Source organism: Roseimaritima multifibrata (assembly GCF_007741495.1).
Taxonomy (GTDB): Bacteria; Planctomycetota; Planctomycetia; order Pirellulales; family Pirellulaceae; genus Roseimaritima; species Roseimaritima multifibrata.
In genome coordinates, this window is record NZ_CP036262.1 from 5,594,128 (window position 1) to 6,055,500 (window position 461,373).

Consider the following 461,373-nt stretch of genomic DNA (forward strand, 5'->3'; position numbering starts at 1 on the left):
GAATCGCCTCGTCGATAATCTGGTATTCAACCCCCAAGTATCGACTACCAAATTTACGGACGCGGTACTTCAGGCCCGAATTCGTTTTCGGAGAGATCTTCCAGTCCCAGGCGAGTTCAAAATTTTGGGGCAGGGGAGGGCTGAGAATATTTCCATCGCCAGTACGAGGTTTCACCAAGCGAACCTCTCCATCGGTGAACTCCCAAGCCTCTCCAACCGGTTTCCCTTTGCCAGTCCGCCAAAACGAGGGCTTAGTCCAATCGTCCTGCGGCGACACAACCGAAATTTCCTTTGACTCCGGATCGCCTGACTTACTTGGATCGTCCGCAAAACAGGAATTCGCGGAAACTCCTCCACAGGCAACCAACAACAGCCACAAACAGTTGACCAAGCCAATCAATCGCATCGAAGAAGACCCACCAAAAGGAACAAACGAAGAAAGCTGGGCCCATGATACTCGAATCCACCCCCTTTCGTGGCGAAACAGGGCGATCTGCCCGCCCATCGGCATCTCCACCCGACGGCCCCCCTTCTTAGCGGAACGGCGCAAGCCGTCCGGCCACCAGCATTCGCAACCGACGGACAACCTTCTTAGCGGAACGGCGCGAGCCGACCGGCCACCAGCATTCGCAACCGACGGACAACACTTCCTAGCGGAACGGCGCGAGCCGTCCGGCCACCAGCATTCGCAACCGACAGACAACACTTCCTAGCCGATCGGCGCGAGTCGACCGGCCACCAGCATTCGCGGAGCGACGGCTGCCAGCGGCGCATAAAAAAACGCAGTCGAGACGATTGCCTTGACTGCGTTTTCGTTGTGCTATTTCGCTTTTGCTGGCGATTACCAAGCAAAGTGCGAGAAGGCTTTATTAGCGTCCGCCATACGATGGGTGTTTTCTCGCTTGGTGTAAGCGACACCTTCTTTTTTGTAGGCAGCCAAAAGTTCGTCAGCCAATTTCAGGTGCGTTGGACGACCTTTCTTGTCGCGAATTGCACCCAGAATCCAGCGAATCGCTAGGCTCTGTTGACGATTGCGATTGACTTGCATTGGAACCTGGTAGCTCGCACCACCGACTCGCTTGCTGCGAACTTCGACGTACGGTTTAACGTTTTCGATCGCTTCATCAAAAACCGCGATCGCTTCGTTTTCAGGCAACCGACGACCGATTTCCTCAATAGCGTTATAAAAAACGCCTTGGGCAACCGTCTTCTTGCCGTCCTGCATCAAACAGTTAATGAACTTGCTGGCCAATGGTGAATTGAACCGCGGGTCTGGTTTGAAGTGCGAGCGGCTGGCAGTGATACGTCCCATTCGTGGTCTCTAACGCTATGCGATGTGTGCGAGGTTTAAAAAATTTGGTTCAGCTGGTTAGCTCTTTTTGGCACCGTAGCGGCTACGTGCCTGCTTACGGTTATCGACACCCAGTGTATCGCGAGAACCGCGAACGACTTGGTAACGAACACCTGGCAAGTCACGGACGCGACCACCACGAACCAAGACGATCGAGTGTTCCTGCAGGTTGTGACCTTCACCAGGAATGTAGACCGTTACTTCTTTGCCATTGCTCAAACGAACACGGGTAATCTTCCGCAAAGCCGAGTTCGGCTTTTTAGGAGTCATCGTGCGGACCTGCAAGCAGACCCCTTGCTTCTGCGGGCACTTTTCAAGTACCGGCGATTTACTCATTTTCCGCTGGCGTTTACGCGGTTTGCGAACCAATTGGTTGGTAGTGGGCATCGGCTAATGTTTCATTCAGTTTGCGAAAAGTCGCGTGTAGTTCATACGTTAAGTCGCATGCTTACGACAGATACAGGCGGGCAAGTATCGCCGCCGCGGTTCGGCTGTCAAGGCCGGGCCGGGTATTCTTGCCGATCCGTCGCCCAGCGCCCAGCCCGAAAGCGGCATCCAGACGCAAAAAATCATGACAGTGCGACCAGACAACCGTTCTGACCGTCCGTTTTTGACAACAAAAGAAATCTTAATCTTTCCGGGAAATTGCCACCAGTCGGCTGACACCATGACGTTTCGAGGGGCAAGTGCGTCGATTCCGCTGACCACGGTATGAATACGGTAAATCCACCCGCCCTCGCTCATCGGTTTGCTGCGTTTATTGGAAGCGGAGAAAGATTGCTGCGTTTTGCTCGAGACGTGAGAATCGATAAGTGACGTTTTCCGAGCGGGACTGCAGGTTAGCGACGCGGTTCGTGCCGCGGGGACAATAGTGCGGCAGGAACCACCGCCTGGCGACGGCAGGCGACGGCGGGCACGTAACTACGCCGGTCAACGCAAATTCACTGACTTGCGGCGCTGCGTTCAGCGCACCGGACGTGGGACGTCGCTCGATTCGAAAAATTTCGCTCTTGTTTCGAATCGCGGACTTGAGTACCAATGCGCGTCCGTCTCCCGAAACCATCGACGGACTGCTACTGATTCCATGGCCAAGGAGGGCTCCGGTGAACTTATTGACGCTCGAATACCTGGCGAAAATCGTCGACGGGCACGTGATTGGGGATTGCAGCATCCACTGCGCCGACGCGCGCCCCTTACAGGAAGCCTCGACGGGCCAGATTACTTTGCTCGATGACCCGAAACGAATTTCGGACGTCGAAGCTGCTGGAGTTGCTGCGGTGGTGGTTGCCGCTGCCATCCCCAACTGCACCATTCCACAACTTGTTTCCAAACTGCCCCACGCGGCGTTTGCAAAAATCGTGGAACAATTCCGCCCCTGTGTTGTGCGAGATTTCTCGGGCATCAGTCCGGCGGCACAAATCAACGAAACAGCTCAAATCGGCGCCGGATGTGCCATCCATCCTGGCGTCCACATCGGCAAAGGGGCCGTCATCGGCGACGGCACGACCCTGATGCCCGGTGTGATCGTGATGCCAAACTGCAAGGTCGGCGCGAACTGCTTGCTCTTTCCTGGCGTGGTCCTTTACGAATACACGGTCCTGGAATCCGACGTGACGATCCATGCCGGATCGATCCTGGGTGCCTATGGATTCGGATACCGACAACAGGATGGCCAACACGTCCGAACGGCTCAGCTTGGTTACGTCCACGTGGAAGCCAATGTAGAGATCGGAGCTGGCGCAACGATCGACCGCGGGACCTATGGGACAACTCGAATTGGTACCGGGACAAAAGTCGATAATCAGGTGATGATCGCCCACAACTGCCAAATCGGAAAACACAACCTGATCTGCTCGCAGGTCGGCATCGCCGGCAGTTGCCGGACCGGAGATTACGTGGTGCTGGCTGGCCAGGTTGGCCTGAAGGACCATGTCGTCCTTGGCGATGCCGCAATCGTGGGCGCGCAAGCCGGAGTCATGGAAAATCTGGATGGAAACAAAGTCTATCTAGGCAGCCCTGCCACTTCGCAACGTGAACAGATGCGAATCATGGCGGTCGAACGCAAGCTGCCAGATATGCGTCGAGCCCTGCAGAGGCTGACCAAAGAGGTCGCTGCACTGACGTCTCAAATCGAAGCGAACGGCGCCCCCGTCGCCGCTGGGCAAACATCCGATGCAGCTGAGAATAAAGCGGCCTAACTGCCATGACTGACACCGCCAACACAGCCCTTCGATCGGGCGCCCGGCTAACCCCTAACCGGGCGAACGCGGACAAACCAACCATCGGAATCATTGCCGGCTGGGGACGATTTCCGGTACTGGTTGCCGAAGCGGCTAAACGAGAAGGATATGGAGTCGCATGCGTCGGGATCAAAGACCATGCGGATGCCGAACTGGCACGAATTTGCGATCATTTCCAGTGGATGGGGGTCGCCAAATTTGGATCCCACATGCGATTCTTCCGGCGACATGGTGCAGATCAGATCGCGATGGCCGGGAAACTATTTAAGTCTCAGATCCTTTTTTCGGGTTCCTTAATCTGGCGTCACTTACCCGATTACACCTGCCTTCGCTCGCTGGCTCCGCTGCTCCTTTCACGGCGCCGCGATGCACGCGATGACAGCTTGCTATCCCGTATCACTCAAACCTATCTTGACCGTGGCATCGACGTCCGCCCGGCCACCGACTTTGCTCCGGAGTTACTCGTGAAAGAAGGCTTCCTCACCCGCAGACGAGTGTCCGCGGCACAACAACAAGACATCGAATTCGGCTGGCAAATCGCGAAACAAATGGGCGGCCTAGACATCGGCCAAAGCATTACCGTCAAGGATGGAACCGTCCTGGCTGTCGAGGCGGTCGAGGGAACCGATGCTTGCATCGAGCGAACCGGAGACCTATGCAAGCAGAAAGGCTGGACGCTCGTTAAAGTCGCTAAACCAAACCAAGACATGCGATTTGATGTTCCGACGATCGGCCCCCAAACGATCGATCGAGTCCAAAGGGCAGGGGGGACCGCCATCGCAATCGAAGCCAACCAAACGATCGTGGTTGACGAAGCGGAATTGATCCAAGCCGCCGAAGCTGCAGGGATCGCAATCGTCGCTCGGCGAAGCCAAGCCGCTGCCGCCGCTGCGTAGCGATGCTGCAAATCCTCGAATTTTTTGCGGGAATCGGCGGGGTTGCCGAAGCGATCCGCCAACAACCTCAGCTTGGCAGAATCAGCCAAGCTGTCGACATCGACGGGCAAGCCGGAGCGGTCTACGCCCATAACTTCGGACAGACGCCGCGAGTTGCCGCCATTGAATCCGCGAAGAGCTGGGAATCAAAAATTGCCTGGCGAGAGGCAGACACATGGTGGCTATCCCCCCCATGCCAGCCCTACTGCCGGCGCGGAAACCAATCCGAAAACGACCCTCGCCGTGCCGCGTTCCAACAGGTTATGCTGTCTTTAAAACAGGCCGCAGACGGACGCCCCAGACAGATTGCGATGGAAAACGTTCCGGAATTTCGTGGCACACCGGACCACCAAGCATGGCTAGAACTCCTGCGTGAACTTCATTACGAGGTCTGCGAATCGGTCCTCTGCCCAACGGCTTGGGGATTTCCCAACCGCCGCCAACGGTACTACCTAACGGCCATTCATTCCCCGGCAAATAGCCTCGCCCGCCCCCCCGCTGCGATCCCTCCACCGATCCCTATCACACTGCCGCCGGCGAAGCATCGACCACTGGATGGATTCCTTGAAAAAGACCCACCACTGGAGTGCTGGGTGGACGAAGGGGAACTGGATGCAAAGCGTCCGGGACTAAACATCGTCGACGGGGAAAATCGTGATACCGCATGCACCGCCTGTTTTACGAGCGGGTATGGAAAATCGATCCTGCAGGCGGGTTCCTACCTTCAAGTCGATTCAAGGCTGCGGCGATTCAGCCCTCTCGAAATCGCTCGACTGCTAGGGTTTTCCGACGAATTCAATTGGCCGGAAATGCCCGAACCGATTCGAATGCGGCGGAAGTGGAAACTGTTGGGCAACAGCCTATCGATCCCGGTCGTTCGAGCGGTCCTGAGCTCGCTGGTTCGCGATTGAAAACCCTAGCGGAAAGCCGCGAGCCCTCCGGCACCGCAACAAACACTCGCGACGGGCCGGACGGCTTGCGCCGTGCCGCTAAGAAATTGGAATCCCTAGCGGAAAGCCGCGAGCCCTCCGGTACCGCAACAAACACTCGCGAAGGGCCGGACGGCTTGCGCCGTGCCGCTAAGAAATCGGGATCCCTAGCGGAAAGCCGCGAGCCCTCCGGCACCACAACAAACACTCGCGAAGGGCCGGACGGCTTGCGCCGTGCCGCTAAGAAATTGGAATCCCTAGCGGAAAGCCGCGAGCCCTCCGGCACCGCAACAAACACTCGCGAAGGGCCGGACCGCTTGCGCCGTGCCGCTAAGAAATCGGGACGGCGCGAACCGGTTCTGCTTTGTTAACCGCGACGAATTGGCGACCCTTTAAAATTCACCTGAAAGCGGAAGACCGTCTTTTCGTGCCGGTGAATTTCGCCGGTCTGCAAATCGACTCGATCCGGAATTTCTTGGATATGCTTGTCGACCACGGCGTGGTAGCCGCGTTCAGAAAAGATATCGATCAACATGGACAGCGCGAGCGGGTCATGGAAAAGCTGATCTTCCGAATTCACTTGAGCTCGGCCGGAAAGGGCATGACGCTGGATGATCGGCATGAATTTTTCGTCGATCACCTGAACCGTACGGACGAACTTTTCAGTGTGCTCCAGTTCATAAGTATCCAGCCGCTTCACCAACAACTGGCGAGCGTGAACGACGATTTCTTCCGCTAGAGGAAGCGGCCGCAAGCGATCGTACGTCCGAGGATCCAGCTCTAACGAACTTTGATACTGCAATTCCGCAAGGATGTTCTCTTCAACCTCTTCGATCGGCCCTTCCGCATTGATGAAGTGGTAATGGTAGATTTCCTTCAAAGACTTCAAAGCGTCCCAGGTCTGCTCCTTAAAAACCCGGTATCGGCGACGAGCGGTCGCTTCACTGAGGTCCGTACTCCGCAGCGCCCACTTCTTGCCAACGCCCGTTTCTTCGACCTCCTTGTTGTGAGCGGCCACCTTTTCACCACGTTCGATTTGCCGGGCGATACTTGTTTTTTCGCTGACAAACAAAACCATGGCGTGGATCGTTGGGCGACGAAAATTAATCGCCAACGGGGTATCCGCAAATTCGGTGTACAGCTGATTCAAGCGATCGACCAACAACTTCAGGCATTCCACCTGAACGCGGGTCCGCGGAAACCCGTCCAGCACGGCACCATCGCGGAATTCCTCATCCAACAGGCGGCGCAGCAAGATCGCTACGACTTCCTTATCGCCGACCATCCCACCTGAATCTTTAATCGCCATAGCTTCACGGGTAACCAGCAGATCACTGATCACGATTGGCGGACAGGTCAGCCCGCGCGCTTGCATGACAAACCGGGTATGCGTGCCTTTACCAGCACCGGGTGCCCCCCCCAGCAGAATCAATTCTTTCGGAAACCTTAAGAATTCGTGACCGATTTCTTCTTCCAGCTGCTCCCAAACCGTTTTAAAAATCAGTTGGGCGTCTTTGATTTCCAGGTCAGCAACTTCGGCGGGGGGAACAGGATTGGGAGACATGAACAGTAACAGACCTTTGAGTAGCGGAAATCGACGCCGTTGCATCTCGATTCCGGGATTAATTCATTTCCTATAGCGTATCCGCCAACGGCACCTCTCATCCAGGGCCAAAGGGAGCCCGGGGGACCACAAATTGCAGATGTTTTTTTCTTAAATGTCCTTCCCGCGGCGAACGGTTGATTTATGTTGACGCAGAAACGCTTCAATCCTCATCAAATGGGCAGCAGACCATGCCAACTCCTCCGGTCCCTCCCAAGGTCAATTCGACTCTGTGGTGCGGCCACATTGTGATGGGATTTGCCATTATTTGCATGGGCCTGGACCTCCATCGCCTGAATTCATTCGGGGTCATCTTGCTGGGAATCGTACTGACATCGGCCAGCTTGATCCTATCTCGGCGTGCGATTCAGGCGAATCTTCAGCCGCTGGTCGATGTAGCTCAGAAACTGATTCGCGAAAATGACCGGTGGCAAGAAGGAAAACCGACAACGGAGACCCGCACGACGCTCGATTCCCCTTTGTCGCGTCTGGTCGATTCCCAAAATGAGCTGCATCGCGTGGCGGCCAGAGCTCAAAAAAACCTACAAAACGAATTCGAACAATTACTGACCATCCTAAACAGCATGGATGAAGGGGTGATCGCCATCGACAGCGATGAAACCATCTTGCTGGCCAACACCGCCAGCAAAAAGTTGATTCGTTTTGTCACCGACGACGCCCGCGGACGTCCGTTCATCGAGGCCTCTCGCAACTGGGCACTCTGCAATGCGTTACGAAAATGCCTTTCGACCGGGCGAGTCCAAGAGAGCGAAATCCAAACCGTCTCGGGGCCGCTTCGCACCTACGCCCTTCGCGTCTCCTGTTTGCCGGGCAATCCACCGCCGGGAGCCGTCGCGGTTCTTCACGACGTGACCGAACTGAGGCGTCTAGAGAATCTGCGTCATGAGTTTGTGACCAACGTGTCGCACGAACTGAAAACACCGTTGGCATCCATTTTGGCGTACGCGGAAACCCTCCGCTGCGGAGCCATCCACGATCAAGAAAACAACATTGGATTTGTCCAACGAATTGAAGAACAAGCCGAACGCCTGCACCAATTGATCCAGGACATGCTGCAAATTGCTCGAGTCGAAACAGGGCAGGAAACGATGCAGATCGTGGAACTGTCCCTCGCCAGTGCGGCCAGAGGGACCGTCGCCCAGCATGCCGACGTGGCTTCGCGGAAGGAAATCAATGTCCACGTCGAATGCAGCGAGGATGCCACGATCCAAGCCGACGAAGACGGGCTGAACACCGTCCTTGATAACTTGGTAAGCAACGCGATTAAGTACACTCCCGTCGGAGGAAAAATCGTTGTCGCGGTCAGGAAAACCGACGACGAAGCAATCCTCGAAGTCAGCGACAACGGAATTGGAATCGCCCCCGAGAACCAACCACGCGTCTTCGAACGGTTCTTTCGCGCCGACAAGGCTCGCTCGCGAGCGGTAATCAGCACCGGACTGGGACTTTCGATCGTAAAACACCTCACGCAGGCATTTGGCGGATCAGTCGCCGTATCAAGCGAACTAGGAAACGGAAGCACGTTCACCCTCCGCTTTCCGCTTTCCGCTGCCGGAGACTTCCCCCCTGCAGTCAACGCGGGGCCTCCTTCACCATAACTTCACATTACAAACCACTAAACGCATTAACTTAAACACCCCCAAGCAAACGACTTACAACTAAACAAACACTTCAAACCTTCGGCCAAACAAGGGTAGATAGAAAAACCTTCTCTAACGAAAATGCCCCTCGTAACCGAAAGCGTCATTTCGAGTGGTTCCCCAACTTTCTCAACTTATCACCTGACCGAGGAAAATCATGACTTTGGTTTCCAAGCTTTTCTGCAATGGCATGACCCTGGCATGTATCACGCTGATGCTTACCGGATGCGAATCGAAACAGAGCGATTCAACCGACCCAGTGGCCCCTGTGTCGTCTCTCACTGGCGATGTCAAGATCGACGGCAGCAGCACCGTCTTACCGATCAGCAACGCCATCAAGGAAAAATTTTCCGAAGCCTATCCGGAAGTCAATGTTTCGGTCGCGGGGTCGGGGACCGGCAACGGATTCAACCGATTTTCGGGAAAAGAAACCGACATTTCAGGCGCTTCACGCCCGATCAAGCCGGGCGAACTAGAGGCATGCAAAGAAGCGGGAATCGAATTCATCGAATTACCGGTTGCCTACGACGGTTTGACGTTGGTTATCCATCCCGAAAATGACTGGGTGAAGCAACTAAGCATCGAACAGCTAAAGAAAATTTTCGTCGGCAGCGATGCGGTAAAGAAATGGAGCGACATCGACCCGACATGGCCTGAGGAAGATCTCAAGATTTTTGCTCCAGGCGTGGGCTCTGGAACCTACGACTATTTCCACGAGGTCATGGCGAAAAAAGACAAAGCCGAACTTCGCAAAGACATGACGCTGAACGAGGACGACAACGTCCTGGTCCAAGGGGTTGCGGGCAACAAGTACTCGATCGGTTTCTTTGGAGTCGCCTACTTCGAAGAGAACAAAGACAAACTCCAAGCGGTTCCGATCATTAACCCAAGCGATGACACCGCCTACCTGCCGACACAAGAGAATATTGCTTCTGGCAAGTATGCCCCCTTCAGTCGTCCGCTGTTGATCTATGTCAATGCGGCATCGCTAAACAATGCACAGGTTCAGACCCTTGCGGAGTATTACCTGCAAAATGCTTCGGAAACGAGCGAACAGGTTGGCTATGTTCGATTGCCCGAGGAAGTGATTCAAAGGGGGATCGCTAACCTAGACGCGCAAAAAACGGGCAGCCATTACGTCGATGCTGAAGGGCAAAGCCGCAGTGGTTCGGTTGCGGACATTTTTGTCGAGGCAAACCGAGTTGAATAGGCAACGATTCCGCAGGAACGGCGCGTTCCTGCAGTAAAATCGCACCTAACTTACTTCACAAACGCTGCGGCACGGAACTGTCATGTCTCAACCGGCTGCCCTCAGAAACCGACGCTTTCGATCGACCTCAACAGCCGTTTATTCAGAACGGTTTGTGGTGATGATGTTGGCGTCCTGTGCCACGATTACGGTTCTTATCACCGCCGGCATTATCTACATGCTGATCACCGAGAGCTGGCATTTTTTCACCAGCGACTACGTGAACTTTAAGCAGTTTCTCACGGGTTCGGAATGGTCGGCGCTTCAGGCCAAAGATATCAAGGACGCCGAATTCGGAATCTGGCCGTTGCTCTCAGGCACCCTGCGAGTGACGATGATTGCGATGCTGATTTCACTGCCGCTGGGCTTGATCACGGCGATCTATTTAAGTGAATTTGCATCACGGCGAATCCGTGGAATTCTGAAGCCGACGCTTGAAGTGATCGCGGGAATTCCAACGGTGGTTCTGGGATACTTTGCCGTCTTGGTAATCAGCCCAAGTTTGCAGTGGGTCAGCAGCGGCGGGTTCGACACTTTCAACGCGACCAGTGCAGGGATCGCGGTCGGGATCCTGTGTCTGCCGATGGTTTGCAGTCTTTCCGAGGACGCCTTACATGCGGTTCCCAATGCCCTTCGCGAAGGAGCCTACGGACTGGGCTGCACCCCTTTTGAAACCTCGATCAAAGTCGTTGTTCCGGCAGCCCTGTCGGGAATCATTTCAGCTTTTCTACTCGCTTTCAGCCGAGCGATCGGAGAGACGATGGTGGTTGCGTTGGCGGCCGGCACCCGCGCCACGGCGACCCTTGACCCGCGTGAACAATCCCAGACGATGACCGGGTTCATCGTCGAAATGATCAAAAGCGAAAACGAGTTTGGCACGGTCCAGTACTACAGTCTGTACGGTGTGGCGATCACACTGTTTGTGATCACCTTTGGGATGACCCTGCTGGGTCAATTAATCCGTCGCCGTTATCGGGAATCCTACGAATGAGCTCGATCCCTCTTCCTGCCGCCCTGCAACGTGATGACCACGTCGCGATGGAACAGAAGGCGAACCGTCGCAAGCGGATGAGCCGTTGGTTTTCGATCCTATGTGTCATCATCGCGTTCCTCAGCGTTGTTGTGCTGGTTGTGCTGCTGGTATCGATTTCGATCCAGGGAAGCTCACGCTTAAGCACCGACCTTCTAAGCAACGCTCACAGCGAACTCCACCCCGAACAGGCGGGGATGTGGCCAGCGATTGTCGGGACCTTATTTGTTTGCGGTGTGTGCGCCCTAGGATCCCTCCCGCTGGGAATTGGAACCGCTGTTTTCCTTGAAGAGTTCCGTCCGCGAAAATTAGAACTTCGCTGGCTTCGACATCGCTTTCCCGATCAATCGAAGACCTGGGACAAACTTGCCAGCGGACTTTACAAATCGATTCGCGGCTTCCATAGCTTCATTCAATTAAACATTTCCAACCTCGCGGGTGTCCCCTCGATCGTCTACGGACTTTTAGGGCTATCGCTATTCGTTTACATGTTCAATGTCTTTGGGCAAATCAAAGTCAATGAAGCGAGTGGCTGGGAAATCGCGGGTGCCCAACATTACTACCAGGTGCTTTCGCTTGAATCAGGCCAAGTGGTTCTGATCCCGCAAACCGACCGCACGCAATCGACTCTGACGGTTGAAAGCCCAACGACGGGCGTGACCCCCGACGGAAAAACCTACGAGGTCGGAGTCTGGGAGCCAGGTTCTCCAAAACCGACCGACCCTTCCGTACGGCGCCGAACCGTTCGCAAAGGGGCGAAAGGAGGCGTCTTCACCGACCGCGCTTGGTACTACTTCCGGCTTCCCTTCGACCGCAGCTTCCTAGCCGCGGGGCTGACCTTGGCGTTGGTCATCTTACCTGTCGTGATCATTGCTTCCCAAGAAGCCCTCCGCGCGGTCCCGCCATCAATGCGAGAGGCTTCCCTGGGGCTGGGTGCCACCACCTGGCAGACCACCCGCGACGTCTGCTTGCCAGCGGCGATCCCCGGAATCATGACCGGCGCGATTCTATCGATGGGGCGTGCGATCGGTGAAGCGGCTCCACTGCTCGTAATCATGGGAGCCGCGATCGCCAAAAGTACAGGCCCCCAACATTTAATGGACGATGCCGTAACCATGCCCGTTCTGATCTACAATTGGGCTGGGCGTCAACAAGCGGTTTACCAAGAACTTGCGGCGGCAGCGATTATCGTGCTCCTCATCGTATTGCTTCTGATGAACTCCGTTGCAATCTATTTACGGGAGCGGTTAAGCCATGTCTAAGTTACCCAGCAACCCCGAGGCCCAGTACTATGGATACGACATCGGAACGACGCGACACGCGACTTGGCCTTTTGCCGGAGAATCCATTGGAAACTGAACCGACCCCAAGCCGCATCACCTTGTCATCGGTGCGTGATACGGAACACGAAGGCCCGGCGGTCCCCTGTGTCGAAATCGCCAACTTCAACGCTTGGTATGGCGATTTCCAAGCGATCCATGATCTCAGTTTGATCATTCCCCACAACCGCGTGACCGCGTTTATCGGCCCCAGTGGCTGCGGCAAAAGCACGCTGCTGAAATGGATCAACCGGATGAACGATGTGGTCCCCAGCGCCCGCGCTGAGGGAAAACTGATCCTCAAAGCCATCCCCGCCGAAGAGCAGGGGGAGGAATCCGCAAGCAACCACCGAGACCAATCGGTCGACACCGATGTCTTGGCACACAGCACCGACGTCGTGGCGATGCGTCGCCGTGTCGGGATCGTGTTTCAGAAACCGAATCCATTCCCGAAATCGATCTACCAGAATGTCGCTTTTGGACCTCGCCTGCACCTGAATACCTCGCGGCAGGATCTGGACGAACTGGTCGAATGGTCGCTGCGAAAAGCGGCTCTGTGGGATGAGGTCAAAGATCGCCTGCATCAATCGGCGCTGGGATTAAGCGGCGGGCAACAACAACGCCTATGTATCGCTAGAGCGATCGCGGTCGGGCCAGAAGTCCTACTGATGGACGAACCCTGCTCGGCATTAGACCCAGCAAGCACCGACCGTATTGAAAACTTGATCTACGAACTACGGGAACAGTACACGATCGTCATCGTGACCCATAGCATGCAGCAAGCCTCGCGAGTGAGCGATCAAACGGCCTTCTTTTTTCAAGGAAAATTGATCGAGAGCGGCACAACCGAACAAATTTTCACCACCCCTAAAAACTCACAGACCGAAGACTACGTCACCGGGAAATTTGGATAATCCGCATGAGCAGGCATCTAGAACGCGATATGGATCGGTTGCAAAGTTCCATCCTGTCGCTCTCCTCCCAGGTCGAAGCAATGATCGACAAGGCGATGCTGGTCCTGTGTGACCGCCGCTTCAGCTTGGCTTCCGAAGTCGAAGCGGACGATGACGCGATCGACCAAGAAGAAACGCGGATTGAAGAAGAGTGTCTGAAAATGCTCGCCTTGCACCAGCCGGTCGCGATCGATCTGCGGCGCATCGCAACGGTCCTGAAAATCAACAATGACCTTGAACGGGTTGCCGACCTGGCGGTCAACATCGCCGAAAGGGCCCAGGGATTCGGACAGTTTCCAGAATTTGAAATCCCGCCAATGCTGCGCGACATGAGCATCGCAGCGGTCAACATGCTCCGCCGCTCGCTGGACTCGTTTGTCCACTTGGATGCTCAAATGGCTCGCCAAGTCCGCATGATGGACAATGAAGTCGATGATTTCAACATCGCGATCATCGATCAACTGCAGACCACCATGCAACAACACTCCGCATTGGTGGCTCCCGCACTGCATTGTTTCTCGGCCGCAAGGCACCTCGAACGCATCGGCGATCTGGCAACCAACATTGCCGAAGATGTCATCTATTTAGTCGAAGGCGAAATCATTCGCCACAAACATGACCCCGGACCAACGGTCATGACAAACAAACACTCTTAGTCACCTTTCCATTGCATGCTTCACCGAAAAGCTAAGTGACGATGTCTAAAACTTCCGTATTGATTATCGAAGATGACAGCTCCATCGCGGACGTCATCTCTTACAATCTTCGCCAGCAGGACTACGAAGTCTTTACCTGCGACGATGGCGTCGAAGGGCTTGCTCAGGCCAGACGCCAGCCTGTCGATGTGATCATCCTGGACCTGATGCTGCCAGGAATGGACGGGCTGGAGATTTGCCGGAAACTAAAAGCGGATAAAGAGACGCGTAAAATGCGTGTTTTAATGCTGACCGCAAAAGCCGAAGAATCGGACCAATTGGTCGGGTTCACGTTAGGAGCCGACGACTACGTTACCAAGCCATTCAGTGTCAAAATCCTTTTGGAACGAGTCAAATCGCTCTGCCGACGCGACACAACCGATGACTATGACAGCGTCATCTCCGCGGCAGGCATCACCATCGATCCGGTTAAATTCACCGTCCATGTGGATGGGACATCGCTGCAACTAACACGAAGTGAATTTGTCCTTCTGGAAACGCTGGCACGAAACCGCGGACGTGTTTTTTCCCGAGGCGAATTACTTGATGCCATTCTTGGCGACGGGACAATCGTCATGGAGCGAACCGTCGACGTCCATATTCGGGCCGTTCGCCGCAAACTAGGCGAGCGAGCCGATGTGGTCGAAACCGTTCGCGGAGTCGGTTATCGGTTTTGCAGCGAGTAGGCCGTTCGTGCTTCCGCCGAAACCATGTCGCCTTAGGCCGGTGCGACTTGCACTTGAGCCATCACCGATTCGGGCTGAGTGACGGTTGCGACAGACGTCGCTCGCAGCACCAGCAAAGCCAACTCTGGCGGGCACATGATCCGCAGCAGATGGACTCCGCTTAGTCCCCGAGAGACATGCAGCGTCGTTGGCGGCAGATAGAATTCACCCGAGGCGAACCGACTTCCATACCAACTGGGCGATAACACCGGGCCGATCAGTGGCAGCCGACCTTGCCCACCATGCGTATGCCCTGCAAGCATCAGCGTGACGTGATGCTCGCGAGCCCACTCAATGCGATCGGGCGAATGACACAAAGCAAGCCTGAACGGATTCTTCCGGGGGCGTTCTTTTGAATTTGACGATACGGACGGAGACTGCCGAGGGTCTAACACGGGTGCCGGAAACCATGGGGCTTCGTTTCCGATCAATTGAATTCGGCGGCTACCAAACGACTGCTCGACCTCTCTTCCTCCCAGGTCTTGCCAGCCAATTTGCTCCATCGCCTGGCGGATCTGTACCGGATCGCTAACCCGTGTGTCATGATTTCCCAAGACGAAGAACTTGCCGTACTTCGCCGTCGCCGATTGCAAGCTTGGCTGGATCATCCCTAAACATTTGTCGTAATCAACGATGTCTCCCGTCAATGCAACGATGTCCGGATTCCATGCGTTCGCTTGCTCCACCGCATAGCGAAAAAACTCGGTAGCCACATGCCCCGTAAGATGGATGTCCGAAAGATGGGCGATCTTAAAACCGTCCCATTCCGGCGGCAGTCCAGGGACCTGCAGTTCCTTCTCTTCGACAGCCAGTTCAAAAATCTGATTGCCCGGCCAACGAGACTCAAAGCGGCATTTAGGGGTCAACGCCAAAGGGGTCGGAACCATTCGATTGACGGAGATTCGTCGCACGTGCCGACGAACAACGGATCGTTGAACCCCCAAGATTGGTCGACTCCAAAACCAGCCCAATCCCGGATAGATCCAAGTCGTTAGACAAACGAATGCGTAGATCGCCAACCCCTTGGGCATCTCTGCCAGCAGCGGTTGCCCGAACAAGATGTCGACGAAAAAATCTTCGTAACACCAAACGAGGAACAAGGGTGTCAGCAGGCACAGCGACAGTAGCAACCAAACGAATCGTTTGATCGTTTTACGCGGCAGCCCACAAGCATTTAGGCGATTGTACAGTGCAACGTATAAACCGCCGTGTCCGATGATGGCAGCACAAAGCCCCACCCACCAAAGCACCGTTTGCCACTGAATCGCCTCCATTGCAATCACCAAACGCTAAAGTCCTTTCGGTCGCTGGATGACTAAACACTCACAATCGACCGAGGCGTTTAGTTCCGACCAACGTTCAATTTGACAATCAAAAACCGCCACAGCGGCCGTCGGAAACGCCAACATGGTCCCGGAGAATCGTTCGACCAACATCTCCAGTCCTGGATTGTGAGCCAACACCATAACGCTATCAACGTCCAACGCGTCGCTACGTACCGTCCTCAACATGTCCTCGGGTGAAGCCAAATAGAGATCCCGCGTCGGATAGACTGCGACTTCGCTCTTCCAGCAGGGGAGCATCCTTTCGATCGTCTGCTGAGTCCGCACCGCGGTCGAGCAGAGAACCAGTTCGGGGACGTATCCATGGCCCTGCATCCATTCAGCCATCTTAGGGGCTGAAGCTTCACCACGCGCGTTCAGAGGCCGATCGTGATCCCCCAATTCTGGGGACCCCCAATCGCTCTTCGCATGCCGCATTAAGATTAATCGCTTCGTCATAAGCGGATAATGTCTCTGAAATGAATCGGATATACTAGGGCTTCGAAAAGGATTCCCCCCAGGAGTATCGCCTCACCGCCTAAGACTTACCGGCCTCCTCCTTTCCTGGCGGTTCCCACCAGCCCTCCGAACATTCGACCTTGTAAGCTTAATTACCAGAAGCGTTGACCGCCCAAGCGGACAGTTCTTGTTCACCTACCATTTTAAACACGGCCGATCCGTCATGCTCACCTTGCTCTCAAGAAAATTCCCCGCTCTCGTTGAATCGCTGAAGTTTCTTCCGCTGTTCTTAACGTCCAGCCTTCTTGGGATTTCATCAAGCCCTGCTGCCGACTGGCCCAACTGGCTAGGCCCCGACCACAACGGCGTTTACTCAGAAGAAGGGATTGTTGAATCGATTCCAGAGACAGGACTTCCTGTCTTGTGGCGTACCCCCGTCGGTGGCGGTTACTCGGGGCCCGCTGTGGTTGGCGACCAAGTGTTTGTCATGGATTATCAGAAACAAGGTGGTGAAGCCTTCAACGATCCCGGCCGTCGAGCTCAACTGACGGGAAAAGAGCGAGTCCTTTGTTTGGACCGCAACACCGGCAAAGTGATCTGGGAACACGCCTACGAGCGCCCCTACAGTATCTCCTACCCGTCGGGACCGCGGTGCACCCCCACCGTCGATGAGGATTTGGTTTTCACGCTGGGTAGCGAGGGAGACCTCCACTGCTTGAACAAATCCGACGGCGAGCTGATCTGGAGCCATAACTTCCCCAACGATTTCTCTGCCGAAGTCCCGATCTGGGGATTCGCCAGCCATCCTTTGGTCGACGGAGACCTGCTGATCTGCTTGGTTGGCGGGGAAGGGCAGACCGTCGTCGCTTTCGATAAACGGACCGGCGAGGTTGTCTGGAAAGCGCTTAGTGCCTCGGCGATCGGGTACTGCCCCGCTTCGATCATCGAAGCGGGTGGAAAACGCCAACTGTTAATCTGGCATGCCGATGGCTTATACAGCCTCGATCCAGCCAACGGCGAAACCTACTGGAACGTAGAAATCAAACCAAGCTACGAAATGGCGGTCACCCAGCCTCAGAAAGACGGCAACCACCTGTACGTCAGCGGAATCCACAGCGAATCGGTGATGCTGGAATTGGGGGAAGACGCACCAACGGTGAAGGAACTATGGCGAGGCAAACGGAACCAGGCGGTCTACTGCTGTAACAGCACTCCGATCTTTCACCATGGCACCATTTTCGGCGCCGACTGCAACGTCGGGGCGCTGATCGCAGTGAACGGAAAGACGGGCGACCGATACTGGCAAACCTTCGCCGCAACCAAGCCGGACGAAAAACGTTTCGTCAAGCATGGAACCGCGTTCATCACCCGCCTAGCCGGCACCGACTCCTATCTACTGCTAAGCGAAGTAGGAGATCTCATTCTGGCCGATCTATCCGCAGAAGAGTACAAAGAACGAGGGCGATTTCACGTCCTGGAACCAACCTCCGAAGCCTTTGGACGACGCGTCTTGTGGAGCCACCCCGCGTACGCAGGTCAAACGGCCTTCGTCCGCAACGACAAAGAAATCGTCGCCGTCGACATCAGCAAAAAATAATCCGCCGCGTCGGCCAAGAGACAGCGATGCCGCCAAACTGACGTCACTCTCCTTTAGGGAGAGTGCGATAAATAAGTTGACGGATATTGGTCACGCCTTGAGCGTCTCACTCACGCCCAATCTTTTGGTTGGGGGACGTGAGTGAGAATAAGTGAAGAAAGCCTGGCTCCCCTCGCCCTCAAAACAAGCTCGCTTAAAACAGGGTTGATGCTCGATCAACGGTTCGCCAGCTAATTCAATTAAGGTCGATTCAAAGGCTTGTTTTGGGGGAGAGGGGCTGGGGGAGAGGGGCCGACAGCGTTGGGCAAAGCGTGGCATAATCCCTTAAAATCCTAGGCGTTCACCGCGTCTTCGCTGCAAAATCGCCGCCTGGAAATCTCCCCCTCTCCCCCAGCCCCTCTCCCCCAAGCGAGCTCCATTAAATCAAACAAAGAGGCAGAGATCACGCAATGAGCTAGCAGAGATTTCTTCCGCAACAAAGAGCTCGCTTAGGGGCGAGGGGAGCCAGACTTTCTTTACTTATTCTTTTCACGCCCGCCGTGAAAGAACGCCCGCAAACACACTTTCGCAGAGCGAAACGCGACAATCGCTTAAATCCACAGGCCGTCCAAGCCCGGAAACGGAACTCTTCTATGGCGGCCTAATTGCACAAAAAAACCACGCCCCGAGGGACGTGGTTTTGGTTTCTGTTAAGAGCGATTCCGATTAGCTTTCGCTGGAATCCCCTTCTTCTTTACTGCTGCTGGCAGCGACAGGCTCTTCCGGGGCGGCGATTCCACGAACTTCAGCTTCGAAGTTCAAGCGGGTCACTTTGCCTTCGTCATCCTTATGGACGTCGACGATAAGCGTGTCCTTACCTTCGAACGTGCCTCGCAGCAGCTCTTCTGCCAACGGGTCTTCGATCCGTTGCTCGATGGCTCGACGCAGCGGACGAGCTCCGTAGTCCAGATCGCTTCCCTTCTTAATCAAGAACTCTTTGGCTGCGTCGGTTAATTCAAGTGCAAACCCACGTTCGCCCAAGCGTTCCCGGACTTTGATCAATTCGAAATCGATCACACCCTTCAAGTTTTCGACAGTCAGGTGACGGAAGATGATCGTGTCATCCAATCGATTCAAGAATTCAGGACGGAAGACCTTTTGGATACTATCCATCACTCGTGACTTCATCGATTCATAACTGGAATCGTCTTCAGGACGCTGGAAACCGAACGCCGATTCGTTCTTGATCGCTTCCGCACCCGCATTGGTGGTCATGATCAAGATCGTGTTACGGAAATCGATGTTCCGACCAAACGAGTCGGTCAGACGTCCTTCTTCCATCACTTGCAAAAGTGTGTTGAAGACATCCGGATGTGCTTTTTCGATTTCGTCAAACAGCACAACCGCATACGGACGGCGACGAATCTTTTCGGTCAATTGACCGCCTTCTTCGTAACCGACAAATCCTGGAGGGGCACCGATCAGACGACTGACGTTGTGCTTCTCCATGTATTCGCTCATGTCGATATGCACAAGCGCGTCGGCGTCGCCAAACATGTATTCGGCAAGCGCTTTGGCAAGCAACGTTTTCCCGACGCCCGTTGGTCCGGCGAAGATGAACGATCCGGTTGGACGCTTAGGATCTTTCAACCCACTGCGACTGCGGCGAACGGCTTTGGAGATCGCGGTCACGGCGGCGTCTTGGCTGACGACGCGTTTGTGCAATTCCTCTTCCATCTGCATCAAACGAAGCGAATCTTCGGTGGACAGCCGAGTCAAAGGAATGCCGGTCATTTTACTGACCACTTCGGCAATAACCTCTTCGTCAACGACTCCGTCGGTTTGCTGACTCTTTTCACGCCACTCGCGAGTGATCTGTTCTTTCTTGCGGCGTAGTTTTTCGGCTTGATCACGCAGTTTGGCTGCCTTCTCAAAGTCCTGGTTCGCAACCGCGTCCTCTTTGTCCTTATTCAAGGTTTCGACTTCGACGTCGATTTCCTTCAAATCTGGTGGACGGGTCATGGTACGCAGACGAATCCGAGCCCCCGCCTCATCGATCACGTCGATCGCCTTATCGGGCAAGCAACGAGCCGAAATGTAGCGTTCACTCATTTCAACGGCTGCGACAACCGCATCGTCGGTGATCTGGACGCGGTGATGTTCTTCGTACCGCTGACGCAACCCCTTCAGGATCGCGATCGTTTCGACCGTGCCGGTCGGCTCGACGATGATCTCTTGAAAACGTCTGGCCAGCGCGTTGTCTTTTTCGATGTACTTGCGGTACTCATCAAGGGTGGTTGCCCCAATGCACTGAATTTCGCCGCGAGCTAACGCAGGTTTCAGAACGTTGGCAGCATCGATTGCTCCCTCCGCTCCACCGGCACCGACCAATGTATGCAGTTCGTCGATGAAGAGGATCGTGTTTTTGGCACGTCGCACTTCGGTCATGACCGCCTTGATCCGTTCTTCAAACTGACCACGGTACTTGGTACCTGCGACCATCATCGCCAGGTCCAGCACGACAATCCGCTTATCGGCCAGGATGTCAGGAACTTCCCCTTCGATCACTCGCTGTGCAAAGCCTTCGACGATCGCCGTTTTGCCGACGCCCGCTTCGCCTAAGAGGACCGGGTTGTTCTTCGTACGACGGCAGAGGATCTGAATCGCACGTTCGATTTCGCGTTCTCGTCCGATAACCGGATCCAGTTCGCCTTTTTTGGCCAGCTCCGTCAGATCGCGACCGAACGAATCGAGAGCAGGTGTTTTGCTCTTTCCGCTTTTCGTCGATCCGCTGCTGCTTTCGCCTTCGCCGGTTCGACCGCCTCGTTCGCCGACTTCGGATCCCTCTAGGCCGTGGCCAAGAAGATTCAGAACTTCTTCACGAACGTCTTCTAGTTTCAGTCCCAGGTTCATCAAAACCTGAGCGGCAACGCCTTCCTGCTCTCGCAGCAAACCAAGCAGAATATGCTCGGTACCGACGTAGGTGTGGTTCAGGTTCCGAGCTTCCTCCATGGAGTACTCGATAACCTTTTTGGCACGTGGCGTTTGCGGCAATTTGCCGACGGTGACCATTTCCGGGCCACTCTGCACCAATTTTTCGACTTCAAGTCGAATTTTCCGAAGATCCACTTCCAGATTCTTCAGCACGTTGGCTGCGACACCACTTCCCTCTTTCACCAAACCTAACAGGATGTGTTCGGTTCCGATGTATTCGTGGTTGAACCGCTGGGCTTCTTGGTTCGCAAGTTGCATGACCTTTCGGGCGCGGTCAGTAAAACGTTCGTACATGGCTTCGAACCTTTCAGTGCGAGTTCGCTTGGATTCGTATTCAGTTACTCCCTTTTGGTTACCCAAAAGGAAGAAAGTCGATTAAGGCGACAAAAAATAAAAAAGGAAGCAAAGCCTCACCTGCCAAGCTGGCGTGAGGCCTTTGACACTCTTTCCATTGCAAACTGTACGCCGTACGAAAGCCTTCATCGGAATCCAAGGCCCTCAACGTGTACCCGTTCACCATCAATGGATGTTTTGAAGCGACTATTTTGATTCTATCGCTTTTAATAAAAACGGGGGATAGGAGGTAACGCGTGATTGGCGTTGTTTCGCTGATTCCTTGAAGACTTTTTTTCAGGAATTCCTCGCGATTACGCAGATCGAGCCTGTGGAGGATCCTGAACCCCTGCCATTTCGGCAGCAATGGCTTCATCGGTCGCATCCGCTAGCAAAGAATCCTCATCCGAAGACTCCCTTTCAGGCGGAGATTCCGCCTCAACCGATAGTTTCGAATCGGGGTTTATTTCAGATTCAGGACTCGTGTCCGACTCGGATTCCGATTCGGAAAAATTCTCCGGATCGTCGGTCGGTTCGCTCGATGCCTCTTCCTCACCCTCTTCAGGATCATTGCTAGCATTCTTAGCGTCAAAAAATCGCTGCCAGCGTCGCCTTTCGTCTCTTAGCTCCATCCACCAACGATCGCCATTTTCCATTCGCTCTAATTGATCAAGCAAATTCTTCGCCGCATCAAGCCTGTCGGTATGCCGATAAACCCCTGCTAGCATAAGAACCGCAGGAGGATCCCGTTCTTCGATTTTCAAACAATCGACCAGCAGCGCCTCGGCCTCGCTCCAGTGGCCCCGCAGGTATTCGATATGAGCGTCGCAGAATTGGTCCGGCCGGTCGCTCACTTCACGGGGGCTGACGACTTGAGGCAAACGACGAATCGCTTTCAGCACCGAATAGACCCAACTGCCCATCGCCAACCAACAGGCGATCTTCACCAACAGCGGAGTCAACCATTCCGGATAGATGAACCGGGCGACGAGCAAAAAATTAACGGCAAAAGCGAACGCAAGCGCAGCAGGCAATGCGGACAGTTGGCCGCGATACCACAATTCGGGCAACCCTGGCCACAGGCAAGTCAGATAGCTTTTACCGGCAGAGGACATGCGTAGCGATCAGACCCAAAGGCATAAGCGTGGAAGAAATAAAAGGAATCGATCATCAATCGGCATGAAACGGGAGGCATCCATTCGACACCCGGTCCCGTTTTCAATAGCAGCCTACAAGCAAGCGGTTCAAAGAGACAAGAGAAACCCGCCAAACATTTGGCGATCCAAGATCATTATCCCACACAAATCCGCTCCGAGTGAACGGCGAACCGCTAACGGCAGTGCCAAACACCTTTGCATTTTGCAGATGGTTACTCCACGAACGAATCGTCCGGACGGGTTATGAACGGATGCGATACCGCATCCGCGTCGGTCATCCGTTCCAAATCTGCCGCGTCCTGCCTCCGTTTTGCTCGGCGCACCCACGGTTCGATCCAGATCCAGGTAACCGAAGCTCCAACGCCCGCCGGAACACAGGCAAACAGGGCCCCCGTGATTTGCAATTCGGTCAACGCCAATAGTGCCAAGCTAGCAAAGCCAGCGGCTCCTCCCATCACAATCGCCGCCCACCGGAGGAAAACGGGAGACCAAATCCGGGGGACTTTTAGAACGAAGATACAAAATAGAGTCCCAACCAAAACGACGGGGACCCCAAACAGCCCCGCCCAACAGGCTCCAAACAGCATCCCCATGGGGATCAACATTGCAGCTCCATCAAACGTTTCACTGGAGGCCAGCGCGAAGATCGCCATTCCGATTCCAAAGACCGCTCCAGAAATAACGATCCCCGTCAGAATGGTGAAGGCTGAAGCGATCGCCCCCATCCCGGCACTTGGCAATTCGGGAAGCGCTACCATTCCCACTTCGTTTACGGGCAAATAAGGATTGACCTCGTTTTCAACCACTTCGCTTTCGACCGATTGACCGGGATCAGAATTCATAAAATGCCACAACGAAGTGAATGACAAGGACGTACAAAGTCGCCCACAAGACCGTTGAAGTGATCGAGTGGCTGACATCGGTAGCCGACTGTTTCGGACGTGCACCTCGATAATAACTGATTGCGGCCACCCCTACGCCCGAGGCAACCGTTTTCAATAACAACCAATAGGCTCCTTCGGGAAACCAGCCATCGCTGACCAGTTCGGATTCAAAGTGCAAGGCCCAAAAATGCGGGCCAACGTTCGGATTGCTGGCAGTGAAGCTGATCAAACTGACCGTTCGCGCCGCTTGATACGCCATCCATTCAAGTATCGGCGTTCCGATGACAAATGCCAACAGAATCGGGGTCAACAGATAGGCTCGTGAGCGAACGCCCAAAGTGCTTAACGCTTCGATCTGCGATCCATACCTTTTCACCCCAACGTCCGCGGCAACCGCCGCCCCGCAGCGAGCCGCGATCAATGTTGTCGCCATGATCGGGACCAAAACGCGATAGAGTGCAAACCCGATCGCGGTCAACAAATCTTCTAACAGCAACGGTTTCGTATACAGCGAATACGGCAGGAATTTAAAAGTGAAGTGGCTGGTTGTAAAACCAACGATCATCCCCGTCACGATCAAATAGACCCAAGCCGACGGCCCACAGATCAGTCGCAGGTAATGCAGAAAAAACCGAAATCCCCAACGCAGTCTTGGCCAAGCGGGAATCAAATCGAATGGCAAACGAAGCGAGGAAGAAACAGCGTCTCCTGTCCCGCTAAAAAAGCCAATGATCCCATTCACGATTCGCGCAAGAGCGGTCGGACGCGAACGAGAAGAGGGAAGGGCAGGGGCCCCATCGCTTCCATTCGATTCATCGGTTTGCCGCTGAACCGGTTTCATCAAATCCGGAATCCTTGCCCATTCCGATTCAGGAACCTTTACCAATTGCTTGCGATCACTATCAAGCAGAAAGACACAGTCGGCAATTGGCAGCAGCGTTTCGTAATCGTGCGTCACGACCACACTCGTACGGCGATGCGTCGTCTGCGTCCGGCGAATCAATTGAGCGACCTGCCGCCCGCTGGCAGAATCCAGCCCCGACGTCGGTTCGTCATACAGCACCAATTCAGGATCGGCCGCCAATGTCCGAGCGATCGCTAACCGCTGCTTTTGGCCGCCGCTAAGCGCAGCCACTGGAACGTCGGTGGGGACGCGTAGTTCTTCCAGCCAAGCCGAGGCACTTTGCACCGGTGGTTGCCGGCGGTCGCGGCGGTGATCGATCGCAAATTGCACATTCCCAATCGGCGACAATTCATCAAACAAGGCGAACTGTTGGAATACGATCCCGACGCGTCCCAGTGGAGCGTCATTATCATGACCGACGTGACCATTCCAGGTAATCACACTTCCTGCCTGTGGGATCAAACCGGACAGGATCCGCAACAGAACCGACTTGCCCGCACCACTACCGCCAACAATAACCGTAATCTTCCCGGCAGGCATTTCAGCGGACGTCTGCGTCAACAACGCTCGCCCATCCGCAGCAACATTCAGGTTTTCCAACACCAGCGGGCGCACCAGAGCGAGCGATTCCTCGACGCGTCTAAGCTCCGCAACGTTTTCAGATTGATTCATTAAGCTTACGTCCGTGCTGCTGCGAAATAGATGATGTCGCCCTTCCAGGCCTGCAGGCTGCCGAAATTTCAACCCGCGGTGTCACGGGCTGTCGTTTTAATCGGAAGCCGAAAAAGATTGTAGCCTTTCGCTCGGCGAAAGTAGCTTTAGGGGAGCGTTCTTTCGCCGAGCGAAAGGCGACAATCAGCCAATGGCGCAGCGGCTGCGGATCCTGCAAAAGCTTGCCCTGTCTCCTGGGGGTCGCCCTCACAAATCGTTTGCTTCATTCGGAGCCGTTGGATTTGCGTTAAGACCTTCCTGTGCGGCCATAATCACCAACGGAAAGGGAACTCTGCCTGTGCCATGCTGAATGGTTCTTGTTCCTGACGGCCCCATGGTCGGTGCGGACACGGTCGTTGCGTTTTGCGAAAGGGGAACGGCGACGATCCAGCGTTTGTCTTTGCCTAAAATTTGATTACGTAGGACTCGGGCAAAGTCCGGGTCGATCCCTCCTTCTCTCGTCCCAAACAGATCATCACCGATCTCGCGAACGACTGGTTCAAAACGTTCGCCGGCCAAACGGATAGCGGCTTTGGCTTGGTCGCTTTTGAAATTGCGTGCCCAGATCTGATGCAGTTCTTTGTTATCGATGACCGCTTCGCGAACAACGGTCTTCATTAAGTCTTGAAACGGTTTGTCAGCGGCCATCTCTTTAAAAACCGCTTCCACTTCGTCGCGTAGTGTTTCGTTTTCCGAGATATCGACAAAGATTTGTTTTTGCGCATTCACGATATCGTCCATGTGACTTTCAAAAACCGGAATCGCTTCGTTATCGACAAAACGCTCCCACTCCGCCTTCAACAGATCCTTTTCGGGAAGGGGCGTCCTGTCATACAAAGCCCGCCAGCCAAATCGCCAGATGGAAGCGCGGTCCCATAGCTCTCGTCCGATCTGTTTGGCGACCGGTTCCCCATGCTCGCGTACTGTCGGGAGGATTTCTTCCCGGAACAACGGAATCATTCGGTCTTTAAGAATCTCCTGTTCCCAGCGGCTTCCCAGTTCCTTGAATTCGGCTTCGTGGCGTTCGACCGAAGCCTTCAAAGCATCCTCCAGCACGGGGGCCGATTCTTTTAGGCTGTTTTCGACGACGGGGCGAAATGCCGCGGTAATTTCCTCGCCATGTTCACTTAACGTGTCGGTGATCCGCTGCTGAATCCGATCCCGCTTCTCCGGCGGCAACAAGGTTTCCAAGACATCGTTGAAACGGCCTCGATTCCGATAGGCGACCAACTGATAGTCGCTTGATGCCACCTCGGTTTGATACCAGAGGACGTCTCCTCGAGCTCCTTCTGGATCGATCCGATCGACATAGCCGACTTGCTCCCAGCCCGCAGAGGCTGGCAATTGCCGGAAGATCGGGTCGCCTCGACGCATCGAGTGACCTTTTAAATCGACTTCGAATTTCTCGGGCCTGGTCGCGGCATAGTCGACCAACTGATCAAACGCCGGCGTTTGACCAGTCGAATCCGCTGCAGCGTTCTGGGAAGTCGAAGTGCGGACAGCGGCAACCGCTAACCAGACGATCCCTGCCCAAAAAACCATTCCGATGACCGCCGCGTGCTTTGGCGAAAGACGCATTGCATACTCCGTTACAGAACCAAAACCTGAAGTGCTCTTTTTAGCTCACGCAATCTCTTTTCGATACGTCGGTCGAATTCTTGGCATGCCGCCTTTTATTCCGGCAATGCTTGGCCCTTGGTTTCTGGCCCGAAGAGCACGATCACGGCCCCCACGAGGAATAGCAAACTAAAGCAAGACGTGACCACATAGAACTGTCCAGGGTCCCCATTTCGAATCAGGGTACCACTTAGGATCAACGCAGGAGCGGCGGTGATGCGGGCACAATTGAAACAGATTCCGGAAGCCGCCCCACGAATCCTTGAGGGAAACAATTCCGGAAAATAGACCGCGTAGCCGGCATGCATCCCCAGCGTAAAGAAACCGAACACCGGCAGCCAAATCCCAATAGGCCAGGGGGTCGCATTCTTTAAAAAGGTAAACAAGATGACCGAAACGACCGTGGCGGCAACGTGAAAACCGATGAATGCTTTGCGGCGTCCGACCCATTCGCAAATCGGCCCAAAACTAAACAGCCCCAGTCCACCGCCGACGGTCACCAACCACATCCCCAACATTTCCTGTCGCTTCAGCGTCTGTTTTCCATCTTCGGAATCGACGGCAACCCATTCCGGATGAGCCGCCTCGACCGATTTCAAGTAGGCTTGCCGGCCGTAGACATGCACTCCCCAAAACGTCGACAAACCGACGGTTGCCAAGAGGATTCCCAGGAGAAGATTTTTCAGCACCCCGGGCTCGCGCCAAGCCGATTTGGTATGGGTAGCACTCGCCGCCTGATGGGAATCCTCCGCTTCTTTTCGCTCGGGGGAATCGTGCAGACGAACCCGGATCAGAACAACCAACAACGCAGGCAGGGCTCCGATCAGGAAGGCCGGCCGCCAGCCAAGATCTGGATTGGCGACCACAAAGGCTCCAATCGCTGCGGCGATCATCGTCCCAAACGTACTGGATCCATGGAAAATCGAAGCGGCTCGAGCTCGCGCTCGCGGCGGAAACGTTTCGGCGACCATCGCACTTGCAACCGCCCACTCGCCTCCCGTCCCCAGAGCCGCCAAAAAACGGAGGACCAACATCTGAGGCAGGTCGGTCACGAAATAGGTCAAACCGGTAAACAGCGAATAGGTCAGGATCGTCAACATCAAGGTCAGCGATCGCCCCATCCGGTCGCTGATCCAGCCAAACCCAAAACCGCCGACGGCCCCGCCAACCAAAAAGGCCGCGAAGCCCAGATTCTCATAAAAGTGACTGACGCTACTGATTTCATCACGAAGGACTTGAGCGTTCTGAGGATCGGTCGCCTCCTGCAATTGAGCCGACAACGCCGCCAACTGCGGAGTCAGCTCGACAAGCGACTCCCGCATGCAGGCAACAAACAGTTGCCCTTCAAAGGCATCAAACACCCAGCCTAAAGAGGCGACCGCCAGAACCATCCATTGATATCGCGAGATCCCGTGGTACCACGCCCGCGATGATTCTTCCATTTTGGGCGTTGTATTCGACATTCGATTTAATCCAATCAAAGACTACGGGGGAACAGGCACTTCGGACGGACCGATCGGTCTATTTCGCAGGCGACGAAACCTGCCAAGGTCAATCGTTCGGTTGATTTCCATTGTCAATCACCACGGGAAGTCCGCTCTGCACGGACTCCGCTGCGGCCAAACACATGGCAACCGACCAGCGTCCGTCAACGCCCGTTGTGGTGAGTGGTTTTCCATCGCGAACCGCCGCGGCGAGCATTGCAATCTGGTCTTCTAATTCAAAGACCTCTCCTGTCATCTTCTCAATCGGAATCTCTTTTACCGATTGCCCATCGGAGGCTTTTAGGAAGAAATGAGGATGTCGGGTTCGGTCCATCGCACCACTCCAACCGGCCCACAACGATCCCTTGGTCCCCGCGACCTTGACGGTTTGATGATGTTCGAACATCGATAGCGTCTGAGTAACCACCGCCTGAGCCCCACCGTCAAATTTTACGATCGCACTGAAGTTGTCTTGCAATTCGGGGTGATTGGGTTGGCGAGAATTTGCCGAAGCGAACACCGTCTGCGGGTCGCCAACCGACTGCAGGTACCAACGAGCAAAATCGAAGAAGTGAATCGGTTCTTCCAATATCCAATTGCCGACACGATCGATGTCGTATCGCCATCCATCCGAGCCTTGCCGATAAGGATTCCGCGATAGTTCCACCAACACATACTGCGGCGTTCCAATAAATCCTTCGTCGATCAATTGCTTCACACGGCTCCATAGTGACGACAGCCTCAGTTCATGCCCGACCGCCAACAGCCGTTTGTGTTTCGCAGCAAGTTGCAATAGATCGTCACACTCGGCCAAATTCAGGCACATCGGTTTTTCTAGCAACAGATGTTTGCCCGCATTTAAAACATCCGCAGCGACGCGATGATGCAGATGGCTTGGCAAAACAACATCCACAACATCGATATCGTCACGTTTAAGAAGTTCGCGATAATCGGCGACGACGCTGGCTTCCGGAAAAGCATCGCGAGCGGCTTGGCAACTCGCTTCAGAATTTGCCGCGATTGCGACAAGATCGACGTCGGCGGTATTACGAATCGCTTCCGCATGACACTTACCCCATGCGCCGAATCCGATCAGTCCAAATTTTGTCACTGCCATCTGTTGTTAGGTTCCCTGTTTTTAGAATGCTATTTTGGATCGTTATTCAGCCGGTTTGCCGCGAACCAGCAGCCGAGGTGCTACCGAAGTCGCGATCAGGGGCGGTTATGCTTGTTTTTGTGGAGTCGCAAGCGATGCGAGAACCCGCCGTTTTCCGGTGAATGAGCGGCGTCCATGCATCACAATTCGGTTATCGACGAAAGCCAAATCTCCCGCCTGCCAAGGAACGTCAAAGGTTAAAGCTTCCGCCATTTGAGCCACTTCGATGACCGTGTCACGCGGAAGCGGAGTTCCATCTCCAAAGGTGATCGCTTTGGAGGGGTCGTTCCGATCGTCTTTCCAGCCCTGGAAGGCAGCGATCAATTGATTGAAAAACGATTTCCTTCCCGGTTCGATTTCATAGACGGCCGGCAAGGTTCGGCTGGTTGCACGCAAGCAGCCGTCGGCTTGCCAAACCCATGTGTATCCCAGCTCTCGCATCCGCTGCTCGGCTTCGTCACGATCGTTGGCGCGGAACGTACTTTGCCAATTGCGGCCCATCCCTGATGTCGGATCGGATTCGGAAGGCATCACCGTGCTGTACTGCAATCCTTTCGCTTCACAGTCCGCCGCGAACGTTGGAAAGCGTTCCGCGATTTGCTCAAACAACACATCCGATCGGCAGAGCGGCGTCGCACCTCCGGCTTCGGCAGGCTGTTGGCAGAAGAAGAACAACTGTGCGGGGAAGACCGGAGTCTGTGCCATTTCGTGGTGCAGGAAAATGGTCACATCCGAGGGCGCCTCGTTGGCAGAGAATATCCGTGGCGTGTAATTAATCCGGACGGCATTGGAGAGCGATTGCTCGTAGGGAAAATTCTCCAGATCAAATGCCGCGACGAACGCATCCACATCTTCAGGGACCGATAGTGGAAAGCCGCGAAACAGAATGGCTCCGTGTCGCTGCAGCTGCTGCATCAAATCCGCACGCTGCGATTTCGCCCACTCGATCGCGCCCGGAAGATCCGGTTTCGGACCATCGCATCCCAGCACCAACGGGAAGTCAGCGTCACCATATTTCTGCTGCCCGGCAACAAGCATGGGAGCGACAGACAAAGATTCGGAAGTCATTACGTCCAACGAAAATTTAAGGAAGCCAACGAAGAGAGTCCACTCGACAGAGCTAAGGTAACAAATTCCAAGTGGCCAATTGGCGGCTCCCTTTATTTTCGAATGGAGTCCTCCCTTAGAGCCTGCCAAACGGAGCACTTCCGGCCGACAGCGTGTGGTGTTAGCACGATCCGCACCTAGGGGAAGATCGCGCGACGCCGGCCCGGTAACTCACTCTGCAAAAGGGCCGGACGGCTTGCGCCGTGCCGCTAAGAACTAAAATCCTTAGCGGAAGGGCGCGAGCTCTCCGGCCCCGCAATCCACTCCGCAAAAGGGCCGGACGGCTTGCGCCGTGCCGCTAAGAACTAAAATTCTTAGCGGAAGGGCGCGAGCCCTCCGGCCCCGCAATCCACTCCGCAAAAAGGCCGGACGGCTTGCGCCGTGCCGCTAAGAACTAAAATTCTTAGCGGAAGGACGCGAGCTCTCCGGCCCCGTAATCCACTCCGCAAAAGGGCCGGACGGCTTGCGCCGTGCCGCTAAGAAGGGGCTTCCGGCAACGAAAAAAGGCGATCTCGACATGTGAAATCCATCATGCGAAATCGCCTTTAGCGCCCCCTAGTGGAGTTGAACCACTGTTTCCGGATTGAGGACCCGGCGTCCTGGGCCACTAGACGAAGGGGGCAAACGCTATTTTAGGTCCCCCAACGAATTTCTACCATCCGTGGAATGAGCCTGAACCGACGCCGAGGCAAATTCGATTCGACAATCTCGATGCGGATCGAAATCCAGGCCCCCCCCACAGTTGCTATCCCCCCTCTTTACCAGCTCCCGTGGCGTCTGGTTTTCTGATTGGACTTGCCATGCCCAAGTGGGATTCGGTAGTTTCCCAAACGTTCCACCTACGTCCTTCCTGAATGTTTCATTCCGCGGGAGGTTGGACGCCCCACCTTCACCGGAGCATTTTTTTCGTATGAGACCCTGTTTTACCAATCTGCTAAGAGGCCGTCTGGTGTTGCAGGTCGGTGCATGCGCACTGGGCGTCATGCTGCTGAGCGGATGCGGAATTACGAAAATGCAGGATGCGACCGACCAACTTGTCCTTAGCGACGCAGTCGATCACAGCATCGCAGCCATCGATTTCCGGCCGCTGACCGGCCACAAAGTCTATCTGGACACCACCTACATTAAAGCGGTTAAAAGTGTCGGATTTGTCAATTCCGATTACATCATCAGCTCGCTTCGGCAACAGGTCGTCGCCGCCGGATGCCATCTGCAAGACAGCCTGACCGACGCCGACCTGGTGATCGAAGTTCGCTGTGGGACGCTTGGTGCCGACGGACATAGCACGACTTACGGGATCCCCGCCAACAACGCCGTTTCCGCAGCCGCACAGGCACTGCCTCAAGCCCCTTCGGTTCCCACCCTGCCTGAAATCTCGTTTGCTCGCCGCGAGAGCAACGAAGGGGCCGCCAAGATTGCGGCCTTTGCCTATGACCGCGAAACCAGAGCTCCGGTATGGCAATCGGGAACATCCCAAGCGATGACGTCTGCCAAAGACACCTGGGTGCTTGGCATCGGGCCCTTCCAAGGCGGCACCGTTCGCGATTCAACTCGCCTGGCCGGCGCCGACATCGGATTTGGCGACGAAGAGACTCAAACTTCGCCCGTGCTGCCGCTTGATCGGCCTCCGGTCGATTTCACCGCCCAAGTCTACTTCGACGAAGGCTGGCCCTTAATGCGAAAGAACCGAACCTCTCAAATGCTGGTCGGGCCGGTCGAAAAATCGGACATCAGCGAGAAACCGGAAGAGGGGGAAGTCGCCCAGGCTGGATTCGAAGAGGACAAGAAAGCCCCCCCCAAAGAGAAAAAGAAGGGTCCCTAGTGAGCCGCAAGCGATCCGCTTGCGGGCTCTTGAATAACCACATCTTCTCAAACTTGATCGAAACCGCAGGCTTTAGGATTCAAGCGTGACCAGCAGGTCACCCGCTTCGACTTGGCTGCCTCGGTCCATGTTGATCGTGGCCACTTTGCCGTCGCAGGGAGCATTGATGGTGGTTTCCATTTTCATCGCTTCCAAAACCATTAGCTTCTGGCCTGCTTTGACTCGATCGCCGACATCGACGGCGACGTTGATTACCATTCCCGGCATCGAAGCACCGACCTGACCATCGACATTCGGATCGGCTTTGACCGCCGCCTTTTTCTCTGGTTCCAGGGCTCGGTCTTCAATCGTGACTTCGCGTGGCTGTCCATTCAATTCGAAGAAGACGGTCCGTGTCCCATCGGGATGCGGTTGCCCGGTGGCGAGGTACCTGACAATCAACGTCTTGCCACGTTCGATCTCGACAGCGATCTCTTCCCCCGGTTCTTGTCCATAAAAGAAGTTGGGCGTTGGCAGGACATCCACATCGCCGTACGTCTGCATATGCTGGGCATAATCTGCAAAGACTTTTTCGTACAACAACGACGACGCGGCGTCGCGGCGAGTCGCCGTTCCGCCCAGCTGTTCGCCAGCCTTTTGGAGAGCTGCATCGACGTCTGCGGGAGGCATCAGCGCCCCTGGACGTTCGGTCAAAGCCGGTTCGCCTTGTAGAATCGCTTCCATGATGGCGGGTGGGAATCCGCCAACGGGTTGTCCCATTCGCCCGGCGACCAAATCGATCACCGACGCGGGGAAGGCAATCGGTTTCTTTTGCTGCAAGACGTCTTCGGCGGTCAGTTCATTCTGAACCATAAAGAGTGCCATATCGCCAACGGCCTTACTGGTAGGCGTCACTTTGACAATATCGCCTAACATCGCATTGACCGTCGCGTAGGTTTTACAAACCTCCGCCCAACGATCCGAAAGCCCTAAGGCTCGGGCCTGCTGGAAGAGATTGGTATACTGCCCACCCGGCATTTCGTGTTCGTACAAATCGCCGGTCGCCGGCAGCACTTGGCTTTCGAACGGGAGGTAGAATTCGCGAGCGGCTTGCCAGTAAGTCGCCAAGTTCGTCAAGACTTCCGTCTGCAGGGCACTTTCGTGCGAGGAATTCCGCAGTGCTTCGACCAGGGTATTCAGATTGACCTGAGACGTACCACCGGAAAGTGGCGCAAGTGCCGCATCCGCAATCTGCAGCCCCTCATCCGCAGCCGCCAAAATCGAGGCCGCTTGCGTGCCCCCCGTATCATGAGTGTGGAAGTGGATCGGGATCCCAACTTCCTCTCGCAAGGCTTTCACCAGCATGCGAGCGGCCGCAGGCTTGCACAATCCAGCCATGTCCTTGATGGCCAGCAGATGCGCTCCCATGCTCTCCAGTTCCTTCGCCAAACCGACGTAATACTTCAGGTCGTATTTCGTTCGCTTCGGATTCTGCAGGTCTCCTGAGTAACAGATCGACGCTTCGCAGATCTTGCCTGAATTCAAGACCGCGTCCATCGCGACCTTCATGTTGGGAACCCAGTTCAAAGCATCAAAGACGCGGAACACGTCCATTCCCGCGTCGGCTGCTTCTTCGACGAACAACTGAACCACGTTGTCGGGGTAGTTGGTGTACCCGACCGCGTTACTTGCTCGCAGCAACATTTGAAACAGGATGTTGGGGACCTCTTCGCGGAGGTCGGCCAAACGCTGCCAAGGACTTTCTTTCAGGAACCGCATGCTGGTATCAAACGTGGCCCCTCCCCACATTTCCAGCGAGAACAACTGAGGCGCCAAGCGGGCGTATGCCGGCGCGATCTGCAGCATGTCGTAGGTTCGCACGCGCGTTGCCAACAAAGACTGATGGGCATCCCGCATCGTCGTGTCGGTGAACAACAACCCTGACTGCTGATCGATCCATTTCCGCAGCCCAGGGATCCCCTCTTTCAGGAACGCGGTTCGGCTGCCATCGGGGATCGCTCCTTTGGCTTCTGGAACCGGAGCTGGTTGTCGGCGAGTCGCCACGGGACGTCCGACGACAAGCGGATTGCCATTAACAATCTGCTCGGCCAGAAACGTCAGCAGCTTCGTCGCACGATCGCGGCGTTTGGGCAGTTGCACCAATTCCGGAGTCTGGTCGATCAACCGCGTGGTCGCTTCACCAGCCAGGAAGATTTCATTGTTCACCAACCGCATCAAAAACGGAATGTTCGTTTTGACTCCGCGAATCCGAAACTCTTGAAGGACGCGGTCCATTCGCCGCGAGGCTTCTTTCAACGTCCGTCCACGAGCGGTCACTTTGACCAGCATCGAATCGTAAAACGGATTGACGACGGCTCCGGAGAAGGCACTTCCGGCATCCAAACGAATCCCTAAGCCAGCGGCTGAACGGTAGTGACTGATCCGTCCGTAATCGGGCCGAAATTCATTTTCGGGATCTTCGGTGGTGACCCGGCACTGCATCGCAAAGCCATTGGTGCGAAGTTCGGACTGGGGCGGCAACCCCAATTCTTCATCGTCCAGCTTATACCCCTGAGCGACCAAGATCTGCGACCGCACCAAGTCGATCCCGGTCACTTCTTCGGTGACGGTGTGTTCGACCTGGATCCGTGGATTGACTTCGATGAAGTAGAATTGTTGTTGGTCGACGTCGTACAGGAATTCAACTGTACCAGCGTTTTCATAGCCGACTTGGCGGCCAATTTTCAGGGCGGCTTCACACAGTTCTTCACGAATGCTGGGGGCTAGGTTCGGAGCCGGCGCCAGTTCCACAACTTTTTGGTGACGACGCTGAACGCTGCAATCACGTTCGTACAGATGGAGCAAGTTATTGTGACGATCGCCCAGCAGCTGGACCTCCAAGTGACGAGCTCGCTGAACAAAACGTTCGACAAAAACCTCGTCGCTACCAAACGCGGTCTTCGCTTCGCGTTGGGCTTGCTCAAATTGGCTGGCGACCTCGTCCGCTTTGTGTACGACTCGCATCCCACGACCGCCCCCCCCTTTGGCGGCTTTCAGAATAACAGGGAATCCCATTTCCTCGGCGATCGACACCGCTTCTTCAGCTGATTTAAGAGCAACGTTCGTCCCCCCCAGGACGGCTACTCCCGCTTCGGTTGCGACCTGCCGGGCCGACATTTTGTCCCCCAGAACCCGCAGCGATCGCACGCTTGGTCCGACAAACAGGATTCCAGCTTCTTCCAAGGCCTCGGCAAATTCCGGATTTTCCGACAAAAATCCGTAACCGGGATGAACGGCGTCGATTTCGTGCTCCAGGCACAGCCGCACGATTTCGGGAATATTCAGATAGGATCGAATGGGTTCCCCAGCGACACCGATCTGATACGCCTGGTCGGCCTTGAAGCGGTGCAGGGCGTAACGATCTTCATGGGAATAGATCGCAACGGTGCGAATACCGAGTTCGGTGGCACTGCGAAAGACGCGAGTCGCAATTTCACTGCGGTTTGCGACTAAAAGACGCTTGATCGGGCGAACGCTCATGGAAGTGTCGAAGGGGGTAGGTGGCAAGTTAGTCAATCGAGGAAGGAGGAATTTAACCTACTAACTACCTACAATGCCAGAAGGCCGCCCCTAAGTTATGAGCGAAAGCGACCCCGGCGCTACCCCAAACCGCAAAACTGCCACGGTCGACGCGGGTGGTGGTCCGTAGGAGAGGGAATCAGAACCCAAATTCCTAGCGGAACGGGGAGAGCCCTTCGGCCCAAAAACCACTCCGCAAAACGGCCGGACGGCTTGCGCCGTACCGCTAAGAAAGGATCGCGAACCACAAATTCTTAGCGGAAGGGCGCGAGCCCTCCGGCCCCGCAACCACTCAGCAAGAAAGGCCGGACGGCTTGCGCCGTACCGCTAAGAAAGGATCCCGAATCACAAATTCTTAGCGGAAGGGCGCGAGCCCTCCGGCCCGAAAACCACTCCGCAAGAAAGGCCGGACGGCTTGCGCCGTGCCGCTATGAAAGGATCGCGAATCGCTTTAGCTTGCTTCGTCCAACAACCCTCCACCGGTCACCTGACCGGCCGGCTGACGATTGTAGGTTTGCGGGCGAGCGGTACTCGGTAGCAGCAACCTTAGAAAGTGGCTGGTGGTATCGGCCAAATGATACTGGCAGACAAACAGCGACAAAGCCTCCTCTCGCACCAAATCAATCTCACTCGAAAGTTTTTGACAGCGATCCAGCAATTCACTGGCGAGCGTCAATTCATCTGCATCGGCGGGTGCCTGCCGCAATGCATCGCGAAGCGAATAGACTGGCCGGTCGCTGGCGACCCGACTGAGCAGTGCGCTGCGATGTTCCAGCAGTTTTTCCAACTGGTCCAACCCCAACCGCAAACCGACCGTCGCTTCGGGCAACGACGCGAATGCACCGTCTTTCGTCAATCCTCGAGTCGTTTGGACTGCGGCATTCAGCTCTCCGACAGCCGTTTCCATCTGATCTAAATATTCGGTTAGATCTTCATACCAATTTGCATCGACCATTTGATTACCCTCGACGAAGCGTGAATAAATCGTACATCGGGTCGGCGATTTGATCGGCCGATGCCTCGGTCATCTCTTCCACCAAAACCTGATCCAATTGTTTCTGAAAAATCTCTTCGGTTTGCCCACCATGAAAATAGGCTGGCTTGGTAACCGTTTCTCGCATGGAGGCCAACATCTGCCCGAACATCGTTTCTCCGACGAACTGCCGGAACGCATCCTTCATTTCACTTGTCTCTTCGCCATCGACCGACAGCCCACTACCGGAGGGCGCGTTATCGGCAGCCAGTCCGCCCACTCCCGGCGCACCTAAACTCTCCTGCTTGGCCAACAAATTGCTAGCCGAGTTAGTCTGGGACATCGCCGTAGCGGAATAGCGTTGGCCCACCAACGGATTTGATGAAAGGTCCATATCGTTTTGCCTACTGGAAGATGACCTCGCCATACAAATCGCCTTTTAACTTCAGCGTTTTGATAATGGCGATCAGGTCTTCGGTGGGAACATCCAACGCATTGAGAGCGTCTGCAAGATTCTTAAGTTTGGCGTTCTGCTGTGGAGGTGCTTGAGGATCCAGCGGCATGGTGGTATCCAGTGGAACAAATGTCTTCATCGGAACCGCTTCGATCCGTAGACCTCGATGCGAAATCAACACGGGCGCGATTTCAACATCTTCGCCAATCACCACAACTCCGTCTCTCTCATTGATCACGACGCGTGATGAGTTTTTGGGTAATTGAATCGGGATATTCAGAATCAGCGAAATGAAACTGACGGGGTTTTCCCGATAAACCGGCGGGATAGGAACTTCCACATAAGATTGACCGATCGCACGCGCCTTCAAGGCACGATCCGAAGCGTTCGCGTTCGCTCCCGCGATTCCAATCGTGATCTCGCCCAAGTTGTTGATCTCTTCTTCGATCCGAAACGCTGTGTCAAAGGTCGCGAAATCTCGATTGATAATCAGAGTGATTTTTCCGCCGGCAGAAAACGAGGTGTTAACCGTCGCTTCCATCTTTGCGCCTCCTTGGATGGTTGCCGTGGTCCGAGCCTCATCCGGTGATAACTGCAGCGGCCCTTCCGCCAATGCGAAGACTTTCTGATTATCCGAGCGAGGTCCCAACAGCGGCGTCAGCATTAAGTAACCACCTTCCAGGCTTTTAGCGCTGATCGCGTTCACTCGCAGATTGATGGTGTCTCCCTGCTGTGCACCGGTGGGCGGGATCTGTGCCGAGACAAAAACGAGGGCAACATTTTTGGCCGTTTCAACATCGCTTAAATCCAGCTGGCCCGCCATGTCGCGATCGACTTGACCTCCCATCAATTGCATCATCCGTGCCAGGGCTCGAGCCGTCGGGCGAGCGTTCGGGTCTCCGGTTCCCTGCAGGCCCACGACCAACCCCAGACCTTGCAGCGTATTTCCCTCCTGACCTTTCAGGCGGCAGATATCCCCTAACATCAGTCCACCAGCAACCCCAGGCGAAGCGGGCACCAACAGCGACGCCCCTCCAACCATCAGCGCGAGCAGGAGGGCCGAGATGAACCGAGGAAACATAATAAATTCGCCGTGGAAGAACGTGAGCGGATAAAAAGTGAGTGACCGGAAGGACTCAGAATGGTTGGAAACGATCAAGCAAGCGTGTGAACCAACCACGTTCATAACCTTCGCGAATCCGGCCTCGTTCGTCTTTGCGGATTTCGGCATCCAGAAGATCACGGCTAAGCAGCACGTTGTCAGGCCCGATATCTCTGGCTCGACAAACGCCGATCAACGAGGTTTCAAAGACACTATCGTTCACCCAAATTGATTTATTTGCTTCTAAAACCAAATTCCCGTTTGGCAAAATGTCGACGATCTCTGCAGCAATATTGAAAGACAACGATTCTTGGGATTGGATCGATGAATCCGCACGGTACTGCGACTGCATCGTCCCACCGATCTCGGGATCCCCCGACGGCTGAGGTGCCGGCGAAAGCTGTCCACCGGTCAACCGCACCCACTCTTCCAGAACGATGTCGTAGATCCCATTCTTTCGCGAGGAGGCTTTACCTTGAGCCCGCATCTGAGCGATTTCGTCGACCCGGATGGTGACCACGTCGTGCTTTGCATACTGCTGAAGTGGCGGTGGTGGTACATACGTCCAACTGGCTTGGCTGAGATTCGCTTGAGGCCCATAGTTACTCGGACCGGGCATCGGATATTGCCCCTGGCCCGCAGGCTGGCCGGCCATCCCCGGAGGGTAGTTTGCACCCGGATTTGCCATCGGAGGCGGCTGATGAAAAAGGCTACTCTCTTGAGCTGCCAACGGTCCACTGACGGCAGCCCCAAGGAGGGCTCCAACCAGAAGTAAAATCCGTTTGCCGGTTCTGCGTACGTGAGTCAAAGGAATGTTGTTCATGGCGAGAACCTCGCTGGGGTCTGCGGGGGTCGCGTCAAGATTTCAACTTTGCCCGGTGCGACGACTCGAGCCAACAATCGACGTCTCGGTTCCGATGTTTCAACTTGAATAAGCCTCCCATGGCTCCCTTCCTCCATCGCTTTGCCTCCGGTCCGGACGACGATCCCGCCTCCAACAACACAAATTTCCAATAGGTCTCCGCGTTGAATCAAAATCGGCGCCCCAACGTTAAGCTTTTCCAGGGGACGGCCCTGATAAACATTGTCCTGTAACTGCTGTCCGACCACGGAAGCGATGTCCAGGACCATTCCCTCCGTCGAATCCCCTTTTTCCAGAGGAGCGAGGACGAGGTCGGCAGGTGAGAGGATCTGGCCGCGTCGCAACATCCTTGTCGCCGTCGCAACGAGGGGCAGGGGAGGTTCTTCCGCCGTCGGTGGCGGAACCACCACGGACGCCGTAATTGCCGAGGAGAGGGGCAGGGAAGTCGTCTGTTGAAAACCGGTCCGCTGAATGGGCACTTTGGCTGCGGAACGCGGGTTCGCAACAAGGGTCGACGGCACGTCCGGTTTCGCTACTGTCGTTGTTCCAGCAGAGACCGACGACTGCGGTGTGACCGGAGCGGAATTTTGTTGGCGAGCCAAATCGGTTGATGCGACAGACGCCTCCACCGCAATCGACATGGGCCCCGACCAACGAATCGCGGTAGTCGGTCCAACGCGACGCGATAGCGCATCGGCGATCCGTTGCCGTTCCAGCGTCAGACTGCGGCCATCTGGAGGCAACAAACCAACCACCAGGGCTCCGAGCGACTCCCATTCGGCAGGAACAGTACCGATCGGTTTGGCGACATCTCGCAACCGAATCAAGGATGACTCGGTTGAAACCTGCCCCAAGGACTGCAGCGCCCAGATTTGCGGAGCGGCATGTGGCGAGACCTGGGCGTGCGCAATCGCACACCACCCGATCCACACCAACAATACTCCCATCCGGTTACCGATCAAAATAAGACACTCACATGTAGAAAAGGAGACGAAAACCAACAACACCCACTCAGAACTTTGATCCTTAACATCGTTACTAGAATCGTCGCAAGTTCGAAATCGTTTGCATCATCTGGTCGCCGGCCTGGACCGCTTGACTGTTCAGTTCAAAGGCTCGCTGGGTGGTGATCAAATCGATCAACTCCTGCACCGGTTCGACGTTGCTGGCTTCTAAATATCCCTGGTTTAGGACTCCCAACCCATCGTCGCCGGGGTTTGCGTCCAACGCTTGCCCGGAAGCGTCGGTCTGCTGGTACATGTTCTCCCCAACTTTCAACAGACCATCCGGATTAACGAACTGCGAAAGCTGCACCTGGCCCAGTTCCGCAAGTTCAACCTGCCCAGGCAGGCGAGCCATGACCACACCGTTGGTATTGATCACAACGTTCGTGGCGTCTTGAGGTATATCAATGGGCGGATCAAGCAGACGTCCAGTCTGAGCCGACCCGATCACCAGTTGACCATTGGCGTTGATGTCAAGGTTACCGGCTCGGGTATACATCGGCGTTTGGGTACTGGGGTCGGTGACCTTCAAATACCCTTGCCCCTGGATCGCGACATCCAGATCACGGCCGGTAGGCTGGAGCGTTCCTTGACGTTGATCGGTTTGGGTACTGGTCACCCGGACTCCCAGCCCGACCTGGGTTCCTACCGGCGTAGGATTCTGCTGTGCGTCCATCGCCCCCGGATAGACCTCGTGCCGGTAGAGCAGGTCCTCAAAATTCGCACGGTCTTTCTTGAAGCCCGTCGTATTGATATTGGCCAAATTATTAGCGATCACATCCAACTTGGTTTGCATCGCATCCATACCGGTGGCGGCGGTATACAGCGTTTGAACGCTCATCGTCAGGTTCCTCGAACAACGGGGTGTTTTACTATTTAGTTTTCAATGACTTACAAAACGCGCGAGACCAACTGACCGGTCACTTGATCCTGGTTTTGAATCATTCGGACATTGGCCTCGTAGACCCGCGAGGTCTCAATCAGTTCCATCATCGCCGACGTCGGATTGACCCCCGACTGCTCTAACGCCCCGGTGACTACCGGACGTTCCGTCGCATCGGCAAGGTCAAATTCGGCAAGCGGTTTGAATTCATTTCCCCCCAGGTGAGCCAAATCGCCAAGCGATTTTGGGCGGGCGATCATCAATTCTTGTTGAATGCCCAGCTGGTCAATTCGGCCTCCGTCCAAGGTCTGATAGGGCAAGCGAGGATCGATTTGAATCGGTTTCCCATCTTTGCCCATCACCTGCTGTCCGGACTGAGTGATCATTTTTCCTGATGCATCAAAGAGGAAATTGCCCGCTCGGGTGAGACGTTGCTCGTCCCCCTCTTCGACGACAAAGAAGGACCCTTCCTCGTTGATGGCAAAATCGGTCTTATTTCCTGTTTGCCGGATCGGACCGACCGCAAACTGCGTCTGAACTTCCTGAGCGGTCACCCCACCACCCACGTCATCGGCACCTCCCAGTCCTGGCGAAATATTCCCCTCTTCAATCATTTCGGAGAAACGAGCCTGCAGGATCGCGTTTTGAGGGCGGTAGCCTGGAGTTTCCACATTTGCCAAATTGTTACTCAATACCTGCAGTCGGTGATTCTGAACATTCGCACCGGCCGCCGACATATAGACGCCATAGGACATATTTATTTTTCGTCGGAAAGCGGAATCCCCCCCGATTTCGACAACTTCCATTTGTCCATATCAATTAAACGAGCGACGGAGCAAGAGCGGATGCAGCGGGTCATAATGAAATCTCCAGCCAAACTGAATCTTTTTCTGGAATTACATCGTCGTCGCGAGGATGGGTTCCATGAACTGGAAACGGTGATGGTTGCTATCGATCGCTGCGACCAGTTGTCGATCACTCGGCGAGACGATTCGGAATTGAATGTCACCGCCCAGTGGTCTCCCTCGCAAGCCGCCTGGGAACAACAGCTACCGGGCATGCCCGCCGGATCGCTTGATCTTCCGCAGGGGGAGGGCAACCTGGTCTATCAAGCCGTCCAGCGGTTCCGACAACGGTGCCAGATCAAACACGGGTTCGATATCCACATCGAAAAAACCATTCCAGCCGGAGCGGGGATGGGAGGCGCCAGCAGCAACGCCGCCTGCAGCTTGCGAGGGGTCGCCAAACTGAGCCAAATCCCCCTCTCCGATGCAAGGATACGGCAAACCGCAGCGGAAATAGGAAGTGACGTTCCGTTCTTCTTAGGGCCAACCACCGATCAAGACGCAAAGCCGGAAGGAAGCGACGCTAGCAATCCTCTAACCAAAGGCTCGGCCGCTTTGGCAACCGGTCGGGGCGAACAATTGGCCGAAGTGGCGTTGGCGGCTCCCATTTCCTTTGTGGTCTGCTTTCCTCCCCACCCCTTATCAACCGCCGCAGTCTACTCAATCTGCCAAGTGCCAGTGAATCCATGTTCAGCGGAGGAACTTTTGTCGACTATGGCGAAAGGGCCTCTGGAGAAGCTTTCCTCCCTTTTATTTAACCGTTTAGGGAAACCAGCATCGACTATCTGTCCACCGATGGCCGACTTATTAGAAAGCATGCGCAGCATTGGCTTGAACGGATGTCAACTGACGGGAAGTGGGTCGGCCTGTTTCGGAATTGCAGAATCCCTTGCGGACGCAAACCGAATCGCCACAGAATTATCGAAGGCGGGTTATCCGGTTTCCTTCGCGGCGTCCCCACTTCCGTTGCCAACTCCGCTACAGTAGTGATTGCTGATCACAGAAACGCAACCGGTTAGGGAGGGTCGGACGATGGAAATTACTGAAGTGCGGATCAAATTGATGGACGATTCAGAAGATCGCCTGAGAGCATTCTGTTCGATCACCATTGATCATTGCTTTGTAGTCCGAGATCTGAAAATTATCGAAGGGTCCAACGGACCATTTGTGGCGATGCCAAGCCGCAAACTAACAAGCCATTGCAACCGTTGTGGCTACAAGAATCATTTGCGCGCAGGTTTCTGCAATCAATGCGGTTCAAAATTCAGACGCGAGCAGTCGAACGATTATGACTCGCCACAAAAACTGTACGCCGATGTCGCGCACCCGATTAACAGTGAATGCCGCGAACTAATCCAAACAGCGGTTGTCCGGGAACTGGACGCGGAACTGAGTCGAGCCGGTCAGCCGGGCTATCGGTCTCGGTACGATGACGAGTTTGATATCGAAGACGTATTGACCGAAGGCATCGAACCGCCGCCGGCCGCTGCGACTCAAGATTCAGCGTCATCGCAGCCCGCCAAAGGATCGCCGCCGAAGCCACACTTCCAGCGCAGACGCGAAGATCAGAATCGGCCGGCACCTCAAGAGCGAGAGAGAGCAGAATCTCCACGCAAATCAGATGACGACCAACAAGATGGTTTTGGCGCAGGGATTTTGTAGCTGCCCCCGTTTCAAGCTAACGCCTCCACCAAGGTACCGCAGAGCTTGCGATAGCTCTTTGAGGCGACAATCACTGAACCGCTAGCCCGGTAAAGGGAAAGATACCCGAAGCGGTTTCAGCGACAGGAATGAATTCCCTGCGGTGCGGCAACGCTTATCCCAACCGTCTTGTGTACAGCACCCATTCGGCTGTTAGAAAACCGATGGCTGCCAACAGCAACCAACGCCACAATTCGCTTCTTGCGCTGACTTCAACCGTTCCCTCATCCGCTCGCAAGATCGCGTTCTCTCGCGCCTCATCGATGATTCGAATTTGATCTCCCTCTTGAACATTCTGGTCGGTCGCTGCCGGACCGTCGTTGACACGGACCAGTCCCTGTTGCAACCAACTGAGGATTTGAGTTTCCGTGCCTGCTTCCATCGCTAACATCACATCCTTGACCGGGTTTCCATCCTGAAGGGCGGGAACGGTGTACTCGTTATCAAACTGCGCGACCGGACCGATCTGGCGAACCGCAGGCCGCTGCAGTTGGCTTTCCGTTTTATCAAACAGATTGATCGTAAAACCGCCTAGTGACAGGCCATCCGATTCCAGCGTGTACAACCCTGGCTGCTCGGTGTTTGCCATCGACACGGTTCCTCCTGGTGAAACCGCGATCGATTCCGTCTTTCCATCTGGCCCAGTCAGCTGCACGTCGGTCAAGCGATTGTCGACGCGCATCGATACCGTTTCGCCTGGGCGATAGGAGGGGGACGAACTGCTATCGACGGCTCCTCCCAGATGACGCAGCAAATTCAAAACGAACACCGGCCAGCTCCGCTGCACGGGCCAATCGGTATTGAAGGCGGCCCCGCCATCGACGGTTGACAAAATTTCGAATCCGACGACAAGGTCTTGGTAACCCGAACGCGGAGCCAGAACCATCATGGGACCACTATCGGCGGTCAACAAATCGACCGCTCCGGCGGGCGGGACCAAGGGACGCCCTTCAACGATCTGCAGTGAATACAGTTCAAGAAAACGCATCAAGGGATGCGTCCGATCGATGTCGATCAGCAAGACCGGCGACGAAACGTCCAGTTGTTCCCAGCCCTGCGGTGGGATGGATCCGATAAAAATCGTATTCGTTCGCGGCATCGTCTCCGGTGCGGTTCGATCGTAGATGATCAAATCGTCCAGCCCAGCGTTGGCACGTTCTAAATATTTCGGCGATTTGAGATACGACGGGGGAACGACCTCCAACAGGCAAACCTTAGTGGTTTCCTCGGTCTGCAGCGCTAACTCCAAAGGCCGATTCCCAGTCGTGACCAACAGAACCGACACGGTTCGCATCGGAGCGATCGCAGCATAGGCAACATTATCGATTTTCAACGCATCGGGAACGATCGGGTTCCCTTTGGCATCATAGACCTCCAATTCCAATTTCAACTCCGCCGATTCACTATTGGAAAGCTGAAAAGGGGCTCCCGCTTCTTCACCGGCAGGAATACTGACCTCGATCGCGTCGACAAATTCGCCATCCATGCTAAGCGTGGCATTAAACGTCTGCTCACGATTACTGGTATTTGCGATTCGAGCAAACGCTTCGACCGTTTCAGGCGATTCAGGATTTCGTTGGGCGCTAAACGCGACGATCCCGACATTGGAAGCTTCTTCACTTCCGACCGGCACATAAACAGCATGCAAGTTTTCCAAATCGAAATCGGTCACATTGGGAAACCCGCCGTCGGAGTAGATCAACAAATCGGCTGGCAACGCATCGGCCACTTGGTAGTCTTGGGTGTTTCCCGCTTCACTGGTCCGGTTGGGGTTCGCTAATCCGGCTGCCGCCTTCAGGGCTTCGCGAATATCGGTTGGACGATCGGTTTGAACCGCCCGCTGCAGCGCTTCACGCAATCGATTTCGGTCCGCCGTAAAGGACTGCAACACCTCGGCTCGATCATTAAACGCAATCAGCATGGCGACATCGCTATCGTCCATCCGGTCAATCCGATCACGCACCAGTTTCTTGGCCGCATCAAACCGCGTGACTCCGGCTTCTAAATCGGTCGCCCGCATGCTCGCCGACGTATCAAGCAATAAAATGAGACGTTCATTTTGAGAATCGGTCCCTTCCCAGCCTGGACGCAGCAAGGCAAGCGCCGCCATCGCCACCACCAACAACTGCAACAGCAGCAACAAACTTCGCCGCAACTTTTGCAGCAAACTATTAACGTGCAGGTCCTCGATCGTGCGTGACCAAAGGAACGTACTGGGAACGACCATCGGCTGACGCCGAAGTTTCAAAAAGTAAAGCAGGATGATTCCCAGCGGAACCATCCCCAGCAAAACCCATTGCCAAGGGAGCAGGGCAGGCAGAATATTCACCGCACGACTCCTCGTTCACGCAAGTAACGTGTCACCATTTCATCCACCGGCATATCCGTTCGAGCCAACATGTATGTAATCGAACGGCGACTGCAAAATCCTCTCGCGGTATCGACAAATGCTTCGACCGTTTCTCGGTATCGATCCAACAAGTGACGATTAATCGTCACTTCCGCAAGATCTCCGTCTTCACTATCCACCAGCTTTAAATCCCCTTGCAGCGGCGGCTCCAATTCCTCGGGCGCCAGCAAGTGGATCACGTAGACATCCATCCTACGTCCCAACAGCATCCGCAACGCTTGCTCGTAGCCTTGCTTGTCCAACAAATCGGTGATCAATACGGCGATCCCACTTCCCGAATTCCGCAGGGCGAAATCTTTCACGCCTTCATACAAGGAAACGTTTTCTCCCGGTTGAACACTTTGCAGGTACTGCAACATCCGCCAGAGATTTGACTTGCCTCGCATCACAGGCGCCTGCGTCCCACGCTTCCCCAAGGCCGTCACTTTGACGCGATCCGCCCGGCACAACCCGATATACCCCAAACATGCGGCCAATTGCTTGGCAACATGCAACTTGGTCGGATCGCCGAAGTTCATCGATTCACTCGCATCGATCAACGCATAAAAATGGAGATCCTCCTCCTCAAGGAACATTTTCAGAAACAACTGATCCAGACGTGCGTAAAGATTCCAGTCGATCTGCCGCAAATCGTCTCCGGCGACGTAATTTCGGAAATCGGCGAATTCAACGCTCTGTCCCTTCCGACGACTGCGACGCTCGCCCTTCATTCGGCCGCGAAAGACCTTTCGAGAAACCAACTCCAATCGCTCCAGTCGAGCCACCAGATCGGCGGGGAGCAATTCCGTGGCAACTGTGGACATACCGAACTCAAGCTCAAAGACAAGGATGTGCGGAGGCAGCGGCGAAATCCCAGAAAACGCGGCTGAAATGCAAGGCCATCTTAGCACCGGGCGAAGCGCGCAGCGACTGACCTCTGTGCAGATCGCCATTTCCAACCACCCTCGCACCGATCGGTAGAGACCATTGGCTTCACAGGCTGTCGATCAAGCGTTTGTCCCCTTTTGCTCGGGACGTGCAATCAATTGGTGAAGAAAGTCTGGCTCCCCTCTCCCCTAAGCGAGCTCTTTGGTGCGGAAGAAATCTCTGCTAGCTCATTGCGTGATCTCTGCCTCTTTGTTTGATCTAGTGGAGCTTGCTTGAGGGCGAGGGGAGCCAGACTTTCTTCACTTATTCTTTTCACGTCCCGCTGGTCTAAAAGCAGCACTCAGACTCGGATGGGCAGGGTTGAAATCGCAACCGATCAATCGCACGTCCTCCGCGAAAGAACGCCTCCTTAAAGCTACTTTCGCAGAGCGAAAGGCTTGACAACCCCATACCCGACACCTAACATCCCTAGTGAGATTAAGTCTCATTATCAACCTATGTCAGCCAGCCATTATTTAGCCAGCCAGTCACGTGGGACCCTGCCGTCGCCTCTCCCTGAGGCGTCCTTCGTTTTCCTCTGACACCCCCTGATTGGCTATGTCTCGATTTAGCTCCCCCACGTCTCCATCTTCTCAAGCCCGTGGCTTTACACTCGTCGAATTATTGGTGGTGATCGCCATCATCGGTGTTTTGGTCGGGTTGTTGCTTCCCGCCGTGCAGGCTGCCCGCGAAGCAGCACGCCGCATGCAGTGCAAAAACAACGTGAAACAAATCGCGTTGGGAATGACGATGCACGAGCATACGTTTGGGCACTACCCTTATTCTCGAACAGGTTCGCTGTGGCGTATTCTCGACTTCGTCGAGCAATCGACTTTGGCAGACACCTTCAACGAAGCCAAGCATCCCAATTACGCGATTCCGACCTCCAGTGAATACCGCTGGGGTTACAACGCCAGCATTGGAACGGACTGGAGCAACAAAGCGGACCTGGTCGTGGCAGCGGGAACCTCTTTGAGCGTTTTCCAGTGCCCCAGTGCGACCGGCACGCGGACGGTGGAAGACAGTGGCGTGGCGCTTGGCGTCGCGGACTACACAACCCCTCGCGTCCCTGCGCTGCGTCCAGTCGGGCACCCCCTGTATTACCAGAGTGGTGAGCCTCAAATGCAATTCAGCACTGCGATGACCCCCGCCTCGGGATCACGAAATCGCAATCCGCTGAATAAAGGTGGTAAGGCTAGAGACATCACCGATGGGTTAAGCAACACGATGATGTACTACGAATGTGTCGGTTCGCCCGAACTCTTTGTCCGAGGAAAAGTCGCGGCCTTGACCGGGGGTGCGAGCCTTGCATGGGCAGGTCGCGGGGACGGCGTCAAAATGCGTGCTTACGCTTCTGACAACCTAACAGCCGATACGTCGGGATCGAATCGGGGCCTGTCGTCGTCGGGCGACCCGACGATGCCGGACACGCCGACGGACTGTTCGGCATCCAGTGCCTGGGAAGCGACGATCGACACCTGTGGGAACTACAGCGTGATGAACCACACCAACAAAAGCCAACCCTACAGTTTCCACTCAGGAACCGTGAATGTCGGCATGTGTGATGGTTCTTCGCGGTCGCTCAGCGAGACCGTTGACATCGGCGTTTTCCTAAACTTAATGCTCCGCAACGACGGCCAGGTTCTGGGCGAATACTAACGGACCTCCTTTCATTCGGTCGGAGGGTTTTTGCGAATTCCTCCGACCAGCAGCCTCCCAGAGCTTCGACATCCCTACTGACATGAATCCGCCTGGACAAATTCGGCGCAGCTTTTGGCTGCGTACCATGATTCATTGGCACTGGATCAGCTCTGCGATCTGCCTGGTTGCAATGATCGGTTTTTCGGCCACCGGGATCACGCTAAACCATGCATCGCAGATCAGCGTAGAACCTTCGATCGACAATCGAAACCGAAGCATCCCCGAAGCCTTTCGATACGATTCATTTCCCGACACCCCACCGGAAAACGCTCCGTTACCAGCCGAACTTGCCGCGTGGTTGAGCAGCGAACTAGCCGTTTCCATCGGTTCCCAGCCTGCCGAGTGGAGCGAAGACGAAATCTATTTATCGCTGCCTCGACCTGGTGGAGACGCATGGCTGAGCATCGACCGAGTCAGCGGCGACCTGGAATTCGAACGAACCGATCGCGGCTGGATTTCCTACTTCAACGACCTTCATAAAGGGCGGAACACGGGCCCCGCCTGGAGCTGGTTCCTAGACGTTTTTGCAATTGCCACGTTGGTCTTCTGTTTCACCGGGCTGGGATTGTTATTCCTTCACGCCCGTCAACGGAAATGGACATGGCCTTTGATTGGCCTGGGACTGGTCATTCCATTGCTATTGGCCTTTTTGTTTATCCACTAACCAACCCTTTCTTCAACCGATTTAACAGCCATGAAACGCTTTGCCTATATCGCTGCGATCCTGTTCCTTTGCAGTGGTTCGACAGCAACGATTTCCAACGCCGAAGAGATGGAACTGAGCGTTGAAATTCCCCAGCTGAATGTCTCGGAATACCATCGCCCTTACGTCGGGATTTGGATCGAAGATTCCAAGAACCAACACGTTCGCAATCTGGCGGTCTGGTATCAGATGCGAGAGGGCAAAGAAGGACATGGCACCAAGTGGTTGCCAGACCTTCGGCAGTGGTGGCGAAAATCGGGCCGCACCTTGGACGTTCCCGTGGACGGCGTCACCAGTGCAACGCGTCCGGTCGGCAAACAGACTCTAACTTTCACCGACTCCGATCCACATTTAAAGGGACTGGCTGCCGGCAATTACACGCTGGTTGTCGAAGCAGTGCGTGAAGTTGGCGGACGCGAGATGATCAAAATCCCGTTCACCTGGCCCGCTTCCGCCTCTCAACAGGCCTCTAAAAAAGGTAGCCGCGAACTGGGGATGGTGGAACTTTCCATCAAGCCTTAATCCCACCAACCGCTCCGCACTCTTCAAGAAAGTGCAAGCCATCCAGGCGACCGCCTGATTCACTTCCTCGATTCCAATTCCTTACAGGATTTAAAGACAATGAAACGTGCATCGATCTTAGCAGTGTTGTTTGTGGTTGCCTTGCCGCTAATCGCCTCGGCCCACAAGGTCTGGATTCGCCCCTCCCAAACGGTTCTCTCGGGCAATGATCCATGGGTTACCTTTGATGCCGCGGTATCGAACGACCTATTCTTTTTCAACCACTTCCCGCTACGCCTGGACAACTTGGTCATTACCGCCCCCGATGGCAGCCAAGTCGAAGCCGAAAACCAAGCGACCGGAAAGTACCGCAGCGTTTTTGACCTACAGCTAGCCCAACAAGGCACCTACCGCGTCTCCGTCATCAACGACGGACTCTTCGCAAGCTGGGAAGCCGACGGAGAACGCAAACGTTGGCGTGGATCCGTCGACGCGTTTGCCAGCGAAGTTCCAGCCAATGCAACCAACCTGAAAGTGACTCAAAACTTTAGCCGCGTCGAAACCTATGTCACCAACGGGCAACCAAACGACGCCGCCCTGAAACCATCGGGCAAAGGGATTGAATTGATTTCGCTGTCTCATCCCAATGACCAGTACGCCGGCGAAGAAGCACGCTTCCGGGTCCTGGTGGAAGGCAAACCAGCGGAAGGCCTGGAATTCGAAATCATTCGAGGCGGAATTCGCTATCGCAACGCTCAAGAAGAAACCCTGGTAACCACCGACGCCAATGGCGAATTCGCCGTGACCTGGAAAGAACCAGGCATGTACTGGTTGGAAACATCCAGCTCCGACGAAAAAACGACGGTTGCGGAAGCCAGTTCACGCCGCTTGAGTTACGTAGGAACGCTAGAAGTCCTGCCTCAGTAGCGTTAGTCACTGGATCAAGCCGATGACGGACAAGCCCCCGCTGAAGATCTCACCAGCCACCATCGGCAACGCTACGGCGTTGCTGTTGTTGGCCGGGGTCATGCTGCTATTCCTTCCCCTCACCAAGGGAAATTGGTGGATTGCATCCCCGCCTCAGGAACGCTGGTGGATCGCATGCGGGGTATTGATCCTTTATATCGGCCTCTGCCGTTGGTCTTTTCGCAAACGCCCCAATCGACGCACTAGCGAATCCTTATCAGGCCGCGACCGCGAAGCCGTGCTGGTCGCCTACGCCAGCCAGTCGGGATTCGCCTATGAACTAGCCGAACAGACCGCGAACTCATTGCGATCGGGCGGCATCGCGACGCACCTTGTCGCACTGGAGCAAATCAACCGGCAACAACTGGAAGAGGGAGGCAGGTTACTGCTATTAGCCAGCACCACCGGTGAAGGAGATCCCCCAGACCACACCCATTCGTTTGTCCGCGATGTTCTGGGCGATTCGGTAGACCTTGCCTCTTTAGAATTCGGTTTACTGGCGATCGGCGACCGTGCCTACGAACAATTCTGTGCATTCGGGCATCGCTTAAATCAATGGCTGTGCGACCAAAACGCTCAACCGTTATTCGATTTGATCGAAGTCGACAATGCCGATCCGGTGGCCCTTCAACAGTGGCAAACCCAGGTATCCAAAACCTTTCAAACCACCAAGCAGGCAACCTGGCATCCCGCCCACTGCGAACCTTGGGAATTAGCAAACCGAACGCACCTCAATCCGGGCAGTCCCGGCGGGCGTGTCTACCACATCGTCTTGCAACGCCGCGGCAACGAACCTCAAACCTGGCAACCCGGTGATATCGCCGAAGTCACGCCAGTGCACGCTCCCCAGCGAATCGAAGGGCTTCTGCAGCAATTAGGTGAAGACGGGCAGGCTACCGTTGTCCACAACGGTCAAGAGTGCAGCTTGCGAACACGGCTGGCCGAATCCGAACTTCCAGACGTTACCGAGTGCCGAGGCCTGAAAGCACAGGGAATCGCCGATCGTCTTCAACTTCAACCGTTAAAAAACCGGGACTACTCGATCGCTTCCATTCCCGCCGACGGACGACTGGAATTGGTCGTCCGAAAATTTGTCCGCAGCGACGGAAGCACGGGCGTATGCAGTGACTGGTTGTGCGAACAAGCGAACTTGCAGCAAACCATCCAAGTACGCATTCGTAGCAACCCCAGCTTTCATCCTCCCGAATTAAGCGTCCCTTTGATCCTGATCGGAAACGGCACCGGCATCGCGGGACTGCGAGGGCACATTAAGCACCGCTCAGCTTCCCAGCAGAGCGGCCGATCGACGGGGGACCTATGGCTGCTGTTCGGCGAACGATCTGCAGCGCATGATTTTCACTTCAAATCGGAAATCGAAAAGTGGCAAAACCAAGGCGTTTTGGATCGTGTTGACATCGCTTTTTCTCGCGATCAAGAAGAACGCATTTACGTTCAGCACAAACTGTCACGTTTCGCGAACGAACTAAAATCCTGGGTGGCGAGTGGGGCAGCGATCTACGTCTGCGGCAGCCAGCAGGGGATGGCTCCGGAAGTCGACCAAGTGCTCCGCGAGACATTAGGGGATGGCGAAGTCGATCGGATGTTAGCTTCGGGACGGTATCGCCGCGACGTTTACTGAGGGACGCCCACGTCAAACACGTAGCGAACGCTCGCCAGAGCGTGGGCAGGCAGCCAATTCGTCGACAATCACTAAGTGACCGTTTCCCAGCGGGAGTGCCAAATCAGCGACGCGACGAGTACCGTCCGTGGCGATAACGGCAGCAGGAACCACTGCCTGGCGAAGGTAGCGACGGCGATCACGAATCGATTTCGCGTCCCCCCAGTTCGAACGCGCGGCTTCCCCAATTCTGGCGGAACCGGCCAGCGACATGACTCCCTGTCCCCAAAGTTGGCTTGGAGCGGTAGATTAGTAGGTATCCGCAGCCATGCTGGAATGGCTGCAGAACCGACGGTCCAATGGAACAGAGCGAATTACAAGTCATGACGGATTTCCGTACCGAACACGATTCAATGGGGGACGTTCAGGTCCCAGCCGATGCCTATTATGGGGCTCAAACCCAACGCGCTGTTGAGAATTTCCCGATCAGCGGCTGGCGTCTGCCCGCCGCGATGATCTCAGCAATGGGCTTGGTAAAACTCGCCTGTGCGACCGCCAACCGAGACCTCGGCAAACTGACCGGATCAGGGAAAAACCCACTAGACGATCAAGCTGTCGAGTGCCTTCTACAGGCGACCCGCGAAATCACCGAAGGAAAACTGGGCGATCAATTTCCGATCGATGTTTTCCAGACTGGTAGCGGTACCAGCAGCAACATGAACCTAAACGAAGTGATCAGTAATCGGGCCATTGAAATCGCCGGTGGCGACCGCTTGGCAGTCGAAAAACCGATTCATCCCAATGACCACGTGAATATGGGACAAAGTACCAACGATACTTTCCCCACCGCAATCCACGTGGCGGTAGGTCGCCAAATCCATTCCGATCTGATTCCTGCGTTGCAGAAATTGCACACAGCGCTGAGCGCCAAAGCGGCGGCTTGGGACAAAGTCATCAAGATCGGCCGCACCCACTTAATGGATGCGACTCCGCTCCGACTTGGCCAAGAATTTGGTGGGTTTGCCCGCCAGATTGAACTATCGATCGAACGTGCCCAGCGTGCCGCCGACGCGGTCATGGAACTGCCCGTAGGAGGAACCGCCGTAGGAAGCGGAATCAATACCCACCCTGAATTCGGCAAACGGGTTGCCGCCGTACTTGCCGCGGAAACGGGTCTTCCGTTTGTGGAAGCGGTCAATCATTTCGAAGCGAACGCGCAGCGGGACGCGATCGTTGATTCCCACGGTAGTTTGAAGACAATCGCCCAGACGCTGTTCAACGTGGCCAACAATATTCGCTGGCTGGGAAGTGGGCCTCGTTGCGGTTTCTATGAAGTCCAGATCCCGACCCGCCAGCCCGGCAGTTCGATCATGCCTGGCAAAGTCAATCCAGTGATGTGCGAATCATTGATGCAGTTATCCGCTCGTGTCGTCGGCAATGATGGCTGCATCACGATGTCAGGAGCCGCCGGCGGTAATTTCCAATTGAACATCATGATGCCAGTAATGGCTCATACGATCCTGGAATCGATCCAATTGCTGGCAGCAGGTTCCGACGCGTTTGTTGAATTCTGCATTGAGGGAATGGAAGCCAACGTCGAATCATGCGAGGCGTCTGTCGAGCAAAGCCTGTCGATGGTCACCAGCCTTAACCCTTTGATCGGCTATGAAACCGCGGCCAAATTGGCCAAAGAGGCCTTCGCATCGGGTGAAACCATTCGCGACCTTTGCCGCAGCAAAGGGATTTTGGATGAACAGGTCCTAAAGGACGCTTTGGATCCTTGGTCGATGACCGAACCGCAAGCCTAACCCCCACTGCCTCAAGCGTTATTTCCGTCTATTTCCCCAGGAATGATTTGATGACTAAACGCCCTCCCTGCTCACGGGCCGTTCGCATTCGCAAGTGCTTTCAAACCTCGCTTGCGTTGACATTCGTTTTATCTTCTGTTGTTTCTGCTGCACCGCCCAAAGAAGAAAACCCCGTGCCTGAATCGATCCCCATGCTGCAAGAATGGACCGGCCCCTACGGAGGCGTCCCCCCTTGGAACGAAGTCCGCCCAAGCGACTACAACGCGGCCTTTGATGCTGCAATCGCTAAAGCGAGCTCCGACATCGACGCGATCGCAAACCAAAGCGAACCGGCGACGTTCGACAACACCATTCTTCGGCTGGAAGAAGCCGGCCAATCGCTGAACCGTCTGCAGTCACTGTTTGGGGTTTCGTCTTCGAATCTGAACCTGGGCCCCATCCCGGACATCGAACGTTCCGTCGTCCCTAAACTGTCAGAATACGAGGATAGCGTTACCCAAAACCAAGCCTTGTTCCAGCGAATCGCCACGGTTTTCGACAATCCAGATCCAAACTGGAGCACCGCCCAGAAACGATTGGTCGATGACTATTACAAACAGTTCGTTCGTCAGGGTGCCAAACTAGACCGCGCCGACAAAGCCAAACTGTCGCAGATCAACAAACGTTTGGCCCGGCTATTTACAGATTTCAGCCAAAACATCCTGGCTGATGAAGCCGGTTTCGTCACTTGGATCGAAGACGAAGATCGGCTTAAGGGGTTGCCGGAAAGTCTTGTTTCCGCGATGGCAGCGGCCGCCAAACAAAAGGGGAAAGAGGGCCAATGGGCGATCACCAACACCCGTTCCTCGATGGATCCCTTTTTGACCTATTCGGCCGATCGTGAACTGCGGGAAATCGTCTGGCGCAACTATTACAGCCGAGGCGACAACGGTGACGAACATGACAACAACGAAATCATCGCCGAAATCCTAAAGCTGCGAGCTCAGCGAGCAAAACTACTCGGCTACAAATCGCACGCGCACTGGCGTCTTGAACCACAGATGGCGAAGACTCCCGAAAATGCGATGGAGCTAATGCTAAAGGTATGGCCCAAAGCGGTTGCTCGTGTTGCCGAGGAAGTCGCCGACATGCAAGCGATCGCCGACGAGGAACTGGGTGCCGGAGCGATCGAGATCGAACCTTGGGACTATCGCTATTACGCCGAAAAAGTACGCAAAGCCAAATACGACTTGGACTTCAACGAAGTCAAACCATATTTGCAACTGGATAAGCTGCGTGACGGCATGATGTGGGCTGCCGGTGAACTATACGGAATGCAGTTCAAACAAGTCCACGGACTGCCCGTTTTCCATCCCGATGTGACCGTTTGGGAAGTGACCGATCCAGACGGAAAACTGATCGGATTGTGGTACCTCGATCCATACGCCCGAGAAGGAAAACGGAGCGGAGCCTGGATGACGGCCTACCGAATCCAGAAGAACATCGACAAACCGATCACCCCGATCGTTTCGAACAACTCCAATTTTGTCAAAGGTGCCGACGGCGAAACCGTGCTGATCTCCTGGGATGATGCCGTCACCCTGTTCCATGAATTTGGGCATGCCCTGCACGGGCTTTGCTCCGACGTTCAGTACCCGTCTCAAGCGGGAACTTCGGTCGCCCGCGACTATGTCGAATTCCCGTCACAGATCAACGAGCACTGGCTTTCGACCCCCGAAGTCCTTAATAAATTTGCAGTGCATTACGAAACGGGTGAACCGATGCCGCAAGCTTTGCTGGACAAGATCGAGAAGGCGTCAACCTTTAACCAAGGGTTTGCAACCGTCGAATACCTGGCAAGTGCATTGGTCGACATGAAATTGCATCTTGTCCCAGACGGTGACATCGATCCAGACGCCTTTGAAAAAGAGACGCTTGAGGAACTGGGGATGCCATCATCGATCGTGATGCGTCACCGCACGCCGCAGTTCTCCCACATCTTCTCGGGCGACAGTTATTCCGCCGGTTACTACAGTTACCTGTGGGCCGATGCGTTAACCGCGGACGCTGCTGAAGCGTTTGAAGAAGCGGGTAGTTACTACGACAAACCGACCGTCAAACGTCTTTATGAAAACGTCATGTCGGTCGGCGACACCATCGATCCGGCGGCTGGATTCCAAGCTTTCCGAGGCCGAGATGTCGACACCGCAGCCCTCCTACGCAAACGCGGTTTTCCCGTCGAGTAGGAAGGGCAAAATCGCAGTTCAGGCGTCGAAGTCGATGTGCTGTCCGGTGAAATCATCGTTCACACTTCGATGGGCATGGTCCGGTTCAGAGTCCTCTGAATCTTCGGCGCCGTCGTGATCTGCCTGATACAACTGCCGCCCATCGGCATCCCCGTCACTGGCGGGTGCATCTTTTTCGATTTCCGAAATATCCTGAGCAACCCCGCCGGGATTCTCCGCCTTTTGCTGAGCCGCAGCCGCGGCACTAGCCGTCGCATCGTTCTGGCCCGATTTTGCAGCCGCGCGTTGGGTCCCTGCAACCGCAGACACGGAGACAGGTGGAATCGGTTGAATATTCATACTTTATCGCAACCTTGGGAAAGGAAGGCGTGCTGAATCATCCCCCTCATCACGTCCCATGACGGGGAACAAACGTTCAAGCGTCTCGCTGACCCCGTCTAATGCTCTTCGTTCGATAGAAGGCGAATCGATAGGACCTTTGACATAAATCGTCCACAACGTGTAACGCTGGTTCCCTAGCGGCCGAACCAGTCGGCCCCAACCCGTTTGGGGACTGACACGGGTATTGAACGTCAAATCTAAGTCCTTCAGCCGACTGACCGTTCCAGTTCCATGCAAGGCAACCAAGTCCCCCCACAAGCGTAGCTGACTAAATGCCAATTGGTCGCCAGAAATCGAAAATTGGGCCGTCCCATTGGTGAACGCAACATCCTCATCAGGCGTGACCCTTAACTGAGTCAACAACTGGACGATCTGTGGAATTTGATACAGATTGGCTCCCTCAAGTCTAGCTTCTCCGTTGCCTTTCAGCAGGTGCATTGCCCCCAAGGCGCCTTCGACACGGACTTCACCACTCAATTTGCCGGTCATGTCCGTCGGGGCTTCTTGGAAATCAGACAACATTCCCGGGACGTCCGCATCGGCGACCGAGACAAACAGATCGTATTGGCTGGTCGCCAACCCCATCCGTCCAGCCAACGTGAATTGGCCTCCAAATATCTTTCCCGCGACCGGCTGAAAATCGCTTTCAGGCTCCAAAGCGGCGTTCCTTGCTCCCAGATAAAGCTGGTCCCCACGAATCGAAATCGGCCCATGGATCCCGGTCAACTGTATTTCCTGGAAGTGCAGGGAATCGATCTGCAAAACGCCGTCGGCCCGAACACCGCTCTCGTTCTGCAATCCAGCCAAAGTCATTTCGCCGCGAATGTCTCGAACCGGCCCCACGTCGCCGATGTGGTTTCCTTCTAACTGAAGGCTTAGATCAAATTCAGATTCGGGCGTCAGATGGGTTTCGTCAGGCAACAATAATTTGGTGCTGCCACTGATTCCGACAGGCCCCCTCAGTTGCAACTTCTGAAACGCCCCTTGCACCTCCGTAGGAAGGGACGAAATCAATTCGGGATCGACCGTCAAGCGACTGCCACTTAACACATTAAGCGCCAACTGCCAGCGTCCATCGGTTGTTTCAATGCACGTCCCATTGGCGGTCAACCGCGAACCATCGTGCCGCCCATCCAATTGTTCGATCCGGACTTTGTGGTCTTCATAGGTCACTTCGCCCCCGACAATATCCAGTCGGTAGGGAAGCGAAACGGGACGCAAACTAACCGTGTTATGGGAAACCCCCGCTTGGGAATCAAGCGAAGCCCACACCCTTAACGCAGGCTCGGTCATCGCCGGATGATTGATCACTGAAACATTTAATTGTTCGACAACACCGGTGGGTGCAAGCGCATCCCATGTGTGTCGCATTTCCGGCGACAAGGCAGTCCGGAGCGTCCGGTCCAGCGGAACTTCTTCACCCACAAAATCAAGCTGCAGATCGCCCCCTTCATCCGATTTACTGTACCGCCCATTGCATCGAATCGCCGCGGCATCCCCATTCTTAGCGACAAAATTCACCAATCGAGTATCGCCATCTTTGACCAGGATCTGCCCATCGACCCCGTACAGCGGATATGGAAAACCTGCATACCTCAGCTGAGCATCGTCCACCCGCAGATCAAACGCCTGGGTTTTATTCCCTGCAGCATCGATCGCTATTTCCGCTCGAGCAACCTGGATTCCACCGACCGGCGAAAGGGAGCGGATAAACGTTTCTAGATCCGAGCGGAGTTGATTCCTAGGCGTCAACGCGTTTAGCAGCGATTCATCAATCGCAATCGTCCCGTCCACTTTTGCTCGAAACCACTGCGGATGCCCACTCCCCGGCGGAGCCAAACGCAATTCGCAACGCATCGGTTGACCGTCAACGGTTCCAAATAATTCTCGAGACGCAAGCAGGCCGTTATCGAACTGAACCGTCCCGTTCAGATCGTGAACAGGGTAGGGGAATCGATCAAAGCGGACCGAGACCCCTTTGCTATTAAGACTTCCCTTGTTCGACCAGATGCCTTCATGACACGTCAACTGGGCGGTCATATCGATTCGCCCGCTTGGCTGCAGACGTTCCCATCGTTGCCGCATTTCCGCAGGCAACACATTGGCCAGTCGCTGATCCAGCATCAGATCGTTGGCGGTCAGGTCGAAGTGAAGGTCACACGGCCAACCGATACGATCGACAGTCCCTTCCAGCCGGCAAAGTGCACCATTGAAACGGCCTTGCAGCTGTTCGATGACCGCTCCGGAATCCTTAACAACCAGTTTTCCTTGCAGTTCCCGAACGCTCAGGGGAAGTGTCGGATGTTCGAAACGCCCTTGCTTGACTTCGGCTTGCACGCCCCAGGTGAGTGCTTGCCCGCTGCCGCCGTTTGCTCGAAAGGCAAGATCGCCGGTGCAATCAATCCCATTCACTGGAGTCGTCAATTTGGCAAACCGTGCTGGCAACCGCTGCAACTGGCGATGATCCAGCCTAAAATTGCTAGCCGTCCCGCTTATCGTCCAGCCCGTTGCATCACCATCGAGGGCGATTGTCATCCCATCGCATACACTGCTTGTCGCACTCGCTCGAATCTGAAATCGTTCGTTCCCGGATTCGGCAGCAACAGCCTTGGTAATACGGGCATCGATATTTTGCCATTCCAGCCCACTATTCAGCTGCTGCAAATCTTTCACTAACCGCACGCGTCCATCACGGACCAACACCAACGGGCAACCGGGGCCGAATTGTGGGAATGGAAAGAGGCGTTCTACGGAGACTCGTTTGCCACCCTCCGCCCAAAGATTTAGTTCGACTCCGCTAACAAGCATTCTTTGGGGAGCGACCGGAAGCTCTCCAGCACGAATCTTATCCCATGCGATATCGGCTTCCGCGACGATCCGCGCGACTTTCAGCAGCGGGACCAATTGCCCATCGACCTGTGGCACCGAAATGACCAGATCTTCGAAGACCACACCCTCCGATGGCACAAATCGGCCACTCCCGATTCGAACGTCAAGTCCTTGATAATGTTCTGCCAGCTTTGCTTCCAGCGAGCGTCTGGATTGCTCGCCTAGCGTTTCCGGCAACATCACCCAAACAATCAGAAGCAGCAAAGCCACCACGCCAACGAACCAACGGCCTCCTCTCCGCTTGCGCAGCGGCGAACGTTCAGCACGTTTCTCCTGATTGGTCGTGGGCTCGGCTTCCATGCCGCGTCACAATCTCGTGTTTAGAAGCGTTCTTCGCGAACCAGTCGGTTCATCAATCGCACGTCTCCATTGCCCATGCGACTGAAAGCGGAATTCATCCTGCAGAACTCCGGTTGGAGAGTACTAGAATGCCTAAGAACCGATCCAGCCCAGATAGTCCCAAAAACGGTACAGCCAGGGATGTTGCCAAGGATTTTCCAGGACCGACACCGCCGAAAAACAGCTCAGCCCTAACAAAATCCCGGCCAAGCTCCGTTTCCAATGACTCTTTGCTAGCGAATCCGCCATCGGAATCATCAACCAGATCCACAGCGGAGCGAACCACATCATCCAGCGAAGCGAGGCACTGACACCACCATAATTGCGGTCGATCAGCGGGCGCATCGTATAAAACGCCACACAGACCAATGACGCCACGGCGATCGCGACGGCACATAATTTGGCAAAACGCATCTCGGTGTCCGTCATCCCTCGCGAGGCGCCTGCGGTCTTATCTTCCTCCAGGCGGCCCAACGAATTTGGCCGCATCCAGAGGAACAATCCTCCGATCGACAGCAACCAGATGGGGGTCAACGAGAACAGCCCATGGTGGCCAAAGGTCATATTGAACAGGTAGGTGCCCCGCGAGGCCTCTCCTTTGTCGATCCCCGAGCGTCGATCTCCGGTCCAGTAACTGCGTTCGTATTCGTACCAATCATCCCACTGGCGAATCTGCCACTGATCGCCCACCGTCAGCACGGCATAACGTTGGTTTCCCGATTCGGTAACCGCCATCCAACGGTCTTCATCTTCGGAATTGAGGATTCCCATCCGTTCCACAATCGTTTCGTCAGCGGCGACCAAAGCGTCGCGAATCCGAATCGCATCAGGAAAATCACGATCCTCTTCCTGCTTGAGAATCTCTGCGATCAAAGGCCCATTGCCACGGTGCGCGTAGGCGGGTCGTAAACTACGGTGTGCCAGCCAATTGGTTCCGAAAAAGGCGACCGCGACCAAGACGATCCCGGGGACAAATCCCAAACAGGCACGACTTGGCGAGCGAATCAGTGCCAATAATCCAAACAACGCCAGCATCGATGCGGCGGGCAATTCATTGGCGGCCATAAACGCGGCGGCCATTCCGGCGAGGAACATCCAACCGAAGCGAGAACTACGTTGCGGGTCGGCCAGAACCCAAAGCGCAAAGGCGGCCCCCGCCGCTGCAGGCAAGTGATTGTTCAGGGAAACGCTAAAAGGCAATAGCATGGTTCCAAAGCAAGCCCCCGCAGCGGTGAAAACACGTCCCCACACCGTTCGCCCATGCACCCGAATCAACGACAGAACCGGGAGCAAAAAGAGAGCGAGCAGGCTGAGGTTGGTCCCCGCCAGAACCAATCGGCCGACATAAAAAGGATGCTCCGTCAAAGCCATTCCGGTGGCGAAGTAAATGACACCGTACAACCCTGCGATCATCGTTGGAAACAGAGGCGGCTTGCTACTGTAGTCATGGTATAGCCCATCGGTTCCCTGATGCCGAACGCGATCGATCGTCTGCCAAGTCCGCACATCGCGTTTAATTTTCGGATCGGTGGCAGTGATTTGAATCTGGCGATCGATCCGGTAGGTCCCATCCTCGACCAAGGCAGCAACCGTGCACCAGCGGCTACGATCGTTTGCACTAAGAAATGGGACGAGGCCATCTTTGCTAGAAACAACAGCGATCCGTCCCGCAACCATTGCCAATGTGACGATAAACAGCAGCCAGAGCACACGTCGTACAATCTTTTCGTTCGATTGCACATCAGAAAGTTCATTCACGATGACTTGGACTCCGCGTCGCCCGTGATCCGAGCGATGGAATAAGGAGGAATGTTCGGACGCATCATAGCGGTCATTAACTCCGCCAATAAACCAGCCACCAGCAGCTGAGCCCCCAGCAGAATAGCCAAAATGCAATAATAGAAAATCGCCCTTTCATGCAAATTGATATCATCGATTGCCGAGGACAAGCGGGAAACGCACCACATCACCGTCAAAATGGTCAATCCGATCCCCCCGAACGAAAAGCAAAGCAAACCGGCCGATCCAATCAGATGCAGCGGTCGCTGAGCGAACCGAGTGAGGAAATAGATTGTCAGTAAATCGAGAAATCCTTTGACAATCCGGCCGACGCCATATTTTGATTTTCCATGTTCACGCGGGTGGTGCAGGACTTCGATTTCCGTCACCTTCCAGCCACGTGCATCGGCGAGGACAGGAACGAACCGGTGCATTTCTCCGTACAGTTTGACCTGATCGAAGATCTGCCTTCGATAAGCCTTGAAACCGCAGTTGTGGTCATGAATACGGACGCCCGTCAGGCGTCCGACCAGCCAATTGAAGACCCGCGAGGGGCCGACTTTGTGCCAGGGATCGTGACGGACCTTTTTCCAGCCACTGACGACATCGAATCCGGCATCGATCGCCTCAAGGAAACGCGGAATTTCTTTCGGATCATCCTGCAAGTCGGCGTCCATCGTCACCACCACGTCCCCGCGGGCGGCTTCAAAACCGGCCGCCAACGCGGCCGCTTTGCCAAAATTCCGCCGAAACCGAATCCCCCGCACCTCCGAAAACTCACCTGCTAATTCCTCGATGATCGGCCACGACCGATCCTGAGAACCATCGTCGATCAGCAAGACGTCTCCACGACGTCCGATCTGGTGCAGCACATCCAGCACCTGCGTCACTAAAGTTCGAATCGTTTCCTGTTCATCCATTAGTGGAATGACCACGGAAACCAACGGATCCGATGGACCGGGATCTGAATCACTAAGGCGGGAAATTGGGTGAGCGTCGATAAGAACCATCCAGTCAGGTGTGGGAGTCAGAGGGGATTGGAGGGAGAGAACCGTATCTGGGTGTGGTGTTAGTTTACGGACGTTGTAGGATAAGTAGTGTACTGAAAGCGACAATCACTCGCCAACTTGCACCCCAACGTCAACAACCCAACCATGGCCTCTCTATCCAGCCAAGATTCCGACCCGCCCCCCGTCTATACCGCGACGGATTTAGTAGCAACGAGCATTCTGGTCGTGGATGACGCATTTATCCTGCGTGACCGCTTGGCCATGGCATTTCAACAGCGCGGCTTTCGAGTCGAAACGGCTGAGGGTTACGATCAAGCGATCGCGGTTTTTTCAGCTCGCCCAACCGATCTTGCGGTATTAGACCTTCGGATGCCGGGGCGAAGCGGGTTGGATTTGCTGCAGAAACTGAAACAGCTTCGCCCGGAAATCCGCGTCTTAATCCTTTCCGGATTCGGCAGCATCGCAACGGGAATCGATGCCGTCCGATTAGGAGCGACCAATTTCATCAGCAAACCGGCGGATGCCGATGACATTTTGGCGAAATTTCTACAGGGGGACCAACCGGGGCCACTCCCTCGCCCCGACGCCGAATTCCCAGCTCCCTCACTGGCAAGAAGTGAGTGGGAACACATCCATCGCGTCCTAGCGGACTGCGGCAACAATATCTCCGAAGCGGCCCGCCGTCTGGGCATCCATCGCCGCTCGCTGCAACGCAAACTGCGAAAACGAGCTCCAGAAGATCCCGGCCAACCCACCTAGCCGGAATAGAAAATCAAGAAGTCACGATGGCGACGCTCGCCAGAGCCTGGACCGACCAGCAATTTTTCAAATGGGCGAGTGGAAAAGAAACATTCCGGCACAGCGAGCCGGGAGTGTCGCAGAGCGCGGACAAGCCCCCATCTTCCTAGCGGAACGGCGCAAGCCGTCCGGCCCGTCGCCTGGGCATCCAACCTAAACAGCGCCAACCGTCCCGCATTTTTTTTCGCGGGCGAGTAGAAAACTTTCCGGCATCCGGGGGGCCAGGAGTGTCGCACGGGCCGGACGGCTCGCGCCGTTCCGCTAAGAATGGTTGGCGTCCCGCATTTTTTTCGCGGGCGAGCAGAAAACTTTCCGGCATCCGGGGCCAAGAGAGTCGCACGGGCCGGACGGCTCGCGCCGTTCCGCTAAGAATGGTTGGCGTCCCGCATTTTTTTTCGCGGGCGAGCAGAAAACTTTCCGGCATCCGGGGCCAAGAGTATCGCACGGGCCGGACGGCTCGCGCCGTTCCGCTAAGAATGGTTGGCGTCCCGCATTTTTTTTTCGCGGGCGAGTAGAAAACTTTCCGGCATCCGGGGCAAGAGTGTCGCACGGGCCGGACGGCTCGCGCCGTTCCGCTAAGAATGGTTGGCGTCCCGCATTTTTTTTCGCGGGCGAGCAGAAAACTTTCCGGCATCCGGGGCCAAGAGAGTCGCACGGGCCGGACGGCTCGCGCCGTTCCGCTAAGAATGGTTGGCGTCCCGCATTTTTTTTCGCGGGCGAGTGGAAAACTTTCCGGCATCCGGGGCAGGAGTGTCGCACGGGCCGGACGGCTCGCGCCGTTCCGCTAAGAGTGGATGACCAGCCCCCCATTTCCCTAGCAGAGCGGCGCAAATCGTTCCGCCTAAATTCCGTGCTTCACCAACAGAGTGGGTATAGCGCAGGACGTCCCGCAACGAACGAGAGAGATTCACTCCTCGCGTTTCCGGTAACTACTTCGCTTTTAGTTCGGCCGCTTCGGCTTGCAATTTTGCGATTTCGTCTTCTAGTTCTTTGATTTCGTCCAAATCATCTGCCTGCTCTTTCGCTCCAGCAAGTCGCGGCCGCAGAGCTTGCAATTTTTTATTGATAACATCAAACCTTTTTTTTGCTTTTTTATCCATTTCGCATCAAATCTTTGTTGGAAGCAGAGGGGGGTAACCAAGGTGAATTTCGGCACCTTCTGGAAGTTCTCATAGCGTACGACAATCCCCTTAAGCTGTCGCCTTCGCTATCGGTCATTCAATCGTTTTATCCGTTACATCCCTACTGGCTGGTCACTACCCTCCCAAAAGAGAGGTGAAATAATTGGCCAAACCCCTATAGTTGGAATCAGTCTAGCCTAGCAGCGAAGGATCGTTGAATTACGATATTTAATATATCCATCGATTGGCTCCTGTGTCCTACGGCCCCAGTGATTGCCAACAAAACCGTCCCCAATCTTTGCCGGAGCCTTGCGTGACCACACCCGCAGACAAATGGGCCGACCTAACGCCTGCAGATTTGGTACGCACCGTCCGAAGCCGCCTGCCATCGGTTTTGCTGACCGCTTTTGTCGTGACCTGCTTGGTCGCGCTCGCTTTGTTGGCAATGCCCAACCGGTATAGCAGCGAGGGAATGCTGTTTGTGCGATTGGGTCGTGGTTCGGTATCCCTGGACCCCACGTCGACCACAACCGCGACCGTATCCCTTCAAGAAAGCCGACGTGCTGAAGTGGCAAGCGTCCGCGAGATGCTGGACAGTCGAATCATCGCCGAACGTGTTGTCGACGCGATTGGCCCCGACGAATTCTTGAAACCGCGAACACGCATCTCAAAGTCGATCAAAAACCTGCTGACGTTTCTTCCCTCGCGCGAACTTTCAAGCTATGGCGAAATGAGTGGCGAAGCATACGAAAAGGCGATTGAGCGGGAAGAAGCGATTGCAAAACTTCAAAGCCAAACGTCGGTTTCGATCCCTGACAATTCATATAACGTTGTCATCCGAGTGGAATTGGACGATCCGTTTTTGGCCCGTGACGCCGTCGAACATGCTTTGGACATCTATCACCAAGATCACATCCAAGCTCACAGCGTCAGCGGCTCCCTCGATTTTTTTGAACAACAGTGCGCCGAATCGTTGCAGGCTTCCCTCGCCGCCCAGCGAAACTTGCGCGATGCGAAGAACCGTATGCAAATCCTCTCCTCGGACTCGCAGGAACGAACGCTGCAGGAACGGATTGCAAAACTAGAACTTGCCTACGATGAAACGACTGCCGAACTGAGTCGCGTCACGGCTGAAAAAAATGGCTTGATTGCCCAACGCGATCTATTGGAAGAGTGGATTCCGACAGAAAAAACCAGTGGTGTCGCAAACCAAGCAGGCGACGGTATGCGTGAAGCTTTATACGACCTTGAAATCCAAGAACGAGAAGCCCTATCGCGTCTGAACCCTAGCCATCCCAAATACAAAGCAATGCAGAAACAGGTTGTGAAATCAGCCGAAATTGTCCAAGGCCAAAAAGAAGACCGCCCCTTAACGGTCGAATCCTTGAATCCAATTCGTCTGACACTCGCCTCCAGCGTGATGTCCAATGAAGGGGTCATCGCCGGCCTAAAAGCAAAATTGGTATCGATCGAAAACAATTTAGAAACATCACAGGAAGCGCTTGCGAAACTAAACAACGACGCGGTCGAACTAAGCGAATTGACTTGGATCGCTAACATTGCCGAAGCCAATCACCTGAAACATTCGACCAGCCTAGAAGAGGCCCGCATGTTGGCGGCTTTGGATCAAAACGGAATGAGCGACCTATCGGTTGTTCAACCCGCTTCCTTGATGCTGAAAAAGACCGGCCCACAACGCTCCATGTTACTGCTGATCGGCGGTGTATTGGGGCTGTGCCTGGGAACCTTGCAAGCGTTGATCCGCACGCCGCCAGCGCCTCCGGCCCCTTCGCTGGGAAACCCCAAACAAGACAATCAACATCATGATCCTTCCCCTCCTGAAACCACGGTCTCCGCAGAGACACCACTGGACGGCGAAGAAAACGCAACAACGCCAGATGAATTAGCAGCCAGTCCGCTACCGCGTTAGTCACGAAAAACGTAAGCAACAATCACCATTGATAATGCACCATTGATAGAAAACGACATCGGTTATGAGTCTCTTACTGGATCAAATTAGCAGTCGCTGGCGGGGAGCTTCCTCCTGCCATCGGTCGCTGCTAACTCGCCGGCAACTAGAAAGAGAACTCACGCGTGAACGGATGCGAACCGCACGTCACCAATCCCCTTTCTGCTTGTTGACAATCGAACTCCTGAAACCGACCTGCTCGAAGAAAAATCTACGATCAGCCGCAAAACTATTGTTTCGCTCGGTTCGCAAAACCGACCTCAAAGGTGAACTGGCTCCACGTACGCTGGGCGTGCTGTTAGTCGACACCTCCGAAATGGGCGGGCGCATCGCGATCGACCGCCTGCGGACGCTGTTCTTAAATGCAGGACTAAATATCAAAGTGGGTCTGCAAGTCTTTGACCCTTCCGGTTTCCAGCGCTACGACCAACCATCCACTCCCCAAAAACCTCCTGCAAACCATCTACCGGGCTCTTCGGATTCCTTGAACGACAAGGATAAAAACGGAGACAACCACGATCACCAGCCACCTGAACCGGTCACCGCCTTCACAACCTCCACCAACCGCGCGACGAAGAGAGCCTTCGACATTGCCGGAGCAAGCTGTGGGTTGCTGCTTGCCGCGCCTCTGATTGCGGGGATGGCCCTTTCGATACGATTAACCAGCAAGGGTCCAGCCTTCTTTCGACAATTACGAGAAGGACAAAACGGCAAACCGTTCACGATCTATAAAATGCGTACGATGGTCGTTAACGCGGAATCCCAACAGCCTTTTTTAGAATCTCAAAACGACCGTAACGGCCCGGCCTTCAAGATGGCCAATGACCCGCGGGTCACACCGCTGGGCGACATCCTGCGCCGCTTGTGCTTGGATGAACTTCCTCAATTGTGGAATGTTCTCCGCGGCGACATGTCGCTGGTGGGGCCGCGGCCACTACCATTATCCGAAAGCCGTGCATGCACTCCCTGGCAGCGGCGACGACTTGATATTCGCCCGGGGCTGACCGGTGTCTGGCAGGTTAATAAACGTCAGGCCAAGAACTTTGATGAATGGATGCGTTTGGATTTAGGCTACGTCGACAATCGCTCCATGATCAAGGATGTAACCTTGTTGGCCAAAACGGTAACCGTACCGTTATCCGGCCGAGGCAGCGAATAGTTTGTCCGGTACGTCGGACCTGTCTTCAACCTCTTCGGTTGCCCCGATCCGGTGGCAACAGCGGGTTGCCGGTTGGGCATCGGTAGGCGGAACCTTTTCAGCAACGTTTGCTACCTTTGGCTGTTTTGCAGTGCAAGGAATTGTCCTTGCCAGAATGTTGGGGCCGGAAGGTCGCGGGGCATTCGCCGCCACCATCGCCTATCCACAGATGCTTCTGTACCTAGGGTTACTGGGCGCAGCCGATCTGTACGCTCGTGAAGCGGCTCGCCAACCGGACGAGGATGCAGCGCTGCGAAGGTCCGCCCTTCTGTTTGGTTCACTAACGGGAATCGGCACGATGGCTGTCTGCATCGTTTTGACGGTATGCAGCATGCCGACCGAAAAACGGGATCTGATTCCGTTGGCGATCCTGCTTGCCATGACGCTGCCGCTGCAACACATTCGTCTTGCAGTGCAAGCCATCGATCACGGGGCAGGGCGGTTCAACCGCTACAACGTCTCTCGAATCATCGGCGCAGCAACTCCACCACTGGCACTGGGAATCGCTTGGCTACTAGGAGCTCATTCGGTGACCACCGCCGTTCTTGTCTACGCGTTGGCGATGCTGCTTACCGCTGGCTTGGTTCAGTGGGGGATGACCCAGCCTTGGCGAGGGCCTGTCACCCCCAGCCCACGCAAAGCGGCACGGCTGGGCAAAGGGTACGCAGCCTCACAAGTCGCCACCGAAGTCCTTGACCGAGCCGACCTAGGGCTGGTGCTTTGGCTGGGAACGCTGGTCGAACAAGGCTTTTACGCATCGGCCGTCCCGATCGCAGGAACGTTAGCCATTTTCCCCATGGTCGTGGCAACCTACGTTTTCCAGCGTGGTGCAGCGGGCACCAAAATCCTCAGTCGGGGAAAAATTGCCGCGACCCTTGGCGGGCTGACGGCTGTCCAAATCTGCAGCGGTTTGATTTTGGCGGGCCTATTGCCATTCCTAGTGCCACTACTGCTTGGGGAAAGATTTACTGCAGCGATCCCTTTCGCATTATGGCTGATTCCAGCAGCGGCGATTCGCGGAATCGCGATTGCTGGCGACGGGTATCTCCGCGGACGCAGCATCGCGCGTCCTGGGATTTTCGCTCGCATCATTGCACTATTGCTACTGATCGTGGTGACCGCATCCCTTTATTCAAGCCAAGGTATTTTTGCGATCCCGATCGGTTTGGCCGTCGCTCAAGTCGCCGCTGCAGGGATTATTTTTGGGGCGATGATTCAAAACTCGGCGACCGAGCCAGCCACTGCCTGGGGGGCGTCCGATGCCTAGTTCCCCCGATTCCGCGACGGCACCTTTCGCACAACCGCTTCCCCTGCGAGTCGTCCTGCTGACCCATTACATCCCGCTTTATCAAGTGCGAGTCTTCCAAGAGATCGCTCGTCAAGTCCGTGATTTCCAGATCCTGCTTTCCACCCCATTGGAACCGAACCGCGACTTCGAACCGGACTGGGGAGGACTGGACGTCCAGGTGCAAAAGAACCTGACGTTCCGACGTCGCTGGAAAGACCGCAACCGTGGTTTCCAAGATCAGCTGTACGTTCATTTCCCCTACGACACGCTCGGCCAACTGAAACGACTGCAGCCGGACGTCATCCTGTCGCTAGAGCTGGGCGCGCGTTCGATTGCGGCGGCAACCTATCGAAGCCTTCACAAAAATTCGCGGCTTGTGCTGTGCACCTATATGAGCGAGCACACCGAACAACATCGCGGATCGATGCGACGTGCGATCCGCCGTCCCCTGCTTAAGCGGGCCGATGCGGTGACCTACAACGGTCCCAGCTGCCATGACTACCTGACCGACCAAGGGGTGCCCGAATCCAAGCTTCACCCGCTCCCTTACGCCGCGGATGATCGCACGGTTTACACAGGCCCGGTCGAACGAGACGAAAATCAGGTAAGGTCTGAATTCATATCCGTCGGACAGTTAAGCGAACGCAAAGGGGTCCTACCTCTGGTGCAGCAACTGGTTCGATACGCCGCCGCCCATCCTCAGCGTCCCCTCACATTGAATCTTGCCGGGGAAGGGCCACTGAGAGAAACACTCGCAGCGGTTTCCAGACCAGCCAATTTCCAACTGAATCTATTAGGCAATCTCGCCCCCAAAAAACTGGGGAAACTGTTTGCAACCCAAGGTGCCGCAATCCTTCCGACGCTTGCCGATGAGTGGTTGCTAGTCGTCAATGAAGCGTTGCAAGCGGGTTTACCGCTGATTGCTAGTCGATACGCCCAAGCAACGACCAGTCTTGTGCGGCAGGACGTGAACGGCTGGCAATACGATCCACTGCAACAGGACAGTCTATTTACCGCACTAGACACCTACTTTGAAACCCCGGCAGCCAAGATGGCTTCGATGCGAATCGAAGCTCGTCAAAGCGTTGCCGAACGGACTCCGGCCTGGGCAGCCCAAGGCGCCGTCGCAGCCATCGCAGCGGTGTCCGCGTCCCTCCCATCGCAGAACATCTTGAAGGCAACTGAATGAGTCGTTTAATCGCCAGTTTATCTCTCGACCTGGACAACCAGTGGGCCTACCTGCGGGCCGCTGGCAGGGACCACTGGGAGACATCCGACAGTTACTTCCCTCAAGTGATTCCGCGGATCGTGCAGACGTTGCAAGAATTAAATTTGCCCTTAACCACCTTTCTGGTAGGGCGTGACTTGGTTCACCCCGATCGTTGCGAATCGATTTCCCAGCTAACCGAACTGTCGGAGTGGGAATTTGCCAATCACTCATTCAATCATGAACCGTGGCTGCACACGTTGGCGGAATCCGAAATCGCCGCCGAAATCGACGAGACAAGTGAAGCGATCAAGCAGAACTGGGGAACGGCTCCGGTTGGTTTTCGCGGCCCTGGATTCAGCTGCCCGCCGGCAGTACTGGGGATCTTAGCCGAGCGCGGATTCCGCTACGACGCATCGGTTTTCCCAACATCGATGGCTCCGGTTGCTCGAGCCTATTACATGATGAAAACGGGGCTTCGCGGAGCCGACCGCGACCGTGCGTCACAGCTGTACGGCGGCTGGAAAGCGATGCGGCAACCGAACCGGCCCTTCCAACGAACCATCAACGCGACAAATTTGTGGGAGATCCCGGTGACCGTCATGCCGGGATCCCGAACTCCGATTCATTTCAGTTACCTAACCTACCTAGCCAGTTTTTCAAAGCTTGCTGCGAAACAGTACTTTCGGACGACCTTGCGTTTATGCCAAATGAGTGGCACCTCTCCATCGCTTCTACTCCATCCACCCGATTTCATGGGCGCTGAAGATGCGGGTGAGATGTCCTTCTTTCCCGCGATGAAAATGCGCCGCGAATCAAAGCTGGGAATCTTGCGATGGGCGTTAGGGAAACTGGCTAATCAATTTGATGTCCGCACCCTTCGGTCTCAAGTCGATTCACTGGACGGGGGCCACAAAGAATGATTGATTTAGGAAAACAGAACATCCTTGGGATTGGCGTTAACGGCATCGACTACGAAGGGGCGGTGACTCGCATCCTTTCCGCCGCCAAACAGAAACAGCCACTTTCGGTAACCGCGCTCGCCGTTCACGGAGTGATGACAGGCGTCCTGGACGCGGAGCATCACTACCGGTTGAATCAATTCGATATTGTTTGCCCTGACGGGCAACCGGTTCGCTGGGCCCTAAACCGACTGGCTGGCTGTCAACTTCCCGACCGCGTCTACGGCCCTGAACTGACACTGCGGATATGCCAGGCCGCTGCCGACCAAGGGGTTTCCATCTTTCTGTTCGGGACCACCGACGCAATGTTGGCAACCTTGCAAAGCAAACTGAAAGAGCAGTTCCCAAACCTGAAAATTGCGGGTGCAAAGGCTTCAGCCTTCCGGCAACTACAGCCCGCCGAACGCGATGCGTTAGTGGAACAGATCCGATCAAGCGGCGCTGAAATCTGCTTTGTGGGACTCGGCTGCCCACGGCAAGAAGTCTTCGCGTACGAGATGCGAGACCGCCTGGGGATGCCACTGATCGCTGTTGGAGCGGCATTCGCTTTCCACGCTGGCGACCTAGAACAAGCCCCCCCCTGGATGCAACGCCATGGGCTTGAATGGTTTTACCGCCTAACGCGTGAACCGAAACGACTTTGGCGGCGGTACCTGTATCTGAATCCGTTATATTTAACCTTGTTCGGATTACAAAAAACAGGACTGTATCGAAGACAAATAGAGCAGGGCAGACTCCCTGCGAACGAACAGTTATTCGGTTAGCACGGATTTTTTACAATGACTGCCACAGGACGGCCACACCTGGCCCACGCAAAAGCCTCCGCCACGATCGTTCGCTCACTTGCGACCGCACTGATCGCCCTTCTTTTCGTTCAGGGCCTTCCCGTCTCCAATGCGGTTGCCGCTGTCCAAGTCGTTCGAGACCTAACCTTTTCCAAGGCGGACACGACCGACCTGAAATGCGATCTCTACCTGCCCGACAGCACAGGCACAGCGGAGGAACCAGCGCCTACACCGGTGGTCGTTGTGATTCATGGTGGTGCATGGCGATCGGGAAGCAAATGGTTGATCGGCAGCTACGGACGAACGCTGGCGAACAACGGAATCGCCGCGGTCGTGATCAATTACCGGCTTGCTCCTCAGTACCCGTTTCCAGCTCAGGTCGACGATTCTCGCGACGCCTTGGTTTGGATTGCGAAGCACGCCAAGGAGTATCACTTTGACACCAAACGGATCGGAGTCATGGGATATTCTGCGGGCGGCCACTTAGCATGCATGTTAGGAACGCTGGCAAATGAAGACCAGAAAACACGCTTAGCGACTTCGAATTGGGATGCTAAAGATCCACGCTGGCAGGAATTGCCGAGCATTGCGGCGGTTGTCGCAGGTGGAGCCCCTTGCGATTTTCGAAACCTACCCGAGGACAACACCCTGCTGGCCTACTTCCTTGGCGGTTCGCGTCGCGAATTCCCTGCCGCCTATGAAGCCGCCTCGCCGGCGGTCCATGCTTCTAAGGGAGATCCCCCCACGCTTTTTATCCACGGCAGCACCGACTTGATTGTGCCGATTGCCTCCGCACAAAGCTTACATCAAGCCTTCCAAAAAGTTGGCGTCCCCAGCGAATTCCTAACGATTGAGGGGAGCGGGCATATCCAAACGTTTATGGATGCACAGACATCTAAAGCGGCGACCGATTTCTTCAAGAAACATCTGCTGTAGCGGCTGGCAATGCGTTTTCCCATGCCACCAAGCCTTCGATTATCCGTCGCAGGAAATCTCTGCGTCTAGCGGGAAACCTCGTTTCGCTCGCCAACCGCCCCCTTTCTGACAAAGCAAGGCACGCAGTCGCTGATTTTCGTCGATCGCTGCGATTTCTTCATCCGCTTCGGAAAAGAGTGGCGACGGATCCAAAGAAAGGATCTGACCTTGTTCAATCCGAAGCAATTCATCATCCCGCAAACAAACGTGAGGCATCGTCGGCAAACCAAGCAGTGGAGACTGCAACATCCCCTCCACGTCGCCTTCACGAATTTCATCCAACGTGTGAGCTTGCTCGACACGGAAATCTCCGATCGCAGTCCGCCGCAGCGAAGTCATGACGGCGACCGTTCCGCATGCGGCAGCCAAATCGACGCCCAGACTGCGGATATACGTTCCGGATCCACAAACGATTCGAAGGTGCAAATCCGGATATTCATAGCGAAGAATTTCGATCGTATCGATCCGCACTTTGCGCGGCTTCATTTTGACATCCTGGCCCTGGCGAGCCAAGCGATAAGCCCTCTGCCCATCGATTTTGATCGCCGAATGGGCCGGCGGAACCTGTTCGATATCGCCGAGAAATTGGTCCCTCGCCACTTCGACCTGTTCAAGCGTGGGGATCGGCGCATTTTCCATCGGCTCAGGCGTCAATTCTAAATCGCCCGATGCGGTCTGAACGCCAAACCGAAAGACTCCGCAGTATTCCTTGGGCAGTTCTTGCAGGTAAGACGTCAACCGAACCGCTTGGCCGACGGGGACCAACAGCACACCGGTCGCCAGAGGATCTAACGTCCCCGCATGCCCAGCCTTGCAGGGCCGCACCTGACGGTGGACCGCATTGACCACCGAACGTGATGTAATGCCTAACGGTTTATCACAATTCAAAATACCAAACATCGACGGCTTCAAAATACGAGTAACGCACCGCTACTTGCCTTCGAGGGCAATATCCGGTGCAGGGTTCCCTATCGACGGAACACGTGTTCCCCAGCGAACCATGAAAAATCCAGCAACAACACACCCGAAAGCTACCAACAACAGGGTGGCTGGCAAGTGCTGTTCTGCCTGAACGTGAAAACCGATGCTTTGAAACCAAGATTCATAGCGAACCAGCAGCATCAAAAACGCATTGTGAGTGATATGCATCAACATCCCGGGCAACACCGAACCGGTTCTCAAAGCGATCCACCCCAGCACAATGCCGGTCATCGTGGAAGGGACAAACCTTTCCAACTGCAACACGCTACCTGTCAGGACGTGAAACAATCCAAACAAGGCGGCTGTGACCAAAACCGTCTTCATCCCGGCCAATTGTTTCCGGAATGCTGAAAACAAATAACCGCGGAAGCAGAGTTCTTCGACCACTCCTGGAGTCACCGCCAACGCCAGCAAAATCACCCAAGGAGAGACCGCTTGCATTTGAGCGGCCGCTTCACGAGCACTCGCAACCTGACTTAGATCCAAGGACCGGATTCCTAATTTTTCCATGATCAAGAACGCTTCCGCTGCAAAAGCCCAGAACCCTAACCCGATCACAAACGCGCCGAACGTAGCAAGGGGAGAGGGTGCCTTCAGGCGAAAAGTCGTCCGCAATCGATCTTTGCTGACCAGTGCGACGAACCATGGAATTCCACCAATCAGGACCCACAATGCGGCCGCATTGATAATCAACATCGATCCCATGCTGAGGGTGGGCCCCGAATCAGGATTTCCGGCAAGGCCCCCCAGAAGGTTGGAAGCGACAAAGTATATGGGGAAAAGGATTGCCAACATCATCGCCGCGGCACTGACGGTGGGAACGTCTCGTGGTTTTTCGGGACGTGCAAAAATCGACCCGATCGACAATTCACTTCCACGTAAAACCGCATCGGAACCAAACAGGCGTGCCGCCACACCCAGGGCCGCAGCGGCATAGGCACAGGTGGAAAGAATCGCCGCGACCGCTGGAACAGCCGCGACCCCGCCGGAGAGCAACTCCCTTGTCAATAAAACGATGTTGACCAAGGGAACCACGGCCAAAATGCCATTCAATTCGATGCCCGGCAGAAGCGATAAAACGCCCGGCGCCAACGACAGCAACATCAGCGGAATCAAATAGGCCTGAGCTTCCTTAAAACTCCGGGCAAAGCTGGTCAGCGCCAGCAGGACCGCGGCAAAGAACCCGCTGAACAATACCAACAACGCCAAAACCTGCAGAATGGCCACCCACGGAAAAGGAGCATCTTTTCCCAACAGGTGCTCAAGCAATCCACCTGCCCACAGCGTAATAAACATCGAGAACAGATTGACCAAGGCCGTCAGCAGGGCCACCGTAACGACCGCAACATACTTGGCGAACAAAATGCTGCTACGCGAAATCGGCGAAGCGATCACCATTTCGATCGTTCCGCGTTCTCGCTCGCCAGCGGTCAGATCGATCGCGGGATAAACCGCGCCCGTGATCGTCATCAACACCAACATCAATGGGACAACGGTCGCCAAGAGCGGCATCTGCTTCGAACTGCTGATGTCGCTGGTTTCCAATCGCAGGGCCGGTTCCACAGGAAGTCCGGTAACCGCCTCCAAGCGTTCTTTATTGACCGCTGCGCTATACCACTTGGTACGCTCGATCAGGATCCGACGGGCTTGTTGACTTGCTTCCTTTCCCGCCAATGCGACAACACGAATCCAATCATTTTGGCCATCGATATTCTCGACAACCAAATCGACGTCTCCACTGCGGAGATTATCCTCCGGCAGGCCTGTATCGCTTTGGTAAAATTCGAACTTCGCCGGTGGCAAACCTCCCGCGGCGGCGAGAATTTCCGGCGGTGGCTGGCTGCGTGGATCCTTCAACAGCGCATCAAGATACTCTGCCGCCTCTGGGGAATTTAATTGGACTCGAAACACCGTCCCTTGATCGGCTTCGCCCGACAGCACGCTCCCCCCACGAGCCAGCAAAAATCGATTCATCGTCATGCTTAGCAACGGATAAATCAACAATGGCATCAGCACCAAAGTAACGATCGTCCGGCGATCACGAAGCGTTTCCCGCAACTCTTTACGACATAGGCGTAACAAACGGCCAGCGGAAGCAGGCATAGTCGACGGGCTCGCGAAAGAAGAGAAGGAATCAAATAAGAACCGAGCGACGATCTACGAAGCGGCAGAAATTTCAGACGGCTTCAAAAGGTCGACAAACATCTCCACCAGGGTTTGCCGCTTTGTCTGAACCTGAAGCTCTTGCAGACTCCCCTCAAACCGCAAACGACCTTCATGGAGAAGCCCAAAAGAATCGCACAACCGTTCCGCTTCGTCCAGCCGATGCGTGCAAACAACAACCGCTTTGCCGACCGACCGCAGATGCGAGATGTATTCAAAAATGGTTTGGCTGCCGACCACATCCAAACCGCGCGTCGGTTCATCCAACAGCATCACGGGCGGGTCATGGATCAAACCGCGAACCAAAGTCACCCGCTGTCGCTGCCCGGTGCTTAAGCCGCCAGCACGACGATCGAGGAAACGCGTGATTTCCATCAAATCGGCTAGCTCTTTAAGCCGTTCGGCTGCCTCGGGAGGGTCGACTCCATAAAGATCCGCGAAATAAAGCAGCATTTCCCGAACGGTTAACCAGGGATAGACACCATCGCCCGCGGAAACAAATCCCAGCCGAGACTTAATCTCGGTGGTCTGTTCTCCGCCGCGAAACCCATCCACCTCAATCTCGCCGCTGTCGGGTTCTAGCAGCCCCAGAATCATCCGCAGGGTGGTGGTCTTTCCAGCGCCGTTGGGCCCCATCAAACCATAGACCTGGCCTGGTGAAACCGAAAAAGAGAGATTGTCGACCGCTTTCACAACGCCATGTTCAAGCGGAAACGTTTTTTCTAAAGCATGAACTTGCAGCATCGGGGCCAACAATCAAGAAAAGGCTAAGGAGGAACCGAACGAATCCTCTGCATCATAGCCGATTGGCAACATCGAGTGCTGTAGTCGCGCAGCCCTATTGCGAAGGGCGAGCGGGAGGAGCGATGCGCCGTGGCACAGACGCTCCCTCGTCGCTTAGGCTCACCCTCCCTGGGGGAGAGCTAAGCCTACGAAGTCCTTGCGAAGCAATCTCGCAGCCGTTCTAGCGAACGGGATTTTCACTTGGGACGGCTGCTTGTTCGGCTGCGGGGGCGTCCTGAGTCAGTCCCAACATCGAAGCCGCTTGATCGCCATCTTCAAAATCGATGACCACGGGATCGGTTCCTGGTTCAAGTTCCATGACCAATCCTGAAATTCGCCAACCTTCGGCTTCGTTCTGCATCGCCCAGACGACTTGGTACGTCGCATCTTCACCCTCTGGATTTTTTTCGATCCACAGCGAATGGACCAATGCGGAACCTTCGGCTTCAGGAACCGCTTCAGCGCGGGTTACTTCAAAGCGAGCCGCAGGCGATCCCATTGATCCCATTTTCAGACCGGTTCGCTGGCATTCAGCCTGTGCGCGCGTGGTCAACAGCCGAGCCGCTTCCACCTGGGCAGCACCGCCGCGGCGAACACGATCCAAGAATTCGCTTACCACGGCAACGGGAGAATTCGCATCCGGAGCGGCGTTCGCTTGCGCGGTCGCCGCTGCAGGACTTGTCGCCGTCGATTCCGCTGTCGGTTTTTCAGAACCACAACCGCAAATCACTAAGCCCATCAGGGCTACCAATCCATACTTCAACATATCAGCCCAATTCCAACGTAAAGGTTTTAATGGTTTCCTGTCGGTTTTCACTTATCAAGTGATAATTACAAGAATCAGACCAGGGGGTCAACGTCGATCGAAGCAGCACATTTCTTCGGCACCGACCAAAATCCGCGGCTCGCCCCGAACAGACCGCATGGACGTCCAACGCGACTTACCAACCGATGGAATCGAGGGCCCAGCGTCCCCCAACCCTCGGCCTAAAAGCCAATCCAATCCGCGACCATTTATGCCGTGATGTGGCAAATGAATGCTCGCGACTGGAGCAATCGACGCCCGCTTAAAACGGCCAAAAAAACGCACGCGTAGCGAGGTCGAGAGCGCCGCAAAGAAAGGCTAAGATGCACTTCTTTGCCACCTTCCTTTTCATCTTTCAGCAAATCCATTCATGACCGCTCAAGACCGCTCACTGCAACAGTACCATCAACTGATTCAGTTAAACGCTGCCAGCCATCTGCTGCGAATTGCAAGGCGGATCGGCTTATTTGATTTACTGCTAAAAGGGCAACATACCGCCCCGCAGATCATCGAAGCACTAAAACTGGAACCAGAACTGGCGATTTCGCTGCTGGATGCATTGAGGGCAACCGGAGCGATCGAACAGTACGGTGAAGATTTCGCATTAGCTCAGGTCACACGGCTGCTCAGCCAGTTCGATGCCGACCTTGGCGACGCAATGTGGGAAAAACTAGAGGCGGCACTCAAGGAAAATCTGTCCCCCGAAAGTGAACCCTATCACGCGGGGATCGCTGCAACCCAGTGGACGCATACGCGAACGGCTATGGAAGCGGCCGAAATGCTAAACATCGGCGAAGATCGCAAAGACCTTAAGATCGTTGATATCGCGTGCGGTTCCGCCGTTTGGAGCTGTGCGGTCGCCTATCAAGATCCCGGCAGCCAGGTGACCGCGATCGATTTTGCAGGAGCCCTGAAAGCGGCTGCCGCGACCGCGGAATCGATTGAGCTGGGTGATCGCTTCTCGGGACTCGCCGGCGATCCCCTGCAAGTAGAACTTCCTGCAAAGACCTACGACATGGCGATTCTCGCTCAGCGATTGCACAGTGAACCGACGGAAAAGGGAACCGAATGGCTAAAACGGATTCGTGCCAGCTTGGTCGACGGAGGTGAATTGATCGTCATCGACCTGTTCCAGACCACCGCGTCCCCCAAACTTGGCGAAGCGATTGAATCGCTAAAGATGAAACTGCATACCGACCAAGGGGGCGTCCGCTCGCCACAGGAAACCGAGCAGCAATTAAAGGATGCGGGCTTCGGATCTGCACAATTCAGCTACCTTCCTTCCAGCCACGTCAACATGGGCCTGATCATCGCCAAGGCCTAGATCGAACATGGGGAAAGGTGCCTCTGTGGCAAAACAATCCTGGGCCGGTCGATTTCGCTGAACAGAAATCGATCGGCCCTTATCTTGGATTATTTGGTGACGGGGTTTCGTTTTAAGCAGTCGCCAATTTGTCGCACGGCTTGCTGCAAACGTTCTTCACTCTCGACAAGGGCCAACCGCAGATAACCTTCGCCTGCTGGTCCAAATCCGCTGCCGGGGCTGACAACAACATTCCCATCTTCCAGCAACATCATGGCGAAATCGATCGTACTCATCGCCGATCGCCACGGTTCAGGGACCTGAGCCCACGCAAACATTCCGGCTTTGGGCGTCGGCACCTCCCAGCCCAACTGTCGCAAGCCTGCGACCAGCACATCACGGCGGCCTTGATAGATCGCCGACTGGGCCTCGACCGCCGCCTCGGTTTCTTTCAAAGCGACGATGGCGGCTAGCTGAACTGCTTGGAACATGCCGTAGTCATAGTATCCCTTGATCGTTGCGAGGGCTCGAATCATGTCGGGATTCCCTGCACAAAAACCGACTCGCCAGCCGGCCATGTTGTAGCCCTTGCTCATCGTCGTGAATTCGACGCCAACTTTACTTGCCCCCGGAGCCGCTAGGAAGCTTGGCGGCTGGTACCCGTCAAAAGCGACATCGGCGTAAGCAAAATCATGGATCACCATTAGGTCGTACTTCCGCGCCAGGCGGACGACTTCGATGAAAAAGGAAGGATCGATCGTCGCTGAAGAAGGATTGTGCGGGTAGTTGATGATCAATGCCTTGGGCCGAGGCGACAGATTTTCGCACGTATAAGCAACGTTTGAGAGAAATTTGTCCGGGTCCGCAACATCCAACGAAACAACATTTCCCGAGGCCAAAATGACCCCATACATGTGAATCGGAAAATAAGGTGCAGGAATGATCGCCGTATCGCCGGGCCCCAGCAGGGCAAGGCACATATGGGAAAAACCTTCTTTGCTGCCGATACAGGAAAGGATTTCGGATTCAGGATCCAGGGTCACGCCGTACTTGCGTTTGTATTTATTGGCGACTTCGCGACGCAGGCTGGCGATCCCATTCGCCTGGCTGTATCCATGATTTGCTTTATCCGAAGCCGCTTCGGCCAATTTGGCAATCACTTCAGGCTGCGGAGGATCGGAGGGATTTCCCATCCCCATATCGACCATATCGATCCCTTCGCTTCGCTTCTGGTACAGAATGGCGTTGATGCGTCCAAACATGTATGGCGGCAAACGCTCCAAGCGATCCGCGACACGAATCGCCATGGCCGGCTGATCGGCCATCGAACCACTGTTTTCCGAATTCACTGCGGAGCTATCAAGTTTGCTTGCGTCACTGGTCATGTTACTGCGCCACCGAGGGCGATCTTTGAAACGAAAGGGGTGCCAATAGTGCTACCTTTAACGGTAGCTTTATTGTCGGCATAAGTGCATGCGGGGGCAACGGTGCCCAAAAAAAACCGACCCCAGGCAATGCCCATGGTCGGTTTAAGTTCTTTAATCCGGCCGATTAGATCAGCGGAAAATCAAATTAGCGAGAAATAGGTGCGGTCGCCGAAGTTTGGCGAATCTTTCCCATCTGAGCCTGAACTTCCAGGAAGTTGTCGACCTGAGCCGCTTCCTTCAGTTCATCCATTTTGTTTGCCATCGCCAAACGCTGTTTCTTTTCATACAGGTCGCGAGTCAATTCTTCGCGAACCGCCTCGAAATCGGTCACAACAGGCTCGGTGAAACCAACACAACGAAGGATCACCCAGCGGTCAGCTCCGGTCGAAATGATTCCACTCATCGCTTCCACACCGCCTGGTTTCAGCTTAAAAGCTTCTCGCTCCAAGGTCTCTTGACCATTGTGGCGAGCCAGTGGGGGGACGCGGCCGTTGTTGCTTTGGCTCATCGGTTCAATCGAATACTGACTGGCCAATTCACCGAAGAACGAATCGGTTGGGTTGGCACGAGCCATATCCCAAACCTTTTGAGCGGTCCGTTGGTCGCCAAGGACGACGGCAAGAACTTCACAGCGGACGCCGTAATTCGCCTCGAAACCTTTTCGCAGGTCTTCTTGCGTGACGCTAAATTGACCGTCAACCAGTTTCTTCAAGGCGACCGATGGCCAAACGGCATCGCGAATATACAGTTCCTGTGCGCTTTGGTCCGCATCGGCCAACATCGCTTGCATCCAGCTATCGACGTCCGCTTTGCCGTCGGCATCGACATAGCCAAAGGAGACGGCGGCTCGTTCGACTTCGGCTTTCAGATCAGCCGATTCGACCTTGATGTTCGATTTGCCCAATGCTTGGGTCAATAGTTTTCGGTTTACCTCACCATCCAAAACGGCCGTCCCGTGGCGTTCGATACATTCCGCAGCCACTTGAGCCACGGTCATCTTCTGTCCATTGACGATCGCTGCGACGCCGGGATATTCCTTGGTTTTGGCCTCGTCGCCAAGGACTTTGACAACGTTTGCATCGGCCTGCAATTTTGCGAACAGTTTCGAAGCCGAAACGCGAACTTTCTCGTCCACGATCCGGTCGCTGATCTGTTGCATGATCATTGGGCGGGCATGCGGGGCAGGGGGGGTTTCGGGCAAGTGACGGACGCACTGCAAAACAACCCATTGATCTCCCAGGGGATAGACCTTGGAGATTTCATTTTCTTTTAGGTTAAACGCGATCGCTTCAAAATCGGCGTCGCCGGTGTACTGGCGAATCGGTGGGATCAACCCATGCACGCTGGCACTGGTTTCGTCTTCGCTGTGCCGCATTGCCAGCTCGCCAAACTGCTCCGGTGCCTTCTCAGCCATCGATCGCAGTTGTTCCGCTTTGACACGGTCGGCAACCATGATCATCCGGCACTTCACCGAAGGTCCGAACTGACTAAGGAATGCTTTATCACGTTCCTCTTGAGTCACCTTCACTTCGTCGGCAACCAGAGCTCGCAGAGAAAGCATCGGCCAGACCACGTCCTTGCTGTACTGCTGCGGCGAGAAATCTCGCTCTTCCTGCAACAGTTGCAAATAGGATTCGGTTGTCAGGCCAAATTTCTTCGCAATCCGAATCACTTCGTCTTGGACATCTTGCCCGGTGATCTGAATTCCTTTGGCTTTACACGCCTGTACGATCAGGTAACGGTTTACCATTTCGTCTAAGACTTCTTCGCCGTGGCGAAGAACAACTTCTTTCGCCAATTGATCACGAGTAATCGGATCAGCATTGACCACCGCAACCACATTATTTGTGGGAGCTTGAGCCAGGGCGTAAGAATTGGGCTGAACGTTCCATCCAGCAATCCCCGTAGTCAGGGTCAACAATAGCGTTGCACGCAGAGTCCACACGTTCATGTCGGTTCCTCCTTGAACCAGTCTCTGTTCAGTGGACGCCCGCCGAAAAAGGACTGGCGAGCGATCGATACTCGGGAACTTTAGGAAAATTCCAATTTGGGCTCAAGTCCAATTAATCCGAGCGTTTTCAAGCTCCGCAAAGACTCGCTCGGCATTTGGGACATGTAAAGAATAAGCAAAGAAAGCCTGGCTCCCCTCGCCCTCAAAACAAGCTCGCTTAAAAACAGGTTGGATATTGAATCAACGGTTCGCCAGCTAGTTCAGTTGAATGCGATTCAAAGGCTTGTTTTGGGGGAGAGGGGGCCGACAGAGGTAGGCAAGGGATGGCATAACCGCTTGAAATACGGTGCGTTATCTGGGGCTGCACTGCAGAATCGCCTCACAGAAATCCCCCCCTCTCCCCCAGCCCTCTCCCCCAAGCAAGCTTCGCCAAATCAAACGAAAAGGCAGGGACTACGGAATGAGCTAGCTAAGATTTCTTCCGCAACAAAGAGCTTGCTTAGGGGCGAGGGGAGCCAGACTTTCGTCAGCTATAAATTTCACGTCCCTAGTGCCTGCCGCGGCGGGAACGGACATCGCGGATAACAAGCGTTAATCTATTTGTGACAGTTCCTGCTGTGCGGCAGAAAATCCCGAGGCCCGGAGCGTCGGGCTCATTCAATGCCGGGCAGAAACAATGCGCACGGCTTCGAAAACCGTTAATAAGTCACCAATAGGTTTCACGTCCAACGAGGGCAACAAAGCCCCGTCCCCCCCCGATATGCGTTTCCCTCGAACGGAAACGCCCAACATTGCGAACGTGTTGTCGCCTTTTCTTTTTGCCCTAGACATTGGCGGCGGTGGTTTCGTATTTGTCGCTTGAAGGTGGTCGCTGACAAAGCTGCCGCTTTTCCCAAGCTTGAAAATCTGAATCCAGTACCAATTTGCCAGTGAGGCATTGAGCACGATGAACGTAAATGTAAACTTTTTCTCTTGGATACGAGACGGCGTCCGACAGTCGGTTTTGCTTGGCGTAAGCGACGCCATTGAAACCTTGGGGACCCCTGCTGAAGAAGCCGAACTCCATCCAGGCGTTGCCGCTTTCCTGCAGAACGATAAGGAAGAATCCAAAACATCCACGCGACGAGTCACCAATTCGACTCGCAACCGCAAGCGTTTGGGTAAATCCTTAAAAGAACTGGATACGGCTGACAAATAAACCTCCGTCTGCCAGAAATGATTTCCTAGATGCCTGCTTCAAACGACGCGCGACCCGCTGTAATTTTGCTCTCCGGCGGCTTGGACAGTGCCACTTGCTTGGCAATCGCTCAAGCCGACGGATTTGCACCCCATGCGATTAGCTTTCGTTATGGTCAGCGTCATTTGCACGAACTGGAATGTGCGCGGCGTCTTGGGGAGCGGATGAAGGTTGTCTCGCACCGAATTATCGATATCAATTTGGCGCAGTTCGGTGGGTCGGCGTTAACCGATGCGGGGATCGCCGTTCCCAAGCATGACACAACGGCCCAGATGGAAGCAGGAATCCCCGTTACCTACGTCCCGGCAAGGAACACGGTTTTCCTCTCGCTGGCGCTTGCGATGGCAGAAACGCTGGGCAGTCGCGATATTTTCATCGGAGTCAATGCACTCGACTACAGCGGCTATCCAGATTGCCGGCCTGAATTTATCGAATCCTTTGAGAAAACGGCGAACTTGGCGACCAAAATTGGCGTCGAGCAACCGGGTGCGATTCGCATCCACGCTCCCCTGTTGAAGTGGACCAAAGCCGAAATCATCGCCAAAGGGATCTCGCTAGGCGTCGATTACTCGGCGACGAATTCATGCTATGACCCCGAATCAGATGGCTCCGCCTGCATGCGGTGTGACGCCTGTCTCCTGCGTCTGAAGGGTTTTGCAGAGAACGGTTTAACCGATCCAGCGATCGCAAAAAACTGATTCACGCCATCGCTAAGCGAACCATTGCAGATCGCCTTGTGCCTCGAAAGCATTTTCGTAGTGCTGCAGTTTGAGCGGTTCGGGTTCACCGGTCGGCCACCAAACCGCGATCACATCAAAACGTGCAGGGTGCTCAAGCAACTGGTGCCGCTTCAGGAACCGCAAGGCGGCTCTTGTCAGTCGAGCTTGCTTCGTCTGATCGACGCGGTCTGCAGGGTGCCCTGGGCGCGTACTGGCCAACGTTTTGACCTCGACGAATACAATCTGTCGATGTTGCAGGGCAATCAAATCGATCTCGCCAGCTCGATCGCGTTCACTTTCGGCGATCACGGTGTACTTTTTGCGGCGCAGGTAGCGGGCGGCGACCTGTTCACCACGTCGCCCCAGCGGGGCTTCGGGATCGACACGTCCGTACCGCCAATCGAGATAGCGTCCCTGCGATTCGCGCAGCCAATCTCCCCAGCCCTTCGTTCGGATTTTCACGGCGTCTGCCCCCGTTAGGTTCCAATCCAGCGCGACTAAACGTTGCCAAGGAAAAGTCGGTCGACAAAAAAACACGCTTCGGAGCGATGGGCTCCCAAGCGTGTTTTATCGATTTCAGCTGACAAATCAATCAAAAAGCGGATTGATTTAGCTTCGGCGACGCTCTTTCAGACGAACGGCTTTACCGACGCGGTCACGCAAGAAGTACAGTTTGGCGCGACGTACGACGCTGCTGCGAGTCACTTCCACTTTGGAAATACGTGGGCTGTGGATGGGGAACTTTCGTTCCACACCTTCGCCAGCGACGATGCGGCGAACCATGAACATTTCACGAGCGCCTGCACCACTTCGGGCGATGACAACTCCGGAGAAAACCTGGATACGCTCTTTGCTGCCTTCCAAAATCTTGGTGTGGACATCAACGGTATCGCCGATTTCGAACTGCGGGACATCTTCTTTCAGACTTGATTTTTCGACCAAGTCAATAATTTGTTGAGACATTATCTAATTCCGAATGCTTAAGGATTTGTTCGTTTTGTATGCGTTGGGAGAATCCTAGTTTTCACTAAGAATCCGTTTTGGGATCGGTTTGTGAGTGCTCACTGAGTAAATCTTGTCGTCGTTCCGCCGTCCGCGTCAGGCTGGCTTCCGCCCGCCAAGCCGCAATTCGCTGGTGGTCTCCCTCCAGCAAAACGTCGGGAACTCGATGTCCACGATACTCACGAGGCCGCGTGTATTGTGGGAATTCCAGCAACCGATTTCCGCGGCTGAAAGAATCATCAAAATTACTTAGTTCGTCACCGAGGACGCCGGGAATTAACCGGACGACCGCATCAATCACAATCATCGCAGCGACTTCGCCTCCATTGAGTACAAAATCGCCGACACTCACTTCTTCAGGTTCCAAAATATCCATAACCCGTTGATCAAATCCTTCGTAGCGACCGCACATCAGCAGCACTCGAGGACTCGTTGCAAGATCTTCGGCCAGACGCTGGTCCAGTTTCTTTCCTTGCGGAGTCAGCACAATTCGGCGGGCAGGCAATTCGCATTCCCGATCGATTTGTTCGACACATTCAACGGTTGGCGGCGCTTGGATCAACATCCCTGGGCCTCCGCCAAACGGGCGATCATCGATTTTGTTGTGTTTCGGATCGTGTGACCACTCTCGCAGATCATGTCGATGGATTTGCACCAGTTCGCGTTCAATTGCCTTATTCAGAAGGCTTTGCGTCAGGTAACCATCAAAGATTGCTGGAAACAGCGTCACGATGTCAAACCGCATCGATGATTCCGTTGGTTATTCGGTCGCTTCAGGAGCAGCAGCTTCATCGGAAGCCTCTGCAGCAGGTTCTTCCACAGCCGCTTCTTCTTTCTTGGCAGGCTTTGGTGGAGCCGCTGGAGCGGGAGCCCACTCGTAGTGCTTCCGTTTGCCTAGGCGATCGAGGGCTTCTTGCTGTTTTTCGAGGTGAGTGCCACCGATACCGTATTTTTTGATCAGGACGCCAGCTTTATCGCTAGGCTGAGCCCCAACGCTGATCCAATAGTTGATCCGCTCACCATTGAGGATTGCCCGAGCATCGGTTTCGGGAATCATGGGATCATAATGTCCCAGTTCTTCAATGACGCGACCATCACGCGGGGAGCGTTGATCAACCGCACAGAGGCGGAAGAATGGACGATGGGTTCGGCCCATTTTTTTCAATCGAATTCGTACTGCCACAGTTCTCTGACTCCTGGAATCTAATTCCGTCGTACTAAGTTAAAAAATCACTTTCGTTTCGTCGTCCGATAGCTCTCGCTACCAAGGCCCTCGAACCGTTCGAGGCACCAGTCTGAAAATGAGTGGTTACTTCCCGCGACGTTTCTGCCGCAGCTCTTTATCGCGTTGCTTACGCAACTTTGCTTTTTCACGAGGACTTAAGCGCTTGCCCGTCCCCTTCTTGACTTTGATCCCACCCGCACCCGGGTCGGACATCATCCCGCTACTCTGAATTTGTCGCATCATTTGCATGCGATCGCCAGCATTCCCGCCAGCCATCATCTGCATGACCGGTTTCATCTGTTCAAACTGTTTCACCAGCTGGTTGACCGCGGGTGCCTGAACCCCAGCTCCGGCGGCGATTCGCGCCCTCCGCGGAGCATCGATCAATTTCGGATTCCGGCGTTCCGATTTGGTCATACTGTTGATCAAACCGATGGTTTGCTTGACGCCACCGGTGACGTCTTCATTCTGCATCAGATCCTTCATCTGCCCCATTCCGGGCATCAAAGACATCATCTTGCCCATCAATCCAGGCTTGGCAACTTTTTCCATCAAGCCCTTGAAATCGTCCAGCGTCATTTCGCCGGAGGCCATCTTCTCTTCTAGCTCTTCTCGTTCGCTTTCGTCGACGATCCGGTGGGCTTCGCGAGCGGCGGCCACCATATCGCCCATCTGCAGAATCCTGCTAGCCATTCCTTCAGGGCGGAATGGTTCAAGCGATTCCAGATGTTCACCGGTCCCGATGAATTTGATCGGGACGCCGGTAACCTGCTTCACCGACAGCAACGCTCCACCACGAGCGTCCCCATCCAGCTTGGTCATCACAACGCCGTCCAGTTCCAGTTCCTTATTAAAGGCTCCGGCACTGTTGACGGCATCTTGACCGGTCATCCCGTCGACGACGAGGTAAACTTGATCGGGCTTTACTCGCTTATCGATCCGAGCAAGCTCGGCCATTAATTCCTTGTCGATTGCCAGTCGACCCGCTGTATCCAGGATAACCACGCGGGATCCGTCGGCTTCGGCCTGCTTGACCCCGGCCTGGCAGACCTTGACCGGGTCTTTTTCTCCGGCGTCGCTATAAACCGGGACCCCTAATTGCCGCCCAATAACATGCAATTGTTCGATGGCAGCAGGGCGTTGCAAGTCGGCAGCGACCAAGGTCGGCGTGATCTTTTCTTCCAGCAACAACTGAGCCAGTTTGCCACAGGTCGTCGTTTTCCCGGCCCCCTGCAAACCGCAAAGCATCAGAATCGTGCAGCCTGACTTCTTCAGATGAAGCGAGGTATCGACGGGCCCCAGAATCGACACCAATTCGTCATAAACGATTCGGATCAATTCTTCATGCGGCCGCAGACTAAGCAGAACCCGCTGACCGAGAGCTCGCTCGGTCACATGCTCCATAAAATCTTTTACGACCGAGTAGTTAACATCGGCCTCTAGCATCGCTTGCTCGACGGTCTGAAGACCCTCGCGCATATTGCCCTCGGTTAGCTTGCCCTTACCACGAAGGCTTTTAAAGGCAGATTGCAGTCCATCTGAGAGCGAATCAAACATAATACAGGCGGCTATCTGAACACAGAGCACCCAGCATCAACGAATTGCGGGGTGGAAAGCCCCGAATTGTAGTCGAAAGGTGCCAAACCTGTAAATGGACCGCTATTGAACTACCGCTTCCAGGCGGCTTGGGGCCGGAGCCTCGGCCTCCACAGGGATTCTCAGGCTGAACGTCGCACCACGCCCCACACCCTCACTATGCGCCTCCAACGCCCCCCCCATCTCTTGGCACGCCAAGGCGCTGCTGTGCAATCCAAAACCGTGCCCCTCTTTGCGAGTCGTGAAGCCGTGAGAGAAGATCTTGGTCAGATGTTCGACGGGGATTCCTACCCCACGATCACTCACCATCACTCGAACTTCTTTCTCATCTCCGGTGATGGCCACGGTGACGACGCGGTTCTCTTCCGGCACTTTTTCCATCGCATGCCTTGCATTGCTGACCAAATTGACCAACACCTGCACAACCTTGTGCCGATCAGCGCAGACATACGGAACCAAATCGAATTGACGCTCCACCCGCATTCGGTGCCGTTCCATCGCGACCGAATCAATTTTCAGCGCGTCTTCCACAACGGCAGTGAGATCCAGCCTTTCAAGATTCCCTCCGGTACAGGCCAACGACTGCTGCATGCTAACGATTTCTTTAATGTGTTCGACGTTCCCCATCAGCGAACGCAGCTCTCCCTGGCACAGCGTGCGATCCTTCTGCAACGACGCGGCCAACTCTTTCAAGAATGCGGGGATCGCCTGCCCGCGCGGGTCCTCTCCAAAGAACCGCGCAAGATCTCCTTCATGATCCAGGATCAGGTCGGCCGCTTTCCTAAACGTGAGGGCTCGACTTCGCTGCAGCGTATCGAGCAATAGGTTTGCCGAGACATTCACGCTATTCAGAACGTTCCCAACATTATGCAAAACGCCTGTGGCAACCTCGGCCATACCGGCCTGACGAGAGACCTTCAGCAACTTACTGGAAAGAATCGACTTTTCGACCTCCGCCTGTTTCCGTTCAGTGATATCGCTTTCGATTGCAATGAAGCGAACCAACGTGCCGTACTCGTCATAGATAGGGCGAAGTTCCACCGCCAACCAGAATGGCTGCCCTGACTTGGAGTAATAGATCAGTTCTTCATCGACGCCTGTCTGCGTTCGAATCGCGTCATCAATTTTCTCGATGGACGCCAAATCGGTTTCCGCACCATACAAGAACTGCATCGGCTGCTTACCGATCACTTCGTCCAGGGTGTAACCGGTGATCCGCGTGAACCCGGCGTTCACCCATTCGATCCGTCCTACAGGGTCCCGAATCATGACGCCGTTATCGGTGTACTGAGCGACCAGTGCCAATTTCTCCGCTTCGCAGATCGCCTTAGCCAATTCTTGATTCATGCGAACCAACTGCCGCGTCCGTTCAAGGATCTTTGCTTCCAAGTCCTCGTTTGCTTGTCGATCTTTGCGCGCATGTCGAACGAGGCAAACAAACTGGTAGGCACAGTAGCCAATCAACATCAAAACCAATACCGACAGGGCTCCGCGATAAGCATTGGTGACGGCCAACTGCTGCTGATTTCGATGATTTTCCAAACGCATCAGATCGGCTGCAAACGCGCTAAGAGGAACTCGCACCAGCGCCTGAATCGTCGCATCCAGTTCAGTCCGCAGTTCAAGCAATTTCTGCGAGTGCCGGATGGTCAATTCCCATGCTTCGGATTTCTCTGCCAGAGGATCGGGCTGAATTGCCCTCAGCGATTGCAGTGCGTCTTGAAACTCGATGCGATCCGCCTCCAACCCCGCCACGCAGAACCGAGCCCCCGCCACTTCGATTCGTGCAAGTGCCGCATGGGCTTCATACGTCGGAGTCTGCTCCATCGCCTCTCTTACGTTGTGCATGAACCCTGCTAATGAATTATTCACGATCGCATGGTTCGCTTTGAAATCGCCGGACAGCTGTACCTTCTGGTTGGCCAAACGGCCCAGTTCAGCCAGATCGATCGGCCCCCCCCAATCCGCCCCCACGATTTGCAACTCTTCGGTTCCGCGGACGCTCTCTTGCAACGCGTGCTCCAGCGCCGAAAGCTCGTCATAGTCCGAGACCAAGCCCAGACGCACGGAAAGGACCGCCGAATCTAAATCGATATTGCGTTGATTAAGGGTCCGCACCGTCTCGGCAACGATGCCGAATCGACCGCTACTGGTATCGGTGGAACGTGGCAACAACCAGCCGCTAACAATGACCAACAGTGCGAGGAAAAGTGCGTTTAGCGCATTCCGTTTCATTTCAGTTCCTCTGGCAGCCTGCCGGATAGGGATTGCAGAAAGATCTCGATCTTCTGCACTTCGCTTTGGCTTAACGTGGCCCCCAATTGATGAATCGCCATTACCTTGATCGCGTCCTCTAAAGTCTCACTTCGTCCATCGTGAAAGTAGGGAGCGGTTTGTGCAATGTTTCTTAGCGTTGGAACTTTGAACCGGCACATATCATCGGGGCGGTTCGTCACATTGAAGCGGCCTCGATCCTCGATTGTTTGCTGGCGATCCGCGGTATCGCCCTCACCGATCACTCCAAATTTCTGAAACAGATTTCCCCCCACCGTTCGCCCTTGATGACAGGCAATGCAGCCAATCCGCTTGAACAGCAAATAGCCTTCCTTTGCCGATTCACTGATCGCATGCTCCTCACCAAGCAGGTAAAGATCGAAAGGTGCATCCATGGTTACCAACGCTCTCTCATACGTTGCGATGGCATTGCAGAGTGCATGCTCATTGACGCCCTGGGGGTAAACTTCTTCGAATCGTGTTCGGAAATCACGATCGCGACTCAAACGTTCAACGATCATGTCCCAGTTGGCGTCCATTTCGAAAGGATTGTGAATCGGTTCCTGCATCTGTTCTTCAAGCGTCGCAACCCTCCCATCCCAAAACTGTGCGACGGAAAGGCTGCAGTTCAATACCGTGGGGCTATTTAGATTTCCGATGGCCTGCTCGATTCCGATCGCAACAGGCAATCCATCATCGCCACCACTGGCGACCTGATGACACGTCGAACAAGCGATCTTTTCGTTTCGCGAAAGACGCGGATCATTGAATAGCGCACGCCCAAGTTGAACCTTGGCAGGGTCCAGGCCGACAGGCCGAACCAACGGCCGGATCGGCTCACTCCAATCATCCTTCGCCAAAACCGCAACGATTCCCTCCGATTTTTCGCCGACGCTGGAAGATGGATCCAGCGTTGAATCCAGACGAGGAAACACCCCGCTTGCCAACCACGCAAACAGCGGCAAGGAAATCCCGATCAGATCCCATCGAATTTTTCGCAAACGGCTCATCCAATCCCCCACTTGAAAGCTGTTCCTCGCCACAAGAAGAATTTCTTATTGTTTCCGGTGAACCCTAGAACGGTCCTGATCGGACTAAGCCGTCTTCCAACGGCTTTGCGGAGACCCGTAGAAGCAAACGTGGCCCGCGAGCATGAGGGGCAGGGCAAGAGATCGCCAGAGCGGAAAACACTTCTTGAATCGATAGTGTTTTAGGGGAACTACCGATTAATCAGGCAAAGGCCGACTGGCGACCGGCAGGGCCTCGCTCCGATTCGGTCGCGATTAAAGGTCACGCCTCCCCTAACGAAAACAGCATTGAGGGGGGGTGGAGCGTTCTTTCACGCGGGACGTGAAATGGATCGGTGACGGATTGCCGGTCTGCCCACGCTCTGGCGAGCGTAGCGACGTCACGGCGGCCTCATTCAACACGCGCCAAATAACGGACGCGCCGGCTAAGATTTCCAGAATTTCCGGCCCATGGCTGAGTTGTAATTGGTCCAGTTGGAATCGCCTGAAACATCCGCTTCGATCACGGAAGTCACAGCCGTTAGCTTGGCGTCCATATTATCCAGATGGTGCAGGGCGATCGCTTCAAGGCTCATCGGCACCTTGGGACTGCCGTAATCCAATTTTCCATGGTGGCTAAGAATGAGATGTTCCAATTGCCATCGAAGATTATCGGGAACCGGTTCGCCCACCGACACTTCCAGCACCTGCAATTTCTCCGCCAGCATTTGGACTCCGATCACAATGTGTCCAATCAACTGGCCGCGATCGGTGTACGTCGATTCCCCGGCAGACGAAAGTTCTTCGATCTTTCCTAGGTCGTGCAGGAAAGCCCCCATGACCACCAGTTCAAAATCGACTTGGGGATACTTTGGCGAGATGGCTTGGGCCATTTCCATTAAATCGACGGTATGTTGAAGCAGACCGCCTGGATAAGCATGGTGATTGGACACCGCTGCGGGAGCGATTTTCAGGCGAGCAAGAAAATCATCATCTGCCAAGAACGTTTCCCCCAAACGTCGCAGATGCACGTTGGTTAGGCCCGCCAGGATTGAACGCAGTTTGACCTCCAATGCATCGGCTGCCGAAGCATCGAAGCGATCAAAATCAGCGATGTCGACTTGGGAAACATCGACCTTGGCAATATCGGTCAGGATCGCTTGCAGGTTCCCGTTGTACAACTGAATCCGCCCCTGGCAGCGAACGAAATCCCCACGTTCGAACGAATCGAAGATCCGTTCATCAACATTCCAGTACATCCCCGTCAACGTCCCTGTCCGGTCAGCCAACTTCATCAAGATGTACTTGCCACCCTGGCGATTGGCTCGCAATTGTTTGTCAGCGGCACGAAACACTTCGTCCAGAGTTTCCTGCTCCGACAGTTCATTGACAAATCGACGTGCCATGGGGCGACTTCAGGCTAGAGAGATAGAAATGGAAATCAACTTCCATTGCAACCGAATCACAGCAAAACCTCAACCCTTCTAGAAGCGGGCGAGATATTTTTTCGGTGACTCGCAGACCTAAGATTCGTTTGCAGCCTGCAATAAATCTAGACAGGTTTGCATATCGTCATGCAATGGAGCCTCAAAAGTCATCGGCTTGTTGGACTGCGGATGCTGGATCGTCAAACGATAAGCATGCAATGCCTGCCGTTCCAGAACGACCGTCTCATCGGTCTCGCGCCGCAATTTCAGCAACTGATTTCGAGTCAACGTGGCATGCCCACCGTACAATTTATCGCACAGGACCGGTGTACCGATGTGGTCTAAATGAACACGAATCTGGTGGGTCCGGCCTGTCTTTGGACGGCAGCGCACATAAGTCCCCGTCGCAAACCGATCAATGACTTCGTAAAAGGTCGACGCCGGCTTACTGGTGACATGATTCTCTCGAATCGCCATTTTGTCACGCTGGAAAGGATGCCGACCGATGGCGGCTTCGATCCGATCGCGATCTCTGTCGATCCTGCCCGCCGTCAATGCCAAGTACTCTTTCTCGACCGTGCGAGCGGCAAACTGTTCAGCCAAATGGATGTGCACGGCGTTCGTTTTTGCCACCAAGATGACCCCAGTGGTATCTCGATCCAAACGATGCACAATCCCTGGTCGCGCTGGCCCGCCGATGTCTGACAGCGACTGAAAGTGATAGGCGAGGGCACTGGTCAGCGTCCCCGACCAATTTCCTCGAGCTGGATGCACAACCATTCCAGCTGGCTTATCGACGACCACCATCCCATCATCCTCATACAGGATATTGATGGGAATGTTTTCAGGAATCGAACCATCTGGCGCCGGTGGCGGCACCACAAATTCGACTCGTTGCCCCGCACGGACCTTAAAACTCGGCCGGACGACGCGTCCATCCACCTGAGCCGCTCCACCATGCACAGCCTTCCGCAACTGCTCACGGCTGTAACCATCGATGGCAGCGGTCAAAAAGATATCGATTCGAGTCCCATGCACCGATTCCGGCACAATAAACTCGCGAGGCCCAGCCCCGGATCCGTCGGCACTACTCACCTGTTGCGGGAGCCAATTCCGTTTCGCCAGTCCCCTCCGGTGCGTCTTCTGCCGGCTTTGCATCGGCCGCTTTCTTCTCAGCGGCGGCCTTCTCAGCTGCCGCTTTTTCTTCGGCAGCCTTCTTTTCGGCAGCGGCCTTGTCAGCAGCCGCTTTTTCCTCAGCAGCCTTCATCTCAGCTGCTTTCTTTTCTTCAGCAGCTTTCTCAGCAGCCGCTTTTTCCTCGGCAGCCTTCATCTCAGCCGCTTTCTTTTCTTCAGCAGCTTTCTCAGCAGCCGCTTTTTCCTCGGCAGCCTTCATCTCAGCCGCTTTCTTTTCTTCAGCAGCTTTCTCAGCAGCCGCTTTTTCCTCGGCAGCCTTCATCTCAGCCGCTTTCTTTTCTTCAGCAGCTTTCTCAGCAGCCGCTTTTTCCTCGGCAGCCTTCATCTCAGCCGCTTTCTTTTCTTCGGCAGCCTTGTCAGCAGCCGCTTTTTCTTCGACGGCCTTCATCTCAGCCGCTTTCTTTTCTTCGGCAGCCTTCATCTCAGCTGCTTTCTTTTCTTCAGCAGCTTTCTCAGCAGCCGCTTTTTCTTCGGCAGCCTTCATATCAGCCGCTTCTTTTTCCTGAGCAGCCTTTTCAGCAGCTGCCGCTTCTTCTTTGTTCATCTCTTCAACGGCGGGCTTTTCATTTGCTGGCGGTTCAACGGCAAAGTTTTCCGGAATCTCCATGTCAGGAGCATCTGGAAGCGTTGCGGAATCGGGCATCCCGGGCGTTTCTGCAGGAGCCGTGGTTTCGGGATCTTGCTCTCCGAACCAGGTCAGAAATTCAACCGTCTCTGGTCGATTCAAACTGGCGATTCGCTGCTCAGCGGCCTTCACCATCGCAGCCGACTCATCCGCAGCAACCACTTGCTCGTAGGCAGCAAGGGCTCCCTCAACATCGCCCAGTGCTTCCAAACTTCTCGCCAATCCCAAGGATGCACGCGAACGGAGCAGGGTATCTTCAACCTGACCGAGCACCTGTCGGTAATCTTCGACGGCCTGCTCAAGCTGGGCAACGGACTGTTTACGCACGGTAAACATTCCTTCAGAGCCTTCGGCCAGTTCAATGTCCGCTTTTGCCAGAAGTGCCAGCGAAGCCGCCTGCGTTCCGGGATAGTTCAAGGCGACATTGGCAAGCGATTCGGTATTCGCTTGTCCGGAATGAATCAGGTAGGTCAGCGTCGCGTCGCTGCGTTGATTAGCCGAACGACTTTGCAGGTAACCGATCGTCAAAGCGGCAACCACCACAGCGATCACGCCTGTCAGGATAGCCGGAGCATAAGGTTCGACCTTTTTCCAGTACCCTCCTAGGGCATCGGCGAGTTCGTTCTTTTGCAGTTCATGCCGACGTTCGCTATTCATAATTACTGGTCCATCAGCGGTAAGCGCAGTGAGCCGGCGCAAACCGTTCAACGCTCGAGGAATTAGGGGATCGGTCGCTCACGCCCCAAAAAAAGACGTGGATCGACCTCCGGGAAGCTGGTCAGTATAGAAATCGGCCTGTTTTAGCGTCAATAGTGCCTTGTAAAGAGAGTTTTTTCGTTGGGCGATCGCGATCAAGGGCCTCCCTTTCCGTTACAAGGTTTGCGTTTTCAACCTCTCGGCAGCCCCTCCCCCCTCCCGTTGGCGGCTCCAAAAACTGCACAGACGGACAACATTCGAGCGATGCGAGACTTGTGTTGTAGGGGGGGGCGACTATGCTCAATCCAACCATCCGACTAGGTAAGATAGCCCCCCTGGACACTAAAAAGACTGCCTGATGACCCCAGACTACCTATTCCTAACAGGTGCGACAGGCCATATCGGAAATTACCTCCTCAAAGACCTGCTTCTTCGCCAACAGCCCGTGGCTGTCTTGGTCCGAGACAAACGGGGACGAGCGGGCGCCGAGCGTGTGGCAAAACTGATCGACGACTGGAATCTGAGACTCGGCTTGGATTTGCCAGCACCGGTTTGCTTGACGGGTGACACATCCCAAGAAGACTTCGGACTCTCACAAACCGACCGGCAGTGGGTAAAGGATCACTGCCGGACGCTAGTCCACAACGCCGCCAGCGTCGCTTTCAAAAGTCGTAATGAAGGCGAAATCATGAGCAACAATCTGACCAGTGCCAAACGGGCGTTGGAGGTATGCAGAGACACAAACCTAGAGCACCTGGTGTTTGTCTCGACCGCCTACGTCAGTGGCGACCGCGACCAGACCATTTACGAAGACGAACTCATTTGCGGCCAGTCCTTCCGAAACGAATACGAACATTCCAAGTACGAAGCCGAACGGACCATCCGAGAATCATCGATTCCTGACCAAACCACGGTGATTCGCCCCGGGATCGTGGTTGGCCACTCCGCGTCTGGACACACAAACGTCTATCATACGTTCTACCGATTTGCTCAGTTCACATGGGCGCTTGCCCGAACTGCCAAAAAAGACAACGACGGACGATGGCAATTGAATGTTCGCCTAGCGATGAGCGGAAACGAACGGAGGCACGTGATTCCCGTGGACTGGGTTACCCAAGCCATGGTCGCGATCCTGGAAAACCAAGAGTGCTGGGGCAAAACATTCCATCTGACCCCGTCCAATCCAACGACTTCGCGAAACATTCAGTTGGCACTGCAGCAGTACTTCGCATTTGACGGAGTCCAATTCTCCGGGCAAGACCTGCTTGATTCAAACAATTTGGTTGGGGAAGAAATCCTTTTCTATGAATTCCTAAAAGACTACCGCGAGTACTTTTCCGAAGAACCGGTCTACGATCGCGCCAACACCGACGCGGTTGGTTTTTCATTCGATGAACCCGAGGTCGATCAAGACTGCATGGTCCGCCTGATCGACTACGCCGTTCGCTCTCAATTTGGACGACGCCGACGCGGGACCGTCGGAGCCGGAAGCAATGGCGGCTAAGTCGTCTCATCTGCAGTCGCTGGTATCAAAGATTGGAATCACAATCCTTGCAGCTCTCCTCCCGCTATTTGTAATAGCACTCGGGCGAATCGAGAGCAGTACGGCATCGATTGAAAACTGGTTACCATCCGGCGGCGAGGAACAAGTACGGTACGCCAAATTCCTAAAACAATTCCACACGGATGTTTTCGTCGCGGTCTCCTGGGAAGATTGCCGACTGAATGACGGACGGCTAACAGACTTCGCAGACCAACTGCAGGCCAAGGTCGATTCGGATCCCCAACTGGCAATCCGTCGAATCATCACGTCGGCGGAAGTGGTCACGCAGATGACCGAGGGCCCCGCCAAGCTCTCGCGGCGGTCGACGCTGCTCCGCTTGCGAGGAGTGTTTGTCGGCCCCGATGAACAAGCCCTTGCGATCATCTATCTAAAAGACTGCACAACCGACGAACAACAGCACGTTGTCCAGACGGTCATCGATACCGCGATGCAAGCCACTGGACTCGAACGTGATGAACTGCGGATCGGGGGAAATGCCTACGAAGCCGTTTATATCGACGAAACAAGTGCCAGGTCGATCAAGTACTTTGTGATCCCGTCATCGCTTGCCGCCATCCTGGTCGCTTACCTATGCATCCGGAACCTGCAACTGACGCTGATCGTGCTGGCGATCGCAAGCTACTGCCAAGTCAGTGGCGTTGCGTTTATCTATTTCTGCGGCGGGCAGTTAAATGCGATCCTGTCCGTGCTGCCGACCATGCTGTTCATGTTGACCGTTTCTGCTGCGATCCATCTGATCAACTACTACCAGAAAGCGGGCGGCGCCCAAAACCCGAGGGCAAGTATCGAAGCGATCAAAGTCGCCTGGGTACCCTGTATTCTGGCTTCAACCACAACGGCCATCGGTTTCTTTTCGTTGATGATCAGCGACCTAAAACCCGTTAGCGACTTTGGTTTTTTCGCATCACTTGGGCTGCTGTGGTCCACCGCCGTCCTGTTCATTTCCTTCCCTGCCTTGGTTTCGCTGCTGGACAAATCCCCTGCGATAGCTGACACCGATTCGAATCCCCAGCCCACCGCGGCCAATACGACCGGCGAGCGTTTCACTCAATTTGGACGTTTTCTTTCCGAGCAGATCATTCGCCACGCGAAACCGATCTGCTGGGCGGGTGCCCTTGTTTTCATCGTCTCACTTCTGGGAATGTCGCATCTCCGATCCTCGGTCAAACTGGAAAGCATGTTTGAAGAGAAAAGTGAGATCATTCAGAACTATGAGTGGATCGAAAAGCACATCGGCCCGCTGATTTCGGTGGAGGTTCTTCTTCATTTCCCTGACGACGATGACACCGATCCAATCCAACGCGCCGAACGTGTCTGGAAAATCCATCAAGCGATTTTAAGTGTCGAAGAAGTGGGCGGCGTCTACTCCGCACTCTCCTTTCTTCCCTCCATTCCCCCCGCAGGTGGACTGAGGAACACGATGCGACGGACCGCGATGCGAGAAACGCTTGAATCAACGATACCAGTCCTTGTTCAAGAAGGAGTGATCGCCCGAGACGCAAGTGGCGAGCACTGGCGAGTGACCGCCAAGGTCCCCGCCGTCCATGCACTCGATTACGGCGACCTAACCGACAAGGTTTCCGAAGTCGTTTTTGCGATGGCCGAACGAACCTTTCCAAAGGAGAAAAAGCAGATCACGATCACCGGGCTGTCACCGGTTCTGCATGAAGCTCAGAAGTTATTGCTAAGCGACCTTACCAAAAGTTTTCTGTTAGCGCTTACCATCATCACTCCGATCATGATTTTTGCGTTGGGTAATATCCGCGAAGGATTGATATCGATGGTCCCCAACGTCGCCCCCGCGGTTATCGTCTTTGGAGCACTGGGATGGCTGGGGATCGATCTGGACATTGCCTGCGTGCTAACCGCTAGTGTGGCAATGGGGATCGCCGTCGACGACACGCTCCACTTCATCACCTGGTTTGCGCGCGGCCAGCAGCGTGGGCTGAACCTAACGGAAGCGATTGAATTCACGTTTGCGCGATGCACCAAGGCGATGCTACAAACAACATTGATCTGCGCATCGGCGATGCTTGTATTTGCTCCCGTCGAATTCATTCCGACTCGCAAATTTGCGTTACTGATGGTCGCCATGCTGGTCGCGGCGATTGTCGGCGACCTGCTCCTCCTGCCTGCCTTGCTTGTGAGCGGAACCAAACGTTGGCGAAAGCTGCCTCCCACGGAGGGCAATTCCTAATGAGCCCCCAACGCCGACTGCGAATCGCCGCATGGGAGCGTTACATGGCCGTTGACCATGGCTCGCTCCACAGCATGACCTGCTTTTCGCGTTTTTGGTTTTCCGGATCGTTTGACCAAGATCGATTTAGCCAAGCGGTTTTGGCGGTTGCCACCCGCCAACCACTCCTCGCTACGAAACTAACCGGCTCCCACTGGACTCCCATCCCGTTTGATCCCACACAACAAATCGACTGGCATGATTCGACGGTGCCGATCGCCTTCGATCATTTGGCTTCCGATGATTTTCGCGTCCGGATTTCGGTTCGCGAGGGACCGCTGCAAGAATTAGGATTCCCCTCCCAGTCCCCCAATCAGGCAACGGGCGTCTTGGTCGTCATCACCTTCCATCATGCCCTCAGCGACGGGATCGGTGCGGTCAGGCTGATGGCACAAATATCGGCCGCCTATGAAGCGCGAACCGCGTCAGAAACGGACCGAGAGGATTTCGATTACCGACTTCACCTGGGGTTAACCACGTCGCAGCGTCTGGGCAGACTGCCCTCGGACAGCAAACGGATCGCTGCCTATTTGCATCGCTGGCCCCGCCAAGCCAAGGGAACCGCTGGCGAACGCGACGAACGCGAAATCCACAGTCGATCGTTGATCCTATCGGCGGAATCGGTACACGACATTCGCTTGCGATGTCGCCAGAAAGGAATTCAGGTCAACGACGTCTTGATTTCAGCGCTGCTCCGATCGATTGCCAATCGACTACAACGCGGCACCATTCGGCTTGCCGTTCCCGTTTCTTTCCGACCAAAATCCCACCTCGGATTCTGCAACTTGGTCAGTATGGTTTTCCTTGACCGCTCGGTATCACAAACGAAAAAACCAAATCTGCTTTCCAGCGTTGCACGCGAGATGCACGAAATCAAATCGAAGCAGATGGCACACTCGATGAGCCTGTTCTTAAAACTCGCATGCCTTGGACGCGGCAAATTCCTCAGCCTGTTTCTCCGCTCTCCCAAAACGGAAACGACCGCCGTCCTAACCAACCTCGGGCATAGTGCGTCGGACCATGACGGAGTGTCGTTTGATTCCGCGAAACTTCAGGGTCACGATGTCCTCGTTCCCCTTCGGCCCAAGACCAACCTGGCGATGTCGGCAAGCGAAACAAATGGACAGATCCTGTTAACGCTACGCTTTAATGGGAAACTCTTTTCGGACAACGATATCGAAGCATTGTTCGCCGAATTCCCCAATCAAATCGCAGACGTCCTAGTGAGCGACCGCTAAAATCCAGCTGCAACCAAGCAGGGCAGGAGGGGGGAAAGATCCCGAAGCCTCCGAAACTAGCACTTAGCAGATGCATTCTTTTGCGGATTGCGGCGAACCGATCGGCAAATGTACGAGGCTTCGGAGTTACTGCCGGACGGCAGGTGCCGCACTGCGAAGCGGTCACTCGAACAGGATCTTTGCAAGCCTATGCTGCTGCGTGATCTTCGTCGGCTGGCATGCAGGTGTACAGAAACGTATTGCCCGTTTTACCGACTTCCTTAATCGCAGCGGTTTCACGCAGTACATAGGCGATCCGCTGAGCGATCCAGCGTTTCACATCGAGGGCCTTGGCAAGATCCTCGGTGTTGAACGGGTCGGGCACCTGTTGAAAATCGATTCCCAGCAGGTCAAGCAACTGAAAACTATCGACGATCTGATGAGTGGATTCGATGCCCGTCAGCACGACATCCTTGACTCGGAATGTTGCCTTGCGTCGTCGACGGCGGTTTGCTTTTGGTGGCAATCGCCATTCTTCGACTTCGACCAGCGGGACTTCCAAAATCAACTGCGGGTGCGGGAATACCTTTGTGAAATAGATCAGTTCATCAAAGATTTCCAAAACCGTTCCGCGCGACGGACTAAACCGCCGACTAAGAACCTTTCCGTCAGCGGTTTTTTGTTTGACGATTCGCTTGCGATAAATGATCGGTTTAACCACTCGCACCGAGTGAGTCTGCAGCAACTGGCCGATCTTGTCTCGAATCGAAACAAGCGAACCATGCTGAATTTCGATCAGCTCGCCATCACGGATCGCATCGATACGATAGGGGCCCAACGTGACTTCCACATCGGCAGCGTGCAGCGCATAAGACTGTTTCAGCTGACGATGAAGAGACGTTTCCATGAGGGGACTTATTCCGGTTCGATACCAAAATCACGAACCGTAAAGAGCGTTTGCAGTTCGAGGCCTCGCGCGGCAAAAGCTTCTGCACCGCCTGCTAGACGATCGATAATTGCGATCACGCCAACAACTTCCAGGCCGAATTCACGAGCGGCATCAACAGCCTTTAACGCACTGCCGCCGCTGGTGATTACGTCTTCGACAATCACAACTTTCTGCCCCGGTTGCACGGGCCCTTCCACCTGCCGGCCGGTGCCATGTCCCTTGGCCTCTTTACGGACCATGAAACCACGCAGTGGGAGGTCACGTTGCCCCGCCAAGGTGATAATGGACGCGGTGATAGGGTCGGCACCAATGGCCATCCCACCAACAGCCTGAGGGAGTGGCCCGTTCGCCTCCATTTGAGCCAGCATCCCGGCGGCGACCAAATTGGCCCCTTTCGGGTGCAGCGTCAAATTACGGCAATCGAGATAATAAGAAGCGGTTTTTCCACTGGCGAGCGTGAACTCACCGAATTTCAAAGCCTCACTGGCAAGCAAATCTTTCAGTGCGGCGGCGTCGTAGGCGCTCATGAGGTCCGGTCAAAACGAAGGAGGGGACGGACGATCAACGACGAATGCTGATCGTGGAACCTTGCGAAAGGATACCATAGACATCTTCTGCGTCAGCCGCCCGCAATGCGATACAACCATTCTTTGCCGCTTCGCCAGTCGCTGGGGATCCATGGATCACCATTTGACGTCCCAGATCTAACCAGACGTCGCCGAACGGGTTACGAGGGTCGCCAGCTGGGACAGCGGCCCCGGTTGGGTCGATATAAGCCTTTGAAGTTTGCTTGTCCTGAATCGTGTACGTTCCCGGCTGGGGGGCAGGGGACTGTCCGGCGGCAATCGGGAACCGCCCCGCGTACAGGTCTCCGAGCATCAAAGTCATTTCCGATTGAGCCAGATTGACTTCGGCTCGGAAAGGGCCACGGACCACTTTCAGTTCGGTCCCAGGCAAGACCACCACTGGATCTTCGATGTTGTTGATATTGGCGAGCAATTGCCACGGCACACGGAATTCCGCTGCGATTTCCATCAAAGTCTCGTTCTGCCCCACCCGGTAAGGCTGCTCCAGCAGATGCAAACGAGAATAAATCACTTCGCCTGCCAGGGGATCAAGCCGGCTGAGCAACTGCTTGCGTTCACTCTCGGTAAGATCTGGAGCCGCATAGAAAACACTAAGCGTCGCGAGTGCATCTTTCATGCGGTCGGCCGCGACCTGTTGATCCGCGGCTAGGATCGCGTTGATCAAGCCAATGTTTCCAATCCCAGACGCAGCCCCCGCAGGGGGAGCCGAATCCGCAACGGATCCAGCATCCGGCATTGCGAATCCGTCCGGAGAAGAATTCGCAGCATCTTTGCTGGCCGAGGCGGAAGTATCGCTAGGCGGCAAATTGGGCTCTTCGGTAAATTGGTTCGTCAGCGACTGAGGATCAGGAAGCTGATAGGGCTCCTCACCCGTCGAATCGTAGTTTGCATCGATCGCGATTTTGGGAGGCGTTGAGCTGGCGGGAGGTTTCGGCAAACGAGTCGCGGAAGGGCCGTTACTGCTCTCCGCACTGGCACCACCGTAGTTTTCATTCGGTGCCGACGGGATTGCTGCAAAGGACGGTCCAGCCTGTGCGTCTTCGGGCGACGCAGAGGAACTAGGGGCCGGAGCCCCAGGATTCATACTAAGAGCGCCCATCATGTCCGATGGTGCCCCTTCGCTAATTCCCAGTGACGCCAGAGCGTCTGCTCCATCGGCGGAGAATTCCGGATCGGTCTCCATGATTCGGACGATTTCCTCAGGCACTTGAGCCGGAGGCGTCGTTAATGAGACGTAAGCCCCATAAACCACCGTAAGCATTAGGACAACAATCACTGCCGTCTTGAAAGTTTGCACCGCGATCCTCCTTGACCCGTAGCGACCGATTCAACGGTAACTATTCCACGTGCGATTCCTCGGTCATCGAGAAACCCAACTAAAAACATGTACTTCCATGCCGCGCGAGGAAAGTACCGAAAACTCCACTCCCATGACTATAGCAATTCAAAAGGAAACGATCCCCCCCACGATGACGAGGCTTCGCCGTGAGAAAAAAGAGAGCTACTCGGTCCGGAAAGTCGGCTCGGGACGCCCGGGGCGAAAACTCTCGATCGAATCGATGGTCACGGTCGCCTGAAGCCCTACCGCTAGGCTTTTTAGGGTTTCTTCGACCGCTGCTTGCAACGCGTCAGGTGCCAAACGGACTCGAGCATTCACGATCAGCGACAACTCCTTCCCCCCCGTTTCCGATGAAACCGAAAGGGACGTCGGGGTATCGCTACTGACCAGGTTGGCGACGCTGACGCCACTTTGCGAAGTGCAGAGGATTTTCAGATGAGCGGGTTCCGCATCCAATTCCAGCAATCGGTCTCGCAGGCTATCGACCACATGAACCGCGACCTGATCACATTTCTTTTCAACCGCCGCGACCAAAGTCGCCGTGGCGTTCAGCCACCCCAGTTCAGCTTCGCCGTCGGCATAGACATCGTAGTCGACTTCCATCCTGGAGGCTCGCGGGCTGGCCGTACCGGCCAAAGCGGCCTGCAGTTGATCCAGGTTTTCGCCAGTTTTTGCCGATAGACAGATCACCGGTCGATCCGGGTATTGCTCGGCCAATTTCGCCTGCAGCAATTCAACCTTCTCCCGAGGCAGTTCATCGATGCGATTGATCAGAATCAGCTCGGCTTCTTCCAGCTGTTTCCGAAAAATGTATTCAGCTTTCTCTGAAAACCCACCTTTGCGATCCCCGGTCAGGATCTTCAACCCATGACTTGGCTTCAAAACAACCGCGAAGGGGCTATGCACAAACTTCTCCCCCAGTCGCTCCATCATCGGCAACGCGATGGTTGCGATCAGGTCGGTGCAACTGCCAACCGGTTCCGCCAAAATGACATCGGGGCGTTGCTGCTTATCAAAAGCCTCAATCGCGTCGGTCAAACCATGGAAGTTGCAACAAAAGCAGGAGCCCGCCACTTCATTGACTTCTAAGCCCTGGCTCCGCAGCAATTCGGTATCGACCAAGCCGGCTGCCTGGTCGTTGGTGACCACACAAACGTGTTTGCCTTCGGCCAGAAACCGCTTGGCCAACTGACTGATCAGCGTCGTTTTCCCAGCTCCCAAAAAACCACCGACCATGATAAAGCGGATTGGAGAAGCCATCGTCAGTGCGCCTTGTGAAAAACAGTATTCGAGAAACCTAGCAAGCTCACTAGTATATCAAACATTCTCAAGAACGTCAGATCGTTCGTCAAGTCACGAACTATCCAACCGGCTCACTTTCGCCGACATCCAACTGGCAGCAGCCAAAATCAAGAAGTCCCCGTTTCCCACGACGTTTACTCGGGCGAATCTCTTCATTCAGCGAGTAGTAGATAAACTTTCCTTCCCGCCGAGTCTGCACAACATCGGCATGATAAAGGACTCGCAAGTGGTGCGAGACAACGCCGATTTCTTGTTCCAGCAGCAAAGTCAGATCGGAGACACTAAGAGGCCCATACTGCAGAGCTCGCACAATTCGCATCCGCAGTGGATCGGCAACCGCCTTCAACGAAGCGGCACATTTTTCTTCGTTTTCCATATCGAATGAAATCACAACGAACAAGGTTTGACAGAGAAGCAGAAGACCTAAGTATGCAGCGATCCCCCAAGAACTTCAACTTGTCTGCCACCAAACAAGCAAGAAGCAAGCCAGAAGAAAGATTTGCCCGCGAATCACGCCAATAACGCGAATAAAAAATCTCTTCGTGAGCAGCATTCGCGCTATTAGCGTGATTAGCGGGCAATAAAACAAGCATCGGAGACGCAGCAAATGACCGAACTTGTCGACGAAGTCCGACACATTGAAAACACCGGAGCATGCCTGGAGCCAGAAGAAAGATTTGCCCGCGAATCACGCCAATAACGCGAATATAAAAATCTCTTCGTGAGCAGCATTCGCGCTATTCGCGTGATTAGCGGGCAACAAAACGAGACCTGAAATTGGCAGAACTGGTTTACTCGGATCTTCGCTTCGAGGTGCTCAAAACTCTCTGGACGGAGGAGGACAGGGCTGGAGTTTGGGGGTGTTCCGTTTCGTGTTGAGCCCTGGGGTTTTTCTTAGGCGTCCCTTCGGCGTGGCTGCTTGCTTTTGTTTTTGCTCTTGATACCGATGTTGGAAACACCTGGTTGCTTTGCTTGGTTCGCTGGCTGCGGTTGCGATGACTGGCTAACCAGATCGGCGATTGTGGTTTGGGTGGCCAGCGGGAGTCGCGTCTTCGCTAGTTTGTCCATGAAATCCCATATCGCCCCTTCCTTGTGCCCGTGTCGTGAATAGGGATTCAGCTGCAGCACATCGGCGACGGTTATTTTGTCTAGCGGCATCGCTGGCAGTAAGCCTCCGCCTGACTTGATGTCACTTTGACGCAGCAGCCCTCCTTCGATCATGACCTCGGACAAATCACGAATAGAGCGTCCGGGGATCCCTAGTAACTGCACCAGCTGCTCGCGATTCAACTCGCCGCCTACCTGGAAGGCTCTGCCGATTTCGACCATGATCGGCAGCATCCATTCGGGGTCTCCCGAGATCACGTTGACCGCTTCGTCTTCGGCTTTGGTTGGCACCCGTCCGTGCAACGTTTGCAGGGCATAGGTCCAGACCAGACCAAACAGGACAATCCACCAAGTGACGTAAACCCAAAACAGAAACAACGGGATCAAGCCAAGCGAACCGTAAAGGGCAGAGTAGGGGAGGGCGGTACGAACGTAGACCTGGAACCCGTACTTCGCCGTTTCCCACATCAAGGCGGCTACCAAGGCGCCGACAATCGCGGCCCGCCATGAAACCTTTGCGTTGGGCATCAGATAGTAAAACAGAAACAGCATCCCCCAACTGGCCAGGACGGCTGCCAGATGGCTTAGCGAAGCGGTCCAGCCAGCTCCTACCGACGTCCCCGCGACATAGTCGACCACTTCGTTGCTGAGATACAAACTGATCGATAAGAGGCTGGTGCCGAGAGTGATCAATGACCAATGGATCGCTAGCCGCAGATGCCAAGGCCGCCAATCCTGCGCTTCGAAGATAGAATTAAAGATCCCCTCCACGGCATTGGTTAAACCAAGCGCCGCATAAATAAACAGCACCAGACCAACCAACCCGATACTGGCAAAATCAAGGCTTGCCACCTTATCGATCGTATTGCTAAGCGCCAGACGAATGCTGTCGGCCGCTTGTCGTTCGGTCGCTTCGTCCAAAGGGTTCTCGGCCGTCCGGTAAGAGACATCCGGAACCCCGAAAAAACCGTACAGTTGCTCTTCAACTCGATCCCGGATCTCATCCATCCCCCCGACGATGTTGAACATCACCAACCCGAGAACGGTCAGCGGGATCAGGGCAAAGATCGTCCGATAAGTCAATTCCGCGGCCATCCCTTCGGCGCGGTGACGCCGAAGGACTCGCCAGCAGTGGACCGCAAGGTCCGACAGATAACGCAATTGCCGTTGCCGCCGCGTCAGTTCATCACGTGGCTGACGAACGACATCGGAGAAATAGCGAGAGGCGCGTTGAATCATCGTCTCGACCTCTCACTTCCGTGACAACTAAACAGTACCGGTGCTGAAGGCTCAAGCCTCGGTTTCTGGAGTCGCTTTGATCGAGCACATTGGATCGGCACCGATGGTTCCGATCAATTCCTCTACAAACGCGGGTTCCTCAACACGTTTCAACTGCTGCTGAGCGTACTGCAATCGTTCGGCTATTTTCAATTCCAATATCGAATCGGCCCGATTCACGTTCTCGCTATAGGACTGCAGACTTGCAACGCTCCGCCGCCAGCGGGCCACATCGCGTGCTTGTTTGGTTTTCAGTCGTTCGCGATACCAATCGCTTTTCAGTAGATACTCCTTGGTAAACATCCGGCGGACGACATCACTGCGGATGTCGTGTCCATGCCAGTCACCATTTGCCATGATATGCAGAATGGCCTGCAAAGGGGGGCAAGCCGAATCGACGCTTCCGTCGGCCAAGTAGCGTTCAGCGACTTGTTCCTGTGCTTCGGCGATATGCAAGATCCCATCGGCATACGAGTCAGGGTCTTGAAGCTCGGGCCGCAAGATCTTATTGGCAAAGACCTTTCCAGGGTTGTCAAAAATACGGGCACCGTACTGACGTACAAAGCGTTCCGTGATCCGGTAACCCAAGCGGCTGGCAGGAATCAATTTCCCTTGATACTCGAAATCGCGAATCGGTTCTAACATCCCGCTTTGGATCATGACCTGCGGATCGCGTTCCTCCGGTCCCATCCGGCACCAAAGTTCAGGGATCAGCAGACTGATATCGTGCCCGACTTCGAAATCGGGACCAACGTGCCCCGCGGCGGTACTGAATCCGCCCAGCTCGGTCAGGATCATTCCCACCAAAGCAGCATTTAAATCAGCTGTCGGAACCAGCGCGTTGAAAGGACCTTTCGTGAGGGCTCCTTCGCTACCGGCACCCGTTGTACTGGGGCTTTTCCCGGTCAGCGAGCAAACCCAGTCCATGCACAATTCAGGGAGTTCCTGATAATGCAGCGGATTGTAAACCGCCAGCGAGCGAAAACCTTGTTCCAGATCAGGCGGATTGTTCCGCCGCCCAGCAAGTACCGCTCCGACAGGCCGCCGCACCGCTTGATCGGCTGGCGTTTTACGGAACAGCCGCATGCCTCGTTCGGCGATGTAGGTATCACGGGCCTGGACAAGATCCGGACGATCCTGCAAATAACGTTGGTTCTTAGAAACCCGTCCATCCGGCATGATCCGGGGATGAGCACTACTGACAACGTAACCTTCTCCTGCATCTGCGACCGATTGCAGCAGTTCCTGCATCGGAAGCGTGTATTCATCAAATTCGATCACATCTTCGACCAATTCGGCAACTTCCTTCGCGGATAGCGGTTCGAAGTTGCTGATAAAATTCCCCTGCTGGGAAAGATCCAATTCGGTCTGCTTATCCAGTCCGCGATGGATCGCATCATCGGGTCGCTGGAACAATCGAAATTCACAGTTCTCGATAAACTTGTAACTACCAGCTGCGGCGACGCCTTGCCCCACATCCCCAATGCGGGCCGCGGGAACAATGGTACTGGCGCTGATGTCATCTTCGCACTGAACTTTGGCAGCTGCGATGAAATCCTGACGCAGTTTAAACGTTCGCCAACTTCCATTATGCAGCCCGACTCGAAGGTAGGTTCCGACCAACGCTCGGCGTCCCATCTTCAGTTGATGGCCCAACGTTCCATTGACGATATCGACGCCAAAATGCTCCCGCCAATTCCCTTCCATCCCCGGCTTGGTAAATCGTTTGATGATCAGCACCAAACCATAAATGTGTTCGGGAATCGATTCCAACCAAGCGTTGTATTCGTCACTGAATTCGGGGGTCGGCGTCAGCAACTGAATCACACTACCGACACTTCGCCGAGGGTCCAACAGCGAGCGGCTTTTACGTTCGGTGTAGGTCGGTTTGTTCGCGTAATCGCTTCGCCAACGATCCTGATAGTCTTTCTGGAACAGTTCATCCAGTTGGGCAAAATCCTTAACCTGATCGGTAACAAAGATCGGCCCATATAGCATGTAGTCGCGAAGAGACTTACTGATTTCACTTTTGCCACCTCCGCTGACCGTGCATGGTTTGTGGCACAGAATGCCCTCACCAACCGTTCCGACCAATCGCCAAGAGGGAGCGTTGGGATGTTTTTCAAGACGGATCTGGTAACCGCTTGGAGCCATATAAACGTTATCAGGCGAAAGCTTGATCCGCTGCTCTTTCCCACCCACAACCCACTTCACACAACGTTCCGCCTGCGAAACGATGGCATCTTCGGGGATATAAATCAACGTCGGAAAATGACGATCGATCCCGTAACCTTCAGGGCGGACGTCGATGAAGTCCGCATACTCTTTGGCGACCGAAGCGAATGTCCCGTCGTTATAGCGTCGGCTATTAACGCGGAATTCATCCCCCAGCGAATAGGACGCGAACGCCAAGGCACCTCCGGCGTGTTCTTCTTCCACGCCGCCCATCAAGTTGGCCGCGTAGCTGATCTGGGTTTTGACTTCCTTCTTGCAGTAGCCGTAATAGTTGTCGGCGATCAAGGTGACCATCACGCCCGCTTCATCTCGGCAGGTCAACTTAAAAGCACTGCCGTCGTTGTAACATTCATCGGCCGATTCCCAGCACATTCGGTCGCGACGCTGCCGTTCGGTCGCCTTGCTGATGTGCGGCAGGCCCAGATCTTTCTTCCGCAAACTTGTCAAATGCGTTGCCAAGATGACGCATCCGGTATGGCCACTCCAGTGCATGGCATCCAAAGCCGCATCATGCTCAGGAACAAGTGGATCCCCAGCGTTGCCGAAAATCGATTCAACAAAATCAAGATTGCTGACCAAGCCACCGGGTGCAAAGAACCGGGTTTCGAGAGTTTTCTTACGGCAAAAGCCAGGAACTTCCGGACAGACCAACGGACGCAGCAACAACGAAACCCAGGTATAAGCAGGCTTCGCAGACTGCGACGTGTAAGGCAACCGCAGCAGTTCCTTCGGCGGATTCATTGCCGCCTGGAACAGCGCCACAAAGGTCTCTTTCGGAACGGCCCGCTTGTCACCAGGAATGGGCAAGCCACCTTCGACCACATGGAAAGTTCCGGCACTGGTCCGGCGGTCATGGACAGGATTATTGACGATCCCGTTCGCAATCCGAGTCGACTGGACCAAGTCGCTTTCAAAACGTTCCGCCTGAGAAGGAAGGCTCATTTCCCTTGCCATCCCATGGCGGTCCAAGGCGAGCGTCCGCGAGGGGAGGGTGAACGGTTGGTCAGCGACAAAACCTTCGAAATAAGTATTCAAAAAGGTTTCAATACGCTGGTCCACCGGAGCCCGATGGCCCGCTAGAAGGCGATTCTTTTCTCGCAGGTTTTCTAACATTCCGCGAGAGAACGAAGCGAGTGCTCCTCCCGATTCGCCTATATCATCGGGCAGCAAACCGGCCGAAGCCAGTTGCAAAGCGATGTAACTGAGTAAATTCTCGCGTTCCTTTGGGACGGTCCAGGCAGTTCGGTTCCAACCCAAAGTACGCTGCAGTTCCTCTTGGTCATACTCAGAAAGCATCGCTGCTGATCTCCTAATAAGATGATTCATCGAGCGCGAAAAGTAATCTCTTTTGACAAGCGAAATCAGGGGCTCCCAGGCTCCTCCCGCTCGTCTAAACCGAGCCTAGAGTAGCACATTTCCCCCCATCCACCTTCCCCTGCCATACCAACAAACCCTTGATCCTGCCTCGCCTCAAGGCCTCTTCCTCCCAAGGCGACGCTCACTAACACTAACGGACCTGAACGGACACCAATTCCCCGTTGCCAGGTTCCAAACTAAATGGCGGATCCGATTTCAAAGTCAAATCCTGCTCCGTCGCCGGGGACCGGAACGTCAATTGCCAGGCATGCAGGGCCATCGGCGGCTGAGTGAGCGACAGCGTTTGCGACTTACCTAGCTGCTGGTCCGGCAAATAAACAGGGTCCCCGACCACCGGCATATTCAAATGCCAAAGGTGAATACGAATCTGATTGGTTCTTCCGGTCACCGGCCGTGCCTGCAACAGGGCGGTCCCATCGTCATCACGCCGAATAACCTCGAAGAGAGTCTTTGCTGGCAATCCCTCGGGATCGACTTCACGTCCCCCCGCAGCACTCGCTCGCCGCCCAATCGACGCGTTTACTTCGAACCGGTCTTCCGGCGGATGTCCCTGGCAACGGACCAGGTAAACCTTATCGACCGTCCCTTCTTGAAACTGAGCATGCAACAGGGAGGCAAATTTCCTGGAGCGAGCCAGGACGACGATGCCAGTCGTATTGGCATCCAAACGGTGCACCGGACGAAGCACCTGCGGAGCGTAGATTTGATTCAATATCGATCCCAGAGTATTGCGATTGAATCGCCCACAGGGATGCATCGGCAGTGGGGCAGGTTTATGGACCGCCACCAAAGCTTCGTCTTCGTACAAAAACCGAATGTCAACGCTGACGTCGGGCTCAACCGTATCTGGGAACAATCGCCAATAGGATTCCCCACCGTAAACGATTCGAGTCGGCTCGACCGGTTGGTCCCCTAACCGAATGTGTCCGGCTGCGAAAACAGGTTCCCACTCGGCATGCGAAACATGTGGATGGTTTTCGACAAGGCAATCGATCAAGCTGGATCCGCTACACCGTTCGGGGACATTGATCGGGCGTCGATTATCGTAGGGGGTGCTACCGGGCAACGGATTCGTGACTTCCAACAAACGAGCTTGCCGGATTGCCAACTGAGCCTGCATTTTCTGTTCAGGCGTTTGGTAACAAAACGGGCATGATTCGTTAGCAACGTAACGAGGATCCTGCTGCTCCTGCTCGGTCAAAACCGACTGGCATGCGAAACACTGGACCGCTTTTGTCGGCTGCAACTGTGGATCCAGCGCGACACGTCCATCAAACACAAAGCAGTCACCGTCGTAGTGCGATTCTCCGCAGGTTTCAAAATATTTCAGGATCCCGCCATCCAGTTGATAGACCTGTTCAAACCCTTTTCCCTGCATCAACGGGCCCGCTTTTTCACAGCGAATGCCGCCGGTGCAAAACATCACCAGCGGTTTCTCCTTCATTTCCTCTGGCAACGCATCGACGGCTTCCGGAAAATGGCGAAAGTGATCGACTCCGATCGGCAGGGCATCTGCAAAAGTTCCCAGTTTGATCTCGTAGTCGTTCCGCACATCCAGCAGAGTGACTTCACGCCCCTCGTCCAGCCACTGCTTCAATTCTTCAGCAGTCAGTTTTGGAGAAGTCCGCTGTCGCGGATCGATACCATCCACCCCGAAGGCGATGATTTCCTTCTTCAATTTAACCAACATCCGATTGAACGGCTGTGTTTCGCTAAGGCTTTCCTTCACCTCGATATCAGCAAATTCTTCAAATTCGCTGATCCACTGCAACCACTGTCGAATCGCTGGTTCCGGCCCAGCGAGAAAACAATTGATTCCCTCGGGGCTAAGCATCACGGTCCCCCGAAGCTCCAGCTCGGCACATTTTTGCCGCATCTGCTCACGTCGCTCGGGCAGTCGGTCGAGAGTCACAAATTGATAGGCCGCAATATTTAAAATCATCACACTCTTTTCAACGACTCGAAGATCCAACGCCTTAAAGGGAATCAATTTACGATTTTGCACCGCAAATGACTAGGGATGAGAGCGATATCGCACAGTCTGGCAGGCGGTCGGCCAATGCCGTCTACTTTCTTAGCGGAACGGGGCGAGCCGTTCGGCAATCGCATCGAAAACAGAAGGAATTTGCCGGCCAGCTTGCGCCGCCCCGCTAGGAACTCCGCCCGCAGATGCCAAAGTCGATGGCATTGAGCGGTCGGCTTCGATGCAAACAGCGGCTTCGATGCAAACAGGCTGACACTTCCTTTTTCCCTCTCACAGACCTAGCAGCCTGTGTTACGTTTGAACAACGGGCTGGCAGCCTGCCTTACTCTAGCGGCTGGAGAACCGGTGCTGGCAGATCGATTCGCTCGACCGATTCGATCATTCCGGATTCAAGCTCCAGTTCTTCATCGAAATTGATCGGATCGGCATCGATGATCATTCCTTCATCCTCGATGTAATACTGACCTCCCACCGTATTCCGATTCATGACGCCCGGATCGATCCACAATCCTTCTCCGGTCAGTTCCATCGTCCCCAGATCCAAATCCAGGCTTCGCCGAACGACCTCGTAATTGACCCACACGTTCAGCAGCGAGTTCTGAGCGTTCAGCAAATCGTTCAGAGCCGAGATCGTATCACGAGCGGCCGTCGGGCCACTGGCAAGTCCCCGAGCCTCGCGGAGCTGACGAATGTCTTCGTTCAATCCGATCTGGTCCGCAGCGATCCGAACCGCTTGGCGCGACAATTCGAAATTGTACTGATTGGACTGCAACTGCCTCAGCTGGCCTCGGAGCAACTGCCAGATTCCATCTTCGTACTGGTAGTAAGAGCGGCGAGCCTGATTGAATTCAATCAACGACTGACGATAAGTATTCCGTTCTTGCAACCGAGTCAGCGGAGCGTCCCACTGCAACCCGACTCGCAAGCGTCCGGTGCTGGACTGCAAATCCAGTGGGTTATCGCTTGCATTCAGCACATCGCCACTGAAGGTGATGTCCAAGTTACTTTCCAAATCGTCGGCGTTGAATTCGATCAACCGCCACGAATCGACCAAGCTGGCTCGAGCATTTGCCCAGTCGCGTCGATTGCGTCGAGCGATTTCCAAAGCCTCACGCGGCGTCAGATCGACCTCAGGCAGCTGTACACTTTCGGTCCGAGCACGAGCCTGGATCAGTTGCAGAGACAACACGTCATCGGACAGCTCTGACAGCAAGTCCTGCGAAGCGAGAACCACGTCGTCTCGCATCACCCGTGCGAACTCGTTTTCGCCTTCTAAACCTTGACCTTCGGGTGGTTTTTCCGCCAGTTCTCCCAGCCTAGCTTCCAGCTGATTGATCCGAGCGTCATATTTTTCCAGGCGTCCCGAAAGAATCGAGTATTGCTCTCGCAGCTCACCACTGAGTGCGGCAATTCGATCGAAATCGAACAGGCTCGCATCCAGATTCGGCAACCCCAACAACGCACAGATAACCTCCCGTTGCTGTTCGAACTGCTTTTCCAATCGTTCAACATGCTCACGCCGTGCAGGCAAGGCTTCTTCCAATTGGTCGATATCCTTGGCGATCCGCGGCAAGTCTTGCTGCACCAATTCGTCGAGGAATCGGTTTAGCGGGCCCAATTTGCCACGCAACTGAAGCAGCTCTTCGGCCAATTCCGGCGACCAACGAACCGATCGAATCGGAGTCCCCGTCGCGGGATCAATTACCTGATCGGCAAATTCGAGAAGTGCAATATTGGTCTGGCCAGCGGTGCTACGCAGTTCCGTCAGTTCTTCGCGACGCATCCGCACCTCGCGATCGATCAATTCAAACTGTTTCAGTGAAGGGTCTTCGATTCGAGTGCAGATATAAGGTGGCAACCCCAAATCGCCTAGGAACGAATCGATCGATGACTGATAGGCAGCCCGACGCGTCAACAACTGCGTCTGAGCACTGATCAACGCTTGCTGAGCCTGTGCGACCTGCAATCGCTGCCGCGGAATCGCTTCCGCATCCGCGGGAATGGTTGTCAACAATTCGACCAACGTGTCCTGCAACAAGACCAGGTTTTCGCTCAGCCGAGCAACATTCTCTTCCTGGTTCTCGATCTGCAACTGATCCTGAAGCAGCCCCATGAAGCCTCCCGCCTGAGCGACTCCACCGCCGGTGGAAAATCCGGCCGTCCCGCCGCCACTCAGACCGGCGAACCCGCCCCCCAGCCCACTGAATCCGCCCAGGCCGACCCCGAATACACCACCACTTCGCTGCACAGTCGATTCGGTGCTTCGCCCCGTCGTGATCGACAGGTAGAAACTTCGTCGATAGCGTTCGATCGCCCGGACGTTCGCCAATAAACGCCGTTCGGAAAGCGTCAGACGCTCCATCACTCGGTCGCGACCGGCTCCCCTTAGCAGCGGTTGGACAAGTGCGAAATCAAGCACTGTATTGGCGCTTTGTGTACTGGGACCACTCATCTCCCAAACGATCGAATTTGCCAGCCCGACCACTAAATCGGCTCCGGTTGCAAACGATCGCTGCATCGCAAGGGGCCGCTGCCCGGTGCTGTAAGGGCCAACCAGCAATGCCGAACTGCTATCTCCATTCAAACCATTACGATCGGGACCGTCCGCGGTGTAGAACGTCTGTGCCCCACCGAAGAACTGCGTATCAAATCGGAAACGTTCGCTGCTGACGTCCAAGGCGGACAGGTAAAGCTGTTCCAATTGGCGTTGATAGTCGGGTGAATGCAGCAATGCCAAACGGACGGCCGTATCGCTATCCAGCACCAACACGCCATTCTCGTCCAGCGGAAGGTATTGCCACCAATCGGGCGACTCCGCAGCATTCGTCTTTCCGTTGGCGTCCCACAGCGGGTAGCCCCTGCGGCCATCGACCGAATCCATATATTGATGGGACACCGGATCATCGATCGGCATCGGCTGGCGGTCAGGGTCAAACGGATCGAACATACGGCTTTCTCGAGCCGGTTCGATATTTAGATTCCCAACGTTTTCCTGACGGCTATGCCAGACCTTTTCGTCGATCAACGCATAGGCTTCCGCATCGGCCTGTTCACGGTAATAGGCACGGTGACAGCCTGTGGCTCCCACGCTGACAACGGCCACTACCAATAACGGCCACTGAACCAGCGACCGCCGAAGCTTGCGACAGCGACTCTGTTTTCGGTTCAAGCCTGATAGACTCATGCGACTAACCTTCCACCCCAAAGAAGGGGCACCAGTACGTAAAACGAAACCGAATCGGTCCCTGCAATCCCGCGGACTTCTGCGATGGCCGACTTTCGGCCTACATTCGGTTTCGGTCTTACCCATCGAATGGCTTGACCGGATCGCGCTAGTCGGACCGCTAGTAACGGAGATGCCGGTCATGACGTAGCGGTCGGGTCGGCTTTAACGATTGGGCCCGTTCAACAGGGGAAGCGGACAACGGGATCCCGAAATAAGATTGCTTTGGAAGGAAAAACTTGACGTTGGAGATAGCCCAACTTACGGTAGGTTAGATCGTACCGGTCTTTTCTTCGGCGCATCTATACCCGGCAGCGTCACTTCGGAGTTGGCACAACGCGACCATGAACATTGTCCTGATCGTCCTGCTAGCGTTGTATGTCATCGCTTTCCTAGTCTTTCTATGGAAAAGTGCTGACATCTGGCGTTGGTACCATATCGTCCTAGCCGTCACATTGATGATCCTTTCGATCGTCTTTCTCGCTCCCCTTGCAGGAGTACTGAAGACTCGAGTCGCTTGGAACCAGATGTTCCAGCAGGTCGAAAAGCAATTGATTGACCTAAAAGCCAAAAATGTTCAGTTAAACCAGGAGGAAGGAGGGGTTCGCCACCTCCAACTGGAACTGCAAAAACTGAGCTCTGAATCGGGCCGGGTCTGGCGTCATCTGGCCATGCAAAATGTGACCCCTGAGGGAATCACACTGGTCAAAATGCCCGATCCGAACGCTCCTGTTGATCCAGCCGCACCAGCTGCGGCCGCCGACGCGGTCCCCATGGTCCCCGAAAGCATCGTCCTCTACGGCTTCGCCGAACAGGAAATGACATTTAACGAAACGGTTTCGCTGGTTCCAACAGTCTATCTGGGCGAATTCAACGTTATCAGCAGCACCCCGAACCAAGTGGTGGTGGCTGCCGCTGGAACCCCTAGCCCCCGGCAACGACAAGCGATCGAGAGCGGAGCGGCCAAAAGCTGGTCCCTTTACGAATTGCTCCCGCTGGACGGTCACGGCCCATTCTTGGCCCCCGGCAGCCAGCCGAGCGACGCCAATATGTTTGGCCGCGTCGATGCGGAATTGGTGGAAAGCCTGTTCGGCAATCGAGTTCCCGCAGAAATCCTGCAAGCCTATCTTCAGGATGGGCAACGCGTTGGTGAAGGCGGAGCCATTATCGAGAGCGTCGAAGAGACCGATGGTGAGGCCCCGGCCGTCTCGGCAGCTCGCAACGAATATTTGGTCCGCTGGTCGAAAATCAAATTCATCAAAGATTACAGCGAAGACGTCGATAGTGCCGAGGACCGCGGAGCCGAAGAGGGTGGGTTCTTTGAACAGGGCCTTGCTGTCGATAGCCGCCTCAAGCGAGATGGCGACGAAACGACCGTCAGCTTTGAAAGCGGCGACGAAGTCTATGTTCCCTACGACACTGCGATCGACCTACGTGACCAAGGGATTGCGGAAATCCTGGTCAACCACAGCGTCCGCCGATTGAACGATTACCGGTTTATCCTGCGACGAACCGAACTTCGCCTGGACGAAGTCCGCGATCAAATCGCTCAACAGACCAAGCAGAAGAAGATTCTTGAAGAGACGATGGCTCAGACCGATGCGATGAACCAACAGTTCCAGGTAACCAAGAACCACCTGGAATCGGATAACGGACAACTGATCCGAGAACGGACCGCCGTTGATCAATTCTCCAAGAAACTGGAGCAAGAACTTGATTCCAGCCGCAAAACCTTGGCAGAACTGTATCGACTGAATCAGCAGCTTTCTCAAGAACTGACTTCGATCCATACCGAACTGGCCGAACTGATCGAAGAACGCGTCGAAGCGGTCGCCGCAGAATAGCCTGGCCAGCCCAGACGATTCATGCTGGCTTCCGCGACAGCATTCAAAAAGGTTTGCCAAATCGTAAGGGTTTGCCAAACCTTCACGCTCCGTCATGGCGCGGATTTTAGGACGCCAATTTTAGGACGAACACACCGTTAAAACGGAAAAGGTGCGACCAGCCCGCCGTCTGTCGCATCTCCCCCAAGGAGTGCGGACCTGAAGGGAAGAGAGAAAAGGCTGCAGACCGCTGCGACAAATCATTCGGGTTAGACGGGTCTTTCGCCGCTGACAACAACGGCACTGATGTAAAGCCCCGCCCCCGCTTTGACTCCGTCTTTTCCTCGCAGGTGATGCTGGACCACTTTCATCACGTCGCGACGACTGATCTGACCGCTCAATCGGCCGGCGAAATCCAGTACGGGCAGACGCCGGCAAGCGGCATCGAGGAACTTCTGAGCGATCGAAAGCAAATCGGTCTCTTCATCAACCGCTGGCGGGTTGGTGTCAACAAATGCCATCAGGTTGTTTGAAGGAAGCTGGTCGTAGAGCGCTCCGACGGCAAACTGCATACACGATTTTTCCGAAAAGATCCCTAAAAACCTTCCCTCGCTATCGACGACGGGGGCCCCGGAAATGTGGCGTTTCAGAAGAACATCAATCGCGTCCAAAACGTCCATCTCCGGCGAAAGAGTCACCAAATTTGAAACCATCATGTCGCGTGCTGTGACTGTCTGTTTCATCGTGCTGCTCCAGAAAAGATAAGAAGCCCTTGTCGATCGGGCGTGGAACCACCGAATACGATCGTGACACTCTCAGCAGCTCAGGTCAACAAAATAATATTCTGCGCCAAAATCCAATTCGGCTGGTAGACTTTATAAAAGCCCCTTGTCTGAAAATTAAGCGGAAATCCGACCCTTGGAAATCCTGAGCATTGAATGCACCACCTGCGGAAGCCGGCTAAAGGTCCGCGACCCTAGCCTGATCGGACAGATCATCTCGTGCCCAAAGTGCGGCGGAATGGTCGAAGTTGCCGCACCACCCACCGGAGACCTGCATCCTGGACCTCCGGAACCTGGGCCTCCAGAACCTGGGCCATCGGAAACTGACGAAACGTCGTCCGATTCCAACCAGAGAATCTCGGTGGGCCCCGATGGAACCGTCGACAGCCAAGCACTCACCCAAGAATCGCTGACCGCAGGAAGCTTCACCGACGGGGCAGAGCAGGGGAGTGACGCGGAATCGCCCAGCGGTCGCTTGCCGGGGCCTGACGAATTCGCCGCGGGTCCCGTCTTCGACGACGAAGGACTTCCCCCCCAAACGCAGGCGGACGAAAATCCGGCAGAACCAAGCCGACTGGATGCGGCCGCCTTTGCCCAAAGTGCCGCCAGCCGCAAAACTCGCCAAGTCGCGATGATCAGCGCTTTATCGTTTGTCGGTTTGGTCGTTTCGGTCATCGCATTCACAATGTTCGTTCATTGGTGGCAAGCGGAAGAAAACGGTCCGGCGGTCGCAGGGAATTCTCCCGCCACCGATCCTTCCGCCCCGGACGCCAGCGATGCCCCCACACCCTCGTTAGCCCCCGACGCCGCGGCAGCAAACGCCCCTGAACCAGACGGCTCCGCACCCGACGCGGGGGATCCTCGCAACCAAGATCCAACCGCACCGGCGGCTCCCGACTTAAGCCCGCTCCCCCCCGAAACAATGCCTGCCGAGGAGCCCGATCCGATCACCCCACCGGCGGCGTCTCCCGCGGCAACCGCGCCTGTCGAACCAATTCCTGGAGAAATGCCAGCGACAGATACTCCCGCAGGGGACCAAGCGTTACTCGATTCGATGATTGGGAATCCGGTTTTAGGGGCGAACGACGCCCCCGCGGCGACTGCGAACAACGGGGAAGAACTCCCCGAGGAACTGAAACGCTGGACGAATATCTTCAGCGTCGATCAAGACCGTGCAGCGAACCAAACCAACCTTCCCGCACCTCCGACTTTGGAGCAGGTGGAACTGGACATGCCCGCGATCGCCGCCGCCAGCAACCTGGAAGCGGTCGAGCAAATCGAAGTCGAATCGTGGTTGGAACGCCGCCTAGCTGCCGACCCTCAACCAGCACCGCTGGTCCGCTGGGTCCAGCTCCTGTCACAGCTTTCCAGCGTCCCAATCGGGATCGACATGGTTTCCCTGGATGCCGCCGGGATCGATCCGCTTCAGCCGGTAACCCCGCCTAGCGGCTGGACAACCGCCAGTGCGATCCTGGACAACTTAACCGCCCAACTGGGCTGTGAAGCGGAGCGAAAAGAGCACGTCGTCGTGATCCGTGCTCCCGACGCGGCGATCCAAGCGGCACTTGCCCCTGCGTTGCTGGTCGACGATCTGATCGATCCGCCCAACGACGCCGCCTCGGCGAACAACGCATTCCTGGAATCGGCGGTCCGCCGCCTCGCCGACGCCCCGACCGCTCGTTTGGTGCTGGACGAAAAGCCAAGAATCGAAATCGAAGGGGCCTCTTCCCCTCAATTGTGGATGGCGACACTGACCCTGGAATCGGTTCGCTTGGCCAGAAAACTCCCGCCACGGCTTCCTCCGGCTCGTTCAACCCGATGGCTGGTATCCCCGGCCGCCCCTGAATGGCCTCCGATTGAAGGGCAAAAATCGATTGCACCGCTGGACCAACCGCGTTCGGCGATCGATTTACTAGTGGAAATCAGCCAAGCAAACGGGGCACTTCCCCTGATCAATTGGTCCGATGCCCTTCCACGAGGCCTAGCCCCCAGCAGCGGAGCGATGCCGTGGTTAGCCGAAACGGACGGTAAACAGGCCGTCCACAATCTCCTGGATCCCTACCAACTGAAGGCCTGGAATGTCGGCAACGGACTGTGGTGGATCGGTTCAGAAACGACCTACGACGTCTCCGAGGTATTCGCTTACGCACCGCTGGATCCCAGCAAATCACGGGCAATTCTAGAGCGAATGGCGGCGTCGCTGGACGTCCCGTCGGCCGACGCGCTGCACGTCGCCGTCGACCCCACAAGCAAGCATCTAATCAGCCGAACCCCCCGTTTCATCGCCCGCCAAATCCCGAAACTGATCACTCCTTAAAAAAGGGGCCAAGGGGCACATTGACAGATCGATGGGTTGGATTCTACTATACCGGGCCTGACCGTCCCTTCGGGCCCCTGGTCCGTTGAGGATGTGTCGCCTCACCAATCCATTTTTACTGGCACGTTGAAAGAGCTTCGATGGCTGTCCCAAAACGTAAACACTCGAACAGTCGTACTAACAAACGCCGCAGTCACGATCGTTTGACCCCTCGTCAACTGACCTACTGCCCTCAGTGCAGCACGGCCGTTCCTACCCATGTTGTGTGCCCAAAATGTGGCCTTTATCAAGGCCGCACCATGGTCGAATCTGAGCAGCAGTAATTCGAACCCCCTCGGCTGACTCAGACACACTTCTGACGGACTGGCGATGACTCTGGATGTACAAAAAGTCGGCCTGCTGTTCCCTGGACAGGGAGCACAGAATGCTGGCATGGGGAAATGGCTTTACGATACGTTTCCAGCGGCTCGTGAACTATTTCTGAACGCGGCAGATATCCTCGGATACGACCTGGCAGCGATCTGCTTCGAAGGCCCGACGGAAAAACTGAACGCGACCCAATTTTCACAGCCCGCTCTGTTCGTCACCGGCATGGCGGCCGTCGAAGGGCTCCGTGAACGCCACCCTGAACTGCTCGAAAAGGTTACCTGTACCGCAGGTCTAAGCCTGGGTGAGTACACGGCGGTATGTTTTGCTGGCGGCCTAAGCTTTGAATCCGCACTGCGACTGGTTCAGCGACGCGGCGAAGCGATGCAGGCCGCCGCGGACGAAGTCGAAAGCGGAATGGCAAGCGTCCTGGGCCTGGACCTGGAAACACTGACCGCCGTCTGCGAAGCGACTCGCCACGAAGACGAAATCCTGCAGCCCGCAAACCTGCTCTGCCCAGGCAACATCGCGGTTTCCGGACACCTGTCCGCACTAAGCCGCCTGGAAGAAACCGCCAAAGAAGCAGGTGCGTCGCGAGTAATCCCGCTGGCGGTTGCCGGGGCTTTTCATACCCCGCTGATGCACCCAGCCGTCAACGGACTCCGCGAAGCCCTCTCGGCAACCCCGCCGATGGACACGCCGCTGCCGGTTTACTCCAACGTCGATGCCCACCCGCATCAAGACGGCTCGGAAATGCACCAACTGCTCGCGGAACAGGTCACCGAACCGGTCCTCTGGGAAGCGTCGATCCGCCGGATGATCGAAGATGGCGTGGAAGGCTTTCTGGAACTGGGAACGGGACGCGTCCTTCAAGGGACCATCAAACGAATTGAACGCCGTTTCCCCATGGACGGATTTGGTGACAACCCTGGAAACTAGAGGGCATGTCATCCAAGAACCATCTTTTTCTGCCCCCAAGAGACACTGAAATATGCAATTGTCCCTCTCCGTCGACCTGAAAGACCAGACCGCGATCGTCACGGGTGCTTCCCAAGGCCTTGGCAAATCGGTTGCCCTTGCCCTAGCCGCCAATGGCGCCCACGTCGCCTGCCTCGCTCGTAACGCAGAAAAACTTGCTGCGACGGTCGAAGAGATCACTCAAGCGGGCGGATCGGCCGAGGCAATCGCCTGCGACGTCACCGACCGCGAAGCGACCGCTGCGGCGATCGCCGGAGTCCACAAGAGAACCGGACGCTTGGACATCTTGGTCAACAACGCTGGCATGACTCGCGATAAACTGCTCCGAGGCATGTCGGACGAGGAATGGGACGACGTGATCGCCGCTAACCTGACCAGCTGCTTCGTTGCCTGCCGAGCCGCAGCGACAATCATGCGTCGAGCCAAATACGGGCGGATCGTCAACATGGCCAGCATTTCCGGAGTCATCGGGAACGCGGGACAAACCAACTACTCGGCCAGCAAAGCGGGCATGATCGGGCTCTCTCGATCCCTCTCGCGTGAACTGGCCAACCGCGGAATCACCGTAAACTGCGTTGCCCCTGGTTTCATTGCCAGTGACATGACCGCTAAATTGGGCGACGTGGTGATGGGTGAAGTCCGCAAACAGATCCCAGCGAACCGCGTCGGTGAGCCAGAAGATGTCGCTGCGGCGGTCCTTTTTCTTGCCAGCCCAGCGGCCGGATACATCACTGGACAGACCCTTATTGTCGATGGTGGGATGTGCGGCTAAGGCTTTCCTTGGTATGAAAGCCCCACACAAAAGCCTTCAGAGAGCCCTTGCAAATGAAAAACGGGGATTTTTCACGGTTATTCATGCCGCAGCAGGCTCTCAGTGTATTGACGCCTTTTACACGCATCCCCTATCTTTTCGAGCTACTTGGTTTGCAGTGCCGGTCGCATTTCGCTTCTGACACCCACGGCCATTAGAGAACACTTACCGCTTAAACGAAATCGTTTTCAGGAGAATGGGCCCATGGCTTCGGTTGAAGAACGGGTTGTCGACATTGTTGCCGAGCAACTTGGTGTTGAAAAAGACAAAATCACGCGAGAAACCTCGTTTGTCAATGATCTGGGTGCCGACTCGCTCGACACCGTTGAATTGGTAATGGAACTGGAAGAAGAATTCGATATCAGCATCCCTGATGATGCTGCCGAAAAAATCCAGAAGGTCGGTCAAGCGATCGAATTCATTGAAAAAGAAAAAGGGGACGACGCGTAACGCGTCTCCCATATCTTTCTATGTACTTGTCACCGCCCCTGCCCTCCGACAGTTGTGCTCAGCTCTTCTTGAGCGACAGCAATCTGGATGGGTCTCGGGCGGTTTGTTTTTCCCAACCTTAGATTGCTGTTGAGGGTTCGTGATGAAGCGGCGTGTGGTCATCACCGGTACCGGTCTTGTCACCCCCTTGGGCGACGACGTAGGACAATTCTGGTCCGATCTGGTTGCTGGAAAAAGCGGCATTCATAATCTAACAATGCTGGACACCTCTGGTTTCAAAATCAAAATCGGTGGAGACATCCCTGAATTTGATCCCAGTGTCGTTGCTGACAGCAAAGAAGCCAAACGCCTCGACCGCTTCTCGCAGTTCGCGATGTTCGCGGGCACGCGAGCCGTCGAACAAACGGGCCTCCAATTCGAATCCGAAAATCGCGAACGATGCGGAGTCATTCTCGGCTCCGGTATCGGCGGCCTTTGGGAAATTGAAGCCCAAATGGAACGGATGCTGTTCAAAGGGACCGACCGTGTCAGCCCCTTCACCATCCCAAAAATGATGCTCAATGCAGCCGGTGGGAACATCGGTATCCAGCACGGCCTGCGAGGCCCCAACTACAGCGTCGCCACCGCCTGTGCCAGTGCAACCAACGCGATGGGGGATGCCCTCCGCAGCATCCAGTACGACGACACCGATATTGTGATCACCGGTGGTAGCGAAGCGGCCATCACCCGCATGGGCTTGGCCGGCTTCCAAAACATGAAAGCCCTCTCGTCCCGCAATGACGACCCGCAACGGGCCAGCCGACCCTTCGATTCCCAACGCGACGGCTTTGTCCTTAGCGAAGGAGCCGGCCTGTCGGTTTTCGAAGAACTGGAACATGCACAAAATCGTGGTGCCGACATCATCGCTGAAGTGATCGGATTCGGTTGCAGCTGCGACGCGGGCCATATCACCCAGCCCGACCCTCGAGGCGCCGGTGCAGCCCAGGCAATGCGAATGGCCATCCAAAACGCCGGGATCGACCCAGTGGATGTCGATTACGTCAACGCCCATGGCACCAGCACCCCGTTGGGCGACAAAGCCGAAACCGCTGCGATCCACGCAGTCTTTGGGGACCACGCAAAACAGCTTTCCATCAGCAGCACCAAAGCGGCCATCGGGCACTCCCTGGGAGCCAGCGGTGGAATCGAAGCGATCGTCACCGCACTGACCCTGAAGCATGGCGTCGTCCACCCAACGATCAACCTGACCGACCCCGACCCAGCCTGCGACCTCGACTACACCCCGAACGAAGCCCGCGAACGTTCGGTCAAAATCGGGATGAGCAACAGCTTCGGCTTCGGCGGCCACAACGCCTGCATCGTGCTAAAACGATACGACGGCTAAAGCCCGATCGGACTGCCACCCAAAAACAGTCCGCCCGCATCTAGTCTCGACAAGCTGTCAGCACAATCGACAGCCTGCGAGACCGGAGTCCAACGATGTCGACCAAAGGGGCAGGGCAGTAATCAACAGCGCGGCATTCGCGTCATAATCCAAGCACAACAGGCATTTTCCTGCCCCCATCTTCTTGCCAACTTCGACCGAGAACATGGCCCAAAAATGAGGGCAGGAAGACTAGAAGAAAAGGATGCCGAGACCAATCCTACGGGCGTCGACAAACTACGCCTGCAACGGATTGCTATGCCTTCTTCGAGCCCAAGCCTGGCTTTTCTTCGCGGACAAGCATGTCCATGAATTTTGCAAATCGCCTCTGTCTGGTTTCGGGTTTCTTCGCACTCGTCAATCCATGCGCGATGACATAGCGACTCGATTTATTAAGCGTTTCAAAAAACTGCTTTGCCTCCGGCTTCCCCTCCAGAGCTGCCAGAAAATCCGCCGGCACTTCCATTTCACTTGCCACATAGGCTTTCTCCCACCGGCCGTCCGCTTTGGCGGCACGAACATGCGTCAGCCCTGCCTCCATCATCCGGCCTTCGCGCATCAATCGCTCCACATGCTCTCGGTTCCTTTTTGACCAGCTGCTTCGCGTCTTCCTTGGAGTGACCCGCTGCAGATAGGCTTGCTCATCGATGGACTTTCTGACGCCATCGATCCAGCCCCAGCACAGCATCTCAATCACCACATCGTCCCAAGTCACGCTCGGAATCCCAGTCCTCTTCTTAAATATCTTCACCCACAGTTCACTTTCGGAGGCATGATTCACCTCAAGCCAGCGACTGAGATCTTTCGGCGATGCGAAGGAAATGATTCTCGCAGGATCCGGTTCAGGCATGGAGCTAGACACACTCGGGAAGAAAGTTGGTCGTCACACGACGGCGAACCACGACGTAACGTTTACGGAAAAACGTCACCGACTCTCAAGTGCATCACAAAGTTCCCACAGAGGGGCTTATTGCACAACAAATGATCCGCCAGTCGCATCGGCATTACATGCCCTAAACATAGGCGACGAATTGGGACCGAGCAACGACACCAAGTCATAGAGCAGCGACAACACGCATCAATGGCGACCGCGCATCACCAGTCGTATCATTCGCGCAGATTAGCGTTATTCGCGGGCAAAAAAATGCGCGCAAAACTGCCCGCTAAGATCGCTAATCTGCGCGAATGGATGCGCCAACGCGACTAAACCCAAAACAATCGAATCCAGCAAGAACGTTGGCGACAGTTGATCATCCACTTCAAAACGACCGAATGCGCCCGCCTGGTTGCATCAGATGGCCATTCCCGACCTCACCAAATCGGGTCAATCTTTGAATTTTGAAAATGATCGCAAAGGACTCGAAATCCTTAGACCACAAAATTGCTTGAAGCAACACTAGGTCCTATTGCGTCTGCGTTCCTGTCCGATTTTTGCAGCAGCATACAGCCAAAATGGAGCTATCACGATACAGCCAAACGCCGCAATCCCGCCCCCAACCATGCCTGCACGCTCAGCCTTGTTGCGATTCGATCCACTGGAATTATAGATCAGAGCAATTGATCCGATGCCAAACACGACCGTAACCACCAAGACAATTGCTGTTGCGATCAGCGGAGCTTTAAGACGTTTCATTGTATCGTAGAACCGTTTGGGAGATGAGGGCAACCGTCCGCATCAGGTTTCAACAATCGAGCACCACACCCATGGCAACAAACATCCGAGCGTAGCACTGCACCACAGTTCCCGCACGTCGGAACGGTGTCGTCGTACGAGCCAGAGATTCGGCCAGCGTAATCCAGCCCGACGATTCGTTTTTGCAGGCGGATCAGTTCAGCGAGTGAACGAAGCAGTAACCAATTCAGAAACGAACCAATTGCGACGGAGAAAAAAAGCAAGAATCCAGCAACATCGGCGAACAAAATGATTCCAAGCGATGCCAGCCCGCCAAGCACCAATGTAAGCAAGGCCGTAAAGTCAAGGATCGTTTCAAGTCCAGTGCCGTTAAGCCGTCGGCGTTTCGGAATCGGCGTGGCGGTAAGTTCCATAAAGAATCAGATTGAACGAGTGGCTAAAGGGGAAAGGTGCAGCAACAGGACAGTGTTCCAGTCGAATCCGACAACGATTGCCGATGCGCCCAAATGAATCGAGACGATCAACAAAGCCCTGGATGATTGCGAGGACATCTGATTATAGATGCCTGATAGCACACTCCGCTAATTGGCGTCGCCACCTGCCGGGCAGTCATCTGAGGCGACGTCCCCAGATCAAATCAACGATTTGTGGATACGAGCTAAGCATAATGGTTCTTGCGGTATGCCAGTGTTGCGAACGAATCACCAAGCCGGCTGACCGAAGAGGAACCGACCACCAATCGACCATGACTGGAATTTTCTTGCCCCCATCTTCCTGCCAAACCCTACCGAGCAAATGGCAAGAAAATGGGGGCAAGAAGATGCACGCAAAATTGCCCGCTAACATCGCCAATCGACGCGAATGGATGGGCTAGGTTTCCCGAGCCAGAAACGAACGATGACAACCTTAAAAGCTGCAGGGGACACTGAACCAAAAGAACCGATCGACGACGGAGAGTTTTGAAGGACAGCATGGACGGTGCATCAACCGGCAAGAACGTTTCGGTTCACGCTGCCGGGAGAGGGCATTGCCGAGAGAAGCGAGTCAGACGGGTCTATTCCGGCTCGCGTTCACCTGTTGGTTAGCTCTCGCGACATCTCGAAAATGGCACGAAGCACAACGGCACCCGACGGCGAGAACAACCAGCCGAGGGCACTGCAATTGAGCACGATCGTAAACCAAAACACGACTTGAAAAGACTGCTTTCTGGATTTGTGACGAAGCAGCGACTGTGCGACTGCAGCACCTGGCCAACCACCTACCAGCCCAAAAAGATGCAAAGTGCTTTCTTGTGTTCGCCAACGGCCCTGCTTTGCAGCGGACTTGTCGAGCGAGTAGGCAACAAATGCGACAGCGCTAGCGACGAAATAGAGCCAGAGAATTAGAGACGGCAGCTTCCCAAAAACAACCGCCCCCGCCAGAACCACCAAGAAGATACCGGCAAACGTGAGCGCAACGTATCCAAGTTGAAAGGAGGCATTCCACGGCAGACGCTCGCCAGCGAATACGACGCGTTCAGCCCGCACTCGTCCATTGGCATCCGTCCCGATTTCGTAGGCCACCATGTCATTTTCAATTGGCCTGCGATGTCGACCTGAAATGGAATTGATGTGAACGAAGACTCGTCTTCCGTCGCCGATCGGAGTGATGAACCCAAAGCCACGTTCATCATTCCAGCTCGCTATTCTGCCTTGATACCGCAAATTGAGTTTTCCGAGAGCTAACGGTGTTGGTCACACGGCGGCGATCCGCGATGCTGCTTGCACGCCCTTAACATACTGGCCGAAATGGAGCCGAGCAACAAGAATCGATACCAAGTCATGGAGCAGCGGCAACACGCATCAAGGTCGACTGCGCATCACACGTCCTATCATTCGCGTAGATTAGCGTTATTAGCGGGCAAAAACATGCGCGCAACATTGCCCGCGAATAACGCTAATCTACGCGAATGGATGCGCCAGGTTGCCCTAGTCCGAAACGATCAATGACTGCCCTACAGCCCTAGGCTATCACGAAAACTGCAAGAGAACGCTGGACCACAAGAACGATTGCCGTAACCTGGGCCGGACGATTAATTTTCCAACACTAAAACCTTGCAAGCCGCCATCAGGTGCATTACATGGTTCCGGACCTCTCGCGTGCTCGTGCTCAGCATCGCGGTGCTCGTGCTCGTAATCGATCGGCACGGCATAGTCTACCGAAGGTTCTTTGACGTCGTCAAATTTCATGGCCATCCGAGTCAACATTGCCACGATTCGCTTGAGCTTGAACTTTAAATCGCGACTCGTTGAGTCGTTCACCCTACCAGTCGCGACCAAGACATCTTGAATCGCCGTGCACTCAAACGACGAACCGCGAGCTATATCGAAAAATCGAGCACGACCCTTCAAGCTTCGTCTGCCGTTGCCCTCGGCGATGTTCAACGTCAGGCAGGAGAGTCTTCACCGTCATTGATTGTGATCTTGCAGCCAATGCGGTTCGCATCCTTATTGTAAAGTCCAATCGTGATGCGTCCGGTTTCACGCAAGTGCATCAGGTAGTCGGCACTATGCTCAGCCGTCATGCCAGCGACCTCCGGGTACTCCGCTGCGACGATGCGGTGGCAGCGGACCAAGTAGCTACGCAGCACATCGCTAGCAACTTGTTCAAGCGTCTTTCCGTCTTTCCACATGGTGAGTTGCTGTGCTGAAGGGTTAGGATTCAATAAACTCGAGTCGGCAAAAGTAAGTGATCAGCGGGGACGGGCGAACTATGGCATAGTGTACACGATGGACTCGAAACGGCAAAAAGCTGTCCGTTTGGACGCACGTTGGAATTCACGGTGGTGGCGAGAATTGATCATTCACTTCGCATCGCACGGCCACCGCCACTCCTGTGCAATTCTCTCGTGCGCCGCCTTGCAGCGGGTGTACACAACCTAAAGCCAACGGCGTTGAATAGAGCATATCAATCGCGTCTACCGCGAGCAAATCAAATTGCAATCGAACATGCGTGCCGACACGTTAAAGGGAATCAGCTTACGACATGCAATTTGATTTCGTCGGGCTCAAGTTGCCGAAAGATAGTGCCAACCGGAGCGTTTGAAGATGAGAGCAAATTCAGTACGTATGGCATGACACGACCAACATCCGAAGTCTCGAACACAACATGGCAACCCTCGATCACCCCAGACGTGGCGTAGGTTCCCCCGCCAACGACATCACCATCGTCCAATTCGTCGAAAATATCGCAGAGAGGAAGGTCGTACAGTTCGCCGCGATTTATCGGGCTCATTGATGCGGGAATGAAAATCTCAAGCACGAACGGCACGTCAATAGCATCCAGTGTAGTTAGTGATGGCCCCAGGAATTGATGTCAAATCATTCCGTCGGCGAACGCCAGGATTCACGGGGTCGGGCAAGGGGGAAGTTTGATCTGTCAAAACGCGCGACGCTCGTGCAATCCATTTGTGATCTGGCTCATCAGGCATGTTGAGTCGTTGATTCGCCGAAGAATGTATTGGTCGTTGGACGTTCCTTCCGGTGAGAAGGATTTTGGCGGATGCTGGGAAGGGCGGCCAACACCGCCACTCGTGCCACCGAGCGGATCGGTCACATTTTCCCCACCGCCGTCCGGATCGGATTTGTAATTACCAACCGCCCCAGACGTCGAGCCAAATCCGGTCGCGTCCACTGGGGTGGTCGTGTACATCAGATGGTCATCATATAGCTTCACGATGGCGTGACCAACAGCATGCGGAGCTTTGCCCTTACGGCGAACGAACGATACGGGGCTAGTCTGCTTGTTGTAATCAACGTTTTCGACAGTGCCCTGAATCAGCCTTCCACCCTTGAACAGCGCCCACGTATTGTCCAAGATTACGAGCTGTATTGCTGATGACTCATCGTATGTGATGATACGATCCGCCTCGATTGCCGCCACATATTCCCATGTGCCGTTGAGTTGAGTAGCCGGATCACCAGCGCAACTCGGCGTACCAGCAAGGGCAACCAATGAGAGGCAGACGCTTCGAATCATCTTTCGCATTTCAATCCTCCGTGCCAGACAACGGTTGCGACAACCGGGTCGCCGCAGTTGATCTTCCATTTGCAAACGCGCTGTCGGCCATTCCGCGTTCATCGCGTGGTTACGCCGTGCGCGCGTCTGGATTCTCCGGCGTGTGCACGAAAGCGGTCCAAGTATGAACCACGTCCAACTCTGCGAACCATTTCTTGAGCTTTCGTTCTATCGTTGCTCCATTCCACACACGAAGCAGAAATGCTCCGTCATTGTCAGGGCACGTGTAATTGTCCCAGCACCATTTGTCCCAATCAAGACATTGCATTTGTTCGGCGGCGTTTCTGTAATCGTCGTTAGTTGGAACGGCAAATGGTGAAGATGATCGTACGTCATCGGGCGTCCACCATGCATGCGTGAAGCTCCAGCCAAGCGATGGATTCTCGATGATTAGCGTACCACCATCTGACGCGATGCGTTCGCGTGCTATGGACAAAGAAAGATATCGGCCGCTACGGCGCATCCGCCTGCGAATACGTCGTTCAAACATGTAGTTTGCGGTGACTGCGTATACACCCATGAGCGCCAAGATGGCGAAAACGAGGGGAATTGCCGGCATCACAAACGGCAACAAAAGGAACAGGGCTACCTTGCGGTACCACGGTTGCGAGCCGAACGTCCAGACGCTGCTATCAGTCATTGGTGCAAGTTGAATTGGCGTAACGGCACGCGTCACCCGGCACGCGCGAAAGATTCTCAATTTCAAAACCGGCCAACTCGCGTGCCCGGGTGCACGCGATGGTTACTCGCCTTCAGTCGTCTCCCGTCGCTCTCGACAAGTCGATCGCAGCGTCAATCCTATGCACAACAGCTTCTATGTTCTCGCCATATGTCACGTTTCCAAGCGTGTATAGTTCCATAGTTTGCGATTCCATAGCTCGGTGGACGTCCAGCCGATCCTTGAAAATCTTGATGCGGTCAGCAGCGGAATCTGCAAGCGCCAGTTCGGCATCCAACAGCTTCAGCTTTGCGTCGAGCACATCTAGCGACTGGAGTTCGCCCATCCCGAATTGCGATTCGACGTAGGTGAGATGGCGTTCAAGTACGTCGCGTTTTTCGATCAATAAATCTCGAATTCGAGAGTCAGACTCTTCTGTAGAAGTCTGTGCCGAAATGGTCGTTGAAACAAGAAACGCAGCAAGGCCTAAAATGGTGAGTACTAGGTATGATTTGGAGGAGAACATGGTAGTGGGCTTTCATAGTCGAGTAACGTCACGCGTCACCCGACACGCGTGAAAGATTTCCAATTTCAAACCGCCCGACTCGCGTCCCCGGGTGCACGCGATGGTTCCCCGCCGTCTTGTGGTTTCGTCCCCAGCGTGCCAGACGCCGCAGCTAACAATTGTGATTGATGATGCAAGAGTCGAAAAAGATGATAGTAGCCCAATCGCATGAATCCCATCATGACACTTGCGAACGCGAAAGCTAGCAGCCCCAAGTGCGATGAAGGTCTGGATGCAATGAATGCGAATCCACCGACCGCAAACACACCAGCGATCCAGAACATCAAATATGACATTCTCCGCTGTGGCTCCAGATCCGAAACAGCGAGAATGCGTTCGAGTCGAGCGAGTTCGCGGTCGGAAAGTGTTACGTGTGCCATTTGGTTCGAGAAGCGTTGGACGAAGTGCGGATTGTATCTGTCGCTAGTGTTTCAGTCGGGGAACGGTGGTGGTCACACGGCGGCGATCCGCGATGTTGCTTGTACGAATCGACGTTGCCCCCGCTTGCATGCACCACGTGGTTCTTGTAATGGGCGTCAAGCACATCGAACGATTCGGCAATCGCATCGATATTGCATGCCCTCAACATACTGGCCGAAATGGAGCCGAGCAATAAGAATCGATACCGAGTCGTGGAGCAGCGGCAACACGCATCAAGGTCGACTGAGCATCACCAGCCCTATCATTCGCGTAGATTAGCGTTATTCGCGGGCAAAAACACGCGCGCAACATTGCCCGCTAATAACGCTAATTTCGCGAATGGATGTGCTAGGTTGCTCTAGTCAGATGCGAACAATGACTGCCCGACAGACTTAGGCTACCACGAAAGCGGCAAGGGACGCTGGGCCGAAAGAACCGATCGATCACCGAGAGTATTGATTGCCAGCATGGAAGGCGCGCCAGCCGGCAAGATCTCTGGAGGTAACCGAGCCGCCGCCGAAAAACTATGACCTTCGCAAACCGCGTCATCGGCGAATCCGGTTCACCGCATGGTTCGGCAAGCCTTTCCATTAACGCTTGTCGATCAAATCAATATCATACGTCGCCTCAATCTCAGGCAAATCGAATCGCTCGTCGATGCTTGAATTGACGGTCCTCCACTCAAACTGCATCATCCGAATCCGCTCGGGTTCCTCAACTATCGCTGATGCGGGGAGCCAGATACCGTCCCTTAAGCTAGACAACTGATCGACACGGAAAACGCCCCCATGACCTGTATAGTCACGCAATCGAATAGGCGAGTAGCCGCGTTTGGCATCTAGAAACAGCAAATACGACGTCTCGCCATCGTCCTCACCGTACTGGATGATTCCGTCGGCAAGGAGCTGCGATTCTAACGATGGCCAATCCATGTAGTTTCTTACGACACCGGCCAATGATGTACCGCGACTCATATCCCCGATTGCGGCGATACCGAGTGCAAGCGGGTCAAAATACCCATCGATACGGTGATTCCCTGGAGGCATGATCGATCCTCGGGAGTCTCGCTCCGAAATGCTGTACTTCGGTGTGCGGACATCCAATCGCTTTAGCACCTTTTTGCCGTCATTAATTTGATGCTCCGCGACGAGCAATCTATCAGACTTTAGATCAGCGGCGATCTCAAGCGTCACCACCGGTTCGCTGACCGCAGGGTAAAGGACCCCATCGGTAGCTCGCTGTGGACGCCCCCGTTCGTTGATTGTTAGCAATAGTTCGTAAGTCGCAATAGCCTTTCTCGCATCTGCAAACTTGCGAACGGCGTCCTTGAACGGAGGTGCGTCTTGAGCCAAAGCCTGCACGTGTGCAAGCATCAACAATGCCGCGACGATCAACGATAGACGTAAGTGACTCATATTATCTCCTGCGGAACGTTGGCCGTCAGCGGGCCCGGCCAGTGTAGTTTCCATTTCTATTCGCGCCATGCCGGACTACGGGCGAGTAGACCGGGGTCTCTTTGGTTTAGGTTAGTGCTTGAGTTCACCGTTTACCACCGATTTCTCGATCGTCGTGTTCCAAAACTCCAACTTCGCCGCATTGACCTCCGGCCCCTCTCAGATCCGGACATGCCACTTTCTAGCATCCGGCTCCCAGACTTCACTTGGTATCGTTCTCGAAGACAGGCAGGTCACATTCGATTGCCTCGAAGCCACGCGGAGGTGTACGCATGGACGAAACAACGTCGTGTGCTACTGAACTCCCATCCCAAAAGCGAAACTGCGATACCACTGGGGTATCACCGAGAGTCCGTCACTGAGTACGGTCGGTGCCCAAACGGCATCGCGTGAAATCCTGACCGCCTTCCCTTCACCAGCATTACCCGGCTTCATTCCACTTGATTGGTTTTCAAGCTTCTGCGGTACTATTCGGTCATCCGACTCCCTGAATGTCATTTGTCTTCGTCGCTTATTCCACTCCTAAGACATACTCGGTCGCTTCCGACTGGCGGTCGCCGAGCGAGCAAGAACATCAGGGTATCACTGGTTGCCTGCTTGACTTAATGTGTAGTGCGAATGGGCCGCCGACGCCGGGGCTTCCTTTGCAGCTTGCCAATAATGCTGCAGAAGATGTTGCCTTCAGGCATGAACAAACCTTGGGCAGAATCCCACAGTTACCAAATTTCGGGGCGAATCCAAAATCCATTCAACGTCGCAGGGTCACCGACGATCGCTTCATCCTCACTACCTTTTGGTGTACGCGGAAGCGGCGACTTCGACCAAAGGTCTTATACAGCCGCTGCAACACTCGATACTGGGCACGTGGCTAGGGTTTACCCAGGCGGGATTCACACCCGCTAGTCAAGCAGACCTTGCCAGTCCGCACTTGCAACCGATGGTTACGTGTCTTCAATTACGCTTAGTAAGGCGTGGCAAATTGACGTTTAAAGTTAGTCCACGACCGCCCAATAGACGCCGCGTTGTCTCGCCACATAATAACGATAAGCAAAAAACGGGCGAAGTTGAGACTGTGACGCCCATGAACTGTGCGCAGGCAAAAAGGATCAGCGCAAGAAATGGAGCGATGCAGCAAAAGGACATGACCCAAAGTGGGATCGTGGGAAGTTCTGGAGAATCCATGTTGGTGCTCCTAAACTTGCGTTTTCTTGATGAACTCTCTGACCTGATCGACGGCAGACTCGAATAGCCCAGGCACGTGCTCCAGCATTTTCAGACGCTGTTCAGCACTCCATTCGTCATAGAGCTTGACGGAGCAAGAAGTGCCCCATTCGCCATACGGATCACGTTCCCAGCGATAGGAAGCGAGGCAAATAGCCTTTTCACCCCGCCATTTCCGCCACTCGAGGCGATCGTAATCTTCAGGGTCATTAGGATTCTCGCCATACTTAAAGCCAATCGTGCATGGAATTGGCAATTTCTTTAGTTGCTCCGCAACCTCTTCCCATCTAGCGTCCAGACGTTTGTACGCCTCTGTTACGTCGCCGCGAAGCGCTTCAACTGGCGCGGAGAGCGCGCTCAGATCTAGGTCAACCATCTCGGTTCCTTTTTCCCCGATAGAGGAAGTATTTGTTTAAGTGCCTTCCGCCAGGAAGGAGTAAAGTGCTTTCGCACAGTGAAACTATAGCGATTCAGCGAGAGGTGTCAAATGAATCACGTAACGTCAGCCGTAACCGGGCGGCGACGATTGATTTTCCATGTGAATCCGCCCGACTTCGCCGCTCCGGGCGAGTAGACCGGGGTCTCTTTGGTTTAGGTTAGTGCTCTAGCTCACCGATTACCACCGATTTCTCGATCGTCGTGTTCCAAAACTCCAACTCCGCCGCATTGACCTCCGGCCCCTCTCAGATCCGGACGTGCCACTTTCTAGCATCCGGCTCCCAACCAACACCTCTCACACGGCACTTCACTGTGTACCCGTCATCGCGATCAGGTCAGTCAAGCGGCGAGGGTTCGCTAAGGGATGACGGTCGCTCAGACGATCGAGATGCGTCCAGTTCACGTAGCTGCTCTGACTCCGGCGGCTCAAGTGACGTTTGACCATCACGCGGGCTCGGTTGCGGTACGCCATCAGCATTGGCCAATTGTCATTGACTCCATAATACTGATAGTGACCACGAAGCTTCGCGTTCAACGTCTGCCACATCTCACCAATCGGTGTGTCTAGCTGACTTCGGAACCATTTACGCAGTTCAACCAATTTCTGACGATACTTCTTCCCAGAGGTCTTCCGTTTCAGCTTGAATTTCCCGGCGCGACTGCGCCCACAGTAGTGAGTGAATCCGAGGAAGTCGAAAATGCCGGGGGACCCTTCGCCATGCCGGGTGGAATCCCGGCGGGCGAAACGACCAAAACGAAGCAGCTTTGTCTTATCCTCAGCGACCGACAACGAAAATCGAGCAAGACGTTTCGGCAACACCGCTTGGTATCTCCGCGCATCCGATTCCAGTTCAAAGCAGCAGATGAAGTCATCTGCATACCTGATCAGGGACGCATAGCCACGCATACGCGGTTTCACATCACGCTCGAACCACTCGTCCAGAACGTAATGCAAGTAGACGTTTGCAAGTAGCGGAGAGAGGCTAGCCCCTTGCGGGACTCCCTCCTCGGTTGCTTCCTGTTTGCCATCGATCAGAACTCCTGCCTTCAGAAAGCGGCGAACCAGTTCGAGCAGCTTGGGATCGCTGATGCGAATCTGCACCAGCTCAAGCAGCCGGTCGTGCGACACGTTATCGAAGAAACCTTCGATATCGGCGTCACTTACCCAGTTCACTTTCTTTGTGGCGATCGTTCGACCGAGTACCGCAAGCGCTTGGTGGCATGATCGCTTGGGACGGAAGCCATACGAAGTGTCGTAAAAGTCGACCTCGTAAATCCGTTCCAGAACCATCACGACCGCTCGCTGAACGAGCTTGTCTTCCACACAGGCGATCCCCAGTGGGCGACTCTTCCCATTCCCTTTCGGAATGTTCACTCGCAGACTGGGATTGGGTCGATAGCTTCCATCATGAAGGCGCTCCAGAAGGTTCAGCAGATTACTCTTTAGATCCTCCTCGTAGTCCTCCACGGTGCGGCCATCCACCCCCGGCACTTTTCCTCGTTTCAGTCGGCGAAACGCATACCACAGCAGCTCGTAATTGAGCAGCGAGAAGAGGTTATTGAAAACCTCGTTGGGATGCGCTGTCGCTCTTTCGGTGATGCGTCCAAGACGATCCAGAACCGAACTCCCACCACTGAGTGTGGGCGACTCGGAATCTTGTACGCATGTTGGCCTGACCGCCTTCCCTTCACCAGCATTACCCAGCTTCATTCCACTTGATTGGTTTTCAAGCTTCTGCGGTACTATTCGGTCATCCGACTCCCTGAATGTCATTTGCCTTCGTCGCTTATTCCACTCCTAAGACATACTCGCTCGCTTGCGACTGGAGGTCGCCGAGCGAGCAAGAACATCAGGGTCTCACTGGTTGCCTGCTTGACTTGATGTGTAGTGCGAATGGGCCGCCGACCCCGGGTCTTCCTTTGCAGCTTGCCAATAATGCTGCAAACGATATTGCCTTCAGGCGTGAACAAACCTTGGGCAGGATCCAACAGGTACAAAATTTCGGGGCTAATTCCATTCAACGTCGCAGGGCCACCTACGATCGCTTCATCCTCACTACCTTTCTGTGTACGCTTCAACGACTGACTTCGACCAAAGGTCTTATGCAGCCGCTGCAACACTCGATACTGGGCACGTGGCTAGCGTTTACCCAGGCGGGATTCACACCCGCTAGTCAAGCAGACCTTGCCAGTCCGCACGTTCACGGCATTGTTAGGCCCAGTTGGTTGTCTCAATGCATCATCGAGACTTGTGCTTCAGGGCTAATCAAAGCAAGCACGACGCCGTTCACGGGATTCATCGTGTGGCCAACATTCTACATGACTCATACTCAATCCGGTGCGACCTTCTTGCGTAACGGCGATCGCAATGCCGCAGGTATATTTTTCTGCGCCATGCGGATACCGGCCATCCTCAAAAAAGGAGAGACGTCCTTCGATCGTGTCCAAGTCGAATTTCACAAGTTTGTCTGTCACGACGTTCGAGTTCGTGATCTCGCAGCTATAGATTCGTAGCAATTCGCCGGGATAGATTTTGAAGCTGAATTTCGGTTTCCGTTCTCGCTTGGCAAAAGCACAGAGCACGCCGATACCCCAGTAGCCATTGATGTCGTTGTTTCGCGAGCATAGGAAAGCACACAAAGAATGTGCCAATGCGTTCATCTCGCGACGCTTCATTTTCGAGGGCCTAACGGTGGCGTTGACCGGGTGCGAACAGACGATTTAACCCTCAGTCAAAGGTCCGATGAGCACTCCGGCCCAACGGTTGGTTCGTCGGCGCGTTCATGACAGCAGCAGCGAACAGAATGCCATGCCGCAGAATAAATGGGTGAAGGCGTAGTTTAGAGCCAGACCCTACGGTTCATGCTGGGACCGGGAAAATCTCTCTTTCGTATATGCCTAAAAGAAGCGAGCGTCTAGACTAAGGTTCTGCACCATGCCGGAACAAATGGCGTTTGAAGTGCCTGGTTTGAGCACGTGATACATTTGACAGGCACCAAGGGTGAGGAGCATTAAAACGGATGTACTTCCCAGTAGAGATCTTTGTCTTTCCGATCGCGGCCGTGGTGTCGGTATGGGTGGTGGGATTGCCGCTCGGAAGAATTCTTGCAGGAAGGGCCCTAAACCGTCGGGGGAAGAAATTAAATCTCTCTACCGTCGCCACGGTTATGATTGGCTTGTTTGCAATGGCAGCTTGCCTCGGTGCTTCCGTTGGCACTTATGTTGTACTCTATGAGTACGCGCTCCCACCAAGGGGCTTTGACGCTGTGACAAATGAACTCGCTCAATTGGTTGTCATCCTACTTTGTGTCATGGCCCAGATTTGCGTTGCCCTTGCCACTTGGTATTTGGCTTACCACTACACTGCTTTACCAGCACACACCGTGCAGCAGCAACGCCTTTCCAAGTGAAGAATGGACACGGTTTCATTCGAGTCGCCCCAAACGAAAAATAGACGCGCTGGAGAACCTAGGGCTAAGCGGTGAATCCACTTTGACGCCGGCCGAACGTCGCCGATCACGGGGCGGCGACGAGGAATGTTCAATTGTCACAAAACGCGACTTCGCCGCTCCCGTGCATCGGAATGGTTCGCCGCATTACCAGTATCGGGCGCTGATATACGTGTCACCACTGGATGGTACATGCCAGAGGGTGTAGCCGCCACCTCGGTCAGAACGCCTGACGTACAATTCCAGCATTGATGGGTCGTAGGTCCAGCCGGTATCTGGAAAACGGTCGCTGAAAACTTGCTGGCTCAATTCGATCATGTGCTGCTGCCACAGAGGACCGCCTAATTTTGGCAGCCATTCATCATCGTCATGGTGTTGATTCAAGTCTGGACGCAATGAACGACGCTCGTCGACCCAAGATCGTAACGACGGAGTGTCGATGGTGAACTTCGACCAGTGACCCGCGCCATTTCGATAAAGAGTAATGTCCGTAGCATCTGTTGGAATCTCAATGTCCCCATCCCTGGGAACCTGAGACGCGTTTGCGTAATCGAATCGACCGTAACGTTGCAAGTCGACAACTGCCATCACTCCGACGCAGGATGGGATGAAGAGGAGCATACCGGCAAGAGTCAGCCAAGCAATTCGCTTTGGGGACCGAAGTGACATCGCACCCAAGCACCAAAGAATCGCGAAGGTAGCTACGGTAATTTGGAAGGGCAGGACGAGCGGTGCAAACATTCAATCAGTCGGGGAACGTCGGCAATCACCTGGCGGCGATGAGTGATTCTCAACTTCTAAACGCCAGATCCGCCGCTCTGGTGAATTGCATGGTTACCGCAAAACCGATTGCTGACCTGCCGAAGAGCAAACCACCTCAATCGATTCTGCAAGAACGAGTATAGGCGACCGGGCATCCACAGAACAATCGAAACGCCCGACTTCTGTTTTATGAGAGCAAATGCACTGCCACAGGACATTAAGCAACCGAAGGAAGATGGCATTGGCCACGCTACCGTCTGATTTGGCGATTATCGGAGCACCGCATTCTTGGTCGATCAAACAGTGCCGTGCGATCCGATTGACGTAGCGAAACTGACGGCGGACGCTGTAAATCTGGCCTTCGGGCCCGCCGGTGGCACGGGCCATCAGTTCGTCAAACGCAATCTAATCATCCGAAAACGCCATTCAACATTCACGGCCAATAACGAAGCGCAGAGACCGCGCAAAACCGACTGATCAAACACAAAACCAAACGTGCCGGTGCTGCGTGCGGTAACGTCGAGCATCAGGCGGTTGCGACGATTGATGCTCAATGTAAAAACGCGCCGATCGCAACTCGGCTGCATGCTGTTGTTATCCGCCGGGTTCACATTCTATGAGATCAATGTCCAGTGGGTCATGCTGACCGTTTTCGATCTCCGTGCGCATTCTTGATACATCTAAATCTTCCGAATCGACGCATTTGTCGAGTTCCACATACGCGGATGTTCTGTCGCCCAGTTGAGCAAGCACGGACGCGAGTGGAACCCGAGCAATTTCATCTGAGCCGCTCGCGATCGCCAGCAAGAAATGGTTTTTCGCGTCGGGCAGATTCCCCATCGTATCATGCCAATACCCAAGGGACAGATGGGCTGCAGAATACGACGGGTCGGCGGCAACAGCTTGAGTGTAGCATCGGAATGCGAAATCGTCGGGCAAGGACGGATGTTTGACCACACGAGAGAGGTCGCCAAGCACGTCAAGTAAGTACGGATCATCTGGGTGAGACTTCGAGAGATCAATCAGTTGATCTATGTCGGACGCATCCCATTCGCCTGCGCGATGTCGAATCGCCCATATGGTATCGTCGGGTTCCATGATTCATTGCCGACTGAGGCGGATAACGTCGAAATTCACGGTGGTGGCGGGATTTGATCAACCACTTCGAAACGCACGGCCACCGCCACTCCCGTGCAATTTTCTGGTTATCGCCAGTTTCGGCAAGCACACCGAATGAGTGCCCAGTTCGATACCGGTGAAGTGTCAGTCTAGCGTCCCGTAAGCCCTCGGAGCAACAACCAAGCCGGTATCGTCATGACAGTTAATCATCGAAGTACCCCCATGATGCACCGAGTGCCTCGAAATGGGCGCGAACATCACGTGACAACGAGTCGTCACCGCGGTTGACGTAAACGATCAAGGTGCGTGATTTGTCTTTCGGGTCAAGGCCGACAGCAAGCACGGTTCGTCGCCCCATACATTCGCAGATCACGTCGCGAAGGTGCGGTTGTTTCGAGCCGAGCCACGAATCGGATTGGTGCGTAAGAGTTAGGCCAATCGCCTTTAGTTCGGCGTTGACATCGGCGACGACGGCGTTAGGGATTCGCAGTTGATGAAACGGTTCCATTCGCGTGCAGCGTCAAAGTTCAGATGCGATAACGTTACGCGTAACCGGGAACGCGCGGAAAAGTCTCTAACGGCCAGATCGCTCAGTTCGCGTTCTCCGGTTCACGCGATGGTTCAAGTAAGCCGCTTCGCGGCGGGTGGTGGTTTGGTTCTGTAGTTTAGCGGAATTTTAGCGCGGAGGCATATTCCTTGTGATGTTTCTTTACTTCTACAAGGATTTTGTCGAATGGTTGACTACAACAAACTGCCTGCGGCTTCGAAGTTTTTCTGCGGTGATCTTTACCGTACCATGAACGAAGACCTCCAGTTGGCTGGCATGAGCAAACGGACGGTCCATGGTTACCTGCGTGCCGTCCGCCAACTTGCTGACTGGGCTAAGAAGACTCCGGACCGCGTCACCGAGCCGCAACTACGCAGGTACTTTCTGTATCTCAAGAACGAAAAAGAATTCGCTTACGGTTCTATCCGCGTTGCCTTCAGTGGCATCAAGTTCTTTTATACTCGAACCTGCAAACGTGACTTTGAAACGCTTGCTACCATGAAACTCCAACGATCCAAGACTCTTCCAGAGGTCATCACGATCGCTCAGGTTCACGCGATCATTGACGCCTGCAAGGTCGAGCGGATCGCTCTCTTCTACTGGACGGCTTATTCGATGGGCCTGCGACTGGAGGAAGCCCGCAACCTGCAGGTCGGCGACATCGACTCGAAGCGGATGATGGTTCACATCCATCGTGGCAAAGGAGCGAAAGACCGTTACGTCCCCCTTCCAACGACAACGCTCCTCTGGCTGCGAAAACACTGGGTCACTCACCAGCACGAGCGATTCCTCTTCCCAGCCGATGGACGCGACCACCAACAGTCGGCTATGTCAGAAACTCCGATCGCCACCTCAACCGTTCAAAAAGCGATCGGTAGCATCGCCAGGAAATTGAAATTCCGCAAAAAGGTTTCGACGCATACGCTGCGTCATTCCTACGCCACGTATCTACTGGAGGCCGGGGTATCACTCAAAGCCATTCAGCAGTTCCTCGGACACAGCAGTCTACAGACGACGATGATTTATCTGCACCTGACCGACAGTGCAGAAGCCAATGCTCGGGCGACGATCGAAAGGCTGTTTCGCCGCAAGTAATTCGTGGCAACGCTCGCCGAAGCCCTTCGCGTGCATGGGCCGACCGTTGCTAGATCGTTGTCTCGTACTCAGCAGAAAGTCTTCTCGCTAATCACACGCTGCCGCACCGGTGCCCTGGGCGGAGTGCAGTATCAGTGTACCGGTTGTGGCCGGGAACACTGGGTGGGACGAAGCTGCGGAAATCGTCACTGCACCTCCTGCGGTCACGAAAAGACGCAAGCCTGGGTCGAGAAACAGCGAGCCAAAACGATGCCGGTTCATCACTTCCTGGTCACGTTCACGGTCCCCCGTGAGCTAGGGTCGATGCTGCGCACTGTTAGCGAACAGGAGCAACGTGAAGGTTACCGGTGCCTGTTCGATGCCAGCAGCCAAAGCATTCGAGACGTCGGAGCCGCCACGAAGTCACTGCGTGGATGCAAGCTCGGCTACTTCGGAGTCCTCCATACCTGGGGGCGAGACCTGCAAACGTTTCATCCACACATTCACTATGTCGTTCCAGGCGGCGGCGTGAAAGTTGATGACAACGGCAATGCCATTGAATGGCGGAGTGCACCCAAAAACTTCCTGTTTCATCATGGAACGCTGATCCGAGTCTACAAGGCCAAACTGGCCGAAGAGTTTCGCAAGGCAGGACTGTATGACTTGGTCGATCCACGTGAATGGAAGAAAGACTTCGTGGTCGACATCCAACCCGTCGGTCATGCGGAGCCGACATTAAAATACCTCGCCCCGTATGTCCATCGTGTCGCAATCAGCGATAAACGAATCGTCTCGGTGGATGAGTCGATCGTGAAGTACACGGTCCGTCCGTCCAAGTCGAAGGGGACCGTGATCCGAACCGTTGATGGCGACACGTTCGTCCGCAGCTTCGCACAGCACATCCTGCCCAGCGGGTTCATGAAGATCCGCCATTACGGCTGGATGAGTGCCAACAGCAAAGTCCGGATCGAGGAAGTGAAGTGGCTGGTGTGGCTTTCACTCGGCTGGACGTTTTGGCTGGCCAGTGGATACGCCCCTCAGGAAAAGCCACTTACCGCATCGCTTCGATGTGCGGCATGCGGTGATGAGATGAAAGTCGTGGCAGTGACTTACGACGCGATCGTCATCGATCAAACGGATCAAGCACTCGCGTACTTCGACAGTGGATAAATGACCGCTACGCACCCACTAACCGTCAACACAAAAACGTCCTCCGGAAGGCGACCGCTACCGTTCTGCGCTCAAAACGGAAAACAGCAGAAAATCAACGTCATGTCCAACGGGAAACGCTTACAAAAGACGCTGCCCGCCACAAGCAACGGGCCATTCGACATCAAACGCCGCCCAAAAAACACGTCTACCGCGTCTCGCACCCGAAGCAAAAACCACAGGGCGTTTTAAGGCAATTCAGCGGCCTCTTGAACAAAGCCCTTGAGCTTCGGCTCGTACCTCGCGAAGTCAAAGGCTTACTGGTTATCCGACGATTTGTGACAATCATTTTCCGTCGAGCATTCGATTGATTCGTTTTACAACCAGTTGACGCGCCGATTTCTGAAGTAGTTCGTTCGGGAGATGAAGTAGCGACAATTTGAATCCGGGAAAAGCCGACACGTCACGAGAATTAGATTCAACGAAGTCGCGAATCGCAATTGCGTGATCGCGAGTCCATGCCCAAAGATTTGTTTCGTCAACATCAACGCAGAAGTAGGCATCGTCCGGCCACATCAGTTGATGTGATTTGGCGTATCCACAAGAAGGGCAAGTGCATCTGCCGGTTTCATCACGAAGACGGTTTCCCTTCTCATCTTCGCGAATTGTAACCGTGAACCGAGCCTCAGACGCACATTGCGGACATTTGATTGCCAGGCAGTCCGGGCCACGCAATCCCCAATCGTAAACGTGTGTCATGGCAGTATTGCTGAATGCTTAGTCGGATAACGTTGGCGATCAGCCGGCGGCGACAGTTGATCTTCCACTTCCAAAACGCCCGACTTCGCCGCTCGGTTGCATCGGATGGTTCCCCGAACTGGTGTCAGAAGTTTGTGCTTGCATCCTCGAGCGTGACTTCAAGCCCACGGCCAAACGCCGCATACTCACGAGCGGTTTCGAGAAAACGCACCAATTCAACGTGGCCAGGCCAAACGTGCGACACAGCAATAGTTTGCGATCCGGGATCATGTCGTAGTTCAGCATAACCGCCAGCGACGTCCCAATTGACTGTGTCAACCGATTTGCGGATCGTGCTGATAATTAGTTCCGTTTCTTCATCTGATTTCGCGAGATCTGAAATGTCATAATCGCGTGAGTATATGTGGTTGACAGAAACGTTCGTTGGGACGATTGGTCCAAGCGAACGTCCGTGTTTTAAACCGAGTCTGTACGTTGCGAATATCACTGAAGTACATGCGACTGCAATCAATGCCGATTGGATGCTGAAGCGGCGCCAGGAGACGCGTTTACGATGTGAGGGCAAGCCTGTGCTCCTTGTCTTAGTCGGGGAACGGTAGCGATATGCGGGCGGCGGCGAACGACTCAGCCACTGCGAAAACGGCGACCACCGCCGCTCCGTATCATCGCATGGTTATCGCACTCTTGGCCGAACCAGAATTAAAGTCAGTCGATGAGAACGACATGATACCCGACGGTAACAAGTGAGACCACAAATGAAGTGATCGCAAACACACGGTGCGTGGTGGTGCGAGTGACGATCGCGCAGATCACTCCGAGAACTCCGGACAGAGTGCCAGCGAGACAGATGTAGTCAACGAATGTGGTCATGACTGCGTTGTGGTTCCACGGTCCGCCGGCGGAGGGCGTTGCGTCCGAAGATGGAACTTGACCTGTAGACCAAGCGTAGCACCATGTGTATCCAACGAGAGTAAGGAGCCCGACAAGCGAACCGAGCGCAAGCACGAATGGCAGGCGCGGCGTTTTGTGGCCACGCGATTCGGAGTTTGCGTTGGTATGGATTTGAGCGTTCGTAGGAAGCCTGCGTTTAGTTGCGATAACGGTAGAAATCACGGGGAACGGGCTAACGACTTGCAAGCTGACGAGAAAACGGACCACCCGTTCTCCCGTGCATTTCATGGTTCTGCCTGCGATTCGGGTCCTAGTGGATTGGAGTCAGTCGGGACGTCATCCGCCCACCTCGGGTCACCGCGTTCATGAAGTATAGGCTCATCCGACACGGCGTTTACATACGTCGCGACGAGTTTGTCATAGTCCGCACGAGTCTCGTATGTTGGATGAAATTTGGAACGCAACGCACGCAACTCGGTCAGCACACGGTCGTCGTTGCCATTTTCCAATTCCACGATTGTGTTTTGAATCAAATCCTTCGTGGCGGCTCCGTACCAGATGTTCGAGTTGAGCCTGTCAAGCGAGCCGACGATCCACGCAACGCCGAATGCCATCGCAATGGCTGCGAGGCCAAGAGCGATGCGTATCTCCTTTCGGGATTGGAATTCGGATGCAAGCCAAGCGAGAGGCAGCACAACCACGAGAGTGAGGATCAGTCCGAGCATGGGAGCGAATTCGCTGCTTGGCGGTTGAGGAACAGCTTCAGTGGCAGAACGGCGACAATCACCCGGCGGCGACGAGAGATTTTCAACTTCGAAACACCAGACTTCGCCGCTCTGGTGAATTGTATGGTTACCGCTAAACCGATTGCTGAACTGCCGAAAGGCGAACCACCTCAATCGATTCTGCAAGAATGAGTATAGGCGACCGGGCATCCACAGAACAACCGAAACGCCCGACTTCTATTTTATGAGAGCAAATGCACTGCCTCAGAACATGAAGCAACCGAAGGAAGACGGCATTGGCCACGCTACCGTTTGAGTTGGCGATCGAAGCACCACATTCCTAGACGACCGAACAGTGCCGTGCGATGCGATTGCCGTAGCGAAACCGAAGGCGAACGCTGCGAACCTGGCCTTCGGGCCCGCCGGTGGCACGGGCCATCAGTTCGTTAAACGCAATCTAATCATCCGAAAACGCCATTCAACATTCACGGCCAATGACGAAGCGCAGAGACCGCGCAAAACCAATTGATTAAACACAAAACCAAACGTGCCGGTGCTGCGTGCGGTAACGGTGCGCATCAGCGGGCCGGGAAAGCTGATGCTCCAATTGTTAAAACTCGCAAGCCCGGCTCCGTTGCATGCGATTGTTACCCCTCGTCTGGAGGTGTGCCGAGAAAAACGGTTTGCGGATCATGCCAATTGCGATTTTGCGGTATGACACGGCATTCCGGAAATCGAGTCTCAAATTGAAGTATAGCATCATCACTGATTCTGTCGCAGTCGATAGCGATGTACTCCAAGCCGCTGATCTTTGCGGCGTCTTGCAGGCAAGTATCAGTCAGAATGTCATTGTCCAGATAGAGATGGGTAAGTTGATCGAGACCGTCAAGTCGCAGGATTGTAGTGAGATCGCTGTTTGCGACCCCATCCCCGATCGAAAGTTGATGCACGTGCGGGAACGGGAATGCGTTTCTGCGAACAGTAACGTTGCCGTAGGCGTTCAGATGCGACAGGAGTGTCTGGTGGCGAAGTTCTGCGCGATAGACCAACGCGAGATAGACGCAAAGCATGGTTGTGGCGGTAGCGATGAGAGCTATGCCGCCGGAACGATTGAATCGCAAAACCCTGTGAAAGACGTAACCGAAGCCAACAAGAACAGCAACAAGTGCGATGGGCAATGCGACCGAACGCAAGGGTGTAAACGCAACAAGCAACAGAACAACAATCGCGCCGTTGCGTAACGCCTTGCCACCGCTGTTCTCAGAAACCGGTTTGGGTGAATGTTCGGTCATCGTTACGAGGTAGCGTTCAAAACAGTGGGGTAACGTTACCGATCAGCCGGCGGCGACGGTTGATCATCCACTTCTAAACGCCCGATTTCGCCGCTCGGTTGCATCGGATGGTTCGCCGCGATTTGGGTTTCGAGCATTGGGGTAATCGCCCGGTCTGCCCCGCGCAAAATCAAAAAGGAAACCGCAGCGTAGATTGCGGAAGTCAGGAGTGCAAGAACAGCCATTTCTCGCATGTCGCCGAAGGCCCAAGAAAATGGTTCAAACATGCGACCGTGAGTGGGCGTGGATGCTTGCCGTGCGTTCAGCGTGAGGCAGTATCCGTAGCCATACAGAAAAGCCCAAACAACACAGACGGTGTAATGCGTGAGCGTAGCCTGCAGTGTTTTGAGGCGAAATCGCAGTTGAATCCATACCGCGGTGAGTGTGGGAACGAGCGGAATGAGGAGGGTCAGAGGAGAATTCGCGTGGTCAACGGCAAGAGGAAGGTGCGCAAGATGAACGCCAACAATGAGAGTGAAGAGCAGCAAGTCAAGGATGGCCAACGGTCGTCGCACCGATCCAATCTCCGATCGAAAAATTCTTAGTCGGCAACGTTTAAGTTCACCTGCTTCGGCGGATGGACATTGGCTTACAAAAACGCCTGACGCCGAAGTCTGGTGCAACGTCTTGGTTGCTCTGGCCGGGCCATTGCTATGGACGATGGCTTGCCACTGCAGATCGTAAGCTTAGGATTTTACCAGGCCGCTTCAGCGATGTACAGTGAATTCGGGGAGCGTGACACTTGCCTCCGACAGCCTTCCGGTGAGGCGATCCCGCACCTTCGGTGACGTCGGTGACATACGCTATCCGTTGCTCGCTCATGCAATCATGCCTCCTGCAACATTGCCTTGCTTGACGCTCTGGCGATACGGCAAAGCTCCCACCGGCGGTCCGCGACCCGACGCGAATTCGTGATGACTGACCAACCGCTTATTGCACTTCGGACAACGACACACATCGCTCATCCCTGCCGCTTCGCACCAATCCTGCCAATCGCGAATCTCCTCAACCGACAAATCGTCTCCGGCGTTAACGTCAACACGAACACCCAGCGTTTCGGCGGCACACTCCCAACGCGAGTGCTGATTTCCGCAGTACAGCCCATAGCCACGCACCGTCTGAAAACGCCTCGGCGGCACATGCTGCAGCCAGCGACCGATAAACGTATCGACCGGAAGGTCCATCTTGGCCTGCCTCTTCCCATCCCCTCCGCGACGATGCGGCAAGCGATACCGGAACACAACACGTCCGTTCTTCAGCGAGAGTAAGCGTGAATTCCCGATCGGGCCCCCTTTGATGTAGCGAGCCAGATACGTCGCCACACTGACACCGTTGCGATAGGCGTCGAAGACCTTAACGTTCCAGGGAACCGCAGTCAGTTCCCTCAGTAAACGTTCGAAAGCATCGCCAGTCATGCCAGGCGGCAGCTTCATCCGTCCCTGCCGAAGCTTCTCGCGGAGCATCGCCTTGAACTTGCCCCGAAACTTGATCATCAACACCTTCCGCGGCAACAAGCACTTTTTCACGGGCTTCCGCCATTGTCCGTCGCCATCGAGACCACCGGCCGTCACGATCGTGTGCAAGTGGACGTGCGATTTCAGCTCCTGGTTCCACGTGTGCAGGGCCGCCAGAATGCCAACACGGCCGCCCAGGAACTTAACGTCACCGAGCAGTTCGCTCAGCGTCTGCGAGGCAGCGGCAAACAACGTGTCGGCGAAGGCAGCCTTGTTAAATCGCCAGAGATCGTTCAGCGAATGGGGGACGGTGAAGATGATGTGATGATGGGGACAGGGAAGCAACCGCGTCCGCCAACCGGCGAGCCATTGCTCTTTGGGCAGCCAACCGCACTGCGGACAACTGCGGTGCCGGCACGAGTTGTACGCGATCTGGTGGAAGTGACCGTCAGGGCAGCTGTTGACGTGGCCACCGAGCTCACGGGTCCGGCAGTGGCGTACCGCCCAAGCCGCACGAAACATGTCGCGTGAGAGACGATGCCTCTCAGCAAAAGCGTCGAAGTGCCGCTGGAATATCGATTGAAGTGTGACTGCCATCACGAATCCGTCAATCAAATAAACGCCCGAAGAAAAACCCCGTTAGGCCAGTGCAACGATCCATTATTCCCGGACGGTCCAGGTTGGAAAATGATTATGCCTTGGAGCATCCAGGGCATAATCCCTTTTATAGCATGGTTGATCCCTTTTATAGCATGGTTGATCCCTGGATAATCGGCTCCCCCCGAGAGAACTAGCATTTTTTTTATTTGGACGATTTGATTGCTTACTAAAGACTCTTCCGTGGTGTGGGCCGCCCGCTTGGATGGCTCTGCGGCATGTCCCTTTATCTTGGCGGGGCGATGTAGCGGTATTGGCCTCCGTTTTTTTCGGCGATCCGACGCATTCGGATTTCCCCTTCGCGACTGTGGTAGCCGATCGTATGCACGATACTGATCGGCCCCATGTCCCCGAAGAGATTGATGTTCCGGTTCCGCGTGGAAAGCAAGGTTTCAATCCGCTCGGGGAACTCGCCGTCGGATAACAGAAAAATCACATCCGGACGCAACGTCAACGCAAACTCAAGCGCGTCATCCGGTGGAGCCCCTCGCTCCAGCTTGACTCGCATCGCCCACCGCTGCAGCGCTTGCTTGTTCTCCGGCGTTGCACAGACCGAATATTGCTCTGCAGCATTCGGCTCCGCCAGACACATCCGCTCCATCTGACTGTCGTAGAAAATCACATAAAATCGTTGCTCGCTCTGCAAAGATTCAATCGCCTGAAACAGCTCTCTGCGAGCCGATTCGAACCGCCCGCCTTGCATGCTTTGCGAACTATCGACGATATAAACAAAATGGTTCCCGCCGCCATCGACTCCGCAAAACTGACTGGTCGCCTCGCTTGTTGACTGCAACTTAGAAACCAAATCGGCCGTATCAGCTGACGGAATTGCCGTAGCCGCCGCGGCATCGGCAGCATCCAATAACGGAGAATCCAAACTTGCCGCTGGCGGCCCCAATAACGCGTCGACCTCCGTCGGCTGGTCTAGAACCGTTTCCGTTTGCGACTCCGACAGAGTTGGCTCTGACAGCTCCACCTGCTGCAAATTGTTTGCTTCGGTCGCCTGGACCGCACTCGCTTGCATTGCAATCTGATCTTTGGGGACTTGAATGGATAACGTCAAACCAGCTAGCAAAACCAAGACGGCTGCATGGGCTATCGCACTGAAAAACCAAGGAGCTGGCCGCTTCCGCCGATTCGTCTTTTGGTCGCAACGCGACACCTTTACCAACTCAGGTGCAGGCCTCGTTGCCGACCGCGTTGCAGATCGCTTTGCAGGACGATTTGAAGGGAGGGGCAGGGGAGAGCAGGGCAGAGAAGCATCGGCTAGCAAAGGGGCCGCTGATGGGGAACGCTCTTTTTCGGACGCAATGGATAGGTCATCCGACGGATCCGGCGTTGCAGTCCTCTTTCTTGGGTGTGATTTGGGTGGAACGGAAGCGACCTTTTTCGCGGTGTCCACTTTATCCTCCGGTGCCACCTTATCCTCCGGTGCCACCTTCGGCAGACCGGTCGCGGCAGTATCGCCGCTGTCAAAGCGATAGCGATCCTTGGGACGGCTTTCCCCACGGTCATTCATGCGGCGACGCATGCCCGCTTCTAGATCCGCCCAACTTTGGATTCGCGGCAAGCCGTTAGCGGCAGACGCCCCCTCCAAGATGGCCGGCGAATCGGCATGGCTCTGAATCGGGCCAGCGAAAGGAGTCTCGGGTCGTGAAACCGATTCAGCGGCCGGGGCATCCGGCAGGTCCAATGCTGAAGACGACGACAATTCCTCGGCGGTGGAGGTCTGATAAAGCATCCACTCCAACTGGGCGGCTCTGGCTTCCAAGCGAGCGGCGGCCGCCTGACATCGCACCCTCCGCAATTCCAGTTCAATCCGTCGTGTGCGATCGGGATCACCATGCCCCCTCGCATCCCGGCCATTGATGGACTCGGCGACCGGTCTTGCGTCCCTCTCGGCAGGACGCTCCCTCCCCGTCGCGGTTTGCGGCTCCGGCATCTTCCTTTTGCCCCCAAGCTTTGCAGTGCAATGGAATTAAGACCTGCCCGTCTTGCTGCAGAGCCCACCCCTTCGCGGGCTGTCAGTTAAGTGATTGTCGCCTTTCGCTCCGCGAAAGAACGCTCCGCTTAAAGCCACTTTCGCAGAGCGGAAGGCGACACACTAAAACGACAGCCCCTTCACCGAAGGAACCAAGCCCCCCGTCTCTTATAGCGATATTTCAGGAGAAAAGAAAGTAAAAAGTTAAAGATCGCTGCTGATCGGTCTTGGAACCTGTCATGAATTCCTCCTATAGTCGCGCTCCCAGCCACACTCGGCTGGTACTCATCTCAGTCTTTCGGCCAAAGCTAAGGAAAGAATCGATGCGACTGCGTTCAAATTGGTACCTCTCGGTCCGCTCGCTTACCTTCTTGGTTGCCTGCCTGGGTCTCTCCGTGGCCGTCGATGGCCAGGGGATCGGCATGCCTCCCGCCGACCAGGCTGCGGCTCAACCGTCCACCGCGGGGCAAGGTGGTGAAACGCCGCCCAGCCTGCGAGCGGTTCCAACGACCGGTGCGCCTGCGGCTCCCCCTCGCAACAACGCCGCAACCGCCGCGTCTGGTGCGCCCGGTGCGTCTGGTGCGTCTGGTGCCGCGCCCGGTGCCGGAGGAAAACTGCCGCAAGAATCGGGACAAGAGTTCCGGCAGTACGACCTGCGCCCCTACACAGGCTACCTGACAAAACACGACCGCCCCGAACAGGCGATCATCGACTGGGTCGTCCGAGAAACCGGGACGGATGTCTGGTTTGGCGAACCCTTCGGATTCATGAATGCGAATCGCGACCGGATGTCGGTCTACCACACGCCCGAAATGCACGGAGTCGTCTCGGGAGTCGTGGATCGCTTCATCGCCGGATCGACCGACCCTCAGGTAATGAGCCTCCGCGTGATGACGGTTGGCAACCCAAACTGGCGGTCACGCATGCATCCAATGATGCAGCACGTCACGGTTCAAACTCCGGGCGTTCAAGCCTGGTTGCTGACTAAAGAAAATGCCGCGATGGTTATTTCAATGCTGCGGCAAAGAACGGACACGCGTGAAGTCCAGTCGGTGGACATCGTCACCTACAACGGTCAGACCGAGAAACTTGCCAGTACTCGCGGTCGCAACTTTGTCCGCAACATTCGCCCCGCCGGAAACCCACAAGCTTGGCCGCCGTATGAACCGGAAATGGGCGAAGTCCAAGAAGGCTATCGCCTGGAACTAAGCCCTCTGCTTAGCAAAGACGGACTGGCCCTCGACTGCGTTATCCAAGCCGATATCGACCAAGTCGACAAACTGATTCCCGTACAAATGGACTTGCCACTGCCCAGCGGGCAAACCCACCGCGCCCAGATCGAAGTTCCTCAAGTCGTCAGCTGGCGTCTGCACGAACGCTTCCGCTGGCCGACGGACATGGTTCTGCTGCTATCCTGCGGCGTTGTCGCCAGCCCCGACCGCGGGCAGTCTTCGATCCCGCTGCTAAACCTAGAAATGCTGACAGGAGAAACCGCCGGCCGGGCCGACGCTTTACTGTTTGTCCACTATCGCGGCAACGTTTCCAACAACATGGTGCGGACGCCACAGGTAGCTGAACTGCCACGTTCAAACACCGGCAACATGCGGCGTTACTAGCCCAACGATCCCGTCCGACATCGGAGCTTCCCCTTTCGCTCCGAGGATCTAACACGAACCGGCGGTGAGTCTGATTTGCGAATAGCAAGAGACTTGCCGCCGGTTTTTTGTTCCCCAATCACCACGTCGCAAGGCTGGCGGCTATCGCTATGCCGTGCCTTGGCATCGTGTCACATCGTACAAGAAAGTGACGTTTCTTGCGTTACTTCCTTCGTCCCGGTAGTGACAAATCATCGCCCCCGACGGCATTCTCTAGGATTTCATCGGTGCTTTCGGCGTCGACGGCCCGGCAGGTTTCGGTCAGTTGATCGGCGAGGGCATCCAATGGATCTTCCCATTCTTCCGGCGTCGTCTCATTGGGCGGGATGTTTGCCATTTCATCCAACAGCAAAATCATCCGCAGCAGATGTCGAAAGAGGATCCCTTCTTCTTTCTGCAGTTTATGGCTGGTGATGTATTTATTGAAATCACCGCCGAACTCTAACAATTCGCCGACGATCCATACGGGGCGGATCCGAAAATCGTTAACGCTCGGGTATTCGTTACGGAACAATCGCTGGATTTTCTCCCCCAACGTCAACGGCCAAACTCGCTCTTCAAACATCACCCGTCCAAAGCCGCGGTTCTCGACTTCTTCCTCTTCATCCGATTTGGCCCCCAGTTCTTCTGCCGTCGCCAGCCCCATCTGCAACAGCAATGGATCCAAACGGGTTGTCGCCAAGGGGCCTGCGGGCAATCGATCGTAACTGGGGACACGCACTAACCGGGCAACCGTACCGGGCACGTCCAGCACGCTCTCCAGTGCCATAATCCGTTCGTTCTGATCAGCGATTGCCAGCTGGTCTGCCAGATAGACGCCATACAGTGGATGAATACTGCGGAGCTGAACCAGAAGTGGCAAGCGTGACGTTGGCTTCGCGAATTCGGGGCGATAATCGTCCAGTTCGTAACCGCGGTTGGCAAGGGCTTCCGCTTCCTCTGCAGGCGTCAGCGGTTCGGGTTCTTTTTCCGGAGTATCCGGTTTTTTGTCTGCCAACAAATGACCAAACAGCCCCGCAGGCTGCTCGGCCTGAAAAAGTTCGATTCCTTTTTCGGCGTTGGTTTTGGCCTTGGGTTTCGGCGGCGGCCCCGAGGCGATCCGCGGTTTGGTATCCAACTGGACATACCCCGCCTTCCACATCGTGATCAACATCCGGTTCAGCTCACGCTGCGATTCTTCCATCTGCTTCGGCTGCAGCAATCGTCGTCCGACCAAATCTCGCAGCAATTGAACGTCTGGAGATTTCTCCAGCATGTAGGCCAACAATCGCCATGGCAGTCGACCGCGACTGGCCAGCTTGGCCGAGGGGGCTTCGCGCAGTTGTTCGAATTGCTGTTCCGTCCAGTAGGCTTCACCGCTTCGCCGCTTGGGCATTTTTTTCTTTAGCTGCTTTTTCATCTTCAGCAGCCCAGGATCCTTGGTGTCCTCTGGGATCTGTTCGAATTGGACACGCCACTTATTAATTTTGACATCATCTTCATGCGCCAACACATAGACGAATCCCTGTTTGTCGAACTGCGGGCGTCCTGCGCGTCCGAAGATCTGATGAGCGGTGGCCGCTTCAACAACCTTCTTTTTGTCTCGAGGGCCTTTCAGCAAACTGGGCAGAATCACGCTTCTTGCTGGCAGGTTGATTCCTGCCGCAAGGGTTTCGGTGCAGGTGCACAGACTGATCAATTTCCGCTGAAACAGTGATTCCACCAGGCGTCGATAGCGGGGAAGAATTCCGGCGTGGTGAACGCCCACGCCGCGCATCAAGATCGCCTTCAGTTTGGGGCCAGCTCCCTCGGACATATCCTCCGCGTTAAGCACATCGGCCAGTTCGGCTTGGCGAGCCTTATCGATCAGCTTTTTCCCTTTCAACATCTCTGCAACCGTCCAGCACTGGGCTCGATTGAAACAGAAGACCAGCCCTGGCGTCCGCCGCTCCTCGTCGCTGCCTGCAGCAATTTTCTCGGAGAAATCAGCCAAGATTTGGTCGTCGACCCACTCGAACTGCAGCGGGACCTTTCGCTCGGTTCCTTCGACCAACTGAATCCGTCGCTGGTGGGCGCGGGACAGCCACTGGGTAAATTCAAACGAGTTTCCGACCGTTGCACTTAGCAGCAGCAGCCGCACATGTTTTGGGAGGAGTGCCAGGGAAAGTTCCCAGACGACGCCGCGCTCGTTATCGTTAAACGAGTGAAATTCATCCATCACCACCGCAGAGACTTGATCGAAATCGAAACTCTCGTGATTCAACAAGCGGTTCAACAGGATTTCCGCGACAACAACCAAGACAGGCGCGTCGGGATTCACTTGCCGGTTCCCGGTCACCAACCCAACATCGTCCGCCGAAAACCCCCAGCGGACGGCCGATTCACGCAGTTCGTCTAACTTCTGGTCGGTCAACGCAATCAGCGGCGTTGTGTAGTACATTCGTGTGCCGCTACGCAGTGCCTCGTAAACGGCCGCCTCCGCGATCAGCGTCTTGCCCGTTCCTGTGGGCGCACACACCAGGACGCCCTCTGGATTGGTAAAATAGGCCAACAAGGCCTCCTCCTGGACAGGGTAGGGCTCGAACGCCAAGGTCTGAAAGTAATCGGCGGCGATTTCGTCGCGACTAGGTCCAGAAGACTTTTCGGATTCAGAACCCGAAACTTTAGACGATGAATTTTTAGGGGCGTCAGACACGAGGCTCTATCCTGCTGAAATAGTACAATTGCTTCGATCGTTTTCTTATCGTCCCCGAGTATAGAACGCAAACCTTTTAGGCGAGACAACCCATGGTGATCCAACAGGTCAAGTTATTCAAAACCATCGAAAGCGAACTGCCCGAGATGGAGAAAACGATCAATCGCTGGATCCACAAAAACAAGGTCAAGGTTCTCTCGATCACCGGCAATATCGCCTCGGCGGCCGGGGCAGGAGCGGGGCCGATGAGCTCCTTTTCGTCAGCCGATATCCTGATCATTGTGATGTACGAACGAGAAACCGAATAAAACGGGCGAACCTCGGATCGCAAAAAATGTCTAGAAATAAGCCAGCAAACACTTGCCGCCGAGGTGGTCAGTGCAAATGCTAGTAAGTATCGGGTCGCGATGACGCGTTGCGACAAACATTTCAGAACGAGACTTTTGGTTGTTCTGGTTGGCACCTGACCAACGGTTCTCGTCGTCATGCTTTGAAAGGAGGTGTTCAAGTGGAATATTGCTGTACTTGCCAACGGGGTGGTGAAAACCCGTAGTAAACAGTCGGCGGGCTGCACCCTGCGGCAGCCACCCCCACTCTCGCGAACATCTCCGATCGTTCCGCGAGTAAAACAGCCCATCGGCCGGGACCACCTTGTTCCCGGTCGGTGGGTTTTTCTTTGCCATAAAGGCTTTCTGGCAATCGCTGAGGGGGGAACGAAAAGCGACCGCTCATTCACTCTCCCCCAAATTGGCCTTTTCCGCATTCTCGCATTTCTGGTAGTAGGCAAGTCTACGAATACATTTGTCCCTCGGATCCTGAGACGAATGTGAAAAATCGCCCCTCCTTTCGTGACGAGAGAGATGAAACTTCCCAAATTTTTACACTTTGGCCTGGTTGCCTGGATGAGCATCAGCCTGACAACTCCTGTCGGTTTGGCCCAAGACGCAGTGACCAGCCCGACCACAACGGCCGGTAATTCCATCCCCATCGAACGAACGGTTCAAGACGTTCAACTGAAAGAGGAAGCCCTGCGTGGTGCGTTGGTCGACAAAGCGGGTAACGGCGTTGAAGACGCTCCGGTTGTGATCGGCCAGAAAGGCAAACTGATCAAAGAACTGCGCACCGACAGCGAAGGACGCTGGCAACTGGCCAACGTCGAACCAGGTGTCTACCAAGTCATTTCACACGGCAGTGCCGCGGTCTACCGAGTCTGGAGTGCAGAAAACGCTCCGAAGAATGCCAAGGCTGGGATCATTCACCAGGTCGACCCCGAAGTTGCTCGCGGTGGCGGCCCCAACCCACTGCTGAACGCGTTGACCAATCCGATCCTAATCGCCCTGCTAATCGCCGCCGCGATTGCGATTCCATTGGCGTTGGATGACGACGACGACGACGCCAGCTGAATCGATCCCCAAGCGATCGACGATATCTCTATCAATAAAAAAGGATGGACCGGAAGGTCCATCCTTTCTTTTTTGCTTCGCATACGAAAACGCACGCGGCTTTATTTCTTCACAGCGTTATTTCTTCGCGGCAGCCGCTGCTTCTTTAGCTTGCTTCATCACGGTAGCGATCGCGACCGGTTTGCCTCCTTGACGCTTGCTCTCTTCAGCAGCCTTCATGAACGCATACAGTTCAATCGTCTCGGCTTCTGGCACGGGCGATTCCCCGGTGCGGAAGAACTTAGCGATTTCGACAAGCAATGGGCGATAGCCTTGGTAAGAACCGATCGGAACGATTTTTTCCGAAGTGAACGCGGTTCCACCGTAACCATTTTTGCCAGCTCGAAGCCCGCGGAACGTACCGATGCGGCCTTCGTCCCATTTGCCAACCACCATATCGAAGTCATCGGTCGAGGTCCGAGTGACGGTCTCGCAGCCGGTTCCCATGCAGGTGTACAACGCTTCGACCCCATGGATCCCGTACCAATACAAATCCGAGTGACTTGGCTCGGTCTTGCAGGGGCTGTAGGTGTCACAGGAGAGAACTTTTCCGGCATCGCCATTTCGAACGGCCTGAGCCCCGTCGATGTAACGTAGCGAAGAGCTTGAGAACATTGGAACGTCATGCTCTTTGGCCAACGCAAAAATCGTCAACACATCGGGCAGGTCCGCAGCGACAGGTTTGTCGATAAACAAAGGCTTACCCGCTTTGATCACTTGCTCGGCTTGCTCCAGATGAACTTGTCCATCGTTGGTTTCCAGCAAGACACAGTCGACCTTCGAAATCAAATCGGCGACCGAATCGACGATCTCGATCCCCATCTCTTCAAACTGCTTGGTATAGCCAGGAATCCGTGATGAACTGGATTCGATCGTCTTGCTACCGTAGGGATAAGCAGCCACCACTCGGCAGTTCTGCATTTCCGGGTCTGCGGGTACTGCGTTGAAACCCTTTGCAAACGCTGGCGAATGCGAAGTGTCCAAACCAATAATTCCAATTTTAAGCATTGGTGCTTCCTCGGCGGAAACCTGAGCAACCGCTACGGTAACCAGCAGGCAAACGACCGAAAACGATCGCAAAAAGGTGCGCATATACATTTGAAAAACCATGGAGCCAAATCAAGAGAGTCAATAAAAACCAAAAACGAAGAAGCCTAGACCTTAGGTTCCCAGCCCGATTCGTATTCCCGAGTCCACATTGCTGCGGCGGCAGGGTTGTCTTGAATGTGGCCGTTGCTTGGATCGATCGCCAACACACTGTTGGTGCGGTAGGCGATGTTTCCTAAATGGCACAACAAAGTACTGCGATGGGCTTCCACAATGTTGGCATTGGAAGGCCGGTTATTTCGGATGGAATCAAGGAAATCTTCGACGTGGGTCGTATCTCCCCCAGGTCCGTTTCCTTCACCGATCTTTTTGCTCATCATGTCATAGCGAGTGTAGCCACCATCCCGGATGACAATCGATCCTTCCGTTCCGTGGAAACTGAGTCCGAAACGCGAATCGTGCGGTCCCAGCGGAGACCAGCTCAATCCTTCCCAGGTCAACGTCTTACCTTCGGGGAAGTCATAGGTGACCATCATCGTGTCGGGAGTCTCTTGATCGTCATCGTGACGGTATTTACCACCACCGGCGGTCACACGATTCGGGAATTCAACCTCAGCACCCCAGCGGGCAACATCCAAAGCGTGGATACCGTTGTTGCCTAGTTCGCCGTTACCCCAGTGCCAGTGCCAATGCCAGTTGTAATGGACAAGGTTGTCGCTGAAGTCACGTCGCGGAGCGGGTCCTTGCCAGCGATCCCAATTCAACCAGGAGGGAACGTCCGTGTTTTTTCCATAGCCAATCGATGCGCGGCGATTGTTGTACCAGTTGCGGACATAGTGAACTTTTCCAATCTCGCCGTCATGGATCAACTGGATCGCTTCCTGGATCCCAGGCCAGCTACGCCGTTGGCTGCCCATCTGCACGATCCGCTTATTCTTTTCAGCGGCCTCGACAGCCCATTCACCTTCCTGAGGCGTGTAGCTGCACGGTTTTTCAACATATACGTGTTTGCCAGCGGAGCATCCCAAAATGGTGGCAGGGGCATGCCAGTGATTGGGGGTTGCGACGACAAGTGCGTCGATGGAGGGGTCATCTAGAATGCGGCGAACATCGTCCGTCTGCTCGGGAGCCGGGTGGCCCGCGTCCACCAACATCTTGGAACACTTCTCCAGGGCCCGGGTATCGACATCGCAAATCATTGCGACTTCAGCCCCTTTATTGGCCGAAAAACCTTTGGCCAGTGCACGGCCACGGCCGTTGACTCCCATGATCCCGACACGAATTACATTATTGGGCGAAGCTTTCGCGGGTTCCGCTGCAGCTAGGGACCGACTTGCCATCGCGGCTCCCCCCGCCGAAACCAGGCCAGCCTGAAGAAAAAGTCGCCGGTCGTGCGCCCGGTTTTGCTGAAGCAATTCGTGGTTCGGTTCCATTTAAAAATTCCCTAAAAAGGTAGGATAGGTGAGGAGCCGTATTATAGCCTTGCTCCGCAGGCAATTCAGCGCTTCACAGGAAAGAAATCGGTCGAAACCCGCAAAGAAATTGTCGTCCAAATTCGGGTCTTTCCCCTCTGGCAGGAAACCATTAGCCTGTAGGAGGTTGTCCTTTGTCCCGTTATCCAGGGACGTATCGCGTCCCTCCTTCCGTTTAACGAAATATGTTCCACGTTCTGATCGTTTTGGCCGTTGTTTCTCGCCTTTTACCGCACCCCCCGAACTTTGCTTGTATCGGGGCTTTGGGGCTGTTTGCGGGGTGTTATCTGCGTGGTCGTTACGCCCCCATCTTCCCTTTGATGGCCTTGCTGATCAGCGATATCATCGGCCATGTGTTCAAAATCGACGGCATGGGATTCTACTCACCCGTCGCAATGGTCGGCGTGTATGCAGGCTTTGCCGTCGCAGCGATGCTGGGACGATTGCTCCGCGACCGCCAAACCCCGCTTCGAATTGGGATGGCGGCACTGGCCAGTTCGGTCGTCTTCTTCCTCTGCAGCAATCTGGGTGTCTGGGCTAGTGGGATGTATCCTCCCAGCTGGGAGGGATTGGTTGCCTGTTACACCGCCGCGGTCCCTTTCTTCCGCTATACCGTCATGGGAGACCTGATCTATTCAGGCGCTCTGTTCGGAGCCTTCGCGCTAGTCCGTATGAAGATGCCTCAGCGCTACTGGGGCATGCGTTCGCTGGCCAGCTAAACGACCGTTACAACGGTCACGACGCTGCCACCCTCTACAGTGCGGGGTAGTGCAACAGTCATAACCGTCAAAGTCGTGTGGACTTTGACGGTTAGGTTCTCTTTCAGCCCTTTTCCTTCGAAACAGTTCCTGACGCTGGGTCTAGTTTCGCGTCCTCTAACGCCGATATCGCTTGTACGGCTTCTGCTATTTCGCGGTTGCCCAACTTCGATTCTCCTGCGTAAGAGTTTGTCCTGTGAGGAAGCTACGTTCGGCACGGTGGTGCACCTTCGTCATGCTGGCAACAACAGTTGTCCATAGCGGTTGTGGAATCGCACAAAAGATTCCGCCGGGGCCTCATGATACGACGGCGTCCTACCATGATTCCGTGGGATTATCGATCGAATACCCTCAGGTATCGGCGTGCACCAATGATCCTCCACCCCAGGCGCTTGGCACATCGCAACCGCTGGCATTCGAAGATCCATCGAAATTGCCCACCCGCAATCTGACACTTGAAGAAGCGATCCGGATGGCGGTTGGTACTGACACGACCATTCGCAATCTTGGCGGAGCGATCGTCACGGCCCCGGCTTCGCAGACGACCGTCTACGACCCAGGCTTGGCTCACGCCAATCCACTTGGCGGCGTTGAAGCCGCACTTTCGGAATTTGACGCGCAGTACAACGGGCAACTGTACTGGGAAAAAATCGACCAACCATCCAACGTCGAGCAAGGGGGCCTAGGGGCTGCGTTCAACCCGACGGCCGTCCAAGCGACAGGCGCGACGTTCAATAATGAACTCGTCAAACAGACCGCCCAAGGCAGTCAGTTTGCGATGCGACATGTCGTTAACTACAACCGTACGAACCGGCCTTTCCGTGAATACCCCAGTGACTTCGTCGGCTTCCTAGAAGCCGAATGGCGTCAACCGATGATGCAGGGGGCAGGAACCCAGTTCAATCAAATCGCCGGCCCTAATTCGCAGATTGGCCAGTACAACGGCGTCTTGATCGCACGGATCAACGAAGACGTATCGTTGGCGGATTTCGAAGCGGCCATCATTACGCTGGTCTCCGATGTGGAAACCAGCTACTGGAACCTGCAACAGTCCTACCGCTTTCTGGAAGCAAACCTGCGAGGTCGTGAATCGGCGTTGCAGAACTTCCAATATGAAGAAGCGAACCTAAAAGCTGGCAACAATACGCTCGACCAAGTGGCTCAAGCCGAATCACAATTCTTCCAGTTCCAAGCTCAGGTGCAAAACGCGTTGGCAGGAGAACTGGGCGTCTACGCCACCGAGCAACGACTCCGTTACCTACTGGGGATGCCAGCGTCCGATGGTTTGCTGCTGAAACCAACGACCGAACCGATCAACACGAAGATCGTCTTCGACTGGAACAGTGCACTCGACCAAGCATTGACTCGGCGCGTCGAAATTCGTCGCCAGAAGTGGAACGTAAAACGTCGCGAACTTGAACTGATTGCTTCCCGTCTAAACCGTCGGCCTCGCCTAGACTTCCTCGGACAGTATCGCTGGCGTGGACTTGGCGACCATCTGATCGGGGATGCGGATGTCGATCCACTAGACAACCTATACGGATCGATCACTGGCGGCGACTACCAAGAATGGCAAGCTGGACTGGAACTTAGTTTCCCAGTTGGCCTGCGTGCCGCAAGCACGGCCGTCGCACACGCTCGCCTGAACGTTGCTCGGGAACGGAGCTTGCTGCAAGAAGCCGAACTTCGCATCAGTCACGACCTTTCCAATGCCACCAGAGAACTGGAACGAGCTCACACTTTGTTGGACACAAACTACCAACGATGGCAAGCCGATTTACGTCAGGTTGAAACCCTGCGTGCTCGGAAAGAGGGTGGTAAAGACGAGATCTTTATCTACCTGCAGGCCCAACGTCAGGTGGTCGCCAGCGAAGTTGAATTCTATCGATCGCTGACCGACTACAACTTGGCAATCCGTGATATCCATCTCCAGAAGGGAACCTTGCTTGCCTACAACCAGGTCATGCTAAACGAAGGCCCTTGGGCTGCGGGTGCCATGAATGATGCGTACGAAGGTGGGCGGTTCTTTACCCCTCGCAAAAACCCAGGTGCCGTCCGCACGACTCCGCTAGTCAGTGCTGGGCCGTTTGACCCAACGGCTCCCGGCGTGACCTCTCCAGTGGTCGGCAGTTCGCTGCCGTTCCAGGATTCGCAGCTAATCGATGAGGACCCCCAGAATCCACTGGATAACCCAGTCCGAATCGCTCCGGCTTCCGACGTCCCTGCGACCACCGGACCCGCCGGAAACCAAGGTGGGAGCATCGAATTCACTTCGCCGATCGCTCCTCAACCTTAACGGCAACGCAGCAAGTACAATGAGCTGTATATTCCACTGGGTCATCCGCTAGGAGGATGGCCCAGCTTTGTTAATACTCCAGCTCTTGTTCGCCCCATGCTACCTGCTAACCGACGACAATTTCTCGCCATCGCGGCGGCCTCGACCGTCCTTGCTCAACAATCCGTACAGGGTCAAGAAACGGCGAGCCAGGCGAATGCCAAACCCGCGTATGCTTCACGATACCTGGCCCGCCCAGCGATCGCAGCCTACTCACTGAGGCAACATTTCAGCTGGTCACGAGGCAAAAAGCAAAAGCCAAAATCGCCCGCCATCGACATGTTCGGGTTTATTGATTTCTGTGCGGAACAGGATGCAGCTGCCGAATTGACATCCTACTTCTTCGCTCCCGACGTGAGCGATTCAGAACTGCTGGATCTGAAACGCCATGCCTTTCGTAGTGGAGTCGCGATCTGCGGCACGTCGATCGGAAATCGGTTTGACGAACGGACGGGCGCCGAACTGGAAAAAGACATCGTCGATGCCGAGCGTTGGATCGACCGCGCGGCCCTTCTAGGCGCCTCTCACATCCGCTTCTTTGCCGGCAAAGCGGCCACCCTTGCGGACCCTGTACGGTTCCAGCGAAGCGTCGATTCCGTCCGCCGCTGTGCCAAACTTGCCGCGGACCGGGGTGTGATGATCGGAATCGAAAACCACGGTGGCATCACCGCGGAAACGTTGCTCCGCTTCCTCGACGAAGTCGACAGCGATTGGGTCGGTATCAACTTGGATACAGGGAACTTTCCAACCAATCCATACAAACAACTGGCCGCCTGCGTAGAGCGAGCCGTCCACGTGCAGTGGAAAGTAGCGATCCGTAACGAAGCAGGCAAAAAGGAACCAGCCGATTTCGCTCGGTTTGCCCAAATCCTTCGAGACGGAAAATACTCCGGTTACGTTGCTTTGGAGTACGAAGAAAATGGGGACGCATTTGAGGAAACGGAAGCCGCCTACAAGCAGATGAAATTGGCCTTGCAAACTCCCGCTTAAGATCCCGCAGGGAGTACAATTTGTCGGTTCACCCAAGCGAACCACCCCACTTGAATCGTTACTCTTAGAAGCCCCACCATGGTCGCCAAACGACGTCAATTCATTACCGATTCTATTCTCTTGGCATCCTCCGCAGTCGCGTTCCCACACGTTGCCGGAGCCGCTCAGTCCAAACGAATCAAAATCGGGCAAATCGGCACCGCCCACGCCCATGCCTCTGGAAAAATGTCTGCGATCCGCAGCCTACCGGAGATTTTTGAAGTCGTTGGGATTGTCGAACCGGATAAGGAACGTCGTAAAAAAGCTGAAAGTGCCGCCGCATACCAAGGACTGACTTTCCTAGAACAGGATCAACTCCTTAATACTCCAGGGCTAGCGGCAGTTGCGGTTGAAACCGAGATCGAGCAACTGACACCAACGGCCATTCAGTGCCTGAAAGCGGGCATGCACGTTCATGTCGACAAACCTGCCGGCACAACGATGACCGAATGCCATGCACTGCACGACGAAGCAACCCGTCAGGGCAAGACCGTGCAAATGGGGTACATGCTGCGGTACAACCCTGCATTTGAATTGCTTTTCCAAGTCATTCGTGATGGCTGGCTTGGCAACCTGACCGAACTGTCTGGGACGATGGGAAAATACGCGAACGATGCGACGCGCAAACAACTTGCCGCCTTTCCTGGAGGGGGCATGTTTGAATTGGCATGCCACCTGATCGACGCAATGGTCACCGTGCTAGGCAAACCGGACCAAGTCACGCCGTATGCGTTCCGCAGCCATCCAGAAAAAGACACGTTTGCCGACAATCAATTGGCAACGTTTCATTACCCCAACCTTGTTGCCACCATTCGCTGTAACCACATCGATCCTTTCGGTGGGCCAAGGCGAGCCTTTGAAGTGGCTGGCGAAGCAGGGCTCTTTCAGATCCAGCCCCTTGAACCGGGCAAGGTCCGCTTAGGCCTGACGCAGCCGCATGGTCCGTTCAAAAAGGGATTCCAAAACGTTCCCGTGCGAAAAACGACCGGACGATACGACGACGAATTTCGTGACTTGGCGAAAATCGCCCGTGGCGAAAAGGAACTCGCATGGGATTCAAAACACGACCTGGCCGTCCACGAAGCAGTGCTTCTCGCCAGCGGAATGCCCATTAACTGATCCCACCGAACGGCAAGCCAGCCCCTGGGTTTGGCAGCCTGCCCGCTGGAAAGACACCGCTACTCAAACCGCCTCTGAACCGACCCCATGCAAATCCAATCCTTACGCGGACTCCTGCTCGTGGCCCTGTTGGTCGCCAGCCCTCAAGTACTGACCGCACAGCAAGACTCCCTCACGATTGGCCTGATCGGAGATTCAACGGTTGCCGACACCTATGGCTGGGGCCCCGCCTTCGCCAAACGATTTAACAACAACACCCAAGTCCTAAACTACGCCAGAAATGGTGCAACGCTGAACTCTCTGTCGCGCCGGTTTGATGAACTCCTGAAACAAAAACCCGATGTTGTGCTGATTCAATTTGGGCACAATGACCAGAAAAGATATGGAACCGATGTCTATCAGAACCACCTGAATTCGTACGTTCAAAGAGCTCGCGAAGCAGGCAGCAAGGTGATCATCCTTAGTTCGGTAACGCGCCGCAACTTTGACAAAGAAGGCAAAATACAGCTGCGAGAAGAGAACCTGAAGGGGAACCTTGCGACTTTCGCCAAAGCGGCCGCAAAGGTTGCCAAAGAGCAACAGCTTACCTTCATCGACCTGCATTCGATCAGCATCGAACATCACAACAAGTTAGGTCCTGAAGCGACCGCCGCGTATAACTTCAGCGAGAGCGACACGACGCACTTCAGCGAAGCCGGAGCCAACGCGACAGCGGACCTGATCATTACCGAACTTCGATCCGCTGCCCCTGAATTGGCTCCCTACCTTTTGGCAAAGTAAAGTCACTTCGTTGCGTCCTACCGATGCTCCGAATCGGAAGGTTTTCCCTTCCCTTCGGCTTCGGTCAGCGACCCCAGATAGGCAACCAAATCGCGGAGTTCGCGAGGCGACAGATAATTCAGCAAATCAGCCGGCATCGCTGATTTCCCTTTTTCCCTGGCGACAATTTCTTCTTTGAACAGCGTCACGCGGGTTCCGTCGGCTTTGATCAATTCGACCTGTTCGTCGTCCTCTTTGGTGACGATCCCGATATGGGTTACACCGATGTCATCGGCAATCACGGCTGTTTCAAATCCTTCGGCGATCGCGGCATCCGGAAGGGCAATCGAAGCAAGCAGATAGGGTAGATCACGGGTTTTACCAATCACGCTCAGGTCCGGTCCGACGTCGCCACCAGTACCGTTCACTTTGTGGCAACGAACGCAGGAGAGTTCGGTTTTGCCGACGAACAGCTTCCGACCAGCCTCGACGTCGCCTCCTTTAAGGCTGAACATCCACTTTCCGATCGGTGAAGTTTCCTCCTGCTCCTTTTCAAAAGCTGTCAGTCGGCCCGCCATCGCTTCACTAAGCTGCCCCTTCGCGGCTTCGACCAAATTCAGCTGGGTATCGGCAGGCACCGAACCATCCAAAAGGTCCTCGACTCCGGCGTTCAAGATACCGGCGGTCGCTTCGGTTTTAATCTGTCCCAGCAGATCCCAAGCAAGTTGACGTTCCAACAGGACATCGCTTTTTGTTGCCTTTTCCAGCACCACAATATTTGCCGCTGGCTGCGTTCGCGACAGTACCCGTAAGGCTGCCAAGCGGAGCGGAACATGAGCACTTGCCAGCGAACTTTTTGCGGCCGCGGTAGCCTTCGCCGGATCTAATTTGGCCAACGACTGCAAGGCCGAAGCCCGAGACGCTGGAGGGATGTCCTTGCTCTCGACACGTTTGAGCAGAACCGGAACCACGTCATCCAATCCCAAACTTGCGGCCAGAGCAACCGCTTGGGTCTTGATGGCATCGGAAGCCGACAGCAACTGCGGCATCTCCGTTTTCAAAGCGACCTGGACTTCGACCACCGGACGTTTTGTCAAAGGCCGGTAAGCGTTCAACACACGGTCCCGCGGATCGGGTTCGCCCCACGCATCCAACATCGCCAGGGCTTCCAGTCGCATCGCTTCGTCGGCTCCGGCCCGGGCTGCAAAATGGACCAAACGTTCAGCCGCCTGAGCGGTCCCAAGTCGATAATTCGCATTCAAGACACGACGTTGAGTTTCTTGATCAGCAATCGGCTGCTCCAACCGCGAAGCCAACACTTCCAGGGCAACACCAATCGGTTCATCGTGGATCGCCCGAGCGGCCTCCGCGACAACCAGCGGGGAAGGGTCCTGCAGGAATTCGCCCACCGAAGCACTCCCCATTCGTCGCAGTGCTACGACCAGAGCCCTCCGCACCGACTCGTTGGGATGATTGCGAAAACCAGTCAATTGCTCGGGCGTGGCCGAACCAACCAAAGCCATCACCCCGGCATGCCGCAGCGCCGGGTCCCGATTGTCGTTCGCTTCCAAGAACCGAATGACATCATGAATCGCATCCGCCGCTTTGATTTCCCCCAAAGCCATCGCCGCGAAATACTGGACTCGCGCAGAGGGGCTTGCAAGCTGCTCTCTCAAACCATCCACCAACTTCGATTTCTGCGTTTCCGAGGGCAGGTTTTCACCACAGAATTTTGCGGCAGCAGCCGCGACGTAATCATCTTTGTCTTTTAGTAACGCCAGCACCGCAGCAAAGGCATCCACGTCGGGCGTCTCCTGCCGACGAACGATTTGGTCGACTCCCCAAATCGCATGCAGCCGAGCGGTACGCGTTGCCTGGGCATCGGTGGCCACTGCCAGCAAACTGGCACTCGCATTTCGCTCGGCCAATTGCAACTGAGATTCCAGTCGGACGCGACGGTCGGGATGCGCCAACCAGGCGACAAGTTTTGCTTCGTCATAATCAGCCCAATTGCCTTGCAAAATCTGCTGGACTTCCTTGACCAGTTTTTCGTCCTTTGCATTCGGATCGGTCACTCGATAAATCCGGCCTTTACCTTCTCCGTTCCATCCGTTCACCCAATCGGAAATCCAGATCGCTCCATCCGGACCAAACATGACATCGGTCGCCAAGACACTCCAGATCAACTGGTCATCGGCCGCCAATTGATAAAAGGCACCATCCGGTTCCAAACGAAACGAGCGAACACCACTGTTGCCAGGCGTCCCGCGGAAATCGGCCAGCAAGAAGGTATCTTTCAACCGATCGCCGAATCCGGTCCCTGGGTAATAGGCCAACCCCGAGGGTCCGTCGGCAAAGTTGATGATCGGAGGCACCAAGTAGGCGGGCTGTTCTGGATGAAAGGGCTCCCAGATTTTTTCGCGATTGAACGGCCCTCGATCGGGCAGGTACTGGTAATACATCCGCCAACCGCTATCGCCCCCCTGCAGGATGTGAATCAACCGAGCTCGGTCACCACTATCACTGTTGTTGTCGCCGCTAAACAAATCCCCGACGTCGTTGAAAGCAAGCTCCTGCGGGTTACGCATTCCTCTAGCGAAAACCTCCAGCCCACTCCCATCCAATTCGCAGCGAAAAACGGCTCCTGAGGCAGGATCGACCAACCGCTTGTTCTCGGCGGTTGTGACGTTGTAACCGCGGTCCCCGATACTGAAATACAAACGTCCATCGGGGCCGATGATCAGGCCATGCATGTCATGACCGCGAAAAGCAACGCGTACTCCATAGCCGTCGGACATGACGATCGATTCGTCGACTTTACCGTCATCGTCCTTGTCGACCAACTTCCACAATTTGGGGATACAAGTCAGATACAGATGGTCGCCACGGGCCAAAACGCCGGCAGCCGTCCCTTCTTCGATCCGGTTGAATCCTTCGATAAACGTGGTTGCTTCGTCCGCCACGCCATCGCCATCGGTATCAACCAAGCGGCGAATGCGATCAATTTCGGTCGTGTAGCCCTTGCCCTGATCGGGGAGCAATCGCTTGTGGTAGTCGATACGATCCTGAACGGTTTTGGACGCCAGGTCGGCAAGCAACCACGTTTCGTCGTGGTTCCGGTTGTCGGTAACGCCCATGCTCTGACGATACGATTCCGCTACGAACACGCGGCCGCGATAATCGATATCAAAGGCGACGATATTGGCCGTCATCGGCTCGGCGGCAAACAACCGAACCTGCCAGTCCTCGGGCAACCGCATCGCCTGCATCGCCGCTTTGGGCTCATCCGACGCTTCGGCTATCTTCGGCTGGTTCTGGGCAGACACGCCACAGCAGGCCCCAAAAGCAACGAACCAAGAAAAAACAACGATCCGTAACCGAGTCATAAACAGTGACTTTCTGAGGGATAGGACAGGCGAGCAGCAACAATGGATCCATTGTAAAGTCAACGACCAAAACTGTCACTTGTCCGCCACTCGCAGAAGTCACAAAGACCAACTACCCCACAAATTCTTAGCGAATGAGGAGCAGTACCTGGCTTTGGATATCGGGTCCCAAAGGAGCCGACCCGACGGCTTTCCAGGAATCTCGCTGCAAAGGCTGAAGACGGGATGGCCCGTCGGGAAATTCAAAGTTCTCCGCTCCGGCACCTTGGCGAGTCAACTGCCAAGCCGTCGATGCGCCACCTTCGTGCTGAACCTTGGCAGGATCGATTTTTTCCAGTTCCTTCACCGCAGCAACCACGGGTGGATCAAAAGCCAGACTCCACCGAAGTCCCGCGATATTGTCACTGTCGGCAAACATGGAAACCATAAACCGATCCAGCGACTTGCCAGAAGCTTCGACATACAGGATCGACCCATTCGCTCCCGCCTCGGCTTCGGCAGCAACCAAATTGGCTTCCTGCAAATAACTGACAACCTCATCCGCAACCGGCTGACGTGCTTTCAGATCAATTCCCGCTTCTTTCAAAGCGGCCACAACCGCACCGTTCGCTTTCCCAAGTTCGGTCTGCGATACCTCGTAGACCATGACCATCTTCAAATCGTCTGCGGGAACCTGAAGCGAGGGAGAAAATTCTGCAGCAGATCGATCCGCTGCGACCATTTCTGGCGTGGGGACATCGCCCATGGCAGCCGGTGGCGGAACCAGATCCGTAGCGGGTACTTCTTGCGCGGATTCGGAAGCTGCGACGGCCATCGAAGGATTCGCCTGCGGCAATTCAACCGCTGGCGCGTTCGCCAAATCACCGCTGGGGACGGCAGGAACGACGCGATTCGATCCGGCCACTTCAGGCCCATCGACACCTGAATCGCCGCCTGGCATCAACCCTAAGTAAGCCAACATCAGACAGGCAGCCAAAGCGGCAACCGCGATCACAACCGGTTTCCAGTTTTTCTTATTGTCGGCAGGTTTTAGCGGAACCGTCGGTGCAACACCCTCGGCTTGATCCACGGCCGCGAGGACGCGATCGGCAAAGCCGGCATCCAAACGAACGTTTTCAAACCGCGAATCTCCAAGCATCGCCTGCAGACGCAGGGCTCGTTCGGCCAGCAAATCATCCAAACGTTCCGCCAAAGCAGAATCGTTCGCCAAGGCGTCTTCAACCGCCTGACGTTCGTCGCCGCGAAGAGCATCATCCAGATACTCCTCTAGCAACTGTTCGATATTTTCGGGGGGGAGTGCCATGCCTCGTCCGCCTTCATCCATAGCTGATTCATAAAACCCCTGGCGATGAATCCATTCATTTTCCAGGGGACGAAGACGGCGTTAACATAGCCGTCAAGCAAATTCATAACGTTCCGATGCCCTTGCCGCCACACAAGTTCCCCCGCAGCCCGCTTCCGCACCGTATTTTTCCCGGAAAAATCTCCTTTTCTTGGGTATGCCAACGACCAAGAGCAAAAAACGCAGCAAAACCGGTGAAATGGCCACCCCTGTCGCCGGCATTCGCGGATTTAGAAGAAACCGCTGAGGGCGAACAGAAAATCATTCGCTAAGTCATTCGTTGCGGCGGGGGACCAGAACGCCGATGCCTAAGAGGATTGCCAATGGTCGCTCGCTTTCGACTTCTAAAGATCCTTGTCCGAATCCTGTTTATGTGAGCCGCTTCGCTCAGGATCCTGGGCTCTTACGAAGAAAAACCAGGCGGAACCACCTCCTGCCAAAACGATCCCCAAAACAAGAACCGCTAACCCAACGGCAACCTTCATCGCATTTTTCCTTGCAATATCGAAATTTCCAAAGATTCCTACCAGGACAATCACCCTAGCAGTTTCACCTCTAAATCGGGTAGCTGCTGCGGCAATGTTTCCGCGCTATCCTTTCGCGCCTTTTCAAGCCGTTCTATACTCTCGGAATTGGAAGTCAGCACGACCACGACCAGAAAAGATCTTTCGATGAAAATCCACGAATATCAAGCAAAGCAGCTGTTTCGCAAAGCAGGCGTCCCGGTACTGGAAGGGATTGTCGCCCGCACGCCTGACGAAGCCAAAGCCGCATTTGAAAAACTAGGCGGATCTTTGGCGGTGGTAAAAGCCCAGATCCACGCCGGTGGTCGCGGTAAAGGGAACATCATTGACAATCCCGAGCAAAAAGGGGTTGTCCTCGTCCGCAGTGCGGCTGAAGCCGAAGCGGCCGCCAACGGACTGCTGGGCAAAACCCTGGTCACGATCCAAACCGGCCCTGAAGGCCAAAAAGTCAACCAAATTTTCGTCGAGCAGGGCTGCGACATCGCTCGTGAATTGTACATGGGCATCGTCCTTGACCGCTCCACTGCGACGCCGGTCCTGATGGTCAGCAGTGAAGGGGGCGTCGAAATTGAAAAGGTCGCCGAAGAAACCCCTGAACTAATCCTTAAAGAACATTTTGATCCCGCCGTTGGCATCGAAGCTTTTCAGGTCCGCAAGATCTGCAAAAAGCTAGGAATTTCGGGGACAGCCGCAAAAAGTGCGGGCAAATTCATTGCCGCCCTTTGCAAATTCTATGTCGCTACCGATTGCGAGATGGCCGAAATCAATCCGTTGGTGATCGACGCCGAAGGGGGCATGGTTGCTCTGGATGCCAAGATCACGTTTGACGACAACGCCATGTTCCGCCATCCCGACCTAAAAGAACTGCGGGACCTGGACGAAGAGGATCCCGCCGAGGTTCGAGCCGCCAATTCCGGGCTCAGCTACGTCACTCTGGACGGGAACATTGGCTGCCTGGTCAATGGTGCCGGTCTGGCGATGAGCACGATGGACATCATCAAATACCACGGCGGAGAGCCTTCGAACTTCTTGGACGTTGGTGGTGGTGCCAATACCGAGCAGGTCACCGAAGCCTTCCGCATCCTGCTGGCGGACCCGAACTGCAAAGCGGTTCTGGTTAACATTTTTGGCGGGATCGCTCGTTGCACCACGATTGCGACCGCAATCATCGAAGCCAGCAAACAGGTTGGGTTTAACGTTCCTTTGGTCGTCCGTCTGGAAGGGACCGAAGTCGAAGAGGGACGCAAGATGCTGGCCGACAGCGATGTCGACATCATTTCCGCCGTCGACCTAACCGATGCGGCGGCCAAAGTCGTCGCAGCGAGCAAGTAAAGCGATTCGTCGCTTGCTCTGGCTCAACTACCTTTCGAATTCTCCCCCAACGTCATTCCCTGACACCGTCACCCCAATCCTGAAACTTAACTCATGAGCATTCTGGTTGACAGTCAAACACGCGTCATCTGCCAAGGTATTACCGGTAGCGCAGGTACTTTCCACACGCGTGGCTGCAAAGAATATGGCACCCAAATGGTCGGCGGTGTCACCCCGGGCAAAGGCGGCCAGTCGGTAGAAGGACTGCCTGTCTTTGATACCGTCGAAGAAGCCGTCCAAGAAACCGGTGCCGATGCGACGATGATCTTCGTCCCACCTCCGTTTGCTGCCGACGCCATCCTCGAAGCCCTCGACGCGGGGATCAAAGTGATCGCCGCGATCACCGAAGGAGTCCCGGTCCTCGATATGGTCCGTGTCTACCAACGTGTGCGAGCCAGCGATGCGGTTCTAATCGGTCCTAACTGCCCCGGTCTGATCACTCCCGGCGAATGCAAAATCGGCATCATGCCCGGTTACATTCATCAGCCCGGAAAAGTCGGCGTCATGAGCCGCAGTGGTACCTTGACCTACGAAGCGGTCTGGCAGACCAGCGGACTAGGACTGGGACAAAGCACCTGCGTCGGACTGGGTGGAGACCCCATCGTCGGCACAAGCTACATCGACCTGTTCAAGCTGTACGAAAACGATCCCCAGACCGAAGCGATTTTGATGATCGGTGAAATCGGGGGAAGTGCCGAAGAAGAAGCAGCTGCCTACGTTAAACAACATGTGACCAAACCGGTTGCTGCGTTCATCGCAGGACGCACCGCACCTCCCGGAAAACGGATGGGGCATGCCGGTGCGATCATCAGTGGTGGTAAAGGAACGGCTGCCGAAAAGGTCTCGGCACTCGAAGACGCCGGAATTGTCGTCGCTCCAACCCCCGCCGACATGGGAACCGCTGTGAAAGAAGCCATCGATCGCAGCGAATACAATTAATCCGCTGATCACGATATTGCTCCTTAACGGCAATGCAAAATTCAAAACCTCCTGCGACTTCGCAGGAGGTTTTCTATTGCGCAGCCCTCAACCCTCACTCCGCAAGCCAATCGAAAGAGGCGAACGTCATGAGGGTGAGGCGCGAGGATCGATACGGTGCGAAACGAATTTACCTAAGTGCTGGAACCTGTTTTCGCGTCGCCGCTTAGAGGAGACCCCGAGGTGGCTGGTTTGAAAACGAAGATCGGCTTCAACAACTCTCTTCTCACAATGTGCTGCAAGCGTTCGATGTAGGATTGGCTCAGCCGCGTCCCCTTTGACATCAGACGAGACCCATCGGCCTGGGATTCCACATGCTCGGCAAGCACCATCCCTTCACGCAGTTGCCGTGCCGTGACTTCGATCACAATCCTTGTCGCTCCTCCGGCATCCCGACTCCCGCACGCAGTCGGGAACGCATCGACGACCAAGCTGGGAATTTCGGGCATTCGCGCGGTGACCGCTTGAGCGATCGCTGCGGAGGGAAGGCCACTCCGCTCAAACGCTTCGGCTTCCATCGCCGCCCGCACCAACGTTGCTCCCGATTCGATTCGCTCCTGAGTGCTAGAAGGTTTCAGCGTGAATTTACCGATTGCCGTCGGATGGTTCCCGACCATCTCCGCGACCGCTTCCAATCGTGGAATGTTGCGAATCAGGCGTTTACCCGCCTGAGCTTGCTGGACGCCGATGGTCGCCGACCCGATCCCGTCAGCCGCAGCCGACTCATCCGACAAGGAAACAACACACCCAACGTTTGCCAACTGAGCCGCCAACCTATATTCCCAGCACTCCTCGATCCCTAAATGTTTCATGATTTGTGCCAGGACCGCACTGACCGCATGAGATCGCCGAAACAGTTTTGGATGGGCTAGTTCAAGGACCTCGGTTAACACGACAACCGATCCGCAGAAAGTATTCTGCAGCAAGTCCTGCTCAACTTGCAACAAACTGTACTGCTGGATCCCCGCTTCAATCGCTTCCCCCAACAATCGACTTGGGCAAGGCTTCGTCAAGAACCGAAAGACCTGACCACGATTGACCGCCTCGGAGGCCGTCGTTAAATCCTGATTGCCGGTCAGCATCATGTAGACCGTATGTTTCGTCGACTGCCTTGCTCTTTCGATGAATTCCAGACCATCCATGACTGGCATTCGCATATCACTAACCACCACCGCGAACGGTGACTTGCGATCAAATAGTGTCAAAGCATGTTTCGCCGAATCGGCCACTTGCAAATCAAATCGATCGCCAAAACGACGCTCAATTCCCTGTAACAATTTCTGATCGTCATCCACGAAAAGGACTTTTCGATTGACTAAACTCATCCGATCAAATCCTCTGTATCGCCCCATTGGCAGGCCTCAGCAAACGCTGGCTCTACCTCCTCGAAAGGCTGGCTTGTCGATTCTTGAAAAAATTCTATCTCGGGTTCTTCAACGGGTTGCTTGGGAAGCAGCACCGTAAAGACGGTTCCTTGCCCGGGCTCACTTTCCACACTCAGTTCGCCGTGATGCACATTGACAACCACGTCATAACAAATTGTCAAACCTTGCCCGGTCCCTTTACCAACATCTTTGGTGGTAAAAAACGGATCAAAGACACGTCCTAACCAGGTTGCAGGAATCCCAGCCCCCGAATCCGCGATCTGAATTTCGACAACATCTGCATGGTCGATGGTGCGGATTTGCAATGTCCCTTTGTGCTCTGGATTGTCGCCATACTTTTCGGCGATCGCATCACTTGCATTCACAATCAGATTTAGAAGCACCTGATTAACCCCTGCGATATTGCAGGTCAGGTGCAATGGACGGTCCCCTAAATCCAACGTCAAATCGGCGACATACTTCCAACGATTGCGAGTGATCGTCGCGGCGCTGCGCACCAATTCATTGATGTCCGTCGATTCTTTCTGGTTTTTACCGGGATGCGAGAACTGTTTCATCGCCTGGGTAATTCCAGTGACACGCTGATAGCCGTCTTTGCAATCTTCCAAAGAAGCTCGGATCTTTTCCTGTAGCGATTCAACTCGCGATGGTTCCGTGTCGCCGCTTCGAATCTGAAAATAGCTTTCCGCCCATTCCTGCAAACATTCGATATTGTCTCCGATGTACTGCATCGGAGAATTGATTTCGTGTGCAATTCCCGCCGCGATCTGTCCGATCGATTCTAGTTTCTGAGCCTGCGCGAGCTGAGCCTGAAGCTGTTTGTATTCCGTGACGTTATCATGCGAGACGACAATTCGCGTTTCGTCGGCGTCATGAAAGCGAGCGGCGCGGACGGTGTACCAATGGCTTCCCGATGGCTTGGTTACATCCTTATATTCACGAAACAATGAATCTTTCTGATTCGCAATGATTGCCTCCAAATGTTGGACCAAAGGGGCAACCTGCTGACGAAACGGTTCGGGAACGGACTTGCAAATTGTTAAATAATTTGCCCCGACCACACACTCTCCGGACGCCAAAGGCGATCCCCCCGGAGCCGTCGATTCCCAGGCAGCGTTTAACGCCAGGATGATTCCGCGGCTGTCGATAATTGCGACCTGCGTCGTCAGTGCATCCAATGTCGACTGCAAAAATTCTTTGGACTGTGACAACAGGCCAGCAGTCTTGGTAAGCGAAACAGACTGTTCCTCAACGCGATCTTCCAAACGTTTTCGATAGGCTTTGTTCTCGGCTTCCAACATGGTTCGTTTGGTTAATGTCGCGGCCAGCTGGGCGACTTCGCAGTTGTCAAACGGCTTTTTCAAGATCAACATTCGATCGCTGATCCCTAGCTGATCGATAATTTCGGGCCACGTGTAATCGGTAAAAGCCGTACAGATGACAACATTCAAGGAGGGAGCGACACTCCAGATCTTTTGAATGGTCTGTATTCCATCCCACCCCGGAGGCATTCGCATATCCACAAACGCCAATCCATAGGGTCTGCCGCTTTCGATGGCGGACAAGACTTTTCTAAGTCCTTCTTCCCCCTGGTAGGCCGAATCGACCTCATAGACGTTTTTTTCCAACGAGCTGACCGATTCACCAAAAATCGCGGCCTCCGCCGCTTCAAGCGCGAATTCATCCCGCCCTCCTTGCAGGATCTTCCGAAAATCGTCGTGGATCGCTGGATTATCATCGATCACCAAGATTCGGTTTAGATTGGTTGAATCAGCTTGAGCCATTTTTCTCTCGTTTTAGCGTCACGCAGAATCAAAACACATCCATCAAACGCTCGATGGTTGGCTGTTGATCCGCCCAAACGTAGAACAACGGAAACTCTCCCCGCCGAGGAAAACTTTATATTGCGGGTTTCCCTACCCGTGATTTTCTCGGCAGACGGCAAAACACCACTCACCCTCGACAACGACTCGTTTTCTGTAGAATCTCAAGAAGTATCGATTTGTGACCGTTTTGTAACCATTCATGCAAATAGACGCAGGGCTGGCCACAATGGAATCCGCCCGCCCACGGCCTACGTTGTCCATTCCCTAGAGGTTAAGAATTGACCTACCAACTGTTACTTGTCGAAGACGACCACGAACTTGCGTCAATGGTTACCGATTTTCTTCGTGGGGAAGGGTACGCGGTCACGTCCGAATCGAATGGCAAAGTAGCGGCTCAACGGATTCAGAACGAATCCTATGATGCCGTTATTCTGGATATCGGACTGCCAGGAATGGATGGCATCACGATCTGCAAAACCGTGCGTCCTCATTTCGAAGGACCGATCCTCGTCCTGACCGCTCGAGGCGACGAGATCGATGAAGTCGTCGCACTAGAAGTCGGCGCGGACGATTATATGGCGAAACCGGTCCGCCCACGTGCGCTTCTGGCCCGCCTGAAGGTCCACCTGCGAAGAAACACAACCGGCTTGCAACCACCTGCAAACAGCAGGATATGCGTCAACGATCTAACGATTGACGCGGCAAGCCGGACGGTCGAAGTCGGCTCGAAACCGGTCAGCCTAACCACTGCTGAGTTTGATTTACTGTGGTACCTTGCCGAACGAGCCGGGACGGTCGTGCAAAGAAGTGATATCTACGAAGCCCTTCAAGGTTTGCCATACGACGGCCTCGATCGTTCGATCGATTTGCGGGTTTCTAGGCTGCGAAAAAAGATTGAACTCGATTCGAATACACCTTTGCGCGTCAAGTCGATTCGCGGCATCGGCTACCTACTGGCAACTTAATATGACGCGACTGTTCCTACGGTTCTACTTAGGCGTCATCGTGATCCTGCTGATCTCGTGGCTGATCCTAGGATATATCTATCGCCTGCGGGCGGAGGCCGAAAACCGTAAGGTTATCGAACAGGCTTTGTCGGGGGGGGTCCGGTTGGCGGAACAACAATGGATCGCGGCTCTCGCCAAAGGGGAGGACGTCCGTGCGGAGGAATTCGAAGCGATTCAAAAAGCGTTTGAATACCCGGTCTACACCGACTCCTTTGCAACGCTTTCGGTCAATGACACCCGACGACAGCGATTGCTGGCTGGCGAAGTCGTCTTCGGCGGCGACCGCATGCTCACCTTGTTGCCGGATAAAGAAACCATTTTGGGGTTTGGCCCCCTGCCACGATTCGTCGGCCCTTCACAACTGGAAGCCTTTGCCGGCCTGGGATCGATTTTTGCATTCTCTGCCGTCGCGATCGCCCTCCTTCTGCGCCCCGTCGCTGTCCAGCTCCGAGCCGTTGAAAGGACGGCGACCGCCATCGCCGAAGGAGACCTGACAGCTCGTATCGACCAACCGACTGCCCATCGCAGGCTCCCTCTAGCCAAGGCGTTCAATTCGATGGCGGATCGGATCGAAACGTTACTCCGTAACCAACGCGAACTTCTACAAGCCGTTTCCCATGAACTTCGCACCCCACTGGCCCGAATTCGCTTTGCCGCAGAATTGATTTCCTCTTCCAAGACCGACGAGGACCGCAGCAAACGCCTGACATCAGTCGACCAAGCGACCCAGGAACTGGATGACCTTGTCGGCGAACTGCTGACGTACGTTCGCATGGAATCGGCTGCAACCAATTCGCATGACGAAGCATTTGACATCGTCGAAAACCTTTGCGACCTGCGCGATTCCCTTGCGCCGCTCTACCCAGAAGTCCAGTTCTTCGTCGCGGACGAATCCGAAACAGTCTTTGTTGCCGGAAACGCAAACAGCCTCACTCGCGTCCTCCGCAATTTGCTTTGCAACGCCGGCAGATACGCCGAAAGCAAGGTCGAAGCCAAGGTTCACAAAACGTCCAGCAAGATTGTTATCACCGTCGAAGACGACGGCCTAGGAATCCCTGCAGCCGATCGAGAAAAAGTATTCGATCCCTTCGTCCGACTAGACCATTCAAAAGGGAATGGGTCGGGACTGGGGTTAGCTCTTGTCCAGCGGATTGTCCTCAGCCATGGCGGAACGGTTACCGCCCTCTGCAGTGACCTTGGCGGAGCTAAAATTGCAATTGAATTACCTCAAATGCCCCCGGCTGATGAAGTTTAATTCGGTCATGAAGATTTAATGAATCGGTTTTCAATTGCTCTGCCAATCGATTAGGATGCAGTGCCCCCTCCATCCCCCCGCGATCGCAACCCCAGAGAAAATTGCATGAGCACCTCACCGTATGGCACCACAAACGGACGTCGAGCCTTTGTCAAAGATGGAGTTCTGCTTCTCACCGCAATGAGTTTGGGAAACCAAGCTTTATCAGCCCCACTTGCGAAACGAGAGTCTGTGAAGATCGGTCTGATTACCGACCTTCACTATGCTGACAAACCGCCTGGCGGCTCACGCCACTACCGCGATACCCCAGCCAAACTAGCGCAAGCCGGAATTGAATTTCAAAAAGAAAAACCGAACTTCGTTGTTGAATTAGGGGACCTGATCGACGCGGCCAGTTCGGTCAAAACCGAGCAAACCTACTTGCGTAAAATCAATGCCGAATTTTCACAAGTCTGCCCAGAACGGTATTACGTGTTAGGAAATCACTGCGTCGATACCCTCCACAAAGAGGAGTTCCTCTCCGAAGTCGAACAGCCCAAATCGTTCTATTCGTTTGACCGTGGTGGGTACCATTTCGTGGTCTTAGACTCGTGCTTCCGGTCAGACGGCCAGCCCTACGGACGCAAGAATTTTACCTGGACCGACGCAAACATTCCGGCGGAGGAATTGGAGTGGCTGACGGCGGACCTAGAAGCGAATTCAAAACCGACAATCGTGTTCGCCCATCAGCGTCTGGACGTCAGCAACAATCATGGCGTAAAGAACTGCCCTGAAGTACGAAAAGTGCTCGAAAAAAGCGGTCTGGTCGAAGCGGTCTTTCAAGGACATAGCCATCAGAATGACCTAAACGAAATCAATGGCATCCATTACTGCACAATGGTGGCAATGGTGGAGGGAGCCGGGATCGACAACAACGGATTCTCCCTGCTTAACCTGAACGCCGATGGAACCATTCACCTAAAGGGCTTCCACAAACAACAAGCCTACGACTGGAAGTGAAGTAAAGAAGACGGTTGCCCAAACGGCTAACGACTGCGGTGGGAACTCCCAGTCGCAGTCGTATAGGTTTCAGCCCATGTGCCTGAGAATGCTGCGTATCGATTCGGGAACAAAAAAAGCCCAGCCGCCACGTTTCCGTAGCGACCAGGCATCTATATCGACGGCTCTTCGGTCGTTGATCGAACTATTCACCGTCAACGTCGACATCCACCCTACCGTTTCCGACGTCGACATTCACACGTCCGTCACGCAGACGGTCCCGGAGCGGACGGCGGTTAACTTTGTAACGCTGATCCAGTTCCTTCACAAAGTTGCGATCTGCAAAGTTGGGCCAGTGATCCTGGTCGAAACCTTTGGCACCGTCCAACTGTTCTTCGGTAACATCAAGGACCAGCACAAAATCGTCTCGGTCCTCCGCTGCCCGCTTGTACTGAAAAGCTTCGAAGGGGACGGCAAACAGGTCATCGCCAAGGCCTAAGAAACCGCCGTAAGTCACTGCGACATAACGGATTTTTCCGCTTTTCTCGTCCAAGACGATGTCGTTGATTTCACCGACCGATTCCCCTTGGTTGTTCTGGATGTTCATCCCGATCAACTGACTAACACGAACGGTTGCGCCGCGAGTCTTAGCATCCATCCGCCCCGACGGGTCCGCCTGAGCGTTGACTTCTACGGATTGGCGTTTGAGTCGTTCTTTCTGCGCGCCGTCCTGTGCTTGCAGGGAAGCAACCCCGAGAAGAGCGACCGCAAGTGCAGCGACGGAATACTGAAGTGATTTGTACATGATTATTCTCTTTGTATGGTTCAATGCAAACTTGATTAACAGCGTTGAAGACTTTGCCGTTGCAGGCAGTTAACAGTTACAGGAGCCTTCGAATTCTTTCACCTGTTTCTCGGCTTCGTCCTTAGCGATGCCGTATCGCTCTTGGATTTGCCCAACAAGCTGATCCCGTTTCCCGGCAACTTTGTCCAGATCGTCGCTGGTAAGATCGCCCCATTTTTCTTTGGCTTGACCACGTACTTGTTTCCACTTTCCTTCGATTTGATCCCAATTCATCGTATTTCTCCTAAGCACTTTAGACATCGAATTAACAGACTTCCGCAAACCAACTTCGAAACATTCCAAATCGGTTAGCGGTTGCGAACTGAAAGTGAAAGATCGCAAACGTTATGCCAATCAAATGCCCGCATGCACGGCGCTGCCCACAACTCCCAGCATTCATTGACTTTCACGCAGAACGACGCAATCACGGACGGGCACCGCTGCGCAGCGGTACTCGTAAAAGAGTCAGGTTGGTCGAAAATCGACAACCAGTCGGGCAATCGTCTATTGGTCACGCCTTGAGCGTCTCACTCACGCCCAACCTTTCGGGCGGGCATGAAAAGAATAAGTGAAGAAAGTCTGGCTCCCCTCGCCCTCAAAACAAGCTCACTTAAAACAGGGTTGATACTGGATCAACGGTTCGCCAGCTAATTCAATGAAGGTCAATTAAAAGGCTTGTTTTTGGGGAGAGGGGCTGGGGGGGGGGGGCCGACAGCGTTGGGCAAGGCGTGGCATAATCGGCTGAAATCCGAGGCTTTCACTGCGTCTTCGCTGCAAAATCGCCGGCTGGAAATCTCCCCCTCTCCCCCAGCCCCTCTCCCCCAAGCAAACTCCCCTAAATCAAACAAAGAGGCAGAGATCACGCAATGAGCTAGCAGAGATTTCTTCCGCAACAAAGAGCTCGCTTAGGGGCGAGGGGAGCCAGACTTTCTTCATTTATAAATCGCACGTCCCTCGGGCCTTTCGCTGACGATGGTTCCTATTCCCGGGAGCTTGGCAGCCCCGGTGGATGCGCAAGCATAAAAGAAAGGGCCGACACAAAAACGCAATGTCGATGCCTACAGGGTATACCTGCAACGTTCGCTACCGAGGGATTACGAACATATCGAACGGCTGAATTGCAAAGAGCGCAACTCCGAAATGCATAAGCGAGGGACCAGAAACAGGGTCCCTCGCTTACGCAGCGGGTTAGGATTTTCTAAGGCACTAGCATACGGACACACAAAATGGCTCAGGTTTGGTTCCGCCAACAAATGCTTGCAACGAAGCCTTTATTGCAAATCGGTAACGCGTGAGGAAACCTGCTGCTCCAGAAAAGCATGCAGTTCTTGTGGGCGGTCGGTCCCAACAATGAAAACACCTCGGTCTAACTGCAGCAAGACGCAGTCTCTTCCCCAAAGGTTCCAGATCCAGCCACCCTTTGAACTCCAGTGGATCCCCCAACCGTCCATGAGCGACGACCGAACGACTTCCACCGACTGAATGTCGCGATAGGGTACGGTTCTTCGAAAGAGAGGCAACGGTCCGAACCGAACGGACAAGGCTTCTCCCTCGTCTTCAACTTTTAGATAGTGAAACGAGGCGGCCAACAGAAGGACGATCCCTCCGATCATCGGTAGAAACCATTGCCCCAGCCATTGATTCTGCAGCGACAAACTGATCACAAAGAGGAGCAGGGCATTGGCATAAAGCAACAGGCACAATGGAGCCCGCTGCGTGTGGCTGTAGTTCGTATCCATTCTTGGATTCCAATGCGGCTAGGTCTGCAACCGAAGGTCCCCAAGTCTACCACGCCCCATCGACTTCACCGTCATCAAAGACCGTCACAAGTTCGGGGAATCGTAAAGCGGCTAGACGGCCTTTGAAGGTACCGTTGAATTTCGGTTTCCTCCGTTCCTCCCAGCGTTTGGCGACCCCGTAATCGATACAGCGCGCATTCCGTCCCGATTTGGCCTTGGGATCCAACGAAGAGTAATGCCCATAGATACACAGTTCCTCTTCCTCGTATGAATTCCACCAAGCCACACGGTCGGTCTTCCGGCTATTGGTTTTCAATGCGAGCGGATCTTGAAGTTTGAATTCGAACCCCGAGGTGATGACCTTTACGGGATTTTGATTTTGATGAATCAGCTGCCGCGTCACATCACACTCATCGCCGCTGATTCGCTCCGCTTCGATCCGTTCATAACTGGATTGATACAGTTCCAGAACGTCGGTTGCCGCCTGGGCTTCTGCGACCATCGCTGGATGCCAGCACGCATGAAGAATACGCACTCCCTCGCCGCTTAGGACTAGGGGAAGTTCCTGAAAGAGCTCTAACGTATCCCTGCGGACTTCTTCGTCGGCAAGCACGGCAGGAGTTGGCTCTCCGCTCATATCCAAGGAGGCTGACTCGCCGTAGAACCACAAATTATCGGGCTTACGTCTTCCCAACATCAGGTTCAGATCATGATTCCCAAGAACCGATTGGGCTCTTTCTGCAGCCACCAGATCCGCGACAAAGTTTACCACGCCGGGGCTGTTGGGGCCTCGATCGACCAGGTCGCCAACAAAAACCAGTCGGCGGCCACCTGGATGGCGGCCCTGATCGTCGTATCCCAGATAATAAAGCAGGGCTTGCAGAGCATCCAACTCCCCATGCACGTCTCCCACCACATCGATTGCCCCTTTGAACAAGGGACGAACCAGAGCCAATGTCATCGTTTAATTTTACCTTTAAAACCTTCTACTAGAATCTCTTTCGCAGGCCTTGAGAGCGCCTTGATTTGCAACTCTCTTTTCAGTGCGGAACCATGATCCGCCTGGGATTCTTCGAAAGCAACGACGACGGGAGTCCGGCCGCGAGTGTACCTAGCTCCTTTGCCGCCGTTGTGTTGCTGAACTCGCCGAGCGATGTCTTTGGTGATGCCCGTATAGAGCGACCCATCGGCACATCGCAAAATGTAGACCCACCAAGCATCTACGATCGCTTTCTCCATTTCCTCGACTCCATCCGAACAAGAACCGTCCATTTCTTTTCCTTGCAGCCTGCCTACTTCGCTGGCAAGGTTTCGACAAACTCGGCCGCCCGTTGAATCCAGCGATCAAGACCTTCAGCGGTTTCAATCCCATCCGGTTCGATCAAAGCCCAACCTTTCATCACTTTGCCTGTGATATCCATCGGCTTGGCATGCGGGTCTGATTGAGTCTGTTCATGCTGATCTTTGGGCAACCGGACCATCAGATGATCCTTCCAGGGGGCAACGCACATGTTACCGTTCAACATAAAACAGACACCGCCGAACATTTTCCGCTCGGAATAGCCGTCATGATGTTGAAAGAGCCCACGAATCCTCGCCGCCAACCGTTCGCTATCTTTTCGCATGCGACCTTTCCCAGCCTTTATGGTTTGGCGATCCAGTTCAACTGAGGTGCTGCATCCGCGAAATTCCACACTCGAACTTCGCCATCAAATCCGCCGGTAAGCATCTTTTGACCGGCTCCTTCCGCGTTCGCTTGCAACGCCAAAGAGAGCACCCAATCAGCATGCCCCACAAATTCAAGATCGACTTTATTGCTGGTCAAATCGATTCGCAACATTTTGTGACTGGCACAGGGCACAAAGACCTTATCGCCAATCCGGATTAGTTTAAAGGCATCTCCCCCCAACCCGACCAGCGCCGTCCGTTTGCCATCACTGGCATTCCAACGATGCAGTTTTGCATCGGCGCCGCTGGTTAGAACCTGAGTCCCATCAGCGGTAAACGCGACCCCACGTACCGCCGCACCATGTCCGAGGTAGGTGGTCACAAGCGATCCGGTCTCGGCGTCATACACTTTGGCCGATTTATCGCGGCTTGCCGAGGCCATCTGCTTTCCATCTTCACTCCAGCAAACGGCGGTCACCCAATCCGCATGACTGGCGATGGTCCTGGTTTCTTGCTGGGTTTGCACGTCAAAGATTCGGATCGAACTATCGGACGTAGCGATTGCCAATTCGTTGCTATTGGGGCGAAAAGCAAGATCAAACAAAACGTCATCGGATCGTGCGATCACCCCTTTGATTTCGCCAGTTGAAAAATCGACCAACCGTACCTCTCCACTTTTTCCCGGCTCGCCACACGCCACGGCCAACATCGCACCATCGGATGAAAAGGCGAGGTCATAGACGCGTTGGCCAATGTTCTTGATCCTCCGGACCAAACTAGAATCGGCCGCATTCCAGACCAGCACTTCGTGAAGCCCCCCGGTAACGACCTGTGTTCCATCGGGAGAAAACTGAACGGCGACGACAGGAACCGCACGCGAATAATTTTCGGGGGGATCGGCATAGGTTGGCGGCGGAATCACGCGCATCAACTGCTCGCTACCATCCGATCCGTCAAAGACGCCTCCGGCTTCAATCCATGTTTTCACCAACGCAATTTGCTCGGATGTTAGCGGCTCGCTTTCAGCCGGCATGCGTTCGGATTCATCACAGGTCAATCGCCGCAGCAATTCACTAACCGCTCCTTTCTCTTTCGCCACCGGGACTTCTTCGGAATCCCCCGGTTTCAGCAATTCATCGTAGGTATCGACCCGGTAACCACCTTCCGCCTTTTTGGCACCATGGCACGCCAAACAATGTTCAAGCAGTAGCGGAGCAATATCTTTTCGGAAGCTGACCTCCGGTTCCGCTGCACGCGTCAGGGGCGAGCAGACGTGAAGCGTCAGTAAAACCAGTAGCAGCGATGTCAAATTTCTCATGATGTTCCTTTGCAGTCTTTTAAATCGAGGTGAAGCTTTCCGGAATCAATGCTGAAACAGGAATTCGTCGGTGTTAAACAACGCCCAGCAAACATCCTCAACTCCACTTGCTGGGTCCTCGACTTTGGCACAGTGTGCCAGCGCGGCCTTCAGTTCGACCTCTTCGGGCGGTCGACAGACAGCAGCAACATAAAGCTCGGTAATCGTTTCTTCCAACGATTTCCCAGCCGCCAACGCTACACGAAACCGATTCTTAGGATCGCGTAATTTTTTGTGCATCATCGGCCCATTAAATAACTCAATCGCCATCCCCAGGTTCGAATCTTCCGCCCGTTCACAAGCACAAACCGTGCTCCGTTCGGGCTGACCAAAGGTTTTGAGGAAATCGACTTTGACAACATCCGGAGCAGGCAACTGGGTCGCCAGCGTACCGGCGGGCAGGGTGCCATAGGTTTGCGATAAACCAAGTGTTTGGTTGATCGCGTCCAACAACTGTTCAGCTCCCAGCAGTCTTGGCTGTTGATGAGAAAAATACTTTTCATCTGGACCGTTAAATTCATTCGTTCGGTAACTTGCCTGGTAGGTTCGGCTGCGTGCGATCGCCCGCAACAGATGCTTTCGATCGTAGCCACTTTCGACAAAGTCTTTTTCCAACGCGTCCAGCAACAAAGAGTTCGCCGGCGGATTCGAATCACGAAAATCGTCAATCGGATCGACGATCCCACGGGCAAACAATTGGCTCCAAATTCGGTTTGCTTCGATCCTCGCAAAATAGGGATTGTTCGGTTCGACCAGCCATTCGGCAAACGCATCACGTCGATCCTGATCGCCTTCCGCTTCCAAACTACCGCGTTGTGGCAACCAAGGTTTCATCACCTCTCCGGTCCGCGGCTGAGTCACCTCGCCGTCGGAGCGGGCATAAACAAACATCTCGCCAGGACGCTCGGTCTTCCTTCTTTGTACACGGGTGAAGAACGCACCTAAACCGTAATAATTATCCTGCGTCCAACGTTCGAACGGGTGGTTGTGGCATTTGGCACACTGCAAACGGGCTCCCAAAAACACCTGGGAGATCGTTTCCACACACTCATTCATGTCGGTCGCCGTGCGGTAGAAATTGGCAGGCGGATTTGCCAGCGTACTCCCACTACCGGTCAAAAGCTGCTTCGCGAATTCATCGTAAGGCATGTTCTCCTGCAATGATTCTTCCACCCAGCGATGGTATTTGTGAACGCCTTCTTCTCCGACCAGTTTGCTAGTCATTCGAAGCAGGTCTCCCCACTTCAATGCCCAGAACTTGGCGTACTCTTCTCGTTCTAATAACTCATCCACCAACTTTTCGCGTTTGTCTGGCGAAGTATCCGCAAGGAACGCCTTCGTGCGCTCAACCGTCGGCAAACTTCCGATCAGGTCTAAACTCACTCTCCGCAGGTACTCTGCATCACTGCAGGTTTCCGACGGCTGATATTGCAATTGCATCAATTTCGCATTCACCAATTCATCGATGTAATTATTTGGTGTGGGGGCCGCCCAAGCGAAACTATCATTTTGTTCGACAAACATCAGAGGCAGCGATTCAATGTGTTCTAAGAACCGAACCAGGATCGCGATTTCGCCTCTCTGCTGTGGCGTGACGAAGCCATTCACATCGACCGTGGCGACGCTGGTGTCCGAGGTTTCGTACGAAGCCAATTCGGTCACATCACGAGTGGTTCCATCGGCAAAGTGGGCCGTCACCGCCAATTGCTGGCCGCCGTCGGCAACCGCCAAGACCTGCTTCTCGTTGGGATAGATTTCCAATCGTTCAACACGTGGCGTATTGGGCGGATCGACTTGGGCTCCTCCAGCAATCCAGTCATGTAGCACTTGGTAGGCTGCATCCGTTTTACGCAGTTGCTTGCCGCCGCCATGAGCAACGCTCATCATCGGTTTTAACAGCAGCAAACTTTCTGCGGGATCCAATGTATGAACCCGCCGTCCGAAGTCTTCACGGATCAACGTCAGTTCATCAAGTTTGATGTCAAAGGCACGGAGCGAAAGACGAAAGCCACCTTTCCCGCTGGGGGATCCATGACAGGCTCCCGAATTGCAGCCTTGTTTTGACAAAGCGACCAGCGCTTCCGATTCGAATGCGACCGGTCGGTCTACAGACGCCTGAACAACGGTCACGGGAACAACCTGCTTGGTGCCCCCCACTTCCACGATCACCTCGGTTTGACCATCCGATTTTGGATACAGGACGCCCCCTTCAAGAAAGGCGATTTCCGGATTGGCGACCGTCATTCGTGCTAACCGAGTCCAATCGCGTGGGGTTTGATTTGATTTCATTCCACTGACCACCAAACGCTGGTGACTGCGACGGTCCTTCAATTCAACCTTCCCTGGAAAGACCGCAATCTGTGTGGGGGCATCGATTGCCGGAATCGCAATCGGTTGGCTATCGATGGCAAAATCCTGTCCCGCATATTTACTGGCAGCATGCAATTTCACGGTCAACGCGGCCCCCGCGTCTGCAGCGATCGCCAATTCTAGTTCTGCTTGGGTTTGGTCGGCGGCAATCACAATCGATGCCGGACCTTGAATTCCTGGCGAAGGTTCCAGCAATGTAATGGTAACTGGCTGAGGATCGCTCCCCTCCCGTTTGACCTGCACACGCGCTTTTGCTTTGCCGCCCCGAATCACCGGCTCCAAAAACTCCAGCGACGCCGACAGCGGATCGATCCAAGTGATCGGTAAGTTTGCAGAAACGATTTGCCCATGCCCTCCCGATTCACCGAAAACCAGCAGCGGCAACGCGGCGACATCGGCCGCATCGGGGCTCGCGTCGGTCAGTGTCACGGTATAGGTATCTTTGTCGGCTGCCGCCGCAAGGTTCCAACCTGACGGCAGGCTGGTCCCCAGAATGGTAACACCTTCTTTAAAACCTTCTTGCAATCGCTTCAGCGTAAAAACAGCGGAATGGGACTTTAAAGGACGAGCAAACAGTGCAGGGCTGGCCGGTTCCAGTGCAAAAGGAGCGTCGGTTTTTGCCGTTCCCGTAAGAAACACTCGCCCATTTCGCCAACTTGGTGGCGAGAGGATTGCTGGGCTTTTCACCCGTTGCAATGATCGGCTTTCAACCAATCGCTGCTGAGTCGGCGTCTGCACATTGGTCGCAAGCAAATTCAAATTGACGATTTGATCCGCCGTCCAGTTCGGCTCGGCGACCACATAGACGCGGTATTCAGCCGCTTTGGCAGGGATCCTAGGATTAAGCACTCGCAGCCCCTCAACCGGCGTGGCAAGCGACAGATCGATCTCTCCATCGTAGCCGAATCGATCGATCGTCAAATCGATCGCACAGGCACCATGTTCCGTTTGGATAGCAAACGAATCCCGCGTCTTTGCATCGGGTTTTAAGGTGATCGAAAACGTCCCGGCCGGAATGATTTCAAACCAATAACCAAATTCCGCACCACCCCGCTTTAGCAAATCATTGACGACCAACTTGTAGTCGCCGTCTTCCGCGAACGTGTAGTCAAAACTCCACTCGTCAGCTTCGGTTACCTTGGTTTCTGCAACCTTCGCGCCGGCCGCATTTTGCAATTGCATCACCAATCGGGTCGGCAATCCCAGGCTCCGTGTGCGTGAGCGAATCCGGATCGCCTGTCCCTTTTTCCCGGTTACCATATATTCGTCGACCTCACCCTCTGCGGCCAGATGACCATTCAGACCGACGGGAAAGGAAAGTGGTTCGGCGACTGCAGCTTCAATCTTTTGAGGATGTTCACTAACCGCAACCGATCCCCATGCTGCCGACTTGCCATCTTTTAAACGGAGCGAAACGTTAAGAGGCTGCATGGTATCCGGGGGAACCGACAACGGATGCATTTCCATCACCTCGGGTGCCTGACCAAGCAGACCAATCGAAGCTTCCTGGCCTGCCTGAACAACCATCGGGAACGGCGCGGTCAAAACAGGAAAGTCTCCAACCCGCAGATAGTAGGCGGCACCGGCAGCCTTGTGCCGGCTATCGCTGATTTCAATCCGATAGTCGCCCGCTGTCGCAAACGTGTATTCGAAACGGCAGTCAGGACCACTTCCACCATCGTCGGCCAAATGAAGGGTTTTGCCGGCAGCGTCTAGCAACCGGACCACGGGGTCCATCGTCGACAACAATGGTTGAGTGTGAACTTCAAACGCCAGCCGCTGATTTTCCGCAACCGTCAATTGATAAAAATCACTCCGTGCTGGCTCACAGACTCCCTGAACCGCCGCCAGGACCGGAATCGCTTGAGCGGTTTCCGGCGTATGATTTTTGCCGGTATCGATCGTTAGCGGTAATCCATCGATCAACAACGTTTGTTCTTTCAATAGCCCATTGGCCGCCGTCACCCAGATTCCGGTAGGCCCTTGTTGAATATCGGCGGGCACTTTGAACTGAACGATCCCTTTGGTCGCTTCGACACTTTCATTCGTGATTTCACTCCCCGGAATGCTACTCAGCAGTCGCAGGGAATCATTCAAAGCGGCACCATGGACCGTCAATTTTGACGTCTCGCCGGGGCGAAGACCGATTGGCGCAACGGAGGTTACTGACTGGGCATTCGCAAGCGGAGCCCCGCCAATCCCCAGCGACGCGGCAAGCGTCGAAAAAATCAATAACCCCTGTACTCGTTGCAACCACATAGTCGATTCTGTATTTATTGCTAATGAACGGATAAAAGACATTTTGGTTCCCCTCTAACTCAATCCGGCGATCGGTTCGCCGTTGTAGATGTGGTGCGGACGATCCTGAGCATCCCGCCATGCGGCGGTTGCCGGAATCCCCAGCGCGTCATAGATCGTCGCCGCGAAGTTTTCGGGTTTGACAGGACGCTCCGACGGGTACGCACCATGGGCATCGGTTTTCCCAATCACGTTCCCTCCCTGAATCCCTCCACCGGCAAACAACACCGACTGTGCCGCCCCCCAATGGTCGCGTCCCGCTTGCTTGTAATGTTTTTCTAGCAGGGTGATCTGTGGCGTTCGTCCAAATTCGCCCGCCATGACGATCAATGTTTCATCCAGTTCGCCGGTCGACTTCAGGTCATCCAACAACGCCGACACAGCACGATCGGTTGGCGGAAATAGATTGTTCTTTAAATGCGGAAACGCATTGCCATGCGTATCCCATGTTTCATCATTCCCCAAATTGACCTGCACTAAATTGACGCCCGCGGCGACCAAACGACGAGCCATCAAAAGGGACCAGCCAAAGGAATTGCGTCCATATCGATCGAGCGACTTTTCATCCGCTTTGGTGACGTTCAACGCCTCATGCACCGACGACTTGGTCATCAAAGAAACGGCGCCTTGCCGCATCCGATCGAAATTCGCAACCGCTTGAAAATCCGTTAAATGGCGACGTTGGTGCTTTAGCGTTTCCAACAACTGCAAACGCCCTTGGACCGTCTTCATCCCCAGCCCATCGGGGAGCGTCAGCTGCGGGGCTTGGAACAGTCGATCGTCTGGTTTTCCGCGATCTTGATGATCGAAATGATATTCAGGAAACGCCCCATAGGATGTATTGTGAAACGGCGAAGCTTCGATCATCCACGGATCGTGCTGGGTTCCCATGTTGCCCGCGTGTTGGCCCGGAATGATTCGCCCCGATGAATGGACCAGGCGCTCAGGAAGCACGACCGCAGGAGGCAAATTGTTTCGAGGCGTGGTCGCGTACCCGGCAAGGGCTGCGATCGACGCACGATCTTCACGGCTTGGCTTATTCGGACTAAAACCGGTGGGCAAGTCAGAATGCCCGGTCAACATCACGTGGTGGGCCGCAGAATGTTCATTAATGGGATGAGTCAACGAGCGGCAGAGCGCCCACATGCGACTTCGCTCGGCCAGCATCGGTAGATGCTCACAGATCTGCAGACCGGGCGTCTGAGTCGAAATCGGTCGGAACTCGCCGCGAATGTTTTCCGGAGCATCCGGCTTCATGTCGAAGCTCTCGTGTTGTGCCAAGCCACCGGAGAGAAAGATAAAGATGCAGGACTTCGCTTTACCAGACGGCGCAACGCCATCGGCCGCGGTCGCTTCGCGTAATCCAGCCAGGTGATTCGTCCCCAACCCCAGTAGACCGACGGCCCCGATCTGCATCGCCTGGCGACGCGAAGCGGAACGGTGACTCCAAAGTTTCGAACCTGTCTTGTGTGAAGAATGCGTCATGCTTTCTGCCCCGTATATAACGAAGTAATCGGAATGCCGTTAAGAAGATCGTGAGGACGATTCAGGCGGTCATTGATCCGCACATCGTGATCGATACCAAGCGCGTTGAAGATGGTTGAACAGACATCCGCTGGCGACCAAGATTGCGTCACCGGATAGGCGGCTTGGGCGTCGGTTGTCCCCAGCACCTGACCACCCCGGACGCCGGCACCTGCAAACAAACCCGAATACGCGTGTGCCCAGTGATCCCGACCGGGGAGCGTCTGTCCCGGCAACGTCGATACCCGAGGCGTACGTCCAAATTCGCCCATCACAATCACCATCGTCTGGTCCATCAATCCTGATTCGGTCAGGTCATCGGTCAAGGCAGCAAGTCCCTGATCCAATTGTGGCAACAAGCGGTCTTTTAACTTGCCCCAGTTATCCGTATGCGTGTCCCAGGTTTGCACAATCCCCATCGTCGCCTGGACGATCGGCACGCCCGCTTCGACCATCCGTCGAGAAAGCAAAAGGGATTGGCCAAATTGATTCCTCCCGTATCGATCTCGGGTCGCATCGGATTCCTGGCTGATTTCAAAAGCTTCCGTCATTTTGCCAGAAGTCAACAGATTAAACGCAATGTTTTGCTGATCGCGAAACGAATCGGAATCCGTTCCAGTAAGCGTCCGTCGCCCTTGGTTTAATGCTTCCAGCAATTCTCTTCGTGACTCCAGTCGCACCGGTGTGATTCCCTCACGCATCGCCAAAGCTTGCATGCGAAAATCAGCCGCGTTTGGATTGCCCTGAATCTGCCAGGGGTCGTGCTTCGCGCCTAAAAAACCAGCATGCTGCCCCGGCCATGTCAGCGGCCCTTCAATCAGATAGTTCGGCAAAGAAACTCCGGTAGGAACCCCATCGTTACGAGGGCGAACATAATCCAGTGCCGCGGCGAAATTGGGAAAATCGTTGCGTGTTTCCACGCGGTCCAAGTCGGAACCGCCTCTGGGAACCGGAGTTGGCCGGCCGGTCAATGCGACATGGGTCGCCAACAAATGATTGTGCTCGCGATGGGCAAGCGTTCGCACGATCGACCAGCGATCGGTCTGCTTGGCAAAAAGAGGCAGGTGTTCACAAACCCGAACACCGGGAATCGTCGTCCCAATGGTAGAAAAATCGCCTCGTACCTCGGCCGGTGCATCCGGTTTGGGATCAAGCATGTCCAATTGACTGGGACCGCCACTCAACATCACGATCAAGACCGACTTCGCTTTGCCAAACCCCTCAGGTGATTTTGGCGATGCCTGTGCAAAGGATCGCGGAACCGCCGTACCGATCACTCCCATCGTTCCCATTCGCAAGAATCCACGGCGATCCAAATGGTAACGCGGAGCACCACTTTTAGGGAAAGGAAGCATTTGCAACTCCAGCTTTCATGCAGTGCCACGTGCAAGTAGTGGCATGCCATTTATCTAGCCCACACCCGTGATTTCAATCACATCAGTGACAAACGGAGTGCAAAGCAGAAGAGGGAAGGGGGGAACGGAGGGGAAAGGGCCTGCTAAGCCCCTGAAACAATCAAGGAGGGAATTCATTGGAGCCGGCCTATTGTCCAGCATCCGTAGGTCGAATGCAACAAAAAAGGAAAAACCCGCAAGGATTCACAAAAGCGAGCCGAATCGCCGCGTTTTCGGGAATCCGATTTAGAGCTTATAGTGAATATCTATTAGAATTGCAGTTGAAGAAGCGGGTGACGGGTCCCCTTGCCGCTAACATGCCATGACGGTCGATCGTCGCTGGCGGTGTTCACGGCCCACCAACGACGCTTGATCCGCAACGTTCTTTTCTTTTTGACCATCACCGTATGCCTCTACCCAATCAACGCTCCCTTAGTCTCCTCTCATCACCACCCCGATTTTTTGCCGGGATAGGTGCGGTCATCCTGTGGACAGCACTGGCTTTCTGTGCACCACTCTCAGCAGACCAAGCAAGCAACGAACCGATCTACCAAGAACAGTTGCTTCCGTTGCTCCGCACCTACTGCCTGGATTGCCACGCGGTCGATGGCGATTCCGAAGTTCAATTGGACAAAGACCAATCGGCCCTGCAAGTCCAACAGAATCGCGCATTCTGGAACCACGTGGTGACTCAGGTTCGGTCGGGGTCGATGCCTCCTGCCGATGGTGAAGTGATGGATGCTGCCAATCGCGAAAAGATGCTTGAAACCATCGAAAAACTGGTCAACTCCGTCGATTGCGTACAGCAAGCCAATCCGGGAAAAGTCGCACTCCGGCGCCTGAACCGAATCGAATACCGCAATACCATTCACGATCTAACGGGGATCGATTATCAACCATCGGAAGGATTTCCCGGTGACGATGTGGGTTACGGTTTTGACAACATCGGCGACGTTCTTTCCTTGCCTCCGCTGCTGATGGAAAAGTACTTGGATGCAGCCGAGACGATTACAGGTCAAGCAATCATCACTCCGCTGGCTCCGCGGTTGTGGGAAATCAATATCAATCCTGCGACGATTGATAATGCCAAGAAGTATGTAAGACAAAATGGTTTGACGCTTGCCTCTCGCGGAACCGTCACTCTGAACACAGAAATCCCATTTACTGGGGACTACGTCCTCACCATGTCAGCGTCCGGGGATCAAGGCGGCGACGATCCCGTCCGCGTCGAAATCAAAGCGGGCAAGTTTCAAACCATCGTCGATGTCCCCAGCGAAGCCCCCGAGAACTATCCGGTTTCACTATCGCTTAAAAAAGGCAAGGCATCGATCGATCTGACCTTTACAAATGATTTCTACGTCGAGGGCAAAGTGGATCGCAACTTCCACCTTCACCACCTGCACCTGGAAGGAACGGAACGACAACCCGCGAAGATGCCTCCACTAAAACTGACCGACAATCATCGTAAAATCATCTTCGCCGTCCCCAGCGAAAAACTTTCGGCCGAAGACGCAACCACCCAAGTCTTAAGCCGTTTTGGAAGTCGCTCTTTCAGACGCCCCATAACGAAGGGTGAACTCGACCGACTATCCAAACTTGCTGCTCAAGTTCGCAGCGAAGGTGGCAGCTACGAAGAATCAATCCAAGTTGCAATCCAAGCGATCCTGGTTTCACCACACTTTTTGTATCGCGTCGAACAACCTGGAAAAGGAGATCCAGAGGCCCCGATGCCCTTGGTGTCACAATTTGAACTCGCCTCACGGCTCTCCTACTTCCTTTGGAGCAGCATGCCCGACGACGAATTGCTGCGGCTAGCCTATCGCGGAGAATTGCGAGACCCTGAAAAGCTGAGGGACAAGATTCGTCGCATGATTGCAGACCCTCGCGCCGCCCACTTCATCGAGAATTTTGCCGGTCAATGGCTACAGCTGCGAAACCTGGATCGCGTCCAACCCGACACCGAACAGTTTCCTGAATTTAGTGACGCCACTCGCGAGCAAATGAAACGCGAGACCTTACTTCTATTTGCTGAAGTACTGCGTAAAAACCTGCCGGTCACCACGCTATTGGATGCGGACTATACATTTCTAAACCACGATTTAGCCAAGTTCTATGGCATCCAGGGAATTAGCGGAGACGAATTTCGCAAGGTCGCCCTGGCGGACACACCACGTCGTGGGCTGCTGACCCACGCCAGCGTGCTGACGATCACCAGCAACGCCGGTCGCACCAGCCCGGTGAAACGTGGCAAATGGATCATGGAAAATCTATTAAACACGCCGCCACCACCAGCACCTCCCAACGTTCCAGAACTGGACAAGAGCGAGCTTTCGGGCACGCTTCGCGAACGAATGGAACAGCATCGCGCGAATCCTGCATGTGCTGCCTGCCATAACGTGATGGATCAGTTGGGTTTCGCCCTCGAGAACTTTGGCCCCGTCGGACATTGGCGAACACACGATGGAAAAGAGAAAATCGATAGCAGTGGAAAACTGCCGGACGGCACCGAATTCAACGGAGCCGCCGACCTAACCAATTTGCTTACCCATGCCCGACGCGAACAATTTGTACGCTGCTTAGCCGAAAAAACGTTGATCTACGCCGTTGGGCGTGGAACCGATTACTACGACCGATGCGCAATCGATGAAATCCTGGCTAAAATAGAAGACAATGACAGCCGATATGGCGACATGGTCTTTGCCATTATCGCCAGCGATCCATTCCAACGAGTGGGCTCGAGAAGCAACGATTAATCGATAGCCAGTCCCTAACCCTCTGTGATCAAGGAAGCCACTCGATGTCAAAAAGTCTATCGCGACGCACCGTCCTGCGAGGAATGGGCACGGCTCTGGCTTTACCTTGGCTGGATGTCATGTCCCCGACCCGCTTACTGGCAGCGAAGTCAACGCTCGCGGCGCCACCACTGCGGATGGGATTTTTCTACGTCCCCAATGGCATTCACATGCAGGACTGGACGCCAGACGCCGAAGGTTCGTCCTATGGCCTGACGCGAACGCTGGAACGCCTGAAAGAACACAAATCCGATTTCAATGTTCTGTCAGGTTTGACGCTTGATGGAGCGCGCGCCCACGGCGACGGGGGAGGGGATCACGCCCGCAGCGTGGCGGCTTTTCTAACGGGTGCCCACCCAAGGAAAACAAATGGTGCGGATATCAACAATCAAATATCCGTCGATCAAGCAACCGCGGCAAAGGTCGGCGATGCCACGCGGTTTGGATCATTGGAATTAGGTTTGGAAGCTAGCGCTCAAGCAGGGAACTGTGACAGCGGCTACAGCTGTGCGTATGCGTCCAACATGTCTTGGCGAGGCCCCACTCAACCGGTCGCAAAAGAAGTCGATCCAGGAGCGGTCTTCGATCGCTTGTTCGCTGCACAGTCTTCGAACGAAACTCGGCGGATGAAAAGCGTCCGCGAGAAGTACCGCAAAAGCATTATCGACTTCGCACTGGAAGATGCGAAAAGCCTGCACAAACAATTGCCTGCGATCGACCGCCGAAAACTGGATGAGTACCTCTACAGTATCCGCGATGTCGAAAAACGTGTTGCCGGTGCCGACAGGCTATCGGTCAATGAAGAAGGGGTCCCCGATTACCCGCGGCCCCGAGGTGTTCCAAAGGCGCTTAGCGAGCACTCGGAACTGATGATGGACATGATCACGTTGGCCTATCAGACCGACAGCACCCGGATCCTTTCGTTCATGTTCACCAATGCAGGTAGCAATCGCAGCTACCCGGAAATCGATATCAAAGAGGGGCATCACGAACTCTCTCATCACGGAAAAAGTGAATCCAAACAGAAGTCGATCGCCACCATCAACCGGTTTCATCTAGACCGCTTCGGCGAACTACTAAAACGACTAAAAGGAATTTCCGAAGGGGAGGGCACCTTGCTGGATAACTGCATGATCGTCTACGGCAGCGGAATCAGCGATGGCGACCGCCATAACCACGATGACCTACCAATCCTGCTGGCGGGTAAAGCAGGCGGCAGGATCGAATCGGGGCGTCACATAAAATACGAAAACGGAACCCCTCTTTGCAATCTGTACACATGGATGATGCAGCAGATGGGCGTGCAAACCGATTCGTTTGGCGACAGCAACGGAGTCATCAAGCTATAAAGCCCAAAGCGACGGGCCCAAAGCGACGGGCCCAAAGCGAACGTTCAAAAGCGAATGGAACCACCCCCACTCGCTTCCGAAAGCATCAGCATCCGATCACGCATCGATGCCATCACGAACCGACGATAGCCAGGAAGGCGGCAGATCCTGCAACTCGCTTTCCGACATGTCGGTGATTTTGCACCAGTTCTTTCAGCGTCCCTTCCCAGGCTATCATTCGCAGCGACTGCTTCCGCAGTGCTGCTAGTGGCACGCAACGAAGGAGATGCCGGGTTGAATTTGTCTGTGTAACTTCGTAAGCATTGGAAGTTATGAATGGGTTCGCCGTGGCGAAATTTCACGGTGGATGGCAAATCCATCGACGGCGCCGTCTATCGGGAAGATCGCCGAGAACGCATGAAAGCGTTAACCCGACGCATCTCAGGCGGGTGCATGAATAGATTTTGAGTTGAATTCCTGGTCCCGTTTGGAGAGCGATGGTGCTGAAGTTTTTGAGAACGATCTTGACAGACTTCAGCAATGATCGCTGTATGACACTGGCGGCTTCACTGGCGTATTACACGCTGTTCGCCTTGCCCCCGCTGCTGTATCTGTTGTTAATGTTGATGACGATCGCGTTATCGACCGCTTTCGGGCAGGTCGCAGCCGAGCAGCGCGCTAGCGATGTACTGCAGGAACAAGCGGCGGAACTGTTTGGCGATACGGCGGCGGTAAAGCAAGTCGCCGAAATACTGCAAAGCAGTCGAGACATGGGTGGGCAATGGTGGAAGACACTGCTTAGTTTTGTCGGCATCGCGGTCGGGGCCACGGGCGTGGTAGCTTCACTACAAGATGCAATGAATCGAGTTTGGCGAGTCAAGCCTGACCCGGCTCGCTCGACGATCCTCACCTGGTTGTCCAAACGCCTGCTTTCAATGTTGATGATCCTGGGCTTGGGATTCTTGCTACTGGCATCGATCGTGGTTTCAGCTGCATTGACTCATTTCGGTACGAAGCTGGCCGATTTTGTGAACCTTGGTGATACCTACGCGGTGGTCGTCAACTACGCCATGCAGTCGCTAGTTCCGCTGACTGTGTTTGCGGCAATCTTCAAATTCATGCCCGGCGCCATCGTTCGTTGGCGGGATGTACTTTTCGGTTCGATCGTCACGACCATTCTATTTTGGTTCGGCCGCTACGGTCTGCAGTGGTACATCACCAACCACAACCCGGCGGCGCATCTCGGTTCGGCGGCAGCATCGATGGTCGTGTTTCTCGTTTGGATTTACTACACCAGCATGATTTTCCTACTGGGTGCCGAAACGACGAAAAACATTTCGATTCGTTTCGGAGCAGGAGTCATACCGGATCGGCATTCGGTTGCGTTTCGAGAGGTGATTGTTGGCAACGAGCACAATCAGCGGCGAACCTAGCCAGACTTCTGCATCCCCTTGGCAAGCTCCCCCCAAATGTCGAATCCGGTTGCCGGAAAGGACTTGAGGGAAAACCCAAGCTAGACGACCGGAACATCAGGGAGATTGTTCAGTACCTGATCCCATGATTCGAAATCGTTCAAGCATTTAACAACGTTTGGCAAAGGATTCACGTAGATTTCTGGAAGGTCGAATTCACCCAAGTGCTGCGAGGCGAAAGCAAGCTGTTCCCGTGGCGGACAGAATTCCGCAAGAACATCCTCACGGTTACCACGCGCGTCCACACGGTGCCATCCAATATCTGGCAAGAAAATCGCGTTCAACCCGTGCAAGCAGTGCGGTGGAGCATCGCCGTCAACCGTTAGGCGTTGGTAGCACATTCCGGCAGGAATCCCGTTAGCACGCAACAGCGCGCAAAGCAGATGGCTCTTTGCGTAGCAGTAGCCGGTTCGGTGCAACAAAACATCCGAAGCAACACAGGTGACCGGATTCAACTTGTGGTCAGAACTATGGCGAATTTCGTCGCGAACAAATTCGAAGCATCGTCGAGCGGTTGCAAGCACGTCAGCGCCAGCAAGGTCCGCCGAAAGCCGCAGCACAGCGGGATCGCGAAAATTAACGATGTCACATGCTTCAAGGTAATCGTCGGGATCAGCCGTCATCGAGGTCGCCTAATGGAATGTCTTTTTTGTCACCGCCCTGACCGAAGCAGATGATCGGGAATTGCCAGACAGCCTACCAACAAAAGCCAAAGATGCGAAATGCGATCGCGAAACGACAGACTGTGCACCCACTGCAGTTTACTTCTAAGCTGACTGTCATCTCATTTTTTAATCTTAATCCTAATCTTAATCGTAATCCTAATCCCTCGCCCCTCACAACGATCACTCCCCCAAGTCCTGCCGGCGAACACCAAGATTCGAAATCACGTCAAGAGAGACGACTTGCGATTGGCTTGTGTCGGCCTGAGACGAAGTGGGATTAGGATTAAGATTAGGATTAAGATTAAGACTTGGATGGGAATTCGGGTGGGGTATTAGCTAGTGTTTTCTTCGGTATTCGCCTGGGGGGACTGCCATTGCTTTCTTGAAGGTTACGCTCATGTACTCCTCGTGCTGGAAACCGGTTCGCTGAGCGATTTGACTCAATGGCAAATCGGTTTCGACCAACAACTGCCGGATCCGCTCGACTCGACGATTGGTAATTTCTTGATGCGGCGTATGCCCCACCAGCTCTTGAAACCGTTTTTCAAAAACACTTCGTGACAGCGGAACCTGCTTCAGAATGCTCGCTACGTTGATCCCTTCACAGGCGTTGTCTCGGATGAACCGCATGGCCATTGCGATTTCGGCGTCGTCGATTGCCAGCACATCGGTCGACTGACGTGTGGCGATGCCAATCGGTTCGATCCGATGCGCCAAAGGTTCAATGGCTTCTCCATTCATCATCCGGTCCAATAGCTCCGCCGCCTCCCTCCCGGTCCGATGCGCTGCGGGGATCACACTGGAGAGCGGAGGCGTACAGAGGTCACACAACAATTCATCATTGTCGACTCCCAAGATTGCGATCTGCTGGGGAACATCGATCTCATGCTCACGACAGATATCCAATATCTGCTGAGCCTTAATGTCGTAGCAGGCGAAGATCGCGATCGGGTGAGGCAGACTAAGCACCCATTTCGTCAACCGCTGCCGCTCTCGACTGTAGGAATAGCCCGCGGATTCACGGTGCTTTGCATGGAACAGATGACACGTCTGCTGCTGCTGGTGAACCATCTGCACGAAGGCGTCCTCACGCCAATTCGACCAATTGAAACCAGGCTCCCCACAAAACGCGAAATGCGCGAAACCGCGTTCGCGAAAATGTTGATACGCCAATTTCGCAATCGCAGCATCGTCGGTTTCGACCCACGGGATGTTCGGAACTTCCCTCGCCGCACTGACATCAACCACCGGAATCTTCAGCTTCTGCAATGCCTGTGCAATCGCTTTGGTTTCGATCCGGACAATCAAACCATCTCCCTTCCAGCCCGCGATCCACGAAGGAGGCGTCGCGCCTCGCTGCTGCTCGGGAAGATAGACCGACCATGAATCGGTGGTCCGGATGTACGAAACGATCCCACTTAACAGATTCCTCGCGTAGGCGTTCGAAGTTTCAATTAACAGGGCGACCGACTTTTGTTTTTTCATTGGTTACTCAACATAAACGCCCCGAACCCCTTCCGCGAAATATCACATTAAGTCTACGCAATTTCACATACCATACCAAATCGCTCCCTTTATACTTGGCTGTATGCAAAATCGAGGTCCCTTGAGGCTCCGGACCTGGAAATCACCACAGCAAGGAAAGAGATCGATGAGCGAAACGAAAACAGTAAAAATGGCAATGGTTGGACTCGGTTTTGGATCCGAGTTCATCGCCATCTACCAGGCGCATCCTGGAGCCGAAGTTGTGGCGATCTGTCGCCGCAATGAAACCGAACTAAACCGAACGGGTGTCCAGTTCGGAATCGACAAACGCTATTCGGATTACGAACAGGTTCTTGCGGATCCAGACATCGACTGCGTTCACATCAACAGCCCGATTGCTGATCATGCGTGGATGTCGTTAAAAGCATTGGACGCCGGGAAGCACGTGATCTGCACCGTTCCGATGGCAACGACCATTGAGGAATGCCAACAGATCGTCGCCAAGGTTAAAGAGACCGGGCTGAAATACATGATGGCAGAAACCGTCGTCTACAGCCGCGAGTTTCTGTTCATCAAAGAGATGTACGAGAAAGGGGAACTGGGAAAAATCCAGCACCTTGCCGCGTCGCATCCACAGGACATGGATGGCTGGCCCAGTTACTGGAAATCGATGATCCCGATGCACTACGCGACCCACGTCGTCAGTCCCTGCCTGGGGCTGACAGACGCTTTGGCGGAATCGGTTAGTTGCTTTGGATCGGGAACCGTCCGCGAAGAGATCGCCCAGAAGTCAGGAAGCAAGTTCGCTGTTGAAAGCTGTCATATCAAATTGAAAGATAGCGACATCACCGCCCATATCTGGCGTTTCCTATACGACGTGGCTCGACAGTATCGCGAAAGTTTCGATGTCTACGGAACCAAGAAGAGCTTCGAATGGACGCTGATCGAAAACGAACCTCACGTTCTTCACACGGCCAAAAAAGCTGAACACGAAATCCCTGAAAAGATCGAAATCCCTGACTTTGCCCACTTGCTTCCCGAGCCGATTCAGCGATTTACGATGCCAGCGGAGATCCATGATTCGGAACACCTCTCCTTCGTCCAAGGCGGAGGACACGGCGGATCGCATCCCCACATGGTCCACGAATTCGTCTCGGCGATTCAGGAGGACCGAGATCCATGGCCGAATGCGAAAACGGCGGCGAACTGGACCTGCACTGGCTTGTGTGCTCACGAATCGGCGATGAAAGGTGGCGAAATCGTTCGCCTTCCCGATTTCTCGTAGAGGGCATTTCCGGGCGTCCGATTCCTCATCCAGGTCGCCCTCCTGCTTTTTTAAGTCATCTTTTCTTTAGCAAGCATCGTTATGTTTCGCAAATTGATTCTGTCAATCATTGCCATCGCTGTCCCCAACCTTCTGACAGCGGCGGAACCGCCGCTGCGGTTGCTCTTCCTGGGCGATCAAAACCATCACCAACCGGCGATGCGTTTTAAGGACCTGCAGCCCCCGATGGCGAAACGTAACATTGCCTTGACCTATACAGAGGACGTCGACAGCCTGAACCTTGCGACCCTCAATCAGTACGATGGCCTAATCCTCTACGCCAACATCGACACGATCGAACCGGCACAAGAACAGGCACTCCTGCAGTACGTCGCGTCGGGCAAAGGCTTTATTCCGCTGCACTGTGCGACCTACTGTTTTCGAAATTCGCCTGAAATCGTTGCCCTGATGGGGGCTCAGTTTCAGCGGCACGGGACGGGTGAAATGACCACTCAGTCGGCCAAGATCAAGCATCCCGTAATGGATGGTTACCAAACCTTTACCAGCTGGGACGAAACCTACGTCCACCATAAACACAATGACCACAATCGCGTGGTTCTTGAATACCGAGCTGGCGATGTCCAAGCAAACGGGAACATCCGCGAACCATGGACCTGGATCCGGACGCACGGGGAAGGGCGAATCTTCTACACCGCTTGGGGCCACGACCATCGCACCTGGAATCAGCCCGAATTCTTAGACCTAATCGAACGAGGGATTCGCTGGGCTTGCGGCGAAGGAGCAACCGGAATTGTCGGCGGTCCCGTCGCGGCCGTGTTGCCGCCACAAAAAGCACCTGCCAAAGACCTGAAACTTTTTGACTACATCGATGTCGGCCCCGAGATCCCGAACTATGCAGAGGGACGAGGCAAAACGTTAAACCGGATGCAACAACCGTCGCCCGCCGAAGAATCGATGAAACATATCGTAACCCCCGAAGGGTTTCATGTTGAACGATTCGCCGATGAATCGATGCTGGACGAAAAAATGTTCGCCGGCAAACCGATCGCGATGACGTGGGATCCCCAAGGTCGACTTTGGGTTTGTGAAACGGTCGATTATCCAAACGAACTGAAGGATGGCGGTAAGGGTCGCGACCGCATCCGTGTGCTGGAAGATACCAATGACGACGGCCAAGCGGACACGTCCACTATTTTTGCCCAGAACCTCAGCATCCCCACGGCGATCGCGTTTCATCGTGGCGGATTGGTTGTCCAAAATGGAACGGAGACCCTTTACCTAAAAGATACCGACAACGACGGAAAAGCGGATCTCCGCAAGGTTCTTATCTCCAACTGGACGCTGACCGACACGCATGGCGGCGTCAGTAATTTTCGCAATGGATTGGACAATTGGATCTGGGGAATGCAGGGCTATAACAACTCCGCTCCAATCATCAACGGCGAAAAGCACGCCTCCTTCCGAATGGGTTTCTTTCGTTTCAAACTTTCACAAAACGACGATCCCAGCGTCGAAAAACTGGAATTCGTTCGCTCGACGACCAACAACACCTGGGGCCTGGGAATTTCGGAAGAAGGACTGATTTTCGGATCGACAGCGAACCGCGCTCCCAGCTTCTTCATGCCGATCGCCAACCGTTATTACGAACGAGTACAAGGCTGGGCACCGGAGGGTCTTCAGATGATCAGTCCCGATCACTTGTTCCATCCGATCACCGACAAAATTCGCCAAGTCGACCACCACGGCGGTTACACAGCGGCCGCGGGACACGCGTTGTATACCGCTCGCAATTATCCGGAAGCTTGGTGGAACAGGACCGCTTTTGTGTGTGGTCCCACGGGGAAACTCGTTGGCACATTTGTGATTCAGCCCGATGGCGCGGGTATGAAATCGTCCAGCCCCATTAACCTATTCGCCAGCGATGACGAATGGACCGCTCCGATCATGGCGGAGGTTGGTCCCGACGGAAACGTGTGGGTTTTGGATTGGTACAACTACATCGTGCAACACAACCCAACGCCGCAAGGCTTTAAAACGGGTAAAGGGCACGCATACGAAACCAAGCTACGGGATAAAAAGTATGGACGCATCTACCGCGTTGTTCCCGATTCCCCCAACGCGTCGGCTCCGGTTTCGCTAAGTCCCCGCTCAAGCGCCGAAGAACTGTTAGCGGCACTGGCGAACCCAACCATGGAAGTCCGACTGTCGGCTCAGCGGTTACTGGTCGAACGACAAGATCATTCTCCCACAATCGTTGCTTCGCTTTTAGCACTAGTGGAAGACCAAAGCGTGGACTCGATCGGTCTGAATGTTGGAGCCATCCATGCTCTGCAGACGCTGCACGGGTTGGGGCTTTTGGAATCCGCCAAAGGGCAAATTTTTCAGCAGGTCACACTCGCACTAAACCACCCTTCGCCAGGCGTGCGTCTGAACGCCGTCCGCGTCTTACCCAACGCCCCTGAAACGGTAGCGGCACTCGAACGGGCTGAATTGATTCAAGACCCCAACGCCCAAGTCGTGCTGGCAACGCTGTTGAAAGTTTCCGATGCGCCCAGTGCTAACGCCAGTCCCATCCTCCGCCAAGCCATCGCGTCTGATCGAATCATTTCGGATCGCTGGCTGATCGACGCGGCAACCAGCGCGTGTGCCATGAATGCGTTTCATTTCTTAAATACAACCTTTACGGAATCGCAATCGTTACCACCTGCAGCCCTTCCAATCCTAACGCGAACCGCAGAGCATTTTGCTCGCAGCCATCCCTCGGCCGATGCGATGTCGGAGCTCCTACAATCACTAGCAGACGGTGACACGAAACAAGATTCCGGCAGCGACCGGAACTTGGACGCCGTCGTCAATGGATTAACCGCGGGCTGGAGCAACGATCACGTGATCGTTTTGGGCGATTCGGTGAACGATTCTCTGCGGCGGATTTTCAATCGCGCATCGGGAACCGGAAAAGCCTCTCTGGCTCGCCTGGCCGCCAAATGGTCAAACCGCTCTCTAGAATCAGAGATCCAAACGATCCTAGGCGATTTCTTGCAACTGGTTGAGCAAGAAGATCTACCGGTCAAAGAGCGGCTAGAAGCGGCAAGTCAACTGATTCAATTAGCTCCTGCCCGCACCGAGTCGATCGAAGATTTGGTCAGCCTGATCGGCCCCCATTCACCGAAAGACCTTTCCATCGGCCTGATCGAACAGGTCAGCCAGTCCAAGGTCACGGATGTTGGCGATCCCCTGCTGGAGATCATCGAAACGGGCACTCCCGATATCCGGGATGCAGTGATCCGTGTGATGCTGTCTCGTCCCCAGCTAACGACGGCTGTCTTAAGGGGCATGGAAAAAGGAGAGATCCAGATCAGTGACCTATCGATCGAGCAACGCGGCAGCTTGGCTTCGCATCCGTCCCCCGAGATCCGGACGACTATTGCCGACCTGATGAAACAGGGTGGGGTAGTGGTCAACAACGATCGCGCCAAATTGGTCAACGCAAAATTGTCACTCGCCGAAGCCGTCGGCGATCCCGAACGAGGGAAAGCGATCTTTATCAAGAACTGTGCGACGTGCCATGTCTTTAAGGGAAACGGAACAACTGTCGGCCCCAACCTAAACGGCATGTCGGTCCATCCCAAAACCGAATTGCTGACGCACATCCTCGATCCCAATCGGAGTGTCGAAGCCAACTACCGTCTATACACCGCATTGACGGTCGATGGCGAGGTGATCAGTGGGCTGCTAAGCGCCGAATCCTTAACCTCGATCGAGATGGTCGATGTGCAAGGTAAAAAGCACACCATTTTGCGAGAGGACATTGAACAACTGCAAGCTTCGACGAAATCAGCGATGCCCGAAGGCTTTGAACAATCCATTGACGATGCCAGTTTTATCGACTTACTGGAATACCTTACGCAGCGTGAAAAATTCGTCCCGCTAGGTCTGGAACGAGTTGCAAACATTATCACGACCGAAGGATTGTTTACCAATCGCGGAAACCGATCCGAACGTCTAGTGATGCCGCAGTGGGGCATACAGATGGTCGACGACGTCCCCTTTTCGCTGATCGATCCTGCCGGGACCACGGTCAAAAATGGTGTCATGCTAAACGGCCCCAACGGATCGTTTGCGCCTCAGATGCCGAACAGCGTCAGTGTCCGCTGCCGGACTCCTGCCAGCAAGATCCATCTGCTGGGTGGCGTCGCGGGTTGGGCTTCAAAAAGACCGCAAAACGGGGGCGTCAGCATGATCGTGCGATTACAATACTCCGATGGTCAGACGGAAGACCATCCTTTAATCGATGGTCAACATATCGCTGACTATATCGGTATATTTAATGTTCCTAAATCAAAACTCGCTTTCAAAATGCGTGATGGTGGTCAACTGCGTTACCTAGCAATCACCCCCAAACGCGATGCGATGATTGAGACCATTCAGCTGGTCAAGCCGAAACATCATTCCGCTCCAATCATTATGGCGATCACCGTCGAACTTCCTGCGAAGCATTAGTTTGACGGGCGTCTTAACCCCACCAACCGAGCCCCATCATGCGCACTGCAACGCTTTCCGTATTCATCGCACTCCAGTTAACGCTAGGCTTGGCCATGGCGCAACCGGCGGACTATCCGACAACCATCGATCTAAATGATCAAACGGATCGCCAAGTGATCGTCGATCGTGAACCGGGACAGTATCTGGGGCATCCGACCACCTGCCTACTGGAAGACGGAAAAACCATTTTGTGTGTTTACCCCAAAGGACATGGTCGCGGGGGCATCGTTTACAAGCGTAGCCTTGATGGCGGGAAAACGTGGAGCGATCGTCTGCCGACGCCGAAAAACTGGGAAACTTCTCAAGAGGTACCGACGCTTCACCGTGTGATCGGACCTGATGGCACCAAACGAATCATCATGTGGTCTGGACTGAATCCAGCCCGACTAGCCGTCACCGAAGACGATGGAAAAGAGTGGAGCGAATTAAAACCGGTGGGCGACTGGGGTGGGATTGTCGTCATGGGATTTGTGGAACCGCTTCAGACCGGGGCAGGGCACTACATGGCAATGTTCCACGATGACGGACGGTACTTTGAAAAAGGTGGCAAGAGGGAAGCAACGTTTAAACTGTTTAAAACGTTCTCCAAAGATGGTGGCCTAACGTGGTCCGCCCCCGAGGTCGTATTTCAGTCAGCCGAAGTCAATTTGTGCGAACCCGGCTGCATCCGATCGCCGGACGGCAAACGTCTAGCGGTTCTGCTTCGAGAGAACACTCGAACTCAAAATTCGCACATCATCTTCTCCGATGATGAAGGGCAAACCTGGACGGAACCGCGTCCCGTTCCTCTCGCCCTTACCGGCGATCGCCACACAGGGAAGTATGGCCCCGACGGCCGACTGTTCATTAGTTTCCGCTGCATTTCCCCAGGATCGGCCAAAGAGAGCCGCCCCTTTGAAGGAGACTGGGTCGGCTGGGTCGGAACCTGGGACGATCTAGAAAAGGGCGGAGATGGCCAATATGTCGTCCGTTTAAAAGACAACACCAAGGGTTACGATACCGCCTATCCAGGAGTTGAAGTTCTTCCCGATGGCACTTTTGTGACCACCACTTACGGGCACTGGCAGATAGGCGAGCAACCCTACATCCTTAGCGTACGGTTTCAATTAGACGAACTGGACCAGCTTGCGAAGAAAGTGGAAAACTGAGCAAGGGGTCGCATGGGAAGCGTTAAGGCCGGTGCTGACAAGGACCGGCCTTTTCTGAGCCGGTTGCGGCTGTGCGGCAATGCAACAGAAAATCCCACCCGCTGCGTTAGTTTTGATGCTGCGTTTTTTAGGGTTGACTACTTTGCTTCCGCCGCGTTTGTCCCGGTCCGGGGCAACAAATGGCAGCTACCCCATGCCTCTTTGCGATTCATCCTTCTCCGCCAGCCTTTTGATCGCCCAATTAGGTAGCTGCCAGTTGCGAGTCCTCCGGGGCAAGCCCGGAAACGGAACTCTCGATACTTGGAGCTAAAAAGGTGTTGGAATAGCCGAATGATTTCCGGCATCCGCAAGAGTACGGAAATCAGGACGATTGACCACAGCCATCACCTCAAAGACGCAACTTCAAAATGCGTAGGCAAGGGAAGGCGGAGAGTGATTGTCGCCTTTCGCTCCGCGATAGTGGCTTTAAGCGAGCGTTCTGCCGCGGAGCGAAAGGCGACAATCAACTCAGTGCCGGGCAGAAGCGATTCGATCCGACCCGAAAACCTTCCAGACATCGTTGCAAATTGAACGGTCGAATCGAAGACCAGTCACCCACAAGGGTTCTGCGGATACGGACGTTGGGCGTGAAACATTCGTTAACTGATCGTCGTATCACATGGGTTCGCGTCCGAAAAGCTATTGCAGTTCCGAGGATGATTGAACCGGCAGACGACGACTGAAATATTGTCCTTGCCACCCGCGTCGTTAGCTTCTTGTACCAATGTTTCAACGGTGCTTCGACTGCAGGTTTGCTCCAACACGACTCGACGAATGGTTTCGTCGGATAACATGCCTGTCAGCCCATCGCTACATAGAAGCAGCGTGTCGTCTTCCTTCAGGTCACAGCGAATCACTTCGGGTTGCACAACGTCCTCACCACCGCCAACACAGTTCCAGAGAACGTGCCCCCAGTTACCCTTCGCTGCCTCTTCCTCGGTCAGCGTCCCCGTCGACACCAATTGCTGAGCGATGGTGTGATCGGTCGTTAGCTGCTGAAAATTTTGACGACGCATCATGTAGCATCGACTGTCACCGGCATGAACGATGTAAAGCTTTGGCCAGAGGACATAAGCCATCGTGACCGTTGTTCCCATACGGCGTTGCCCCGCAGGGCTTTCGGACCAGATTTGTTCTTGAATGGAGCGCAGGCAATTCGCCAATTCGTCCACAAAATCGTCCTCATCGCGAGGGGTCAATTTCAGGAACCAATGCATCATATCGAGGACGTATTTAGCCGACGCCTGCACCGCCTTCCGACTGGCGACTTCCCCCGAATCGTGGCCGCCCATGCCATCTGCAACCACAAGCAGATGACCTTCTTGACAGCCAAAGATCTCACCTTGGTCATCTTCGGCAATGTCGCTCTGACGAACGACTAATTGCCGGCGAAGATCCGCGATCAGAAAATGGTCCTGATTTTCTGATCGCTTTTTCCCAATGTCGGATGCTCCAGCGATATCAAACTCGTCGACTCTCATCAAAACACCTAAGCAATTGGGCTGCGGCGTCCGAAGATCAGGCTGAGCACAAACAGCACCAGGAAGACAACGAACAGAACCTGAGCAATCCAGGCGGCACTGCCAGCGATCCCTGCAAACCCGAACAATCCGGCAATTAAAGCGATAACAAAAAAGACTGCGGCCCAGTAAAGCATGACATTCTCCAGTAAGCAAGTGATAACGATCGGCCGACGTGGCCCGCCGAAGAGCAGGGCAGTTGATAGATATCACTGACCGGCCAGCCGACGTTGTTTCTGGAAGACTTGATTACGCAAGTATCATGCCAAAGATCTGTTCTTTATTTCGCCTTCCCACGCCAGGCCGAGGAAAGCGTCTCCCGAACGAACGATGGGGGCCCCAACATTAATCGTTTCTCCCGCCCATCGATGGATTCCAAGCATTGCACCGGTTCGCACGGATTTACCCCACGCCCCGCCAGTTTTCCTAGAACGGCGGGCCTACCAGTTCGGCCCACTTTTTACGTTGATCGGGTGTCAATATTTCCAGAATGTGACGGACTGTATTTTGGATTCCTTGGGACCTCCAAAAATCAGGAGGTTGTCGATCTCGAAAATCGTTTGGCGGCCGGCCACCTGGATCATTCGGTCCATCTTCTAACCGCTCGCGTCCGCCGCCGGGAGGCCCTCCAAACGGCCCGCCTCGACCAGGACCTCCTCTTCCGCCCGGCGGACCATCACCAGGGCCTCCGCCTGGACCACCCATCGGCATCGGGTCTCCGATGCGTGGGCCGCCCCCCGGACGCGTTTCTTCGATGATCCGATTGATATCATCCGACTGTTCACGTGTCAGTCCCAGCAGCGTTTTGATTTCCGAAGTTTTAAACGTGAACGGCAACCGCATTTGTCTGGAAATCTGCAACAGCCTAGTTCGCTGCCCGCTGGTCAACCGCTGCCGCAAGTTCTCTTCAAATTCCTGCAACACTCGGTTATTGGCTTCGCGGTCGGTCGTCAACCCAACCGCAAGATCACTGGCGGCCGCTTCCCGCTCTTCCTGAAAGGCTTCGACAGCCAGCTCAATTTCGCTCGCTTCGCCGGGGCTCAAATTCAGATCCTTTTGAACCCGTGGATCGGCCAATCGAAAATACGGAGCGATATTATCAAGGACCTGTAATTCATCCACCAAACTTTGCACGCGACTGGAAGTCTCCTCCAGTTCGCTTTTTAAAGCCGGATCATCGGCTCGATCTTCTAGAAAGTCTTGATAAAACGAGAGTGACGTTTCGAGGAAACTTCGCCGCAAGTCATTTAACTGGGGCCGGTAGGCCAGTTCACTTTCACTCAAGCTGCTAAACGTATCGACAGCCGACCGAGCCTGATCAAAACTACGCTGTGCCAGTAGCCGCTGTTCCGTTGCCCGGACCAACGCATCGGCGGTGGCTCGTTGTTCACGCCAGATCATCAGGGTGGTCGCCAGCAATCCCAACGTTGCCAACAGCAAGAACCCACTCGCGACGGTTACCAAACCGCTATTTCTTCTTCGCCACTTACTGAATCGCTCGATCACCGTGGGCGGTTTTGCAGCGATCGGTTTATCATCCAGCCACGCTTGCAGATCGTCAGCAAACTCGCCCGCACTGGCATACCTTTCGGCAGGGATTTTTGCGATTGCCTTGCGAAGAATGGTATCCAGTTCCAGCGGCAAGGAAGGGTCGACCGTCTTTGGAGAAGGAGGTTCATGCAACGCCACATTGTTCAGCATCTCACGATAGCCCGCCCCTGAAATCGCTGGCTGCAAAGTCAACATTTCGTACAGCGTGACGCCCAAGGAGTAGATATCGGTTCGATGATCCAGCTCGTCGCGACGGCCTGCCGCCTGCTCGGGACTCATGTACCGCAGCGTCCCCATCGGGTCGCCGGTCCGCGTCAAATGCGATTGATCCGTCTGAACCTGGGCCAAGCCAAAATCAGCGACCCAGATTTTGTCGGTTGAATCGAGCAATAAGTTAGCCGGCTTAATGTCGCGATGAATGACGCCATACTGGTGAGCATGCTGGAGGGCGGTCGCCGCCTGGTGGGCCATGTGCACCACTTTCCGGTAGTACCGTTTCCGCTCGGACTGGCTGCTACTCAAAACCGTCGAATGACGTACAAAGGTCTCCTGCCCACGAGGCTTGGACTCCATCCCGGAACGCGTTTGGTCGCTGCGATCGGGCGTCAATCGATTTGCCGCCCGCATGTGCTCGATCAATTCAGCCAGCGTGCTCCCATCGATCAACTGCATCGCGTAGTAGTGGACTCCGCGATCACTTCCAACGGCGTAGACCGGGACGATATTGGTGTGGTGCAATGCAGCCGCCGCATGCGCTTCGTTGCGAAAACGCTGCAACCGGACTTCGTCCAATCCACTAGCAAATGGCAACACCTTCAAAGCGACGTGCCGTCCCAACGACAGCTGCACCGCTTCGTAAACAACCCCCATTCCTCCGCGGCCCAATTCGCCGACGATCTGAAAATCACCGATTGGTTTTGCGGTGAATTCCGCGTCAGGGGCCGTGATCGAACTAGAGGCTCCAGGCGGATCGGGTTTAGGGTCGGCGGCCTTATGAACAAAAGCCAGTCCCTCCAGCGCCGGACGCAGCTCTTCTGCAATCGCGGCATGCTGCAACAGAAAATCCTCCAGCGGCGGCGCCTTCCCGCCATCCAACATCACCATGTAATTTTTGACTGCGGCCACAACCCCAGCATCATCCGTTTCGTCGCTAGTGCTCATCCTTCCCCCATGATTGCTTTGAGTTTCGTGAGCCCACGTACCCATAGTTTTTCGACACTGTCGACACTCCGCTGCATTTCGGTCGCGACTTCGGCGAACGGCAGCCCTTCAACATGCCGCAGGACGATCACTTGGCGATAGTCAGCAGGCAACGATTCCAGCGCCTCGGCCAACTGCAGAAAGGCTTCGTTGCGAGCGAAATGCTGACTAGGAGAAGTTCGGTCGCCCGCCAACTGCGACTGAAGAAACCCGGTGGCACTTGCCATGCTTTGCTGCAGACGCTGCTCCAGCCTTGGATCCCGCTTCTGAGTCCCCAAGTATTTACGAGCGTGCATCGCCAGAGTGTTCGAAAGAATGCCCCTTAGCCACCCAGCAAATTCTTCGGCGGTGGTTCCTTGAAAGTCTGCAATATTGCCATGAGCGGCCAAACAGACTTCCTGCGCGACGTCCGACGGATCGGCTTTGGCTTGCAGATGGTTATGGATTCCGGTTCTCGCCAGAAAGACCAAGTACCTTCGGTAATTCGCCAGCAAATCTCCAAGAGCCGCATTGTCGCCCTTCCGAGCTGCAGCGATCAGTTGTTCCGTAGGACTGATCGATTCCTTTGCGACGGGAACTTTCCCGGCAGCAGCAGGATCACCGGCAGAGCGATTGGGTTCTTCCAAGACGCAGACCTTCGATTGAATGGGAACGGTTTCTCTAGATATTCTAACAAACCAATTCAGATCGCATTAGGCAAGCAAATCCAAGGGAGGGGGAAAGGGGACGGAACAAGCGACGGTCGATGGAGCACCCGAATCGCTGACCAGACATTGCCAGCCAACCCGGCGTAGCACGTAGGCGAGTCTCTCCGAGACTCGTGCTTGCCAAGTTCTCCGCCTCGGGGGTTGTGCGATAAATAAGTAGTGAGTGTGGCAGGGAGAAAAGGCCCCATGCCAGCTTGCCTGGCATGAAGCCAAGATTTGAAATTAGTTCGCATGGCTCTAGGAAAACGCATCCCGTTCGGATTGCCGCTGAAAGCGGCAATCCGAACGGGATGCGAAAACCGTGGGGGCAACCACCTCTAATTTCAAATCTTGCGTTCCTGTCGGGTAAACCGACGAGGGGACGTGGCGCTTGGATGTCTGGGCAGGTGCCAGCTGCTGTCAAACCGTCAACTTATATATCGCACGTCCCGAGAGGCGGAGCTACGAATAGGCGAATATTCTGTCAACGCTAAGACGCGTCCCTTGCGTTGCTCCGTCGAAAAACGCTCCGTGAGTTGGTTGGATACTGGCGGACAACCGTCAACGCTGCTTGACGCACCATATACAACTGCGAAGCAACGGTCACAGGGCCTGTTTTATGGCAGAATTCGACTGGATACGGCGGTTGCGTTTGCGTACAAAGTGCCCTCATAATGAACGGTCATGCAGTAACCACCTCGCCCCCAGCGATCCATTGGATAATAGCATCGAATCTGAAACTTCGCCCGAGCCGAGAAACACTTTCCCTGGTTCCGCAATCCCTCTACCGATGCAACCTGTTGATCGGATCCTGCGGCCGCTAGCCCGCTTCCTTCACATTGAAGCCAGCAGTGGGCTATTCCTAGTCGCCTGCACTGCGATCGCGTTATACGCCGCGAATTCGAATTATGCAGCAGGGTACCTTGCGTTTTGGAACACCGATGTCACGTTGGGATTTGGCAAGTATGTCTTTCATCACTCGCTTCGGCACGTGATCAATGACGGAATGATGGCGATCTTCTTTTTCGTGATCGGGCTGGAAGTCAAACGTGAACTTGCCCATGGCTCATTATCGTCATGGAAGCAAGCCACACTACCGATCGCGGCGGCATGCGGAGGAATGCTGATCCCAGCGGGGCTTTACCTCTCCATGCAGTATGGGCAACCGGGCATGCGTGGTTGGGGAATCCCGATGGCAACCGATATCGCATTTGTGATCGGATGCTTGGCGTTGCTTGGTTCACGTGTCCCTCTTAGTTTGCGGATCCTACTGCTGTCATTGGCGATCGTCGATGATATTGGAGCCATTCTGGTTATCGCGGTCGGCTATACCGAATCGCTCGACTACCGCTATCTCGGTCTGGCGGCAATCTGTATCGCGATGGTTCAAGGACTCTCTCGCATCGGGGTACGCAATTTCCCTCCCTATATCGTCATCGGGGCCATCGCCTGGCTGATGCTCCATGAATCAGGAGTCCATGCAACGCTGATTGGCGTGATCCTTGGACTGCAGACACCAGCCCGCGCGGTCCTGGTACCGGAGCGGTTCCGTGACTACTTAAACAACAAGAAAGAGGAATTTGGAAACGGGCGTTGGGCGAAGCGACGGCACCGAGCTGAAGCGGTTCATGAGGTTCAGCGTTTAACGCGAGAACTGGTGTCACCGCTGGAGTATCTGGAAATGACCCTTCATCCCTGGACCGCCTACATCATCATGCCGCTATTTGCGTTGGCAAACGCCGGGGTCACGATCGAACTGGGGAACCTAAATGATTCGGTTGCGATCGCCGTGGTCCTCGGTTTGGTTGTAGGCAAACCCCTGGGGATCCTGTTATTCAGCTGGGTCGTGGTCAAGCTTGGCTGGGCAAAACTTCCAGCGGGGATTGGTTGGCCGGTACTCTTCAGCGGAAGCTGTTTAGCGGGGATCGGTTTTACCATGGCATTGTTTATCGACGGCCTTGCATTTGGGGATGCCGGACCGGATACCGCGAAGACCGGCGTGCTGGTTGGATCCGCGATCAGTGCCGTGTTGGGAATGCTGCTTCTGTGGTGGACTCTCCCGGTTATCCCGAAACAGGCAAGTCCAACAGAAGATTCTGTTTCGAACGAAAATACGTGATTCCGCAAACGGTTTTGACGCTTGGGGCCGCAAAAAAAATCACTCGGAAGCGTGATTAATCAAAAATAACGCGGGTTGGCTGCGGCAAAAGCAATTATAATGGCAGGGTTCTGGTGTTCGATTTCATCCCCCTAACAACAGGAGTTCTTTACGCTCGGTAACGCAAACGCAGTGAAGTGATTGTCGTTTCGAAAGTCTTTGTTGACTTTAGGTTTCGACGGAACTCACGAACAGTTTCATCGAGGCCATTTTTTTCCGTGTTGCTACTCATGGAGAGTTTTCAATGAGAGTTTTGGTTTCCTCATCGATCGATCGATTCAGTGCTTCCACTCGGGAGTCCGTCCAAGATCTACTGACAGGCACGTTAGCGCGATTTACGCCGCGGATAGCCGAAGTTTCAGTTCTTGTCAGCGATGAAAATGGCCCACGCGGAGGTGTTGATAAGCTTTGTCGCGTCAACGTCCAGATCCCCGGCCTTGGAATGGTAACCACGACGGGACGGCACGAAAAAATGATGGCCGCCGTTCACGAAGCGGTCCGCCGAGCCAAGAAAGTGGTCGTGTCAAAACTGAAACGAGCACAGTCCTTGCGTGAACGGCAACGCTCCAAGCATGAGTGGTTGGACACCAGCGGAATGGACCCCGAGCCACTAACCTCGTAGGTTCATTCAGCGGCGGAAAATAACCAATCCCCGCAAACCTATCTTTCGCCCGACGACTCCGTTCGTCGGGCATCTTTTAGTCTCCGACATCGAAGGAGACTGGCTGCCCTGAAGACTAATTGTCACGTAGACTAATTGTCACGTAGACGAATTGTCCCGTAGATTGGCTGCCCCGTTCAGATCCTCACGCATCGCTACCGTTGAAACGCATCTTTCAAATCTATCGCTGGATCGTTGCGCACGAACGAATCACCCTTTTCTTGTTGCTTGTGATCGCACTCGGAGCCGCCGGTTTCGCTTCCCTCGCAGACGAAGTCCTTGAAGGGGATAGCCACGACTGGGATCAGCGGATCCTGCTAGGAATGCGTTCCCCGGGGAATCCCTCCGACCCTCTTGGCCCCAGCTGGTTCGAGGAATCGGCGCGTGACATCACGGCACTTGGCAGCGTTGCGGTTCTAACCATTTTTACCGCAACCATGGCTGCGTACCTGTACGTCAAGAAGCAACCCTGGATCGCATTGTTTGTGGTCGCCGCCATCCTGAGCGGGACGGCCGTAAGCGGTGCGATGAAATCCGGTTTCAACCGTCCTCGCCCCGAACTGGTCCCTCATCAGACTCGGATTTACACCAAAAGTTTCCCCAGCGGCCACTCGGCCCTTTCGTCCCTTGTCTACTTAACGCTGGGGGCGGTCTTGGCACGCTCCGAACGTGATCGCAAGACCAGGTTCATTCTGATCGGTGTCCCCGTTCTCCTTAGTTTGCTGATTGGGGTTAGCCGCGTTTACCTGGGCGTCCACTGGCCCACCGATGTGCTCGCTGGCTGGCTTTTTGGCGTCACATGGGCTGCCGGAGCTTGGCTGATTTTCAGACTGATCCAGCGACGTTATCGACTGCCTGTCGAACAGCCTCCCCAACCGTGATCGTCGCCTCCACAGCAGTAATGTCGACGACCGTTTCTTTCCAGTAGCGGTCTCACCTAGACAAGAGCGGACGCTGGTCGTGACTTCATTTACAAGGGCTTTCGAATCCCTCGTTGCTGCCCACCGGGATCAAAGTGGTTAGAATGTGATTCATGCAGAATCATTTCACTTAACGTTTTCTACAATAAGAATGGACCATGAAGAATCTAGTTCTCTTGACGTTTGTTGCCGCCCTTACGCTTTCGGCTCCATACGCTTCTTCACAGGAAACGACGGCCACCGTCGATTTGGTAGAACCAACCTTACCCGAAGGCATCAACGACGGGTTCAAGGACCCGGAGCTGAAAGTTGACGAATGGCTCCAGCGGTTCGAAGTCGAAAGCCGCGAAGTCTACGGTGCACGCGAGGCGGTACTGAAAGCATGTCAAATCACTCCTGGCGAGCGGATTGCGGACATCGGTGCAGGAACAGGGTTTTATAGTCGCCTTTTCACAAAAAGGACCGGGCTGGATGGCTGGGTGTTTAGCGTCGACATTTCGACTCAATTCCTTCAGCACATCGCAGCGCGAGCGAGTGCGGATAACATTCCGAACCTGACCCCGGTTCTTGGCACCGACACTTCGATTCGTCTTCCAACCGATTCGGTCGATCTGGTTTTCATCTGCGATACCTATCATCACTTTGAACAACCGCTCCACACACTTGCTTCGATCTATCGAGCCCTAAAACCGGGTGGGCGTTTAGTTCTAATCGATTTCGCGAGGATCCCTGGCAAGTCACGTGAATGGACGATGGGTCATGTGCGAGCCGGCCAAGAGGTTTTTCAAGCGGAAGTCGAACAGGCAGGTTTTGTCTTTGACGATGAAGTCGACATCGATGGCTTTGACGAAAACTATCTGCTTCGTTTTCATAAACCGAAAAACGAATCGAACAAGTAATGAGCTAGACGGAACGTATCGGAAACCGTCACGCACTGAATTCACGGCGCTACATGTGCTGTGAAAACAACGCGAGTCATTTACGAAATCTTCATACCGAATCATGCCTCCGACCGCCGGCAAACCAGACATTTCATTGCCGGCGGCAGTCCTGAGGAAACGTTGCTTGTCGATTTCGACTTCCCTACAATTTTGGGCAGATCGAAAACAAAACTTCGCAGACAACGTACAAACCGTCTTTCGCTGCTGCAACAGAATTGAAGCAGACCTTCACGACGTACATCTCTTTAGGATTGGTTGCATGATGACTTGGACTCACCGGACCTTCGCCGTTCTGATCGCTGCTTGGTTCTGCAGCAGCCCGGTTACCCGAGCAGACGAAGCGGACACTCAGCGTCACGTGGTCATCGTCTCTTTGGATGGGTTGGCGGCCTACTTGGTGGACGATCCCAAAGTGCCGCTGCCAACCATCCGGCGATTGGCTCGTGAAGGGTGTATCGTCGACGGAGGCATGACGGTTTCCAATCCTTCGGTAACCTGGCCCAATCACACGACGCTGTTGACCGGAGTCCGCCCAGAGAAACATGGGGTGCTTGCCAATGGGGTCCTTGTGCGTGGTCCGATCGGAATGCCAACGGTCATCGATTCAAAGCGAGACCAAGCAGACCTGGTTCGCCTGCCCACGATCGTCGACGTTGCACATCAAGCGGGGATGAGAACGGGTGAAATCAATTGGCCATGCACACGAGGTTCGGAATCGTTTGATGATCAGTTTCCGGACGTCCCTGATGCTCTTGAGCACTCGACGCCGCGACTGCTGAAGGAACTGGTCGAACTGGAACTGCTGGACGAAGACATTGCCGGTTCGTTTAAGCAACTAAGTACGGTGGGACGAGACCACCTTTGGACGCAAGCGGCTTGCCATTTAATCCGCAGCCGCAAACCCAATTTGATGCTTGTCCATTTATTGAATGTCGACAGTGTTCATCACACGCTTGGCCCGCAGACGGCCGCCGGTTACACAGCCAATGCGTATGCCGACATGTGTTTGGCTCAAATCGTCGACGCGATCGACGATGCGGGGATTCGCGAACAGACAACATTGATTGTTGTTTCCGACCACGGCTTTGCGGCCACCCCCAAAGCCATTCGCCCGAATGTGGTCCTACGCGAAGCTGGCATGTTGGCGGTGGATGCAGGCAAACTTAGCACTGCTCGTGTACACGTCGTTCCGGAAGGTGGGATTGGTCTGGTCTACTGCACCAATCCGAGCGAGAGCAAACAAACCATCGAAGCATTCAAAAAGCTATTCCTCGGCAAAGAAGGGGTTGCAGACGTCATCTCACCAGACCGTTACCGCGAAGTCGGCTTCCAACATCCTCGCGAATACAGTCAATCGCCCGATGCAATCCTGGTGGCAGCGGACGGTCATTCCGTTTCCGGATCGGTTACGGGCGACACATTGGTTGCTTCGAACACCGAAGCAAGGACCGCGATCGGCTCTCATGGCTTCTTGTCCACCATGCCCAAGATGAAAGCGATGTGCATTCTTTCTGGTGCTGGAATTCCACCGGGAACCCACCTGTCGACCATCGAGAATATCGACATCGCGCCAACGGTCGCTCAGATTCTTGGATTGGATTACCCATCCGCCGACGGAAAAGCGTTGACGGTTCTCCAGAAACCATAACAGCCACCTACGGGAATTTAAATTTGCCAAACGCAGAAAAAGTCGCTAGGGTGAACCGTGGACGAAGTTACTTTTCAAGTTACTGAGGCTAACACGGGGTACCCGCGATGCGTTTGGCATTCTCTTCTCTTGCCACAATCTTGCTATTTCTAGCCAGTGGCCCATTTCAAAATCCGGCCTTGGGCGCCGAGCCCTCAAGGAGCCTTGCCGAAGATATATTGGCAGCAGAGGCGGACGGCGATTTAGAAAGTCGCTCGAAACTGCTGCAGCAATTGGACGCGGAGGCGTCTGAGGAACCGCTAGCTCAATCTTTACAAGGCAAAGTCCTCGGCGAGGACAATCTATGGCGGTCGGTGGAGGAATCGATTTCAGCGAATCGAAAGTCCTCGCTGCTAGCATCCTACAAAACATACCGACAGACGCTTCCCGACACAGAAGCTGGGAATTTACAAATCGCGAATTGGTGCCAAAAGGCACGGCTCCCCGAACAGGAAGCCGCCCACCTAGAACGAACGCTCCTTATCAATCCGAACAACTCGATCGCCCGCCTACGACTAGGCCATCGCTACCAGAGCGGAACCTGGGTCAGCCCCAAAGAAGCCGCACGGGTGCAAGCTGAAGCAGACATTTTGCAAAAGTCGCTGAAGAAATATGGTGCCGACATTCAGAAGATCCGTCGCAACCTAGAGAGCGGAAATTCACGTCAGGTCTGGGAGGCGATGAAACAGCTGGATGCAATCAAAGATCCGATGGCCATCCCAGCAGTCGCAAAAGTTTTCCAGACCGCAAAGTCGCCTGCCAGTGATGAAGCGATACTGTGGCTGTCCAATCAAGAGGAACCAGTCGTTTCGCGAATCTTAGCTCAATGGGCCGTGGAAAGCCGCGATCCCGCTACGCGAAACTTTGCTGGTGAACGATTGGCCGCACGACCAATGCACGAATTTGTCCCGCAGCTTCTGAATCAGCTGGAATCTCAGATCGTCAGTCGTGTCATTCCATCCTTCCGAGCCGACGGATCGCTGGCAGGGGTTCGGCATGCCTTTGCGAAAGAAAACGCCGACGATATCGATGTGACCGTGGTCGATTTCGTCAATGCTCGAAACATTCAAGATACGATAATACGCCCTGATCGGTCAGAAAATGCTACAAGCGCCTGGCGGGGAAGGGCATTTGAACGAGAAATTGCAGAACAGGAGATCCGTCTGCAAAACATCGAAACAGAAAGGAAAATTCGAACCCAGCAGGCCAAAGAAATCGCCCAGCGCGAACAGCGAATGGCGCAATCCAACGTCGCTATCCAAAATGTCAATGAACGCATCGGTTACGCGATGTCTCAAGCGACCGGCACCCATCCAGGATACTCGGAGAAACAACTCTGGGATTGGTGGTCCGATTACACGATGCGCGAACCGCCGCCTCGAAAATATGTTTCGATGCACTACTCGAATAAATACTCAACAACGAATTTCTACAGCCCACCTCAGTTTGCATGTGAGTGCTTTGTAGCGGGCACGCTGGTCACCACCTCGGAAGGGGCTAAGCCAATCGAACAGATTCGCGTTGGGGACCAGGTCCTATCAAAGTCGATCGAGGATGGCACCCTTAGCTGGGATACGGTTTGTGCGACGACGGAGCAGCCCGCCAAGCCGTTGGTAAGGCTACAGTTGGAGGACGAACAACTCGACTGCACGCAGGGGCACTTGTTCTGGGTTTCGGGAGCCGGCTGGACGCAGGCCAGAAACCTGCAAAACGGGGACGTTCTTCATGCGATCGCCGATCCGATCCGGATCCAAGACGTCAGCTCCGCAGAAGCTGCCCCAACTTACAACCTGATCACAAACGAAAACCACACCTACTTTGTTGGTGAAACTCAGGTCTTGTCTCACGACTTCAACGAGCAAGCCCCCACGGCTTACATCGTCCCCGGGCTGCACTACGCCAAGAACTAATATCCGATGAGAAGGTAGAGCCGGTTTCCACGGGTGATAGCAAACCACACCGTCCAGACGATGACTATTTTTTTGGTTTTGCTGGACTGGAGGCTGCATGGTGCCGAATGAGAGTATTGGGGGCGGGGACGATATGCGCATGGAACCGATTTCGGTGACTCATGACAGAACGACCCGCATTGATGCTAGCTTTCTGCAAAATGAATTTCCTTCTAGGGATTTCGTTGCTTTGGTTTTGCGCTGGCTGTAGTGCGATTCCCGATGTTCGCCATGCAACCCAGATCCACAATCCGTTTCCACAACTGAAACGGGTCGCGATCCTTCCTTTTAATAACCAAAGTAATGAGCCGACCGTTGATCAAACGGCGGTCACAGAGGCTTATTATGCGGCGGTGCAGGGGACTCCTGGATTTGAAGTCCTGCCTGTGGGCGTCGTCCGGAATCAACTGGAAGCTTTTGCTTCCGTCTATGGTCCTCCAAGTTCGGGCAAGGACTTCCAGATCTTCGCACAGATGATGGGTGTGGATGCGGTGGTTCAGGGCTCGGTTACCGATTTCAGCCCCTATTACCCGCCGCGTTTAGGCCTTGCAGTTCATTGGTACGCGGCCAACCCTGGCTTCCACCCCATTCCTCCAGGCTATGGGCTTCCCTGGGGAACCAAAGCAGAACAGGACATTCCATCGCGAGTCGTCTTGGATACCGAATTTGAGCTAGCACGCCAGCAAATGGCGACGCAAACTCCTCTGATTCCAGACTTTTCGGGGGCGGGATCGACGGGTCAAACGGTTCCAAAGCGAAGGCCATCCGCACAAGCCGTTCCCCCAGCTTCGCCGTCACCCTTCCCAAGCAACGCTCCTCCAGCGAACCATCCAGCAGGGGCAGAGGAGGGCATCCAAAATCGCGCGGAGCCACCTCACGAGAATGATTTCACTACGGTCGTCGAAGTTTCGGACGTCGATCCTGTCAGCTATTTTGAGGATGTCGATAGCAACGCTGCCGGTGATGGAAAGCGTGGGACGCCGCAAGAGTGGCAGCCAAAGGGTCGCTCGAAAGCAATCGTTTCCAGCGATCAACAATCGATTCCTTCGCCGATCCTAGATTCGACATCTTCACAGGATTCCGAGCAAGCCGTTCCATACGTTTACGAATCAAATGAAATCGATCCTTATGGAATGGGTTCCCCCGTCGAGGAATCGTTTAATCCTGCAGCGGCACAGCAGATGGCCAATGAAATGGCTGCGGCGATGCTGCCTCCTGAGTGGCCCGATCCTACCGGGTTGATTCCCGATCCGCCGCTGCCGGTACGACCCGTCAGTGAACCGCAGCATGAACCGGTACTAAGCCACACTCGTTTGTACGATGGTGCGGACAGTGAATTCACCGAAAGGCTAGCAAATCACGTCTCTGTGTCGGATGAAAAACGTTCGACCGGTTGGCAGGCGTACCTGAGAAGAAGTGACGATTTCATCCGATTTTGCTGCCGCTTGCATCTGACAGAAATGCTTGAAGCACGTGGTGGGGCCGAACAGAGCGATCTGATTTTGCGTTGGCCGATTAGCCGATATGAATCTCAGTGACGAAACCCAAGGGGTGGTTTCGCACGAGTGCCAATAGCATATAGGCTTACCAAGGATGGACAGCGAAATCAACGTACTCGCCTTGGTCAAAGGTGAAGAGCGTTTCATGTTTATGTTCGACGATCATAATCGCGACGAAACGCTGCGAACATTGGCCCGCTTTGCAGCCGACCCGGACCTGGATTTTTCCTGGTACGACGCTGCGATGCTTAGCCGCAAGATCCGCGACGCCGTTCCCGCTCCACAGCCGGTAGCACACACGACGCGCATCGACGCAAGCCTCCGAGGCCGAGACTAATATGCGGCGAGCGGTGGGACAATTCCTGCGTTACCTAGCGACCGAACGCAACGCTTCAGAATTGACGACCAAAGCTTATCGTGAAGATTTGCTGGGGTTGGTTGATTGGCTGGAGAACACTCATGGAGCTCCGCCAAAGGTCGACCAGCTTACCCCGCAAGACCTTCGTGGTTTCCAGGCAGCTCTGCAACAAGCCGATTACGCCCGTAGTACGATCTCGCGTAAATTGGCTTCAATGCGGAGTTTCTACAAGTTTGCCCAGCGGCAAGGTTTAGCGACATCCAACCCAGCCAAACCGCTGCGCAATCCCCGACGCCAACGCAAACTTCCGCTGGTCCTTTCCAATTCGGAAATGGGAAAACTGCTGCAAACTCCGCCGGGCGGAAACGTCGCAGGACTGCGGGACCGAGCCATCCTGGAAACGATGTACAGCGCAGGGCTGCGTGTCAGTGAACTGGTCGGGCTATGCGACGGGGACTTAGACACCGCCGAACAAATCATCATGGTTCGGGGAAAGGGCCGCAAAGAACGTATTGCTCCGCTGGGCTCCTTCGCGATTCGCGCCATTGATCGCTACCGAAGCCTCCGTGTCCATGATCCCAGCGAGGCGGCCAATGGAGTCGCAGCAGCGGTCTTTCTAAATCGCTTCGGCCGACGTTTAACGACGCGAAGTGTCGGGCGGATGTTAGAAAAACATATCGCAGCGGCCGGGCTGGATTCACGGACCAGCCCGCACACGCTGCGGCATAGTTTTGCCACGCACCTACTGGATCGCGGCGCGGACATTCGCAGCGTGCAAGAATTGCTGGGACACAAGAGCCTCGCAACGACTCAGATCTACACGCACGTCAGCACTGCCAACCTGCGAGCGATCTACGAAACAGCACACCCGAGAGCGAAGTAGTCATCACCAGCGGCGACGCTTTAAACCGTCAACTCTCTTATCAGTTCGTCGATGACGGTGTCGGGGCGAACCGATTCGGCTTGCCCTTCAAAATTCATCAAAATTCGATGACGGAGGGCGGCGTGTGCCACCGCAGCAATATCTTCTCGAGCGACATGGAAACGACCGTCTAGGATCGCTTGAATCTTGGCCGCCAACAAGACCGCCTGCGCCCCGCGAGGGCTGCTGCCATACCGCACGAACCGCTTCACCAGCGGAGTCGCCAGTTCGTGTTCCGGGTGACTGCCCATCACAATTTCAATCGCGTAACGGCGAATCGAATCGGCGATGGGAACCTGACGCGCCAGTCGATTCATATCCAGAATCCGCTGCTGCGAAAGAAGCTTTTCCGCCTTCTGGGACTCGGTTCGCGTCGTTCGATCCATGATCAATTCCATTTCCGCGGTCGTTGGAAACGGGACCATTAACTTGAAAAGAAATCGATCCAACTGAGCTTCCGGCAGCGGATAGGTCCCTTCCATCTCAAGCGGGTTCTGCGTGGCCAGCACAAAGAACAATCCGTCCAGCATGTGCGAAATCCCGCTGACCGTCACACTATGCTCCTGCATCGCTTCCAGCAATGCTGACTGCGTTTTAGGAGTGGCCCGGTTGATTTCATCCGCCAAGACGACATTGGCAAACACGGGGCCTTTTTCGAATTGGAACTTCTTCGAACCGTCGGCCGCTTCGACAAGCACATTGGTTCCCAAGAGATCCGCAGGCATCAAATCAGGCGTGAACTGAATCCGCGAAAACTGAGAATCCAACACATCCGCCAGCGTCCGAACCAGCAGCGTTTTCCCTAGCCCTGGGACTCCCTCAAGCAAAACATGTCCCCCGGCGATCAAACCGACCAATACACTTTCAACGGTCTCTTGCTGGCCAACAATCACTTTGCCAACTTCGTCACGAAGACGGCTAAAATCTTGGCGAAAGTCTTGAAACGCGCCGCGTAAAGATTCCGAGACGTCCGCGTCATTCATCGATGTGGCTCTTCGTAAGAATTAATAGCAGGTAAGCATTGCCCCGTTGGACCACCTATCCTAACCAAAAATGGAACTCTTCGAAGGAGCACTACCAAAGAGGCGTCTTACAGGAAGGATCGCCTCTTAAAAGTAGCGTTTTCTCAGAATCGCAAGGCTATTACCTTCACGGAACAGGGGCCTGAGAATCCCGCCTGGCGTCCCTAATTCAACGACGTGCTTGGAGTCAGCCCATTCAGATCTTGGTGGGCGATGATCTCGGTGAAATCCTCAGGCGGACAGGAGATCCGCATTCGATAGGCCTCCAGCCATAGCCGCAACACGTCGGCTTCGATCCCGCCAGTCGCGACCAGGGATTCTTCCAGGTCTGGAACTTCGGCATTCTGCTGAAGCATCATCAGCCCGAGGTCTTCCCGATTGAGAAACCCCAATTCGATCGCAAGTTTTCCAAAAGGGCGTCCGGTTTCATGCTGAAGAGCCAACACTTCGTAAACATCACGCAGGGTCATGTACCCAGCATCGATCGCCAACTGGCCGATCGGTCGACGAAATCGCATCTGCCGGCGCATCGCCTTGCAAAGCGCATCGGGTGAGATCAATCCCTCGTCCACCAAATCAAATCCGAACCACATTTCAACAGCCCCATTAATTAAAAAAGTCAACAATCCGCAAAGAAGCCCCTGACTTGAGCGTCAGCAGATTCCCTAAAGGGACTGTAGGTCACGGTTCGGAAAGGTCCAAATAAAAGAAGAACGACCTTGCTCATTTTCCCACCATGGGTACTGACGGTATGACGCGCTCCCAACAAATACGTTACTCCGGGGGGGCTGAATCCATGATTGCGGGTTCCCGACTGCAAGTAAGAAAACAGCATAAATCGGCAACCAATCCAATCACTTATGCCAGACGATCTCCCCTTACGCCCAATTAACACCAATTTCTTAGCGGCACGCCGCGAGCCCTCCGGCCCGAAAACTATTCCAAAACCGCAAAAGGGCCGGACGGCTTGCGCCGTTCCGCTAAGAAAAAAGCGAGCCCTCAAATACCAGCGGCCAGCCACTGCGGATTAGGAAAGCTTCACGATTTTATCCGCGCAAGCGAATATTCGACTTTTGCGGTTATTTCGGTTAGTGCTTCGGGACACGAAAACATGAATTCCCCGGAAGATTTTCACGAAGCCTAAAGATGTGGTCAGCCCCCTCTGGAGAACAGATTCCGCACAGAGCATGTCCACGCCTCACGAGTCTACATGTTCCTTACGTGACAGAAAAAAGGGAATTTTAATGTCAGTACAAATCAATCGGACTTCAATTTCACGAGCCATGGCTTCGTTAACTGGAGTATTGTTGACGGCACTGGTGATGTCCAACTGCGGTTATGCAGATCAGCCATTCGCCTTCACAAAATCAAATTGTGATTCGGCTTGCGACTCGCTAGGGGGACATGAATGTGTGTACGACTGGTCAGGTCCTTATGTGGGCTTACACAGCGCCTGGTCGTTCCTTGATCCTCAATCCGAAGCACTGAACCACGTCCAAAATAGCTCGAACGGCTTTGCGGGTGGAATACACGGTGGGATAAACCGTCAAAAAGGACATGCCGTTTTTGGGGTCGAGATGGACTATACCTTGACGGACCTTGATAACGTCTCCCCTTGCTTCAACCCCGCATATAACTGCGCGGCCTCTTCCAACTGGAATGCTTCGGTACGTGGCCGCTTGGGCTTTGCCTACGACCGATTCCTATTCTTTGGCACTGCGGGATATGCGTTTGCTGACTACCACGGTTACACACAACTTGTTGCGACTGCCACCAAATTTGCCGACGACGCGACGCTTACTGGCGGGACCTATGGTGGCGGTATTGAGTACGCAGTCTCCAGAAATTTGCGACTGCGAAGCGAATATCGGTTCAGCAATTTCTCAGAAGAAACGTTGAACTATGACCGCGGGTACACCGTCAGCCCGAACATCCAGTCTGTGAATTTCGGAGCCACCGTCGCTTTCTAAGCGGCGAATGGACTTGCGTTCCAGCAACCAATCAAAGCAGATTTTTTAAATCTGCTCGGGCGGCCTAACGGCGGCGGATAAACGCAGTGTCTCTTCCAACAGCTGATCCAAACGGACCAGTGTATTCTCGTCGCTGATCTGCTGACCTTCGTATGCGTCGCCGACGGTGTAGACAAAACGGGGAACGATCACACAGCGAAAGTCCAGCATCAAACTGTTGGCCAATCCCATCGCCGACATGTAGCTCCCTTGCCCACCTGCGGCCAGCATGATTCCGACCACTTTCCCCGTCCACGCTCGCCCGGTGATCTCCACCAAGTTTTTTGCGGCCGCGTTGACGTCGAAATTGTAAACCGGTGCAGCCAACAGGATCGCCGACGCATTGGTCACCAATTCGGTGGCTCGGATTGAAGTCGGGTGCGCGTAGGCGGAGGCTCCATCACAAAACGGCAGGGGATCTTTTTCCAAATCCAGCAATTCGTAGGGGCGGTCGCTTTTTTCCAGTCGCTCACAAGCGGCTTGAGCCAATAAGCGGCTGCGACTATTCGGATTCAAACTGGCACTAACAACTAAGATCATGAGGATGTCTCCCGGGGGATATCGAGAAAGCGGAGCAGGGCAGGGTGCCGAAACGGTTTACTTAAGACCGTATCCACCCCGCCTAACTTGGCCGCCTGCATTTGTTCCCAGCGAGGATAATTGACAATCCAGGCATGGCGAACCCCAGCCGTTGTCGATACCCCCGCCAAGCGATCGCGCCATCGCTGCGGATCGCCAGCTGGCGCCGCAGAATCATCCCAGATCACATGGCTCGCCCCACGTACGGTTCCCATCGTTTCCGGCGACGCCCAGACGGCTGCCCGGTTCTGCACGGTCAACAATTCAAGAAACGGCACAGCGGTCAAATAGTTGGCCGAAACCACCAAAGTCATGCCTGTCGCCGATCCCGCAGCGACCGCGGAATCGGGTGGTCCAAACCAACCAGGAACCACCTGCTGCCAAGCGTGCCAAGGCAAACGCTGCCAACCGGGAAACGGGACCCCCGTCCGGCCTTCGCCTTCGCACCCACTACCGACCAACAAGGTCTTGGGGACCAGCGGATAGATCTGTTCAAGCTTACTCAGAAATTCCGATGCAACCAACTGTCTCACATGCCGTGCCGCCAGAATATTGGTCACTCCATCGGCGGGTCGTGCGATCGCGTCCGCAAAATCAGCACGCCAAGCGAGCTGAGTCGCAAACCGTTGACAGTACTCAAATGCCTCGACGAATTCACGTTGGTTTGAATTCCCGATCCACAACAAAGTTCCAGACGACACTGTCATTCGGATTCCTCGATCAACTCTTCCGCCGCTAACAAAGCATCCCGAATTTCTGCCGGCGACTGAGCCTCACGGATTCGTGGCAAGCATTCGCCATCGGAGATCAAACGGCTAAGGCGAGCCAAGATTTTAAGATGGGAACGGTCATCGTAGCTGCAGACCAAAAAGAAGACGTCCGTTAAATGGCCTTGGTCGGAGAATGGTAACGGCGCAGAACAAACACCAATCGCCAACAACGACTGCGCCAAGATGGAAGTCTGCGGACGCCGCGGATGCAATAAAGCGACTCCGCAATCGAGTGCCGTTGGATGAAGGTCCTCTCGCTGCCGAACGGCTTCGGCCATCGCCGGTGCATCCCACAACAATCCCGTCGCGCCCGCCAAATCGGCCATCGCCCGAATCACCGACCCCTTGGTCCTGGCGTTCAATGGAACTGCAATCCCTTCTTCGGGACATAGATCAACAATCCGTCCGATCGGCTCGTCGGCCGTTTTCGTACGGTGAAGCAAATTCTCGACGACCCCCAGCTCCGCCTCATCACTGTCGCCGATGCGATCCTCCATGTAGTGATGAATCTCCGCTTCCGCAAATCGCCACTCTCCTTGAACCCTGCGCCCCGGCAACTTCCCACGTTCGGCCAACTTAATGACCTGGTCAGGAGTCAAGTGCAGAAACGCAGCCAAATGTCCGACGTCAAAATCTTCCACAGGAAAAACTCGCTATTTTTTTATTGCTAGCATTGAGCCACAAAAAGGCTAAACCGTTGCATTTCCTTGCATCGTGGCAGGCAAGGCGGTCTCTGTCCAGAGAGTTTGATCAATGCAAGCATTGTAAAAGGTTAAAGGACCGAGAGGAATTCGACTTGACCAAACGAAGCGAAGGCCGACAATCGTGAGCACGCTGATCGAAGCGAGTCGGTTTAGGAAAAACCGGCGACGATGAAAACTGAAATTGGAATCACTGCGGCAAGGAGGCCGAACATGGTTGGAACCGAATCGCGCACGCTGCGTCCAGCAAGTCTTCGCACATTGCTCCCTCAATCACGGATGGTGGGTGGCGGAGACATTCAGGTAACTCGCCTAGCCCCTTCGCCGCGTGGCTGCTTGCCCGGCGACCTGGTTGTTATCGACTGTTCGGTCGATGACCCACACCTGGCCCTCGCCGAAGCATTGGCTCGAGGCGCATCCGGCATTTTATGCGAACAGCTTCAACCTTGTCCGCTTCCCCAGTGCATCGTTCCCGATGCCCTTGCAGCGACAGCCATGGTGGCCGACGCATTGGCGGGGCAACCGACGAACGACATTTTCACCGTAGGCGTCATCGGCGAAGCCGGCAAAACGACCACAGCATTGTTGGTCGCCGCGACCCTCCGTGCTGCCGGAATTCGCACCGCATACAACACGGACCTGGGCAGCTGTGATGGGATTGTTCAAATCACGCCACGCCAAACCGCCGACACGCCTTTGCTTCACTCGGAATGGCTGAGTGATTCACGCGATGCGGGAAGTGCCACAGCCGTGATGGAACTGTCCGACGCGATGCTGTCCAATCACTGCCTTGAACCCCTTCATTTGGACCTGTTGATCGTTACAGGGAATCCAGGTCGTCACGCCGACTTTGGACCGCACCGCCTACAGCAAGCTCTCGATCACCTCAACCCAAGCGGTGTTGTGATTGTTTCCAGCGACGCACCTCAAGCCGTCCGAATGGTCGACGAAGCGGGCGCCCAAAAAGTGACCTACGGGCTGCGAAATGATTCCGATGTCACCGGAAAAATTTTCGAACAGGTTCCTGGCGAAACGACTCTATTGGTTACTGCAGGAGACTGCACCGCGGTTTTAGAAACCGGCCTTACCGGCCCCGCAATGGCAAGCAACCAACTGGCGGCAATCGCCGTTGGGCTATTGTCCGAACTGGACCTCCCTTCCGCCTTAGAAGCACTGCGAGCGGTCAAACCGATCCCGGGACGCATGGAACGTGTCACCGGGTACGACACCGCCTCGGTAGTCCTCGATTCGGCAAACAATTCAGCTCGCCTAGCCGCGACCATGCGTGGCCTACGCCGCGAACGCCAAGGCGGACGTCTCTGGTGCATCACGACACCATCGGCTCACCTGTCAGAAGACCAACTGGCACTGCTGGGACGAACCGCAGAACGATTCGCGGACCATGTCATCTACACTTCAGGAGCCGCCGGGAAAGAAACATTCCTCCAAGCGACTCACGCGATGTTGGATGGAGTCCACAACATTGCTGCTCCGCGTTTAATTGCAGATCGTAAACGAGCCATTGAGTGGGCGGTCACGCATGCGGAACCTGGCGATACCATTTTGATCGCCGGTGGCTACCAGCAGAACAATCCTCACGAACAACGATCGACGATCGACGCCGATCGGACCTGCATCGAACAAGCTCGTGAGCTTGACGCAACCAGCCGGGAAACACGTCCGATGACGATCCCTTTCCCAAGTGTTGCTCTGAACTAAGCCTCTCTAAACATCTAAATGCCGCAGCGGTTCTCCAGCACCAGGCTTATCGGCCGGTGCTAGCCGGTGCCTTCCGTCGCTTCGAAATTTCAAGGGATCCCAAACGGCAGGGTGGGATTCCTGCTTGGTTCGATTACCGAGCCACTGGCCTTCTTATCGCGAACAAGACCAAGCCCCCGAGAACGGCGGTGAGGGTTAACGTTGACGCGGCCAGAGGCACATATTCTAAGACCAACAGTGGCAGCGCGATGGTCAGCATCCCGCCGCCGATAAACGGCGCCGAAAAAGGGGCCGCCAATGCGTAGTCTTCGCTCGCCCCACTTTTCAGATTGGGATCGATGACGCGAAGCAGCACAAAACCGGTCGCGGTCGTACCGGTCGACATGCCATAGTTAAGCAGCCCCAAGGGGAACCAATAGTGCTTTGGCAGGATTCGGGGGGACAACACAAACAGGCAGAAGGTCGTCCAGATTGCCCCGCCAGCAAACAGATACAGAAACGGCAGCCAAAGCGTTTGAACGGTTTCCAGATTCAACGTTGCAACAGCCGCGATGACTAGAACATCCATCGCAGAAGCTACCAGCCGCGAGATGGTTGTCGGATCAATCAGGTTCCCCTGACCGACACTGCGGAGGAAGCGACGCAAAAGGGCTCCGCCAAACAACGTGTAGATAAACAACGGAAACGTTCCCAGCACACCAGCGAACGTCAACTTCTGCTGCAGCGTCGATTCACCGCTACCCGCTTCTTCCGCCAACTGGACCGCACCTCGCCAAGTGTCCAGCTGCCCACCGCCCAATGAAACTAATTGTTGCAGGGCCAACCCAATCCCCAACGCAAGCAGAAGCCACAATGCCTGCAAGAGGAGCGGATCGACAACGTTCCCTTCGACTCGGGCCTTTCCTAGCGATTCACCACCTTCGGATCGTTCTGCCGTTTCTAGCGTGCCGGATTCCAAACTCTTGGCCGGTTGATACCAGCCTCGCCAGATCGCCAGATTGATCCAAAGCATTCCCGACACCAACCCCCACGCCAATCCTGCAGTCGCCATCAACAGCCCTAGATCAAGGCCGGCCGGAAAACCGATACTTGGATGTGCAAAAACGGTTCCCATTGCCGCTGCCGTACCGTGCCCTCCGGCGAACCCTGTTTCGATCAGCATCCCCATCGAATTTGGCAGCGATGTCCCACCGGGATCGATATTCGTTGGCTGAATAAGAAGCCATGTGATCCACAACCCAACGGTCGATTGCCCAATCACGATGATCCAAACCATCAACGCTTCGCGTCCTACTCGACGAAACCTTTCCGTTGCACCGGTGCCTCCCTCCATCCCTGAAGCGGCCAACGCTTGCCCTCGATCGGATTTGGTAAGCAGCAGTCCAGCAAAGACAAACGCGATCAGAACGCCGGGCCAGGAACGCATCGTTTGCGTCCAGTCCGCGGCAGATTCCGACAACCAATCAGACAGCGCATAACCTTGTCCGTCGGCGATTGGCGATTCAGTGACTCCCCAGTCAAGGATTTGAAAGTACGCCAATCCGATCACTCCAGCCAACAGAGAAGCGGGAATACGGGCAACCGCAAACAGCCCGATCCAGCGCCGCAAAGCGAGGGCAAACAGCAAACAAACAGCGACAAAAAGCAACGCAGAGAGCATTTCGATCCGAAGATTTGAAAGGGAAGGGAAGTGGGCAATTGAAACGCCCAATGAAAAAATGCTCTTGTGAGCGTTGGCGGGAACCGATATTTAAAAATTGGAAAATGTCGGGCTCCGCCCCTACTACCGGGCCAGCCCGGCCGTCCACTATTTTTTGCGTCCCGTCGCACCTCGGTGCGGCTTCCCCCAACATGGGAGGGAGTGCAATGATAAGGCGACCGCGGCTGAGCGTCTTGCTTGGCATCGCTATTGTTGCAGTTTTTTTCAGTCAACCGATAACCGCTCATGCCGATGAGCCCAACCAAAGCGGAGGCCTAGGACCTCCAATCGACCTACCAAACGGATCGAGCGGCCTGATCCAACAAACGGGGATCGTCCACTTTCAGATGATTTTAGGGAGGCTGGAACTGGATCCCCCCAGGCACCGCAAAGGGACCAAATCACTTCGACAGACCGAACCATTTGAACTGCAAGAACGGATTACCGTCAGCAGTGAACGGGGAATTCCCTCTCTCCACTACAGCTGGGAAACCAACCACCACCGTGTGATTGTCAACGTCTCTGACGCCCTTAACCTTCATCTTCATTCCCAGCGTCCTGACCTCCGCACTCAAATCGCATTGGTGCAACCCGCCAGCGGCCCGATCGACGTCAAACTTCAGTTGGACACGGGCGAGCTTCTAGAATCGATCGAGGTTCCCAGCCTGTACCACTTACAGGCCTCCCATCCTGAAATTTTCTCTCAGCACATAGAGAGACTTCTGCCCTACTTGCTTCCGGGCCCCTCGATCCGTCAGCTTCGCTTCGAGGCCGAGAGACAGTTACTGACCGTAACCCCAAACCGGCCGATCCCAACCTACGGCAGCGTACAAGCCTGCGTCGAACGACTAAGCGATTCCCGACGTGCTGTTCGAGCGGCTGCCGAAGCGGAATTATGTGCCTTTGGGCTGCCGGTCCTTCGGCACATAGACCGATTTCCTGCGGAGCTACTGGAAACCGAACAACGGGCTAGGTTGCAGCGAGTCCGCCAACACTTGCAACCCAGAAGCTCCGACACACCAGCGCGACTGGCAAGCTGGTTATCCAGTGATCATCGATATTGGAATCTTGCCACGGCCAATTTCAGTCACGAAGAGTGGCTGATTGCCGATCGATTTGTCCACAAAACCTGCGGCAAACACCTCGATTCCGTTCAACCTTCACCCTCAGGATTACGAATTGCCGACGCAATCGCCCCCCATATGCGGAGCGAAAGTTATCTCGGTTCCCCGTAGAATCGCCTATCCCCTGAACTGGCTCACTCGCCTATAATACGGCAGATTCGTCCGCGAAGGAAAATCGATTCCCTGATCACCCGGAGTTACTGAATGGAAGGGTACGGCGCCTACAGCGATGATTTCTATCTAAACATGACCTTGGGCACCGAAATGGATTTGCCCGAAAATCGTGAAACGGTGCTACATCATTTCGAGCAATTCAAACGTCGGTTTCCGACGCTGCAAAATTTTTATTCACGGGAATCGAACGAATACGTCCTGGAAGAAGAAAAGGAACATGGGACCTATCGGTGGACGTCGATCGAATCCCGCCGAGTGAATAGCGGCGCGGTCAACCCGCCATCCTTTGAGGCGGCCACCGAACTGCATCGGACCCTGCTGGAGATGGTTCCGTACACACTTTCGGTCAGCCCTCTCGATTGTGAATCTCTCAGTGTGACGATGGGATTTGACTTTACGTTCCGAGGTGACCAAAACGAGGTCATGCACGAAGCACTCGGCATCCTTCCCGGATTTGACAAGCTGCTTGAGATGCCGAACAGTCGGCTACTCTGTCACGAACCGACAATCCAGTTAGCACTCGACGATGATTGCCGAACGCAGTGCCGCGTCAGTTTTGAAACCCGGACAACCGCCTACCATGTACGGACGCGTGATTTCCCCGAAGACCAACTGAGTGCCTACCTAACCGTTCGCCGCTACGACAGTCTTTCCAGCGACGAAGATTACGTGACCGAATTTGACCGCCTAGCCACCCTCTGCCGCGAGCTTGTCGACGGATACATGGTCGCCAATGTCCTCCGCCCACTGCAGCAGGCGATTGCACTGAAGTAAAAGCTTTCTCGCAATTTAGCGGACAGAGTTTTCAAACGGTTGATCACTCGTTCGCCTGGGACGGGCAATCGGTTGGTGACGCATTGCCGGGCAGGTTGCTCCTGTTTGTTTCCGCCGGGCTTGTCCCGGTCGGTACAGCAACTGGCAGTTATCTCAATGCCTCCGCCACTCTCTCCTCCTCCGCCAGCCGGGGCAAGCCCGAAAACGGAACGCTTTCGGAAGCCTGCGGGCTAGAAGCGCCGGCGCAACCAATCCCAACACGCTGCGTAAGCGAGGGACCGGGAACACGGTCTTTAACCCCTCGCCTACGCAGCGGGTTGGAATCTCGGCTACCTGCAACTCCTACCGGCGGCTTGCGGGTTCAAGCCGGTCGTGATTGCGGCTGAATCGCTGTTGGTACGCAGATTGCTACTAATCCAGTCCAAGGGCTTGCTCTGGTTTACTAAGCCGTCCCAAAATCACCTCCTTAGTCAGAGGGCGGGATTCACCCGGATTCCCTCTACGTTTGCTGGACCGCCATGGATTTTCTAAAACAAACCTTTTCGGAGTTTTCTAAGAATCGCTGCAGCACTCTTGCCGCAGCCTTAGCTTATTACACTGCGTTTGCGCTTCCACCATTGATGTACCTGTTACTGACGATCCTGACGTTCGGGCTTTCCGTCGCGTACGAGGGTGAGCAGGCAGAAGAGAATGCACAAGCGATCCTGCAAAGCCAAACCGCTCAAATGATCGGCAATCCCGCAGCAAGTGATCAGATTGCTGCCATCTTGGAAAACAACCGACAAGCGGAAGGCAAATGGTGGAAAACGCTTTTAAGTTTTGCCGGTATCGTAGTGGGGGCGACAGGGGTCGTTGCGGCACTTCAGGGAGCCCTGAATCAGGTCTGGGAAGTTAAACCCGACCCCGAAAGAACGGGTTTCTTAGACATGATCGGGAAACGTGTCCTGTCATTCGGAATGATCCTTGGACTTGGATTCTTGCTATTGGTTTCGCTGGTGGTATCGTCCGTTCTATCCGGCGTCGGCGATAAGATTGGCGGGCTGATTGGGATGTCCGAAGCGGGCGCGAACGGCGTCAATTTTGTGATCCAAGCGGTTGTTGTGTTTGTCATCTTTGCTGCAATTTTCAAGTTCATGCCCGATGCTCAGGTCCGCTGGAAAGATGTCGGCGTCGGGGCGGTGCTGACAACCGCCCTGTTTCTTGTCGGCCGACTTGCGATGCAGATCTACTTCTCGTTCAGTGAACCTGGCGCCCAACTGGGCGCCGCTGCGGCTTCACTTGCCGTATTGCTTGTGTGGGTCTACTACACAGCAATGATCGTTTTGCTGGGCGCCGAAGCGACACAGGTCTACGCCGTTCGATACGGCGATGGCATTACCCCCGAAGACAAAGCGGTACGAACGGTTGAGACGATTCGACGAACAGGTGACGCGAACGACTTATAAAGTCTACCTGACTTCGAATCGACCAACTTTCCACTTCGTAGGATTTACTGCATAAGCGTCAACATCATTCACCTTTCACCCCAATGAGCATCAGCTCCATGGAATCCATCACAAAAGAAACGCTAGCCGGCTGGATGAAATCGGCATTGGCGATCGCCGTCGAAGGGATTGCGAAAGGAGAATCTCCATTTGGAGCCTGTATCTACGGTCCGGATGGTGTCCCGCTATCAAGAGAACACAATCAGGTCGCATCAACGAATCGCCCGACCGCACACGCCGAGATATTAGCCATTGAATCCGCGTGCGTTAAAAAGGGCGAAAGCCGCTTGCCGGACCATTGGTTGGTCGCAACTGGAGAGCCCTGTCCGATGTGCTTTTCCGCCGCTGCACTGGCTGGAATTCGGCACATCGTCTACGGCGGTCCCACCGAAGTGATTAAGCAGTCCGGATACGAGACCCTTGATATCTCCGTCCGCTCGCTGAGCCGAATCGTCGAAGATACGTTCGATATCCACGGACCAATCCTCCAATTCGATTGCTCGGCGCTGTTACTCAATCATCCCAGGGAGTCTCAAACCGATGGTTCAGTTAACCAATAACCGGTCGCTACAAAGTCTCCACTCCATAAAAGGCCTTGAAAGAGGCTTGATAGTGGACGATGTCCCATCCATTCGGATTCATATCAACAAGACAATGCGCGGTATGGGAATAGAAACATGGCATGCGGGCAACGGCGATCAAGCTTATCGATTACTTCATCGACACCCCTTCGACATCGTCGTGACCGATATCGAAATGCCAGAAACCTCTGGACTCGAACTCCTCTCTTCAATGCGACAGTCGACCAACCAACGAATTAGCAAAACGCCTGTGATTGTCACTAGCAGCGTTCGAGATCAGCGAATCGAACAGCAAGTGCGATTCGTCAAGTTTGCATACTTCCTTCCGAAACCAATCCGTACAACGGAGCTGAAAGTGCTTCTTCAAATGATCGCGACCAGTCGCACGTTGAGGGCCGAAAGAATGTCACCGAAGCGTTGATGACGTGTCCGAAATCACTTCACTGTGGCACGGCAAATGCTACTTGGGTTCCTTCGCCAGCAACGACTGGTTGTCCGAACGATCGGCATGCTTCGATCGTTCGTTTCCTCAAAACCCAAGATTAGGACCAAGAACATGTCGACTAAAAAAACAGAACGAGAAGAGACCCGTGAAGAACTGCGTAACGAAGACGCAATCACCGGCGAACCGGGCTCGCACCCCGTTGGGACCGGAGTTGGCACAGCACTCGGCGGGGTTGCCGCCGGCGCAGCGGCAGGCGCTGTCGGCGGCCCGATCGGAACCGTCGCTGGGGCGGTCATTGGTGGCGTTGCTGGCGGGCTTGCCGGGAAAGCGGTCGCGGAAAACATCGACCCCACCGTCGAAGCCGCGTACTGGGAAGAGCAGCATCAAAGCCGCCCCTACTATGACGATGCGTATGAATACAATCACTACCACCCCGCCTACCAAGCGGGCTGGGAAGCGTACGACGCCGATGCAAATGAAGACTGGGCAGCCCGCGAGGCCCTCGCCAGACAACGCTGGGAAAACGAAGGGGGGGCGGAACACATGACATGGGCAGAAGCACGCCCCGCTGCGATGGACGCGTTCACACGAGTGCATACGCGGACCAACAAACCTCGTTGATGCAGTGGGTCCTCAACCCCGAGGCCAAAACGCAGAACACAAATCTACTCGGGAACCAGCATCTACAAATTTCACGCCCTCCAAGGAGGGTTAAGGCTAAGTAAGGAGAGGCCCCATCGTCGGCTACGACTTGCTATTTATAAGTCGGCGGATTGCAGTGGCATATCCCGTGACTGGTGCGGTCGCCCGCTTCTCGCTGGATATTGACTTGTCCCGACAATAGAGGGGCCGCCGACTCCTCGTCAGAGAGACGCCGGTTCGCCTCCCAGAACGGACATTTCCCTACATATCGCAGCGAAACGAATGGAAATTCGAGACAAACTAGCCGTGTTAGCCGATGCGGCAAAATATGACGCTTCCTGCGCAAGTAGCGGGTCAAAAACAACGCGTGCAGGAAGCGAGATCGGCAGCACCGAGGGAATGGGCATCTGCCACAGCTACACACCCGATGGTCGCTGCGTTTCTCTTTTAAAAATTTTGTTAACCAATTACTGCATCTACGACTGCCAGTACTGCGTCAATCGTATTTCCAGCGATACGCCCAGGGCCCGCTTCACCGTCAATGAAGTCGTCTCGTTGACGATGGAATTTTATAAACGCAACTACGTCGAAGGGTTGTTCCTCAGTTCCGGGATCATCCAAACCTCCGACTACACGATGGAGCAACTGACATCGGTTGCCAAAAAACTACGGACCGAACAGCACTACGGAGGGTACATCCATCTGAAAACGATTCCAAACGCCTCCCAAGCGTTGATCGAAGAAGCCGGGTTGTGGGCGGATCGTTTAAGCGTGAACATCGAACTACCGACGGAAAAAGATCTTTACACGTTGGCCCCAGAGAAAAAGAAGCCTCAGATCGTCGAAGCGATGCAAGGGATTCACGATAAAATCGACGAAACAAAACAGGAGCAAAAAGCGGGCTTCAAACCGCCTCGCTTCACCCCTGCCGGCCAAAGCACCCAGATGATCGTTGGTGCGACCGACACACCAGACGTGGAGGTGCTGAAGACGGCTTCCCAACTGTATACCGGGCAAAAACTGCGACGCGTTTACTATTCCGCTTACAGCCCGATACCACATGCAGATGCCCGACTTCCCGGTCAATCCCCGCCGCTTATCCGTGAACACCGCTTGTACCAAGCGGATTGGTTGATTCGGTTTTACGGGTTTGACGTCAGTGAAATTGTTGCCGAATCGGACCAGAACCTTTCTCTGGATATCGACCCTAAACTTGCCTGGGCGCTCGCGAACCGACACTTCTTTCCTGTCGATGTCAACGCTGCCAGCCGCGAAGAGTTAATGCGAATCCCTGGCATCGGCACTCGAAACGTGAAGCGGATTTTGCACATTCGCCGCTACCAATCGCTCCGAATTGAGAACCTCAAAAAGCTGCGAGTCGCTTGGAATCGAGCTAAATACTTTGTCCTAACGGCGGACCATAATCCGGAACTCCTAAACCTGGACCGATTGGACTTACGAAAGAAGGCGAAGCCCGCGACGGAGCAGTTGATGTTATTTGACGCTGCCGGTTCGGCGTTATCTGGAGAGGTCTAGTGGTTGCCACTTTCAATCATCCAGAAAAACTTTGGTCGCCAATTAAACAAGATGCCCCCGGCCTTTTCGAAGAGGAGGACCGTGGATGCATTTCGTAAACGTGGAAACTTTTGAAGATTGGCGCGAGGCGTCGCGTCACTTAATCGCATCGAAAACAAAACCTAGCGACATCCGCTGGACGACGGGCGATGATCAGCCATCCTTATTCGAATCCGATCAACCGAATCCAACCGGTTCCGCCTCAGCCACCTTTTCCGTCCCCAAAGAGTTTTTGCAGCTTGCACGGAATGTGGCTTGCCATCGCGATGATCAGCGATGGGCATTGCTGTACCGGACTTTGTGGCGAATCGTATTCGACGAACGCCACCTACTGGAAATCACAACGGACCAGGATGTTTATAAGTTAACGCAGATGCAAAAAGGGGTGACCCGCGACGTTCACAAAATGAAGGCGTTCGTCCGCTTCCGAAAAATCACATCCGACATCTCCAACACGACGTCGGATGTGACGGAACGGTTTATCGCTTGGCATCGACCTGATCACCGGATCCTGCGACTGGCAGCTCCCTTCTTTGCTCGCCGGTTTAAAGGCATGCATTGGTCGATATTGACGCCCGATGAATCGGTTACCTGGGATCAAAAGATGTTGAATTACGGTCCCGGAGTCCCCGTATCGGAAACGCCCGACCAAGACGCACTGGAAGAGCTTTGGAAAACATACTATGCATCCATTTTTAATCCGGCACGCGTCAAGGTCGCGATGATGAAACGGGAGATGCCGGTACGCCACTGGCCGACACTACCAGAAGCTTCTCTAATTGACGACCTGTTACAGAAGGCTCCAGGGCGAGTCACCGAAATGATCGCTGACACCGAAGGATTTGCAGAAACAGCGACAAACTTTATGCCGGAGCATAAAGACTTGGTATCGCTTCGCCGCGCCGCGGAGTCCTGTCGGGCATGCTCGCTTCATCAGTCGGCAACTCAAACCGTCTTTGGCGAAGGGCCTCGGGATGCGCGGATTGTTCTTGTTGGAGAGCAACCGGGGGACCGGGAAGATTTGCAGGGACATCCTTTTGTCGGCCCCGCAGGCGAATTGCTCGATGAAGCATTTCAGCTTGTCGGGATTCAGCGCAGCGAAGTCTATATCACCAACGTCGTGAAACATTTCAAATTCACCGAAACAACAACGTCACGGGGAAAACGGCGATTGCATCAAAAACCGGACTCTCGGGAGATCTTTGCTTGCCGGCCCTGGCTAGAAGCCGAACTATCCGCGATCCGGCCGAACGTTGTTGTCTGCTTAGGGGCGACCGCTGCCCAGGCGTTGTGTGGACGGGATTTTCGCATCACCAAAGATCGAGGCAAGATCCTACCGACCGAGTGGTGCACCCAAACGATTGCCTCTTGGCATCCCGCTGCGATCCTCCGCATGCCCGATCGCCTACGTCGAAAACAGATGCATGAGCAATGGCTTTCGGACTTAACCCTGGCAATGGACACTGCCGGCTAGATGGCTGGCGAAATCTTCAGACGGATCCAATTTGCAAAATCAACAGGTTTCGTGACCAAGCTTCTCGGCTGGTTTCACGGTTGAAATGGCACCGCGACACGTTGCTGGCTATTTGGCATGCGATTCGCATCCCACTGGAAAACAGATCACAACCGGATCCGCAGCCAGCAAGCGAAGGGATCGTATTGAAACAGACATCGTAAAAATTCTTCCGCAGAAGGGCAGGGCAACACGGAGCGTACGACTCCACGAGCCCCCGATGGCGGAAAGAAGTGCTGTCTGTTACCCGCTGAAAAACCAAAAAACTAAGGACCGACGACCATGTTCATTCTCGAATCGATCTTGACGGACGGGATCGCTCAGCTCTCCTATCTTGTCGGCGATACCGATTCTGGAAACGCCGCGGTGATCGATCCAAGAACGGATGTGGAAGTTTATGAATCGTTGGCTCGGAAGCACGGGGTTGCGATCACCCATGTTTTCGAAACGCATATCCATGCTGACTTCGTCTCTGGTAGCCGCTCGCTGGCTGAACGCGTGGGGACGGCGAAGATTTACTTGAGCGACGTGCAAAGCAACTATCAATTTGAAGCCGAACCGGTTAGCGACAACCAGGTGTTCGATTTTGGAGCATTCCGTCTGATCGCACGCCATACGCCGGGGCACACTCCTGAACATCTCTCCTTCGAATTGTGCGAATCCGATAACGCTAACACGCCATGGGCAGTCTTCACGGGTGATTCGCTGTTCGTAGGATCTGCCGGGCGTCCCGATTTGTTAGGGGCAGAGGAAACAGAAGGTCTTGCCAAACAGTTGTACGAAACGCTGTACGAATACTTTTTAAAGCTGGAAGATTTCGTAACGATCTATCCGGGACACGGAGCAGGATCGGCGTGTGGAGCCAACATTGGTGACCGTCTTATCAGCACCATCGGATACGAGCGGCGTCACAATACCTTTCTGAAATTTCCGAACTTCGATGCATTTCGAACCTTCGTTGTCGACGACGCCCCTCCGGCCCCTTGGCACTATCCAAGGTTGAAAAAATTGAATGCGGCCGGACCGGAGGTGATGGACCGTCTGCCAACGATTCCTGCACTACCACCATATGCGTTCCGACGATCGGCTAGAGAGCCTGGTGTCACGGTAATCGATACGCGATCAATGCTCGCTTTTGGAGGCGGACATATTCCGGGCGCGATCAATATTGGGAACCGGCCCGAGATGTCTGCATGGGTGGGACAGATGCTTGACCTGGATGAACGGATGCTGTTGATCGTTGACCAGGCTTCCGACATTGAATCGATCGAGCGGCTGATTGTGAGAACCGGGCACAGCAACTTTGCCGGATATTTATGCGGTGGCATGAAAGCCTGGGAAATGGCAGGGCTGCCGCTTGAAACACTGCCCCAAATATCGGTGGAAGAAATGCAAGTGAGGCGACTTGCCGATCCTACATTAAACATCCTCGACGTTCGTTCTCCCGACGAATGGAATGGTGGCCATATACCTGGAGCCGAGCATTATTTCATCGCCGAGATGCGAGATCGCATCACCGGACTAGATAAAGACGCGCGTTACGCAGCGTACTGTGCAAGTGGCTATCGAGCCAGCATCGCTTCCAGTTTGATGCGTTCACGTGGATTTAAGAATGTTGCCAACGTTCCAGGCAGCTGGAGTGCTTGGATGGCCCAAGATTGTGAAGTTGAAAAACCAGAGGAGTTAGACGCATGAGTCCCATACCTTCAACGGCGATCTTATTCGCCGAAGTCAATCCACTGCAGTACGACGGGGCAGCTTGGTCACCGTATCTTGTCGGTGCACTGATCGGGGTGCTCTCGATGCTGACGTTTTACTTTTCAAACAAACCTCTTGGGGCTTCGACTGCGTACGCACGGATCGCCGGATTGGTCGGCAAACAGGCTGCCCCCACCCATACGGCAAAATTGAAATATTTCCAGGACAACCCGCCAAAGGTTGGATGGGAGTTAATGTTGGTCGCCGGCGTGGTGATCGGGGCGTTCCTTGCCGCTTGGACCGGGGGAGAGTGGACGGGACAATTCCTCCCTGAAATGTGGCAAGCCCGATTCGGTCAGGACAGCTACGCCCTGCGACTAGGGGTCACCTTCCTCGGTGGAATAGCCATGGCATTCGGCGCGCGGATGGCAGGGGGCTGCACTAGCGGCCATGGGATCAGCGGGACGCTGCAGCTAGCCGTTGGGTCGTGGCTTTCGGCAATCTGTTTCTTTATCGGTGGTATCGTCGCCGCCTGGCTCATGTTTGGGATTTAAGGAAATGTCAACGACAATCGAAGAACCGATTCAGAAGAACGAAAAATCGACCACATCCGAATCAGACGCACCGACCGCCCCTGTAAAGCAGTTGATTCTTGGACTGCTCTTTGGCGTCCTCTTCGGATTCTTGCTGCAGAAAGGTGGGGTCGCGAAATTTCATGTTCTGATCGGCCAGCTATTACTGGAGGACTTTACCGTCGTCAAAGTCATGCTCTCGGCTGTGATTGTTGGCATGTTAGGAATTCAAGTATTGCATCGGATGGGGCTGGTGGAACTGCACATTAAACCAACACGATTTGCATCCAACATTCTTGGGGGGCTCCTTTTTGGAGTCGGTTTTGCCCTGTCAGCGTATTGTCCTGGCACGGGCGCCGCTGCATTAGGGCAGGGCAACTATGACGCCTTGGCAATGATCGCGGGCATGATAGTGGGGTCGTATCTTTTTGCGGAAGCATCCAATTGGATCGCCACGCATATCGACCCGATAGGTGATCGCGGGAAACTGACGGTAGATCAATTTCTACCTGCGAGCCGCACTGTGATCGTGGTGGTTGCCTCGATCCTTCTCGTCCTGATTCTATTAGCGATTGAGCAAATGGATAAAACCTAATGACTTGCGGGACATGCCATCGCAAAGAGCAGCAACCACCTTCTGGCGACAGCAGCTACGACAACGACGTAGCTACGCCTCTCGGGATGTGCGATATATAAGTTGACGGTTTGACAGCAGCTGGCACCTGCCCAGACATCCAAGCGCCACGTCCCCTCGTCGGTTTACCCGACAGGAACGCAAGATTTGAAATTAGAGGTGGTTGTCCCCACGGTTTTCGCTTCCCGTTCGGATTGCCGCTGAAAGCGGCAATCCGAACGGGAAGCGTTTTTCTAGAGCCATGCGAACTAATTTCAAATCTTGGCTTCATGCCAGGCAAGCTGGCATGGGGCCTTTTCTCCCTGCCACACTCACTACTTATTTATCGCACAACCCCCGAGGCGTGCGATAAATAAGTTGACGATTTCCGCTCGCGCTGCTCTTGTTTGTTTCCGCCGGGCTCGTCCCGGTCGGTACAACAACTGGCAGCTACCTGAATGCCTGCCCCCACTCGATCCTTCTCCGCCAGCCCCGAATCGCCTAGGCGATTCGGGGCTGGCGGAGAACCGCATTTTGATCGTTCAAGAGAGTAGCTGCCAGTTGTGAGCCCGCCGGGGCAAGCCCGGAAACGGAACTCTATCAACCAGAATTCCAAATTTTGGCTTCCTGCCAGGCAAGCTGGCATGGGGCCTTTTCTCCCCGCCACACTCGCAACTTATTTATCGCACGCCTATCCGAGGCGGCGAACTATGTGCACGAGTCTCGGAGAGACTCGACTGCGTGCGACGACTGCCACCATCCGCTATGACACAGGTCCTGTCAGTTCGGCGACCTTTGCTAACAGCTTGGCTTTATCGATTGGCTTGCTTAGATAATCATTGCAGCCCGCTTCCAGGCAACGGTTCATGTCGCCTTGCATGGCGTCGGCCGTGAGGGCGACGATCGGACCTGTGTAACCGAGCGAGCGGAGCCTTTGGGCGGTCGAAAAACCATCCAGTATTGGCATCTGAATATCTAACAGAATCAAATCGGGACAATTCCCATTTTCAAAACAGGCGGCAATATGTTCGACGGCAAGCAATCCATCTTCGCATTCCACCGCGGTCGCTCCGGCGTCGGTCAAAATCCGCTTGCTTAGGAAGCGGATATCCCGTCGATCGTCCACGATCAGCACATGACAGGAAAGCTGGACGAGGGATTCGCCATGGGGAGAATTAAGTGATTCCGACTTTGCTCCCGGGACGGCGTATTCGATCAAATTCGCATCCATCGATTCACCGATCGCGATATGGACGGTGAAGGTGCTACCGACACCGGCAGTGCTACTAGCGGTGATGCTTCCGCCCAGCGTTTCGGCCAGTCTTTGGCTGATCGCAAGTCCCAGTCCGGTCCCTCCAAAGTTCCGCGTGACACTTGCATCCCCCTGTGAAAAGGGTTTGAACAGACGAGCCATCTGTTCATCGGAAATACCGATGCCCGTATCGATCACGTCAAACTGCAATTGTTGATCGGTGCCATCAAATCGAACGCGAATCTTAACTCGACCTTTCCTCGTAAATTTGATCGCATTACCAATAAGGTTGATCAGAATTTGCTTAAGCCGCTTTGGATCCGACCGAATCACTTTGGGTAGCTTGCCCGCATATTCGACCGCCAACGTCAACCCATCTTCCTTCGCGCGGACCTCCATAATGCTGCGTACGTCTTCGACCAGACGATGCGGTTCGAAACGTTCACAATCGACCTCAAGCTTGCCAGCTTCAATTTTGGAGAGGTCTAAAATATCGTTAATGATTTCAAGCAAATAGTCGCCGTTCCTGCGAATCGTTTTCAGATGTTGCTTGCCTTCATCATGTTCCACCAATTCCCTCAACAATTCGGCGTAGCCCAAGATGGCCGTCATCGGAGTCCGAATTTCGTGAGACATATTCGCTAAGAACGCACTCTTCGACTCATTAGCGGCATCGGCGAACGCGCGTGCTTCTTTCAGTTCGGCTTCCGATTCATGACGGTCATGAGCATCGATCACGGACCCGACGTAACCGAGGAACTTTCCAGACGCATCCATCCGAGGTCGGCCAGCATCGATAACCCATCGATAGTTGCCGTCGACGGTCTGCATTCGGAAATCGATTTCGAAGGTCTCTCTCGCTTCGGCCGCCTTCAGAAACAGCTTTCGGGCTTCCTCGCGGTCTTCGGGATGAATAACATCGGTCCATCCAAAACCAAGCCCTTCTTCTTCCACCTGGCCCGTAAAGTCATACCATCGCTGGGAAAGGAAATTGCACCGATGGTTCTCATCCGTAACCCAGATCATCGCCGGAGCGGTGTTGGCCATGCTGCGAAAACGCTCTTCACTTTGAGCTAGCGCGAACTGCATTTCTCGCGTTTTCGTGATGTCCATGATAATTCCCGAGCACGTCTTCGTCCCGTCATTGAGGACCACAACGGATCCTCGGCCCTGAAAGTACCGTGTCGAACCGTCGGGCAATTCGACCATATAGTCTTCGTTAAACGCTTCTCCCTCTTCCAACAATTTCGTGACCGAATTTTCGACCCGATCTCGATCTTCGTCAGCGATGCGGGACATAAAATCGTCATACGTGCTGGGCTGCGCCCCGCTCAAGCCAAACATCTGCGCGAGGCTCTCATCGGCGGAAAACATCCCCGATTCCAAATCAAAACTCCAAGACCCAACGCGGCTGACCGTCATGCTTAATTCAAGCAATCGTTTCGCCTGAGCCAGTTCGGCTGCGGCCGCGTAGCGTTCGGTAATATCGACACCTGACGGAATCAGATACTCCACTTTGCCTTCGTGATCAAAAACCGGTGCGATCATGAAATCAATCATCACGCCTTCGCTGCCATGCGAGAACAATGAGACATCGAAACGGACCACCTCGCCGGCCATCACAGTCTGCATCGAATCTCGAATTTTCGCCGCAACCGCCGAATCGTAACTCCACCACGGTGCTTCAGCGAAGTGTTTTCCAATAACCTCCTCACGCCGTGTATGTGCAATCTTCAATGACCGGTCGTCAACTTCCAACAGAATCCCATCACGGTCGATGACGCCGACCAGGCCCAATTGGTTGTTGATCACACGGCGCAGATGCGCTTCGCGATTCGCCAGTTCTTCCTCAGACCTTGCACGTTCAATCCGGATACCAACCCGGTCGGCAACTTCCTGCAGCAACCTCCGTTCTTCGCTTTCCCATACGTGCGGTTGAGAATACAACGCGGAAACGACAAATTTGGTACCGCGGTCGGTGACGTAAGCGGAATTACAAAATGCGCCGATATTGAACTTGCGAAAATTCTCCGCCAGGCGGACATCACCTTCTCTACCTTGCGTGTCTCGCAAGCAGACCTGCTGTCCATTGACCAATGATGCCCGTTCCGATTCCACATGGAAATCATGCACCGAGTGTTTGCCCACCATACTTGGGCGATCGTCCATGTGGTAGTCGCACATAATATCTGCGGATTCGCCATGCTCATCAAATTCGACCAACAAACAGCTTGCCAATCCTAAGTAGTTTGCTGTCAAACGTGTGGAGACTTCCATCAACGCGTCGACCGATGTGAGCGGCACCAATTGGGTCTGCAAATCGGAAAGAAACGCCAGGTTCAGTTCTTCCCTTTTTCGCTCGGAGATATCCTGCACCAGCCCGGTCACCTGTAGCGGATTACCACCTGCATCCCGGTGGATGACTCCACGCTCCTCCACCCAGATCGTACGCCCATCACTGGGTCGGATAAGCCGGAATTCAACAAAATGTTCATCGACACCCCCGCCCAATCCTTCTTCAATCTGCGTCCAAACGTACTCACGATCTTCCGGATGAACCAATTCCCGAAAACTAGAAACGGTGCCATCGAATTGATCTTGGCGACATCCGAACATGGAATAGACCATCTCGGACCAGTCGGCACGTCCTGTCTTGACATCCCATTTGAACGTTCCCATTTTGCCGGCGTCTAACGCCAACATGAGGAACTGCTCCCGTTCGATCACCGCCGCTTCTGCCGCTTTGCGTTCACTGATATCGACAGCCGAGGGAATCAAATGGGTGATCTTCCCATCGCTATTACGAACAGGATTGAGCATAAAATCAATCATGACCCGAGAGTCACCGGCCATGCGTGCAAGCACGTCGTAGCGAACCGATTCTCCACTCGCCGCACGCCGCACAAACTCTTTCAGACCGGAGATCGATTCTTCGTCAAAATTCCACCAATGACAGTCCCAGAATTTTTTGCCGATGACTTCGTCTCGCTCGATGGCTGCCCCTTTGATCGCCGCTGCGTTGGCTTCCAGCAGCGTTCCGTCGACGTCCAGGACCCCGATCATAAAGAGGGTATTGTCGATCACACTGCGCAAGTGGGATTCTCTGCCGGAAAGTTCCTGCTCCCACTGCATCCGTTCGGTGATATCGCTTGCGACGGCCGTGATACTGACCGGTTGATTGGATTCATCGCGGTGGATGACCCCACGTCCCGAAGTCCACACCGTACGGTGATCGTCGCCTCGAATGATTCTAAAAACCATTTCATACGACAGACAGTTCCCACTGAAGACGGACTCTAGTAGGTCGACGACGTATTGACGATCGTCGGGATGGATCACCGCCAAAAACCCAGCTTTCGTATTGTGAAACTGATTCTTCTCGTACCCAAAGATCTCGTACAACTGATCGGACCAAGTGACGTGGTCCGCACTGACATCCCAGTGCCACGTTCCCAGGTGCCCAGCATCCAGAGCCAGATTCAATCGCTGCTCACGATCGACCAATCGTTGCTCGGATTCTTTCCGGGCAATGCACTGGGCGATCGCGTCGGCCATCGGCATCAGTTGTTCGAACACGACGGGGGCAAGCCGGTTTCGAGCGAACAGGGCAACCACCCCAACGATGCGATGCTCGACCACCAGAGGGTAACCGGCGAACGCCACCAGCCCTTCATTTTCGATCCACAGCACATCCCCGAAACTCGGATCATTTGACACATCGTTGGATAGGAACGGTTGCCGCGTCAAAGCAATTTGTCCGATCTTCAATTTCCCCAGAGGAACTTGTCGCAGGGAACCATCCAGATGCGAATCGATTCCCCCGCCAGCTTCCAAATACAGCATCTCCTCCGTTTCGTTCAGCAACCAAACGCGAGCAAACGCGGCGTTCAATCCATCAACAATGCGTTGGCAGCAGGTTTGAAGTATTTCGTTTAGCGGCGCCTCGCCCGCCAGCGATACCGCCAACGAAGCGTGCAACGCTGCCAACTCGGCGCGTTGCAACAACGTCGCTTCCGCTTGCTTTCGCTCGGTGATATCGCGGATATAGCCCGTAAAGAAGGGCGTATCGTCCCGACCGCGTGAGACGCTAATCGCTAACTCGGCGGAAAACTGACTCCCGTCGGCGCGTTGAGCGGTCAATTCGGTCCGCTGGCCGATCATTTCAGATTCGCCGGTTCTGAGAAATCGCGTCAATCCCTTTCGATGGAGATCGCGATATTCTTTCGGGATGATCGTATCGGCGAGCAATTTACCGACGACGTCGGTAGCGGAAAAACCGAACGTCCGCTCGGCGGACGGGTTAAAATCAACAATTCGGCCTGCCTGATCCATCGTCACAATACAGTCGATTGCGGATTCCAGGATCGCGCTTTTGCGAGCTTCCTCATCGCGAAATCTTGCGTCCAAGCGACGTTGGCGAATGAACTGGCCGATCTCATTGCCGACCGATCCCAGCAATTGAATCAACTCAGGCTCGTGCGTAAGACGTCGCGAGGTGAAAATTTCAATCACCCCTTTAAACTTGTTACCGACGACGATCGGCGTCCCCACACCGCTGCATAAATCGCTTTCCGCAGCCGATTCTGCGCGAAGGAATACACCATTGTCTTGGACATCCCCAAACCAGACAGGTTCGCGGTTTTTCCAGACGCGGCCAGGTAGTCCTTCCCCCATTGCCAGTCGTATTTCGCGACTTTGATCGATAAAGGGCTGCCGCAAACTATCAATAGCATCCGCTTCGACACAGTTCAGGAACTGTGCATCATCGTCGGCCCGCCACAGCACGCAGACTTCCGCCGACAGCGATACGCGTAGAGCTTGCAGCACAAGCGGGATCACGGTTTCAAAGGAATCAGCATCCGCCAGCAAGCGTGTTACAGCGTGCGCAGTCGCCAATCGCATCCGCAAATTTTTCTGTTCAGTCACTTCGTAAAATGTGACCACTAAACCATCGTCAAGTTTCTTGTCATTTAGGTAGGGGCGAATACGCCGCATGTACCAACGACCGTCTTGGGTTTCGACTTCATCCTCGACCACAGCAACAGCGTCTCCGAGGAGCGACGATACGTCCGGAAACGGCGGCATCTCCACTGCGGTGTGCGTAATATGATGCAGGGGGCGGCTGATGTCGGTCGGGATCAAATTGTAGATCGCGGTGACCCCCGAAGTAAAACTTCGGATGTTCATTTCATTGTCAAGAAACAACGTAGCGATCTTTGTGCTGTCCAGCAGGTTCTTTTGGTCGGATTCGGATTGAGCGATTCGCCCCAGCACAACTTGGATCTCTTCCTTCGAAGTTTCTAATTCTTCGTTAGCCGATTGAAGTTCTTCATTCATCGACAACAGTTCTTCGTTGGACGACTTCAATTCTTCGTTGGCGGCCTCCATGTCTTGCAGCGTTCGCTCCAGATCGCTGCGAGTCGTTTCAAGTTCACGTTCCATATGAGAGATGATCGAATCCGCATCCTGATTGCCTGTGATACTGGATTCAGGAATCCCATCGTCATCGCGGCGTACCGGTTCGCCTGAATCGTGAAAAACGACCATCAACAATTCGTCGTGCTCGCCCAATTGCGGCATCGGCTGAACCGTTAACATCACCCGTTGAACCAAATCACCATCACGGATCGAGAGATTATCGTGTGTGACTTTTTCACGTTTTTTGACCGCTTCGTTGATCGCCGCTCGCAACCCAATCCGCAGACCGGATAGTGCCATTTTGACGATATTGTTTTGGAAATCACCTCCCGAGATCGAAAGGTATTTCTCCACACCTTCCGAAGCGTTCAAGATCTGACCAGCCTGATCGATGATCACCGCTTTCGGGGCGAATTCGTCCAAGAGAATGCGTTGCCGGATGCCATTCAGATCGGTTGTCGTGTCGGGCTGGGTACCGCCTCCTTGAATGACTTTGACCGCCCCTTGTCGCATCGCCAAAAGACTGGTCGAACTGACCGCGGTCTCCTTTCGCTGAGAGAGGCGAAACTTAGCATCAAGGGGCCGGAAAAGTTCACCATGCGACGAAATCGTTTCACTCGGTCCCAAGAACAGGAAACCAGAAGGGCGTAGGGCGTAATGAAACAGCGGGATCAGTTTTTCCTGTAGATGATTCCCCAAATAGATCAACAGGTTGCGACACGAAATCAGATCCTGCCGCGAGAAGGGAGGGTCACTGATCAGATTATGCTTTGAAAACAACACGGCATCCCGAATCGACTTCGCAACCTGGTATCGCTTGCCTCGTTTGACAAAGAACTTTTTCAGGCGTTCGGGACTAACGTGATCCTCAATGCCCGTCGGATAAAAACCCGATCGTGCAATCTGCAAAGCACGCTCATCGATATCGGTGGCAAAGATCTGTATTTCGGGAACCTCGCTTAGACTTTCGGCGTATTCGTGGCAGAGCATCGCCAGCGAGTACGCTTCTTCACCCGTACTACATCCAGCCACCCAGATCCGCACCATTTCGCCTGGCGATTTCCCTTCAAAGATCTTCGGCAATACAGATACCGCAAGCGCATGGAACGCCTCTGGATCCCGAAAGAATGCGGTGACGCCGATCAGTAGTTCCCGGAACAGAGCGTTGGCTTCTTCTTTGTTGCCTTGCAGTCGAGTCAAATACTCCGCAGCGGTTGCGATGCGAGAAATCTGCATTCGCCGCTGGATGCGCCGCGAGAGGGTCGTGATCTTATAGTGCTGGAAATTGTGGCCGGTAACCGAAAGCAAATGCTCGGCAATGCGCGGGATCGCTTCACCGATTTGTTTTTGCACACGCTGGACGTCGGATTCGTCGCCATGTTCATCGACGTGGGAGGCATAGCGAAGCAGTTCCAGGGCGATATCGCGCGGTCGGCAGACATGATCGGCAACTCCGGTCGTCGCCGCGCTGCGTGGCATGCTATCGAACTTCGCCGAATCAGCATCCTGCGCGAACGTCAAACCACCCGCGTCACTGATCGCCTTCAACCCGACCGCACCATCACTGCCCGATCCCGACAGGACAATTCCGACGGAACGCTCCCCTTGATCTTCGGCAAGGGACAGCAGGAGGTGATCGACCGCGGTCAATGGAGATTCATCGACATCCGGGACCACCGGGCGAGCGGCTCGGTTTTTGAATTCCAAGAACTGTCTAGCCGGTGCAACGTAGACATACCCCGGCTTCAGTTTTTCCCGTCCTGTGATTTCGACAACGGTCATCTCGGTCGCTTCAGCCAACCGTTCCATCAGCGATGCCTGAACAGCAGGATCTAGATGCTGCACGAAAACGATGGCCAAATTGTCTGGTTTGCCAAGCTGAGCAAGCAATTCCGTAAAGGCTTCAAATCCACCAGCCGAAGCGCCCACACCAACAGTGATAAGCCTTCCCGCAGTTTGAGAAGACAAGTTCGTTTGGCCCTGCGTCATGGGTCGCCCAAAAAAGATGTTTCAACAACAATAAAAAGAGATTGCAGCACTTGATCGATGTCGCCCGCGTTCCCGAGGACAGGAAAGGTCCGTCCTGAGCAAAGGGAGTTCCATTATGCGAGAATTTCTGACAACGCCTACGACGCATGAGCAAGAATCCGGGCGAAGACCGCTATGATTCGCGGATCAAACAGGTCCTCGCCCTTGGGAGTCCTCTTTGACCCCCGTCATTCTAGCGAGTGATCCGAGGTGCGAATATGCGATTTCCCAGATTCCCAGGTTGTTTGCTCCCTTAGGAAAAACCGTTTGGTACAGTGTTTGCTTGGTGTTTATTTCGGGAGCGTTTGCTTGATGTTAAGTGAGAGTACATCCGCATGGCCGTCCTGGACAGTAACCTTAATCCCTCTGCGATCCACTGAATGGTCAAACCCAAATCCGATCTTGCAACCATCGCTGCGGTTGCTCAATTGCTTGCGGTTGTCCTGACCGTCGCGGCCCTGTTCTTTGCACGTGACGTTTTTATTCCACTTGCACTCGGATTGTTGCTTTCGTTTCTGCTCAGCCCGGTCGTCAATCGCTTGCAAAGAATGGGAATTCCCAATGTTGCCGCGGTTGTTTCGACCGCCTTAGTAGCCTTTCTTCTACTAGCTGCCGGATTCACGCTGCTTGGTCGTGAATTGACCACTTTGGTCGGCGACCTTCCGCAGCACAAAGACGAATTAGTCGCCAAGGCAAGGAGTGTCGCTGGATTGACCAGCGGCGTCGGTGGATCCCTGGACAAACTTGCCGACGAGGTAAGCGAGGCAATGGAGAAGGGTGCCGAAACCGAAAGGAAAGTAAAACCTTCGGAGAACGATTCGATCTTCCAGGAGTGGACCAAAAAGCTTCTCCCGGTGGACGGAAGCGAAGATGCGGAAATTGCCAACGATGGCACTTCGGCGAAGACGCCCCTGTTCATCAAAGAGGTTCAAAGCGATTTACCACTGGCATCCTGGGCGACGACCGCGGGTACCGTACTGGGCCCGCTGGCAACGGCTGGCTTGGTCAGTGTCTTTGCGTTGTTTATGTTGATTCACCGTGAAGATTTACGCGACCGCATTATCGCGGTCGTCAGCCACGGCAATTACGTAACGACGACCGAAGCAATTGACGAAGCCGCTGCCCGGATCAGCCGCTACTTAATCGCGCAAACGATCGTCAATACTTCCTACGGTTTTGTCCTATCGATCGGCTTGGCTGTCATCGGGGTGACGATGACCGAGGAGGGATTTTTTCCTAATGCGATCCTTTGGGGTGCCCTGGCAACCTGCTTACGCTTTGTTCCCTACCTTGGACCAACCGCCGCAGCGATCTTTCCGCTCGCAATCGCACTTTCGGTCTTCCCAGGCTATGGCGTTTTTGCCGCAGTGCTGGCTCTGATCGTGGTAATGGAATTGCTAAGCAACAATATCCTGGAACCGTGGCTATATGGAGCCAGCACAGGGATCTCCGCAGTAGCCGTCATCATCGCAGCCGTATTCTGGGGCTGGCTTTGGGGCCCTGTGGGGCTCCTGTTGTCGACTCCACTGACCGTTTGCTTAGTGGTGCTTGGGCGTTATGTCCCACGTTTCAAAATCCTCTCGACACTGTTTGGAGAAGAAGTCGAAATTAAAGCGTCGATGCGGTTCTACCAGCGAATGCTTGCCGGGGATGAACACCGAGCGGCCGAATTACTGCAGCATCAGGTCAACCATTCGGACTTCAATTCAGCCTGTGATGACGTAATCGTTCCGACGCTAAAACGTATTCGCATGGACCATGACTCGGAACACTTGAGTGGTACCGATGCAAGTCGCTTATTCGCGATGGCAGGAGGCCTAATTGCCCGGCTGGACAAACCAACCGACGCACCAGCGACCGATCCTGACGTGCCCGATGCAAACATTACCGATGCAAACGTTCCTGCTACAGACGTTGCCGCGGAACTGCCGGTGGTCATCGGATGCACGTCCCATCACTTCAGTGAATCGCTGATCCTAAATCTGCTTCGTATTAGCGGGGCAGGGGAGCATGCACTGATCAGCATCGACGACGAAACCCTCCCTCAAGAAGTCGTCCGGCGAATCGTAGATAGCGAGCCAGCCGTTGTTGTTATCGTCGTTTTGCCACAGGGTGGGTTTGCTCAGGCCCGCTACCTTTGCAAATCGATTCGCAGCGGGAAATATAACGGACCGATTGTGATTTCATGCCTGGGGAAATTCAAGAACTTCGACAGGCTATTTGTCCGGTTTCGCAAGGCGGGCGCGACCAGTATGACGACCTCCTATTCACAGACGCACGCCAAAGTTCAATCCATTGTAAAGCGAAGGCGTGTCCCACCGAACACAGAGATTCCGACCGATCCCGAAGCATCGCTTGAAGTAACTTCCTGAATCAAACAAACAATCAAACAATCAAACTCCATCCAACGGTGCGACGATGACCACAATACTTCTTGTCGACGATCACGACGACATCCGCGAAATGATGACGATTAAATTACAACGGCAGGGGTACACGGTTGTCACTGCAAAAAACGGGCTGGAAGCCGTTTTGGCGACCGCTCAAGCGGCTCCCTCGTTGATTCTGATGGACATCAACATGCCCGAACTGGATGGTCTGGAAGCGACCATGCAAATCCGCGCGGCAGACGCCGAAAACAGAATCCCCGTCATTGCTCTAACCGCGTACGCGCTGCCGGACGACGAAGCACGAGCGATCGCAGCGGGCTGCGACGGTTTCCAAGCGAAACCCGTCCAGTTTGATGAATTGTTCGACCAAATCAGCCGACTGTTGGGCGAAGGCATCCCCCAATCCGATGCAGTGGAACCCTGAGCAACATCCTTAGGAATAAGAAGAGTTCTTATTTCCTTAAGCGATTCGCCCAAGATTCCAAACGCCCATAAACCAATTTCCTTTTTACTTCTTACTGCCCTGTTGGAATGACTTCATCGTTCAGACAGCAGCCCCAACCGAGAAGGTAGCTCCGATGAGTACGGACGTCAGATTAGGACAAACGCATACCGCTGAATCGAACTTACATATTGAGGGCATGGGAGCGATCATCCTTGAGGAGGGAGTCGCCTTTCGAGTCTGGGCTCCCAATGCTTCCAGCGTCTGCGTCATCGGTGATTTTAATGAGTGGGCTTCTGACGCGAATCCGATGGATCGCGAAGAAAGCGGGTGCTGGCTGGCGGTTGTTGGAAATGCCAAGCCGGGTGACGAATACAAATACGAAATCACCAATGGTGACAAAACGTTTCAACGGATCGATCCACGAGTCCGTGAAGTGACCAACTCCGTCGGCAATGGTATCGTCCACGACCCGCAATTCGCGTGGCAAGGCGACGATTTCACGATGCCAGCTTGGAACGAATTGGTTATCTATGAAACACATATCGGGACGTTTTTTCGCGATGGCGACAACGAGGTCGGAACGTTTGCCGAATTCGCCAAGAAGTTTAACCACTTGAAAGCCCTTGGCGTCAATGCCCTGCAAATCATGCCGATCGCTGAATTTGCAGGAGACCTTTCATGGGGCTACAACCCCGCACATCCCTACGCGATCGAATCCGCTTACGGCGGGCCCCGTGGATTTAAAACCTTCGTCCGCGAAGCCCACAAAGCTGGATTTGCGATCATCTTGGACGTCGTCTACAACCACTTCGGCCCCAGCGATCTAGACCTCTGGCAATTCGATGGCTGGAGCGAAAACGGCAAAGGCGGAATCTATTTTTACAATGATCACCGCAGCAAAACCCCGTGGGGCGACACCCGTCCCGATTACGGCCGAGGTGAGGTGCGATCCTACATCCGTGACAATGCATTGATGTGGTTGAAGGACTATCACGTCGACGGCCTACGTTACGACATGACGCTGTACATTCGCAGCATTGATGCCAGCGGTCAGCATGAGATCCCCGAAGGCTGGGGACTAACGCAGTGGATCAACCGAGAAATCCATGCTTTCAAACCGTCGGCCATCACGATCGCCGAAGATCTTCAAGACAATGAATACCTAACAAAGTCCGACATCGAAGGGGGAGCCGGTTTCGCTACGCAGTGGGACGCTGGGTTTGTTCACCCGATTCGCGAAGCGATTACCCAGCCCGACGACGCCAGTCGTGACATGAACAAAGTCCGAGACGCATTAAATAACTATTACAATTGTGATGCTTTTCAACGCGTCGTTTACACCGAATCCCACGACGAAGTCGCCAACGGAAAATCACGTGTTCCCAGCGAAGTGGATGAGGCCGATCCGGACAACTGGTACGCGAGAAAACGTGCCACGCTGGGGATCGCTTTAACGTTGACGTCCCCCGGCATTCCGATGCTGTTTCAGGGTCAAGAGTTTCTCGAAGATGGCTGGTTTCAGGACGCAGACGAACTGGACTGGGACAAGGCAAGCGAAGAAGGCGGCACAATCAAACTGACTCGTGATCTGATCCGCTTGCGATTAAACGAAAAGGGGAACACGAGAGGTTTGACAGGTCAGCACATCGACGTCTTTCATTTCAACAACCATGACAAGGTGATTGGTTATCGCCGCAGTTACGGCGGCGGTGCTGGTGACGACACCATCGTGATCGTGAACTTCGCCAATCAGCATTTCAGCGATTACGAATTCGGGTTACCCGCTGACGGAACATGGAAACGTCGCTTCAGCAGCGACCGCGCCGCCTACAGCGAAGACTTCGGCGGCAACGCCACCGGTGACCTGCAGGCGATCTCCGCCCCCTACGACGGACAGGCCTTCCGAGCCCGCATCGACCTGCCGCCGTACACGGCCCTGATCTACTCGCAGGACCCAACCTAAAGGGCAAACGTCACACCGACCGTAGTAGGCGACTGGGACAAAGTATGGAAGGACAAACCATGCTCTCGGTTTCCAACGGTCGCCCCAAGGTTATCCGCCCCGACCAGTTCAACCGGTCGGGTAATGGCGCTGTTCGATAACTTCCGGGCAACAGTGGAACCGGACGTTAAGGCTGACAGCGTTTCGCGAGCAAACACCTTACCGCCGAGCAAAAGTTCTGACCGGGAGGTTCACTTGATTAGTTTTTGCACAAGTCGCTGCGACAAACGTTTCGCGAGCTCGTTCGCAATGCGAAGGTTTCCGATGAAAAAGGATCGCCTGCGTTTGCGTTCTGGACTGCAAACCACGACAAGAGATTGAAGGCTGGCGTCAGTAAGTCGACCGTTGCTCGGCCATGCAGACCGCGAAATGGTGCGACACGACAACCACCGCAACGACGAAGAGTCACGTCGCAAGATGGATCAGCTGCGACTGAACGGCGGCGACAACACCCCATCGAACACCGACAAGGATCACGATAAAGGTGACAACCTTGCAGCACAGCAGTGTGCCAATAAAAAAACACCGCCTAAAACTTGATGTTTCAGGCGGTGTTTTGAAGCAAGCGGAGGACACGGGACTCGAACCCGCAACCCCTTGCGGGGCAACTGATTTCGAATCAGCCTCCTCACCAATTCGGATATCCTCCGGAGCTATTTCCCATGTTCCCTAGGAGGGACGTTGCCGTCAAGAGTGCTTGGCGGGGGGGAATTTGAAGGACTCCCCGCGATGCCTCCTCTGGAACCTGAGCCAAGATTCTGGTCAGTTCCGGATCCTGATTCAAGGCCTCCGGCAAATTTTCTAGGGATTCCGTCTCATTTACCTCGGGCGAGGTACTCTGAACGCTTGTAATTTGCCCTTCGGAGAAGCTTAGCTGCAGCCCCGAATTCATCGAAATCCCACGTTCTGACAGCCATTCCTGGACTCGAGAAATTGCCTGATCGAGTATTTTTTTTTCGGAATCGGCCGCCGATATGGCTTCCGTACCCTCGGTCGATTGACCAATCCCCGCTAGCTGCTGGGCAAACCCCTCGACGCCCTCGCTGGCCATTTGCATCGCAGCTCGCCCCGAGCGGAGGGCTGTCGATAAAACCAATGAGCTAGCAATGTCCATTTAAGGCCAATCGTCGAAGTCGGGAAGATCTCCGGCCCCATTTCGCCAATTTTTCGATGGAACCAAGGCACGCAAGTAAGGTATCGGTCACGGGGAGTCTAACGATTAGTCAAACTAGCCCCCGTTTCAAATCGTCGCGATTTATAGCCGCAGGGCAAGCATTCCTTGCGGCAGGGGGCGAGCCCAATGCGATCTACTTTCGTAGCGGAACGACGCGATCCGTCCGGCAGCGGCGCCCAGGATTGGCCGGAGGGCTCGCGTCTGACACCATCTACCTTCTTAGCGGAACGGCGCGAGCCGTCCGGCAGCGGCGCCCAGGATTGGCCGGAGGGCTTGCGTCTGACACCATCTACCTTCTTAGCGGAACGGCGCGAGCCGTCCGGCAGCGGCGCCCAAGATTGGCCGGAGGGCTCGCGTCTGACACCATCTACCTTCTTAGCGGAACGGCGCGAGCCGTCCGGCAGCGGCGCCCAGGATTGGCCAGAGGGCTCGCGCCCTGCCGCTAATAAAGGATGGCTGAGTCCGGTGGCCGGTCGGCTTGCTCGCTGCCGCTATGCGATTGAAACTTGCTTGTTCGTCTACTCGGCCTTTTCTGGAACCTTTTCTAGGATCTCCAGCAACACTTGGTCGGCGTCGATCCCTTCTGCCTGCGCTTCGAAGTTCAATAAGACTCGGTGCCTCATCGCCGGCAGGAAGACTCGGCGGACATCTTCGAAACTGACGTTGTAACGACCTTCCAACAGCGCCCGCACCTTGGACGCGAGGGCCATCGTCTGAGCACCGCGGGGACTGCTACCCCAGCGAACGTACTGATTGGTTGCCGGGGCGGCATAAGGGCCGTCCGGATGAGTCGCCAACGTCAGCCGCACCAAATAATCCTGAACGTGAGGCGCTAAGATCACCTCGCGAACCAGTTTCTGCCAATTCAAGATTTCCGAACCGTCCATCACCTTTTCCAGTTCGATCTTCTCGCCACGTGTGGTCCGGTCGACAATGACGGCCAAATCTTCGCGGCTGCTATAACCGACCACTAGCTTAAAGAGAAAGCGATCCAACTGAGCTTCAGGCAGAGGATACGTCCCCTCTTGTTCGATCGGATTTTGTGTCGCGAGAACGAAAAACGGTTGGTCCAAAACATATCGTTTACCGGCAGCGGTCACCGTCCCCTCCTGCATCGTTTCCAACATTGCCGATTGAGTTTTCGGCGTTGCTCGGTTGATTTCGTCCGCCAGTAGAATCTGAGTGAAGACAGGGCCCCGCTGGAATTCAAAGCGACGCCGACCATTGTCATCTTCGACGATCATGTTGGTGCCCAGGATATCCGCGGGCATCAAGTCTGGAGTGAACTGCACGCGACTGAACTGCAGATCAAGCACCTCCGACAATGTTCGCACCAGCATCGTCTTGCCAAGACCAGGAACCCCTTCCAACAAACAGTGTCCGCCGCACAGCATCGCGGTCAGGACTCCATGCACAATATCATCATGCCCCACAATCACTTTGCCGATCGCCTCGCGAACGGCAGCGTAACGATTTCGGAATTCCTCAGCACGTTCCTGCATGGATTCAGCGACGTTCGACATGGGCATAGATCAGAGCGAGTAGAAGATGAAGGGTAGGGCAGAGGAGTTTAACACGTTGGACACGTTGCGGCGACGCGAAGAGATCTTCGCTGACCTACAATCGGTGCAGGTTCATTCTGTCAGACACTGGGACATTGTAAGGTTCGATTGTAACGGAGCCGATAAAACCGATCGGTCCCTCCGCACCGGAGTGCCCACGCTGCATTTCCGAGGGCAATGGGAACTCCAAACACGGTTTGGAAAGACAAAGCCGTCGCTGGAATCGCGTTTCGCTTGATTCGACATGCTATTCCTCTTTGTCTTTGCGGGCTCTTCGCTTGGCTTCGAGCAAACGTTCGGTATAGGTTTTGGCATCTGGCTGGGGCGTCAACGAAGCGGGCGCATCGGAGGGTCGAGTTTTGGGAAGATCGCTGCGATCCTTCCGGTCTTTGGCTGCCGACGCTTTCCCTTGGATCGAGCTGGCATCCGCTTCGGGTTCCGGTTCAAATCGAACGGCGGCACGACGACGATCAATCGATTCGCCTAACGCCTGCTTCCGTTCCTGCAGGGCCTTCAACCGCGAGGGGGCCTCTTGCGATTCGTTCCCTGGCGTGGCAAACAAGCGGCCGACCCAATCGAATGAAATGGCGACGCGGCGAACCATCACATCGCCCAAAAACAAACAGCATGCGACAAACACAAACCATGGCCAAGCATCCCGCATGCTCCGTGCGAGAGCCAACCCGGTGCGAAACGCATCGTGACCGACGACGTCATCCATCGATTCCGCTGCCAACGGCTCGGTAACTTGGCCTTCCGATCCGCCACTTGGCTTCGATTTGGCAAGGGCGTCCAACAGAGCCTGATTGGTGTCACGTACGCGAAATTCTTCCGAATAGGGGACGGTCACTCCCGTGGTCAGCGGAGCCGAACCGGCCTGCGGAGAAATATTGACGAAATAGCTTCCCGCTTGATCGGCGGGAAATGAACCAACGTAACGTCCCGGAGCGGTCTGCTGCATTTGCAGAGGGATGTCTTGCATTTCGGGGCCGACCGCAGACGCGTTCATATCAAGAAAATTGAGGAACGCATCCTCTTTATCAAGTGCAGAGACCACAACCTGCACTTGGCCATCACGAACCTGGGTCGCCAAATCGAACTTGCCCGTGTCACCTGTCGGACGCATTAACCAGCGAACCGTTTGACTGAAGAATTTATCGTAGTCCCCCCAATCATTCCAAGATTGAGCCCAGCGTCCGCCACTATCGGTGGTAAGGACAGCGGTTCGCCCCAATCCATAATTCCAAACCGCAAGGATCGTCGAATTTTCTTCTTCAACGGGCAGCGGCGAGCGAATCAGAACCTGTGCCAGAGGACTATTTTTGGTTTGAGTCAGAACAAACCCGGTGATCGGCGGCAGCAGCGTATCGATCCCCTCCAAGGCTGGATGCGGATAAACGATTTCAGGAGCCACCCCACTGGCATTTTCGTAGACCAACGGTCGTGCGACGCGGCGGGCTTCGCGTTGGAAGATCCTTGGCAGCGCCTTAGCATTCCGCACTTCGTAATACTTCCCACCGGTCTGCGTTGCGATATCCCGCAGGCGATTACTTCCGGTTGTCCCATGACCGGCGACGGCGACCGTCGAAATCGTAATTTTGTTATCGCGAAAAGCTGCGATCGTGCTACCGGTGGGCGGCGAAGGATCCCCGTCACTGATGATGATGCAATGTTTCATGGAGGCATTCGAACGCTTTAGGCTGGCCGCTGCCATCCGCATGGAATTATCAAACGCAGGCATATCACCGGGGGTCATCCGCCGGACCGCCGCCAGCATCGCAGGTTTGTTGGGACCGACGGGCAACAACCCATTACTGCCTCCCCAAAGCCAACTATCACCCGCCATATTCCAGTGCAGGACTCCCGCTTCATCGACCGGACCTAATTGTTCCAAAGCCGAATTGGCAATCACCTTTTGCCAATAGTTACCTTGTGCCATTTCGCAGGCGTGCATGATCATCGCCAAGGCCCCAACCGCTTCGACCTTCTTGTTCTTTACCTGAAAGTCGACCGGCATCGCTTCTTCCAGTTTGGTCCCGGTCCATCCACCGGCTCCGAAAGCTTCAGGGCCTCCAATCATCAGCAGCCCCGCCCCCAGTCGCTGTGTATTGCGAACCAGCATGTCGACTTTATCATCATCAAAGGTGACGATCGTATCGCCGGCGTCTCCGCTTACGCGAGGAACGCCGGCAAGGATCACCGCATCGTAGGCTTGCAATTCGGCCAGCGATCCAAACAGTTGATCGCTGGGGCGGATCACGACTTCAATATTGGCCGTTCGCAACCGCTGGGCCATCAAATCGTATTGACCTCGATTGCTAAAGTCCTCAATCAACAGCACCCGACCTTGTCCACGGATATAGGTATAGGCGGAGGCTTCGTTGTTCTCTTTGATTCCATCATCGAAACTTTCGTCCGGTACAAATCGAGCCTTGTAGGTGTAGGGAGCAGGTTGGTCGATTTGATCCTGAAGGGAAAAAACGTTTTTCCCTGACTTAAGCGTCGTGGGCTGGTCCAACAGCAGTTCTTCACGTCCGCTTGATTCACTTGCTTCGCTGTTAAGCCGCGTGACCTGCAAACGTCCCTGCACCGGAGGCGCGTCTTCCCCATCGGTATAGGCATTCACGACCACGCGAGCTTCAAAGGGCTGTCCTTTGCGAATGTCGCTTGGCAGATCGACTTTTTCGACCAGGACTTCCGCCTTGGATTCCAGCACAATCGGGACGACATCGATCCCAATTCCGGATTCGGCTAAACGAGCCGCAAGCTTTTGGCCATCACCAAGATTCTCATTCCCGTCGGTGACGATCACCAACCGGCGTGAGGTATCGGCGGGCATCGCCGCCTGAGCCAGGACCAAAGCCGATTCCAAACTGGTGGCGTCTCGGCGGCCGATATAACTTTCCAGCCGCCGGATCTTGGGAATATTGTCGTCAAACGGCGGAATTTCAATCGTCGCTTCGCGGCCGAAAACAATGATCCCGGCTCGATCCTCTCGAGCCACATCGCGGTGACGGCTGACATTGCGGATCACATAGTCAAGCATCAACTGGCGTTTCGCTTCGGGGATGCTCTCACTTTGATCAAGCAGGTACATCACCGTCACTCGATCACTGGTCCAAACCAACTGCACGCCCGCCAAAGCGAGAACCAATCCCGTTAAGACCAACGTCCGAAAGAAAAGGGCAAGCCAGCGGCGAAAGAAACCGAGTGGCGCTAACGCACGAAAGCTGCCCCACCACAGAAAGGGAATTCCAATCAGCAACCAGAGGTAACCGGGAAATTCGAAAGCGAGCCGAAAACCAAACATGGGGTTCCTGGAAACAGGATTGCGACGTGTGCCAGAGCGACGCCATTGTACCGTCCAGACGGGGGTGATGGCGAGCGGAATTAGCGGAGTTCAACAGGCGGGCAGACGATTCATCAAAAAGCCTCTAAGATGTCGCTTCCTCACTTCCTACCTTGCCGCTTTAGTATCAGATTCGGAATGCCCAGCGATTTCTCGTCAATCGATATTTCCTTTGCTATTCCGCAAGTCCATCGATTTCGGATGACGGACGACGTATTTGGTAGCGATGCAAAGGTTTTGCTTGATTTATTGCAACCTTCGGGGACCGAACCGGCCAAAGTTCAGGTTTGGATCGACAGCCACCTAGTCCAAGCGGCTACAGGACTTTGCGAACGAATCGATGAAGTCCTCAACAGCCGGCCAGACAGCATTCAGCTAACCAGCCCGATCGAAACCATCGTGGGGGGTGAGAGCTGTAAAAATGATCCGAAATTGATCGACCATCTGCTCAGCCGCTTCAATGAAGACGATCTTGACCGCCGCAGCTACGTGATCGTGATCGGCGGCGGAGCGGTCCTGGATGCCGTCGGATTCGCCGCTTCGATTGCACACCGTGGGATTCGCTTGGTTCGCCTTCCCACCACCACGCTTGCCCAAGCCGATTCAGGAGTGGGCGTAAAAACAGCCGTCAACTGGTTCCATAAAAAGAACTGGAAGGGAACGTTCGCGGTCCCTTGGGGAGTCATCAATGACCGCCAACTGCTGAATCATCTGCCCGACGCTGCCTTCCGCTGCGGTTTTAGTGAAGCGGTCAAAGTGGCCCTGCTAAAAAGCCCTACCGGATTTCAGAACCTATGCAATAACGCTTCTAAAATTGCCGCGAGGGAACCGCAGGCGGTGACATCGGCAATCGCCGCTTCGGTGCAAATGCATCTGGAGCATATCACCCGCGGTGGAGATCCTTTCGAAATGCTGGAGGCACGCCCTCTCGATTTTGGACATTGGTCGGCTCATCGTATGGAACCGCTGTCGGATTACGACATTGCCCACGGGGATGCGGTCGCCATTGGCGTCGCAATCGATACCGTCTACAGCTCGTTGGTCCACGGCTTTCCCGAGGCCGCGGCCAAACAGGTTCTCGATTGCCTGCTAAACCTAAAACTACCGATTACCGATCCGATTTTGGCTGACCCTGAAAACCTCCGTATCGGACTGGAAGAATTCCGCCAGCACCTGGGTGGTCGTCTGACGGTCACCATGCTGGAAGGGATCGGGCAACCAATCGATGTGCATGACATCCTATGGCCTGAAATGCTGAAGGCGATCGAAACGGTTCGCGATTACCAGTAGGTTCGCTATCTGCAATGAATAGGTTTTGCCAATCTATTTAAGAAGCTGCGATGCGGTATCTTTGCGAAACTTAAGCGGCACGCGAGAATTCTTTACCGGCCTGAGCTGTTTGCCTTTCAAACGCTCGGTTTTTTTTGCGATTCGAAACCACTCGGCGGCCATTTCCTCAACGCGTTGAGGATGCTGGTCAGCCAAATCATTGGTTTCCGTCCGATCGTCTTGCAAGTTGTACAGCTCCCACTTTCCAAGTTTGGCAGAAACCAATTTCCAGTCCCCCTGGCGGAGTGCTCGATCGGTGCCGAAATGAAAGTACAACGATTCGTGAGGCTGGCGGTTCTGTCCTGCGAAAATGGGGAGCAGTGTCTTACCTTGAAGCGGATCGATCTTCCGCTCAGCGATTTTCTGCGGATACGACGCGTCGGCTAGATCAAGACAGGTCGCCATAAAATCAACCAGGTGGGCCGGTTGCCGAGTGAGTGTCCCTGGAGCGGTTTTCAGCCCCGCTGGCCAATGGACGATCAGCGGACTGGAAATACCTCCCTCGTGCTGATTCTGCTTGTACAACCGAAACGGCGTGTTCCCCAAGTGGGCCCACGCGGCGTCATAGGTCCAGTATGAATCGGGATCCCAAGGCCGTAGATCCCGCCGTTTGGTTCGCTCGAACGGGCAAGCTCCATTATCGCTGCAAAACAGGACGATCGTGTTATCTAACGCATTCTGCTGACGCAGACGATCCACAATCCGGCCGACGTTCTGGTCAAGCAGGTCGACCATCGCTGCGTAGACTTCCATTCGTTCCGCTTCCCAGGCCTGTTCCTTTTTCGACAAACGGTCCCAAGCAGGGATGTGATCGGGACGCGGGCTGAGCGACCACTTTTCGGGCAGCAAACCCGAATCCAGCTGCCGACGGTGGCGGCGTTCGCGAAGCACATCCCAGCCGGCATCAAAACGTCCTTTGTATTTACGCACCGCCTCTTCGGGAGCCTGCAACGGATAGTGCGGCGCATTAAACGCGCAATAGAGAAAGAAGGGGCTTTCCTCCTGCACCATGGCGTCGATCGACTCGATTGCAAAGTCGGCGACCGCATGGGTCGTATAGAACGGACGCCCATTCAGTTCGGCGGGCACCTGCCATGGTTCTCCGTTCTTGCGAAACGTTTGATCGCCGGTGAAGTAGTTGGTCGCTCCTGACAGATGGCCCCAGTAAGTCTGAAACCCAAAATCGGTCGGCTGCTTGGAGAGATGCCATTTACCAACCATCGCCGTCTGATAGCCGGCGGGCTGAAGCGTTTCGGCAATCGTCGCACCTCTGTTCAGGCTTTCACTTCCCGCTTGATCGCAGTACAGCCCGGTCAGCAGAGAGACGCGTGAAGAATGGCATTTTGCAGTGTTATAAAACTGCGTAAAGCGAAGCCCCGCCGATGCCAAAGCATCCAAGTTAGGTGTTTCAATCTCTCCGCCATAACAGCCCAGATCCGAAAAACCAAGATCATCAGCCATGATCAAAACGATATTGGGGCGAGCCCCCGATTCGGCTTTGCTCGATCCGACATCGACGAACAGAGCCAAAAGAATCACCGCCGTCACCCCAACCAGAGGTCGATTCACTCGCATCGCTAAAGCTTTCAAGGGAAACATCATCAGTGCCGTGGAGAGGAGGCTGGTTCGTGGTGGTTTTGTTTAAAAGTTATTTTACACGGTTGAGGAGGCGGAGTTGGGAGCGGGGAGGTGGGAGTGAGGAGCGGGGAGGTGGGAGTGGGGAGTGAGGAGCGGGGAGGTATCTGACGCAAAGGCTTCTTCTGATCGCGTTGTGTGGTACGAGATGCTACGAACCGCGTGCGAGATTGCAAATTACAAAATGAGAATTGGAAAATTCTCCATTCTCCATTCTCCATTCTCCATTCTCCATTCTCCATTTTCCATTTTCCATTTTCCATTTTCCATTTTCCATTTTCCATTTTCCATTTTCCATTTTCCAGCTTCCATTTTCCATTTTCCATTTTCCATTTTCCATTTTCCAGCTTCCAGCTTCCAACTCCCAACTCCCAACTCCCAACTCCCAACTCCCAACTCCCAACTCCCAACTCCCAACTCCCAACTTCCAACTCCCAACTCCCACCGGGTGTTTTCTTTGCTAGCGTTTTGGATGAGGTTTGGGCGGGTTTGCTAAAAAGCGGCAAAATTCCTATTTCGTCTAAAGTCGATTCTCCGTACTCTTGGACACGTGATCATTGGCACCAAGGAGGGTCCTGTGGCCGTGCGGCAAATCCAACAAATATCGATTTCTCTAATGACGAAGCTAGCGATTGCGCTAGTGATTGTTTGCGGAGGGATGCCTTCGGTCGCTGGGCAAGAGACGCTGCTTCCTGAACAGGCCGTTGAAATGTCGGAACCGACGTTGCTAACGGCTGAAGACATGGGGCGCCCGGTCCTGGATTCGCCTCTTGATTTCGTTGCGGGAGGCCCTGAGCGATGGACCAGTCCGGAAGGATTAAGCAGCAGTCTGCAGATCATGCTGCTGCTAACCGTTGTCAGTCTGGCTCCGGCCCTATTGTTGATGACAACCTGCTATGTGCGGATCATCGTCGTCCTGGGCCTGCTTCGACAGGCAATTGGTTTGCAATCCCTGCCTCCCAGCCAAGTGATGACCAGCATCGCGCTGTTCATGACGCTGTTTGTGATGACACCGGTCTGGAAACAGGTCTACAACGATGCCATCGTTCCCTATACCGACCCCGAAATTTCGATGGATTCCACGGAAGCTTGGGAAAAGGGAGTGCAGCCGATCCGTGACTTCATGGCTAGGCAAATCGATGTGGCCGAGAATCATGACGACGTGTTGTTGTTTTACCGGTACGTCGACCCGAATGGTGCCGAGCCCGAGAACTGGGAAATGATCCCGCTTCAAGCTTTACTTCCTGCCTACATGCTCAGTGAACTCAAGACGTCGTTCTTGATGGGGTTCCAGATTTACCTCCCCTTCCTGATCGTCGATTTGGTTGTCGCCAGCGTCACGATTTCGATGGGGATGCTGATGCTTCCGCCCGCCGTGATTTCGCTTCCGTTCAAACTGCTGCTGTTCGTCTTGGTCGATGGATGGCACCTGGTCGTCAAGATGTTGATGGACAGTTTCGGAACCTTTGAAATCGTCGAAACCGTAACCGCGATTGCCACCTGACGGACAAGGACAACCTGAATTATGAATAGTGACCACGCCGTCGATCTTTGCCGCGAAGCCTTGATCTCCGCGATCCTGGTGGGATCACCGATCTTGGTGGTCGGAATGATTGTCGGACTGCTGATCGGATTGCTGCAAGCGTTGACCCAGGTGCAAGATCAAACGGTTTCATTTGTACCGAAGATCTTCGCGATGGGGGTTGTCATGATTGCCTGCCTTCCATGGGTGGTTCAACGCATGGTCGATTTGACGCGTGTTGCATTTGAAAATGCTGGGATGCCGTGATTGCCGAAGCGACCGATTTGCTTTTGTCGCACTTGGTATTGTTTGTCCTTGTGCTGACTCGATTAAGCACGTTGTTGATGGCGATGCCTGCGATTGGGGTTGGCGTTCCCAAACGAGTCCGCGCGTTACTGGCCATCAGTTTGACCTTTTTGGTTCTCCCCACACTTGCATCGGTCATCCCCGCAAGCGATCTGCCCCAAATCCAAAACATGATCGAACTGGGGGTCGCGATCGCGCGCGAGGCCTTGGTAGGCATGCTGATCGGGACGGTGGTTCAATTGTTAGTGACCGGAATTCAATTGGCAGGAGAATTGGTCAGCAGCACAGGGGGCATGCAACTGGGTGACGCCGTCGATCCCACCACCCGCTCCAGCATGCCAACGTTGGCACGGCTAATCGGTTTATTGGTGACTACGATCTTCATTTTGGTCGGCGGGCACCGCTACATGCTGGAAGCCTTGATGGACAGTTTTCGAGGTATGGCTCCAGGGCAAGTCGTTCTTCACGAAGGGATGTTGGAACTGGTCGTACTAGAATTATCACTCGGCATGAATGCTGGAATTCGACTGGGAGCTCCGGTCGTCACGGCTCTTTTAATGGCCAATCTGGTCACCGGATTTATCAGCCGAACCCTCCCCGGTTTGAATGTCCTGGCGATTGGACTGAATATCAATGCGATCGCACTGCTGGCGGTGATGGCAATGTCGATCGGAAGTGCAGGCTGGATATTTTCCGCAGAACTGAATTCGGCACTCGAACGAATCGTGGAGATTTGGTAATCGATCATGGCTGATTCCAGTGGAGAAAAAAAGCATTCAGCGAGCGAACGCCGCCGTCAAAAAGCGCGCGAGGAAGGTCAGGTCGTCAAAAGCCAAGACCTAACATCCGCTGCAATGTTGATGGCAGCGGTCGTAACGCTCTATTGGTTCGGACGCCAAACCGTCGACCGCCTGGCGGCACTCTTCGCGCAAACATTCAGCCAAGAAATCACCGGCAAGGTCAGTACCGATCTAGCGATCGCCAACACGTCGGCTATGGCGATTCGCTTGGGCTGGATCATCCTGCCTCTCATGTTGGCGATGTTTGCAGCAGGAATCCTGATCAATGTCTCGCAGGCAGGGCTGTTGTTCACGCCCAACAAAATGATGCCTGAATGGAAGCATATCAATCCAGTCAGCGGCATCAAACGCATCCTCTCGCTGCAAGGAGTGATGCGACTGGCCTTCGGCATTTTCAAGATCATCATCATCGCCGTGATCGCTTACCTCGCGATCCGTCAGCAGCAGGACGCCATCCTAGGAGTCGCCGGGATGGGGATCCCACTGCTTGCCAAAACGATTTTTGATTGTCTGTTTCAAACCTGCCTATGGGTCGCTGCCGCCCTCCTATTACTGGCGATGCTGGAATATGCCTACCAATGGTGGAAACATGAAGAAGACCTCAAAATGACCGACCAAGAGGTTCGTGACGAAATGAAAGAATCCGACGGAGACCCACAAATGAAGGCGCGTCGTCGCCAAATCCAACGTCAGATGGTCATGCAACGAATCTCCTCGGAAGTCCCCACCGCGGACGTCATCGTTACCAACCCAACCGAATTAGCGATCGCGATCAAATACAATCCCAATCAGATGGTTGCCCCGATCGTGGTCGCCAAAGGAGCGGGCATGGTAGCCCAGAGGATTCGGCGACTGGGCCTGGAACACGGCGTCCCAATCGTCGAACGCAAACCTCTCGCTCAGGTCCTTTATAAAACCGTCGAAATCGGAGAAGCGATCCCGCTAGAACAGTACCAGGCCGTCGCAGAAGTGCTCCGCTACGTCTATCAACTACAAGGTAAGAAGGTCCCCGAGATCAGCATGTAGAGCGTCGTCCTGCATGAATCCCGCTGCCGTCGCCAGACGAACAACCACGTCCCAGCGAACGCAGCGCCGGATCGCAGGCAAGAGTGCTTAGGAAAGAGAACTCACGATCTCTAGCGAGATGGAACCGGTCAGGCAGGGAAGAGCAGGGGAGGGAAGCCGCAACTGCAAATCAAGCTGGTTATGCGGTTGCAGCTGCTCCGTAATCGGAACACGAACGCCTCTTGCATCGCCGGCCTGAGCATCTGCGGGAACCTGCCATACGATCGCATCGTTCAGCCGAATCGCGACCAGGTGATCGATCGCCTGCACGACCAAATCCACTCTGTCGGAACCCTGCAAACCGGTCGGACAATTAAACGAACGTCGGTAGCAGTGATCCCATCCATCTGCCGCACCGGAGCCCGAAGATAGATCCTGCGACGTCACCGCCGCGTCGTCTGATTGCGATGGCAGGCATTGTTGGGGCAGCTGAACTCGCTGCGATGATTCCGAACAGAAACGAGCCCCAGCAGATCTCTGCCAGGGGCCACGTAACCGAATCGAATGCGTTTGGCTAGGACGTTCCATCATCCCCGTCCTTAGGACTAAAAGTCTTCGTTGGTGAGGATGCTGTCAATCGCATCACGATAGTGAGCGAATTCATCCTCGATTACGTCTTCGATGCTTTCCTGGAAATTGAAATCTCCGTAATCGCCAAAGAACCTCACAACGGTCCGTTCATTTGCGTCGGGAATCGCTAAGAACTGCGACGTCGAAAGCTGTGCTGTCAGGACTTGGCCGGCTTGATTCAGCACGGTTAGCAGGGCTGCGTCGTGATCTTCATTCAAGACCAATTCGGCATGCCGAACCCCTTCAAAACCATCCAAGATCCGCATGAAGTCAAACGATCCGTCCTGATTCAGAGACGCATAACCTCCCTCAGCTCCGTTGGAAGATGCTTCCGAAGCGGATGCATTTCTCTGCAGATAGCTGTTGATGAACATATCAGACGTGCCACCGGCGGCTCCAGTCAATCCCACCAAGGAGAATCCGTAGGAGTTCGCATCGATGCCACCGGGCTGAACGATTTCGATCGTGAACTGATTTTCAACAGTATCCAGATCGCCTTGCGTCCCTGCGGTGTCGATACCGTCAATCGCTTCGGCGGGGATGTCAGCGCGGACAACGTATCGCCCAGGAGCCAGATTCGAGAAATTGAATGCTCCCGTTAGATCGGTTCGCAAACTGAGCGCGACCGCTTCGCCAGAGGCATTGTCCGCAGCCGCACTTGTTAAGTGAACGCGAACTCCGGCCAGTCCGTCTTCGCCTTCGACTTGAATCCCATCGCGGACAGGATTGTCCAAGCTGTAGATGTTGTCGATGAAGACCGAACCGGAAATCGAGCTTGGCTGGAATTCTTGAACTTCAACATTGACCGTACCGGTCGTCGATTCGATTCCGTCACTGATGGTGTATTGGAAACTGGTGCTTCCAATGAAATCAGGAGTCGGAACAAAGCGAACCGTTCCGTCCTGCTGCAAGGTCACGGTACCTTCGGTGCCTGCAGTTGAAGCGACCGAGACGATACTTAGCGACTGTTCTGCTTCGCCGGCACTGTCGTTGGCCAACAGGCGTTCGGCGGTGTAAGTCGCAGGAATGTTAACGAAGGCGACAACGTTATCCGTGGCAGCCGTTGGGTCGATGTTATTGACCTGAATGGTCAACGTCGCGACCGTGCTTTCCTCGGGGTCACCATTGTCGGTCACCGTGTAGCTGATCGTGTCGGTGCCCTCAAAATTTGCGGGAGGGTTGTAGACGATCGTGGTTCCGTCCAGCGTAGCGGTCCCGCCACTGCTGGTGGCTCCTTGAACGGCTGTCACGCGAATGTCTTGTTCAGGTGACTCGTTAGGACCTGGCGAATCGTTTGCCAATAGGGGAGCAATATCGATCGTCAATGGAACGTTGCTGGTCGTGGTCTGAGCCGGATCGGCTCCGATGATCGGCGGATCGTTCACAGGTCCAACCGTTACCGTTACCGTCCCAGTTGCGGCGGCCTGATCGGTCACAGCCCCACTGGAATCGCTGATTTGGTAGGTGAAGACAACGTCGCCGTTGTATCCTGAACTTGGACTCAGGCGGACCTCTCCGTTGACAATTTCAATCGATGCGTTGCCGGCTCCGGTCGTGACCGCACCCAGGCTTTCCAGGGTCAACGTCTCTCCGCTGTTCGCTCGGTCGTTCCCCAGCACGTCGAGGAGACTGATCGTATCTTCTTCGATATTAAACGAATCGTCGACCGCCTTCGGACGCACCCCTTCGACGACCGTCATCGTCACGGTCGCCGTGCTGGTCAGGTTGCCCGAATCGGTGATCGTGTAGGTGAACGTGGTCTGCCCGGGGAATGCCATTCCAGGGTTGTAGACGATCGACTGCTCATCGGCGGAAATCGAAACCGCTCCGGTGGTCCCCGTGGTATCGATCGCAGTGATGCGAATCCCATCGCTACCTTCCCGACCGCCACCATTGTCGTTGCCAAGAACGGCAAGGGTTGCGTTACCGGTTAATTCCGTAACGTCGAAGGCATCGTCATCAGCTTCTGGAGCGTCATTCACAGCGGCCAGGCTGATCGTGGCGGTCGCCGTATCGTCGCCAAGCGAGTTGGTCGCCGTATATTCAAACGTGGCGACGTTGCCAAAGACATCGTTGTCGACTGGAGTGTAGGTGTAAGTTCCGTTGCCGTTATCCATCAAAGTCCCAGCAGCAGCCCCACCAACCAGACTCGTTAGCGCTCCGACACTGTCGATCGTAATTGGCGACGTCCCGACGACGTTGGCCAACAATTGGGCGTCCGTAATCGTCAGCGACTGACCTTCGGTGCCAGACAAAGTGAAGTTGCTTGCAGTCGGTGCGGTTGGCAGTTCACTGATCGTCACCGTGACGGTTGCGGTCGCCGATGCTCCGGAAGAATCTTGAACGGTGTAGGTAAAGGTGTCGGTCGGCGAGGTGCCTGCAGGAGGCGTGTAGCTGACCGTGCCATCTCCGTTCAAGACAGCGTTTGTTCCGCTGACGGCGGTAATCGTCAGGGTTTGGTCTTCATTCGAAGGACCGGCATTATCGTTTCCGGTAAAGACGGATGCTGCAAACAGTTCCGGGTTTCCGCGGTTGGCACTGATCGCATCGGCGACGGCCGTTGGAGCGTCATTAACCGACGCGATGACAACGTTTACCGTTCCGGTTGCGGTGTCCGTTCCGTTGGAAGCGATGTAGGTGAAACTATCGGATCCAAAGTAATCCGCGGCAGGCGTATAAGTCGCGACGCCACCGGACAGCTGGACGGTGCCGTTACTGCCATTTACAACCGACGTAATCGTGATCGTCGCATTGGGATCGATAATGTCCTGAACCAACGGGATCAAGTTGATCGAATTGTTTGACACGGGAGTCAAATCTTCCTGGATCGACAGACTGCCAGCTCCAGCGACCAAACCACCTTCGACCACATTGAAGATGACCTGTCCGTACAATTGATCATCGTCGTCGACGTAGACGTCTTCGATACCAAGAACCAATTCGTCCGTTTCATCATCGACGCTGCCTGGAAGCAGCAGAATCTCATTCGCATTCGATTCGCGTGGATCTTCTAAAGGTTGGTCGACCTGAACGACCAACTGACTGATGGCTTGCGTGAATCGAACAGGAATGCTGTAAGCGTCAAACGAAGTTTGATCGTCGTCATCATCGAAAGCGGTGCTACCGAAGTTCTGATTGCCTGCCCCGACGTTGTCAAAACCACTGGAATTGAAATCGCCTTCGGGGAACGAATCAAAATACATCCCGCCGCCAGGAAGCGAACGGCTCTGCAGATCCAGATTGTATTTAATCGCTTCCGGATTCACTGCACCGCCAGCCAAAACGGCAGGTATTTCAGTGACTTGCCCGGTGACAATAGCGCCAGAAACACCGTCGGTGTTGATCACCAAATTAGGAGTTGGAACATTGACAAACTGCTCACCCACAAAGCGAATTTCAAATTCGAATCCGCCGCCCAAATCTTCGATCGTGTATTCAGAGGAATCGAAGCCAAGCGATTCCATCACATTTTCCATCTCCCCCAAGCCATCGTCGTACAGATCGATGGGCGTCACGGAGACGCTGCCGGATCCGCCTTCAAGCGAAAAGACGATCGAACCAGTAATTCCGTCGTCTCCGATGTTGCTGGAGAACAACACATTTTGAGTTTCGGTGACGGCAGGCTCGAGGTAATCCCCTAGAGAAATCCCTGAATTAGGACTGAAGATGTCCGTATAGATCGCGAACGCTCCGGTGTCCTGATTACGCGTCCGGTAATCGATCCAGGAAACTTCAAGATCGACGATTTGACCAACCTGGACGTTCACCGTCCGGCTGCCCTCCGTCATCAGGTTCGCATCGGTGACCGCGTCGCGTGCCCCCAAACGAAGTTCGACGATTTCATCGACTCGTTCTCCTTGGGAGAGAGCATTGATCACCTGCAAGGCGTCCAGCGGCGTCAGCTGGTTGTCTCCATTGACATCGACAAACGCGTCTACCTGCTTAGCCGATTCGCCTTGAGCTCCGCCATTCTGGTTCATCAAGGTATCGAGGTCTCCTGAACCGTAGCGATTCAGGTAATTGATGATGACCAAAGCATCCATCGGCTCAAGCCGATAGTCCTGATTCACGTCGGCAGGAGCGAAATCGTTGTGATAGGCAAGAATATCCCCCGCCAACAGCTCGCGACGCTCTAGAGCTTCACTCCGAAGCTGACGCTTGCCCCCTAGCCGACGCTGCTTTTTTGCAGCACGTCGAGTTTCAGGCGGCTGCGGTTTGCTGGAGCGACTAAATAGACGGCCAAAAGATTTCATCGCCAAATCCAATTTCGTTTTCGACAGCTAAGGAATGTTTAAGTGAGCGAGTTCGTATTCAACGAACACCTGCGAGGATCAGTCGCTCACGTTTTTGACAAGACTCCGGAGGTGCAAAGCGAATTTGTTCACACCAATTAGCCTCTTACACCGATACAATTGCCCCATATTAACTGACTTGCCTGCGTTATCAAGCTTATCATCCATCAGGAATTCTTATTCGGAGGGTGGACTGACTGTTAGAATCCTTCGGACCGGAAAGGTTCCGAAAAAAACGGATTCGCGGCATCTTTCGATTTCGCCACGTCGGCCGCCTCACTACCCTGATAATCGTTAATCTTTAACAAATTCGTTGCTTTTGCCCCTCGCTGCGGTTCTGCTTCAGACCACTGCCCTAAATTTGCCAAGATCCGGTCGGTCGCCAAAATTCTCGATTCCGATTCATCCTGGCGTTCCTTCTTCTCCTCCTCCTCCGACAGGCTCTCTCCAGCAGCCGTTCCCTCTACGGGCAAGGCTGGCGCCCCAGGAATCGCGACTTCCTTCGCACTTCCCGACGTGGAGCGTTGCATCTGATTCAAAACATTAATGACGGTCAACGCATCGATCGGAGCGATCAGACCATCGTTATTGGTATCGATTGCATTTTCCAGCGAGACACCGACGGTCAGCGGCCCACTTTGATTCTTATTCAGATAATTGATCACACGGAGCGCATCGACAGGTTCGACCCTTCCATTTCCATCAACATCCGCAGGTAAATCGACGTTATATCCGGGACTATCGACGCGCCGCACAGCGACAGCGAATGTTGGATCCGCCGCCTCGGTCAACGATAGGTCACGGATGGCTGCGGGGGAGACTTCATAAATGACCGAATTGGTTTGCCACTGCAGCTGATAATCTTCCACCGGCAGGGCTTGCAGCGCGACCAGTCCCAATGCGTCGGTTGCCCCTTGAAGCGTTGGGCCGACCGAAAGCTTAGAGACTTGAATCGTGGTATCCGAATGCCCGAACACGCGGACTTCGCGAATCGATTGCTCAGCGGATTCAACCCGCAGTGTGACCGATTCCCCCTTGGCTAGCGATTCTGAAGTGGCACGTGCGACCAACAGCCCACTTTCGTCATAGGCTTCAACCCTGCCGATCGCGCCAGCCGCATACCCTTGCAAATCGACTTCGACAAAGGTCGTCGGCAAATCCAAATCGACCTTCATTTGATCGTCTTCGGTCCACTCGCTTGACCAGCGATCAGCCGTAAACCGAAACCAGGTAAAGAGCGGCGTTCCTTCATCGTCTAACTGAACCGAAACGTCTCCGTTGCCATGAATTGCGGTCGTCGTAAACTGAGCATTTGCCCGGTTTTCCAAACTAACGCCAACGGCCATCTGGGCAGCATCCAGCACTTCCGTGACAGGAAAAGAGGATGAATCGACAGGGTTCGCGACGACTTGAAGTCCTGAAAAAGGGTTCTCATTTTCGCTGGGAATCCCATCGCCATCGGTATCCAGAAAGGCATAAGCCTGAAAGGACTGTGATCCTCTTCCAGGAACGCTTTTCGTGGCGGAAAGGATCGGACTGGTGACACCGACGACGGGATCGATTGCTCGGATTTCGATTTTGTCGATTCCCGGCCCCACAGGCACGGCAAACTGCACATCCGTCTGCTGCAAATCCGGTTGTAGTGCGGTCAGCCAGGAACCTCCATCCAGTCGATATTCCACACGACCGATTCGGTTCAGAGTGATATCGTTCTGCAGGCCCTCGGAATTTTTATTGGGCAAGGGGACCGCTTCGGCAAACCCTGTAAACAGAAACTGCGAAAGGTCGCCGTCATAGGTAACCGTCCCTTCAAGATGGAGCGGCACATCCGCTAAATCAAAAATCCCGTCTTGATCGCTATCCTGCCAGCCGACAGACGCGAGCGTGGAGGCTGGACTGACGAAACTGTCAAACGCCGCACTCCGCGACGCCTCCCCAGCCATGATGCTGACTTCTTGCACAAAACCGGGGGCGGGATTGTCTTCCGCATTTAAATTTTGAGTGTCGTAGTAGCCGCGATGCTGCTGATAGCTACCACCGCCGGAATACTCATCATTGGCCCAGAACAAATGCCCTAGTTCATGAGTAAAGACGGCGGTCGGCCGGGTCGAGGGAACGACCATGTACATTCCCCCCGGATAGGCAAACGCGGTTCGAAATCCCCCGGGGGCGAACCTTCCGTCCAGGTCATCCGACGCATCGACGACCACAATCGTGACCCCCCAATCGGCATCTAGATCACGACGCTGCTGATCATTGAACAACCGAATCGCTTCGTCATGGCTATTGCTATCGCCCCAGCCCTGGTCGATTAAGAAATCATTGATGTAATCACGACTGGTATTGGACGAATTCGCGATCGGTTCGAACGCGGTCTCCACCGGATTGATCGCGTACTGCGTGTCGTAGACGAATTCCAAAGAATGAACGGTATTCAGTCCGTCCAGTGCGGTGGACCACCAATCCATGGCGGTTTCGATCTTGTTCAGAACTTCGGTGATTTCTTCAGAAGTCCAATCCTGCTCGCTATTAACGCCGGTGCTTTCAAAGAAAACAGGGGTTACCGCGACCCGTCCCAGCAGGAATTCAGCCGTATCGGTAGCTTCGGCCCCTAGCGGAACGCCGGTCAACAACCGACGGGTCTCAAGCGACTCTAGTCGCAGGCGTCGAACATGTCGATTTCGCGATTTTGGAAGCATGAACGCCTGTTGGAATAGAGGTTACGAGTGAGCGGCTTCCTTATAGACGCAAAATCGTCGAACTAATTCCCGCAAAGCCACTAAAAAGCGAGCCGTCGGCGACCTTTACCTAATCGGCAAAGGTCGCCGCGACGGTTTTGGCTTAGCTGCCTAGCTGAGAGAAGAAGTCATCATGGCTTGCAGCTTCCGAATCGGACACAGCACGATCACTAGCAATCGAATCAAGAATATCTTCGACTTCGATCTCCGCTGCGGCGTCAAACACAGACGAATCCCGTCCGGTCACTTTCTCGGTCGTGGCAAAAGTTTCCACTGAATCCGAGACAGGATCGGCAACCGATTCGCCTTGTGGCTGTGCATAGGCGGTCGAAACCGAAGCGAGGACTCCATCGGAGGATGGAACGTAGGCCGAGGAAACCTCTTCCCCAGATGCACCACGAGCCCCTGCCATACGGTTCAGCGTATTGATCACCTCCAACGCATCGATCGGCGTCACAAACCCGTCCCCGTTCACATCGGGGTATGGGGGAAGTGCAAGTCCAACCGGAGGCGGTTGCAGCGAGACACTGCCTCCACCCTGATTCAGAACATTGATGATCTGCAGGGCATCCAGCGGACTTACAAACCCACTATCGTTCACATCCGCGACGAGCGATTCTCCCGTGGAGGTGACGTTTGGATTCTGGTAAGGATTCCCGCCAATGGTCACTTGCAGGTCTTCGATTTCGCCCACTTCACCATTCTGATCACTCAGAATGACTCGAGCGTAGGTGTTCCCTTGCACGACTCCGCTATTGGGGACCGTAACCACCAGGGAGCGAGCTCCGGAAGTGCTTCCAGCCAACCCGGTGACAACCCGTTCGTCATCATCGTCGAAGTCGCCATCCGAGTTCCAGTCAACCATCACGTCCAACGTGTAGGCTCGGCCGTCCGTATTGACAAGAACTTCCAGCGTGCTGGTAAATCCAACCTGCAGCGTGCCACTCAGGGAAACGCCATCGTCATCATCCGCATCCGGCAATTTAGCATCCGAATCGGCCGTGACGATATCTCCTAGGCGTAGGCCTTCGTCAACCTTTCGGCGAGGGCCCCCTTCATCGAAGGTCGATCCGTATCCCGGTGCATCCCCGTAATCGAATCCGGTCCCGACAAAGATTGTCAGTTCGGTGTTGCCATTGGCCTGATTGCTTTGCAACAGGTTGCCAACTTCGTCCTGAATCGTCACCAGGTCCAAGACTCCGGTGCCAGTCACGTCCGTGCTGCCGTCCACAAAGACTCGTGGACCAACTTGCGAAGCGGTCACTCCGACGGCAGCGGAACCGTTGATCGCATTCACGATCGCAGTCGCGGCTTCCACATCGGTCGCGGCTGGTGAGATCACCACTGGAATGCTCGCGGTTTGGCCCGGAGTTCCCAGCTGTTGCAGCACCGTGTCGGACATGTCCAGGCTGTAATTCACGTCACCGCCAAGGGCAACGCGGCCCCCACCGGCATTCACAGGGTTTAGTCCCAATCCCGATCCAGAAATCGCCCGCACCAAAGCGTCGGCGACATCGTTTACCGTTGCGTTTGCAGCAACCGTAACCGCGATGGCTCCAGGATTGGTGACCTGCGTAGTGGTCGTGATTTCGAACTGAACCTGTTGAACTGAACCACGGTTGATCATAAAGGTCTGGCCCGCTTCCAAGCCATCGGCGATCGCCACGTTAGCAGGGACCGAAATCCCAAAGCCAACTTCCGTTCCGACATTGCCAGCCACTGCCATTCCACTGGTCAGCGGATCAAACTCGGTCAACGAGTTGCTTCCAACAATTCCTAGTTTGCCTTCGCCAACATCGACGGCTGTCACGTTTAATGCCGTGCCGTTGATGGCATTCACCATCGCGGTTGCGATGTCTTCAATCGAAGCATTGAAGCCAAGCTGAACCGGAATCGATCCCGCGGTGGTCTGACCGTCATCATCAAGTTCGAAAGTGAACAAGAACTGACCATCGGTAACCGTGAAGGATGCTCCATCGGCCCCGACAACTTCAGGCAGAGTCTGAGGAATGGTGACCGTGATTCCCGTTTCGTATTCAAACGAGAGTCGTTGTCCGGTTCGATCGACGACGGTATAGATGCCGCCATCGGTCAGTCGACTGCCTTCCAGAGCAAGGATCACCGAATCGGTTGAATCAAGCATCCGTACGACGTAGACCGAATCGGTCTTGAACACGCCGGCCAGCGGAGTCAAACGAATCGTGTTAGTGCTTGGGTTGTAGCCAAAGGTGTAATCAACGCCTTCGACCAACGGCTGACCGTTTTCCAGCAACAGCAATGAATTTCCAGTTACCGAGCGGTCATCCACACCAACCCCGGGGGTGGGGTCGGTTGGAGCAATACCGTCGACCAACTGAATTTCAAAGAATGCAGGGGCACTGCCGGTGATTTCACCGACGCCGGCTGACAAGCCCAATTCATCGGCACGTGGCGAGATCAAAATGGCTCGTGGTCCGGTCTGGTCACCGCGATCTTCAGCACCACGATCCTTAAAGACCAGCTCACCCGATCCAAACGGCGATTCGACGGTTGGATCATCAACACGAAGTTGACCATTAACGTCTAGCCGCGGCGCCAAGATTGGCGACGGTGGCAATCCAAGTGGATTGCGAACAGTGACCAGCGACGCTCGGTCTTGAAGCGAGTCGATCGAACTATCGATCAGCGACGATCCACTCGAAGGAGTGAAAATCAATTCACCTGGGCTGACAAACAACTCTTCCGAATCGCTGACAATCTGAGAATAGGTTCCCAATGAGGTCGTGCCGCTGACGTTGGTCGTGTTGCGATAGAGCGTCAAGGCTCCCATCACCGAACCGGCACTGGAAGCGTCAATATCGACTCCCAATTCCGAATTCGACACGACGTTATTTAGCAATGTCGGCGATGCGTTCTGGCGGACGGTAATGCCCGTTCCGCCGGAGACAAACAAGTCGACCGAAGTGCTAAAGAGTGCTCCGACAGCGTCGATGTCCGCACCGATATTCAAAGCCGTTGGATCGCCTTGGCGAAGGTCGGTCAAGCGAACGAATGCCAATCGATCTTGCAGGCCGAATCCGGCTGCATCGATATCGATTTCCATCGAAAGTCCATCGACGACTCCAACTTCGAAGAAGGTGACACCATCGCGGCTGACTTCGACCAAAACGGATTCGACAGCTCCCGTTTCAAAGACCACCAAATCAGGCCGTGAATCGCCGCTACCGGTCAACCGGTTATCGACAAATTCGACCGTCATCGTTCCACCGTTACCAAGGGAAACCGTGGCGTCGCCATTGGCCGGTTCGGGGCCTCGACCATTGCAGTCGGGAATCCCCAGTGCGGTGTCAGTATCCTGGAATTCAATATCGGGTGCCGGTCCACCATTTGCGATTGGGTTGTAATCAACGACCCGGTCAGCAAAGGACAACGCCCCCTGGCTGAAGGTGAATCCGTGATACGTTTCTGCCGCGGCCGTGACCCCGGCGGAAACCGTTCCACCGATAATGGTGTTATTCACAATGCGGTCAAACGGAACCGGATCGAGGTCAGTCCCCGAGGTACTCAGCCCCGACACACGAATGCCGCCGACGCTGTTAAAGGCCATAACGTTGCTTTGGACAACGACGCCGGGAACCAACGCTTCCGAGTTCAATTCAACAAGGTTTCGTGGGTAACGCACCAGGCTATCGGTTGTGACTTCAGCGACTTCGGCCGTGACGTCGTGTACCAGATCGATGCCGTACAGCGAATTGAACAAGAAGCGACTATTTTCAACAAGAATCACTCCCTGAGCTTCACGGTCGCGATTCTCGTCGCCGCGGGCTCCAAGGCGAACCACTTCGGCCAAAGCTCCGTCTGAATTGTCTACCAGAGATGTCCCCAGCAGGTTGATCCGAACGTCGGCCAAGGTATCGACACCACTGGCAGGCTGAGCGGAAACATCCAGCACCGACTGCACAGCCGCGCTGTTGATCGCTTCTAAAATCGCAGCAGCGACTTCACTAGCGGTCTGCGGCCGGACGACGCCGGTTCCTGGAATCGGCAATCCACTGAAGGGATCGATCGACTCGGAGCCTGGTTCAATGACTTCGAAGGAGTAGGGGATCGCGACATTGCCAGGTTGAACCCGGGTCGCCGAATCCACAAAATCGAATTCGAAGGTGACCGTCGACGTTCCATCTCCGATGGTGAACGTGCTTCCATCCACCAGTTCCGTTGCCGGACGTGCGGTGATTGTCTGCGAATTCGCCAACCGAGTGTTGGTATCAAAGGCACGGAAGGTTGACCCCGCAGCGGAGGCTCCGGTCGATGAAGCAACGTACTCGCTCGCATCCCGGATTTCCAACTGGTAGGAACCGGTGACCAGGTTGCTGGTCGGTTGAGCAGGCAAAGTCAGGTTCGGCGAAGGATCGACAATGAAGTCGGTCGCGGAACCCAAATCCTGCAACGTGGAGGCTCCCGTCGCCAATTCACCACGCTCTGCGAAGCCGATGATGATATCGTCGATGTAGACGCCTTCATGATCGTTGTCGGCGGCACGAGCTGCCCCTTCGTCGCCGAAGAGGTCGCCGTAACGCGTTCCCGATTGCCCGAATGGCCCAGCATCCTGAACGGTTAGGTTCACCAAGTTGACCAGCGAACCGTTGCTACCATACCCGGTTAGTTGTCCGTTCGAGAACTGACTGGCCAAGCTGTTTCGGACCGCAACGGCGATCTCAGCAGCCGTCATCCCGCTGTCAACCTGAACCGGAATCCCGGTGCTATTCAGCGACTGATCGATCGCCAACGGGCTTCCGTTTGGCAAACTAACGGTGTAGCCGCCAGTGATTTCAATTCGGTTATCGTCCTGCAACACGCGGAAATCGCGAGTGATCGAAATCGACGTGGTGTAGGTCCCGATGTCGCCATCGCTACCCGATCCAGCCACGTTTGGATTGTAAGCCGTATTCAAACTGCTGCTGACGCCCAGGTAATAGGTCGTTTCACCAACAGCGGTAACCTGCAAGCCAAGCGATCCGGCCCGAGCCACTTCGTTGCCCTCCGCATCGAACAACCGAGCAAGCGGAGTCACGGTGGAACCAAGAGTCGGACTGGTGGAAGCATCCAAAGTTGCTCCCGCAGGGAGGTCGATCCGAATCAGATCGACATCGCGAACATCATCGATCTGTCCGATTCCGGAAATCGAGATATCCCCTTGAGGAACCGTCAGCTGGGATGCTGTCGCAAGTTCGTTGTTTGGTTCGTCGGTGAAATCATAAGCGTTATCAACAACCGCAGTCGGTTGATTCGCTGCGATCGCATCGGCCAAAGCAACACTGATCTGAGACGCCGTCAATTGAGACAGCGGAGTCGCTCCGGGGATACTGGAATCGACCAACAGGACGTCGACTTCGCCGCTTAAAGGATCCACATTTCGCAGACCATCATTTAAGACAAAGGTGATTCCACCAACCGAAACCGTCACACGGGTATCGGGTGCTGACCCTGCGACGCCCGCATCGGCTGCGGTATAGAAGGCAGCCAGCTCGCTACCGGGAACCGTAACAATCGTCGGACCGAAGTCCAAGGAGAATTCTTGGTTGCCGATGACAAACGACTGTCCGTCTCGCAGTTCGGATCCAGGCAACGTTCGAATCGAAGCGTCTCCTCCACCGACCTGTCCGGAAGTACTGAATTCGACTCGCAGACGCAGGTTATCCAGTCCGGCGAATTCACCGAGGGAAACCCTGGCCTGACGCCAAGAATCCGAATTGTCGTGCAACTCCTGAACATCGATATCGATGTCATCAAACGGATTGGAATCGTCGTACTCGTCATCCAAGCTGCCAGGTTCACGAATCGAAGCGTTGGTCGCAACCAATTCTTCCGAACCATCGTCGGTGATCACATAGACCCGGAAGGCATCCTGTGCGTCATCACTTTCGAGGAAGTAATTGAAGTACAGGAAGGGCTGATCTTCGGAGGAGTAACCGACCAAACTGAATGGGTTACTTTCCAGAGCTCCTTGAGCACCACCAGGGAAGTTGTAGGTATTGGTCAGCGACTGACCATCCAGTCGAGGCAACGACGGGGTTCCACCGCCAGCGGTCGCTCCGTCCTCGTAACCGAAGTACAAGCTATTGCCGCCGATGGAAGCGTCACGAGTCCCACTGAAGTTTTCATTGATCCCGTGACCGGCATCTTCATCGCGGTTTTCAGTGACGTGCCAGAGGTTCTGATCAAGGGTACTAAACGCGAGGCCGCGGGCTGCGATCCCTTGTCCAATCGCCGTACTCGTCTGCCCACCAGCAAACACAGGCTGCAATACACCAGCGGTGTTGAACGCATACAGGCGTCCGTTAGCAGTCGTTCCGAACAGGAGGTCCGCATATTGGCCTCCGTCCACATTCTGTGGCCCGGTAGTCAAACCGGTGAACTGCAACCCGACCAGGTCGGTTGCCGTACCAACATAGGTACCGATATTTCCTTGAACCGCCGACGTCGGACTATCGACCAGATACAGACCACCCGCATTCGAAACGGCGTACAGGTCCGAACCGATTGCTGACAAGCCCGTGATCAAGCCACCCGGGGTAACGTTGGTTACTTCAAACGCAGGTCCCACCGAATTCCGGGTCACTGCCGCATCAACAAGAGAAACCGTACGCCCGTTTGCGGAAGCCGTGATGGTTCCCAATCCGGCGTCATTGATCGCCTGAACGATTCGCACTGCGATATCTTCATCGCGATCCGATACCGAGAACGGAACGCTGATGTTGCCAATCCCTTCAACGCCGCTTTGTCCCGTCTGATTGACGATCACGCCGCGAATCTGAAGCGATGTGACATCCACCGAGGTCGCTCCGCGGAAATTCAAACGGTTGCCAGCCGAACTGACGACCACTCCGTCTCCGATCGCGTTGGTCAAGGCCCGAGCAAACTGCGTCGCAGTCGCGGACTCTTCAACGACAATCTGGTTGTTTTCTAATCCTGGAGTGACTGCGTAATCCCCTTCAACGCCCAATCCCGTTCCATTGACAACCGGCAGGACGGTCAAGGAATCGTTGCTCAGGCTGATGCGTCCGTTGGCAAACGTGGCATTGGCGATCACCGAGAAATCAGCACGCGTAATCGTGTCGCTTAGACTGACCAGCAGTTCATCGGCAGTCAGCAAGTTTCCGTTGACGTCTCGCATTGGAACCGCGATCGAACCGCTGGTGACACCACCAACACGGTTGAATTCGAAGGTTCGTACTAGCCCCGCGTTGTCGGTCAACTGAATCGAATCCCCGTCGACAATCAAAGTGGGATCGACAGTTAAGACAGGCCCGGTGTTGACTTCATAAACCTGCGGTCCGGAAACCGACGTGACCGTAATCTGATCTCCATCGCGGACGCTAACATTTAATTCATCGTCGTACTGGAACTGGAAAGTTGGCCCCGAATCGAATTCGAAGGTGTACTGACTTAGATCCGTTGCGGTGATCGTGAAGGTCGTAGGTCCTCCCGCGGCCAATCCATCACGGATCAGCGCGGTCGTCTGACCGCTGGCATCCACTTGGGTCGCACCGGTTACGACAAACTGAGTTCGAACCGCTGTCCCTGGATCTTGGATATTGCCAAACGTATCGACCAAGTTGGTTTCAATGTAACCGCGTTCGCGGACTTGAGTCCCCGCACCATTGGCTCGAGGATCGATCGTGACCTGCCCGACCGTGATCGGCACGCGGTCTCCAGCAGCTCCGCTAAGAGCTTCCCCGGTATCTGGATCAAACATGTAAAGGATGTTTGACAAGTAATCGGGGCGGCCAGCAACTTGAGGAGTAGCGGTTACGCGATTCCCCACAAAGAAACCTAGCTCTTCCTGGTTCGTTCCCGCCACTCCTGGCATGAACGTAATCGCTTCGGGATGGATTCCGGTGTCCGAAGGAACGACCGTGACAACTCCGTCGGCATCGATCGCCGCTTGGAAAGTTTCAATGTTGCTGACATTGACTGCGGTGATCGCACCATTGCTGGAATTGATCCGGTAATAACTAATTCCATCATCGGTTGGCGAACCGTAATCACGATTGAACCCGAACAGTTCACCGTTCGCTCGGTATTCGAAATCGACGATGTCGGCGTTCATCCGGCCGAGGCCCGACGTTCCGAAATCTCCTTCGTACGATTCTCCGGTAAAGGGATTGGTCATATTAACCGTTCGTCCCAGCCCATCGTTGCCGATCGTATAAAGAACGACATCGTTCAAGGTGTAGTCGATCGGCGAGGTCACCGGATCAAACAGGACAGGAACCACCGGATCGGCAGCCGTCCCGCCACCGGAACTACCAATTCGATCTTCCGCGATGCGGACGATGGAATCAATCGGTTCCAGACGAAGCAGCGGATTGGATGCACCCGCTGCATAGAACTGATTCAATTGCTCAGGAATTCGCGACTGGTTGGCAACAGCAACATAGTACCGGCCTTCCGACAATTCGGTGGTTCCCAAATAAGGATCCAAAGTCCCGGCAGATCCGCGACTTAAATCGGTGCTATCGGCGCCCTGATCGGCCCGAGGCTGATCGTCAGCGATATTGCTATCGCCAGCGGTCATGATCAGTTGCCCAGCTTCATTGAAGACATAGAACGCCATGTCCGCACGAGCGTATTTATCGGCATAATCGAGGTCGAAGATTGTCGCCAGATATAGGTCGGCCGAATCGCGAGTCAAACGCTCGTAATTGATATTGAACTGATACCAATCGATGTCATCTTCGGAATCCAGAACCCCGGCAATCGTCTTGGCCAAGACGTCGCTGCTTAAAGGACCCGTGTCCTCCGTCAGGTTGGCATCGGTTCCAACGCCGTACGGCCCCAATGGCTGTGCCTGTGAAAACGCGTCATTAACGGCCGACTGTTCGTACTCTTCACCAATCAATGGCGAATGGAACGGTTGACCAATGATCTGCAAACCGGTTGTCGCATACCGAATATCGGTAAACTGAACCTGCGTACCAGGGGATTCATCGGTTTCTTGTAACCGGACCTGCAGTTGGTAATTGCCGCTGGTCAGACCATTGCGTGTCGCACCTTCTTCAAGGATCAACGAATCCGGTTTACGCAGCGTCACGTCAGGATGGGCACTGCGAACACGAATGTGATACAGATTCAGTGCGCCCGATTCGCCTGGCAGGACGACTCGCATCCCTGGGTCACGACGGTTGGTCGAGTACAGGTCTTGCAAGGCGTCATCATCGATGACTTCCACCATCGATCCGGTGACGACAGCACCACCCGTGATGACCAGGCTGCTGGTATCTGGAATCAGATTGGGAACATCGCTTCCCAAATACAGGTCATTATTGAAGCGAACTTCAAGGACATAATCGCCCCCTTCTTGCAACACAATGCTTGGATCGACAGGGTCAAGCTGACGTGCTTCACGGCGTGCCAACGTCACATCAACAGCACCTAACTGGCCAGACATCACCGCGTTGATCGCGGCCTGAACGGATCCTGCTGGATTGACCAAGAAATCTTCGACCGCGACAACCGCTTCGGTCGCAACTCCGGTCAAACCAATAATCAAAAAGCCATCCGCGTCGGCGATATTGCCGCTGATCGTCAGGACTTGGGTCTCGGTACGTTCACTGACTTCGGACATCGGACGAACCGCGTCGCTATCCAGGCCATTGCCTGTGTACAGCAAACTTGGATCACGCTCTTCTGCCAAGGAATCATTAGACAACGCCAAAATATTGCCGTTGGCATCGATCAATTCCAATACGGCGTCAAGCGAATTGGCCGTGCGGTCAATGTCGAACCAGACTTCGGTTCCCGCTTCGGCAACAAACGAATAGACGTCCACGTCATCCCGTTGGGCGATAACGCCGTCGATGACGTATCCAATCCGTCGATTCTCATCACCGGCCGAGACACTCGGAGCAAGTTCTCCCAGATACTGAGCCTGCCCAGCGATACTGTTTGTGCCTGGCGAAATTGCTTGAACCGATTCATTCTCAGAAACCCCAGCCACGTTGCGGTCGCTGGCAGCTTCGCGAACGGTGATACCATTCCACAGTCCCGGAGTGACCTGCGAAAGGATGCTTCCTGTCGTTGGGTCCTGCGGGATCAGTTCTAGGAAAGAAGTAATACGACTGCTGGCCGAGACAGGGTCTGTCGACCATGCAAAAGCGGTCGTCACGTCGGCAGGACCATAGATGGCCCCTAATCCGGCGTCGATACCCGCAGGTAGATCGGTCAGGTCGATGTTACCAGCGACGGTGTAGGTTTGCGTTCCCGCTTGAATGGCAAGCTGAAGTTCGTTGTAGATATCCGCGGCCCAACCATCGTAGGTCGCCGACGTCTGGTTGACTCCATCCTCGGTGTAGAAACCACCGTGAGCAAACCCAATTCGCCTAGCACCATCGATCGTGTAAGCGCGGAAATCAGCCTGCCCAGGCGTTCCCGAAGTATACATAATGTCGTCGCTAGGCAAGTCGACATCTTCATCCAAATAACTGACGATTTGGATGTCCCCCAAAGATCCGCTGGCGGCTTCAAGGTCCAACGAACTATACATCGTTGGAATTCCATCCAAGAAGTACGTCGTCGCCGTCCAATTAACCAGACCATTAGGGCCTGCGAAAGTACCGCGACTTTCCACCCGGTCATCGGAAACCAAGGTCGGCTGTTGCGTGATCGTCGACTGACTTAATTCCGTCGCCGTAGTCCCGACAATCACATAAGTGCTGTATTCGAAAATGTAGTTTTGATCGATCAACAATTGTTGATTGGTATCCAGAACCGTCACTCCGGAACCGGTATTCAGGAACGAAATCGAATTACCTGCACCCGGCGTTCCCGAGAAGAAACCAGGCGTCGCTTGATTAACGTCATTGTCAATCAGCAGGCCATTGTTCACTTCAGGTCCGGTCGGCAATCGGGAGGCTTCCCCTTCGCCCGTCAGGTCACCACCCAACAATCCATCGTTATTGGTGTCCAGCTGTGGTGCACCGCTTGGCGTGAAACCAGCCCCCGAGAAATCGTCCGCCAAAGTGGTCAAGACAACGGGGAAATCGGGATGCCCAATCAACTGCAACGAACCACCGATACGATCGGCAATCCCACGCAACTGCTCCTCTGCGGTCAGCAGAGTCCCGCCGACAACAATCCCAGCAGGTTCGCTGTCATTTTCGAATTTCGTAACCAAGCTACCGCGAGCATCGCTGCGAATCTGAAGGCCACCGTAAACGAACTGATTGGGGATTTCGATCGTGTCACGAACCACGTGCACGATATCGTAATCGTCCCACACGCCCTGGGTCGCTAGTTCGCCGCCGCGAACCTGCATCCCATTGATGTCGTTGTTATCCAGGCGGTTTTCACGAACCAATGGGCCCGCGTTGCCGACCGAATCAAATCGGTCAAGACTTCCAGTCATCCGGCCAGGGTCTGCCACGGCTTGGAATGACAAGGAGTTTAAATCAACAGAGATCGCTGCCCCCGCTCCGTCGGTGAATTGGTTCCCCACGATGATCGGAGCCGCAGCCCTTACGAAGACCGTGCCCGCTGCATTGCTGCCACGGCCAACTCGGTCAGAATCGTCGTCGGACTGGCCATCCGCGTTGAATTCAAAGCGACTGTTTGCCAATCGCAGTTCAGCCTGATGGACTTCGATAGGATTGAAAGCTGCAAAGCCCCCTTCAATCCGAGTCACACCACCGGCTCCGGCAACGACGACATGGTCCAAGCTCGCCATCGATCCTTGACCGAAGTAGAGCCCACCCCAATCGCCGGGAGTGACTTCAAAATCATCACCGCGACTGTTGGTATCGAAGGTTCCGCCACCACCATAGCGTTGGTCTTCCAACGAGGTGAAGACAATCGGCAACCCTTCTTCGCCTTCGGCAAACAGGTCGGCACCAAAACGGGCTTCGATCCGAGCGCTGTCGATCTTAATGACGATGCCGGGATCGATATCCAAACGGGCATCCAAACGAGCCCCGAAGGCCTCGGTTCGCTCAACCAGTTCGACACCAGGATTGGCATTGGTATCCAGGAACGCAGTGCTGCTTCCATTCAACTGAGCAACCAGTTCAAACGGTCCAGTCACCTCTTCACCGGTAACCGCATCGATCGTGACAACGGCTCGATAAAGCCGACGCGACTGAAAATCGCTGTCACTGGGAACCGCTGGCAGTCGTGTTAGTTGAACGGCACCGGTCGACAACAACTCAACCGAACCGGTTCTCGCACTCGGAGCACTCTCTTGGCCATTGCTGTCAACATTCGTCAAGCGATAGGCATACGTTCCCGCGGGCACTGTCGTTCCAACAGCGGGAGCAACACTTACCAGCAACGCCGATGGTGAAGTGGAATCGACAAAGGCTCCGCCAGGAGTCCCATCGATTACCAAGTTTTCCGTCAAGATGTGCGGGATATCGGTATCGTCAAAGCGTGCAAAGACGGTCAACGGTTCCAACGTCGAACCGGCACGCGTTACGACTCGCAAGAACAAACCATTGATCGAATTGTCAACGACCGTGTTGCCGTAGATATCCGGACCAACGCGAGAATAATCAGGTACAAAGGCACCAGCTTCCTGGTAGCGTTCCTCATCAAAACGAGTTTCTTCAAACGTGTTCGGAGTTGCGGCGATCGCTGCATCCGCACTGTTTGAAATCATGGAATTGGCGATCGTCGGACGAGTGATCGCCATATCGATTGGCGAAACAACCACGCTTCGGCCGTCGACGGTCACCTGCCCACCACCGTATCGCAGATCCGCAAATTGAATCTGATTCAGGAACAAGCCTGCATCTTCAGGGCTGTAACGTGTTTCGTTTGCAGCATCGATATCTCCGCGGAAATCGATCCCACCCCAGTCACCCGCCTGAGCGGTTGGCGTGAAGGTTGGCGTATTTCCCGAACCGACAGTATCGTCGTTGTAACTTGTAAAGATCACACTTCCGGAAATCAGATTCCCGTCTGCATCTTTCACGGGACGGCCCGCTGAATCGAGCAGTGTGGGGGTCCCCAACAACTGCAAAGTCGCTCCGCTGTAGTCGATAGTTGCCGAGGTACTTCCGACTCCAACACGCGACCGTTGCATCTTAAAGATGACGCCCGCATCGAGGACCAGATTGACCCCTTGCGGGACATTCAGATCGCGTCCGTCATCCAGGGCACCGCCGAAGGAATTCAGTCCGATCTGGTAGGAAAGGTTATCTTCCTGGGTGTATACCAATCCGTCCGCACCACCATTGGCGACGACCCGAACCGTATCACCAGGTCCTGCGACCCTCAGTGCATCATCAAGGTCTTGGAACGGCGATCCAACACTTCCGCTGCCAGAATTGCTGGCCATTTTGTCGACATACAAAGTCGTCGTCGGGTCCGCAGGGACGAACCAGAAGTTATGAACCCCTCCTGGTCGGCCGTCGCTGTCACCATCGAGGGCGACGCCGGTCGAATCACGCAGAACTCCAGTATCGTTCGCTTCGAACTGGATTCGCAAATCGTAGCCGCCTTCGGTAAGGCCACCAAAACCAGACTCGGTGATGTGAGGATCGTAGGTATCGTTCCCGCTAGAGGAAACACCCAGCATGTACTCGCCGGGGGACAATTCCAATTCGATCAACGAATCATTGCTGAAGTAATCGTCGTTGGCGGCGACTTCTTCATAACGGTCGGTATCACCAACTCGCTTATAAAGCCGCAGCGTCGAATCAAGCAGGCTTGAATCCGGAAGCCGTTCTGCAATCGTCTGAATCGAAATGTTTCCAGATCGACTTAGCGTGAACTTGTAAATGTCGATATCGGTGCTGTCTGGACGATACAAGTATTGCCCATTAACGATATCGGCCACGCTCGGATACGAAGATTCGTTATCCGTGCTGGGGTTGAAGATCGAATTGGTGCTTTGCGTTACCGGTTGAGGCAGATCGTCGGCATAGCCGTACCCCAACATTTGGCCCACGGCCAACATTGCACCACGGAAGAATTCTCCGCCGTACTGGTCGTCCGTCGATTCGTCAAAGTCCTGGAAATCGAGGACCGCCAAATCATCGACACCGTCGCCATTGCGGTCACTGGTAACCACGGCCAAACCACCGTCGCCACTATTTGCCGCAGGGTCGCCCCCGTACAAGTCGCCGACAGCGATCGTAAAGAACGCATCGCCCGCAGGTTCACCATTGGTTTCAACAAACTGAATGCCCAGGTATTCACTGAACATCGACAGTGCTTCCCGGACCCGTTCTTTCTGTTGGGCGGAAATATTGTTCTGGTAGGTGATCGGGTTGTAGCCCGCGCGACTTGGATCATCCCCAATAAAGGAGGAAGCGAAGTCATAGTAGACCGTGCTGATCCCATCGAATCGGTCGCCACCATTGCGCAAGTATCCCAGCGGGACCACTCGGTCCAGACGATTGGGATCGTCGGGACGCAGGTTACTGACCCCTGGCGTACCCTCGCCACCTGGAAGATCCAAGCCGTACGGGGTCGTGTTGAAAATCTCGCCGGAGAGAATCGCCGATTGAGGACCGTTACCGTTGATATCGAATTGGCTGTCTAGATCGAACGCATCTCCAAAGCTGTCTCCAGCTTCTACGGGGTTGATCGCAACTTCGACAGGGACCAACTGATTGGCGACGTTCGGGCCGACTTCCGACTGACCGATACGGAGCCGTGCACCCGAGGTCAAGAAGGAACCAGGATTGTCTGGATCAGGCAACCGAGCCAGCGCCTGAGCAAACTGCAAAGTCGCAATGTCGGTCGTGGCGTCGTAGCTTACCGAAGTCGGCTTCACCAAGACGTCATCATTACCGCTGGCGGTGCCACGCGAATAATAAAGCTGATAGAAATCGGGATTCTCAGCAAGGGCGATATTCAAATCGTCATCGCTGAAGTGAACTTCGATCACTCCAACTTCAGGACTGAGGCTACCATTGGCCAAGCGGCGAACCGGTTCTGGAACAACGGCTAGAACCGTGGGGCCCAAATTCAAACTGAACTGCAGGCCACTGTTTTGGCCGTCGTTGTAGGCTTCGCCATCCACATTCAACAATGCGGTCGGACCTTCGCCAAACACGCTGATTTGATACTCGTCGTCCGGCAATGGCTCGGCAAAGCGGAACACGACCTCACGCGCCGAATCGCCTAATCCGACATAACCAGGCGTGACAGTGATGTCACTGGCACCCAGCAAAGTCAGCGGCGAATAGCTAGGGCTGATCCCGCCGATTTTCGTCGTCCCCGATCCAGCCTGAAGCTCTAGCGTCAGCAACTGCGACGCCTGAGGATTCGAATTGATCGCATTGACCAGCTGCTCAACGGTCGTTTCATTTCCGAACGCGGAATTGACCTGAACCGTCACGTCGTTGCCACTTACCAAAACGGCGGGCAGGGCAGGGCCCAAGAAATTTCGCTGCTCGACGATCAACTGCTGACCGCGCCCCTCGGGCCCGGCAAGTGCAGACAAGACGCGAACACGGACCGCATTACCGGTCCCCAAATCAGTCACTGCCGACGCCGAATTGGCGCCGCCCAACGTAACCTGCAGCCCACTAGGCGTTGTTTGCCCAATCCGAGCCGAAGTCGCTCCGGAGACGCGGATCGCCGTGACCAACGCGCTCGCTGCCGCATTGTTCTGCAAACCGGTAATCAAACCGGCAACGGTGGTCGCCCGACCTGGGTTGCTGTTCAGTTCGACCGAAATCGTATCGCCACTGACGGAAATAACCGGCAGGGAGGTATCGACTCGGTTTGCTGTGGTGAAATTGACCTGAATGCCATTCCCGCCAGCTCCGGCCTGAACGGCCCGAAAATCGACAAGAACCGCTCCGTTGGTGCCGAAATCGGTGGTCGCCTCAGCCGATTCGAACTGACCATCACCGCCAGCCCTAGTGATCTGAATACCACTCAGCGTCGTCGGATCGATCTCGGTCGCATCATCGAACTGAAAGACCAACTCGCGGGGCTGAGTCGTTAAGAGACCCCCGTCAAAGAGCAAGGATCCTTCGTTCGGCTGAATCGCGATCAAGTCCGGACCAGCCAGCAATTGACGCTGTTCAAGCGTCTCCAGCAAGCCTTTACGGTCCTGTCGTCGGCGACGAGCGCGCATCCGATCGGTAGCCGAGAATAGTTTTGTACGTCGTGAGCCTGATTTACGGGTGGTCATTAACCATCCTCTTTCGAAGCCAAGGTGGCAAACGGTTATAACTGTTGAAAAGTATCTAGTGTCCCAAACCCTGCCACCTGTCAAAACAGGAAGGCGTGGCAAGGTAGGCAATTTCGTTAGATAGCCTGATGAATTCTAATTCACACTTAGTGATTCGCAACGAAAATCCTGTCCTAGCCAGCGTTTACAGCAGGGTCGTCCGGTCGTGCGGGTTTTTCCGACGGTGTTCGAACGCGACTTTTGGACTCGGTCCACCAACAAAAAGTTCCCTAGCCCCAATTTCCGGTTCAGATCTCTCTTGCTCTGACCGTTTCCGGCTTGATATCGTCCGCCTCTCGCAGCGTGCGACCTCGCACCCTTACGAACTGATTTTCTGGCCGCTGACGCGAAAGCCTGTACGGATGAACCCACAAACCAACTCCGCCAGCCACCGAGCACAGGTGGTCACCAGCACCTTGCTGCTGATTTCCATGGCAGCCCTAACAGGGGGGTGCAAATGGGCATCAAACGGCCAGAATGCCCAAGGGCGTCAGATGTACGAACAAGGCCAATACACGGCCGCGATGCACCAATTCCAGGAAGCCATCAGCACCGACCCGACCGATCCTGACGGTTATTACAATCTTGCGGCCACCGCCCATCGGGTGGGAACTCAGCGTCAAGACGCAGCTTTGCTCGAACAGGCCGAAGCCCTCTACAACCAGTGCCTCGATCACGACGAGCACCATGTGGAGTGCCACCGAGGCCTCGCCGTCCTGTTGGTCGATACCGGACGCCCCGACAAAGCCTTTGACCTGATGAAAAACTGGGCATCCCAAAACCCGTCGCTTCCGGACGCTCGCATCGAACTCGCACGTCTTTATGAAGAATATGGGGATACCGAGACCGCAAAACGCTACCTCGAAGACGCGGTTCAACAGGACCCCAACAGCGCCCGTGCCTGGTTGGCACTCGGAAAATTACGTGAATCCTCGGGCGAATTAACTCAGGCCCTAGCCAATTACCAACGCAGCTACAGCCTAAACAACATGCAGCCAATGGTTGTCGAACGAATGGCCGCCCTCAATCGCCAACTTTCCGACAGCTACGATCGCTCCCTGGCAACGGGAGACACCCGGCTCGCTCAGCCGCCACCGACCACCAGCGTCGGCCAGCAACGCTACTAGCGCAAAGGCTAACGGGCCAGCATCGACAAACCGTAACTCTTTTCTATTAAGCAAGTTACGAAAGGCACGGCCCTGCGAGACCACCTGGCGAAAAGTGCCGCAAGCGGACCAGCGTTACTCGAAACGAGCTGGAAACAGCCTGCTCCTCTTACGATTTCGGGGAACCACAGAGAAGCGACGAAACAGATCGCAAAGCAGATCGCAAAGCAGATCGCACACGCTTCCGAACGCCTGCATGGCCGACCAACCATCCAGACGAACCGTCCAAACGGAGGTGAATCTCCGCGTCATTCTGCCCTAAATGGGGTCAATCCGCCTTAATGTGCGGCGTAAAAAAGGATTGACCGCTAGGCAGAAGCAAGAATCTGATCGGATCCCGCCTCCCAGTCATCCCGATGGCGCCATAGAATCCCATCTGGTTCGGTTGCGTTGGGCACCGGACATATCGCAATCCGATGGGAAAGGAACTCAGAGCCGATGGCCACTCTCGCTACGGACCAACGTGTCTACAATTTCTCCGCTGGTCCCGCTGTCCTTCCGGTTTCCGTGCTTGAACAGGTCCGAGATGAAATGCTGTGCCTTCCCGGTGCAGGTTGCTCTTTGCTTGAAATGTCCCACCGGGACAAACGGTTTCTCGAAATCCTCGCAGATGCACAAGCAGGAATTCGTGAGCTTTTAGGGGTTAGCGATGACTACGAAGTCCTTTTCCTTCAGGGAGGCGCCCGTCTGCAGTTTTCGATGATCGCCGCCAACCTTCTGCGTGGCCAAGACAAGGCTGCCGAGTACATGCTGACAGGATCTTGGAGCAAGAAGGCGATTGAAGAAGCCCGCAAAGAAGGAAACGTGAACGTCACGTGGGACGGCAAAGCGAACCAATACAGCCAATTGCCAACGGCCGCCGACTACCAAATTCCTGCGGACGCCCCTTACCTTTACTACTGCAGCAACGAAACGATCCAAGGGGTTCAGTTCCAAAGCGAACCGACTTGCCCCGGCAGCGTCCCCCTGATCTGCGACTCCTCAAGCGATTTCCTCAGCCGCCCACTGGACATTGCCAAGTACGGCATGTTGTACGCGTGTGCTCAAAAGAATGCGGGACCTGCTGGAGTCACCGTGGTGATCATGCGGAAAGACCTGCTGGCCAAGGGAAGCGATGACCTGCCGGGTTACCTGCTTTACCGCAATCACGCCGAAAACGATTCCGAGTGGAACACCCCACCGACCTTTGCGATCTATGTCTTGGGACTGGTCACTCAGTGGCTGAAAAAGCAAGGCGGACTGCAAGCGATCGAAAAGCAAAACCACGAAAAATCGCAATTGCTTTACGACGTGATCGACGCTTTCCCTGATTTTTATCAAGGGCATGCCAAGGTGGATTGCCGTTCGAAGATGAACGTCACCTTCAAACTTCCCAGCGATGAATTGCAAGCGGCATTCCTTGCAGAAGCGGCTTCACAGCAACTGCAGAGCCTAAAAGGGCACCGCAGTGTTGGCGGAATCCGAGCCAGCCTTTACAACGCGATGCCAGTCGCCGGGGCAGCGAAGCTTGCTGACCTCATGCGTGCCTTTGCCGAAAAGAATGCCTAGGATCGTCTTGAAATCGACGACGACGGCCCCCTAAGAAATCTCCCTTATTCTGCTTGAGAATAGATCCATGTACCGCATCATTGTCCTTGACGACATTGCCCAAGAAGGCCTTGACCTGCTCGACGCTGCCGACGGAATTGAATACGAAATCCGCAAGGGTTTACCAGTCGATGAACTCCGCTCCGCGTTGACCGAATTTGACGGGGCAATCCTCCGCAGTGGCGCCAAATTGACAGCGGAAGTCCTCGAAGGCAATCGACGCCTGAAAGCGATCGTTCGCGCCGGTGTTGGGACCGACAACATCGACAAGGTCGCAGCGACCCGGCAAGGGATCGTTGTCATGAACACGCCGACCGGGAACACGGTCAGCACCGCAGAGCATGCATTTGCTTTGATGCTGGCACTCAGCCGCAACGTCGCCGCCGCCAACCAAAGCTTGGTCGAAGGACGCTGGGACCGCAAGAAATACATGGGCACTCAGCTTGCCGGCAAAACGCTGGGCATCGTTGGGATGGGACGCATCGGCCGCGAAGTCGCTTCACGGGCGATGGCTTTTGACATGCAGGTCGCCGCCTACGATCCGTTTCTTTCGGATGAACAAGCTCAGAAACTGGGCGTCCAACGTTGCGAAACAATCGACGACCTGCTGGGCTTGGTCGACTACCTGACCGTCCACACTCCGCTGACGGACGAAACTCGGGGCCTGATCGGCAAATCCCGCCTGGATAAACTGAAACCGGGGATGCGTGTCATCAACGCCGCTCGCGGTGGCATCTACGACACCGACACTCTTGTCGAAGGCCTGAAAAATGGCCAAATCGCAGGCGTCGCCCTCGACGTTTACGAATCCGAACCATGCACCGACAGCCCTTTGTTTGGGATGCCCGGCGTTGTTTGCACCCCGCACTTGGGCGCCAGCACCGAAGAAGCTCAGACTCAGGTTGCCGTTGAAGGCGTTCACCTGTTGATCGATTTCCTCACCACGGGCGAAATCAAACACGCCGTGAACGTCGCCGCGCTCGACCCCAAAACATTGGCGGAAATGCGAGGCTTTATGGATGTTGCTTACCGCCTGGGAATCATGCTTTCCCAGTGGCACGGTGGTGGTATCGATACGGTCAAACTGACCTTCCGCGGGGAAGTCGCCGGCAAAAACACCAAGCTGCTTACCAATGCATTCTGCGTCGGCTTGCTGGAACGAGCCCTTGATGGGGACATCAACATCGTCAACGCCGAAGTCCTACTGCGGGAACGCGGCATTGAACTGACGGAAGAATCCCATCGCGAAATGAGTGCGTTCGCTTCGTCCATTACCGCGGAAGTCGAAGGCGGAGACCGCAAGGTTACCGCAGGCGGGACGATGCTTGGACACAACATGCCTCGCTTGGTCGTGCTGGACGGGCAGCGTCTGGAAGCCTTCCTCGATGGCGGAATGCTGCTGTTCAGCCATCAGGACGTCCCCGGAATCATTGGCAAAGTTGGCAACGTCTTTGGCCAACACAACATCAACATTGCCCAGATGGCTGTCGGCCGAAGTGGTGAGCAAGCGGGCGGCAACGCGATCGGCGTGCTGAACCTGGATACCGTTCCCACACCGGAATCGATCGACGCCGTACAGGCTGTCGAAGGTATCAGCCAAGCCCGATTTGTACAGCTTCCCAGCGCTGGCAGCCTACCGACCTGGCTACAATAACGCGGCTCTCCTACGGACGCTGCACTGCAAATCTGTGATCCCCTGTCCGAGCTACTGAAATGCCTGCTTCGAACGCGATTCCTGACTCTCCAGATCCTGCGGAAGCTCTTCCACCGCTTCCCGACGATCGTTTCTTTAATCGCGAGCTTAGCTGGCTTGAATTCAATCAGCGTGTGCTTGACCACGCTGCGGATTCGCAGCAGCCACTACTGGAACGGGGCAAGTTCCTGGCGATCACCAGTTCCAACCTGGACGAATTTTTCATGGTCCGGGTCGGCGGGCTGAAACTTCAGTCGATCCAGAATTCTGGGATCCGTGACCCTTCGGGGCTGTCGGTCAACGAACAACTGGCAGCGATTTCCGATCGCTGCCACGGGATGCAACGCGAGCAGTACCGGATCCTCTCCGAAGACCTCTTTCCTGCCTGGGAAGAACACGGGATTCATCGCGTCGATTTGTCGGCGGCTCGACCCAGACATCAGGAATCCGCGAATTCCGTCTTCCAGGATCTGAGCGCAACGCTCTCTCCACACGCCCTCGATCCCAGCCGTCCATTACCTTTGCTGCAAGGATTGCAGCTGCACCTATGTGTACGCTTGGCGGCCTTAGATGGGGACGACAGTCCGTGGCAATACGCCTTTATTCCGCTCGGGCGGACGATGCCGCGAATCATTTCGCTCCCTTCGGATCGCGGCTACCACTTCACAATGCTGGAGGACCTGATCAGCCATTACGTGGAGGATCTATTTCCCGGCCGAGAAGTACTGGAAACGGTTGCGTTTCGAATCACTCGAAATGCCGACATTCGCTTGCGCGAGGAAGATTCCCCGGACCTAATGGTTGGGATGGAAGAAGTCCTAGAAAGCCGCAAAGAGTCCGCCGCGGTCCGTCTGGAATTAGCCGCACATGCCAGCGAACACGTTAAAGCCTTTTTGACGGAAACCTTCGAAATTCGTTCGGAAGACCTGTTCATTACCAACGGTCCGGTCGACCTGACCTGCCTGTTTCAATTGATCGGCATCGAGGGATTTGACGATCTAAAAGACGAACCATGGCGAGGGCAAAGAAGCCCCAACATCGATCCGGCGGAGCCGATGTTCGATACGATTGCCAAAGGGGACATCCTGCTGGTCCACCCCTACGAACGCTTCGATCCTGTCGTTCGGTTGGTGGAAGAGGCCGCAGTCGACCCCGATGTTTTGGCGATTAAACAAGTCCTCTATCGGACCAGTCGCGACAGCCCCATCGTCGCCGCCCTCATGCGTGCCGCCGAGCGGGGCAAATATGTGACTGCGATCGTCGAACTAAAAGCCCGTTTCGACGAAGCCCGAAATATGGAATGGGCACGGGAAATGGAACACGCCGGCGTCCAGGTCATCTACGGGATCAAAGGCCTGAAAACCCATGCAAAAATCTGCATCATCGTCCGCAGTGAACCCCATGGAATCGTTCGCTACGTCCACTTCGGGACAGGAAACTACAACGAAGTCACCATGCGGCTGTACAGTGATGTATCGCTGCTGACCTGCAATGAAGAACTTGGATCCGATGCGACCACGTTTTTCAATGCGGTCACGGGGGCCAGTTACCCGCTGAAATACCACAAGATCGCGGCGGCACCGACCTCTCTCCGGTCCCGCATCCGTGAATTGATCACCTCCGAGATCGATCGCAAGAAAGAGGGTCAAAAGGCGGCGATTACCGTAAAAGTCAACTCCTTGGTCGATCCCGCAATCATCGACGCCCTCTACCGAGCCAGCCAAGCGGGCGTCAAAATCCGCCTGAATGTCCGGGGCATCTGCTGCCTGCGGCCCGGAGTGAAAGGGTTAAGCGACAATATCACCGTCATTTCTATCCTGGATCGCTATCTCGAGCACGCTCGAATCATGCACTTTGAGCATGGGGGCGACGACCAAGTCCTGATCAGCAGTGCCGACTGGATGCCGCGAAACCTTGACCGCCGGATCGAATTACTTGTCCCCGTTGAATCGCCTCCACTGCGAAAGCGGTTGATCCGAGTCCTACAAACCTATTTCAAAGACAATACCAACTCCTGGAAATTAACCGCCAAAGGGGAATGGAAACGATCTCGCAGTAAATCGGGCTCGCAAGTACAAGCTCAACGCGTCCTGTACGAACGAGCTGTACACGCCGTCTCCGAGGCGGATCGAAACCGCCGCACCGCCTTCGAAACCCACGCCCCCCCCGAATAAGCGAGCAATTCGCTGTTGAGCACCCTTCGTGGGGTGCGTTAAAGTGCAAGGAACCTCCTTAAAGCTCGTGAATGCCGTTTCGGTCAACTTTTACATTCGATATCATGAGCTCGCTAAAGAACCCACCAAAGCGACCCTCCGAGTGCATCGCCATCGGAGAAATGCTCAACATCCAGGAGTCAGCCTCAGTGTTGTCCTATTTGCTCCGCGCCGTTTTACTCTCCGCCGTCACATTGGTAGGGAGCATTGCATCTGCCCAACCGGTGAATCCAGCTGATGGAGCTCCCTTTCCATCGGCGGTCCAATGGCTTCCCGAAACCACGGGAGGCTACCTGCGGGCAATCAACATGCCGGCACTCCGCGTCGCCTGGGATAAAACCACCATCTCCCACCTGCGGACCGACCCCGCCATGAAACCTTTCTGGGACGCTCAGCAAAAGCGAGCGGAACAGGACCTGATGGCAGCGGGAATGAAAGTCGGCCTGAACATGAACGACCTGTTCGACATTAGTTCGGGGGAAGTTGTCTTTGCATGGATGACCTATCCCGACCCGAAACGTCCTTACACCGTTGGCCTTGTGAGTGATATCCGAGGACGCATCCCCCAAACCGATGCGGCTTTGGCGACGCTCGACCAAAACATGCAACATCGCAATGCGACTCGCAAAGACATCTCTCATCGCGGTCAAACCATCCGCCTCTACACGCTTCCCAAAGCGCCCGGTCAACTGAAAATTGACCACATCGCGGTGACCTACAACAGCGATCGCCTGATCGCTGCGGATCGCGAAGCAACCGTAAAGCAACTTCTGGATGCCGCTGCCGGAGCTCCCATTGGCCCAGAACTCGTCGCAGCAGCGGACCATCAGGAAATCTGGGATCAAGTTGGCGACAGCGATCCAGCCGAAGTTCGTTGGTTTGCACGCCCATTGCCATTTGCCCGGATCCTCCGCGAACTTGCCGAAACCGACCGGGGACAGCAAGTCGACATTGTGAACCTTCTTGAACGTCAGGGTTTCGCAGCAGTCCTTTCCGCCGGTGGACGCGTCCAAGTGGCGACGGGAGAGTACGACCTACTTCATCAAGGGTACATCCACGCTCCCAAACCAGAAAACAGCAAAGACCGGTTTGAACTGGCCGCCCGCATGCTGGATTTTCCCAATCAGCCTCCGGCACCACTGCCGAACTGGATTGATTCCGAAGCTTCGACCAGTGTCCGCCTGAACTGGAAAATGGAAGACGCTTTCTGGGCAGCGGAATCCTTGGTCGACGACGCTTTCGGTAGCGAGATCTTCCGTCCGACCCTGAAGGGAATTCTGGAAGACCCCGAAGGCCCTCAGATCGACATCCCCAACAACATCATCGCCAACTTCAACAACCACCTTTACCACGTCACCGATCACGTTCATACCGAAAGCGATCGGACCCTGGTAGCGATCGAGCTGAAGAATGCCGACGTGGTCGCAGCCGCTGTCAACAAGGCAATGGAAAGCGAACCAGACGCCAGCCGTCTGCCCGAACCAGCAGCACACCCGATCTGGAAAGTGGTTCCCCAAGCGGCTCCCGATTTCGGAGAAGGCGAATTCGGGGACTTCGGTTTCGAATCGGACTTCGGACCTGTTGAAGAAGAAGAGCGTGCACCGCCTCTCCTAGAACAATGGGCGATCACGGTCATCAAAGACCCGTCGTTGGAAAATCCAAACGGTGGCTACCTGTTCTTCTCCAGCCATGCTTCGCAGTTGGTCGATACCGTTCAGCGAATCCTTGATGGAACTTCTGGTGAATTTGAAAACCAGGCCGATGTAAAACGAATCAATCAACACCTGATTAGCCTGGGTGGCGAAGAACGTTCGCTCAGCCGTATCAACCGGACCCGCAAAGCGTGGCGAGTTAAATACGAATTACTGCGAACCGGAAAACTGCGTGACAGCGATTCGATTCTTGGCAATCTGATTCGGCGTTCAGAAAAACAACGTCAAGGGAAAACCAAGCACGAACCACTCGATACCAGCAGCCTGCCACCGTTTGAGCAGATTGAGCAGTTCCTACAACCTGCTGGTTCGTTGATGCAAACCGAATCGGGTGGTTGGCGTCTACGTGGCTTCTTGCTGAAGTAACCTCGCATCGAAAGCCCCCCCGCAATTCATTTGCTGGACCAGCGTCAGTCGCCTGGTCCGGCAAATTCGCGGAACAGAACGAGCCGCAGGGCCCCCACGTAAAAAGGGGAGCCTGCTTCCGCTACAATCGTCCTCGATGAACGATTTGTGGATGGCTCCTTCAACGAAAACAAGCATGCTCACCTGCCTACAAGGTCCCGCGAAAAGACTGAATGCGCGCTGTTCGGTTTTCCTAACGCTTCTTTTCTCCTTGCTCGCGATCGCGGCTGACGGACAAGCTCCCAGCCCTCCGAATCCGCAACGGCTGGACTGGCAAGAACTACCCGACCTCCCTGCAGAGCTGGGAGTTGCCGGCCCGTTTGCTGGAATCCATAACGATGCACTGATCGTTGCTGGCGGTGCCAATTTCCCTCGCCCCGTCTGGGAAAACGACGTTAAATACTGGCGAGACCAAATCTTCGTACTGACGAAGTCCGAAGAAGGCTACCGATGGATCGACGCCGGTCGCCTGCCCAAACCACTTGCCTATGGCGCCGCGGTTTCAACGCCGCATGGTGTTCTATGCATGGGCGGCAATGACGCGGAACAGACTTACAGCGATGTCTTTCTTCTTAAGTGGAATGCCAACGAGCAGAAAGTAACCTACCACCCGCTCCCCTCGCTTCCTTTGCCGTCGGCCTATGGCGCGGCCGCCATGATCGGAAACACCGTCTACCTTGCTGGCGGGCAAACGGGCTCTGACCTTGCATCGGCGACCAACAGTCTTTGGTCGCTGGACTTAGACAACATCGAGGACCTCCCAAATCTTTACTGGCAGGTTCTTCCAGTCTTGCCGGGCCCCACCCGCGCCTTCAACCTGACCGTCGCACAGCACAACGGCTACGACGACTGCCTGTACGTCATCAGCGGACGACGCCAAGGCGAACAGGAAATCGAATTCCTTAGCGACACCTGGGAATACAACCCGCAGCGAAAAACCTGGCGACAACGTTCCGATGCACCAAGATGTGTGATGGCAGGGACCGGAATGGGAATGAACCAAAGCCACATCTTTGTACTCGGCGGGGCCGACGGGAAACGATTCCACCTGGGGAACGAACTAAAAGACGACCATCCTGGCTTCCCCAAAGAAGCACTCGTGTACCACACGATTACCGATACCTGGACAAGTGCTGGCCCCATTCCGGAAAACCATGTCACGACGATTGCGGTGAAATGGGACGATTCGATCATTATCCCCAGCGGAGAAATACGACCTCGCGTTCGGTCCGCCAAAGTCTTTCGCGTGACGCCGGTTCGCTCGACACGCGAATTCGGTCGCCTGAACTACGTCGTGTTAATTGGATACCTAACCGCCATGTTGTGCGTGGGCGTCTATTTCACTCGCAAGAATAAAACGACCGACGACTTCTTTCGCGGCGGCAAAAAGATCCCCTGGTGGGCAGCTGGCTGCAGCATTTTTGCCACGATGCTCAGCTCCCTTACCTTTACCGGGCTCCCTTCAAAATCGTTCGCACAGGACTGGGTCTACGCGATCGGCAATTTCATGATTCCAGTGGTCGCCGTGCTGGCGGTCTTTGTCGCGTTGCCATTTTATCGCCGGATCGATGCGACCAGCGCTTACGAATATCTGGAGAAACGTTTTGATTACTCCGTACGCTTTGTCGGCAGCCTCAGCTTCACGCTTTTCCATCTGTTTCGCATGGGCGTGGTGATGTCGTTGACCGGACTTGCGCTGGCGGTCGCGACCCCTTTAACCCCGACTCAATCGGTACTGCTGATGGGAATCCTCAGCATCGCCTACTGCACGCTTGGCGGGATTGAAGCGGTGATATGGACCGACACGATCCAGACCGTCGTGCTGATGGGAGGCGCAATCCTGGCACTGATCCTTTTAATCACCGGCGTCGATGGAGGCGTCGACGGTTTCCTTTCCGTCGCATCGGAGCACAACAAGTTCTCCATCGCCAATTTGCACTGGGATGCGACCAGTCCACAGCTTGCAATCTGGGTCATAATCGCGGGTTCGATCGGTCAGAATATCTCGTCCTACACAGCCGACCAATCGGTCGTCCAGCGTTACATGACCACGGCGACTTCGCAGCTGGCAGCCCGCTCGATCTGGACCAGCGCCCTGTTAACGATCCCATCAACCTTGCTCTTCTTTGGAATTGGAACCGCCCTGTTTGCGTTCTATCATTCGCACCCGGAAAAACTGGATCCAACGTTCACCACCGACCAGGTCTTCCCGCTGTTCATCGCTAGGGAAATGCCTGCAGGGCTGGCGGGATTAATTGTCGCGGGTGTTTTTGCGGCGGCTCAGTCAACCGTCTCCACCAGCATGAATTCAACAGCGACCTCAATCGTCACCGACTTCATGCGTCCGTCTCATATTTGCAAATCGGAAAACCATTACCTGTGGGCCGCACGAGCCTGGACGTTTATCTTGGGCGTACTGGGGACGCTGATCGGATTGCTGTTCATCGACCCTGACATCAAGTCGCTCTTCGACACCTTTATCAAAGTCATCGGCTTGTTCATGGGCGTGCTAGGAGGCCTGTTTGTCCTTGGTGCCTTCAGCCGACGGGCAAATGCCCCAGGCGCTTTGAGCGGTGCGATCGTCGGAGCGTTCGCCATGTTTTGGATGTGGAAATTCACTCCAATCAATGGCTATTTATACACATCCTGCGGGATCATCATCTGTGCTTGTACAGGGTTTCTTGCCAGTTTCGCCTTCGGTAAACCGCCGCAAGATCTGAGAGGACTGACGATTTACACGCTTCATTCGCCTCTGGCGGAGTAGCGGGGTGGGAGTTGGGAGGTGGGAGTTGGGAGACACGGAGACACGGAGACACGGAGAGTTGGGATGGTTTTGTTGTTTTGTGATTTGGGCTGAAAATTGAAATGGGTTTGATCTTGTTGGCCGCCTGGGACCGCTTAAGAGAGAGCGCGTTTCGTTCTTTGTTATCTGGCAGTGGGGAAGTGGTCTGTTGAAAATCATCCCACGGTGGACGGCTGGGCAGGTTGCGACGAGGTTGCCCGCCTCGAAGCTGGCTCGCGGGTGAGCGGAATTGCAAAAGTTAAAACGTGAAATAAAAATGCAAAATGGCTGTCACTGCTGGGCATTTCTCATTTCTCATTTGAATCGTGGAGTTTCGTGCTACGAAACGCGAACAGGAAAAGTCTTTATTGGGGGGGTACCCTCTATAATGGAGCTGGGGCTCCCCAAGTGATCTCTTTTCGGTGGAACGTTTCCCGAAAAGGTGTAAGATAAGGGTCCTGAGAGCTTCGCCCGCCTTTCCTCCCGACCTCTCCCCAAGAACGCACTCCATGAAACGACGTACCTTCCTGCAGTCTTTGGCAACTTCCGCCGCAGCTACTCCCCTCATTGCCAACGCCAACGAAGCCGTCTTGGTTCCGAAGGGCAAAGCCGAGCACTGTGTCATGTTGTGGCTAGGTGGCGGAATGGCTCAAATCGATACATTTGATCCCAAAGCGATGGGGGATGCGAAAGCCAAGAAAGCCGGATCCTATTACCGTGCGATCGACACAGCCGTTCCAGGAGTTCAGGTCTGCGAACATCTCCATCGCACCGCCAAGTGGATGGAAAACATAACCGCGATGCGGACGATCCATCACGACGTGATCGATGAACACGCGGCCGCAACGAACCGTATGCACACTGGCCGCGTTCCTAGCGGAACCGTCCAGTACCCGTCGCTCGGTTCCATCATCGCCCATGGGCGTGGAGCCGCTGCGGAGAAAGTTCCTGCATACATGCTGATCGGCTACCCCAACATTACGCGAGGCCCTGGGTTCCTCGGCCAAAAAGCGGGATTCGTATACTTAACCGACCTTAAAAGTGGCCCCGCCGGTCTTTCACAGGCCCCCGGAATTGATACCCAACGCCAAAATCGTCGTCGCGAACTGCTGGACGTGGTACGGCAGAGCGGGGCAGGGCGGTTTGCCGGCGACCATAGCTTCGAAGAATACAACACAGCGATGGGAGAGAGCCTGCGATTGTCAGGCCCTGATTTCATGCGAGTCTTCGACCTGACCGAAGAACCGGCCGAACTGCGTAACCGATACGGAAGTGAACTGGGGCAGCGTTGCCTGTTGACTCGGCGACTATTCCAATCGGGTGTCCGGTTCGTCGAAGTATCCCACAACATGAATTTCCGCAACGGCACCGGCTGGGACACCCACAACGATGGCCAGCTGAATCAACATCTTTTGATCGATGAATTAGATCAAGCGTTATCGACGTTGATGGCAGACCTTCAAGATCACAAGATGCTCGATAAGACTCTCATTGTGATCAACAGCGAATTCGGCAGACCTGCCCAGTTCGATTCCGGTGGCGGACGTGGCCACTACTCAAAGTGCTTTACTTCGGTGCTAGCCGGAGGCGGACTGAATCACTGCGGCGGATACGGGGTCAGCGACGACCTTGCAATGAACGCCGTGGAAAACCCGGTCTCGGTTCCCGACTTCTTTGCCACAATCCTAGCGGCCATGCAAATCGATCCGACGGCGTATCTGTATGACGGAGACCGCCCCGTGCCAACAACCGACGGTGGACTCCCCGTCGGAAAACTATTTGCATAGCGATTAGAAGCGCCGTGCCGCAAAGTCAAAATCAAAATCTTAGCGGCAGGGCGCGAGACCTCCGGCCCGTTCACACTCCCAGCGCGAAGGCCGGACGGCTCGCGCCGTTCCGCTAAGAAAGACCCAACCTCTTAGCGGCAGGGCGCGAGCCCTCCGGCCCGTTCATACTCCCAGCGCGAAGGCCGGACGGCTCGCGCCGTTCCGCTAAGAATGTGGATGGCGTTGCGTGCAAGCTCTCCGGCCCGCTGCCAATCCCGCGCGAGGGCCGGACGGCTCGCGCCGTTCCGCTAAGAAAGTGGATGGCATTGCGTGCATGCTCTCCGGCCCGCTGCCACCCGCGGGGATGTTTGTCACTGCGATCAAGAGTTTGAATTAGCCGGAACATTGCCGGAAGGAAGCGCAAGCGGAGGAACCGTGGCGGCAGCCTGAAGCGATTCCGATGCCGCGATGTTCGCCGGGCCGACAGCGGCCCATTCCAATCGATCCAAATCGGTAGGCTCACTCCAGCACACTCGATCGCGTCCTTCTTCCTTAGCCCGCAAGGTTTGCTGGCTAACACGTTCGATCACATCTTGCGGGCAACTATCTGCTGGAACGCATTCCACCACCCCAACGCTAATCGTTAAACGGAGGGGATCTCCGGCTGTCGAATCAAAGACGGTTCCGGCCGTGGCCGCCCGCAAACGTTTGCAAACAACCAATGCATCCTCCAGGCTTGTTCCTGGCAAAACGACGCAAAACTCTTCGCCACCGTAGCGTCCCACCCAATCGCTCTCGGCACGGATATTCGCCAAGATCACATCCCGAAGCGTGGTCAATGCACGGTCGCCCGTTGGCCAACCATACTTTTTATTGAACAGCCCAAAATGGTCCAAATCGAGCAGGGCGATCGAAAGGGGCTGCCCACTTTCTTGGTGGTGTCTGAACTGTAATTCCAGCCGGCGATCGAGATAGCGACGGTTATAAAATTCGGTTAACCCATCGGATTCCGCTTCAGCGCGAAGTGCCTGCAGAATCTGGCGACTTCGCTGAGCCACGAAACTGGTGACACGTTCGCCCAGAACACGCGACTTATTTTCCAAACTGACCAGATTGGGATCTTCGCCGCTAAGCAAGGACTCCGCGGTGATTTGGCTGTATCCCCGCACACGATCACGTCCCTCGGCTTTGGCTGCGAAAAGAGCCTCATCGGCGATTTCGTGCAACTGATCCAGCCGCTTCACATCCTTCCGTGATGCGACGCCGATACTGACGGTCGTTTTTCCATCGCGACGAACTTCCAGATTCCGGGCCGCCTCACATATCTGTTCAGCAATGTCCATGGCAAGCGGTTCTTCAACATTCAGAAGAAGCCCAAACTCCTGCCCACCTAATCTTGCAATGAGAGGACTTTGAGAACCCAACTGCCGGACTGCCTGAGCAAATCTCTGCAGCGTTTCATCGCCGGCGGCCTGCCCGAAACGATCATTGAAACCCTTGAAATGATCCAGATCGATCAATAGCAACGACAACGGATCTTCCTCCGTAGCCGTCATGCTCCAACGCTGCACAAAGTTAAAGAAGGCCTCTCGCCGCTGGACTCCGGTTAACGGATCGACCATCACACGCTGCGCTTGCTGTATTTTTGCCAGCCGTGCAGCCACCAAATTCAATGGCGAACCGGCAAGACAAACATCGTTCTTCGCGAGCAACCCATTAACGATCCCATCCAAATCCTCCGGTTGGGCAACGAACAGAACAGGGCAAGCAAATTGATTGCAGTACGCTTCGCACTGACGCGTTTTCTCGAAACTGGCCGTCTCGACGACCACCATATCGACGTCCAATGCCGGCTCCTCAATATCGAGAGCCTGCAGATTCCAGTCACCAATTTCAGCAGGCAAGCGATCGGGAATTCCCGCACCAAGCCAACCTACAGTGGTGTTTAAAAATAAGTGATTCAACGAAGCCCCTCCGATGTTTTTGCGTCTTGCAGACAATGTGGCTACAGGAAAGCTAGGTCACAAAAACCCGGCAGGCAAACGGGACTTTATCAGAAATTTGACAAAGTCAGTGCAGGTACTACGATCATGCTCAAAAGCACAAACGGGGGGGGCACAGACAGCCGATGAACGGTCGCGAACCGCGATTTGACGCACCATCGATATGCAGCCAAACTGACACGCCTCCTTTCTCTCTCTTCACGCACGAGAAATCTTATGTTGCCATGCTCTCCTAGCAATTTCTTAAGTCGAATCCTTCTGGCAACCTTATGGGGATACTGCACCTGCCAAGGCATCTACGCTGCGGAACCCGAATCGCCAAACATTCTATTTATCTTTGCGGACGACCAGTCTTTTGAAACGATGGCGGCGTACGGGAACGATGAAATCGAAACACCGAACCTGGACCGTCTTGCAGCGAGGGGCACCCGTTTTTCGCATTGTTACAACATGGGATCCTGGAGCGGTGCGGTTTGTGTTGCCAGTCGAACGATGTTGAACAGCGGCCGGTTCCTTTGGCAGGCGAACGCCATTTACAACGAATCCGAAGCCGAACGCGAAGCGGGCCGCTGGTGGCCAAGCCATCTTCGCCAAGCCGGTTACCGAACCTACATGACGGGAAAATGGCACTGCAAAGCGAATGCAACAAAATCGTTTGATGTTGTCGCGGATGTTCGCGGCGGAATGCCCCAACAGACCCCCGCGGGATACAACCGCCCGCTGGCCGACCAGCCCGATCCGTGGTCACCCTCCGACCCCTCATTTGGTGGATTCTGGAAAGGGGGGACCCACTGGAGTGAAGTGGTCGGCAACCACGCGACGGAATTCCTGGCCACGGCAAGCAAACGTTCCGAGCCGTTTTTCATGTATGTCGCCTTCAACGCGCCCCATGATCCACGCCAGTCGCCGCAAGAGTATGTCGACAAATACCCAGCAGCCGAAATCGCCATCCCTAAGAACTTCCTGCCGATCTACCCTTACTGCGAAGAAATGGGGGCCGGTCGCTCGCTTCGCGACGAAAAACTGGCACCGTTCCCACGCACTACGCATGCGGTACAAGTCCAGCGGCAAGAATACTACGCGATCATCACGCACATGGATGTCCAAATCGGACGGATCCTGGATGCCCTTAAAGCGTCAGGGAAAGAAGACAACACGTGGATTATCTTTACAGCCGACCACGGCTTGGCAGTCGGCCAACACGGTTTAATGGGCAAACAAAATCTTTATGACCACAGCACCCGTGTCCCCTTCATCGTGATCGGCCCCGACGTCCCTGCAAACGAAACGATCGATACTCCGATCTATTTACAAGACGTTATGCCCACGACGCTTGAGCTGGCAGGAACACCGCGACCTGCTCACGTTCAATTCAACAGTCTGCTGCCGATCCTACGTGGGGAAGGGGAGGGGGCTTATCCGGCGATCTATGGCGCCTACCTAAACCGCCAACGCAGTATCCGAACCGAATCGGCCAAACTGATCCTCTACCCGCAGGCGGGGGTTGCGCGCCTGTACGATATGAAGGCCGACCCGCTGGAACAAAACGACCTCGCCGGCAACCCCGATTCGCTTCCTTTGATGCGAACATTATTCGCACAGTTGCAAGACCTACAAGCCGATTATCAGGATCCGCTGAAACTGGAAGAGACGTTTCCACGCTTGGCTCCTTAAGAACGGTCCCCCCCTGCTATAAACTGCCGGAATTTCATAAGATTAGCGATTCGAATGCTTGGCGAGACGTCCCGTCCTGGGTCGAATCCCCCCTGCATTTTCTTTCCCCTTGCTTGCTTACTGGAAAACCTACCGTCATGGCATCGATGGAAAAAATTGTCTCGCTGTGTAAACGCCGCGGATTCATGTTTCAATCGAGTGAGATCTACGGCGGATTCGGCGGATTTTGGGACTACGGCCCATTGGGCGTGGAACTGAAACGCAACGTGAAAGAAGCGTGGTGGCAGGACATGATATCCAGCCACAACGAACTGCTGCTTCCCGAAGGCGCGCCGGCAACCTACGAAATGGTTGGGCTGGACAGCACAATCATCATGCATCCACAGGTCTGGAAGTGCAGCGGTCACTACGACCTTTTCCATGACTACATGGTCGATTGCCGCCAAAGCAAAAAACGTTACCGCTTCGACCAGGTTCGCGGTCGCTGGGTAGAGTGCAAAGACCAAAAGATCTTCGTCACCACTCTGGCAGACATTGAAGAAGAGGACGCCGAAGTTCAACGGCGCGCCCTAAAGTTCTTCAAGTTGCGTGGAAAAGACGCAGATCGCCTGAGCTACGACGGCGATTTCATGACGCTGGATGCTCTGGACAATATGGATCAAGTCCTCGGCCCCGACGCAAACGAATTGGGAACGCTGACGGAACCTCGCGAATTCAACCTAATGTTCAAGACGACCGTCGGTGCCCTCAGCAGCGAAGAGGATGGCGCCGCCTACCTGCGACCAGAGACGGCCCAAGGAATTTTTGTAAACTTCAAAAACGTTCTGGATAGCACTCGGGTTCGCTTGCCATTTGGAATTGCACAGGTTGGCAAGAGCTTCCGTAACGAAATCACTCCGCGAAACTTCACGTTCCGATCGCGTGAGTTCGAGCAGATGGAAATCGAATTTTTCTGCCCTCCCGATCAATCACAACAGTGGTACCGCTACTGGCGAGACCGACGAGTCGCTTGGTACAAGGAACTGGGACTGTCGGGAGATTCGATCCGCATGCGTGAACACCACGCGGAAGAACTTGCCCACTACAGCACCGGCACCGCGGACATCGAATACGCATTCCCGTTCCTTGCCGAAGGCGAATTCGGAGAACTGGAAGGGGTTTCCCATCGAGGCGATTTTGACCTTCGCAGCCACATGGAAGGCAAACTGGATCCCAACACCAATCCCCTCACCGTTGAACTGAACGAGGACGGGAAACCCCGCCACCGTGGCAGTGGACGCGACCTGAGCTACCGCGACGAAGCGACCAACGAAAAGTACATCCCCCACGTGGTCGAACCGTCCGCTGGTGCTGACCGGGCGACATTGGCATTCCTTTGCGAGGCCTATCGTGAAGACGAAGCTCCGGACGAAAAAGGGAAAATGCAGACCCGCACCCTGCTGAAGTTCCACCCCCGCTTGGCACCGCTTAAAGCAGCCGTCTTCCCACTGGTTAAGAAAGACGGAATGCCCGAAGTGGCCAAAGAAATTTACGGGGAACTGAAAGAGAACCTTGCCGTCTTCTATGACGAAAAAGGGGCCGTGGGACGACGTTACCGACGTCAGGACGAAGTCGGCACCCCCTACTGTATCACCGTGGACGGACAAACCATGCAGGATAAAACCGTAACGATCCGTGATCGCGACTCCCTGGAACAATGGCGAGTCCCGATGAAAGAAGTATCGACGGAGATTCAGCAGCGAATTCGCGAGGGCTCTGGTTTCACCCCCGACGATCAACGATAATTAGGGTCCCTTCCTTTTTTCCACGCGGACGCGTTCCTCCCGGAACAGCCTTCTCGCCCTACCTCACGCAATTGGACCAACCGAATGCGACGCATCCTGCAATTTGCCGCCACCCTGATGTTCTTCTTGGTTGCCTGCTCAGGTGAAATCGCATTTGCGGATGGCCCTTTGGATGAAGACGGCAACCTCGTCCTCTTTTCTCGTGACATCGCTCCGATCTTTCGCGGCCACTGCCTTGAGTGCCACGGCCCCGAAGATGCGAAAGCAGACTTTCGCATTGATGATCGCGAACTAACCCTGGAATACATCGAACCGGAAGACCACGCCGCAAGCCCTTTGTACGCGGACTACATCGCTTCTCAATACGAAGACACCCTGATGCCTCCAACGGCTCACGGGAACCCGCTCCTTCCTGCTGAAATCGCCCTGATTCGCACCTGGATCTCAGAAGGTGCCAATTGGCCTGAGGGGGAAAGTATCGAAGCGATTGGAGTGACCCCAGAAGAAGTGATCGAAACGCTTGCCGAACCGAAAAGTTTGCCTCTCCGGTTGTGGGTGTTCCAAGGATTCTTCCATCCAGCAACCGTTCACTTTCCGATCGCCTTATTTTTGGTCGGGGGACTGTTTGTTGTCCTTGGCCTGAAATGGCCAAGTGTTGGTACACAGGTCCCGCTTGTTTGCCTACTAATCGGCACCCCAACGGCGATCGCATCCAGCACGATGGGCTGGGCCTTTGCCAAGCAACTCGGATACGGTTCCCTGTTTGACGCCAGCAAAGAAATCTTCTGGCATCGCTGGTCGGGAATCATTGTGGCGGTCCTTTCCGTCGTGTTAACCATTATTGCGATTCGTGCAATCCGATGCGGAAGTGCCGGACTGAACAAAACGTGGAAGATCGGACTGGTCATCCTGGCCGGAATGGTGGGACTGGTTGGCCACCAAGGGGGCGAACTGCACTACGGTGAAGACTTCTACCCAAAAGCGTTCGAACAACTTTTGGGATCCCCAGATCAAGCCCCAATAGACGAACCCGTGGTCGATGAACATAGCGTCGATTCGGTTGACACCAGCGAGTAGATCCAAGCGACGGTATCCAAACCGTGTCGCATGCCGGCCGGTTTCTTGAACGCCCCCTCTCTCTCTTAGTCTCTTTGACACAACAAAAGACAGAGAACGATCGAGTTAGACTTTCTCTCGCTTCGGGGGGGAATATCGGGGCGAACCGAGCCGAATCATCGAACCGGTACGAACGGCCGTTGGCAATCGTTACAACCAGCACGTCGTGCTGGTTCTCTTCGAAACAGGCGAAAAACGCCCTCCGGCAAGAGCCCTTCCTATACCGCCGATCAACGAAATGGAACGTTTCGCGTTTCTTCTGATCATGTGGTTTGCCGCAACGGACTTGATCTTCAACTCCAGACGGTCGTTCCAACCTAGTCTTGCGTATCGGGCAACCCATCACGTGCACACACCGTGCAGGATGTCAGCCCAGATTTCCAGCAAGCGGGGCTGAATTGGTGAGCGATAAAGACGCGATTAACATTCTTCTGATCGATGACGACATCGATGATGTCCGAGTCTTGCAGCGATTGCTTTTGAGAATGCCTCAGCAGTACAACGTCGATCATGGATCAACGCTTGGCGAAGGCTTGCAGCTTACAAGCACCTCTCAATACCAAGTCATTTTCACCGACTTAGGTCTTCCCGACGCAACCGGTTTAGAGGCGATCACAGCCTTGAATCAGGCTTGCCCTGATGCTGCGGTCATCGCGCACACGGGACTGAATGAAGAACCGCTCCGGATTGAAGCGCTATCTCAGGGGGCAGTCGACTTCCTCTCCAAACAAGACCTTTCGGCGATCTCTCTGAAACGCTGCATTAGCGAAAACCTGCACCGCAGCCAGCTTCAAGAAAACATTCGCTGCCTGTATCGCGCGATGCGCGAGAAAAAAGAGATGGTGGAAGCCCAAGCGGCCAAACTAACGGAACAAGCAAGAGAGCTAGAGGAAAAGAATCAGAATCTTAAAAAGCTATGTGACTCGGCTCAAAAGTTCATCAATAACGTTTCCCACGAATTTCGCACGCCACTTTGCGTGGTCAAACAATATTCCAGCTTGATCGCCGATGCTGTCGTCGGTCCGGTTAACGATGAACAGACCCGAATGCTGCGAGTCATCGAAGATCGCGTCGACGACCTGAACAATATGGTCGACGACATGCTGGACATCAATCGACATGAAGCCGGCCTGTTGGCAGCCGCCAGAAAACAGTGCCACGCAACCGAGATTATCGAAAGAGTCCTACCGGTCCTGCAACAGCGAGCCTCCCTCCGCGACATCCGATTGGATACCGAATTTGATCCCTCTTTGCCGGCAATCTTCTGCGACCCTGAAAAGGTGACACGAACGCTGATCAATCTTGCGGTGAATGCGATCAAATTCTCGCCACCAAACAGCACCGTTCGGATTCAGGTCACCAGTGAACCAACGAAAAACCAAATCCGAATCAGTATCCAGGATCAAGGTGAAGGGATACCTGCCGATCAGCAAAAGCAAATATTCAAACGCTTCCGGCGACTGAACGAGCCTCGGGAATCATCCACGATTGGCTTTGGCCTGGGACTGAATATCGCGGAAGAATTAGTGGAATTGAATCTGGGGTCGATGGCGCTTCAGAGCACCGTTGGTGAAGGGAGCACATTCTCCTTTACCGTTCCTTTTCAAGACGCTGCCGAAATCCTCAAACGTCATATCCAACATTCCACCGCGGCATCGGGCCCGACCTACTTCCCGATTTCCGTGGTACGCATTAGCAACCCCAACGCAACATTCGACGGAGAGCAACACGAATCGGAAGAGATTCAAGCATTTCTCAATAACTTGCTCTTTTCGCGGGACCTCTTACTTCCTTTTCCACCAAACGAATGGCTGGTCTTTCTGGCGACCAATAGCCAAGGGGTTGAGGGATTCGCAAAACGCCTGAACAAGCAAACCGAAACGGCCAATCGCAATCGACCGATTGGAAAACTACCCGCTCTGCAGTTGGAGCCAATTGGAACCTTTGATGCCGTCAGCCAAGCCAAACGGCTTTATGACCTAATTCCCGTCGAGGCCCATGTGCAATGAATGACATCCATAGACCTGCAATTACTGCTCTCCATAAAAAAGAGGAGGACGTTTGCATTGCAGCAAAACCGACGCTGCCCAGCAAATCGACGGCTCGCCCTGTTGGCGAAACGAGCATTTTGATTGTGGAGGATGATGAAGCGATACGTATCGGAACTCAAATGCGAATCGCGCAAAAAGGATACCAAACGATCACAGCAATCGATGGCTGGGAGGGGTGGGAAATGGCAACCGAACGATTGCCCGACCTGATTTTGATGGACATTCGAATGCCACGAATGGACGGCCTAACCGCACTGGCCAAACTGAAACAAAACCAACGGACGATGGCGATACCTGTCGTCATTGTTTCGGCCAGTCCAGGTGACCAAAACAATGCACTGGAATCAGGTGCAGAGTACTTCCTGCGAAAACCTTACGCGCATGAACATTTGTTTGAAATCCTCTCAACGGCTCTAACACAACAGGAAAACTAAAGCATGAAACCTCTACAAATCCTTGCGATCGACGACGACATACATTTCGCCGAAATCCTGCGTATTCGACTGGAATCATGGGGCCATGACGTTGTGATCAAACATAACTGGCTAGCCGTCATGATCGCGTTAAATCAGCCCAACTTCGATCTCATCATCGCGGACGTGGAAACCCCCACGGGCAATGGACTAACAGCGATCGAGCAATTGTCGCAAGACCCTGAAATCGCTTCGATTCCTAAGTGCTTCGTTACCGGCCTGAGTGATTCGCAAACCATCCAGCGATGCTGCAATTCGCGAGCAACGTACCTGCACAAGTCACCAATCCTTTTTGATGAACTGCAACGTTTAACAAAAAAACTTGCTGCCTCCGCTCCCGTCTGCAGCTACTAACTGATCACCTGAACCCTGACTCGTTTCATCGGAAAATCCTATGACACAATGCACCGTCCCAGCTCCATTATCGAAACTATTTTCATCTTTTAAGTGGGCCTCTTCGGCGGACGTAAAGGTTGCGGAAATCCCCGAACAATCCGCGAATATAGATCCGTGGATTTTGTCGATCGATGACGACCACGACTACACCCTTGGCCTGAAACTGCGATTACAAGAACGCGGATATAAAGTCGTCCGCGCTTTCGATGGCAATGCAGGGTTTCGCTACGCATTTGAATTCGAACCGGTCGCGATCCTCCTTGATTTGTATCTGCCCAACACGACAGGCGAAGAAGTCCTTGCTCAGCTTCGCGCAAACGCACAAACCGCTCACATCCCGATCGCGGTCGTTACCGGCCTGCAAGAACGCGGACTCGACTATCGACTTCTTTCCAACGGAGCCAATGATGTCTTCCACAAACCGGTTCCGCATTCCCTGCTAGCCGATACCGTCGATCGCTATGCCGCCGAAGTAAAACGCAAGAAATAAGCAGCGTTTACTTGGCAGCCAGCAATACAAAGAAAGATTTCTTCGCGGGCAAACAGACCGATTTCTCAGGACTCTTACCGAACGGCCTGCGCCCAATACCATCGACTCTGGCATCTGCAGACGGTTTTCTAGCGGATCGGCAAGTTCATTGTGTTTTCTATACGATGGCCGTACGGATCGCGCCGTTCCGCTCACAAAGTAGAGGGCGTTTGCGGCGTGTCACGTCGGCGGACGATCACGCAGAGCCTTAAGGCTTCAAAGCCAATTTCAAAGTGAAAACCTTTCAGCTCTGCGTTTACGACTGACAGGCAACACTAGAGGAAGATATATCCTTCTTCTCCGTGCTCCGAAATATCCAGTCCCTGCCGTTCGGATAGAACGGGAACGCGTAGACCGATGGTCGCGTCAAGCACCTTCAGTAACACAAAACTGACGATCGCCGCGTACGCAATCGTTATCCCGGTTGCGACGATCTGACCAACGATCGTGTTGTAGTTTCCTTCGATCATGCCGACCGGTTGTCCGCTGGCAATATCCCAAACGGCTCGAGTTGCAAAAACTCCGGTCAAGATAGCACCAAGGGCTCCCCCCATTCCGTGAATCCCGAATGCATCCAGGGAATCGTCGTAGCGAAATTTCGACTTGAGGGCCGAACAAGACAGGTAACAGACCAGGCCAGCCAGAGCTCCCATCACCAAAGAAGACATCGGGCCGACGTGTCCCGCAGCAGGTGTAATGCAGACCAACCCGGCAACGGCTCCGGAACTTGCGCCCAGCAATGTCGGCTTTCCGCTGCGAACCCATTCGATCATCGCCCATGTAAACGCTCCGGCGGCGGCGGAGAAATGGGTAACGGCAAATGCACTGGCGGCGATACCATCGATCCGCAGGGCACTTCCAGCATTGAAACCGAACCACCCCACCCACAACATTGATGCTCCCAAGGCGGTGTAGGTCAGGTTGTGTGGCGGCATCGGTTCCCGCTCATGTCCGATTCGTGGGCCGATCACGATCGCGGCAACCAGGGCGGTGACCCCGGAACTGATATGCACGACCGTGCCACCGGCAAAATCAAGGGCACCGCCAGCGATCGAAGCCTCTTCTCCAAACGCAAGAATCCCTCCACCCCATACCCAGTGTGCCAGCGGACAATAGACAACGGTCCCCCACACGAGCGAAAACAAAGCCATCGCTCCAAATTTCATTCGTTCTGCGAAAGCACCGCAGATCAAAGCTGGGGTGATGATGAAGAACATTCCTTGGAACATCATATGAGTTAAACGCGGCAACGCTTCGTCATACATCGGCGTCACCGGTTGCTGAAGTTCCGTGCTCCACTCACGTGCGACTCCCTGCATCAATGTGAAATCCAAATTACCGATGTAAGGACCACCGCCGCCAAATGCCAGCGAATATCCATAAAGGGCCCACACAATACTCATCATTCCCATCAAGAAGATGCACTGCATGAGCACGCTGAGAACGTTTTTCTTACGAACCAAGCCACCGTAGAACATTGCCAGCCCTGGTGCCGTCATAAACAGAACCAACGCACAGCAAACCAACATCCACCCATTGTGCGGGGCCGACAGAGGACCGCTTAAGTAGCTGTCGGATTCGCCGCTTACGTCCTCCGGCGCGACCTCCGCCTTGACGTTTGCAGACGGCATTCCTGCTTCGCCTCCCTCAACCACCAGGGTGTCAACTTCTACAACCTGCACACTGACCGGCGCAGCTTCGCCCGCCGGTTCCTGCCCCACCACGACAAGGGGAATTAGACAAATCAGAAGGGTCATGACCGCTGCACAGGCGGCCTGTCGGTCTATTTTGAATGGATACACGTTGAAGAGACTCCCAGCCTAAATGGAGTGAATGGAAAAAGGTAACCGTCTGCCGCTTGAGCACTTCGGGCTCAGATAAAGGTAGACAGCAGGTTCCAACGCAAACTCTTGCAGTCGCCAGCGGTAAAGGATGAGAAACGAAGAAGAGAAGGGAGGTCAAATTGCCTTGTCGACCGCATCGGGAAACCGCTAAGAATTTAGCGGAAAAATCTATCGCCCCCCAGCCCGCGGTGGTCTATTAGCACGCTGGAGGCTTTTCATTTCCAGAAATTTCCCCGCGAAGGACCCTAAAAGAACTTTTCGGAAACGAAAAAGACTCGTCGATTCTGCCTCCGATTCCGCCTATTCCTGGAATGAAAACGCAAAACGCGTACGCCATTCGGCAGAGATTGCCCAAAAGAGCAGGGCAGGGGAGTCCAGCGGGAAACCGCGAAAGGATCCGCCCAACGCAGGCGAGCCGCTCAAGACGGGAAATCTATTTGTGACGTGACTGACGTAGATACCGTCGCCAGACGTTGGTCCTTGCAGTCTGCCCACGCTCTGGCGAGCGTAGCTACATGACTGCCCCGGAAACCATCATTGATTGCTTTTACGTCCCCCGCGAAAGTAGCTTTACAGGGCGTTCTTTGGCCGAGCGAAAGGCGACAATAGGGCTTAACGTGTGAACTTCAGCAACAACCAATCCCCTGCGGCGGGCCACAGGTGGCCGATCGCTACCAACGGACGCAGATGCCAGGGCATAATGATGTCCGGTTTCCGTTTGCGAATAATCTTCAAAACGGCTTTTGCGACTTTCTCGGGCGGCACGCCTTTGACGCTGGTGCCTCCGCCGGGGCGAGAGGCCTTGGCGGGCAGGCCGGTTTGATCGCCTACCTGTTTTTCATAACGTGCCCCCGCGTCACTGCGTCGGATTGGCCCCGGGTTTAGCAACCCCACGTGAACTCCACGCACCTTCCATTCCAGCCGCATCTGTTGCGTTAATCCTGCCAGGGCGTGTTTCGCAGCAGGATAGCCTCCCAGATAGCGGGCTCCTACCTTGGCCGCCAATGAGCCGATATTCACGATCACGCCGCCCGATTCCTCCAGCCACGGCAAACAAGCCTGCGAGCAGAGCAGGGAAGCATTCACATTCGTTGCGAATAACTGCTCAAGCTTTTCAATTCTTAAATCGGCGACCAAGCCACGATCACTCTGGCCGACCACATTGACCAAAACATCGATTCGCCCCGTTGCTTGAATCAGGCTGGCTACCATTGAATGCACCTGGCCGCCAACGGTCACATCACAGGCGATGGGCAAACAGGAACCACTTGGCTGCTCAAGCACAAACGCGTCTAGTTTTTCTCGATCCCGTCCGATAACTGCAACATAATATCCTTCTCGGATCAGCTGGACCGCGATCACTCGCCCCAATCCTTCGGACGCCCCTGTGACGATCGCGACCCGACGATCTTGGATTCCAGCAATGGTGTCGGCAGGTGCCCCCCGATTCGATTCAAGAGCAGCCATCGGATCCTAACGCATCAGAAAAGGAATACGAACAACAGCCAATACGGCAGACACAACGCCACAAAAAGGCACCAACGCCCAGAAACACGCCCTCGCTACCAGCGGGCTCCCAGAAAGGATGCAATCCTTTACATTCTCATTAGTAAACGGCAATCCTGCCACACCCCTTAGCTTATATCCATGGTGTTATATGGCTCGTCCAACCCTGCAAGAAGCTTGCACCAAGATTGTCGCGACTGTCGGCCCAGCGTGCGATTCGGTTCCTCAGCTGGAAGCATTGATTGCGGCGGGAGTGGATGTTTTCCGAATCAATACGGCCCACGGCAGTCGCGAAGCGCATGCCGCCACGCTCCGAAACATCCGCGAAGCAAGCGATAACACAGGATTTCTCGTTGGTGTCCTTCTCGATTTATCAGGTCCCAAAATTCGATTGGGGAAACTGCTTCAAGATCCGCTGCAGTGCGATCCTGATATGGAAGTCACCTTCATTGCAGGGGATGTTCCAGAAAATGAAACCGAATTAACCAGCTCTTACAAACGCCTGCTGCAAGAATTGACGGCGGGGGATACGGTAATGCTGGCCGATGGAATCGTCTCGCTGGAAGTGATTAGCAACGATGGCAAACGTGCGGTTTGCAAAGTCACCGCACCGGGGGAACTGCGAAGCCGCCAAGGGATCAATCTCCCGGGCGTGAAATTGAGCGTCTCGGCCATGCGACCAGAAGATGTCGACAACGCGATCTGGGGAGCCCAGTCGGGCATCGATTTCATCAGCCTTAGCTTTGTCCGCTCCGCCTCGGACGTTCGATCCCTGAAGGATCTTCTGACCAGCTATGAATCGCAAGCATTGGTGATCGCCAAAATCGAGAAACGCGAAGCCTTGGATGATCTTGAAGCGATTGTGGATGCTGCCGACGGAGTGATGGTTGCCCGGGGAGACCTAGGAGTCGAAATTGACGTGGCCGAAACCCCCGTCGCACAAAAACGTATTATCGCGATGTGCACCGAAAAACTGAAACCAGTGATTGTGGCAACCCAAATGCTGGAATCGATGCACCATTCGCCGAGGCCCACCCGCGCCGAAGCCAGTGATGTCGCCAACGCGATCCTTGATGGTGCCGATTGTTGCATGCTGAGCGGCGAAACCGCGATCGGGGACTACCCCGAAATCACGGTAAAAACGATGCGCCGAATCATGTCCCATACCGAACAGAGCATGCCCTACGCGATTCAACGCGCCCAGTTCATACTCAATCGAGTCCATCCAATCACCTCGGCGGTGACCCAAAGTGCCACAATGCTTGCCGAAACGATCGAAGCGAAAGTGATTGTCATCGCGACACGGAGCGGTGGCACCGCATGGGTGAAAAGCAAACAGCGAAGCTTGGTCCCGACGCTTGGGGTGAGCGATAACGTTGAAGCGTTGCGGCGAATGAACCTGTTCTGGGGCGTCAAACCACTCCGAGTCAAGCAACTGGACGACGCCAACGAATTGTTTAACGAAATCACCGCGTGGGGCTGCCGGTCGGGGATGCTGCAAGGAGGCGATCTGGTTGTTTTGGTGACGGGGAACCGAGTCATGGAGCACGCCCATAACTTAATTGCGGTCCATACCGTCGATCCGGACAAATGCAACATTCGATCGACGACCAAGCCTTGCTAGCATCATACAGCGACGGAACCGAGGGGGCTTTGCTAGCGTTTGGCTCACCTCGTAACTATCTCGCTTTAGCGTTCGCCCCAAATGGCTCGCTTCCTGTGAATCGCGGGAAATCGACGCGAATTCCATGACGTGGCCTCCGAATCCCGATCTCTTCGTCAGCCGCTCTAGACCTACAACGGCCGCTTTCGCTACTCTCTCACTCCACGATGGATGTGGGCCGACAGGATGTTGGAAAAGAGATCAATGGAAATCCTTAAACGCTATCGAGACTTAGTCCTTCCGGTCGGCATTATATGCTGTCTGTTGGTTATTCTCGTACCGTTACCTCCCTTTTTGATGGACGTCCTGTTAGCGGCCAACATTACGGTGGGTCTGATCGTCTTACTGACGACGGTCTACGTCATTACACCGCTAGAATTCAGCATTTTCCCTTCGCTGCTGCTTGCGACGACACTGGCTCGCTTGGTCTTAAACGTGGCAACCACACGTTTGATTTTGACCCGAGCCGACACCGAACAGATGGATGCGGCCGGTGGAGTAATCCAAGGATTTGGCGAATTTGTCGCCGGAGACCGAATTGAAGTTGGTTTGATTATCTTTGGGATCATCATGCTGATTCAGTTCATTGTGATCACCAAAGGGGCGACGCGAATCAGTGAAGTCGCAGCCCGTTTCGCCTTGGACGGAATGCCAGGCCGCCAAATGGCCATCGATGCCGACATGAATGCTGGCCTGATCGACGAAAAGGAAGCCCAACGCCGTCGCGAAGAGGTAGGCGCCCAAGCCGACTTCTACGGAGCGATGGATGGTGCAAGTAAATTTGTCCGCGGAGATGCGATCGCCGGCTTGGTGATCATGATCATCAATGTGGCGGGGGGGCTGTACATCGGCGTGTTCCAAGCGGGCATGACGTTCACCGAAGCGGGCGCTTTATATACAAAACTGACGATCGGTGACGGCTTGGTCAGCCAGGTTCCTGCACTCTTGATTTCGTTGGCCGCTGGTTTGTTGGTGACGCGAAGTGCCCAGAAAACCAACCTGCCTCATCAATTCCTTAGCCAGCTCTTTGGCAACCCTCGAGCGTTGATGGTGGCCGGAGCCTTTTTGGGGCTGATGATCCTGACCCGTCTACCTCGGATCCCGATGGCATCCCTTGCGATTGGCTGCATCGGATTGGCCATCGTGATGAACCGTCAAACCGCCAGCGACGAAGAAGAAACCCGTCGTCGCGAAGACGAAGAATCGGCGGCCGCCGCTGCCCCACCTGAGAAAAAAGTCGAGGACTACCTCGCCGTCGACCCAATGGAAATGTCGATCGGGATCGGTTTATTGGGACTGGCGGATCCAGCCCGTGGAGGCGATTTGATGGAGCGGATCAAAGGGGTCCGCAACGCAATCGCCGAAGACATCGGGATCCTGCTGCCCAAAGTACGTGTCCGCGACGGGATGCATTTAGGCGACTTGGAATACGAAATCCGCATCGCAGGGAATACAGTGGCTCGCGCGGCAGTCTACCCCGATCGCTTCTTGGCGATCGATTCCGGGGGCACCACCGGGGTTATTGATGGCGAACCGACACGGGACCCAACGTTCGGCGAACCGGCCGTCTGGATTGATCCCGCTCGTCGTGAACAGGCAGCGATCTTCGGCTACACCACCGTCCAGCCCGCAGCCGTGCTGGCAACCCACTTACAAGAGATCTCTCGCCGCCATGCGGACGAACTACTCTCTCGCGATGCCACCAAATACTTATTCGATCAACTAAAAGAAGTGGCGCCCGCGGTCGTTGAAGAACTGATCCCCACCCAAATGAAGCTAGCCGAAGTGCAGCAAGTTCTGCACATGCTGCTCCGTGAGGACGTGCCGATCCGGCAACTGGGGATCATTTTGGAAACACTGGGAGATTATGCTTCGCGGACGAAAGATCCAGTCCTGCTGACCGAATATGTTCGCAACCGATTGGCTCGTACCATCTGTTCTCGATACCGAGATTCGCAACAACGTTTACACGTCGTCGCCCTGGATCCAGCCGTGGAAGATCGGATCGCAGCGGGAATCGACCATACCGACCGAGGGCTATTTGTTCGCATGAGCCCTGCGGCGATCGAATCGACCTGTGCTCGAATCGACCAGGCGGTAAAAAAACTGACCGCTACAGGGCATCCTCCAATTGTGCTGGTCAGCCCACGCGTACGCCCTGGTTTACGGCAGATCACCGCATCTGCATTGCCACGCCTTCGAGTTCTTTCGTACAACGAAGTCACACAAGACACAACAATCGAGTCGGTTGGGATTGTCACCGACGTCTAAGATTGATTAGACCTCCCACTTCCCCAGACGCACACTTCCTCGCTTAATCAAATTCATGTACATCCGCACCTTCCAAGCCGCGAACCTCCAAGCCGCCCTGGCTGAGATTCGTGAACAAATGGGGACCGACGCAACGGTACTCCATACGCGGCAGGTCAAGGACGGCTGGATGGGATGGCTAGGGCGAACTCAAGTCGAAGTGACCGCGGGACTAAGAACCGAAAACAATCAACCTTCTCTGGCAGGGCAGGCTCCTTCGGAATCACTGCCACGCCCCGAAGCCGAACAACTTCGCGAACTATTGATTCGTGAAGGGGTTTCCGACGCGGTTGCAGAACGCTGGACACGGCGTTCCATCGAAACCCTTCGCGTCGAGCATGGCGGACAGGCAATGGCCTTTTCCTCCATGGCACTTCAGAACGCTTTACAACGAGTGGTCGCGGCGGACATCGAATGCGGTGCTCCGATCCGAGCCCTCCCCAACGAACGACGGGTGATTGCACTGGTGGGACCAACGGGTGTTGGAAAAACCACCACGGTCGCAAAACTAGCGGCTGGATTCCGAATCCAGCAAAAACGTCGAGTCGGTTTACTAACGATCGACACCTATCGAATTGCTGCAGTGCATCAACTGCAAGCCTATGCCGACATCATGGACCTTCCGATGCAAGTCGTCGAACGTCCCGATCAGATGCAGGCCGGATTGAAGGCACTGGGCGATGTCGACTTGGTCTTGATAGACACCGCCGGCCGCAACCCACACTTTACGGCTCGGATCGAACAACTTCGCGCCCTCCTAGCCGCCGCTGCACCGGATGAAACGCATCTGGTACTCAGCGCGACGTCCAGTGCGTCGACGACGGCGGGTGTATTAAAGGGATTCGCCAGCGTGAAACCAACAGCTGCGATCCTGACAAAGATGGATGAATCCGAACAAACCGCTGGCGTCCTGTCAGCCTTTTACGAACAAAATGCTCCGCCCCTAAGTTATCTGACCACAGGGCAACAAGTTCCCGACGACATCGAAGTCGGGAACCGTGATCGCATCGTCAAAGCCCTCCTGGGCCGCCCGCAAGCTCCCGCGATCGCTGCATAAATCAAAACAGATGGGTCTGTCCAAACGCACGGATGCACCTAACAAGAAGAATTCGAGAAAACCTCCTAAACCGACCAAAAGGATTAATACCCAACAACCTCAAGTGCCGATAACGAATAAGCAGTCGAACGGTTATCATCTTCCGATGATTACTTCGATTCAGAAGTGGATTTGATTATGCAAAGTCGATTTGCCGTTGTGCTTGGTGCAGTTGCCCTAGCACTGGTCGCCCTCCGGGGCGGACTACGCAATGAAGTCCCTTCGGATGTTTTGTTTGAAGGCCTACTTGCGATGTTGATATTTTTCGTAATAGGCGCGGTAGCAGGAAAAATAGCGGACTACTTAGTCCGACAAAGCGTAGAGACACAGTTCCGCCAACGTGTCGCAGTTTTTGAAGAAGAACTGCAGCAGACACAGCAGCGGGACTCAAAATCTGATGATTCTTGACGGCACGGATGTCGGGATAGATCGTCAGTTATCTGGAACCTTACCGAGTCGACATGGATGTCCTTTCGGCAGGGTTCCGCTTATACAAGATGCCAACTAGGTCACGGAGGATTGGATGGCGACCACCACGGCTGATGAAGAGATCAAGCAGGTTTGGACCGACTTCAAAGCAACCGAGAAACACGGTCTGGGCTATGAGGATCTTCGCAACCGTTTGGTAGAACGTTACATGCCACTTGTTCGCTATAACGGTGAACGAATCTGGCAACGTTTACCCGACGGTGTCGAACTGGACGACTTGATCAGCGCTGGAATTTTCGGACTGATGGATGCCATCGACGCATTTGACCTCGAGCGTGGTGTCAAGTTCGAAACCTACTGTGTGCCCCGAATTCGTGGAGCGATGCTCGATGAACTTCGGACCATGGACTGGGTACCGCGTTTGGTTCGCAGCAAAGCGAGCAAACTGAATGAAGCACGCAAAAGGCTGGAGACCAAACATGGTCGTCCACCAACGATCCACGAGCTTGCCGCTCAGATGGAAATTACCGTCGCCGAATGCGAAAAGATGCAATCGGACGCCAACGCCGTCGGTTTGGTATCACTGAATAAAAAGTGGTACGAAACGGATAGCTATAAAGACGTTCGTGAAATCGATATTCTCGAAGACCAAAAGGGTGAAGACCCGACCATCCGCGTTCAGAAGAACGACCTTATGCGGTTGGTTACCAAAGGTCTGAATCGGAACGAACGACTGATTATCATTCTGTACTACTACGAAGAACTGACGATGAAAGAGATCGGGGCAACGCTCGATCTGTCGGAATCGCGTGTCAGTCAGATGCACAGTTCGATCGTCAATCGATTGCAGATCCAGCTCGGCCAACGCCGCGTTGAATTCGGAGCCTAAGGCACGAGGGACGACACAAGCATGCGGTTATCGATTTGGAACCGCGTGCTTCCGGGATGTCGCCGATCTTAACAGCACGGCGCAAGCCGTCCGGTTCGGTGATTGTCGCCTTTCGCTCCGCGACGTGAAATTTACAAGTGGGCGATTTGTCAACGACAATAGGCCCCATGCCAGCTTGCCTGGCATGAAGCCGAGATTTGAAATTAGTCTGCTAGCCCCCCAAAAACGCATCCGGTTCGGATTGTCGCTGAGAGCGGCAATCCGAACCGGATGCGTTTTTTTTGAGTGGCCCATCTCTAATTTCAAATCTTGCGGTCCTGTCGGGCCAGCCAACGAGGGGACGTGCTGATCGACTTCCTGCTTGCCCGCTTGGCTAGCTGGCACCGGGCCGATTCTTCTGCAAGCCGATCCGATGACCGGGCGGTACACTCCGCGCTGCGACAACTACAACCCCTGCGGCTATCGGCACGTCGTCGGTTACAATAACCGGCATGTTATTGCTCATCGACGGCTACAACCTACTCCATCAATCCGACTTGCTTGGGCGGGGCAGGGGAGAGGACTGGCTGCGCCGGGCTCGCAACCGCTTGCTACGCCAGTTGGCCAAACACCTAGATGACTCGCTGCGTCCCCAGACCTGCATCGTCTTCGATGCAGAAGATCCACCGCCGGGCCGCCCAAGCCAAATCTTCTATCACGAAATAGATGTTCGGTTTGCCGTCAACCATCCCGAAGCAGACGACCTGCTAGAAGAGATCATTGCACACCATCCAGCCCCCAATCGGCTGACGGTGGTTTCCTCTGATCACCGCGTCCAGCGTGCAGCCCAGCGACGCCGCGGGCATTTCTTCGATTCCGATTCCTGGTACGTCGCCTTAATCGATGCGGAACACGTCCTCGGCATCCGCAACCCAAAACAGGCGAACTCGAAATCGACTGCGAAATCAAAAGAATCGCTGATCGCCGACCTAGCCGCCCAATCGACAGAGGAGTGGCTAAGAGAATTTGGGTTAGACGTCCCGTCAGCGCCCACTCCCTCCCCGGCATCACCGCCGAAAGAAACTCCGGCACAAAAGAGCCCTCCCAGTCCAGACGCCTTAGATTCTAAACCCAAGGTCGTAGACGATCCTCCCAGCTCAAACATCTTGGGCGACAGTCCCGGTGCGAATATCCTTGGCGTTAGTCCTAGGCCGGCGAAAAAACTTAAAAAACCTAGCAGACCACCAAAAGCCAAGCGTGCGTCGACGACCAAACCGAGTGCAAAACCTGCGGGCAAACGTCCCTCGAAAAAACAACTTCCGCTGCCCAAAACCAACAAACTGCCTAAACCCGAATCAAAACAATCGGATGAAACAGAGCGAGAGCGGGCCCGAAGACAACTGAAAGGGGACGCCGATCAAATCTTTCCTGAAGGCTATGGGGAAGACCTTCTGTAAAGACCTACCAGCGAAGACAGAGGTGGCACCCCACATGAATGGCACCATCCCCATTCACATCCTGCTAGATTTTTTCGCCGAGGGCTTTTGCCAATGCTTCTCGCACGTAAGGCAAAACTTTTCCTTGCACGTCGTGCAACGTTCCTTCTTGGAACGCTCCCGCAGCGGCTTTGTGCCCGCCGCCGTTGAAGTGCTTGGCGATCTCATTGCAGTCCAGTGCACAGCGACTGCGGAAGCTCAACTTAAAGCCTCCCTTTAATTGCTCAACCATGATCACCGCCGCTTCGGTTCCACCGATTGCCAAAGTCAGATTGATTGCGTCTTCGGTATCGCTAGGCAGGGCCCCGGTCGCAGCAAAATCTTCCTTGGTCACATAGGTATAGACCAGTTTTCCATCAAGTTCCGCCGTGGTCCGTGAAAGCACCAACCCGCGAAGCTTCAGTCTTCCCAAAGTATCCCGCTCATACAGATCGCCATAGATCTCGGCAGGAACCACACCAACGTCAATCAGACGAGCAATGACTCGGTAGGTTTCGCTTGTCACACTTCCAAACCGGAACCATCCTGTATCGGTCGCGATCGCTGCAAACGCGGGGAACGCCATCGCTCGTGTTAGCGGGACCTTGCATGCGTCCGCGGCCTGAACGACAAGGTGACCGGTCGCTTCCGCAAGATAATCCTTGTACATCGTGGCCCCCAAATCGTCTTCGCCGACATGGTGATCCAAAACCATTCTGTCCGCTCGCAAGCCCCGAATCACATCCGCCATATCTCCTAATTGTTGCCAGGCGCTGGTATCCAGAACCATGATGCAGTCGGCCTTCACATCTTCGGGCTCAATCGAATCTCCCAGCACATCGATCCGTCCCGCGGGATCCAAGAACTGCAGGGCAGGGGGAGTTCGATGTGCATTGACGATTCGGACTTCTTTACCGATCGCACGCAACACCTCAGCCATCGCCAGTTCACTTCCCAAGGCATCGCAGTCGGGGCGAATGTGACTGGTCAAAACAAACGATTCGTAGTGACGGATTTGGTCGACGAACGCTTTCCAATTAACACTCATATTATTTTCCAATATGGATCAGCGACCGAACTTTCTGAACGTCACGCTGCAACTGTTGCCTGAGAATATCTACAGATTCGAATGAAGCAATGTCACGCACATGCTCAATAAAGTCAACACTTAGGTCTCTTCCATAGAGGTCACCGGACCAATCCAAAAGGTGAACTTCGATCTTCTCTACCGATTCACCAAACGTTGGATTTGGACCGATATGAGTCGCCGCTCGATAGACCTGACCATCCAACTGAACCGACGTTGCGTAGACTCCATGGACAGGAACAAGGCTGGTTGGTTCCACTAGATTGGCCGTCGGAAAACCAATCAATCGGCCTCGCTGTTCCCCGGTCCCAACCTTGCCGGTCAGTTGGTAAGGAGCCGTCAGCATGGAATTTGCCGCAGCGATATCCCCAGCCAACAAACTCTGCCGCACCCGTGAGCTACTAATCATTTGCTCACCAAATGCGGTAGCGGGCACAATGGTCAATCCAATTCCGGCATCACGGCAAAGCGTTTCTAACCGTTTGGTGTCCCCTTCGCGATTACGTCCGAAGAAGAAATTCGGCCCCTCTACAATGGCCGCCGCCTGCAGCGATTCCAGAACCGTCGACTGAAAGAACGCCTCGGCAGAGCGATTCAAAAAGTCGCGATCCACACGACAGACCACGACAAAATCAACGCCCTGTTGCTGCAGTAGTTCCGCACGACGCTCCAGACTAGTCAGCCGAGCCGGTACCGCTTGGGGACGAAGCACGGCGGCGGGATGCGGGTCAAAGGTCACCACCACCGCAGGCCCATTCACCTGCTTGGCCGCCAGCTTCAGGTTCTTTAACAGACAGGCATGGCCGTGATGAACGCCATCGAAATTACCGATACTGACCGCACCGCCAAGCATTTCTTTGGTCAGTTGATCAAAATAGCAATAAGAAGCGGCGGGCACGGGAAAAGATCTTTTTCAATCGGAACAGAAGGGTGTCAGGGCAACAGTATGACTGACAGATTGAACCTGAACAGCCACCGGAGCAACGGTGCTCTACCGCAGCGGGCATTCAAAAAGAGCAGGGATGCTAATAGGTGTCGGCTGACTGACTTCCTGCCCAGTGATTCGCCGCAATCAATCCCGCGACATAGCCTCCTTTAAAACCGGCATCGATATTGACCACGGTAACATTGGATGCACAACTGTTTAGCATCCCCAGCAAAGCCGCCCAGCCACCGAGGGATGCGCCATAGCCCACGCTTGTGGGGACTGCCACAATGGGGACCGCAAGATGCCCCCCCACCACGCTCGGTAAAGCGCCTTCCAGGCCCGCGACAACCACCACTGCCTGGGCGGTCTTCAAATAAGGAACCGCTGCCTGCAAACGCTGGGGTCCCGCGACTCCAATATCATCGTACCGCTGGACTTCAACCCCCATCCATGCGAGCGTTTCGGCCGCTTCACGCGCCACGGGCAAATCGGTGCTCCCCGCACATAAAACGGCAACCGATCCCTTCGTTGGCTGCCCTGTAATGCCCGATTGGCAATATTCCGCAGTCGGCAGATCGCGTCTCAGCCGAAGCGTTCGTGCGACCGATTGATAGAAACAGCCGACAAAATGAGGGCGAAGTTCGCTGGCGACCGCGGGATCACAGCGCGTCACCAAAACTTCCTCCTGTTGCTCCAGCAGCTTCGCGGCAATCGCTCCGATCATCTTGGCCGGTTTTCCCTCACCGTAGATCACCTCCCCGAAACCGCATCTCGCTTTTCGCCCCAAATCGACGGTCGCCCCGTCAATTTCAGCGAATTGGTCTCCATCGGATCCCCCCGCAGGAGCCGGTTGCGATCGCTCAGCAGCCTGCTGGACCGTCAATTCTCCACGTGCAACCGACTGGAAAAGGGCAATCAAATGGGGGTCAGGCAATGTCATATAGCAGTGGAGTAGGGTAGGGGAGCAGCATCTCGGAACTGGGCGGCTTGCCAGAACCGGTACGATGCAATCACAATAATCGTTAGAGCTTTCGGAAGCCACGGCTTCCGGACAACCCGTTGTTACAAAAACCACCAGATCCACAAGCCGCCCGCGGCTGGGAGAACAGAATTCGATGACCAAAAGCTGCGTATTAGCCTACTCGGGCGGCCTAGATACTTCCGTTATTTTGGGTTGGCTGCAGGACGAAGGGTATGAAGTTCACACCGTTTACGTCGATCTTGGACAACCGGGCGAAGACAAAGAAGCAACGCTCCAGAAAGCTCGCGATTGCGGAGCCGTCTCGGCTCGGATCGTTGACGTCCGCGAGGAACTCTGCCGCGACTTCGCGTTCCCTGTCCTCGCTTGGCAAGCCAAATATGAATCGATCTATTTGCTGGGAACCTCGATCGCACGGCCTCTGATCAGCAAAGTTTGCTTGGAAGTCGCCCGCGAAGTCGGAGCAACCGCCTACGCTCACGGTGCCACCGGGAAAGGAAATGACCAATGTCGTTTCCAACTGGCTGCCGAAGCATTGAACCCGCATATCGAAATGATCGCTCCCTGGCGAATCAAACGCTTCCGCGAAGCGTTCCCAGGACGAACCGAACTGATCGACTACTGTGCCAAGAAAAACATCCCGGTCAAAGCCTCCACAGCCAAACCGTACAGCAGCGACGAAAACGTTCTTCACATCAGCTACGAAGCTGGTCAGCTGGAAGAACTGGATGTGAACGGTGTCGAAATCGTTGACTTCGAAATGGGCGTCAGCCCCCAAGAGGCTCCGGACAAAGTCGAAGAAGTGACCATCGGTTTCGAATCGGCGGTTCCCGTTACCTTGAACGGCAACAAACTGACCGCCCTGCAAATGGTCGAACAACTAAACGACATCGCAGGACGCAACGGAGTAGGGCGGATCGACATGATCGAAAACCGTTTCGTCGGTATGAAGAGCCGCGGAGTTTACGAGTCCCCAGGAATGACCGTACTGTACGACGCCCTGATGGTGATCGAACAACTGACGCTCGACCGCGACCTGCTTCACCTCCGTGACCGGTTGGCTCCCGAAGTCGCCGAGATGGTGTACTACGGATTCTGGTACACGCCGAAACTGGACGCGTTGATGGCCTTCATTCGCGAAGCCCAAAAACCTGTCACCGGGGAAGTCACGCTTCAACTGTACAAAGGAAACATCATGGTTTCCAAACGAAGCAGCCCCAATAGCTTGTACGACGCTGAAATCGCAACCATGGAAGGAGGCGGATCTTATAACCAAGATGACGCCGAAGGATTCTTGCGAATCCAAGGCCTTCCAAGCCGCGTCCAAGGTAGCGTCAGCCCTCGCGCCTACTAGGTCGCAGCGGTTATCAAGAAAACGGCAGGCATCGCCTGCCGTTCAAGCAGAACGGAGCGTCCCCAACCGACCGTTCACTAGGGACGTGAAAAGATTTAATGACGGTTGCTGTCGTGCGGCAGCAAGCCAACTTGAAAACCGTCACCTATAAATTTCACGTCCCATGTGAGCGGCAAGACGCAAGCCCAATCCCATCTACCAGGGCATCCGTCAGATAGCTTTCATAGCGGATGGGTGCGAGCTAACCAGCAGCACACGATGCTTCCAAGGCGTCAGCAGTCCCAAGTCGCGGCCAGCCGCTACGAAAGCCGCTGGCACGCGGCGCGGCCTTGCCGATCGTTTCCAGAACAGCCGATTAGTCCAGAATATCATCCGACAACGGTTCGGAACCGGCTGGACTAAACAGGCCTCGGATCTCCGCGGACGAGAGAGTGTCGCGGAGGAAATGCGTTCGCTCGTCAACGGTTGCGACCATCGCACCACCGGCATGCCGTCCGCCGATTTCGATCCCGTCCGAAGCGCCCACTGCAAACTGCATGGAACGGATATCCAAGTCACTCGGCTCCATCCAGTGCATCAAACTGCCTGCGGGAGCTCTTGCTTCAACCAACAAGATCGTCTTGGACGGCTCGTCTACCAAATCTTTAGGTCCCAACGATGCGGTGGCGGTGGGAAACAACGTCCCTGGACCGACGACAAGATAGTAGTTTGCCTCCGCCCCAAACGGACTTTGCTTGTCGGACTGAAAGACCTGAGGTGTCTCATAGATTTGCTCCATATTGATATCCCAAGGCTGACTTTGATCATACTGCATATAAAGATCATTCCGGTTCAGATAAGGAAGAATCAGCACTCGCCAGCTATGCATTTTTTGCCCACTAGCGTCCAGCGTCACCGAGGGCGGATAGGTTCCATAATCATTGGCATATGCATTTAATGCGGCGGCCAATTGTTGTAGGTTTGTAGCATCGTTCATCCGCATCCGAGAAGCCTGCATCTGCTGCATCGCCTGGCCACCATAATTGCTGACGACAAATAGCAGACAGACCGTTGCTGCCAACGCCATGACTCCCGCGATCGCCATGCGAATCTTGTGACTGCCAATCCACCCCCCACGTGCCGTTTCGGTCACCGGCCCTAAACCCGCGAAATCAGGCAACTCCACTTGCTGATGACACTCCGCGCAATCACCTGCCAAGCCACTATACTCATCGCCCACCAATGTCTGAGAATGGCAATGTGGACAGGTAAACAGATAGGTCATTGGAAGCCCAAAGCCTCAATCGAGTACGAGGAAAACGCGCGTCTGATTTCATTGTAGCGTCCTGTTTCTCGCCCATTCGAATCTCGCTTAACTTCCACCACACACAAACTGAAAAGGCTTCCATATGCGATGCGTCCTGCAACGAGTCCTCGAAGCTCGAGTCGATATCGACGGCGAAACCGTCGGTGCCATCGAGCAGGGATTGATGATTTTAGTTGGGGTAGGGGAGGGCGATACGGAATCGGACGCCCGGTACCTTGCCGATAAAACCGCGGTGCTTCGGATCTTCTCCGACGACGCTGACAAAATGAATCTTTCCATCTTGGATGTTCAGGGATCCGCCCTGGTCGTCAGCCAATTCACCCTGCTGGCCGACTGCCGCAAAGGACGGAGGCCCGCTTTCACCGGAGCCGCTGAACCTCAGATTGCAAACAGGCTGTACCAATCCTACTGCCAGCGATTGGTAGAGCAGGGGATTGAAGTCCAAACCGGACGCTTCGCTGCCGACATGCAAGTTCACCTGATCAACGATGGCCCCGTAACGATCCTGCTGGAATCGCCGCCCAAAGCGAAAGAAGATTCAAACAGCGGTTAGAAATCCGATGTGCAGACATGGCTTCAAAAACGATAACCAATCCCAAACGATCTGCGGCTAGCGTTTTTTGAATGGATGACGCATCGTTTGCAACCAGCTCTCCGCAGGCTCCGATAGCTCGGGAATCGCCATCTGGTTTTCATGCAATTGATGCCGATGCAAAAAACCATGATCACACCAAGCCAGATAGGCTAGCAAGAAAAACTTTGCATAGGTCGACACATTCGCCCACGTGCTGTTGCCTGCAAATTTCATCGCCGTCCCAAACGACTTCTTCAACCGAGTTCGACCGCCTCCCATACTGACCGACCAAATCTCATCCATCGTCAGGTGCGTCCCGAAACCAAGAGTCACTGCGGCGGCTTTGTAGACACGAATCGCTTCACTGGGACTTGGGACAAGCAAATAGGTCAGCAACCCCGCGGAAAACATCGCCGGTATGCTGTGCCACATCCCTCGGTGAACCGTGTATCGCTTAAAAAATTTGACCAGCACGAATCGCATGAACAGATAAATCAACATCGCCGAGAACGCCATTTCCTCCGGCGTCATGTCGAGAGCTCGGAATCGATCGATCATCAACATCGGCACCACGGCCGAACCAAAATTAGTCGTCTCGCGAAGTGGTACACCGGTGTCACTGTCCAGGTCGGGCAACATCCCGCTGACCGCGCACAACCCAGCCGCCAGGACGCCGCTTTCAATCGACATCCCTTGAAAGAAAACTCCCCAGTAGCCGTAGGCAACTCCGACCATCGTGCTACCGGTGATATGGGCTTTAAATCCAGCCACCCAATCCACTTCAGTTTTGCTAGCATTCAGGCTTCGCAAACGATCGCGAAACACGCCCCTCTCTCATACTCCGATTCGCCCCGGTTTGCCAAGATTGATCTTCGTCCAACGAACTGGGTTTGGTATGAATACTAGGCTTCACCAAGACCTTCGGAGTAACGGTTGGAAACGTACGACATCCTGATGCTGATTGTGCTAGCTGGCACAGCACTCTACGGAGCGATGAAGGGATTTGCCTGGCAAGTCGCCTCGATCGCGTCGATCGTGCTGAGCTATTTGGTGGCGGTTTGGTACCGCGAGCCATTTAGCCAATCGATCAGTGCGGAACCGCCATGGAACCGACTACTGGCGATGCTGATTCTGTACGTGGGAACTTCGCTGGTGATCTGGGTCGCTTTCCGGATGGTCAGTCGATCGATCGATCGCATGAAACTGCGGGAATTCGACCGCCACATCGGGGCGTTATTTGGGCTCGCCAAAGGCGTGCTGTATTGCTCGGTGATCACGCTGTTTGCCGTCACAACCCTGGGAGCGTCCAACCGCCAAAAAATCGCTCAATCGCGAAGCGGCTACTACATCTCCAAAGTGCTCGCACACAGCAACGGCATCTTGCCGACCGAAGTCCAACAGGTGCTCAGTCCGTACATCGAGCAATTTGACGAACAGATCGAATCGGGCGGTACCGCGCCAGTCGACCGTCCCGAGATGCCTTGGAAGACGCCAAGCGATGTCGATTCACTGTGGCCTGGCGAAGGCGGCGAAGCCCCAGCGATCGATCCCAGCAAGTGGCTACCGGCCGATCTCTTGCAACAAGCCCAGCGCGAACGAGCCATGCGAAGATAGCGATCGCCGCGTGACAGCGCAGCGCAATCCAAGCGGCACGACGCCTCAAAAGATCCGGCACTCAAACAGCCCGCAGGGGACGCCCATCACAACCGACGAAGCATGGGCCTAAGCAAAGCGGCCACAGAACGCCTGAAAACATCAAACAAGAAGCTGCAAATCAAAGAAAAGCCTGTTTCCCTAGGAAAATCAAGGTCTGAATACAACATAAGAGGCATTATCGGACGTTGCTAATAGGGCGATTTCCCAATAGATTCCCCGCATTGTCGCCTTTCACTCCGCGTAAGAACGCCCTGGTAATGCAACTTTCGCGGACCGAAGGTTGCGACAATCTTTCTCCGCTCACCCATGACTTGGCACCGATGACTCGGCTTCACTGGAACCGCCTGCTATCCGATTTCCGCTGCCCTCGCCCTGGCCAGGTGCCGCGACGTTCACGCGACGAACCATTCCGCACGCCGTTCGAAGCGGACTACGACCGGATCGTTTACTCGCCCGCCTTCCGGCGGCTCGCCCGCAAGATGCAGGTCTACCCGCACTCGCCGCACGATCATGTCCACAACCGCCTAACCCACTCCATCGAAGTCGCCAGCGTCGGTCGCTCCTTTGCGAAACGGATCGCGGCCCTGCTGATCGACAAACAGGAGATGCCCGCCAACCGAAAAACGGAAGATGTGTGCCAGATCCTTCAAGCCGCATGTTTGGCACATGACATCGGAAACCCTCCGTTCGGACATGGAGGCGAATACGCGATTCGCCAATGGGTCCAAGACCATCCCACCGACGTCTTTGGCGACGACCTTTCTCAGACCGACGAAGGACTCCGCCACGATTGGCTGATCTTTGAAGGCAACGCCCAAGGCTTCCGCCTAGCCAGCCGCGCGGACAACCCACAGGCCGGCTACATGCGACTGACGTACGCGACCCTTGGAGCGATGGTTAAGTACCCGTGGCACTCCTGCGATCAGCGTGCGATCACCCATCAAAAATTCAACATCTTTTCCAGCGAGCGTGAACTGTTCGAACAGGTTTGGAACGAGATGGACCTGGGCACACAGGACGCTGCCAAACGCCATCCGTTATCCTTCTTGTCCGAGGCGGCCGACGACATTTGCTACCGGATTCTTGACCTGGAAGACGCGGTCGAAATGAACATCCTGAACGACAGCCATGTCCGTCCGGTGCTGCTACAGATCATGAACGAAGATCATTCGCAACTTCCCTTATCGGTTCTGCGAGGCAAAGCGATTCACACCCTGGTGAACGCTACCTGGCAGGTCTTTGAACAAGACTACGAAGCGATCATGCATGGCGACCGAATCGCCGATTTGAAAACGAACTTAGATTCGTCTCTACTAAATGCACTCGAGCAGGTCACCGAGCACTACACGACGATCTTTGCGCATCGCGCCAAGGTAACGGCAGAACTTGGCGCGTACCAAGCGCTGGGAAGGATTGTCGGCGCACTAAGCCAAGCGACGCGCAGACTAAGCCAACAACAGATGTTTCAGAAAACCGATTTCCTCACCAAGCGAACTCTAATGCTCGCCTGGGGAGAGAATTATGTTTCTGAAAACCAACAGCGTCCGTATGCATGGTGGCTGCATCAAGTCATGGATTACTTTGCCAGCCTGACGGACACCAACGCAACGACGTTGTCGCAGCAGATCACGGGCAACACAGCAGGGTAGTTTTTTAAAAAAACCGCCCTGCCCCTCGCCCCCGACACCTTCTCTCCCTTTCCCTCTTGCTAAGAAGGAACGATCCCACGGGAGACCGAAAGGCTGCACAAGTTTGGCGAAAACAGCCGGAGCATCTGTACGGACGCCCCGTCGCTCACGCTCTCAACAAAACTTGTTAAACGATCGACTGTCCATCTGCTTTAGAAAGGGACATCATCTTCGTCGAAGGCAGCTTCCGAAAGACTGTCGTTGGCTTCAGCGCCACCGGCACCGTTGGGTGCATCCATTTTCGTGAAGGAGATACCTTCCACGTTAACGAAGAATTTGACTTCGGAGTTCGCATCGCGTTGCCATTTGCGACCGCTCAATCGATAGGTCACTTCGATCGAATCCCCGACCTGGACTCCGTCAACCGAATCACATGCATCACGAATAAATTCAACCGGAACATAGTTGGTAAAACTGCCCAACTCTTGCTCCAGGACCACTAGTCGTTTGCGAAATCCTTTCTGTCCGTAAGTTTTTGTTTCTTCAACCAAGTGGACGATCCCAGTTACTTTCGCATCAGCACTCATCTTTAATACTCACTTTCAGCCACCACTAGCGGCAAGGAACAACAATTAGGTTTAGGCTTCGACGGCGCCATCCAGATAGACGCCCATCTTACGGAACTTTTTGTAGCGGCTTTCGATCAATTCATCCATGGGGATGGCCTCCAACTCTGCCAAGGTTCGTGACAGATAGGTTTTCAAACGGCTAGCCATTTGATGATGATCGCGGTGAGCCCCTCCCAGAGGTTCGTCAATCACATCATCGACAACCCCCAACTTCTTCAAGTCGCCCGAGGTAAAGCGGAGCGAATCGGCGGCGTTCGGTGCGTACTGGTGACTTTTCCACAAAATCCCCGCACAACCTTCAGGACTAATCACCGAATAATAGGCATTCTTCAAAACGGCAACGCGGTCCCCTACCCCGATCCCCAAAGCGCCTCCGGACCCTCCTTCTCCGATCACAACACAGATCACCGGAGTCCGCAAGCGACTCATCTTGAACATACTTTCGGCGATCACCTGAGCCTGCCCGCGTTCTTCGGCACCGATCCCCGGGTACGCACCTGGCGTATCGATAAAGCAGATCAGCGGCAACTTGTATTTCTCTGCCATCGCCATCTTACGCATCGCTTTGCGATAGCCTTCAGGATGTGCACACCCGAAATGGCATGCCGCCCGTTCCTTGTATGTACGCCCTTTTTGGTGACCGATCATCATCACCTTAAAGCGATCAAGTTTCGCAAAACCTGTCAGCATTGCACGGTCGTCGCCAAAATGTTTATCCCCATGCAGTTCTACAAAGTCATCAAAGACCAACTGCAAATAGTCCCTCGTGTAGGGACGATTTTGATGACGAGAAACCTGCACAGTTTGCCAAGGAGTCAGATGCGAATAGACTTCGCGAAGCTGCTCATTCACCGTCTGCCGCAACTCTCGAAGATCTGCTTCTTGGGCTGCCGAGCGATCTGCAACTCGCTCCAGTTCACCGACTTGGTTTTCAAGTTTGACAATTTCGCGTTCAAACTCCAGGCCCGGTCCAGCATCCATATTCATCTCACTCAATACGTTTTCGAAAATTCCAGTGACGCGATACGCGTCCGGCCCTAATTATTGCGAAACAAGTCATCAGGATTTTTAAAGTTAGGCAGGTCATCAAAGACACTAACCTCAGGAGGCTTAGGGACTCGCTTAAACAACTTCATTGCCCGCACCTCCTTCAAGAACTCCCACATCGATTGCGGGCGATTCTCTGGCGACTTTGCCATCATGCTGCGAATCAATGCCGCGAATTCGGAGCTTACGTTGTCGTTGTAGACCAAGGGGGTGGGAATGTTCGCTTTCAAGTGCTTGGTCAAAAGCTCGTTCGGCGTTGAACCGGTGAACGGGGCTTTTGCGGTAACCATTTCGAACAGCACACAGCCAAAACTGTAAATATCGGCTCGCTCATCACATGCCTTGCCACGAATCTGCTCGGGCGACATGTAGCTCTTGGTCCCCTGGATTTTGGACTTGGAAAACAGCTTTGCCAGCCCCGATTTCTTTTTCTCAGCAATCTGAAAGTCGATTAATTTGGTCTCCCCTTCCCTACTAACCAAAAAATTGTCGGGCTTGATATCGCGGTGGATCCAACCTTTGTTGTGCATGAAGTAAAGCCCCTCTGCCGCCTGCTCCACAATGGTGTGAAGCATGAACGCAAGCGACTCCGGTCCCCGCCGCAGGGCCTGCTTCATGTTCAGTTCACTAAACAGTTCCATCACCAACATCGGAGTGTCACTCTCGATGGTGTACTCGTAAATTTTGATGATGCGATTGCTGGTTGTCAGCGTCGAAGCGACCGCGTACTCATGCTTCAGCGTCGCCAATTCTTCTTTATCGTGCCGTTTCTGGGGGCGAAGAATTTTCAGGGCAAACCGCTCATCCGACTCCGAATGCACCGCCTCCCAGACTTCACAGGTCCCTCCACCTCGGATCAAACGGACAAGCCGGTAGGGTCCCAGAAAATCGCGGATTTTTGTCATGAGCACGGCATCGGTTAAAAGCGGAGAAATCTTCCTAACCATCTTAGGCAGACCCGCAGGTTACGAAAAGGCGATGCCCCTCGGAGGCCCCCGCCGAATGACAGCCCAGCCCCCCTCCCCTCCCAAAAAAAAGGACATTTGGCAGTGAAATGAACCTTTTATGCGTTTCAACAGCGGATTCAGCCTAAGCGAACGGACGCCACGTCGTAACGCGTTCAGCCCGGAGGCTGTTTTCGGTGGGGCCTGGGAAATCCCCACTCCCCACCTCCAAACGCTGAAAACCATCTACTTCAGCAGTTCCTCGTAGATTTCCCTCAACCGCCGGGTCATCGTTTCGGCTTGAAAAGGCTCGGTAAAACGCTCGCGGCCAGTCGCCCCCAACCGCAGCCGAAGCTGCGGATCCCCTGCGATCTGGATCAAACGGCGAGCAAGTTCGTCGATACCACCTGCGGGGACTAAAAACCCCGTCTCGTCGTTTATGACGACTTCTCGAGCCCCATCGACGTCGTAACTGACGACCGGTTTTCCCGCGATCAGGGCCTGCGGAAGCGCTCTCGCCAACCCTTCGCGGTAGGAAGTGTGAACCAGCGCGTCCATCGCCCCGATCAGCGAAGGGATTTCCACAGGCGGGACCAGTCCAGTCAACAAAAAACGGTCCGTCAGCCCCAGCGACGAAATTTTCTTTTCCAGCTCTTCCCGAAGGACCCCATCGCCGACCAACAAGAACTTCACCTTCGGGTGCTCAGCGAGGACCCGCGATGCAGCGTGAATCAGGTCATCGTGCCCTTTCAGATGAAACAGCCTGGCAATTTTTCCGATCACAATATCGTCAGGTTGGATACCAAGCTTCTTACGTGTCTGCTCGCGAGTTTTATCAGCGGCCAGGAACGGCGCGACATCCATCCCACTGTAAACCGTCGTGAATTTCGAGCGATCCGCAACTCCGCCCTCGACCATTAAATCGGTCATCGCGTCGGCGACGGAGATCAGGCGATGGCACTGCTTGGCCGCACGGCGTTCACACTTGCGATAAAACCAGCGGATCGGAGCGGGCTGATAGGGATAAAACGGAGCCCCATGAACCGTATGCAAAATTGCCGGAACCTTTAGCGCCCACGCGGCCTGCCGCCCCAGGATCCCACCTTTTGCACTATGCGTGTGGACAACATCCGGCTTGAAATCCCGCAGCGCCGCCTTCAATGCAGCCAACGCTTTCGCATCGTTCAGCGGATGGATGGCTCGCCGCAGCATAGGGAGCTCCTTTGTCGGCAACTCCCCTACCCTGCCCTGCTCCAGCAAACCGCCTTCGGGGCCCAATGAAGGCCCGGTCAAAAGCAGAACGTCGTCTCCGTAATCGCGCAACAATCCATGGCAGGTCAACAATGTGTTTTCCTGAGCCCCACCAACGATCATTCGAGTGATCACATGAGCGATTCGCAACACAAGCCTTTCACAACAGCCTCAAACATAAGGACTAAGGCAATTCGCCCTGGTCCAAGATGGGTTGAATATCGTAGTCGACGCGGATTAAGAACAGCCCCAGTGCCGGAGCCGTTGGGCCTGCCTTATCGCGATCTTTCACATCAAGCAAGAAATCGATCCATTCTGGAGTCTGTTTACCACGCCCAACCTCCAGTAGGCTTCCCACGATATTGCGAACCATATTATAAAGAAACCCATCGGCTTCGATTTCGATATCCAGATACACCGCGTCTCCCCTACCCTCTTCCACGATCAGGTCGAGTGCACGGACATCACGGACGGTGGTTAGGCGGTCCGCCCCGGCCGCTTGGAAGCTAGCGAAATCCAGCTTACCGACCAAGCGTCCAGCCGCATCCCGCATTGCCGGCACATCTAAACGGTAAGGCACGTGCAAGCGATAGCGATGCTCAAAAGCATTCCGGATCCCGCCCACCTGCACTTGGTATCGATAGCGTTTACCGACGGCGTCACGGATAGCATGAAAATAGAGCGGCATTTCGGCAGCTTCCACGACCACAATATCGGGAGGCAATTTGGTATTCATCGCCCGCATCAGGCTAGCGGCCGAAGCCCGCCAAGCATCGGTGGTAAGGCTGCCGACCTGAGCCAACGCATGGACACCCGAATCGGTCCGTCCACTACCGGTAACCACCACGCGTTCGCCCGTCAGCTTAGCCACCGCCCGTTCCAGCATCCCCTGCACCGTCAGCTGCCGAGGCTGAACCTGCCACCCAGCATACCCCGTCCCATCATAGGAAATCCCCAGCTTAAAACTACGCAGCATTTGGTCGACTCGTAAAAGATGGCTTGGCGCGTATTCATTTTTAGCAAACAGGCCATTGCAATGCAGCGTCCGACCGGGCAAGGTCGCAAGGCAATCATGCTCCTGCAAGTTGACGACGGAAATTTCCAATCATGGATCTCACGTTCCAGAATCACGCAGCGCGTTTGAATACTTCGGGTGTTGGAATGCTGGTCGTTGAATCGGCCTGACAAACCCCATCGCTGCGAAAAACCTTCACCATCGTTAGGGCGACGATCTTAACATCAAACCAGAGGCTTTGTCGCTGGAGATACTCGGCGTCGAATTCGACCTTCTCGTCAATCGATAATTCATCACGCCCATTGATTTGGGCCCAACCGGTAATCCCGGGTACCAGCTGATGCGTCATGCAAGAGGTTCTCGCTGCCACTAAATCATGCTGGTTATAGAGTGCTGGCCGGGGCCCCACAAAGCTCATCTCTCCAAGCAAAACGCTCCACAACTGCGGAAGCTCATCCAAGCTTGTTTTACGAAGGATACTACCAACGGGAGTGATATGGGATGCCGAATCACTTAACAGATGCGTCGCCAATTGTGGCGTCCCCGTAAACATTGTGCGAAACTTTGGCATATCAAAAAGAACGTTGTTCCTCCCAACACGTTTCGACCAATGGATGACAGGCCCCCGAGACGTAACTCGTACAGCCAACGCAACAACAAGCATGACGGGCCCAAGCAGCAAGATGCATGCAACCGCTGCGGCGATATCAAACAAACGTTTCACAGGAACCCTTAACATTATGCGGCACGGTATGAGTTGACGGTATCTTCCAATCCATCACGAAGAGAAACCGACGGTTTCCAGCCGGTCATCCGCTCAATCTTGCTGGTCGAAACGGTTAACGAATCAACCAACCGAGAAATGGGAGCTTCCTTTTTGGTCAGCCAGCCTAGCGTTCGAAGTAATGGAACGGGCACAGGAAAGACGCGAGGCTTTCTCGCGAGCGCAAACGCCATATGACGAGCGAGCTCATTCGTCGAAACCGCCTCACCGTCAGCCAAATGAAATGTTTGATAGGCCGCCCCCGAGTGCTTCAGACAGATCGCAATCGCATCTACAAAATTGCCCACGTACAACAAGCTACGCCGGTTCTTCACACACCCCAGCGGCAATGGCATACCTCTATCGATGGCACGAAGAATCCGACTAAAATTTCCTAAAACACCCGGCCCATAGATCAACGGAGGCCTGAGAACAACGGGTTCGATCCCCAACCGTGACGTGGTCTCAAGAACCAATTGTTCAGCTTCCCGCTTGCTAACACCGTAAGCATCTTCAGGTAGGCAATCACTAAGTTCGGTGTAGGGTTCGGAATTCGCTTCGCCGACAGCCTTGATCGAACTTACAAAAACGAATCGCTTCACCTGCGTCCCTTCACATCCATCTAGCAACCGCTGCGTCCCCGCAACATTTACCTGCCGATACAAGGGAAGAGGATCCTCGACGGTTTCATTCATGACATGCGTACGAGCGACTAAGTGAACCACTGAATCAACCGAATCCAGAGCGGCACCCCAATTCTCGAACGTCGCTATATCACCGATGACAACGGGCTGAACCCCTACGGCTAATTCAGCGGCCGACTCCGCACGCCGTATCGTCCCGCGCACCTGCCATCCATCGGTCAGCAATCGTTCACACAACTGGCGACCAACAAATCCGTTTGCACCTGTTACCAATACTCGTTTCATTCAACCAATCCAGTCCATTGTTCGGTTTTAGGCAACTGAGATTTTTTAAAGCACCAAGCCAATCCGCAACCTAGGCGGCTCTTCGAACCGTGGACTTCGGCAAAGGTGCTTGCACCTTTGGGCTTTCTTGACCATCGGGGTCACCAAACCGAACCAGAACTTCCAGCATATCTGCGGCAAGCTGATTCCGATTAAAACGCCGGTCAACGAACGGGCGTCCCGAGGCATAACGCGAGGGTGCTGCGGCGATGGTTTCAATACACTGAAGCAACGAATCGGCGTTATCAGGCGTCATCGCAACCCCTCCCTCAGCCTCCATTACCAACTGCTGGGCCGGTCCCTCAACACCCATGATGATCGGTGTCTCCATTGCCATCGTCTCAAATATCTTCGATGGAATCACGGTCCCGAACAACTCGGTTCCCCGGAGATGGACAAGACAAGCGTCGCATGTCGCCAAGACGGTCTGCACATCGGATTTAGTGACTTGCCCTAAGAAACGCACATTATCAAGAGATCGATCTTTGGCCTCTACTTCCAATGCGCTACGCCTAGCACCATCGCCAACGATCCAAAACACCGTATCGTTACGGCCTTCATCTTTTTGTTTTTGTGCCGCATCCAAAACCACCTCTAGTCCATGAGCCATCCCCACGGTTCCGACATAAGCACATACGAACTTATTATCTCCTCCCCATTTCGTTCGCCATGCGTTGTCCGCTTGGCGGGGTTTCCAATAGTCCATATCCACGCCATTGGTGACTACCGTGATATCTTTGGCATCCACCCCTCGCTCTAACAGTTTTTCACGATACCCCTCACCCACGGTCACGATATGATCGGCGGACGCATACATCCTTCGCTCTAGCCATTCCAATACCCGGATCATCCGCGATCGCTGCATGGCCCCTACCGCCAAGACCGATTCGGGCCAGATATCTCGAATCTCCAACACGAAAGGGATCCGCCGAATCATTCGCGTCAATGTGCCCGCAAGCCCGGCAAAAAACTGCGGCGAAGTAGCAACCATCACATCGACGTTGCGGATGAAACAAGCCGTCAGAAAGGCATGCACCATGTAGCTAACAAAGCTTAATGTTCGGAGAAAGAAGCCTTGGTTCGCGGAGATCAGAGTACCGATCCTGATGACGCGGATCCCGTCCATCTCTTCTTCACTTCTCAACCGATTTTTATAGCCTGGATAGACTTTTCCAGCTGGCCAGTTCGGAGCAGGTGCCACCACCGTGACTTGATGACCAGCACCAACCCAACGACGGCAATGTTCGTACTGACGCGTTGCCCCGGCGTTTACTTCGGGAGGAAAATTTGGTGTTAGAAATAAAATATGCATGGGTTTCTCAACGATTTATTGGGAGATGCCTGAACCCTAGCAAATTTTGAATCGCTACCCCAATAGCGGTTTAGAGACTTCAGATACCCGGCAGACGATCTGAAAAGGCAGCTTTCCCTCAAATTTCCACCGGAGCCGTTTCGTCGCTATTTCCACACCATACTCAGGATGGTATGTGGCTTCGCACGCATCGATTTGACAGCGGCTACTGGCATCAATTTCCAATTCCAAAATCTGCTTATCATTGGTCAATTCCCACCGGTTTTCCCGCATTCTAATTTTCCAATGCGGAGCCAAAAGCCAGCCCCCTTCGACTTGATGGGTTCCCAGCCCATCAACCTGATCCGTGACGATCAAAAATCCCTCTTCCGATACTTCTACGATCCGGCGGTGCACAGGGCGTCCCGCCAAGTGCTGATATCCATCATGCTCAGCTTGCCCTAAGAAATGTTCCTGATCGGTAGAAACCTGGATGCCGCGAGGTCGAGCCCGCCGACCGACCCTAAAGATATGCCAAACCTCACTGGAATCGGTCTGATCAATGCAGACGGTGTTGTGAGTTGAAGTGGCGCGATCATATTCGCGTCGTCGGTCGTAGTCATAGCTATAACAACCAGGATCAACGAATAATTTCTGGGCCCGAAACGAACATTCCAAAGACAGGGTATCTGCGTGCGCGTGTCCCGGTTGGCAGTTGGGACCAACATCGCCGACATCCCAGAACAAGGTCCAAGGTTCTCCATGCCAAACCGCTACTCCGGAATCGGAAAAGTGCTTTCCTCCCCGCGGCATTGATAGATCGACGTCGACTCCGATCACTTCACCATGGATAAGATTCTGGTCGGCGTTGATCGTTGCACCGTCATTGAACTGGGCCACGCAGCCATCTGGATGCCGGAGCCAACGAGCGTACTCCGCCGCACGCTGCCACGTTTCCCGCATCTGATCGCGAACTCGGCCAGCCGGAAACAAAATGGCCAAGGTCAACCAATCGTCCATCACTTCCAAGTGATAAAATGGACTCCGCTCGAAGTGGCCACCGTCGGGAAGCATCTGCTCCTCAGATTGCTGCACCGCGATTTGCTGTGCCTTCGCCAACCACTGGCGCGATCGGCTGCCCACAAAAAAGTTGGCTGCCCAGGCCAATCCCACGGCATCCCGAAGCAAGTGATTTGCACGAAGATCCCATTCGAGGTTTCGATACAAATGATCCGCCTGCTGATACAAGCTTTTCTGCCATTCCTGCAGCAGTTCTTGAGGCAGTTCGATTTTGGCGTCATGCCAAAGTTGCCAAGTCCGGATCGACCAACTCAGACGGGTCGCAATGGCGTAGGCATTCCAAACAAGCGGCTTAGCCCCCGGAGAGTCCAAACGGCAATTTTGCAGCCAGTCTGACATCGCCGCGCCCCAAAGCTCCTTTGCTTTCGGCCCATGTTCTGGAGACTCAGTGGCAATTTTGGCTAGTTCATAGAGCCACTGATGATAGTGCAGAGTAACCGTCCACAAGCGATCCTCGGACACGGAACCGAGTCGCCAATCCCAGTTGGATTCACCGAATGCAAAAGATTGATTCAGCAGTCGCAGTTTCCCGCCTGCAAGAGACTCAATTAACTCGTTTCCCGAGTCGCAAGTCGTCCCAAAAACCGGTGGCATCGCCATTGGTCCCGGTTGAATTCCCGGCACTTCCAACGGACGATCCGGCCTAATTTTCGGAGCGCGTCGCTGAACAGCTTTCCAAGCCCTGATCGAAATTTGCGACCAATGCAGTGGCCAAATCGTACGCAGGACTCGTGGCAGTTGACGCGGTTCCATTAAGAGACGCATTCCTCAACGAGTGGCATCTTCGCTTGATAGATTTCTGAAATCGCCGCTACGATCCGCTCGCCGGTAGCCCCATCCCATTTTGGTGGAACCTGACCTTTCTTCCATTGTCCAGCAAACAATCGTTGCATCGCTGGACCGATTTTTTCGGGTGCCGTCCCGATCAACTCGTTCGTTCCGAGGGTCACCGTTTCCGGCCGTTCGGTACTATCCCGAAGAGTCATACAAGGAATCCCCATCACGGTGGTTTCCTCAGTGATACCACCGGAATCCGTCAAGACAGCCTTTGCATTTTTGACAAGGTAGATGAACTGCAAATACGCCTGGGGATCCACCACGCGAATACACTCGGGTAAATCACCGATCAGTTCTAGGTTTTTCCGTGTTCGCGGGTGAACAGGAAAAATCACAGGCAAACCCTCAGCAGATTCCGCAATCGCATTCAACATCGCCAAAAGGCTTTCTGGCTGATCCACGTTGGCAGGACGATGAAGTGTTATCAAGATGTAGTTGCCACTGGTCAGTTGCTCTGGACCAAAAAAGTCAGGTGGCTGGATTCGATCCAAATTTCTTAGCAGCGTGTCGATCATCGTGTTCCCGACAAAAAAGATCGCATCGTCCGAGATTCCGCACTTACGGAGATTCTCGTTCGCCAGCTCACTGGTTGTGAAGAAATAATCAGTAATCGAATCGGTTACCAAGCGGTTAATTTCTTCGGGCATCGTGCGATCACCGGAGCGGATCCCCGCTTCAACATGTGCGACCCCGATGCAGGCTTTCTTGGCAACCACCGAACAAGCCATCGTGGAAGTCACATCGCCGACGACAAGGCAGAGGTCCGAAAGTCGTTCGGCAAGGACGCCTTCGTACCCCTTCATGATCGTGCCGGTCTGCTCCGCCTGAGTTCCCGATCCCGAGCCAAGGTTCACGTGAGGTTCAGGAATCCCAAGTTGCGTAAAAAAGTCGCCCGACATTTTCGCATCGTAGTGCTGCCCGGTATGAATCAAACGGTATTCGAGACCGGTTCCTTCAGCTTGCTTTTCGATCGCATGGACAATCGGAGCAATTTTCATGAAGTTGGGGCGAGCCCCTGCGATAATATCGATCAACATAACTTTTACTTCCTTGAAATCAGATAAACAATGTCTGTAAGGCAACTTTGCCTAACACGTGACATTCAGCAAATGGGTCAAGCTGCGACACGTTGCTCTTGATTGTTCAGCAATCGTACCGGTGCACCGGTCCTTAGACTTTGCACGGCAGCGATCGCTGCAACAGAGGTGGCCTCAAGTTCTGGCCATGAAATCGGCCACTCACCTGTTTCAATCGCTCGAGCGAATTCCTGAATCTCTTCTAGATGCCCTTTGCCAGATCGAATCTTAGTGCGTTTACTTTTGCCACTTGCGTAACAGGTCACCGATTTAAAGTCATCGATGACACACGACCTACCACCACTAAAGACCTCGACGCGTTCTTTGGGCATCGACCGCGCACCACCCGCAAGATATCCGACGCTACTAACGGAGCCGTTGGCATGACGGATCGTCATAAATGCCTGGTCATCCACCTTCGAAGGAGCGTTGGCTCCACCAATCGACATAGCATGGATTTCGACCGGCAGACTGCCTGCCAAGTAGGTGACCAAATCGATCGCGTGGCATGCCTCGCCAATGATGCGTCCGCCTCCTTCCTGCGGATGTTGAACCCAACTATCTGCCGGAATGGCCCCTGCGTTGAATCGGTACTGCACGGTCATTGGGGCAGTAACATGTTCGAAGTGCGTCTTCGCTCGCTTTGCGGCGGCGGAGAACCGGCGGTTGTAACCAACCGTCAAGATCTGAGAAGGGTTTCTTTCAACTGCCTGCTTGATTTCAACCAATTCACTCGTGGTCATTGCCAAAGGTTTTTCAACGAAAACATGCTTTCCATGATCTAATCCTCGAATGGTCTGCGTTGCATGCAAATCATGACGAGTCAGAATCATCACCGCGTCGGTATCGTCGCTTGCCAAAACGTCGCTACCTGCTGCGGATGCGTTCGCAAATTGGAATTTTTTTCTCGCGTGCTCCGCAGAAACTCCTCCAGCAGAGCAAAGAACGCGATTTTCAAAGGCTGCACTGCGGACCACAGCAGGCAACATAGTGATTTTCGCGAAATTTCCGACACCGAGAACTGCCAACCTCGGTTTAGCAGGGACTTTCGGCCCCTTCACCTGCTTTAGAGCAGGAGCAAAAGACTTGGCAGTGCCAAAAGAACCGAGCTCGACAGGCGGAGTATCACTTTGAATTTGCGAGGTATGGTTTGGGTATTTCAAAACAATACCGAGATAGGGTTCGGTTGCTTCGCGGACCATCGAATAAGCTTCCACAGCCTTTTCGATCTCAAATTTATGAGTAACCAGATGGTCCACCCGAAGCTGGTCGCGTCCGAGCAAGTCGAGCACCGACTGCATGTTCCGCTGTTCCGTCCAGCGTACGTGAGCTGCGGGATAATCGATTCCGCGATCTTCATAGTTTGAGTCGTAGCGTCCTGGCCCGTACGAACAGGAGACAACGAATTCTGCTTCTTTGAAGAACATTGGTCGCCGTGGCATCTCAAGCCCCACGACTCCGACCAATACGATTCGGCCCTTCTGCCGGACCGCCTCGCAAGCCAATTCGATTGGTCCATTGCTAGCAGTTGACGCGGTGAGAATAACGCTATCAGGCCCCAGCCCACCGGTTATTTCGGTAGCTTGCGCAGCCGTCAATCCTGGGCGAGCCACTTCAGCCCCGCTCGCCTTGGCGAGCTCGCACTTTTTCGGATCAGGGTCGGTACCAATTACCCGGCAACCCGCCGCGTGAAGCAATCCGACGGTCATCTGACCGACCAATCCCAAGCCCACCACAAACGCCGTTTCACCGAGAACACATTTTGACAAGCGAACGCCCTGAAGAGCGATCGAACCCAGCACTGCGAACGATGCCTGCTCAAAGTTAACGGTGTCAGGAACTCTGGCGACCAAATTGACAGGTACCGATACGACCGAGGCATGGGGTCCGTTGCTTGCGACTCGATCACCGATCTGAAAGCCTTCAACACCCTCACCGCAACCGATCACAACTCCCGCAGAGCTGTAACCGAGCGTAAGTGGGTCATCCAACCGCTGCCGGACTTGGCGAAAAGTCTCCAAAGGACCATCCGTCTGGACTTTTTCCAGAACTCGTCGCACCTGATCTGGCCGCTCCTTTGCTTTTGCTAGCAGACTTTTCTTAGCAAAATCCATGACCATTTTTTCAGTACCAGCCGAGATCAAGCTCGCCTGATTAGCGATCAGCACTTTTCCGGGCTGAACTTGTGGGGGCTCTGATTTCGTTAAATCAAGTGTGCCACTGCCAACATTTTGACAAACTGAAAGCATGAGTGCGGTTCCTGAGACAATGGATAACATTCAGGCGACTACTTAAGCAAAAACACCCCCCGCAAGGCAAGAGCAGTTCTCTTCCGACCAGCTGCAAAGGGTTATTGCCGAGCATGCATGAGACGCTATTGACTCCCACTAAGCAGAGGAACTATTAGTTTGCACCCTGCCAAGGCAGAATGTGACCGAGTCAAACATCTTTGTGAGGAGCCTGCATTGCAGACGTTGATCGTCGGATATGGAAGTATTGGCAAGCGGCACGCGCAAAACGTTCGCTCCCTAATTCCCAATGCAGAACTCACGATACTAAGACATCGCCGTCCCCCCGGCAGCGATCCGGCATCCGCCGTCGCGGCCCGAGTGGTTTATGACATCCAAGATGCTTTAAGCTATTCCCCTCAGCTTGCAATCATCGCCTCCCCCGCCCCGATGCATATCGAAACGGCCATACAATTGGCTAATCACGGGGTCCACCTGCTCGTTGAAAAACCACTCTCGGACCAGTTGGTGGGGATCGACGAACTACTTAGCATTTGCCAGGCACGCAAGACCGTCTTACTAGTCGGGTATACATTGCGATTCAGTCAGCCCCTGCAAACGGTTAGACGAGCAATCGCGGAAGGCCAAATCGGTCGTTTGCTGGGAATTCACGCCGAGGTGGGGCAGTACTTGCCTGACTGGCGTCCCCATGCAGACTACCGCCAAAGCGTCACGGCCCAGCAAAGCCTGGGTGGAGGTGCCTTACTGGAATTGAGCCATGAAATCGATTACGTGAGGTGGATTGCTGGCAATGTTCGCTCTCTGCATGCCACTGCTCAAACGCTTAGCGATTTAGAAATCGACGTCGAAGACTGGGCAGAACTAGACCTTCAATTTGAATCTGGAGTGTCGGGACACGTTCATGTTGACATGGTTCAGCGGTTTCCCGTTCGCTGTGGCAAGGCAATCGGGACCCACGGCACACTGGAGTGGGACCTGATGTCTCAACAGGTTCACATAAACTCAATCGATAGCGACTCGAAAGTCAAACTGGGCAATCATTCAGGCACGGACCGAAACTTGATCTACGAAGAATTAGTGCGTCATTTTCTCGATTGTATTGAAGGAAATGCTCAGCCCGTTTGCACTGGGGCCGATGGGCGTGCCGTCCTTGAAATTGTCTTGGCGGCTAAGAAATCTGCACAAACAGGGGAAAGGATCGATTTGTGAGTGACACCAATATTGCAGGATTTATCTTTGCGAGAGGAGGATCCAAGGGGGTTGTGCGGAAGAACGTCAGGATGCTTGGAGGGAAACCTCTAATTGCCCACGCTATAGAGGTTGCGTTGGAAAGCCGGTGGCTGGACAAAATTTACGTTTCCACCGACTGCCCTGAAATCGCAGAAACGGCCGCCCGTTTTGGTGCGATTATCCCGTTCATGCGTCCGCCCGAACTTGCTGCAGATGACTCACCCGAGCGACTCGCATGGCGTCATGCGATTGAAGCAACAGAGCAGCAGATGGGCCAATCGATTGATGCTCTGGTAAGCATTCCGCCGACGGCTCCCCTGCGCAGCAGTGATGACATCGACGCCTGCATCGACAAATTGCTGAACTCAACGGCAGATATTGTGGTGACGGCAAAGAAAGCGGAACGGAGCCCCTATTTCAACATGATCACGCTGGATGAATCGGCTGAAGCCCATCTAGCGGCAAAGCCACCAACGCCAATCGCCCGCCGCCAAGACGCCCCCACGGTCTACGACATGACAACGGTCGCCTATGCTGCCCGCCGGCAAGCCGTAATGGAGCAGAATTCGATCTTTGAGGGTCATGTGAAAGCTGTTATCATCCCGCCCGAAAGAGCAATAGATATTGATACTGAGTTCGATTTTGATCTGGCGGAATTTTTACTGTGTCGACGCAACAAAAACTAACAACGCCGCCAGCGGGCACGAACGAAAATCAAACGATTCGTGAACTGATGAATCTATCAGGGCGTGTCGCCGTCGTGACAGGTGGCGCGGGTCACATCGGAATCGCAATCTGCGAAGCCCTTGCCGAACTAGGAGCGAGCGTCGTCGTCGTCGACCGGGATGCCGACAGCTGTGGCAAGCTGACCGATAGACTATCGAAACAATATCAGTCTCAAACCTTGCCGCTTGCCATCGATCTCCAAATCGAAAAGGAAGTGTTGTCGATCCCTGACAGCGTTGAAAATCGTTTTGGACGCCTTGATATTCTCGTGAATTGTGCAGCCTTCGTAGGCGCATCGAACCTATCTGGCTGGGTTACCGATTTCGCAAACCAATCGTCGGATGCTTGGCGAATGGCGTTAGAGCTTAATTTGACGACGCCTTTTGTCTTGACCCAAGCCTGTGCTCCAGCGTTAGCGAAAAACGGATCAGGCAGTGTCATCAATGTGGGCTCTATCTACGGTGTCGTTGGTCCTGACATGCGGATGTACGAGAACACCAAAATGGGGAATCCAGTCGCATATGCAGCTAGCAAAGGCGGGCTACTGCAAATGACAAAATGGATGTCGACCGTGCTCGCTCCCAATGTTCGCGTCAACGCAATTTGCCCAGGTGGCATTCAACGGGGACAACCCGATTCGTTCCAAGAACAGTACTGTTCCCGAACGCCGATGGGCCGGATGGGACACGAACAAGACATGAAAGGGGCTGCGGCGTACCTCGCCTCAGATCTATCGGCATACGTGACCGGACAAAATTTGGTTGTGGACGGCGGCTGGACAGCTTGGTAATCACTCACACATACACACTCGTTGGGCTGCTACCCTCTCCAGCATGCGAGACCCAATCGCGAAAGGACGAACCTAGATGCCGTTATCCATTGAAATTGCTGGAAGGAAAGTAGGCCCCGGCAATCCTTGCTTCATCATCGCCGAAGCGGGCGTGAATCATAACGGCAGCACGGAACTTGCGATCGAACTGATCGACGCAGCGGCGGACGCAGGTGCTGACGCTGTCAAATTCCAAACGTTTAATGCACAAAAGCTTGCCTCCGCAAACGCCCCCCAGGCAGATTACCAACGCCTGGCCGCAAAGAAGATCGAAACCCAACTGCAAATGCTCCAACGCTTAGAGCTTTCAGCCGAAGCGCACCGCACCCTTATCGAGCATTGCCAAAAAAGGAATATCGTTTTTCTGTCGACACCATTCGAAGAAGAAAGTGCAACCTTCCTAGACACTTTAGATGTTCCTGCCTTTAAGATCCCTTCTGGCGAGATCACAAACCTTCCATTCCTTGCGCACGTCGCTCGGACCGGTCGCCCGATGATCGTTTCCACCGGGATGTGCAATCTGGGGGAGGTCGAAGAAGCGGTAGGGGCGATTGAAGCGACCGGACATTGCCAAATGGTGCTTCTGCACTGTGTTAGCAACTACCCCGCGAATCCAGCGGATGTGAACTTGCGAGCGATGCTAACCTTGCAAGCCGCTTTTAATCTCCCCGTAGGCTACTCGGATCATACGCTGGGCACTGCAGTGGGCACGGCTTCTGTAGCGCTGGGGGCCTGCGTCCTCGAGAAACATTTCACACTGGACTGCAACCTTCCAGGCCCCGACCATCAAGCATCGATCGAACCCGCGGAACTGAAATACTTGGTCCAAGCCATTCGTGTCGTCGAATCCGCCATGGGAGATGGACGCAAAACTCCGGTCAGCAACGAATCCAACACCTCCGCTGTCGCCCGCAAAAGTCTTGTCGCTGCCAACAACATCGCTGCAGGCGATGAGATCACAGAGGCCTTGTTAGCGATCAAACGACCAGGCAACGGGCTCCCCCCAAAAATGAAATCGTTCGTTGTCGCCAGACGTGCTCGGGTTGACATCGCGGCTGGGGAATTGCTTCGGTTAGAGGATATCGAATGAGAACCGTCGCCGTCGTTACCGCAGGCCGATCTGACTGGGGCATCTACCTCCCGGTTCTAAAAGCAATTCAGGCCACGGATGAATTGAAACTACAGCTTATCGTGACCGGTGCGCATTCCAGCTCACTATACGGATCCACGATAAGTGAAATCGAAGCAGCCGGGTTCGATGTCAGCGAAAGCGTCGAAATGTTGATGCTTAACGATTCCCCGGAATCGATTGCAAAGTCGATGGGAATCGGCATGCTTGGGATCGCTCAAGTCTACCGACGCACTCAGCCCGACATTTTGCTTGTCTTGGGTGACCGTTTTGAAATGCATGCTGCTGCAACCGCAGCTGTACCGTTCAAACTTCCTATCGCTCACATCCATGGTGGTGAAGTAACCGAAGGAGCAATTGATGATGCGTTCCGCCATAGCATCACCAAATATAGTCACCTCCACTTTGTCTCCACGGCAGCCCATGCAAAACGGGTCATCCAGCTGGGCGAAGAACCATGGCGTGTCACCGTCTGCGGTGCCCCTGGCCTGGATAACCTACGAACATTAACACTCCTAACATCCGCCGAACTAGAGCATCGCTTAAAAATCCAGTTCACCTCCCCTCCCCTTCTCGTGACCTTCCACCCCGTAACATTGGAATTCGAGCAAACCGATGATCAAGCGGAGCAGTTCTTTGCGGCTTTGGCGAATTTTGATATGCCAATCATTGTTACCAAGCCCAATGCCGACACCAGCGGGCAAAACATCCTTCAGCATTTAGATGAATTCGGCAAGCGACCAAATGTACGCGTTGTCGACAACCTTGGCACTCAGGCATTTTTCAGTTTGATGTCTCACGCCGCTGCAATGGTCGGCAACTCTTCTAGTGGAATCATTGAAACCGCCTCCTTTCAGCTTCCGACAGTCAATGTCGGACTTCGACAGCACGGGAGATCACGCTCTCGAAATGTGTTGGACGTTGATTGCCGAACAGAATCGATAACCAAAGCGATTCGTCAAGCATTGTCGACTGAATTTCGCAAACGTCTGGATGGCATGACCAACATGTACGGAAACGGTAACGCGTCAGAACAAATTGTCGAGCGACTGAAAACAGAGCCGATCAACCAATCGCTATTGATGAAACGGTTTTATGACATCGACTTTGCAACTCCACCGATCGCCGCAGGATAACAAGTGAGCAGTATGGGACTAACGATTATTTACGGTGGTGGAGGCCATGCGAAGGTGTTAATTGACGCCATGCTTGAGGCATCCCCACGCCGTAAAATGACAATCTTGGATCCCGATTCAAGGATCTGGGGAACCGAAATATTCGGAGTCCCGATCCAAGGTGACGAATCCCTTCTGCCCGAAATGATCTCCGCCGGTGCAGATCGTTTTATCATCGGAGTTGGCTCGTCATCGCACACCCTACTACGGGAAAAACTGTTTGCCGCGGCTTTGTCCCATGGGCTGCAACCAGAAACGGTCTGCCATCCAAGTGCGATCTGTTCAGCACGGGCAAGTATTAGCGAAGGCGTACAACTTTTGGCAGGTTGCATTGTCAACGCTTCCGCGTTGGTCCACTCGAATGCCATTATAAATTCGGGCGCGATCGTCGAACACGACTGCGTGATTGGTGCTCATGCACACATTGCACCCGGCGCTCGGCTTGCAGGTGCAGTCCATGTCGGTGAGCGTGCCCATATTGGGGCAGGCGCCACTGTCAAACAAGGAATTTCAGTCGGCGCCGATTCTGTCGTTGGCGCCGGGGCCGTTGTGGTCAATAACGTTCACCCAGGCTCCGTTGTGGTCGGAGTTCCGGCCCGCTTACTCAGGAGATTAGCTATCTAATGTTAACCATTAAATCTCTCATCATTCACTCCAGCGCCACGATCCGTGATGCCATGGCATGCATCGAACTGAGCGCAAAAGGGGTTGCCCTACTTGTCGATGACGAAGGTCGTTTTTTGACAACCGTCACCGACGGGGACCTGCGTCGTGCGATCCTCAGCGGCCATCGGCTAGAAACTCCAATCATGGAATTCAGGCCCCCAACTCAAAAATCGGTCACAGCCCCCGTCGGGACGTCGCGATCCCAACAAATCAAGATCATGATGGATGCCGGAATTCGGCACCTACCGTTGCTCGATTCGACCAGTGCGCCCGTCGAACTGGCGATGAGCGATGAATTGCTTACCGAGAGCGAACCGGTACAGGCGGTCATCATGGCTGGTGGATTTGGCAAACGTCTACGTCCACTCACCGACAATGTTCCCAAACCAATGCTGTCCGTCGGCGGGAAACCATTGATGGAACGGACCATTGAAAGCCTCCAGCAAGCTGGCATCCGGCGAATCAATGTCACGACTCACTATATGCCGGAAAAAATCACCGGCTACTTCGGGAACGGCAATCAACTGGGCGTCGAATTATCGTACGTATCGGAAGACATGCCGCTGGGAACCGCAGGTGCACTCAGGTTGGTCAACGAAGTGGACGATCCAATCCTCGTCATGAATGGGGACATACTTACGAATATCGACTACCGATCGATGCTCGACTTCCACCGTGAAAATTCCGCAGACCTAACGGTCGCGGTCCGGCAATACGACTACCAAGTTCCTTACGGCGTCATCGAGGCAGAAGACAGTGTCGTTAAAAGCCTCCGAGAAAAACCGAAGTACCAATCCTTGGTAAACGCGGGGATCTACTTGCTTGAGCCAACCGTTCGGCGTCATATTCCCCTCGATACGCGATATGACATGACGGATCTTATCGATACACTACTGTCCGAAGATCTTAAAGTTGTATGCTTTCCAGTAATGGAATATTGGTTGGACATTGGCCAGCCTGAAGATTTCGCGAAAGCTCAAGAAGACGTTTACAAACCAAGGTGGGCCGCATGAATTGGCATGGAAAAAAAGTATTAGTGACTGGCGCAGGTGGCTTTATTGGAAGTCACCTAACCGAACGACTGGTTGAATTAGGTGCCGATGTCCGTGCACTCGTTCACTACAATTCCGGTGGCCGCAGGGGTTGGCTGGACGAATCCCCACTTCAAGATCAGATGACGGTCTTGGCCGGTGATATCACCGATGCAGGCTCGGTACGAGAAGCTATGAAAGATCGTGAAGTCGTCTTTCATTTGGCAGCTTTGATCGCGATTCCCTATTCCTACGTCGCACCGAATTCCTACGTCCAAACCAATGTCGTGGGAACGGTCAACGTGCTGGAAGCGGCTCGACAGTTAAACACGGAACGCATCGTCCACACTTCCACCAGCGAAGTCTACGGATCCGCGCTCCAAGTTCCGATCTCTGAAGATCATCCACTGCAGGGGCAATCCCCTTATTCGGCCAGTAAAATCGGTGCCGACAAACTTGTTGAATCTTATTACAACTCGTTTGAATTGCCAGTGACAACCGTCCGCCCATTCAACACCTTTGGGCCTCGCCAGTCGGCACGTGCAGTCCTGCCAACAATCATTACCCAATGTCTAACCGGCGACTCGGTTCGACTGGGCAGTTTGACACCGACGCGCGACCTAAATTACGTCGCCAACACGGTGCACGGTTTTATTTCCGCTGCGGCAAGCCCAGCAGCTATCGGGCGAACCATGAATGTTGGTTCCGGACAGGAAATCAGCATCGGTGACCTTGCCCACCTGATTGCCGAGTTGGTTGGCAAGCCGATCACCATCGAAAGTGATGAACAACGACACCGGCCGGAAAAAAGTGAAGTCCAGCGGCTACTCGCCGATAACCGTTTGGCGAAAGAACTAATTGACTGGGAACCGATTGTCGATTTCCGTACTGGGTTGTCCAATACGATCGATTGGTTCCGAGAAAACCTGGCAGGATACCGTCCCGATGTCTACAACGTGTAAAGCGATTTCAGCGGAATCGATTGTCCAAACCCTTCGAGCCTGCTTCCCGGCCCATGAACGCTTGGCCCTCCACGAACCCTTCTTCGGAGGCTCCGAAGATGCGTACGTAAGCGACTGCGTTACCACCGGTTGGGTCTCATCAGTCGGTGCCTACGTCGATCGTTTCGAACAGGACCTCGCTGCCTACACGGGGGCTAAACACGCGATTGCGGTTGTAAACGGCACTGCAGCTTTGCATATTTCGTTGAAATTAGCAGGCGTCCAGCCTGACGACGAAGTCCTCTGCCCTGCTCTCACATTCGTCGCAACGGCAAATGCCATCTCCTACTGCGGAGCCATTCCCCACTTCATCGACTCAGAATCCAATACTCTTGGAGTCGATGCTGGCAAATTGAGCGATTATTTAAAAGACATCGCGGTCGAAGACGGCGAATCCTATCGAAACAAACGGACCGGGCGAACCCTAAAAGCGATTGTCCCTGTCCATACCCTGGGCCATCCGGTCGACCTAGATCCCATCATCGAGGTTTGCGAACGCTATCGTTTAGAACTGGTCGAGGACGCCGCTGAGTCCCTGGGCTCTACCTACAAAGGACGACACACCGGAACCTTTGGGATCGCAAACGCGATTAGTTTCAACGGGAACAAAATCATTACGACTGGTGGCGGCGGAGCTATCCTAACCGACAATACTCCGTTGGCGACACGGGCAAAACACTTAGTAACGACAGCCAAACAGCCACACCCTTGGAAATATGAACACGATGCGTTGGGGTACAACTATCGTCTCCCCAACATCAACGCTGCACTTGGCTGCGCTCAACTGGAGAAACTTCCGCAGTTGTTAAAATGGAAGCGTTCGATTTATTCAACTTACCAAACGGCATTTTCTGAGACTCCGCAAGTTAGAATTGTTGGTGAGCCAGATTCCTCACAAAGCAACTATTGGCTGAATGCTCTACAAATTCAGGGCGACCGTTCATTCCGCGACGCAATTATCGAAAGTGCCCATCTTCAAGGGATTGCAGTAAGGCCAATGTGGTCTTTATTGAACACCATGCCGATGTACCTCGAAGCCCCTGCGATGGACTTGGATACGAGTGAACGACTTGAACAACAAATAATCAGCTTGCCGAGTAGTGCAATTCTGGGTGCCCCATAAAACATGCGACAGGGCTTGAGATCTCCTAACGCTTAGAAGATTCGCCCACGTCTCCAACCAAATTTGCTTAGCTCCACTGCACGAACCATAACGCTTTCCACGACAACGGCCCCGGTCCCGTCCATAATGCTTGGACAGTCATCCAACCTTGACTTGACATGGCTTGTACCGTCAGCCATTTTTATCGTTCGGCGCGTGGCAAGGATTCACGTTGACGTAACTTACCTGACTACCTAAGTTCTCAATCAGAAAGCGGAATGACAGGCCTGCCTACCGACTGGCGACTCTCGCAACAAATCAAACCGGTAGCATTGCTAGTAATTCCCTGTAGCCGCAAGGACGCTGAAGGAGGACGAAGCAAATGGATTTGGCCGCACATCAAGACTTCTCGCGTCGGAGACAAAAGCCACTGGCCGCAGGGTTGGGGCACGATGACACAGCGACACAAAAATTGCTTTGGCAGTACTGTGCAATTGCATTAGTAACCTATTTGCTAGCGTTCGCTTTTCACTATACGCCCCCACTGCTCTACGTCGTCTGCATCACTGCCGTCTACTGCAGCGCAACACCAACCTTCCTTCTCTCCCCGCGGAACGTTCTGTACGCTTACCACCTCTTGTTCTACGGAATCGCCGTGATGGGTGCCGAGCGATACGCGGACTTCGATTATAGTGACCCGGCAGTCAACTTGAGCTACCTAATGTTGACCGTAAGCTATTTGGTCTCCTATCTAACCCTCTTCCACGCTGAGAGAATTCAAACGAGTCGATATCGTTTTCTTCGCGTTCTTACCGAGCGGCCCGACGCATCTCACTTTCTTTCGCGTTACTCTTTTCTAACGGCAATCGGCAGTATTCTCTTCGCTATTTTACTAGTACTTAGCACAGGCGGTCTCGCGCATTGGATGGCCGATCCCGGCAGAGCTTTTCTAGGGCGTGAAGGTGGCGGCATCTATTATATTCTCCTGCTAATGTCCACCTCCGTAGCAGCCAGTTGCATTGGGACGAACTGCTATTTAGGAAAAAGCAAAATCACATTGGTCGCTTACCTACTTATTCTGGTAATTTTGACTCCGGTGTTGGGTGGAAAGCAACGAGTTTTCATGACCTTGATATTCCTTTTTTTGCCGTGGGTATTTTTTGCTCGAACAAAATCACGAAAAGCCTTTTACGTCTTCGTAGCTTTTCTGTCCTGCTTTGCGCTGGGAACATGGTTTCGGAACATGCACTGGATCCAGGCGGGAGACATGCTGGCATACTCGCTGAACTATTTCAGCACGCTGGACAATTTGGTGATGAGTGTACGCGATTTCGAACCGGGCTGGCTCCAAACGACCTTCTTACCTTTCAACAAATTCCTAACTCCTTTTGGCACAGGGGGGGATGTTGTTTTCTATGACATGAGCGCGTGGCTAACATCGATCTACTTCCCACATTTCTGGGACCTGCGATGCACCGAACAATGGCCCATCGAAACCGACTTATACCTTAGTTTTCACTATATTTTCGGTCTCCCATTGCTGATGGGCTACATGACCATTGTCGGAGTTCTTTCGAGTGTTGCATATCGCTCCGGTTCACTCGGCTTTATGCTCGTATCCACCTACGTCACTCTCATGTTACCTACACACTTGCGAGGGGGACTAATCATCTGGACCGAATTCTATTTAGTTCCTTTTTGGCTGCTGTGCCTTTGGTTTTTAGGTTCAACTCTCATTAAGCACCGGACAGGTGACCGCACCTCCACTCCCTCCACCGCAGTAATTTAGCCCCCACAGCATGGATTCAAAAATGCAAGAGTGTGCAATCGTTGGCGCCGGTCAAATCGGAAGTAGACACCTCCAAGCCCTGTCTCGCCTTAAAAGTCCGTTGCGCATCTGCGTGGTCGATCCATCGCCACAAGCTTTACAACGATCACGACTTCAGTTCGAAGAGTTCCAAGGGAAATCCGACACACACCAAGTCTCGTTCGAAACCTCGGCAGAAAACCTTCCTCCCAAACTGGACTTAGCGATCATCGCAACCGTCGCATCTCATCGACTCAGCGCCATGGATGCCCTGTTTAAGCGATCGGCGTTGAAATATCTAATCTTGGAGAAATTCCTTTTCCAATCTACGGACGATTACCATAAAGCAGACTCGCTGCTCGCCCAAACGTCGACACAGACCTGGGTAAATTGCCCGCGGCGACTCTGGTCTTTCTACCAACGTCTTCGCGAGCGACTGACTGGTAGCAAGGTTCACTATCACGTAACCGGTTCTCAATGGGGCCTGGGTTGCAACGCAATTCATTTCATCGACCACCTAGCATTTCTAACCGGGGACAACCACTACTCAATCCTGGATGCGTCACTGGAAGTAGACCCCTCCCCGAAACGACAGGGAACCATTGAATTCACAGGTTCTTTGCTGGGGAAACTTGAGCAAGGAAGCACTTTCGAAATCACTTCACTCGCTAAACCTGGGCACCCTATCGAAGTATCAATCCTCGCTGATGAAGTGGAATTCCACATCAACGAGACAAAGGGAACTGGCTGGTCCCGCGACCTCGCCCCGACGCTGGAACGTGTTGACCTAGATTTCAAGATTCCTTACGTAAGTGAAACAGGCGCAATCGCCTGCCAAGACATTCTGTCCCACGGAAACTGCGACTTAACGACGTACGAAGATTCGGTGGCGCTGCATACGCCTCTGCTGCAAACCTTTCTAAAGTACTACCAAACCCAAATTGACGAGACCGCAACAGCATGTCCAATCACCTAAAACGCGCGCCTCTCTGGTTGATCGGTGCAGGACCGATGGCCGTCTCTTATGGGCACGTACTCCGACACTTGAAGATGCCGTTTGAAGTCATTGGACGAGGGGCTACTTCTGCGGCAAGCTTTCGTAAAGCGGTACAGGTGCCGGTCCACGAAGGCGGTATCGAAACTCAACTGGCACAATCCGCTGCCCCTGAAACGGCTATCGTTGCGGTCAGCCTGATGCAGCTTTCCCAAACAACAAAAACGTTGATCGAAGCGGGCACGTCGAAAATTCTGCTTGAAAAGCCTGCGGCGTTGACCTTGGCTGCAATCGCAGAATTGACGGAGTTCGCCGCGGCACGGGGAAGCGAAATTTACATCGCTTATAACCGCCGTTTCAACGCTTCGACGAGTGCCGCTCGTCAACTGATCGAGGAAGACGGAGGCGTGCGTTCGTTCCATTTTGAATTTACCGAATGGAGCCATAAAATCGAGACACTGCCTCATCCCCCAGAGGTCCTTGAGAATTGGTTATTCGCCAATTCCAGCCACGTAATTGACCTGGCTTTTCACCTTGGCGGTCAACCAGAAAAACTAAGCTGCCATCAGGCTGGCGGACTCTCCTGGCACCCATCAGCATCCGCCTTTAGCGGATCAGGCGTAACGGAACAGGGGGCTTTATTTAGCTACCAAGCCGACTGGGAGGCTCCCGGCCGCTGGGGTGTCGAAATCCTCACCGCGAATCGCCGACTGATACTTCGGCCACTCGAACAACTGTGGATTCAAGAGAAGGGCTCCATCGCGATCCACCGCCAGGAAATCGACGATTCCCTCGATACCGATTTCAAGCCCGGCCTCTGTGCGGAGGTCCAAGACTTCCTGCGTCCTCAGCCCAACCGGCTTCCCAGCCTCCAAGAACACCATCAGTTCGCGGCCAACATCCTCCAGCCGATCGCCGGACTGGGCACGGTGGAGAGCCCCCAGCAGCAGGCCAGGAAGGAAAAAACAACGTGTTTTTGAACAAAATCCTGATGATTGGCGATAGTTTCGGAACCGAACGCCGACACGGTGACGAAATCGAAGTCAGCGCTGCAAAAACCTGGCCGCGTCAGGTTCAGCGGATGCTTCCCAACCAACAGTTTGACATCGATTTCAAAGGCTTCCGCCGATTAGCCGATTGCCCTGCTTTACTGCCTGCAAAAGAGCCGTATGACGTACTGCTTTTCCAAGCCGGAATTGTCGATGTCTATCCACGACCATTTCCACTCGGCTTTAGCAAATCGATGCGACTGTTTTGCAGACTTGTTCGACGGGCGGTGCGACCGTGGCGACGCGAATGGACCAATTACGTCTATAGCACCACCTGGTCTTCTCAGGCAGAACTGCAAACAACCTTCGAATCAATCGATTCGCTCAGCCAAAATGCGATTGTCGTTTTTGTGACGCTGGCTCCGCTGCACAAGCCCCATGCTCTGGCCACCCCAGGTGCTCAAGAATCAATCATGGACTTCAATGACGAATTGCGTCACCAAGTTCGACAGCGCGATAACTGGTTCATCATCGACCTACATGCACAGGCGATTAAAGAAGGCTACTCCCATTTCATCAGCCCAATTGATTCACACTTGAATCAAACCGGCAACGACTGGCTTGCCAAAATGGTCGCTACCAAAATCCAAGATTTAAAAGCGACCATGGACACAAGCACTACAAAGGTCGCTTAGTTGAGAATCGCCAATCAAGCTATTGTTTACGGTACAAGTGTCGCGCTGAATCGTGGTGGGATCCTCCTCAGCACTCCCCTTCTGGTTGCTTGGTTCGGGCTGGTCGATTTTGGAATCTATAGCCTAACGTTGGTGGCATCGCAGTTACTTGCAAACCTTCTCAGCCTGAACGGCAGCATTGCCGTGATGCGAGAAGGCGCGGAGGACGTTCAGAAAGGATCGTACCTTTTCCGGCGTTTTTCGATCCTGACGATTCTGCTGGGTTCTGTCGTAACGGCTTTTGTCTGGCCCTTCGACAACTCAAGTTTCCATTGGCTCGGTTATGCATTCCTATTAGGTGCGACCGAGGGACTACAGCAACTGCTTCTAAATTGGCTGCGATGCCGTAACAGACAGTTTTCTTACCTATTTTTCTCCGTCGTGCGAACGACCGGCATTCTGCTTTCAATTTTCCTGGTATCCAAATACCACGGCAATTTGGAGACCTTATTCTTTGCTCAGCTTATGTGGTGTGCCGCACTCTTTGCGGGATTCACTTTGATCGATGGCTTGGTTAGCAAAAACATCGATTCGAAATCAGTCGCGATTCGGGGAGTCTTGGCTTACGCACTGCCAATGATTCCACACGCGGCGGCGCAGTGGGTTATCAACGGATCCGACCGCCTGATCATCAAATCGATGGTGGGTGAAGAAGCACTGGGGATTTATAGCTTGGCCTATTCTTTTGCGATGGTGGTCATGCTGGTCAACAGTGGATTAGCGTTAACCCTGCCGCAGCAGATCATCCAAAATTACGATCAATGGTCCCTGGGATCGATCCGCGGCAAAACAATGAAAGCCTACACGGCCGTCGTCGTCGTGCTGGTGCTGGGGGTTCTGATTGCACTGGAAATCGATCACCGCACGATTCAATGGCTGCCAGCAGGCACCGGTGATGTCCCTCTCATCGTCGGACTGGTTTCGGCGGGACTGTACCTGCAAGGCATCTATTACCTGTACGGCAATTTCTATTTCTACCATCGCAAAACGTCGAAGCTTGCAGTCCAAACGGTGATTGCAGCAATCGCGAACATCCTACTAACGATCGTTTTTGTGCAATGGTTAGGGATCGTCGGTGCTGCGATTGCTACTTTCCTGACGTACGCAGGCTATTTAGCAATGTTGATTAGCGGCCTAAAAAACATCGAACCACGTTTAAAACGGATGCTCAAAGCCGACCTAAAGCTCGTTCCGTTTTCAGTGGCGGGATTGTTCTTACTCGGTCTCTTTCATGGACTGTTATGGCAATAAACATGACCAATCCCCGCACCGAATCTATCGATGCCTACATTCAGGCAACCACCAATGAGTGTGTGACCGACAAAGTCCTTGCCACCGTAGACGACTCCGCTGCCTGGCTTCCCCATCGATTTCCTCGGCCGCTACAGTTTGCGGCAACATTGCCCCGCTGGCCGCTTGCGGTGCAAGTCGCTTTCCAAGCGGCCCTTTTGTTCTGGCTTCCGCTGCTTGCCATACTAAACATGCTTCATGCGGTGCGACTGACTTGGCACATGCTAAAGCAGCGTCACAACAAAATGCCAATCAACGGTCAAATAGCCTTAGCGACGTCAGCAAGAATGGCAACGATTCTTGCTCGCGTACCTGCGGACCAACAGCCGGACACACTGGTAACGCTACCGTGGTGCAAGCCGATCCCGATGGCAGAGAATCGTCAGACGATTGGTCTGCTTCAAGCCGCTCGAATCGGCGATATCTGGTGGTCCTACTGGAGTGCACTGATCGGCGCGTGGCAATTTGCACGGCAATCGGAATTGCGTGCGGATCGCTGGCAAACTTACACATCCTTTCGCTGGTTCTTCACGTGGCGTGTGCTCTCACGCCAATCCGAAATCGACACAATTTGGTTCTGCAATCACTACGATCGCTGGGCAGTACTAGTCGATAGACTCCCCCTTCAAGTGACCCGGATCCTTATTCAGCATGGTTTTGCCCGTAGTGAACTACAGTTGCCAGTGCGTCTGGAACAGATCGATGCGTTCTATTACTTCGACGAGCAAACCAAACAAACGCTTTTGGATATGACTCTTCCTGACAAATCCAAATTGCGCATGGAACGCCTGACAGCAACCATCAACCTTCGCTCGCTTCCGCGTGACTCAGACCAGCGACACTTGCTATTTATCAGCCAACCTGTTGACCAGGTTAAAGAAGCCGTCCTTCTACGGGCAATCCTAAAGAAGTTTCCTGACCTGCAAGTCTGGTTAAAGCCGCACCCACTTTATTCGTCTCGAGCGACTCGAGAATTCAGCGAGACAACGATCAAGGTCATCGAAGAGGCGGACTTTTTTCCAGATGTCGAAGTCGCCATTTCAGGCCAGTCTTGGCTAGGAGTCGAATATGAAGGATCAGGGGTCCCCGTTGTATGGCACTGGGGAAAAAATGCGGGCGTCGTTCTCGCTGAAATCACGGCCATCCTTGAGAAGTCAGACGATTTGCAAGTCGTAGCACGTGCTTCTTAAGCAAAGCAGATAGACTGCAGGCAGGTTGGCGCAGAGTCCCTTAGTTATTTGTCCGGAACAAAGCAGCATGTGTGGAATTGCAGGATTAAGTGGCGATTTTATTCCAGGGTTAATGGATCGTATGAATACGGCCCAGCGACACCGTGGCCCCGATGGACAAGGCGTCTTTGAAAATCCGGCCTCCGAGATCGCACTAGGGCATGTTCGATTAGCCGTATTGGATTTGTCAGAGTCCTCTTCACAACCAATGCACTCAAGCGACGGTCGCTATGTGCTGGTATTCAACGGAGAAATCTATAATTTTCGCGAATTGCGTCAAACCCTTGAATCCCAGGGGGTCGCTTTTCGTTCGCGTGGTGATACCGAAGTTCTCCTTCGGGGACTGCAGGCAGAGGGGACCGCGTTTATCAAGAAGCTAGACGGAATGTTCGCGTTTGCACTTTGGGATCAGGAGCAACAAGAACTATTGATTGCCCGCGATCGCCTTGGTGTCAAGCCGCTTTACTACGCAGAGCCAGTTCCAGGGGCCTTTCTCTTTGCAAGTGAAATCAAAGCGATGTGCGCTCACCCGAAGCTCCGTCGCGAACCCGATTTCTTTGCAATTCAACAACACTTGGCCTATGGACATTCCTCGGGGACCCGAACGGCTCTGCGCGGAATCCAACGCGTCCCACCAGGCGGAATCATCCGTTGGCGGCCCAACCAGCCACTAAAGACCGAACAATACTGGACGCCTCCATTTTGTGACCAACCTCAAAATTTCAAGGACGCCAAGGAGCAACTTAGAGAGTTGATCTCTGCGGCTGTTCATCGACAATTGGTTTCCGATGTCCCGGTAGGTGCTTTCCTTAGTGGCGGACTGGACAGCAGTCTCATCGCCCGGCTCGCCTCTGAGCAAGGCGTCCTCAATTGTTACACAACCACATACTCCTCGGCTGACAATCAACTTGATCAATCGGCATCGGATCTGCCCTACGCCCGTTTCATGGCCAAAGAGCTTGGTGCCCGTCTAGAGGAAATAGCGATGACGTCGGACGTCGCCTCGATTTGGCAACGTTTGATCTACCACCTAGACGAACCGTTAGCTGATCCGGCGGCGATCGCCTGCTATCTGATCAGTCGGCTGGCGAAAGAAGACAACACGACCGTGATGTTATCGGGGCAAGGTGCCGACGAGTTATTGGCTGGCTATCCTCGTTACTGGGCGATTCAATCCACACAGCAAATCGATTCACTGCCGATGGCGATGCGCAGTGCCATCACACGAATGGCGTCGGTTATTCCCGGGGCACTCCCTGGACGCATCGGCGGCACACTGCGACGCGTACGCCGAGTCCTCTCCGAAGCCCAGAGAACCCCAATTGAACGTTTCTTGGGGTACTGTTCGGCGACCCCCTCTGCCTCCATCCGAAGTATCCTCAGTCCTGATTTCTTAGCAGCGATTGGAGACGAAACCGCACTGGACGAGTGTGCTCGAGGAATCCGCAACGACCCAAGTGCTCAGAACATAAATCGTTTCCTGCGGCGAGACCTGGGCACATACCTCCCCAATCATAATTTGCTTTACACCGACAAAATGGGGATGGCTACCGGGATCGAAACCCGCGTCCCCTTTATTGACAATGCCTTGGTCGACTTTATTGTCGGCCTTCCCCCCGAACTAAAGATCCAAAAGGGAACGACGAAGTTCCTGCTTAAAGAGGCTGCCAGGACGCTCGTCCCCGATCGAGTAATCGATCGCCGCAAGGCTGGTTTTGGAGCTCCCTACCGAAACTGGCTCCGCAACGATCTCTCCGAGATGTGGAACGACCTAACAGACTCCGAATCCGTTAACCGACGTGGCTGGTTCGATCCTCAAGCCTTGGCAGAAATTCGGCATCAGAGCCAAACGGGAAAAACCGATCTGTATATGCTTCAGTGGGCCGTTCTAACCATGGAGCTGTGGGCTCGGCAATTCATCGACCAGAACCCTGCGGACCAAAATTAGCTTTATCTACGCCCCGGCTCCACGCTTCGCGAAGATAACGTCTACTGCACCGGCCCACGTCCCCCAAACCTCGTTGGTTAGTTGCTCGCTGCCATCGATCCCACTAAGCAGCAGACTGCCAGCCGCGGTCGTGCCGATCAATTCGGCCTTTCCATCACCGTTGGTATCCGCAACTCCTAAGAAGGTAATGGGCGTCGACGTGCTCCAGGCTCCCAGTGTCACGGTACGAAAAATGTCATCATCAAAAAAGGATGCGATCCAAACGTTGGAGCTATTTCTGGCGATCAGTTCCGCATATCCATCCCCGTTCAAATCCAGCGTCTGAATATCCTGCCAGTTAATTGCCTCTGCCCACCCACCCACGGTGCGTGTTGTTATCGCGGTTCCGGTACTCTGGGAAACAATCCAGCGTCCGCCAGCGCCTCTCGCATAGATATCGTCCATACCATCGCCGTTAAAATCATCGACCATGACATTGGTCCAAGTGATACTAGGCGACCAATACCCCAATGTACGATTGGTGAAGGAAGTCCCTTGGCTTTCTGCGACGATCCAACCTCCGGCATTTTGATTGCGGCCAATAATATCGACCTGCCCGTCCCCATTGATGTCTGCAGGAAGGACATCCACCCATTGAATCGCATCGGTCCAGGCACCATAGACGGTGGTGGCGATCTGCGTACCATCACTTACTCCGACCACCCAAGTTCCATTGTTGCCCCGAGCGGCAACATCGACTTTGCCATCTCCATTGAAGTCGGAAACCGTCATATTTTCCCAGGCAACTGCGGTGCTCCAAACTCCAACGGTTCGGAACAGCAGTCCGGTCGAGGATCGCTCGCCAACAACCCAAGCATTGGTGTTCATGTTTCGGGCAATCACATCATCAACGCCATCGCCATCAAAATCGCCCACAGTGACGTTTCCCCAAGTCACTCCCGGCGCCCAGGAACCGACTTGACGAACAAAAGCCGCACCGCCCTCATCGCTGATCGCGTACCATTGTCCGGTTCCATTTAATGCGACCAAGTCCTGGGAAACGAACTCTGCAGAAACCTCCCAACCAATATCATCCAGTGCAGCCCAATCGAGCGGGCTCATTGGTTTTCTAGTCCCGGTTGTCAGACTAGGCGTCAGCGCCGCCTCTTGCCCTCCGACCCCAACATCGTCGCCAAAATGTCCGCTACCAACCAAGATCGGGCTTCCGTACAACGCAACCGATTTTGGGCCCGTAAAGTAGTACCCTGGTTCGTTGTTTACTGCGGTCTGCTCCGCACCGGAAAGTTCGGCCAGAGGTTTAACGTAATTGGTCCAAGTATTTCCGACTTGGTTTGCAATCCCAAAAAGATGGCCCAGTTCATGCAACGCAACGCTGTAGAGATCATTTTGCGAACCTGACGGCTCCGCTTCACCGAAGTGCCATGAGGTGGAAGAATCAAACGAGATACTCCCTCCCCAAGTACTCTGCTCGTTGTCGCCTATCTGCCCTCGCAGGACGACGGTATCTAGCCAATCAGTATTGTTGTAGCTCAACGAGTACCCTGTCGACGCAATTCCAAGTGTCGACCCGCCAATGGCTCGGGCCCCTAGATAAACCCGAACTTCACCCACGGCAAGTTCCAGCCCAGGGACGGAAACCGATCCCCCCGTTTCGGGATCATCGAACACAGCCGACCAAGAATTTCCTGGAGGTGCCGAAGGGATGGCAGCGAGCGTATCTTGCAGACGAAGCTCATATGCCTCCGCCGCGCGTTCAATAGCCGCTTTCGCTTCGCTAGTGAAGAATCCCCCATCGTCATAGCTATAGTCGAACACAATATCGACTGCGAAAAGGTCCCGCGATTCCAACCGTTCCAACTGCGATTTCCGAAGGCGATTTGCTGGCTTTCGAGTTCGTTTCGACGAGGTATATAAACGAGATTGAAGCGACATAGCGGCTCGATCGTCACTGGGATGGATACAAACATCGATTTACGGACTCTCCCTTAGCAAATCTACCACTAGCATTGCTAGTGCGCTCGAATATTCCAGCAGGCTGCCGCGATTTCCCCGTATCACTCGAGTGCTTTTGCCGCCCGACAAATCACCTCGCTGTCAGACTCTCCCAGCTTGCGGCGCACCAAGCGAACACTCGGGTACCAAATCGTTGCTTCAGTTTTGGTCCCCCATCGATAGGCAGCGGACGAAGCAACAGGCAATATCCCTACAGTCGGAATCCCTAGTGCGCCCGCCAGATGCAGGGTCGAATTATCAATCGAGACAACTCGATCTAAGGCGCTGATCATGGCGGCAAACTCTTCCAAGTCAACGAGCGGTGCAATCTGGTCAGCGGTAATCATGTTCGCCAGGAAGGCTTGTCCAACCTGCTCTGGCTGTGAATCCTCCGACACTGTCCGGGATACACCGTATTGCAGATTGACAAACTGAGCATTCGGCGACGGTTCAAAAATCTCGCCCCAAGCAGGCAATGGAATACTCCGTACCGCATGCTCTTGCACGTTTTTCCCGCCAGCCCAAGAAACGCCCACAAACTCGTTTACTTCTTTTCCGGCTCGTCGCCTTAGTTCCTGGCGCCAATACTCGACTCGTAGTGGGTCAACAGAGAGCGTCCTTTCTTGCCTATCGTGATCAGAAACCTCATCAGGAAATCGCAGCATTCCAGGGAGCGAGCCACAGGGGATACGACAAGTGACAGATGCGGCCAGACGCCTGTACTCTAAAGCGGACAAATTTTGGCTAGAGATAACCGTCAGCGTTGGGTAAGAGCGACGCAACAACCCAACCAACCGTGGATCACAAGCAACCACCAACTGAACAGAAGGCATAGTAGCCTGCAACCGTTTCAGCAATGAGAAAAACATAATCTCATCGCCGATGCCCTGCTCGCCATAGACCAACAAGGTCGATCCTTCAGCAATCGCATCGCTCGCGGGCACGCCCCATGATTCCAGCCCTTTCGGCAGTGCCCCTCCCTGCCCCGAACTCCAACGCGCTTCATAATGCCGCCAGCCATTCTGATAGTGGCCCAACTGTAATTCAGCCATTGAAAGATTGAACTGAACCGCTGGATTTTGCGGAGCCAAATCAAAGGCTGTCTGCAAAGGCTGATAAGCGTCTTGAACCCTCCCTGCAAGTTGCAGAGCAACACCGAGATTACAATGCACCGCTGCAACCGTCGGATGCTCATGGGCACATCGCTGAAGTAGCGAAATTGCTTGCTCGTAATCCTGGGCCTCCGCAAGCGAAGTCGCCCGATTGAACTGCTGCAGCAATTCCGGCGTTATCCGATCATGGGTAATTTCCAGCTCTTGGACTGGCACCCCACCAATCGACACTACAGGCGATAGCATTTCCGCCGCTTGACGGGGACTCGGAAAAGGTTTGGCTAACCAAGCCACCGGACCGTTATCGACATGAGGATGAGGGCCGCCGATGTATGGATTGAGCATTTTGGGCAAAACGCGGACATCAAACAATTCATCAACCCCAGCAAGAAACTCAAAATGAGCAACTCGTTTGCCGGTACGCAGATCGACGACCACGATCGCACACTTCAGAGAATCGCGATCGTCGGCGATCGGGATTCCGCCGAACGTACTTGTTTCACGAATTTTCGAGAGCCCGACAAAAGCATAATGCCCGTAGAAGTCCAAGCCACGCGTGAAGCCTGGTTGCTTACTCAACGTCTGAAACTGGCCTTTTTCATACCACCCAATAGCCCCCAGTCCGGAATTCAACGCGAACAATCGATTCTGAAAGACTCGCGGTGAATGGGGCATCGACAGACCACTAACCAAACAGCGACCGTCCGGCACCGACAGAATGCAGCCCGAGGTGGCTTTACTTGGTCTCCAGCCCTCTGCCGTATCGGTTTGTGACATCACGGTCACGTACCTAGGCTTTCCGTTTTGCATTGCCAACCCGTTTAAATGGCATCGATCCTCAGCCGCCAAATTCGAGATAAAAGGAGGCTTCCAGACAGGAGAGAAATGATGCTGGTCATCGCAAAGACAAAGGCAGGAAAAACGTGTGTTGACTGCCCAAAGTTGATCGTCGTTCCCCCAGGCCATGTCATGAATAGCAATATCCCCTGTCATGCTGGCTCGCTGAACAGAGTATCCCGCGTCAAAGCGTCCGGCAGGCTCTATTTGCCGCGCCATTTCGGGACAAGCATCTGCAAACCAGACTGCCTCCTGTGCTCCAATTGCCAAACAGCCAGCGGAAACCGCAAGCCCCATCGGACGTGCAACCGAGCACATCTGCATCTCCAGCTGCCCGCGTTGCGTTCCGATCGCTACCAATTTCCCTGCTTGATAAGTCGTAGCGAGCAGTGAAATGCCTAAATCATTTAATAATCCCGGCAATTCATTCGTAAATTCAAATCGTACTTCTCTAGTTGGCTTCAGTTCAGTCATCGTTTTCAGTTAATCCTATTTTCATAAAAATACCGTTCGCAACGATTGCAAAAGACCCCCCGCCAGGTAAACTCCGTTAACTCTAGCGAGCCCCCTCGATACGAACAACACAACGGCGTTCGCGCCATCGGTTTTAACCGATCCAAAAGACACCCTTTATCGTGGACTCTTTCATGAAACGCTTAAAAAAAAAATCCCAACCTTTGACTCGCCGCAGATCCTTAAGCGTTCAAACGCTTGAAACTCGTCAGATGCTGGCGGCTAACCCAATTCTGCAATTGCCGGGTCTAGCTCACGGGGGAATGTTCACCGATCTGAACGACACGGTTTATTTTGCCGCAAACGATGGTGAACTTTGGAAGACGGATGGGTCTGTCGCAGGGTCGCAGCTGGTTCACGACCTGGGCTCCGCTGAAGAGTCTGTCAGGATCACCATCACCGAAATGTCGGTTTTCAATGATCAACTTGTGCTCACAGCCTCTGACGAAAGTGGCACAGTCGACCTATGGGTGAGTGACGGGACCAATGGAGGGACCCAGCAGGTCTATGAATTCGGCGGGGCAGCATTCTCATCCGACGGCGTTTACTTTACGGAAGCGGGGGGGCAGCTATTTTTTTCTGTAAAAGGTTTAGCACCTGATTCGGAATATGAGATCTGGAAGACAGATCTTACGTCAGGGGGAACCACGATGGTTACTGACCTCAGCACGCCTGGTCCCTATTCCGAGTCGCCGCGAAATCTAACCAGTTTCAACGGCGAACTCTATTTCACGGCAATTGACCCGGGTGACAGCGAGACCGATGGACGGGAACTTTGGAAGTCCAACGGAACGGTCAATACGTTGGTGACCGACGTGAATGGTCCTGACGGGCAACTTGTGGGCCCAGTGATTGCCAATGGCGAACTTTACTTTGGAACGCGTTCCACTGACGGGAGCGGCATTTCTTCCTCCCAGCTTTGGAAGACCGATGGAACCATCGGCGGTGAAATTTTGATCAAAGACTTTGGTAACGATGCACCGGGACTGGAACGCGCTGTTGAGTTTAACGGGAAGCTGATCGGTGTTGTGACCGATGAGGCTTCAGGCACAGAATTGTGGGTATCCGATGGGACATCCGCGGGTACCGGCCTCCTCAAAGACATCGTTCCCGGCGATACAGGTTCCTACCCTACCAATCTAACTAAATTCAACAACGAACTTTATTTTTCGGCCAATGACGGTATCCACGGTGCGGAGCTTTGGAAAACCGACGGTACGGAAGCGGGAACCGTTTTAGTCGCTGACATCAACCCTGGCCCTGACGGCAGCTACCCCTATGGCACCGGCTATCCAGGCGTGTTTGCTGAGGGAAACAACCGGCTCTATTTTAGCGCCACAACTGCAACCAACGGCAGCGAGCTTTGGTCGAGCGATGGGACAAGCCAAGGCACCGAACTCGTCGCCGATCTTGTCCCCGGCACGGATGGTTCTTACCCATACTCGATGACATTTTTACAGGACCACCTGTTCTTTGGCACCTACGGAATCAATGACGGGACCTTTGTCCTAAACCCATCGAACGTTGATTCAATTTTTGCTGTCAGCAGTGGTGACACCGTCATTAAAGCACAGCAAGGTGCTAGCCCCGGTTCGCTTTCTTCGACGGCGGCGATTGCACTGCCAGGGAACCTCGCGGGCCGGGATGTCTTAACGGCCGACACAAATGGCGACGGCATCTCCGACCTGTTGTCCCGCGCCGCCGATGGCTGGTGGTACGTTTCCGAATCCGCACCCAACGGCGACTGGACTCCGTTTGTCAAGCATGTTTACTGGAGCACTTCGTATGCCTGGGATGAAGTGCGAACCGGTGACTTCAACGGAGACGGCTTAGAGGATCTGGCTGGATTTGAAGCAACCGGCGGACGCTGGTTGGTTTCCAGTTCACAGGCTACCGGCCTAGCAAGTTCTTCGATCCAAACCATCTGGTCGCCAACGATTACCTGGTCCGACATCCAGGTTGGTGACTTTAATAACGATGGACGCGACGACCTCTTCGCTCGCGCAGGCGGAAACAAAATTGTCGTCGCTAAATCAACGGGCACCAATTTACCGACGACCACTTGGGTAACCCTAGCAGCTACTGAGGAATGGAAGGACGTTCTGGTTGGCGATTTTGATGGAGATGGCAACGACGACTTCACTGCTCGAGCCAACGCAGGTGGAAGCATCATTACCGGTCTAAGTACTGGAACGGCGTTTTCCGTATCGACGTGGGCCCACTGGTCAGCGGCCGTCGACTGGTCCAATACGCGAGTCGGGGACTTTAACAACGACGGACGAGACGATCTGATCACCCTGGGCGCAGGTAATCGATGGATGGTGGTTGGTTCTTCGGGAACAGCATTTGGCAGTCAAGTCACCGCTTCATGGGCCGCCTCACTGAGCTTCCACGAGGTGCTTGTGCTCGACCTGGATGGGGACGGGAATGACGACCTAGCGACCCGAACAGCGAACAATCAGTGGTATGTCTGGACTGCACCACTGCAATCAATCAATCTCCGCAACTGGGGAACATGGTCGGCGAACGTCAGCTGGAGAAGCATTCAAACAGGCACTAGCACCTGAGACGTGGGCTAACGACGCAGGCCATCGACTTTGGCATCTTCGGACGGATTTCCTTGCCGATCGGCGCAAGCCGACCGGCAAGTTCATTCTGTTTTCTATGCGATTGCCGGACGGCACGCGCCGTTCCGTTAAGAAAGTAGACGGTATTGGGCTAGCGATGCAGGGTCGCAGTCTGGCGGTCCCACCGCAAAGCGAAACGACAAGCAATCGAACGATGACTGGCTACGATCGGCGTGGAAACTCTCTACCTCAAGCCGGGCGAACCAGGGCAAAGCGGTGTTTGCAAAAGCTTTAATGGCTGGCTTCGAGACGAGTATCTGAGTCAAACGGACTTGATGAACGAAGACGACGCACCAAACAAAATCACGAACTTGGCATGCGGACTTCAACACTAGTCGTCCGCGCAATTCGCTTGCGTACCTAACCTAATCCGAGTTCGCGATTCGCAGCGCTGCCGATCCCCCATCCCTGTTCCCTACCGCAATCTTTCATAACACTTGATGCAGAACTTGGGGGTATTCCAAGCCGACTTCTTCGCCCCCGTACTCATGCACAACGGGGCGTGAACTTGAGCTCCATCAACAGACATCTGGGGTGATGGGGCATGCACGGTACCGCCCAGTTCGGTCACTTCAACGGACATGACTTTGTATATCTTTTCACACACGTGAACTCTCACCATGCTGGGAAAGCGCTGCCCCGTTTCAAAAGCTGAAAACAGCCCAAGCAAATTCATAAGAATCACGACATTCTTGATGACGTCACAGTCAGTTGCAGCTGTCGAAAATTGAAAGGTTGCGGAGACAATGAGCCTCTCCTGTCGGAGACCAACTTTCAGCAGTGATCGAGACGCTTCCTCTTTCTGCCATCTCCGCCCGAGCGGGTTTCAAATTTCGTTGCACGACCCAATCACCGGATTCGGCATTTGCAAAGACACCCCCTTCCACGGTATCATCAAACGGCCCGGACGGGCCCTGTTGTTCTTAAACAATTGGCTCCCCCGCCTTCGAGTTTATCCGATCCAGAAAACGCTCTTCGATGTGGACTCTCTCATGAAACGTTCAAAAAGACGTACTTTATCCCTGACTCGACGCAGAACCCTGGACGTTCAGCCGCTCGAATCCCGATGGATGCTAGCAGCCAATCCGGTGATGCTTTCACTAGGTGCCGATGGAGGAAGCTTCTTCACGGAACTACATGACACCGTTTATTTCGCCGCCAACAATGATGAACTTTGGAAGACCGATGGAACCCTTGCAGGAACGGAGATGGTATACGACCTCCGAGAATCGGATGATCCAGGACTGGGGACTTTCCTCATTTCTGAGATTAAAGTTTTTGATGAACAACTTGCCATTGCAACCTATTCAATAAACGATTCGCTGGAGCTCTGGGTAAGCGACGGAAGTCACGAGGGGACTCGATTTGTCCATGAATTTGACAATCCTCAAAATTCTTCAGAAGGGCTGACCTTCACCGAAGCGGGTGGGCAACTATTTTTCGCAGCAAGTGATCCTGTGAACGGACTGGGAATTGAACTCTGGAAGACAGACTTAACAACGGGCGGAACCACGATGGTAGCCGACCTGAATCAGTCGGAGCCGGGATCCTACACTCCTACCTATCTAACAAATTTTAACGAAGAACTATTTTTCGCTGCAGGAGATCCGGGGGAAGACGAGAGCGATGGCTGGGAACTTTGGAAATCAGACGGTACCGAAGCCGGAACCACTATGGTGACCGACGTTAACGGCCCGGGCGGCTTCATCTGGAAGCCGACAGTTTCCAATGGTGAAATTTATTTTGGTGCGTGGGACGATGACGTAAACGGCGACTTTTCCACTCAACTATGGAAATCGGATGGTACGGCAAGCGGAACCAGCTTGGTCACCGACTTCGGAATTAACGCGTTAGGATTCTTTGACGGGATCGAAGTAAACGGAAAACTGATTGGCATTGTTGTAGATCCAGTTTCAGGCCCAGAATTGTGGACAACCGATGGTACTTCAGCAGGTACGGGCATAGTCAAAGACATCTTCCCCGGTGAAACAGGCTCTTTTCCAGGTAGCCTTACCAAATTCAATAATGAACTCTATTTCACAGCCGATGACGGAACCCATGGCAAAGAGCTTTGGAAAACCGATGGTACCGAAGCAGGAACGGTTTTAGTTGCTGATATCGAATCTGGCGAATCAGGTAGCTCCCCCTACGGATTTGGCTATCCGTCTCAATTCGGCCACGACAACGACCGCCTCTACTTCAGTGCCTATTCGGCAACAAATGGCTACGAACTATGGTCAACCGACGGGACCAGCCTGGGCACCCAGATGGTCGCCGACCTTGCACCGGGCACCTCGGAATCGCCACCAGGAAATGTTATCCAGAACAGTTCGTACTTTTCAGGGCTTGCGTTTGTAAACGACCACATATTCTTTAGCACCTATGAGACTGATACCTCGGAGAGCGGTACCTATGTGCTGAAGCCATCCAATTTGGTAACGCTATTGCCGGATGCTACGGCAAACTTACTGACCGAGATGAACGGTATGGGTTATTTCGTCATCAATCAAAATGAACTTTGGAAGACCGACGGGACCGTCACCGGAACTCAACTAGTTCATGACCTCAGCAATTTAAGCAACTTTCAAATCACTGAAATCGAGGTCGTTAATAATCAGCTTGCCATGACTGCGGCGATATATACAGGGGGAAACTCGATCGAATTGTGGGCAAGTGATGGCACCAGTGGGGGCACCAATCGCATCTTCGACTTTGGCGATTCTCCATCTAATTCGCGGGGACTCTCTCTAACGGAAGTAGGAGGGCAGCTATTTTTCACGCCAATCGATCCAGTATCACAGACTGGAATCGAACTCTGGAAGTCCGACCTGACAACGGGCGGAACGATGATGGTTGCCGAATTCGATCAGGCTGAAACCGCAGGCTACTCGCCTGGATACATGACAAGTTTTAATGGAGAACTTTACTTCACTGCGGGAGACCCAGGTGCCCCTGGTGATGGTGAAAGCGATGGGTGGGAGCTCTGGAAGTCAGACGGTACGGAAGCCGGAACCACCATGATCACGGATGTAAATGGGCCTGATGAATTTATCAACAGACCAACCTTCTTCAACGGCGAGATCTATTTCGGAGCAGGAAAAAGTGACTTCAGCTACATTTATTTTTCCCGACTGTGGAAATCCGACGGCACCAAAACAGGAACAAGTTTAGTCAAAGACTTTGGCGAGAATTCGTCAGCATTTTTTAACGGGCCAGAATTAAACGGAAAATTGATAGGATTTGTTTCCAACGCAACTTCAGGTGCAGAACTTTGGGCGACGGATGGCACCCCATCCGGTACGGGCATGATAAAAGATATCTTTCCCGGTGAGCTTGGCTCCCAACCGTACTATGTGACCAAATTCAATAACGACATCTACTTCTCGGCCGATGATGGCATTCACGGCAGGGAGCTATGGAAAAGCGATGGCACTGAATCAGGGACCGTACTAGTCGCTGATATTAACCCAAGCGATGAGGAAAGCAGTGCAGATGGCTTCCGCCCTTTAAATCAGTTCATCGAATGGAATAACCGCTTATATTTCAATGCCTACACAAGACCAAACGGCGAGGAACTGTGGTCCACTGACGGGACTAGCCAAGGCACCCAAATTGTCGCCGACGTAATTCCCGGTCCAGACGCTCCCTATCTACGCGAAACCGCGTTGGTTCGTGGACGTCTAGTTTTTGCCGGTTATTCTGGCACATACGTACTAAATCCATCGAACGTTGATTCGATATTCGCAGTCAGCAGCAATGATACGGTCATTCGAGCCCAACGAGCCGACAGCCCCGGTTCGCTTGTCACAACTTCTGTCCTCTCGCTGCCACCGAACCTTGAAGGTCGTGATGTCTTAACCGCCGATACGAATGGGGATGGCAAGTCTGACCTGCTGGTACGTGCCGCCGATGGCTGGTGGTACGTTTCCGAATCCGCCCCCAACGGCGGCTGGACTCCGTTTGTCAAGCATGTTTACTGGAGCACTTCGTATGCCTGGGATGAAGTGCGAACCGGTGACTTCAACGGAGACGGCTTAGAGGATCTGGCTGGATTTGAAGCAACCGGCGGACGCTGGTTGGTTTCCAGTTCACAGGCTACCGGCCTAGCAAGTTCTTCGATCCAAACCATCTGGTCGCCAACGATTACCTGGTCCGACATCCAGGTTGGTGACTTTAATAACGATGGACGCGACGACCTCTTCGCTCGCGCAGGCGGAAACAAAATTGTCGTCGCTAAATCAACGGGCACCAATTTACCGACGACCACTTGGGTAACCCTAGCAGCTACTGAGGAATGGAAGGACGTTCTGGTTGGCGATTTTGATGGCGATGGCAACGACGACTTCACTGCTCGAGCCAACGCAGGTGGAAGCATCATTACCGGTCTAAGTACTGGAACGGCGTTTTCCGTATCGGCGTGGGCCCATTGGTCAGCGGCCGTTGACTGGTCGAATACGCGAGTCGGGGACTTTAACAACGACGGACGAGACGATCTGATCACCCTGGGCGCAGGTAATCGGTGGATGGTGGTTGGTTCTTCGGGAACAGCATTTGACAGCCAAGTCACCGCCTCCTGGGCCGCCTCACTAAGCTTCCACGAGGTGCTTGTGCTCGACCTGGATGGGGACGGGAATGACGACCTAGCGACCCGAACAGCGAACAATCAGTGGTATGTCTGGACTGCACCACTGCAATCAATCAATCTCCGCAACTGGGGAACATGGTCGGCGAACGTCGGTTGGAGAAGCATTCAAACAGGCACTAGCATCTAAGACGTGGGCTAACGATCAATCCCACCCACTGGCAGATTTCCTTGCCGGTCGAGGCAAGCCGACCGGCAAGTTCATTCTGTTTTCTATGCGATTGCCGGACGGCACGCGCCGTTCCGCTAAGAAAGTAGATGGCATTGGGCTAACGATGCAGGGTCGCAGACTGGCGATCCAACCGCAATGCAAAGCGACGCACATCCGGGTTCTGTGGTGCTTCTTTCTGGCATCTCCGCAAATCCGCCTGAGCGTCCTCATATTGCCCCATGTCCAGATAGATCTCTGCACGCGTGAGCAACAACGCTATATTGCGATCGTTGCTCCTCAACCGCTTGCCAGCGATCTCTAGCTGGAGTGCAGAGTCATTGATCTCTGTTGCGACTTTTGCTGCGGCAGCACGAAATTGCTCCGCGTCGGCTTCATTCTCACAAGCTGCCGCGGCGGTTTCCAAGCAAGCACAATAGTACCTTCCCAAAAACTGCTGCATTTCATCGGGTACAGGCTTACGCGTTCTTTGATAAAGCATCGCGGTTGCTTCTTGCCCTGGCTGACATCGTTCGACAATTTCCTTAGGGGAAAGAAGCAGCGTCAAGGTCTCTACCGCCCGATCTCTCATAGACGGATCGTCGTTCAATGCAATTTTGAAGTGTACATCGGCACGCTCCATTTCTTGGACCATGACAGCATTTAATCCGCGTCGCAGGGCAACTGCACCATCGACCGGACGTAATCGCTGTGACTGCGCGAGCAACCTCTCCTGCTGCTCGACGTTTGCTCCCAATGCACTCGCGGCGATCGCTGCACACAGGTAGCTTCTTGATTCCAGCGGACAAAACCCAACGACAAGCGAAGATTGATTTAGAACTTGCTTGGCCAAACGACTGATATCGGCATGCTCGAAACGGCTTTGTTCTAATTCGGCCGACATGCGGAAGACCAACTTAGAACGAGCCGCGATGTGACTGGGATCGGCCTTCAGGGTTGCCAGCAGTAATCGCGTGGCTTGATTGTCGCCGGTAGCCTGATTGAGATCGGGTTGGTCTCGAACCAGACGACGATACGCGTCCCACTGCAAAGAGGCCCTCGCGTCTGGAATCGCCTTGGTTATCGCCCAGTAATTTCCGACTAGCAATGCAACTGCAATTCCAATAGCCGCCACGCCTCCCACCCCCTTAGTCGGCATCGGGACAAGGACCTGTGATGGCTTTCCAAAACGGTCGACCAGAACAGCCGGAAGTCTGACAGCAGCCACGACCAAGACCATACAGCCAACAAAACAAGAAGGAATATGCCAAGGAAAATCCCCCGAGGCATGAAAGCAGCTAACCGCTAGTCCAGCAAGGATCGCAGATCCCAGAAGAAAAGGGACTCCGCGCGAATACGAGGCAACGATGCGGAGGGCAGCAACCAGAACCGCAATCACAATCAAAACAGCCAGCGTGACGCCCACCGCACCGGTTTCTACCAACAACTGCAACCAGCTACTCTCGGCGGTTGTAAACGTCTGATACCAATACTCATCTAGGTACGCTCGATAGGCGTATCGATGATTCCCAACACCGATCCCTAAGAGAGGGAAATCTCTCCAAACGGCAATGTCGGCCGCCCAAATTTTATAGCGCCAATATGAGAACCGTTCGATACCGTTGAACATCACAAAAACGCCTGTCACCGCCGCCGCCCAACCGGCGACAACTCCGGTTCGCATCCAACCGGCATAGCCCATCCAAATTCCCGCCAGTCGTTTTGAAAGTAAGTTCCATCCCAACAAGGCTCCCCAAACCACGCCCCCAAAAACAATAATCGCGGCGCCACCACGTGAAGGGGTTGCGAATACAGTGACCACGATGACCAAACATGTAACAGCCGCCAAACATTGTTCAAAAGAAATCCGAGCTCCTAATTTGCTGGACTTCGACTTTATATTCCGAAACAGAAAATAGAGCGAACAAGGGACTGCAAGTGCAAGCAAACTAGCCAGATGGTTTTCATTTTGAAAAGGGCCACGCGGGATATCGCCGGGCTCACGACTGGGATGATCGTACCACCAGAGAAACCGCCCATTGCCAAACTGTGATTGCAGAATCGCCAAAACGGTCAGCAGCAAGACCGAACCAATAAACCATCGGAGCAATCTTTCCACATCCGAAAAATCATCCAGTCGGCAGACGAGAAATGAAAAAAAACACAGATAGGCCAGCAGCGTCGGAATCGACTTTACCGTCGTGACCTGAGACATACTAAATGTCGTTGTGACCACGCCCTGCGAAACCAGCACGGGATCTTCACCGAACAGATGTTCAATACCAGGAGCAAACCGGCCGATGAATTCGGGGGAAAAGACAGCAACTTGGCAGACAGGAACCAGCAAGCACCCAAGCAACAAGCTGATCTGCAGCCAGGTAAGTGGTATTTTTCGCCCGGCGATAACTTTGATCAACATTCCGACAGTACCAGGCACCACGGCTGCAATCAAAACCAGTCTTCCAAGCGGATGTCTTCCCCCCAGCACAAGTGGTGCCGCGAACAGGACAACCAACAGGGATGCATCCATTAACCAGTGAGCAACGCGGACCCATCGGCCTTGCGAACCAGCATTGAACAATACTGACGGCAGCTCTGATTCGATCTGCGGCTCGATAGACTGAGGCACCGTTTTCCACTCGCTGTTAGTTGGTTATCAGAACAGGAGGACTCTAGGCAGCCCGGCGCCGAGGTGTCGAGCGTCGAACAGGAGCGGTCTTAGGTGCAGCCGAATCGGTATGCACGACTAATTCAGATTGCGAAACGGCGTTTTGGCTGGGCATCACCACGGCTTGTTTTTCATCGGTTAGCTCGTCGCCGTAACCGTATCCATAGCCGTAACCGTAGCCGTACGCTCCATCAGCGGTGCTCGCATCCATTGCATTAATGACCATTCCCAGCACATTGGTTTGGAATCGCTCCAAGCGTTCGATCGCTCGTAGCACATGCCTTCGCGAATTCTTCTCCGGCCGTACGACCAACACCAATCCATCGGTCAATCGAGTTACCAAAGCAACATCGTTCGCGATTAAGACAGGTGGGCAATCGAGAACGACATGGTCGTAACGACTAGCAGCCCACTGAACAATATCGGACAACGCGTTACTCGCCAGCAATTCCGCGGGATCAAGTGGTCGTGCCCCACATGGGATCAATTCCAAATTATCAATTCCCGTGGACATGACATACTTATCGACCACATCCACCGGAGACATTTCAACAAGCAGTTGGCTGAGGCCCTTAGCGTGCCGCACGTTGAACAAATTGGTCATTCCAGGTTTACGCAAGTCCGCATCGATAACCAGAGTTCGTTTACCTGCTTGGGCGAGTCCAACGGCCAGGTTACTACTGATGGTTGTCTTGCCATCCCCAGGTTCCGAACTACTTACCGCAATCAGGCGAGGCTTCGCTGGATTCAGCATCAAACCAGCACGCAGGGTGCGGAACGCCTCGCTTGAACGAGTCGAGGGAGCAACGTGCATCTGAATTGCCTCCGCTCCGTACTCTCCATAGGTTTCAAGTTTTTCGACCACCGCAAGAATCTCGGTACGCGTCTGACGTTCAGCCTCTTCAAGGCTTGCAAAGCGATCGTCTCGCAAGTCTGCGATATAGACCAACCCGACAGACAACAACGTCGAAAAGAAACCGGCTGCAAGGACAACAAGTCTCAAACGCGGCGAAACGGCTGCAATCAATGCCTTGGGCTTGCCAATCACCGCGACTCGCACAGCGGCCTGGTCCTGCCCCAAATCAACTCCATGAATTTTCTCCAGCAACGCATCATATGCGCGACTAAGTCGATCGACCTCACGCTGCGAAAGCAGCATTTCGCTTAGACTTCCATTCATGGCGACCACCTCTTTTTCAAGGGTGTCGTATTCCTTTCTCAGAAGAGCTTCATGCTGAGTCGATTCATTCAATTTCTGCTGGACTAAATCACCCAACAAAGCCGCAAATTGGCCTCCACTTTGATTGCTTGATCGTCCGTTGACGCGAGCCTGAAAATCAGACAGATAGGTCTCCGCATTGGAGATTTCGCCCTGCAAGGCAACCATACTTGGGTGAGTTGGCCCCAGATGCTTTTCAAGCCGCATTACCTCAGCTCGGTCGCTTAGCAATTTCTGCTCTAGCACATGGATCGATCGCATCTGCTCTGGCGCAACCCCGAGAACCGCAGCGGTCAACGAGCGAGCAGCATCAGGATCAACAGCATGCATGTGCGGTCGCGGATCACGACCTTCGCGAATAGCGTCGGACACCACTGCAGAAATAGCCTGGAGCTCGATCCGAGTTTTCTGAGCCTGTGTGAGGCTCTCGTTCAAACTATTGACTCGCTGAAGTGCTGGGTGAGACTTCAAAGAATCATTATCAAAACCAACAACATGTGCTTCGTCACGAAGCTTAATCAGCCTTTGCTGTTCTAGATGTAAGGTCTCTTCTATCTTCTCTCGCTCTCCCTTCAACAACTCAAGCACCGTCACGGATGTGTCCTGGTGATGCTGTTGCATAAAGTCCAGATAGGACTGCACTAAGACATCAAGAACAACTTCGGCTGCCTTTGGGCTGGCCGATCGATACGACAATTCGATGACATTTGTATTGCGAACCAACTGAACCGTTAAGTTACCTTGCAGGGTGGTCAACGCCTGCTCATCGGAAAGCCCAACAAGATCAATTTGCAAGCTGGAATCCATTTGGCGAAGTTGATCCAAAGCCTGCTTGAGCACGCGGTCACTTCGAATGATTTTTTCTTGAGTCGGCAGCTTGTTGGATTGAGCCGTCGGAGACGCTCCAGGGAAAACCCCAATGCTAGGTTCTTCCACCAGCAACTGAGCGCTCGCTTGATAGACACGATCCGCCGTGACATAGTAAATCCCAGCAAACAGCCCGACCAACAAAAACACGGATGCCACCATGCGCTGGCGTCGCATCATCCCGTTTCCGAAACGAAGCAACGCCTGTATGGCATCTGCCGCTGTTAGATGCTGAGGACCGCTTAGATTTTCAATTTGATTCATACTAAAACATCAAACAGTAAATTAGATTCCGGGAACTGCGGCGCTGAAGCCTACTCGGAAGAAGGAGCGGATGGTTTGGAGGGCGATGGTTGATGGGGTCTCTTCGACGCGGATGATGTCGCCTTGCGCTAGTCGCATGTTGTCGGGGCCTCCTGACATCGCATCCGAGATCGATGCTTCAATCACTGCGGGTGCCGCTTGCCCCGGTAGCGTTCGAATCACATGGACCTTGTCGGCGATCGACAAGGTCGTGCCGCCTGCCTGTGCAATGGCGTCCATTAACATCAAATCCTCTCCGTCTGGCATGTCGATCTGCCCCGGCTTGGTCACCAAGCCAATCACACTGACCATTCGCTTGGGCTCTCGCATCACGTTGACCACACTTCCGTCGTACAACTGCAGTGCGCCCGGTGGCTGAGATTCCAATTGACCCAAATCAAGATTGACCATCGCAGGTGGTGTGCCCGACTGGAAAGACGCCAACGCGACTCCGTCGGGTCCAGTTACCGGTGCGGTCTTAGCCAAATCACTTAATGTCGTTGGAGAATGTTTGATTTCGATGTAGCGACTCGCTTCATCCGAAACACCCTTTGCCATCGTGATTGCGGTCAAAAGATCGCAATTCGATGCTGGAATTTCATAGGTTGCAGGTTCGTTAACCGCTCCGACAACCGAAATCTGGAAAGTCCGTTTCTCTTCGATCGAAACCATGACTTTGGGATCGATGTAAATTCCCTTCTGAATCGAAGTATCTCGAATCCGATCCGCCGCCATCGTCGGCGTCAAGCCAGAGACTTTTGCGGGTCCTACCAAAGGAACGTCGATCGTCCCGTTGTTGTCGACCAATAAGTTCCACTTTGGCGTTGCCCCCTCTTCAACCCCCGTCACAATACTGACTTCAATCGTATCGCCCGGCTGCAACCACTCGGTAGGTACCGAATTTCGGGTCATCTTGCTTAGGTCCACGTGACGCGCACTAATATGGTGCGGCGCATGAAACTCCGGTGGCAAATTCGCTACCGAATAACGCGCATGTGAACAGCCGAGGGCGGCAAATAGCAAAGCCACTAGACAGCAGCACTTGATTCGACGCATCCTTGCATCCGTTTAGGGGAATTTCTGAACCGCGATCCTTCGCAGTTTCATGTGGGCTGGGAGTCTAGCGGGCTTCCCGCTTTGCTGAAAATAGCAATCTGCCCCCACCGACAGCAGGATGACCAAAAAAACCCCTTTCCCTGAGGGGACCATCGACACAGATTGGATCTGAGCCCCCCAAGACACAGGAATGGGCAAACAGGGTGACATAACAAAAATAGGTCGCCGAGAGAAATGAGCCGACATTGCTAGCTCGGGGGACGCGGAGGAGGACTCGGCAAGATGCCGAGAGAGCGGACAGCGGGTGCGAGTCGGGCTGGCAGAGGGAGCGGTGAGAGGAGGAGCGCGAGCGGCTTGCGCGGTGTTAAGAATGCTGGCAGTGCTGTAATAAAGTGAGGCCGGACGGCTCGCGCCGTGCCGCTAAGAGGGTTGGTGGAGCTGTGACTGCAAGAGGCCGGACGGCTTGCGCCGTGCCGCTAAGAGAGTTGGTGGAGCTGTGACTGCAAGAGGCCGGACGGCTTGCGCCGTACCGCTAAGAGGGTTGGTGGAGCTGTAACGAAGCGGGGCCGGACGGCTTGCGCCGTACCGCTAGGAAGATTGGTGGCTGGATACGTTACGTTGGTTTCACCATGCCCTGTAATGCAGAGCGGAGATCGGGTTCGATAACTTGGTAGATCGCTTTGTCGATGTGTGAATCCTGCTTGATCAGCTGCTCCCGAATCCTTTGCAACAAGGCTTGCCCGCGAGGGAAATTTTTCAGAACTCCGCTCGAAAGCGCATCCCACTCCTCTTCTTCCAACCCCTCTAACGCTGACAGCATTTCTTTAAACCAATTCCCTCCGGGACCAGCTAGCAAACCTGTCAAATCGCTCGCGAAATGCTCCTGGTCGACTCGCAGGAGAGCTTGCCGAGCCAGTTGTGATGCTAGATTTGAATCGATATGGGCAAGCAAGCCCGCTACCGATCCTAAACATAATGGTCCGATCTTCGGGTCCTCCAGCAATCCCTTTAGGACGGGCTTGAAATAGCGGGGCTTTCCCAACCCAACGAGTGCCGATTCTCGCAGAACTTTTAATGGCCATTCCCCTTCGGGAAATATCTGCGGTCCATACTCGAGGCTCGCTCTGGCGACCAATTGGATCCCCATGCCGAAAGGACTTTTGGGGCCCAGGTCATTGGATGGCACAAAAAATCGCTCCTCTCCCCTGCCCTGCTCCTGTTTTCCAATCCACAGGTCAAGCGGCTCCAAAAGCCCTGCAGCGAGCAGCTTTTGCACGGCTCTGCGCTGAGCATCCGATGCTTCTTCCACAACAGGTTCCCCGTCTCGGATCGCTTCATGGATATCATTCCAAATCGGAGCGGCGCACAAGAACTGAGCCAACGAAGTGAGCGGATGCTTCGCCTGGTACGCGTTCTGCTTTTCGGCAACCGCATCCAACAGGACTGTCCGTTCCTTCTCATATAGCCCCTTCTGAAAATAAACGCCTCCTCGATCCGAATCCCACTGGAGAACCCGGCCCGTCGCAACATCGATACGGCACCTTTGTTTCGGGTGCTCCGCTATCAAAACGCCATCGACAATCTTCTGCTCAAGCCCTGGCTTATAGGCGAACGCAAGCCAGTCCGCAGGAGATACCGCGAAGGCATGCTGAAAGAGCGACTGCCCTTCGTTCCGGCCGGTTTTCCAATTCCCAGTGAAATTAAGCCTGGCAAATCCATCTTCTGATTTCCCATCAGCCAGGATCCCGGTCTGCGCATGAACGTGAAAATCGGCCCCTGCAATTCCGGCGGACCAATGGAGAGGATTCGCTTGGTGATCGAGAACCAATTGCTCGTCATCAAACAGGATCGACCAGCGAGGGATGCTTTCGTTTGGCTCGGAACTGGAGAAGTACTGCAGCAACGACCCTTTCGATGACTGAATCCAACGCAAACGTCGATGATCATCGACGAACGTAAAAACCAAGTCGTCATGACGCTCCTGACTTCCTCCAATCCAATTCCCGGCCCGCCGAAAGACCTCGGCGGACTCACTAAGGCTCTGACCCAGCGAGGGCATTTTGGGGACTTCGGTCACCTTGACGACCAGATATCCGCTTCCCTCTTTGTTGCGAAGAAAACGAACGGACTGGTCGGAGAAACGTCCAGAGAGCCATAGTTGCTTCGTCCATTCTTCAATTTTCGACCGATCGATTTCATCGTTGGGGTGCCAACCGATCGCCTGTGCAATCTGCTCGGGCGTATTCACTTGATACCCGATGCACTCGATTGATTCTGCTTTGTCCTTGCTTCCCTCTTCTGCGATTTCAATCACCAGAGAGGCACTGTGAGTTTCCTCGTTGAGCTCGACCCGCGTAAAGACGATCGCACTGGAATACCCCAAATCGGCGATTCCCCGCACCACCGCAGCGTGAAGTTCCGTCTCAGTATCCAACGAGACTGGAGTCCCGGGTTCCCAAACGGGATCGACCAGCGGAACCGTTTTTCCCTTTTCATTGACCCATCGCTGCCGGATTTCCCCGCCCGCTTCGACAAAAGCAGGAAAGGTGTTGGGTTTTGGGAAACGCTTGGTCAGTCGTTCGATCAGCCGTTCAGGATCCAACGTCACCCCGCCTTGAATCCGGATTTTTCCGCAAAGCATGCGGGCCCCTTCATCGATACGAATGGTCGTAAGAGGCGGATCTGCCTGGGAGGTGACCGAAATGATTGGTGAGGGAAACCCCTTACGCCGATAGCCGTAGACTAAGCCATTGCGAATGACGCCTTCCAGTTCATCGGATGACCCAAGCGGGTGAGTCGCTAGCAGAAAAGTCGGATCTGCGATGAGAGCTTTTCTCAACGCCGCATCCGAAAACGCTTGGTTCCCTTCGAAATGAAAGCGAGCCCAAGGATCCTCGGGGATGGTTTTCTGAGCGTTGACCACCTGCGACGCGGCGCAGCAACAGAAAAATGCCAACAAGAACAGGGGCACACGTTTTGGAGAACCAAGCTGCTGGCCGGTCGGCTTGCGCCGATCCGCTAAGAATCTCAACCGCAAATCGCCAACCACTTTCGTAACGGATCGGCGAAAGTCGAATCGTCGTAGCGTGGGAGAACCAAGCTGCTGGCCGGTCGGCTTGCGCCGATCCGCTAAGAATTCCAACCGCAAATCGCCACCCACTTTCGTAACGGATCGGCGAAAGTCGAATCGTCGTAGCGTTGGAGAACCCGGCTGCTGGGCGGTCGGCTTGCGCCGATCCGCTAAGAATCCAAACTGCAAAACGCCACCCACTTTCGTAACGGAGCGGCGAAAACCGTCCGGTGGTTAGTGATTGTCGCCCTTCGCTAAGGACGCGAAGTCCATTCTAGCGTCCTTGAATCGCAACCGACAATCGTCCCTTAGGACTTCATCAGCAGTTCGGCAATTTGAATTGCATTGGTTGCGGCACCCTTGCGAAGGTTATCGCTGACGCACCAGAAGGCGATTCCATTTTCGCTGCTCAGGTCTTTGCGGATTCGGCCAATCAAGACGTCATCGCATCCATCGCAGTCACGCGGCATCGGATAAGACTTCTGGCTTAGATCATCGATCACACGAATGCCTGGGGCAGCGGCGAAAAGTTCACGAGCTTCGGCGGCCGAAAGTGGTTTTTCGGTTTCAATCAAAATCGATTCACTGTGACCGATCATCACGGGAACACGCACGCAGGTTGGACAAACCTGAATCGAATCATCGCCAAAGATCTTACGGGTCTCGTAGACCATCTTCATCTCTTCGGACGTATAGCCTTCATGCTTCTCCGACCCGATTTGCGGGATCAGATTAAAAGCGATGTCGTGCTGGAACGTTTCGGCGGTGTGGTTGCCTTGCTTGCTGAGTGCCGCCTGGGTCGCTTTTTCCAGTTCAACATTTCCAGCTAAACCGGCACCACTGGTCGCTTGGTACGTACTGACAACGACTCGACGAATACCTGCGGCACGATAGATCGGGGCCATTGCGACCACCATTTGAGTCGTACTGCAGTTTGGACTCGCGATGATTCCGTGGTGCCCCTTAATCGCTTCGGGATTTACTTCGGGCACGATCAATGGAACCTTAGGATCCATCCGCCAGAAAGCGCTTTCGTCGACGACAACAGCGCCTCGTTCAACGGCCCATGAGCAAAACTCGGCGGAAACTTCATCCGGCGTGCTGGCGATGACAAGATCGACTCCGTCAAAGGCGGACGGTTCCAGCAACTCAACCGTCTTCGTTTCGTCGCCAACCTTCACCTGAGTGCCAGCCGAACGACTGGACGCCAATAGTTTGAGCGTTTTGTAAGGAAGTTGTCGTTGGACCAGTTGATCAAGAACGATTCGGCCAACCGCACCCGTTGCGCCGACCAATGCCAAGTTTTCGTACACCAGTAATCTTCGCTAGTAAGGATTTTCGATAATCAGAGAGATGAACCGCTGCCAATCATAACCCACGTCGTGGAAAGCCGCTCCCGGGTGGGTGTCGATAAGACCGGTCGGTCCTCAGCACAGGCAGAATACCCGCGCCACAAGGTTTCCAAAACGTTAGGCAGGGCTGCCCCTGGTAGGCAAATGCCTACTGACTTGCTTTCCAGTCTTCGATCGCTTTGGTAAGGCCTTTATCGACCTTTCCAAGACCACCGCGTCCTTCACGCAAACGACTTTCGATATCATCGATTTCGTCTTCGGTGACCGCTTCCCAAAACTTGGAAATCGTTTCAGGAGCCAACGGCTGGTAGGAGCGGACAATTCGGAATCCGACTCCACGAGCGGGATCGGATGTGAACCACCAAGGGCTCTTTGGAAAGTTAGGATCTTCTTCTTTCCATTCAGGGTCTTGTGACCCCATCCGCGAAGTGCTGCGTAGGTCTTCGGGATCCGATTCCCAGCTTCCTCCGCGAACCACACGTGGATAGGCACTGGTAGGCCACTGAACCGCGTTGATACCGTTCAGTTCTTTGCCCGCTAAAGACTTGTAACCGTCTTCTGTGTATCCATCGACGACCCATTCGGCCGCGTTGCCATGCATGTCGTACAGACCGAATGCATTTGGCTTCTTCTGACCGACTTTGACGACTCCTTCTTCTGCATTATCAAAGAACCAAGCGTTGGCATCCAAATCGTCTGCGGAATCCCCAAAGTTGTAAGGGGTTTCGGTTCCTGCTCGGCATGCATATTCCCATTCGGCTTCGGAAGGCAAACGGAACTGCTGACCGGTGATTGCACTTAACCATTTGGTGTACTGCTTGGCCGCATACTGCGTCATCGTAATGGCAGGCTCATCAGGTTCCTTGCCGTATTCATAGGTATGGTCAGGCTGATACAGTTCGGTTGGCGACGTGATTACGTCGGCACGTTGTTCTGGATCGACGGGACGAATACCGCGAGCCTGAAACTCTTTGAAGGTGTAGTACAGGTTCATGTACTGATCGTACTCGTCCCAAGTGATCTCGTGCCGAGCGACCCAAATCGGATCAATCGTCACCTTTACCTGCGGGCCTTCGTCTTCTTTGTGAGCGGGATCGCTTTCAGGACTCCCCAACATGTAAGTCCCACCAGGAATCGGGACCATCTCAAAAGTGACGTCGCTTCCGGGGATGCGAGTCGTATAGGGGACCATGTAGCCTTCTTTGACTTCAACAAAGGGCCCTTCGGCAGGCTTCTCTTTGGAAATCCCGGGCGTCTCCTCCGCTGCAACCCAGCCTCCTAATCCGAGTGTCGCCACAGCGGTCAGCAAAATTGTCAGAAAGGATGTTCGATCTCGCATGGCGGGCTCTACAGACAAATCAAGGCAATAAAAACAGATTCAAAACCATCAACTAGGCGATGACCAATCCATCGTAACCGGAACTACAATCTAGGCAAGAAGAGAAAACAGCGAAGATTTGCTCGGATCCAGGGGGGGCACTAGCCTCCCAGCGATCGAGTGGGCGTCGAAAGCGGATCCACTCCGCCTGATCCTTCTTCGTCCTTCAAAGATGCCGAATACATCGACGGAGCAACCAGGGCGGCGATCCAGGCCAGGGAAAGCGCATTTGGAAACGAATCAAAAATCGTGTCCTCCACCAATCCCGAAACCAGCACGTAAATCAAGATTCCGCGTATCCACGGATAGGGCTGCACAAACGCAGACCTAAGCGACCACAGCAACAGCACCAACAGAATCCCCCCTGCGACCAGACCAGCTGAAAAACAAGTGTTCAGCATTAGGTTGTGAGTCCCAGCAGTCGGCCCCGTCATCACGCTCGCCGAACTATCCAGCCCCCAACCGGTCCAAGGACGTTGCTGGATCCAGTCGATCGCTTGTGCCCAAATGACCGTACGCCCGGTCATCGAAGTCAACTCTTCCAATTTGCCGCTCTTGGTGACCGCTACAACCGCCGAGGAAGAGAACGGATCCTTCCCTGTCGACATCGACGTCAGCAACGCGGTCCCGATCCCCAGCGTGATCAATAGCACAACACTCAGGACGATGGCACGACGCGAAAACCAATGAAAAAGCAAGAAACAGGTCGCGATTCCGCCCGCTAAGATCGCGGTCCGACTTAACGCTGCCAAGGCGGCAACAACGCCGATTAACACCGCAAAAACCAACCATCGATTCAGACGAAGCGACTGGCTGCCCACACTTATCTCCCAAGGCGTTGAAACAGCCCTTTCCGTTTCCGCATCCCTTTGCAGCGATCCCCTGCCCTCACCCCGAGGTCGTCCGAAGCGAATCCCCAAGGCGATCAGAACTGCCGTGACCGCCGTGATCGCCACTCCGTTTGGATGAGCTGTTCCACCCATCCGAGGAACCGTTTCCGTCGCCGAGATATACTCATGAAAAACGCCGTGGGAGGGAACAAACACATACAGCGCCAATGTCACCAGCAAATTGGCTACGACTCCCAGCAACAGTGCCAGAAGAAAAGAGTGGGGCTGGAGCCGCTGGACCGCCCCTAACGTGAACAGAAGATAGGCGACAAAAATCATTGCCGCCGCCCGGCTAATCATTGGGTTCGCGGGACTCCCAACGCCAGCAAAGAGACTAGTCAGGCAGAACACAATCGCCAAAGCCACCAAACAGGCGCCAGGGATTGAAAACATTGACCGGCGGACACTCGGCGAGGTGAACCAGATCCACACTCCCAGCAGGGCCGCGACCCCAGCGACACACAGTTTGGCCAGCAAGATTGGGCTATTGGACTGCGTTTGACGTTCGAATTCGATGCTGGTCATCAAATTGACCGGATTCACCGCGGCAGCAATCACCAGCGTCAAAAAACTAAGTTTTGCCACCCAATCGAAGTGACGCGGGCGATCATCCAAAACGCTTGTACTTTCTTCCAAGGAGGGTCGATCCTAAACGGGCTGTCGATGAAGCGATTGTCGCCCTCGGGCCGTTCAGACGGAACTGAGCCAAGGGGCGGGTTCGCTACGAGTGCCAAATTCGCACCGTTCAAATTCGCACCGTCCAAATTCGCACCGTCCAAATTCGCACCGTTCAAATTCGTACCGTCCAAATTCGTACCGTCCAGTAGCGGGCCCACTTACCGCCAGCCCGCGGCACCGCAAAAGCCGTCCATCAACAATAACGCGGTTTACCGCAGGACCCGTTCGGCGGGTGGCGATCCGATCGTCACCCACAACGATTGTAGTCCGTCGTCACGGCGAACCAACAATTGAACGGACTCTCCGACCTTCAAATCGCCCACCAATCGCATGAGGTGTCCGATATCGGCCAGTTCGATCTCGTTTAACTGCAAGACAATGTCTCCGGCCAACACCCCAGCCCGAGCCGCTGGCGAATCCGGGTCCGCCAGCCCTGTGACGAGGGCTCCTCGCACCCGTGCATCGGCACCTTTATGTAGATCATCAGGGACTTCCGCCAACGCCACGCCCAACCAGCCACGTTGAAAATGGCCATCGGCCCGAATCCGCTCGTAGACCGATTTGGCAACATTACTTGGGATCGAGAAACTGACCCCTCGATAGGTATCTCCAACAATGGCCGTATTGATCCCGATCAACTGGCCTCGAGCATCCACCAGCGGGCCGCCACTGTTTCCGGGATTCACCGCCACATCGCTTTGCATGAAATCCTGATACCGGGTGCTTGCCTTCACGACCCGGTGTTTGCCACTAAGGATCCCGAACGTGACGGTGCGATCCAGACCAAAGGGACTGCCGACGGCCCAGACCGGCGAACCAACCTTGGCCGCATCGCTTTCGCCAAACTCAATGGGAATCAAGTTGGTAGCGTCAATTTTCAAAACCGCCAAATCGGTTAACGGGTCGACGCCAACGACGACGGCCGGCACCCGTTGCCCGTCGCTTAAACCAACCTGGATACTTGCTCCTCCTGCGATGACATGCTCATTGGTCAGGATGTACCCCGACGCATCGACAATCACGCCGCTCCCCTGGTCCGAGCTAAGCAGCGGTCCCATCGAAGGGGGCAAACCTTTTTGCTCCTGCAGAAAATTAGCCAAATCGACCTGCTGCGAGGTGCGTTGGCGTTGGACTTCGATATGCACAACGCTGGGACCGACGTGTTGAGTCACCATTTGCGAGGCCTGCGAGAGCGAATCGAGTGATGCGGTTCGCAAACCTTCGCCACTCACTTCGTACTCTGCCCGCAATTCACCGCGATGCCACGCGTACCGAGCCTCCTCAACCACCACAGGCAGCAAATACCGGAGGGCAGCAAATAATAGGGCCACCGTCATCAGGAAAAGGACACTTTGGCTAAGCGAGCCTTTCGAATCCCGATTTCGGTCGCGCTGCCTTGCGGGCAGCGGGTTTTCGTAACCGAATCCGACTCGTTCCCCCCGGATTGAAACCGAAACCTCGGAGGACTCCGACGGCGATTCACTCGGCGAAGAGCTTGCGGGCGTCACACCTTCCGCAGACGTTACGATATCCGCAGATAAAACGATATCAGACGCTGGTCCGGCGTCGGATGCGGGTCCTGTATCAGATGCTGGTACGATATTGGGAGTATCGGGGCGGTACGGATGCATTAGCGTCGTCACACCTAAGTAAAAGTGCAGTCGCGGCTCAGGGCCTTCGGGAGAGCGTTCATTGTACGGTCCCCACCGCCAAATGGAAAAGAAATAGCCTTACTTTTCGCCACAACCTGCCTTCAACCCCCATACAATCCGGTTTCTAGCGAAGCCTTAGGCTCCCCAACACCACAATTCTGATTATCTTTTATAAAAGGCAGAACCTTGCCCTAATGCTTTAACCCAGATGTCAGACAAATCGTTGCAGGTCCAACCGATCGACCTCCTTTCGGCATTCAACAATAAATAGAGGTCGACGGCCGCCGATCCCTCAGTCGTTCCCGTTCATTGCATTCCATCCTCCGCCTGTGACGAAGCCCTAGGTCGCTCCCTATCTCAACACGTCCAGCTTTCCCACTCAGCCCGAATTCGAAACCCATGTCCGATTCGCTACGCCAGACCATCTATCAGGCTCTTGCTGACACCTGCTTGATCGACCCTCACACGCACATCAACCCTCACTCGCCCGCTTCTTCGACGTTGGCGGATGTGTTGGGCTATCACTATTACACCGAATTAGCCCACTCGGCAGGCATGCCTCGCGAGCACATCGAAGCGGCAAACCTGGGGCCCAAGGAAAAGGTGGAACGTTTGGTCCACGGACTGGCCCCGTTGGAGAATACGGCTCAGTACAGCTGGTTGATTGCAATCTGCCAACGCTTTTTCGGCTTCGAAGAAGACAAACTGACACCAGACAACTGGGAAGCGGTCTACGACGCAGCCGAAGAAAAGATGCGGATCGCCGAGTGGCCCGATCTGGTCCTGGAAAAGAGCAATGTCGAAGCGGTCTTTTTGACCAACGATTTCGACGACGCATTGGAAGGATTTGATACCAACAAGTACATTCCCTGCCTGCGAACCGACGACCTTGTTTTTCACCTGGGCAAACCAGAGGTTCGCGAGCGACTGGCGGCCTGCAGCGGGATCGAAGTCAGCGACTTGGGAACGCTCCGCGAAGCGCTGCAGCAACGCTTCGAGCACTTCACTCGCAATGGGGCCCGAGCCTGTGCGATTTCGCTTCCCCCTTCATTCTCTCCGACGCAAGTCACCGACGGACGTGCGGCAACGGCTCTAGATGACGTCCTTCGCAGTGGCACCTCCGCCGCCCCGGCACATCAGGATGCCCTCGCCCGCCGAGTCTTCTGGACCCTGGCCGAATTGTGTGATGAATACAATCTGCCGTTCGACCTGATGATCGGTGTGAACCGCGGCGTTTATCCTGCCGGGGTCTATCAAGGACAGGACCTGTACGACAGCCGAGTCTCGCTGATCCAGTACCGTGAACTGTTCAACGCGTTCCCCGAAGTCAAATTTCCGATTTCGGTATTGGCAAGCGTCACCAACCAAGAACTGGTCAGCTACGCATGGATTTTCCCCAACGTCCTAACCAACGGGCATTGGTGGTACAGCAACACCCCTAGCTTCATCGAACGCGACGCGACGGCTCGTCTGGAAGCGGTCCCCCAGACCAAGCAAATCGGCTACTACAGCGACGCCTACAAACTGGAATTTGTCTGGCCCAAATTCGACATGTATCGTCAGATCCTAGCCAAAATCCTGACCGAATCCTTTGTGATTGCACGCGGCTGGTCCGAAGAACGAGCGATTGCACTCGGGAAACAGATTCTCCGTGGCAACGTCGAAACCATCTTTCCCGCTCGCGAACCATCGCCGCCAGCGGAAGAAGCCGTTCCTTCCGATTCGTCGACTGCCGATTCTTGGGATATCGCTGGAGCCACCGGCGCCGCAGTGATCGCCCCAGCAGCAGGTGCGATCGCCGGAGTCTTCACCGAACCGTACCAAGCATCGGAAATCGAGAAAGAAGCCGAAATCGAAGCGGAAATCGAAGAAGCAGCCGAGGAAATCGAAGCGGCAGCCGAAGCGCAAATTGAACAAGCGGTCGAAGAGATCGAAGAAGCAGCCGAAGCGGAAATCGAAGAAGCGGCCGAAGAGATCGAAGAGGCTCTCTACGACGCCGATGGGGATGACGACGAACCGATGGAATTTGCGACCATCGATTCCTCGGAAGATATGACTCCCGAACCAGAAGTCGCGTTCGACACCGACCAGGAAGTGGCCGACGAAGAGGATGATGCGGAACTATGGACCGGGCCTGAAGAGACCCTCGAAGTAGCCACCGAAGAGAATTCCATTGAAATCAAGGACCCGCTGGCCGAACTAGAAACTGAATCGCCCGGACTAGAAACCGAATTGTCAGCGGCAGAAATCGAGCTTTCAGAACCAGAGGGCGACCGGTCAGAACCGGCGGTCGAATTGCCTGAACTTGAAACCGAATCGCTCGTTTTAGAAACCGAATCGCTGGATATTGACGTTTCCCTGCCAGAAACCGAAACGGATCCACTCGCCCTCGCACCCGAGGCGACCGAGACAACCGAGACAACCGAGGCCGCCTCGGAGATCGTTTTTGACCTGGACCAGGAAGCATCGGACGAAGAAGACGACGATGAACTGTGGACGGGTGCCGAGGAGTCTCTGGAAATCGAGTCTGCGGAGCCCGAATCACCGACCGCGGAAGCCACTCCAGAAATCGTCTTTGATTCCGATCAAGAAGCTTCGGATGAGGAAGACGATGCCTTGCTCTGGGGAACCGATTCGGACGACGAGGAGGACGAAGACAGCGAGGGGGATCTGACAATCGAACCGCCCTTCAACGAACCGCCTCCAACCGAATTGCCAGGCCTTGAGGAATACACCGAACTGAACGATTCGGGAACCGTCATGCCTCCCGACGATTCCGAAGAGGAAGGATTCGGTCTGCTCTCGGATGGCTCGTCCGTTTTCGAATCGGACGAAGAAAACACCGATAGCGAGGACGATGGGAAGGACACCCCATCGCCAAACTAGGACAACACGCTTCTCAGGGCCGGTTTCCGTGTAAAAATGCGACGTCGCAGGGAACTGGCCACGTACAGGTTCTGGAAATATCGACTATGCTTTCACCATGGAAGTATCTAAAGAACTAACCGACCGCGTCCTTCAACTAATTCACTCCCCTAATTATCAACCTGGCAAACCAAAGCAGCTTGCCTCCGCGTTGAAATTAGATGCCGAGGAGACGCGTGAGCTCAAACGGGTGATCAAATGGCTCGCCGCCCAAGGGCAGCTGGCCTACGGCTCGAACCATATGATCATCAGCCCTGCCCTGGCGCGCGGCAATATCGATATCGTCCGTGGCAGTTTTCGCCCCGCGGTCGGCGGCTTTGGTTTTGTCCGCCCCAATTCGGGCGGGACGGAAACCGAAGCACCCGACGACATCTTTATCCCCCCGGGCGAAACCCTCGGAGCCCTTTACGGGGACGTTGTCGAAATCCGGGTCCGCGGCCGCAGTAACCGCCGTGGAAACGGCATGGAAGGAACCGTTCTAAAGATCATCGAACGGAGCCGTCGGCAGTTCACCGGATCGTACCGCCTGGAAAATGGCGAATCGATGGTCTACCTGGACGGAGTCCCCTACGAAGCCCCGATCTCGGTCGGAGATGTCCGCGGCCTACCTGTCGAGAACGATGACAAAGTAGTCGTCGAAATGGTCGAATTCCCCGATGCTCAGGGGAAAGGTGGCGAAGCGGTCATCATGGAAGTTCTGGGTAGCAGCAAAAACCCAGCGATCGATACGATCATGATCATGCGGCAGTACGGGCTTCCCGATGCCTTCCCCGAAGCGGTCATCGATGCCGCTCGAGCCGAATCCGATCGTTTCGATGATTCGAAGGTTCCCGCCGAACGCAAAGACCTGACCGACCTGCTGACGATCACCATCGACCCTTTCGATGCACGCGATTTTGACGACGCGATTTCGCTAAAGCATGCCGATGGACGCTGGACACTTTGGGTCCACATCGCGGACGTTTCTTCGTTTGTCCCGGCCGGCGGCCCGATCGACGCGGAAGCTTACAAACGTGGGACAAGCGTCTACCTACCAGGTCGCGTGATCCCGATGATCCCAGAGATCATCAGCAACCACATGGCCAGTTTGCAGCCCGAGCAGATTCGATTCACCAAAACGGTTGAAATCGAAATGCTGGACGATGGAACCGTCACCAGCACCGAAGTCTACAACGCCGCGATCCGCAGCGATAAGCGACTGAATTACGAACAGGTCGATCAATTCATCGCCAACCCCGACGACGCCCGGAAAGAATGGGGCGAACCGATCGTCGACCTGCTGGCACACATGTACAACCTGGCAATGACCTTGCGAAAACGTCGCCTCGATCGAGGCGCGTTAACCATGGACATGCCCGACATCAAACTAAACCTTGACAAACAGGGCAAAGTCAAAGGGGCATTCCTGGCGGTCAATACCGAAAGCCATCAGATCATCGAAGAGTTCATGTTGGCCGGAAACCAAGCGGTTGCGACTTGGTTAGACGACCTGGAACTCAACTTCTTGCACCGCATCCACCCTGCACCGGAGCGGCGTAAATTAAGACAACTGCAGCAGTTCGTCAAAGACATTGGCATCCAGGTAGACACCCTGGAAAGCCGTTTTGAAATCCAGAAAGTGCTGAGCACCGTCGCGGGAGGACCGCTGGAACATGCGGTCAATTTCGCGGTCCTCAGAGCGATGAACAAAGCCATTTATGGGCCTCATCGTGATGGGCATTATGCGTTGGACATGCAGCATTACTGCCACTTCACTAGCCCCATCCGGCGTTATCCCGACCTGATGGTCCATCGACTGGTCCAAAAGATCATCGACAAGGTTCCGACGCCCGATGATCCGTTCCCGGTATTGCTCCGCGACGGACATCACTGCAGCGACCAAGAGCGGAATGCAGAACGCGCCGAACGCGAACTGATCCAAGTCAAATTGCTTCACCACCTGAAAAAACATGTGGGTGAAAAAATGGAAGCCGTGATCAGCCGAGTCTATCCCGATGGACTAAACGCACGCTGTTTGAAACTGCCGATCGAAGGTTTCATTCCGATTACCGCCCTGCCAAACGATAACTATCGGTACGAGCGACGCGGACAGGTGATTGAAGGACACAAAGAACTGAATCGTTTTCGACTGGGCGATCAACTGACGATCCAGATCGCCAAGGTCGATGTGCGTGAACGACAGCTTTTCTTATCGGTGATCAAAAATCACACGGTCGCACGCGAGGGAAAGAAAACGCCCGTCAAGAAACCAGGCAAAGCAAAAGCCTTTGGAGGAACCTCCAAGACGGGCACCAAGAAGAACCAGTCCAAACACGCACGGACTGGAAAGAAGAATAAAACGCGGCGACGCTAATTTCCCGATAGTGGTTTCGCCTTTCGACAGGCGAAACCAACTTCTTCAAAACCGTGCGGCGCCGCAGATAACGGCCAACAATCAAGCCGCATCCTGGGACGTGCGATAAACGAGATGCGAGTAAGATCGCAGGCTGCCCAAATCCCACACCGCTGCATAAGCGAGGGATTGCGGATCGCGTTCCCGGTCGCTCGCGCACGCAGCAGGTTGGGATTTTCGGATGCATTGCCACACCGCGGCAATCGGCTAGGAAACCGCCAACTTATAAATCGCAGGTCCCTCGATGCGGCTGTAAAATCCCGCGCCAAAAACCGGTTCCAACTGTCCGGAAAAACCTACGCACCCCACCCAACGGCACCAGGCAGCTCCCTAAAGTGAAATAACGGGCTTTAAATTCACTTGCAATGGGTTCTCACATCCGTCATAACGATGATTCACCGTTGTGATGCGGAAAGAAATCGAGCCTGGGCAGGCTTATCATTCGATTTCTTGTACCGGGGTCTTTTCCATCCACATCGAACAGAGATGCTCTCTTTTCTCTTATCATTGAGGTTGCTGTTATGAACAGGCACTCTTCACGCGCAGGTTTTACTCTTGTTGAATTATTGGTGGTGATCGCCATCATCGGCGTACTGGTTGGGCTGCTGCTGCCAGCCGTTCAGGCCGCTCGAGAAGCCGCTCGCCGCATGCAATGTGGCAACAATCTTAAGCAAATGACTCTTGCTTGTCACAATTACCACGACACGTTTGGAAAACTGCCGGCTGGAAAAATCACCACGGTAACCGGTTTCGGAGGCCCCTATCGGTCGAACTGGGCGATTGCGATCCTCCCCTACATCGAGCAAAACAACCTGTACGAACTCTATCGCCAAGAAGAAAACAACAATTCGACTTGGAACATGGCCAACGTCAACAGCCAATTCGTTGAAACGTATGCCTGCCCATCGGATTTAAATGTCAAGCAGACGGGCAGACCTGAATCCGGCCGCGGAAGTGGGCAGGACTGGGCTAGAGGGTCTTATCGTTGCATGACCGGTGCAAGCGCTGGGCACAAAGATGTAACCAACGGCGGCTGGTGGGATGGCGACGAATACAGTGGCATCCCTTCGTCCTGGATCGGTGCCATGCACTTTGTTGACGAACAACTGCAACAGGAATCGATGGGGATCACCGATGGTACTTCGAACACCCTTTTGATCGGTGAACTTCACCGTCCCAAAGACAAAGACCGCCGCGGAACCTTCTGGGCCTATAGCTACACCTCCTACAATGCCAGCGGAGCCGTTCCTTACGGGGCATCGATCGCCGCCCACCGCTGGGCAGAATGCCTAGCCAATGTTCCCAGCAGCAACATCTGTAAACGAGGATTTGGCAGTTACCACCCCGCGGGGAACAACTGGGCCGTCTGCGATGGTTCGGTTCGCTTCATCAGCGATACGGTCAACATGGATGTCTACGTCGGCCTAGCAAGTGCCTACGGTGGCGAAGTCGTTCAGTTCCCATAGTCGACACTCTCGAACGAGCGGCATGCTCACCTCGACCTCCATGGATCACCCCTTGCTTCGCACCCATTTAGCGTGCGAAGCAGGGGGCAGGGTCGCTTCTAAAATGTCGGGCTTTTCAAATGCTCGCAGTTTGGTGGCGTTCCCCCTTTTTCAAATTTCTCATCCGACCCAGGAAAGCGACCCTCATGACAACACGGACGAATTCACCTTTGCAAATGACAAAATTATTAATGGCATCATGCCTTTGCACTCTCGCCGTCGGCTGCGGCCCCTCCTACACGACCGTTCCGGTGTCGGGGACCGTGACCGTAAACGGAAAACCCGCAGCAAATGTCTGGCTTCAGTTCGAACTAATCGAAAACGGGGTCAATGCCCCGCGATCAACAGCGACCACCGATGACAGCGGAAAATTCACGCTCAGTTTAGCGACGGAGGATGGAGGAGTCGGTGCGGTACCAGGCGAACATGTTGTGCGACTAGCGCCTAAAGGAGAAGACAACGAGGCGATGGAGGGCCCCGAAGCAGACGCCCCTCGCAAAATGCGGTTGCCAGAAGAAGCAACCGGTGGAAAAATCAAATTCACCATACCGGAGGAAGGAACCGATTCAGCAAACTTCGACTTTTAGCATCGAACGCGGCGCCGGAAAATTGCACGCCTAGCCTGAATTTAACCCGGAGGATTTCAAAAAAGTTCCGTTTCCTAGCTTGTCCCGGAAACGGAACTCTCGATCCTTGGAGCTAAAATGGTGCTGAAATAGCCGATGATTTGAGGCATCCGCAAGAATACGGAAATCAGGACGATTGACCACAGCAGTCACTTCAAAATGCATAAGCGAAGGATTGCAGACCGCGTTCCCGGTCCCTCGCTCACGCAGCGGGTTGGGATTTTCGGATGCATTGCCGCGCACCAACACCTTCACTCGGAAGCCGTCACTTATTGCTTTCACGCCCCCGCGAAAACAGCTTTAAGGGATCGTTCTTTCGCCGAGCGAAAGGGGACAATCACCAGATCAACAAGCTGTTAAACGCGGGACAACAAAAGCAGTCCGCTACCTTCATCCTGCGGCACAACTTGCGCCACGCCTTAAACCACACCCCCGATGAACGGCGACGATTACGGAATCATCACCATTTCGGGAGCGTTCAACAGCGACCAAACGGCATCTTCAAATTTGGTTCGCCATTCAGCCCGAATGAAGGGAGTCGCTGGTGGACCTTGTCGAACACGCTCTTCCATTTCGACTTTGATCTTGTTCGCTTCGGAATTCAAATGGTTGGACCACGAAACAAACCGAAAGCGTTCCTGTTCGGGCAACGGATCGACTTCCGCTAAGGGAACCATTCGATCGGCGTAGCCCTCTTCAAGCAGAGCCACAAAACGAGCCTGTTCGGCATCCGTTGGGTAACGTGTCAGCATCGTCAAAAACAGGCGATCGACCAACGTTTCCAGCGGCTGATCCCGTAGGACTTCGGTGGTCAGACCACTCTCTTCGGACAGCCTGGTCAACCAGGTTCCCAAAGTTCCGTTAGCGAGCACTGCTGGCTGAATCAGGTTGGCCGCAAGCTCTCGCTCGGCAATCGGCTCCGGACGGGAATTTCGCCATCCAAAGGCTTTTAGCACATCGGCGACCGCTTGGGTTTTCGGCAACGCAAGGCTTGGTCGATCTCGTTCGTTTGCGAGGGTCGTAAATTCCCAGGCTCTTTCGGGATAACCAAAATTCAAGAAAGTACTCGGCGGCAACGTTCCCTCAACGTCCATCGTCAGCTCTTCGGTGCCAAGCGGCATCCCGACCGCATGGAAAGCGGTATCGACCACTTGCTCTGCGGTCATTCGCCGACGATAGGGGCCTGCATAAAAACGTGATTCAGGCTCGATCCCTTCTTCACGATCAATCGCGGTCCGCTGATAGGCTTCGCTATTCATAATCGTTCGGCACAGATGCCTAAAATCATATCCTGACTGAATAAGCTCGTCGGCCAGGTACTCAAGCAATGCTGGATCGCTTGGCGGGTTCCCTTCCCAGTCATCGACAGGTTCGACAAGGGCCAATCCCATCAAACGTCCCCAAACTCGGTTGACCATGATCTGAGCAAAACGCCTAGACAGCGTCAATTGAGCCGCCAAACGTTCGCGACTATCGTCAGGATTTTCAAGCAGTTCGCCAGGCACGTCAGGGATGATATCAGCGAACGGCCATTCGGGCTGAACGGCTTCGCCCGGTTGAAGCGTCGCCTTGATTAAGGATTCTCGTTCCTGAGCGGCAAAAAACGCTGGAGGGACCGTGCTGCTGGCAGGCAGCTTGATCGGCTTCCGCTCCAACATCGCAGCCATCTGAAATAGGTCGCCCTGCTTCCACTGGTGATAGGGAGCATCATGACAGCGAGCACATTTCATCTGCACTCCCATGAACGCGGTCCCCAGCACATAGGCTTTGGCTGCCATCGGAGCATCATTTTGTGAAGCGACCGCAAACCCGGCCGTCCCGCCATCCCAAGTACTTCCCCGCATCATGATCAGCTCGGTCGCAAAACGATCGAGTGGTTTATTATCCGTTAACGCTTCATGAATCCACCAGCGAAACGGGCCCGTGTTATTCAACGTCGGTTTCAATAAATTCGGATTTTCGGCAAGTGCGTCCTGCCAATAGCCAACCCAGTTGTCTGCGACGCGAGGGTCTTTCAACAACTGATCAATCAGCTTCCGCCGACGATCAGGATCGGTGCTGGACAGAAATTCGGTCGCTTCGGAGATGCTAGGTGCAACGCCAACGGTATCCAGATAAACCCGGCGCAGAAAAACCTCGTCGCTGGAAACCGGAGTGACTTCGGCAGTCGCCGTGATCGGTTTGGCGGGCACAACCGCACCTTGTTCGATCCAGGTTCGGACCGCAGCGACTTGCTTTTCGGTCAGCCCGTCGCCTTGTGGAGGCATGCGATAATCATCCGCCGCAGCCGACACCAGTTCGAACAACTGACTTTCTTCAGGTTTTCCGGGGACCACAGCGGGGATTTCGGATTCTCCCCCAGCCAACATTTTTTCTCTCGATCGCAGGCTCAGTCCCCCCTGCTCTTTTTCACCGTGGCAGCGGTAGCAATGCTGTGCGAGGATCGGTTCGATCTGCTCGGCGAAAAGGTTCTGATCGTCCGAGGCGGCTTCCGATCCAGCGGCCCGTTGGAGTTCGGACGACAAACGAGCCGCCAAAAGACCGTCGATCCCCTGCTCCGCTGGCGTATCGCTCATTCGATTCTGGACCGCAAACCGGTGCCGTTTGTCCCAGTAAGCCTTGGACGCTTCGGATGCCTTCCTGCGATTCTGAAGGTCCTGTTGACTGATTTGTTGAGCGGTTTTTTCGACCACCGCTTCCCAGCCTTCGTCCGTCAACGGATGGACCGGCTGAGGCGCGAGGATGGTGAACATCGACGTCCCTTCCAATTCGATTGCGACGCAGTTCTCCCCAAATTCGGGGCGATAACGTGGGCCGCCAACAATCGATTCGAGAACAAACCGACTGGGCTGTCCTTCAAACGTGTGTTCGATCACTTTCTCTTGCTCGCTCATCGCATGCGGGCGCATCCCCGGAAAAAGCACTTCCGGCAACGGGTCGACCACGTGATGAGCCCCAGCGCGATTGGGTTGTGCACGCGTTGTTAGAACCAATTCATCATCGATCCACAGGCGTGACAGCCCACGAGCTCGAACCAGGATTCGGTGTTTCCCGGCCGGAACCGCAACATCGGTGGTTGCTTGCACCAACAAGGGGCGTCCCCAGTCTTGCCGGATCCCCCACTCGTCATATCGGTGAGGCAACTGCACGAAAGCAAGGTCGTCCTGAATCCAGGTGGTTAACAGTTTGCCGACACGCGTCGGAATGGTTCCGGTCGAGGCGATAGGGCCATACATTTGGACGGCGACTTTTCCCTCTGGGACCTCAGTAACCACGCGCGGCTGCGGATTGTATCGGTAGCGTGCCTTAAAAGTTTCAGGCGGCAGCACCTTCCGATAAACCGCGATGCCATCGATATCGCCGTGAAGCGAATTACTTTTATCCCCCTTCATGGTCGATCCAATCCAGACTTCATCGTCATCGTTTACTGGAGGTCGACTGGTGGCGCCATCCATATCCCAGCGGCCCGCGACCTGCTTACCATCTAAATAGCCGCGGATGTTATTGGGGTCGGAATCTCCAAACCGGTAGGTGACGGCCACATGATGCCACCCCGAACCAGGCGTGAATCCTTGGTTAGACGTCCAGCGATGCCATTGCCCTTCCGAATCAGGGGCATCGGCCGATGGCCGGCTGCGGAAAAGGAAATTAACGCAAGCCGAACCACCTTTGGATCGCAAACGCAGCGCCCAGCTTTGGTTGTTAGCCGTCGTGCCTGGATTCCCTGTGCGTCCTTTTCCAATCAGATAAGCATTCTGACCAAAACCGTCCAAACGTACCCAAGCCTCCAACGTGATTTCATCCCCGGAAGCAAAGTCAAAACGACCATCCGGATGATCTGCGATTCGCAAATACGACCCCAGCCCCAGATGCAGCGACTGATGCTGTTCTTGGAAATCTGGGAATTCCGGAGCGATCAAGCTTGATTCTTGAATCTGGCCTCCGCCAACAAGCTTCACCGAAAGAGGGGTTTCGAAATCCCATTTGGCGACCGGCTGAGGAGTATCGGTCTCCGCCGGTTCAGCAGCAGCAACGTCCAAACAAAGAGCCCCCTCGAAAGCGGGCAAAACGCATAGCAGAAAGGCCGACAACGTTCGGAGAACGCCGGTGCAGTATCGATTCATGGCGGGCGGGAGGTACATCGAATGAAGGCGGGAAACGGAGTTTCCAACCATTCTAACAAAACCACTGATTCGATGCGCGTCTAAAAGGACTCTGAAAGCCTCAAACGCTGGCAAACAGGTGCCGCGGTCGATCTTCCTCATCCGTGTCCACAAAACGTTTTTGCTGCGGACGCTCTTTTCCTAGTTCCGCCAACGTTTGCTGAAACTGGTGGTGCCCTACCCCGCCTCCTGTCAGAGCCAACAGTTCAGCCACTTCGTCCGGGTCGGTGATCTCCGCCAACGTCGAGGTGGATGTCCCACTAACGGCAAGGACAAGAACGCGACGCCCACAACGGACCAAAACCATATTCTGCCGCGGTGCCAACGGGCTGCGGCCAATGACCTGAAACGCTTCTTTCGACAATCCTCCGAGCGTCGATCCACCTCCGCGGCGCCAAACCCAGACCAGGGCGGCAAACAACCCGAGGACGATGGCAAGCGAACTGATAACGGTGGCCAGAGGAAGCGTTTGCCGCGCCTGCTTTTCCTCATCCGGGTTCGTTTCTACCGAGCGAAATGGAGAAACGTCGCGGGAGGCTGGAGCAGCTTCACCGCGAAAAGGACTTGCAGCAGCCTGATCGTGGCCGGCATCCTGAGCATTCACCAAGGTCACTCGATCGCCAGGTCGCGCCAAGACGACTTCATCAGCGGGACGATATCTCGTCGCTTCCTGCGTCTCGGATTGGGCAAAACCTTGCCCTTGGATCGATTGTGCAAAACCAGCCGAGGTGAGGCTGATTCCGGCAAGAATACAAGCAGCGAACCCGCTTAGAAATCCTTTGCAGGGGAATCTAGATAGCCGATCGAATCTGGAATACATCACGCGGTGGCTCCTAGCAATTCGGTTACACGAACGCAGAAATTATCGTTCATCACCAGGACTTCGCCACGTGCAATCAAGCGTCCGTTGACGTAAACGTCCACGGGGTCTCCGGCCAATTTATCGAGAGCGACGACGGCTCCGCCCCGCAACTTTAGGACTTCTTCCAGCCGCATTTGGGTGCGGCCTAGTTCAATCCTCAGATCTAATTCAACATCGCCCAGCAACTGCATCGGATGGGTTTCGCCACCCTGGGCGACCGATTCCAGATTATTCAGATGGAATGGTTGGGCGTCACTATCGGGATCATTCCCGACCGCTTGATCGACGCCAGCCTGAGCATCCGCGATCAATTTTTCGATATCGTGCGGAGAGACTTCTTGTTTTTTGTCGGTCGCCAAACCGCCGTCCTCCCCCACAGGAGAAGCATCTTCGGTAGTTTCAGCGTTTTTTGCTGAGGGCGACTCGCTCACGAATTCAGCCTTTTATTCTTTGTACAACTGATAATCGCGGAATCCGACAGAAAGTAACAGGTCGTCTTCCAACAGATGATTACATGTCGTCAAAATTCGTCTTTGCAGCAACCCCAATTGGTTCTCATCCAGTTCAGAAAGGTCCGACATCCGGATTTTCATCCGCACCGCATGCCGAATACGCCCTTCTTTGGAGGTTTTCTCCGCATTCATTTTCTCCAGATCTTTTTTTCGCACCAAACCAAAAAGGTTCAGTTCAACACGATAATGATCCTGCGTATCGAGAGGGCTGAACGTTTCGCCAAATTGCCCGATCAGGACTTCTTCGACGCTGTTCTCCTCGTCGGTCAGTTCCTCCACTTTCTGCTGGCCTTCTTGAACGGATTGAATCAAACGCGCCTCAGCGAGGGCACTGACTTCTTCCGCAGAAGGAACCAAGAAGAAAAAGAGGGCTGTTTCGACAAGCACAACGACCGAGATGAACCCAATCATCAAACCTTTGCCAAGCCCCGATTTTTTCGGAGCCGCAACTTCTTCATTTTCAGGGGCGTCATCAGCCATTAGGGGGCCTCGTCATTGGTTGGGGTCTGGAGAACACGCTGAGCCCGTTCGGCGGAGGTTCCACGTAAGTCCTCTGCATTTTCATCTAACAGAAATACTTCCACTCGAGCGTTCGCATGTCCGTTCGCGGAATCGCCCCCTGAGTGCATCGGTTCGGTAGCACCTGCTGAATTCAAGCGAAAACGTTTGGCGTCCAGTTCGGTAACGTTCACCAAATAGTCCAGCACATGGCGAGCTCGCAGGTAGCCCAAATCCATCGCCTCGTTAACGTCTCCTGTACGAGCGGCTAATTCTGGCGAAGCATGTCCACGAATTTCGATTTTCTGGGGCTTGCCGCGCAGTTGCACGGAAACCTGATCCAGAACTCGTTTCCCTTCGGCGTCCAGATCGGCATCCCCCACTTCAAAAAACACCACCGCACCGACAGCCGTTCGCTTGCCAGGCCTGATGATTCGCACCATCGGTTCTTCGCCATGAGGCGCTGGTTCAGGAACACCACCCTTCGCAGTATCTTTCCGCTTGGCTCGACCGGTCGTCGCCAGCACGGACATCGCCGAGGCGCGAGGTTTCGCGTCCCCTGGGGCAAGACTGTCGAGCGACTTTGAATACCCAAACTGACGGTGCATGGAATCGACTAACGCCTGATATTTTTCGTCCTCTTTAATTTCGCTTAGCGAAACCAACATGATGAAAAAGGTTAGCAGCAGCGACATCATGTCCCCGAAGGTCACAACCCATTCAGGAATTTCAGGCCCGGATTCTTCTGGTTCTTCTTCCATCGTTGGTTATTCCTTTGAACGCAATTTAGGCGGCAAGAAGGTTTGCAATTTTTGATCGATCGCACGGGGGCTTTCTCCCGACTGGATGGCCATCACACCACGAATGGCGATCTCCATCCCAATCATTTCCTTGCGACTAAGCAGCCCTAACTTTTCAGCGAATGGCGAAAAGACCACATTGGCTACGATCGCTCCGTAGAGCGTCGTGATCAAAGCCACGGCCATCCCGGCTCCAATCCCCGACGGGTCACTCATGTCGCTCAGCATCATGATCAATCCCATCAACGTTCCGATCATTCCATAAGCCGGAGCAAACCGCCCCAACTGATCCATCACGCTCTTCCCTTCGCGATGGCGAGTACTGATCGCGTTGACTTCGGTTCGCAAAACCTCTTCCACCGTTTCCGGTGTGCTACCGTCGACCGCCATCTGTAAACCGGTTTTGACAAGCGGGTTTTCGATATCAGAAATCTGAGCTTCCAACGCCAGCAGTCCATCGCGTCGAGCGGTTTCTGCCAGAGCAACGATCTGCTGAATCAACTTGGATACGTCTTCGTTTTTGTTAAGGAAGACCTTCATCATCACCTTGGGAACCCCCAACATGCTCTTCAGCGGAAAACAAATCATTGCCGCCGCGACCGCTCCCCCAACCACCACCAAGAACGATGGAATATCGACAAACGCAGTCATGGGAGCCGACCCCATCAACATCGAACCAACGATCAAACCGACCGCCAGAATCAAACCAATTAGCGAAGCAATATCCATCGAGCTGTTATCAATCTTTAATGCAATGAAAGAAAAAAGAACGTCTTAACGCTGCCTGTTAACGTCCTGGTATCCACTGTTTCTGTTGCTGATAGCGAACCGACCGATCGACGACTTCGTCCATCGATTCAGCGACGACCAGCCGCTCTCCGGTGGTCAACGTAATGAACGTGTCAGGTCGACTTTCCACATAGCGGATGAGGTCGGCGTTTAAGATGAACGGCTCACCGTCGAGTCTTGAAAGTTTGATCATCGAAAAATCCGCTCTGTAACGTCCCCAAACGTGCGATTCAGCCACTTCTGGAGAACTCTAGGTCACGTTGCCGGACTGCGATGGATGTTGCAAAAAGAAGACACCGAAAAAGAAGGGGCGTCTTGGGCAGCCCAAACCGTGCCAGCGGTGCAAACGTTACGACGTGCACAAACGGGCCATCGCACATGCACGACCCTACGATGAGAGCTCTCGCCGAGAAGCACCGACGGGTCCGCTTCAGCGACGGTTCTCCGCCATGACCGCAGCGAGCGGATCCTGACGGAGGACGAAGACGCCAAGAATGCGGCGCGGAGGAGGCGGCTTTAGGCAGCTGCCAGTTGCTCCACCGACCAGAGCGGGTTCGGTGGCAGCAAACAGAGTTACGCAGAAATCAAAACCGTCCGGAGATCGACCGGCCTAGGTTCTGGTCGGACGAAACAGATCCAGATCCGGACGATCCCCTAGCTGAGCAAACAGCTGGCAGATTTGGTCACGCCCTGTTGCGGTCTTTGTTTCAAAATCGTTATCGCTAGGCTGCGTCAAACGGTACCGATAAGGAACCAGAGCCTCTCCTTCGGCTGGGGAGAAGAGCCCCGTTGTATCGATGATCGCTTCCGCTTCCCACGATTCTTCCGCTCCGTCACAGCGAATCACAAAATCGGTTTCGTTCGGATCTTCTTCATTCGGGACGGCGGTCACCTCGGTCACCCGGTGGGATGCCAACACGCGTCCGCGGAGAAGATCGACTTCGGCAAGCTCCTGAACAATCTGAGATCCCCACTCGGCCATGGTCGTGGGCAACACGGGCAGCTCTTCCGGCTGATCACGCTGAGCCTGAATCGCTTGCCAAGCCAAACCGGAGATCGCGCGGCCCGGCAGAAAGCCAAGCTCGACATCCCCCTGCTCTTCCCACCACTGTCCGATTCGTGCGGCCTCGAAAACCTGTACGTCGTACCCCAAAAAGCGTCCGTACAACGCAGCTTCCAACCCTAGAATCCCGCCTCCGATAATCGCAATCGATCCCGGCGGCTCCAAAATCTCATCGTTCTCAGACATCATCTTTTTTAATATTCCACAGGATTGTTTATCGAGCCCTAACCGGATGCTTCGTGCGAAACTTCGCGTTGGGGTTCATTTAAAAAGGGAGAAGATTTTGCGAGTCTTCAGGCCCCAGCGGTAGCATTCATCTGCCGTCCCCCAGACTAGCAGAGCTCGGTAAAATTGTCTGACCCCCTTTTGGCAACGCGTTCCCCGTTGCCATTCCATTCCCTGACAAGCAAAAACCATGGCGTACGCCCCTCACCCTTCTCTGCCCACGGCCAGCTTGCTGTCAACCTATCGTGATGGGCTGCTTGAAAACACGCTTCCATTCTGGCTGAACCATGCGTGTGACCAGCAACATGGCGGTTTTTTTGGCTCGCTGGATGAACGGGGCCAGGTGATCGACACCGACAAAAGCATCTGGCAACAAGGCCGATTCACCTGGCTGCTGGCAGAACTGGCCAACAATCTATCGCCCGATCCAACCTGGGTTCAATGGGCCAAAAGCGGAGCCGATTTTCTGGACACCCACGGCTTCGATCCAGAGGACGGACGAATGTTTTTCCAGGTCACCCGCGACGGCATTCCGCTCCGCAAGCGACGCTACTCTTTTAGCGAAGCGTTTGCAGCAATCGCATACGGCGAACTTGCCCAGCTGTTCAATGACACGAATTATCGCGACAAAGCACTAGCCTGTTTTCAAACGTTCCAAAACCATTTAGCCAATCCTCCCGGACCTGCCAAATTTACGAACGCCCGCCCCACACGAGGTATCGGGGGCGCGATGATCACCATCAACATCGCCCAGCAGTTAAGGGAATCGATCAAGCTGGAATCGGCGAACGCGATCATCGACCAAGCGATTGCGGAAATTGAAACATTCCATGTTCACAACGATATCGAATGTGTCGTCGAAACCGTTTCTCCAGAGGGAAAACGTATCGATCATTTTGATGGAAGAACGCTGAATCCAGGGCATGCCATCGAAGCGGCCTGGTTCATCATGTGGGAGGGAAAGGTCCGTCAAGATTCACGCCTGATCGAACTGGGCTGCCGGATGCTGGACTGGATGTGGGAGCGAGGCTGGGACCAGGAATTCGGAGGCATCCTCTACTTCACAAGCTTGGACGAAGCGCCGATCCAGGAGTACTGGCAAGACATGAAATTCTGGTGGCCTCACAATGAAACCATCATTGCGACCCTCTTGGCTGCAATCCTAACGGGAGACCCAAAATACGTCCGCTGGCACCAACAGGTACACGACTGGTCCTACCAGCACTTCGCCGACCCAACCAATGGCGAATGGTTCGGCTACCTGCGTCGTGACGGTGCAATCAGCAATCGCCTAAAGGGGAACCTCTGGAAAGGGCCATTCCATTTACCAAGAATGGAATGGATTTGTTGGCAGATGCTGGCAGAACTTCCCGCATCCTAAATGCACTGGCATCGAAACATGCAAGGCGTTTTACTAGCCCAGCGGGCGGGTACTTGCAGGGATAAAGAACCTCTCTGAGCTATAGCACTCACACCGAAACATACGAGGCGTTTTATTAGCCCAGCGGGCATAGTCAATGCATGATGTTCCCGGCGCCGCTGTTAAATATCTGCCGGAAGGTTTGCGCCGTTCCGCTAAGAAAGTTGACTCTCTACTCCAGATCATCCACGCCCAATTCGAAATGGATCTAGATCCATCTTGGGCGGTTCCCCCATCAATGCATCCACGATCAGGACGGCACTACCACAGGAGAGATGAATGCCACTTCGGAAGTGTCCGGTCGCGACGAAGGTTCGCCGAGACTGTGGGACTTTGCCGATATAGGGAAATCCGTCGACGGTCGACGGTCGCAGTCCTGCCCAGGAACGCATAGGTGCATGCGATTTTAGCCCCGGCCAAACCTGCTCGCCCCAATGCTGAATTTCGGCTAACGCCGAAGGGGTGGTCTCGGTTGTCCAGCCAACCTCTTCCTCACACGAACCAATCAGCAGATGACCATCTTCACGTGGGACGAAATAGCGATTCCCTTCATTCACAACGTGCCGAAATGGGGGTTCGGACAGGTGATACATCAGAACCTGACCACGCACAGGAATAATGTCGAACGGAAACCCGGACTCTTTTGCCAGCGCCGAGGACCAAGCCCCTGCCGTCACGACCACCGCATCCGCTGTCCGCTTTCCCGCCGCGGTTTGTAGACCGATATGATCGGGTTGTTCATCAAGCCGATCGACGCAAATCGATTCGACAATTTCGACTCCCTCCAATTCACAGGCAGCTCGCAGCGCCGCCAAATGATCAGGACTTCGGATCTGGTATTCATCGGGCAACCGATACGCCGACTTCACGCGTCCCGCTTCGACGATGGACGTGAGGCTAGGTTCCAAAGCGACAAGTTCCGTCATCGATAAAGCTTCAACGGCGATGTCGTATTCTTGCCAATAAGCGCGAAGCCCAACCAAAGCTGCAGCCTCCCCCACCGAGGTCGCCAAATAAATTCCACCGCAACGTCGTAAACCGTTATCAATTCCGGTCGCCTGCAGAAGCTCTGCCGCCCATACCGGATGCAGTGAATGACTCAGGCCGCGCAGTCGATCGACCGGATCGGTTGCCGTTTCCCAGTTCGCTGGCGGAAGGATCCCTGCTGCCGTCCAGGAAGTCCCCTCTCCGATCGTTTTCTTTTCCAGCACCGTGACTCGCAAACCGCGGCGAACGGCTTCCCAAGCGACACTTAACCCGACAACTCCTCCGCCGACAATCGTAATTTCAGATCCCGATTGGATTGGCCCTCCCTCGGCGGACCGATCCGGCAACGGGACCGATACATCATCTTGAGAATGAACTGAAACCACAGTAACTCCGATTCTTATTGACTACGCTTGCTAACTTCCCGGGACCTACTGAACGAGCAGGCTGTCGATTTCGTGATGATTACGAATTCAGCAGCCAGCAAGTTTGTGCAGTGCCGGCAGACTTCTTAACGCGACGGGCAGGCAATCCCAAATCTCGTTTAACAGTTCCCTCTCGGACGACGGGTCGCCATCAGCAAGGCTCTCGACTTCGTTCGCTTGCAGACGTTCCACCAACCGGCACAAGTCAGCCAGCGTGTCGACATCGTCGCGGCACGGCAGTTCATGCCAGCGCCGGCCTGCTGCCTTCAAACGATCTCGCGTCACTTCCGCCACTTCAGGCTGACTCCAGGGAACCTCCTGAAAGAGGCGCTTCATCCAGTCCTGCCACGGCCCCTTCAATCCCAATAGATAGTAGCCTCCGTCCGATGCTGGCCCAAGCACGGCATCGACGGTCCGCAGTTGATCAAGCGCTTCGGCAATGGTCGCCGCGGGCAAATCGGGACAATCGCCTCCGATTACCAGCATTCTGCTTTGCTCCACCGGATCCTGCGACCTGCAAGCCAAGTGATCCTGAAACAATCTCTGCAGGCGTTCGCCTAGGTCCCCATCCCCCTGCGGACCGATCTCCCAACCCGGCACTTCCCCTTGGACTTTGGCAACGGCATCGGGGGGGGAAATCGCCCAAATCTGTTTAACGGCCGCAGATTCATTGTTTTGGCACGACGCCTGCTGTACCTGAGGGGGTGGCGTATCCGAGTGTCCGGGCAAACCAGCACCCAGTCGTTTTGTCAGGTGTTTGACGAAACGCTGATGCAAAGCGGCCGAAACGGGCATGCCAACGTCTGCCCCCAAGCGGGTTTTCACCGTCCCCGGCTCCCAGTACTTCGCAACAAGGCAAACAAGCGAGGGGAGGCGGTTCTGGTGTTTTGGCGTCATATTGGCTCCACAAGTCTCATAAGAGACGGAAATTGGGCAGATCGGATAGGTTTGGGTTACTTTGGGTGGGGTTGTTTGCTATTTTCCCTATCTTGATGATTATCTTATATTTTGGTCCTTTACACTCCGCCAGCTTTCAAGCCGTTCAACTCTGAAAGGACGGCTGCAACGCATGACGAAACTTACCTCGGAACGATTTATCGAATTGGTCGCCAAAAGTAATTTGGTCGACCCCGATAAAAGCGACCAGTTGGTCGAGAAAGTTCGCGAGAAATTCGATGGCAACTTGCCCGACGACCCCGCGACGATGGCAGCCATTTTTCGGCGCAATAAATTGCTGACCGAATGGCATACCGACAAGTTGCTGACGGGCAAGTATAAAGGATTTTTTCTCGGGAAATATAAGCTGCTAGGGCATCTTGGTTCGGGGGGGATGAGCAGCGTCTATCTGGGTGAACATGTCCAGATGCGTGACCGCCGAGCGATTAAGGTTCTGCCGCGACGCCGAGTCAACGACGCTTCGTACTTGGCGCGCTTCAAGAATGAAGCCAAAGCCATTGCGGCCCTCAATCACAAAAACATCGTTCGCGCCTACGACATCGATAATGAAGGGGACCTTCATTACATGGTCATGGAGCACGTCGACGGCGACGACCTTCAGGTTCGCGTCCGCAAAGAAGGCCCGTTCGATTTCCGAACCGCTGCGGAAGTGATCGTCCAGGCCGCCGAAGGACTTCAGCATGCCCATGACCGCGGCATGATCCATCGAGACGTTAAACCGGCGAACCTGCTGATCGATAGCGAAGGAACGATCAAACTGCTTGATATGGGATTGGCGTTGTTCGCGCAGGATGACGAAGCCTCGTTAACGATCGAACATAACGAAAACGTTTTAGGGACCGCCGACTACCTAGCGCCTGAGCAGGCGTTGAACAGCCATACCGTCGACCACCGAGCCGACATTTATGGACTGGGCTGTACGCTCTACTTCATCTTGACCGGTCAACCTCCCTTCCCTGAGGGAAGCCTCGCACAACGGATCGCGAAACACCAAAAAGAGATGCCCGAATCGATTCGCAAGATTCGCACCGACTGTCCGGGAGAACTGGAAGGGATGGTCGTCAAAATGATCCAGAAGGACCCCAACTATCGATACCAAAAAGCGTCCGACGTCGCCGAGGCGATGTCGCGTTGGCTGGAAAATTCCAAACTACCAGCGAAAAACGCGAAAACCCGTATCGCCGGTGGGTCGGACCCGTCCGCTGCAGCTCTGATGCTCGGTTCGGACAGCAGCACCGTTCATGTTGATTCCGATCTTCAACTGGGAAAACATGCCAGCGACCAAAACGACACGCTAAGTGGCCGCACGGGTGAAACGGTTGCCAAAAGCGGCAACCAATTGTCCGCTTCCGATAGTGGCCGATTGGTCAAAGTGAAATCGCAAAGCCGGGCCGCCTCCGATTCAAGCAGCAGTGCGATCGATCTGGAACGAGAATCTGGATACGCACCACGAATGGCAAAGAACACCGAAAAACGAGGCGTGACGCTGCCGCCTAAAGAACGTTTTTTGCCGAAGAAGGCTGCTGCAAAGGCGACCGCCAAAGGACAAATCAGCGCAAAGGGGAAATCCCCCGCCGCACGCTCGCCCGCCACCCAAAACCAATCAACCGATCCGGAAAAACAGATACCGTGGCTGCTGGTCGCCGTGTTTGGAGTCATGCTAATCGTTGCATTGGCCGTAGGATTCGCTCTGGCTAAATTGACTTCCTGATGAGTGTGATCGTCGAAAAACCATACCAGTTCATTCCCCCATACCGAGGGAATGCCTGGCCAACCTGGATCCAGCGACTGCACATCGTTGATTTTTACCTGCGCCGCAAAGACGGCATCGTAGGTTATGAATGCAGGAATCTAGAGAGCGTCGCCGAATCGTTAAATAAACGCGATGGGATATTACTGGCTCCGAATCACTGCCGGTACTCCGACCCCCTCGTACTCGGTTGGCCCGCACGCGAACTAAAACAGCACGTCTACGCAATTGCCAGCTGGCACCTTTTCAACAAGAACGCGTTCGAATCCTTTGCGATCCGGCGGATGGGAGCCTTTAGCCTGTTCCGGGAAGGGAACGATCGTCAGTCGTTGGAAACGGCGATCGAAATCCTAAACAACGCCGAGCGCCCTCTTATCATCTTCCCGGAAGGGACGACCAACCGCACCAATGACCATTTGCAGCCGCTTCTGGAAGGCGTTGCGTTCCTGGCCCGAACCGCTGCCAAACGCCGTGAAAAGCAGTCAGGTGGCTCGGTGGTCATCCATCCCACGTGGATCAAGTATGTCATCCAAGGCGATATCCATGCCTGGGCCAATCAGGCGCTAAGTCAACTTGAAAAACCGCTGGGATGGCAACGAACCAACGGTCGCACGGTGCTCCAGAGGATTGAACGACTAGCCACAGGGCTGCTCAGTTTGCAAGAAATCGAGTACACCGGAAGCGTTCATCCAGGCGATTTGGACGAACGACGGAAACGATTGATCGCAACCCTGTTACAGCGAACCGAAGCGGAGGCCGGAGTTACCCCCAGCGCAGAACCGATCCCGGTCCTCCATCGTGTCCGCAATTTACGGACAAAACTTTTGCCACGGTTATTGGCGACGGAATCAGAAACCGAAAAAGAGAAAATCCGGCACTCCCTTCGCGAAGTCGACATGGCCCAGCAACTGGAATCGTATGTGACGGGCTATTTGGTGCCGGAAGAATGCACCGACACCCGCATCCTGGAAACGATCCAGCGCATGCAAGAAGATTTCTTAGGCGATGTCGACACCTCGCTACCACTAAAAGCGATCATCGAATTCGATGATGCCATCCCCGTCCCGCCAAGCCGAGCCCCACGTGGGCAGGTCGATCCGATCCTCATCGAGCTTGAACAGCGACTAAGAGTTTTGAAGGACCGATTGCAGCATGAAGCGCGGCCGTTTGTCGACCGATAAGCGAACGCCAGAGATTCTACGTAGGTTTTGCCGGCAGAATCCCCGCGCCGGCAAGCTGTCGACTTGGTGATTGTCGCCTTTCGCTCCGCGACAGAACGCCCACTTAAAGCGATTTCCGCCGGGGACGCGAAATCAATAAGTGACGGTTTCGGAACAGGAACTGACGACGGCAGGCACGGCAGGCACGGCAACTACGGCAGACGCGGTTACTACGCTCGCCAAAGCGTGGACAAGAGAGCAAAAACATCCGCGGCCGCATAGGTTCCGCGAAGAATTCAGCTGCCCTAATCGTTGACGCGAACCTGCACATCTTCGCCGACGACACGGACTTCAAAAGAATCGACTTTGACACGGGGATTATCTTCCCAGGTTCCATCTTTGATGCAGAACCGCCAAGCGTGCCACGGGCAGGTCACCGTATCTTCCTCGACATGACCTTCCGCCAGGGAGGCTCCCATATGCGGACATAGATCATCGATTGCGGAAAATTCGCCGTTACGCATAAAAACCGCTACCATACGTCCATTGACGGGATGGGCTTGGCCAACATTTTCTTCAAAATCGCTAACTTTTCCGACTGTTTCAAATTCGCTCATCTGGGTTTCCCTTGCTTCAAACCGTCTTGGTAGGTCAAACTTAAGGTTAACGCTCCTATCGAGCACGACTAGTGGGCCACACCAACTGCTCTTCACAGCAAATCAAAGTTTCATGATTCAAATCGAACGCAGACGTTTTCTAGAAACCCACGTTTGGCCGCACGTCCAAACTCCGGCTCAGTATGTCGGAGGCGAACGCAACATTGTTGTTAAAGACCATCGCGAAGTGTCCGGCACACTGTGTCTCGGTTTCCCGGACGCCTACACGATCGGCATGAGCCATCACGGGCTGCAAGTTCTGTACTCCCAAATGAATCGCCGAGACGACTGGGCGGCCGAACGGGTTTTCACTCCGTGGCCCGATATGGAAGCCCAGCTGCGAAAACACCAGGTCCCCCTCTACAGCCTGGAAACCTTCACCGCACTCTCTGACTTCGACGTCGTGGGACTGTCCCTACAATACGAAATCAGCGCCCCGAACGTGCTGACCATGCTAGACCTAGGGGGCATCCCCCTGGAATCCGAAGCACGCACGATGGCAGACCCATTGGTGATCGCTGGCGGCCCCTGCTGCCAGAACCCCGAACCGATGGCGGACTACTTTGACGTCATGGTGACCGGCGATGGCGAACCGTCGCTGCCCGAAGTCTGCGACCTCTGGCTGGAACTGAAGCAGCAAGCCCGCGATCCATCGGGGAATTTTCTCACCGGCGAAGCTGGCATCCAACAACGTCGCGAAGCCCTCGCCGAGGTCGCCAAACGTTTGGACTATGCCTACGTTCCCCGCTTCTACGCTCCCGAATACCAGAATGACCGCCTGGTACGGCTTGAGCGGACACGCGATGACGTTCCCGAAACGATTGCGCCAAGTGTGATCCGCGACCTGGATGGGTTGCAGTTACCCACCAAGCCAATTGTCCCCTATATCGAATGCGTTCACGACCGAATCGCCATCGAGATCATGAGGGGCTGCCCCCACCAGTGTCGTTTTTGCCAAAGCACGGTGATCAAGCGTCCGCTCCGCATTCGCGAAGTCGAAACGATCGTTTCCGGAGCCCTGGAAAGCTACTACAACACCGGATTCAATGAAATCAGCGTGCTCTCGCTCTCCAGCAGTGATTACCCTCATTTCGAAGCGTTGATCCATCGGTTGCATGAGGTCTTTGAACCGCTGGGGGTGAACATCGCGGTCCCCAGCTTGCGTGTCAACGAACAACTGCGTTCGCTACCTCAGCTGATCGGAACACGCCGTCGCAGCTCGCTGACATTGGCTCCGGAAGTCGCTCGCGATGACATGCGAGAACAGATTCGCAAGCGGATCAAGAACAGCGATTTGGTCGAAGGCTGCCGAGCCGCTTTCGAAAATGGTTTTGAATCGGTCAAACTGTACTTTATGTGCGGCCTGCCTGGAGAACGCCCCGTCGACCTTGACGGGATCGTCGATTTGGCAGAACAGATCGCGACGGTCGGTAAAGAAGTCCGCGGGCGTTACGCGCGGGTCACGGCCAGTGTCAGCAATTTTGTCCCCAAAGCCCACACCCCCTATCAGTGGAACGGGATGCAGCGACGCGAATACTTCCACTGGGCTCACAAATACCTCTGGAGCCGCCGCAATATCCGTAGCGTCAACATCAAGTGCCACGACGTCGAAACCAGCCTGCTAGAAGGCGTCCTCAGCCGTGGCGATCGCCGAACCGGCAAAGCGATCCGCTTGGCCTGGGAACGAGGCGCCCGCATGGACGGCTGGACCGAGCACCTGGATCCGGAACGCTGGTGGCAGGCGATCACCGATGCGGGCTTGGATGTGGAACAACAAGTCCACGAAGGCTACCAACTAACCGACAAACTTCCCTGGGATCACGTCAACGTTAAGTACGGGCGAGCCTTCCTTGAAAAGGAACAAAACCGAGCCACCATCCAACTGGCAGCAATGGCAAACGCCGAATAGAAATCGCGACGGGCCGTCGTTTTAAACGGAAGCTTAGAATGATTGTCGCCAGCCCGGTTCGAGCGACGTCCGCGGAACGAAAATCGTCCGTGCCGAATCCGAGCTAACGATTTCCTGAATGCCCGTGCTCTCGATCGCATACATGCGGTTCGATGTGGACATGGACGTCTCGGACTCGAGGATAGGAAGCCAGGATCGCGTCTTTGACCACATGCCCGATCCGGTGCCCCTCACCAACCGACATTTGCCCATCCACACGAACGTGGATTTCGACGAAAAACTCCAGGCCGCTTTTGCGAACGCGTAGTTTTTCGATGTCGTTGACTCCGGTCACATCTTCGGCCACCTGACGAACGTTGTTGGTTAGCCCTGGACCGGCCTGCTGGTCCATCAATTCACCGGCGGTTCGCGAAAACAGTCGAATCCCGACCACGATTAGAAAACCACAAACCAAAATCGCGGTCACCTGATCGATTTGCGACGCAAAAGGTCCGGCGTAGGGTGCCACCAACAAAGCGATCGCAATGGCCCCGGAAGCGAGTGCATCGCTGCGATGATCCCAGGCGATCGCCCACAACGAGGTGGAATCGAGCCGTTTAGCGACCAATTTGGTGTATCGATACAAGCCTTCTTTGATCACCGCACAGACGGCTGCAATGATCCCGGCAAGCACGGGGGGCGGATCCGCCGGAGCCCCCAGCTTGCGTATCGTCTCCAGCCCCAACACGGCCGCCGAAAAGGCAACCAACAGCGAAATACTCAGCCCTGCGATCGATTCCGCTTTGGTATGGCCGTAGGGATGCTCATCATCTTCATCCTGCTGAGCGACATGCAGGGCTCCCTGGACCGCAAAAGCACTTGCCACATCCCCCAGGGAATTGACCGCATCGGCAAGCAACGCCGCGGAGCCCGTGAAGATTCCACCGGCCAATTTGGCGGTTGCCAGCAAAACATTGGCCCCCAAGCCCCAGCTTGCGGCGCGTTTTGCATCGCGATAAACCCGCTCGCGAGGGGTAGGTGGTTGGGTAAAGGGCACAAGTAGGGCCTAACTAGAAAAACAAAAAAAAGTCTCAAACAATCCGAATTTGATTCAAGATTCGCTCCTAGTCCATATTGCCTTAGGAGGGCGAAACTTGATAGCCTGCCAAAACACCGAAACGTCCAACAATCGATGCCGTTTGCAGATTGAAGGTTAAGATTGTCGCGAGGCGGGCCGATATTTACTTTCGGTTTCCGCCACTATCGCGCAGCGAAGTCTCTTCTTCTGCTACGGATTGCATCCCATTATGGGGACATGGATTGCGGCGCTTCGGAATAGCGGAAACCGTCACACTAAGAAAAGTATCTTGCGGAGCGAGATGCTGTGGCTTTTCCAAAACGCGCCGTCCACACGTTTGCTGTTCTATCATGTGCGATAGAATAGACCGGTGGGCAACTTTTTCCCTTAGGGAGCAATCCACAGATGCAAATTTTCGGCCCAATTCGAGTTTCAACCAGCCAAGCGACTCAGGCCAACAATCGCATTACCCCCCCTCAACCGGGGCAAGGTAGCGCTACGCGGTCTGCTGGACCGGTAGATCAGCTGGATATTTCCTCCGCCGCCAAAGCCGCCTTTGGTTCGGCTCCTACGGATGCGGTAGCCGGAGGAGGCGAAATTCGCCTTGACCGAGTCGCTGAAATCCGCCGGGCAATCGCCGACGGGAGCTACGACACTCCAGAAAAAATGGACATGGCTATGAGCCGGATGCTGGATCGTTTCGCTTGATCGGCGAATCCAATGATCTAGGCTCCGCTGGACATTGATCAGCCGCAGTGCCCCTCGCATGCGGTTAATCAAGGTCGTTATTCCCTTTCCAGCGTTGGCCTAACGGTCTAGAATGGGAATCGAGCCATCCTATCTAATCTTGATCCCCATATCCGGTGTGAATCTGCGTGTCCAAGACAGGCCCATTGGAACGAGTTGAAGTCGCACTGCAGCCTCAGGAGCGATTCGAAGAATTTCTCCGCAGCCGAGGCCTACGCAACACCACGCAACGACGCTTGCTGGTTGAACAGGTGTTCAGTCGCCACGAGCATTTCGATGCCGATGGCTTGATGGAACAACTGCCGCGCAAAGGCGAGAAAGACTACGTCAGCCGCCCGACCGTCTACCGAACCCTCAAGGAATTCGTCGACGCCGGTTTACTGAAAAGTTTTCAGCTGGACGGCCGGACGGTCTATGAACACGACTATGGCTATCCGCAGCACGACCACCTGTACTGCACGAAGTGTGAACGGCTGTTCGAATTTCAAAGCGACGAACTGACCAATCTGCGTGATCAGGTTGCGGCCGAACAGGGTTTCCGCGTCAGTAGTCATCGCTTAATTATCCAGGGCACCTGTCAGGCCTGCTCCCGCCAACGTCGTAAAAAACGTCAGCAAGACTTGGTCTAAATCAAGCTCGGCTTTGGCACTGTGAAGCTGGGAATCCCCGTAGCGGGGTCTTTTTCGTTGATCGCCACCCATCGGCAATCGGCTCCCTTAGACACAGTCTGCAATCCTTGCTTGCCGGTTTCAAGCCTTTGAAATTAGCCGAACTCCGGAGCACCGCACTCAGGCTGCGGCCACTGAAATAAAGGTAAAAGCAAGTGCTGTGCCAAACAAAGAAAACACCGCTTTCCCAAGTGAAAATCACGAAACCAAGGAAAACCGCGACGGCATCTTTGTAAGCCTTGCAAATCGACTCCCCTTTTTGCAAACCATCGCTACGACACGGCCCTCTCGTCCCGACATGGCTGCCACTCCACGGCAGACATCGCAACTTGCCGACTAGCTGAGCCTTCCCGGCAGCCCGATCCGAAGAACTGGCGACACCGATTCTATGAACGTCGTGATAGAAGGCCTGCAAACGGACCTTTGACGTTTCCAGCGGTGTAAATCCGGAAACAGAACGAGGGAGAAGAGGCAAAGGTTGGCTGCCAGAGAAACCAACGCGTCACGGCAAGAAAGTAGACGCCCCGAATTCTTACCTAGTCTTTGTGCGGGATCTCAAGCGAAACCTCTTTGGTCTTTTTATGGGCCCAGGCGACCGCTCCCAAGACCCCTGCGTCATCGCCCAACTTTGCGGGCACCACGGTAAACGTATCTCGATAAGCTGGCAAACAGTTAGCTTTTGCGGTTTTTCGGATCGCGGTGACCATCAGGTCTTCCATCGCTTCGACCAATCCCCCCCCTAAGATAATCGTATCCGGAGCCAGCAAGTGCACCATATTCATCACCGCTAAACCAATGGTTTCACACGCTTCAAGCACGATCTCTTTGACTGCTGTATCCCCAGCCTTGATGGAAGCAGCGATCGCTCCGCTACGAATATCCGCCAGATCGGTCCCAACTTCTTTTAGTAGATAAGGTGCATCGCCACGAAACGCCGCCTTGGCCGCTTCCGCAGCGATGGTCATTCGACTTGCCTCGGCCTCTAGCGTGCCCGTTAAAGCAAAGCCACTTGACCTTGAACTGCTGCTGATTCGCGTATGCCCGATCTCCATGCAGGAGATATTGCGGCCGTGAAGGATATTGTCTTCATACACACAGCCCCCGCCGATGCCCGTGCCTGGAAAAATCCCCAACGCACAGCGAGAGGACTTAGCCACCCCAAAGCGATATTCTCCATAAACCCCTGCATCGACGTCGTTCAATACAAACGCAGGACAAGCGAAGTGCTTTTTCAAAGCGTCGCCGATTGGCACTTCATCCCAGCCCAAATTGACCGCAATGCGAATCATTCCTTTACTGGGATCAATTGGGCCGGGGCAGCCGATCCCGATTCCAGCGACGCGACCCGCTTCGACTCCCGCATCATCCAGCGCTTGCTCGATCGTTTCGAGAATGCGTTCGACGCCCGCCTTGGCCCCTTCGGAGCCCTTGGTTTTCCGCCGCCGTCGCCCAAGAGGTTTGAAGTCCTCATCGAACACCACGGCCAGCATTTTGGTGCCTCCCAAATCAAAGCCAATCCAGACGGGACCTGCGTTCGTTTCGCTCATCAACTTATTCAAACCGGAGAGGGAGGCAATGAAGAAAGAAACCAGAATAAATAGCCCAGGTGCCCGGGACCAGGGGAAGCACCCCAAGACGGCTGTTTCAGCGTAATCGACAATTCGCTGCGAGACTGTGAATTCTTAACACGAACGCGTAAGTTTTGATTTCGACCGGATCAATAAACCGACAACTGGCTTGCTCGAGCGAAAAGCGACACGATTTCAGCCCAAATGCCCGATCAACGACTGCCATTCTGGCTGAGTTAAAATGAAAAACGAACTTTTTTATTTTTTGCAACAATAATCTCCTCCTCCGGCGCAACTACTCTTCGTGTCTGCATCAAGCCTCAGCGAACAGGAGATTTCTGAAATCTATCGCCAGAATGCCCAAGGGCTTCGGCGATTCCTTATCGGTTTACTCCAATCCGACGCAGACGCCGCCGATTGCTTGCAAGAAACCTTTGCAGCCCTAGTTCAGCAGGGCAACCAACAAACCATCGCCACGCAACGAGCTTGGCTTTACATGGTCGCCCGCAACCAAGCCGCATTGCTGATCCGACGCCGCCAAACCAATCGCCGTGCACTGAACTCGGTTCAGGAAACCGCCACCGAGCACCAGACGGAAAGCGATCCAGTCACCGCAGCGATCGACCAGGAACGCCACTCACGCCTGCGATCGGCAATTGAAAACCTACCTGCAGCGCAACGCCAAATCGTCGAACTCCGCATCCACGACAACCGAACCTTCCAACAGATCGCAGAGGAACTGGACATCCCGCTGGGGACGGCACTCGCTCGAATGCGATCCGCCCTGAAAAAACTGTCCCAGCGACTTCACGAACCGTAGCCTTATTTTGTTCGCGAACGTTCTTAAGCGTTCGCATGAACGTTCACCGTAATCCTATTTTTAAGAAGCATCCGTTTTCACGCCTGAATCCATCATGCAGCCTAAACAACCCGCGTTTGATTCCGATGACCTGCTCCTTTATCTGTTGGGTGAATTACCAACCGAACAAGCAGATGAACTGGAATTGGCGATCGGCAAGTCAGAATCGCTTGCCAACCGATTGTCGGAGCAAGCCGAATTGCTGGCGATTACCGGCCAGGCGATTGCGGTGGTCGATCCGGCAACTCCCCTACCCTCCCCTGTTTCAAAACAGGAGCGACGATTTCGCTGGGTGGGATGGGCAACCGCGTGCGTGGCTGCAGGCATCCTGCTGGCAGTTGGCCTGCTGAATCGGCCCGACTCCGTAAACTCTCGAGACATCGCTGCGAATCGAGCACATGCCGAACAACTGGCGATGGCTTGGATGGAAACACACATTCCATCGGAAACGGTTTTGGAAAATGAAACCGACTTGAACTCCGGTGCAACGGACGACTTTCCCAGTGAAGCGATGATCGTCGATTCTTCCGATTCACTCTCTTCCGATTCGGAACTTGGTTCGGACCCGCCATCCTGGATGCTGGCAGCATTGCCTGCAATCGATTCGGCACTCTCCGCCCCCGACGATTCCGCAGGAGCCACCGATGATATCTAAACACCTTCCTGCGGGGCTGATGACGATTTTCCTGCTGTGGAACGTCAGCCCAAGCTCCGCCATCGAAAAATCGGATGTGCCCGCCGACCAAGAGCAGCAAACGTTGCAGATGGTCGAACGACATCTTCCTGAACTGACCAAGATGCTCGCCTTTCTACGTACAAATACGCCAAGAGAATACGAACGAGCGATACGCGACCTCAATCGTAAAGCTCGGCGATTGGCCTTTAGTCGTGAACGTGGAGAGGCCTTTTTTGAAAATGAACTGCGTATCATCAAAATTGAAACTCAAGTCGATCTCGCAACGGCCAAACTCCGGCTAAATGATGACGTCTCGCTGCGTAAGCAACTACGCGAAAACATTGTTCAGTTGCAGCGGCTAAAAGCAGAACGACTACGGCTTGAACGGGAACTGGTTGAAAAACGCATTAGCAAACTGAACTCGCAACTTGAAAGCATCGATCAGCGCATCGAAGAATTCGACACCAACGGAGCGTTGGTCGCCGAACAGGCTTATCGAATCCAGCTGCGTCGTGCCCGTCGTCTAAATGGTGCAAACAAAACCAATCCATCGGACTCTCGCAAACGGGAAAACAAACCGGCCGCTCCACCGGCAAAATCAAGCGACACTCCCGCCAGCGACAAACCTTCTCAATCATCTTCACCCACGCTTCCTCCAGGGAGTCCGCAATCGTGATGCTGAATTCAAAATCCAACCGGCGGCTTATTCGTCAACGGCTCACCACGTTTCGTCCCTGCCCTTCGGACTCTGTCTCAACCATGTCGCAGCGTACAACGATGAAATCGCCCCTCCTGCTGGCCCTGGTAGGGGTCGCCATCGTCCTGACTTCCAAAGGACCGCTGTCGGCAGCCGAAAATTCTCCGCTGGCGGGATTGCCGCAGCGATTTGCTGACGGCAACACCAACGAAGTCCCCGACTTTCAGCGTCACGTGATTCCGCTGCTCAGTCGCTTAGGTTGCAATGGGCGAGCCTGCCATGGCTCGTTCCAAGGACGCGGTGATTTTCAACTATCGCTGTTCGGGTACGACTTCGCAGCCGACCACAGCGCTCTAATGGCAGAGAATTCAGGGCGAGTCGACACCGACGATGCGGCGGAAAGCCTAATCATTTCCAAGCCAACCGATGCAGACATGCATGAAGGGGGCAAACGATACGAACTGGGCAGCTGGCAGCATCACGTGCTCGAAAAATGGGTCAGCAGTGGCGCCCCGTTTGAGAAAAGTGATCCCGCGATCCTTGATCGATTAGAAGTGATTCCAGCCGAGATTCTGTTTCACAAAGAAGCCCAACAACAACCTCTCAAAGTGATCGCTCACTGGGCTGACGGAATCCAAGAAGACGTCACGGAGATATGTCGGTTTTCCAGCAATGACGATGCCATCGCAGAAGTCGACGAAACCGGCATCGTTACCGCAGGAGTCAAAGGGGATACACACGTCGTTGCCTATTATGACAAAGCCGTTGTACCGATCCCTGTGCTACGACCGCTAACCGAACTTGCCAATGCTAAGTACCCCGACGTTCCCGCTAAAACCAACGTCGACCAATTGGTGAACGTCAAACTGAAAAAACTGGGGATCCTACCGTCAGATGTTTGCTCCGACGCCGATTTCTTGCGTCGCGCTCGCTTGGACATTACGGGAACACTCCCCTCGGCCAGCGAAGTCCAAGATTTCCTCGCCGACAAAGCGACCGACAAACGAGAAACGCTGGTAAATGAACTTCTCGATTCCCCCGAATACGCGGCTTGGTGGGCGACGAGAATGTCCGACTGGACCGGCAACAGTGAAGAACAACTACGCAACACGCTTCCCATTCGTGGAGTCGCTTCGAAACTTTGGTTTGCATGGATCGAAAAACGCTTGGCTGAAAACGTTCCATACGACCAGATTGTCGAAGGAATGGTCATGGCCACCAGTCGCGAACCAGGCGAAGACTACGCAGCCTACTGCAGTGCGATGACTGAAGTCTGCAGCCCAGGAAATGAAGACAAGTTTGCGGCACGAGAAAGCAACCCGCTCTACTGGGGCCGTCAGAACTTCCGCAGCACCGAAGAACGAGCGATCGGTTTTGCTTACGCCTTCATGGGAATTCGAATCCAATGTGCTCAATGCCACAAACATCCTTTTGATCAGTGGTCCAAGGATGACTTTGCAGAGTTCGGAAAATTGTTCCAACCGATTATCGCTGGAAACGCCTCTTCGCCGCAAAGCAAAAGAGAGCGTGACCAAATGCTGGCGAAGCTGGAACTGAAAGATTTGAAAGGCGGCCAACTGCAACGCAAGTTGGGAGAACTGATCCGCGATGGCGAAACCGTTCCCTTCGCCGAACTGTTTGTCCGCACCGCACCTGTACGCAGAAACCGTGGCAACAACGCTAAGAATCGTCGCAATATTCGCACCTCGGTACCCACCGGAACGTTGCTTGGCGAAGACGAAAAACTGACTCTCGACCACGACCCTCGCGGAGCCCTGATGGACTGGCTTCGCGCTCCTGAAAACCCTTACTTCACCAAAGCTTTGGTAAACCGTGTTTGGGCAAATTACTTCGGCGTTGGCTTGGTCCAACCGACCGACGACCTGAACCTTGCCAACCCGCCGGTCAACGCCCCGCTGATGGATTACCTGGCAGCCGGTTTCCAAGAAAGTGGTTTCGACATGAAATGGTTGCACCGAGAAATTGTGCTTTCGGATACCTACCAACGCAGCTGGGAACCAAACGAAACCAACGCTTCGGACAAACGCAATTTCAGCCACTTCATCCCTCGCCGTCTGCCTGCAGAAGTGGTGCACGACGCGATTCAGCTGGCAACCCTGTCGGACTCCGCAGCCGAAAAAATACGCGAATCTTTGTCAGAGCGAGCCATTGGCGGGAAATTGGTATCACCAAACCGCAACCGTCAGAATTTTACGTTGTCGGTTTTCGGAGCCTCGCTGCGAGAAACCAACTGCGACTGTGATCGCTCGGATGAATCCAGCCTTCTGCAGTCCGTTTACCTTCGCAACGACCAGGATGTTCTGATTCGATTATCCGCCAAAGATGGCTGGGTGACGGAAGCCTGCCGCACGCTTGGCGTGAAACCACCAACCCCGCAAGCCTCCAACAAAGTCGATCCAAAGGTTCGGCAGCGGATGGCGATGAACAAGCAGCTACAAACTCGCCGAAAACAGTTGGTTGAAGCGATGGCCGACAATCGCAAAGGCGCAGCCGCAAAGATCCGCATGGACATCATGCGACTGCGGAAACGGATGAACAATCCCGAAGAAGATTCGCTTGAAAAACAGCCCAGCAAGGCCGATTCGGATCGTGGCGAAAATTCGGTTGCGAAACAAGAAAAGCAGCTGTCCGACGTGATTGACCAAGCCTACCTGCGAACCCTCAGCCGATTACCTGAACCTTCGGAGAAAGAACTTTCTCTCCAATTCATTCGTGACTCCAAGTCCGTTGGCAGTGGTGTGGAAAGCGTCGTCTGGTCTCTGATCAACACCAAAGAATTCATCCTTAACCATTGATTCCATTGCCCCGTTCAATACCACTATCAAGGACCAACGATGTCGATTCATAAAACATGTGACGGAATGCGCCGTCGTGATGTATTGCGTGCCGGTGCGCTGGGTGCAGGCGGGCTTTCCCTGGGCGGCTACTTGCGAATGGCAGACGCCGGGCAAATCCGCTCCGCTCCCGCTCAGTCCGCGATTTTTATCGAACTTCCCGGAGGCCCCTCGCATCTCGATACGTTTGACCTGAAACCAGATGCGCCGGATGAGTTCCGTGGAAGCTTCCGGCCGATTTCAACAAACGTGCCCGGGATCCAAATTTCGGAACACTTGCCGAAACTGGCATCCTGTGCCGACAAATTTGCGATCCTGCGAGGCGTCAGCCACACCTTGGCGGCTCACAACCTGGGTCAAGAATATGTCAGCACAGGCTCACGTCCGTTGGCATCGCTGGAATACCCAAGCTATGGTTCGGTCGTATCGATGCAGACCCAATCCAAACCCGACCTACCATCGCACGTTGCCATTCCAAGGGCCAGCCATGGTGCTGGTTTCCTGGGCATTCGTTACTCCGCCTTAAACACGAACAGCGCACCGGCCGCGGGACGGCCTTTTTCGGTTCGCGGTGTCTCCCTTTCACGGGGAGTCACCGTCGAACAGGTACAACGTCGTCAGAGTCTCCTGAAAGATCTTGACCAGCGGTTTGCAAGCCTTGAACAAAGTGACCAATTGATCCAAGGCTTGGACAAATTTAGTGACCAAGCACACGCCTTGATCACATCTCCAACCGCGAGAAAAGCTTTCGACATCAGCCAAGAACCCGAAAGTTTCTCCAAGCAGTTTGGCGACGATCCGTTCGGGCAAAGCTGCTTGTTAGCGCTACGACTGGTCGAATCGGGCGTTCGTTTTGTCACCGTGCAACTAGGCGGCTGGGACACACACACCGACAACTTTACAAAACTGAGTACCAACCTACTACCAAAGCTGGATGCAGGATTAAGCGGGTTGTTCAATGGCCTTGAACAACGTGGACTGCTTGCTTCGACCGCCGTCCTGGCGACCGGGGAATTCGGCAGAACCCCTAAAATCAATCAGCGAAGCGCCGAAGGAGGACGAGACCATTACCCACGCTGCATGTGCATGCTGATGGCAGGGGGAGGCATCCAAGGGGGCCAGGTGGTCGGCGAAAGTGATGCGACCGCTGCCGGGCCTGCTCATACTGCGATCACTCCAGACGACGTCGGAGCCACCTTCTACCATAACCTTGGTATCGATCACCAAATGGAATTCGACACTGAAACCGGGCGTCCTATCACCTTGGTCCGAGACGGAAAGATCATCCATAAGCTTTTCAGCTAGTACAGTCGGTTCGTGTTTTGAATGGCAGCCTGAGAGTTTTTGATTCTTGGGCTGTTTTTTTGCGCCGAGGGGTTAGACACGGAGACACGGAGTGAAGGAGTGAAGGAGTGAAGGAGTGAAGGAGTGAAGGAGTGAAGGAGTGAAGGAGTGTGGGAGTGTGGGAGTGTGGGAGTGTGGGAGTGCGGGAGTGCGGGAGTGCGGGAGTGTGGGAGTGTGGGAGTGTGGGAGTGTGGGAGTGTGGTTTGGTGATGGGTGGGTTGTTTCTTTTGAATTGGTTATTGATGGGGGCGGCTGAGGTTTATTGTGTGGCTTGCTTTCAGACGGTTGTGTTTTGACTTTTTGCTAACTGCGACCTAGCTTTCCGGAATGAGCCACGGGGCTCCGTTTCCTTCTGTTCAGGTTGCACCCATGATTTACTTCGTGCCCATCGCCTTTCTCGCCGGGCTGTTTGCTTACTCAGTTTTCCGAGCCCTTATCTCTGGGTTTTATGTCATTCGGCCCGATCAACGCGCCGTCCTGACGACTTTTGGCCGTGCACAACGCCTGAGCGAGGATACCGTTGCCAGCGACGACGACCCGCATCTGACCGCCGATGAAAAATTGCGTTATCGCTATCCCGTCGTGCGAGTCATTGGACCGGGTGGCCCGTACTTCAAGTGGCCCTGGCAGGACGTTTACAAGGTCAGTGTCTCGACCCAGGCCGTCGATCTTGTTTGGGACCCTACAAAATCACAATCGACGATCGAAGCGGTCACAAAGGATAACCTGACCACCGGAGTCAACGGGCAACTGCGATTCCGAGTCAGCGAAAGCAATCTCTACCCTTACCTCTTCGGCGTACGCAGCCCGCTGGAGCATGTGATGGGCTATTTCGTTTCGATCTTGCGAGAACGGGTCGCGACTTTTGTGGATCCCAAAGGTCAAAGCCTGCTAGCCGACGCTCACCTGGGCGACGAACCAAGCGAAACCTCGGTCGAATTGTCCGAAGGGGTTTCGATCAATGACTTGCGCAAGAATTTACCAACTCTGAACGCCTATATGGAACAACAGTGTGCGTCCACTCCAGGACGCTACGGAGTAGAACTGGACGCCGCGTTGATCACGACAATCGATCCTCCACCAGAAGTCGATCGTGCACTCTCCGCGATTAACAGCACTCGCAACCAAGTTGCCGCCGACCTGAGCACCGCCCGTGCGGATTCGGAGCAACAGATCACGATGAGCAAACGAGCGGTCGAAATCGCCGCCAACAATGCTCAAGCCGAAGTCGCTCCGCTGCGAGAACTTGCTACGACGCTTCAAGCCATCAAGGGTGAAGGCGGATCAACGTCCTTGTCGGTCTACCTGCGAAACATGCGCATTCCGTTGCTCGCTCGAGCTCGCCGCGTTGTTCGCAACAGCTAGTTCATCCTTCGCAATTCATTCATCCTAGAAGCTCAGTTGAATAACCATGACGCTCCCATTCATTATTTTTGCCGGCGTTGCCGGACTCATGTTTTTACCGATCTGCTTTTCGGTTGCTCGCGCAATGTGCTTGTACGCAGTCGTGTCAGAGTGCCAATCGCAGGTATTCACCCTCTTCGGAAAAGTTGTAGGGGTGCTGGATGAACCTGGGCTGCACTTCCCAATTGGACAATTCGGGGCTCAAGCCCTTTTGATTCCCTTCTTCGGACGTCGCGAGGTTGTCAGCACGGCGTTGCGACAGCACTACCTTCGCGGGCAAATGGTGAACTCCGAAGAAGGAACCCCGATGGGCGTCGGGATTTGGTATGAGATGCAGGTCAATGACCCAGTCGCTTACCTGTTTGTGAACACCAATCCAGAAGGATCGCTGCAAGCCAACGTCGCCAGTTCCACAATTTCGACGCTAAGCAATCTGGAAATGGACAAGATGCTAGAAGACCGCCATAGCCTAAGCCGCAGCGTTCGCACCACCGTTTCGCCGCTATCGGAAAAATGGGGCTATCGACTAGGGTCGGTCTACATCCGCAAAGTCTTCTTCACCGACCAGCAGATGGTTCACAACATCACCGACAAAGTCGTCAAACGCTTGGTCCAGGTCACCAGTGCAATGAAACAAGACGGCGAGAATCGCGTCGGCCTGATCCGCAGTGAAACGGCTTACAAGGTATCGCAGAAAATGGCCGAAGCCTCCGCCGCCCGTCCCGCCTACGTCGGTGCTGCTTTGAATGACATCGCCAAGCAGGATTCAGAGATTTTAGAAGCGGTCATGGACGTCATGGAAACCGAAAAACTTTTGGAATCCGATGCTTCAATCGACATCCTCCCCAGTTCCTCCAACGTACTGGTGCAACTGGGCGACCGCTAAAGACGCGTCGGAAACGCAGCGTCTTTAATCGCAACCAGCCTGTCGAGCGGGGACAGGCTGGCAGCCTGTCCCACTTCGGCTGCGGGCTCGATCGAACCCACCGGCTATTTTGCTAGAGCGCGTAGGACTTCGATCCCGCGCTGCAGGGTTTCGTCGCTTGCGGCGAAACTGATGCGAAAATGACTGTCCCGAGCACTGAAGATATTGCCGGGAATGATCAGCAGACTTTTCGCAATCGCCTCTTCCACAAAAGCAGCCCCGCTTGTTCTTGGGGCTTTTGGAAACGCGTAAAACGCGCCTCCGGGAACCTCCAACTCGTACAGGTCCGACAGCCCGTCAACGATCATGTCTCGTTTGCGACGGTAATCCGCGATGTGCTGGGACAAGTCGATATCGATCGCCTGCAGCCCCGCCCACTGTGCGGGCTGTGGTGCACAAACAAATGTGTACTGCTGCAATTTCAGCATCGTATTGATGATTTCCGACGGCCCATGCACGTACCCAACTCGCCACCCGGTCATCGCGTGGCTTTTACTAAAACCGTCGATCACAATGGTCTGCGGGTTGAATTCCGCCGGCGACGCAAACGCTTCGTCATACATAAACGCGCTATAGATTTCGTCCGACACCAAAGCGATGTTGTTCGCGGCAGCCAGATCTGCCAGATCCTTTAACTCTTCCCTTGTCGCCGTCACTCCGGTCGGATTGGCCGGGCTATTCACAATGATCATCTTGGTTCGCGGGGTAATCTTCGCCGCAACTTTCTCACAGTCGATCCGGAAGTCCGGATAACTATCGATTGCGATCGGAACCCCACCAACCATCCGGATCAGTGCTGGATACATAACAAAATAGGGATCAAAGAAAAGAACTTCGTCCCCGGGATCGACCATCGACAACATTGCCAAGGTCAATCCACCGCTTGTTCCGCTGCTGACGAACACGGAGCGATCCTCGTGCCCATACCGCGCATCCAGGTCGGACTGCAGGCGATCGCGAAGGGGACCGATCCCCTGAGTCTGGGAATAGCCGTTTTTATCCGCTTCGATCGCTGCGGTGCAGGCATTGCGAACAGCATCCGGAACACGAAAATCAGGTTGCCCGATTGAAAGATTGATCGGATTCTCTAACTTTGCAGCCAAGTCGAAAACACGTCGAATGCCACTGCTATCGAAGGCGGCGGTCCTTTTGGCAATCCAGTTTTGCATCAGGCTACTTCAGTGAAAAAAGAATGGTGAGATGGAATCCTGAAATGTAACGATTCTCTGCCCGTTCGGCAGTATCCTACTTATCATTACCTGGCTCTGCGAACGGTTTTTCTTCCTTCCAGCCTGTCCTTCTGCCCGGATCCTCCATGGCCCCCTGCCGCCCCCCTATTCCCGTCCTCCCCATCGTAGCCGTGATCAGCCGGCATGCAGCCGCTCGGGACTGGGGGGCGACTGCCCTGGAATCGTTGCTCGGCTCTATCGCTTTCATGACTCCACCACAGCCCTTTACAGCTGGCGGTTACTATCAAAAATCGATGGGCGAAGACCTACTAAAACAATTTGTGGCCTTCAGCCCCTGCGATGACCCAAGTGCCCTGCCCGCCTGGAAAATCGCCACCAACGAAATGGAAAGCCAATTCGCTAAGGAAATGGCAAGCGAATTCGGCGCGACCGAAGCTCGCCCGCTTAATCTGGACTGCGGCTACGTGACCGAAGCCAAACTGGTCCTGGCAACAACAAAAGACCGGGACCACCGGCTTTACTTGCAACAAGGGATCTATGCCGAAGTGACGCTCAGCTACGCAGGACGCCGCTGGCAGGACCATCGCTGGACCTATCCTGACTACAAAACCGACCTAGCCCTTCAATTTGCCGAAACCTGCCGTCTGGAACTGCGACGGCACCTAACAGCCATTCGATCGGCAGTCACGTAGCCAAGCTCGCCAAAGCGTGAACAGACCGGCAATATGTCACGAATCCATTTCACGTCCCCCGCGAAAGCAGTGCAAAACGAAGATCCCTTAACCCTCGGTCTTCGATCCCTCTAAATACTCCGCAACTGCCTGCAGGAGCGGATCGATCGCTTGGGCCTGGATCTGATGGGGGGGATGCCACTGGATCCAGCCCGATTCGGGATGCTCGGTGCAGATAATATCGACAGGCCGATCGATCCATCCCAGAAAGAAAGTCACACGCTTCTCAAAAACCTCGCCTGGCTGCTTTCGATACGTCACTTCATAGGTCGACCGATAGCGAAATCCCGGGTCCAACTGCACTTCCGAAGCCGAAATACCGGTTTCCTCTTCCATTTCACGCAGTGCGGTCTGGTAGGCATGCTCCCCTTTCTCGGCATGCCCTTTGGGAAGATCCCAGCGGTCGGAATGCCGCATCAACAAGAACTTTCGCGGCTCATCCCGAGTCAACAACAGGACGCCAGCAGCGTAGACTACGGTTCGATTCGACATTACTAGACCCTCGATTAATTACAACAAACAACGAATAGCCATGAAAATCTACACGCGCACCGGCGATGAAGGGGAAACCGGACTATTTGGTGGCCCGCGAATCTCCAAAGACGACATTCGAATCGAAGCGTATGGAACGATTGACGAACTGAACGCGGTGCTGGGGACCGTCCGTTCCTGCGAACCTTCCCCTGAACTGGACGAACAGCTCAATTCGATCCAAAGTGAGCTCTTTTCGATAGGGGCCGAACTGGCGACGCCCGACCCTGACAAACACCAAATGAGGATCGTGGGGGATACCCATATCGCCAAACTGGAATCCTGGATCGACGAGGGCGAGCAACAACTCCCTCCATTAAAGAATTTCATACTCCCTACAGGCTGTCCTGTAGCCACCCAACTTCACGTCGCACGCGGAGTCTGCCGACGAGCCGAACGACGCGTTGTAACACTACTAAACATCCCTGAAATTAATGTCTCTAATGCGACAATGGTCTATTTGAACCGTCTTAGCGACCTACTTTTCGTCCTCGCAAGGGTGGCGAATCTGCAACAAAGTGTCACCGAAAGGCACTGGAGCAAACCATAACCCCTAAATCCTAAAGGGGCCGAAGGTTAGGCTCGCAGAATTGGCTTGATTGGTTACAATCAGTTTCAGCGGTCAGCGAAGGCGGCAGGTTCTTCTCCTGTTTCGCGTTTCGTAGACATCTCGATCCGAACGCCCATTGCTCAGGAAAATTGCCGTGAAAAAAGTCGAAGCAATCGTCCGTCATTTCAAACTTGAAGACGTTAAAAACGCCTTGACCGAGCAAGGAATCGACGGAATGACCGTCAGCGAAGTCCGTGGATTCGGGCGTCAGAAGGGACACACGGAAATCTACCGTGGTACCGAATACGCCATTGATTTTGTCCCTAAGGTCAAAATTGAAGTTGTCTGTTCAGAAGACAGCCTACAGTTGGTGGTTGATACGATCCTGCAAACTGCCCAAACCGGCCAAATCGGCGACGGCAAGATTTTCATCACCAACCTAGAAGATGCGATCCGCATCCGTACTGGTGAGCGAGGCGAAGACGCCCTTTAAGGCATCTGCATTTTCATAAATGCCCTCCCCCACTAGACCGTCGATTCGTCCTGCTGTTGTGGATGCTCGCGAACGCTTAAAGGCGGGTCGCGAGCGGATCCGTCAACATCATCAGTCAGGCCTCAGTGGAGTTCAGGTTTGCACCTCATTAACCGACTTGGTTGATGGGATCGTTCTATCGCTATGGAATGCAACCCTTCGCTCGGTCGAAGATCCAACTCCCGCGGCCAATTCTGTGTTGGTTGCTCATGGGGGCTTTGGACGGAGGGACCTCGCACCCTATAGCGATGTCGACCTCATGCTGGTTCCCAATCCGGGCCAGCAGGACGCATTGCTGCCGATCGTCAGCCAATTCACTCGCGATATTTTCGACGCGGGTTTGCAACTGGGATTCACGGTCCGCACCCAAGCAGAAGCAAACTCCTGGGCTTGGAAAGACGCAACCGTCTTCAGCTCGCTGTCGGAATCGCGCCTGCTTTCCGGCAGCATCCAAATCTACAAGCGCTATTTCCGCAGCTTGCAGAAAGGAGCCATTCGCCGGCAACATTCACTGATCGAAGCCGTTTGCGAAGCAAGACGAATCGAACGCCATAAATGGGGCGAAACCAATTACCTGCTAAGCCCCAACATCAAACGCTCGCGAGGCGGCCTCCGCGATATCCAGCTGATTCGCTGGATTGGATTCGCCAGTACAGGGGAAACCGATCTAATTCGCTTGGTTCGACTTGCTGGCTTTCCCGTAGACGACTATCACCGCGTGCAGGCCGCCCAACAATTCATGCTTCGGCTGCGTAACGAACTTCATTTTTCCTACGCAAAAAACCAAGACATTCTCGATCGCGCAGCCCAACTAGCCATTGCGAAACGCTGGGGATACGTCGACAAGGACAGCCACCTTGCGGTCGAATGGTTGATGAAAGACTACTTTGAACATTCAAGAAATGTTCGGTACGCCGTCGCCCACTTCCGAGCAACCTCAGAACGCAATCCTCTGCTAGCGCGTAGCATTAACCGCATCTTCTCTAAATCGCTCGACAAAGATATTCGGTTAGGGCCGTACGAAATTTGGGTCCGCGATAGTGCGTTGGAGGAATTCTCTCAAAGCCTGTCGCGTGTGTTGCAGTTGATGGCTTACGCCAATCGACATCAACGTCGAATTGCACACAAAACCTGGCAGCAAATTCGACTTGCGATGATGGCCCAACCACTGGAAACTTTGGACTACAAAGCGGGCCGTCAGTTTCTTTCCTTGCTAAGTCACCCGGGACATTTACCTAGCCTGCTTCGCCGCCTGCATGAATTACGGGTCTTAGAAAAACTGATCCCCGACATGCGTCGCGCTCGGGGAATGCTTGAATTCAATCAATACCACAAGTACACCGTCGACGCCCATTCAATCCGGGCGGTGGAAGCGGCAACCCAGTTTGCAACGGAAAAATCGCTTCCCGGTGACGTCTACCGAGAGATCGCAGACAAACGTTTGCTGCACCTGGCACTTCTGCTGCACGACCTTGGCAAAGGCTACGACGAAGACCACTGTATCGTCGGGCAACGACTTGCCCTGGAGACATGCCCTCGACTGGGACTGGACGAAGCATCCAGCAAACTGGTCGCGAAACTGATCTTCCTGCACCTGGAAATGAACAACACATCCTCGCAGCATGATCTAAGCGATCCTGAAATCGTTTCAAAGTTTGCGGCGACCGTCGGATCCCGCCAAATCCTTGACATGCTTCTCATTCATTCCCTTGCAGACATGCAGGCGGTTGGTCCCGAGGTCCTTACCGACTGGAAACGGCGGCTTCTGGAAGAGCTGTACATTCGAACGCGCAAGTTCTTAGATTCAGGCAATCTTCCCGGCGAGATGGACGAAGCAACGACCAAGAAGAAACAGGAAGTCCTAGAAATACTTTCCGATTTTGCATCCGACGCGACGCCGCTAACCGACCTTGAGCATGTTCTCGACAGCTTAAACCCATTGATGCTGCAGCGGCATGACGCCAAGACCTTGGCCGAACAGGTGTCGATCGTCGCGGGACTTGCCCCAGAAACCAGCACATGTTGGTTCCGCCCAATCAAGGATCAAGATTCTACCGAATTCACACTTGTTCGCGTCGATCAATCAAAGGTTCGCGGCCTGTTTGCACTGGCAACCGGAACGTTCGCATCCAATCGCCTGGAAATCCAACATGCCGAGGTCGCGACCCTGGCACCGGACATCGCCTGGGACACGTTTGTCGTACAAAACCCCAGCCATCTGCCGAAACCAGATGCTTGGTTTGCAAAGTTTGGCGAGCAACTGTGCAACAACCTCGACCAACAGACTGTCCCGGAATTCAGCTTTCCCAAAGTCTGGAACAGCGGTGCCGGAGAAAGCGAAGCGGTCCTACCGTTGCCGACCCGGGTGACTTTCGACAATGATACTTTCGAAAAATACACGGTCCTTTCGCTCTTCGCGTACGACCGTCCAGGCTTGCTTTACGCAATTGCAAAAACGCTAGCCGACGCTTCACTCCTGGTTCATTTTGCAAAGATTTCGACCCACCTGGATCAGGTGATGGACGTTTTTTATATCACGGACCGCGAAGGCAACCGCATACTCACCCCCGAAAAGCAGCAAGAATTGGAAGACAGCCTTATCGAGGCTGCCGGACGATCCTCTTCCTAAGATCCTGTTCGCTTCGCCCAGCTTTTCTTCAGCGAAACTTTAACGGCTAGCGAAGTTTCACCGCGACATTCTGTTAAATCACTACGGTTGCAACGGATATTGGGCAAGCCGTCAGCGAACCCCGCAAACTTCCAGAACAAAAATGTTGCCAACTTCCTTCGGCGCGGCAACAGTTGTTCGGTGGCAAAAAGCCACCCAGTCATACGGTTCACCCACCGCGGCACCGGCCTCGCGGTAAATGTGGTTCATGTTACCACTTCATAGGGCAAGCGAACCGATGCGAACCCACGCTGAGTGGACCGTTCATTCTCCATACCGGAATTCGATCGGTCCACTCACATGGGATTGCTTTCTTTATGCCCATAACAGCCAAGCCAGGAGGGTTCTTCAATGAAGATTCTTACAATCAAGTTGCAGTTAGTATCGCTGTCAACCATCAGCTGCATGCTGGTAGCCACCTGTGTGCAAGCGTCGGATCAAGCAAAATTCCATCAGCTACTTGCCCAGCTCCCGGAACTTCCCGTGGAAGAAGAAAAGGAGGAACTGCTGGACAACGGCATCGACCTTCTTGACTCCTTGCCCGAGGAAGCGGAGTCGCTTCCAGAACCGTCGCTCAAACCGCTCTCCAGCCCGGCTCCCATCATTCCACCGTCATTGGATGCAGCCGACGAAGGGATGATTGAATCGACCAGAGACGGCAAACTGCTTGATGAATCCAACAAGATCGAAGGGATGGCTCCCCAAGTTGAACCCAAAGAAATACCGGCCCCCCTCCCTCCCCAGCCGCTCTCTTCTCCTAAAAGCATCTTAGCGCCCACACCTAGCGACGACCTCTCCGCTGGCTTTTCTCTCCCCAGCGAACCCGCCACCAATCCAGAATGGAGCCCCTCCGTCCAGACTCCGTTAACCGCTCCTGCGGAGTCCCAGGGGCAAATCGACTTCGATCAGATGTTTGAGCGTCAGAGCCGGCAGCCGACCGACATCGCAATGGCGTACGAATCTTCGCCCGCCATCACGCCCTATGGGCATGGCGATTCCTACGGCGGAAATTACTACACCAGCAACCGCAAGCCGTCGCTACCACCACCCGATTCCTTAGAATCGATGTACAACGGACGGGACTGCTACAAAGACGTTTGGGCCGGATACGCAGCCGAGAAAGAACGCCGCGGACAAAAATATCACAAGCATATCCATGGCACTTGCGAATGTCTGAACAAGAGTGCTCGCTACAACGGACCTCCCGTCCTTGGTAAGCATAGCTGCGGATGCAGCTCCTGCGAGTAAACGAGCATATCGAACGGGGCTCTCCCCAGTCCCACACGCTAACTTGTTTTGCACCAAGGACTAGCAGTCCGCGAGAAACTCTTTTTTCGCCGATCCTGAATTTTCGATTCAGGATCGGCTCTTTTCATTCCGATACCATTCATACCATGGAATGGGAGGGTGGAACGATGGTCACCATCGTTCCAACAGTTGACGGGCTATGGTGAGGCAGGGAGGGCTTCACCATGGCCCTTCTTCATGCGCTAGCGCCGCCTATCGGCTTCTACTTGGCATCGGTTTTGGTTTCTGGAGCCAGCAAGTAATAGAAAACGGGCGTCAGCAGCAGACCAAAGAAGGTGACTCCCAACATTCCTGAAAAGACGGCAACGCCTAGCGTCGCTCGCATTTCAGCACCCGCTCCTGATGCCAATACCAGCGGCAGCACGCCAAGGATAAAGGCCAACGAAGTCATGATGATGGGCCGCAGGCGAAGCTTGCAAGCCTGCAGGGTCGCTTCCAGCTTGGTCATTCCCTTCAGCTGCTGCTCGATCGCAAATTCGACGATCAGAATCGAATTCTTGCTCGCCAAACCAACCAACACAACAAATCCAATCTGGACAAAGATATTGATGTCCATCCCGGCGATTGCCACCCCAATGACCGAGCACAACAAGCACATTGGGACAACGAGGATGACCGCCAAAGGCAACCTTAGACTTTCATATTGTGCGGCCAACACAAGGTAAACCAAAACAACTGCCAGCCCAAACACAATCAGTGCGGTGTTACCAGCTTGGATCTGAAGAAATGTTAGCTCGGTCCATTCTGAATCAAAGCCAAACGGCAGTTCTTCAGCGACCACCTCTTCAACGGCCTTAATCGTATCCCCAGATGCGACACCGGGCATTGCCATCCCATTAATGGCAGCGGCTGCGAATCCATTGTAACGCAAAACCGAAGCAGGCCCCGTTGTATCACTAACGGTGACAACCGCTCCCAGCGGAATCATCTGGCCGGCATGATTGCGAACAAACAACTGCGTCACTTGTTCTGGGGTAATCCGATAGGCGGGGTCCGCCTGCAAGTTGACTTGCCAAGTCCGCCCAAACGCGTTGAAGTCGTTGACGTAGTAACCGCCCAAATAAGTTTGCAGGGCGGTGAAAACTTCATTCAAAGGAATGTTCAGCGTTTTGCATTTTTCGCGATCGATATCGACAAACTTCTGCGGCGTATTCGCACGGAACCCGCTGGCCATCCCCAAGATAATCGGGTTAGCAGATCCCTTTGCAGCCACTTGATTGGTCACCTTCTGAAGCTCTTCCAAGCCATTCTGTCCGATATCACGGACCATAATCTTGAACCCGCCACCGCTTCCCAATCCATCGACAGGCGGTGGGCCAAAAACCGAAATCCTTGCTTCCAAAATGTCTGCAGCAACGGCCTTCCGGATCGCATTCGCGATTTTGTCCGAGTAAAGGTCAGGAGATTCCCGGTCCTCAAACTCGTTCAGGATCACAAACACGGATGCCAGATTAGACCCGACCGCATTCTGAACCACCGATTGGCCGACGATTCCAAGTGTGTGCTCGACCCCGGGAACAACATGATTCGCTTCTTCGACCCCAACGTCATCGGGATCCGACTGAAGAACCCGTTTGGTTAGTGTTTCGGAGTCTCCGGCAAGCTCACCGAGCAGAACCTTGTTTAGATGTTTGACAACATTTTCGGTCCGTTCCAAGGAAGCGGAATCGGGCAGTTGGATATCGACCAGCAGGTAGCCTTTGTCCTGGGCGGGGACAAAACCAGCCGGAACGGTCGTCATCCCTTTATAGGTCCCCCAAATCAATCCGGCATACAACAACAATGCCACGAAGGAAAGCCGTACCAACCAGCGGACCGACCCCGCATAGGCATCCGAAACACCGCTAAAGAATCGATTGAAGAGCCGAAAGAACCAACCAAACAACAAATTGATCAGACGAGAAAGATGATCCGGTTTCTCCGAACGTGGCTTCAGCAACAAAGCTGCCAAGGCTGGACTAAGCGTCAACGAATTGACGGCACTGAAAAACGTCGACACGGCGATCGTCGCAGCGAACTGTTTAAAGAACTGCCCTGTAATCCCTGAGATAAACAAGCAGGGAATAAACACACACATCAAAACCAACGAAACCGCAATGATCGGTGCGGCAACCTCTTTCATCGCCTCTTCAGCCGCCTCGACAGGCCCCATCCCGTGCTCAAGCTTATGCTCAATCGCTTCAACAACAACGATCGCATCATCGACCACAATCCCGATAGCCAACACAAGCCCGAATAGAGAAAGGTTGTTCAAGCTAAAACCGATCCCGGCCATCACCGCAAACGTCCCGATAATAGCGACCGGCACGGCCAACAATGGAATGATCGCTGCACGCCAGGACTGCAAGAAAATCAAAACGACGATCGCGACCAAAAAGATCGCATCGATCAATGCATTAAACACCTCGTGAATCGACTCTCCAATAAAGGGAGTGGTGTCATAACTGATTGAGTATTCGACCCCCTCAGGAAAATCCTTCCTCATCGCTTCCATCTTTTGCTTAATAAGTTCCGCAGTATCAAGCGCATTGGAGCCCGGAAGCTGATAGATCATCAGGCCCGACGAAGGGACACCATCCAAAACACACCTGGTGTCCGAGAATGCGGCCCCGTAATCGATCCCCCCAAAGACCTGCCCATCTTCTGTGGTCCGTTGTTCGGTAACCACGTTTTTCAGTTTGACAACTTGCCCCGCCTTACCGACCTTGATGACGATATCGCCAAACTCTTCTGTGGAGGTCAAGCGTCCAAGGGTTTTCAGGGTGTACTGAAACTGTTGCCCGGATTCAATCGGAGCTCGCCCAAGCGCTCCGGCGGCGACCTGAACGTTCTGCTCACGCAGCGAGTTAATAATGTCGGTGGCAGTTAATTCTAAAGCCGCCATGCGCGTCGGATCCAACCAGATCCGCATGCTGTAATCACGCTGCCCGATGATCGAAATGCTGCCGACCCCTCCGATCCTCGCCAATTCGTCTTTCAAACGAATCGTTCCGTAATTGCTTAAGTACAACTGATCACGGGATTGATCGGGAGAAAACAGGTTGATTGCCAACAAAGCACTGGGGGAACTTTTCACCACCGATACACCGATATTCTTGACTTCGGCCGGAAGGATCGGAGTCGCCAAGTTGACTCGGTTTTGAACCAACACCTGAGCCATATCGAGGTCGGTGCCGACGTCAAAGGTAACGGTTAACGTATACCCTCCGTCATTGGTCGATTGGCTGGACATGTACAACATGTTTTCGACGCCGGTGACCTGCTGCTCGATGGGAGCGGCAACGGTTGCTGCCACAACTTCGCTGCTGGCCCCCGGGTACTTAGCAGTCACCTGCACCGAAGGGGGCGTGATTTCAGGATACTGGGCGATCGGAAGCGTCCAGACAAATATCCCACCGGCCAACACAATCAGGACCGAAATCACACATGCGAAGATGGGACGCTTGATGAAAAATAGAGAGATCACGGCAGTGCGTTCCGATCGTGAAACTTGGTAACGGTGAGGTGCTTAGAAACGTGCAGGCTTAAGAAGCTCGCTCGATCATTCGGTCGAATCAGACGGCGCTGCGGAATCTGGAGCAGGCGTCGCCTTAACACTTGCTGGAGGAGCGTCTGCACCCGCTCCATCAATCACCGATTCCACCTCTTGACCGTTTCGGATCAACAGCAGACCTGCGGTAACCACTTTCTCTCCCGGGGAAACGCCAGACGAAATAACCCGCAGATTATTCTTTAGTTCCCCCAAAGTTACCTGCCGCTGTTCAATCTTGTTCTCGGCATTGATCACATAAACGAATCGAGTCGCTTGATCGGTTCCAATGGCCCGCTCTGGAACAAGCACAGCCTTATAGAAATTGGAACTCTGCACGCGAAGCCGAACAAACATCCCCGCCTTAAGCAATCCGTCACGATTCTCGAAGGTTGCTTCGATGCGTGAGGTTCCCGTTTCCTCGTTAATACCCGTTTCAGCAAAAGTGATGATCCCTTCGTGCGGAAATCCGGTCTCATCCTGCAACTGAAGAAAACAAGGCATTTTCTTGTCTTCGATTTTGTCGGTCTCCTTAAAATCAGCACCGGCCATCTTTCGCAAATCACGCATAAACCGCAGACGAACATTCTCATCCACGTTCGCGACGGCTTTGATCGGTTGATCCGAAAGAATCTTGGTAAGGATGGTTCCAATACCAAAACCACCGCTGACATAGTTGCCGGGATCCACAAGGGCTCGATTAACGCGTCCGGTCAGCGGGGAAATCACGTCGGTATCCTTAACATCCAAGAGAGTCCGTTGGAAATTCGCTTTGGCTACCTCCAGTTGTGCCTCGGCCTCGGCGACGGAGGCTTCGTTTTGCTCGAATTCTTCGTCCGAAATCGCACTTTGAGCATGCAATTTTTCGGAGCGAGCAAATGTCTTTTTGGCCAGTTCTAACTGGGCTTCGCGGACTTTAACCTCAGCACTCGATTGTGCGTGGACCGCTTGGTAGACCTCAGGATCGATCTTAAAAAGAACCTCTCCTTTTTTGACAAGTTGGCCGTCCGTAAATTTTTTCTCTAACAGAAACCCTGAAACTCGGGCCTGGACTTGCACCTCAGTGTTCGCAGCGGTCCGCCCCACCAAATCGACATAGTTGACGACTTCGTCTTCGATGGCAGGGACAAAGCGGACCTTTTGCAGCACTGCGGGACCTTTTCCAGTTGACGATTGCTTGTCGCAACCAATCGAACAGAAAAGTAGTGCCAGCGAGCTGGCCGTCGCAATGAAACCTCCGGCCTTGCGGCAGGATGGCTGAAGCAACATCAAAATCATCAGGAAAGACCCGCTAAACCAAGACTAGTTCCATACTTGCCACGCTTCACGCTCGCGAGGCGCGACCAGCCATGATTGTGAACCTTTAGGCTCGCGATGGAAAGAGGTGTGATCGAAGGATACTGCCGGGCGATCATCTCTTTGCTAACAGAACGATTATCCACTACGACCCGCGATATCGGCCCCCTAGATCTTCCCAAAGAAGCCCCTGCAACAATCACGCTGGCGTCCGTTCCCCCCGACTACCGATGCATCTTCCTGAAAAGCGACTTGCCAGGGCCCATTTCAGGATGAATCGATGATGTATGATTTCGCTGCAGCCAAGCATCTCTCCCACCGATTCGGTCCGCGAAGAATGATCTTGATGATGGGGCTGATTGCGGCGTTGCTCCCCACCGGTGCAGCAAACGCCCAGACAATCTGCGATGGTCCATCCGTTACGTGCGATGGGCAATGCGTCACGTGCGATGGCTTGGGCGGTTGTTCATGCGATCTTCACGGTTCCGGGTTTCTTGCGGACATGAAACGGATCCGCCTGAACGCGGCCGACCAAGGCATCACCTTTCAAAACAATCTCACTCAGTTCTACATGGGCAATACGACCGGTGGGAACGAGCAGCGTTTCCTCTACTCGGGCCATGGCGACTATCTGGCGAATGTTGACTTTGGAAAACTGGGCGTTCAAGAAGGACTGTTCCTCAAAGTCCGAGCGGAACATCGATTTGGAACTTCGCTGTCGGGAATCACCGGTTCTGTACTCCCTTCCAACGTGGCTGCCGACCTGCCCGTTCCGAATCATGAAGACCTCTACATAACGAATTTCATGATCACCCAAGCGCTTTCGGAAGAATTCGTTCTTTTCGCTGGCAAGATGGACGCACTTGATGGTGATGCAAACGCCTATGCCCATGGACGCGGGATCCGACAATTTTCCAACCTGGGATTTGTCGTCAATCCGATCGCGCTGCGAACGATCCCCTACTCCACCCTGGGCGCTGGATTTGCATTCCTCAAAGACGGTGCGCCCCTGTTGAGTTTCATCGTCTGGAACCCGACCAATACAACTCGGACGTCGGGCTTTAGCGAGCTGTTTAGTGAAGGGGTCGTGCTGAGCGGTGAACTCAATTTGCCGACCGATTTTTACGGTCTCCCAGGTCACCAACTGTTTGGTGCAACCTGGAGCAGCCGCGACATGATTTCACTGGACCAAGACCCTCGAATCATCCTGCCCAATGTTCCCATCGACCGCCAAAGCGGTTCGTGGTCTCTCTACTGGAACTGCGACCAAGCTTTGGTTCAAGACCGCTGCGATCCGAAACGAACCTGGGGATATTTCGCTCGAGCTGGAATCGCGGACAAACAGACCAATCCTCTCCAGTACTTCTTGTCTGCAGGGATTGGTGGTGCAAGCCCGCTGAAACACCGCACCAACGACAGCTTTGGTGCCGGATACTTCTACGCAGGCACAAGCAGCGATGTGGGCCGGTTCCTCGAAACGGCACTGGGTCCCATTGGCGACGGACAGGGTATTGAGCTGTTCTACAACGCAGCGGTCACCCCTGCCCTGACCATCACTCCTGACATGCAGGTCTTGATGCCCGCTCAAAAATCGCTGAACACCGCGCTTGTCGCAGGCCTCCGCATGAACTTGGCTTTCTAACAAGCGGAAAGGGTCTCAAGATTCCTTACGGACGACTTCCCAAGCGACGTGCGGGCGAGGTGCTTTCTTAAGCTCCCACCCCGGACGGTTGCTAAATGCAGAATGGATTTCCTTGGCCTGCGAAGCATCCATGTCGCCTCGATGGGTGTGCAATAGATAACGCACCGTCAGTGGCTCGCCCTGCTTAATTTCGATCGGCTCACGCATCGTCAATGAAGACCCCATCCAGCCATCATTGCGAACGTGCCAGCCACTGGGGTAGCCAGGGTTAGATGGATGATCGTGATACGTGATACCTTCACGCACGGTTGTCCTCGCCGCTCCGCTTCCCGCCCCGACCGAACCGCTGTAGTCCATCCATCGAGCTGACTTTTCGAAGTTCTCTTTTTCGCCTTGACGCCCTTCGCTACTGGTTAGCTGCCCATCGCCAAAGTGAGCGGACAAGCCTTTGGCCACGCGCACGGCCAACAGTCCGAAATTTGTTTTCCCCAGCACAACCGATTCCACTCCCTCAGGGGCTGCGAGCGTCGTCTGAATTTCTAGCATGGACTCACCATCGGGAAGTGCGATCAGCGACGCAACAACCTGCTGGTCTAGCCGTGGCGTCCCCTCGGCGTCTCTCCATTCATTCCTCACTGCCATCGTTGCCGCTCCATCGCCATCCTGGTACGTCAGCCACTCCTTCTGAACAACTGTGGCTTTTGAGGAGTTCGCCCAAAAACTGATTCCGTCCACGTCATGATGGGCAAACCAAACACTTAAATGATGATCATGGTTCGGGGCTCCTGGATGGCCGATTCTGGTCAGCGAGGTCCCCGCAGGACCATTTAGAGGAAAAAAGAAAGGGCGAGGATAGGCATCGCTAAAATTCCACACGGCTTTTTCGACCCCATCCACCTGCAATGAGACCCGATGGCCCGCCTGAGGAACCACTTGGCACCTAGCAACAGCAGCCTTTTCTTCGTCAGCGGCCCAGGCAGACTGCGATACACTTAAGATAATGCCTGTCGCTAACAACGGGACAGCCAGAAAAGCCCAAAGGGACTTCGTGTAAAATTTCCAATCGTTCATCGGGCAGGTTTCTACTAAGGAAGGAGATCGGGCGGGACAGGATTAGCACGCATCATTCTAACACCAAATAAGGACGTGTCGCATGTTCCGCCATGCCTCGCCCCTGAACGCAGGCATGCCCCCCCCCGCTTCACGGGCCTGCAAATGGTTGCCGCAAAAAGTCCCCTGGTGTACCGTATTGAACAGGGAAAAATCGATTCATCGCGATCCCGCCGGCCATCTTAATCTCCCACTAACTCGGTAGTTCATGAGTGGATCGATCAAACCCATCGTTATTCAAGCTGGTTCACGGGGCTATGAAGTTTGCCGCGTCGAAGATGACGAATGGGCGACGCTCACCGATTCGCTTGCGATAGAAGAGCCGCTTGAAATTCGCATCGTCCAAACCATCGACGGAACAAAATGCGAATCGCCCATTTCTGTCACGATGCGCACGCCGGGTGATGACACCGAACTTGCCTTGGGATTCCTACTCTCCGAAGGGCTCATCCGTTCCGCATCCGATATCGAAGGCGTCCGGCTCTGCTCAAAAGGAAGCATCGTTCGTGTCTATCTGCCCGCGCATTGCAGAATAGACACCGAGCGACTTCGCAGGCATTTCTACACGTCCAGCAGCTGCGGGGTTTGCGGCAAGACCTCCATCGATGCCGTCACCGTACACATCCAGCAACCCCTCGAAGCTTTACCTCAAGCCATCTCGCCGGAACTCATCCATTCACTGCCGGACAAGCTACGGGCGACGCAACGCCTCTTTGACAGTACAGGTGGCCTGCACGCCAGCGGCCTGTTCAGCACCTCCGGTGAATTGATTTGCCTCCGCGAAGATGTGGGCCGACACAATGCCCTCGACAAACTGATCGGATCTCAATCGTATGCAGACGATTCACGTTTCAGCGAATCGATCCTCGTTGTCAGCGGTCGAGTCAGTTTTGAACTGGTGCAGAAAGCACTTGTCGCAGGCATCCCCGTACTTGTTGCCGTGGGGGCTCCCTCTAGCTTGGCGATCGATCTGGCGGAACGTCACCAAATGACTCTGATCGGATTTGTTCGCAATCAACGTTTTAATATTTACTGCGGGCAGGACCGCATTCGAAGGAGACGATAACCATGACGTCAACGAATTCTCAATCTGGTATCGATGTCATCTCTCGCAAGGATGATCATGACGGAGCCGTCGATCGCGGCCATGGCGTAATCCACTTGGTCCCCACCGAACAAGACGTTGAACTACGGCAAAAGGCGGTCAAGACCAAAGCAGCAGGAGTCGAGGCGGTTCTAAAAAGCTTCCAATATGGAATTGGAGAAGCCGGCCTGCTGCGCGGGACGTTGCCGATGTTGCAATTGAATCAGGCCCAAGGATTCGATTGCCCAGGATGTGCATGGCCCGAATCCGATACCCACCGGTCCTCATTTGAATTCTGCGAAAATGGCGCCAAAGCGGTTGCCCATGAATCGGATAAACGTCGAGCCACCGCCCAGTTTTTTCGTGATCATAGCATCAGCGAGATGTCCAGGCATTCGGATTACTGGCTTGAACAACAAGGGCGTCTAACCGAACCGATGTTCCTCGATGAAGGAGCCTCGCACTACCAACCGATCCGCTGGGAAGATGCTTTCCAGCTGATCGCAGAAGAGCTGAACAACTTAGACTCCCCCGACCAAGCGGCTTTCTACACTTCGGGCAAAGCGACCAATGAAGCCGCATTCGCATACCAGATCTTCGCCAGAGGCTATGGCACCAACAACCTTCCTGACTGCTCCAACATGTGCCACGAAGCAAGTGGCCGTGCACTCACCAAAATGATGGGGATGGGAAAGGGAACGGTAAAGCTGGATGATTTTGAAAAAGCAGAACTGGTTTTTGTGGTTGGCCAAAACCCTGGCACAAACCATCCACGCCAACTGTCCGCATTGCAAACTTCCAAACGCAATGGGGCAAAGATCATCAGCGTCAATCCTCTGCCCGAAGCAGGATTGATGGGATTCATGAACCCTCAGCAGGTATCGGGAATGCTGGGGATTTCAACGCAACTGACCGACCTGTTCCTGCAAGTCAAAATCAATGGCGACATCCCACTTTTCAAAGGGATCATCAAACAGCTAGTCGAATGGGAAGACGAACGGGGCGACGTGATAGACCGCCAGTTTACGGAAGAATTTACCGAGGGAATGGCCGATCTACTTGCGAACGTTCGCGAGGCGTCCTGGGACCAAATCGTTTCGCGAAGCGGCATTCCCAAGAACCAAATCGTGCAGGCCGCGAAGTGGGCTAGCGAGACATCCCGGATCATTGTCTGTTGGTGCCTTGGCGTTACCCAGCATCGCAATGGCACCCAAAATGTCCAGGAACTGCTAAACCTACTTCTCATTCGCGGAGCGATTGGCAAGCCAGGCGCAGGAGCGTGCTGTGTACGCGGGCACTCCAATGTCCAAGGGGACCGCACCATGGGCGTCTGGGAAAAGCCTCCACAATCATTGCTCGATCAAATTGAAAAGGTCTTCGGATTTCACCCGCCGCAAGAGCGGGGATTCGATTCCCAACGTACCGCGAAAGCGATGCACGAGGGAAAGGTAAAGGTTCTGGTGTCGCTGGGCGGCAATTTCCTGCTTGCCCTTCCAGACACTCAATTCACCGCCGAAGCGATTCAAAACACGGACCTGACAGTCCGAATTGGTACCAAACTGAACCGTGCGGATCTGTTGACCGGGCGACGGTCACTGATCCTTCCCTGCTTGGGACGAACCGAAGCGGATGTGCGTCCCGCCGCCAACGGCAAACCGGCTAGGCCTCAGTTCACCAGCACCGAAAACTCGATGGGAGTCGTGCAAAGTTCGCAGGGCAAATTCGCACCTGCTTCAAAAGACCTTATGAATGAAGTTGCGATCCTCTGCAAAATGGCTCACGCCGTCCTCGGCGACCGAACCGGCATCGACTGGCAGGCCTGGGCCGACGACTACGATCAAATCCGCGAAGGGATCGCAGCAGTCATTCCCGGCTGCGAAAACTACAATCAACTTGTCCGCCAAAAAGGGGGCTTCTACCTTCCCAATGGCCCCCGCAAACGAAACTTCACAACCCCTAGCGGCAAAGCGGTGATGACGGTCAATCCCATCCCGAAAGATGAGATCAAGCCTGGACAATTCGCGATGACCACCGTGCGAAGTCACGATCAATTCAACACAACGATTTACGGACTGGACGACCGCTACCGTGGGCTCTACAACGTGCGGCAAATTGTGATGATGAACGAAGCGGACATTGCCGAACAGGGACTAAAGCCCGAGCAAGCGATTGACGTTGAAAGTCACTTTGAAGGAGAAACACGTAAAGTCTGTGGATTTCGAGTGGTCGCTTATCCAATCCCACGACAATGCGTGGCGATGTATTTCCCTGAAGCGAACCCGCTGATTCCAATGAACAGCACCGATGAGTTTAGTAATTGCCCCTCCTTCAAACACACCATCGTTAGCGTACGTGCAAGCGGAACCAAACACTGACATGCCAGTCAATCCTTCTTCTGCAGATCAGTGCATCGCCTCGCAACCACTAACCGATTCGTTCGGCCGCGTGCATCGAAATCTACGAATTAGCGTTACCGACCGCTGCAATATTCGTTGTTTCTACTGCATGCCTAACGAGAACATACGCTTTCGTCCTCGAGCAGAACTACTGACCTTCCAAGAGATTGAACGCTTCGTTCGCGTGGTCTCTGCCGCAGGCATTAACAAGATTCGCATCACAGGAGGCGAACCGCTGCTGCGCAAGGATTTGCCAAAGCTGATCGAAATGCTGCGTGCAATCCCTGCGATCGAAGATATCGCGATGACAACCAACGGAATCTTACTCGATCAATATGCCGTGGCACTACGCGATGCGGGCCTCGATCGACTTAACATTTCGCTGGACACACTTGACGAGCAGACGTTTAAAAAAATCACGCGTCGCAGCGGAATCGACCGAGTCCTTAACGGGATTGCCGCGGCTCAGGCGACTGGATTTGAGAACATCCGGCTAAATGCGATTGCAATTAAGGGACTGACAGAGACTGAAATCAGTCCGCTTGCCAAATTCGCCCAAGCACAAAACATGAATCTTCGGTTCATCGAATTCATGCCCTTGGATGCCGACGGCAAATGGAAAGAGGAAGATGTCTTAACCGGCGATCGCATCCGAGAAATCCTCACGTCCGAAGTTGGCGAACTGCGTCCCTGCGATCGCCCCGACCTTAGCCAACCGGCTGTCGAGTACGAGTTTGCCGGTGGGCGGGGACGCATTGGTTTGATTAACTCTGTTTCGCAGCCGTTCTGTTCCACCTGCAACCGGCTTCGCCTGACCGCGGAAGGACAGGTGCGCAACTGCCTATTCTCCGATGCCGAATGGGATGCGCGCGCGGTAATAAGAGAAGGAGGCAGCGACGCGATGTTGCTTCAACGCGTACGCGAAGGCGTGCTTGCCAAAAAACGAGGGCACGGAAAAGATTCGATTGAATTCGCGCCGACCGCGAGGGCAATGTACCAGATCGGTGGCTAAGCCAACTACAAAGCAACCTTCCAGATACGCGCGGGCCCCACCGAAATCCCCAACTGCGTGACGGTTGATTTTTGATTGCTTGGCTTGCGCGCGATGGATATCCTTGACACTCCGTGCTCTTCTTCCCACATCCGTCCTCGAGCCACCCAACATGCTTTTACGTTCGCTTATTCTGCTGATGACACTTACTACGACCGGCATTTGTACGGCGACGGAACAGAATCCCAAGAAGCCCAAACGGAACACTCCCCCAAAGGCCGCACAAGGTTTTCAGTGGGTCAATGCGATGCCCAAGAACCACCATCCGTCGCTTAAACATGCAACGTTCCGCAGTCCTTCGCTGAACCGCGATGTGGGCTATGTGATCCTGTTACCTACTGAATACAAGGCCAACCCCAATCAGAAATTTCCGGTTGTCTACTATTTGCATGGAGGGCGTCCCGGAAGCGAAACCAAAAGCATCGGACTAGCCGCCTCGATCGACAACGCGATGGCGAACTCCGATGCCTCGGCAGCGATTTATGTCTTTGTTAATGGTGGCCCCGTCAGCCATTACAACATCCCTGATGCTCCGGAGAAACAAGGGGCCAGTCTCTTCATCGAAGAATTGATTCCCCACATTGACGCAACCTACCGAACGATTGCCAACCGTTCAGGGCGAGCCTTAGAAGGTTTCTCCCAAGGTGGGCGAGCGACCATGCGACTAGCGCTTCGCCACCCGGATCTATTTTGCAGCGCCGCGGCGGGCGGTGGGGGCTATGCCACCGAAAAACGGATCAGTGAAGAAGATGGCTACGAAAACCCAAAACTCCGTTTCAGCCCGGGGGACAATACTTGGGACCTTGCCCGCGTTTACGCAAAACGCCCTCACCCCACTGTCCAATGGATGATCTACGTAGGTGACAAAGGATTCAATTACGAGAACAATTTGCAATACATGCAATTCCTGGACTCGCTACAGATTCCCTACGAACGGATCGTGGTTCCCGGAGCTACCCACTCGGCAAAACAAATCTACGACGCAGCAGGTTTGAAAATCATGCGGTTCCATGCAGCAAATTTCCGTGACGCGGCAAAGCCGAAAAGCGAATGAGCATTGTGCTGCATCACTAAAGGCAGCACCACGGACCGGTGATACCACGGACTAGTGGCGTCGGCCCACAGAGTAGGAACCGTGCAAGCCGCCCTGCGTTTCTTCAAGACATCAAATGCAGTGCCTTGCCCACTAGAACACGGTTCGTACGGCAGCTAGTCCTGTCGATGACGCTGCGAACCTCTCGCTCAATGACGCACTGACGCTCCAGTGCATCCCAACGACACGACGCATCAAAACATGCTAAAGTGGTCGTCGTGGCAGAATCGACATCAGATACAAAGGGCACCATGTTTGCACACATGTATCGCAATATCGAGCGGCGAGGAAGATTTCGACTCAGTACAGGCGGGACCTCTATTCCCTCAGCCGCTACGACGGTCGCAACCTCACTCTTCAAGCGATTGGCTCGAATCGCATTCTTTGGCGGAAGGCGTACTCTTGAAAGAGCAACTGCCACATTCCTCACACCATGCAATGAAACAGGTGTCACCCAACAATAAGAATCAAACAAGGGAGAAAATCCGATGAAACGACTTGTCTGGCTAGCGTCTTACCCTAAATCGGGTAACACATGGATGCGAATGCTACTTTCGGCATACCAGCAGGACCGCGACAAGAACTTCGAAATCGATGATGCCTTTCGGTCAACGATCTCTGCCTCACGACGTGCGACCTTTCTGCGGGTCGCCAACAAACAAGAACTAGAAATACCCCAAATCGATTCGTTACGTGAAGCGGTACAGCGATCCATTGCACAAACAATCAAACCTCCGATCCTGCTAAAAACGCATGATGCATGCGTCCAGCACAACGGATTTCCAGTCATCCGCAAAGAATTGACACTGGGGGCTATCTATGTGATCCGCAATCCCTTGGATGTGGTCGACTCCTTTGCCGATCACATGGGGCTCTCGACCGACGGTGCGATCTCAGCCATGAACAATCCCCGCTTCTCCATTGGTGGAAAAGACGCAGAACTTGTCCCTCAATACCTCCAAACGTGGAGCAACCACGTGCGTACATGGACCGAGCACAACAACTTTCCGGTGCATGTTATTCGCTACGAAGACCTCCATGCAGCCCCTCATTTTACGTTCCGTAACGCCCTGAATTTTTTGGGATGGAATGTGGACAGTCGGCGATTAAAACATGCCATTCAAGCCAGTTCATTCAGTAACCTCAAACAACAGGAAGAAAGAAAAGGCTTTGCTGAGCGCAGTCAATCTTCTAGGAGCGGACGCTTCTTTCGAAACGGGAAAACTGGCAACTGGCGAGAAACACTAACGCCTGAACACATCCAACAGATTGTTTCCATGCACGGTCCGGTTATGGAATTCTACGGCTACCATCTCCCCTGCCAATCAACGGACTCTTCTTTAACGACAGAAACATCAAACATAAAAAAACAAATAATTAACCTTTAAAAGCTTGCAACGACCAATTAAACCCCATAGCATAGTCCTGCAGGGGCATTCACGTACTTCCAGAACAAAAGCTATCGAAAGCAGAAAACACGGCCAAGGAACCTTTTCACACACACGATTCACGGGGCAAAATCATGAATCGCAAAGACCACTCGGTATCCGATCGTTCGTTCACGGGCAAACAGCACGGACGCAATCGCCGCAACGGACGGCGTCTTCTTCTAGAGTCACTAGAACGCCGCAACCTGCTAGCGGCCTCTCCACTCGACGCTCCAACACCATCGGAACCTGCGGCAGTCGTGGAGATACCGATCGAGGAGACTGCAACGACCAGCCCTCCCGTGCAGCCCGACGAAGTCTTTTCACTAGGCGTCCTTAACTACACGTCCGCCCCTCCCACCCCGACCTCGATCGCCGACGATCTTCTCGCGAGCAACGCAACCCCCTCGGCGACAATCGAAGCGGGCTCAGACGACCTGAGTAGCGACATACTCCGCTACGGATCGTACACCCCACCCACGACAACTTCTACGCTTTCTTCGCCCATGGACTGGGAAGGCGATCTTGACGAAGGCGAACAGTATTGCCTTCCCAATGCAAGAATGGTCGGCCCCTGCATCCCGCTCCCCACGTCCCCGACCAGCACGCTAACAATGTCTCCGACCAGCACGCTCACGATGTCCCCTACTCTAACGGGAACAGCGCAGCCGACTGGCAGCCCAACTTTACCTAGCATGCCAGACCCTTCGGACCTACCAAATCCAACAGGCAGTCTGACGCCGACCGGAACACCCTCCTCCACCGGAGCCCTTTCACCGACAGGGGCTCCGACTCCAACAGGAACTTCGCCACAGCCTCCAACTCCGTCCGGGACTCCAACCTCAACTGGAACCCCAACCTCATATGAGCCTCCAGCTCCAACCGAAACTCCAACGTTGTCCGAGCCTCCCATTTCAACGGGAACGCCAACATTGTCAGGGACTCCGACTTCTTCGGAACCCCCAATTCCGACAGGGACCCCAAATCCGACGGGAATGCCAACCCCTTCAGGCACACCAACCTTAACAAGCGTCCCACTCCCCACGGCACTCCCAATGCCGACGGGCACTCCCACTAGCACGCTCCCATCGATGCCTTCATGGGACGATTCGCCCCTGGCCATTACTGGCATTCAATTCCAGACCATGCTTCAGACCCCTACGCATGCGGTCTCAACGATTTACGAGGGATCGTCACAAATTGAGGTACGGCTAACACTCTCTCGCCCCTTGCAAATCTCGGACTTTCTTCAGATCCAAGCGGACCTGAACTTCAACAACCAAAACGATGAAGGCGAGACTATCTGGTCCAATGATGACATCATTTATTTTATCGGCACCCATGAAGTTGTCGCGTCCATTGGACTGATAGCTGATGATGGTCCGTGGCCTGGAAACGGCCGACCCCAAGATGATCTGAAAGTGACAATCCAAACCTCGGAAGAGACAATCGAGAGTGAAGTCATCGTCAAAAACGTTCCGCCCGTGTTTGCTTCCGTACCAACGGTCGAGGTCACCGAAGATACCGATGGCAACCGCCTTCTAAATCTTTCCGTATCAGTCATCGACCCAGGACGCCAAGATCAATTAAGGATGATCGCCAACTGGGCAGACGGCGAGACGACGACCGGCGAGTGGAGTCCAAATTCTCAATTCGACATGATGACCCTGACTCGAATGATTCCCGCCGGGGCAGCACTGCCCGAAATTTACCCACTGACCCTAATGGTTCACGATGACGACATCGAAATGACGAATGGTGAATTCAATCCAGAAACAATCGGATTAGCCAGTTCACAGATTACCGTCACGCACGTCGACGTTGCCTACAACAACGACGACGATGACGGCAACAATTACCCGGACCTTTGGGATCGCCCTGACGACAACTACAGAATAAGCGGCGACATGGACCCTCCTCAAGGCGACGCTATCGTGCCCGTGAACAAACCCATCTCAAGCGAAAATGACGTCATCGCCTACCAAGTCGCAGACATTCGCCCCCAAATGGTTCCTGCAACAGAAGGACGGTACATACTAATTTACGATCCAACAATTATCCGACTATGGGACTCAGCTCATAAAACCCAATGGATCAAACCGCATAATTCGCCTGACACCACCGCCGATACCTTTGGAGTCGGCAGGCCACTGCAAGGCATTGAGTACGAGGGTCAAGACACCGTATTCATCGAAGGTATCAACATCTCTCCAAGTCAAACTTCAATTCAAATGGCCTGGGTCGCTGACGGCTGGAACTTCACCTCCGACGACACGTTGCCGGAAAGAGAATCCGACTCTCCCAAACAAGTTATAGGAGATATTGTCATCGTAGATGTATGGGGAATTGATGTCGACATCGATAGCGACAACAACGACGGTTACGCCCAGCCCGCAGGAGACCGCTGGGAAGAGTACCTTGAAGACAATGAGTTTGCTATTGGCAAAATTATAAAACCAATCCAACTGTACGAATCATTCCCATCGAACCTGCTAAACGAACAACTTGAAGCTAACTACCAATTCACTCCTGTTTCCATCAGAGTGAGTACAGGGCTTGCCCCTGAGACTCAAGTCGTCATAAGCACATTGACTACATTACCTCACTCATCTGGATCAATCCAATTATGGACAACCCCGCGAAACGACCCAAACCGAAACGACAACCTGGTCACAGAAGGCGGACACAGAATCTCAGGCTACCTTAGCGAGCTTTCCTTAAACGAAATCGGCTACGACCCCAACAGCAGCACAATCACCCTCTGGATTGAAACGACCTATGTACGTGACGATATCCGCACAAAAGAGGATCTTGACAACCTCTCAGCCCCATCAAACAAACTGCGAATTCAATTACTTGGCCCCGACAACCTAAACGTGGAAGACCGTGTCAAATGGACAGCAGTGAAAAAAGAGTCTTTCTACAACACATTAAGCTCAAACCAAACTCTACGAAATGCAATGGCTGCAGAACTGGTATACGGAAACAATGGAATCTACGGAACGCCACATGAATCAACAGACTACGGCCTAAAACTAATAAGCAATCAAAATCAGCAAGATTTACTCAAACTAATGGCAATGAGCCATACACTTTCAAAAAACCAGGCGCAGTACATACTAGACTCTTTCTACTATCGTGCACCTACCACGGATTCTCCAAATTCAGATTCGATCGCAAATTTCGGGGCCGGACTATACTTAGATCATTTTTCAGGACGCTTCATCCTTGCTTTTCGCGGCACAGACCCAGAAGACATGAACGACTGGGCCACCAACTTTAGTCAATTGACTTCAAATTATAGCGCTGACTATGAAATGGCAATTCTACTTACGACGGTTCTTCAAAAAAATGTTCCGAGCCTACAGTTGATGCAATTAACTGGCCACTCACTTGGCGGCGGCCTAGCGAGTGCTGCTGCGATCGCCACAGCATTACACGCAGACACGTTCAATGCCGCGGGGATCACAAGAAATACGCTAATTAACCCTGTAACAAAGATCGAACATACAGAAAACTCCTTCAGTCGATTCGACAACGCCCACCTGTATGTTGATTCTTTTCAGGTCTGGCATTTCAAGACTCCGGACAACGAAAAAATCACGGTCCCTGATGTGCTTAGTTTTGCACAAAACTATCTTTCTATCGAACATAATGGCAGACACTATCTACCCGATGCCATTGGCGAACGTCACTACCTTGTGGGCACAGACACTTTGGACGAAGGACTGGAATTCACACAAGATCTTATATCTTTCATGCAAACCCCTGACAAGTCGTCTATCGAACCAATCTTAATAGGCATACTCAGTATTGACATAAACATACTCGGCCCATACATCTACATAGACGGCGAACTTGAAATAGCAACATTAAAAAAGATGGTTGAGTCACATAGCTTTAAAGCAATCTACCACGGTCTACTTAATCCTAACGCTCACCAATTCACTGGTCACACTTTTTAGCTTTTCAAAAAACCTTCTAAAAAAACAAAGATTTCAGCTATGATGTTTATTCGCCCAATGACACTCGCTGCATTACTGTATCTTATTTCGCCAGCACCGAATGCCAACGCCGTACCTCGCGATCCGGTCAAGTCTGTAACGATACTTTACGACCTTCCGTATGGCCCGGTTTATCGACGTGGGGCTGAACAAGAAACAGAGATTTGGAAAACGGAAGGCTGGACTCCTGAAACTTTTTTTGAAGACCCCGACACGATTGCCCTTTGCGACACCATTTCGGACGGATCTCCGGAACAACTAAAGAAAGGAATTGCGAACGCAAAAGATCTAAACCATCAGGGGACCAAAAATTTCACATTGCTTCACTGGGCCTACTTAGACAACAACATCATCGCCTTTAGACTGCTACTGGAAGCCGGGGCCAGCCCAGACATTCCACTTACAGATCATATTTTTTGCAAAAGGTTGCGTCACTATCTTCTCAAAGGCGACACCATCCTGTTCACTTCCATCCAAGACATTGCTTGGCAATTTACAATACTTGCGGCGAAACATACTCACAAACCAAATCTTCGAAACGCAAAGAACGACACGACGTTACTAACCTTAACACGCGCCAGGATCGCATCTTCGGTCATAGACTCCGTCCTGCAGGCTGTCCTCCAAACCGGCGTTGACATTAACGCTCGAGGCGAATTTCATTCGACAGCCGCATTCAGAGCGATCACATGGAATCGTGCGGACATCTGCTTAAGTCTGCTAAAAGCTGGCGCGGCACCAGACCTGAAGCACCCAAACAACCTGACGATAAAATCTGTCCTTGAATTTGAGCAACAGCATCTTCGCAAAAAAGGAATTTCATCCGCTGACAAAGATGCTTTAGAAAAATGGCTGAACGCTCATGAAAAAACGTCGGCGAATCCTGACCTCACTCAGCCGACGAACAAAGGAAACCAAGGTGAATCCGAACGCTAATGGGAGTCCAGCGATTTGAAATAGCCGACCAGCAAACCGCTCCGCAGCGTCCGAGGCGTGATCCTCCACCAAGGCTCTAAAACCACCTTTGACGGGGCGAGATGTACCGCGACGCTCCACTCGAAACGAGCCGAACTTGGCGACAAGCATTTGACAGCCCTCAACCTAAGACTCCTGAAGGCGAACGGTGACCTCCTCAACGGGATTCCGCGATGCATGGGAAGGCTGGAACCTGTTGCCTATTCGCAGGCAGCCGGACGCAAGGACATCCCTTGCGCGCCCCAGGCCTAGTGATCAATGGAAAATAGATCTGGCTCCGCAGGGCGTGCTGGCTGCCCAGCCAACATTGCCGACTTTCCCGCCCGACTGCAATAAGTTCCATCAAAGCACTCGGTGAACAAGATCAAAAGCGGCGTCTGCAAGCAGCCCTGCAGAGCATTGAAGCGAACGACAAAAGC

339 protein-coding genes and 2 tRNA genes (1 of these 341 only partly in view) are annotated in these 461,373 nt (G+C 54.4%); 171 read left to right on the top strand and 170 right to left on the bottom strand.

Annotation, left to right across the window (positions count from 1 at the left end):
• From FF011L_RS20290 to rpsL, 3 genes are all read right to left on the bottom strand, one after another.
• On the bottom strand, nt 1-406 hold the start of the coding sequence (locus FF011L_RS20290; RefSeq protein WP_218932768.1) for a family 16 glycoside hydrolase. Its footprint begins 1,784 nt before the window's first position; only the first 406 of its 2,190 coding nucleotides appear in the window; its start codon is at nt 404-406; its stop codon lies off the left edge, out of view.
• Between the two features lie 435 nt (nt 407-841).
• Entirely contained in the window at nt 842-1,312 is a 471-nt protein-coding gene (gene rpsG / locus FF011L_RS20295; protein WP_145353740.1) for a 30S ribosomal protein S7, read from the bottom strand.
• A 57-nt stretch (nt 1,313-1,369) separates the two neighbouring features.
• Nucleotides 1,370-1,738, bottom strand: a complete 369-nt coding sequence (rpsL, locus tag FF011L_RS20300) for a 30S ribosomal protein S12 (protein ID WP_145353742.1) — start codon at nt 1,736-1,738, stop codon at nt 1,370-1,372.
• 641 nt (nt 1,739-2,379) lie between these two features.
• Between rpsL and lpxD the strand changes: the two genes are divergently transcribed.
• The 4 genes from lpxD to FF011L_RS20320 are packed head-to-tail and all read left to right on the top strand — an operon-like array spanning nt 2,380 to nt 5,826.
• Entirely contained in the window at nt 2,380-3,549 is a 1,170-nt protein-coding gene (lpxD, locus tag FF011L_RS20305) for a UDP-3-O-(3-hydroxymyristoyl)glucosamine N-acyltransferase (RefSeq protein ID WP_246109535.1), read from the top strand.
• A gap of 5 nt (nt 3,550-3,554) precedes the next feature.
• The gene (locus FF011L_RS20310) at nt 3,555-4,487 is read left to right on the top strand and encodes an LpxI family protein (RefSeq protein WP_145353744.1); all 933 of its coding nucleotides are present in this window, start codon (nt 3,555-3,557) and stop codon (nt 4,485-4,487) included.
• Nucleotides 4,488-4,489: 2 nt separating this feature from the next.
• Nucleotides 4,490-5,437 carry a DNA cytosine methyltransferase gene (locus FF011L_RS20315; protein WP_145353746.1) on the top strand — a complete coding sequence of 316 codons (948 nt, stop codon included), beginning with the start codon at nt 4,490-4,492 and terminating at the stop codon, nt 5,435-5,437.
• Nucleotides 5,434-5,826 (top strand): hypothetical protein, encoded by a 393-nt coding sequence (locus tag FF011L_RS20320; RefSeq protein ID WP_145353748.1) that lies wholly within the window; start codon nt 5,434-5,436, stop codon nt 5,824-5,826. Before FF011L_RS20315 ends, FF011L_RS20320 begins: the two co-directional genes overlap by 4 nt.
• On the opposite strand, the gene FF011L_RS20325 is transcribed toward FF011L_RS20320, so the two are convergent.
• Nucleotides 5,823-7,064, bottom strand: a complete 1,242-nt coding sequence (locus FF011L_RS20325; protein WP_218932769.1) for a nucleoside monophosphate kinase — start codon at nt 7,062-7,064, stop codon at nt 5,823-5,825. The two genes, FF011L_RS20320 and FF011L_RS20325, sit on opposite strands and share 4 nt — an antisense overlap.
• Before the next feature lie 185 nt (nt 7,065-7,249).
• Here FF011L_RS20325 and FF011L_RS20330 point away from each other — a divergent pair, with 185 nt between their 5' ends.
• From FF011L_RS20330 to FF011L_RS20360, 7 genes are all read left to right on the top strand, one after another.
• The gene (locus tag FF011L_RS20330; protein ID WP_145353750.1) at nt 7,250-8,677 is read left to right on the top strand and encodes a sensor histidine kinase; all 1,428 of its coding nucleotides are present in this window, start codon (nt 7,250-7,252) and stop codon (nt 8,675-8,677) included.
• Nucleotides 8,678-8,876: 199 nt separating this feature from the next.
• Nucleotides 8,877-9,929: a PstS family phosphate ABC transporter substrate-binding protein gene (locus FF011L_RS20335; protein ID WP_145353751.1), complete on the top strand. Its 1,053-nt coding sequence runs from the start codon at nt 8,877-8,879 to the stop codon at nt 9,927-9,929.
• An 82-nt stretch (nt 9,930-10,011) separates the two neighbouring features.
• Nucleotides 10,012-10,959, top strand: a complete 948-nt coding sequence (gene pstC / locus FF011L_RS20340; protein WP_145353753.1) for a phosphate ABC transporter permease subunit PstC — start codon at nt 10,012-10,014, stop codon at nt 10,957-10,959.
• Entirely contained in the window at nt 10,956-12,260 is a 1,305-nt protein-coding gene (locus FF011L_RS20345; RefSeq protein ID WP_145353755.1) for a PstA family ABC transporter permease, read from the top strand. The genes pstC and FF011L_RS20345 overlap by 4 nt, the downstream gene beginning before the upstream one ends.
• Before the next feature lie 29 nt (nt 12,261-12,289).
• A complete protein-coding gene (locus FF011L_RS20350) occupies nt 12,290-13,231 on the top strand; it encodes a phosphate ABC transporter ATP-binding protein (RefSeq protein WP_145353757.1) in 942 nt (313 codons plus the stop codon).
• Between the two features lie 5 nt (nt 13,232-13,236).
• Nucleotides 13,237-13,926 carry a phosphate signaling complex protein PhoU gene (gene phoU / locus FF011L_RS20355; RefSeq protein WP_145353759.1) on the top strand — a complete coding sequence of 230 codons (690 nt, stop codon included), beginning with the start codon at nt 13,237-13,239 and terminating at the stop codon, nt 13,924-13,926.
• 41 nt (nt 13,927-13,967) lie between these two features.
• Complete coding sequence (locus tag FF011L_RS20360) at nt 13,968-14,651, top strand: response regulator (protein ID WP_145353761.1); 684 nt, start codon at nt 13,968-13,970, stop codon at nt 14,649-14,651.
• 32 nt (nt 14,652-14,683) lie between these two features.
• On the opposite strand, the gene FF011L_RS20365 is transcribed toward FF011L_RS20360, so the two are convergent.
• Together FF011L_RS20365 and FF011L_RS20370 are read right to left on the bottom strand one after the other, a co-directional pair.
• Nucleotides 14,684-15,964 (bottom strand): metallophosphoesterase, encoded by a 1,281-nt coding sequence (locus tag FF011L_RS20365; protein WP_145353763.1) that lies wholly within the window; start codon nt 15,962-15,964, stop codon nt 14,684-14,686.
• Nucleotides 15,965-15,979: 15 nt separating this feature from the next.
• Nucleotides 15,980-16,471 (bottom strand): SixA phosphatase family protein, encoded by a 492-nt coding sequence (locus FF011L_RS20370; RefSeq protein WP_246109536.1) that lies wholly within the window; start codon nt 16,469-16,471, stop codon nt 15,980-15,982.
• A gap of 223 nt (nt 16,472-16,694) precedes the next feature.
• On the opposite strand from FF011L_RS20370, the gene FF011L_RS20375 reads away from it, so the two are divergent.
• Complete coding sequence (locus FF011L_RS20375; RefSeq protein ID WP_145353765.1) at nt 16,695-18,068, top strand: PQQ-binding-like beta-propeller repeat protein; 1,374 nt, start codon at nt 16,695-16,697, stop codon at nt 18,066-18,068.
• Nucleotides 18,069-18,773: 705 nt separating this feature from the next.
• Here FF011L_RS20375 and FF011L_RS20380 read toward each other — a convergent pair.
• From FF011L_RS20380 to FF011L_RS20420, 9 genes are all read right to left on the bottom strand, one after another.
• Nucleotides 18,774-21,335 carry an ATP-dependent Clp protease ATP-binding subunit gene (locus FF011L_RS20380; RefSeq protein WP_145353767.1) on the bottom strand — a complete coding sequence of 854 codons (2,562 nt, stop codon included), beginning with the start codon at nt 21,333-21,335 and terminating at the stop codon, nt 18,774-18,776.
• A gap of 353 nt (nt 21,336-21,688) precedes the next feature.
• Nucleotides 21,689-22,489, bottom strand: coding sequence for a tetratricopeptide repeat protein (locus FF011L_RS20385; protein WP_145353769.1), 801 nt, complete (start codon nt 22,487-22,489; stop codon nt 21,689-21,691).
• Nucleotides 22,490-22,743: 254 nt separating this feature from the next.
• Nucleotides 22,744-23,373 carry a hypothetical protein gene (locus FF011L_RS20390; RefSeq protein ID WP_145353771.1) on the bottom strand — a complete coding sequence of 210 codons (630 nt, stop codon included), beginning with the start codon at nt 23,371-23,373 and terminating at the stop codon, nt 22,744-22,746.
• Nucleotides 23,363-24,991 carry an ATP-binding cassette domain-containing protein gene (locus FF011L_RS20395; RefSeq protein ID WP_246109537.1) on the bottom strand — a complete coding sequence of 543 codons (1,629 nt, stop codon included), beginning with the start codon at nt 24,989-24,991 and terminating at the stop codon, nt 23,363-23,365. Before FF011L_RS20395 ends, FF011L_RS20390 begins: the two co-directional genes overlap by 11 nt.
• 246 nt (nt 24,992-25,237) lie before the next feature.
• Complete coding sequence (locus FF011L_RS20400) at nt 25,238-26,608, bottom strand: hypothetical protein (protein ID WP_145353773.1); 1,371 nt, start codon at nt 26,606-26,608, stop codon at nt 25,238-25,240.
• Nucleotides 26,609-26,703: 95 nt separating this feature from the next.
• On the bottom strand, nt 26,704-28,110 hold the full coding sequence (locus FF011L_RS20405; RefSeq protein WP_145353775.1) for an MFS transporter: 1,407 nt from the start codon (nt 28,108-28,110) through the stop codon (nt 26,704-26,706).
• Between the two features lie 88 nt (nt 28,111-28,198).
• On the bottom strand, nt 28,199-29,248 hold the full coding sequence (locus tag FF011L_RS20410; RefSeq protein WP_145353778.1) for a Gfo/Idh/MocA family protein: 1,050 nt from the start codon (nt 29,246-29,248) through the stop codon (nt 28,199-28,201).
• 105 nt (nt 29,249-29,353) lie between these two features.
• Nucleotides 29,354-30,355, bottom strand: a complete 1,002-nt coding sequence (locus tag FF011L_RS20415) for a TauD/TfdA family dioxygenase (protein ID WP_145353780.1) — start codon at nt 30,353-30,355, stop codon at nt 29,354-29,356.
• Between the two features lie 588 nt (nt 30,356-30,943).
• Nucleotides 30,944-31,016: transfer RNA gene (locus FF011L_RS20420), tRNA-Glu, on the bottom strand.
• A 288-nt stretch (nt 31,017-31,304) separates the two neighbouring features.
• Between FF011L_RS20420 and FF011L_RS20425 the strand changes: the two genes are divergently transcribed.
• Complete coding sequence (locus tag FF011L_RS20425) at nt 31,305-32,216, top strand: DUF6655 family protein (protein ID WP_145353782.1); 912 nt, start codon at nt 31,305-31,307, stop codon at nt 32,214-32,216.
• Between the two features lie 72 nt (nt 32,217-32,288).
• On the opposite strand, the gene FF011L_RS20430 is transcribed toward FF011L_RS20425, so the two are convergent.
• The 8 genes from FF011L_RS20430 to FF011L_RS20465 all read right to left on the bottom strand — a co-directional run bounded on the left by FF011L_RS20430 (nt 32,289) and on the right by FF011L_RS20465 (nt 41,858).
• A complete protein-coding gene (locus FF011L_RS20430) occupies nt 32,289-35,735 on the bottom strand; it encodes a pyruvate carboxylase (RefSeq protein ID WP_145353784.1) in 3,447 nt (1,148 codons plus the stop codon).
• Between the two features lie 490 nt (nt 35,736-36,225).
• The gene (locus tag FF011L_RS20435; protein ID WP_145353786.1) at nt 36,226-36,729 is read right to left on the bottom strand and encodes a hypothetical protein; all 504 of its coding nucleotides are present in this window, start codon (nt 36,727-36,729) and stop codon (nt 36,226-36,228) included.
• Between the two features lie 4 nt (nt 36,730-36,733).
• Nucleotides 36,734-37,141, bottom strand: a complete 408-nt coding sequence (locus FF011L_RS20440; RefSeq protein ID WP_145353788.1) for a rod-binding protein — start codon at nt 37,139-37,141, stop codon at nt 36,734-36,736.
• Between the two features lie 10 nt (nt 37,142-37,151).
• Nucleotides 37,152-38,282 carry a flagellar basal body P-ring protein FlgI gene (locus tag FF011L_RS20445; RefSeq protein WP_145353791.1) on the bottom strand — a complete coding sequence of 377 codons (1,131 nt, stop codon included), beginning with the start codon at nt 38,280-38,282 and terminating at the stop codon, nt 37,152-37,154.
• A gap of 55 nt (nt 38,283-38,337) precedes the next feature.
• Nucleotides 38,338-39,126 (bottom strand): flagellar basal body L-ring protein FlgH, encoded by a 789-nt coding sequence (locus FF011L_RS20450; RefSeq protein WP_145353793.1) that lies wholly within the window; start codon nt 39,124-39,126, stop codon nt 38,338-38,340.
• Nucleotides 39,123-40,112, bottom strand: a complete 990-nt coding sequence (gene flgA, locus FF011L_RS20455) for a flagellar basal body P-ring formation chaperone FlgA (RefSeq protein WP_145353795.1) — start codon at nt 40,110-40,112, stop codon at nt 39,123-39,125. The genes FF011L_RS20450 and flgA overlap by 4 nt, the downstream gene beginning before the upstream one ends.
• A 91-nt stretch (nt 40,113-40,203) precedes the next feature.
• The gene (gene flgG, locus FF011L_RS20460) at nt 40,204-41,010 is read right to left on the bottom strand and encodes a flagellar basal-body rod protein FlgG (RefSeq protein WP_145353797.1); all 807 of its coding nucleotides are present in this window, start codon (nt 41,008-41,010) and stop codon (nt 40,204-40,206) included.
• A 50-nt stretch (nt 41,011-41,060) separates the two neighbouring features.
• Nucleotides 41,061-41,858, bottom strand: coding sequence for a flagellar hook-basal body protein (locus FF011L_RS20465; RefSeq protein ID WP_246109538.1), 798 nt, complete (start codon nt 41,856-41,858; stop codon nt 41,061-41,063).
• 54 nt (nt 41,859-41,912) lie between these two features.
• Between FF011L_RS20465 and FF011L_RS20470 the strand changes: the two genes are divergently transcribed.
• Together FF011L_RS20470 and FF011L_RS20475 are read left to right on the top strand one after the other, a co-directional pair.
• Nucleotides 41,913-42,884: a 4-(cytidine 5'-diphospho)-2-C-methyl-D-erythritol kinase gene (locus FF011L_RS20470; RefSeq protein WP_218932770.1), complete on the top strand. Its 972-nt coding sequence runs from the start codon at nt 41,913-41,915 to the stop codon at nt 42,882-42,884.
• A gap of 45 nt (nt 42,885-42,929) precedes the next feature.
• Nucleotides 42,930-43,559 (top strand): SpoVG family protein, encoded by a 630-nt coding sequence (locus tag FF011L_RS20475; RefSeq protein ID WP_145353801.1) that lies wholly within the window; start codon nt 42,930-42,932, stop codon nt 43,557-43,559.
• 154 nt (nt 43,560-43,713) lie between these two features.
• Here FF011L_RS20475 and FF011L_RS20480 read toward each other — a convergent pair whose 3' ends face one another.
• Complete coding sequence (locus FF011L_RS20480; protein ID WP_145353803.1) at nt 43,714-45,927, bottom strand: vWA domain-containing protein; 2,214 nt, start codon at nt 45,925-45,927, stop codon at nt 43,714-43,716.
• A complete protein-coding gene (locus FF011L_RS20485; RefSeq protein WP_246109539.1) occupies nt 45,924-46,811 on the bottom strand; it encodes a DUF58 domain-containing protein in 888 nt (295 codons plus the stop codon). Before FF011L_RS20485 ends, FF011L_RS20480 begins: the two co-directional genes overlap by 4 nt.
• Nucleotides 46,812-47,472: 661 nt before the next feature.
• Between FF011L_RS20485 and FF011L_RS20490 the strand changes: the two genes are divergently transcribed.
• From FF011L_RS20490 to FF011L_RS20510, 5 genes are all read left to right on the top strand, one after another.
• Entirely contained in the window at nt 47,473-48,573 is a 1,101-nt protein-coding gene (locus FF011L_RS20490) for a DUF1559 domain-containing protein (protein WP_145353807.1), read from the top strand.
• An 82-nt stretch (nt 48,574-48,655) separates the two neighbouring features.
• Nucleotides 48,656-49,279, top strand: coding sequence for a PepSY-associated TM helix domain-containing protein (locus FF011L_RS20495; RefSeq protein ID WP_145353809.1), 624 nt, complete (start codon nt 48,656-48,658; stop codon nt 49,277-49,279).
• A 30-nt stretch (nt 49,280-49,309) separates the two neighbouring features.
• The gene (locus FF011L_RS20500; RefSeq protein ID WP_218932771.1) at nt 49,310-49,840 is read left to right on the top strand and encodes a DUF2271 domain-containing protein; all 531 of its coding nucleotides are present in this window, start codon (nt 49,310-49,312) and stop codon (nt 49,838-49,840) included.
• A gap of 99 nt (nt 49,841-49,939) precedes the next feature.
• Nucleotides 49,940-50,746 (top strand): DUF4198 domain-containing protein, encoded by an 807-nt coding sequence (locus tag FF011L_RS20505; RefSeq protein ID WP_145353811.1) that lies wholly within the window; start codon nt 49,940-49,942, stop codon nt 50,744-50,746.
• A gap of 22 nt (nt 50,747-50,768) precedes the next feature.
• Entirely contained in the window at nt 50,769-52,424 is a 1,656-nt protein-coding gene (locus FF011L_RS20510; RefSeq protein ID WP_145353813.1) for a sulfite reductase subunit alpha, read from the top strand.
• Between the two features lie 12 nt (nt 52,425-52,436).
• Here the strand turns inward: FF011L_RS20510 and FF011L_RS20515 are convergent, their stop codons facing one another.
• The gene (locus FF011L_RS20515) at nt 52,437-52,676 is read right to left on the bottom strand and encodes a hypothetical protein (protein WP_145353815.1); all 240 of its coding nucleotides are present in this window, start codon (nt 52,674-52,676) and stop codon (nt 52,437-52,439) included.
• A gap of 110 nt (nt 52,677-52,786) precedes the next feature.
• Between FF011L_RS20515 and FF011L_RS20520 the strand changes: the two genes are divergently transcribed.
• Nucleotides 52,787-54,211, top strand: a complete 1,425-nt coding sequence (locus FF011L_RS20520) for a class II fumarate hydratase (protein ID WP_145353817.1) — start codon at nt 52,787-52,789, stop codon at nt 54,209-54,211.
• A 50-nt stretch (nt 54,212-54,261) separates the two neighbouring features.
• Entirely contained in the window at nt 54,262-56,436 is a 2,175-nt protein-coding gene (locus FF011L_RS20525) for a M3 family metallopeptidase (RefSeq protein WP_145353819.1), read from the top strand.
• 18 nt (nt 56,437-56,454) lie between these two features.
• Here FF011L_RS20525 and FF011L_RS20530 read toward each other — a convergent pair whose 3' ends face one another.
• The 4 genes from FF011L_RS20530 to FF011L_RS20545 form a co-directional block, all read right to left on the bottom strand.
• A complete protein-coding gene (locus tag FF011L_RS20530; protein WP_145353821.1) occupies nt 56,455-56,775 on the bottom strand; it encodes a hypothetical protein in 321 nt (106 codons plus the stop codon).
• A gap of 3 nt (nt 56,776-56,778) precedes the next feature.
• Nucleotides 56,779-60,006: an AsmA-like C-terminal region-containing protein gene (locus tag FF011L_RS20535; protein WP_145353823.1), complete on the bottom strand. Its 3,228-nt coding sequence runs from the start codon at nt 60,004-60,006 to the stop codon at nt 56,779-56,781.
• A gap of 132 nt (nt 60,007-60,138) precedes the next feature.
• Nucleotides 60,139-61,803, bottom strand: a complete 1,665-nt coding sequence (locus FF011L_RS20540; protein ID WP_246109541.1) for a hypothetical protein — start codon at nt 61,801-61,803, stop codon at nt 60,139-60,141.
• Nucleotides 61,800-62,834: a glycosyltransferase family 2 protein gene (locus tag FF011L_RS20545; RefSeq protein ID WP_145355697.1), complete on the bottom strand. Its 1,035-nt coding sequence runs from the start codon at nt 62,832-62,834 to the stop codon at nt 61,800-61,802. The genes FF011L_RS20540 and FF011L_RS20545 overlap by 4 nt, the downstream gene beginning before the upstream one ends.
• A 144-nt stretch (nt 62,835-62,978) precedes the next feature.
• On the opposite strand from FF011L_RS20545, the gene FF011L_RS20550 reads away from it, so the two are divergent.
• Nucleotides 62,979-63,593 carry a response regulator transcription factor gene (locus tag FF011L_RS20550; RefSeq protein ID WP_145353825.1) on the top strand — a complete coding sequence of 205 codons (615 nt, stop codon included), beginning with the start codon at nt 62,979-62,981 and terminating at the stop codon, nt 63,591-63,593.
• A 968-nt stretch (nt 63,594-64,561) separates the two neighbouring features.
• On the opposite strand, the gene FF011L_RS26520 is transcribed toward FF011L_RS20550, so the two are convergent.
• Nucleotides 64,562-64,732, bottom strand: coding sequence for a hypothetical protein (locus FF011L_RS26520; RefSeq protein ID WP_218932772.1), 171 nt, complete (start codon nt 64,730-64,732; stop codon nt 64,562-64,564).
• A gap of 334 nt (nt 64,733-65,066) precedes the next feature.
• On the opposite strand from FF011L_RS26520, the gene FF011L_RS20555 reads away from it, so the two are divergent.
• The 7 genes from FF011L_RS20555 to FF011L_RS20585 all read left to right on the top strand — a co-directional run bounded on the left by FF011L_RS20555 (nt 65,067) and on the right by FF011L_RS20585 (nt 73,098).
• Nucleotides 65,067-66,683 (top strand): GumC family protein, encoded by a 1,617-nt coding sequence (locus tag FF011L_RS20555; protein ID WP_218932773.1) that lies wholly within the window; start codon nt 65,067-65,069, stop codon nt 66,681-66,683.
• Between the two features lie 64 nt (nt 66,684-66,747).
• The gene (locus tag FF011L_RS20560) at nt 66,748-67,881 is read left to right on the top strand and encodes a sugar transferase (protein ID WP_145353829.1); all 1,134 of its coding nucleotides are present in this window, start codon (nt 66,748-66,750) and stop codon (nt 67,879-67,881) included.
• 1 nt (nt 67,882) lies between these two features.
• The gene (locus FF011L_RS20565; protein WP_145353831.1) at nt 67,883-69,187 is read left to right on the top strand and encodes a lipopolysaccharide biosynthesis protein; all 1,305 of its coding nucleotides are present in this window, start codon (nt 67,883-67,885) and stop codon (nt 69,185-69,187) included.
• Nucleotides 69,180-70,397, top strand: coding sequence for a glycosyltransferase family 4 protein (locus FF011L_RS20570; RefSeq protein WP_145353833.1), 1,218 nt, complete (start codon nt 69,180-69,182; stop codon nt 70,395-70,397). Before FF011L_RS20565 ends, FF011L_RS20570 begins: the two co-directional genes overlap by 8 nt.
• Entirely contained in the window at nt 70,394-71,338 is a 945-nt protein-coding gene (locus tag FF011L_RS20575; protein WP_145353835.1) for a polysaccharide deacetylase family protein, read from the top strand. Before FF011L_RS20570 ends, FF011L_RS20575 begins: the two co-directional genes overlap by 4 nt.
• Entirely contained in the window at nt 71,335-72,141 is an 807-nt protein-coding gene (locus FF011L_RS20580) for a WecB/TagA/CpsF family glycosyltransferase (RefSeq protein WP_145353837.1), read from the top strand. The genes FF011L_RS20575 and FF011L_RS20580 overlap by 4 nt, the downstream gene beginning before the upstream one ends.
• A gap of 15 nt (nt 72,142-72,156) precedes the next feature.
• Nucleotides 72,157-73,098, top strand: coding sequence for an alpha/beta hydrolase (locus FF011L_RS20585; protein WP_145353839.1), 942 nt, complete (start codon nt 72,157-72,159; stop codon nt 73,096-73,098).
• Between the two features lie 39 nt (nt 73,099-73,137).
• On the opposite strand, the gene truB is transcribed toward FF011L_RS20585, so the two are convergent.
• The 4 genes from truB to FF011L_RS20605 all read right to left on the bottom strand — a co-directional run bounded on the left by truB (nt 73,138) and on the right by FF011L_RS20605 (nt 77,830).
• On the bottom strand, nt 73,138-74,037 hold the full coding sequence (truB, locus tag FF011L_RS20590; protein ID WP_145353841.1) for a tRNA pseudouridine(55) synthase TruB: 900 nt from the start codon (nt 74,035-74,037) through the stop codon (nt 73,138-73,140).
• A 30-nt stretch (nt 74,038-74,067) separates the two neighbouring features.
• The gene (locus FF011L_RS20595; RefSeq protein ID WP_145353843.1) at nt 74,068-76,221 is read right to left on the bottom strand and encodes an ABC transporter permease subunit/CPBP intramembrane protease; all 2,154 of its coding nucleotides are present in this window, start codon (nt 76,219-76,221) and stop codon (nt 74,068-74,070) included.
• A gap of 54 nt (nt 76,222-76,275) precedes the next feature.
• Nucleotides 76,276-77,025, bottom strand: coding sequence for an ATP-binding cassette domain-containing protein (locus FF011L_RS20600; protein WP_145353845.1), 750 nt, complete (start codon nt 77,023-77,025; stop codon nt 76,276-76,278).
• Nucleotides 77,026-77,245: 220 nt separating this feature from the next.
• Complete coding sequence (locus FF011L_RS20605; RefSeq protein WP_145353847.1) at nt 77,246-77,830, bottom strand: hypothetical protein; 585 nt, start codon at nt 77,828-77,830, stop codon at nt 77,246-77,248.
• Nucleotides 77,831-78,239: 409 nt separating this feature from the next.
• On the opposite strand from FF011L_RS20605, the gene FF011L_RS20610 reads away from it, so the two are divergent.
• Entirely contained in the window at nt 78,240-79,193 is a 954-nt protein-coding gene (locus FF011L_RS20610; RefSeq protein ID WP_145353849.1) for a class I SAM-dependent methyltransferase, read from the top strand.
• 89 nt (nt 79,194-79,282) lie between these two features.
• Here the strand turns inward: FF011L_RS20610 and FF011L_RS20615 are convergent, their stop codons facing one another.
• A complete protein-coding gene (locus FF011L_RS20615) occupies nt 79,283-80,497 on the bottom strand; it encodes an aminotransferase class I/II-fold pyridoxal phosphate-dependent enzyme (protein ID WP_246109938.1) in 1,215 nt (404 codons plus the stop codon).
• Between the two features lie 247 nt (nt 80,498-80,744).
• On the bottom strand, nt 80,745-82,550 hold the full coding sequence (locus tag FF011L_RS20620) for a peptidylprolyl isomerase (RefSeq protein ID WP_145353852.1): 1,806 nt from the start codon (nt 82,548-82,550) through the stop codon (nt 80,745-80,747).
• 946 nt (nt 82,551-83,496) lie between these two features.
• Between FF011L_RS20620 and FF011L_RS20625 the strand changes: the two genes are divergently transcribed.
• Both FF011L_RS20625 and queC read left to right on the top strand, forming a co-directional pair.
• Entirely contained in the window at nt 83,497-83,748 is a 252-nt protein-coding gene (locus FF011L_RS20625) for a hypothetical protein (protein WP_145353854.1), read from the top strand.
• Nucleotides 83,749-83,777: 29 nt separating this feature from the next.
• A complete protein-coding gene (queC, locus tag FF011L_RS20630) occupies nt 83,778-84,485 on the top strand; it encodes a 7-cyano-7-deazaguanine synthase QueC (protein ID WP_145353856.1) in 708 nt (235 codons plus the stop codon).
• Nucleotides 84,486-84,497: 12 nt separating this feature from the next.
• On the opposite strand, the gene FF011L_RS20635 is transcribed toward queC, so the two are convergent.
• The 10 genes from FF011L_RS20635 to FF011L_RS26525 form a co-directional block, all read right to left on the bottom strand.
• Nucleotides 84,498-84,968, bottom strand: a complete 471-nt coding sequence (locus FF011L_RS20635; RefSeq protein WP_145353858.1) for a YraN family protein — start codon at nt 84,966-84,968, stop codon at nt 84,498-84,500.
• 147 nt (nt 84,969-85,115) lie between these two features.
• A complete protein-coding gene (rplS, locus tag FF011L_RS20640; RefSeq protein WP_145353860.1) occupies nt 85,116-85,469 on the bottom strand; it encodes a 50S ribosomal protein L19 in 354 nt (117 codons plus the stop codon).
• A 64-nt stretch (nt 85,470-85,533) separates the two neighbouring features.
• On the bottom strand, nt 85,534-86,253 hold the full coding sequence (gene trmD, locus FF011L_RS20645) for a tRNA (guanosine(37)-N1)-methyltransferase TrmD (RefSeq protein ID WP_145353862.1): 720 nt from the start codon (nt 86,251-86,253) through the stop codon (nt 85,534-85,536).
• A 15-nt stretch (nt 86,254-86,268) separates the two neighbouring features.
• On the bottom strand, nt 86,269-86,673 hold the full coding sequence (gene rpsP, locus FF011L_RS20650; RefSeq protein ID WP_315851715.1) for a 30S ribosomal protein S16: 405 nt from the start codon (nt 86,671-86,673) through the stop codon (nt 86,269-86,271).
• Between the two features lie 144 nt (nt 86,674-86,817).
• Nucleotides 86,818-88,290: a signal recognition particle protein gene (ffh, locus tag FF011L_RS20655; protein WP_145353866.1), complete on the bottom strand. Its 1,473-nt coding sequence runs from the start codon at nt 88,288-88,290 to the stop codon at nt 86,818-86,820.
• 102 nt (nt 88,291-88,392) lie between these two features.
• Nucleotides 88,393-90,564, bottom strand: a complete 2,172-nt coding sequence (locus FF011L_RS20660; protein ID WP_145353868.1) for a DAHL domain-containing protein — start codon at nt 90,562-90,564, stop codon at nt 88,393-88,395.
• Nucleotides 90,561-91,613, bottom strand: a complete 1,053-nt coding sequence (locus FF011L_RS20665) for a cytochrome-c peroxidase (protein ID WP_145353870.1) — start codon at nt 91,611-91,613, stop codon at nt 90,561-90,563. Before FF011L_RS20665 ends, FF011L_RS20660 begins: the two co-directional genes overlap by 4 nt.
• 443 nt (nt 91,614-92,056) lie before the next feature.
• Nucleotides 92,057-93,016: a 3'-5' exoribonuclease YhaM family protein gene (locus FF011L_RS20670; protein WP_145353872.1), complete on the bottom strand. Its 960-nt coding sequence runs from the start codon at nt 93,014-93,016 to the stop codon at nt 92,057-92,059.
• Between the two features lie 117 nt (nt 93,017-93,133).
• A complete protein-coding gene (locus tag FF011L_RS20675; protein ID WP_246109543.1) occupies nt 93,134-94,132 on the bottom strand; it encodes an RluA family pseudouridine synthase in 999 nt (332 codons plus the stop codon).
• On the bottom strand, nt 94,125-95,513 hold the full coding sequence (locus FF011L_RS26525; RefSeq protein WP_218932774.1) for a YfgM family protein: 1,389 nt from the start codon (nt 95,511-95,513) through the stop codon (nt 94,125-94,127). The genes FF011L_RS20675 and FF011L_RS26525 overlap by 8 nt, the downstream gene beginning before the upstream one ends.
• A 397-nt stretch (nt 95,514-95,910) precedes the next feature.
• Here FF011L_RS26525 and FF011L_RS20685 point away from each other — a divergent pair, with 397 nt between their 5' ends.
• Genes FF011L_RS20685 through FF011L_RS20695 form a run of 3 tightly spaced genes read left to right on the top strand, consistent with a single transcriptional unit; the run spans nt 95,911 to nt 100,590 of the window.
• Complete coding sequence (locus FF011L_RS20685; protein ID WP_145353876.1) at nt 95,911-97,056, top strand: SDR family oxidoreductase; 1,146 nt, start codon at nt 95,911-95,913, stop codon at nt 97,054-97,056.
• Nucleotides 97,046-99,313, top strand: coding sequence for an efflux RND transporter permease subunit (locus tag FF011L_RS20690; protein WP_145353878.1), 2,268 nt, complete (start codon nt 97,046-97,048; stop codon nt 99,311-99,313). The genes FF011L_RS20685 and FF011L_RS20690 overlap by 11 nt, the downstream gene beginning before the upstream one ends.
• A complete protein-coding gene (locus FF011L_RS20695) occupies nt 99,313-100,590 on the top strand; it encodes a condensation domain-containing protein (RefSeq protein ID WP_145353880.1) in 1,278 nt (425 codons plus the stop codon). The genes FF011L_RS20690 and FF011L_RS20695 overlap by 1 nt, the downstream gene beginning before the upstream one ends.
• A gap of 187 nt (nt 100,591-100,777) precedes the next feature.
• On the opposite strand, the gene FF011L_RS20700 is transcribed toward FF011L_RS20695, so the two are convergent.
• From FF011L_RS20700 to FF011L_RS20740, 9 genes are all read right to left on the bottom strand, one after another.
• The gene (locus tag FF011L_RS20700; protein ID WP_145353882.1) at nt 100,778-101,476 is read right to left on the bottom strand and encodes a hypothetical protein; all 699 of its coding nucleotides are present in this window, start codon (nt 101,474-101,476) and stop codon (nt 100,778-100,780) included.
• 8 nt (nt 101,477-101,484) lie between these two features.
• A complete protein-coding gene (gene pyrE, locus FF011L_RS20705; protein ID WP_145353884.1) occupies nt 101,485-102,045 on the bottom strand; it encodes an orotate phosphoribosyltransferase in 561 nt (186 codons plus the stop codon).
• A 34-nt stretch (nt 102,046-102,079) separates the two neighbouring features.
• Complete coding sequence (locus tag FF011L_RS20710) at nt 102,080-103,402, bottom strand: L,D-transpeptidase family protein (protein ID WP_246109544.1); 1,323 nt, start codon at nt 103,400-103,402, stop codon at nt 102,080-102,082.
• A 204-nt stretch (nt 103,403-103,606) separates the two neighbouring features.
• Nucleotides 103,607-104,704 carry a CobW-like GTP-binding protein gene (locus FF011L_RS20715; RefSeq protein WP_246109545.1) on the bottom strand — a complete coding sequence of 366 codons (1,098 nt, stop codon included), beginning with the start codon at nt 104,702-104,704 and terminating at the stop codon, nt 103,607-103,609.
• A 100-nt stretch (nt 104,705-104,804) separates the two neighbouring features.
• On the bottom strand, nt 104,805-105,122 hold the full coding sequence (locus FF011L_RS20720; protein ID WP_145353886.1) for an ArsR/SmtB family transcription factor: 318 nt from the start codon (nt 105,120-105,122) through the stop codon (nt 104,805-104,807).
• Between the two features lie 518 nt (nt 105,123-105,640).
• Complete coding sequence (locus FF011L_RS20725; protein WP_145353888.1) at nt 105,641-107,092, bottom strand: YihY/virulence factor BrkB family protein; 1,452 nt, start codon at nt 107,090-107,092, stop codon at nt 105,641-105,643.
• Between the two features lie 51 nt (nt 107,093-107,143).
• Entirely contained in the window at nt 107,144-110,692 is a 3,549-nt protein-coding gene (locus FF011L_RS20730; RefSeq protein WP_391560888.1) for a hypothetical protein, read from the bottom strand.
• Between the two features lie 181 nt (nt 110,693-110,873).
• On the bottom strand, nt 110,874-112,748 hold the full coding sequence (locus tag FF011L_RS20735) for a sulfurtransferase (RefSeq protein WP_246109546.1): 1,875 nt from the start codon (nt 112,746-112,748) through the stop codon (nt 110,874-110,876).
• Between the two features lie 301 nt (nt 112,749-113,049).
• Nucleotides 113,050-115,911 (bottom strand): hypothetical protein, encoded by a 2,862-nt coding sequence (locus tag FF011L_RS20740; RefSeq protein WP_145353892.1) that lies wholly within the window; start codon nt 115,909-115,911, stop codon nt 113,050-113,052.
• Nucleotides 115,912-116,294: 383 nt separating this feature from the next.
• Between FF011L_RS20740 and FF011L_RS20745 the strand changes: the two genes are divergently transcribed.
• Entirely contained in the window at nt 116,295-117,794 is a 1,500-nt protein-coding gene (locus tag FF011L_RS20745) for a coiled-coil domain-containing protein (RefSeq protein ID WP_145353893.1), read from the top strand.
• A gap of 248 nt (nt 117,795-118,042) precedes the next feature.
• Here FF011L_RS20745 and FF011L_RS20750 read toward each other — a convergent pair whose 3' ends face one another.
• Nucleotides 118,043-118,516, bottom strand: a complete 474-nt coding sequence (locus FF011L_RS20750; protein ID WP_145353895.1) for a CBS domain-containing protein — start codon at nt 118,514-118,516, stop codon at nt 118,043-118,045.
• Nucleotides 118,517-118,691: 175 nt separating this feature from the next.
• On the opposite strand from FF011L_RS20750, the gene FF011L_RS20755 reads away from it, so the two are divergent.
• From FF011L_RS20755 to fabF, 6 genes are all read left to right on the top strand, one after another.
• A complete protein-coding gene (locus tag FF011L_RS20755) occupies nt 118,692-120,872 on the top strand; it encodes a hypothetical protein (protein WP_145353897.1) in 2,181 nt (726 codons plus the stop codon).
• Between the two features lie 140 nt (nt 120,873-121,012).
• Nucleotides 121,013-121,195, top strand: a complete 183-nt coding sequence (gene rpmF / locus FF011L_RS20760) for a 50S ribosomal protein L32 (protein WP_145353899.1) — start codon at nt 121,013-121,015, stop codon at nt 121,193-121,195.
• Nucleotides 121,196-121,241: 46 nt separating this feature from the next.
• Nucleotides 121,242-122,177, top strand: coding sequence for an ACP S-malonyltransferase (gene fabD, locus FF011L_RS20765; protein WP_145353901.1), 936 nt, complete (start codon nt 121,242-121,244; stop codon nt 122,175-122,177).
• Between the two features lie 52 nt (nt 122,178-122,229).
• Nucleotides 122,230-122,988 (top strand): 3-oxoacyl-[acyl-carrier-protein] reductase, encoded by a 759-nt coding sequence (gene fabG / locus FF011L_RS20770; protein ID WP_145353903.1) that lies wholly within the window; start codon nt 122,230-122,232, stop codon nt 122,986-122,988.
• A gap of 243 nt (nt 122,989-123,231) precedes the next feature.
• On the top strand, nt 123,232-123,477 hold the full coding sequence (locus tag FF011L_RS20775) for an acyl carrier protein (protein WP_145353905.1): 246 nt from the start codon (nt 123,232-123,234) through the stop codon (nt 123,475-123,477).
• Between the two features lie 142 nt (nt 123,478-123,619).
• Nucleotides 123,620-124,861, top strand: coding sequence for a beta-ketoacyl-ACP synthase II (gene fabF, locus FF011L_RS20780; RefSeq protein ID WP_145353907.1), 1,242 nt, complete (start codon nt 123,620-123,622; stop codon nt 124,859-124,861).
• A gap of 295 nt (nt 124,862-125,156) precedes the next feature.
• Here fabF and FF011L_RS20785 read toward each other — a convergent pair whose 3' ends face one another.
• From FF011L_RS20785 to FF011L_RS20850, 14 genes are all read right to left on the bottom strand, one after another.
• Nucleotides 125,157-125,750: a YdeI/OmpD-associated family protein gene (locus tag FF011L_RS20785; RefSeq protein ID WP_145353909.1), complete on the bottom strand. Its 594-nt coding sequence runs from the start codon at nt 125,748-125,750 to the stop codon at nt 125,157-125,159.
• A gap of 546 nt (nt 125,751-126,296) precedes the next feature.
• The gene (locus FF011L_RS20790; RefSeq protein ID WP_145353911.1) at nt 126,297-126,533 is read right to left on the bottom strand and encodes a hypothetical protein; all 237 of its coding nucleotides are present in this window, start codon (nt 126,531-126,533) and stop codon (nt 126,297-126,299) included.
• Nucleotides 126,530-126,946: a hypothetical protein gene (locus FF011L_RS20795; protein ID WP_145353913.1), complete on the bottom strand. Its 417-nt coding sequence runs from the start codon at nt 126,944-126,946 to the stop codon at nt 126,530-126,532. Before FF011L_RS20795 ends, FF011L_RS20790 begins: the two co-directional genes overlap by 4 nt.
• Before the next feature lie 657 nt (nt 126,947-127,603).
• Nucleotides 127,604-128,236 carry a DUF1294 domain-containing protein gene (locus tag FF011L_RS20800; protein ID WP_145353914.1) on the bottom strand — a complete coding sequence of 211 codons (633 nt, stop codon included), beginning with the start codon at nt 128,234-128,236 and terminating at the stop codon, nt 127,604-127,606.
• Between the two features lie 306 nt (nt 128,237-128,542).
• Entirely contained in the window at nt 128,543-128,956 is a 414-nt protein-coding gene (locus FF011L_RS20805) for a four helix bundle protein (RefSeq protein WP_261342550.1), read from the bottom strand.
• A gap of 2 nt (nt 128,957-128,958) precedes the next feature.
• Nucleotides 128,959-129,204: a hypothetical protein gene (locus tag FF011L_RS20810; protein WP_145353915.1), complete on the bottom strand. Its 246-nt coding sequence runs from the start codon at nt 129,202-129,204 to the stop codon at nt 128,959-128,961.
• Between the two features lie 341 nt (nt 129,205-129,545).
• Nucleotides 129,546-129,806: a hypothetical protein gene (locus tag FF011L_RS20815; protein WP_145353916.1), complete on the bottom strand. Its 261-nt coding sequence runs from the start codon at nt 129,804-129,806 to the stop codon at nt 129,546-129,548.
• A 144-nt stretch (nt 129,807-129,950) separates the two neighbouring features.
• On the bottom strand, nt 129,951-130,559 hold the full coding sequence (locus FF011L_RS20820) for a hypothetical protein (protein ID WP_145353917.1): 609 nt from the start codon (nt 130,557-130,559) through the stop codon (nt 129,951-129,953).
• A 100-nt stretch (nt 130,560-130,659) separates the two neighbouring features.
• A complete protein-coding gene (locus tag FF011L_RS20825; protein ID WP_145353918.1) occupies nt 130,660-131,229 on the bottom strand; it encodes a hypothetical protein in 570 nt (189 codons plus the stop codon).
• Nucleotides 131,230-131,341: 112 nt separating this feature from the next.
• The gene (locus FF011L_RS20830; RefSeq protein ID WP_145353919.1) at nt 131,342-131,773 is read right to left on the bottom strand and encodes a hypothetical protein; all 432 of its coding nucleotides are present in this window, start codon (nt 131,771-131,773) and stop codon (nt 131,342-131,344) included.
• A gap of 1,049 nt (nt 131,774-132,822) precedes the next feature.
• Nucleotides 132,823-133,647, bottom strand: coding sequence for a DUF2059 domain-containing protein (locus tag FF011L_RS20835; protein ID WP_145353920.1), 825 nt, complete (start codon nt 133,645-133,647; stop codon nt 132,823-132,825).
• A gap of 1,231 nt (nt 133,648-134,878) precedes the next feature.
• Nucleotides 134,879-135,283 carry a hypothetical protein gene (locus FF011L_RS20840; RefSeq protein WP_145353921.1) on the bottom strand — a complete coding sequence of 135 codons (405 nt, stop codon included), beginning with the start codon at nt 135,281-135,283 and terminating at the stop codon, nt 134,879-134,881.
• Between the two features lie 369 nt (nt 135,284-135,652).
• Nucleotides 135,653-137,056 carry a group II intron reverse transcriptase/maturase gene (gene ltrA, locus FF011L_RS20845; RefSeq protein WP_145353922.1) on the bottom strand — a complete coding sequence of 468 codons (1,404 nt, stop codon included), beginning with the start codon at nt 137,054-137,056 and terminating at the stop codon, nt 135,653-135,655.
• A 551-nt stretch (nt 137,057-137,607) separates the two neighbouring features.
• Nucleotides 137,608-138,006 (bottom strand): hypothetical protein, encoded by a 399-nt coding sequence (locus FF011L_RS20850; RefSeq protein ID WP_218932775.1) that lies wholly within the window; start codon nt 138,004-138,006, stop codon nt 137,608-137,610.
• Nucleotides 138,007-138,365: 359 nt separating this feature from the next.
• On the opposite strand from FF011L_RS20850, the gene FF011L_RS20855 reads away from it, so the two are divergent.
• Nucleotides 138,366-138,755: a hypothetical protein gene (locus FF011L_RS20855; RefSeq protein WP_145353924.1), complete on the top strand. Its 390-nt coding sequence runs from the start codon at nt 138,366-138,368 to the stop codon at nt 138,753-138,755.
• Between the two features lie 186 nt (nt 138,756-138,941).
• Here FF011L_RS20855 and FF011L_RS20860 read toward each other — a convergent pair whose 3' ends face one another.
• Nucleotides 138,942-139,463 carry a hypothetical protein gene (locus FF011L_RS20860; RefSeq protein ID WP_145353925.1) on the bottom strand — a complete coding sequence of 174 codons (522 nt, stop codon included), beginning with the start codon at nt 139,461-139,463 and terminating at the stop codon, nt 138,942-138,944.
• Between the two features lie 62 nt (nt 139,464-139,525).
• Here FF011L_RS20860 and FF011L_RS26530 point away from each other — a divergent pair, with 62 nt between their 5' ends.
• Nucleotides 139,526-139,699: a hypothetical protein gene (locus tag FF011L_RS26530; protein WP_218932776.1), complete on the top strand. Its 174-nt coding sequence runs from the start codon at nt 139,526-139,528 to the stop codon at nt 139,697-139,699.
• Between the two features lie 451 nt (nt 139,700-140,150).
• Here the strand turns inward: FF011L_RS26530 and FF011L_RS20865 are convergent, their stop codons facing one another.
• Nucleotides 140,151-140,654, bottom strand: a complete 504-nt coding sequence (locus tag FF011L_RS20865) for a tetratricopeptide repeat protein (RefSeq protein WP_145353926.1) — start codon at nt 140,652-140,654, stop codon at nt 140,151-140,153.
• 223 nt (nt 140,655-140,877) lie between these two features.
• Nucleotides 140,878-141,183, bottom strand: a complete 306-nt coding sequence (locus FF011L_RS20870) for a hypothetical protein (protein WP_145353927.1) — start codon at nt 141,181-141,183, stop codon at nt 140,878-140,880.
• Between the two features lie 225 nt (nt 141,184-141,408).
• Between FF011L_RS20870 and FF011L_RS20875 the strand changes: the two genes are divergently transcribed.
• Both FF011L_RS20875 and FF011L_RS20880 read left to right on the top strand, forming a co-directional pair.
• On the top strand, nt 141,409-142,317 hold the full coding sequence (locus FF011L_RS20875) for a tyrosine-type recombinase/integrase (RefSeq protein WP_145353928.1): 909 nt from the start codon (nt 141,409-141,411) through the stop codon (nt 142,315-142,317).
• 3 nt (nt 142,318-142,320) lie between these two features.
• A complete protein-coding gene (locus FF011L_RS20880) occupies nt 142,321-143,466 on the top strand; it encodes an IS91 family transposase (RefSeq protein WP_145353929.1) in 1,146 nt (381 codons plus the stop codon).
• 1,443 nt (nt 143,467-144,909) lie between these two features.
• On the opposite strand, the gene FF011L_RS26535 is transcribed toward FF011L_RS20880, so the two are convergent.
• From FF011L_RS26535 to FF011L_RS20910, 6 genes are all read right to left on the bottom strand, one after another.
• Nucleotides 144,910-145,074, bottom strand: coding sequence for a hypothetical protein (locus tag FF011L_RS26535; protein WP_218932777.1), 165 nt, complete (start codon nt 145,072-145,074; stop codon nt 144,910-144,912).
• Nucleotides 145,075-145,379: 305 nt separating this feature from the next.
• Nucleotides 145,380-145,820, bottom strand: a complete 441-nt coding sequence (locus FF011L_RS20890) for a hypothetical protein (protein ID WP_145076644.1) — start codon at nt 145,818-145,820, stop codon at nt 145,380-145,382.
• Nucleotides 145,821-146,467: 647 nt separating this feature from the next.
• Complete coding sequence (locus tag FF011L_RS20895; protein WP_145353931.1) at nt 146,468-147,112, bottom strand: hypothetical protein; 645 nt, start codon at nt 147,110-147,112, stop codon at nt 146,468-146,470.
• 35 nt (nt 147,113-147,147) lie between these two features.
• Nucleotides 147,148-147,666 (bottom strand): hypothetical protein, encoded by a 519-nt coding sequence (locus FF011L_RS20900; RefSeq protein ID WP_145353932.1) that lies wholly within the window; start codon nt 147,664-147,666, stop codon nt 147,148-147,150.
• A 303-nt stretch (nt 147,667-147,969) separates the two neighbouring features.
• The gene (locus FF011L_RS20905; RefSeq protein WP_246109548.1) at nt 147,970-149,202 is read right to left on the bottom strand and encodes an IS91 family transposase; all 1,233 of its coding nucleotides are present in this window, start codon (nt 149,200-149,202) and stop codon (nt 147,970-147,972) included.
• A gap of 286 nt (nt 149,203-149,488) precedes the next feature.
• Nucleotides 149,489-151,204 carry a vWA domain-containing protein gene (locus tag FF011L_RS20910; RefSeq protein ID WP_145353933.1) on the bottom strand — a complete coding sequence of 572 codons (1,716 nt, stop codon included), beginning with the start codon at nt 151,202-151,204 and terminating at the stop codon, nt 149,489-149,491.
• A 362-nt stretch (nt 151,205-151,566) separates the two neighbouring features.
• Between FF011L_RS20910 and FF011L_RS20915 the strand changes: the two genes are divergently transcribed.
• On the top strand, nt 151,567-152,859 hold the full coding sequence (locus tag FF011L_RS20915) for a hypothetical protein (RefSeq protein WP_246109549.1): 1,293 nt from the start codon (nt 151,567-151,569) through the stop codon (nt 152,857-152,859).
• A 202-nt stretch (nt 152,860-153,061) separates the two neighbouring features.
• Here FF011L_RS20915 and FF011L_RS20920 read toward each other — a convergent pair whose 3' ends face one another.
• Nucleotides 153,062-155,491, bottom strand: coding sequence for a DUF3516 domain-containing protein (locus FF011L_RS20920; RefSeq protein ID WP_315851716.1), 2,430 nt, complete (start codon nt 155,489-155,491; stop codon nt 153,062-153,064).
• 173 nt (nt 155,492-155,664) lie between these two features.
• On the opposite strand from FF011L_RS20920, the gene FF011L_RS20925 reads away from it, so the two are divergent.
• Entirely contained in the window at nt 155,665-155,880 is a 216-nt protein-coding gene (locus FF011L_RS20925) for a hypothetical protein (protein WP_246109550.1), read from the top strand.
• Nucleotides 155,881-156,432: 552 nt separating this feature from the next.
• A complete protein-coding gene (locus FF011L_RS20930) occupies nt 156,433-156,975 on the top strand; it encodes a carboxypeptidase-like regulatory domain-containing protein (RefSeq protein ID WP_145353935.1) in 543 nt (180 codons plus the stop codon).
• Between the two features lie 117 nt (nt 156,976-157,092).
• Here the strand turns inward: FF011L_RS20930 and FF011L_RS20935 are convergent, their stop codons facing one another.
• Nucleotides 157,093-158,112 (bottom strand): Gfo/Idh/MocA family protein, encoded by a 1,020-nt coding sequence (locus FF011L_RS20935; RefSeq protein ID WP_391560889.1) that lies wholly within the window; start codon nt 158,110-158,112, stop codon nt 157,093-157,095.
• A gap of 56 nt (nt 158,113-158,168) precedes the next feature.
• Nucleotides 158,169-159,494 carry a Gfo/Idh/MocA family protein gene (locus FF011L_RS20940; RefSeq protein WP_145353936.1) on the bottom strand — a complete coding sequence of 442 codons (1,326 nt, stop codon included), beginning with the start codon at nt 159,492-159,494 and terminating at the stop codon, nt 158,169-158,171.
• 224 nt (nt 159,495-159,718) lie between these two features.
• On the opposite strand from FF011L_RS20940, the gene FF011L_RS20945 reads away from it, so the two are divergent.
• From FF011L_RS20945 to FF011L_RS20965, 5 genes are all read left to right on the top strand, one after another.
• Nucleotides 159,719-160,252, top strand: a complete 534-nt coding sequence (locus tag FF011L_RS20945; RefSeq protein ID WP_145353937.1) for a DUF6580 family putative transport protein — start codon at nt 159,719-159,721, stop codon at nt 160,250-160,252.
• Nucleotides 160,253-160,526: 274 nt separating this feature from the next.
• Nucleotides 160,527-162,587 carry a TolC family protein gene (locus tag FF011L_RS20950; RefSeq protein WP_145353938.1) on the top strand — a complete coding sequence of 687 codons (2,061 nt, stop codon included), beginning with the start codon at nt 160,527-160,529 and terminating at the stop codon, nt 162,585-162,587.
• Nucleotides 162,588-162,683: 96 nt separating this feature from the next.
• Nucleotides 162,684-163,616 carry a sugar phosphate isomerase/epimerase family protein gene (locus FF011L_RS20955; protein WP_145353939.1) on the top strand — a complete coding sequence of 311 codons (933 nt, stop codon included), beginning with the start codon at nt 162,684-162,686 and terminating at the stop codon, nt 163,614-163,616.
• Nucleotides 163,617-163,694: 78 nt separating this feature from the next.
• Entirely contained in the window at nt 163,695-164,774 is a 1,080-nt protein-coding gene (locus FF011L_RS20960) for a Gfo/Idh/MocA family protein (protein WP_145353940.1), read from the top strand.
• An 87-nt stretch (nt 164,775-164,861) separates the two neighbouring features.
• Nucleotides 164,862-165,554: a GDSL-type esterase/lipase family protein gene (locus tag FF011L_RS20965; RefSeq protein WP_145353941.1), complete on the top strand. Its 693-nt coding sequence runs from the start codon at nt 164,862-164,864 to the stop codon at nt 165,552-165,554.
• Nucleotides 165,555-165,571: 17 nt separating this feature from the next.
• On the opposite strand, the gene FF011L_RS20970 is transcribed toward FF011L_RS20965, so the two are convergent.
• A complete protein-coding gene (locus FF011L_RS20970; RefSeq protein ID WP_218932778.1) occupies nt 165,572-168,859 on the bottom strand; it encodes a PVC-type heme-binding CxxCH protein in 3,288 nt (1,095 codons plus the stop codon).
• 187 nt (nt 168,860-169,046) lie between these two features.
• Nucleotides 169,047-170,222, bottom strand: coding sequence for an anti-sigma factor family protein (locus FF011L_RS20975; RefSeq protein ID WP_145353943.1), 1,176 nt, complete (start codon nt 170,220-170,222; stop codon nt 169,047-169,049).
• A 710-nt stretch (nt 170,223-170,932) separates the two neighbouring features.
• Here FF011L_RS20975 and sucC point away from each other — a divergent pair.
• Together sucC and sucD are read left to right on the top strand one after the other, a co-directional pair.
• Complete coding sequence (sucC, locus tag FF011L_RS20980) at nt 170,933-172,117, top strand: ADP-forming succinate--CoA ligase subunit beta (RefSeq protein ID WP_145353944.1); 1,185 nt, start codon at nt 170,933-170,935, stop codon at nt 172,115-172,117.
• 93 nt (nt 172,118-172,210) lie between these two features.
• The gene (sucD, locus tag FF011L_RS20985; RefSeq protein ID WP_145353945.1) at nt 172,211-173,095 is read left to right on the top strand and encodes a succinate--CoA ligase subunit alpha; all 885 of its coding nucleotides are present in this window, start codon (nt 172,211-172,213) and stop codon (nt 173,093-173,095) included.
• A 173-nt stretch (nt 173,096-173,268) separates the two neighbouring features.
• Here sucD and FF011L_RS20990 read toward each other — a convergent pair whose 3' ends face one another.
• Both FF011L_RS20990 and FF011L_RS20995 read right to left on the bottom strand, forming a co-directional pair.
• On the bottom strand, nt 173,269-174,459 hold the full coding sequence (locus tag FF011L_RS20990) for a response regulator (RefSeq protein WP_218932779.1): 1,191 nt from the start codon (nt 174,457-174,459) through the stop codon (nt 173,269-173,271).
• A complete protein-coding gene (locus FF011L_RS20995) occupies nt 174,456-176,303 on the bottom strand; it encodes an ATP-binding protein (RefSeq protein ID WP_145353947.1) in 1,848 nt (615 codons plus the stop codon). The genes FF011L_RS20990 and FF011L_RS20995 overlap by 4 nt, the downstream gene beginning before the upstream one ends.
• 320 nt (nt 176,304-176,623) lie before the next feature.
• On the opposite strand from FF011L_RS20995, the gene FF011L_RS21000 reads away from it, so the two are divergent.
• From FF011L_RS21000 to FF011L_RS21010, 3 genes are all read left to right on the top strand, one after another.
• The gene (locus FF011L_RS21000) at nt 176,624-177,310 is read left to right on the top strand and encodes a response regulator transcription factor (RefSeq protein ID WP_145353948.1); all 687 of its coding nucleotides are present in this window, start codon (nt 176,624-176,626) and stop codon (nt 177,308-177,310) included.
• Between the two features lies 1 nt (nt 177,311).
• Complete coding sequence (locus tag FF011L_RS21005; protein ID WP_145353949.1) at nt 177,312-178,607, top strand: ATP-binding protein; 1,296 nt, start codon at nt 177,312-177,314, stop codon at nt 178,605-178,607.
• A gap of 105 nt (nt 178,608-178,712) precedes the next feature.
• On the top strand, nt 178,713-179,606 hold the full coding sequence (locus FF011L_RS21010; protein WP_145353950.1) for a metallophosphoesterase family protein: 894 nt from the start codon (nt 178,713-178,715) through the stop codon (nt 179,604-179,606).
• 184 nt (nt 179,607-179,790) lie between these two features.
• Here the strand turns inward: FF011L_RS21010 and FF011L_RS21015 are convergent, their stop codons facing one another.
• The 10 genes from FF011L_RS21015 to FF011L_RS21060 all read right to left on the bottom strand — a co-directional run bounded on the left by FF011L_RS21015 (nt 179,791) and on the right by FF011L_RS21060 (nt 192,740).
• A complete protein-coding gene (locus FF011L_RS21015) occupies nt 179,791-180,390 on the bottom strand; it encodes a PRC-barrel domain-containing protein (protein WP_145353951.1) in 600 nt (199 codons plus the stop codon).
• 69 nt (nt 180,391-180,459) lie between these two features.
• Complete coding sequence (locus FF011L_RS21020; protein WP_145353952.1) at nt 180,460-180,663, bottom strand: CsbD family protein; 204 nt, start codon at nt 180,661-180,663, stop codon at nt 180,460-180,462.
• Between the two features lie 1,037 nt (nt 180,664-181,700).
• The gene (locus FF011L_RS21025; protein ID WP_145353953.1) at nt 181,701-182,168 is read right to left on the bottom strand and encodes a hypothetical protein; all 468 of its coding nucleotides are present in this window, start codon (nt 182,166-182,168) and stop codon (nt 181,701-181,703) included.
• 46 nt (nt 182,169-182,214) lie between these two features.
• The gene (locus tag FF011L_RS21030; protein WP_145353954.1) at nt 182,215-183,129 is read right to left on the bottom strand and encodes a metallophosphoesterase; all 915 of its coding nucleotides are present in this window, start codon (nt 183,127-183,129) and stop codon (nt 182,215-182,217) included.
• Nucleotides 183,126-183,440: a GIY-YIG nuclease family protein gene (locus FF011L_RS21035; protein ID WP_218932780.1), complete on the bottom strand. Its 315-nt coding sequence runs from the start codon at nt 183,438-183,440 to the stop codon at nt 183,126-183,128. The genes FF011L_RS21030 and FF011L_RS21035 overlap by 4 nt, the downstream gene beginning before the upstream one ends.
• Nucleotides 183,441-183,460: 20 nt before the next feature.
• Nucleotides 183,461-183,793, bottom strand: a complete 333-nt coding sequence (locus FF011L_RS21040) for a TfoX/Sxy family protein (protein ID WP_145353955.1) — start codon at nt 183,791-183,793, stop codon at nt 183,461-183,463.
• 17 nt (nt 183,794-183,810) lie between these two features.
• Nucleotides 183,811-185,154, bottom strand: coding sequence for a c-type cytochrome domain-containing protein (locus FF011L_RS21045; protein WP_145353956.1), 1,344 nt, complete (start codon nt 185,152-185,154; stop codon nt 183,811-183,813).
• 45 nt (nt 185,155-185,199) lie between these two features.
• Nucleotides 185,200-189,822, bottom strand: coding sequence for a DUF1549 domain-containing protein (locus FF011L_RS21050; protein ID WP_218932781.1), 4,623 nt, complete (start codon nt 189,820-189,822; stop codon nt 185,200-185,202).
• Between the two features lie 54 nt (nt 189,823-189,876).
• Complete coding sequence (locus FF011L_RS21055; protein ID WP_145353958.1) at nt 189,877-191,346, bottom strand: DUF1501 domain-containing protein; 1,470 nt, start codon at nt 191,344-191,346, stop codon at nt 189,877-189,879.
• Nucleotides 191,343-192,740, bottom strand: a complete 1,398-nt coding sequence (locus FF011L_RS21060; RefSeq protein WP_145353959.1) for a DUF1501 domain-containing protein — start codon at nt 192,738-192,740, stop codon at nt 191,343-191,345. Before FF011L_RS21060 ends, FF011L_RS21055 begins: the two co-directional genes overlap by 4 nt.
• Nucleotides 192,741-193,186: 446 nt before the next feature.
• On the opposite strand from FF011L_RS21060, the gene FF011L_RS21065 reads away from it, so the two are divergent.
• The 3 genes from FF011L_RS21065 (at nt 193,187) to FF011L_RS21075 (ending at nt 198,332) form a co-directional block, all read left to right on the top strand.
• Nucleotides 193,187-195,532: a DUF1592 domain-containing protein gene (locus FF011L_RS21065; protein ID WP_145353960.1), complete on the top strand. Its 2,346-nt coding sequence runs from the start codon at nt 193,187-193,189 to the stop codon at nt 195,530-195,532.
• Between the two features lie 44 nt (nt 195,533-195,576).
• Nucleotides 195,577-196,920, top strand: a complete 1,344-nt coding sequence (locus FF011L_RS21070; protein WP_145353961.1) for a DUF1552 domain-containing protein — start codon at nt 195,577-195,579, stop codon at nt 196,918-196,920.
• Between the two features lie 476 nt (nt 196,921-197,396).
• On the top strand, nt 197,397-198,332 hold the full coding sequence (locus tag FF011L_RS21075; protein ID WP_315851695.1) for a YihY/virulence factor BrkB family protein: 936 nt from the start codon (nt 197,397-197,399) through the stop codon (nt 198,330-198,332).
• Between the two features lie 80 nt (nt 198,333-198,412).
• Here the strand turns inward: FF011L_RS21075 and FF011L_RS21080 are convergent, their stop codons facing one another.
• Nucleotides 198,413-198,994 carry a transglutaminase-like domain-containing protein gene (locus FF011L_RS21080; RefSeq protein WP_145353962.1) on the bottom strand — a complete coding sequence of 194 codons (582 nt, stop codon included), beginning with the start codon at nt 198,992-198,994 and terminating at the stop codon, nt 198,413-198,415.
• A gap of 378 nt (nt 198,995-199,372) precedes the next feature.
• Nucleotides 199,373-200,521: a XylR family transcriptional regulator gene (locus FF011L_RS21085; RefSeq protein WP_145353963.1), complete on the bottom strand. Its 1,149-nt coding sequence runs from the start codon at nt 200,519-200,521 to the stop codon at nt 199,373-199,375.
• 166 nt (nt 200,522-200,687) lie between these two features.
• On the opposite strand from FF011L_RS21085, the gene FF011L_RS21090 reads away from it, so the two are divergent.
• The 3 genes from FF011L_RS21090 (at nt 200,688) to FF011L_RS21100 (ending at nt 207,496) form a co-directional block, all read left to right on the top strand.
• Nucleotides 200,688-201,806 (top strand): Gfo/Idh/MocA family protein, encoded by a 1,119-nt coding sequence (locus FF011L_RS21090; protein ID WP_145353964.1) that lies wholly within the window; start codon nt 200,688-200,690, stop codon nt 201,804-201,806.
• Between the two features lie 81 nt (nt 201,807-201,887).
• Nucleotides 201,888-206,306: a PVC-type heme-binding CxxCH protein gene (locus FF011L_RS21095; protein ID WP_145353965.1), complete on the top strand. Its 4,419-nt coding sequence runs from the start codon at nt 201,888-201,890 to the stop codon at nt 206,304-206,306.
• A 38-nt stretch (nt 206,307-206,344) separates the two neighbouring features.
• Nucleotides 206,345-207,496 carry a sialidase family protein gene (locus FF011L_RS21100; RefSeq protein WP_145353966.1) on the top strand — a complete coding sequence of 384 codons (1,152 nt, stop codon included), beginning with the start codon at nt 206,345-206,347 and terminating at the stop codon, nt 207,494-207,496.
• A gap of 638 nt (nt 207,497-208,134) precedes the next feature.
• On the opposite strand, the gene FF011L_RS21105 is transcribed toward FF011L_RS21100, so the two are convergent.
• From FF011L_RS21105 to FF011L_RS21120, 4 genes are all read right to left on the bottom strand, one after another.
• The gene (locus FF011L_RS21105) at nt 208,135-209,016 is read right to left on the bottom strand and encodes a PP2C family protein-serine/threonine phosphatase (protein WP_145353967.1); all 882 of its coding nucleotides are present in this window, start codon (nt 209,014-209,016) and stop codon (nt 208,135-208,137) included.
• Between the two features lie 8 nt (nt 209,017-209,024).
• Nucleotides 209,025-209,192, bottom strand: coding sequence for a DUF1328 domain-containing protein (locus FF011L_RS21110; protein WP_145353968.1), 168 nt, complete (start codon nt 209,190-209,192; stop codon nt 209,025-209,027).
• A gap of 289 nt (nt 209,193-209,481) precedes the next feature.
• The gene (locus tag FF011L_RS21115) at nt 209,482-211,767 is read right to left on the bottom strand and encodes a serine/threonine protein kinase (RefSeq protein WP_145353969.1); all 2,286 of its coding nucleotides are present in this window, start codon (nt 211,765-211,767) and stop codon (nt 209,482-209,484) included.
• Nucleotides 211,764-212,363 (bottom strand): sigma-70 family RNA polymerase sigma factor, encoded by a 600-nt coding sequence (locus FF011L_RS21120; protein ID WP_145355723.1) that lies wholly within the window; start codon nt 212,361-212,363, stop codon nt 211,764-211,766. Before FF011L_RS21120 ends, FF011L_RS21115 begins: the two co-directional genes overlap by 4 nt.
• 919 nt (nt 212,364-213,282) lie before the next feature.
• Between FF011L_RS21120 and nhaA the strand changes: the two genes are divergently transcribed.
• The 9 genes from nhaA to xerC all read left to right on the top strand — a co-directional run bounded on the left by nhaA (nt 213,283) and on the right by xerC (nt 223,548).
• Entirely contained in the window at nt 213,283-214,611 is a 1,329-nt protein-coding gene (gene nhaA, locus FF011L_RS21125; protein ID WP_145353970.1) for a Na+/H+ antiporter NhaA, read from the top strand.
• A gap of 283 nt (nt 214,612-214,894) precedes the next feature.
• A complete protein-coding gene (locus FF011L_RS21130) occupies nt 214,895-215,272 on the top strand; it encodes an HPF/RaiA family ribosome-associated protein (RefSeq protein WP_145353971.1) in 378 nt (125 codons plus the stop codon).
• A gap of 200 nt (nt 215,273-215,472) precedes the next feature.
• Complete coding sequence (locus FF011L_RS21135; RefSeq protein WP_145353972.1) at nt 215,473-216,192, top strand: phosphatase PAP2 family protein; 720 nt, start codon at nt 215,473-215,475, stop codon at nt 216,190-216,192.
• Between the two features lie 197 nt (nt 216,193-216,389).
• Entirely contained in the window at nt 216,390-217,130 is a 741-nt protein-coding gene (locus FF011L_RS21140) for a class I SAM-dependent methyltransferase (RefSeq protein ID WP_145353973.1), read from the top strand.
• Between the two features lie 301 nt (nt 217,131-217,431).
• Complete coding sequence (locus FF011L_RS21145; RefSeq protein WP_218932782.1) at nt 217,432-218,820, top strand: alkaline phosphatase family protein; 1,389 nt, start codon at nt 217,432-217,434, stop codon at nt 218,818-218,820.
• Nucleotides 218,821-218,960: 140 nt separating this feature from the next.
• Nucleotides 218,961-220,769 carry a polymorphic toxin-type HINT domain-containing protein gene (locus tag FF011L_RS21150; RefSeq protein WP_218932783.1) on the top strand — a complete coding sequence of 603 codons (1,809 nt, stop codon included), beginning with the start codon at nt 218,961-218,963 and terminating at the stop codon, nt 220,767-220,769.
• A gap of 161 nt (nt 220,770-220,930) precedes the next feature.
• Nucleotides 220,931-222,346, top strand: a complete 1,416-nt coding sequence (locus FF011L_RS21155) for a hypothetical protein (protein WP_145353976.1) — start codon at nt 220,931-220,933, stop codon at nt 222,344-222,346.
• 55 nt (nt 222,347-222,401) lie between these two features.
• Nucleotides 222,402-222,644, top strand: coding sequence for a hypothetical protein (locus FF011L_RS21160; protein WP_145353977.1), 243 nt, complete (start codon nt 222,402-222,404; stop codon nt 222,642-222,644).
• 1 nt (nt 222,645) lies between these two features.
• The gene (gene xerC, locus FF011L_RS21165) at nt 222,646-223,548 is read left to right on the top strand and encodes a tyrosine recombinase XerC (RefSeq protein ID WP_145353978.1); all 903 of its coding nucleotides are present in this window, start codon (nt 222,646-222,648) and stop codon (nt 223,546-223,548) included.
• Nucleotides 223,549-223,568: 20 nt separating this feature from the next.
• Here xerC and FF011L_RS21170 read toward each other — a convergent pair whose 3' ends face one another.
• Both FF011L_RS21170 and FF011L_RS21175 read right to left on the bottom strand, forming a co-directional pair.
• Nucleotides 223,569-224,570: an AAA family ATPase gene (locus FF011L_RS21170; RefSeq protein WP_145353979.1), complete on the bottom strand. Its 1,002-nt coding sequence runs from the start codon at nt 224,568-224,570 to the stop codon at nt 223,569-223,571.
• 203 nt (nt 224,571-224,773) lie between these two features.
• Entirely contained in the window at nt 224,774-225,202 is a 429-nt protein-coding gene (locus tag FF011L_RS21175) for a hypothetical protein (protein ID WP_145353980.1), read from the bottom strand.
• Nucleotides 225,203-225,892: 690 nt separating this feature from the next.
• Between FF011L_RS21175 and FF011L_RS21180 the strand changes: the two genes are divergently transcribed.
• Complete coding sequence (locus FF011L_RS21180; RefSeq protein ID WP_218932784.1) at nt 225,893-226,579, top strand: outer membrane protein; 687 nt, start codon at nt 225,893-225,895, stop codon at nt 226,577-226,579.
• Between the two features lie 45 nt (nt 226,580-226,624).
• Here FF011L_RS21180 and FF011L_RS21185 read toward each other — a convergent pair whose 3' ends face one another.
• The 3 genes from FF011L_RS21185 to FF011L_RS21195 are packed head-to-tail and all read right to left on the bottom strand — an operon-like array spanning nt 226,625 to nt 228,608.
• Nucleotides 226,625-227,158 carry an NADPH-dependent FMN reductase gene (locus FF011L_RS21185; RefSeq protein ID WP_145353982.1) on the bottom strand — a complete coding sequence of 178 codons (534 nt, stop codon included), beginning with the start codon at nt 227,156-227,158 and terminating at the stop codon, nt 226,625-226,627.
• Nucleotides 227,155-227,904 carry a hypothetical protein gene (locus FF011L_RS21190; RefSeq protein WP_145353983.1) on the bottom strand — a complete coding sequence of 250 codons (750 nt, stop codon included), beginning with the start codon at nt 227,902-227,904 and terminating at the stop codon, nt 227,155-227,157. The genes FF011L_RS21185 and FF011L_RS21190 overlap by 4 nt, the downstream gene beginning before the upstream one ends.
• Nucleotides 227,901-228,608, bottom strand: coding sequence for a PTS sugar transporter subunit IIA (locus FF011L_RS21195; RefSeq protein WP_145353984.1), 708 nt, complete (start codon nt 228,606-228,608; stop codon nt 227,901-227,903). The genes FF011L_RS21190 and FF011L_RS21195 overlap by 4 nt, the downstream gene beginning before the upstream one ends.
• A gap of 231 nt (nt 228,609-228,839) precedes the next feature.
• On the opposite strand from FF011L_RS21195, the gene FF011L_RS21200 reads away from it, so the two are divergent.
• Complete coding sequence (locus FF011L_RS21200; RefSeq protein ID WP_145353985.1) at nt 228,840-230,387, top strand: glutamate ligase domain-containing protein; 1,548 nt, start codon at nt 228,840-228,842, stop codon at nt 230,385-230,387.
• A gap of 133 nt (nt 230,388-230,520) precedes the next feature.
• Here the strand turns inward: FF011L_RS21200 and FF011L_RS21205 are convergent, their stop codons facing one another.
• The gene (locus tag FF011L_RS21205) at nt 230,521-232,047 is read right to left on the bottom strand and encodes a sodium/glutamate symporter family protein (RefSeq protein ID WP_145353986.1); all 1,527 of its coding nucleotides are present in this window, start codon (nt 232,045-232,047) and stop codon (nt 230,521-230,523) included.
• A gap of 206 nt (nt 232,048-232,253) precedes the next feature.
• On the opposite strand from FF011L_RS21205, the gene FF011L_RS21210 reads away from it, so the two are divergent.
• From FF011L_RS21210 to FF011L_RS21260, 11 genes are all read left to right on the top strand, one after another.
• Nucleotides 232,254-233,321: a hypothetical protein gene (locus tag FF011L_RS21210; RefSeq protein WP_145353987.1), complete on the top strand. Its 1,068-nt coding sequence runs from the start codon at nt 232,254-232,256 to the stop codon at nt 233,319-233,321.
• Between the two features lie 93 nt (nt 233,322-233,414).
• The gene (locus FF011L_RS21215; RefSeq protein ID WP_145353988.1) at nt 233,415-234,158 is read left to right on the top strand and encodes a hypothetical protein; all 744 of its coding nucleotides are present in this window, start codon (nt 233,415-233,417) and stop codon (nt 234,156-234,158) included.
• 518 nt (nt 234,159-234,676) lie between these two features.
• The gene (locus FF011L_RS21220; RefSeq protein WP_145353989.1) at nt 234,677-235,603 is read left to right on the top strand and encodes a YihY/virulence factor BrkB family protein; all 927 of its coding nucleotides are present in this window, start codon (nt 234,677-234,679) and stop codon (nt 235,601-235,603) included.
• A gap of 83 nt (nt 235,604-235,686) precedes the next feature.
• On the top strand, nt 235,687-236,202 hold the full coding sequence (locus FF011L_RS21225; protein ID WP_246109552.1) for a nucleoside deaminase: 516 nt from the start codon (nt 235,687-235,689) through the stop codon (nt 236,200-236,202).
• 52 nt (nt 236,203-236,254) lie between these two features.
• Nucleotides 236,255-236,644, top strand: a complete 390-nt coding sequence (locus FF011L_RS21230) for a response regulator (protein WP_218932785.1) — start codon at nt 236,255-236,257, stop codon at nt 236,642-236,644.
• A 135-nt stretch (nt 236,645-236,779) separates the two neighbouring features.
• Nucleotides 236,780-237,289, top strand: a complete 510-nt coding sequence (locus FF011L_RS21235) for a hypothetical protein (protein WP_145353992.1) — start codon at nt 236,780-236,782, stop codon at nt 237,287-237,289.
• 303 nt (nt 237,290-237,592) lie between these two features.
• Nucleotides 237,593-238,846, top strand: coding sequence for a putative DNA modification/repair radical SAM protein (locus tag FF011L_RS21240; RefSeq protein ID WP_145353993.1), 1,254 nt, complete (start codon nt 237,593-237,595; stop codon nt 238,844-238,846).
• Between the two features lie 85 nt (nt 238,847-238,931).
• The gene (locus tag FF011L_RS21245; protein WP_145353994.1) at nt 238,932-240,359 is read left to right on the top strand and encodes a UdgX family uracil-DNA binding protein; all 1,428 of its coding nucleotides are present in this window, start codon (nt 238,932-238,934) and stop codon (nt 240,357-240,359) included.
• A 321-nt stretch (nt 240,360-240,680) separates the two neighbouring features.
• Entirely contained in the window at nt 240,681-242,093 is a 1,413-nt protein-coding gene (locus FF011L_RS21250; RefSeq protein WP_145353995.1) for a rhodanese-like domain-containing protein, read from the top strand.
• On the top strand, nt 242,090-242,650 hold the full coding sequence (locus FF011L_RS21255) for a YeeE/YedE thiosulfate transporter family protein (protein ID WP_145353996.1): 561 nt from the start codon (nt 242,090-242,092) through the stop codon (nt 242,648-242,650). Before FF011L_RS21250 ends, FF011L_RS21255 begins: the two co-directional genes overlap by 4 nt.
• A 4-nt stretch (nt 242,651-242,654) precedes the next feature.
• Nucleotides 242,655-243,263 carry a DUF6691 family protein gene (locus FF011L_RS21260; protein WP_145353997.1) on the top strand — a complete coding sequence of 203 codons (609 nt, stop codon included), beginning with the start codon at nt 242,655-242,657 and terminating at the stop codon, nt 243,261-243,263.
• Between the two features lie 781 nt (nt 243,264-244,044).
• Here the strand turns inward: FF011L_RS21260 and FF011L_RS21265 are convergent.
• Entirely contained in the window at nt 244,045-251,919 is a 7,875-nt protein-coding gene (locus FF011L_RS21265; protein ID WP_246109553.1) for a PAS domain S-box protein, read from the bottom strand.
• Nucleotides 251,920-252,359: 440 nt separating this feature from the next.
• Here FF011L_RS21265 and FF011L_RS21270 point away from each other — a divergent pair, with 440 nt between their 5' ends.
• The 4 genes from FF011L_RS21270 (at nt 252,360) to FF011L_RS26540 (ending at nt 257,356) form a co-directional block, all read left to right on the top strand.
• Nucleotides 252,360-254,351: an AI-2E family transporter gene (locus tag FF011L_RS21270; RefSeq protein ID WP_145353999.1), complete on the top strand. Its 1,992-nt coding sequence runs from the start codon at nt 252,360-252,362 to the stop codon at nt 254,349-254,351.
• 46 nt (nt 254,352-254,397) lie between these two features.
• On the top strand, nt 254,398-254,793 hold the full coding sequence (locus FF011L_RS21275; RefSeq protein WP_145354000.1) for a response regulator: 396 nt from the start codon (nt 254,398-254,400) through the stop codon (nt 254,791-254,793).
• 154 nt (nt 254,794-254,947) lie between these two features.
• Complete coding sequence (locus FF011L_RS21280; protein WP_246109554.1) at nt 254,948-256,777, top strand: alpha-amylase family glycosyl hydrolase; 1,830 nt, start codon at nt 254,948-254,950, stop codon at nt 256,775-256,777.
• 408 nt (nt 256,778-257,185) lie between these two features.
• Nucleotides 257,186-257,356 carry a hypothetical protein gene (locus FF011L_RS26540; RefSeq protein ID WP_218932786.1) on the top strand — a complete coding sequence of 57 codons (171 nt, stop codon included), beginning with the start codon at nt 257,186-257,188 and terminating at the stop codon, nt 257,354-257,356.
• 26 nt (nt 257,357-257,382) lie between these two features.
• On the opposite strand, the gene FF011L_RS21285 is transcribed toward FF011L_RS26540, so the two are convergent.
• The 4 genes from FF011L_RS21285 to FF011L_RS21300 all read right to left on the bottom strand — a co-directional run bounded on the left by FF011L_RS21285 (nt 257,383) and on the right by FF011L_RS21300 (nt 262,862).
• A tRNA-Ser gene (locus FF011L_RS21285) sits at nt 257,383-257,465 on the bottom strand.
• Entirely contained in the window at nt 257,445-257,930 is a 486-nt protein-coding gene (locus tag FF011L_RS21290; RefSeq protein ID WP_145354001.1) for a hypothetical protein, read from the bottom strand. Before FF011L_RS21290 ends, FF011L_RS21285 begins: the two co-directional genes overlap by 21 nt.
• A gap of 578 nt (nt 257,931-258,508) precedes the next feature.
• Complete coding sequence (locus FF011L_RS21295; RefSeq protein ID WP_145355729.1) at nt 258,509-259,513, bottom strand: AAA family ATPase; 1,005 nt, start codon at nt 259,511-259,513, stop codon at nt 258,509-258,511.
• 286 nt (nt 259,514-259,799) lie between these two features.
• The gene (locus FF011L_RS21300; protein ID WP_145354002.1) at nt 259,800-262,862 is read right to left on the bottom strand and encodes a VWA domain-containing protein; all 3,063 of its coding nucleotides are present in this window, start codon (nt 262,860-262,862) and stop codon (nt 259,800-259,802) included.
• A 177-nt stretch (nt 262,863-263,039) separates the two neighbouring features.
• Here FF011L_RS21300 and FF011L_RS21305 point away from each other — a divergent pair, with 177 nt between their 5' ends.
• A complete protein-coding gene (locus FF011L_RS21305) occupies nt 263,040-264,191 on the top strand; it encodes a 3-dehydroquinate synthase (RefSeq protein WP_145354003.1) in 1,152 nt (383 codons plus the stop codon).
• A gap of 33 nt (nt 264,192-264,224) precedes the next feature.
• Here the strand turns inward: FF011L_RS21305 and FF011L_RS21310 are convergent, their stop codons facing one another.
• Complete coding sequence (locus FF011L_RS21310; RefSeq protein ID WP_218932787.1) at nt 264,225-265,829, bottom strand: arylsulfatase; 1,605 nt, start codon at nt 265,827-265,829, stop codon at nt 264,225-264,227.
• A 213-nt stretch (nt 265,830-266,042) separates the two neighbouring features.
• On the bottom strand, nt 266,043-266,282 hold the full coding sequence (locus FF011L_RS21315; RefSeq protein ID WP_218932788.1) for a hypothetical protein: 240 nt from the start codon (nt 266,280-266,282) through the stop codon (nt 266,043-266,045).
• 199 nt (nt 266,283-266,481) lie between these two features.
• Here FF011L_RS21315 and fliP point away from each other — a divergent pair, with 199 nt between their 5' ends.
• The 4 genes from fliP to flhB are packed head-to-tail and all read left to right on the top strand — an operon-like array spanning nt 266,482 to nt 269,519.
• Nucleotides 266,482-267,369, top strand: coding sequence for a flagellar type III secretion system pore protein FliP (gene fliP, locus FF011L_RS21320; protein WP_145354006.1), 888 nt, complete (start codon nt 266,482-266,484; stop codon nt 267,367-267,369).
• A gap of 21 nt (nt 267,370-267,390) precedes the next feature.
• A complete protein-coding gene (locus FF011L_RS21325; protein ID WP_145354007.1) occupies nt 267,391-267,654 on the top strand; it encodes a flagellar biosynthetic protein FliQ in 264 nt (87 codons plus the stop codon).
• Nucleotides 267,651-268,433 (top strand): flagellar biosynthetic protein FliR, encoded by a 783-nt coding sequence (locus FF011L_RS21330; protein ID WP_246109556.1) that lies wholly within the window; start codon nt 267,651-267,653, stop codon nt 268,431-268,433. The genes FF011L_RS21325 and FF011L_RS21330 overlap by 4 nt, the downstream gene beginning before the upstream one ends.
• Nucleotides 268,434-268,439: 6 nt before the next feature.
• Nucleotides 268,440-269,519, top strand: a complete 1,080-nt coding sequence (gene flhB, locus FF011L_RS21335) for a flagellar biosynthesis protein FlhB (protein WP_145354008.1) — start codon at nt 268,440-268,442, stop codon at nt 269,517-269,519.
• 87 nt (nt 269,520-269,606) lie between these two features.
• Here the strand turns inward: flhB and FF011L_RS21340 are convergent, their stop codons facing one another.
• The 4 genes from FF011L_RS21340 to FF011L_RS21355 all read right to left on the bottom strand — a co-directional run bounded on the left by FF011L_RS21340 (nt 269,607) and on the right by FF011L_RS21355 (nt 293,287).
• Nucleotides 269,607-270,086 (bottom strand): hypothetical protein, encoded by a 480-nt coding sequence (locus tag FF011L_RS21340; protein ID WP_145354009.1) that lies wholly within the window; start codon nt 270,084-270,086, stop codon nt 269,607-269,609.
• A 17-nt stretch (nt 270,087-270,103) separates the two neighbouring features.
• Nucleotides 270,104-274,381, bottom strand: coding sequence for an Ig-like domain-containing protein (locus FF011L_RS21345; protein ID WP_145354010.1), 4,278 nt, complete (start codon nt 274,379-274,381; stop codon nt 270,104-270,106).
• 239 nt (nt 274,382-274,620) lie between these two features.
• Nucleotides 274,621-277,119 (bottom strand): dockerin type I domain-containing protein, encoded by a 2,499-nt coding sequence (locus tag FF011L_RS21350; RefSeq protein ID WP_145354011.1) that lies wholly within the window; start codon nt 277,117-277,119, stop codon nt 274,621-274,623.
• Between the two features lie 142 nt (nt 277,120-277,261).
• On the bottom strand, nt 277,262-293,287 hold the full coding sequence (locus FF011L_RS21355) for a dockerin type I domain-containing protein (protein WP_145354012.1): 16,026 nt from the start codon (nt 293,285-293,287) through the stop codon (nt 277,262-277,264).
• A gap of 401 nt (nt 293,288-293,688) precedes the next feature.
• Between FF011L_RS21355 and FF011L_RS21360 the strand changes: the two genes are divergently transcribed.
• The 7 genes from FF011L_RS21360 to FF011L_RS21390 all read left to right on the top strand — a co-directional run bounded on the left by FF011L_RS21360 (nt 293,689) and on the right by FF011L_RS21390 (nt 306,671).
• The gene (locus FF011L_RS21360; RefSeq protein ID WP_218932789.1) at nt 293,689-294,453 is read left to right on the top strand and encodes a tetratricopeptide repeat protein; all 765 of its coding nucleotides are present in this window, start codon (nt 293,689-293,691) and stop codon (nt 294,451-294,453) included.
• A 477-nt stretch (nt 294,454-294,930) separates the two neighbouring features.
• Nucleotides 294,931-296,040, top strand: coding sequence for a 3-phosphoserine/phosphohydroxythreonine transaminase (gene serC / locus FF011L_RS21365; protein WP_145354013.1), 1,110 nt, complete (start codon nt 294,931-294,933; stop codon nt 296,038-296,040).
• A gap of 67 nt (nt 296,041-296,107) precedes the next feature.
• Nucleotides 296,108-297,733 carry a phosphoglycerate dehydrogenase gene (gene serA / locus FF011L_RS21370; protein ID WP_145354014.1) on the top strand — a complete coding sequence of 542 codons (1,626 nt, stop codon included), beginning with the start codon at nt 296,108-296,110 and terminating at the stop codon, nt 297,731-297,733.
• A gap of 59 nt (nt 297,734-297,792) precedes the next feature.
• Nucleotides 297,793-299,946, top strand: a complete 2,154-nt coding sequence (ppk1, locus tag FF011L_RS21375) for a polyphosphate kinase 1 (RefSeq protein ID WP_145354015.1) — start codon at nt 297,793-297,795, stop codon at nt 299,944-299,946.
• Nucleotides 299,947-300,050: 104 nt separating this feature from the next.
• Complete coding sequence (locus tag FF011L_RS21380) at nt 300,051-302,063, top strand: hypothetical protein (protein ID WP_145354016.1); 2,013 nt, start codon at nt 300,051-300,053, stop codon at nt 302,061-302,063.
• Nucleotides 302,064-302,238: 175 nt separating this feature from the next.
• Nucleotides 302,239-304,866: a sodium:solute symporter family transporter gene (locus FF011L_RS21385; protein WP_145354017.1), complete on the top strand. Its 2,628-nt coding sequence runs from the start codon at nt 302,239-302,241 to the stop codon at nt 304,864-304,866.
• 527 nt (nt 304,867-305,393) lie between these two features.
• Nucleotides 305,394-306,671 (top strand): DUF1501 domain-containing protein, encoded by a 1,278-nt coding sequence (locus FF011L_RS21390; protein ID WP_145354018.1) that lies wholly within the window; start codon nt 305,394-305,396, stop codon nt 306,669-306,671.
• 359 nt (nt 306,672-307,030) lie between these two features.
• Here FF011L_RS21390 and FF011L_RS21395 read toward each other — a convergent pair whose 3' ends face one another.
• Nucleotides 307,031-308,614, bottom strand: coding sequence for a GGDEF domain-containing protein (locus tag FF011L_RS21395; protein WP_145354019.1), 1,584 nt, complete (start codon nt 308,612-308,614; stop codon nt 307,031-307,033).
• 255 nt (nt 308,615-308,869) lie between these two features.
• Between FF011L_RS21395 and FF011L_RS21400 the strand changes: the two genes are divergently transcribed.
• The 7 genes from FF011L_RS21400 (at nt 308,870) to FF011L_RS21430 (ending at nt 316,637) form a co-directional block, all read left to right on the top strand.
• Nucleotides 308,870-310,327: a sulfatase-like hydrolase/transferase gene (locus FF011L_RS21400; protein ID WP_145354020.1), complete on the top strand. Its 1,458-nt coding sequence runs from the start codon at nt 308,870-308,872 to the stop codon at nt 310,325-310,327.
• 146 nt (nt 310,328-310,473) lie between these two features.
• A complete protein-coding gene (locus FF011L_RS21405) occupies nt 310,474-312,111 on the top strand; it encodes a glycine--tRNA ligase (protein WP_145355738.1) in 1,638 nt (545 codons plus the stop codon).
• A gap of 84 nt (nt 312,112-312,195) precedes the next feature.
• Nucleotides 312,196-313,188, top strand: coding sequence for a c-type cytochrome domain-containing protein (locus FF011L_RS21410; RefSeq protein ID WP_145354021.1), 993 nt, complete (start codon nt 312,196-312,198; stop codon nt 313,186-313,188).
• Between the two features lie 440 nt (nt 313,189-313,628).
• The gene (locus FF011L_RS21415) at nt 313,629-315,236 is read left to right on the top strand and encodes a hybrid sensor histidine kinase/response regulator (protein WP_218932790.1); all 1,608 of its coding nucleotides are present in this window, start codon (nt 313,629-313,631) and stop codon (nt 315,234-315,236) included.
• Nucleotides 315,233-315,712: a response regulator gene (locus FF011L_RS21420; protein WP_145354023.1), complete on the top strand. Its 480-nt coding sequence runs from the start codon at nt 315,233-315,235 to the stop codon at nt 315,710-315,712. Before FF011L_RS21415 ends, FF011L_RS21420 begins: the two co-directional genes overlap by 4 nt.
• A gap of 3 nt (nt 315,713-315,715) precedes the next feature.
• A complete protein-coding gene (locus FF011L_RS21425) occupies nt 315,716-316,105 on the top strand; it encodes a response regulator (protein WP_145354024.1) in 390 nt (129 codons plus the stop codon).
• A 40-nt stretch (nt 316,106-316,145) separates the two neighbouring features.
• Nucleotides 316,146-316,637, top strand: coding sequence for a response regulator (locus FF011L_RS21430; protein WP_145354025.1), 492 nt, complete (start codon nt 316,146-316,148; stop codon nt 316,635-316,637).
• Between the two features lie 314 nt (nt 316,638-316,951).
• Here the strand turns inward: FF011L_RS21430 and FF011L_RS21435 are convergent, their stop codons facing one another.
• Entirely contained in the window at nt 316,952-318,433 is a 1,482-nt protein-coding gene (locus FF011L_RS21435; RefSeq protein WP_145355741.1) for an ammonium transporter, read from the bottom strand.
• Nucleotides 318,434-319,132: 699 nt separating this feature from the next.
• Nucleotides 319,133-319,987 (bottom strand): SDR family NAD(P)-dependent oxidoreductase, encoded by an 855-nt coding sequence (locus FF011L_RS21440; RefSeq protein WP_145354026.1) that lies wholly within the window; start codon nt 319,985-319,987, stop codon nt 319,133-319,135.
• A 190-nt stretch (nt 319,988-320,177) separates the two neighbouring features.
• Between FF011L_RS21440 and pyk the strand changes: the two genes are divergently transcribed.
• From pyk to FF011L_RS21470, 6 genes are all read left to right on the top strand, one after another.
• Nucleotides 320,178-321,650: a pyruvate kinase gene (gene pyk, locus FF011L_RS21445; RefSeq protein ID WP_145354027.1), complete on the top strand. Its 1,473-nt coding sequence runs from the start codon at nt 320,178-320,180 to the stop codon at nt 321,648-321,650.
• A gap of 243 nt (nt 321,651-321,893) precedes the next feature.
• Nucleotides 321,894-323,960, top strand: a complete 2,067-nt coding sequence (flhA, locus tag FF011L_RS21450) for a flagellar biosynthesis protein FlhA (protein ID WP_145354028.1) — start codon at nt 321,894-321,896, stop codon at nt 323,958-323,960.
• Nucleotides 323,961-324,015: 55 nt separating this feature from the next.
• Nucleotides 324,016-325,056 carry a flagellar biosynthesis protein FlhF gene (locus FF011L_RS21455; RefSeq protein WP_145354029.1) on the top strand — a complete coding sequence of 347 codons (1,041 nt, stop codon included), beginning with the start codon at nt 324,016-324,018 and terminating at the stop codon, nt 325,054-325,056.
• 177 nt (nt 325,057-325,233) lie between these two features.
• Entirely contained in the window at nt 325,234-325,503 is a 270-nt protein-coding gene (locus FF011L_RS21460; RefSeq protein ID WP_218932791.1) for a hypothetical protein, read from the top strand.
• A 115-nt stretch (nt 325,504-325,618) separates the two neighbouring features.
• Nucleotides 325,619-326,413, top strand: a complete 795-nt coding sequence (locus tag FF011L_RS21465) for a FliA/WhiG family RNA polymerase sigma factor (RefSeq protein WP_145354031.1) — start codon at nt 325,619-325,621, stop codon at nt 326,411-326,413.
• Between the two features lie 491 nt (nt 326,414-326,904).
• Nucleotides 326,905-327,849 carry an NYN domain-containing protein gene (locus FF011L_RS21470; protein WP_145354032.1) on the top strand — a complete coding sequence of 315 codons (945 nt, stop codon included), beginning with the start codon at nt 326,905-326,907 and terminating at the stop codon, nt 327,847-327,849.
• Between the two features lie 64 nt (nt 327,850-327,913).
• Here the strand turns inward: FF011L_RS21470 and FF011L_RS21475 are convergent, their stop codons facing one another.
• The 3 genes from FF011L_RS21475 to larB all read right to left on the bottom strand — a co-directional run bounded on the left by FF011L_RS21475 (nt 327,914) and on the right by larB (nt 330,822).
• A complete protein-coding gene (locus FF011L_RS21475) occupies nt 327,914-328,915 on the bottom strand; it encodes a DHH family phosphoesterase (protein WP_145354033.1) in 1,002 nt (333 codons plus the stop codon).
• 1 nt (nt 328,916) lies between these two features.
• Nucleotides 328,917-329,852 carry a bifunctional riboflavin kinase/FAD synthetase gene (locus FF011L_RS21480; RefSeq protein ID WP_246109557.1) on the bottom strand — a complete coding sequence of 312 codons (936 nt, stop codon included), beginning with the start codon at nt 329,850-329,852 and terminating at the stop codon, nt 328,917-328,919.
• Nucleotides 329,853-329,979: 127 nt separating this feature from the next.
• A complete protein-coding gene (gene larB, locus FF011L_RS21485) occupies nt 329,980-330,822 on the bottom strand; it encodes a nickel pincer cofactor biosynthesis protein LarB (protein ID WP_145354034.1) in 843 nt (280 codons plus the stop codon).
• A gap of 175 nt (nt 330,823-330,997) precedes the next feature.
• Here larB and FF011L_RS21490 point away from each other — a divergent pair, with 175 nt between their 5' ends.
• A complete protein-coding gene (locus FF011L_RS21490) occupies nt 330,998-332,215 on the top strand; it encodes an argininosuccinate synthase (RefSeq protein ID WP_145354035.1) in 1,218 nt (405 codons plus the stop codon).
• A 355-nt stretch (nt 332,216-332,570) separates the two neighbouring features.
• Here FF011L_RS21490 and FF011L_RS21495 read toward each other — a convergent pair whose 3' ends face one another.
• Complete coding sequence (locus tag FF011L_RS21495) at nt 332,571-333,479, bottom strand: DUF1559 family PulG-like putative transporter (RefSeq protein ID WP_145354036.1); 909 nt, start codon at nt 333,477-333,479, stop codon at nt 332,571-332,573.
• A 124-nt stretch (nt 333,480-333,603) separates the two neighbouring features.
• Between FF011L_RS21495 and dtd the strand changes: the two genes are divergently transcribed.
• The gene (dtd, locus tag FF011L_RS21500; protein WP_145354037.1) at nt 333,604-334,074 is read left to right on the top strand and encodes a D-aminoacyl-tRNA deacylase; all 471 of its coding nucleotides are present in this window, start codon (nt 333,604-333,606) and stop codon (nt 334,072-334,074) included.
• 57 nt (nt 334,075-334,131) lie between these two features.
• On the opposite strand, the gene FF011L_RS21505 is transcribed toward dtd, so the two are convergent.
• Together FF011L_RS21505 and FF011L_RS27280 are read right to left on the bottom strand one after the other, a co-directional pair.
• On the bottom strand, nt 334,132-334,866 hold the full coding sequence (locus FF011L_RS21505; RefSeq protein ID WP_145355746.1) for a metal-dependent hydrolase: 735 nt from the start codon (nt 334,864-334,866) through the stop codon (nt 334,132-334,134).
• A gap of 19 nt (nt 334,867-334,885) precedes the next feature.
• Nucleotides 334,886-335,170: a transposase gene (locus tag FF011L_RS27280; protein WP_391560890.1), complete on the bottom strand. Its 285-nt coding sequence runs from the start codon at nt 335,168-335,170 to the stop codon at nt 334,886-334,888.
• On the opposite strand from FF011L_RS27280, the gene FF011L_RS21510 reads away from it, so the two are divergent.
• Both FF011L_RS21510 and dgt read left to right on the top strand, forming a co-directional pair.
• Nucleotides 335,053-335,709: a CvpA family protein gene (locus tag FF011L_RS21510; RefSeq protein WP_391560943.1), complete on the top strand. Its 657-nt coding sequence runs from the start codon at nt 335,053-335,055 to the stop codon at nt 335,707-335,709. The genes FF011L_RS27280 and FF011L_RS21510 overlap by 118 nt on opposite strands.
• A gap of 299 nt (nt 335,710-336,008) precedes the next feature.
• A complete protein-coding gene (gene dgt, locus FF011L_RS21515) occupies nt 336,009-337,400 on the top strand; it encodes a dGTP triphosphohydrolase (RefSeq protein ID WP_145354039.1) in 1,392 nt (463 codons plus the stop codon).
• Between the two features lie 191 nt (nt 337,401-337,591).
• On the opposite strand, the gene FF011L_RS21520 is transcribed toward dgt, so the two are convergent.
• The 11 genes from FF011L_RS21520 to FF011L_RS21570 all read right to left on the bottom strand — a co-directional run bounded on the left by FF011L_RS21520 (nt 337,592) and on the right by FF011L_RS21570 (nt 350,529).
• Nucleotides 337,592-337,966, bottom strand: coding sequence for a DUF3127 domain-containing protein (locus FF011L_RS21520; RefSeq protein ID WP_145354040.1), 375 nt, complete (start codon nt 337,964-337,966; stop codon nt 337,592-337,594).
• Nucleotides 337,967-338,017: 51 nt separating this feature from the next.
• Nucleotides 338,018-338,989, bottom strand: coding sequence for an acetyl-CoA carboxylase carboxyltransferase subunit alpha (locus FF011L_RS21525; RefSeq protein WP_145354041.1), 972 nt, complete (start codon nt 338,987-338,989; stop codon nt 338,018-338,020).
• A gap of 56 nt (nt 338,990-339,045) precedes the next feature.
• Nucleotides 339,046-339,960 (bottom strand): serine/threonine-protein kinase, encoded by a 915-nt coding sequence (locus FF011L_RS21530; protein ID WP_145354042.1) that lies wholly within the window; start codon nt 339,958-339,960, stop codon nt 339,046-339,048.
• Nucleotides 339,961-340,245: 285 nt separating this feature from the next.
• Entirely contained in the window at nt 340,246-341,400 is a 1,155-nt protein-coding gene (locus tag FF011L_RS21535; RefSeq protein WP_145355749.1) for a glycosyltransferase family 4 protein, read from the bottom strand.
• 34 nt (nt 341,401-341,434) lie between these two features.
• Entirely contained in the window at nt 341,435-342,355 is a 921-nt protein-coding gene (gene truA, locus FF011L_RS21540; RefSeq protein WP_246109559.1) for a tRNA pseudouridine(38-40) synthase TruA, read from the bottom strand.
• Nucleotides 342,356-342,377: 22 nt separating this feature from the next.
• A complete protein-coding gene (locus tag FF011L_RS21545) occupies nt 342,378-343,004 on the bottom strand; it encodes a sugar transferase (RefSeq protein WP_261342551.1) in 627 nt (208 codons plus the stop codon).
• Nucleotides 343,004-343,957, bottom strand: coding sequence for an NAD-dependent epimerase/dehydratase family protein (locus FF011L_RS21550; RefSeq protein WP_145354044.1), 954 nt, complete (start codon nt 343,955-343,957; stop codon nt 343,004-343,006). Before FF011L_RS21550 ends, FF011L_RS21545 begins: the two co-directional genes overlap by 1 nt.
• A 70-nt stretch (nt 343,958-344,027) precedes the next feature.
• Nucleotides 344,028-345,308, bottom strand: coding sequence for a glycosyltransferase family 4 protein (locus FF011L_RS21555; RefSeq protein ID WP_145354045.1), 1,281 nt, complete (start codon nt 345,306-345,308; stop codon nt 344,028-344,030).
• A gap of 54 nt (nt 345,309-345,362) precedes the next feature.
• Nucleotides 345,363-346,961, bottom strand: a complete 1,599-nt coding sequence (locus tag FF011L_RS21560; RefSeq protein WP_218932792.1) for an alginate lyase family protein — start codon at nt 346,959-346,961, stop codon at nt 345,363-345,365.
• A gap of 158 nt (nt 346,962-347,119) precedes the next feature.
• Nucleotides 347,120-348,241, bottom strand: coding sequence for a non-hydrolyzing UDP-N-acetylglucosamine 2-epimerase (gene wecB / locus FF011L_RS21565; RefSeq protein ID WP_145354047.1), 1,122 nt, complete (start codon nt 348,239-348,241; stop codon nt 347,120-347,122).
• A gap of 77 nt (nt 348,242-348,318) precedes the next feature.
• Nucleotides 348,319-350,529, bottom strand: a complete 2,211-nt coding sequence (locus FF011L_RS21570) for a bi-domain-containing oxidoreductase (RefSeq protein ID WP_145354048.1) — start codon at nt 350,527-350,529, stop codon at nt 348,319-348,321.
• A 159-nt stretch (nt 350,530-350,688) separates the two neighbouring features.
• Between FF011L_RS21570 and FF011L_RS21575 the strand changes: the two genes are divergently transcribed.
• The 16 genes from FF011L_RS21575 to asnB all read left to right on the top strand — a co-directional run bounded on the left by FF011L_RS21575 (nt 350,689) and on the right by asnB (nt 368,409).
• Nucleotides 350,689-351,738: a Gfo/Idh/MocA family protein gene (locus FF011L_RS21575; RefSeq protein WP_218932793.1), complete on the top strand. Its 1,050-nt coding sequence runs from the start codon at nt 350,689-350,691 to the stop codon at nt 351,736-351,738.
• Complete coding sequence (locus tag FF011L_RS21580) at nt 351,735-352,445, top strand: acylneuraminate cytidylyltransferase family protein (RefSeq protein WP_246109560.1); 711 nt, start codon at nt 351,735-351,737, stop codon at nt 352,443-352,445. The genes FF011L_RS21575 and FF011L_RS21580 overlap by 4 nt, the downstream gene beginning before the upstream one ends.
• A complete protein-coding gene (locus FF011L_RS21585) occupies nt 352,424-353,275 on the top strand; it encodes an SDR family oxidoreductase (RefSeq protein WP_218932794.1) in 852 nt (283 codons plus the stop codon). The genes FF011L_RS21580 and FF011L_RS21585 overlap by 22 nt, the downstream gene beginning before the upstream one ends.
• A 76-nt stretch (nt 353,276-353,351) precedes the next feature.
• Nucleotides 353,352-354,404 (top strand): N-acetylneuraminate synthase, encoded by a 1,053-nt coding sequence (neuB, locus tag FF011L_RS21590; protein ID WP_145354050.1) that lies wholly within the window; start codon nt 353,352-353,354, stop codon nt 354,402-354,404.
• Nucleotides 354,401-355,579, top strand: coding sequence for a UDP-N-acetylglucosamine 2-epimerase (neuC, locus tag FF011L_RS21595; protein ID WP_145354051.1), 1,179 nt, complete (start codon nt 354,401-354,403; stop codon nt 355,577-355,579). Before neuB ends, neuC begins: the two co-directional genes overlap by 4 nt.
• Nucleotides 355,580-355,591: 12 nt before the next feature.
• On the top strand, nt 355,592-356,242 hold the full coding sequence (locus tag FF011L_RS21600; RefSeq protein ID WP_145354052.1) for an acetyltransferase: 651 nt from the start codon (nt 355,592-355,594) through the stop codon (nt 356,240-356,242).
• A complete protein-coding gene (locus tag FF011L_RS21605) occupies nt 356,242-357,297 on the top strand; it encodes a nucleotidyltransferase family protein (RefSeq protein WP_145354053.1) in 1,056 nt (351 codons plus the stop codon). The genes FF011L_RS21600 and FF011L_RS21605 overlap by 1 nt, the downstream gene beginning before the upstream one ends.
• On the top strand, nt 357,294-358,277 hold the full coding sequence (locus FF011L_RS21610) for a GDP-mannose 4,6-dehydratase (protein ID WP_145354054.1): 984 nt from the start codon (nt 357,294-357,296) through the stop codon (nt 358,275-358,277). The genes FF011L_RS21605 and FF011L_RS21610 overlap by 4 nt, the downstream gene beginning before the upstream one ends.
• The gene (locus FF011L_RS21615) at nt 358,261-359,439 is read left to right on the top strand and encodes a LegC family aminotransferase (protein ID WP_145354055.1); all 1,179 of its coding nucleotides are present in this window, start codon (nt 358,261-358,263) and stop codon (nt 359,437-359,439) included. The genes FF011L_RS21610 and FF011L_RS21615 overlap by 17 nt, the downstream gene beginning before the upstream one ends.
• A gap of 361 nt (nt 359,440-359,800) precedes the next feature.
• Entirely contained in the window at nt 359,801-361,207 is a 1,407-nt protein-coding gene (locus FF011L_RS21620; RefSeq protein ID WP_145354056.1) for an oligosaccharide repeat unit polymerase, read from the top strand.
• 10 nt (nt 361,208-361,217) lie between these two features.
• On the top strand, nt 361,218-362,201 hold the full coding sequence (locus tag FF011L_RS21625) for a Gfo/Idh/MocA family oxidoreductase (protein WP_145354057.1): 984 nt from the start codon (nt 361,218-361,220) through the stop codon (nt 362,199-362,201).
• On the top strand, nt 362,186-363,199 hold the full coding sequence (locus FF011L_RS21630; protein ID WP_145354058.1) for a Gfo/Idh/MocA family oxidoreductase: 1,014 nt from the start codon (nt 362,186-362,188) through the stop codon (nt 363,197-363,199). The genes FF011L_RS21625 and FF011L_RS21630 overlap by 16 nt, the downstream gene beginning before the upstream one ends.
• Nucleotides 363,190-363,903, top strand: coding sequence for a hypothetical protein (locus tag FF011L_RS21635; protein ID WP_145354059.1), 714 nt, complete (start codon nt 363,190-363,192; stop codon nt 363,901-363,903). Before FF011L_RS21630 ends, FF011L_RS21635 begins: the two co-directional genes overlap by 10 nt.
• Nucleotides 363,904-365,193 (top strand): lipopolysaccharide biosynthesis protein, encoded by a 1,290-nt coding sequence (locus FF011L_RS21640; RefSeq protein WP_145354060.1) that lies wholly within the window; start codon nt 363,904-363,906, stop codon nt 365,191-365,193.
• A 2-nt stretch (nt 365,194-365,195) separates the two neighbouring features.
• On the top strand, nt 365,196-366,422 hold the full coding sequence (locus FF011L_RS21645) for a hypothetical protein (RefSeq protein ID WP_145354061.1): 1,227 nt from the start codon (nt 365,196-365,198) through the stop codon (nt 366,420-366,422).
• A 67-nt stretch (nt 366,423-366,489) separates the two neighbouring features.
• A complete protein-coding gene (gene asnB, locus FF011L_RS21650; protein ID WP_145354062.1) occupies nt 366,490-368,409 on the top strand; it encodes an asparagine synthase (glutamine-hydrolyzing) in 1,920 nt (639 codons plus the stop codon).
• Between the two features lie 6 nt (nt 368,410-368,415).
• Here asnB and FF011L_RS21655 read toward each other — a convergent pair whose 3' ends face one another.
• Nucleotides 368,416-370,341: an FG-GAP-like repeat-containing protein gene (locus FF011L_RS21655; RefSeq protein WP_145354063.1), complete on the bottom strand. Its 1,926-nt coding sequence runs from the start codon at nt 370,339-370,341 to the stop codon at nt 368,416-368,418.
• A 122-nt stretch (nt 370,342-370,463) separates the two neighbouring features.
• Nucleotides 370,464-372,824, bottom strand: a complete 2,361-nt coding sequence (locus FF011L_RS21660; protein ID WP_145354064.1) for a TIGR03032 family protein — start codon at nt 372,822-372,824, stop codon at nt 370,464-370,466.
• A 173-nt stretch (nt 372,825-372,997) separates the two neighbouring features.
• Here FF011L_RS21660 and FF011L_RS21665 point away from each other — a divergent pair, with 173 nt between their 5' ends.
• The 3 genes from FF011L_RS21665 (at nt 372,998) to FF011L_RS21675 (ending at nt 380,262) form a co-directional block, all read left to right on the top strand.
• Nucleotides 372,998-375,430, top strand: coding sequence for an ELWxxDGT repeat protein (locus tag FF011L_RS21665; protein WP_145354065.1), 2,433 nt, complete (start codon nt 372,998-373,000; stop codon nt 375,428-375,430).
• A gap of 233 nt (nt 375,431-375,663) precedes the next feature.
• Nucleotides 375,664-375,825, top strand: coding sequence for a transposase (locus FF011L_RS21670; protein WP_218932795.1), 162 nt, complete (start codon nt 375,664-375,666; stop codon nt 375,823-375,825).
• A gap of 657 nt (nt 375,826-376,482) precedes the next feature.
• Nucleotides 376,483-380,262, top strand: a complete 3,780-nt coding sequence (locus FF011L_RS21675) for an ELWxxDGT repeat protein (RefSeq protein WP_218932796.1) — start codon at nt 376,483-376,485, stop codon at nt 380,260-380,262.
• 139 nt (nt 380,263-380,401) lie between these two features.
• Here the strand turns inward: FF011L_RS21675 and FF011L_RS21680 are convergent, their stop codons facing one another.
• The 9 genes from FF011L_RS21680 to FF011L_RS21720 all read right to left on the bottom strand — a co-directional run bounded on the left by FF011L_RS21680 (nt 380,402) and on the right by FF011L_RS21720 (nt 395,392).
• On the bottom strand, nt 380,402-382,909 hold the full coding sequence (locus FF011L_RS21680) for an O-antigen ligase family protein (RefSeq protein ID WP_145354067.1): 2,508 nt from the start codon (nt 382,907-382,909) through the stop codon (nt 380,402-380,404).
• Between the two features lie 43 nt (nt 382,910-382,952).
• Nucleotides 382,953-385,298, bottom strand: coding sequence for a GumC family protein (locus tag FF011L_RS21685; RefSeq protein WP_145354068.1), 2,346 nt, complete (start codon nt 385,296-385,298; stop codon nt 382,953-382,955).
• 21 nt (nt 385,299-385,319) lie between these two features.
• Nucleotides 385,320-386,249, bottom strand: a complete 930-nt coding sequence (locus FF011L_RS21690; protein ID WP_218932797.1) for a polysaccharide biosynthesis/export family protein — start codon at nt 386,247-386,249, stop codon at nt 385,320-385,322.
• 757 nt (nt 386,250-387,006) lie between these two features.
• The gene (locus FF011L_RS21695) at nt 387,007-389,349 is read right to left on the bottom strand and encodes a BamA/TamA family outer membrane protein (protein WP_218932798.1); all 2,343 of its coding nucleotides are present in this window, start codon (nt 389,347-389,349) and stop codon (nt 387,007-387,009) included.
• Nucleotides 389,350-389,771: 422 nt separating this feature from the next.
• Nucleotides 389,772-390,779 carry an aspartate-semialdehyde dehydrogenase gene (locus tag FF011L_RS21700; RefSeq protein WP_391560944.1) on the bottom strand — a complete coding sequence of 336 codons (1,008 nt, stop codon included), beginning with the start codon at nt 390,777-390,779 and terminating at the stop codon, nt 389,772-389,774.
• Between the two features lie 184 nt (nt 390,780-390,963).
• Nucleotides 390,964-392,154, bottom strand: a complete 1,191-nt coding sequence (locus tag FF011L_RS21705) for a formylglycine-generating enzyme family protein (protein WP_145354072.1) — start codon at nt 392,152-392,154, stop codon at nt 390,964-390,966.
• Between the two features lie 140 nt (nt 392,155-392,294).
• Nucleotides 392,295-393,719: an O-antigen ligase family protein gene (locus FF011L_RS21710; RefSeq protein WP_218932799.1), complete on the bottom strand. Its 1,425-nt coding sequence runs from the start codon at nt 393,717-393,719 to the stop codon at nt 392,295-392,297.
• On the bottom strand, nt 393,647-393,919 hold the full coding sequence (locus FF011L_RS27285; protein WP_391560891.1) for a pentapeptide repeat-containing protein: 273 nt from the start codon (nt 393,917-393,919) through the stop codon (nt 393,647-393,649). Before FF011L_RS27285 ends, FF011L_RS21710 begins: the two co-directional genes overlap by 73 nt.
• Nucleotides 393,920-393,970: 51 nt before the next feature.
• Nucleotides 393,971-395,392, bottom strand: coding sequence for a S1C family serine protease (locus FF011L_RS21720; RefSeq protein ID WP_145354074.1), 1,422 nt, complete (start codon nt 395,390-395,392; stop codon nt 393,971-393,973).
• A 420-nt stretch (nt 395,393-395,812) separates the two neighbouring features.
• Here FF011L_RS21720 and FF011L_RS21725 point away from each other — a divergent pair, with 420 nt between their 5' ends.
• The 4 genes from FF011L_RS21725 (at nt 395,813) to FF011L_RS21740 (ending at nt 402,822) form a co-directional block, all read left to right on the top strand.
• On the top strand, nt 395,813-398,299 hold the full coding sequence (locus FF011L_RS21725) for a glucuronate isomerase (RefSeq protein WP_145354075.1): 2,487 nt from the start codon (nt 395,813-395,815) through the stop codon (nt 398,297-398,299).
• Between the two features lie 97 nt (nt 398,300-398,396).
• Nucleotides 398,397-400,691: a ribonuclease R gene (gene rnr, locus FF011L_RS21730; RefSeq protein WP_145354076.1), complete on the top strand. Its 2,295-nt coding sequence runs from the start codon at nt 398,397-398,399 to the stop codon at nt 400,689-400,691.
• 560 nt (nt 400,692-401,251) lie between these two features.
• A complete protein-coding gene (locus FF011L_RS21735) occupies nt 401,252-402,196 on the top strand; it encodes a DUF1559 domain-containing protein (RefSeq protein ID WP_145354077.1) in 945 nt (314 codons plus the stop codon).
• Nucleotides 402,197-402,426: 230 nt separating this feature from the next.
• On the top strand, nt 402,427-402,822 hold the full coding sequence (locus tag FF011L_RS21740) for a DUF6795 domain-containing protein (RefSeq protein WP_145354078.1): 396 nt from the start codon (nt 402,427-402,429) through the stop codon (nt 402,820-402,822).
• Nucleotides 402,823-403,310: 488 nt separating this feature from the next.
• Here FF011L_RS21740 and FF011L_RS21745 read toward each other — a convergent pair whose 3' ends face one another.
• From FF011L_RS21745 to FF011L_RS21780, 8 genes are all read right to left on the bottom strand, one after another.
• Entirely contained in the window at nt 403,311-406,985 is a 3,675-nt protein-coding gene (locus FF011L_RS21745; protein WP_218932801.1) for a DUF1553 domain-containing protein, read from the bottom strand.
• A gap of 100 nt (nt 406,986-407,085) precedes the next feature.
• Nucleotides 407,086-407,844, bottom strand: a complete 759-nt coding sequence (locus FF011L_RS21750; RefSeq protein ID WP_145354080.1) for a FliO/MopB family protein — start codon at nt 407,842-407,844, stop codon at nt 407,086-407,088.
• Nucleotides 407,844-408,317 (bottom strand): flagellar motor switch protein FliN, encoded by a 474-nt coding sequence (gene fliN, locus FF011L_RS21755; RefSeq protein ID WP_246109561.1) that lies wholly within the window; start codon nt 408,315-408,317, stop codon nt 407,844-407,846. The genes FF011L_RS21750 and fliN overlap by 1 nt, the downstream gene beginning before the upstream one ends.
• A gap of 12 nt (nt 408,318-408,329) precedes the next feature.
• The gene (locus FF011L_RS21760) at nt 408,330-408,878 is read right to left on the bottom strand and encodes a dihydrolipoamide acetyltransferase (RefSeq protein ID WP_145354081.1); all 549 of its coding nucleotides are present in this window, start codon (nt 408,876-408,878) and stop codon (nt 408,330-408,332) included.
• Complete coding sequence (locus FF011L_RS21765; RefSeq protein ID WP_145354082.1) at nt 408,878-409,657, bottom strand: OmpA/MotB family protein; 780 nt, start codon at nt 409,655-409,657, stop codon at nt 408,878-408,880. Before FF011L_RS21765 ends, FF011L_RS21760 begins: the two co-directional genes overlap by 1 nt.
• Before the next feature lie 6 nt (nt 409,658-409,663).
• A complete protein-coding gene (locus tag FF011L_RS21770; RefSeq protein ID WP_145354083.1) occupies nt 409,664-410,425 on the bottom strand; it encodes a motility protein A in 762 nt (253 codons plus the stop codon).
• A gap of 58 nt (nt 410,426-410,483) precedes the next feature.
• Complete coding sequence (locus FF011L_RS21775) at nt 410,484-410,678, bottom strand: flagellar FlbD family protein (RefSeq protein WP_145354084.1); 195 nt, start codon at nt 410,676-410,678, stop codon at nt 410,484-410,486.
• A gap of 417 nt (nt 410,679-411,095) precedes the next feature.
• Nucleotides 411,096-411,737: a hypothetical protein gene (locus tag FF011L_RS21780; RefSeq protein WP_145354085.1), complete on the bottom strand. Its 642-nt coding sequence runs from the start codon at nt 411,735-411,737 to the stop codon at nt 411,096-411,098.
• A 226-nt stretch (nt 411,738-411,963) separates the two neighbouring features.
• On the opposite strand from FF011L_RS21780, the gene FF011L_RS21785 reads away from it, so the two are divergent.
• Nucleotides 411,964-413,154 carry an AGE family epimerase/isomerase gene (locus FF011L_RS21785; RefSeq protein ID WP_145354086.1) on the top strand — a complete coding sequence of 397 codons (1,191 nt, stop codon included), beginning with the start codon at nt 411,964-411,966 and terminating at the stop codon, nt 413,152-413,154.
• A 221-nt stretch (nt 413,155-413,375) separates the two neighbouring features.
• Here FF011L_RS21785 and thiO read toward each other — a convergent pair whose 3' ends face one another.
• Together thiO and FF011L_RS21795 are read right to left on the bottom strand one after the other, a co-directional pair.
• Nucleotides 413,376-414,566 (bottom strand): glycine oxidase ThiO, encoded by a 1,191-nt coding sequence (gene thiO / locus FF011L_RS21790; RefSeq protein WP_218932802.1) that lies wholly within the window; start codon nt 414,564-414,566, stop codon nt 413,376-413,378.
• An 87-nt stretch (nt 414,567-414,653) separates the two neighbouring features.
• Nucleotides 414,654-415,502: a TIGR04282 family arsenosugar biosynthesis glycosyltransferase gene (locus FF011L_RS21795; RefSeq protein ID WP_145354088.1), complete on the bottom strand. Its 849-nt coding sequence runs from the start codon at nt 415,500-415,502 to the stop codon at nt 414,654-414,656.
• 172 nt (nt 415,503-415,674) lie between these two features.
• Between FF011L_RS21795 and FF011L_RS21800 the strand changes: the two genes are divergently transcribed.
• Nucleotides 415,675-417,273: a serine/threonine protein kinase gene (locus FF011L_RS21800; RefSeq protein WP_145354089.1), complete on the top strand. Its 1,599-nt coding sequence runs from the start codon at nt 415,675-415,677 to the stop codon at nt 417,271-417,273.
• Nucleotides 417,273-418,493, top strand: a complete 1,221-nt coding sequence (locus tag FF011L_RS21805; protein ID WP_145354090.1) for a lysophospholipid acyltransferase family protein — start codon at nt 417,273-417,275, stop codon at nt 418,491-418,493. Before FF011L_RS21800 ends, FF011L_RS21805 begins: the two co-directional genes overlap by 1 nt.
• 284 nt (nt 418,494-418,777) lie before the next feature.
• On the opposite strand, the gene FF011L_RS21810 is transcribed toward FF011L_RS21805, so the two are convergent.
• Nucleotides 418,778-419,089: a Rieske (2Fe-2S) protein gene (locus FF011L_RS21810; protein WP_145354091.1), complete on the bottom strand. Its 312-nt coding sequence runs from the start codon at nt 419,087-419,089 to the stop codon at nt 418,778-418,780.
• 112 nt (nt 419,090-419,201) lie between these two features.
• Here FF011L_RS21810 and FF011L_RS21815 point away from each other — a divergent pair, with 112 nt between their 5' ends.
• On the top strand, nt 419,202-421,037 hold the full coding sequence (locus tag FF011L_RS21815; protein WP_145354092.1) for a TIGR03960 family B12-binding radical SAM protein: 1,836 nt from the start codon (nt 419,202-419,204) through the stop codon (nt 421,035-421,037).
• A gap of 103 nt (nt 421,038-421,140) precedes the next feature.
• On the opposite strand, the gene FF011L_RS21820 is transcribed toward FF011L_RS21815, so the two are convergent.
• Nucleotides 421,141-422,073 carry a cation diffusion facilitator family transporter gene (locus tag FF011L_RS21820; RefSeq protein WP_145354093.1) on the bottom strand — a complete coding sequence of 311 codons (933 nt, stop codon included), beginning with the start codon at nt 422,071-422,073 and terminating at the stop codon, nt 421,141-421,143.
• 426 nt (nt 422,074-422,499) lie between these two features.
• On the opposite strand from FF011L_RS21820, the gene FF011L_RS21825 reads away from it, so the two are divergent.
• From FF011L_RS21825 to FF011L_RS21835, 3 genes are all read left to right on the top strand, one after another.
• The gene (locus tag FF011L_RS21825; RefSeq protein WP_145354094.1) at nt 422,500-422,802 is read left to right on the top strand and encodes a flagellar biosynthesis anti-sigma factor FlgM; all 303 of its coding nucleotides are present in this window, start codon (nt 422,500-422,502) and stop codon (nt 422,800-422,802) included.
• 167 nt (nt 422,803-422,969) lie between these two features.
• Complete coding sequence (locus tag FF011L_RS21830) at nt 422,970-423,470, top strand: Fur family transcriptional regulator (protein WP_218932803.1); 501 nt, start codon at nt 422,970-422,972, stop codon at nt 423,468-423,470.
• 199 nt (nt 423,471-423,669) lie between these two features.
• Complete coding sequence (locus FF011L_RS21835) at nt 423,670-423,849, top strand: hypothetical protein (protein WP_145354096.1); 180 nt, start codon at nt 423,670-423,672, stop codon at nt 423,847-423,849.
• A 196-nt stretch (nt 423,850-424,045) separates the two neighbouring features.
• On the opposite strand, the gene FF011L_RS21840 is transcribed toward FF011L_RS21835, so the two are convergent.
• Nucleotides 424,046-425,056, bottom strand: coding sequence for an ROK family protein (locus FF011L_RS21840; RefSeq protein ID WP_145354097.1), 1,011 nt, complete (start codon nt 425,054-425,056; stop codon nt 424,046-424,048).
• Nucleotides 425,057-425,381: 325 nt separating this feature from the next.
• On the opposite strand from FF011L_RS21840, the gene FF011L_RS21845 reads away from it, so the two are divergent.
• The 7 genes from FF011L_RS21845 to FF011L_RS21875 all read left to right on the top strand — a co-directional run bounded on the left by FF011L_RS21845 (nt 425,382) and on the right by FF011L_RS21875 (nt 433,798).
• Nucleotides 425,382-425,897 (top strand): RNA polymerase sigma factor, encoded by a 516-nt coding sequence (locus FF011L_RS21845; protein ID WP_145354098.1) that lies wholly within the window; start codon nt 425,382-425,384, stop codon nt 425,895-425,897.
• A gap of 94 nt (nt 425,898-425,991) precedes the next feature.
• Nucleotides 425,992-426,591: a hypothetical protein gene (locus tag FF011L_RS21850; protein ID WP_145354099.1), complete on the top strand. Its 600-nt coding sequence runs from the start codon at nt 425,992-425,994 to the stop codon at nt 426,589-426,591.
• Nucleotides 426,581-427,288, top strand: a complete 708-nt coding sequence (locus tag FF011L_RS21855) for a hypothetical protein (protein WP_145354100.1) — start codon at nt 426,581-426,583, stop codon at nt 427,286-427,288. Before FF011L_RS21850 ends, FF011L_RS21855 begins: the two co-directional genes overlap by 11 nt.
• Nucleotides 427,289-427,371: 83 nt before the next feature.
• Nucleotides 427,372-430,125: a DUF1549 and DUF1553 domain-containing protein gene (locus FF011L_RS21860; RefSeq protein WP_145354101.1), complete on the top strand. Its 2,754-nt coding sequence runs from the start codon at nt 427,372-427,374 to the stop codon at nt 430,123-430,125.
• Nucleotides 430,126-430,164: 39 nt separating this feature from the next.
• Nucleotides 430,165-431,469, top strand: coding sequence for a DUF1501 domain-containing protein (locus FF011L_RS21865; protein WP_145354102.1), 1,305 nt, complete (start codon nt 430,165-430,167; stop codon nt 431,467-431,469).
• A gap of 408 nt (nt 431,470-431,877) precedes the next feature.
• Nucleotides 431,878-432,873 (top strand): SPFH domain-containing protein, encoded by a 996-nt coding sequence (locus FF011L_RS21870; RefSeq protein WP_145354103.1) that lies wholly within the window; start codon nt 431,878-431,880, stop codon nt 432,871-432,873.
• A gap of 46 nt (nt 432,874-432,919) precedes the next feature.
• Entirely contained in the window at nt 432,920-433,798 is an 879-nt protein-coding gene (locus FF011L_RS21875; RefSeq protein ID WP_145354104.1) for an SPFH domain-containing protein, read from the top strand.
• Between the two features lie 104 nt (nt 433,799-433,902).
• Here FF011L_RS21875 and FF011L_RS21880 read toward each other — a convergent pair whose 3' ends face one another.
• On the bottom strand, nt 433,903-435,006 hold the full coding sequence (locus FF011L_RS21880) for a pyridoxal phosphate-dependent aminotransferase (RefSeq protein WP_145354105.1): 1,104 nt from the start codon (nt 435,004-435,006) through the stop codon (nt 433,903-433,905).
• 146 nt (nt 435,007-435,152) lie between these two features.
• Between FF011L_RS21880 and FF011L_RS21885 the strand changes: the two genes are divergently transcribed.
• The gene (locus tag FF011L_RS21885) at nt 435,153-435,719 is read left to right on the top strand and encodes a DUF4416 family protein (protein WP_145354106.1); all 567 of its coding nucleotides are present in this window, start codon (nt 435,153-435,155) and stop codon (nt 435,717-435,719) included.
• Nucleotides 435,720-435,806: 87 nt separating this feature from the next.
• On the opposite strand, the gene FF011L_RS21890 is transcribed toward FF011L_RS21885, so the two are convergent.
• Nucleotides 435,807-436,250, bottom strand: coding sequence for a bis(5'-nucleosyl)-tetraphosphatase (locus FF011L_RS21890; RefSeq protein ID WP_145354107.1), 444 nt, complete (start codon nt 436,248-436,250; stop codon nt 435,807-435,809).
• A 40-nt stretch (nt 436,251-436,290) separates the two neighbouring features.
• Between FF011L_RS21890 and FF011L_RS21895 the strand changes: the two genes are divergently transcribed.
• From FF011L_RS21895 to FF011L_RS21910, 4 genes are all read left to right on the top strand, one after another.
• Nucleotides 436,291-436,839: a cob(I)yrinic acid a,c-diamide adenosyltransferase gene (locus tag FF011L_RS21895; RefSeq protein ID WP_145354108.1), complete on the top strand. Its 549-nt coding sequence runs from the start codon at nt 436,291-436,293 to the stop codon at nt 436,837-436,839.
• 154 nt (nt 436,840-436,993) lie between these two features.
• Entirely contained in the window at nt 436,994-437,332 is a 339-nt protein-coding gene (locus FF011L_RS21900) for a P-II family nitrogen regulator (RefSeq protein WP_145354109.1), read from the top strand.
• Nucleotides 437,333-437,351: 19 nt separating this feature from the next.
• Nucleotides 437,352-440,000: a [protein-PII] uridylyltransferase gene (gene glnD / locus FF011L_RS21905; RefSeq protein WP_145354110.1), complete on the top strand. Its 2,649-nt coding sequence runs from the start codon at nt 437,352-437,354 to the stop codon at nt 439,998-440,000.
• 390 nt (nt 440,001-440,390) lie between these two features.
• A complete protein-coding gene (locus FF011L_RS21910; RefSeq protein WP_145354111.1) occupies nt 440,391-441,287 on the top strand; it encodes a hypothetical protein in 897 nt (298 codons plus the stop codon).
• 262 nt (nt 441,288-441,549) lie between these two features.
• On the opposite strand, the gene FF011L_RS21915 is transcribed toward FF011L_RS21910, so the two are convergent.
• Nucleotides 441,550-444,813: an efflux RND transporter permease subunit gene (locus FF011L_RS21915; RefSeq protein WP_246109562.1), complete on the bottom strand. Its 3,264-nt coding sequence runs from the start codon at nt 444,811-444,813 to the stop codon at nt 441,550-441,552.
• A gap of 75 nt (nt 444,814-444,888) precedes the next feature.
• A complete protein-coding gene (locus FF011L_RS21920) occupies nt 444,889-446,145 on the bottom strand; it encodes an efflux RND transporter periplasmic adaptor subunit (protein WP_218932804.1) in 1,257 nt (418 codons plus the stop codon).
• Nucleotides 446,146-446,452: 307 nt separating this feature from the next.
• Here FF011L_RS21920 and FF011L_RS21925 point away from each other — a divergent pair, with 307 nt between their 5' ends.
• Entirely contained in the window at nt 446,453-447,814 is a 1,362-nt protein-coding gene (locus tag FF011L_RS21925) for a carbohydrate porin (protein ID WP_246109563.1), read from the top strand.
• Between the two features lie 15 nt (nt 447,815-447,829).
• Here the strand turns inward: FF011L_RS21925 and FF011L_RS21930 are convergent, their stop codons facing one another.
• A complete protein-coding gene (locus FF011L_RS21930; protein WP_145354113.1) occupies nt 447,830-448,885 on the bottom strand; it encodes a DUF6807 domain-containing protein in 1,056 nt (351 codons plus the stop codon).
• A 247-nt stretch (nt 448,886-449,132) separates the two neighbouring features.
• Here FF011L_RS21930 and fdhD point away from each other — a divergent pair, with 247 nt between their 5' ends.
• The 5 genes from fdhD (at nt 449,133) to FF011L_RS21955 (ending at nt 455,936) form a co-directional block, all read left to right on the top strand.
• On the top strand, nt 449,133-449,990 hold the full coding sequence (gene fdhD, locus FF011L_RS21935; protein WP_145354114.1) for a formate dehydrogenase accessory sulfurtransferase FdhD: 858 nt from the start codon (nt 449,133-449,135) through the stop codon (nt 449,988-449,990).
• A gap of 2 nt (nt 449,991-449,992) precedes the next feature.
• Nucleotides 449,993-452,383, top strand: a complete 2,391-nt coding sequence (locus tag FF011L_RS21940; RefSeq protein ID WP_145354115.1) for an FdhF/YdeP family oxidoreductase — start codon at nt 449,993-449,995, stop codon at nt 452,381-452,383.
• A 1-nt stretch (nt 452,384) separates the two neighbouring features.
• A complete protein-coding gene (gene moaA, locus FF011L_RS21945; protein ID WP_145354116.1) occupies nt 452,385-453,416 on the top strand; it encodes a GTP 3',8-cyclase MoaA in 1,032 nt (343 codons plus the stop codon).
• 178 nt (nt 453,417-453,594) lie between these two features.
• Nucleotides 453,595-454,509, top strand: coding sequence for an alpha/beta hydrolase (locus tag FF011L_RS21950; protein ID WP_246109564.1), 915 nt, complete (start codon nt 453,595-453,597; stop codon nt 454,507-454,509).
• 527 nt (nt 454,510-455,036) lie between these two features.
• Nucleotides 455,037-455,936 carry a sulfotransferase domain-containing protein gene (locus FF011L_RS21955; RefSeq protein ID WP_145354118.1) on the top strand — a complete coding sequence of 300 codons (900 nt, stop codon included), beginning with the start codon at nt 455,037-455,039 and terminating at the stop codon, nt 455,934-455,936.
• Nucleotides 455,937-456,432: 496 nt separating this feature from the next.
• On the opposite strand, the gene FF011L_RS21960 is transcribed toward FF011L_RS21955, so the two are convergent.
• Nucleotides 456,433-457,107, bottom strand: a complete 675-nt coding sequence (locus FF011L_RS21960; RefSeq protein ID WP_145354119.1) for a hypothetical protein — start codon at nt 457,105-457,107, stop codon at nt 456,433-456,435.
• Between the two features lie 13 nt (nt 457,108-457,120).
• Between FF011L_RS21960 and FF011L_RS21965 the strand changes: the two genes are divergently transcribed.
• Together FF011L_RS21965 and FF011L_RS21970 are read left to right on the top strand one after the other, a co-directional pair.
• Nucleotides 457,121-459,940 (top strand): hypothetical protein, encoded by a 2,820-nt coding sequence (locus tag FF011L_RS21965; protein ID WP_145354120.1) that lies wholly within the window; start codon nt 457,121-457,123, stop codon nt 459,938-459,940.
• 39 nt (nt 459,941-459,979) lie between these two features.
• Nucleotides 459,980-460,915, top strand: a complete 936-nt coding sequence (locus tag FF011L_RS21970) for an ankyrin repeat domain-containing protein (protein ID WP_145354121.1) — start codon at nt 459,980-459,982, stop codon at nt 460,913-460,915.
• The last annotated feature ends 458 nt before the right edge of the window (nt 460,916-461,373 follow it).

Bases quoted from the DNA above. Each gene is read 5' to 3' on its own strand.
- rpsG (WP_145353740.1), bottom strand. From the start codon at position 1,312: ATGGGACGTATCACTGCCAGCCGCTCGCACTTCAAACCAGACCCGCGG.
- rpsL (WP_145353742.1), bottom strand. From the start codon at position 1,738: ATGCCCACTACCAACCAATTGGTTCGCAAACCGCGTAAACGCCAGCGG.
- FF011L_RS20310 (WP_145353744.1), top strand. From the start codon at position 3,555: ATGACTGACACCGCCAACACAGCCCTTCGATCGGGCGCCCGGCTAACC.
- FF011L_RS20315 (WP_145353746.1), top strand. From the start codon at position 4,490: ATGCTGCAAATCCTCGAATTTTTTGCGGGAATCGGCGGGGTTGCCGAA.
- FF011L_RS20325 (WP_218932769.1), bottom strand. From the start codon at position 7,064: ATGCAACGGCGTCGATTTCCGCTACTCAAAGGTCTGTTACTGTTCATG.
- FF011L_RS20330 (WP_145353750.1), top strand. From the start codon at position 7,250: ATGCCAACTCCTCCGGTCCCTCCCAAGGTCAATTCGACTCTGTGGTGC.
- FF011L_RS20335 (WP_145353751.1), top strand. From the start codon at position 8,877: ATGACTTTGGTTTCCAAGCTTTTCTGCAATGGCATGACCCTGGCATGT.
- pstC (WP_145353753.1), top strand. From the start codon at position 10,012: ATGTCTCAACCGGCTGCCCTCAGAAACCGACGCTTTCGATCGACCTCA.
- FF011L_RS20345 (WP_145353755.1), top strand. From the start codon at position 10,956: ATGAGCTCGATCCCTCTTCCTGCCGCCCTGCAACGTGATGACCACGTC.
- FF011L_RS20350 (WP_145353757.1), top strand. From the start codon at position 12,290: ATGGATACGACATCGGAACGACGCGACACGCGACTTGGCCTTTTGCCG.
- phoU (WP_145353759.1), top strand. From the start codon at position 13,237: ATGAGCAGGCATCTAGAACGCGATATGGATCGGTTGCAAAGTTCCATC.
- FF011L_RS20360 (WP_145353761.1), top strand. From the start codon at position 13,968: ATGTCTAAAACTTCCGTATTGATTATCGAAGATGACAGCTCCATCGCG.
- FF011L_RS20365 (WP_145353763.1), bottom strand. From the start codon at position 15,964: ATGGAGGCGATTCAGTGGCAAACGGTGCTTTGGTGGGTGGGGCTTTGT.
- FF011L_RS20370 (WP_246109536.1), bottom strand. From the start codon at position 16,471: ATGACGAAGCGATTAATCTTAATGCGGCATGCGAAGAGCGATTGGGGG.
- FF011L_RS20375 (WP_145353765.1), top strand. From the start codon at position 16,695: ATGCTCACCTTGCTCTCAAGAAAATTCCCCGCTCTCGTTGAATCGCTG.
- FF011L_RS20380 (WP_145353767.1), bottom strand. From the start codon at position 21,335: ATGTACGAACGTTTTACTGACCGCGCCCGAAAGGTCATGCAACTTGCG.
- FF011L_RS20385 (WP_145353769.1), bottom strand. From the start codon at position 22,489: ATGTCCTCTGCCGGTAAAAGCTATCTGACTTGCCTGTGGCCAGGGTTG.
- FF011L_RS20390 (WP_145353771.1), bottom strand. From the start codon at position 23,373: ATGAATTCTGATCCCGGTCAATCGGTCGAAAGCGAAGTGGTTGAAAAC.
- FF011L_RS20395 (WP_246109537.1), bottom strand. From the start codon at position 24,991: ATGAATCAATCTGAAAACGTTGCGGAGCTTAGACGCGTCGAGGAATCG.
- FF011L_RS20400 (WP_145353773.1), bottom strand. From the start codon at position 26,608: ATGCGTCTTTCGCCAAAGCACGCGGCGGTCATCGGAATGGTTTTTTGG.
- FF011L_RS20405 (WP_145353775.1), bottom strand. From the start codon at position 28,110: ATGTCGAATACAACGCCCAAAATGGAAGAATCATCGCGGGCGTGGTAC.
- FF011L_RS20410 (WP_145353778.1), bottom strand. From the start codon at position 29,248: ATGGCAGTGACAAAATTTGGACTGATCGGATTCGGCGCATGGGGTAAG.
- FF011L_RS20415 (WP_145353780.1), bottom strand. From the start codon at position 30,355: ATGACTTCCGAATCTTTGTCTGTCGCTCCCATGCTTGTTGCCGGGCAG.
- FF011L_RS20425 (WP_145353782.1), top strand. From the start codon at position 31,305: ATGAGACCCTGTTTTACCAATCTGCTAAGAGGCCGTCTGGTGTTGCAG.
- FF011L_RS20430 (WP_145353784.1), bottom strand. From the start codon at position 35,735: ATGAGCGTTCGCCCGATCAAGCGTCTTTTAGTCGCAAACCGCAGTGAA.
- FF011L_RS20435 (WP_145353786.1), bottom strand. From the start codon at position 36,729: ATGGTCGATGCAAATTGGTATGAAGATCTAACCGAATATTTAGATCAG.
- FF011L_RS20440 (WP_145353788.1), bottom strand. From the start codon at position 37,141: ATGGACCTTTCATCAAATCCGTTGGTGGGCCAACGCTATTCCGCTACG.
- FF011L_RS20445 (WP_145353791.1), bottom strand. From the start codon at position 38,282: ATGTTTCCTCGGTTCATCTCGGCCCTCCTGCTCGCGCTGATGGTTGGA.
- FF011L_RS20450 (WP_145353793.1), bottom strand. From the start codon at position 39,126: ATGAACAACATTCCTTTGACTCACGTACGCAGAACCGGCAAACGGATT.
- flgA (WP_145353795.1), bottom strand. From the start codon at position 40,112: ATGGGAGTATTGTTGGTGTGGATCGGGTGGTGTGCGATTGCGCACGCC.
- flgG (WP_145353797.1), bottom strand. From the start codon at position 41,010: ATGAGCGTTCAAACGCTGTATACCGCCGCCACCGGTATGGATGCGATG.
- FF011L_RS20465 (WP_246109538.1), bottom strand. From the start codon at position 41,858: ATGGAAGTTGTCGAAATCGGGGGGGATTCCGCTTTCCGACGAAAAATA.
- FF011L_RS20470 (WP_218932770.1), top strand. From the start codon at position 41,913: ATGAAATCTCCAGCCAAACTGAATCTTTTTCTGGAATTACATCGTCGT.
- FF011L_RS20475 (WP_145353801.1), top strand. From the start codon at position 42,930: ATGGAAATTACTGAAGTGCGGATCAAATTGATGGACGATTCAGAAGAT.
- FF011L_RS20485 (WP_246109539.1), bottom strand. From the start codon at position 46,811: ATGTCCACAGTTGCCACGGAATTGCTCCCCGCCGATCTGGTGGCTCGA.
- FF011L_RS20490 (WP_145353807.1), top strand. From the start codon at position 47,473: ATGTCTCGATTTAGCTCCCCCACGTCTCCATCTTCTCAAGCCCGTGGC.
- FF011L_RS20495 (WP_145353809.1), top strand. From the start codon at position 48,656: ATGAATCCGCCTGGACAAATTCGGCGCAGCTTTTGGCTGCGTACCATG.
- FF011L_RS20500 (WP_218932771.1), top strand. From the start codon at position 49,310: ATGAAACGCTTTGCCTATATCGCTGCGATCCTGTTCCTTTGCAGTGGT.
- FF011L_RS20505 (WP_145353811.1), top strand. From the start codon at position 49,940: ATGAAACGTGCATCGATCTTAGCAGTGTTGTTTGTGGTTGCCTTGCCG.
- FF011L_RS20510 (WP_145353813.1), top strand. From the start codon at position 50,769: ATGACGGACAAGCCCCCGCTGAAGATCTCACCAGCCACCATCGGCAAC.
- FF011L_RS20515 (WP_145353815.1), bottom strand. From the start codon at position 52,676: ATGTCGCTGGCCGGTTCCGCCAGAATTGGGGAAGCCGCGCGTTCGAAC.
- FF011L_RS20520 (WP_145353817.1), top strand. From the start codon at position 52,787: ATGACGGATTTCCGTACCGAACACGATTCAATGGGGGACGTTCAGGTC.
- FF011L_RS20525 (WP_145353819.1), top strand. From the start codon at position 54,262: ATGACTAAACGCCCTCCCTGCTCACGGGCCGTTCGCATTCGCAAGTGC.
- FF011L_RS20530 (WP_145353821.1), bottom strand. From the start codon at position 56,775: ATGAATATTCAACCGATTCCACCTGTCTCCGTGTCTGCGGTTGCAGGG.
- FF011L_RS20535 (WP_145353823.1), bottom strand. From the start codon at position 60,006: ATGGAAGCCGAGCCCACGACCAATCAGGAGAAACGTGCTGAACGTTCG.
- FF011L_RS20545 (WP_145355697.1), bottom strand. From the start codon at position 62,834: ATGGTTCTTATCGACGCTCACCCAATTTCCCGCCTTAGTGATTCAGAT.
- FF011L_RS20550 (WP_145353825.1), top strand. From the start codon at position 62,979: ATGGCCTCTCTATCCAGCCAAGATTCCGACCCGCCCCCCGTCTATACC.
- FF011L_RS26520 (WP_218932772.1), bottom strand. From the start codon at position 64,732: ATGGATAAAAAAGCAAAAAAAAGGTTTGATGTTATCAATAAAAAATTG.
- FF011L_RS20560 (WP_145353829.1), top strand. From the start codon at position 66,748: ATGAGTCTCTTACTGGATCAAATTAGCAGTCGCTGGCGGGGAGCTTCC.
- FF011L_RS20570 (WP_145353833.1), top strand. From the start codon at position 69,180: ATGCCTAGTTCCCCCGATTCCGCGACGGCACCTTTCGCACAACCGCTT.
- FF011L_RS20575 (WP_145353835.1), top strand. From the start codon at position 70,394: ATGAGTCGTTTAATCGCCAGTTTATCTCTCGACCTGGACAACCAGTGG.
- FF011L_RS20580 (WP_145353837.1), top strand. From the start codon at position 71,335: ATGATTGATTTAGGAAAACAGAACATCCTTGGGATTGGCGTTAACGGC.
- FF011L_RS20585 (WP_145353839.1), top strand. From the start codon at position 72,157: ATGACTGCCACAGGACGGCCACACCTGGCCCACGCAAAAGCCTCCGCC.
- truB (WP_145353841.1), bottom strand. From the start codon at position 74,037: ATGTTTGGTATTTTGAATTGTGATAAACCGTTAGGCATTACATCACGT.
- FF011L_RS20595 (WP_145353843.1), bottom strand. From the start codon at position 76,221: ATGCCTGCTTCCGCTGGCCGTTTGTTACGCCTATGTCGTAAAGAGTTG.
- FF011L_RS20600 (WP_145353845.1), bottom strand. From the start codon at position 77,025: ATGCTGCAAGTTCATGCTTTAGAAAAAACGTTTCCGCTTGAACATGGC.
- FF011L_RS20605 (WP_145353847.1), bottom strand. From the start codon at position 77,830: ATGTTGAAGTATGGATTGGTAGCCCTGATGGGCTTAGTGATTTGCGGT.
- FF011L_RS20610 (WP_145353849.1), top strand. From the start codon at position 78,240: ATGACCGCTCAAGACCGCTCACTGCAACAGTACCATCAACTGATTCAG.
- FF011L_RS20615 (WP_246109938.1), bottom strand. From the start codon at position 80,497: ATGGCCGATCAGCCGGCCATGGCGATTCGTGTCGCGGATCGCTTGGAG.
- FF011L_RS20620 (WP_145353852.1), bottom strand. From the start codon at position 82,550: ATGAACGTGTGGACTCTGCGTGCAACGCTATTGTTGACCCTGACTACG.
- FF011L_RS20625 (WP_145353854.1), top strand. From the start codon at position 83,497: ATGAACGTAAATGTAAACTTTTTCTCTTGGATACGAGACGGCGTCCGA.
- queC (WP_145353856.1), top strand. From the start codon at position 83,778: ATGCCTGCTTCAAACGACGCGCGACCCGCTGTAATTTTGCTCTCCGGC.
- rplS (WP_145353860.1), bottom strand. From the start codon at position 85,469: ATGTCTCAACAAATTATTGACTTGGTCGAAAAATCAAGTCTGAAAGAA.
- trmD (WP_145353862.1), bottom strand. From the start codon at position 86,253: ATGCGGTTTGACATCGTGACGCTGTTTCCAGCAATCTTTGATGGTTAC.
- ffh (WP_145353866.1), bottom strand. From the start codon at position 88,290: ATGTTTGATTCGCTCTCAGATGGACTGCAATCTGCCTTTAAAAGCCTT.
- FF011L_RS20660 (WP_145353868.1), bottom strand. From the start codon at position 90,564: ATGAAACGGAATGCGCTAAACGCACTTTTCCTCGCACTGTTGGTCATT.
- FF011L_RS20665 (WP_145353870.1), bottom strand. From the start codon at position 91,613: ATGAGCCGTTTGCGAAAAATTCGATGGGATCTGATCGGGATTTCCTTG.
- FF011L_RS20670 (WP_145353872.1), bottom strand. From the start codon at position 93,016: ATGGCACGTCGATTTGTCAATGAACTGTCGGAGCAGGAAACTCTGGAC.
- FF011L_RS26525 (WP_218932774.1), bottom strand. From the start codon at position 95,513: ATGAATAGCGAACGTCGGCATGAACTGCAAAAGAACGAACTCGCCGAT.
- FF011L_RS20685 (WP_145353876.1), top strand. From the start codon at position 95,911: ATGACCCCAGACTACCTATTCCTAACAGGTGCGACAGGCCATATCGGA.
- FF011L_RS20690 (WP_145353878.1), top strand. From the start codon at position 97,046: ATGGCGGCTAAGTCGTCTCATCTGCAGTCGCTGGTATCAAAGATTGGA.
- FF011L_RS20695 (WP_145353880.1), top strand. From the start codon at position 99,313: ATGAGCCCCCAACGCCGACTGCGAATCGCCGCATGGGAGCGTTACATG.
- FF011L_RS20700 (WP_145353882.1), bottom strand. From the start codon at position 101,476: ATGGAAACGTCTCTTCATCGTCAGCTGAAACAGTCTTATGCGCTGCAC.
- pyrE (WP_145353884.1), bottom strand. From the start codon at position 102,045: ATGAGCGCCTACGACGCCGCCGCACTGAAAGATTTGCTTGCCAGTGAG.
- FF011L_RS20715 (WP_246109545.1), bottom strand. From the start codon at position 104,704: ATGGCTTCTCCAATCCGCTTTATCATGGTCGGTGGTTTTTTGGGAGCT.
- FF011L_RS20720 (WP_145353886.1), bottom strand. From the start codon at position 105,122: ATGGAAAACGAAGAAAAATGTGCCGCTTCGTTGAAGGCGGTTGCCGAT.
- FF011L_RS20725 (WP_145353888.1), bottom strand. From the start codon at position 107,092: ATGATTCAACGCGCCTCTCGCTATTTCTCCGATGTCGTTCGTCAGCCA.
- FF011L_RS20730 (WP_391560888.1), bottom strand. From the start codon at position 110,692: ATGAATCATCTTATTAGGAGATCAGCAGCGATGCTTTCTGAGTATGAC.
- FF011L_RS20740 (WP_145353892.1), bottom strand. From the start codon at position 115,911: ATGAGTCTATCAGGCTTGAACCGAAAACAGAGTCGCTGTCGCAAGCTT.
- FF011L_RS20745 (WP_145353893.1), top strand. From the start codon at position 116,295: ATGAACATTGTCCTGATCGTCCTGCTAGCGTTGTATGTCATCGCTTTC.
- FF011L_RS20750 (WP_145353895.1), bottom strand. From the start codon at position 118,516: ATGAAACAGACAGTCACAGCACGCGACATGATGGTTTCAAATTTGGTG.
- rpmF (WP_145353899.1), top strand. From the start codon at position 121,013: ATGGCTGTCCCAAAACGTAAACACTCGAACAGTCGTACTAACAAACGC.
- fabD (WP_145353901.1), top strand. From the start codon at position 121,242: ATGACTCTGGATGTACAAAAAGTCGGCCTGCTGTTCCCTGGACAGGGA.
- fabG (WP_145353903.1), top strand. From the start codon at position 122,230: ATGCAATTGTCCCTCTCCGTCGACCTGAAAGACCAGACCGCGATCGTC.
- FF011L_RS20775 (WP_145353905.1), top strand. From the start codon at position 123,232: ATGGCTTCGGTTGAAGAACGGGTTGTCGACATTGTTGCCGAGCAACTT.
- fabF (WP_145353907.1), top strand. From the start codon at position 123,620: ATGAAGCGGCGTGTGGTCATCACCGGTACCGGTCTTGTCACCCCCTTG.
- FF011L_RS20785 (WP_145353909.1), bottom strand. From the start codon at position 125,750: ATGCCTGAACCGGATCCTGCGAGAATCATTTCCTTCGCATCGCCGAAA.
- FF011L_RS20790 (WP_145353911.1), bottom strand. From the start codon at position 126,533: ATGAAACGTCTTAAAGCTCCGCTGATCGCAACAGCAATTGTCTTGGTG.
- FF011L_RS20795 (WP_145353913.1), bottom strand. From the start codon at position 126,946: ATGGAACTTACCGCCACGCCGATTCCGAAACGCCGACGGCTTAACGGC.
- FF011L_RS20810 (WP_145353915.1), bottom strand. From the start codon at position 129,204: ATGTGGAAAGACGGAAAGACGCTTGAACAAGTTGCTAGCGATGTGCTG.
- FF011L_RS20815 (WP_145353916.1), bottom strand. From the start codon at position 129,806: ATGAGCCCGATAAATCGCGGCGAACTGTACGACCTTCCTCTCTGCGAT.
- FF011L_RS20820 (WP_145353917.1), bottom strand. From the start codon at position 130,559: ATGCGAAAGATGATTCGAAGCGTCTGCCTCTCATTGGTTGCCCTTGCT.
- FF011L_RS20825 (WP_145353918.1), bottom strand. From the start codon at position 131,229: ATGACTGATAGCAGCGTCTGGACGTTCGGCTCGCAACCGTGGTACCGC.
- FF011L_RS20830 (WP_145353919.1), bottom strand. From the start codon at position 131,773: ATGTTCTCCTCCAAATCATACCTAGTACTCACCATTTTAGGCCTTGCT.
- FF011L_RS20835 (WP_145353920.1), bottom strand. From the start codon at position 133,647: ATGAGTCACTTACGTCTATCGTTGATCGTCGCGGCATTGTTGATGCTT.
- FF011L_RS20840 (WP_145353921.1), bottom strand. From the start codon at position 135,283: ATGGTTGACCTAGATCTGAGCGCGCTCTCCGCGCCAGTTGAAGCGCTT.
- ltrA (WP_145353922.1), bottom strand. From the start codon at position 137,056: ATGAAGCTGGGTAATGCTGGTGAAGGGAAGGCGGTCAGGCCAACATGC.
- FF011L_RS20850 (WP_218932775.1), bottom strand. From the start codon at position 138,006: ATGAACGCATTGGCACATTCTTTGTGTGCTTTCCTATGCTCGCGAAAC.
- FF011L_RS20855 (WP_145353924.1), top strand. From the start codon at position 138,366: ATGTACTTCCCAGTAGAGATCTTTGTCTTTCCGATCGCGGCCGTGGTG.
- FF011L_RS20860 (WP_145353925.1), bottom strand. From the start codon at position 139,463: ATGTCACTTCGGTCCCCAAAGCGAATTGCTTGGCTGACTCTTGCCGGT.
- FF011L_RS20865 (WP_145353926.1), bottom strand. From the start codon at position 140,654: ATGGAACCCGACGATACCATATGGGCGATTCGACATCGCGCAGGCGAA.
- FF011L_RS20870 (WP_145353927.1), bottom strand. From the start codon at position 141,183: ATGGAACCGTTTCATCAACTGCGAATCCCTAACGCCGTCGTCGCCGAT.
- FF011L_RS20875 (WP_145353928.1), top strand. From the start codon at position 141,409: ATGGTTGACTACAACAAACTGCCTGCGGCTTCGAAGTTTTTCTGCGGT.
- FF011L_RS26535 (WP_218932777.1), bottom strand. From the start codon at position 145,074: ATGACCACATTCGTTGACTACATCTGTCTCGCTGGCACTCTGTCCGGA.
- FF011L_RS20890 (WP_145076644.1), bottom strand. From the start codon at position 145,820: ATGCTCGGACTGATCCTCACTCTCGTGGTTGTGCTGCCTCTCGCTTGG.
- FF011L_RS20895 (WP_145353931.1), bottom strand. From the start codon at position 147,112: ATGACCGAACATTCACCCAAACCGGTTTCTGAGAACAGCGGTGGCAAG.
- FF011L_RS20905 (WP_246109548.1), bottom strand. From the start codon at position 149,202: ATGGCAGTCACACTTCAATCGATATTCCAGCGGCACTTCGACGCTTTT.
- FF011L_RS20910 (WP_145353933.1), bottom strand. From the start codon at position 151,204: ATGCCGGAGCCGCAAACCGCGACGGGGAGGGAGCGTCCTGCCGAGAGG.
- FF011L_RS20915 (WP_246109549.1), top strand. From the start codon at position 151,567: ATGCGACTGCGTTCAAATTGGTACCTCTCGGTCCGCTCGCTTACCTTC.
- FF011L_RS20925 (WP_246109550.1), top strand. From the start codon at position 155,665: ATGGTGATCCAACAGGTCAAGTTATTCAAAACCATCGAAAGCGAACTG.
- FF011L_RS20930 (WP_145353935.1), top strand. From the start codon at position 156,433: ATGAAACTTCCCAAATTTTTACACTTTGGCCTGGTTGCCTGGATGAGC.
- FF011L_RS20935 (WP_391560889.1), bottom strand. From the start codon at position 158,112: ATGTATATGCGCACCTTTTTGCGATCGTTTTCGGTCGTTTGCCTGCTG.
- FF011L_RS20940 (WP_145353936.1), bottom strand. From the start codon at position 159,494: ATGGAACCGAACCACGAATTGCTTCAGCAAAACCGGGCGCACGACCGG.
- FF011L_RS20945 (WP_145353937.1), top strand. From the start codon at position 159,719: ATGTTCCACGTTCTGATCGTTTTGGCCGTTGTTTCTCGCCTTTTACCG.
- FF011L_RS20950 (WP_145353938.1), top strand. From the start codon at position 160,527: ATGCTGGCAACAACAGTTGTCCATAGCGGTTGTGGAATCGCACAAAAG.
- FF011L_RS20955 (WP_145353939.1), top strand. From the start codon at position 162,684: ATGCTACCTGCTAACCGACGACAATTTCTCGCCATCGCGGCGGCCTCG.
- FF011L_RS20960 (WP_145353940.1), top strand. From the start codon at position 163,695: ATGGTCGCCAAACGACGTCAATTCATTACCGATTCTATTCTCTTGGCA.
- FF011L_RS20965 (WP_145353941.1), top strand. From the start codon at position 164,862: ATGCAAATCCAATCCTTACGCGGACTCCTGCTCGTGGCCCTGTTGGTC.
- FF011L_RS20975 (WP_145353943.1), bottom strand. From the start codon at position 170,222: ATGGCACTCCCCCCCGAAAATATCGAACAGTTGCTAGAGGAGTATCTG.
- sucC (WP_145353944.1), top strand. From the start codon at position 170,933: ATGAAAATCCACGAATATCAAGCAAAGCAGCTGTTTCGCAAAGCAGGC.
- sucD (WP_145353945.1), top strand. From the start codon at position 172,211: ATGAGCATTCTGGTTGACAGTCAAACACGCGTCATCTGCCAAGGTATT.
- FF011L_RS20990 (WP_218932779.1), bottom strand. From the start codon at position 174,459: ATGAGTTTAGTCAATCGAAAAGTCCTTTTCGTGGATGACGATCAGAAA.
- FF011L_RS20995 (WP_145353947.1), bottom strand. From the start codon at position 176,303: ATGGCTCAAGCTGATTCAACCAATCTAAACCGAATCTTGGTGATCGAT.
- FF011L_RS21005 (WP_145353949.1), top strand. From the start codon at position 177,312: ATGACGCGACTGTTCCTACGGTTCTACTTAGGCGTCATCGTGATCCTG.
- FF011L_RS21010 (WP_145353950.1), top strand. From the start codon at position 178,713: ATGAGCACCTCACCGTATGGCACCACAAACGGACGTCGAGCCTTTGTC.
- FF011L_RS21015 (WP_145353951.1), bottom strand. From the start codon at position 180,390: ATGTACAAATCACTTCAGTATTCCGTCGCTGCACTTGCGGTCGCTCTT.
- FF011L_RS21020 (WP_145353952.1), bottom strand. From the start codon at position 180,663: ATGAATTGGGATCAAATCGAAGGAAAGTGGAAACAAGTACGTGGTCAA.
- FF011L_RS21025 (WP_145353953.1), bottom strand. From the start codon at position 182,168: ATGGATACGAACTACAGCCACACGCAGCGGGCTCCATTGTGCCTGTTG.
- FF011L_RS21030 (WP_145353954.1), bottom strand. From the start codon at position 183,129: ATGACATTGGCTCTGGTTCGTCCCTTGTTCAAAGGGGCAATCGATGTG.
- FF011L_RS21035 (WP_218932780.1), bottom strand. From the start codon at position 183,440: ATGGACGGTTCTTGTTCGGATGGAGTCGAGGAAATGGAGAAAGCGATC.
- FF011L_RS21040 (WP_145353955.1), bottom strand. From the start codon at position 183,793: ATGCGAAAAGATAGCGAACGGTTGGCGGCGAGGATTCGTGGGCTCTTT.
- FF011L_RS21045 (WP_145353956.1), bottom strand. From the start codon at position 185,154: ATGAGAAATTTGACATCGCTGCTACTGGTTTTACTGACGCTTCACGTC.
- FF011L_RS21050 (WP_218932781.1), bottom strand. From the start codon at position 189,822: ATGTGGTTGCAACGAGTACAGGGGTTATTGATTTTTTCGACGCTTGCC.
- FF011L_RS21055 (WP_145353958.1), bottom strand. From the start codon at position 191,346: ATGACGCATTCTTCACACAAGACAGGTTCGAAACTTTGGAGTCACCGT.
- FF011L_RS21060 (WP_145353959.1), bottom strand. From the start codon at position 192,740: ATGCTTCCTTTCCCTAAAAGTGGTGCTCCGCGTTACCATTTGGATCGC.
- FF011L_RS21065 (WP_145353960.1), top strand. From the start codon at position 193,187: ATGCCTCTACCCAATCAACGCTCCCTTAGTCTCCTCTCATCACCACCC.
- FF011L_RS21070 (WP_145353961.1), top strand. From the start codon at position 195,577: ATGTCAAAAAGTCTATCGCGACGCACCGTCCTGCGAGGAATGGGCACG.
- FF011L_RS21075 (WP_315851695.1), top strand. From the start codon at position 197,397: ATGGTGCTGAAGTTTTTGAGAACGATCTTGACAGACTTCAGCAATGAT.
- FF011L_RS21080 (WP_145353962.1), bottom strand. From the start codon at position 198,994: ATGACGGCTGATCCCGACGATTACCTTGAAGCATGTGACATCGTTAAT.
- FF011L_RS21085 (WP_145353963.1), bottom strand. From the start codon at position 200,521: ATGAAAAAACAAAAGTCGGTCGCCCTGTTAATTGAAACTTCGAACGCC.
- FF011L_RS21090 (WP_145353964.1), top strand. From the start codon at position 200,688: ATGAGCGAAACGAAAACAGTAAAAATGGCAATGGTTGGACTCGGTTTT.
- FF011L_RS21095 (WP_145353965.1), top strand. From the start codon at position 201,888: ATGTTTCGCAAATTGATTCTGTCAATCATTGCCATCGCTGTCCCCAAC.
- FF011L_RS21100 (WP_145353966.1), top strand. From the start codon at position 206,345: ATGCGCACTGCAACGCTTTCCGTATTCATCGCACTCCAGTTAACGCTA.
- FF011L_RS21105 (WP_145353967.1), bottom strand. From the start codon at position 209,016: ATGAGAGTCGACGAGTTTGATATCGCTGGAGCATCCGACATTGGGAAA.
- FF011L_RS21110 (WP_145353968.1), bottom strand. From the start codon at position 209,192: ATGCTTTACTGGGCCGCAGTCTTTTTTGTTATCGCTTTAATTGCCGGA.
- FF011L_RS21115 (WP_145353969.1), bottom strand. From the start codon at position 211,767: ATGAGCACTAGCGACGAAACGGATGATGCTGGGGTTGTGGCCGCAGTC.
- nhaA (WP_145353970.1), top strand. From the start codon at position 213,283: ATGCAACCTGTTGATCGGATCCTGCGGCCGCTAGCCCGCTTCCTTCAC.
- FF011L_RS21130 (WP_145353971.1), top strand. From the start codon at position 214,895: ATGAGAGTTTTGGTTTCCTCATCGATCGATCGATTCAGTGCTTCCACT.
- FF011L_RS21140 (WP_145353973.1), top strand. From the start codon at position 216,390: ATGAAGAATCTAGTTCTCTTGACGTTTGTTGCCGCCCTTACGCTTTCG.
- FF011L_RS21145 (WP_218932782.1), top strand. From the start codon at position 217,432: ATGATGACTTGGACTCACCGGACCTTCGCCGTTCTGATCGCTGCTTGG.
- FF011L_RS21155 (WP_145353976.1), top strand. From the start codon at position 220,931: ATGACAGAACGACCCGCATTGATGCTAGCTTTCTGCAAAATGAATTTC.
- FF011L_RS21160 (WP_145353977.1), top strand. From the start codon at position 222,402: ATGGACAGCGAAATCAACGTACTCGCCTTGGTCAAAGGTGAAGAGCGT.
- xerC (WP_145353978.1), top strand. From the start codon at position 222,646: ATGCGGCGAGCGGTGGGACAATTCCTGCGTTACCTAGCGACCGAACGC.
- FF011L_RS21170 (WP_145353979.1), bottom strand. From the start codon at position 224,570: ATGAATGACGCGGACGTCTCGGAATCTTTACGCGGCGCGTTTCAAGAC.
- FF011L_RS21175 (WP_145353980.1), bottom strand. From the start codon at position 225,202: ATGTGGTTCGGATTTGATTTGGTGGACGAGGGATTGATCTCACCCGAT.
- FF011L_RS21180 (WP_218932784.1), top strand. From the start codon at position 225,893: ATGGCTTCGTTAACTGGAGTATTGTTGACGGCACTGGTGATGTCCAAC.
- FF011L_RS21185 (WP_145353982.1), bottom strand. From the start codon at position 227,158: ATGATCTTAGTTGTTAGTGCCAGTTTGAATCCGAATAGTCGCAGCCGC.
- FF011L_RS21190 (WP_145353983.1), bottom strand. From the start codon at position 227,904: ATGACAGTGTCGTCTGGAACTTTGTTGTGGATCGGGAATTCAAACCAA.
- FF011L_RS21200 (WP_145353985.1), top strand. From the start codon at position 228,840: ATGAAAACTGAAATTGGAATCACTGCGGCAAGGAGGCCGAACATGGTT.
- FF011L_RS21205 (WP_145353986.1), bottom strand. From the start codon at position 232,047: ATGCTCTCTGCGTTGCTTTTTGTCGCTGTTTGTTTGCTGTTTGCCCTC.
- FF011L_RS21210 (WP_145353987.1), top strand. From the start codon at position 232,254: ATGATAAGGCGACCGCGGCTGAGCGTCTTGCTTGGCATCGCTATTGTT.
- FF011L_RS21215 (WP_145353988.1), top strand. From the start codon at position 233,415: ATGGAAGGGTACGGCGCCTACAGCGATGATTTCTATCTAAACATGACC.
- FF011L_RS21220 (WP_145353989.1), top strand. From the start codon at position 234,677: ATGGATTTTCTAAAACAAACCTTTTCGGAGTTTTCTAAGAATCGCTGC.
- FF011L_RS21225 (WP_246109552.1), top strand. From the start codon at position 235,687: ATGAGCATCAGCTCCATGGAATCCATCACAAAAGAAACGCTAGCCGGC.
- FF011L_RS21235 (WP_145353992.1), top strand. From the start codon at position 236,780: ATGTCGACTAAAAAAACAGAACGAGAAGAGACCCGTGAAGAACTGCGT.
- FF011L_RS21240 (WP_145353993.1), top strand. From the start codon at position 237,593: ATGGAAATTCGAGACAAACTAGCCGTGTTAGCCGATGCGGCAAAATAT.
- FF011L_RS21245 (WP_145353994.1), top strand. From the start codon at position 238,932: ATGCATTTCGTAAACGTGGAAACTTTTGAAGATTGGCGCGAGGCGTCG.
- FF011L_RS21250 (WP_145353995.1), top strand. From the start codon at position 240,681: ATGTTCATTCTCGAATCGATCTTGACGGACGGGATCGCTCAGCTCTCC.
- FF011L_RS21255 (WP_145353996.1), top strand. From the start codon at position 242,090: ATGAGTCCCATACCTTCAACGGCGATCTTATTCGCCGAAGTCAATCCA.
- FF011L_RS21260 (WP_145353997.1), top strand. From the start codon at position 242,655: ATGTCAACGACAATCGAAGAACCGATTCAGAAGAACGAAAAATCGACC.
- FF011L_RS21270 (WP_145353999.1), top strand. From the start codon at position 252,360: ATGGTCAAACCCAAATCCGATCTTGCAACCATCGCTGCGGTTGCTCAA.
- FF011L_RS21275 (WP_145354000.1), top strand. From the start codon at position 254,398: ATGACCACAATACTTCTTGTCGACGATCACGACGACATCCGCGAAATG.
- FF011L_RS21280 (WP_246109554.1), top strand. From the start codon at position 254,948: ATGAGTACGGACGTCAGATTAGGACAAACGCATACCGCTGAATCGAAC.
- FF011L_RS26540 (WP_218932786.1), top strand. From the start codon at position 257,186: ATGGTGCGACACGACAACCACCGCAACGACGAAGAGTCACGTCGCAAG.
- FF011L_RS21290 (WP_145354001.1), bottom strand. From the start codon at position 257,930: ATGGACATTGCTAGCTCATTGGTTTTATCGACAGCCCTCCGCTCGGGG.
- FF011L_RS21295 (WP_145355729.1), bottom strand. From the start codon at position 259,513: ATGTCGAACGTCGCTGAATCCATGCAGGAACGTGCTGAGGAATTCCGA.
- FF011L_RS21300 (WP_145354002.1), bottom strand. From the start codon at position 262,862: ATGTTTGGTTTTCGGCTCGCTTTCGAATTTCCCGGTTACCTCTGGTTG.
- FF011L_RS21305 (WP_145354003.1), top strand. From the start codon at position 263,040: ATGCCCAGCGATTTCTCGTCAATCGATATTTCCTTTGCTATTCCGCAA.
- FF011L_RS21310 (WP_218932787.1), bottom strand. From the start codon at position 265,829: ATGTTTCCCTTGAAAGCTTTAGCGATGCGAGTGAATCGACCTCTGGTT.
- fliP (WP_145354006.1), top strand. From the start codon at position 266,482: ATGACGAAGCTAGCGATTGCGCTAGTGATTGTTTGCGGAGGGATGCCT.
- FF011L_RS21325 (WP_145354007.1), top strand. From the start codon at position 267,391: ATGAATAGTGACCACGCCGTCGATCTTTGCCGCGAAGCCTTGATCTCC.
- flhB (WP_145354008.1), top strand. From the start codon at position 268,440: ATGGCTGATTCCAGTGGAGAAAAAAAGCATTCAGCGAGCGAACGCCGC.
- FF011L_RS21340 (WP_145354009.1), bottom strand. From the start codon at position 270,086: ATGGAACGTCCTAGCCAAACGCATTCGATTCGGTTACGTGGCCCCTGG.
- FF011L_RS21345 (WP_145354010.1), bottom strand. From the start codon at position 274,381: ATGAAATCTTTTGGCCGTCTATTTAGTCGCTCCAGCAAACCGCAGCCG.
- FF011L_RS21350 (WP_145354011.1), bottom strand. From the start codon at position 277,119: ATGCTTCCAAAATCGCGAAATCGACATGTTCGACGCCTGCGACTAGAG.
- FF011L_RS21355 (WP_145354012.1), bottom strand. From the start codon at position 293,287: ATGACCACCCGTAAATCAGGCTCACGACGTACAAAACTATTCTCGGCT.
- FF011L_RS21360 (WP_218932789.1), top strand. From the start codon at position 293,689: ATGAACCCACAAACCAACTCCGCCAGCCACCGAGCACAGGTGGTCACC.
- serC (WP_145354013.1), top strand. From the start codon at position 294,931: ATGGCCACTCTCGCTACGGACCAACGTGTCTACAATTTCTCCGCTGGT.
- serA (WP_145354014.1), top strand. From the start codon at position 296,108: ATGTACCGCATCATTGTCCTTGACGACATTGCCCAAGAAGGCCTTGAC.
- ppk1 (WP_145354015.1), top strand. From the start codon at position 297,793: ATGCCTGCTTCGAACGCGATTCCTGACTCTCCAGATCCTGCGGAAGCT.
- FF011L_RS21380 (WP_145354016.1), top strand. From the start codon at position 300,051: ATGAGCTCGCTAAAGAACCCACCAAAGCGACCCTCCGAGTGCATCGCC.
- FF011L_RS21385 (WP_145354017.1), top strand. From the start codon at position 302,239: ATGCTCACCTGCCTACAAGGTCCCGCGAAAAGACTGAATGCGCGCTGT.
- FF011L_RS21390 (WP_145354018.1), top strand. From the start codon at position 305,394: ATGAAACGACGTACCTTCCTGCAGTCTTTGGCAACTTCCGCCGCAGCT.
- FF011L_RS21400 (WP_145354020.1), top strand. From the start codon at position 308,870: ATGTTGCCATGCTCTCCTAGCAATTTCTTAAGTCGAATCCTTCTGGCA.
- FF011L_RS21405 (WP_145355738.1), top strand. From the start codon at position 310,474: ATGGAAAAAATTGTCTCGCTGTGTAAACGCCGCGGATTCATGTTTCAA.
- FF011L_RS21410 (WP_145354021.1), top strand. From the start codon at position 312,196: ATGCGACGCATCCTGCAATTTGCCGCCACCCTGATGTTCTTCTTGGTT.
- FF011L_RS21420 (WP_145354023.1), top strand. From the start codon at position 315,233: ATGAATGACATCCATAGACCTGCAATTACTGCTCTCCATAAAAAAGAG.
- FF011L_RS21425 (WP_145354024.1), top strand. From the start codon at position 315,716: ATGAAACCTCTACAAATCCTTGCGATCGACGACGACATACATTTCGCC.
- FF011L_RS21430 (WP_145354025.1), top strand. From the start codon at position 316,146: ATGACACAATGCACCGTCCCAGCTCCATTATCGAAACTATTTTCATCT.
- FF011L_RS21435 (WP_145355741.1), bottom strand. From the start codon at position 318,433: ATGACCCTTCTGATTTGTCTAATTCCCCTTGTCGTGGTGGGGCAGGAA.
- FF011L_RS21440 (WP_145354026.1), bottom strand. From the start codon at position 319,987: ATGGCTGCTCTTGAATCGAATCGGGGGGCACCTGCCGACACCATTGCT.
- pyk (WP_145354027.1), top strand. From the start codon at position 320,178: ATGGCTCGTCCAACCCTGCAAGAAGCTTGCACCAAGATTGTCGCGACT.
- flhA (WP_145354028.1), top strand. From the start codon at position 321,894: ATGGAAATCCTTAAACGCTATCGAGACTTAGTCCTTCCGGTCGGCATT.
- FF011L_RS21455 (WP_145354029.1), top strand. From the start codon at position 324,016: ATGTACATCCGCACCTTCCAAGCCGCGAACCTCCAAGCCGCCCTGGCT.
- FF011L_RS21460 (WP_218932791.1), top strand. From the start codon at position 325,234: ATGCAAAGTCGATTTGCCGTTGTGCTTGGTGCAGTTGCCCTAGCACTG.
- FF011L_RS21465 (WP_145354031.1), top strand. From the start codon at position 325,619: ATGGCGACCACCACGGCTGATGAAGAGATCAAGCAGGTTTGGACCGAC.
- FF011L_RS21470 (WP_145354032.1), top strand. From the start codon at position 326,905: ATGTTATTGCTCATCGACGGCTACAACCTACTCCATCAATCCGACTTG.
- FF011L_RS21475 (WP_145354033.1), bottom strand. From the start codon at position 328,915: ATGAGTGTTAATTGGAAAGCGTTCGTCGACCAAATCCGTCACTACGAA.
- larB (WP_145354034.1), bottom strand. From the start codon at position 330,822: ATGACATTGCCTGACCCCCATTTGATTGCCCTTTTCCAGTCGGTTGCA.
- FF011L_RS21490 (WP_145354035.1), top strand. From the start codon at position 330,998: ATGACCAAAAGCTGCGTATTAGCCTACTCGGGCGGCCTAGATACTTCC.
- FF011L_RS21495 (WP_145354036.1), bottom strand. From the start codon at position 333,479: ATGACCTATCTGTTTACCTGTCCACATTGCCATTCTCAGACATTGGTG.
- dtd (WP_145354037.1), top strand. From the start codon at position 333,604: ATGCGATGCGTCCTGCAACGAGTCCTCGAAGCTCGAGTCGATATCGAC.
- FF011L_RS27280 (WP_391560890.1), bottom strand. From the start codon at position 335,170: ATGGCTCGCGGTACCAAACCGCCACCAAATAGCTCAGCACGATCGACG.
- dgt (WP_145354039.1), top strand. From the start codon at position 336,009: ATGCAACTTTCGCGGACCGAAGGTTGCGACAATCTTTCTCCGCTCACC.
- FF011L_RS21520 (WP_145354040.1), bottom strand. From the start codon at position 337,966: ATGAGTGCTGATGCGAAAGTAACTGGGATCGTCCACTTGGTTGAAGAA.
- FF011L_RS21525 (WP_145354041.1), bottom strand. From the start codon at position 338,989: ATGGATGCTGGACCGGGCCTGGAGTTTGAACGCGAAATTGTCAAACTT.
- FF011L_RS21530 (WP_145354042.1), bottom strand. From the start codon at position 339,960: ATGACAAAAATCCGCGATTTTCTGGGACCCTACCGGCTTGTCCGTTTG.
- FF011L_RS21545 (WP_261342551.1), bottom strand. From the start codon at position 343,004: ATGTTAAGGGTTCCTGTGAAACGTTTGTTTGATATCGCCGCAGCGGTT.
- FF011L_RS21550 (WP_145354044.1), bottom strand. From the start codon at position 343,957: ATGAAACGAGTATTGGTAACAGGTGCAAACGGATTTGTTGGTCGCCAG.
- FF011L_RS21555 (WP_145354045.1), bottom strand. From the start codon at position 345,308: ATGCATATTTTATTTCTAACACCAAATTTTCCTCCCGAAGTAAACGCC.
- FF011L_RS21560 (WP_218932792.1), bottom strand. From the start codon at position 346,961: ATGCCACCGGTTTTTGGGACGACTTGCGACTCGGGAAACGAGTTAATT.
- wecB (WP_145354047.1), bottom strand. From the start codon at position 348,241: ATGTTGATCGATATTATCGCAGGGGCTCGCCCCAACTTCATGAAAATT.
- FF011L_RS21570 (WP_145354048.1), bottom strand. From the start codon at position 350,529: ATGCTTTCAGTTTGTCAAAATGTTGGCAGTGGCACACTTGATTTAACG.
- neuB (WP_145354050.1), top strand. From the start codon at position 353,352: ATGCCGTTATCCATTGAAATTGCTGGAAGGAAAGTAGGCCCCGGCAAT.
- neuC (WP_145354051.1), top strand. From the start codon at position 354,401: ATGAGAACCGTCGCCGTCGTTACCGCAGGCCGATCTGACTGGGGCATC.
- FF011L_RS21600 (WP_145354052.1), top strand. From the start codon at position 355,592: ATGGGACTAACGATTATTTACGGTGGTGGAGGCCATGCGAAGGTGTTA.
- FF011L_RS21605 (WP_145354053.1), top strand. From the start codon at position 356,242: ATGTTAACCATTAAATCTCTCATCATTCACTCCAGCGCCACGATCCGT.
- FF011L_RS21610 (WP_145354054.1), top strand. From the start codon at position 357,294: ATGAATTGGCATGGAAAAAAAGTATTAGTGACTGGCGCAGGTGGCTTT.
- FF011L_RS21615 (WP_145354055.1), top strand. From the start codon at position 358,261: ATGTCTACAACGTGTAAAGCGATTTCAGCGGAATCGATTGTCCAAACC.
- FF011L_RS21620 (WP_145354056.1), top strand. From the start codon at position 359,801: ATGGATTTGGCCGCACATCAAGACTTCTCGCGTCGGAGACAAAAGCCA.
- FF011L_RS21625 (WP_145354057.1), top strand. From the start codon at position 361,218: ATGGATTCAAAAATGCAAGAGTGTGCAATCGTTGGCGCCGGTCAAATC.
- FF011L_RS21630 (WP_145354058.1), top strand. From the start codon at position 362,186: ATGTCCAATCACCTAAAACGCGCGCCTCTCTGGTTGATCGGTGCAGGA.
- FF011L_RS21645 (WP_145354061.1), top strand. From the start codon at position 365,196: ATGACCAATCCCCGCACCGAATCTATCGATGCCTACATTCAGGCAACC.
- asnB (WP_145354062.1), top strand. From the start codon at position 366,490: ATGTGTGGAATTGCAGGATTAAGTGGCGATTTTATTCCAGGGTTAATG.
- FF011L_RS21655 (WP_145354063.1), bottom strand. From the start codon at position 370,341: ATGTCGCTTCAATCTCGTTTATATACCTCGTCGAAACGAACTCGAAAG.
- FF011L_RS21660 (WP_145354064.1), bottom strand. From the start codon at position 372,824: ATGACTGAACTGAAGCCAACTAGAGAAGTACGATTTGAATTTACGAAT.
- FF011L_RS21665 (WP_145354065.1), top strand. From the start codon at position 372,998: ATGAAACGCTTAAAAAAAAAATCCCAACCTTTGACTCGCCGCAGATCC.
- FF011L_RS21675 (WP_218932796.1), top strand. From the start codon at position 376,483: ATGAAACGTTCAAAAAGACGTACTTTATCCCTGACTCGACGCAGAACC.
- FF011L_RS21685 (WP_145354068.1), bottom strand. From the start codon at position 385,298: ATGAATCAAATTGAAAATCTAAGCGGTCCTCAGCATCTAACAGCGGCA.
- FF011L_RS21690 (WP_218932797.1), bottom strand. From the start codon at position 386,249: ATGACCCGAAATTCGGTACCTACCGAGTGGTTGCAGCCGGGCGATACG.
- FF011L_RS21705 (WP_145354072.1), bottom strand. From the start codon at position 392,154: ATGCGAGATCGAACATCCTTTCTGACAATTTTGCTGACCGCTGTGGCG.
- FF011L_RS21720 (WP_145354074.1), bottom strand. From the start codon at position 395,392: ATGCATCCGTACCGCCCCGATACTCCCAATATCGTACCAGCATCTGAT.
- FF011L_RS21725 (WP_145354075.1), top strand. From the start codon at position 395,813: ATGTCCGATTCGCTACGCCAGACCATCTATCAGGCTCTTGCTGACACC.
- rnr (WP_145354076.1), top strand. From the start codon at position 398,397: ATGGAAGTATCTAAAGAACTAACCGACCGCGTCCTTCAACTAATTCAC.
- FF011L_RS21735 (WP_145354077.1), top strand. From the start codon at position 401,252: ATGAACAGGCACTCTTCACGCGCAGGTTTTACTCTTGTTGAATTATTG.
- FF011L_RS21740 (WP_145354078.1), top strand. From the start codon at position 402,427: ATGGCATCATGCCTTTGCACTCTCGCCGTCGGCTGCGGCCCCTCCTAC.
- FF011L_RS21745 (WP_218932801.1), bottom strand. From the start codon at position 406,985: ATGAATCGATACTGCACCGGCGTTCTCCGAACGTTGTCGGCCTTTCTG.
- FF011L_RS21750 (WP_145354080.1), bottom strand. From the start codon at position 407,844: ATGTATTCCAGATTCGATCGGCTATCTAGATTCCCCTGCAAAGGATTT.
- FF011L_RS21760 (WP_145354081.1), bottom strand. From the start codon at position 408,878: ATGGCTGATGACGCCCCTGAAAATGAAGAAGTTGCGGCTCCGAAAAAA.
- FF011L_RS21765 (WP_145354082.1), bottom strand. From the start codon at position 409,657: ATGGAAGAAGAACCAGAAGAATCCGGGCCTGAAATTCCTGAATGGGTT.
- FF011L_RS21770 (WP_145354083.1), bottom strand. From the start codon at position 410,425: ATGGATATTGCTTCGCTAATTGGTTTGATTCTGGCGGTCGGTTTGATC.
- FF011L_RS21775 (WP_145354084.1), bottom strand. From the start codon at position 410,678: ATGATCAAACTTTCAAGACTCGACGGTGAGCCGTTCATCTTAAACGCC.
- FF011L_RS21780 (WP_145354085.1), bottom strand. From the start codon at position 411,737: ATGATGTCTGAGAACGATGAGATTTTGGAGCCGCCGGGATCGATTGCG.
- FF011L_RS21785 (WP_145354086.1), top strand. From the start codon at position 411,964: ATGGCGTACGCCCCTCACCCTTCTCTGCCCACGGCCAGCTTGCTGTCA.
- FF011L_RS21795 (WP_145354088.1), bottom strand. From the start codon at position 415,502: ATGACGCCAAAACACCAGAACCGCCTCCCCTCGCTTGTTTGCCTTGTT.
- FF011L_RS21800 (WP_145354089.1), top strand. From the start codon at position 415,675: ATGACGAAACTTACCTCGGAACGATTTATCGAATTGGTCGCCAAAAGT.
- FF011L_RS21805 (WP_145354090.1), top strand. From the start codon at position 417,273: ATGAGTGTGATCGTCGAAAAACCATACCAGTTCATTCCCCCATACCGA.
- FF011L_RS21810 (WP_145354091.1), bottom strand. From the start codon at position 419,089: ATGAGCGAATTTGAAACAGTCGGAAAAGTTAGCGATTTTGAAGAAAAT.
- FF011L_RS21815 (WP_145354092.1), top strand. From the start codon at position 419,202: ATGATTCAAATCGAACGCAGACGTTTTCTAGAAACCCACGTTTGGCCG.
- FF011L_RS21825 (WP_145354094.1), top strand. From the start codon at position 422,500: ATGCAAATTTTCGGCCCAATTCGAGTTTCAACCAGCCAAGCGACTCAG.
- FF011L_RS21840 (WP_145354097.1), bottom strand. From the start codon at position 425,056: ATGAGCGAAACGAACGCAGGTCCCGTCTGGATTGGCTTTGATTTGGGA.
- FF011L_RS21850 (WP_145354099.1), top strand. From the start codon at position 425,992: ATGCAGCCTAAACAACCCGCGTTTGATTCCGATGACCTGCTCCTTTAT.
- FF011L_RS21855 (WP_145354100.1), top strand. From the start codon at position 426,581: ATGATATCTAAACACCTTCCTGCGGGGCTGATGACGATTTTCCTGCTG.
- FF011L_RS21860 (WP_145354101.1), top strand. From the start codon at position 427,372: ATGTCGCAGCGTACAACGATGAAATCGCCCCTCCTGCTGGCCCTGGTA.
- FF011L_RS21865 (WP_145354102.1), top strand. From the start codon at position 430,165: ATGTCGATTCATAAAACATGTGACGGAATGCGCCGTCGTGATGTATTG.
- FF011L_RS21870 (WP_145354103.1), top strand. From the start codon at position 431,878: ATGATTTACTTCGTGCCCATCGCCTTTCTCGCCGGGCTGTTTGCTTAC.
- FF011L_RS21875 (WP_145354104.1), top strand. From the start codon at position 432,920: ATGACGCTCCCATTCATTATTTTTGCCGGCGTTGCCGGACTCATGTTT.
- FF011L_RS21880 (WP_145354105.1), bottom strand. From the start codon at position 435,006: ATGCAAAACTGGATTGCCAAAAGGACCGCCGCCTTCGATAGCAGTGGC.
- FF011L_RS21885 (WP_145354106.1), top strand. From the start codon at position 435,153: ATGGCCCCCTGCCGCCCCCCTATTCCCGTCCTCCCCATCGTAGCCGTG.
- FF011L_RS21890 (WP_145354107.1), bottom strand. From the start codon at position 436,250: ATGTCGAATCGAACCGTAGTCTACGCTGCTGGCGTCCTGTTGTTGACT.
- FF011L_RS21895 (WP_145354108.1), top strand. From the start codon at position 436,291: ATGAAAATCTACACGCGCACCGGCGATGAAGGGGAAACCGGACTATTT.
- glnD (WP_145354110.1), top strand. From the start codon at position 437,352: ATGCCCTCCCCCACTAGACCGTCGATTCGTCCTGCTGTTGTGGATGCT.
- FF011L_RS21910 (WP_145354111.1), top strand. From the start codon at position 440,391: ATGAAGATTCTTACAATCAAGTTGCAGTTAGTATCGCTGTCAACCATC.
- FF011L_RS21920 (WP_218932804.1), bottom strand. From the start codon at position 446,145: ATGTTGCTTCAGCCATCCTGCCGCAAGGCCGGAGGTTTCATTGCGACG.
- FF011L_RS21925 (WP_246109563.1), top strand. From the start codon at position 446,453: ATGATGTATGATTTCGCTGCAGCCAAGCATCTCTCCCACCGATTCGGT.
- FF011L_RS21930 (WP_145354113.1), bottom strand. From the start codon at position 448,885: ATGAACGATTGGAAATTTTACACGAAGTCCCTTTGGGCTTTTCTGGCT.
- fdhD (WP_145354114.1), top strand. From the start codon at position 449,133: ATGAGTGGATCGATCAAACCCATCGTTATTCAAGCTGGTTCACGGGGC.
- FF011L_RS21940 (WP_145354115.1), top strand. From the start codon at position 449,993: ATGACGTCAACGAATTCTCAATCTGGTATCGATGTCATCTCTCGCAAG.
- moaA (WP_145354116.1), top strand. From the start codon at position 452,385: ATGCCAGTCAATCCTTCTTCTGCAGATCAGTGCATCGCCTCGCAACCA.
- FF011L_RS21950 (WP_246109564.1), top strand. From the start codon at position 453,595: ATGACACTTACTACGACCGGCATTTGTACGGCGACGGAACAGAATCCC.
- FF011L_RS21955 (WP_145354118.1), top strand. From the start codon at position 455,037: ATGAAACGACTTGTCTGGCTAGCGTCTTACCCTAAATCGGGTAACACA.
- FF011L_RS21960 (WP_145354119.1), bottom strand. From the start codon at position 457,107: ATGCCAGTAATGGCCAGGGGCGAATCGTCCCATGAAGGCATCGATGGG.
- FF011L_RS21965 (WP_145354120.1), top strand. From the start codon at position 457,121: ATGCTTCAGACCCCTACGCATGCGGTCTCAACGATTTACGAGGGATCG.
- FF011L_RS21970 (WP_145354121.1), top strand. From the start codon at position 459,980: ATGATGTTTATTCGCCCAATGACACTCGCTGCATTACTGTATCTTATT.